This window comes from Pseudomonas sp. Marseille-QA0332, assembly GCF_054950175.1.
This window is the reverse complement of sequence record NZ_CM143106.1, coordinates 2,211,754-2,664,378: the sequence shown is the minus strand read 5'-3', so window position 1 is coordinate 2,664,378 and position 452,625 is coordinate 2,211,754. Positions and strand designations below refer to the sequence as shown.

The window sequence follows — 452,625 nt, the reverse complement described above, 5'->3', positions numbered from 1 at the left end:
GCGGGCTGATGTTGCCGCCGGTGGGGTTGTGCAAGGTGCTGTTGCAGAAGAACGCCTTGACCCGGTGCCGGGCCAGGTGCCGTTGCATCTCGGTGATGTCCGGGCCTTCGGCGGTCCTGCGGATGCCCAGCACGTGGCCACCGAGCAGCTGGATCAGCTTGATCAGGTTGCCGTTGCCCGGTTCGTCGACGAACACATGGTCGCCAGGCTGGACCAGCAGGCGCGCGACCAGGTCCAGGGCTTGGGTCGCGCCCAGGGTGGTGATGAACTGGCCGGGCGGCACGTCGATGCGGGTCTGGCGTCGCATGTGCAAGGCCAGTTGGTTGCGCAGTGGCAAATAACCGGAAATGTCGCCATAGTCGGCCAGCGAACTTTGCTCCAGGCGCGCGGTGCGGCGGATCGCCTTGGCCAGCAGGTCGGTATCGCGCCAGCCAGGCGGCAACCAGCCGCAGCCGAGCTTGACGTAGTGCGGGCCGCCTTGCAGGAGCTTGAACAGTGGCTCGTCCGGCAGCTGCTGGGCATCTGTGCGGCCACTTGACGGGCGCGGCAGGCCGCTGACGAAGTAGCCGCGGCCTGGGTAGGCCGTAAGGATGCCTTCGGCGACCAGCCGGTTCATGGCCGATACCACGCCGTGGTAGCTGACCCGTTCGGCAGCGACCAGCCGACGGATGGAGGGCAGGCGCTGCCCGACTGCCCATTCGCCACCGCGCAAACGCTGCCTGAGCGCGTCCTCGAATGCGTTCGAAGTCATGACCGAGCCAAACGAAAGTGTTAGAAAAAACAGCCTAACAGTTCTCGGGAAAGCGTGTCGACTGTGCGCCAGATGCTGCTCAGACGATGGCACCCTGCAGCGACTGACCTGACACCGAGAGCCGCCCATGAGCAGCACCCTTCCTGCGCGTACCTACCTCTACTTCGGCGCCCAGTCGATCAACCTGACCACCGCGGTGATGTCGGTGACCATGGCGGCCATCGTCGGCGCCGCGCTGGCGCCGACGAGCAGCCTGGCCACGGTACCCTATGGCGTGCAGTTCCTGCTGTTGATGCTGGCGACCTACCCGGTGTCCCGGCTGATGCAGCGCATCGGTCGCAAGCGTGCCTTCATGCTCGGTGCCGTGCCGCTGGCCATATCGGGGCTCAGCGGCTTCTGGGCGGTGGAGCACCAGCACTTCGGCGCGCTGATCCTCAGCCATGGCGCGTTGGGGGTGTACATCGCCTTCGCCAACTTCAATCGTTTCGCCGCCACCGACGACCTCGAGCCGGCGCTCAAGCCCAGGGCGCTGTCGCTGGTGGTCGCCGGTGGCGTGCTGGCCGCGGTGGCCGGCCCGGCCCTCACCGAACTGTGCCGGGACGTGGCGGGCCATTCGATGTTTTCGCTGTGCTATGCCGCCTTCATCGGCCTGGCGTCGCTGTCGCTGCTGATCGCCCTGTGCCTGCCGTCGAGCCCGCCAGCCGCCGCCGTCGCCACGCAGCGAGCGAGCCAGGCGACCCAGCGCCTGCTAGCCAGCATCCTACTGGCCATGGCCGTCGCCGCGGCCGGCTACGGGATCATGAACCTGCTGATGATCCAGGCATCGATGCACATGGGGCACCTGCACGAGGATTTCAGCGCCATCCGCCTGGCGATCCAGTGGCATGTCATCGCCATGTTCGCGCCTTCGTTCTTCACCGGTGCGATCATCGCGCGGCTGGGCATCAAGCGCACCCTGTGTGCGGGGCTGGCCTTGCTGGCGAGCTGCGCGGTGCTCAACATCGTCACGCAAGGCTATCTCATGCTGAGCGCTTCGCTGATCGTCCTTGGGCTGGGCTGGAACCTGACCTACGTCGGCGCCGGCGCCTTGCTGGCACAGGCGTCGCAAGGGCGCGCCGATGCGTTCCAGCTGCAGGGGCGCAATGACCTGGCGATCGCCATCTGCGCGATGCTCGGGGCGTTCGCTCCAGCGATGCTGCTCGAAGGGGTCGGCTGGGTGGGTAGCAATGTCTTGTGCGCTTTGCTGGCAGTCGCCCTGCTGGTAGCGGTGCCGGTAGGGCTGGCCGACAGCGAGAAGCGAAGTCGCGGTCCTGCTGCCTGAGCGATGTGGACGGCGAGATACCTGGCCGTCACTGCCTTGCCCCGCTCTCGGGATGTGCATGCCGAAGATCGAGACCGACATGGCACTCGAGAGGAGGCTTGCCAGGCTTGGATGTCAAGCGCCAAAGACCGCTGGCCAGCACCAGACTTGGTGCGAAAAGTGCCAGCGCGGCGACTTTACATGGCGCCATGAGGCGAGGCCCAGCGGTTTCGAAAGCCTCGTTCATGTCTTCTTGCCACCATCCGCCGGCCAGCGCTTGACGATTGCCCCCCGATCATTCCAATAATCCACCACGGCCCACCCTTCCTACCTTCCGGGCCGACGGCAAGACCGATGCAACCAGAGGGCGAATCCTGAAAAACCTTACCCGTGAAGAGCTCGAGCTCGAAGTCACGCGATTGCGCGCGGCGCTCGAAAATGCAGGAATCGACCCCCAGCTCCCGCCAGAAACACCGCAACGCTGCCCTGCCGGTAGTGCATCCTGTGTCAAGCAAGCCGCCCGGCAGCGGGCGGTATTCGACAGCGCCATCGATTTTGCCATCGTCCTGACGGACCCGGACGGCATCATCACCGACTGGAACAGGGGCGCCGAACAGGTGATGGGCTGGAGCGCCACGCAGATGCGCGGCCAGCATGCCGAGCGGATCTTCACGCCCAAGGACCGGGCCAACGATCAGGTCGAAAAGGAAATGCAGCTGGCACTGCAAGCCGGGCGAGCCTCGGATGACCGCTGGCATCTGCATCAGGATGGCCATCAGCTCTGGGCCTCGGGCGAGATGATGCCGTTGCATGACGGGGACGGAGCGCATCTGGGCTTCATGAAGATCCTGCGCGATCGCACCCGTGAACACCTGGCCGGGCGCGCCATGGAGCAGGCGCAGGAGCGTTATCGCCTGGCCGCGAAGGCTACCAACAATGCCATCTGGGACTGGGACCTGACCACCAACCAGGTGCTCTGGAACGATGCCCTGGAGGATGCCTACGGACACTCGCTGGCGCTGATCGAGAAGACCGGCGACTGGTGGATCGCGCAGATCCACCCGGACGATCGCGAGCGTGTCCATGATTCGATCCACGCCGTGATCGATGGCTGCGGCAGCGCCTGGAGCGAGGAATACCGGTTCATTCGCCGGGACGGTTCGTATGCCGAGGTGCTCGACCGCGGCCACGTGATCCGCGACGAAGACGGCCGGGCCGTGCGCATGATCGGCGCGATGCTCGACCTGACTGGGATGCGCAGCGCCCAGACCGCCTTGCGCAAGAGCGAAGAGCGGTTCAGGACGGTGGTCGAGACCATCGATGCCGCGTTCGCCATCGTCCAGGTCAAGTTCGACGCCGATGATCGGCCGATCGACTACAAGTTCATCGAAGTCAATCCTGCGTTCGAGCGTGAGTCGGGCGTCGATCTGCGCGGCAAGTGGGTCAGCGAGTTCGCTCCGGACCTCGAGCCCTTCTGGTTCGAGACCTACGGCCATGTCGCCAAGACCGGCGAGACCGCCAACTTCGAGAGCTACGCCAAGCCTTTCCAGCGCTGGTTCGATGTGCGCGCGGCCAGGGTGGGCGATCCAGCCGAGCGACAGATCGGCATCTTCTTCAACGATGTCACTGCTCGGCGCAACGCCCAGGATCGTCTGCGCAAGAGCGAGGCGCTGGCCCGCGAGAACGTCGAGCGCGTGCAGTTGGCCCTGGCCGCTGGCGCCATCATCGGTACCTGGCACTGGGACTTGCCCAGCGACTGCTTCACCGTCGATGAAGCCTTCGCCGAAGCGTTCGGGCTCGATCCGGCCCTGGGGCGCACCGGCCTGAGTCTGGAGCAGGTGATCGCCACGGTTCACCCGGACGACCGGCAAGGGCTGATCGCCGCGATCGAGGAAGTGGTCGCGCGTGGCGGGGCCTATGCCCACCAGTACCGGGTGCGCCGGGCAGACGCCAAGTACTACTGGATAGAAGCCAACGGTCGCGTGGAGCACGGCGAGGATGGCACGCCGCGCAGCTTCCCTGGCGTACTGATCAATGTGCAGGAGCGGCGCACTGTCGAGGCCGAGCGCGACAGGGCCATCCAGGCCTTGCGTGGGCTCAACGACACGCTCGAACAACGGGTCGCCGAGCGGACCGCCGAACTCATGCAGGCCGAGGAGAAGCTTCGCCAGTCGCAGAAGATGGAAGCCGTCGGTCAGCTGACCGGTGGCCTGGCGCATGACTTCAACAATCTGCTGGCGGGCATTTCCGGCTCTCTGGAACTGATGCAGGCGCGCCTGGCCCAGGGCCGTTACCAGGATATCGAACGCTACATGGGCGCCGCCCAGGGCGCGGTCAGGCGGGCGGCGGCGCTGACCCATCGACTGCTGGCGTTTTCCCGCCGCCAGACCCTCGATCCCCGTCCGACCGACGTCAACCTGCTGATAGCGGGCATGGCCGAGCTGATCCAGCGCACGGTGGGCCCGGCCATCCAGGTCGAGAGCATCGGCGCGCTGGACCTGTGGGCCGCACGCGTGGATGCCAGCCAGCTGGAAAATGCCTTGCTGAACCTGGCGCTCAACGCCCGGGACGCGATGCCCGGTGGCGGGCGCATCGTCATCGAGACCGCCAACCGCTGGATCGACGAGAAGACGGCGCGTGTCTATGAGCTGCCGCAGGGGCAGTACCTGGCGCTGTCGGTCACCGACAGCGGTACCGGGATGTCGCCGGACATCATCGCCAAGGCCTTCGATCCGTTCTTCACCACCAAGCCGCTCGGCCAGGGCACCGGCCTTGGGTTGTCGATGATCTACGGCTTCGCCAAGCAGTCCGGCGGCCAGGTCCGCATCCATTCCGAAGTCGGCATGGGCACCACGGTGAGCATCCTGTTGCCGCGCTATTTTGGTCAGGCGGTCGGCGAGGAGGATTGCGACGACCTGTCCCTGTCCGCGCTGGCCGAGGCGGGCGAGACCATCCTGGTCGTCGACGACGAGCCGACCGTGCGCATGCTGCTCAGCGATGCGCTTGGCGAGCTGGGGTATCGTGTGGTCGAGGCGGGCGACAGCGTGGCCGGGCTGCAACTGCTACGGTCGGAGCTGCACATCGACCTGCTGGTGACCGATGTTGGCCTGCCAGGCGGCATGAACGGCCGACAGCTGGCCGATGCCGGACGTGAGCTCAGGCCCGGCATGAGGACCTTGTTCATCACTGGCTATGCCGAGAACGCAGTCATCGGCGACACGTCGCTCGGGCCCGGCATGCAGGTGCTGACCAAGCCGTTCGCCGTCGATGCCCTGGCCGGCAAGGTCCGGGAGCTGATGCTCCAGCAAGGGTGAGCCGCAAGGCGCGAATTGCAAGGAAAAGCGAGGCGCTGGCGCCTTGACCGACGAGGCGGCCAGCGGACGGGCGCCTCCCTGCAGGACTTGTCACGTGTCGTTACAGGCTTTCTAATACGCGCTCTAACAATCGAGCCGATGGCATGTCCATATGGCGCAATCATGGATGGCAAGAGAAGCGGTAATGTCCGACGGTCTGAACACTGCCCGCAAGCCACACCTATTGCTGATCGATGACTCTCCCGATGACTTGCGCCCGCTACTGGCCCAGCTCAGCCTGCAGCCTTGGAAACTCTCGGTATGCCACGAGCCGCACCAGGGTTTCCAGCGGGCCCTGGCCTTGCGTCCGGACCTGATCGTGCTGGACGTGCACATGCCCAGAATGAGTGGCTTCTCGGTCAGTCGCCTGCTGCGCGAGTCCCAGGTGACGCGTGATGTACCGATCATTTTCCTGACCTCGGCCAGCCAGCTCGAATATCGACTGGAGGGGCTCAGCCTGGGTGGCGTCGACTACGTGCTCAAGCCCTACCTGCCGGCGGAAGTCATCGCCAGGATACGTATCCATCTGCAACTGACATGGCGCCAGCCGATGAACGATACGGCGCAACGCACGGATGTCGTCGACAGCGAGCAGGTCCTGGTGCAGGCTGCGATGCGCTTCATCGACGAGCACCTTGCCGAGCTGCCATCGCTCGACGCTATCGCCGAGGCGCTCGGGACCAACAGCAAACGTCTTTCCTTGCTGTTTCGCCAGCACCTGGATACGACCGTCTTCGCCTTCGCGCGTGGCGCTCGCCTGCGCCAGGGGCAGGCGCTGCTGGCCAACAGCGCCATGAGCGTGCAGGACATCGCGGCGCATGTGGGCTTTCGCAATGCATGCAACTTCACCACTGCGTTTCGCGAATACAGCGGCATGACGCCGCGCGAGTTCCGTAACCAGGCTGTCGCTCGAACTGCCAACGAATGAGTAGCGTTCGTTGGCAGCTGCTGGTGTTGTGGTTCCTCAGTGCCTTGGCAATGGCCGGGCCATGCGAGCTTGCGCAACAGCAACTGGCCGCCAGCGCGCGTGGGCTGGAGGATCCGCAAGGCCTACTGACGGTCGAGCAGGTCGCGGCCTTTGGGCAGGCTCGATTCGAGCCGCTGGAGCGGGCAGTCCCCCAGGTTCCGACGCGCTCGGCCATCTGGCTGCGCTTGCCGGTGGCCAACCCGTCGGCGACACCGGTGCAGTGCTGGTTGACGCTTGGCGAACCTCGCCTGGAGAACCTGCAGGTGTTCCTGCCTTCGGGGCCCGGCTGGCAGGTGCTGCTGGGCGGCAGCGACCATCCGTTCGAACGCTGGGCGCTCAAGGAACGCCAGCCGGCCTTTCCCGTCACGCTGGGCCCCGGTGAAAGCGCGACACTGCTGGCCAGGGTGACCAGTACCAACGCCTTGCTGCTCAGTCCGCGGCTGTGGTCCGAAGCCGCCTTGCACAAGGCGCGCCAGCGCAACTACTTCCACGACGGCATCGCCCTGGGCATCGTCTTGCTGGTGGTGCCTTTCAGTCTGCTGATCAGCTGGATCTTCCGCTCTCGCCTGTTGCTGCTGCATGCGGTGGCGGTGGGCAGTTATGCAGCGCTGACGTGCCTGATCAACGGCTATCTGGTGTACTGGCCACAGGCACTGCCCTGGTCGAAAGAGCTGACCAGCCTGGCCGCGGCATTGTCCTTCACGGCCTTTCTGGCCTACTTTCGCGAGCTTTTGCGAGTCAGGGAACTGGCCAGGCCGGTCGGGTCGATGTTCAGCCTGCTGTTGCTCGGTTACGTCGCAGCCTGGCTCTACGGCCTCTGGGTCGACGCGGTCAGCGGGCGAACGGTGGTCTACTGGTTGCTCAAGCTGGTGTATCCGCTGGTGATCGGCGCGTTCTGCTGGGGCTGCTGGAAGCGCCTGAACTACAGCTGGCTGGCGTGGCTGGTGGTAGGTTCGCTCGCCGCGCAGTGCCTGGCGCGTTATGTCCTGCATCTGGAGAGCCTGCCCTGGCAGCAGCGCAGCACCTACTACAGTCTGTCTTCCACCCTCGGGGGGGTCTTCTTGCTGACCTGCTCGCTGGTGATGGTGGTCAGGAGCAGCCGCCAGCGGGAGCGGGCCGCGCGACAGGCGCTGGCGCAGGCGCAGCTGGCCGAGCATGAGCGCCTGGAGCGGACGGTCGCCCTGCGCACCAAGGAACTGCACACGGCCCTGCTCGATCGCAGCAGCCTGCTGGCGCGGATCAGTCACGACCTGCGCTCGCCCCTGGTCGGCATCCTCGACCATGCCCGGGCACTGCAGGACAGCCCCGAGTTCGCGCACGCCCAGCGCATCGAACGACAAGCCCGCCAGCAGCTCGAGCTGATCGACGAACTTATCGAGTTCTCCCGCGACAGCTTCAGGCAGGTCCAGATCGAACCGGTGCCGGGCTACCTGCATGCCTTCATCAAGGAGCTGGCGAACGAAGGCGCCTACCTTGCGCAACGCCAGAACAACCGGTTCGATTGCCACGTTTCGCCAGACTTGCCGGTGGTGGTCGATGCGGATTTTCGTCGGCTGCGCCAGGTCGTGCTGAATCTTCTGGGCAATGCCGGAAAATTCACCCAGGACGGACTGATCAGCCTGACGGTCGAAGGCCTCGGGATGTGCGAAGGGCAGGCAAGGATCCGCTTCGAAGTGCGCGATACCGGCATCGGCATCGACGACGGCGAACTGGATCAGGTCATGCTGCCGTTCCGGCGCGGAAGCAACGCGCAGCCGGCCACTGGAAGCGGACTGGGGCTGTCCATCGTCACCCAGCTGCTGCAGGCCATGGGCAGCACGCTGTCGCTGCAGAGCCAGCAGGCCAGCGGCAGCTGCTTCAGCTTCGAACTGCTGTTGGCGACCAGCGACGAACATGCGCTCGACCTGGCGTTCGTCGAGGGGCATGCCGACATGCCCGGGCAGGGCGGTCACCTGCTGCTGGTGGATGACCAGCCGCAGGGGCGGGCCTCACTGAGCGACCTGCTGGCCGGCTATGGCTTCGAGGTCACGGCGGTGGCCGATGGCGTGCAGGCCGTCGAGGCATTGCGCGCAGGCGATGTGGACCTGGTGCTCTGCGACCAGATGATGCCGAACATGGACGGCTGGCAGTTGCTGGCCGAGGTCCGCCAGGCCTGGCCGCGCCTGCCGGTCGTGCTGTATTCGGCCGCGCCGCCGCGATTGCAAGGGGCCGGCGCCGAGCAGCAGTTCGATGCCGTGTTGCTCAAGCCGGCCGATAGTCGGGACATCCTCGCCACGCTCGATGAGCTGCTTCGTCAGCGTAGGATGAACGGCTGATGAACACGGGTCGCTCTTGGTCGTGGTTGCTGTTGTTCGCTGCGTTCGAGGCCCGCGCGGCGTCCGAGGGCGTTGCGCTCGATAGCCTGATGGTCGAGGCCGAGGGGCCAGCCGGGATTGCTCGGCCAGCGATGGGCAGCCAGACCACGCTGGACGCCAGGGCGCTGGAAGCCTCCGGGCTGAACAGCCCTCGGGAGCTGCCGCGCCGGGTACCGTCGCTGCTGCTTTCCGAGCCCAACCCGCGGTATGCCAGCTATGGGATTCGCGGCCTGGGGGCAAGCGGTTTCAACGATGGTCTGGAAGGCAGCGTCGGGGTGTACCTGGACGAGGTCTACCTCGGGCGTGCGGGGATGACCTTGGGCGATTTCACCGACCTTGAGCGAATCGAGGTGCAGCGCGGCCCGCAAGGTACCGCCGGGGGGCGTGGCAGCACGGCCGGGGCGATCCACCTGCACACTCGCGCGCCTTCCTGGCAGCCCCGGGCGCAGGCCGAACTTGGCATTGGCGAAGCTGGCCGGCGTGAAACGCGCGTCGGTGCCGCGGGCCCCTTGAGCCAGGTCTGGGCCGCCAGCATCAGTGCCTTCGACGTGCGGGCCGACGGTGACATCGACAATGTCCACGATGGCAACCGCTACAACGACCAGGACCGGCAAGGCGTGCGTGGGCAACTGCAGTTCATGCCAGACGAAGCGACTTCGCTGCGCATCATGCTCGATACCGTACAGACCGACCAGCGCGCTGCCGTCCTGACGCCTTCGAACTACAGCACCCAGACACGGCAACGGGCCGCCTTCATCGGCTACCCGCTGCGCGAAGCCGACCCGTCCAGGCGCCGAATCGACCAGGACCAGCCCGGCACGCAACGTTCCGAGCAGCATGGCCTGGCCGTGGTGGTGTCGCACAGGCTGAGCGATGAAGCCAGGCTGACGAGCATCACCGGCTACCGTGACTGGCGCTACGCTTCGCTGCAGGATGGCGACAACCTCGGGCTGGCCATAGCCACTGCCGATGTCGAACTGGAGCACCGCCAGTTCAGTCAGGAGCTGCGCCTGGAGGCGCAGTTGAGCGACACGCTGGCCTATCGCCTGGGCGCGTTCTACTGGACCAGCATTTCGATCGCGCCCTGGACGTCGGCTTCGGCCCGGACGCCGCGGCCTTTTTCATCGGCGACCGCCCCGAAGCGCGCCTGCTCGGGCTGACCCCCCGGCTGGTGCCGGCCTCGTTGCTCGACGGAGCCTGGCAGCGCGGTCAGGCCAGGCAGCAGGTCCAGACCCGGGCCGTGTTCGGCGAACTGGAGTGGCAGGTGAGCGAGCGGCTGAACCTGACCTACGGTGTGCGCTACAGCCGCGAGCGCAAGCGGGCCAGCATCGAGCGCCATGTCGAAGGGCTGGCACCGCTGGGCAGCGATAGGGTTTCTCTCCTGGGCGGGCAGCTGTTGCGCGATATCGCGCTGGGCGGCGCTTACCGGCGCCACGAGACGCGCAGCGACGATGCCCTGACCGGGCGCCTGCTGTTGGACTACGCGTTCGATGAGCGCAGCGACCTCTATCTTGGTTGGAGCAGCGGTTTCAAGGCCGGCGGGTTCAACCTGGACGTCATCGGTGACCGCGTGCCGCCTCGCTATGACAGCGAACATGCCGCCAGCTGGGAGGCGGGACTACGCACGCGGCTCTGGCAACGACGCCTGGAGCTGGGCGTTGCGCTCTACCAGACCGAGGTGCGCAACTACCAGGCCCTGACCACCAGCGCACCGGTCGATGTGTATTCGCCACCGCTGCGTGACAACCTGATCACGGTGGACAAGGTCCGCCTGCGTGGCATCGAGGTGGATGCGCAAGCGCGACCGACGGCCAACCTCGACCTGGGACTTGCCCTGGCCTGGAGCGATGCCCGTTATCGCGACTTCCAGGACGGGCCGTGCAGCCCACAACGCCTCGGCCGCCAGTGCGACCTGAGCGGCCAGCGGCTGTTCAATGCTCCGCAGTGGAGCGTGTCGGCGAACCTGGAACAGCGTGTGCCGCTCGGCCAGGGGTTGGAAGCATTCGCAGGCGTCGAGCATAGCTGGCGTAGCGCTTACCAGGGCAGCCTGGAAGGCGGCGAGGGCAGTCAGGTGCCCAGCTACGGCATCACCGACCTGCGCCTTGGCCTGCGTCAGGCACAGGCCAGGTGGGAGGTGGTGGGCTGGGTGCGCAATGCTTTCGATACCGACCATGTCACCGCCATTTCGGCGCAGCTCGGCGCGGGCGACTATGCGGTCTTGCCGGGCCAGCCGCGCACTGCCGGGGTGACGCTACGCTGGAAACACTGAGGCGCGCCGGCTGTTGCACGAATTTTACAGTGCATCCGGGCTGGCAAAGGTTTCAGGTGCTTGGGCAAAAGTGCGGCGGCACGAAAGCGGGAACACTCTCGGGGTTACTCATCCGGTCAGCCTGCGCAGGTAGCGGATGATCCTCTGGTTTTCATGGAGTGAGTTCCTCGATGCAAAGTTCCTTCCCGACGCCCGCGCGATTCGGCCAGCCGTTGCTGCGCTGGTCCCTGATCATGGCTTGCACGGCGTCCGTCCCGTTCGTTTCGGCCGCGCCCCTGCCTAACGCGGGGCAGTTGCTCAACGAGTACCAGCAGACCGTGCCTGCCGAGCCACAGTCCACCGAGCCGCCGCCAGCATTCGAGCTGCCCACCGAAAGCCGCCAGTTCTCCGAGTCGGCCCTGCGCGTGACGCTGTCGGCCGTGCGTTTCAGTGGCGATACACAGCTAGCCGAGAAGGAAAACCTGCAGTCGCTGATCAAGCCGGTGATCGGCAAGACCCTCGACCATGCCGGCCTGCAGCAAGTGGCCGACGCGCTCACTCGCTACCTGCGTGGTCGAGGCTATGTGCTGGCGCGTGCCTACCTGCCTCGCCAGGACCTGACCGAAGGCGTCCTGGAGATCGCCTTGATGCAGGGCCGGCTGGAGTCGGGCGAGCAACGTATCGAGGTGGGCGGCTCGTCGCGCAGCAATCCCGAGCGCCTGCGTGCCATCGCCGCATCGGCCTTGCCAGAGGGTGAGGTGCTGCGCGCCGAGGACCTCGAGCGGGCTCTGTTGCTGATCAATGATCAACCGGGCGTCAGCGCCCGTTCGGCACTGGAGCGTGGAGCTCAGCCGGGAACCAGCCGGCTGCTGGTCGACGCCAAGGCCGGGCCTCTGGTGAGCGGCGGCGTGTCGGCCGACAACTATGGCAACCGCAGCACCGGGGTGGCGCGGATCAACGCCCAGGTGAGCCTCAACGACCCGCTGGGCATTGGTGACCAGCTGACCCTGGGAGCCAGCAAGACCACCGGGAGCGACATCGTCGGCGCCAGCTACAGCCTGCCCCTGACGGCCTCGGGCTTGCGCCTGCAGGTTGGCGCGTCGTACCTGCGCTATGACGTCGACCAGGACCAGTTCCGCGAGCTGGACCTGCGCGGCAATGCGCGTACCGCCTCGATCGGCTTGAGCTACCCGTTGATCCGTTCGCGCCTGCAGAACCTCTACGTGACCGCCGGTTACGAGCACAAGGCCCTGGAAGACCGGGCCCTGGGTAGCAACCTGCGTGACCGCCAGCTGGACAACTTCACCTTTGCCCTGAGCGGCAACCGCTTCGATGACTTTGCCAGCGGCGGGGTGACCGATGCCGGCATTTCCCTGACCCTGGGCGAGCTCGACCTGAGCGGCAATCGTGCCGATGAATATGCCGATGCCCGCAGCGCAGGCAGCGATGGACGCTTCGAAAAGCTCAACCTGCGCATCTCGCGCTTGCAGAACCTCGGTGCCGGTACCGACTGGAGCCTGTTCGCCGGCCTGTCCGCGCAATGGTCCGACCAGAACCTCGATTCGGCGGAAAAATTCCTGCTTGGCGGGCCCGCTGGTGTGCGCGCCTACCCGATCGGCGAGGCGGCCGGCGACCATGGCTGGCTCGGCACCCTGGAAGTGCGGCGGATGATCGACACCGGCATTCCACAGCTGCGCCTGCAAGGGCTCGGCTTCTTCGACACCGGCAGGGTCTGGCTGCACCAGGACCCATGGCCGAGTTCGGAAAACAACGCGACCGGACGCAACCGTTATGACCTCAATGCGGTCGGTGCCGGCCTCAACCTGTGGTTCGACCGTTGGACGCTGCGTACCGCGGTCGCCCGTACGCTGGGGGACAACCCCGGCCGCAGCGTATCCGGCCTGGATGCCGACAGCCGCTCCAGCGACTGGCGCGCATGGATTCAAGCCTCCGTGGCGTTTTGAGAATCGCCCCGGCGGGCATTGATACCTTTGTGAGGAACACCTTATGAAAAGCGCATCGTTGAACCATGTCTATCGCCTGGTCTGGAGCGACACCGCCCAGGCCTTCGTGGCGGTTGCCGAAACCTCCACTGCCCGCGGCAAGCGCGGTGGCGTGATCGGCATGCTGGCTGCCCTGGGCCTGCTCGGCAGCGGGCTGGCCTGCGCGGCACCGTTGCCCACTGGCGGCAACATCGTCGCCGGGGCTGGCAGCATCAGCCAGAACGGCAGCCAGATGAACATTCACCAGACCTCCGACAAGATGGTCGCCCAGTGGAACAGCTTCGACATCGGTGCCGACGCTTCCGTACGCTTCGACCAGCCGAACAGCCAGAGCATCGCGCTCAACCGGGTCGTCGGCGGTGGCAACGCCAGCCAGATCCTCGGCAAGCTCGACGCCAATGGTCAGGTCTGGCTGCTCAACCCCAACGGCGTGGTGATCGGCAAAGGCGCACAGGTCAACGTCGGCGGCCTGCTGGCCTCTTCGCTGCAAATCACCGATGCTGACTTCATGGCCGGCCAGCACCGGCTCACTGGCGGTGCCGGCGCCGGCGCGGTGGTCAACCAGGGCGACATTCGCGCCGCGCAAGGCTCGATGGTCGCGCTCATCGGGCCGCAGGTCAGCAATACCGGCTCGATCAGCACACCTGGCGGCAGCACGGTCATGGCCGCCGCCGACAAGGTCAGCCTGGACTTCCAGGGCGACGGATTGGTCAGCGTCAACGTAGAACGCGGCGTACTCGATGCCCTGGTCGAGAATGGCGGACACATCAGCGCCGATGGCGGCACCGTTACCTTGAGCGCCCGCTCGGCGGACGCGGCCATCAGCAGCGTGGTCAACAACACCGGTGTGATCGAGGCGCACAGCCTGGTGGCGCGCAACGGCCGGATCGTCCTCGACGGTGACGACCAGGGCGGGCTGACCCAGGTAGCCGGCACCCTCGATGTCTCGTCAGGCCAAGGCAAGGGAGGCGAGATCGTCGTGACCGGCGAGCAAGTCTCGCTGCAGGCTGCCAAGCTGAACGCCGATGGCGCCAAGGGTGGCGGCAGCATCAAGGTCGGCGGTGGCTGGCAGGGCCAGGACAGCAGTGTGCGCAATGCCCGCCAGGTCGAAGTCGATGCGGCCTCGCACCTGCACGCCGATGCGACCGCCCAGGGCGACGGCGGTACCGTCGTCGCCTGGTCGGACCAGGACAATCGTTTCGCCGGCAAGATCTCGGTGCGCGGTGGCGAGCAGGGCGGCAACGGTGGCAAGGCGGAAGTCTCCGGTAAGCAGACCCTGCGCTACGATGGGACCACCGATGCGCGGGCGAGCAAGGGGCGCACCGGCGACCTGCTGCTCGACCCCACCAACATCACGGTGTCCGGCGGCAGTGGAAACAGTGGCGACTGGACCAGCGGTAGCGGCGACATCACCGTCTACGAAAAGACGCTCGAAGCCCAGACCGCCAACGTCTTGATGACCGCAACCGGTGCCATCACCTTCGCCGACCTCCAGCAGAACGGCGGCGATGGCACCATCAGCATGCAGAAAGACGTCAGTCTGCGGGTGGAGGCCGGCAATCGTTCCAGCAGCAACAGTGCCATCCGCTTTGACAATGCAGGCAACACCATCGAGGTTTCCGGGACCGGGAGCCTGTACTTCCAGTCCGGTGGCACCGGCAGTGGCAGCATCAGCAACGTCGCCAACCTGATCGCCCATGGCGCGGGCGAAAACCCCGACGTCGCCGCCTTGCCGACGCACAACGTCAATTCGGCAGGTTCGGGCACCCCTGGCGCCGGCAGCATCACGTTGCTGGGTGCCGATGGCCTGACCATCGCCGGGGCATTGACCACCCATGGCGGCTACGTGCGCCTGTCCAGCGATTCGGACAACGGTGGGCGTGGTGCGTTGACCATCGATACGCCGATCAACACCAACGGCGGCAACCTGTACCTGTCGTTCGGTACCACCAATTATGCAGAGAGCATCGCTACCCTCAACGGCGACGTGACCCTGGGCAGCGGGCGCCTGTACTTCGGCGATGCCATGGGCGCCAGCGCCTTGGGTGGCTCGACCGGCGAGAAGCGCCTGGGCGGCCTGCTCAGCCTCAGCGGCGACGTGAATTTCAACACGCCGTTGACCATGCTGGGTGGCGCCTCGATCCATACCGATGGCGATATCAACTTCACCAGCACCGTCAAGCTCGATACCGGCGACCGCGCTCTGACCCTGCGCGCCAGCAACATCGACTTCACCCAGGCCCGCCTGCAGAACGTCTCGACGGCGAGCATCAACCTGGAGCCTTGGCAGGCCTCGACCAACATCGCCCTGGACGGTACCGACGGGATCGCCACGGCCGATACGCTGGGCAAGCTGGACAACATCCGCAACTTGACCATCGGCCGCGCCGACGGGACCGGTATCACCACGGTCAACAGCAGTGGCTTCAGCTTCAATGCCAACAACAACCTGACCTTGCTCAACGGCGAGCTGCAGGTGAACGGGGCGCTGGAGAACCGCAATGCCACTGGACACGTGATCGGCAAGGCCGGCGTGGGCGATGTGCTCATCGGTACCGGCGGCAGCGTGCAGGCCCATGGCAGCGGCGACGCGGTGGTCCTGGCCGCGGCACGCAACTTCGTCAACAATGCCGGCGCCAATGCCTTGCTCAGCAGCAACAGCGCTGGTCGCTGGCTGACCTACTCGACTTCCCCACAGCAGGATACGCGCGGTGGGCTGGCCGTCGACTTCAAGCAGTACAACACCCAGTTCGGCGACACCATCGCCCAGTCCACCGGCAACGGGCACATCTACAAGGTCGCGCCGGTGGTCAAGGTCAGCCTGACCGGGGAAGTGCGCAAGACCTACGACGGCAACGCCCAAGCTTCGCTCGACGCTGGCAACTATACGAGCACGGGCGCCATCGACGGTGACCAGGTGGGCTTCGTCATCGGCGCGGGCGGGCAGGCCCAGTACGACGACAAGCAGGCCGGGGGCGGCAAGTCGGTGAGCGCCACCGGCATCGCGATCGGCGATGCCAGCAATGGGCAAGTGAAGGTCTACGGCTACCAGTTGGAGTCCGACAGTGCCTCGGCCGACATCGGCGTGATCGACAAGCGCAAGCTGGAGCTGGGCAACGGCGGCAACGGCGCGGCACAGGTGGCTGACAAGGTTTACGACGGCACGCGCGTCGCCGAAGTGACGGATGTGGTCTTCGACAACCTGGTTTCCGGCGACCAGTTGCACGCCACCGGCAGCGGTAGCTTCAGCGACAAGAATGCAGGCATCAGCAAGACGGTCGAGGTGACCGGGCTGCAGTTGCTGGGCGCGGACGCCGGCAACTATGAGCTCGACCTGTCCGGGCTCGCACTGACGGGCGTGGCAGACATCACGCCCAAGGGGCTGACGGTCGGTCAGGTCGGTGTGGCCGACAAGACCTACGACGGTGGCCGCAACGCTTCGGTAACCGGTATCGAGCTGCAAGGCGTGATTGCCGCGGACCAGGGCAAGGTCGTCGGCGAGGCGGGCACGGCGCTGTTCGCCGACAAGAATGCGGGCAGCGACAAGGCAGTCGTGCTCAGCGACATGGGCCTGGTCGGCGATGAGGCCGGCAACTATACCCTGCTCGACGCCACGGCCAGTGGCGTAGCCAGTATCGCGCGCAAGGTGTTGACCGGTATTGCCGAGGTGGCCGACAAGGTCTACGACGGCGGCACCAACGCCCAGCTGAGTGACCTGGACCTGGTTGGCGTGGTCGACGGCGACGAAGGCAAGGTGACGGGTAGCGGTACCGGCTCGTTCTTCGACAAGAACGCTGGCATCGGCAAGTCGGTCACCGGTTCGGGCATCGCCCTGACTGGCGAAGAAGCCAACAACTACCGCTTCGATACCACGGCCGAAATCGGCAAGGCGACGATCGAGCGCAAGGTGCTGACCGGTATCGCCGAGGTGGCCGACAAGGTCTACGACGGCGGCACCAACGCCCAGCTCAGCGACCTGGACCTGGTCGGCGTGGTCGACGGTGACGAAGGCAAGGTGACCGGGACCGGCACCACCGGCTCGTTCGTCGACAAGAACGCTGGCGTCGACAAGTCGGTCACCGGTTCGGGCATCGCCCTGACTGGCGAAGAAGCCAACAACTACCGCTTCGATACCACGGCCGAAATCGGCAAGGCGACGATCGAGCGCAAGGTGCTGACCGGTATCGCCGAGGTGGCCGACAAGGTCTACGACGGCGGCACCAACGCCCAGCTCAGCGACCTGGACCTGGTCGGCGTGGTCGACGGTGACGAAGGCAAGGTGACCGGGACCGGCACCACCGGCTCGTTCGTCGACAAGAACGCTGGCGTCGACAAGTCGGTCACCGGTTCGGGCATCGCCCTGACTGGCGAAGAAGCCAACAACTACCGCTTCGATACCACGGCCGAAATCGGCAAGGCGACGATCGAGCGCAAGGTGCTGAGCGGTATCGCCGAGGTGGCCGACAAGGTCTACGACGGCGGCACCAACGCCCAGCTCAGCGACCTGGACCTGGTCGGCGTGGTCGACGGTGACGAAGGCAAGGTGACTGGCACTGGTACCACCGGCTCGTTCGTCGACAAGAACGCCGGTGCTGACAAATCGGTTACCGGTTCCGGCATCGCCCTGACTGGCGAAGAAGCCAACAACTACCGCTTCGATACCACGGCCGAAATCGGCAAGGCGACGATCGAGCGCAAGGTGCTGACCGGTATCGCCGAGGTGGCCGACAAGGTCTACGACGGCGGCACCAACGCCCAGCTCAGCGACCTGGACCTGGTCGGCGTGGTCGACGGTGACGAAGGCAAGGTGACCGGGACCGGCACCACCGGCTCGTTCGTCGACAAGAACGCTGGCGTCGACAAGTCGGTCACCGGTTCGGGCATCGCCCTGACTGGCGAAGAAGCCAACAACTACCGCTTCGATACCACGGCCGAAATCGGCAAGGCGACGATCGAGCGCAAGGTGCTGAGCGGTATCGCCGAGGTGGCCGACAAGGTCTACGACGGCGGCACCAACGCCCAGCTCAGCGACCTGGACCTGGTCGGCGTGGTCGACGGTGACGAAGGCAAGGTGACTGGCACTGGTACCACCGGCTCGTTCGTCGACAAGAACGCCGGTGCTGACAAATCGGTTACCGGTTCCGGCATCGCCCTGACTGGCGAAGAAGCCAACAACTACCGCTTCGATACCACGGCCGAAATCGGCAAGGCGACGATCGAGCGCAAGGTGCTGACCGGTATCGCCGAGGTGGCCGACAAGGTCTACGACGGCGGCACCAACGCCCAGCTCAGCGACCTGGACCTGGTCGGCGTGGTCGACGGTGACGAAGGCAAGGTGACCGGGACCGGCACCACCGGCTCGTTCGTCGACAAGAACGCTGGCGTCGACAAGTCGGTCACCGGTTCGGGCATCGCCCTGACTGGCGAAGAAGCCAACAACTACCGCTTCGATACCACGGCCGAAATCGGCAAGGCGACGATCGAGCGCAAGGTGCTGACCGGTATCGCCGAGGTGGCCGACAAGGTCTACGACGGCGGCACCAACGCCCAGCTCAGCGACCTGGACCTGGTCGGCGTGGTCGACGGTGACGAAGGCAAGGTGACCGGGACCGGCACCACCGGCTCGTTCGTCGACAAGAACGCTGGTGTCGACAAGTCGGTCACCGGTTCGGGCATCGCCCTGACTGGCGAAGAAGCCAACAACTACCGCTTCGATACCACGGCCGAAATCGGCAAGGCGACGATCGAGCGCAAGGTGCTGACCGGTATCGCCGAGGTGGCCGACAAGGTCTACGACGGCGGCACCAACGCCCAGCTCAGCGACCTGGACCTGGTCGGCGTGGTCGACGGTGACGAAGGCAAGGTGACCGGGACCGGCACCACCGGCTCGTTCGTCGACAAGAACGCTGGTGTCGACAAGTCGGTCACCGGTTCGGGCATCGCCCTGACTGGCGAAGAAGCCAACAACTACCGCTTCGATACCACGGCCGAAATCGGCAAGGCGACGATCGAGCGCAAGGTGCTGACCGGTATCGCCGAGGTGGCCGACAAGGTCTACGACGGCGGCACCAACGCCCAGCTCAGCGACCTGGACCTGGTCGGCGTGGTCGACGGTGACGAAGGCAAGGTGACCGGGACCGGCACCACCGGCTCGTTCGTCGACAAGAACGCTGGTGTCGACAAGTCGGTCACCGGTTCGGGCATCGCCCTGACTGGCGAAGAAGCCAACAACTACCGCTTCGATACCACGGCCGAAATCGGCAAGGCGACGATCGAGCGCAAGGTGCTGACCGGCATCGCCGACGTGGCCGACAAGGTCTATGACGGCAACACCGGCGCCCAGTTGGGTAACGTTGGTCTGGTCGGCGTGATCGACGCCGACCAGGGCAAGGTGACCGGCGCCGGTAACACCGGCTCGTTCATCGACAAGAACGCCGGCGCCGACAAGACGGTCACCGGTTCCGGCATCGCCCTGACTGGCGAGGAGGCAGGCAACTATAGCTTCGACACCAGCGCCGAGATCGGCAAGGCGACGATCGAGCGCAAGGTGCTGACCGGTATCGCCGACGTGGCCGACAAGGTCTACGACGGCAACACCATCGCGCAGCTGGGCAACGTTGGCCTGGTCGGCGTGGTCGACGGTGACCAGGGCAAGGTGACTGGCAGCGGCACCACCGGCTCGTTCGCCGACAAGAACGCCGGCACCGGCAAGTCGGTCACCGGTTCCGGTATCGCCCTGAGCGGTGCAGAAGCGGGCAACTACCGCTTCGATACCACGGCCGAGATCGGCAAGGCGACGATCGAACGCAAGGTGCTGACCGGTATCGCCGACGTGGCCGACAAGGTCTATGACGGCAACACCGGCGCCCAGTTGGGCAACGTTGGTCTGGTCGGCGTGATCGACGCCGACCAGGGCAAGGTGACCGGCGCCGGTAACACCGGCTCGTTCGTCGACAAGAACGCCGGCGCCGACAAGACGGTCACCGGTTCCGGCATCGCCCTGACTGGCGAGGAGGCAGGCAACTATAGCTTCGACACCAGCGCCGAGATCGGCAAGGCGACGATCGAGCGCAAGGTGCTGACCGGTATCGCCGACGTGGCCGACAAGGTCTACGACGGCAACACCATCGCGCAGCTGGGCAACGTTGGCCTGGTCGGCGTGGTCGACGGTGACCAGGGCAAGGTGACTGGCAGCGGCACCACCGGCTCGTTCGCCGACAAGAACGCCGGCACCGACAAGTCGGTTACCGGTTCCGGCATCGCGCTGACCGGCGAAGAAGCGGGCAACTACCGCTTCGACACCACCGCGCAAATCGGGCGGGCGTCCATCGAGCAAAAAGCGCTCAGCGGGACTGTCGTGGTTGGCAGCAAGACCTACGACGGCAGCACCCTGGCGCCGATCGAGCAGATCATTCTCGATGGCGTGGTCGATGGCGACGTGGTGAGCGCATCGGGAACCGGCTTCTATGCAACGCCTGCGGCCGGACCAGGCAAGGCTGTCAGCGTTTCGGACCTGTTGCTGGCCGGTACGGATGCAGGCAACTACCGTATCGATCCGGTCATGCTGATCGGTGAAGGCGTCATCGAGCCTGTGCTGCATACCCCGGTAGGCTTGATCACCGAGGTGCAAGGTGCCAATGGCACGGCGTTGTTCGTCGATCGCAGCGATACGCTGGTGACGGAGCACCAAGGTGGCAATCTGTTCGTGAGCAACGGGCCGATCTACCGAGACGCTGCTCCGGATGCCGTGGACGGCCTCGCCGGCCAGGCGCTGGTGCTCGATACCCCGCTGCGCGGCCATGGTCGCTGGAGCCTGGCGCTGGCCGACCAGCCAGCCGAGCCTACCGTGCATGGCACGCTGGGCGTGTTCAACCGGGAACAGGGCGCGAGCGCGCAGCTGCAAGGTCGCTACCGCGCCGCGGACCTGGGCAACAGCATCACGCTCGAGTCGACGCACGAAGCGGTGCAGGCAGTGCCTGACCTGAGCGGAAACCATTCGGCATGGACCCGTGCCGAGATCCTCGATGGCAACGGCACGGCCGTCACCATCAAAGTGATGGTCTTCAGCAACGGGACCCTGCGAATCGATGCGCCCGTGCCTGCTTCGGCGGCCTCCGACGAAGAGCTGGCAAGCCAGGGCCTGGCAGTGGCCAAGCTACGCTTGAAGGTCGGTGTCGCAGGCATCCGTGCCGTGCTGATCGAAAGAAGCGCCCGGCAGAGCGCGACGCCCGCGGGCTCCGGCTATACCGTGGCGCAGCGCTAGCCCGGGCCAAGAGGGCGGGGCGCAGCCAGGTAGTCGCGCCCTCTGGCCCTGCCTGCCCAGTGGCATTGCGGCATGAGCTTCGTCCCGGTTTCGGCCTGCCCCGGCAAGGTCGATGCCGGAACAGGGTTCGCACCGCCCCAAGCCATCCGTGACCCTTGTCGGTCCGGATGGCTTTTTCTTGGCGGCCAGGTACACATCGAGCGTTTACCGTTGTACCGCCGCGACTTCCTGATGCCGTTGGAGCGCCGCGCAGGCTAGCGCTCGACGCGGAAGCGGCCGACCTGCTGGCGCAGCTGCCCGGCCAACCCTTCCAACTCCTGGGCCGTGGCGGCCAGTTCGTTGGCCACGCCGTGTTGCTGGCTATTGGCCTGAGCGATGCTCTGCAGGTTGCGGCTGAGCACGGTGGCCGTGCTGCTCTGTTCCTGGGTAGCGGTGCTGATCACGGCGAACTGTTCGCCCGCGACGCGACTCTGTTCGTCGATGCGGGCCAGGGCCTCGGCGACCTTGCCGTTGCGTTCCAGCCCTTGCTGCATCATCTGGTTGCCTTGTTGCAAGGTGCCGATGGCTTGTCCGGTTTGTTGCTGGATGCTGGCGATCATCCCGGAAATCTCTTCGGTGGCCTGCCGGGTGCGCGCCGCCAGGCTGCGTACCTCGTCGGCGACCACGGCGAAGCCACGGCCCTGCTCGCCCGCCCGGGCGGCCTCGATGGCGGCGTTCAAGGCCAGCAGGTTGGTCTGTTCGGCAATCGCGGTAATCACCCCGACGATACCGCCGATCTCTTGGGAGCGTGCGCCCAAGGTATCCATCACTGAAGTCGTCTCTGTCAGGGCTTGGGCAATCTGCCGCAGCGAAGCCGACGCCTCGTCCATGGCGCTGCGTCCGATGCGGGTCTGCTGGGCATTGTCCCTGGCCATGCGTTCGGTACCGAGCATGTTGTCGGCGATGTCCATCGAGGTGGCGCTGAACTCCTCGACCGCGCCAGCCATGCTGGTGATTTCCCCGGACTGCTGCTCCATGCCTGCGCAACCCTGCGAGGACAGCCCAGCCAGCGAATGGGCACGTGCGCCGACCTGCTCGGAAGCATCGCGGATCTGCCTGACCATGCTGGTCAGGGCATCGGCCATCTGGTTGAAGCTGCGCGCCAGCTGGCCGATTTCGTCATGGCTGGTGAGCGCCAGGCGCGCGCCCAGGTCGCCTGCGCCCAAGGCTTCGGCCTGGCGTACCAGGTCGCCCAGTGGGCGCAGCTTGCGGCGCAGTAGCCAGAGCGTGGCGGCCACCGCCAGCAGCATCGTCAGCAGGCTGCCGATGGCCAGGCGCAGGCCGACGCTCCAGGTCACTTCGCGCAGCTCCTTTTCAGGCATGCTCGCCACCACGCTCCACGGCCCTTCGGCAAAGGCCACGGCCACGCTGAACAACGCTTGATCGTCGCTCTGCCAGAAGCGACCAGCCTGGCCGACGAGACCGCTCAGCGCCGCGGCCGCCGCTGACAGGTCGGTCACCCCGGCTGGCGCGACCAGCCACTGGCCTTGCTCGTCGAGTATCGCCAGCGAGCCGGTCTGGCCGATGCGAAAGCGCTGCAGGTTGGCGATCTGGGCGTTCTGCGCATCGGTATAGTCGAACCCGACGAACAGCACGGCGAACACCTGGCCATTGCCATCGCGCACCGGGACGTAGCGAGTCATGTAGTTGCGCTCGAACAGCAGGGCCCGACCGACATAGGTCTGACCGGCGAGCAGTCGCGCATAGGCCGGATGCTGACGGTCGAGGCGGGTACCGATGGCGCGACTGCCGTCCTGCTTGGTCACCGACGTGCTGATACGGATGAAATCCTCGCCACTGCGCACGAACAGGGTCGCCACGCCGGCGGTCATCAGCTTGAAGTCGTCGACCTGCTGGAAGTCGTTGTTCAGCAGCCGCTCGCCCTGGTACAGGGCTGGCGTGGCCTCGCCGGCGACCTGTACCGTCTCGCCCGCATGCAACGACAGGCCGGAGGCGAAGCGCCGCTCGAACAGGCCGCTCAGGCGCTGGGTATTGTCCTTGAGCGAGCCATGGAAGGTATCGAGCTGATCAGCCAGCAACCGTGCCTCGCTGGCCAGGTGCTCCTGCCGGGTGGCCAGGTTGGCGTTGTCGAGCGAATGCAGGGCGAACAGGGTGCTGCCGGTGATCACCAGCGTCAGCACGATGGCCAGGGCGATACCGAGTTGAGAGGCGATGCGGGCTCGCGGGGTAGGCATGGCGAAGCTCCTTGCGAGAGGGCGGGATCGTCCGGGTCACGCGGATCGCCAGCTTCTCGTCCATGGCCCATCACGGTTGCGCCGGAGCGCTTTCCCAGAGGATCGGCGGCGCTGGGGAATACTTGAGTGCAAAGAGGGGTCTGCGGTCGAAGAGGGGGAGGAACAGGGTAGTCATGGCGGCTTAATGGGGTATTTTCGCCTTGATACCCCATTTAGAGGTTTGACTAGCCCATTTTTTGTACAGGGCAGACAGAAGTAACGTTCGCCGCGCCGACATCACGGCGCGGGGAAAGGAACAAGGCGTGACCCTCGGGAGCGCTCGGTAGACCGTATCCAAGCGCTCCTGAACGCTGAAGCGTTGTTCAGACGTTGAAACGGAAGTGCATCACATCGCCATCCTTGACGATGTAGTCCTTACCTTCCAGCCGCCACTTGCCGGCTTCCTTGGCGCCGCTTTCGCCCTTGTACTGGATGAAGTCGTCATAGGCGACCACTTCGGCGCGGATGAAGCCTTTCTCGAAGTCGGTGTGGATAACCCCGGCGGCCTGCGGGGCGGTGGCGCCGACGCGAACGGTCCAGGCGCGGACTTCCTGCACCCCGGCGGTGAAGTAAGTCTGCAGGTTCAGCAGGCTGTAGCCGGCACGGATGACGCGGTTCAGGCCAGGCTCTTCCAGGCCCAGGGCCTCGAGGAACATGTCCTTCTCTTCGCCTTCCTCGAGCTCGGCGATCTCGGCTTCGATCTTGTTGCATACCGGCACCACCACCGCGCCTTCTTCCTCGGCGATGGCCTTGACCACGTCCAGGTGCGGGTTGTTCTCGAAGCCGTCCTCGGCGACGTTGGCGATGTACATCACCGGCTTGCTGGTCAGCAGGTGGAAGCCACGGATCAGGGCCTTTTCGTCGGCACCCATGTCCTTCATCAGGCTGCGCGCGGGCTTGCCTTCGGTGAAGTGGGGGATCAGCTTCTCGAGGATGGCTTTCTGCGCCAGGGCGTCCTTGTCGCCACCCTTGGCGTTGCGGGCGACCTTCTGCAGCTGCTTTTCGCAGCTGTCGAGGTCGGCGAAGATCAGCTCCAGGTCGATGATCTCGATGTCGCGCTTGGGGTCGACGCTGTTGGACACGTGGATCACGTTCTCGTCTTCGAAGCAGCGCACCACGTGAGCGATGGCGTCGGTCTCGCGAATGTTGGCGAGGAACTTGTTGCCCAGGCCTTCACCCTTGGAGGCGCCCGCGACCAGGCCGGCGATGTCGACGAATTCCATGGTGGTCGGCAGGACGCGGTTGGGCTTGACGATGGCCGCCAGGGCGTCGAGACGCGCATCGGGCATCGGCACGATGCCGCTGTTCGGCTCGATGGTGCAGAAGGGGAAGTTCTCCGCCGCGATGCCGGATTTGGTCAAGGCGTTGAACAGGGTGGACTTGCCCACGTTGGGCAGGCCGACGATGCCGCAGTTGAAACCCATGGGTATTCCCCTCTTGGTGAGTTCAGGCCTTCTGGCCGTGCAGTTCGCGCATGGCCTTGGCGAAGTCGCCGGCCAGCACGTCCGGCAAGACGCCGAGGGCAAAATCGATGCTGGCGTCGAGCTTCTCCTGTTCGGCGCGTGGCGCGCGACCCAGGACGAAGTTGGAGACCAGCTTGGCGTCACCCGGGTGGCCGATGCCGAGCCGCAGGCGGTGGAAGTCGTTCTGGTTGCCGAGCTGCGCGATGATGTCGCGCAGACCGTTGTGCCCACCGTGCCCGCCGCCCTTCTTGAGCTTGGCGACGCCCGGGGGCAGGTCGAGTTCGTCATGCGCCACCAGGATGGCCGCCGGCGGGATCCGGAAGAAATTGGCCAGCGCCGCCACGGACTGGCCGCTGCGGTTCATGTAGGTGGTGGGGATCAACAGGCGAACATCGTGGCCCTGATGGCTGAATTTTGCCGTCAGGCCGAAATACTTGCGATCAGCGGCCAGGGAGACACGCTGGGCGCTGGCGATGCGTTCAACGAAAAGAGCCCCTGCGTTATGCCGGGTCTGTTCGTATTCGGGGCCCGGGTTACCCAGGCCGACGATCAACTGGATGGCGGTCACGTCAGGGGCTCTTCCTTGGAGTCGGTGGATTACAGTGCGCGCAGCACTGTAATCCAATCAACACCGGCGCGCGAGTGGTTACTCGGCAGCGCCTTCTTCAGCAGCTTCGGCGGAGATGCGCGGAGCGTGAACGTTGGCAACGGCCTTGTCATCACCGTGGGCCAGGGCGACGAACTCGACGCCTTTCGGAGCCTTGAGGTCCGACAGGTGGATGATGGTGCCGATTTCAGCGTTGGCCAGGTCGACTTCGATGAATTCAGGCAGGTCCTTGGCTTCGCAGGAAACTTCGATCTCGTTCTCGGTGTGCGAGACTTCGCCGCCTTTCTTGACCGGCGCTTCTTCGTTGATGAAGTGAACCGGGACCTTGGCGGTCAGCTTCTGGCCGGCGACGACGCGAACGAAGTCGGCGTGCATGATGAAGCCCTTGGACGGGTGACGCTGCAGAGCCTTGACGATGACGTTCTGCTTGGCGCCGTCGACGTTCAGTTCGATGACGTGGCTGAAGGCCGCCTCGTTGTCGAACAGCTTGGTGATTTCCTTGGCCAGGATGGTCAGGGATTCGGCGTCCTTGTTGCCACCGTAGACGACGGCCGGGATGTTGGCGGAGTGACGCAGGCGGCGGCTCGCACCTTTCCCCAGGTCAGTACGCGCTTGGGCGTTCAGGATGAAATCGGTCATTTTTGTTTCTCCAAGTAAGCCTTCCGGAGGGCGCTTGCGACCAGCGCCGGACCGGAAAGGGCAAAAAAGCCCCGCCCCAGCGACGATGCTGGGGCGGGGCGCTTTTCGTCAGTCGATGCCCGCTTAGCGGAACATCGCGCTGATCGATTCTTCGTTGCTGATGCGGCGTACCGCTTCAGCCACGACCGGTGCGATATCCAGCTGACGGATACGGTCACAGGCCTGCGCCGCGGCGGACAGCGGGATGGTGTTGGTCACCACCAGCTCGTCCAGCACGGACTTCTCGATGTTCTCGATCGCACGACCCGACAGGACAGGGTGGGTGCAGTAGGCATAGACCTTGGCTGCGCCGTGTTCCTTCAGGGCCTTGGCCGCATGGCACAGGGTGCCGGCGGTGTCGACCATGTCGTCTACCAGGATGCAGGTGCGTCCTTCGACGTCGCCGATGATGTGCATCACTTCGGAGTGATTGGCCTTTTCGCGGCGCTTGTCGATGATGCCCAGGTCGACACCCAGGGACTTGGCGACGGCACGTGCGCGCACGACGCCACCGATGTCCGGGGAGACGATCATCAGGTTTTCGAAGCGCTGGTCCTCGATGTCGTCGACCAGTACGGGCGAGCCGTAGATGTTGTCGACGGGGATATCGAAGAAGCCCTGGATCTGGTCTGCGTGCAGGTCGACGGTGAGAACACGGTCGATACCGACGACGGTGAGCATGTCAGCCACGACCTTGGCGCTGATCGCTACACGAGCCGAACGCGGACGGCGGTCCTGGCGGGCGTATCCGAAGTAGGGAACCACGGCGGTGATTCGGGAGGCTGAGGAGCGGCGGAAGGCGTCGGCCATCACCACCAGTTCCATCAGGTTATCATTGGTTGGCGCGCACGTAGGCTGGATGATGAAGACGTCCTTACCACGAACGTTCTCATTGATTTCAGCACTGATTTCGCCGTCGGAGAACTTGCCGACAGAAACATCACCCAGAGGGATGTGCAGCTGACGTACGACACGCCGAGCCAGATCGGGGTTGGCATTCCCCGTAAAGACCATCATCTTGGACACGCGCAGTACCTGAAGGCTGAGGGTATACCTGGATGAGTATAAGGAAAATGGCAGGGGCGGCTGGATTCGAACCAACGCATGGCAGGATCAAAACCTGCTGCCTTACCGCTTGGCGACGCCCCTGTATCTGTTGCTTTCGAGTACGATACTCGATTCCTAGAGCAGGCTCTGCAGCTTGCGATGCAACATCGAGATGTTGCTTCCCTTTGCCACAAACCCTGTTTGGGTCTCTGAAAGAAGGGCCAGAACTCTATCAGCTTCGGCTTTGCTTGGGAAGGCCCCAAACACGCAACTTCCAGTCCCGGTAAGTCGAGCTTCGGTGTATCGACCCAGTGCGTTCAGTGCAGCGCGAACTTCCGGATAACCTTGCTCTACCACCGGTTGGCAGTCATTTCGACTGTTTCCCTCGGGAACGGGGCGCATCTTAAGGGGGAGGGAATCACGTGTCAACTGCGGATGTGAAAAAATTTCCGCTGTGCTGACAGACACTTGCGGCACCAGCACGACGTACCAAGGCTCGTCCGGATCGACCGGTGTCAGCTGTTCGCCGACGCCCTGGGCGAACGCGGCATGACCACGCACGAAGACCGGCACGTCGGCGCCGAGGGCCAGGCCCAGCTCAGCCAGGCGATCGTGATCCCAGCCCAGTTGCCAGAGGCGATCGAGCGCCAGCAGGGTAGTGGCGGCGTCGGAACTGCCGCCGCCGATGCCACCACCCATTGGCAGAACCTTCTGCAGCCAGATGTCCGCGCCCAGCCGGCAGCCCGAAGCCTGTTGCAGGCTGCGCGCGGCGCGAACGATCAGGTTACTGTCGTGGGCAACCGTCGCGAGCGAGTCGTGCAGGCATATCTGGCCGTCCTGGCGCAGCTCGAAGGTGAGCTGGTCGGCATGCTCGAGAAACTGGAACACGGTCTCCAGCTCATGATAGCCATCGGCGCGGCGGCCGATGATGTGCAGCCACAGGTTGAGCTTGGCCGGCGCCGGCAGGGTAAGCCTGGCCATCGCTCAGCGCCCCAGCTGGCGGGGCTGCCAGCCTTTGACCACCACGGTCACGTCGAGGTCCTGGCCATGCAGCTTGATGCGTTCGGGCAGCCAGTAGCCGTTCTGCTCGGTGTAGCTCAGGTAGCGTACCTGCCAGCCGTCCTGGTCCAGGCTGGCCAAGCGGCTGTCGCCATCGAGGGTCAGCTGGCTCTTGCTGTCGGGTGCCGGCAAACCGCGAACCCACCATACCAGGTGCGATACCGGCAATCGCCAGCCGAGCTGTTGCTCCAGCAAGGTCTCCGGGGAGGGGGCCTCGTAGCGGCCCTGGTTGGCGACTTCCAGCACCACGCCACCGGGGCGGCCGGTCAGGCGAGCGGCGCCACGGCCCAGCGGCCCGGCCAGGCGAATGTCGTAGTAGTCCTGGCGCTGCAGCCAGAACAGCGTGCCGCTGCCGGAATCCTTCGGCGCGCGGATGCCGACCTTGCCGTCGATCTGCCAGCCGTCGAGGCTCGACAACTGCGCCTTGTGGGCCTTCCATTGTTGCGGATTGCCCTGGCCCTGGAGGGCTTCGCGGGAGCCGAAGCCGGCGCAGCCGGCCAGCACGGCGACGAGGGTGAAGACGATGCAGTGGCGCAGCAATGACATGTTCAAAGGTTCTCGGATCCGGTCAGGCGCAGAAGAGTCTTGCGCAGGATGGGGCTGTCGGGCTCGGCTTCGAGGCCCTTGGCCCAGAACTGGCGGGCCTCGCGACGCTTGCCGCCAACCCAGAGGACTTCGCCCAGGTGGGCGGCTACCTCATGGTCGGGGAAGCGCTCGTAGGCCTGGCGCAGCAGGCGCTCGGCCTCGTCCAGCTGGCCCAGGCGGTAGTTCACCCAGCCAAGGCTGTCGAGCACGGCCGGGTCGTCGGGGTTGATCTGGTGGGCCTTCTCGATCAGCGCCTTGGCTTCGGCGTGCCGACTGGTCCGGTCGGCGAGGGTATAGCCCAGGGCATTGAGCGCCATGGCATTGTCCGGCTCGCGGGCGATGATCGTGCGCAGATCGCGCTCCAGTTGCGCGAGGTCATCGCGCTTTTCGGCAAGCATGGCGCGGGTGTAAAGCAGGCTCAGGTCGTCGGGATGGTGCTCGATGGCTTGCGCCAGCACGGCTTCGGCCTGGGCATCCTTGCCATTGTTGCCCAGCGCCTCGGCCTCGATCAGGTAGAGCTGTACGGCCAGGTCGGGCTGCGCCTCGCGGGCCTCGGCGAGCAGATGCGAGGCCTGCTTGCCGCGGCCGTTGCCGATCAGGATATCGGCCTGGCGCAGCATGGCGGGCAGGTATTCGGCGCCGGGGCCGACCTGCGCGTACTCGCGCAAGGCGCCTTCGGGGTCGTCGCGCTCCTCGCGGACCCGCCCCAGGTTCAGATGCGCGGCATCGACGTTGCTGTCGCGCTCGATCAGCTCGCGCAAGTAGCCCTCGGCTTCGTCCCAGTCCTTGGTTTCCAGGCTGATCAAGGCCAGCGAATAGCGCAGCTCGTCGTCGTCCGGGTACTGCTGGACCAGGCTGGCGAACTCAGCCTTGGCCTCCAGCAGGCGGTCCTGTTCCACCAGGGTCCGGGCGTAGGTCAGGCGCAGGCGCTTGTCGTCCGGGTTCTCGCGGATGGCCTTCTGCAGCAGCGGCAGCGCTTCGCTGCCTCGCTCGAGCGTTTGCAGCAGGCGGGCGCGCAACAGCAGTGGGGCGATTTCACCCTCCTGCGCAGGTTGGGCCTCGAGCAGGTCGAGCGCTTCCTGGGCCTTGCCGTCCTCGTTGAGCAGCAGCGCCTTGCCGAACACCAGCTGGCTGTTGTCGGGATGCTTCGCCAGCAGTCGATCGAAGCTCTGCAGCAGGCCGTCGCGGGTGCCCTGGTCGGTTTCCGCCGCCGACAGGGCAAGGAAATCGAAGTGCGTGTCGCCCTGGCCCTGCAGGACCTTCTCCATGTAGGCCATGGCATCGTCATAGCGCCCGGCGCGAGCCAGCTGGATGGCCGCGGCGCGCTGCGCATCGAGGTTGCCGGCATCGTTGCGCGCCCAGATCAGGGCGCTGTCCAGCGCCGGCTGGTCGGCGCCGAGGTATTCGGCGATGCGGTAGGCTCGCTCGGAGACACCGGGGTCCTGGGTCTTCTCGGCCTGGTCGACATAGTTGCCCAGGGCGATGTCGAAACGGTTGCGCTGGCCGGCCAGTTCGGCCACCAGCAGGCTGTAGAGGGTGTCCTGGCTGAACGATCCGTAGACCACCGGCTTGGCAGGTTCGGCAGGCGCCGCCTCGAGGGTGGGCGTGGCGGCGGCCGGCGGTTTTTCCGGGGCCAGGCTCTGGCAGCCCTGGAGCAGGGCGAGTGCGAGCAGCAATGCGTGGGATCTGTTCATATGAGGAAGGCTTTGGGGCTCACCGGCTGTCCTGGCAATCATGACACAAGCGCTGGGGCAAACCCACCAGCGATGTCCGAGGTCTATTGAGACAATAGCGAACGGTGGTTGTTCTGGAACCTGCGAAGTAGGACAATTAACGGCTTCCTGTCATCACCAGCGATCTTGCATGGCTTTTCTCGCACTGGGTATCAATCACAAGACGGCTTCGGTAGACGTCCGCGAGCGCGTGGCCTTCACGCCCGAGCAGCTGGTCGATGCCCTGCAGCAGCTGTGCCGGCTCACCGGCAGCCGCGAGGCGGCCATCCTGTCGACGTGCAACCGCAGCGAGCTCTACCTGGAGCAGGAGCACCTGGGCACCGATGAGGTGCTGCGCTGGCTGGCCGACTACCACCAGCTGAGCCTCGCGGAGCTGCAGGCCAGCGCCTATGTCCACGAGGAACACGCTGCCGTGCGGCACATGATGCGCGTGGCGTGCGGCCTGGACTCGCTGGTGCTGGGCGAGCCGCAGATTCTTGGTCAGATGAAGTCGGCCTACGCCGTGGCGCGCGAGGCCGGTACCATCGGCCCGTTGCTGGGGCGACTGTTCCAGGCTACCTTCAATGCCGCCAAGCAGGTGCGTACCGACACGGCGATCGGCGAGAACCCGGTTTCCGTGGCATTCGCCGCGGTCAGCCTGGCGCGCCAGATCTTCAGCGACCTGGGCCGCAGCCAGGCGCTGCTGATCGGCGCCGGGGAAACCATCACCCTGGTGGCCCGTCACCTGCACGAGCAGGGCGTGCGACGCATCGTGGTGGCCAACCGGACCCTGGAGCGGGCCAGCATCCTGGCCGAACAGTTCGGCGCGCATGCCGTGCTGCTGGCCGACATCCCCCAGGAGCTGGCCAACAGCGACATCGTCATCAGCTCCACCGCCAGCCAGTTGCCGATCCTCGGCAAGGGCGCGGTCGAAAGCGCCTTGAAGCAGCGCCGGCACAAGCCGATCTTCATGGTCGACATCGCCGTGCCGCGAGATATCGAACCGCAGGTCGGCGAACTGGACGACGTCTACCTCTACACTGTAGACGACCTGCATGAGGTGGTCGCGGAGAACCTCAAGAGCCGCCAGGGCGCGGCGCAGGCCGCCGAGGAGCTGGTCAGCGCCGGCTCCGAGGAATTCATGACGCGCTTGCGCGAGCTGGCGGCGGTGGATGTGCTCAGGGCCTACCGCCAGCAAAGCGAGCGCCTGCGTGACGAAGAACTGCAAAAGGCCCAGCGCCTGCTGGCCAACGGTGGCAATCCGCAGGACGTGCTGGCCCAGCTCGCCCGCGGGCTGACGAACAAACTGCTGCACGCCCCCAGCGTGCAGTTGAAGAAGCTTTCGGCCGAAGGTCGCCTCGATGCGCTGGCCATGGCCCAGGAACTCTTTGCCCTCGACGAGGGCTCCACGGACAAGACCCCGCAATGAAAGCGTCGCTGCTGAACAAACTGGACACGCTCCAGGACCGCTTCGAAGAACTGACCGCCCTGCTGGGCGACGCCGAGGTCATCGCCGACCAGGCCCGATTCCGTGCCCATTCGCGCGAGTACGCCGAGGTCGAGCCGGTGATCGGCGCCTACCAGCAGTGGCGCAAGGTGCAGGATGATCTGGAAGGCGCCCAGGCGCTGCTCAAGGACAGCGACCCCGACCTGCGCGAGATGGCCGCCGAGGAAGTGCGCGAGGCCAAGGAGCAGCTGCTCGCGCTCGAAGGTCGGCTTCAGCGCATGCTGCTGCCCAAGGACCCCAACGACGGACGCAACGTGTTCCTCGAGATCCGTGCCGGGACAGGCGGTGATGAAGCCGCCATCTTTTCTGGCGACTTGTTCCGCATGTACTCGCGCTATGCGGAGAAGCGCGGCTGGCGCGTCGAGATTCTTTCGGAGAACGAAGGCGAGCACGGCGGCTACAAGGAGATCATCGCCCGGGTCGAGGGCGACAACGTGTATGCCAAGCTCAAGTTCGAGTCGGGTGCGCACCGTGTGCAGCGGGTTCCGGAAACCGAATCCCAGGGCCGCATCCATACCTCGGCATGTACCGTCGCGGTGCTGGCCGAGCCGGATGAGCAGGTGGCCGTCGAGATCAACCCGGCCGACCTGCGGGTCGACACCTACCGCGCCTCGGGCGCCGGCGGGCAGCACATCAACAAGACCGACTCGGCCATCCGCATCACCCACTTGCCCACCGGTATCGTGGTGGAATGCCAGGAAGAGCGCTCCCAGCACAAGAACCGGGCGCGTGCCATGTCCTGGCTGTCGGCCAAGCTCAACGACATCCAGACCAGCGCCGCGCAGAATGCCATGGCCAGCGAGCGCAAGCTGCTGGTCGGTTCCGGCGACCGCTCCGAGCGGATCCGTACCTACAACTATCCGCAGGGTCGGGTCACCGACCACCGTATCAACCTGACCCTGTACTCCCTGGATGATATCCTGGCCGGCGGCGTCGACGCCGTCATCGAGCCACTGCTGGCTGAATACCAGGCCGATCAACTGGCCGCACTGGGGGATTGAATGACCATCATCGCCAGCTTGTTGCGCGGCGCCCAACTGCCCGACTCGCCGACCGCACGGCTGGATGCCGAGCTGCTGCTCGCCCATGCCCTGGGCAAGTCGCGCAGCTACCTGCACACCTGGCCGGAGCGCATCGTCAGCAGCGAGGCGGCCGAAGCGTTCGCCGAGTACCTGGCGCGTCGCCGGGCCGGCGAACCGGTGGCCTATATCCTCGGCCACCAGGGGTTCTGGAAGCTTGACCTGGAAGTCGCCCGGGACACCCTGATCCCGCGGCCGGAAACCGAGCTGCTGGTGGAGATCGCGCTGCAGCGCGTGCCGGCCGTACCCGCCCGGGTGCTGGATCTTGGTACCGGTAGTGGAGCCATTGCCCTGGCCCTGGCCAGCGAGCGGCCTGCCTGGCAGGTATTGGCGGTGGATCGTGTCGAGCAGGCCGTCGCCCTGGCCGAGCGCAACCGTCAGCGCCTGCGCCTGGACAACGTCCAGGTCCGCGCCAGCCATTGGTTCGATGCACTGGCCGGGCAGCGTTTCGGACTGATCGTCAGCAATCCGCCCTACATCGCCGCTGCCGACCCCCATCTGTCTGCCGGGGACGTGCGCTTCGAACCTAGCAGCGCCCTGGTGGCGGGCCGCGACGGCCTCGATGACCTGCGCGCGATCATCGCCCAGGCCCCGCAACACCTCGAGCCAGGAGGCTGGCTGATGCTCGAGCATGGCTACGACCAGGGCCAGGCAGTGCGCGAGTTGTTGCTGCGCCAAGGCTTCTGTGAGGTCGACAGCGCTTTGGACCTGGCAGGGCACGCACGTATCAGTTTCGGGTGCCTGCCATGCTGAGCGACCAGGAGCTGTTGCGCTACAGCCGGCAGATCCTGCTGTCGCAGGTCGACATCGATGGCCAGTTGCGGCTCAAGCAGGCCAAGGCCCTGATCGTCGGGCTCGGCGGGCTGGGCTCGCCGGTGGCGTTGTACCTGGCAGCCGCCGGGGTAGGCGAGCTGCACCTGGCCGACTTCGACACCGTCGACCTGACCAACCTGCAGCGCCAGGTCATCCATGACAATGCCAGCGTCGGCATGAGCAAGGTGGATTCGGCGCTCCAGCGCCTGCGCGCGATCAACCCGGAGGTCAAGCTGGTCGCCCATCGCCATGCGCTGGACCAGGACTCCCTGGCGGCGACGGTGGCCGCGGTGGACCTGGTGCTGGACTGCTCCGACAACTTCGGCACGCGCGAGGCGGTCAACGCAGCCTGCATGGCGGGTGGGCGCCCGTTGGTCAGCGGCGCGGCGATCCGCCTGGAGGGCCAGCTCACGGTCTTCGATCCGCGGCGTGACTACAGCCCCTGCTATCACTGCCTGTACGGCCATGGCAGCGAAGCCGAGCTGACCTGCAGCGAAGCCGGCGTACTTGGCCCGCTGGTCGGTCTGGTCGGTAGCCTGCAAGCGCTGGAAGCATTGAAACTGCTGGCCGGGTTCGGCGAACCGCTGGTGGGCCGGCTGCTGTTGATCGATGCGCTGGGCACCCGCCTGCGCGAGCTGCGCGTCAAACGCGACCCTGCCTGCCCGGTCTGCGGTTCGCTCCATGAGTGAACGGGCCGCGCCGATCGGCGTGATGGACTCTGGCGTGGGCGGCTTGTCGGTGCTGGCCGAAATCCAGCGCCTGCTGCCCGCCGAAACCCTGTTCTACGTGGCCGACGCCGGCCACGTCCCCTATGGGGAAAAATCCCCCGACTATATTCGCCAGCGCTGTCGACGCATCGCCACGTTCTTTCGCGAACAAGGCGCCAAGGCCATGGTACTGGCCTGCAACACGGCTACGGTCGCGGCGGTGGCAGACCTGCGCGAGCGCTATCCCGACTGGCCACTGGTGGGCATGGAGCCGGCCGTCAAGCCTGCCGCGGCGGCTACCCGCACGGGCGTGGTGGGCGTGCTGGCAACCACCGGTACCCTGCAGAGCGCCAAGTTCGCCGCCTTGCTCGACCGCTTCGCCAGCGACGTGCGGGTGGTCACCCAACCCTGCCCAGGACTGGTCGAGCTGATCGAGGCGGGCGACCTGCACAGCCAGGCCCTGCATCGATTGCTGCTCGGTTACGTGGAGCCGCTGCTGGCGGCTGGCGCCGACACGTTGATCCTGGGCTGCACGCATTATCCCTTTTTGCGGACGCTGCTGGCGCGCATGGTGCCTCCACAGGTAGCCATCATCGATACTGGCGCGGCGGTGGCGCGCCAGCTGCAACGGCTGCTGGCCCAGCGTTCGCTGCTGGCCGAGGGGCCGGCACAAGCTTCGAGGTTCTGGTCCAGCGGTGATCTGGACAAGTTCAGGCACGTCCTGCCTTTGTTGTGGAATAAATCTGAAGATGTGCGAAGCTTCGAATTGTAAAAAAAGCGTGAAATTTTCATGTAGTAGCTGAACTATCGTGCCACTACAGATTTCTATTGATCGCTTGATCGAGGCAACACATCAATAACAGCATTGGATAGGACGTTTCTCATGAAGAAACTTTGCTTGGCGGCGCTTGCCGTTGCAGCTCTGGGGCAGTCGATCGCAGCGCAAGCCGCTGACGTGTCGTTTTCGGTAGGCCAGACTGGCGACTCCACCATGGTCTATCGCCTTGGCCTGCAGTCGAACTGGGACGCCAGCTGGTGGCAGACTAGCGTCGGTCGCCTGACCGGCTACTGGGATGGTGCCTATACCTACTGGGATGGCGACAAGACTGCCAGCAACCACAGCCTGTCCTTCGCTCCGGTGTTCGTCTACGAGTTCGGCAACGGTTCGGTCAAGCCTTACATCGAGGCTGGCATCGGTGTGGCCGCGTTCTCCAGCACCGAGCTGGAAACCAACCAGTTGGGCTCCTCCTTCCAGTTCGAGGACCGCATCGGCTTCGGTCTGCGCTTCGCCGGCGGCCACGAGCTGAGCGTGCGCGCGATCCATTATTCGAACGCCAGCATCAAGGAGCCCAATGATGGTGTCGAAAGCTACTCGCTGAACTATCGCATGCCGCTCTGACCTGGCAGGCGAGACCATTGCCGCCTGCGGTAGATACCTTCGACAGTCAGTGGCGATTCCAAGGTCCCGAGGCCGCATAGCGGCTCCGGGATCCGCCAACCTCCGCGGCTCTGCCTGCCACCACCATCTGTGCATGAGCACCGATCTTTCAAAACCTGCCAGATCCTGAGGCTGCTACGCGCCCATCGCGGCATTGCGGCCGCTTCCCTGTATGGACTCATGACAGCGGCCACAGGCTGTTCTGGTTCAGGGCGTCGAGGATCAGTTCGCAATGGCGGGTCGATGCTTGTGCCAGGATCTGGCTCGCAGCGCTCTCGGGTGTCCAGTATTCCGGCGCCGTCTGCACCGAGGAGGGCGGGGCGGTGGGTGATCGTGGCGCCACCAGCGACAGGTCGATACGGCGTGCCTGCAGGCAAGCGCGCTGTGCCCGGAGCCAGCGTAGCGGATTATCGCCAGCCGGGCAGGACAGCCCGCACTTGGTCGCCGGCAATGCCGAACAATGGCTGAAGATGCCGACCACCCAGGGGGTCTGGCTTGCGGCCAGCAGCGGCAGGGCGCTACCCAAGGCCGCTTCGGTCGCCTGCCGATTGCTGCGCAGGATGCGCTCGAACAGCCCGCTGGCCTGCAGGTCCCCCTCCAGGTAATCGCAGGTGCCTGCATTGATGATCAAGGTGTCGAGCGAACCCCAGCGATCTCCCAGCCGTCTGGCTGCCTCGCTGGTCTGTTCGCCGCTGGTCAAGCGGCCAGGCAACTCGAGCAGCCGCTGAGCATGTCGCTGGCGTTGATCATCGAGCGCATGCCCATCGCGCGTGCTGGCGGCCACGCGATGCCCTCGCTCGAGCAACTGCTCCACCAGCGCCAGCCCGAGCCCGCTGGTCGCGCCAGTTACCCAGAAGGTTGATGATCTGACCAAGCACCTGCCCCCTCATCATTTGCCAGCAAGCCCTTTGAACGCCTCGAGCGCGCGCCGGCGGCTGCTACCCAGGTCGACAATCGGAGTTGGGTAAAGATTAGTAGCAAATATTCCAGAGGAGCTCGGGGGAAGGTGAATATTTCGTGCGTCCAGTTTTTCCAGCTCGGGGAGCCAGCGGCGAATGAAGCGGCCTTCAGGGTCGAAGCGGCGTGACTGGGTAACCGGATTGAAGACTCGGAAATACGGCACCGAGTCGGTCCCAGTGGAGGCACTCCATTGCCAGCCGCCGTTGTTCGCGGCCAGGTCGCCGTCGATCAGGTGACGCATGAAGTGGCGTTCGCCTTCGCGCCAGTCGATCAGCAGGTTCTTGCACAGGAACATCGCGACGATCATGCGCAAGCGGTTGTGCATCCAGCCAGTGGCGAGCAACTGGCGCATGGCCGCGTCGATCAGCGGGAAGCCGGTACGGCCCTGTTGCCAGGCCTCGAACTCTTGCGGGGCGTTGCGCCAGGGCAAAGCCTCGGTGCGCAGGCGAAAGGCCCGGTGACGCGAGACATGCGGGAAGCCAACCAGGATGTGCTTGTAGAATTCGCGCCAGAGCAGTTCGTTGACCCAGGTCCGTATGCCTCTGCTGCCGCTGTCCAGTTCGCCCTGGTTGTTCGCCAGTGCCGCATGCAGGCATTGGCGTGGCGAGATCAGGCCCGCCGCCAGGTAGGCCGACAACTGGCTGGTACCGGACCTGGCCGGCAGGTCGCGCAAGCGCTCGTAGTCTTGCGCGGTTTCGTCGAGAAAGCGCCGCAGGCGCCGGTTGGCCTCGGCTTCCCCGGCCGGCCAGTGCTCGCGTAGAGCCTGACTGGGCGGGGTGAAGCCGGCGACCTGGGCAGGAATCGGTTCACTGGGGATCGGCAGTGGCGCCTGGCGACGTACAACGGGAGCCTGGTCGGGCAGACTGGCGTACAGGCGTTCCAGGCAGAGCTTGCGAAACTGCCCGAAGACCTGGAAGTAGTTGCCGCTGCGGGTCAGCAGTGTGCCAGGTTTGAACAGCAGCTGATCGAGGTGGCCGCAGGCCTGGATGCCCGCGGCGTTCAAGGCCGCCTGGGCGGCTTGGTCGCGCGCTGCTTCGTTGGCTCCGTACTCGTCGTTCCAGTGGACCATCTGGACCTCGTACTGACGGCAGAGCGCCACCAGTCGCGGCGCGATCTCTTGCCAGCTGTCGACTTGCCGCACCAGCAGGGGAATGTTGAGCGATGCCAGCCGGCTGCCGAGCACTTGCAGGTTGCGCAGCCAGAAGTCGACCTTGCAGGGCGCATCGTCATGCTGCAGCCATTGCCCAGGGCTGGCGATCCACAAGGCAATGGTCGGGCCGCGTTCGCAAGCTGCGCTCAAGGCCATGTTGTCTTCCACGCGCAGGTCGCTGCGCAGCCAGATCAACTGCATGAAGCGTCATCCTCGGCCAGCGGTGCTTGTGCCTGCTCCTGCCGTGGTTGCTGGAGCAGGCGCAGCATGGCCTGTGGACTGTCGAACAGCCGCACCTTGGCAAGGTCCAGCGCTTCCAGGCCCTGGCGGTGCAGGTCGAGCATCGCGCCGCCAAGCAGCACGGGTACCTCCAAGGCCTGCAGCGTCCGCTGCAGGCCCTGCGGGTCGAGCGAGCGGCCCAGGTGCAAGGCCAGCGCGCGTGGCTTGAGCTGAGCCACCGCCTGCTGGAGCTGCCGACCGGTGACCGGACGTTCGAGGATCTCCACGGCTTGCCCGCTGCTACTGAGCAGCCAGGCGCACAGCCAGAAATGGGCATCGAAGTCGGCATCGTTGTCATTGGCCAGCAAGACGGCTGGCCCTTCGAGCGACTGGTTGTCGTGGTAGACCCGGGCACCGAGCTTGCTGCGCAGCCATGAATGGAAGAACACCGCTTCCAGTTCGGCCTCGAAGGGCGATTGCCAGCGACCGGCCAGATGAGCGAGCACCGGCAGCAACAGGTGTTCGCACAAGGTACTGGCCGGATACAAGGCCATCGCCTGGTTGAGCTGCTGGTCCAGGGCGCGGTGGGCAAGCTGGCCTATGGCACCGATCAGCTGCTGGCAACGGGCCTGCCATTCGCCTTCGGGCAGCGCCAGGCTGGCACTTTGCTGCTCGAGCAGCGCGCGAACCTGACCTACCGATGCGCCGCGGTCGAGCCAGGCGAGAATCGCCCGTACCCGCTCCAGTTGCTCCGGGGGGTATAGCCGATGCCCCTTGGGGGTGCGCTGGGGCGTCAACAGGCCATAGCGCCGCTCCCAGGCGCGCAAGGTGACCGGATTCACCCCGGTCAGGCGCGCGATCTCGCGGATCGGCAGCAGGTCTTCAGATGGCATTGCGCAGGCCCAGCTTGGCAGGATGCGGGTTGAGGTAGGCCTGCTGCAGCAGGTAGGGATCGGGATGATTGTGCAAGTGATGCTTGAGCAAGGTCAGCGGCACCACGAGCGGCACGATGCCTTCCTGGTACTGGCTGATCAGCCCTTGCAGCTCGGCCCGGTCGTCGGCACCTAGGGCACCGCGCAGGTAGCCGGCCAAGTGCTGCAACACGTTGCCATGGGTACCACGGCTGGCGCAGCGACGCAGCGCGGCCATCAGCTGGCCGAAGTAGCGCGAGCCGACCTGCCCGGGATCATCGTCGCGGCTCATGCTGCCCAGCAGACGGCCCAGCGTTCGATAGGCCTGGGGGTTGTGGGCCATCAGCAGGTACTTGTAGCGCGAATGGAAGCTGATCAGCGCACTACGGCTCAACCCTTCGGCCAGTTGCTGTTGCCAGTCGGCATAGGCATAGACGCGGCTGATGAAGTTCTCCCGCAGCACGGGGTCGTGCAGACGGCCTTCTTCCTCGACCGGCAGATCGGGACGGCAGGCGCAGAACGCGTCGGCATAGGCGCCACGGCCACCCTTGAGCGCCGGATGGCCGTTGTGCTGGTACACCTTGACCCGTTCCAGGCCGCAGGAAGGCGACTTCTGCATGAACACGTAGCCGCAGATATCGGTCAGCTCCTCGGCCATGCGCTGCCCGTAGGCACGCAGCGGAGCGGTGAAGTCCTCGCCTGGATCGCGCGTGGCCACCACCTGCGGCGCGTCAGGGTCGCCGACCAGGCGGATCGGATCGCGCGGCACGCCCAGACCGATGGCCATTTCCGGGCACAAGGGCACCCAGTCGAAATGCTCCTCGAACAAGGCATGGCAGAGCGCGGATGATTTGTGACCACCGTTGTAACGAACCTCGCTGCCGACCAGGCAGGCGCTGATCCCGATGCGAGGCTTGCTGGAAGGCGAGGGCATGTCCATCACTGTCTCCGGATAAAACCTGTACAGATGACATTCTATGTACAAGGCAATTCCATCGAAAGTGGCAAGTGGTCATGCCATGTCGCCGGTTGGCCTGCTACTCCATGTGCTCGAGCAAGCGTCGCGCCGCCTCCTGGCCGCTCAGCCAGGCACCCTCGACGCGCCCCGACAGGCACCAGTCGCCGCAGGCGTACAACCCCTGGTCGCCGTCGGCCAGCGCTCCCCATTCGTGGTTGCCGGCCGGTCGTGCATACAGCCAGCGATGCGCCACGGCAAAGCTGGGCTCAGGCACCGCGCACCCGACCAGCTCGGCGAACTCGCCATACAGGTGCTCGATGACCGCTTCCCTGGTCAGGTCGATATGCTGTTTGCTCCAGCCGGATGCCGCATGCAGCACCCAGGTGTCGGGCTGCTGGTCCCGGCCCGGCTTGCTGCGGTTGCGTGCGACCCAGTCCAGTGCGCTGTCCTGGACGAAGCAGCCTTGCATGGGTGTGTCCAGCGCGGCCTGGAAAGCCAGTGCGATCGCCCAGACCGGCTCCATCTGCACCCCGGCGACAACGGCCGCCAGCTTCGGCGTGGCCGCCAGCAGCGGCGTGGCCTGCGGCGCGGGCACGGCGATCACCACCCGGGCGTAAGGCCCATGGCTGTTGCCGTCGGTGTCCTGCAAGTGCCAGTACTGCTTGCCGCGAAACACTTCGGCGATGCGGCACCCGAAGTTGACCGTGAAATCCTCGAGCAGGCCGCGGGTGATGGCGCTCATGCGTGGCACCCCGACCCAGCGCAGCTGCTCGTCGGGCGAGGGCGCGAGTTGGCCGTTGCGGTAGTTGTACAGCTGCGGCTTCCATTGCTCGGCCCAGCCAGCGCCGACCCAGCGCTGGACCTCCTCGACGAAGCGCCGGTCCCTTGCGGTGAAATATTGCGCGCCAAGGTCGAGCGCGCCGGCCTCGCTGCGCTTGCTGGCCATGCGACCACCGCTGCCATGCCCCTTGTCGAAAAGATGAACGGTGTGTCCGGCCTTTTGCAGGGACTGGGCGGCGGACAGGCCGGCGATGCCGGCACCGATGATGGCAATAGGTATTGTCATGGTGGCCTCTTCGAACCTTGCTGAGTGCAGCCTACGCTGCCGGGGAAACCTGTACAATCCCTTGGACTTGTATAAGGTTATTCCACTCATCACGACAGGTTGGCCTATGTTTATCCGAGAGCGTACGGCCGAAAAAGTGCCTTGAACTAGAAAATAGACCATGCAGGCATCCGCAGAGGACACCGCCATGCACATATTGCTGACAGGTGGTACAGGACTGATTGGCCGACACTTGTGCCGGTTCTGGCTTGGCCAGGGTCACCGCCTGACGGTCTGGAGCCGCGCCCCGCAGCAGGTCGCGGACAAGTGCGGGCCGGCTGTGCGAGCGATTGCCCGGCTCGACCAGCTTGGCCTCGATGAACCGCTGGACGCGGTGATCAACCTGGCTGGCGCGCCGATCGCCGATCGTCCCTGGACAGCAGCGCGGCGCCAGCTGCTATGGGCCAGCCGGATCGGCCTCACGGAACAGTTGCTGGGCTGGCTGGACAGTCGCGCCAAGTCTGGCGGCACGCTGCCCAAGGTGCTGGTTTCCGGCTCGGCGGTGGGCTGGTACGGCGACGGTGGCGAGCGCGAGCTGAGCGAGGACTCGCCCCCGGTCAGGGAAGACTTCGCCAGCCAGTTGTGCATCGCCTGGGAAGAAACGGCGCAGCGCGCCGAGGCCTTGGGCGTGCGGGTTGTGCTGGTGCGTACCGGGCTGGTGCTGGCGGCCGATGGCGGCTTTCTCGCGCGCCTGCGCCTGCCGTTCAAGCTCGGGCTGGGCGGACCGCTGGGCAATGGCCGGCAGTGGATGCCCTGGATTCATATCGACGACCAGGTGGCGCTCATAGATTTTCTTGTGCGGCATGAGCCCTGTCGCGGTCCTTATAATGCCTGCGCGCCACGGCCAGTGCGCAACCGTGAGTTCGCCACGGCGCTGGGCCGCATGCTGCACCGGCCAGCCTGCCTGCCGCTACCGGGCGTGCTGCTACGGCTCGGGCTTGGAGAAATGTCCGGCCTGCTGCTCGGCGGCCAGCGCGCCAGCCCCGCGGCACTGCAGGCCGCCGGTTTCACTTTCCGCTTCAACGATCTGCAATCGGCGCTGGACGACCTGTCCGAGCGCCCCTGACATAGGACGCTGCATGACCGATCACGCCCTGCTGCTGGTCAACCTGGGCTCGCCGGCCTCCACTTCGGTGGCCGACGTGCGCCGTTACCTGAACCAGTTCCTCATGGACCCCTATGTGGTCGACCTGCCTTGGCCGCTGCGGCGCCTGCTGGTATCGCTGATCCTGATCAAGCGGCCAGAACAGTCGGCGCATGCCTACGCCTCGATCTGGTGGGACGAAGGCTCGCCGCTGATAGTGCTGACCCGGCGCCTGCAGGCCGCCATGCGCGAGCACTGGCCGCACGGACCGGTGGAAATCGCCATGCGCTATGGCGAACCGGCTCTGCCCGAAGTGCTGGCGCGGCTGGCTGCCAGCGGCGTGCGCAAGGTGACGCTGGCGCCACTGTACCCGCAGTTCGCCGACAGTACCGTGACCACGGTGATCGAACTGGCACGCAAGACCATCGCCGAGCGCCAGCTGCCCCTGGACATGGCGATCCTGCGCCCGTTCTATGACGAGCCTGCCTACATCGATGCGCTGGTCGCCAGCGCCGCGCCTTATCTGCAACGACCCTACGACCACTTGCTGCTGAGTTTCCACGGTCTGCCGGAGCGGCACCTCAGGAAGCTGTACCCCAACGGCAAGCACGACCTGCGCGCCGCCGACTGCTGCGCCGGTGCCGATGCCCAGACCCGCGCCGTGTGCTATCGCGGCCAGTGCCTGGCCACCGCCAAGGCGTTCGCCCAGCGCATGGGCATTCCCGACGGCAAATGGTCGGTATCGTTCCAGTCACGGCTGGGACGCGACAAGTGGATAGAGCCGTACACCGAGAACCGACTGGACGAGCTGGGCAAGGCGGGCGTGAAGCGGCTGCTGGTGATGTGCCCGGCCTTCGTCGCCGATTGCATCGAGACGCTGGAGGAGATCGGCCAGCGCGGGCAGGAACAGTTCAGCGAGGCGGGTGGCGAGGAACTGGTTCTGGTGCCTTGCCTGAACGATCATCCCGAGTGGGTGAAGGTGCTGGCGCAGATGTGCGCCAAGGCTTGAAGCGCAGGCCGCTCGAGCCCTGCACAGGTCGATTCCGCCGCCACGCTGCGGTGGGGGCGGGCTCGACCCGCGGCGCGGCAGTTTCCTGCCTCAGGGCAGATGGTCATCCGGGGGCTTCTGCTTCCAGCCGTCGTTGCCCGGCAGCAGCAGGTTCAGCGCAATGGCCACCACCGCGCACAGCGCGATGCCCTTGAGGCCCCAGTCATCCGGGCCGTCGCCACTGCCGATCAATACGCCACCGATCCCGAATACCAGCGTCACCGAGACGATGACCAGGTTGCGCGCTTCGGACAGGTCGATCTGGTGGCGGATCATGGTATTGAGGCCGACTGCCGCGATCGAGCCGAACAGCAGGCAGAGGATACCGCCCATGACCGGCACCGGAATGCTCTGCAGCAAGGCGCCGAACTTGCCGATGAAGGCCAGGGTGATGGCGAAGCACGCCGCCCAGGTCATGATCTTCGGGTTGTAGTTCTTGGTCAGCATCACCGCGCCGGTCACTTCGGCATAGGTGGTGTTCGGCGGGCCGCCGAACAGTCCGGCGGCCGTGGTCGCCAGGCCATCGCCCAGCAGGGTGCGATGCAGGCCAGGGGTCTTGAGGTAGTCGCGGCCCGTCACGCTGCCCACCGCGATCACGCCACCGATGTGCTCGATCGCCGGGGCCAGGGCCACCGGCACGATGAACAGGATCGCCTGCCAGTTGAACGCCGGCGCGGTGAAGTTCGGCAGCTCCAGCCAGGGCGCGGCGGCGATCTTGCCGGTATCGACCACGCCGAAGACGAACGACAGGGCAAAGCCCACCAGCACGCCGGCGATGATCGGCACCAGACGGAAGATCCCCTTGCCGAATACCGCGACCACCAACGTGGTCAGCAACGCGGGCATGGAGATCAGCATGGCGGTCTGGTAGGGCAGCAGCACGCTGCCGTCACCAGCCTTGCCCATGGCCATGTTGGCGGCGATCGGCGCCATGGCCAGGCCGATCGAGATGATCACCGGGCCGATCACCACCGGTGGCAGCAGGCGATCGATGAAGCCGGTACCCTTGATCTTCACTGCCAGGCCCATGAAGGTGTAGACGAAGCCGGCCGCCATCACCCCGCCCATGGTCTCGGCCAGGCCGAACTGACCCTTGGCGAGGATGATCGGGGTGATGAAGGCGAAGCTCGAGGCCAGGAACACCGGGACCTGGCGCCCGGTCACCAGCTGGAATAGCAAGGTGCCGATGCCGGCGGTGAACAGCGCGACGTTGGGGTCCAGGCCGGTGATCAGCGGCATCAGCACCAGCGCGCCGAACGCCACGAAGAGCATCTGCGCGCCCGAAACGACCTGGCGCCAGAGCGGGTCGTCGAAGCCGTCCCGCATGATCAGGCGTCCTTCTGCTTGGTGCCGAAGATCTTGTCGCCCGCATCGCCCAGGCCAGGGATGATGTAGCCGTCCTCGTTGAGCCGCTGGTCGATCGAGGCCGTGTAGATACGCACGTCGGGGTGGGCCTTCTCGACCACATCGATGCCCTCGGGCGCGGCGACCAGGACCATGGCGCGGATATCGCGGCAACCGGCCTTCTTCAGAAGATCGATGGTGGCGACCATGGAACCGCCGGTGGCCAGCATCGGGTCGATGATCAGGGCCAGGCGCTGGTCGATCTCGGGGGCGAGCTTTTCCAGGTAGGTATGGGCCTCGAGGGTCTGCTCGTTGCGGGCGACGCCCACGGCGCTGACCTTGGCACCGGGGATCAGGCTGAGCACCCCATCGAGCATGCCGATGCCGGCCCGCAGGATCGGTACGACCGTGATCTTCTTGCCGGCGATCTTCTCGACCGGCACCTTGCCGCACCAGCCGTCGATTTCATAGGCTTCCAGGGGCAGGTCCTGGGTGGCCTCGTAGGTCAGGAGCGCGCCGACTTCCTGGGCGAGTTCGCGAAAGTTCTTGGTGCTGATGTCGGCACGGCGCATCAGGCCGAGCTTGTGGCGGATCAGCGGATGGCGGATCTCACGTGTAGGCATAAAAAGGCAAGCTCCGGGAGGCGGGCAAAAAAACCGCGCTAGATTAATCTATTCAGCCACGCATGTCGTGCAACATTCTGCACGTTAGTCCACAAAGGCTTGATCTGGAATCGACGGGTGCGTACCTTTGCCCGCTTTTCTCATCGCGGCCCTCCGGAGAACGTTATGTCCGTCGATCTCGAGCACATCCAACATGTCATGCGCGAAGCAGACTGCCTGTACCCTGAAGCCGAGGTCGAGGCCGCCATCGCGAAGGTCGGCGAGCAGATCTGCCAGACCATGGCCGACAGCAACCCGGTGGTCTTCTGCGTGATGAACGGCGGTCTGATCTTCGCCGGCAAGCTGCTGACCCATCTGCAGTTCCCGCTGGAAGTGTCCTACCTGCATGCGTCGCGCTATCGCAACCAGACCAGCGGCGGCGAGCTGTTCTGGAAGGCCAAGCCGGAAATCTCCTTCATCGACCGCGACGTGCTGATCGTCGACGACATCCTCGACGAAGGCCATACCCTCAGTGCCATCATCGACTTCTGCAAGCACGCCGGCGCCCGCACGGTGCGTACCGCGGTGCTGATCGACAAGGACCACGACCGCAAGGCCAGCCCGGACCTGAAGGCCGACTACGTGGGGCTGCCGTGCGTGGATCGCTACATCTTCGGTTATGGCATGGACTACAAGGGCTACTGGCGCAATGGCAACGGGATTTTCGCGGTCAAGGGGCTTTGACCTGCAGCGTCGATGCTCATCGAGCCTTGGTCACCCGACCCGGGGCTGACGACAGCGCTTGAGCAGCGTTCCCAGGTCCGATGAGCCGAGTGCATCGCGTTAGCCATTCCATGCGTTCGGGATATCCCGGTAGCACCGGCCAGGCAGGGGGCGGCAGGTTTTCGTCGATGGCCCGGCCGCTGGTGCTGCCCTGGGACCGCCCCGCTCCGGCTGCGGTAACAGCCTGTCTTGAGTGGGAAGCAAGCTCATGCCTGGTTGCTGGAGCCAGAAGGGCACGCCCCAGCGCGAACCGACCATTCGTGCATCACCTCGCCGTACTCGAACCAGCGTCGTGAATTGCTCGGAGCCGGGTCGGGGCAGTAGCTGACACCCTGTACTTGTGCCCGTGGCCGGCTTGGGAATGCACACGCCTGAGATGAGCCCACTGGGTGGCCTGCCGAAGCCTGCGTTGGTGCCGTCAACTCAGGCGGCGGCATGCTAGAGTGCCTTCCTCGCCAAGGAGCCCACATGCGCGTATCTCTTCTGTTGCTGCTGGCCGTGACCCTGCCACTGTCCGCAGCGCCCCTGCACAGCCAGTTCCTGCCCCCCGATGACCAGTCTCTGCGCCAGGAGGCCGTCGAGACGCAGCAGCTGCTGCAGGTCACCGACTATTCGGTGGTGGTCGGTGCCCAGCGCCCTTCCAACCAGCAGCCGATCCCGATCACTTCTTCGTTGTTGCTGCGTCTCAAGGGCAAACCGCTGAGCAAGGGCGCGAGCATTGCCCAGGTGCTGCTGACTTTCGACGGGGAGGGCGGCAAGAGCCTGAAGAAGCCGGTCTATGACAAGAAGACGCGAACGCTGAGCCTGAACTATCCGCTGAGCGATTACCAAGTGATCATGGACCTGCTGCGCCAGGAAACCCTCTATGTGCAGTTTCTCAGCTATCCCAATGGCCATGTCTGGGCCGACCTGCACACCGGCACCGTACGTACGCGTTGAGCCTGCCGGGCCGCGAGGGGTAAACTGCCGGGCTTCGAAACAGCCCGTGATAGTCAGTGGAGCCGGCAATGCGTAAAGACAAGAAACAGGTGATTGGTGACGAGATCAGCGACGAGTACGTGAAATCGTTCCTGGTCTTCGAGCCGGCCGATGGCGCGACGTCGCCTTCGCTGCACAAGCTGGTCAAGGCCTACCGCGGCCTGCGCCTCGATGACTTCGAGCGTTTCGTCGGCTTCTTCGTCGAAGCCGGGCTGGACCTCGATGGCAAGGACGAACACGGACGTACCTTCGTCCAGCTGGTCGCCGACCAGCGCAATGCCGCCGACTACATCGAGATCATCGACAAGGCTCGCGCCTGAGCGGGCATCCGGTCGAGTCGAAAGAAATGAAAAAACGCCCCGAGGGGCGTTTTTTCAATGGCGCGCCGATCAGGCGTAGTGCTCGGCCGGGCTGCTTTCCACCAGCTCCAGGGCTTCGTCGTTCTGCGCGCTGATCCGGCGATACAGCTCGGCATCGGTGGCCAGGGTCTTCTCGCGGGCCGGGAAGATTTCCTGCAGCTTGGCCGCCCAGGCACCCTTGGCCTGTTCCGGGAAGCAGCGCTCGATCAGTTCGAGCATGATCGATACCGTCACCGAAGCGCCTGGCGAGGCACCCAGCAGGGCCGCCAGACTGCCATCGGCAGCCGAGACCAGTTCGGTACCGAACTGCAGCACGCCGCCTTTCTTCGGATCCTTCTTGATGATCTGCACCCGCTGGCCAGCGACTTCCAGGCGCCAGTCTTCGGCCTTGGCCTCGGGGTAGAAGCGCCGCAGGGCTTCGAGGCGCTGCTCCATCGACTGCATCACTTCGCTGACCAGGTACTTGGTCAGGTCCATGTTGTCGCGGGCCACCGCCAGCATCGGGCCGATGTTGGCCATGCGCACCGACAGCGGCAGGTCGAGCAGCGAGCCGTGCTTGAGGAACTTGGTGGTGAAGCCGGCGTAGGGGCCGAACAGCAGCGATTTCTTGCCATCGACCACGCGGGTGTCCAGGTGTGGCACGGACATGGGCGGCGCACCGACCGCGGCCTGGCTGTAGACCTTGGCCTGGTGGCGATTGACGATCTCGGGGTTGTCGCAGCGCAGCCACTGGCCGCTTACCGGGAAGCCGCCGAAGCCCTTGCTTTCCGGAATGCCGGACATCTGCAGCAGCGGCAGGGCCGCGCCGCCGGCGCCGAGGAAGACGAAGCGAGCATCGATCTGGCGATGGCTGCCGCTGTTGACATCCTTGACGTCGACGGTCCAGCCGGCGCCGTTGCGGCGCAGGCCGACGACCTTCTTGGAGTACTTGACCTGGGCATCCGGACTGTCGCCGAGCAGCTTGAGCAGCTTGTTGGTCAGCGCGCCGAAGTTGACGTCGGTGCCCTTGGCCACGCGGGTGGCGGCCAGGCGCTGGTCGGCCGGGCGGCCCTGCATCATCAACGGCATCCACTGCCGCAGCTTGCCCTGGTCCTCGGTGTATTCCATCTCCGAGAAGGCATGGTGCTGCTTGAGCAGTTCGTAGCGCTTGTTGAGGAAGGCGACGCCCTTGTCACCCTCGACGTAGCTCAGGTGGGGGACCGGGTTGATGAAGGCGCGTGGCGAGCCGAAGCCACCTTTCTTGCTCAGGTAGGCCCAGAACTGGCGGGACACCTCGAACTGGGTGTTGATGTGCACGGCCTTCTTGATGTCGATGCTGCCATCGGCGGCCTGCGGGGTATAGTTCAGCTCGCAAAGGCCGGCGTGACCGGTGCCGGCGTTGTTCCAGGGGTTGGAACTCTCGGCGGCGCCGGAGTCCATCGCCTCGACGACCTCCAGCTTGATGCCCGGGTCGAGTTCCTTGAGCAGTACGGCCAGGGTGGCACTCATGATGCCCGCGCCTACCAGTACCACATCAACCGATTCGTTCTGCGCCATTAACGCGTCTCCACAATCTACAGCCTAATTGACAGCACGGGATCCCTGGTGTGCCCCCGGGATCGCCATGTCCGGATATTCGCAGTTGCTGCAACCTTCGCGGACACCACCAGTCAGTCTCGGCAAGCACCCATTGGACGCTGCCTGCCGCCCCTGCGGCAATTCGACTTATGGTCAGGATGTCCGTCATGCGTCATGCTTCGACGTCAGGCCCGCCTCGATGGCGTTGCCGGCAGCCGGCTATCAAGGGCTGTGTGGAACACATTCGCAGCTTTTGCACTTGCCAGACCTTTCATTTCGCTCGCCACACTCTCGTGAAGTTGTGAAAAAACCTTTTTCACGCTCTTTTGGAGACGTGATCCTCAAAAATGGACCGCGCGATGGCGACCCGCAGGCTCGAGCGGCTGCGGACGCCGGCATGGCTGGCGCGCTGGCCATTGCAAGACCTGTCGTGGAGGGCTCTCTGTGGGCAAGGTCGAAGGTGCCGCTGTCGCAGACGGCGTGTTGCGGAGCCCGATCAGGAGACGTCCTTATAATCGGGGGCAGATTATAACGATGTCTCAGGCAGAAAAGGTCGTTAATCGCTTTTTTATTGTCGCTTTCTTCAGGCTGGCAGGCTGCGTTGCTGCCAGCGGCCGTTTGCACTGTCGCACACCTTGGCGCTGACAGGCAGTGGGTGCCCCAGCCAGCCAAGGTAGGCCTCGCGGACCTGGACCCAGCTAGGACCGGCCGGGGGCTGGGTCGATTGCCGGAACGCCTGGCACAGGCCATTGGCATCCACCAGCGCATAGGTGAGCGGGCGTGGGCGGCGCAGCAGGTTCCAGAACGAAGTCATGGTACAGACCCTTTCCGTGAGGTTGGCGCCAGCATAGGCCGGGCCTCGTGAAACCATTGTGACAACCGGCGTGGGCCGATGGCTGGTCATCACGGGGCTGGGTATACTGTGGCCCTTTGCGGCTTTTTCCGGAGAAACGCGCATGTTGCAACGTCTGCTGTTAGGTGTGCTCACGGTGGCCAGCCTGAGCCTGGTCGGTTGTGCCCATAGTCCGCAACAACTGAGCCCGCAACCCACTCTCAATGCCCAGCTGGCAGCCGTCGGCCATGGCCAGCCGGTGGTGGTGCGGGTGGTGGACGGGCGTCCTAGCCAGTCGCTGGGGACTCGCGGGGGGCTCTACCCGGAAACCAGCACCATCAGTGTCAACGGCAATGATCTGGTGCCCCGGCTGCAGGCCCAGGCCGAGGCCGCGGTGCGCCTGCTCGGCTTCACCCCGACCGCCAATGCCTCCGGCGCGCCGCAGCTGACGGTGACCCTGGCCGAGCTCAAGTACCAGTCGCCCAAGGACAAGATGTACGTGACCGAAGCCACCATCGGCGCCACCTTCCGGGCCGACGTGAGCAACGCCGGCCGCCGCTACAATGGTCGCTACGGCGCTTCGCTGGACCAGCGCTTCGGCATGGCGCCGAACCAGGAAACCAACACCAAGCTGGTCAGCGATGTACTCAGCGATGCCTTGACCCGGCTGTTCAAGGACCCGAGCATCGGCCAGGTCCTGGCCCAGTGAGCGCCTGCACGCTGGCTTTGTACGAAAGTCGCCGAGCGGCGATCAAGAAAGGCAAAAACAGGCGAGCAACGGCCGGGGTCGCGCTCGACTTTACGGGTTGTAAATGAGCATTCCGAGCCTGTTTCCAACGTAGCCTGATCGTCGCGCAGGGACTTTTCGTACAAAGCCTAGACGAAGCCCGCCGCCTGCCCGCAGGAGCGGGCTTTTTCGCGGGCGTCACGCGGCTGCGAAGGACAGGTCGAGCAGGCTGATACCGGTCTGCGCATCGACTTCCGGCAGGTCCTGGTGGGCATGCCCGCCCAGCGCGCAATAGACCAGCCAGCGGCGGTCGTGGACATTGATGGCGAATCCATCGATCAGGGCTTGCTGTTCTTCGCTCTGGGCGATCAGGTAGAGGCGGTCCTGGTTTTCAGCATGCAGCATGACGAGCTCCGGTACGGGAAAGGCCAGCAGGGTGGCTTTTCTGCATGACGAGCGTATGACAGCGTGCTTGAACGCAGCCCGGAGCTCCAGGGCCGCGGTCCGGAGTCCATGCCGAACCGCGAGCGGCGCGCCCCGACCAGGCGAGCGCCTTGGCGAACACCTTACAGCCCTGCCTTGACCTGATACTGGTTGCGCACCGGAGTGGCGTATTGCTGGATCAGGTAGGGACGGTGTTCGGCCGGGCAAGCATCCAGCCGGCGTTGCCATTCGGCCTGGGCACGGGCCAGCTCATCGGCGGGGAACTGGCTTTGCGCGCTTGGCACGCCCAGTGCCGGGTCGGCCTGCGACCACATGGCATAGGCCAGGTAATGCACCGGGAACAACCGATAGCCGGCCAGCACCTGGCGATCGATCTCCTGGGCCAGCTGCTTGGTATCTTCGAAGTGCTCGGTGATCGGCGCGGCGAAATTGATGTGTACCCGACCCTTGTAGCCGGTGATGCCCTTGGCGATGCTGTTGTCATCCTCGCCTGGCGCTTTGGTATAGCTGCCGGTGGTGGCGCGGATGTACAGCTCGCGGGCCTTGGCCTGGTCGCACGGATCGTATTCGTAGCTGATCGACACCGGGGTCAGGTGCAGTCCCTGGATGACCGTGCCGAACGGCTCGTCCTTGCGGCTCATGTGGAACATCTTGAGGATCGCCGAATCGGTGCGGTCGTCGCCATCCTTGGCCCGGCCTTCGGCCTGGGCGATCCAGATCGACACGCAGTCGTTGCGGATCGAGTGGTTGATGTACGCCGACAGCAGCTGGTAGGCGGCCAGCTTTTCCCGGCGTCCGCTCAGCGATCGGTGGACGATGAAGCTCTTGTTCAGGCGCATCATGTCGCTGACGAAGGGCTTTTGCAGCAGGTTGTCGCCGATGGCGATGCGTGGTGTCGGCAGGCCTGCGTGGTACACGGCGTAGTTGACGAACGCCGGGTCCATGACGATGTCACGGTGGTTGGCCAGGAACAGGTAGGCGGTGCCGGACTTGAGCTGCTCGACGCCGGTGTAGGTAACCCCGTCGGTAGCCCGTTCGATGGTCTGGTCGACATAGTGCTCGACCTTGTCCTGCAAGGTGGCGACGCTGTCGACCTTGGCGAACTCCTTGCGCAGGCGCCTGGCGATCAACGGTTTGAGCAGCCAGCCGAGCGGGCCCGCCGCGCGCGGGAAGCGGAAGTGGGTGAGGATGTCGAGGAAGGCCGGGTCGCTGAACAGGCGTGCCAGCACGGCAGAAACCTCAGCGTCGTCGTACGGTCGGATGGCATCGAATTCGCCCATCATGCTCTCTTGTTGGAAACGGCTAGGGTAAATAATAGGTCGGTGTCTGAAGCGTCGCCGTGGACACGCGCACTGTCTGACAGACCGGCAATTATACGCACAACTCACCGGAGACACCCTGATGCTGGAAGACGTGACCTACGATTGCCCCTACTGCGGTGAGCAGGTCGAAACCACGCTCGATCTGTCCGCGGGCGACCAGACCTACGTGGAGGACTGCCAGGTCTGCTGCCAACCCATCGTCTTCGTCCTGCAGGTCCATGGTCAGGAGTGGATGCTCGATGTGAAGCGCGAGGACGAGACTTGATGCGAAGGATCTACGAGCCGGGCAGTCTGATGGAAGCGGAGCTGCTGGTGTCGATGCTGGCCAGCGAGGGCATCGTCGCGCACCTGGTCGGGCGTGACCTGGTGGGCGCGGTGGGCGAGCTGCCGATGCATGGCTTGCTCGCGCTTGCGACCCACGAGCAGCAGGCCGAGCGCGCGCGCCGGCTGATCGATGCGTACAATGCCGCCCAGCCACTTGCCGGCGACGAACCGGAGAGTTTTCCCGGAACCCTGATCTGCTAGGTTGACTGCCCGCCCATGTCTGGACGCTATGCCCTGTTTCGCTGGACGCCGGCCTTCGCCGCGCTGCCCGGCCTGCCCGCCGGCCAGCAGCCGCGCTGGAACATCTCGCCGGGTGCCCAGGTGCTCATCCAGCACGCCGCCGACGAGCGGATGCAGCTTGCCCAGGCGCGCTGGGGCCTGACCCCGGCCTGGCTGACTGACATGTCGCGCACTCCGGCGCACGCCCGGGCCGAGACCGTGCTGGAGCAGCCGATGTTCCGCGAAGCGTTCCGCCAGCGACGCTGCCTGATGCCGGCCAATGGTTTCTACGAGTGGCGCGGCACGGCCCGCAAGCGCCCCTACTGGCTGACCTCGGGGCAAAGCCCCATGTTGTTCTTCGCCGCCATCTGGGAAGTCTACCCGGTGCAAGACCAGGTCTGGCTCAGCTGCGCGATGGTGACCCAGGCGGCGATGAACCAGCGCCGTCCCCTGATTCTCGACGAGCCTGGCCAGGCCGCCTGGCTCGATCCCGCCACCCCGACCGTGCGCCTGCAAGAGCTGCTGGCCAGCCCGCCGGCCGCGCTGCGCGAGCGCCTGCTCGCCAACTTCATCAACGATCCGCGCCTCGATGCGCCTGAATGCCTGACACCCGGATAGCCACAAGCCCCAAGCTGGGGAAATCTGCCATTCGGCTCTGGCACCACCGCCGCTCTGGGCCTAGGATACGCGCCAGGTAAAGGAGGAGTTCCATGCGTAGATCTTTCGTTGTCAGCGTCCTGAGCGCCAGCATCCTGCTGACCGGTTGCCAGGCGGTGAACACTACCAGCGGCGGAGCCGTGGGTGTCGAGCGTAAGCAGTACATGTTCAGCATGCTGTCGACCGATGAAGTCAACCAGATGTATGCCCAGTCCTACCAGCAGACGCTCAGTGAAGCGTCGGGCAAGGGCGTGCTGGACAAGAACAGCGCCAACGCCAGGCGCGTGCAGGCCATCGCCAATCGGCTGATTGCCCAGGCGCCCCAGTTCCGTCCAGATGCCGCGCAATGGAAGTGGGAAGTCAACCTGATCGACAGTGAAGAACTCAACGCCAACTGCGGACCTGGCGGCAAGATCATCGTCTACAGTGGCCTGATCGACCAGCTCAAGCTGACCGACGATGAACTCGCCGCGGTGATGGGGCACGAGATCGCCCACGCCTTGCGCGAGCATGGCCGCGAAGCCATGTCCAAGGCTTATGGCGTGCAAATGGCCCGCCAGGGCGCCGGTGCCCTGTTTGGCCTGGGCGAAAGCAGCCTGGCCCTGGCCGACACCGTGGTGCAGTACTCGCTGACCCTGCCCAACAGCCGTTCCAACGAGAACGAAGCCGACCTGATCGGCCTGGAGCTGTCGGCCCGTGCCGGCTACGACCCGAACGCCGCGATCACCCTGTGGAACAAGATGACCGCTGCTGCCAACGGCTCGCCACCCGAGTTCATGAGCACCCACCCGGCCTCGAGCAGCCGCATCGCCTCGCTGCAGGCGGCGATCCCCAAGGTCATGCCGCTCTACCAGGCCGCCAGGAAGTAGCCGCAGCTTCGAGCGGCAAGCTGATCTGCGGTGTCGTTGCGGGCCTGCTTGCCGCGTGCAGCAACGTGATCAGCTTGCAGCTTGCGACTCAGAACCACCCGCTGCTTTTCATGGCCGTATAGACCGCGACAGCGGCCAGCACGAAGAACGCGGCCGAGGCCAGGCGGCGGATCAGGGTCAGGGGCAGCTTCTCGGCGGCGAAGTTGCCGGCCAGTACCACGGGTACGTTGGCGATCAGCATGCCCAGGGTCGTGCCGATGATGACCATGATCAAATGAGGATACTGGGCGGCCAGCATGACCGTCGCCACCTGAGTCTTGTCGCCGATCTCGGCCAGGAAGAACGCGATCAAGGTGGTGAGGAAGGGGCCGAAGCGGCGTGCCGTGGTGGTTTCGTCATCATCGATCTTGTCCGGCACCAGGGTCCACAGCGCAGTGGCGGCGAAGCTGGCGGCAAGGATCCAGTGCAGTACGCTTTCGCTGAAGAAGTCGCTGACCCATGCGCCCACGGCACCCGCGGCAGCATGGTTGGCCAGCGTGGCGGCGACGATGCCGGCGATGATTGGCCAGGGCTTGCGAAAACGGGCGGCAAGAATGAGCGCGAGCAGTTGCGTCTTGTCGCCGATCTCGGCGAGGGCAACGATCGCGGTGGGAATGAGTAGCGATTCCAGCATCAGGGTTCCTACGGGGGCGGGTCGACACGGCTATGACACGTACGACCTCCCCGCCCCGGGTAAAGGTGTGCGTGTCATAGGTCTTGTCAAACCTGGGCCCGTCTGTGCGGGCCGCGGGTCGTACGCGCCATGGCTTGCCAGCCAAGTGTGTTGACGCGTACCGGGCGAGCGTGGCGCTCGCGGGAGACTACTCCCCTAGGACGGAGCGGATTCTGCCTAGGCAAGGCGCTCTCGGCAAGCGTTGTTTTCAGCTCCGTGTTGCACGATATATCCGAAACCCGTTCGCCTCGGCACGTACCTGGCACTGCCCCAGAGCCTGCTCGATGAGCGGCTGGTAACGCAGAAAGCTGTTGGCTACAAGCCGAATTTCGCCGCCTTTTCGCAGATGTTCGCCAGATTTCTCCAGTAGCCGCTCGGCTGCCGCATAGTGCGTATGCACGCCGCTATGGAACGGCGGATTACTCAGGATCACGTCCAGGTCATGCGGTGCCGCATCGATGCCATCCCCACTGAGCACCTCGCCGTCGAGGCCGTTGGCCGCCAGGGTCAGGCGGCTGCTGGCCACCGCGAAGGCGTCCACGTCCAGCAGGGTCACCTGGCTTTGCGGGTAGCGTCGCTTGATCGTGGCGCCCAGCACGCCGGCACCGCAACCGAAGTCGAGCACCTTGCCGCTCGGCAGGCCGTCCAGGTGCTCGAGCAGCAGCGCGGTGCCCTTGTCCAGGCGGCCGTGGCTGAAGACCCCCGGCAGGCTGATGATTTGCAGCGGGCCGTCCTCCAGGGCCAGTTCGAAGCGTTCGGCCAGGCTTTCCAACGGCCTGGCTACTGGGACCTGGTCCACGACGACTTGCCAGAGCTGGCAATGCCTTGCACTGTCGAGCTTGCGCGGCCTGCCGAAGGCCTGCAGCTGCTTGGCCGCGCCCTCGATGCCGCCACGCTTCTCACCGACCAGGTACAACGGCCGCCCGCCCAGACGCGAGGCCAGGGCCTCGAGCAGGTAGGCGGCCAGGTCCCGCGACTTGGGCAAGAACAGCACCGCGGCGTCGAATGCCGTCAGGGGCGCCTCGACGCCGTGGTGGATGCGCCCGGCGAAGCGCTGATCGAGCGCGGCCAGGTCACCCGCGTGCCAGGTCCAGCCGTGGGCATCGCTCAACTGCCCGAGCAGGTCATCGGCTGGCAGGCCCGCCAGCAACATCTGGCCCTGGAAGAGTTCGTCCTGGCGAAGCAGCACTTCACTGCGCGGGTCCATGGGTTTGATCTCCGAAAAAATGGCGCAGTCTAGCAGAGCTGCACGGCGCCTAGCTCACCACCCGCTGCGGCTGGCCGGCATGGAACAGGCGGGCATTTTCAGCGAGCTGGCCGACGATGCGCTGGCGTGCTTCCACCGCGCCCCAGGCGCTGTGCGGGGTGATGACCAGGCGTGGGATGTCCGCCGCCAGCAGCGGGTTGCCAGCAGCCGGAGGCTCGACGCTCAACACGTCCGTGGCGGCACCGCCCAGGTGGCCGCTGCGCAGGGCGTCGGCCAGCGCCTGCTCATCGATCAGGCCGCCACGCGCGGTATTGACCACCAGGGCGCCGGGCTTGAGCAAGGCCAGCTCGCGCGCGCCGATCATGTGGCGGGTATGCTCGTTGAGCGGGCAATGCAGGGTGAGCGCATCGACCTGCCCGAGCAGCTCGTCCAGCGGCAGGCGGTCATCCCGTGCCGGCCGCCCTGGAATCTGCCCGCTCAGCACACGCATGCCGAACGCTTCGGCCAGCCGCGCCACGGCGCCGCCCAGCTCGCCATGGCCGAGCAGGCCAAGGGTCTTGCCCTCGAGCTCGACGATGGGGAAGTCCAGCAGGCAGAACTGGCTGGCGCTCGCCCAGCGCCCCTGCGCCACGGCCTGGTTGTAGTCGCACAGCCGGGTAGCCAGCGCCAGCAGCAGCGCCAAGGTGTGTTGGGCGACCGACGGCGTGCCGTAGCCCTGGCAGTTGCATACCGTGATGCCTTGGGCGCGGGCGGCCTGCAGGTCGACGTTGTTGGTGCCGGTGGCCGCGACCAGGATCAGTTCCAGCTGCGGGTTGGCAGCCAGCACCTTGGCATCGAGCATCACCTTGTTGCTGATTACCGCCGTGGCGCCTTCCAGCCGTTCGGCGACCTGCTCCGGCGAAGTGGCGGGGTAGAGCTGCAAGTGTTCGAACGACGCTTGCAACGGCGACAGGTCGAGATCGCCGAGATCGAGGGACTGGTGATCGAGAAACACGGCACGACGCGGGCTGGGCATGGAAGGCTCCGAAGGACAGGGCACGGTTCTTGGATTCGCGGGAATCGATTCCCGGGTTTCAGGGCAGTATGGGCGATAGGGCGGGGCTTGGGGTAGGGGCGCGGCCTGCTTGCGGCTGGTGATGGCTTGTAGGATAGGTGGTCGAGCTGGGGTTCAGGCGCCGTGGGCTGAGCTCGCGCAGTTGTCCAAAGAAAAAACGAGCCATGCTTGCCGCGCCAGTCCAGTCCGTGTTTCCTGTAGCGCCGATACGTGCAATCGCCGTGGCGCACTATTGCGCGGGCGATGGTCATATCGAGGATTTTCGGAGGCGGGACCCCGGCTCGCGGGAGCGGTCAATGGACATCGACCGTTTCAGGAGGGACTCACTGCCCTGGCAAAGAACACGTGGAGTAGCGTCGATGAAACCTGCATACCTGCCCTGGCGCCGAGCCAAGCTGCCCCTGGCCGTGGGCTTCGCTTCCACACTGACGGCCCCGGCGTTCGGCCTCAGCTTCAATATCGGGGAAGTCGAAGGTCAGTTCGACACCTCGCTGTCGATCAGCACCAGCTGGTCGACTGCCAAGCCCGACCGCGACCTGATCGGGGTCAACAATGGCGGCAAGGGGCTGGCGCAGATCTCCGACGATGGCCGTCTGAACTTCAAGCGCGGCGAGACCTTCTCGAAAGTCTTCAAGGGCACTCACGGTCTGGAGCTCAAGTACGGCGACAGCGGGATGTTCGTCCGCGGCAGGTACTGGTACGACTTCGAACTCAAGGACGAGGGCCGTCCGTTCAAGGACATCAGCGACTCCAACCGCGAGCGAAGGGCTCGTTCGTCCGGTGCCGAGCTGCTCGACGCCTTCGTCTACCACAACTATTCCATCGGCGGCCGGCCAGGTTCGGTACGCATGGGCAAGCAGGTAGTGAACTGGGGGGAGGGCACCTTCATCGGTGGCGGCGTCAATGCGATCAACCCTGTCGACGTGGCGGCGTTCCGGCGGCCCGGTGTCGAGGTCAGGGAGGGATTGGTGCCGCTGAACCTGTTCCATGTGTCCCAAGGGCTGACCGACAACCTGTCCGCTGAAGCCTTCTACCAGCTCGAATGGGACCAGACGGTCGCAGACAACTGTGGCACGTTCTTTTCGCAATCGGATGTCATGGCCGACGGCTGCGCTGGCAACCTGCGCCTGCTCGACAGCAGCCGCAGCGTGCCGGCCAGCGCGCAGGCGCTTCTCGTCAGTGCCGGGGTCGACCTCGATGCCGAGGGCGTGCGGGTCGCTCGCGGCGCGGACCGCGACGCACGTGACGGCGGCCAGTTCGGCGTGGCCTTGCACTACCTGTTCGAACCGCTCGATACCGAGTTCGGGGCCTATTTCATGAACTACCACAGCCGCGCGCCGATCTTGAGCAGCACCGGCGCCTCGCCAGCGGCGTTCGCCGCTGCCAGGGCCTTGCCGCCGGCGCTGCAAGCCCTGGCGCCGCTGGTGGTGGCGGGCAATTCGCAGTATTTCGTCGAGTACCCCGAAGACATTCGCCTGTACGGCCTGAGCTTCTCCACCACCTTGCCTGCCGGCACGGTCTGGAGCGGCGAGCTGAGCTACCGGCCCAACGCGCCCGTGCAGCTCAATACCACCGATGTCCTGCTCGCTGGGCTGCGTCCGCTCGGTGGCGCGCTGGACAACGCTTCGCTGCTCAGCGGTGCGCCAGGGCAGGACCTGCAAGGTTATCGACGCAAGGAAGTGACCCAGTTCCAGACGACCCTGACCCACGTTTTCGACCAGGTCATGGGTGCCAGTCGGCTGACGGTGGTGGGCGAGCTGGGCATTACCCATATCGGCGGCCTGGAAAGCAATCGCCAGGCCCGTTATGGCCGCGACCCGGTGTTCGGTCCTGGCCCACTGCCAGCCAGCGGCCCGCCGGATACCTGCTCGCAGCTCAACGCCAGCATCATCGCTGGCTCGGGTCTGGGCGAGACGGCCAACCTCAGCCGCAACTGCGAGAACGATGGGTATGCCACGACCACGTCCTGGGGCTATCGCGCGCGCGCCATCTGGGACTACAACGACGTGTTCGCCGGAGTCGACCTGCGCCCGAACCTGGCCTGGTCCCATGACGTGTCCGGCTATTCGCCCGGCCCGGGCGGCAACTTCGAGGAGGGCCGCAAGGCGATCAGCCTGGGCCTGGATGCCGAATACCAGGACACCTACACGGCCAGCCTGTCGTACACCAATTTCTTCGATGGCAAGTACAGCACCGTGGATGACCGCGACTTCGTGACGCTGAGCTTTGGCGTGAACTTCTAGGGGCGGCGGCCAAAGGCCCGGGCCAGCGGCTCAGCCAACGTTCGCCCATCGGGGCAGGCCCACGCCAGGCGAGCGCCGGCCAGTTCGGGCTTCACCTCGGCCGAAAATAAGGCTCATCCTTTTCGCCTGTTGGTCGATAAGCTCAATGGCGCGCGGCAAGCGTGCGCCACCTTTCTTCTACCTCCAGGACAGGTCGTGTAGATGCTGCAGTACGGGCAAAAAACCTTTCTGATCGTCGACGACTACACCGACTTCCGGACGTCGACGCGCTCCATGTTGCGCGAGCTGGGCGCCCGCGACGTGGACACCGCCGACAGTGGCGAACAGGCCCTGCGCATGTGTGCGCAGAAACGCTATGACTTCGTGCTTCAGGACTTCCACCTTGGCGACGGCAAGAAGAACGGCCAGCAGGTGCTCGAGGACCTGATCATCGACAAGCTGATCAGTCACGAATGCGTGTTCCTGATGGTCACCGCCGAAAGCAGCCAGTCGATCGTGCTCAGTGCCATCGAGCATGAGCCCGATGCCTACCTGACCAAGCCGTTCAATCGCGTCGGCCTAGCCCAGCGGCTGGAAAAACTGACCCAGCGCAAGATCCTGCTCAGGCCGATCCTCCAGGCGCTGGACCGCAGCCGGCCCGCCGAGGTGCTGGCCGCCTGTGCCGAGCTGTGCAAGAAGGATCCGCGCTTCGCGCCGTTGTGCCTGCGCTACCGGGCCGACGCCATGCGTGACCTCAATCGCTTCGACGAGCTGGAGAAGTTCCTCAAGGCGATCCTGGCCAGTCGCCCGCAACCCTGGGCATATGCAGCGCTGGGCAACCTGATGCACAAGCGTGGCCGGTTCGCTCAGGCCCAGGGCGTGTTCGAGCAGGCTCTCAAGGCCTTTCCGATCATGCCTAACCTGTATGACGGCATGGCCGAGGCGCTGGTGGCCCAGGGCGACACACAACGCGCCCAGAACATGCTCGAAGAAGCGGTGCGACTGTCGCCCCTGGCCGTGCGCCGGCAATCGACGCTAGGCCGGCTGGCCATGCAGAACGGCGACTTCGATGGCGCCGCCAGGGCATTCCGCCAGGCCGTCAACCAAGGCAAGAGCTCACGTTACAAGGACCCGGAATGCAACCTCGGCCTGGTCCAGGCACTGATGAGCCGCAACGAGGGGCATGGCCTGGATGCGCGCACCCGCGTCGAGATCAATACCGTGCTCAGCGAAGTGGCCAAGGACAATGCCGACGACGTCGGCTTGCAGGTGCGCGCGCGGTTGATGAAGGCAGCCAGCCTGCAGCAGGTCGGCGATCCGGATACCGCGGCCAAGCTCACCGAGCAGGCGGTGCAGCGGCTGGAGAAGATGGAGCAGTTCTTCTCGGTCGATGCCGCCCTGACCGTGGCCAGGCAATTGCAGCAGCTGGGCCAGGATGCAGCGGCGACCAGCATCCTCAAGAGCTGCGTCGAAAGCTATGGCGACGACCCCAAGGTCATGGACAGCGTATCCCAGCTCACCAGCGATCCACTGGTGCTCAATGCCGTGACCCAGGCGGTCGAGCTCAACCGACAAGGCGTGCGCAGCTACCAGGCCGGCCAGGTCGACGAGGCGCTGGGCATCTTCCGGCGCGCCCTGGGCATGCAGCCCAGGAACATCAGTATCGCCCTCAACACGACCCAGGCACTGCTGCGCATTGCCGGCGACAAGCTGTCGGAAGACATCCTGCAGGAGTGCCGTGGCAGCCTTCAGGGCGTGGCCGGCATCCCTACCAGCGATAGTCGCTACGATCGCTACCGTAAACTGCACCTGCGAGTCTTTGGCGCATGAATCAGGAAAACCAGGGGCTGGATTTCTCCACGGTGATCGCCTCCACCGTACATGACATGAAGAACTCCCTGGCCGCGCTCACCCAGGCCCATGGTCAATGGGTCGCGCGCATGCCCGAGGACCTGCGCACCGGCACCGAGCACGGCGTGATCGAGCACGAGTTCGCCCACCTCAACAGCATGCTCGTGCAGTTGCTGGGCCTGTACAAGCTGGGGATCAACCAGCTGCCTGTATGCCCTGACTATCACGAGCTGGACGACTTCATCGAAGCGCAGCTGGCCATCCACCAGGACGTGCTGGTGCAGCGCGACATCCTGGCCACCTGGCGTGTCGATGCCTTCAGTCCGCTGGGCTTCTTCGATCGGGAGCTGGTCGCCTCGGTGGTCGGCAACATGCTCGACAATGCCATTCGGCATGCCGGCCATGCCTTGCTGCTGACCATCGATGAAGAAGACGAGCAGCTGGTGATCGGCATCAATGACGACGGCCCAGGCTACCCGCAGGCGATGCTCGAGCGCCAGGCCGAGTTCGTCAAGGGCATCGACCTGAGCAGTGGCAGCACGGGGCTGGGCCTGTACTTCGCGGCGCGCATCGCGGCCCTGCACGAGCGCGACGGGATCAAGGGGCGGATCGAGATCGCCAACGGTGGCGCGCTGGGCGGGGGGTTGTTCCGGCTGTACCTGCCCTGATCGGTGGTCGGGCGGGGTTCACTTGTGTAGGCGGTGGCGTCGGGCTTTTCGGGCCGCAGCGGCCCCAACCTTCATCGACCACTTCGCTGCCTCGCCAGCCACGACCCCTCCAGGGCCTACCTGCCTGAGTTTCCAGGGAATTTTTCCAGGCTGCGGCAATCCAATCCTGGCACAGGTCCGCCAGTGATCGTACGCACTTTCGAATTTCAGTAGGAGCTTGTCCATGTTCAACATGCGTCGTCTGATTATCGTGGCTACCGCCGCCGCCGTGATGTCCGGTTGTGCCAGCCAGAACCCCTATGACAACCAGGGCCAGGCGCAGGGCTCCAGTGGCGTGAGCAAGACCGCCAAGTACGGGGGCCTTGGCGCGTTGGCCGGTGCCGTCGCCGGTGCCGCGATCGACCACAACCACCGGGGCAAGGGCGCGCTGATCGGTGCCGCCGCGGTCGGCGCCGCCGCCGCGGGCTATGGCTACTACGCCGACCGCCAGGAAGCCGCCCTGCGTGAAAGCATGGCCAACACCGGCGTCGAGGTGCAGCGCGAAGGCGACCAGATCAAGCTGATCATGCCAGGCAACATCACCTTCGCCACCGACTCGGCAAATATCGCCCCCAGTTTCTATTCGCCGCTGAACAACCTGGCCACTTCGTTCAAGCAGTTCAACCAGAACAACATCGAGATCGTCGGCTTCACCGATAGCACCGGCAGCCGCCAGCACAACATGGACCTCTCCCAGCGTCGTGCCCAGGCGGTCAGCAGCTATCTGACTTCCCAGGGTGTCGACCCGTCCCGTGTCTCGGTACGCGGCCTGGGGCCGGACCAGCCGATCGCCAGCAACGCCGATGCCAACGGCCGTGCCCAGAACCGTCGGGTAGAGGTCAACCTGCTGCCGATTCCAGGCCAGCAATACCAGCAGCAGTGACTGCCGACTGCGCAGGTCGCCAGCCTGTCTCGGGCTGAAGACCTGCGCTGAAGCCACCTTGTCTTCAGGCGCCGGTGCTGGCCTGGATCGCGGTCAGCGCGATGGTATGCACGATATCGTCAACCTGCGCTCCGCGCGGCAGGTCGTTGACCGGCTTGCGCAGCCCTTGCAGCATCGGCCCCAGGCTCACGCAGTCAGCGCTGCGCTGGACGGCCTTGTGGGTGGTGTTGCCAGTGTTCAGGTCGGGGAACACGAACACCGTGGCCCGCCCGGCGACCGGGCTGTCGGGCGCCAGTTGGCGCGCGATGTCCGGGTTGGCCGCCGCGTCGTACTGCAAGGGGCCGTCGATCAGCAGGGTATCCCGGGCCTGCTGGGCCAGGCGCGTGGCCTCGCGGACCTTTTCCACTTCCTCGCCGGTCGCGGCCGAGTCGCTCGAGTAACTGATCATCGCCACCCGTGGGCTGATACCGAACGCCTGCGCCGAATCGGCGCTCTGCCGGGCGATCTCCGCCAGCTCCGCGGCGTCGGGATGCGGATTCATCACGCAGTCGCCGTAGACCAGCACCTGCTCGGGGAACAGCATGAAGAACACCGACGATACCAGGCTGCTGCCTGGCGCCGTCTTGATCAGCTGCAGGGCAGGGCGGATGGTGTTGGCGGTGGAATGCACCAGCCCCGATACCAGGCCATCGACTTCGTCCAGCGCCAGCATCATGGTGCCGATCACCACCGGGTCCTCGAGCTGCTGCTCGGCCATCGGCGCGTTCAGGCTCTTGCTCTTGCGCAGCGCCACCATTGGCTCGACATACCGCTCGCGAATCTGGTCGGGGTCGAGGATTTCCAGCCCTTCGGGCAGGCTGATGCCTTGGGCACGGGCCACCGCCTCGACTTCTTCGGGCCGGGCCAGCAGCACGCAGCGGGCGATGCCGCGCTCCTGGCAAATGGCGGCGGCCTGGACCGTGAGCGGCTCGGCGCCTTCGGGCAGCACGATGCGCTTGTTGGCCTGCCGGGCGCGCTGGATCAGCTGATAGCGGAACACCGCCGGTGACAGGCGCATCTCCCGTGGCGTGCCGCAGCGCTGGTGCAGCCAGGCAGCGTCGAGGTGGCTGGCGACGAAGTCGGTGATGAACTCGGCGCGTTCGCGATCATCCACCGGGATCTCGCGGTTGAGCTGGTTGAGCTGGTTGGCGGTCTCGAAGGAGCCGGTACCGACCGACAGCAACGGCAGGCCGGCCTGCAGGGCGCCCTGGCACAGGCCCAGGATGCGTGGGTCGGGCTTGCTGTCGCTGGTCAGCAGCAGGCCGGCCAGCGGCACGCCGTTGATCGCGGCCAGGCTCACAGCCAGGATGATGTCGTCCCGATCTCCGGGCGTGACCACCAAGGTGCCCGGTTTGAGCAACGGGACGGTATTGGCCACGGTCCGTGCGCAGATGATGATGTTGTTCATGCGCCGCTGCTCGTAGTCGCCGGCGTTGAGCACCTGGGCACCGAGCAGCTCGGCGACGTCGCGGGTCCTCGGCGCGTTGAGCTCGGCCTGGTAGGGGATGCAGCCGAGCAGGCGGAAATCCTCGCCACGCAGCAGGGGCGAATGCTCGCGCAGGCGGGAAGCGAACTCAGGCATGCCGCCCTCGGCGCGCACCTTGTTGAGGATCACGCCCAGTACCTTCGGGTCTCGCGGCCCGCCGAACAGCTGGGCCTGCAGCTCGACTCGGCCCGACAGCTCGCTCAGCACCTCGTTTTCCGGGGCCGAGACCAGGATCACCTCGGCGTCCAGGCTCTTGGCCAGGTGCAGGTTGACCCGTGCGGCATAACTGGCATGGCGTGTCGGCACCATGCCCTCGACCACCACCACGTCGTTGTCGACGCAGGCTTGCTGGTAGAGGCGGATGATTTCCTCGAGCAGCTCGTCCAGCTGGCCGTCGCCGAGCATCCGTTCCACATGGGCCAGGCTCAGGGGGGGCGGCGGCTTGATGCCGTGGGTGCGGGCAATCAGTTCGCTGGAGCGCTCGGGCCCGGTATCGCCGGGGTGTGGCTGGGCGATCGGCTTGAAGAAGCCGACCTTCAGGCCTGCCCGTTCCAGGGTACGGACCAGGCCGAGGCTGATCGAGGTCAGGCCGACGCCAAAGTCGGTCGGCGCAATGAAGAATGTCTGCATGCAGGCTTCTCGCAAGTGGGCGGGGCAGGAAATCAGCTGCCTAGGGTATCCCCATCGGCCTGGCCAGCGCACCAGCCGCAGGCGAAAGGTTCACCGATGCGGCGGGCGCGCAGTTCAGGGTCGAGTACCCAGGGACGTGATTGCCAGGGTGGCTGGTGACGCAGGTGCTGGGTATGGCCGCAGGAAAGCTGCGCCACCCAATGGCCTTCGAGGTCCTGGTGGAAGCCGATCACCCGACTGGTGGGCCGTGCATCCGCCACGGCGCGTTCGCAATCAGGCGGTGCCTTGGTTACACTTGTCCGTTCTACATTCTTTTGCAAAGGTCTCGCCTCATGCTGATCGCCGCCAACAAGGCTGTCTCCATCGACTATACCCTGACCAACGACGACGGGGAGGTCATCGACAGCTCCGCCGGTGGTGCGCCGCTGGTCTACCTGCACGGTGCAGGCAACATCATCCCAGGCCTGGAGAAGGCCCTGGAAGGCAAGCAGGCCGGCGACGAACTCAAGGTGGCCATCGAGCCTGAAGAAGCCTACGGCGAATACCTGGCCGAGCTGGTCAGCACGCTCAATCGCAGCATGTTCGAAGGCGTCGACCAGCTCGAAGTCGGCATGCAGTTCCATGCCTCGGCGCCGGATGGCCAGATGCAGATCGTTACCATTCGCGACATCGATGGCGACGACGTGACCGTCGACGGCAACCACCCGCTGGCGGGCCAGCGCCTGAACTTCCAGGTCAAGGTGGTCAACGTGCGGGACGCCAGCGACGAAGAGATCGCCCATCGCCATATCCACGGCGAAGGTGGTCACCAGCACTGATTTCTGCGCTACGCTCAGAAACAGGCAGCAGGCGCTCGGGCAAGCCGGCCTCGCTCTTCATGCAAGGGTAGTCGGTTTGTCCGCGCGCCTTTTTAGTGGGCGCCGTTCGTTCACCACGATGACCAGATCCTGAGAGGGGAAGTTGATCATGAGTGCATTCCACGACCTGACATTACGTGCGCTGGATGGCAGTGAACTGCCTCTGGCTCCCTTCAAGGGCCAGGTGGTGCTGGTGGTAAACGTGGCTTCCAAGTGTGGGCTTACTCCGCAGTACCAGGCCTTGGAAAACCTCTATCAACGCTTCCGCGACAAGGGTCTGAACGTGCTTGGCCTGCCTTGCAACCAGTTCGCCGGCCAGGAGCCTGGCAGCGAGCAGCAGATCCAGTCGTTCTGCAGCCTGAACTACGGTGTCAGTTTCCCCATGGCCGCCAAGCTCGAGGTCAACGGGCCGCAGCGGCATGCCCTGTATCGCCTGCTGGCCGGCGAGGGCGCGGAGTTTCCCGGCGACATCACCTGGAACTTCGAGAAATTCCTGGTCGGCAAGGACGGTCGAGTGCTGGCGCGCTTCGCACCACGCACCGCGCCGGACGATCCGACGGTGGTCCAGGCGATCGAGAAGGCCCTGGCCTGACCGCGCCGGCGGCGTTGACGCGCCGGCGGGCAGCGTGTCGCTGGCGTGGGCGGGCTTCAGCCCGGTGGCGTGGAGGCGCCCGGCTTGATCGTCAGCGCCGCGACGGCGCCCGGCAGGTCCTGGCTTTCGGCCTGGCGACAGGCCTCGTGCAGGTACCCCTCGAATTGCTCGATGATCTGCGGCCAGCCCTGGCGGCAGGCATGCGAGCGGGCATTGAGACGCACCCGGCGCAGGTTCTCGTCTTCCTCCAGCAACCAGCAGGCGGCTTCGATGAACGCTCGCTGGTCGCCTGGCATGGCCAGGGCACCGCTATGGCCATGCCGGATGTGCTGGGCTGCCGCGGCCTCGTCATAGGCGACCACGCCAAGCCCTGACGCCAGTGCTTCGAGCACCACGTTGCCGAAGGTTTCGGTCAGGCTCGGGAACAGGAACAGGTCGCCGCTGGCATAGTGCTCCGCCAGTCGTTCGCCGCGCTGGACACCGCAGAAGATCGCCTCCGGCAATCGCTGCTCGAGGCTCGCCCGCTGCGGCCCATCGCCGACGATCACCAGGCGCAGGCGACGCTCCGGGTAGGCCTCCTGCAGAGCTTGCATGCAGGGGCCGAGCAGCCCGAGGTTCTTTTCTGGGGCCAGCCGCCCGACATGCAGCACGGCGATGTCGTCCGGGCCGAGCCCCCAGCTTTCGCGCAGGGCCTGGTGGCGTCGGCATGGCGTGAACAGGTCGGCATCCACGCCGCGTGCCATCAGCCCCAGCCGCTCGAAGCCACGACGCTCCAGTTCGATGCGCTGGGTCGTGCTAGGCACCAGGGTGATGGCGGTGCGCCGGTGGAACCAGCGCAGGTAGTGAGTCAGCGCCCGGGTCAGCAGGCCGAACCCGTATTGCCCGGAATACTGCGGGAAGTTGGTATGGAAACCGCTGACCACGGCAATCCCCAGGCGACGTGCCGCGCGCAGGGCGCTGAGCCCCAGCGGGCCTTCGGTAGCGATGTACAGCACATCCGGTCGCTGCCGGCGCCAGCGTCGCAACAGCTTGTGCATGGAGATCTCGCCCCATTGCAAGCCGGGATAGCCGGGCAACGGCCAACCCCGTGACAACAGCAGCTCGGGCCCCTGCGCGTCAGGCTCGTCCGAAGGCTGGCGTGGGCGGATCAGCTCGATCTGATGCCCGCGCTGGCGCAGCCCGTCACTGAGCCGGCCAAGCGTGTTGGCCACGCCATTGATCTCGGGTGGGAAGGTTTCGCTGACGAGAGTGATGCGCAGGACAGGTGTGCTCATGACGAAAGTCTCCGCTAGCGGTATTGCAGTCGCATGTCATGGGTATGACGTCTCGGTGACGTCCGGTTTCAGGCATGCCTGCCGCTGGAGATTCCGTGCGGGGCATTCAAGCACTGATCCGTGGACGCCCTTGAAGTTGCATCCCGATGACAGCTGTCCCGTTCGCTGTCATCGACCGTACATGAGCTGAGCGGATCGAAGTTTCGTTCTGTTCTCGCGCAAGCCGCAACGGCGTCCGGCAAGTGGTGGGTCTGGGCGGCCGGTCCAGACTGTTGGCTCGCGGGTGCGCTCAGCTACGCTCGCGCACCCAGAACAAGGTGGCTCCCGCCACGGCCGCCTGCATCATCACCAGGTTGACGAACGGGATCATCAGCGCCAGGTAGGTGACGCCACCGAAGCCCAGGCATTGCCAGCGCTTCTGCCGCAGCCAGGCGATCATGTCCTGCCAGCTCATCTGGTTGTTGTCGGCCGGATAGTCGATGTACTGGATGGCCATCATCCAAACCCCGAACAACAACCACAACGGCGCGGCCAGCACGTTGACCACGGGAATCAGCGAGAGCACGAAGAGCGCGATCGCCCTGGGCAGGAAATATCCGAGCTTGCGCGCCTCGCGGCCCAGGGTGCGGGGTACCATGGCTGCCAGTTCGGCCCAGCTGAAGACTGGGAAAGGGTCATGGCCACGCACCATCACCTCGACCTTCTCGGCCAGGAACCCATTGAATGGCGAGGCGATGACGTTGGCCGTCAGGGTGAAGGTGAAGAACATCATCAGCAAGGCCAGCGCCATGAACAGCGGCCAGAGGATGTAGTCAAGGAAGCCCAGCCAGTGGGGCACGGTCGGCATCAGCATGTCGACCCACACGCTGAACTGGTGCCAAGCCAGGTAGATCAGGCCACCGAACAACAGCAGGTTGATCGCCAGCGGCAGTAGCACGAACAGGCGCAGGCCCGGGCTGAGCATGAGCTTGAAGCCTTCGCTCAGGTATCGGGGGCCGGAAAGAACAGGTGCGCGCATCGACAAGCTCCAGGTTTGACAAGGCATTGACCTTACCCAGTTTGCCTACCAGGGGAAAGCCGCTAACGGCTGGAGCAAAAACCTGTAACAAACGCCGGCGCAGACTGGTCGGTCACGCATGCATTGCATAGAGCTGACCTATGAAGTGGATTGTGGAAGGATATTTCCTTAATCTCTGCCACCTCGCTACAGTGCGTTCGACTTTCCAACCCTATCGGATCCTGACGTTCAAAGGAGTGTCCATGACCATTCTGGTAAACAAGCAAGCCCCGGACTTCGACGCGGCCGCGGTGCTGGGCGACGGCAGCATCGTCGACAGCTTCACCCTGTCCTCGTTGCGCGGCAAGTATGTCGTGCTGTTCTTCTGGCCGCTGGACTTCACCTTCGTCTGCCCGTCGGAAATCATTGCCCACAACAATCGCATGGACAAGTTCCGCGAGTTGGGCGTCGAAGTGGTGGGCGTGTCCATCGATTCGCAGTTCACCCACCACGCCTGGCGCAGCACGCCAGTCGAGCAGGGCGGCATCGGCGCGGTGGAATTCACCATGGTCGCCGACGTCAAGCACGAGATCACCCGTGCCTATGGCATCGAACATGAAGCAGGCGTCGCGCTGCGCGCATCGTTCCTCATCGACCAGCAAGGCGTGGTGCAGCATCAGGTAGTCAACAACCTGCCACTGGGTCGCGAAGTCGACGAGATGATCCGTCTGGTCGAGGCATTGCAGTTCACCGAGCAGTACGGCGAAGTCTGCCCGGCTGGCTGGCGCAAGGGTCAGAAGGGCATGAAGGCCGACGCCCAGGGTGTTGCCGACTACTTGGCGGAAAACGCCGCCAGCCTGTAGGTCGCGCTTCGCGCGCCGTCGCACGACGAGGCGCGCGGGTCTTTTCACATTCTCACGATACCGGTCTCTCGGGCCGGATCGACAGGAGTCCATCATGTCTGAAGCACGTCACGCTCGCGTCATCATCCTCGGGTCCGGCCCTGCCGGCTATAGCGCGGCGGTCTACGCTGCCCGCGCCAATCTCAAGCCGCTGCTGATCACCGGCATGCAGGCTGGCGGCCAGCTGACCACCACCACCGAAGTCGACAACTGGCCTGGCGATCCCCACGGCCTGACCGGCCCGGCGCTGATGCAGCGCATGCAGGAGCATGCCGAGCGTTTCGAAACCGAAATCGTCTTCGACCATATCAATGCCGTGGACCTGGCCAACAAGCCGTTCACTCTTACCGGCGACAGCGGCACCTATACCTGCGACGCGCTGATCGTCGCCACTGGTGCCAGCGCCCGCTACCTGGGCCTGCCTTCGGAAGAAGCGTTCATGGGCAAGGGCGTGTCGGCCTGCGCGACCTGTGATGGTTTCTTCTACCGCAACAAGCCCGTGGCAGTGGTCGGTGGCGGCAACACCGCCGTGGAAGAGGCGCTGTACCTGGCCAACATCGCCAGCAAGGTAACCCTGGTCCACCGCCGCGATACCTTCCGCGCCGAGAAGATCCTGGTCGACAAGCTCAACGCCCGCGTGGCCGAAGGCAAGATCGAGCTCAAGCTCAACGCCACTCTGGACGAAGTGCTGGGCGACAACATGGGTGTGACCGGTGCTCGCCTGAAGAACAACGACGGCAGCAGCGAAGAGATCGAGGTCGACGGTGTGTTCATCGCGATCGGCCACACCCCGAACACTTCGCTGTTCGAAGGCCAGTTGACCCTCAAGGACGGTTACCTGGTGGTCAATGGCGGCCGAGAGGGCAACGCTACCGCCACCAACATCGAAGGCGTGTTCGCCGCCGGTGACGTGGCCGACCATGTGTATCGCCAGGCGATCACCTCGGCCGGTGCCGGCTGCATGGCGGCGCTGGACGTCGAGCGTTACCTGGATGGGCTGCAGAACGCTTCGTTCTGAGCAGGCGGGTCGAGGCCGGCTAGGTCTTTGGCAGTGTAGTGGATGTTCCACGCCGGCCCTGCATGTCCACGCGATAGCGTTGCCAATACAGTGAGCCGCGCCCCGGATGTCGAACACTCATCCGCCATCCGGGGCGCAGCTCATGGTCAGCATCGAAGCAGCCGCGAAAGCCACGCAGCGGCCTGGACATCCCCGAGGACAAACCCTCAAAGACTCAAACGCATCGACAGATCCACCGCCTTGACATCCTTGGTCATCGCGCCGATCGAGATGTAGTCCACGCCCGTCTCGGCAATGCTGCGCAAGGTCGCTTCGCTCACCCCCCCGCTGGCCTCCAGCTTCGCCCGGCCATTGGTGATCCGCACGGCCTCGCGCATTTCCTCCAGGCTCAGCTCGTCGAGCATGACGATGTCTGCCCCGGCTTCCAGGGCCTGGCGCAGTTCGTCGAGACTTTCCACCTCGATTTCGACCGGCTTGCCCGGTGCGATGCGGTGGGCGGCCGCCACGGCTTCAGCGATACCCCCACTGGCGGCGATATGGTTTTCCTTGATCAGGAAGGCGTCATGCAGACCGATGCGGTGGTTGTCGCACCCACCACAGGTCACGGCGTACTTCTGCGCCAGGCGCAGGCCAGGGAGCGTCTTGCGGGTATCGAGCAGGCGCACCGAGGTATCGGCCACCAGGTCGGCGAGAAAGCGCGCACGGGTGGCCACGCCCGAGAGCATCTGCAGGAAGTTCAAGGCAGTGCGCTCGCCGCTGAGCAACGAGCGCGCCGGGCCTTCGACATGGAACAGCGCCTGGTTGGCTTGCGCGCGCTGGCCATCGATGACCTGCCAATGCACCGCGACCCGCGGATCGAGCTGGCGAAACACTGCATCGACCCAGGCCGTGCCGCTGATCACGCAGTCTTCACGGGTGATGATGGTCGCCTTGGCCAGGCGTTCGAGGGGAATCAGCTGGGCGGTGATATCGCCACTGCCGAGGTCTTCCAGCAACGCGCGGCGCACGTTGGCTTCGATTTCGGCGGTAAGGTCGGCGAGGCGTAGGTTCGGCATGGTCTGCTCCACAGGCTGGGTGCGGGCGATTATAGGGCAGGGAATTTCCCTGTACAGTTGCCTGTTGCCTGGCCTTTCGTCAGGGCGATGGGAGCTTTCCGGCGTGCGCAAGGTCGTAGTCCAGCGATATTGCCAGCGACCGCTGGCAAGTCCATGCAGTCGGCGCCCAGGCGTGGTGTCGTGATCGTTCATCATGCCGCTTTTCAGCGGCCGCCCATCAAGGAGACCGGGATGCACAAAGAAGGCAACGTAGTGACCTTGGCGAGTGTCCTGGACCGAACTGCGCGTGCCTCCTTGCCTTGCCTGCCGGTGTTGCTGCTGCAGGTGCGCGACAAGGCAGCCCTGCAACTGCGCAGAGGGCTGCAGGCCTTGTTCGACAATGCCGACGACACGCTGTTCGAGCTGGCCGACAAGGCAGCGGATGGTCATGAGCAGCAGGTGCTGTTCGAGGCCATGCGCGACCTGCGCCTCAAGCGCAGGAGCATCGAGCGCGAGTTTCTCGACGCGTTCAATGCCGCGTTCCTGCGCATCGGCCAGCGCGACAGTGGCGAGCGTCCTGGTCAAGCGGCGGCCCATGGCTGGGCCAAGCCGCAGTACATCGAACGTGCCGTGACACTGGAAACCATCATCGAGCGCGTCCTCGCGCGCCAGGGCCAGTTGCTGCGCCACCTCACGCTGCGCTTTCGCCACCTGCTCGACGCGCCCGTCGATGAGCGACGCCATCCGCTCGGGCCGGCCTGTCTCTGCGAATGCTTCCTCAATACCGTGCGCAAGCTGAAGGTCGCGTTCAAGACCCGGCTGGTCCTGCTCAAGCTGTTCGAACGTCATGTGCTGCGCGACATCGACTTGCTGTATGTCGAAGGCAACCAGATGCTCGCCTTGGCGGGCATCCTGCCGGAACTCAAGGCCACTGCCCGGCGGCGAGCCGAGGACCGGCGGCTGGATGCCCGGCGCGAGCCGGCGAACCAGTCCGATGAAGAAGGGCAGGCCGACAGCAGCGGGCAGTTGTTCATGGACTCGGTACGCGCTCTGCTCATTCCGCTGCGCGATCGTTTTTCGCCACGCCTGAACGACACGCTGGGGCTGCCATGCCTCGGCAGGACTGACCTGGTGCGCTTGTTGACCCATCTGCAGCGGCGCGTGCCGCTGCCCGGCGAAGACGACGATTTCGACCTGGGCAACGAGTTGCAGCGTCTGCTGTTGCGTGTCGGTGCGCGCAGTGGCGTCTTGCAGAAGATCAGCGAGACCGACGAGGATGTGATCAACCTGGTGGACCTGTGTTTCGACCATGTCCTGAGCGATGCCAACCTGCCCAGCGCGCTCAGGGCGCTGCTCGGTCGGCTGCGCGTTCCCGTGCTCAAGGTGGCCCTGCTCGACGTGGAATTCTTCAGTCGCGCTGGCCACCCAGCGCGTCGCTTGCTCAACGAGCTGGCCATGGCCGGCATTGGCTGGGCCGACACCGGCGAAGGGCGGCATGATGGCCTGCAGATGCGCATGGAGCGTCTCATTCATCGCCTGCTCGATGATTTCGCCGAGGATGCCTCGCTGCTCGATGAGCTGCTGGATGAGTTCCTCGCGGCCAGCGGCGACGAGCGCCGGCGCAACGACAGGCTCGAGCAGCGTGTTCGCGATGCCGAGGAAGGGCGCGTGCGCTGGCTCGAGGCGCAGCAGGTGGTCCAGCGCGAGCTGAACCTGCGCTTGCAGGGACGCTACCTGCCGGCAGCGGTGATCGACATGCTGGTCCAGGGCTGGAGTCAGGTGTTGCTGATGGCCTGGCTCAAGCATGGCGAACCCTCGGTACCCTGGACGCGTGCCGTGACCACCATGGATGCGCTGCTGGCCAGCGTTGCGCCCAAGCCCCATGCCACGGCGCGCCAGGAGCTGCTCGAGCAGGTGCCGGGGCTGTTGAAGGGCTTGCGCGAAGGGCTCGCCGGTGTCTCGATCGACTCGGCGACCGTGCGTGGGTTCTTCCAGGCATTGCAGCAGCTCCACCTGCAGGCCTGTACGGAAGGGGACGTGGCACACGAGCAAGGCATGATGCAGGTGAGCGAGGAGATCGTGCTTGCGCTGCCGCAAGAGCACGTCTGCCAAGCGCTCCTGCCGCCGGCAGACAATGACTGGGCCATGGCTGCGCTCGAACGTTTGCGGGTCGGCAGCTGGATGGTCGCCGAAGAAGCCGGGCACTTGCAGCGATGCAAGCTGGTCGTGCGCATCGACAGTGCCGATCGCCTGGTGTTCACCAACCATCAGGGGCGCAAGGTACGCGAGTGGAGCCGTGCCGGGCTGGTCATGGCGTTGCGGCGTGGCGAGGCGTCGGTGCTGGACGAACGCCCATTGTTCGAACGAACGCTACAGGCGGTGCTGGCGCGCCTGCGCATGCAGCACGCCAGCTGATGCAAGCATCGTTGTCAGGCGGCATACTGACGCTGTCATCCCGATGCTCAGGAAAGACCATGCAACTGGACCGCGAAACGGGCTGGTTCGACGGCGTCACACGTTGTCCTTCGCCCAATTTCAACGCTCGGCCGGCAGGCGAGACGATCTCCCTGCTGGTGATCCACAACATCAGCCTGCCACCGGCCTGCTTCGGCACGGGCAAGGTGCAGGCTTTTTTCCAGAACCGTCTCGATCCTGACGAGCATCCCTACTTTCGTGACATCCAGGCGCTGACGGTTTCGGCGCACCTGTTCATCGAGCGTACCGGCAAGGTCACCCAGTTCGTTTCCTTGCTGGACCGGGCCTGGCATGCAGGCGTGTCCTGCTTCGATGGGCGCGAGGGATGCAACGATTTCTCGATCGGCATCGAGCTGGAAGGTACCGACGAACTGCCTTATACCGACGCGCAGTACGAGTCGCTGCAGCGGCTCACGGCGCAGATCCGGCAAGCCTGGCCGCAGATCGATGCCAGGCGCATCCGCGGACACAGCGATATCGCCCCGCAGCGCAAGACCGACCCGGGATCCGCCTTCGACTGGGCACGCTATCGTGCCGGGCTGCACGCCAGCGAGGCCCAGGCATGAACTTCCTGGTACTGGCACTGCTGCCGTGGATCGAGAAGTTTTCCGCCTTGCGCCAAAAAGTGCAGCGTGACGGGTTCTTGCTTGGCGAACTGGCGCGCCTGGAGCGCAGCGGCAAGGTCCAGCCATGGTGGAGCCTGGCGATCCTGGTGCTGGCGCCTGTGGTCCTCCTAGCGCTGGTACTGCACGTGTTGGCGCCGGTGGCTTACGGCCTGCTGGTCTTGCCGATCCACCTGCTGGTCCTGTTGTACAGCCTTGGACGCGGCAATCCCCGGCGTGCGCTCGGGCCGTTGCGCGACGCCTGGCGCCGTGGCGACGACCAGGCGGCCCTGCATGCGGCCGAGCGTGACCTGGGCCTGGGGGCGGATGACCCGCAGGCTCTGCAGAGGCAGGTGCAGGATCATCTGCTCTGGCAGATGTACCAAGGCTTCTTTGCGGTGATCTTCTGGTATGCGTTGGCCGGCCCGGCCGCTGCGCTGGCCTACCGCCTGCTTGCGCTGTGTGCCGCGCACAGCCGGCAGCAGGCGCTGGGCGCGCGCGCGGGATGCCTGCGCCATGTCATGGACTGGCTACCAGTGCGGATACTGGCCCTGAGCCTCGCCTTGGTCGGCAACTTCGTCGCTGTGACCCGCGCCATGCTCCACGAGGTGCTTGCCTGGCGTACCCCGGCCGAACGACTGATCGCCAGTGCCGGCCGTGCGGCAGAAGAAGGCTTGGGCGAGCCGCAAGGCCAGCGCTACCCCCAGCGCCTGGACAGCCTGTGGGAGCTGATCGTGCGTAGCGCGATACTCTGGTACGCCTGCCTGGCCTTGGGCGCGGTGCTCGGCTAGCACGGCCGCCGGCCGTTGCGCAGCGCTTACCAGCGGAACAGTTCGGTGGCGGTGCGGCTGCTGGCCTCGGCCAGTGCCTGGGCGCTGACGCCAAGCACTTCGGCCAGTGCCGTGGCGATGTCGGGCAAGTGCTCTGGGCTGTTGCGCTGGCCGGGGTACATCGCCGGAGCCATGTCCGGCGCATCGGTTTCCAGCACGAAGCAGTCCAGCGGCAGGCGCGGCAGGGTCCGCTGCAGACGCAGCGCCTGGGGCCAGGTAGCGGCTCCGCCGAGGCCGAGCTTGAAACCCAGCTTGAGGTATTCGCGCGCCTCTTCGTAACTGCCGGCGAAGGCGTGGATGATGCCGGCCCGGGGTGGGCGCAGGCGCTTGAGGGTGGCGATGACCTGGGCATGGCTGCGGCGCACGTGCAGCAACGCCGGCAGCTGGAAATCGATCGCCAGGCACAGCTGGGCTTCGAACAGTGCTTGCTGGCGCTGCTTGTCGGCACCTTCGATGTAGTAGTCCAGGCCGAACTCGCCGATCGCGCATAGGCGCTCATGGCCTCGCAGACGCTCGAGCCAGTCGCGCAGCTCGTCGAGGTGCTCGGGGCGGTGCTGGTCGAGGTACACCGGATGCAGGCCGAGCGCCGCGTAGACGCCGTCGTGGGCACAGGCCAGGTCCCAGACCCTTTGCCAGTTGTCCTGGGATACCCCTAGCACGACCAGACGCTCCACGCCACGAGCCACCGCGTTGGCCAGGAGCGTGGCGCGGTCCTCGTCGAAGTCGGGAAAGTCCAGGTGGGTATGGGTATCGATCAGGCGCATTGCTCAGCCTCCGACGATGCGTTGCTTGAAGTTTCGAGCGATTGCGTGCGTGCCGGGTTCATAGCGTTTCTGTTCGACGGCGGCCAGCGCCAGTTCCAGCGCGGTGGTCGCGATCAGGTCATGCTGCTGGGCCATGGCGTTGACCGGCAAAGGCAGGAAGTCGAGCAGCTGGTTGTCGCCGAAGGTGCCCAGGCGCAGGCTGCTGGAATCTTCCTGGTACGTGCGCAGCACGTCGAACACGCCTTGCAGCAGGACATAGGAGGTTGTCACCAAGGCGTCCGGCAGGCCGGCGAAGTCGTCCACCAGCTGCTGCATCAGGCGCTGCCCGCAAGCGCGGCTGAACGATTCGCCCTGGTAGTGCCTGGCCTGGCCGGCGAAGCCTTGCAGCGCCTGGTCGAAGCCCTTGGCGCGCGCCTGGCTGACGCTCAGCTCTGGCCTGGCGCCAAGCAGTGCGATACGCCGTGGCCCGGTTGCCAGCAGGCTCTGCGCCAATTGGCGGCTGGCCTGTTGGTCATCGCTGATGACCGAGCAGAAACGTCGGGCATCCAGGGGACGGTCGATGGCGACGATCGGCAGGCCGCTGTCCTGCAGGTCCTGATAGCTGAGATCGTCTGCTGGCAGGCAGCTGGCGACGAACAGGGCATCGCAACGCCGCGCGCGAAACAGCTGCTGCAGCTGCCTTTCGCTCTCGGGCTGGTCGTCGCTGCTGGCGATCAGCAGCTGGTAGCCGCGCGACCGCGCGGCTTGTTCCAGTTGCTTGGCGAGGCGGGCATAGCTGGGGTTTTCCAGGTCTGGCAGGATGAACCCGAGGGTGCGTGTATGCCGGCTGCGCAGGCCGGCAGCCTGCGGGTTCGGCGTGAACCCATGGGCCTGGACAACGGCGCGCACGCGTTCGACCGTGGCATTGCTGATGCGCTGCTGCTCGGCCTTGCCATTGATCACATAACTGGCGGTGGTCACGGACACACCTGCCAGACGAGCGATATCGCTGAGTTTCACCGGATATTCCTTGTCATTGCCGAAACTGGCCTGTCTGACGCGACAGTCTTGCTCATCGACCCACGCCTGCGCAGGCGACCATTGTCGCAATTGTCCGACACGCTGGGGCTTTTTCGCTGGCAGATTATCGAGTAACGTGGCCGGTTAATCAGATTAAACGATTCAGCAGGCGTTTCCTGCCCTTTTTATCGAATGCCTGCCAAGGATCCCGAACTGGTCCTTTGCGCAAAACTCACAACAATACCGGTGTACTGCACGTTGGTACTGTAAAGGAGAAGGTCATGCTCGAGCTCGCCAAAGAGCAGATAGCCATGGGCCAGGTGGCCACCGACAAGCCCGCAGCGCTGCGTCTGCTCGCCGACCTGCTGGTCGCCGACGGCCTGGTCGCACCTGGCTACCTGGAGGGCCTCCAGGCCCGCGAGGCACAAGGCTCCACCTTCCTTGGCCAAGGGATCGCCATTCCCCATGGCACCCCACAAACCCGTGATCTGGTGTTCGCCACCGGTGTGCGCCTGTTGCAGTTCCCCGATGGCGTGGACTGGGGCGACGGGCAGCGGGTATACCTGGCGATCGGCATCGCTGCCCGCTCCGACGAACACCTGCGCCTGTTGCAGCTGCTGACCCGCGCCCTTGGCGAGACGGACCTGGCCGAGGCATTGCGCCAGGCCGAGTCGGCCGAAGCGCTGCTCAAGCTGTTGCAGGGTGCGCCCCAGGAACTGGCGCTCGATGCGCAACTGATCGGCTTGCAGCAGAACGCCGAGGATTTCCATGAGCTGGCCTGGCGTGGCGCGCGTTTGCTGCAGCGCGCCGGCTGTGTCGAGGACAGCTTTCCCGGGCTGCTGCAACAGGCCGAGCCGCTGCCTTTGGGCGAAGGCTTGTGGTGGCTGCACAGCGAGCGCCAGGTACGTCAGCCGGGCCTGGCCTTCGTCACCGCCCAGCGTCCACTGTCCTTGCACGGGCAGCCACTCAACGGTCTGTTCTGCCTGGCCAGCCTGGGCGCTGCGCACCAGGCGCTGCTCGAGCGGCTCTGCCAGGTGCTGATCGAGGGCCGCGGCCAGATGCTCTACCAGGCCACCAGCAGCCGCGCGGTGCTCGAGGTGCTTGGCGAGGAGGTTCCCGCCGACTGGCCGAGCGCACGGATCGTCCTGGCCAACCCGCATGGCTTGCATGCCCGGCCGGCCAAGGTGCTGGCCCAGCTGGCCAAGAGCTTCAATGGGGATGTGCGGGTGCGCCTGGTCGAAAGCGGGCAGTCGGCGGTCTCGGCGAAAAGCTTGAGCAAGCTGTTGAGCCTCGGCGCTCAGCGTGGGCAGACCTTGGAACTGAGCGCCGAGCCGGCTATCGCCGACGATGCCTTGCCCGCTCTGCTGGCGGCCATCGAACAAGGCCTGGGCGAAGCGGTGGAGCCGCTCGCCGAACAAAAGCCAAGGGTCGATGCGGCCGCGTCGCAGGTGTCGCCCCCAACCAGCGTCGTCACTGCACCGGTCCTGGGCAGCCAGGTCCAGGGTGTGGCTGCCGCGCCTGGCATCGCCAGTGGTCCGGCGCACCTGCGGGTCGAGCGCGCCATCGATTATCCGGTGCGTGGCGAGTCGCCAGGCCAGGAGCGACTGAAGCTGCAGCAGGCCCTGGCCGCGGTCGCCGCGCAGCTGCAAGTGCTGGTCGAGCGTAGCGACAAGGCCATTGCCGAGATCTTCGTCACCCACCAGGAAATGCTCGCCGATCCTGGCCTGACCGATGAGGTCGGCCAGCGCCTGGAGCGCGGTGAAAGCGCCGCGGCCGCCTGGATGGCAGTGATCGAGGCGGCAGCCCAACAGCAGGAAGCACTGCATGATGCCTTGCTGGCCGAGCGCGCCGCCGACCTGCGCGACGTCGGTCGGCGGGTGCTCGAGCAGCTGTGTGGCGTTGCCGAGCAGGCCGAACCGCAGCAGCCGTATATCCTGGTCATGGCCGAAGTCGGCCCTTCCGATGTCGCCCGCCTGGATCCGGCCCGCGTGGCCGGTATCCTGACCGCCCACGGCGGGGCCACCGCGCACAGCGCCATCGTCGCCCGCGCGCTGGGCATCGCGGCGGTGGTGGGCGCCGGCGAGTCGGTGTTGCTGATCGAACCTGGCACGCCCCTGTTGCTCGATGGCCAGCGTGGCCGGGTCGTCGTCGCGCCGTCGAGCAGCGAGCTCGAGCGGGCGCTGGCCGAGCGTGAGCGGCGCGAACGCCGCCTGCAGGCAGCCTGGTCCAAACGCCTGGAGCCGGCCATCAGCCGTGACGGGCATGCCATCGAAGTCTTTGCCAACATCGGCGAAAGCAGCGGCCTGGACAAGGTCATCGAGCAAGGAGCCGAGGGCATCGGCCTGCTGCGCACCGAGCTGATCTTCATGGCGCATGCCCAGGCGCCGGACGTGGCCACCCAGGAGGCGGAATACCGTCGCGTGCTCGACGGCCTGGACGGACGTCCGCTGGTGGTGCGCACCCTGGATGTCGGCGGTGACAAGCCGTTGCCCTACTGGCCGATCGCCGCCGAGGAAAACCCGTTCCTGGGGGTGCGTGGCGTGCGCCTGACCTTGCAGCGTCCGCAGGTCATGGAGGACCAGCTGCGGGCCTTGCTGCAGGCGGCCGGTTCGCGCCCCTTGCGGATCATGTTCCCCATGGTCGGGCAGGTCCACGAGTGGCGCGAGGCACGCGCCCTGGTCGAGCGCCTGCGTCAGGACATACCCGTGGCCGACCTGCAGCTGGGCATCATGGTCGAAGTGCCTTCGGCCGCGTTGCTGGCTACGCAGCTGGCACGCGAGGTGGACTTCTTCAGCATTGGCACCAATGACCTGACCCAATACACCCTGGCCATCGACCGGGGCCATGCCAGTTTGTCCGCGCAGGCCGATGGCCTGCATCCGGCAGTGTTGCGGCTGATCGACATGACGGTGCAGGCGGCGCATGCCGAGGGCAAGTGGGTCGGTGTCTGCGGCGAGTTGGCCGCCGATCCGCAGGCGGTCGCGCTGTTGCTGGGCCTGGACGTCGATGAACTGAGCGTGGCTGCCAGGAGCATTCCCGAAGTCAAGGCGCTGGTGCGCGAAACCGATTATCAGGCGGCCCGCGCCCTTGCGCGCGAAGCCTTGCAGCAAGACAGCGCCCAAGCGGTCCGGGCACTGGTGGAGAAACAGTAATGGCCAGGATTCTAACGCTTACCCTCAATCCGGCGCTGGACCTGACCGTCGATCTCGACGTGCTGCGTCCAGGGCATGTCAACCGCAGCCAGGGGCAGCTCACCCATGCCGCCGGCAAGGGGCTGAACGTTGCCCAGGTGCTGGCCGACCTGGGCAACAGCGTAACCGTGGCGGGTTTTCTCGGGCGCGACAACCTGGCGCCTTTCGAGTCGCTGATCGACTGGCGCGGCTTTGCCGATGGCTTTGTCCGCGTACCTGGGGAAACCCGTAGCAACATCAAGCTGGTCGAGGCCACTGGCCGGGTCACCGATATCAATGGCCAGGGACCAGAGGTCGACCAGGCCGCGCAGATCGCACTGTCGCGTCGCCTGGAGCAGCTGGCTCCCGGGCATGACGCGGTGGTGGTGGCCGGCAGCTTGCCGCGAGGCATCGACCTGGAGTGGTTCCGCCAGTTGCTGCTGCAGCTGCGCGGGCAGGGCTTGAAAGTGATCCTGGACAGCAGTGGCCAGGCTCTGCGCGTGGGCCTGGACACCGCGCCCTGGCTGGTCAAGCCCAATGTCGAGGAACTGGCCGAGGTACATGGCGGGCCGCTGGATGGGCCCGTCGCTCAGCACAAGGCCGCCCGGCAGTTGCTCGAACGCGGTATCGAGCACGTGGTGCTGTCGCGAGGCGAGGAGGGGGTGAGCTGGTTCACCGCGGGGGCCGCCTGGCATGCTCGGCCACCCAAGGTCCATGTGGCCAGCACCGTGGGTGCTGGCGATTCGCTGGTGGCCGGCATGGTCCACGGCCTGCTCGCTGGCGAGGCTGCCGGGCAGACCTTGCGTCGCGCCACGGCGATTGCCGCCCAGGCGGTGACCCAGGTCGGCTTCGGCATCCGTGACCAGCAACAGCTGGAGCGTCTGCAAGCCGGCGTGCAATTGACAGAGCAACAAGAGGGTTGCCGATGAACATCGTCATTGTCACTGCCTGCCCCAACGGCCAGGTATCGAGTCTGCTCAGCGCCCGCCTGCTGGCGGCCAGCGCCCAGGCGCGTGGCTGGGCCACGAAGGTCGAGATCCAGGATGCGCAACAGGCTGGGCAGCGGCTGGAGGCTGCGGATATCGAAGCGGCCGATTGGGTGCTGGTGGTCCATACCGGGCCGGTCGACCTCAGTCGCTTCGCCGGCAAGCCGATCTACCAGAGCACGCCCGCGCAGGCGCTGGCCGACCGCGAACGTTTTCTCGACGAGGCGGTTGCCAATGCCAGCGTGCTGGCGGTGTCGGACGCGGCGCAGACCCAGCCGAAGGCACCCAGGATCGTCGCGATCACGGCCTGCCCGACCGGTGTCGCGCATACCTTCATGGCCGCCGAGGCGTTGCAACAGGCCGCGCTCCAGGCCGGCTACCAACTGACGGTGGAAACCCAAGGCTCGGTCGGAGCGCGCAATCCACTGTCGGCCGAGGCCATTGCCGAAGCCGACGTGGTGCTGCTGGCGGCCGATATCGAGGTGCCCACGGCGCGCTTCGCCGGCAAACGCATCTACCGCTGTGGCACCGGTGTCGCGCTCAAGCAGTCCCGCGCGACGCTGGACAAGGCCTTAACCGAGGGGCGACTGGAAAGCCCTGGTGAGGCGACCAGTGGCCCGGCCAAAAGCAGCGAGAAGAGTGGCGTCTACAAGCATCTTCTGACCGGCGTGTCCTTCATGTTGCCCATGGTGGTCGCCGGTGGGCTGCTGATCGCCCTGTCGTTCGTGTTCGGCATCGAGGCCTACAAGCAGGCCGGCACGCTCCCCGCCGCGCTCATGCAGATCGGTGGCGAGGCCGCATTCAAGCTGATGGTGCCGCTGCTGGCCGGGTACATCGCCTGGTCCATCGCCGACCGTCCGGGCCTGGCGCCCGGCATGATCGGCGGGCTGCTGGCCAGCAATCTCGAGGCGGGTTTCCTTGGCGGCATCGTGGCGGGGTTCCTGGCTGGCTACAGCGCCAAGGCGATCAGCCATTGGGCCCGGCTACCGAGCAGCCTGGAGGCGCTCAAGCCGATCCTGATCATTCCGCTGCTGGCCAGCCTGTTCACCGGGCTGGTGATGATCTATGTGGTCGGCCATCCCGTGGCGGCCATGCTCGAAGGGCTGACTCACTTCCTCGACAGCATGGGCACCACCAACGCGGTGCTGCTGGGCGTGGTGCTGGGCGCGATGATGTGCGTGGACCTGGGCGGGCCGATCAACAAGGCGGCCTATGCCTTCTCGGTCGGGCTGCTGGCCTCGGCCAGCTATGCGCCAATGGCCACCACCATGGCCGCTGGCATGGTGCCGCCGATCGGCCTGGGCATCGCCAGCTTCCTGGCCCGGCGCAAGTTCGCCCAGAGCGAGCGCGAGGCCGGCAAGGCGGCCCTGGTCCTGGGGCTATGTTTCATTTCCGAAGGCGCCATTCCCTTCGCGGCCAAGGATCCATTGCGGGTGATTCCGGCCAGCATCGCCGGCGGCGCCTTGACGGGGGCGTTGACCATGTACTTCGGCTGCAAGCTGATGGCACCGCATGGCGGGTTGTTCGTGCTGTTGATCCCTAACGCCATCAACCATGCGCTGCTCTACCTGCTGGCGATCCTGGCCGGTAGTCTGCTGACCGGGGTGATCTACGCGCTGATCAAGCGCAGCGAAAAGGTCGAGATGACCGTCGCCCCGGTCGCGCCCTGAATCGAGCGGCCTGGCCGAGCGCCAGGCCACTTCAGCCTGGCGTGGACCGTCCGCCTGGGTGCTTGCGCCGCAATGGCGTCAACAGCTCGCCCAGGCCGTTATGATCGATCTCGTGCATCAAGGCCAGCAGGCCGCCCAGCTCTCCGCCAGGGAAACCCTTGCGAGCGAACCAGGCCAGGTAGTCGCCAGGCAAGTCGGCGATGGCCCGTCCCTGATACTTGCCGAACGGCATGCTGCGGGTGACGAGCAGTTCCAGCGTTTGGGGATTCATGCGGCGACCTTCGCAGGCAAAGCGGTCACGATACTGCAAAGTGCATGATAGCCAAAGCGGCCATCATGCAGAAAGCCAAGCCAGGGGGACGCAGGCGGTTACACAACTTATTGATTTTTAAGGATTTTGGTTTTCAGTCAAAGCTGGCACGAAGCCTGCTCCGTTCATGGGGACTATCACCTGCCACGGAGTTCGTGCAATGAGCAATTCAAGCAAAGAAGTGATCGACGTACTGAACAACCTGATCGAGTACAGCAAGGACGGCGAAAAAGGTTTCAAGGAAGCGGCCGATGATGTCAAGAATCCGGAGCTGAAGGCGTTCTGCGTCCAGCGCGCAAGCGATTGCTCCAGTGCCGTGAGCGAACTGCAGGCCGAAGTGCGTCGCCTTGGTGGCGATCCGGAGACCTCGACCAGCATCACTGGTGACCTGCACCGTGGCTGGGTAAACCTCAAGTCGATGTTGACCGGCAAGGACGACAAGGCCGTGCTCGAAGAGCTCGAGCGTGGGGAAGACGCTGCGCTCAAGGCATACAAGGATGCACGCGAGAAGCTGGCCAAGCTTGGCCATGGCGATGTAGCGGTCGGTCATACCACCGTCACCTCTGGCGTCGGTACCACCTCGTTGGGCGACACCACGCTGAGCGGTACTACCGCTACCACTGCCGCGGCAAGCGGCCCCTACGCGCTGGTCGAACGCCAGTTGCAAGGTGTGCAGCGCAACCATGACCAGGTCAAGGCGCTGCGCGACCAGGCTCGCGCCCGCTCCTGAGTCACGGCCCCTCGACGCGATTGCGACCGCCCGCCTTGGCCCTGTACAAGGCTGCGTCCGCAGCGCCCAGTACCCACGTCAGGTCCTGCTGGCGTCCGGGTACATGAAGGCCGACGCCGATGCTCACGGTAACCGGCCGTGAGTCATCGCCGAACACGGGCAGGGCCTCGATACTGGCGCGAATGCGTTCAGCCAGCAGCAAGGCCCCGCCCAGTTCGGTTTCCGGCAGGACCACCTGAAACTCTTCTCCTCCATACCTGGCGGCCAGGTCGCCCGGCCGGCGTATGCAACCCTCGATCGTCCTGGCTACTTCGCGCAGCGCTTGATCCCCACCGGCATGGCCATGACGCTGGTTGAATGCCTTGAAATGATCGACATCCACCATCAATACCGCCAGCGGCTTGCGATTGCGCTGCGCGCGCGCCCATTCGCGCCTGAGTACCTGGTCCAGTTGACGGCGGTTCGCCAACCCGGTGAGGCTGTCGGTGATGGCGAGCCTGGCCAGGTCCTGTTCGGCACGATGACGTCTGCGCAGCTCCCGGCCCAGCAAGCGGGTCAGCCAGAGAATGCCCAGGCACAGCACGCCGGTCGCGATGCCGACGAGCAAGGCGGTACGCTGCCAGACCTGGAAAATATCCTCTGAAGACTGCGTCACCAGCACGATCAGAGGTAGATCGGCGACCCGGGCGAAGGTATGGATGCGCTCGGCCTGGCCATCGCCCGGGTGCGTGGTGAAGCTTGCGCTGGGCTCGTTCAGGATGCGCTTGAAGTCCGCTTGCTGGCTGAGGTCGGTACCTACCGCTGGATCGCCGGGCCGTGCCGGTTGGCGGGCGAGCAGCTGGCCGTCGGTGTTGAGCAGGTCGATGTTGCTGTGCTGGCCGATATCCAGGCGCTGGAACAGCTGGCTGAAATACGACAGCCGCATGGCGCCGGCAGCCAGGCCGGCAAATTCGCCGTCTGGCCCGGATATGCGCCGGCTGAAGCTGATGCACCAGTCCAGATCGCCCAGGCGTGCCTTGAACGGCGGGCCGACCAGCAAACCCAGGTCGCGGTTGTCCCGGTGGCGCTGAAAGACCGGAGTGTCGGCGAAGTTGGCTGTGCGTGGCACCACGCTGGTGGAGTCGCCGGCCACGTTGCCTTGGGCATCGATCCACAAGATGTCGCCATGGACCGGTTTGGCGAAGGCGCGGTCGAACAGGATCCGATGGCGTACCGCTTCGTGCAGGACGAGCACGCTTGGCTGACGTATGGCCCAGATCAGCTCGCGCAGCGATTGGTCGTACAGTTCGACATTGCGCACGATGTCGCTTTCGATGAGCTGGACGATGTTGCCGGCCGATCGCATGGACGACTGCACGACGCTGTCGCGCTCGCGCACCAGCAACAGACCGACGATGGCCAGGATGGCGAGCACGGCGAGGCCGCTGCCCAGGTTGAGGAACAGCACGGGATCGGACTTGTACACGGCGCAACGCGGGGTTCGGGTAGGCATGGTCGCTACTGCATAAGCCCGTCGTCCGTGAGGGCAAGGCTTCATACGCGGCGGCGGTATTCTAAGGAAGCGAAGCACGGCCGGACAACCGCGGAAACGGTTGTCCGACGGAATGGAAGACAGCTTCGGTCGCGGCCGCTCGAGTGTGCCGCGACGCCGGCCGCCGGTGTGTCTAGAAGATGTTCAACGGATAATCGACGATCACCCGATACTCGTCCACGTCATTGTCGACCCAGGAATAACCTTGGGAGCCACGGTGACTGGCGTAGCGCAGCTGCACGGCCAGGTCCTTGAAATCGCCCTCCTGAATCACATACTTCACGTCCAGGTCACGCTCCCAGTGACGAGCGTCCTTGCCGTCCGGGCTGTACCAGTGGCCATACCCGCTGCTGTCACGGTCGGCCTTGGTCAGATCCAATTTACCGCGCGAGTAGGAGAGGGTAGTGCTCAGGCCTGGCAAGCCGAGCCCGGAGAACTCGTAGTCGTACTGCAGCTTCCAGGAGCGCTCGTTGGGGCCGTTGAAGTCCGAGTACATCCGCGAGTTGTCCAGGAACACGCTGTCGCCCTGGTTGATGTAGTCGAACGGCGTATTGCCGTTGACCCGCTGGTAGGCGGCGGTGAGGCTATGATGGCCGGCATTGACGGTGAAATGCAGGCTGTAGGTATTGTTGTCGATATCGCCCAGCAGGGCCTGGCCGGTGTCCTGGGTGTGGTAGAAGTGCAGGCCTGGGTTGAGGCTGACCAGGTCGTTGACCACATGGGTGTAGTCGAAGTCGAAGTAGTACTGGTTCCAGATGTCCTTCAGTTCGGCGGCATACAGGTTGCTCGTGATGTTCGGCGTGCCGCTCCAGGAGGCGCCCAGCCAGCTCAGATGATGACTCTTGCTGCCCTCGGCCAGGGTGCCATAGAAGGTGTCGATGCGACGCTGGCCGCTCTGGTTGTAGGGCTTGGTGAAGCTCACCTGGCCGCCTTCGAGCTGCAGGCCAGCAATGCTCTGGTTGGTCAGGCTCACGCCACGGAAAGTCTGCGGCAGCATGCGGGTTTCGCCACCTGCGATCACCGGATTGGTCAGGAACAGGTCACCAGCCTTCAGCTCCGTGTCGAAGGCCTTGAACTTGACGGCTGCGCCCGCCGTGGAGAAGGTTCCCGGTGCCTTGCCAAGTTCGCCATCATCCTTGTAGTGCGGCGGCAGGATGCTGCTGCCGGCATGACCGCCACCGCCATCGAGCTTGATGCCGAGCATGGCATGGGCATCCAGACCGAAGCCGACCGTGCCGGGCGTGTAGCCGGACTCGAAGCGTGCGATGAAACCCTGGCCCCATTCGCGGTTGTCCCGATTACCGGGGTTGAGCTGGTTGCGATTGAAGTACGCATTGCGTGCGTTGACGTTCAGCGAGGCACCTTCGATGAACCCCTCAGACTGCTGGTCATCGGCCTGGGCTGTGCAAGGAATCGTTGCAGCCATTGCAACGAAAAGCGGGGTGAAGCGAAACGCGATGGACACCAGTACAAGCTCCTCTGGTCTGACGGTGAGGTAGTTCTTGTTCTCTGCCCGACAACTTTCCCGTCAGGGGCGAACTGATGTGGCGGGCACTACCTGCAAATAAAAGAAAGGCCGCTGGTTGCCCAGCGGCCTTTCTTAAACTAACACATCGTCACGCCTCATGTCCGACCTTGGCCTTGACATGGCGCCATTGGCGCGGCGTCTCTCAGCTGTCGACGCCCTGCTCGACGACGCCCTTGGAAGCGGTCTGTCGCGCGTCCTTGGCGGCATCGACCGGTTGTCCGGCGACGGCTTCGCGGACCTGTTCGCGAACGGCGGAGAGTTGTGCGTTACGCGCGACGAAGGCCGGCGACTCTTCCGCCATGGCCAGGGGCGACAACAACAGGGAAGACAGAACGAATACGCTGGCAACACCCATACTGTTGGACATTTGAAACTACCTTCTTGCACTGCAAGTATTGATTCGACAGCGCTAAGTTAAACCCGGCAGCGAGTTTGAAACAGGGTCGAGCTGAATAAGCACTATTACAAAAAAAGCAAAAATACCCGTCGTGAAAAGTAGGCCTGCCGGCCAAGCCGCGTGCTTGAGCCACTCCCTGGCTCGACCGCAGGCCAGGATGGCTACCGCAGCGTACTGTCCCATTCACTGACGTAGGCCCGCTTGTGCTGCTTGTCGAACAGGCACAGCTCGGTGCCGGTGCGCTTTTGCATGTGTTTCTGCGGATAGGTGCCCTCGAGCAGCAGGGCGCTATAGCCGACCTGATCTTCGAATTCGACGGGCTTGCCACGTACATGGGCATCCTTGAACTGGCTCGCCGCCAGGCAGGCCTTGAGCACCTGCTGGCGATGCTCGTTCCAGGCCTGTTCGCTGGAGGCGTGGGCGAGGGGGGACGACAATACGCAGACGAGCAGCAACAGAGAGGACGGTTTCATGCGAGGCACCTGTTGTACATTCATGAGCCCGGATTATGCCGGGACCATTTCCCGGGTTGGCTCGACAAGTTTGTCGCTGAATATATCACCGCTCGGCGAAGACCACCGCCCGCGCCGCCGTCACCAGGCAGTCGGTGAGCTCCGGTGAGGAAAACTTGGTCAGGATGGCGTTGGCCCCGGACAACCTGGCTTTCTCGCCGGCCATGCTGCTGTCCAGGGAGGTGTGCAGCAACACGTAGAGATGCTGAAAATCCGGGGTCTCCCGCAGGCTGCGGGTAAAGGCATAGCCGTCCATCTCCGACATCTCGATATCCGAGACCACGATGTTGATTTCCCGCTCGGTGCCTTGCAGCGCCAGCAGCACATCGATCGCCTCCTTGGCGCTGCGTGCCGTGTGGCATTCGATGCCCAGGCTGCGCAGGGTGTGGGTGGATTGCTGCAAGGCGACCTGACTGTCGTCCACCACCAGGATGTTGGCGGCTGCCAGCAGGGCGGCCTGCTCGCGGTCCAGCTCGCCGCTGGGCAGCGCCAGGTCCTGGGGCATGATGGCCTGGAGTACCTTTTCGATATCCAGAACCTGCACCAGCTGGTCGTCGACCCGTGTGACGCCGGTGATGAAGGCGCGATTGCCGGAGGCGTAGGGCGGTGGCTTGATATCGGTGCTGCGGCAGTGGACGATGCGGCTCACGGCCTGGACATGCAGTCCCTGGCGCGAACGGCTGATATCGGTGACGATCAGGCAGCCGCCCTGGGGGTCGGCCAGTGGCCGCTCGCCGATTGCCCGCGACAGGTCGATCACCGAAAGCGGCTGGCCACGCAGGGTCGCCACGCCACGTACGTGGGGGTGCGATTCAGGCAGGCGGGTCAATGCCGGGCAGGTGATGATCTCGCTGACCTTGAGCAGATTGATGGCCATCAGCTTGCCGCTGCGCAGGGTGAACAACAGCAGCGACAAGGCGTCCGCGCGAGCGTTTCGGGTCATGGCGTGTTCGGCTTCCGTCGATGAACAGGATGCCGGGTTATCGACCTGCCTCCCCCAGGCTTTAGCCCGGCCATCAGCGCAACCGCAGCCGCTTGGCCAGACGGCTGAGATTGGCGCGGTCCAGGTCCAGCTCGCGAGCCGCCGCGGCCCAATTGTAGTCGTGCCGTTGCAGGCAGCCCTCGATCAGCTGCCGCTGGTAGTCATCCAGCGCCTGGCGCAGGCCGCCTTCGCCCAGTGGCGCCGAAGCGGCCACCGGCTCGACGGCCTGGCTCGCCACGGCAGGCTGGACTGGACGCAGGTCCAGGTCGCAGGCTTGCAGGGTGAGAATGCGCGGACGCTGCGAATGGTGCCCGAGCGCCTTGAGCGCCGAGCGGCCGATCAGGTGTTCCAGTTCGCGAACGTTGCCTGGCCAGTCGTAGTCCAGCAGCGCGGCCTGCGCATCCGGGCTCAGGCGCAGGCTGTTGAGGCCCATGCGCGAGCGGTTTTGTTCGAGGAAGTAGCCAGCCAGCAGCAACACGTCGCGACCACGTTCGCGCAAGGCTGGCACCCGCAGCGGATAGACGCTCAGGCGATGGTAGAAGTCCGCCCGATAACGGCCGTTTCGCACTTCCTCGGCCAGGTCGCGATTGGTCGCCGCAATCAGTCGTACGTCCACCCGGTGCTCGCGGTCCGAGCCCAGGCGCTGCAGTTGGCCGCTCTGCAGCACGCGCAGCAGCTTGGCTTGCACCACCAGAGAAAGCTCGCCCACTTCGTCCAGGAACAAGGTGCCGCCATTGGCCAGCTCGAACTTCCCTCGTCGCTCGCCATGGGCGCCGGTGAAGGCGCCGCGGACGTGGCCGAACAATTCGCTTTCGACCAGCGTATCGGGCAGGGCCGCGCAGTTGAGACTGATCAACGGCTTGTCGGCCCGGTCACTGGCCTGGTGCAGCGCCTGAGCGACCAACTCCTTGCCGACCCCGGTCTCGCCGGTGATCAGCACGGTCAGCTCGCTTGGCCCCACCAGGCGGATCTCCTCGAGCAGATGCTTGTGCGCCGGGCTTTGCCCGATCATTTCCTGTTGCTGTTGCCCACTGGCCTGGCGATAGACCTCGGCGCGCTGGTGTTCGTCCTCCGCGCGCAAGGCCAGCTGCTCGATCCGCTCGGCCACCGTGACCGTGGCCGCGGCGAGACTGGCGAACGCCTGCAAGGCATCCAGTTCCACGGCCTGGAACTGACCGGCAGTGAGCGAATCCAGAGTCAGCAGGCCCCAGGGACGCTCGTCGACCAGCAAAGGGCAGCCCATGCAATCATGTACGTGGAGGTCTACCTCGGGAGCATCGACCAGACCGTCGTAGGGGTCCGGCAGCTCGCTGTCACTGTCGAAACGGGTCGGAGCATGACGGCTGAGCAGCATCTGGAAGCGAGGATGATCGCTGATGCGAAAGCGCCGCCCCAGGGTATCCGGCGACAGGCCGTCGACGGCCAACGGCACCAGCCACTGGCCATCGAGCCTGAGCAGGGCGGCGGCATCGCAAGGCAGCAGGGCGCGCATGGCCTGCAGCAGCCGGCGATAGCGTTCCTGGTCCGGCAGGTCGCGAGACAGGTCGCTGACCAGGGGAAGCAGGGCGGTAAGCAAGGGTTTCGATGTCATAAGGACTCCGTGTGGTCCTTATGACTATAGAGCAGTCCTGGTCATTCTGACTTGCTAAAGGTCAAGACCTCGGTTTCATTGGGCCGGAAAGTTGGCACGGTTGATGTATTGCACAGTTCAAACCTTCGACATCTCCACGTTCGGGAGTGACCGCAATGCTCAACGACCAACAACGCGCCATCATCAAGGCAACCGTCCCGCTGCTGGAAAGCGGTGGCGAAGCCCTGACCACGCATTTCTACAAGATGATGCTCGCCGAGTATCCTCAAGTGCGACCACTGTTCAACCAGGCCCACCAGCAGAGTGGCGCCCAGCCACGCGCGCTGGCCAATGCGGTGTTGATGTATGCCAGGCATATCGACAGGCTCGAGCAGCTCGGCGGCCTGGTCGGGCAGATCATCAACAAGCATGTGGCCCTGCAGATCCTTCCGGAGCATTACCCGATCGTCGGCAGTTGCCTGCTGCGCGCCATCAAGGAAGTGCTGGGCGAGGAAATCGCCACGCCGCCAGTCATCGAAGCCTGGGGCGCGGCCTACCAGCAGCTGGCCGACATCCTCATCGGCGCCGAGGAGACCCTCTACAAGCAGAAGGAAGAGGCGCCGGGCGGCTGGCGCGGGACCCGTGAGTTCCGCCTGGTACGTCGCGAGCAGGAAAGCAGCGAGATCGTGTCCTTCTACTTTGCGCCAGTCGATGGCAAGCCTGTGCTCAAGGCCGAACCAGGCCAGTACATCGGTGTGCAACTGTTCATCGAGGGTAGTGAACAGCGCCGCAACTACTCGCTCTCCGCGCTGGGCGATGGCCAGCAGTACCGCATCAGCGTCAAGCGCGAGCCTGGCGGCAAGGCATCGAATTTCCTGCATGACCAACTCAAGGTCGGCGATATCCTGCCTCTGTTCCCACCGGCCGGGGATTTCACCCTGACCGACAGCGACAAGCCTCTGGTGCTGATCAGTGGCGGCGTCGGCATCACGCCAACCCTGGCCATGCTCGACGCGGCCCTGCAGGGCGAGCGACCGGTCTATTTCATCCATTGCGCGCGAAATCGTGCGGTACATGCCTTCCGCGACCGGATCGACGAGCTGGCCGCGCGCCATCCGCAGCTCAAGCGCTTCTACTGCTACGCCGAGGACGACGGCAGTGGTCAGGGTGATGCCCTGGGGCTGATCGACCAGCAAAGGCTGGAACAATGGCTGCCGCATGACCGCGATGTGGACGCCTACTTCCTCGGGCCGAAGCCGTTCATGGCCGCGATCAAGCGTCATCTCAAGGGCCTGGGCGTACCAGAGCAACAAAGCCGCTACGAGTTCTTCGGCCCGGCCGCGGCGCTGGAATGATGTGAGCAAGTGCCCCGGAGCAGCGCTGTCTGCTCCAGGGCGGCGGCTGGCGCATGCGCTGGCAAGCCCGTTCCCCGTGTCAGGTCGTCGCTCGTCGTGGGTAATCGAGACGAAGCGAGCAGGGCGATTGCCGGGCGTGGGGAGCTGGCTTGCCAGCGCATGCGCCTTGGCTCGGGCATGCGCTGCCGGTCGCAGGTTCCGGCGTCCGAGCGTCTTCCAGAGGCAAGCCAGCGAAGGGGCTGGCTGGCAGATGACACGCTGTGTCGATGAAAAGAGGCGAGGGAAGGCTGAACAAGAACAGGTTTCATCTTTAATCCTGCGTCAATCCCTGTATCCTTCACTCCGGTGTCGAGGAGGCCTGCGCCTGCCCGTCTTCCGGAGCGCTGCTTTTTTCCGCGGCCGAGTTGAACCGCCAGACCGACATCGGGTCAGAGCCATCTCTGGATAGTCCGGCGCAACTGGCGCCGCTTCGTCGAATCATCCAATGGTCATGATCGACAGGCAGACTCATGCCCGGCCGGCTGGTGCCGGTCACACGCTGATCGCAGGCCAGCGCAGCTACTGTCCATCGAAGGAAACGGCAATGAACGAACCAACATCGCGCCTGAACCGTGAGCGGCGCTTCCTAGTGCTGCTGGGTGTGATCTGTCTGTCGCTGATCGGCGGGGCGCTGTACATGCAGGTGGTACTGGGCGAGGCGCCTTGCCCGCTATGCATCCTGCAGCGCTATGCATTGCTGCTGATCGCCGTGTTCGCCTTCGTCGCCGCCGCCATGCCCCGCGCAGGCGGCGTGACCCTGTTCGAAGGGCTGGTGGTGCTCAGCGCCATCGGCGGGGCCATTGCAGCTGGCCGCCATGTGTATATACTCGCCAACCCTGCGGTAAGCTGCGGCATCGACACCTTGCAGCCCATCGTCGATGACCTGCCGCTAGCCAAGGTCTGGCCGCTGATGTTCCAGGTGGACGGTTTCTGCACCACGCCGTATCCGCCGTTGCTCGGTCTTTCCCTCGCGCAGTGGGCGTTGCTGGCGTTCATCCTGACCGTGGTGCTGGTGCCGCTGGGCATCTATCGCAACCGGCGACGGTCCTAGTTCAAAGTTGCCGAATACGCAAGTCGATTGCCCTTGCGAACCTTGTTGAAATTATTCGCCCTGACCACCCCGAAATCGCTGAAAGCCTTGCCTGGCAAGGGTTGCAGGCTTCCCCGAGGGGGTGCGACAAACTGTCGCGAAGCTGATTTTTTGATCAGTATTGTTACGCATTCTGTAAAAGACTGTTGCTCAATAAGTCATAGTCAAGGGTTGGCGACCTATCTACAATCGCCCCCAATTTCCGTTCGGCACTGCTTGCAAGTCGCAGGATTGAAGGAAGCCACGGCTCCTTTTTGCTGACTTCGTCAAGTTTCGCCAAACGGCGATACCGGGCGGACCCCCCTCCGCGTTTTCTCGCACCAAACGGACTTGGTTGAAGTACAGGCCGTTAGCCTACGAAGTCATATAGCACCGTAATTTCGCTCGATGCCTGGTCCAGCAGTCGGACGCCTGGCATCAGCGGATTCGCCCCAAATGCTGACGCTTGGCAGGACGAAGTGTTGGCGACCAAAACACAATTGCATTGAAGCAAGCTGATCTAGAGGTCGTGAGATGAGTAAAAAGCGTTACCCCAGACTGTTTGGCATTTTGCCCTTTTTAGGCATGCTTTTACTCAGTGGGTGCAACTGGACCCTTCTCAATCCGAAGGGCCAGGTGGGCATTGAGCAAAAGAACCTCATCCTGATCGCCTTCGGCCTGATGCTGCTGGTCGTGGTTCCGGTCATCATCATGACCTTGGTCTTCGCCTGGAAGTACCGTGCTTCCAACAAGGCCGCCACGTACACCCCGGACTGGTCGCACTCGACCAAGATCGAGGCCGCGGTATGGATCATCCCGATCCTGATCATCATCGCGCTGGGTACCGTCACCTACAAGACCACCCACTCGCTCGATCCATATCGTCCGCTCGACTCCGACGTCAAGCCGGTACAGATCGACGTGGTGGCGCTGGATTGGAAGTGGCTGTTCATCTATCCGGAGCAGGGCATCGCCACGGTCAACAAGATCGTCTTCCCGGCCAACACGCCGGTGAACTTCCGCGTCACCTCGGATGCCGTGATGAACTCCTTCTTCATCCCGGGCCTGGGCGGCCAGATCTACGCGATGGCGGGCATGACCACCAAGCTGCACCTGATCGCCAACGAGAACGGCGAGTTCGACGGTATCTCGGCGAACTACAGCGGTGCCGGGTTCACCGGCATGAAGTTCAAGGCGACCGCCACCACCCAAGCCGATTTCGAAGCCTGGGTGAACGAAGTCAAGCAGTCGCCGAAGAAGCTGGAGGAGGCCGAGTACCAAGCCCTGGCCAAGCCTAGCGAAAACAACCCGGTCACGCTGTACAGCGAGGCGCCGGCGGACCTGTTCCAGACCATCGTCGACAAGTACGAGGGGATGAACCGTGGCAAGCCGGTCAGCCATGAAGAAGGCAGCAAGGATCTGGCCACAACCAAGGGTGTGGAGTCGAGTATGCAACCAGCTGCTGGGGCAGAGGAGTAAGAGATGTTCGGTAAATTAAGTCTGGAGGCGATACCTTTCCACGAGCCGATAGTCATGGTGACGCTCGCCGTGATCGCGCTCGGCGGTATCGCTGTCGTGGGTGGCATCACCTACTTCCGCAAGTGGAACTACTTGTGGAGCGAATGGCTGACTTCGGTCGACCACAAGAAAATCGGCGTGATGTACATCATCGTCGCCATGATCATGCTGCTGCGCGGCTTCGCCGACGCCATCATGATGCGTTCCCAGCAGACCCTCGCCACCGCCGGGTCCGAAGGTTATCTGCCGCCTGAACACTATGACCAGATCTTCACCGCCCACGGTGTGATCATGATCATCTTCATGGCGATGCCGTTCTTCACCGGCCTGATGAACCTGGCGCTGCCCCTGCAGATCGGTGCTCGCGACGTTGCCTTCCCGTTCCTGAACTCGCTGAGCTTCTGGCTGCTGGTGGCTGGCGTGATCCTGGTCAACGTCTCCCTGGGTGTTGGTGAGTTCGCCAAGACCGGCTGGGTCGCGTATCCGCCTCTTGCGGGGATCCAGTACAGCCCCGGGGTCGGCGTCGACTACTACATCTGGGCGCTACAGTTATCAGGGCTTGGCACGACGCTTACCGGCGTGAACTTCCTGGTCACCGTGCTCAAGATGCGCGCGCCTGGCATGAAGCTGATGGACATGCCGATCTTCACCTGGACCTGCACCTGGGCCAACGTGCTGATCGTCGCTTCGTTCCCGATCCTGACTGCCGCGCTGGCTCTGCTGACCGTTGACCGTTATCTGGACTTCCACATTTTCACCAACGAACTTGGTGGAAACCCGATGATGTACGTCAACCTGTTCTGGGCCTGGGGTCACCCTGAGGTCTACATCCTGATCCTGCCGGCCTTCGGCGTGTTCTCGGAAGTGACTTCGACCTTCTCCAGCAAGCGCCTGTTCGGCCACCACGCGATGATCTACGCATCGGGTGCGATCGCCGTGCTGGGCTTCGCGGTCTGGCTGCACCACTTCTTCACCATGGGTGCCGGCGCGAGCGTCAACACCTTCTTCGGTCTGGCGACGATGCTCATCTCGATCCCGACCGGCGTGAAGCTGTTCAACTGGCTGTTCACCATGTACCAGGGCCGTGTGCGCTTCACCGCGCCGATGCTGTGGACCCTGGGCTTCATGGTCACCTTTTCGATCGGTGGCATGACTGGCGTACTGCTGGCGGTTCCAGGCGCCGACTTCGTGCTGCACAACAGCCTGTTCGTGATCGCGCACTTCCATAACGTCATCATCGGTGGTGCCGTCTTCGGCTACGTCGCGGGCTTCGCCTTCTGGTTCCCGAAAGCGTTCGGCTTCACCCTCAACGAGAAGTGGGGCAAGACGGCCTTCTGGTTCTGGATCACCGGCTTCTACGTGACCTTCATGCCGCTGTACGCGCTGGGCTTCATGGGCATGACTCGTCGCCTGAACCACACCGACAACCCGCTGTGGGAACCCTATCTGTACGTCGCCATGGTCGGTGTCGTGCTGATCGCCTGCGGTATCGCCAGCCAGCTGATCCAGTTGTTCGTTTCGGTCCGCGACCGCAAGCAGAACCCGGACGTGACCGGCGACCCATGGGGCGGCCGTACCCTGGAGTGGTCGACTTCCTCGCCACCCCCGTTCTACAACTTCGCCACCATGCCGGAGAAAGTCGGCCTGGATGCCTGGCATGAAGCCAAGGAAGCGGGTGTCGCGTACAAGGTCCCGACCAAGTACCAGCCGATCCACATGCCGAACAACACGTCGACTGGTGTGTTCATGGGCCTGCTGCTGGCGGTCTTCGGCTTCGCGTTCATCTGGCACATCTGGTGGCTGGTCGGCGTGAGCCTGGTCGCGACCATTGCGGTCTTCGTTCGCCACGCCGCGCGTGACGACCAGGGCTACATGGTTCCGGCCGAGGAAGTGGCGCGCATCGAAGGTGAACGCCACAGGGCCCTGCAGCTCGCCGGCGTGCCTACCGGTGGCGCTCGTGTCGAAACGTTTGAACGGGTTTAATCAATGTCCAGTCATGTAATCAACGCTGGTGCTCATGGTCACGACCATGGGCACGACGATCACCACCACGACTCGGGCCAGATGACCGTCTTCGGTTTCTGGCTGTACCTGATGACCGACTGCATCCTGTTTGCGTCGCTCTTCGCCACCTACGCGGTGCTGTCCGGCAGTTTTGCCGGCGGCCCGTCGGGTCATGACATCTTCGAACTGCCCTTCGTGGCCGTCGAAACCGGTCTGCTGCTGCTGTCGAGCATCACCTTCGGCTTCGCCATGCTGCAGATGTTCAAGGGCAACAAGGCGGGCGTGCTGGGCTGGTTGGCCGTCACCTTCCTGTTCGGCGCAGGCTTCATCGGGATGGAAGTCTACGAGTTCCATCACCTGATCAACGAAGGCTTCGGCCCTAACCGCAGCGGCTTCCTGTCGGGCTTCTTCGCCCTGGTAGGTACCCACGGCCTGCACGTGACCTCCGGTCTGATCTGGATGGCGGTACTGATGTACCAGATCAACACCCAAGGCATCACCCCGACCGTCAAGACCCGCATGAGCTGCCTGAGCCTGTTCTGGCACTTCCTGGACGTGGTCTGGATCTGTGTCTTCACCGTCGTCTATCTGCTGGGGGTTCTGTAATGGCCAATGCACACGACACTCATCACGAAGGCAATCACGGTAGCGTGAAGTCGTACGTCATCGGCTTCGTCCTGTCGGTGATCCTGACTGCGATTCCCTTCGGTCTGGTGATGTACCCGAGCCTGCCGAAGAACCTGACCGTCCTGATCGTGGTGGCCCTGGCCGCCATCCAGGTGGTGGTGCACCTGTTCTACTTCCTGCACATGGACCGTTCGAAGACGCAGCGCAACAACCTGTCGACGTTCCTGTTCACCACCATGGTGATCGCACTGCTGGTTGGCCTGTCGCTGTGGATCATGTTCAGCATCCACTATGAAATGTTGGCCAAGTGAGGAAAGACCGCATGTCCCTGAAGCACTTTATCCAAATCACCAAACCGGGGATCATTTTCGGTAACGTGCTTTCCGTGGCGGGGGGCTTCTTCCTCGCCGCGCAGGGTCATGTGGACTTCGCGCTGTTCCTGGCCGTGGTCGTGGGTACCTCCCTGGTGGTCGGCTCCGGTTGTGCGTTCAACAACTGCATCGACCGTGACATCGACCAGAAGATGGAGCGCACCAAGAACCGCGCCATGGTCCAGGGGGCGATGTCGCTGCCCGTCGCGCTGGCTTATGCCACGCTGCTCGGGATAGCGGGTTTCACCCTGCTGTACGTCCAGGCCAACCCGCTGGCGGCGTATTGCGCCCTGGCCGGCTTCGTCATCTACGTCGGGTTCTACAGCCTCTGGCTCAAGCGCCGCTCGGTGCACGGCACCTTGGTAGGCAGCCTGTCGGGTGCCATGCCTCCGGTGATCGGCTACTGCGCCGTGAGCAACAGTTTCGACCTGGCTGCGGTGACCCTGCTGGTGATGTTCAGCCTGTGGCAGATGCCACACAGCTTCGCGATCGCGATCTTCCGCTTCAATGACTACCGCGCGGCGAAGATTCCAGTGCTGCCGGTGGCTCGTGGCATCCTTGCCGCGAAGAGGCAGATCGTCCTCTATGTGCTGGCCTTCCTGCTCGCCACCTTGATGCTCACCCTTGGCGGCTACGCCGGCCTGGGCTACCTGGCCGTCGCCGCGGCCATGGGCCTGTACTGGCTGTACATGGCCTGGGGTGGCTACAAGGCCGAGGACGACAGCAAATGGGCGCGCAAGGTCTTTGGCTTCTCCATTCTCACCGTCACTGCATTGAGCGTGATGATGTCGGTGGACAGCCAGACAGCGTCCGATGTGCTGATGACCTACGCGCGCTGATACAGGCACCTGCCGTATCCAGAACCCTGGCCAATGTGCCAGGGTTTTTTTATGGGTGCCTGATTGCCGGGGCGCTGAGCGGTGCGCAAGCATCTTTCGAGCGATCAGTTGTCATTCGATCGAATCGAGAGATAAACCCTAAAATGGATTGATAAACGGGAAATAAGCCTTTACATGATTGTTGGATCGAGATTATCTTTCGGCATGGTCGCCGCAGCGGCCAGCGTCGCTCGGACGGTTCCGGGCGCTTACGTCTCGAGGAAATCATGGCCGAACAAGGTTCGCCGCGCCGTTTTGCGCGCATCGATCGTCTCCCACCCTATGTCTTCAATATCACTGCCGAGCTCAAGATGGCGGCCCGCCGTCGTGGCGAGGACATCATCGACCTGAGCATGGGCAACCCGGACGGCGCGACCCCGCCGCACATCGTCGACAAGCTCGTGCAGGTCGCCCAGCGCGAAGACACCCACGGATATTCCACCTCGCGCGGTATCCCGCGTCTGCGGCGTGCCATTTCCCGCTGGTACCAGGAGCGCTACCAGGTCGAGATCGATCCAGAAAGCGAGGCCATCGTCACCATCGGCTCCAAGGAGGGCCTGGCCCATCTGATGCTCGCCACCCTTGACCAGGGCGATACGGTGCTGGTGCCCAATCCGAGCTACCCCATCCACATCTACGGTGCGGTGATCGCCGGCGCGCAAGTGCGCTCGGTGCCGCTAGTGCCTGGGGTGGACTTCTTCAACGAGCTGGAGCGAGCGATCCGCGAGTCGATCCCCAAGCCGAAGATGATGATTCTCGGTTTCCCATCCAACCCCACCGCGCAGTGCGTCGAGCTGGATTTCTTCGAGCGGGTGGTAGCCCTGGCCAAGCAGTACGACGTGCTGGTGGTGCATGACCTGGCCTATGCCGACATCGTCTATGACGGCTGGAAAGCGCCGTCGATCATGCAGGTGCCCGGCGCCAAGGACATCGCGGTGGAATTCTTCACGCTGTCCAAGAGCTATAACATGGCCGGCTGGCGCATCGGCTTCATGGTTGGCAACCCCGAACTGGTCAACGCCCTGGCACGGATCAAGAGCTATCACGACTACGGTACCTTCACGCCGTTGCAGGTAGCGGCCATCGCCGCGCTGGAAGGTGACCAGCAGTGCGTGCGCGATATCGCCGAGCAGTATCGCCAGCGTCGCAACCTGCTGGTCAAAGGGCTGCACGAGCTGGGCTGGATGGTCGAGAACCCCAAGGCCTCCATGTACGTGTGGGCGAAGATTCCGCCGCAGTACGCTCACCTGGGCTCGCTGGAGTTCGCCAAGAAGTTGCTGGCCGAGGCCAAGGTCTGCGTATCGCCTGGGATCGGCTTCGGTGAATATGGCGACGATCATGTGCGCTTCGCCCTGATCGAGAACCAGGACCGGATCCGTCAGGCCGTTCGCGGCATTCGCCAGATGTTCCGCACCGACGCTCGCTCAGTGGGGCGCAGCGAGTCCGAAGTCGCCGGTTGAGTCGTGTCGTCAAGGATGATCGTTCAAGCAGGCTGTTCGGCGCAGGCCATGCGTCGGGCAGCCTGCGGAGTGTTTGCGCCGAGCGGTGAGCTATTTTTTCCAGCCCCTCTTCTCAGGCGCTCGAGGTTGGATTAAAAAGAGCAGCGGGCCAGATGCTTTGCAGCTCGGATGAGAAGATCCGTCTGCCGTCCGACCTCATCGCGGCTCGAGTCGCGCTGGGGCAGGGCAAGCAGCGGTGTCCTTGCCTGATCGCCATGCAAGCAGACCCGAACAATCACAACCTTCCCTAGTCTGTCCATCATGTCCGAATACAACCCTTGCTTGAACTGCGGCGCCTGCTGCGGGTATTTCCGTGTGTCCTTCTTCTGGGGCGAGTGCGAGTCGGCCGGCGGGCTGGTGCCCGATGACCTGGTGGTGCAGATCAACCCGACCCGGGTGGCCATGATCGGTACCGACAGCAAGCCATGCCGTTGCATCAGCCTTGAGGGCGAGATTGGCAAGCAGGTCGCCTGCGCGATCTATGCGCAACGCTCGAGCCCATGCCGGGAGTTCGAGGCCTCCTGGGTTGACGGGATGCATAACCCCAGTTGCGATGCGGCGCGTGCCGCCCATGGCCTGCCGCCGCTGGAGGCCAACGAGCCACACTGGCCCGATGAAGGCGCCGAGGTAGCCTGACGGTCGCTGGCGCGTCGGCTGCCCTGGCGCCGATGCTGTCATCCGGGCGACAGGTGCGCTATGGTCGGCGTCCCGATGACCTCGATGGAGCGCCGCTTGCCTGCCCGTTACCTTGCCATCAGCCTGGCGCTCTACCTGCTCGGACTCTGCTTCGATGGCGCGCGGATGAGTGGGGGCGCGCATATGCCGGCGTTGCAGATGCTGATCTACGGGCCATGGGGCATGCCATTCGGGCTGTTCCAATGGTTGGCCAATCCGTTGCTGGCGGTGGCTATCCTGGTTCATCGACGCTGGCGCCGGCTGGCCTTGCTGGCGGGCCTGCTGGCCTTGTACCTGGCAGCGAGCAGTCTGGGCATCGAGCGCCTCCCCGATAACCAGAGCTATGCCTTTGCGACAGTCACCGGGCTCGGCGGCGGGTTCTGGCTGTGGCTGGCCGCCATCCTGGTTTTCTGCCTGGGCCAGGGATGGTGGTGCTGGAAAGCGCGCGCGGCCAGCGACATGCCAGGTTGGCACTGGCTGGACATGGCCTTGCTGCTGGTGCTGGCCTTCACCTGCCATGCCGCGACCCAGATGCCCTCGCTGCGCTTCGATCCGCAGCGGGTCCTGGCGCCAGCGGAGCCGTCCCAGGTGCTTTGACATTTCGCGGCGCAGCGGCAAAGGTAGCGATCTTGAATGTCATGCACGATGACCAATCACTTGGAGGATTCCATGGACCATCGCCTTACCTCGTGTCTGAGCCTGCTGCTGATCCTGGCTGCGCCGCCAGCCCTGGCCGACGACAGCTCGCCGAGCTACACCCAGTGCATGGACAAGGCTTCCAGCACCGTGGCCATGGGCAGTTGCATCCAGGCCGAGACCAGGCAGCAGGATGGCAGACTGAACCGGGTCTACAAACAGCTGATGGGCAAGCTCGACAAGTCGCAGCAGAAGACACTGCGCGACGTGCAGCGACAGTGGATCGCCTACCGTGACGGCAAGTGTGCATTCCATGCCCAGGCCAGCGGCGGAACGATGGCGCAACTCGACGCAGGCATGTGCGTGCTGGATATGACCCGTGCGCGCGCGGTGGAGCTGGAGCGGATCGCGAATCCCGAGCGGTGAAGATCGAGGGGCAGGGTGGTGCTAGGGGCCTGGGCCGCAATGCGGCCCAGGATCTGCCAGGCGACCACCGTTCTCACCTCGCTGGCACGGCCGCTCCTGCAAAGGCCAGGCTGCGCCATCGGTAGGATGAGGAGTACTGGAAACGGCGCCGACCGTTACCCCCTTGGGTCAACACCTCGCGCCCTGGCCTGGAGATACTCGCGCACCTGCTCGCCGTCGCCAGCGAACTCGATGCGCTCGGCCTTTGCTTCGCGCTGGTAGGCGTACATCGGGTCGTAGTATTCGTTGAGCAGGCCTTCGATCCAGCCCCGGTGCAACTCTACCGATCCACTGCGCAGCTGTTGCTCGAGTGCTTGGTGCAACAGCTCGGACAAGCGCTGGAAGCGCTCGCCACCCAGGCGCTTGTGGATACGCGCCATGCTCTGGCGCAGGCGCTCGGCGAACAGCTGGCGGCCTTCGTCCTCGCCATGCAGCTCGACGAACTCGGCGCACAGGTTGATCACATAGTCGCGCAAGATACGCTCGACCCGGTTGGCGAAGCTGTCCTCCAGCCATACCAGCGGATACCGTTGCATGCCCTGGTACAGTTCCAACGGCACCGAGCAGCTGCCGACGATACGGCCTTCGTCCTCAAGCACGAACTGCTCGATGCCGCGAGCGCGCTTGCTGAGGATGTCGATGGCAAGGTTGTTCTCGAAATCGATCTGCGCCGGCTGCGCGGTGGCGCGCTTGCCGAAGCTCGAGCCGCGGTGGTTGGCATGCCCCTCGAGGTCGAGCACGTTGTCGAGTTGCAGCAGCACATCGGTCTTGCCGGTGCCGGTCAGCCCGCCGATCAGCACGAACTCGCACTGCTCCACGGCCTGCAGGGTCGTGTCGAGCAGGAAATTGCGCAGCGCCTTGTAGCCACCCTTGATCCGCGGATAGTCGATGCCAGCTTGCTTGAGCCACTGCTGAACGATCTGCGAACGCAAGCCACCACGCAGGCAATACAGGTAACCGTCCGGGTGCGCCTTGGCGAATGCCGCCCAGGCTTGCATGCGTTCCTCCCGCTTGGCGCCGCTGACCAGCTGGTGACCCAGGTCGATGGCCGCTGCCTGGCCGTGCAGCTTGTAGCAGGTGCCGACCTTCTGCCGCTCCTGGTCGTTCATCAGCGGCAGGTTGACCGTGTTGGGAAAGGCGCCCTTGGCGAATTCGATCGGCGCGCGCATGTCCATCATCGGCGCGCCTTCGAGGAACAGCCGGCGGAAATCGGTGCAGTCGTCGCGCATCAAAGCACCTCGACCGCGTGGCTCTGTCGCTCGACCAGCTCGCCGATCGGCGCCAGGTCCAGCCCCAGTTGCGAAGCGACGGCGAGGAACTCGGCCTCGCCTTCGACGGTGACGGCCACCAGCAGGCCGCCACTGGTCTGTGGATCGCACAAAAGGTGCTTCTGGTCGTCGCTCAGCGGCCCGATCTTATGCCCGTAGCTGTCATGGTTGCGCAGCGTACCGCCAGGAATGCAGCCTTCGGCCAGGTAATGGTCGACGCCCGGCAGGCGCGGCACGGCGGCGACGCGCAGCTGGGCGGTCAGGCCGCTGCCTTCGGCCAGCTCGACGAGGTGACCGAGCAGGCCGAAGCCGGTCACATCGGTCATGGCCTTGACCCCAGGGAGCTTGCCGAAGCGGCTGCCAGGCGTGTTCAAGGTGCACATCCAGTCGCGCGCCAGGCCCTGGTCCTCGGCGCGCAGTTTGGACTTCTTTTCGGCCGTGGTCAGGATGCCGATGCCCAGTGGTTTGGTCAGGTACAGGCGGCAGCCCGCGGTGGCGGTATCGTTGCGCTTGAGATGGCGCTTGCTGACCACGCCAGTGACCGCCAGGCCGAAGATCGGCTCGGGCGCATCGATGGAATGGCCGCCGGCCAGCGGGATGCCGGCTTCGGCGCACACCGCCCGTCCGCCGCGAATCACTTCGCGAGCGACTTCCGGGGCCAGCAGGTTGACCGGCCAGCCAAGGATGGCGATGGCCATCAGCGGGTCGCCACCCATGGCATAGATGTCGCTGATCGCATTGGTCGCGGCGATCCGGCCGAAATCGTAGGGATCATCCACGATCGGCATGAAGAAGTCAGTGGTCGAGACCACCCCGCGCTCGTCGTCCAGCGCATACACCGCGGCATCGTCGCGCGAGGCGTTGCCGACCCAGAGCCTGGGATCCGGCGCCTGGATGCCGCTTTCGGCGAGGATCAGGTCCAGCACCTTGGGGGAAATCTTGCAGCCGCAGCCAGCACCGTGGCTGTACTGGGTCAGGCGAATGGGCTCGCTCATACGCACCTCTGATTTTCGTGATGCGCGATTGTAGCAAAGCTGGCCTTTGCGCCTGCGGCTCTTATAATTGTCCGCTCGACCGCATGTCGCGACGCCGTCTCGTCGCTGTCCCAGCGCAGCCGCACGCCGGCAGACAACCACATTGCCATCCTTCCCCGCTATTGAACCGGAGAACCTCATGCTCAAACGCCCGCTCGCGCTTGCCGCCGGCCTCGTGCTGTCCTGCTGCGCCGCCCTTGCCCAGGCCGCCGATACCCTGCGGGTCAGTGCCATTCCCGACGAGGCGCCGACCGAATTGCTGCGCAAGTTCAAGCCGCTTGGGGCCTACCTCGAGCAGCAGACCGGCATGAAGGTGCGGTTCGTGCCGGTGGCCGACTACCCGGCGGTGGTGGAGGCGCTGGCCAGCAATCGGCTCGACATGGCCTGGCTGGGCGGCTTCACCTTCGTCCAGGTGCACCTGAAGGACCCGACCGCGACCCCGCTGGTGCAGCGCGAGCAGGATGCGCAGTTCACCAGCAAGTTCATCACGGCCAACCCGCAAGTGCACAGCCTGGCCGATCTCAAGGGCAAGACCTTCGCCTTCGGCTCGATTTCCTCGACCTCGGGCAGCCTGATGCCACGCTATTTCATGCTCAAGAACGACGGCATCACCCCCGAGGGGTACTTCAGCCGAATCGCCTATTCAGGCGCGCATGACGCCACCGCGGCCTGGGTGCAGGCTGGCAAGGTCGACGCCGGGGTGCTCAACGCCAGCGTGTGGGACAAGCTGGTCGCCTCCGGCAAGGTCGATACCGACAAGGTCAAGGTGTTCGCAACCACGCCGACCTACTTCGACTACAACTGGACCGTGCGTGGCAACCTCGACCCGGTGCTGAAGAGCAAGCTCAAGGCGGCGTTCCTCGCGCTCGACCCGGCCAATCCCGAGCACAAGGCGATTCTCGACTTGCAGGCCGCCAGCCGCTTCATCGAGACCAGCCCGGAAAACTACCAGGGCACCGAGGAGGCTGCGCGCGCCGCCGGGCTGCTCAAGTGAGCATCCACCTGTCGGGCGTCGGTTTGCGGCATGGGCAGGTTCGGGCGCTGGAGGCCGTGGACCTGCGGATCGATACCGGCGAGCAGGTCGCCATCATCGGGCCCTCCGGCGCTGGCAAGTCCAGCTTGCTGCACCTGATGGCCACCGCCGCGCAGCCTGGGGCAGGGGAGATCGAACTGCTTGGCGTGCGCCCCTGGGCGGTCTCGGCGCGCGCCCGCCAGCGCCTGCGCACGCGCATCGCGCTGGTGCATCAGGCGCCACCGCTGCCACCGCGCCAGCGCGTGGTCACCGCCGTGCTGGCCGGGCGCCTGGGCCAATGGAGCACATTGCGTGGCCTGCTCAACCTGGTGCACCCGACCGATGTACCAGGGGCCCGGCAGGCGCTGGCCGAATTCGGCCTGGCCGACAAGCTGTTCGCCCAGTGTGGCCAGCTGTCAGGAGGCCAATTGCAGCGGGTCGGCATTGCCCGGGCGCTCTATCAGCGCCCACGATTGCTGCTGGCCGACGAGCCAGTCTCGGCCATGGACCCGGTGCTGGCCGAGCACAGCCTGGCGCTGCTCGTCCGACACGCCCGGGCTTCTGGCGCCACGCTGGTCGCCAGCCTGCATGCGGTGGAGCTGGCACTGGCGCATTTTTCACGGGTCATTGGCATCCGAGATGGCCAGATCGCCTTCGATCGCCCCTCGCAAGAGGTCGATCCCGGCGTGCTGCGAGATCTGTACGCCAACGAGCAGCTGGTTTCGCCGGTTTTGCCAAGCACGACCCTGAACCTGCAGATTCCTCGATGCTGAAGGTCGACCGCCGCGACCCCGCGGCCTTGCCCCGCTTGCTGCTGAGCGCATTGGCGATCGTGCTGCTGTGGCCCGGCCTGCGCTTGAGCGAACTCGATCCAGGCGTGTTGCTGCAAGCCGAGAACCGCCAGCAGATGGGCAGCTTCCTCGGCGCCTTCTGGCCACCGGCACACGATCGGGAGTTCCTGGCGCTGCTGCTCGAGGCCATCTTGCAGACGCTGGCCGTGGCCACCGCCGGGATGTTTCTGGCACTGTCGCTGGCGGTTCCGGCAAGTCTGCTGGCCAGCCGTGCCCTGTCGTTGACCGCGGCCTCGCGGGGCGGCCGGGTCGGTGGCTGGTCGCGCATGCTGCGCATGCCGGTACGCGGCGTGCTGGTGTTCCTGCGCAGCGTGCCGGAAATCGTCTGGGCACTGCTGTTCGTCCGCGCAGTGGGCCTGGGGCCGACCGCGGGGGTCCTGGCGATCGCCATTACCTACAGCGGGATGCTCGGCAAGGTCTATGCCGAGATCTTCGAATCGGTCGACCAGCGGCCGATGCATGCCTTGCTGCAGGGTGGCAGCGACAGGCTGGCCGGCTTCTGCTACGGCATCCTGCCCAATGCCGGGGCGGAATTGGTGTCCTATACGGTCTATCGCTGGGAATGCGCCGTTCGCGCCTCGGTGGTGATGGGGTTCGTCGGCGCGGGCGGGCTGGGACAGCAGATCGACCTGTCGATGCGCATGTTCGCTGGCGACCAGGTGGCCAGCATGTTGCTGGCTTTTCTGCTGCTGGTGATGGTTGCCGACCTGCTCAGCCGCTTCCTGCGTGGGAGACTGACATGAGCCGCTGGATCAACCTGTCGCTGCTGCTGTGCATGCTGGCTGCGGTCGTGGCTTCGTTCGGCTACCTGCAACTGGACCTGGGTGCCCTGGTGGCCGAGGGTGGTCTGGCGCAGATGGGCGAGTATGCCGGGCGTTTCCTGCAACCGGACCTGTCCGCCGGACATCTTCGCGCCGTCGCCTGGGGCGCGCTGGAGACGTTGGCCATGTCTGGCCTTGGCACCTTGCTGGCGATGCTCCTCGGCCTGCTGCTGGCGTTGCCGGCCGCCGGGCGCTTCGGCTGGCTGCTGCAAGGCGCCGTGCGCTTGCTGCTCAATGCCCTGCGGGCCATACCCGAGCTGGTATGGGCCGCGCTGACGGTACTGGCGGCAGGCCTCGGGCCCAATGCCGGGACCCTGGCGTTGGCCCTGCACACCACGGGCGTGCTGGGACGGCTGTTCGCCGAGGCGCTGGAAAACGCCCCCGCCGCGCCCGCCACGGCGATTCGCTTGCAAGGCGGCAGCCAGGTCGTGGCATTCTGCTTCGGTACCTTGCCCAACCTCTGGCCGCAGTTGCTGGCCTACAGCCTGTACCGCTGGGAGAACAACATCCGCATGGCCAGCGTCCTTGGCCTGGTCGGCGCCGGCGGCCTGGGGCAGATGCTCTACGCCACCTTGAGCCTGTTCCAGGAGGCACAAGCCAGCACGGTGATCATCGCCATGCTGGTACTGGTGCTGCTGGTCGATGCCGCCAGCGACCTGTTGCGCCAACGCTATGTACGCGCCTGAACGATCGGTACCTGGTGTGCCAGCTCGCCGCACTGTGCTTCGCGCTGCATCGATTCCAGGTTGCGTTCGATGGTCTCGCAGATGTTGTCCATCTGGATCTGGTGCTCGCTGAAACGGAACGGGCTCTGCAGGTCCGTGCCGATGCGCTCGATGGCCAGCAGCATGAAACCGACCACGGTCGAGGCCAGCGGGGTGAACCAGCCCAGCGACTCCACCAGGCCGATTGGCACGATCAGGCAGAACAGGCTGATGAACAGCCGCGGAAAGTAGACGTAGGGGTAGGGCAGCGGAGTGTTGGCGATGCGCTCCATGCCGCCTTGGGCGTTGGACAGGTCCACCAGGGTCGATTCCAGGCGCGCCAGACGAATGCTGTCGAGTCGCCCGGCCTGGTACTCCTTGGCCAGCAATGCCGCAGAGCCGCTGAGGATGTCGTTGGCGAAGTTGTTCGAACCGTTGCGCCGCTCGAATTCGTCCGGCGTGATGAATGCCATCAGTTCGCTCGGGCAGGTTTCGCCCTTGAGGTGGGCAGCCAGGCAGTTGACGTAGGCCACATGGCGCCGCAGCAATGTGGCTTTGATCGGGTTGCGACCTTCTGCCGGATCATCGATCAGGGTCAGCGCCTGGCGGGCGAAGCTGCGTGAGCTGTTGACCAGCGCGCCCCACAGCGTGCGCGCTTCCCACCAGCGATTGTAGGCGCTGCTGTTGCGAAAGCTGACCAGCACCACCAGGGAGGAGCCGAGCAGGGTCAGTGGAATCAGCGGTAGCGAGAACTTGCTATTGAAGAACAGCATGAAGTCGATCGTGACCAGGACATCCCAGATAAGCAGCCAGAACAGCGACCAGCCTATGTAGCCGAAGGTCTTCACCACCAGGCGGTACTTGCGAGCGAGCATTTCCTTCACGCGGAGAACCTCAAAATGGGGGTGGGTGCAGGTTTCCGACGTTGTCGGGCGAGCAAGGTTCGCCACTGTTCGTCGCCTTGTGTTGCCAGATGTCAGCAGCTGAGGGGCAAGGCAGACCTGAGTCGCGGGCACCATGGCGCAAAATGTTTGCGCGCTTGGTCCACGGCGTTTGAAGTGATCATTTTGATGGTGGCAATATAATGCCATCACCGAGCCGCGGTTCAGGCTTGCCGTCTGACCGGTGCAGTCGTGGACAACAATCAGATCGGTGTAAGTTCGATGAAAGAACCGCAAGGCAAAGGGCTGTCCTTTGCCAAACGCATGTACCTGCCGCGTGCCGTGGGCACAGGGCTCGGCTTCTTCTGCGTGATGATCGGCATCTGGCCGTTGCAGCCGGCCTGGTGGACCTGGGCACTGCTGCTGGCCCATGGATTCGTCTGGCCTCACCTGGCCTTCCAGTGGGCCCGGCTGTCGTCGCAGCCCTTTCGTACCGAGCAGCGCAGCCTGGTTTGCGACGGTTTCTTCGGCGGTTGCTGGGCCGGCGTGATGGGGCTCAACCCGCTACCGAGCGTGATCATCCTGTCGATGATCGCCATGGACAAGATCGCGGCCGGTGGTGTGCACATGCTGGTCAAGACCGTCCTGGCCCAGGCGCTCGGCATCGGCCTGGGCCTGTGGTTGTACGCGCCGCCCTTGTTGCCTGAGACGACCCAGGCGCAGATGCTCGCCTGCCTGCCGATCCTGCTGGTCTATCCCATGGCGATCGGGCTGATCTGCTACCAGGTCACGGCCCAGCTCACCGCGCACAAGCGCGCACTGGCACGGCTGAGCAAGACCGACAGTCTCACCGGGTTGATCAACCATGGGGCCTGGAAGGACTTGCTGCTGGTGGCGTTCCAGCGCTGCCATGCCAGCGGGCAGGTCAACAACCTGGCCCTGATCGACATCGACCACTTCAAGCAGATCAACGATAGCTACGGTCACTTGGTCGGCGACGGCATCCTGCGGCTGGTGGGCGACAACCTGTCGAGTCATCTGCGCAAGAGCGATCCGGTGGCCCGCTATGGCGGCGACGAATTTTGCGTGATGCTGCCTGACACCACGCCGGAGCAGGCCCTGGAGGTACTCGAGCGGCTACGCCAGGCGATCGATGCCTACCGTGTCCCGGACCTGCCACAGCTGACCCTCAGCCTGAGCATCGGCATCGCACCGTTCGACAGGTGCCTGGCGACCCCCGACAGCTGGCTGCACGCGGCGGACATGGCGCTCTACCAGGCCAAGAGCGCGGGGCGGAACCAGATCGTGCTGGCGCCTGGAGCGCAGCATGGGTGCGGGGCTGAAAGCTTGCAGGGCCTGCCTGCGAGCGGCGGCACGATGCCGCGAACCGCTGGTCAAACAGAGAACCGATCCGCGCGATGAGGAGTTCGCCCATGCCAACGCCCGCCGAACGTCCAACGCCCGCGCCGTTCCTGGAGCCGGGCGAGACGGTGGTGCTGTTCGATGGTGTCTGCAAGCTGTGCAATGGCGTGATCAGGTTCCTGGTCCGCCATGACCGGCATCGGCGGTTGCGCCTGGCTACCGTGCAGTCCCCCGAGGGCCAGCGGCTGCTGGCCTGGGCTGGCCTGCCCCAGGACCGTTTCGATACCATCGCCGTGATTCGCGGCAAGCGCTTCTGGATCCGCTCCGACGCGTTCTTCGAGATCGCCCCGAAACTTTCTGGCGGGTGGCGCTGGCTCAGCGTGCTGCGCATCTTTCCCAAGGCGCTGCGCGACTGGTGCTACGACCGTATTGCCCATAACCGCTACCGGATCTTCGGCAGATATGCGCAGTGTCCGCTGCCCAGCGCCGAGCAGCGAGCCCGGTTCCTGCAGGCAGGGCAGTGAATCGAACGGAGCGCGTGCCGGGACTGCGGGCAGCGTCGACGGATGGTTCGCCGGGCAGGCCGAGCCGCCGCTTGCATACGCGCTCCGGTCGACTAGCTTTTGTGCGGCAACCTCGCGCACAAGGACGGACTCATGGCCATCAGCAAATCCAGGAAACAGCCCGGCAAACCCTCGTCTTCCACCGACCCGTTTCGTCTCAAGCCCGCTCCCGCCGTTACTGACGAGCGCGCCTCCAGCGTCCACCGCTATGGTCCTGGGCAAACCATCATCTGTGACACCGAATCGCGTGGCAGCGTGCGCGATATCGCCGAGTTGCAACTCGATGCCACCCAGGGCTTCATTCCGCTCTGGAGCGAGGGCTCGATTCTGCGCTGGCGCTTTCGCGAACAGTCGTTGCTGCCGTTCGAGGCGCCCGACGAGGTCAAGGCCCGCATCGAGGCGCTTTTCTGCCAGGCGCTACGGGCCTGGGGCGATGCGGTGCCGGTGGCCTTCACACGCGACGACGACGCCTGGGACTTCCAGATCGTGGTCCAGGCGGTGGAGCGTTGCGACGAAACAGGCGGCTGCGTGCTGGCCAGTGCGTTCTTCCCCGATCCGGGGCGGCATGACCTGGTCATCTATCCCACCCTGTTCAGGCAGGACCCGGCCGAGCAGGTCGAAAGCCTGGCCCATGAACTTGGCCATGTATTCGGCCTGCGTCACTGGTTCGCGCCGCAGCGCGAGGCGAGCTTCCCCTCCAGGCCCTATGGTAGGCAGAGCCGGACCTCGATCATGAACTATGGCCCCGACAGCCAATTGACCGAGCAGGATCGCAACGATCTCAAGACGCTTTACAGCGAGGCCTGGAGCGGGCGGCTGACGCATGTCAACGGAACGCCGATCCGCTTGGTGGCGCCGTTCCATACCTTGCGCGAGCAGACGAAAAGGATGCTGCTGGTCTGAGCGGATGGCCGGGCGCTAGCGTGCATCGCCAGGAACGAAAGGTTCTCTGTCGACTCCTATGGGACATGGCGCAATCACCCCAGGCTACGTGAGAATCAGGAGCACGACATGAAGCTGCCGCTGGTCATAGGTCTTGCAACGCTTGGGCTCGGAGCCGTCGCTGGCGAGCATGCCGAGGCGCTGCCGAGCTGCAACCTGCCCCAGCAGCAGGAGGTGGTGGGGCAGCCGGGCGGCGAGATTTCCGACCCGCGACAGGCGCATGTCTTCATGCGCGCCAACATTCTTCAAGCCGACATCGGTAGCGCCCGCAAGGCCCGTCGTATCACCCAGGACCAGGCCGACCAGTTGTGGCAACGCGTGGAGCACGTGCGCGGGGAAACGCTTGTCTTCGTCAAGCGGCAGGGCTTTCTCAGCGCGGCGCAGCGGGCCAGCCATGATCGTGAATTCGATGCGATCGCCCGGCAGATCTGTCCAGGGATCGAAGGCTGACCTTGCTGGCGCGATCGTCAGCCACTGCTTCAGGGACTGGGATGGCCTGGCCAAGCCGTTTAGTATCGACGACCTGTCGCAGAGCAGGAACGCAGAGTCGAAGAGATCGATACATGAACGAGAAGAACGCCATGCCGGTTGCCACGGACCCGGTCGACAAGGTCCTGGCCGCTGCGCGCCGCTGCTGGAAGGTACGCCTGGCGCGACGCCTGCTCGGGCCATCGGCCGCGAAGCAGCAGTTCCAGAAGGTCCTGAAGAAAGCCATCAAGCAACTGTCCAAGGTCGATCGAGGGCGCGCCGAATTCCTCGCCCGCTATCCACGCTACCAGATAGGTCGCGGCTCCTACGGCATGCCGACCGTGCAGGACTATCAGGCCGGACAGACCTTGAAGATCGGCGCCTACACGTCATTGGCAGGCACCTCGCGCATTCTGCTCGGCGGCAATCACCGGATCGACTCGGTCACTTCGTATCCGTTCCATGCCTTCCTGCCCATGGACATTCCAGACCCGACACCCCCCAGCGGCGATGTGGTGATCGGCAATGACGTCTGGGTCTGCACGGCGGCGACGATCCTCTCTGGCGTGACCATTGGCGATGGCGCCGTGGTAGCCACTGGCGCGGTGGTCACCCGGGACGTGCCGCCTTATGCCATCGTCGGTGGGGTGCCCGCCAAAGTCATTGGCTACCGCTTTGCCCAGGACGTTCGGGAGCGGTTGCTCAAGCTGGCTTGGTGGAACTGGCCGCATGAGGAAATCATCGAGATCGCGCCACTGCTGTCAGTGCCCGACCTGCAGGCGTTTTTCGAGTATGCGCGCCGGCGGGAGCAGGGGAGGGTCGCGACCTTGGCCGGATGAGTGGGTAGTGGTGTGAAGCCTGCATGCTTCCAGCACGGTCGGTGGGTGCAGGACTGATCAAGGCTCGGACTGGCGCGGTCCGGATACGAAAAAACCGACCATGAGGTCGGTTTTTTCTGGATCCTGGTGCCCCGAGGGAGACTCGAACTCCCACTCCTTTCGAAAACGGATTTTGAATCCGCCGCGTCTACCAATTCCGCCATCAGGGCTTGTGGGGCGGCAGTATAGAGAGCCTCTGGAAGGCGGTCAATCGGCTTTCATGGTGAATTTTTCCGCGTTGGGCTAAGCTTTGCGGCCCTGTGGAACCGAACATCATCATGCGCGTCGCCGATTTTTCCTTCGAACTTCCTGATTCCCTGATCGCTCGCCATCCGCTGGCCGAGCGCCATGGCAGCCGTCTGCTGGTCCTCGACGGACCGAGCGGGGTGCTGGCGCACCGGCGGTTCACCGACCTGCTGGAATACCTGCGGCCCGGTGACCTGATGGTGTTCAACAACACCCGGGTGATCCCGGCGCGGCTGTTCGGCCAGAAGGCATCCGGCGGCAGGCTGGAGATCCTCGTCGAGCGGGTGCTCGACAGCTATCGGGTGCTGGCCCATGTGCGCGCTAGCAAAGCACCCAAGGCGGGCAGCATGCTGCTGATCGATGGCGGCGGCGAGGCCGAGATGGTCGCGCGCCACGAGGCCTTGTTCGAGCTGCGCTTCACCGAGCAGGTGCTGCCGCTGCTGGAGCGGGTCGGACACATGCCGCTGCCGCCCTATATCGATCGCCCGGACGAGGGCGCCGACCGCGAGCGCTACCAGACGGTATACGCCGAACGCGCCGGGGCGGTCGCCGCGCCGACCGCGGGGCTGCACTTCGACCAGGCCCTGCTCGAGCAGATCGCCGCCAAGGGTGTCGAGCAGGCCTTCGTGACCTTGCACGTGGGCGCCGGCACCTTCCAGCCGGTGCGGGTCGATCGCATCGAGGATCACCACATGCACAAGGAGTGGCTGGAAGTCAGCCAGCAAGTGGTCGATGCGGTGCAAGCCTGCCGGGCACGCGGTGGCCGGGTCATCGCGGTAGGCACCACCAGCGTGCGCTCGCTGGAAAGCGCGGCGCGCGATGGCCAGCTCAAGGCTTTCAGTGGCGACACCGACATCTTCCTGTATCCGGGCCGGCCGTTCCATGTGGTCGATGCCCTGGTCACCAACTTCCACCTGCCCGAGTCCACGTTGCTGATGCTGGTCTCGGCCTTCGCCGGTTATCCGCAGACCATGGCCGCCTACGCGGCGGCGGTGGAGCAGGAATACCGATTCTTCAGTTACGGTGATGCCATGTTCATCACCCGCAATCCGGCGCCACGCGGCCCAGAGGATCAAGCATGAGTCGCACCTGTCGTATGTCCTTCGAACTGCTGGCCACCGACGGCAAGGCCCGTCGTGGTCGCCTGACCTTCCCCCGTGGCACGGTGGAGACGCCGGCGTTCATGCCGGTGGGCACCTACGGCACGGTCAAGGGCATGCTGCCTCGGGACATCGAGGCCATTGGCGCCGAGATCATCCTCGGCAATACCTTCCACCTGTGGCTGCGTCCAGGTACCGAGGTGATCAGCAAGCACGGCGGACTGCACGGCTTCATGCAGTGGAAGGGGCCGATCCTCACTGACTCCGGCGGCTTCCAGGTGTTCAGCCTGGGCGCCATGCGCAAGATCAAGGAAGAGGGCGTGACCTTCGCCTCGCCAGTCGATGGTTCCAAGGTGTTCATGGGGCCGGAAGAGTCCATGCAGGTCCAGCGCGACCTGGACTCGGACATCGTGATGATCTTCGACGAATGCACGCCGTACCCGGCCGAGCACGACGTGGCGCGCGCCTCGATGGAGCTGTCGCTGCGCTGGGCTCAGCGCTCGAAGAACGCCCATGCCGACAACACCGCGGCGCTGTTCGGCATCGTCCAAGGCGGCATGCACGAAGACTTGCGCATGCGCTCGCTGGAAGGCCTGGACAAGATCGGCTTCGATGGCCTGGCCATCGGCGGGCTGTCGGTGGGCGAACCCAAGCATGAAATGATCAAGGTGCTCGACTACCTGCCGGGGCAGATGCCGGCTGACAAACCTCGTTACCTTATGGGGGTAGGCAAACCGGAAGATCTCGTCGAGGGTGTGCGCCGCGGCGTCGACATGTTCGACTGCGTGATGCCGACGCGCAACGCGCGCAACGGTCATCTGTTCATCGACACCGGGGTGATCAAGATCCGCAACGCGTTCCATCGCCACGATGATTCGCCGCTGGATCCGACCTGCGATTGCTATACCTGCCAGAACTTCTCCCGCGCCTATCTGCACCACCTGGACAAGTGCGGCGAAATGCTGAGCAGCATGTTGAATACCATCCACAACTTGCGCCATTACCAGCGCCTGATGGCTGGTTTGCGCGAGGCTATTCAACAGGGTAAATTGGCCGCCTTCGTCGACGCCTTCTATGCCAAGCGCGGGCTTGCCGTGCCGCCCTTGGCCTGACTGTCCTTCACTTATTCGCAAGCGATGAACTTGCAATAACTAGTTAGCAACCGGAGTGTCAAATGAGCTTTCTGATTCCCGCCGCCTACGCGGACGCTGCCCCTGCCGCCGCAGGCCCCGCCGGTACCGGCTTCGAGTGGATCTTCCTGGTCGGCTTCCTGGTCATCTTCTACCTGATGATCTGGCGCCCCCAGGCCAAGCGCGCCAAGGAGCAGAAGAACCTGCTCGGTGCCCTGCAGAAAGGCGACGAAGTGGTCACCACCGGTGGCATCGCCGGCAAGATCGTCAAGGTCGCCGATGACTTCGTGGTTCTGGAAGTCTCCGACAACGTCGAACTGAAGTTCCAGAAGGGCGCCGTGGCCGCGACCCTGCCGAAAGGTACGCTCAAGGCTATCTGAGTTACCGGTTTTCTTTTCCAGTCGGGGCGCGCAACGCGCCCCGCGTCTTGAACGGGCGGCGTGATGCTGAACAAATACCCTCTGTGGAAATACGCACTGATCTTGCTGGTGCTGGCGATCGGTTTCATTTATTCCGCTCCCAACCTCTACCCTGACGATCCGGCGGTACAGATCAGCGGTGCCAGCACCGCGCTGCAAGTCGGCCAGGCAGACCTGGACCGCGCCAGCAAGGCGCTGAACGATGCCGGCATCGCGGTCAAGGGCACCAACCTGGGCGAGCAGGGCAAGGGCGCGCTGTTGCGCCTGGTGAACCAGGAAGACCAGCTTCCGGCCAAGGACGTGGTGCGCAAGGCACTGGGCGATGACTATGTCGTGGCCCTGAACCTGGCACCGACCACCCCGCAATGGCTGCGCAACCTCGGCGCCAGCCCGATGAAGCTTGGCCTGGACCTGTCCGGTGGCGTGCACTTCCTGCTCGAAGTCGACATGGACAAGGCCATGGCTGCACGCATGAAGGTCTATGAAGGCGAAGTCAAGACCTTGCTGCGCAAGGAGCGTGTCCGCTACCGCAGCCTGCCGCAGCAGGACGGCGGCATCATGCTGGGCTTTGCCGACGACGCCACGCGCGAGCAGGCACGCGACCTGGTTCGCAAGAATTTCACCGATTTCGACCTGACCACCAGCGAGCGCAACGACCTCGCCGTGCTGCGCCTGGCGCTGACCCAGGCCAAGGTCGCCGAGATCCGCGAATACTCGATCAAGCAGAACCTGACCACCGTGCGCAACCGGGTCAACGAGCTGGGCGTTGCCGAGCCGCTGGTGCAGCGCCAGGGCGCCAATCGCATCGTGGTCGAGCTGCCAGGCGTGCAGGACACTGCCGAGGCCAAGCGCATCCTCGGCAAGACCGCCAACCTCGAGTTCCGCTTCGGTGCCGAGCCGGGCGCTTCCCGTGCCACCACCGAAGTCTTCGAGTTCCGCGAAGGTGGGCGCTCCGCCGCGGTCGAGCGTGGCCTGATCATCACCGGCGACCAGGTCACCGATGCCCAGGCCGGTTTCGACGAGCACGGCCGTCCGCAGGTCAACATCCGCCTCGATGGCCATGGCGGCGAGCTGATGAACCGTGCCACCCGCACCAACGTGGGTCGCAGCATGGCGGTGATCTTCATCGAGCAGAAGCCGATCACCCGCTACGAAAAGAAGATGGTCGACGGCGTCGAGAAGGACGTCGCGGTGCAGACTTTCCAGGAAGAGAAGAAGATCATCAGCCTGGCGACCATCCAGTCGCCGCTGGGCAGCCAGTTCCGTATCACCGGCCTGAACGGCCAGGGCGAGTCGTCCGAGCTTGCCCTGCTGCTGCGCGCCGGCGGCCTGGCCGCGCCCATGTACTTCGCCGAGGAACGCACCATCGGCCCGAGCCTGGGCGCCGACAACATCACCAAGGGTATCGATGCGTCCCTGTGGGGCATGCTGTTCGTATCGCTGTTCATCATCGCCATCTATCGCGGCTTCGGCGTGATCGCCACGATCGCCCTGGCTGGCAACATGGTCTTGCTGATGGCCCTGATGTCGCTGCTTGGCGCGACCCTGACCTTGCCTGGCATTGCCGGCATCGTCCTGACCATGGGCATGGCGGTCGACGCCAACGTGCTGATCTTCTCGCGGATCCGTGAAGAGATCAAAGCCGGCATGTCGGTGCAGCGCGCCATTCATGAAGGCTTCAACCGCGCCTACACCGCGATCATCGACGCCAACCTGACCAGCCTGCTGGTCGGCGGCATTCTCTTCGCGATGGGTACCGGGCCGGTCAAGGGCTTCGCGGTCACCATGTCCCTCGGGATTTTCACCTCGATGTTCACCGCCGTCATGGTGACCCGTGCAATGGTCAACCTGACCTGCGGCGGGCGTGACATCAAGAAGCTGTGGGTTTAAGGGGCTGCCATGAAAACCATCAACTTCATGGGCGTGCGCAATGTCGCGTTCGCCATTACCGTGCTTCTGACCGTGCTGGCGCTGTTCAGCTGGTGGCAGAAGGGCCTGAACTTCGGCCTGGACTTTACCGGCGGTACGCTGATCGAGCTGACCTACGAGCGTCCGGCGGACCTGCAGAAGGTGCGCGGCGAGTTGGTCGAGGCCGGCTTCCACGAAGCCGTGGTACAAAGCTTCGGCGCCACCACCGACCTGCTGGTGCGCATGCCGGGCGACGATCCGCAATTGGGCACCCGCGTGGCCGAAGCGCTGCAAAAGACCGGTGGGGACAACCCGGCAGTGGTCAAGCGTGTCGAGTTCGTCGGGCCGCAGGTGGGCGAGGAACTGCGTGACCAGGGTGGCCTGGGCATGCTGCTGGCCCTGGGCGGCATCCTCATCTACCTGGCATTCCGCTTCCAGTGGAAGTTCGCGGTCGGGGCGATCATTTCGCTGGTCCACGACGTGGTGGTGACCCTGGGCATCCTGTCGTTCTTCCAGATCACCTTCGACCTGACGGTGCTGGCGGCGGTGCTGGCCATCATCGGCTACTCGCTCAACGACACCATCGTGGTGTTCGACCGGGTCCGCGAGAACTTCCGGGTCATGCGCAAGGCTTCGCTGATCGAGAACATCAACGTCTCGACCACCCAAACCCTGCTGCGTACCATCGCCACCTCGGTTTCGACCCTGCTGGCGATCGCCGCCTTGCTGTTCTTCGGCGGCGACAACCTGTTCGGTTTCTCGCTGGCGCTGTTCATCGGCGTCATGGCCGGTACCTACTCGTCGATCTACATCGCCAACGTGGTACTGATCTGGCTGAACCTGAACAGCGAAGACCTGATTCCGCCAGTCAAGGCCGAGGGTGTGGACGACCGTCCTTGACGGGTTTTTCCCACGCCGAATGAGGCAGCGAGAGGCGCAAGTGTTGAACTTGCGCCTTTTTTTTTGCTCCAAGGCAGGGACAAGCGCGGGCGCGGACCCGCAGGTACGATCAGGAGGTTCAGGTGAACAAGTCAATGCTGGTGGGTGCGGTTCTAGGCGCGGTCGCGGTGACTGCCGGAGGCGCATTCGCGACCTACAGCTTGGTCAACAAGGGGCCTGAATACGCCCAGGTGATCGCTGTTCAACCGATCAAGGAAACCATCAAGACGCCGCGGCAGGTGTGCAAGGACGTGACCGTTACCCGTCAGCGTCCAGTGCAGGACCAGCACCAGATCGCCGGAACCGTGCTGGGCGCAGTGGCCGGCGGCTTGCTGGGCAACCAGGTCGGCGGTGGCACTGGCAAGAAGATCGCCACGGTCGCCGGAGCGGTAGGCGGCGGCTACGCCGGCAACAAGGTGCAGGAGCACATGCAGAACGGCGACACCTACACCACTACTCAGACCCGCTGCAATACGGTCAACGACGTCAGCGAGAAGGTCGTCGGTTACAACGTCAAGTATGCTATCGGCGAGAAGACCGGCCAGGTGAAGATGGACCGCGACCCAGGTTCGACCATCCCCCTGGACAAGGACGGCCGCCTGGTGCTGAGCGAGGCGCACACGGGGCAGTGAGCGCAGGCCCTTGCCGCGGACATGAAAAAGCACCCAGATGGGTGCTTTTTCATGTCCGCCATCCGCTTAGTCGATGTACTCGAACAGCTTGACGATCTTCTGCACCCCGGACACGCCCTGCACGACGGCGGTGGCCTGGTTGGCCTCCTGCTGGGTAACCAGGCCAAGCAGGTAGACGATACCGTTCTCGGTGACGACCTTGATGCGCGAGCCAGGTACGTCGGCATTGCCGAACATCTGGGTCTTGACCTTGGTGGTCAGCCAGGCATCGTTGTTGCGCGCAAGAATGGAAGAGGGCGGCAGGACCTGCAGTTCGTTGTGCACGCGCTTGACACGCTGCACCTGGCTGGCAGTCTGCTCGGCCAGGCTCTTGAGGTCCTCGCGCGGGGTCTGGCCAGCCAGCAGGACCACACCGTTGTAGCTGGTGACGACGATGTGCGAATGCTTGTCCAGGTCCGGACTGGCCTTGGCGATGTTCACCGCGACCTTGGTCTCGATCAGCGAGTCGTCGATCTTGCTGCCGATGGTCCGGGTGCCCCGGTCATCCTCGATCGGCTTCTCGCGGGCCACATCGATCACGGAACTGCAACCCGAAATGCTCAGGCACAGGGTCAGGGCCATAAGGCCGAGGTATCTTGGGATCATTCTTCACTCCCGAACAGTTGGCTGTCGATCAGATCGCACAAGCAGTGGATCGTCAGCAGGTGGACTTCCTGGATACGCGCGGTGACCGTCGACGGAACGCGGATCTCTACATCTTCAGGCAGCAGCAGCGATGCCATGCCGCCTCCGTCGCGCCCGGTCATTGCTACGACAATCATTTCTCGATCATGTGCGGCCTGGATCGCCTGGATCACGTTCGCCGAATTACCGCTGGTGGAGATCGCCAGCAAGATGTCGCCGGGCTGGCCCAGGGCGCGGATCTGCTTGGAGAACACCTCGTTGTAGCTGTAGTCGTTGGCGATCGAGGTGATGGTCGAACTGTCGGTGGTGAGCGCGATGGCCGGCAGGCTCGGGCGTTCACGCTCGAAGCGGTTGAGCAGCTCGGACGAGAAGTGCTGGGCGTCACCCGCCGAGCCACCATTGCCGCAGGCGAGCATTTTGCCTTCGTTGAGCAGCGCATTGACCATGACCTGGCTGGCCAGCTCGATGTGTGGTGCCAGGATGTCCATTGCCTGTTGCTTGGTATCGATGCTGGCCTGGAACAGCCGGCGAATTCGGGATTGCATGTCCATCTGGTGAGACCTTAAGTGGGGCGGTGGCCGGCGCGACGCGCACCAGGGGACCAGCCCGCGAAACACGGAGCAGGGTGATTGAACGGATTCAGCATTCGAAGGCGTTTTTCAGCCATTGAAGCGGTTGGCCCGCATGACGGCTGCCTTGCATGGCGATCACGTCGAAACGGCACGGATGGCAGGCCCAGCGAGACTCCTCGTGCAGGAAGTGAGCGGCGGCAAGTGCCAGTCGCTTCTGCTTGCGCCCATCGATACTGCCAAGGGCACCGCCAAAGTCCGCGTGCAAGCGATAGCGGACTTCGACGAATACTACTGTATCGCGGTCGAGCATGACCAGATCGAGCTCGCCGCCCTTGCATCGCCAGTTGCGCGCAAGCAGCGTCAGGCCATGCCCCTGGAGAAATCCAAGGGCATGTCGTTCGGCTGCCTGGCCATGCGATGTGGGCGACGGAGCGGGCATCAGCGCGGCGTATCGGGCAGGCGCTGGATGCGGCCACCGGTGAACTGCGCCCAAGGCAGCTGACGCTCGATGCGCTGGTTCTGGTTCAGGCTCAGGCTGCCGGACAGCCCGTCGATGCGATTGTCCGGCAGGGCCTTCAACTGGCCCAGGCGCGGCGCCAGGCCATAGGCGTCGACGCCCATGGCATAAAGGCGACCCAGGCTGCCCGCAGCTTGCGGCCACTGCTGCACCACCTGCTGGCGCAGTGGGTTGTCGCTGTCGAGCAGCCACGGCGTTTCGCAGAACATGATGCCAGTCATGTCCTTGTACTGGTTCACATCGCCACTGGCGCTGTAGAGGTTCGAGGTGGCGTACACCGGGACGTTGCCGGCGTACTGGAAGTTCAGGGTCGGCTTGATCTGCTGGGCCTGTTGCGGGGTCGCGGCCAAGAACAGGAAGTCGATGTCCTGGCGCCGCGCCGGCTGGGCCGCCACGTCACCGCCCACGACGCTCTGCAGGCTCTTGGCGCGACTTTCGCTCTGGCGCAGCTGGAGCAGGTCGGCGATCTGCTGGGCCAGGGCCACCGGCTGGGCGATGTGATCGGCAGCCAGCAGGGTGCCGCCACGGGCCTCCCAGTCCTGGCGGAAGGCATTGAGGACGCGATCGCCCCACTCGCCGCTCGGCACCAGGGCGACGGCGCGGACCAGGCCGTCGGCATGGGCGCGGCGAGAGACCTCGCGTGCCTCGTCTTCGGCGGCCAGGCCAAACTGGAACAGTTGTGGGGGCGGGGTCTGGCCGGCATCGGCGTAGTTGAGGGCCAGCGTGGTGATCGGCAGCTGCGGGTAGTCGGCCAGCTTCTTGACCAGGGGTTTTTCCAGCGGCCCGACCACCATCTGGATGCCGGCGGCCTGGGCCTGGCGGTAGAAATCATCCAGCGAGGTGATGCGCGAGCTGTCGAAGACCTGGATCTTCGGCGCTGGCTGGCCAGCCTGGGATGCCTGGAAATGAGCGGCCATGAAACCGTCGCGCAGGGCTCGCGCGACATTGGCCAGGGGACCCTCCTGGGGCAGCAGCAGGGCGATGCTGTCCAGCGGCTGGCTGGCCAGCTCGCGCAGCTTGGCCAATGCCTGTGGCAGTTGCATGGCCGCCGGATGCTGCGGGTGCTGGCTGCGCCAGGTGTCGATGGCTGCCTGTTGCTGCTCGAGGGTGCCGGCGCTCTTGACCGCCAGGGCCAGGCTGGCCCAGCCGGCGAACACGTCGGTGCCGCCGCTGGCGCCTTGCAGCTGCTCGACGGGCAGCCCGGCGAGCAGGGTCCAGATGGCGTCGGCATTGCCGGTTGCGGCCGCGCCGCCGAGCAACGGCGCGAGCATCACGCGCTGGCGTGCCGCCTCCAGTGCCTGACCGTCGGCTTCGAGGGCCGCGACATGCACGCTGTAGGTGCGCACCTGCAGATCCGCTGGCAGCTCGCCGAGGTGTTGCAGGCTCGGGTGCGCCAAGGCGCCGAGCGCGGCCCTGGGCTGGTTGCGGCTCATCGCCAGCTCCGCCGCCAGGGTGCTGGCCAGGACCTGCTGGGCCGGCTTGAGCGACTCCAGCGGGATCTGCTCGAGAATCCGCGCGGCGCGCGGCTTGTCGTCCTGTCGGTAGGCCAGGTCGGCGGCGCCCAGGCGCAGCAGTGCCGCTTCTTCCGCGGACTTGCTGGAAGCCGCCTGTTCGAGCAGTTGTTCGATGCTGGCATCCGGAGTGCGCGGCAGCTCGCCCAGGCTGGACGAGGGCGAGCTGGTGCACGCCGCCAGCAAGGCAGCGAAGCAGAGGGCTGCAAGCAGCCGCAGGCAAGCGATCATGTAATGGTCCTGTTACTCGATCAAGTTGGTCGGCAATTGTACCCAAGCGCCGGGTCGGGTGCGACGCCGCTGACGCCGAAGCTTCACTATAGGTCGCGCTCGCGCCTTCGCCCGCGAAGTTCTTTGCGCGCTGTTGCCGGCGCTCGGGCTACAATGGCGCCTTTGATCCGAAAGAGACAGGTGTACGCCGTGACTGATGTTCCAGGGGCTTCGAAATCCACCGGCGGGACGCTCTATGTCGTCGCCACGCCGATCGGCAACCTGGACGACATGAGCGCCAGGGCGCTGAAGGTGCTGGCTGGCGTGAAGCTGATCGCCGCGGAGGACACCCGCCATTCGCTGCGCCTGCTGCAGCATTTCGGCATCGCCACGCCCCTGGCGCCCTGTCACGAGCACAACGAGCGCGACGAGGGCAACCGCTTCATTGCCCGGCTGCTGGCCGGCGACGACGTGGCGCTGGTCTCGGACGCCGGTACCCCGCTCATTTCCGACCCAGGCTACCACCTGGTTCGCCAGGCCCGCGCTGCCGGCATCGCCGTGGTCCCGGTGCCAGGGGCCTGCGCGCTGGTGGCTGCGCTGTCGGCCGCAGGTCTGCCTTCGGATCGCTTCATCTTCGAAGGCTTCCTGCCAGCCAAGGCAGTCGGGCGGCGGACGCGCCTTGAACAGGTGAGGGAAGAGCCACGCACATTGATCTTCTATGAAGCGCCGCATCGGATCCTGGAGTGCCTCGAGGACATGGAGGCGGTATTCGGCGGCGAACGGCCGGCGCTGCTCGCCCGCGAGCTGACCAAGACATTCGAGACGCTCAAGGGCGCGCCGCTTGCCGAGCTGCGCGCCTTCGTCGCCGCCGACGCCAACCAGCAGCGCGGCGAATGCGTGGTGCTGGTGGGCGGTTGGAGCGCGCCGGAAAATGAACAGGCGGTGAGTGGCGAGGCGCTGCGTGTCCTGGACCTGTTGCTGGCGGAAATGCCACTCAAGCGCGCAGCGGCGCTGGCGGCCGAAATTACCGGCGTGCGCAAGAACCTGCTTTACCAGGTCGCGCTCGAGAAACACAAAGCCAATTAATAGCTCGTTGATATTATTGCGTTCTTCACTTGTTCTTGCGCACGTCTGCCGTTAACCTTGGCGGCGGAGAGTCGATTGGACAGTCGCTGCCGTTTTTTGTTCCGCAGAAAACGGGGGAGGAAAGTCCGGGCTCCATAGGGCAGAGCGCCAGGTAACGCCTGGGAGGCGCGAGCCTACGGAAAGTGCCACAGAAAACAACCGCCTAAGCACTTCGGTGCCGGTAAGGGTGAAAAGGTGCGGTAAGAGCGCACCGCGCGACTGGCAACAGTTCGTGGCTAGGTAAACCCCGCTCGGAGCAAGACCAAATAGGGTTCCATATGGCGTGGCCCGCGTCGGAACCGGGTAGGTTGCTAAAGGCGTCCAGTGATGGCCGTCGTAGAGGAATGACTGTCCTCGACAGAACCCGGCTTACAGATCGACTCTCCACCTTTCCCTTTCCTTTCCTCCGCTTACGGCATCAGACGTCTGCTCGTCGGTAATGCCGAAAAGATCTGACTCTTCACAAAGCACATTAAGTTAGCCATCTATCTTCCTGAGCAGCAGTTTCTTTCTCCCCTTCCGACACTTCCTTTTGTCGCCTACTTTCTCTCTTGTGGCGCTAAATCTTGGTCCTGTAAGGGTTTTCCTTATGAACGCGCCTTGACGGTGCAGCGAGCGGATTCCTATAGTGTGCGCAAGTGGCAGAAAGTGGGAAGAAGTGGGTTTTCTGGCACGTAGAAGCTTCCACCGTGGGGAATCGCAACCGTGTTTCGCGGAGCCAACGCCGTCAGCCTCGATGCAAAAGGCAGGCTCGCCATGCCGAGTCGGTATCGCGACGAACTCGCTTCGCGCTGCGGCGGACAGCTGATCGTGACCATCGATGCCACCGATCCCTGCCTGTGCGTGTACCCGCTCGACGAATGGGAACACATAGAAGCGAAACTGCGCGCCTTGCCGTCCCTGCGCGAAGAGAACCGTCGCCTTCAGCGGTTGCTGATCGGCAATGCGGTGGATCTCGAACTGGACGGCAGCGGGCGCTTCCTGGTGCCGCCACGCCTGCGCGAATACGCCGGGCTCGACAAGAAAGCGATGCTGGTGGGGCAACTGAACAAATTCCAGCTGTGGGACGAAGCGGCGTGGGAAGCGATTTCCGCGGCCGACCTTGCAGCTATTCGACAACCGGGCGCCGTGCCCGACGATTTGCGTGATCTGATCCTGTGACCATAGATAGCGGCTTCAACCATATCACCGTGCTGCTCGACGAGGCCGTCGAGGCCATGGCCCTCCAAGCCGATGGCTGCTATCTCGACGGCACTTTCGGCCGGGGTGGGCACAGCCGCCTGATCCTTTCCAGGCTGGGCCCGCAGGGCAAGCTTCTGGGCTTCGACAAGGATCCACAGGCGATTGCCACGGGGCAAGCGCTGGCGGCCGAAGACGGCCGCTTTGTCATTGTGCAGCGCAGCTTCGCCGAACTGGGCGAGGAAGTGGCCGCCCGCGGCCTGAGCGGCAAGGTTGGCGGCGTGCTGCTCGACCTGGGGGTCTCCTCGCCGCAGCTGGACGATCCAGCCAGAGGGTTCAGTTTCCTCAACGACGGTCCGCTGGACATGCGCATGGATCCGCAGCGTGGCTTGAGCGCCGCCGAGTTCATCGCCAGCGCGCCGGAAGAGGAAATCGCCCGTGTGTTCAAGGAATACGGCGAAGAGCGTTTCGCCAGGCGCATGGCGCGCGCGGTGGTCGAGCGCCGCGAGCGACAGCCGTTCACCCGTACTGCCGATCTGGCCGAGGTCCTGAAAGTCGCCAACCCCGCCTGGGAAAAGGGCAAGAACCCGGCGACCCGGGCCTTCCAGGGCCTGCGTATCCACGTCAACAACGAGCTCGGCGACCTGGAGGTGGGGTTGCAGGCGGCGCTCGATGCGCTGGCAGTGGGTGGCCGCCTGGTAGTCATCAGCTTCCACTCCCTGGAAGATCGCATCGTCAAGCTGTTCATGCGCAAGCTGGCCAAGGGCGAGGCGGACAACCTGCCGCGCAACCTGCCCGTGCAGCACAAGCCGTTCGAGCCAAAGATCCGTGTGCATGGCAAGGCGCAGTTCGCCTCCGAGGCCGAGCTCAAGGCCAACCCGCGGGCGCGCAGCGCCGTGATGCGCGTGGCGGAGAAGCTTCGGTGAGCCGCTTGTTGGCCAAGCCATTGCCCGGCGGGAGCTTCCTGATGCTCCTGCTGTTCGTGGCCGTCCTGGTTTCGGCCATCGCCGTTTCCTACAGCGCCCACTGGAATCGCCAGCTGCTCAACACGCTCTATGGCGAGCTGAACGAGCGTGACAAGGTTCAGGCCGAATGGGGCCGGTTGATTCTCGAGCAAAGTACCTGGACCGCCCATAGCCGGATCGAGAACCTGGCCAGCGAACAGCTGAAGATGCGTGTGCCGGCTGCCGACGAAGTACGGATGATCGCACCATGATGAAGCTCGACGGCGCGCTCTATCCCTGGCGGTTCCGGGTGGTGATCGGCCTGCTGGCGATCATGGTCGGAGCCATTGCCTGGCGGATCATCGACCTGCAGGTCATCGATCGGGACTTCCTCAAGGGCCAGGGCGATGCCCGCAGCTTGCGTCATATCCCCATTCCCGCCCATCGCGGGCTGATCACCGACCGCAACGGCGAGCCGCTGGCGGTCAGTACCCCGGTCACCACGCTGTGGGCCAACCCAAAGGAGATGCAAGGTTCCAGGAAGCGCTGGCCGCAGTTGGCCGCCGCGCTCGGGCAGAACCCGCAGCAGCTCGCCGACCGGCTTGCCCAGCAGGCCAACAAGGAATTCATCTACCTGGTCCGCGGCCTGACGCCCGAGCAGGGGCAGCAGGTGCTCGACCTGAAGGTGCCGGGCGTCTATGGCATGGAGGAGTTCCGCCGCTTCTATCCGGCAGGCGACGTGACCGCGCACATGGTCGGCTTCACCGATCTGGACGACCACGGTCGCGAAGGCGTCGAGCTGGCCTATGACGAGTGGCTCGCCGGCGTGCCGGGCAAGCGCCAGGTGATCAAGGACCGTCGCGGCCGCCTGATCAAGGACGTCCAGGTCACCAAGAATGCCAAGGCTGGCAAGACGCTGGCGCTGTCGATCGACCTGCGCCTGCAGTACCTGGCCACGCGGGAGCTGCGCAATGCCATTGCCGAGCAGGATGCCAAGGCTGGCAGCCTGGTGATCATGGACGTCAAGACCGGCGAAGTCCTGGCCATGGTCAACCAGCCGACCTACAACCCCAACAACCGGCGCAGCATGTTCCCGGCCGCGATGCGCAACCGGGCGATCATCGACGTCTTCGAGCCAGGCTCGACAGTCAAGCCGCTTTCCATGAGCGCCGCGCTGGAAAGCGGACGCTGGAAGCCCACCGACAAGGTGGAAGTGTATCCGGGCAGCCTGCAGATCGGCCGCTATACCATCAAGGACGTATCGCGCAGCGAGGGGCCGGTACTGGACCTCACCGGCATCCTGATCAACTCCAGTAACGTCGGCATGAGCAAGATCGCCTTCGACATCGGCGGCGAAGCCATCTATCGCGTCATGTCCCAACTGGGTCTTGGCCAGTACACCGGCCTGGGCTTCCCCGGCGAGCGGGTAGGCAACCTGCCCAACCACCGCGAATGGCGCAAGGCCGAGACCGCGACCTTATCCTATGGCTATGGCGTCTCGGTCACCGCCTTGCAGCTGGTGCATGCCTACGCGGCCCTGGCCAACGACGGCAAGATGGTGCCACTGAGCATTCTCAAGGTGGACAAGGAGCCGGACTCCACCCAGGCCATACCTCGGGAGACCGCCAAGACCATCCAGGGCATGCTGCAACAGGTGATCGAGGCACCGCGCGGCGTGTATCGCGCCCAGGTGCCGTTCTACCACGTGGCTGGCAAGAGCGGCACCGCCCGCAAGGCCACCGTCGGCTCCAAGGGCTACACGGAAAACGCCTATCGCTCGCTGTTCGCCGGGTTCGGGCCAATGAGCGATCCGCGCTACGCGATCGTCGTGGTGATCGACGAGCCGGGCAAGGGCGGCTATTTCGGCGGCCTGGTATCGGCCCCGGTGTTCAGCAAGGTCATGTCCGGCACCCTGCGCCTGATGAACGTACCACCGGACAACCTGCCTGCACCTGCCGAACCCCAGCAGGCCAGTGCGGAACCCGCCAAGGGAGGGCGTGGATAATGACAATGCCATTGAGCAAGCTGTTCGCCCATGCCAGCCGCGACCCGCTGATCCGTGAACTGACCCTCGACAGTCGCCTGGTGCGCCCCGGCGACCTGTTCCTGGCCGTGCCCGGCGCCAGGGTCGACGGTCGGCGGCACATCGCCGATGCCCTGGCCCGAGGCGCCGCCGCCGTGGCTTACGAAGAGCAGGATGCCTGCGTGCTGCCGATCACCGACGTGCCGCTGATTCCGGTTCGCGGCCTGGCTTCCCAGCTGTCGACCATCGCCGGGCACTTCTACGGCGAGCCGAGCCGGCAACTGACGATGATCGGCGTCACCGGTACCAACGGCAAGACCAGCGTCACCCAGCTGGTGGCCCAGGCCCTGGATATCCTCGGTTGTCATTGTGGCTTGATCGGCACCCTTGGTACCGGCTTCCATGGCGCGTTGCAGAGCGGCCGCCTGACCACGCCCGACCCGGTAGCGGTGCAAGCGACCCTCAATGACCTGAAGAAGGCCGCAGCCAAGGCCGTGGCCATGGAGGTCTCTTCCCATGCGCTGGAGCAGGGCCGGGTCGCCGCCGTGGATTTCGATATCGCGGTGATGACCAATCTTTCGCGTGATCACCTCGACTATCACGGCAGCATGCAGGCCTACGAGGCCGCCAAGGCCCGCCTGTTCGACTGGCCGAGCCTGCGTAGCCAGGTGATCAATCTCGACGATGAGTTCGGGCGCCGACTGGTCGAGCGGTTCGCTCACAAGCCCCACGCCGAGCATGTCGAGACGCGCCTGTTCAGCTACAGCCTGGAGAATCCCGATGCCTCGCTTTTCTGCCGCGAGGCCGTGTTCAGCGACGAGGGCGTGCGCGCCACCCTGGTCACCGCCCAAGGCGAGCGCACCCTGCGCAGCCAGCTGCTGGGCCGCTTCAACCTGAGCAACATGCTCGCCACGGTAGCCACCTTGCTGGCGATGGACTACGCCCTGGACGAGATCCTCCAGGTCACCGGGCGCCTGCACGGGCCGGTCGGACGCATGCAGCGACTCGGGGGCGGCGACAAGCCGTTGGTGGTGGTCGACTATGCCCATACTCCCGATGCCTTGGAAAAGGTCTTGCAGGCCCTGCGTCCACACGCCCGGGGCAAGCTGCTGTGCCTGTTCGGTTGCGGGGGCGATCGGGACCGCGGCAAGCGCCCGCTGATGGCCGAGATGGCCGAGCGCCTGGCCGATCGCGTGATGGTGACCGATGACAATCCTCGTACCGAGGAACCTTTGCGCATCTTTGACGACATACGTCCCGGTTTCGCCAAGGTGGCCCATGTCGAGTTCGTCGCCGGGCGTGGCGAGGCCATCGCTCGCCTGGTCGCCAGCGCCGCCGCCGACGATGTCATCGTCCTGGCGGGCAAGGGGCACGAGGATTACCAGGAGATCCATGGCCAGCGCCATGCGTTCTCCGATCTGCTGGAAGCCGAGAAGGCATTGTCGGCCTGGGAGGCTACACGATGATCGATACCCTGATGCTGAGCCAGCTCGTCGAGCCGCTCCAGGCTCGTCAGGTAGGCGCCGATGTCGGTTTTTCCGGCGTCGGCATCGACAGCCGCAATATTGGCCCGGGACAGCTGTTCGTCGCCCTGGCCGGTCCACGTTTCGATGGACATGACTACCTGGCCGAGGTCCAGGCCAAGGGCGCCGTCGCCGCGCTGGTCGAGCGCGAAGTGGCGGGGATCGACCTGCCGCAGCTGGTCGTGGCCGACAGCCGCCTGGCCCTTGGCCGGCTCGGTGCGCTCAACCGTGCGGCGTTCGAGGAACCGGTGGTGGCCATCACCGGCTCCAGCGGCAAGACCACGGTAAAGGAGCTGCTTGCCGGCATCCTGCGTACCGCAGGCCCGGTCCATGCCACCCGTGGCAACCTGAACAACGACCTCGGCGCACCCTTAACGTTGCTGGAAATCGGCCGCGAGCACCGTGCCGCGGTGATCGAGCTCGGCGCCTCGCGTATCGGCGAGATCCGCTACACGGTCGGCCTGACCCAGCCGCAGGTGGTCATCATCAACAATGCCGGGACCGCCCATGTCGGCGAGTTCGGGGGGCCGGAGAAGATCGTCGAGGCCAAGGGCGAAATCCTCGAAGGCCTCGGCGAAGGCGGCACGGCCATCCTCAACCTCGACGACAAGGCGTTCGAGACCTGGCGCGCGCGCGCCGGGACGCACCGGGTCATCAGTTTCGCGCTGGAGGATGCGCGCGCCGATTTCCATGCCAGCGAGATTGGCCGTGACGAACGGGGATGCCCTTCGTTCAAGCTGCAAGCACCTGGCGGCTGCGCCTTCGTGCAACTCAACCTGCTTGGCGTCCACAACGTCGGCAATGCCCTGGCCGCCGCCGCCGCCGCCCATGCCCTGGGGGTCAGCCTGGAGGCCATCGCCGCCGGGCTCGGCACCGTGCAGCCTGTCAAGGGTCGTAGCGTGGCGCAGGTCACGGCCAGGGGTGCGCGGTTGATCGATGACACCTACAACGCAAATCCCACCTCGATGTGCGCGGCCATTGATATACTCGCCGGCTTTTCCGGCCGCACCGTCCTGGTGCTCGGAAATATCGGCGAACTGGGCCAGTGGGCCGAACAGGGCCACCGTGAGGTCGGGGCATACGCCCGGGGCAAGGTCGATGCGCTGTACGCGACAGGAGCCGACATGGTTCATGCCGTCGAGGCGTTCGGAGCCAGTGGCCGCCATTTCGCCAATCAGGCTGAGCTGATCGAAGCCGTGCGTGCCGAGAACACCAGCGATACCACTATCTTGATCAAGGGCTCGCGCAGCGCTGCGATGGAAAACGTCGTGGCGGCATTATGCGGTGCCAGCGGGGAGAAACATTGATGCTGCTGCTGTTGGCTGAATTCCTGCAACAGTTCCACAAGGGCTTTGCGGTCTTCCAGTACCTTTCCCTGCGCGGGATCCTCGGGGTACTGACCGCACTGTCCCTGGCGCTGTGGCTGGGGCCATGGATGATTCGCACCTTGCAGATTCGCCAGATCGGTCAGGCCGTGCGCAACGACGGTCCGCAATCGCACCTGTCCAAGTCCGGCACCCCGACCATGGGCGGTGCCTTGATCCTGTCCGCCATCGGCATCAGTACCTTGCTCTGGGCAGACCTGAGCAACCGCTATGTCTGGGTGGTGCTGATCGTCACGCTGCTGTTCGGTGCCATCGGCTGGGTCGACGACTACCGCAAGGTGATCGAGAAGAACTCCCGCGGCCTGCCGAGCCGCTGGAAGTACTTCTGGCAATCGGTGTTCGGTCTGGGCGCCGCGCTGTTCCTGTTCTTCACCGCGCCAACCAGCGTCGAGACCACGCTGATCGTGCCGCTGCTCAAGGATGTCACGCTGCCCCTGGGCGCCGGCTTCATCGTCCTGACCTACTTCGTGATCGTCGGCTCGAGCAACGCGGTCAACCTGACCGATGGTCTCGATGGCCTGGCGATCATGCCGACGGTGATGGTTGGCGGCGCCCTGGGCATCTTCTGCTACCTGTCGGGCAACGTGAAGTTCGCCGAATACTTGCTGATCCCGTACGTGCCGGGCGCCGGCGAGCTGATCGTATTCTGCGGCGCGCTGATCGGCGCCGGCCTGGGCTTCCTGTGGTTCAACACCTATCCGGCCCAGGTCTTCATGGGCGATGTCGGCGCGCTGGCGCTGGGCGCCGCGCTGGGCACCATCGCGGTCATCGTCCGCCAGGAAATCGTGCTGTTCATCATGGGCGGCGTGTTCGTGATGGAAACCCTTTCGGTGGTGATCCAGGTCGCATCCTTCAAGTTGACCGGCAAGCGCGTGTTCCGCATGGCCCCGATCCACCACCATTTCGAACTGAAGGGGTGGCCCGAGCCACGGGTCATCGTGCGTTTCTGGATCATCACCGTGATTCTGGTGCTGATCGGCCTTGCCACCCTGAAACTGAGGTAGACGAGCGTGTCACTGATCGCTTCAGACCACTTCCGCATCGTTGTCGGCCTCGGCAAGAGCGGCATGTCCCTGGTTCGCTTCCTGGCGAGCCGGGGCATTGCCTTTGCGGTCGCCGATACCCGCGAGCAGCCCCCCGAGCTCGCGACCTTGCGCCGCGAGCATCCGAACGTGGAAGTGCGCTGTGGCGAACTGGACGTGGAGTTCCTGTGCCGCGCCGACGAACTCTACGTCAGCCCGGGCCTGGCGTTGGCCACGCCTGCACTGCAGCAGGCAGCCGCCCGAGGCGTGAAACTGTCCGGTGACATCGAGCTGTTCGCGCGACACGCCCGGGCGCCGATCGTGGCGATCAGCGGTTCCAACGCCAAGAGCACGGTGACCACGCTGGTCGGCGAAATGGCCGCCAGGGCTGGCAGGCGCGTGGCCGTGGGCGGCAACCTGGGCACGCCGGCGCTGGACCTGCTCGATGACCGGGTGGAGCTGTATGTGCTGGAATTGTCGAGCTTCCAGCTCGAGACCACCGACCAGCTCAATGCCGAAGTGGCGACCGTGCTGAACATCAGCGAAGACCACATGGACCGTTACAGCGGGTTGCCAGCCTATCATCTGGCCAAGCATCGGATCTTCCGGGGCGCCCGCCAGGTCGTGGTCAACCGCCAGGATGCCTTGAGCCGGCCGCTTCCGGTGGAAGGCCGTCCGTGCTGGACCTTCGGCCTGAACGTTCCGGACTTCAAGGCCTTTGGTCTGCGTGAGGTGGATGGCGAGAAATACCTGGCCTTCGAATTCCAGCCGCTGCTGCCGGTCCGCGAACTGAAGATCCGTGGCGCGCACAACCAGAGCAATGCGCTGGCCGCACTGGCCCTGGGGCATGCCGCCGGCCTGCCGTTCGAACCGATGCTCGAGGCGCTGCGCGCGTTCGGCGGCCTGGCCCATCGTTGCCAGTGGGTTCGCGAACGCAACGGGGTCAACTGGTACGACGATTCGAAGGCCACCAACGTCGGTGCCGCGCTGGCCGCCATCGAGGGGCTGGGGGCAGACATCGAGGGCAAGCTGGTATTGATCGCCGGCGGCGATGGCAAGGGCGCGGACTTTGCTGCCTTGCGCGACCCGGTGGCGCGTCATTGCCGCGCCGTGGTGCTGCTCGGGCGCGACGCCGAGCGCCTGGCCGATGCGCTCGGCGAGGGTACGCGACTGGTACGGGTCGGGACACTCGACGAGGCGGTGCGCCAGTGCGCCACGCTGGCCCAGGCCGGTGACGCCGTGCTGCTGTCCCCGGCGTGCGCGAGCCTGGACATGTTCCGCAATTTCGAGGAGCGCGGACGGTCGTTCGCCCAGGCAGCGAGGGCACTGGCATGATCTTCGGGCTGATCAAGCCGTATCCGTCGCCGCTGATCAGCGGCCGCGGCATCGACCTGGACTTCGCCTTCATGGCCGGCTGTCTGGCGCTGCTTGGCCTGGGCCTGGTGATGATCACCTCGGCTTCCTCGGAAGTGGCCGCGGTGCAGTCGGGCAACCCGCTGTATCACATGATCCGGCATCTGGTGTATGTCGCCCTGGGTCTGGGAGCCTGCTGCTTCACCCTATTGATCCCCATCGCCACCTGGCAGCGCATGGGCTTCACCATGCTGGTCGGTGCCTTCGGCCTGCTGGTCCTGGTGCTGGTGCCCGGCATCGGCCGGGAAGTCAACGGGTCGATGCGCTGGATCGGTTTCAGCTTCTTCAACGTCCAGCCCTCGGAGATCGCGAAGGTCTTCGTGGTCATCTATCTGGCCGGCTACCTGGTGCGTCGCCAGCAGGAAGTGCGGGAAAGCTGGATGGGCTTCTTCAAGCCCTTCATCGTCCTGCTGCCGATGGCCGGCCTGCTGCTGATGGAGCCAGACTTTGGCGCCACGGTGGTCATGATGGGCGCCGCGGCGGCCATGCTCTTCCTTGGCGGGGTGGGGCTGTTCCGCTTCAGCCTGATGGTGTTGCTGGCCGTGCTCGCGGTGTTCGTGCTGGTGCAGGCGCAGCCCTACCGGATGGCGCGCCTGATCACCTTTACCGACCCCTGGTCCGACCAGTTCGGCTCCGGCTACCAGCTGACCCAGGCGCTGATTGCCTTCGGGCGCGGCGAGTGGTTCGGCGTGGGCCTGGGCAACAGCGTGCAGAAACAGTTCTACCTGCCCGAGGCGCATACCGACTTCGTGTTCTCGGTCCTTGCCGAGGAACTCGGCGTGGTCGGTTCGCTGGTCACCGTGGCGCTGTTCGTGTTCGTCACCGTGCGTGCCTTGTACATCGGCCTCTGGGCGGAGAAGGCCAAGCAGTTCTTCGCCGCCTACATGGCCTTTGGCCTGGCCTTCCTGTGGATCGGCCAGTTCCTGATCAACATCGGCGTGAACGTCGGCCTGCTGCCCACCAAGGGCCTGACCTTGCCTTTCCTCAGCTATGGGGGCAGCTCGCTGGTGATCTGCTGTGCCTGTGTCGGCCTGCTGCTGCGTATCGAGTGGGAGAGCCGGACGCACCTGGGAAGCGAAGAGCACGAGTTCAAGGAAAGCGACTTCGCCGAGGAGCCTGCCCATGGCCGCTGAAGGCAAGAACGTGCTGATCATGGCCGGCGGGACGGGTGGACACGTGTTCCCGGCCCTCGCTTGCGCGCGCGAGTTCCAGGCGCGAGGCTACGACGTGCACTGGCTGGGCACCCCGCGTGGCATCGAGAACGAACTGGTGCCCCAGGCCGGGCTGCCATTGCATCTGATCCAGGTCAGCGGCCTGCGGGGCAAGGGCAAGTTGTCGCTGCTCAAGGCGCCCTTGACCCTGGTCAAGGCGGTCCTCCAGGCACGGCGCATCATCGCACGGCTCAAGCCCGTCTGCGTGCTGGGCTTCGGCGGTTACGTGACCGGTCCGGGCGGCGTGGCCGCGCGGTTGAGCGGCGTGCCGCTGGTGATTCATGAGCAGAATGCCCGCGCCGGTACCGCCAATCGATTGCTGGTACCACTGGCCGCGCGGGTCTGCGAAGCCTTCCCGGACACCTTCGACGCCAGTGACAAGCGGCGTACCACTGGCAATCCGGTACGTCCGGAACTGTTCCTGGAGGCTTCCGGCCAAGCCCCTGGCGAGCGTCGTGCGCGCTTGCTGGTGCTCGGCGGCAGCCTTGGCGCGGAGCCGCTGAACAAGCTGCTGCCGCAGGCCCTGGCCGAGGTGCCTGCGCAACTGCGGCCCGAGGTGTTCCATCAGGCTGGGCGCCAACATGCACAAGTCACCGCCGAACGCTACCGCGAGGCCGGGATCGCTGCCCAGGTGGAGCCGTTCATCAAGGACATGGCCGGCGCCTATGCCTGGGCCGACCTGGTGGTCTGTCGTGCCGGAGCGTTGACCGTCAGCGAGCTGGCGGCCGCCGGTCTGCCATCGCTGCTGGTGCCCTTGCCGCATGCGATCGACGATCACCAGACCCACAATGCCCATTACCTGGCACGCGAAGGCGCCGCCTTCCTGCTGCCACAAGCGACAACTGGCGCAGCGCAGCTCGCTGAACGCCTGAACGAGGTGCTGATGCAACCCCAGAAACTCAACACCATGGCCGGTACCGCGAGACGCCTGGCCAAACCTGCCGCAACCAGCACCGTGGTCGACATCTGCCTGGAGGTGGCCCATGGTTGAAAGCCAGAAAGCCATGCCCCAGCCTGAAATGCGCCGTATCCGCCGTATCCACTTCGTCGGCATCGGCGGCGTCGGAATGTGCGGCATCGCCGAAGTACTGCTCAACCTGGGCTATCAGGTCTCGGGTTCGGACCTCAAGGCCTCGCCTGTCACCGAGCGCCTGGAGTCGTTCGGTGCGCAGATCTTCGTCGGCCACCGCGCCGAGAACGCCGCCAGCGCCGATGTGCTGGTGGTGTCCAGCGCGGTCAACAAGGCCAACCCGGAAGTCGCTACCGCGCTGGAGCGTCGCATCCCCGTGGTGCCCCGGGCCGAGATGCTCGCCGAACTGATGCGCTATCGCCACGGCATCGCCGTGGCCGGCACCCATGGCAAGACCACCACCACCAGCCTGCTGGCCTCGGTGTTCGCCGCTGGCGGGCTGGACCCCACCTTCGTCATCGGCGGGCGTCTGAACGCCGCCGGCACCAATGCCCAGCTCGGCACCAGCCGCTACTTGATCGCCGAAGCCGACGAGAGCGACGCCAGCTTCCTGCACTTGCAGCCTCTGGTCGCGGTCGTCACCAACATCGACGCCGACCACATGGCGACCTACGAAGGCGACTTCAACCGCCTGAAGAAGACCTTCGTCGAGTTCCTGCACAACCTGCCGTTCTACGGGCTGGCGGTGATGTGTCTGGACGATCCGGTGGTGCGCGAGATCCTGCCGCAGGTCAAGCGTCCGGTGGTCACCTACGGCTTCCATGAAGAAGCCGACGTGCGCGCGATCAATGTGCGCCAGCAGGGCATGCAGACCTACTTCACCGTGTTGCGTCGCGATCGCGAGCCGCTGGATGTCTCGGTCAACATGCCGGGCAACCACAACGTGCTCAACGCTCTGGCCACCATCGCCATTGCCAGCGACGAAGGCATCAGCGACGCCGCCATCGTCCAGGGCCTGTCCGGTTTCCAGGGCGTGGGGCGGCGCTTCCAGGTTTATGGCGAACTGCCAGTCGACGGTGGCAGCGTGATGCTGGTGGACGACTACGGCCATCACCCGACCGAGGTGGCGGCGGTAATCAAGGCCGTGCGCGGCGGCTGGCCGGAGCGGCGCCTGGTGATGGTCTACCAGCCGCATCGCTACAGCCGTACACGGGACCTGTACGATGATTTCGTGCAGGTCCTGGCCGATGCCAACGTGTTGCTGCTGATGGAAGTCTATCCAGCCGGCGAGGAGCCCATTCCAGGCGCCGACAGTCGCCAGCTGTGCCACAGCATCCGCCAGCGCGGGCAGCTCGACCCGGTCTACATCGAGCGTGGCGCGGAACTTGCGCCAGTGGTCAAGCCGATGCTGCGCCCAGGCGACATCCTGCTGTGCCAAGGCGCCGGGGACATCGGCGGTCTGGCTCCGCAACTGCTGCGCAGCCCGCTGTTCGCGGGCGCCATCGCCCGCCAGGAGAAACGCCAATGACGACCGGCAACTACCACGGCCTGCGCTCGACCCTCGAGCCGAAAGCCTTCGGCCGCGTCGCCGTGCTGTACGGCGGCAAGAGCGCCGAGCGCGACGTGTCGCTCAAGTCGGGCGCCGCGGTGCTCGAAGCCCTGCGCGGCGCCGGTGTCGACGCGTTCGGCATCGACGTGGGCGACGATCTGCTCGGGCGCCTGCAACAGGGGCGTATCGATCGCGCCTTCATCGTTCTCCACGGGCGCGGTGGCGAGGACGGCAGCATGCAGGGCCTGCTCGAGTGCCTGGGCATCCCCTACACCGGCAGCGGCATCCTCGCTTCGGCCCTGGCCATGGACAAGTTGCGCACCAAGCAGGTCTGGCAGAGCCTGGGGATTCCAACTCCTCGGCACGCCGTGCTCGGCAGCGCGGACGATTGTTTTTCCGCCGGCCAGGAACTGGGCTTTCCTTTGATCGTCAAACCCGCCCATGAAGGTTCGAGTATCGGCATGGCCAAGGTGAACAGCGTGCAGGAGCTGGTCACGGCCTGGGAGGACGCGGCCAGGTACGATTCGCAAGTGCTGGTCGAACAGTGGATCCATGGTCCGGAGTTCACCATCGCCGTGCTGCGTGGCCAGGTGCTGCCGCCGATCGCCCTGGGTACGCCGCACGTGTTCTACGACTACGACGCCAAGTACCTGGCCAGCGACACCCAGTATCGCATCCCGTGCGGGCTGGACGAGGCCAAGGAGCAAGAGCTGGTCGAGCTGACCGCACGGGCCTGCGACGCCATCGGCATCGAAGGCTGGGGGCGTCTGGATGTGATGCAGGACGAGCAGGGCCGGTTCTGGCTGCTCGAAGTCAATACCGCACCGGGCATGACCGATCATAGCCTGGTACCCATGGCGGCACGCGCTGCCGGCCTGGACTTCCAGCAACTGGTGCTGGCGATCCTGGCGGCCAGCGTCGAGACGCGAGGTTAACAGCCATGCAAGGCGCGATGTTACGTCATCAGCAACCCGCCACCGGCCGTAGCAAGCCGGTGCCGCGTGGTGCCAGCCGCCTGGTGGCCGAAGAGCCGGTTTCGGCGCGCCTGCGCAAGGCCAATTTCAGCCTCTTCAAGCGCCTGCTCTGGCCGGTCCTGCTGGTGGCCGCCGGCTTTGGCGCCTACGAAGGTGCCGTTCGCCTGATGCCCTATGCCGATAGGCCGATCGCCAAGATCGCCGTGCAGGGCGATCTCACCTATATCAGCCAGCAGGCGGTCCAGGAGCGAATCGCGCCCTACGCGGCGGCCAGCTTCTTCACCGTCGACCTGACCGCCATGCGTGCCGAGCTCGAGCAGATGCCCTGGATCGCGCATGCCGAGGTGCGTCGGGTCTGGCCCGACGAAGTGACGATCCGCCTCGAGGAGCAGTTGCCCGTGGCGCGCTGGGGCGATGCAGCCTTGCTCAACAACCAGGGCCAGGCGTTCACCCCGCGCGACCTGGCCAACTACGAGCACCTGCCACAGCTGGCCGGCCCGCAGCGTGCTCCGCAGCAAGTCATGCAGCAATACCAGGTGTTGAGCCAGATGCTGCGTCCCCTGGGCTTTTCGATCGCTCGCCTGGAGCTGCGCGAGCGCGGCAGCTGGTTCCTGACCACCGGCTCCGGTAGCGCCGGGCCGGGCATCGAGCTGCTGCTGGGGCGCGATCACCTGGTGGAAAAGATGCGTCGTTTCATTGCCATTTACGACAAGACACTCAAAGAGCAGATCGCCAACATCGCCCGCATCGATCTGCGATACGCCAACGGCCTGGCCGTTGGCTGGCGGGAACCGATTGCACCAACGACGGCCCAACCCGCCGTTGCCAAGAATTAGAGAGAGGCAGGACATGGCAAGCGCGCATAGCGGAAAAATGATCGTCGGGCTGGACATCGGCACTTCCAAGGTCGTGGCCCTGGTGGGGGAAGTGGCCGAGGACGGCACCCTGGAAATCGTGGGTATCGGTACCCATCCATCCCGTGGCCTGAAGAAGGGCGTGGTGGTGAACATCGAATCGACCGTACAGTCGATCCAGCGCGCCGTGGAAGAGGCGCAGCTGATGGCTGGCTGCCGCATCCACTCGGCGTTCGTCGGCGTGGCCGGCAACCATATCCGTAGCCTCAATTCCCACGGCATCGTCGCCATCCGCGACCGCGAAGTCAGCGTCGCCGATCTGGAGCGGGTGTTGGACGCGGCGCAGGCGGTGGCCATTCCGGCCGACCAGCGAGTCCTGCACACCCTGCCGCAGGACTACGTGATCGACAACCAGGAAGGCGTACGCGAGCCGCTGGGCATGTCGGGCGTGCGTCTGGAGGCCAAGGTCCATGTCGTCACCTGCGCGGTGAACGCGGCGCAGAACATCGAGAAGTGCGTGCGTCGCTGTGGCCTGGAGATCGACGACATCATCCTCGAACAGCTGGCTTCGGCCTATTCGGTGCTGACCGACGATGAAAAGGAGCTGGGCGTGTGCCTGGTGGACATCGGTGGCGGAACCACCGACATCGCCATCTTCACCGAAGGCGCGATCCGGCATACCGCGGTGATCCCGATCGCCGGTGACCAGGTGACCAACGATATCGCCATGGCGCTGCGCACACCGACCCAGTACGCTGAGGAAATCAAGATCCGCTACGCCTGCGCGCTGGCCAAGCTGGCGAGCGCCGGCGAGACCATCAAGGTGCCCAGCGTCGGCGACCGCCCGCCACGCGAACTGTCGCGTCAGGCCCTGGCCGAAGTGGTGGAGCCCCGTTATGACGAGCTGTTCACCCTGATCCAGGCCGAGCTGCGCCGCAGCGGCTACGAGGACCTGGTGCCCGCGGGCATCGTCCTGACCGGCGGCACCGCGAAGATGGAGGGCGCCGTGGAGCTTGCCGAGGAAATCTTCCACATGCCGGTACGTCTTGGCGTGCCGCACAGCGTTCGGGGGCTCAGCGACGTGGTGCGCAACCCGATCTATTCCACTGGCGTGGGCCTGCTTACCTATGGCTTGCAGAAGCAGACAGAGGAGGTGCCTTTGACCGGTCACGGCAACAACAGCTATGGCGAGGAACCGAAGGCCCCGGTGCTTGAGCGATTCAAGCGTTGGGTCCAGGGCAATTTCTGAGTTTCAAAGCAGTAGTGGTAGGCGCAAAAAACTAGAGAATCGTAAGGAGAGGGAAAATGTTCGAGCTCGTAGACAACGTCCCGCAAAGTCCGGTCATCAAGGTGATCGGCGTCGGTGGCGGCGGTGGCAACGCCGTCAACCACATGGTCAAGAGCAACATCGAGGGCGTGGAATTCATCTGCGCCAACACCGATGCGCAGGCGCTGAAGAACATTGGCGCGCGCACCATCCTGCAGCTGGGCACTGGCGTCACCAAGGGCCTGGGTGCCGGCGCCAACCCGGAGGTCGGCCGTCAGGCCGCACTGGAGGATCGCGAGCGCATCGCCGAAGTGCTCCAGGGCACCAACATGGTCTTCATCACCACCGGCATGGGTGGCGGTACCGGTACCGGTGCGGCGCCGATCATCGCCGAAGTGGCCAAGGAAATGGGCATCCTGACCGTCGCGGTGGTCACCCGTCCGTTCCCCTTCGAAGGCCGCAAGCGCATGCAGATCGCCGACGAAGGGATCCGCTCGCTGGCTGAAAGCGTCGACTCGCTGATCACCATCCCCAACGAGAAGCTGCTGACCATCCTGGGCAAGGACGCCAGCCTGCTGTCCGCCTTCGCCAAGGCCGACGACGTGCTGGCCGGCGCCGTGCGCGGTATCTCCGACATCATCAAGCGTCCCGGCATGATCAACGTCGACTTCGCCGACGTGCGCACCGTGATGGGCGAGATGGGCATGGCGATGATGGGCACCGGCTGCGCCAGCGGTCCGAACCGTGCCCGTGAAGCCACCGAGGCCGCGATTCGCAACCCGCTGCTCGAGGACGTCAACCTGCAGGGTGCTCGCGGTATCCTGGTCAACATCACCGCAGGCCCCGACCTCTCGCTCGGCGAATACTCCGACGTGGGCAGCATCATCGAAGCCTTCGCCTCCGACCACGCGATGGTCAAGGTCGGCACGGTAATCGATCCGGACATGCGCGACGAGCTGCACGTGACCGTGGTCGCCACTGGCCTGGGCGCACGCATCGAGAAGCCGGTCAAGGTGATCGACAATACCTTGCAGAGCGCCTCGGCCTCCCAGCAGACGCCAGCCCCGGCACCGGTGCGCAACGAGCAGCCAGCGGTCAACTACCGCGACCTGGAGCGACCCACCGTCATGCGCAACCAGGCGCACGCCGGGACTTCCGCTGCGGCCAAGCTCAACCCGCAGGATGACCTGGACTACCTGGATATTCCGGCATTCCTGCGTCGCCAGGCTGATTGATGGAATTTATCAGGGCTATGAAGGTGATTGGTGTTCAGCAAAGGCAGGGTCTGTTATCATCCCTGGCCTTTGTTGATACCTGTTCGCAACTTGCGCTGAAGCGGCCAATGCCATGATTAGACAACGCACCCTGAAGAATACCATCCGTGCCACAGGTGTCGGCCTGCACTCGGGGGAAAAGGTCTACCTGACCCTCAAGCCCGCGCCTGTGGACACCGGCATCGTCTTTTGCCGCGCCGATCTCGATCCGGTCGTACAGATCCCTGCTCGTGCGCAGAACGTTGGCGAAACGACCATGTCGACCACGCTGGTCAATGGGGACGTCAAGGTCGATACGGTGGAGCACCTGCTGTCGGCCATGGCGGGTCTGGGCATCGATAACGCCTACGTCGAGCTCTCCGCCTCCGAAGTGCCGATCATGGACGGTAGCGCCGGGCCCTTCGTGTTCCTGATTCAGTCGGCTGGCCTGGAAGAACAGGACGCGCCGAAGAAATTCATCCGCATCCTGCGTGAAGTCACCGTGGAAGAAGGCGACAAGCGCGCCACCTTCATTCCGTTCGAGGGCTTCAAGGTAAGCTTCGAGATCGACTTCGACCATCCGGTATTGCGCAACCGGACCCAGAGCGCCAGTGTCGATTTCTCCAGTACCTCGTTCGTCAAGGAAGTCAGCCGCGCCCGTACCTTCGGTTTCATGCGCGACATCGAGTACCTGCGCAAGCACAACCTCGCGCTTGGCGGCAGCGTCGAGAACGCCATCGTCGTCGACGAGACCGGCGTGCTCAACGAGGACGGCCTGCGTTACGAGGACGAGTTCGTCAAGCACAAGATCCTCGATGCCATCGGCGACTTGTACCTGCTGGGCAACAGCCTGATCGGCGAATTCCACGGCTTCAAGTCGGGGCATGCGCTGAACAACAAGCTGCTGCGCAAGCTGATCGCAGAGACCGATGCCTGGGAAGTGGTGACGTTCGAAGACGCCAGCACCGCTCCCATCTCCTACATGCGTCCCGTAGCGGCCGTATAGGCTCCTGCATTCTCTAGTTCATGAGGCCACCTTCGGGTGGCCTTTTCATTTGCGCTGTCGCCGTCGCAGGTGCCAATGGCGATGAAATTCGAATCAGCCCCAACGGAGTGACCTCCATAACCGGTTCTGAAGCCACGCCCTGGCGACGATAGACGGCCCGCATCTGTTCAAAGGCCGTCCGCTCAAGCGCAAAGTAAGCAAACAGCACGTGTAAGGCGCTACTCCGATAGCCAGGCGTGAGCCTGGCACCGCTTGCACTACGGGTGCGTCCAGGATGACTGGTCGGTAGGAAGATCCCCGCGAAGATCGTTGATCACGATATTCCCATGCACCGGCAACTGATCGGTGAAAAGCACCAGATTCCGGCCTCCAGGGTTCGCAACGGACTCGAACAGAATCCCAGCACAGTCAGCCTCGATAGCCAGATCCCCGATGATCCAGCTCGGCGGTTCAACGCCGTCGTTGAAGCGAATCTTCTCCAGTCGCAGAAAAAGTCTTGCCAGACCGGGGCCCAGGTATCGTCATAGCCGCCGGTGAAGTCGATCACTCGGTCCAGACTGAGGGAATAGCTGACCAGCAGACCTGGTGGAAGGAATGCGCTTGCTTGCTGAAACTCAGCAATGGCCGTCGCCGACTCAAGCGAGAGGTATAGAGCCTCTAGCCCCTTTCGGTTGACTCGGCCGCCCTGAGTTGCAGCTCCAGCGCCAGATGTAGGCGCAACGGACCACTTGGGAGTGTGCATTCGGTAGCAGGGAAGGTCCTGCACACCGATGATTTTCATCCTTGGGCACCAGCTCCCCAGGACTGAAGGAAAGCGATCAGTTGCTCGGTTTTTCCTTCGCTAACCACTTCCTCTGCGGTCTTGTAGTTGAACGTGGAAAGAGGCTCATTCTTAAACCAGAAGATGGCATTCGTCACGTCCGTGCCCATGTCGGTCACTGCACGCAGAACCTTCACAGAGTCACGAATGTAGGCTTGGACCTTTTCCGATTCAGGCGCGTTGCGCACGGTATTGCGATGGACATGGGCCCGAAGCGCCAAGGTTTGCTGGTCCATCGAAAAAACCTTGAGGAAGCGCTCAGGGGAGAACATCACACGGTTCACCTCTTTGAGAGCGTCCATCAAGCCCGCGAAATTGGTGGGGCGAAGCTCCAATACGGCTTTGCTGGGCATGGATGGCCTCCATTCAGATTGCACTTGCCATGCACAATTCTCGCACAATCTGCGCATCTTTCAAGCTGCCGGGTCGATCAAGGCCCGGGCCCTGCATCCAAGCGTTCTCCCGGTTAAGCCAAAGCACCACAAACGGTACGCGCTGACAAAATCTACGCTTCAATCGGAATGCCCCAAGCAACACCCAGGCAGAACAGCGCAAGAACTCGCTGGCTTGCTCCATGCGGTGTTTGCGATATCTCTTTTCGTACGGAGCTGCCTCATAAAAGCTGTTATCGCTAGTATTCAGCTTTTCTCTGGGCCATGGGTATGGCTGGCCAATCGCTCCAGTGCCCCACGCAGTTTCGGGTCGGCGATTCCTTCGGCAGAATCACGGATACTCTGCGCGGCATCCGTCGACAAGGTCACGGCGTGGCCGGCGTGGCGTGCCGGTACCAGTGGTGGTTGCACCTTGAACAGGATCCGTTGCAGGTTGCCGAAGGCTTCCAGCGTCTGCAATTGACGCTGCAGGCGTTTCTGCTGGTAGCGCAGGCGCGTTGCCCAGTGACCGTCGGTGACCACCAGCAACAATACCCCGTCACGCCAGGACGCCACATGGCAATGCCCCCGGGCAGCCGGTTGCAACTGGCTTTCCAGCAGGCGTTGCAAATGCGCCAGGCGTTGGGCCTGGTTGAGCAGCAGCTTGAGCGCACGAGCGCCGCGCAACAGGTCGGCGGGCGGTCGGGCTGGCGAGGGCTTGTAGGCCATGCGCAAAGACCGGAAATTGCAGGGTGACCAGTCTACCAGATTCAACGTCCGTCCCGCCCCACACCCCATGCCACAAGCGGATCGAGCCGCGTGGACCCGCGACACCAAGGCTCAGGACCGACGCCGCTGGCCAGATCGCCACGATCGGTCGTAGCTTGCCGCTCGCGGCTCGCGCCGCCCAACCTTGAACTTGTCCGAAACGCCCCTATCTTAGAAAAGCCCCGTCAAAGCGCTGTGCCAGCACCGTGGAAATCCACCGCTTTCCTCACCAACGTTTCCGGGTAGAATGCTCGTTCGCATGCGGCCTCTGGCTGCACGGGCGACTCACGGGGCCGCCCTCCATCCCCACGTGTGGAAGATCCTGCCGATATGTTTGCGCCTTTGTTAAAGAAACTTTTTGGAAGCAAGAACGAGCGTGAAGTCAAACGCATGCTCAAGACGGTGAATATCGTCAATGCCTTCGAAGAGAAGATGGTGGCCCTGTCCGACGAGCAGCTGCGTGGCAAGACCGCAGAGTTCAAGGAGCGCCTGGCCAAAGGCGAGACCCTCGACCAACTGCTGCCCGAAGCCTTCGCCGTGGCCCGTGAGGCCGGCAAGCGCATCATGGGCATGCGCCACTTCGATGTGCAGCTGATCGGCGGCATGACCCTGCACGAGGGCATGATCGCGGAAATGCGTACCGGTGAGGGCAAGACCCTGGTCGCGACCCTGGCCGTGTACCTCAACGCCTTGTCCGGCAAGGGCGTCCACGTGGTTACCGTCAACGACTACCTGGCCCGCCGCGACGCCAACTGGATGCGTCCGCTCTACGAGTTCCTGGGCCTGAGCGTGGGCGTGGTCTCGGCCTTCCAGCCGCCGGAAGACAAGCGCGCTGCCTATGCCGCGGACATCACCTACGGTACCAACAACGAGTTCGGCTTCGACTACCTGCGCGACAACATGGCCTTCAGCCAGGAAGAGAAGTTCCAGCGTGAACTCAACTTCGCCGTGATCGACGAGGTCGACTCCATTCTGATCGACGAGGCGCGAACCCCGCTGATCATCTCCGGCCAGGCCGAGGATAGCTCCAAGCTGTATACCGAGATCAACCGCCTGATTCCGCGCCTGAAGCAGCACGTCGAGGAAGTCGAAGGCCAGGTCACCCAGGAAGGCCACTACACCATCGACGAAAAGAGCCGCCAGGTCGAGCTCAACGAGGCCGGCCACCAGTTCATCGAGGAAATGCTGACCCAGGCCGGGCTGCTCGCCGAGGGCGAGAGCCTCTACTCGGCGCACAACCTCGGGCTGCTGACCCACGTTTATGCTGGCCTGCGTGCCCACAAGCTGTTCCATCGCAACGTCGAATACATCGTCCAGGACGGCCAGGTACTGCTGATCGACGAGCACACCGGCCGCACCATGCCGGGCCGCCGTCTCTCCGAAGGTCTGCACCAGGCCATCGAGGCCAAGGAAAACCTCAACATCCAGGCCGAAAGCCAGACCCTGGCCTCGACCACCTTCCAGAACTATTTCCGCCTCTACACCAAGCTGTCCGGCATGACCGGTACCGCCGATACCGAGGCGTTCGAGTTCGCCCAGATCTACAACCTCAACGTGATGGTCATTCCGCCGAACAAGCCGCTGGCGCGCAAGGACTTCAACGACCTGGTCTACCTCACCGCCGACGAGAAGTACGCGGCGATCATCACCGACATCAAGGAAAGTCTGGCCCAGGGCCGGCCGGTACTGGTCGGTACCGCGACCATCGAGACCTCCGAGCACATGTCCAACCTGCTCGTGAAGGAAGGCATCGAGCACAAGGTGCTCAACGCCAAGTACCACGAGAAGGAAGCCGAGATCATCGCCCAGGCCGGTCGTCCGGGCGCCCTGACCATCGCTACCAACATGGCCGGTCGCGGTACCGACATCCTGCTGGGCGGCAACTGGGAAGCCGAAGTGGCAGCCCTGGACGACCCGAGCGCCGAGCAGATCGCCCAGATCAAGGCCGACTGGCAGAAGCGTCACCAGCAGGTCATCGAGGCCGGTGGCCTGCACGTGATCGCCTCCGAGCGTCATGAGTCGCGGCGCATCGACAACCAGCTGCGTGGTCGTGCCGGTCGCCAGGGCGATCCAGGCTCAAGCCGGTTCTACCTCTCGCTGGAAGACAGCCTGATGCGCATCTTCGCCTCCGATCGGGTGAAGAACTTCATGAAGGCGCTGGGGATGCAGTCGGGCGAGGCCATCGAGCACCGCATGGTCACCAACGCCATCGAGAAGGCCCAGCGCAAGGTCGAAGGGCGCAACTTCGACATCCGCAAGCAGTTGCTCGAGTACGACGATGTCGCCAACGAACAGCGCAAGGTGATCTACCACATGCGCAACAGCCTGCTGGCGGCGGACAACATCGGCGACACCATTGCCGAGTTCCGCAAGGAAGTGCTCGATGCCACCATCAGCCAGCACATTCCGCCACAATCGCTGCCCGAGCAGTGGGACGTGGCCGGCCTGGAAGCTGCGCTGGCCAGCGATTTCGCCATGAAGCTGCCGATCCAGCAGTGGCTCGACGAGGATGATCACCTCTACGAGGAAACCCTGCGCGAGAAGCTGCTCGCCGAGATCACCGCGGCCTACACCGAGAAAGAGGACCAGGCCGGCGAGCAAGCCCTGCGTACCTTCGAGAAGCAGATCCTGCTGCGCGTGCTGGACGACCTGTGGAAGGACCATCTGTCGACCATGGACCACCTGCGCCACGGCATCCACCTGCGTGGCTATGCGCAGAAGAACCCGAAGCAGGAGTACAAGCGCGAGTCGTTCACCCTGTTCCAGGAACTGCTCGACTCCATCAAGCGCGACGCGATCCGCGTGTTGTCACATGTCCAGGTGCGTCGCGAGGATCCGGCCGAGGAGGAAGCTCGCCTGCGTCGCGAAGCCGAGGAGCTGGCCAGCCGCATGCAGTTCCAGCATGCCGACGCGCCGGGCCTGGAGGCCGAGCAAGAGGCCGCCGAACCTGCGGCGCAAGTCGCCGGGGCAGCGGCGCCGGCACGCAACGAGCAGAAGCTGGGGCGCAACGAGCCTTGCTGGTGCGGTTCGGGCAAGAAGTTCAAGCACTGCCACGGTCAGATCGAGTGATCGGACCGCTCCTCGCCCTGCGCTGAACACTGAAATACCGCGCCGCGAAGGTCCTGGCCTTCGCGGCGTCGTTCCATCTCAAGCTTCGCCGTACCTTGTACGGTACATTCACCTAGGAGCGTTTTCATGGCTGTTGGTCTCGGTCCCCTGCCTACCTTGCATCCGGTTGCCGGTTTCGAACTGGGCATCGCTTCGGCGGGTATCAAGCGTCCCGGACGCAAGGACGTGGTCGTCATGCGCTGCGCCGAAGGCTCAAGCGTTGCCGGCGTGTTCACCCTCAATGCGTTCTGCGCAGCGCCGGTGATCCTGGCCAGGCAACGTGTGCATGGACCGGTTCGCTACCTGCTGACCAACACCGGCAACGCCAACGCCGGCACCGGGGCGGCGGGCCTCGCCGCCGCCGAGCGCACCTGCGCCAGGTTGGCCGAGCTGGCCGGCGTGGATGCCAATGCGGTGCTGCCGTTCTCGACCGGCGTGATCGGCGAGCCGTTGCCTGTCGAGAAGATCGAAGGCGCCCTGCAGGCAGCGCTGGACGACCTGTCGGAAGACAACTGGGCCGATGCCGCCAGCGGCATCATGACGACCGACACCTTGCCCAAGGGTGCCAGCCGTCAGTTCCAGCACGATGGCGTGACCATCACCGTCACCGGCATCAGCAAGGGCGCGGGCATGATTCGCCCGAACATGGCCACCATGCTTGGCTACATCGCCACCGACGCCAAGGTCGCCCCTGCGGTGCTCAAGGACCTGCTGCTCGACAGCGCCAACAAGTCTTTCAACCGCATCACCATCGATGGCGATACCTCGACCAACGACTGCTGCATGCTGATCGCCACGGGCAAGGCCGACGTGCCTGAAATCACCGAAGCCAGCGGCGCGCTGTTCGATGCACTGAAACAGGCCGTGTTCGACGTCTGCATGGAGGTTGCCCAGGCCATCGTGCGTGACGGCGAAGGCGCCACCAAGTTCGTCACCGTGCAGGTCAACGGCGGCGGCAACCATCAGGAGTGTCTGGATGTCGGCTATGCCGTGGCTCATTCACCGCTGATCAAGACGGCGCTGTTCGCTTCCGATCCCAACTGGGGGCGTATCCTCGCGGCGGTCGGACGGGCCGGTGTCGCCGAGCTCGACGTCAGCCTGATCGATGTCTACCTGGGCGACGTGTGCATTGCCAGCAAGGGCGGCCGCAGCCCAAGCTATACCGAGGCGCAGGGCGCAGCGGTGATGGCCCAGGAGGAAATCACCATCCGCATCGACCTCGGGCGCGGCCACTGCAGCGAAACCATCTGGACCACCGACCTGTCGCACGAATATGTGAAGATCAACGCCGAATACCGGACCTGATCCGCCAGTGGGCCCGTTCGTCGTCATGCATTCGCCGTCGCGACGCACGGGCGCCAAGGCCGCAAGGCCTCATGCCTCATCCTCGAATCGATGGAGCCGAACATGAGCTACCACCTTATCATCGGCGACAAGCGGTACTCTTCCTGGTCGCTACGTGGCGCCCTGGCCCTTGAATTGGCCGGCGTGCCGTACCTGGAGACGCTGATCAAGCTGCGCCAACCCGACACCCGCAGGCGACTGCTCGAACACTCGGCCACCGGCAAGGTTCCGCTTCTCAAGACCGAGCACGGCACCATCGCCGACTCCCTGGCGATCGCCGAGTACCTGGCAGAGCGTCATCCCCAGGCCCAGCTGTGGCCCGCCGACATTGCCGCGCGCGCCCAGGCACGTTCCGCCTGCGCGCAGATGCACAGCGGTTTCGCCGCGCTGCGCGAACACATGCCGTTCGACCTGGCGCATGACCAGGCGCTGGAACACATGCCACTGGATGTCCAGGTCGATATCGACCGTATCGTCGCGCTCTGGGCCGAATGTCGGCTGGTGGCCAAGGAGCCCGGGCCTTTCCTGTTCGGCAGGCCCAGCCTGGCCGATGCCTTCTTCGCCCCGGTGGCCGTGCGGCTGCGAACCTATCGGGTAGCGGTTCCCTCGCATGCCGCGGCGTACATCGAGACCCTCTATCAGTGGCCGGCCTTCCAGGCGTGGCGCCAGGCTGGCCTGGCGGAGCGTGCCGGGTGAAGCGGGTCCATGTGGCAGCAGCCGTCATCCGCAGGGGCGATGGGCGGATCCTGATTGCGCGACGCGCCGAAACCCAGCATCAGGGTGGGCTCTGGGAGTTTCCCGGTGGCAAGGTGGAAGCGGGCGAAACCGTGGCGTGCGCGCTCAGGCGTGAACTGCGTGAGGAACTGGGCATCGAGGTTACCCGGTCGCGGCCGCTGATCAAGGTCAGTCACGATTATCCCGACAAGCAGGTATTGCTGGATGTACTGGAGGTCGATGCCTTCGAAGGCGAGCCCCATGGGGCAGAAGGGCAGCCGCTTGCCTGGGTCTTGCCCAAGGAGCTTGCCGAGCATGCCTTTCCCGAAGCCAACAAGCCGATCGTCGCCGCTGCCCGGCTGCCGGACCAGTACCTGATCACGCCGGATGGCCTGGAAGTCGCGCAATTGCTGCAAGGAATCCGCAAGGCGGTGGCAGGCGGTTGCAAGCTCATCCAGCTGCGTGCGCCGGACATGTACGATCCGAAATACCGCGATATTGCCGTGGACGCGGTGGGCCTGTGTGCCGGCAAGGCGCAACTGATGCTCAAGGGACCGCTGGAATGGCTCGGCGATTTTCCTGCCGCCGGTTGGCACCTGACTGCCCGGCAGCTGCGCCAGTACGCCGCCAAGGGGCGGCCATTCCCGGCCGATCGCTGGCTGGCCGCTTCCTGTCACGATGCCGAGGAGCTGGCCCTGGCCCGGCAGATGGGCGTGGATTTCGTCACGCTCTCCCCGGTACAGGCTACCCAGACCCATCCCGAAGCCGCGCCGCTGGGGTGGGAGCAGGCGGCCCGGCTGATCGAAGGGTTCACCCATCCGGTCTTCCTGCTCGGTGGAGTAGGGCCCGCGCAGCGCGAGCGTGCCTGGCAGGCAGGTGCCCAGGGCGTGGCTGGGATTCGGGCCTTCTGGCCTGGCGCCGAGGGGTAGGGGACAGGCACCGATTGATCGGTCCCCGTGGAACGGCCTCAGGATCTGACAGGCTTTGAAAGACAGGTGCTCCGCCAACGGTGCCCGCCGGGCGCATTCTGGGCCCGCGTTGCGAGCCATCGCGGCCGGTTCGGCGCCCCGGCTGCGGCGGTTCCCGCACGGGGCCGTGCTTTCAGCGCCAGCGGCGGGTATTTGCCTCAGGCATTTCCCCCGTCCGGCCGGAGAGCGGCCTGCCACAGAACCTCGGCCACGCCCTGACGCCGCCCGATGATCCGAGCGGCCACGAACAGCAGGTCCGACAGCCGATTGATGTAGGCCAGGCCCACGCCGCTCAATGGTTCCACCGCGTTGAGCTGCTGGCAGCGCCGTTCGGCGCTGCGGGCCAGGCTGCGACATATGTGCGCCTGGGCGACCAGGGCCGAGCCACTGGGCAGGATGAAGTTCTCCAGCGGTCCCAGCTCTTCGTTCCACTGGTCGATGGTCGCTTCCAGACGTTCGATCTCCTGCTGGTCGAGCGCTTGGTAGCTGGGCATCGCCAGTTCGCCGCCGAGGTCGAACAGGCGGTGCTGGCAAGGTGCGATGACTTCGCTCAGCTCGTCCAGCCCCTGCTCGGCCAGGCCAGCCAGCAATAGTCCCAGCTGACTGTTCAGGCTATCCACCTCGCCGATGGCCTCGATGCGCGGGTGGTCCTTGGGGACTCGGCGGCCATCGCCCAGGCCGGTCTCGCCCTTGTCTCCCGTGCGGGTATAGATCTTCGACAGGCGAAAGCCCATGTCATCGCTCCTTGGCGGCCGGCTCCGGCGCCGTCTGGGCAAGGGGCAGGCGCAGGGTGAAGCAGGTGCCCTGGCCAGGAGTCGACTGGACCTCCATCTGCCCCTTGTGGTTGTTGGTGATGATGAAATACGACACCGACAGGCCCAGTCCGGTGCCCTGGCCGATTTCCTTGGTGGTGAAGAAGGGTTCGAACGTGCGCTTGCGGACTGCTTCGGACATGCCGATGCCATTGTCCTCCACCTGGATCTCCGCCCATGGGGAGTTCAGCCGGGTACGCAGGATGATCCGACCTGGCTCGCTGCCCTCGGGGCGTTGGTGGATCGCCTGGGCCGCGTTCTTCAACAGGTTGAGCAGCACTTGCTCCAGTTCGTTGGCGGTACAGGGCACCGGCCCGAGTCGTGGATCGAACTGGCGCACGATGGCCTGCCCACGAAAGTCGAAGCCGATGCTCAGATCGAAGTCGTTTCCGGCGATTTCCACCGCCTGGTCGATCAGTGCCGGCAGCTCGCAAGGCGTCAGTTGGCGATCGCTACGGCGACTGAAGCTGAGCATATGGGTGACGATCCTGGCCGCTCGGCTGCCCGCTTGCTGGATGCCGTCGAGCAGTTGCGGTACCTCCCGGCCCTGGAGGTAGCGGTTGACGTCATCGAGGTCGATACCCAGTTCGCGCGCCTGGTCCTGGTTGCGTGGCAGGTCGACGGACAGCCGTCGGCGAATGTTCTGGACGTTGTGCAGGATGGCCCCGAGCGGGTTGTTGATCTCGTGCGCCATGCCCGCGGCCAGGCCGCCCACGGAAAGCATCTTCTCGGACTGCACCATCATCTCTTCCAGCGACAGGCGCTGGGTGATGTCATCGATGCGGATCACCACGCCGCGTCCACCCCCGCCGGTAAGCGGATAGAAGGTCAGGGCGTAGTGACGCGGCTCGCCGGCCTTGTACCAGGTCACCCGTTCGATCTTGGCGACCTGGTGTTTTTCCACGCTGGTCTTGAGCTGCGGCAGGAACGGCCGCAGCGGCTCGAAGGCGATGAACACGGGCTGGTTCAGGGCCTCGTCCAGTGGCGTACCGGAAAGCGCCGTGGCTTCCTGGTTCCATTGCGTGACATAAAGTTGCTCGTCGAGCGCGATCAGCGCCGAAGGCATGGAGTCGATGATGCTGTTGAGGTAGTTCTGGAAGCCCGTGAGCTTCTTCTCCATCTTGCTGCGTACCTGGACTTCCAGCTCCAGCTTGCGGTTGGTGTGGCGGGTTTCCTCGGCCAAGCCCTGGGCCTGGTCATAGGCCGACTGGAATTCGTCGCGAGCACGCTTGAGCTGCTGCTCGCGGGCTTCCATGCGCGAGAGCATGGTATTGAAGGCCTCGGCAAGGCTGCCGATCTCGTCGTCGTTGCCACGCTGGGCGCGCAGCGCGTAGCTTTCCTCGCGAGTCACCTGGCGACTCAGCTCCTCCAGCTGGTTGATCGGCTGGGTGATCAGTCGCTTGATCTGCCGGGCGATCATCAGCCAGAGCAGGATGCTGAAGAGCAGGATCCCCAGGCTGGCGGTCAGCGTTCCGGTGTAGAAGGCCGTCGGCAGTTCGCTGCTGGCCACCAGCAGCAGGTGTGCGGGCGGGCCGCCGGAGCGAGGCAGGCGTATCAGCTGGGTGCTGCGGAATTCCGTCATGCGCCAGGTTTCGATGTCGCGGTAGCGCTTGGGCAAGGCCAACGGGTCGCCATGTTGCAACTGGGCGAGCAGGCGCCCGTCGCTGCCATACACGGCCGAGGCACGCAGCGGCGAATAGCTGCTCAGCTCGTCAAGCAAAGCCGTGGCTGCCTGAGGGGAGTCCCCGGCGTTGGCCGACAGGCGAGGGTTGGCGATCAACCTGCCAATGGTCTGCAAAGCCTGGGGCGCCATGCTCTCCTGGGTGATCCAGTAGGCGGCGCTGATGAAGCTCAGGTTGGCCACCAGCAGGATGGTGACCAGCAGCACCAGCAGGGCGGCCAGCAGCTTCTGGCCGACCGGGAGGTTTTCCAGGCGTTGGCGCAGGGTCATGGGCGAGGCGACATCCGCGTTCAGGTGGAAGGTCAAGGTCGTGCTGGCATCAGTCGCCGGGCAGTCCTCGTGCTTGCAGGGTATCGACCAGCTGGCGCTGCAGCCGTTCCAGGTGGGGCAGGACCAGCCCGTGACGCGCCGCGCTGCGACAGGCATGGCCGAGCAGGTAATGGATCTCCGTGCGCCGCCCTTGCTGGACATCCTGATGCATCGAGGAGTAATTGGCCGCGGTGGCCTGGATGACCCGCTGCACGTCCTCGTGCAGACCCTCGGCGGCCAGCGGCTGGCCGCAGCTGCGCAGCAACTCGGCCAGTTCCTCGCAGAGCGTGGCGACCGCGCAGGGATGCGCCTGCAGCTGGCCATTACGACAGTCGTGCAATACGGTCAGCGGATTGATCGCGCAATTGAGTGCCAGCTTGCGCCACAGTCGGGCCAGTATGTCCACCGTCCAATCGGCGGGAATGCCGGCTTCGCGCAGCTCGTCGAACCATGGCGGTACGGCCGGGTTGGCCGGGTCGCCCAGCCAGTTGAAGCCATGCCCGGCGAACTGCACGCGCCACGCGTCTTCGCGATAGGCACCTTCGGTACTCGATGCCAGGATGCAGCGGACATGCCGCACCTGCCCGGCGACCTCGTCCTGGCTGCCCAGGCCATTCTGCAGCAGTACCACCTGCGCCCCGTCGGCCAGCCTGTGGGCCAGGCGCTCGGCCGCCGGGGCCGCGTCGTAGGCCTTGCATGCCAGCAGCAGGCGATGGATCGGCCCCTCGGCGCTGGCGGTTTCGGCCGGGATCGCGTACTGGCTGGGTCGGCCCTGTTCCACCAAGGTCAGACCACCCGCGGCCTCATAGGCGTGCAGCCGCCGCTGGTCCCGCAGGATCAGGCGTACTGCCTTGCCGGCCCGAGCCAGGCGGCAGGCCCAGAGCGTGCCGAGGCTACCGGCGCCGAGAATATGCCAGGTGCTGCTCATCTGCGTTTCGCAACCGTTATAATGAGCGGTCATCTTAACCCTCAATCCCGACGCGCTCCATCGTCACGGTCGGACCTCATGGATCCGCCAACGGGCGCGCTGTCATTCTGGAGAACAACCATGCCTTCGTTCGACGTGGTATCGGAACTGGACAAGCACGAAGTGCAGAACGCCGTGGACAATGCCATCAAGGAACTCGATCGCCGCTATGACCTCAAGGGCAAGGGCAGTTTCGAGTTCAAGGAAAAGGAAAAGACCGTCCTGCTGACTGCCGAGGCCGAGTTCCAGCTCGAGGCGATGATCGAGATCCTCAAGCTGGCGCTGGTCAAGCGCAAGATCGACGTCAAGTGCCTGGAAGTCAAGGACGCCTACCAGTCCGGCAAGGAAATGAAGCAGGAAGCGCTGTTCCGCGAGGGCATCGACAAGGAACTGGCCAAGAAGATCGTGGCCAAGGTGAAGGATGCCAAGCTCAAGGTGCAGGCCGCCATCCAGGGCGAGCAGGTACGCATCACCGGCAAGAAACGTGACGACCTGCAAGAAGCCATCGCCATGCTGCGCGGTACCGATTTCGAGATGCCCCTGCAGTACAACAACTTCCGCGACTGACCTGGCCTGGCAGGAACCTTGAGCGGGGCGCCAGGGTCCACCGCTTCCCGAGGCCGCCTGAACATTGGCGGCCTGATTTACCTGTTCCTGCCAATTGGCTCCGGGAGATGTCCATGGATTTGAACGCTGAAGTCGATCATCTGGTCCGCACCTCGCAGAACTGGATCCCCCTGATAGTGCAGTACGGCAGCCGCCTGCTGCTGGCGTTGGTGACGCTTGCCATAGGCTGGTGGATCATCAACAGGCTGAGCGTGCGCCTGGGCCGGCTGGTCAGCTTGCGCCACCCCGATCCGGCCTTGCAGGGTTTCACCAGCACCCTGGCCAATATCATCCTGAAGATCCTGCTCATGGTCAGCGTGGCCTCGATGATCGGCATCGAGACGACCTCCTTCGTCGCCGCCATCGGTGCTGCCGGCCTGGCCATCGGCCTGGCCTTGCAGGGCAGCCTGGCGAACTTCGCCGGTGGCGTGCTGATCTTGCTGTTCAGGCCGTTTCGCCTGGGCGACTGGATCGAGGCGCAAGGTGTCAGCGGTACCGTCGACAGCATCCAGATCTTCCATACCGTGCTGCGCACCGGTGACAACAAGACCGTGATCGTGCCCAACGGCAGCCTGTCCAACGGCATCATCACCAACTACAACCGCCAGCCCACCCGTCAGGTGGTGTTCGATGTGGGCGTCGATTATGACGCCGACCTGCAAAAGGCCCGCCAGGTGCTGCTCGATCTGGCCAAGGATCCGCGTGTGCTGCCTGATCCTGCCCCGGCGGCGGTGGTATCGCAGCTTGGCGACAGTTCGATCACGGTGTCGCTGCGTGTCTGGGTCAAGACACCCGACTACTGGAGTCTGATGTTCATGCTCAACGAGCAGGCCCGCGACCGTCTGCGCGCCGAGGGTATCGACATCCCGTTCCCGCAGCGGGTGGTTCGTGTGGTGCAGGAACCGGCGGCTCAGTAGACCGGATCCGCAGGCTTCATCAGGGGCGCTCCTGGTGGGGCAGGCGGGGCTGCGGATGACCGCGGGACACGACGCGCAGCTCGATTCCGTCAAGCCGGTTGCTTTGTGCCTTGGTTGGGCGCACGCTTTGCCGCGCCGCGCCCTGTCTCGCCATGATCGTCGGGTCCAGGGCCGGCTTTTCCGGCATACCGCCTGACTCTGTCCGTTATCCGAAGTCCATCATGACCCCTCTTCTCCACATTACGCCCGCCAGGGCGCTTGCCTTTGGCTTGATCCTGGCCCTGTTCGAACTGTTGACCTACCTGGCCAGCGACGCCGTCATGCCAGCCATGCCGGTGGTCGTCACCGACCTGCAGGCCAGCCCCGAATACATTCCCCATGCGCTGAACCTGTACCTGCTCGGCGGCGTGGTCCTGCAATGGCTGATCGGCCCGCTGGCCGACCGCTATGGACGACGACCCTTGTTGCTGACGGGCTGCGCGTTCTTCGGCGCGGCGTGCCTGGCGACCTATTGGACGCATGACATCGGCCTGTTCAATGCCTTGCGTCTGCTCCAGGGCATCGGCCTGGGCTTCGTGGTCACGGTGAGTTATCCGGCCTTGAACGAGGCCTTCAGCGAAGCCGATGCCGTGCGGATGATGGCGCTGCTGGCCAATATCGCCTTGCTCTCGCCCCTGCTCGGGCCGCTGGTCGGTACCCTGATGTTGCAGTGGCTGGATTGGCGCTGGCTGTTCGTGGCATTCGCCGTGGGCGCTACCGGCGTCTGGCTGGCACTGTATCGGCTGATGCCGGAAACCCTCGGCGTGCAGCGCCGCGATGGCTCGCGCCTGCCGTTCACGCCGATCCAGCTGATACCGTTGCTGCAAGGCTATGGTCGTCTGCTGAGCAACGGACGTTTCGTCGCCGGCAGCGCGGCGCTTGGCTTGGTGAGCTTGCCGCTGATCGGCTGGATCGGGCTGTCACCGGTCCTGCTCATTCACGACGAGGGCTTGAGCACCATGGCGTATGCCTTGTGGCAGTTGCCGGTATTCGCCGGGCTGATTCTCGGCAACCTGATCATCAACCGCATCGCCGACCGCTATCCACTGCATCGGTTGGTGCGAGGCGCGCTATGGCCCTACCTGCTGGGGCTGGCCCTGATGGTCGTGGCGACCTGGTACTGGCAGGCAGTGCCGAGCCTGGTGGCTGGCCTGTCCCTGTATGCGCTGGGCCTGGGCGTGGCCAATGCCGTGCTGTACCGCATGACCTTGTTTTCCAGCCAGCAGAGCAAGGGGCTGGTCTCGGCGATGCTGGGCATGATCACCATCGCCTTGCTGGGGCTCGGTGGCGTGCTGCTGGCCATGTTGGGCGCAGGCGCGAGCCTGCTGCATTTCGCCGTGATCGCCGGGGTGGCGGGGGCGCTTGCCTTGTGGCCACTGTGGCGGGTGATCGCCGACGCAGCGCATGGTGGCTCGATGGCTACCGAAGGGTAGCCATCGAGCCGTTTCAAGGTCGATCGGCGGCGGGCTGCTCTGGCGCCTGCTTGCCACCACTGGCCTCCTGCCGCCAGTGCAGGGCGATCAGCACCAAGGTCGGCACGCCCAGCAAGGCGGTGATGAGGAAGAAGTTGTGATAGCCGACCTTCTCGACCATCACGCCCGAGTAGCCGCCGATCAGGCGCGGCAGCAGCAGCATGATCGAGCTGAGCAGGGCGTACTGGGTGGCCGAGAACTTCAGGTTGGTCAGGCTCGACAGGTAGGCGACGAAGGCCGAGGTGGCCAGGCCCGAGCTGAAGTTGTCCAGGGAGATGGTCAGTACCAGCATCTGCAGGTTCGGTCCCATGTCGGCCAGCATCAGGAACAGGATGTTGGTCGCCGCGGAAGCCGCGCCCCCGATGAACAGGATCGGCAGGATGCCGAAGCGCACGATCAGCAGGCCGCCGGCGCCAGCGCCGAGCAAGGTCATGATCAGGCCGAAGATCTTGCTCACGCTGGCGATCTGGTCCTTGGTGAAGCCCTGGTCGATGTAGAAGACATTGGCCATCACGCCCATGACCGTGTCCGACATGCGGTAGGTGGCAATCAGCCCGAGCAGCAGCAGGGCCTGCCAGCGGTAGCGCACGATGAAGTCGTTGACCGGGGTCAGCACCGGCGCCAGGCCGCGACGGCCCATCGACGACAGGCAAGCCCAGGTCAGGCTGGTGTAGAGAATCGCACGCAGGAACGCCCTGTCCTCGAGCAGCAGGTCCAGCGGCGTCGCACCGCCGAACACCATGCTGCCCCAATCGGTATTGAACAGTTGGGTGAACATCGCGGGTACCGAAACCAGCAGGATGATCAGCACGAATACCGAAGCCAGCTGGTGGCCCAGGCCATAACGCGCGGCCGAAAGCTGGGTGCGCAACGGCACCGGTGGTTCGCGCATCACCAGGGTGGTGAAGACCGCCGGCAGCATCATCAGGCCGAACAGCACGTAGGTGCCGGTCCAGGCCTGATGCAGGTAGCTGAAGCCGGTGGAGCCGAACCATTCGGCGAAGAACAGCGCGCCGGCCGTGGCCAGCAGGGCAGCGATCCGATAGCCGGCCATGTAGCTGGCAGCCAGCGCGGCCTGGCGCTGGTCATCGGCGATTTCCAGGCGGTAGGCGTCCACGGCGATGTCCTGGGTGGCCGAGGCGAAGGCCACCAGCACTGCCAGCGCGATCAGCCAGGACAGATGTTTCTGCGGATCGCACAGGCCCATGCCGATCAGGCCCGCCACGACCAGCACCTGCGACAGCAGCAGCCATGAACGACGCCTGCCCAGCCCGCCGAGCAGCGGCAGGCGCCATTGGTCGAGCAGCGGCGACCATACCCACTTGAAGGCATACGCCAGGCCGATCAGGCTGGCATAGCCGATGGTCTCGCGGGCCACGCCTGCCTCGCGCAGCCACACCGACAGGGTGGAGAACACCAGCATGTACGGCAATCCGGCAGCGAATCCAAGCAGCAGCAACACCAAGGTCGACGGGCTGGCATAGGCAGCGAGCGCAGCGCGCCAGGTTTTACGGGGCATGGGCCAACATCTGCCTCAAGGTTGCGAAAACAAAGCGCGCACTCTAACCGCTGTGCTCCATCGGACGCCAGCCATGGCGTGACATATCCACACGATTATCCTGCACGCCAACCCCTTCGGCGCGAAGCCGGGCACGCTGTTCCTCGCCGGACGGCGTACCTGGCGCCAGGCATAGCCGGCCGCCAGCACCCAGCACCCGATGCCAGGGCAGGCGGGTGTCCTCGGGAAGCTGGCCCAGGGTTCGTCCGACCCAGCGTGCCACCGGGCCCAGCCCCGCCAGTTCGGCAAGCTGGCCGTAGCTCACCACCTTGCCCGGCGGCACCTGTCCCAGCACCGAGAACAATGCCGTTCGTCGGGCCTCTCGCTGCTCGGCTGTGAGCGTGGCTGCGCCGGGCATCAGGCGTTTCCGTCGAAAAAGGGATTGGGCAGGTCAAGTGAAGGCAGGGTGAGAATGGAACTCGATGGCATCTGCTGGGTCTGTCCTTGCTCTGGTCATGGGTAGCTGGATAATGCCCGTCTTTTTCCTGGAACCGAACCTGTAGTCTTCCTATGCATTCTAGAGTGTTGTTGTGTGTTGCCGCTGTTGCCTTCGCTCCTTGCGCCCTTGCCGACACCGTCTGGATGAAGAACGGTGACAAGCTCAGTGGCAAGATCAAGGTTTTCGATGGCGGCAAGTTGTTGCTCGAAACGCCGTACGGCGGGGCCATCGCCCTTGACTGGAAGCAGGTCAAGACCTTGGAGAGCGACCAGCAGCTGCTGGTCAAGCAGGACGCCTATACCGGGGAGAAAGCCAAGTCGTTGAGCGCTGCCGAACCTGGCAAGGTCACCCTGGCCAACGGCGAGTCGCCCAAGACCGTGGAACTGGCCAGCATCCAGCAGATCATGAAGCCAAAGCCGGTGGTCGAGGACTTGATGTGGAAAGGCAACGTCGACGTGGCGCTGGACTACAAGCGTGCCGAGAACGACACGGACGACTATGACGTCAGTTTCAAGACCACCGCGCGTCACGGTCGCTGGCGCCACAACGCCGAGGGCGAGTACAACCGCGAGACCAAGGACGACGTCACCACCACCAACAACTGGAGCGCCGAATACGCGCTCGATCGTTTCATCACCGAGCAGTGGTTCTGGCAGGGGCGCCTGGAATACAAGCGCGACCACATCGAGGATCTGGCTCGCCAGCGTACCGTCGGTACCGGCCCGGGCTACCAGTTCTGGGACGACGAGCTGGGTGCGTTCTCCCTTGGCGGGCTGCTCAACCGCACCGACTACGAATACGCTGATGGCGGCAAGGACAACTTCTATTCCGCGGCGGTCAAGTGGGACTACAACCGCTACCTGATCGGCAAGACCGTCGAGCTGTTCACCAATGGCGAGCTCGGCAAGCCTCTGGGCAATGTCGCCGACTACTCGCTCGATGCCGAGCTCGGCTTGCGCTACAAGGTCACCGAGTGGGCCTCGCTGAACCTCAAGGCGGAGAAGGACATCATCGCCGGCACCAGCGACAGCGACCTGGACAAGACTCGCTACACGGCCGGTTTCGGGGTCACCTGGTAGGGCCCGCGGCCCTTCGTCCCGCAAGCGACGGGTTACAAGCAGAGCGCGATGACGGTTGGAGCGCACGAGCGCCGAAAAAGGTTGCAGATGCAGCATGCCGCGGCGATCATCGCCCAGCTTGCAGAGCCATGCCTCCAGGAGACCGTCATGAGCGTCAAAGCCCTTCGCCCCGCCCGCGAACTTCTGCTCAAGGAATATCGCGGGGTGCTGTCGACCCACTCCAGGTCGATGCCCGGTTATCCGTTCGGCTCCGTGGTGCCGTATTGCCTGGATGCCGAGGGGCATCCGCTGATTCTCATCAGCCGCATCGCCCAGCACACCCACAACCTGCTGGCCGATGCCAAGTGTTCCTTGCTGGTGGGCGAGCGTGACGCGGAGGATGTCCAGGCGGTAGGGCGCCTGACCGTGATGGCGCAGGCGCGCAGGCTGACGGACGAGACGGCCGTCGAGGCGGCTGCCGAACGCTATTACCGCTACTTTCCCGAGGCGGCCGGCTACCACGAGGCCCACGACTTCGACTTCTGGGTGCTCGACCCAGTGCGGCATCGCTACATTGGCGGTTTCGGCGCCATCCACTGGCTGGACCAGGCGACCCTGGCCAACCCGTTCGCCGGAAAGATCGAGGCTGGCATGATCGAGCACATGAACCGCGATCATGCCGATGCCATTGCGCACTACGTGGAACTGACCGGCCTGCCGCGCTCGGCCCCGGCACGGATGGTCGGGATCGACGAGGAAGGCATGCACCTGCGCATCGGCCAGGGCATTCACTGGCTGGCGTTCCCGGCGCCTTGCAACACGCCGACACAAGTGCGCGAAGCCTTGGTAGCGCTGGCTCGGGCCGAACGCTGGCCGCTCGCGATGCAGCCGGCAGGTTGAAATAGCGATTGATCGCATCCATCTGAGGTCTACTGGAAGGTTGTCTTCCGCAGAGGAACCCTCGATGCGTGCTTTTCTATTGCTGTTTCTGATTTTTCCGGTGCTGGAGCTTTTCGTCTTCGTCAAGGTCAGTGCCGCCATTGGTTTCTTCCCGGCGCTGCTGCTGGTCATTGCCGGTTCCGCCCTGGGCATCCTGGTGATGCGCCTGGCTGGCCTGGCGACGGCCTTGCGTACGCGTGAAAGCCTGCAGCGTGGCGAGCTCCCCGCCGAGGACATGTTCCAGGGCCTGATGATGGCCCTTGCTGGTGTGCTGTTGCTGATCCCGGGCTTCATCAGCGATGTGCTCGGCCTGCTGTGCCTGCTGCCGTTCACGCGCCGCCTGATCGCGCGCAAGCTGCGTCAGCGCGCCGAAGCCCAGGCGATGCGCCAGCGGGCGTTTCGCGACGATCCACTGGCCGGTCGGCCGCAGGAGGGTGGTCAGCGCCCCAATGTCATCGAAGGCGAATACCAGCGCCGCGATCCTCGCTAGGCATGCCTGGCAGATCCGCAAGCGGCCCCGCAAGGGGCCGTTTCCGTTCTGGGGGCAGAAGAAGCGAAAAAAATTTCTCGCCCAAGCCTTGTAATTGATTCCGACGACCTCATGTATGGGTCACCGCAAGGTTTCCGGTGGTTTCCACCGGACATTACACAGGTGGTTCGCCCTGGCGGGCCACTACCGGCAGCGCCGGAAAGCATCAACCCGCCGGTTTCGATACCGGCCGATGAAAACCACAATTGGGAGAGATCGACAATGAAGCTTCGTCCTCTGCATGACCGCGTCGTCATCCGTCGCAGCGAAGAAGAATCGAAAACCGCTGGCGGTATCGTCCTGCCGGGTTCGGCCGCTGAAAAACCAAACCGTGGCGAAGTGGTCGCGGTAGGTACCGGTCGCATCCTGGACAGCGGTGAAGTGCGTGCGCTGGCCGTGAAGGTGGGTGACAAGGTTGTTTTCGGCCCTTACTCGGGCAGCAACACCGTGAAAGTCGACGGTGAAGACCTGCTGGTGATGAGCGAGAACGAGATCCTCGCTGTCGTCGAAGCTTGATTCCCCGGTTTCCAGTTACTCGAAGAATTAAGGATTGAACGATCATGGCTGCTAAAGACGTAAAATTCGGCGATTCCGCCCGCAAGAAAATGCTCGTTGGTGTCAATGTCCTGGCTGACGCGGTCAAGGCGACCCTGGGCCCGAAAGGCCGCAACGTGGTCCTGGCCAAGAGCTTCGGCGCGCCGACCATCACCAAGGACGGCGTTTCCGTCGCCAAGGAAATCGAACTGAAGGACGCCTTCGAGAACATGGGCGCCCAGCTGGTCAAGGAAGTCGCTTCCAAGGCCAACGATGCTGCCGGTGACGGCACCACCACCGCTACCGTCCTGGCCCAGGCCATTGTCAACGAAGGCCTCAAGGCCGTCGCGGCCGGCATGAACCCGATGGACCTCAAGCGCGGCATCGACAAGGCCACCGCGGCCGTCGTCGCCGAGCTGAAGAACCTGTCCAAGCCATGCGCCGATTCCCGTGCCATCGCCCAGGTCGGCACCATCTCGGCCAACTCCGACAGCTCCATCGGTGACATCATCGCCGAAGCCATGGACAAGGTCGGCAAGGAAGGCGTCATCACCGTCGAGGAAGGCTCGGGCCTGGAAAACGAACTGTCTGTCGTGGAAGGCATGCAGTTCGACCGTGGCTACCTGTCGCCTTACTTCGTCAACAAGCCGGACACCATGGTGGCCGAGCTGGACAGCCCGCTGCTGCTGCTGGTCGACAAGAAGATCTCGAACATCCGCGAACTGCTGCCTGTCCTGGAAGCCGTCGCCAAGGCCGGCCGTCCGCTGCTGATCGTCGCCGAGGACGTCGAGGGCGAAGCCCTGGCTACCCTGGTCGTCAACAACATGCGTGGCATCGTCAAGGTCGCCGCGGTCAAGGCGCCTGGCTTCGGCGATCGCCGCAAGGCCATGCTGCAGGACATCGCCATCCTGACCGGCGGTACCGTGATTTCCGAGGAAATCGGCCTGAGCCTGGAATCGGCTACCCTGGAGCACCTGGGTAACGCCAAGCGCGTCGTCCTGTCCAAGGAAAACACCACCGTCATCGACGGCGCTGGCGCCGATGCCGACATCGATGCACGCATCAAGCAGATCCGTGCCCAGATCGAAGAGACTTCCTCCGACTACGACCGCGAGAAGCTGCAAGAGCGCCTGGCCAAGCTGGCCGGTGGCGTTGCCGTGATCAAGGTCGGTGCTGGCACCGAAGTCGAGATGAAAGAGAAGAAGGCTCGCGTCGAAGACGCCCTGCACGCTACTCGTGCGGCCGTCGAAGAAGGCGTGGTGCCTGGCGGTGGTGTCGCGCTGGTTCGCGCACTGGCTGCCATCGTCGACCTCAAGGGCGACAACGAAGACCAGAACGTCGGTATCTCGCTGCTGCGCCGCGCTGTCGAAGCGCCGCTGCGCCAGATCACTGCCAACGCCGGCGACGAGCCGAGCGTGGTGGCCGACAAGGTCAAGCAGGGTTCGGGCAACTACGGCTACAACGCTGCTACCGGTGAGTACGGCGACATGATCGAGATGGGTATCCTCGATCCAGCCAAGGTCACTCGTTCGGCCCTGCAGGCAGCCGCTTCGATCGGTGGTCTGATGATCACCACCGAAGCCATGGTCGCCGACCTGCCGGAAGACAAGCCAGCTGCTGGCGGCATGCCAGACATGGGTGGCATGGGTGGCATGGGCGGCATGATGTAAGCCAGCCTTCACCCCCCGCTGTAGCGAAGAAGCCCCGCCTCGTGCGGGGCTTCTTTTTGTCCGCCGCTTGAGCCCTTCCCGCGAAGCACTTAAGCTGCGCCTGCCGCGCAGACCAACATGCGCCGCACAGGAGACCCCCGATGCGCATCCTACTGGTTGAAGACAACCGCGATATTCTCGCCAACCTGGCCGACTACCTCGGCATGAAGGGCTACACCGTCGATTGCGCCCAGGATGGGCTGTCTGGCCTGCACCTGGCGGCCACCGAGCACTATGACCTGATCGTGCTCGACATCATGCTGCCCGGCATCGACGGCTACACCTTGTGCAAGCGCCTGCGCGAAGATGCCCGTCGCGATACGCCGGTGATCATGCTGACCGCTCGTGATCAGCTCGATGACCGCCTGCAGGGCTTTCGCTCCGGCGCCGACGATTACCTGCTCAAGCCCTTCGCCCTGTCGGAACTGGCCGCACGCATCGAGGCAGTGCTGCGTCGAGCCCAGGGCGGCGGGCGCCGGGTACTGCAGGTGGCCGACCTGAGCTATGACCTCGACACCCTGGAAGTCAGCCGCGAAGGCCGTCCGCTCAAGCTCAACCCTGTCGGCCTCAAGCTGCTGGCCGTGCTGATGCAGAAAAGCCCACACGTGTTGCGTCGCGAAGTGCTGGAGGAGGCCTTGTGGGGCGATGACTGCCCGGACAGCGACAGCCTGCGCAGCCATGTCCACCAGCTGCGCCAGGTGATCGACAAGCCTTTCGAGAAACCGTTGCTGCATACCGTCCATGGCGTCGGCTATCGCCTCGCCGAGGGTCGCGATGGAGTTTAAGCAGAGCCTTGCCCAGCGCATCATCATCGCCTTTGCCCTGATGAGCGCTCTGGTGGCAGGTGCCTTCGCCTTCGGCATCGTCGCTACCGTCCACCTGGTGGAAGAACGTCTGATCTCGGCGGTGCTTGGCGGCGACTTGCAGCGCCTGCTGCGCATGGACAGCATCAGCGACTGGAGCCACCGGCCGCGCCCGGACCAACTGTTCTACTTCAGTGGCGGGCGCGACGACTTTGCCCTGCCCAGAGACCTGGAACATCTGCGCCCCGGCTTCCACGAGGTGTTCCGCGATCAGCTGTCCTACCACGCGATGGTCGAGGTGGTCGACGGTCGACACTATGTCCTGTTGCAAGACCAGAGCGACTTCGAGGAGCGTGAGCGGGTACTGTTCGCCGTGGTCTTGGTGGGCTTCGTGCTCAGCCTGGCCCTGGCCGTGTTCCTCGGCTGGGTCCTGGCGCGGCGGGTGATGGCGCCGGTGATCCGCCTGGCCCGCCAGGTTCGTCACCGCGACCAGTTGCTCGGCCTGGCCCCGCCCCTGGCGCCCGACTACGCGGCCGATGAAGTCGGGCAACTGGCCGCGGCCTTCGATGACACGCTCGGTCGCCTGCGCGATGCTTTGACCCGGGAGCGTCTGTTCACCAGCGACGTGAGTCACGAGTTGCGCACGCCGCTGATGGTCTTGGCGACATCCTGCGAACTGCTGCTGGAAAACCCTGCCCTGGACAGCCGGGCGCGGACCCAGGTGGAGCGTATCGCCCGTGCCACCGAAGAGATGCGTGAACTGGTCAAGACTTTCCTGATGCTGGCCAGGGCCCAGCGCGACGAAGGCGCGGTGGCTTCGCGGGCAAGCCTTCGGGAAGTGGCGGATGACCTGATCGGAGTGTGGCGAGACACCATCGAGCAGAAAGGCCTCACGCTCTACTACGACGGTCGGGTCAGCGCCAGCCCGGTACTCTACAACGCGACCTTCCTGCAGTCGGTGATGGGCAACCTGTTGCGCAACGCCGCGCACTATACCGACCACGGCTACATACGCTTGAGCCTGGAACCTGATGGCTTCAGCGTCGAGGACAGCGGTGTCGGTATTCCGGAAGAACAGCGCGAAGCCATGTTCCGGCCGTTCGTGCGCGGCGACGAACGCCGGGGCGAAGGCTTGGGCCTGGGCTTGTCGCTGGTGCAGCGGATCTGTGACGACCAGGGTTGGCGCGTCACGCTCACGGCAACCTTGCCGCACGGTTGCCGTTTCCAGGTCTCGCTGGCGCCAGGGGCGGGCGGCTCATCCAAGGCGGACCCGCAGGTCGGTTCGCCTAGGGAATCCTAGAAAGAGGCTGTAGGATACTGTCGTGAAAATCGACGGTTTTTTCACATTGGCATGACCTGATCCCGACGTCTGTCTGCTTAAGGTGGCGCACCTGAATCCGGGAGGCGCCCATGCCAAAGCCTGTAAGACTCGAGTTTTCCGAAAAGTACGATCACGAACACGCGCAGCAATACTTGCGCAAGCATCGCCAGGGACTAGCGCGTCGTCTGTCGCATCAGCGCGATGAACAGCTGGCGCGTCGTGCCCTGGCCCTGGTTGGCGAGCCAGGGCTGGTCCTGGACCTGCCGTGTGGGGCCGGTCGTTTCTGGCCTCTGTTGGCGGAAAAGGCCAACCGGGTGATCATCGCTGCAGACAACTCCCAGGCCATGCTGGAAACTGCCTGTGGCTCTCAGCCGGCCGAGGTGGTATCAAGGGTGCGCCCCTTGCAGACATCCGCTTTCGCCATCGATCTTCCGGACAGTTCGGTCGACAGCATCTTTTGCATGCGCCTGTTCCACCACGTCGGCAAGGCTGAGCACCGTCGCGCCGTTCTCGAGGAGTTTCACAGGGTCAGCCGCGACAGCGTGATCCTGTCGCTATGGGTGGATGGCAATTTCAAGGCCTGGCGGCGCAGGAAACTGGAGCAGCGTCGTGCCCGGCGCAACGAACAGAACGACTACCAGAATCGCCATGTGCTGGCCGCTGATACGGTCGAGGCCGAATTCGAGGCTGCCGGGTTTTCCATCCAGGAACGACTGGACTTCCTGCCGTTCTATGCCATGTGGCGAGTTTACGTATTGCGAAAGAGGTAATGAGAAATGGCGGTGGCCCAGGATCGATACAAGCAGTTCGATTATTACTGGCAGCAGCAAGGCGAATGGGTGGAAGAGCCCAATCAGCGGCGCGGTGGTGAAAGTGGCGTGCAGCGGCTCAGCGATGCCAATGGCCAGACGCTTTATGCCAAGCGCCAGGTCGGTCACGTCTATCGGACCTTGTTGCACCCGTTCGGTCGGCCGACGGTCCTGCGCGAGCTGGACGCGTTGAAAAGCTTCGGGCAACTCGGCGTCAGGGTGCCCGATATCGTCTTCTGCGGCATCGAGCGAGGCCCGGACCGCCAGTGGAGGGCCTTGCTGGTCAGCAAGGCGCTCGACGGCTTCGTCGATATTGATTCCTGGTATGCCTCCGGCGCCCGCGAACGCTACGACCAGGCGCTGCACGACAGCGTGCTGGAGGACTTGGCCATGAACCTGGCGCGCATGCACCGTGGCCATTGGCAACACGGCTGCCTGTACGGCAAGCATGTCTTCGTGAAAGTGAGCGAGGATGGCGCTCAGGTCCGTGCGCAGGTCGCCTTGCTGGATCTGGAAAAATGTCGGTGGCGAATCAGCCGCCAGCGCGCGGCTGGTAACGATCTGCGCCAACTGCGTCGCCATTCGTCACTCAATGAAGCGGAATGGCAAAAGCTGCTCTACTTTTACCGGACAGCGTTTGGCAGCGCAGTCAAAGGGTTAGGGTAATGAAACTAGAAGTCGCACGAGCTTTGTTCCTCCTGGCTGCCCTAGTGGTCACCACGGCGGCGGCAGCGGCCTGGAACGAACCCCGTCCTCAGGTCTTCAGCAAGGGCCAGTGCACGGTGCCTCGCGAAGCGAAAACGCATGTTGCCGCCGAGCCCGACCAGGACCTTCTGCTGTTCCTGTTCGGCCTGCGCCAGGGGCTGCGTCCGCTTGGCTGAGCCACGCTTGCGGGCTGCCAGGTACAGCTCATCGCCAGCGTATCCAGCGGTTCATCCCTGAACCGCAGCGCAGCGGCCGCGCCAGCGCCGGCAACCAAGGCGACGACAGGCCACGCTGGGCCGCCGCCGTTCACCGCGAGATTGGCTACGCCACGCGCAGATGGTTGTCCCAGAACCCCGAAGGCATCTGCAGCGGTTGCCCGACCAGCTGCTCCTTGCGGCAATCATAGTAACGACAGCGCCCCTGCCCGGACGTGACCACGAAACCATCCTTGACCGCGCCGACTCCGGCGCAGTCCGGCATCGGCGCGTCGAGCCGGACCTGGGCGCTGTCCAGGTCCCAGATGAACAGCCGATTGGCGCGCGGCGCAGTCAGGGCCACCAGGCGCAGGTCGTCGTGGATCGCCACGCTGGCAGTGTACTGGGCCATCGACTGCAATTGCCGCTCGGGTACGGGAAACGCCTGGAATGATTGGCCCGGACGCTTGATCGCCAGCAACTCGGCGGTTTCCTCGGCATCGCCCATGAACTGCTGGCAGGCGACGATGGTACCGTCACGGCCAATCGCCAGGTGACGCACGCTGTTCATCTGCTGCGCGAGCGATTCCTTGCTCAGCAGGGTACCGTCACGCTGCATCAGGACCAGACTCGGTTCCATGGCGTGGAGGTTCATCTCGACACGGCTTTCGGCTTCGGTACGAATCCCACCGTTGGCCACCACCAGGGTCTCCCCATCGGGCAACCAGGCTACCTCGTGCGGGCCGATGCCGTGGGTAGGGATCTCGCCACTGTGCACCAGGCGCTCACCTTCGAAGCGATAGACGCCTAGCACGCCACGCCCTGGGTCGGTCGTGTCGTTCTCGGTGGCGTACAGCCATTCGCCGCTCGCGTGCACGACCGCATGGCCATAGAAATGACGATTCGGCCGCGAGCGAACGGTCTGCAGCAGGCGGCCGTCACGCAGGTCGATCAGATAGCTTTCGGTACCGGGACGACGTGCCACGAACAAGGCGATCGGCAGCTGTGGATGCTCAACGATGTCGTGGCAGCGCTGGGCCACTTCGGTGGCGAACACCTGGCTACCGTCCAGACGATAGCCGACCGCATGGTGCTTGCCGTCGCCATCGTCGCGCGCCGAGAGCAGCAGCGGTTCGTCACCCTTGTTGCGTGACAGGCTCCAGCCGCCCAGGGTCAGGGCGCTGAGCAGCACGCTACCGAACTTGATGGCCTGGCGTCGCAACATGATCAATCTCCGTCGTTGGCATTGAAGCCTAGCTGGATGTTCAACGCCTTGGCCAGTTCGCCTTCGTGCAGGCGATGGACGACGTTGAGGCTGTCGTAGATCTGGTTGAGGGCCTGCCGGCCGGCCTCGTCGGCAAGCAGTTCATCGAGGGTCTTGCGATTGTCGGCCAGCAGCTTGAGAGCGTCGGTGTAGGCAGCGTCGATGCGCTCGGCCAGGGCTTTCTGTTCCTTGCCTAGCAGGGCGCGCAGGCCCTGGTTGTCGACACCGACCCACACCGCCTGCGCGGCTTTGAGGCTGGCTTCGATGCTCTTCATCGACGCGTGGCTGCGCCAGGCTTCGGCCTGCAATGGCTGGGGAATGCCCTTGCTCTGGCGGCCCATTGGCGCGCCGAGCTTCTTCTTCAAGGTGTCCAGGGCGGTGACCTGGGCACGCAGTAGGTCGGCGATCGCCTCATGCGAATCGGCATAACGCTGGTTCGGGAACTTGGTCATCTGGGAAAGCATGCCGTCGGTGCTGTTCCAACCCTTGAGGATCTCTTCGGCCAGGGCTTTCTGGTGCTCGGCGATCGCCACCAGCAGCGGGCAGTAGCGGGCCTTCTGCTCGGCGGTGGCGATATCCGGCTTGCTGTCGAACAGGATGTACTCATAGGCCGACAGGCCGCGTACCACGACGCTGGACTTGCCCAGGGTCTGCGCATCGACCGGCTTGTCGCCATTGACCAGTTGTTCGACCTGACGACCGACCAGGTTCTTCTTGTCCGGCCAGAACTGTACCTGCCAGGCGCGGTTGCCTTCGGCCAGCGGGCCGACCAGCAATGGCTGCAGCTCGGCCCAGGCTTTCTGGGCGGAGAGGAAGTCGGCACGCGCCGCATCCAGCGAAGCCTTGCCTTGGCAGTAGGCCAGTGCGCTGGCAGCCAGCTGGCGATCGGCTTCGACCCAGCGGCTGTAGGTCGGCAGGATCACCTGCTTGGCGATGGCCGCGGACGTCACGGCTTGCGGGTCCTGCGGTGAGCAGGCGCCAAGGGCGAATGCGGCGAGGCTGGTGAACAATAGTTTGGGTCGGAACATGCCCGGCTCCTTGCGCTTAGAGTGAATTCAGGAACGCCAGCAGCGCGGCGCGCTGCTCGGCATCGAAGGTAAGGACATGACGACGGGCGGCTTGCGCTTCGCCGTCATGCCAGAGCACGGCCTCGAGCAGGTTGCGCGCGCGACCGTCATGGAGAAACTGGGTATGTCCGCTGACGGCCTGGGTAAGACCGATACCCCACAGCGGCGGGGTTCGCCAGTCCTGGCCGCCCGCGGCGAACTCGCTGCGGTCATCGGCAAGTCCCGGACCCATGTCGTGCAGCAGCAGGTCACTGTAGGGGCGGATCAGCTGATTGGCCAGCTCCGGCTCGCTGGCATGGGCAGAGGTGGTGAACTGCGGCACATGGCAGGCCTGGCAGCCGGCCTCGAAGAACAGGTTCTTGCCGGCCAGCACCTGAGGCGCGTCCACATCGCGCCGGGCCGGCACGCCGACGTTGCGCGCATAGAAAGTGACCAGGCGCAGGATGTTGTCGCTGACTTCCTTTTCGCCCCCTGGCCCGTCGCCGCTGGGCGCAGCCAGGCAGTCCCGCTGCGCTGGCGTGCAGTCGTCCTGCGGATGCAGGGCCGTGGTCAGGCCCATGTCGCCAGCGAAGGCGTGCACGTTCTGCTGGTTGACGTCGGGTTGGCCAGCCTTCCAGCCGAAACGGCCGAGCACGCTGCGCTGGCGGGCCTGGTCCCACACCGTGTTGGGGCGGCCACGGATGCCATCGCCGTCACGGTCCTCGGGGTCGGCATTGGCCAGGATGGCTTCTTCGGGAATGGCCTCGAGCAAGCCCAGCCCGATCATCGGCGGGGCGATTCGCGCGGAGAAACGCGTGTCTGGATGCATCGGCCCATAGCCGAGCTGGGTAATGTGCAGGTGCGGTTTGCGCAGCTCGACCTGGTAGCCGTCGTCGAAGGCGACGGTGTGATAGCTGTAGTCGACCCGGACCTTGCCTTCAGGCGCCACGCCAGGCACTGCCATGTCCTGCAACTGAGTGCCGTAGGTAGGTTCCGGGACGACGCCCAGCTGCTGGATCTGCTGCGCATAGGCCGGCTGGTCGGGAATCGACAGGCGTACCAGCATCGACACCGCATTGCTGGCGCCGGGCGGCGGTGGATGGCCGCGTCCATCGCGAACATGGCAGTTCTGGCAGGCATTGGTATTGAACAGCGGGCCCAGGCCGTCCCGCGCGGTGGTGGTGGAAGGCGCGATGACCCAAGGGCTGCGGAAGAAACTGTTGCCCACACTGAAGTCCAGCCGTCGTTCGGGAGCGAGGTTGGCCGAAGGCAGGGAAAACGCATTGCGGTCTTGTCGCTGCACGGTCGTCGCGCCACCGGACAAGGCTTCTCCCGGTTCGGCCTTGGTGAAACGCGGCGCGTCGTCACAGGCGGCCAGGATTCCAGCCAGTAGCAGGAGCGTGATGCGGGACAGCGACAGGGACATCGAGGATCCTGAGAGGATTGAGCAAAAAACCGGCGTGCAAGCTTAGCAGGCTCACAAGACATGAATAAGAGGGATTTGCGTTTGCTTCATGAAATTGCTGTCAGGATGGCGGTCGAGCTGCCGGATCGCCTTGCGCGACAGGTTGCAGCGGCGAGCATGACACGTACCCACATGCGCCATGCTCGCCTGTCTGGATGCCGACCGATCAGAATTCGTGATCGGCGGTATCCGGGCTCAGGTTGGAAATCCCCAGCTTGCCCGCGGCCTGCTCGATCGCACCGGTCTGCTTGACCAGCGCGGCGATGGCGTCGCGCACGATCTGGTTGCCGGCAGCGTTGTCCGGGGCGATCAGCTGGTCGTAGTGCTCGCCCTTGAGCGCATGGTCGACCATGACCTGGATCTTCGCCTCGGTGGCTTCGAGGTCCGCCTTGAGCGTGGCATCGGTGGCCGGATCGGCCTTGGCCACCAGCGAGGACAGGCTTGGGCCAGTGAGCTTGCTGCCATCGACGCGAGTGTATTCGCCCAGGTAGATGTTGCGGATGCCCTTGGCGTCGTAGAAGTGCGCGTAGTGGGTATTGTCGCTGAAGCAATCCTGCTCGTCTTCCGGCGAGTTGGCCTCCAGGGAAACCTTCATGCGCTCGCCGGCCAGCTCGCCGAGCGATAGGCTACCCATGCCGAACAGCATCTTGCGCAGGCCATCGTTGACCGGCTCGGCCTCGAGCTTGGCGCGATAGTTGTCGGCCACGCTCGGTGCCCAGTTGCCAACCATTTCCTCCAGGTCGCTGACCAGCAGGTCGGTGACGGCCTTCAGGTAGGCGCGACGGCGATCGTTGTGGCCACCGGTGGCGCCTTCGCCTTCCAGGTAGTCGGAAGCCGGACGGTTGCCAGCACCTGGACCGGTACCGTTGAGGTCCTGGCCCCACAGGAGGAACTCGATGGCATGGTAGCCGGTGGCGACGTTGGCTTCCGAGCCTGCCAGCTCGTTGAGGCTGGCCAGTTTTTCCGGCGTGATGTCCTTGACGTCGACTTTCTCTTCGCCGACCTGGATCTCGGTGTTGGCGATGATGTTGGCGCTGGCCGCCGGGTTGCCCAGGGCATGCTCGTAGCTGCTGTCGACGTAGTCGATCAGGCCCTCGTCCAGCGGCCAGGCATTCACCTGGCCTTCCCAGTCGTCGATGATCGTGTTGCCGAAGCGGAAGGCTTCGCTCTGCAGGTACGGAACGCGTGCCGCGGCCCAGGCGTCCTTGGCCGCCTGGAGCGTCTGGTCGTCAGGCTTGGCCAGGAAGGCGTCGACGGCGCTCTGCAGGGCCTTGGCGGTGCTCAGGGAGTCGCTGTAGATGGCATGGGCCATCTCGGCGTAGTGCTTGACGACCGCCTTGGCCGCCGCTTCATCGACCGCCACCGGGGCCGCGGCCGTGGTGCTGGCGGCAGCAGGGGCCTGGGCTTGCGGCGCGGCAGCCTTCTCGTCCTTGTCGCCGCAGCCGGCGAGAGAGATGGCGATGGCCAGCAGACTGGCGGAAGCCAGGGGCATTCGAATCATTGTAGGTCGTTCCTGCGTCGTGTGGTTGGACAGGTGTGCCAGAGGCACGCGAAACCGGCACATAATGCGAAAGATTTGCATTTTATGTAAAGGGGCGACGAGCAATTGGCGGATCCGCCAGGCGCTGCAACGCCGTGCCAGGCAGCGGCTAGAGCGCGGAAACCTGGTTGCGCTGCGCCTGCCTGAGGAACTGGGCCAGTTCGCGAGCCGGCAAGGGCTTGCTGTAGTGATAGCCCTGGCCTTCGTGACAACCCTGGGCAATGATGTAGGCCTCCTGTTCGGCCGTTTCGACCCCTTCGGCGATCACTTGCATGCCCAGGCTCTTGCCAAGCTGGATGATCGCCCGGACGATGGTGGCGTCGTCGTCATCGTCCAGCAGGTCCTGGACGAAGCTCTTGTCGATCTTGATCTTGTCCAGCGGCAGGGACTTGAGATAGCTGAGCGAGGAATAGCCGGTGCCGAAATCGTCGATGGCGATCAGCGCGCCGGAGCGACGCAAGCTGAGCAGGTGCTGGGCTGCCGTGCTGATGTCTTCCATCAGGCCGGTCTCGGTGACTTCCAGCTCCAGGCTCGCAGGCGGCAGGCGATGGATCTGCAGCAGGTTGTTGACCACCCGCGGCAGCTCGTTGTGATGCAACTGCACGGTGGACAGGTTGACCGCCATGCGCAGTTCGCCGAAGCCCTGGTCGTGCCACTCGCGAAGCTGCCGGCAGGCCCGGTCCAGGACCCACTCGCCGATGCCGATGATGCTGCCATTCTGTTCGGCCAGCGGGATGAACTGGTCCGGAGGGATCATGCCCAGCTCCGGATGTCGCCAGCGCAGCAGGGCCTCCACGCCAACCACGCGCTTGTCGCGATAGCTGATCTGCGGCTGGTAGACCAGATACAGCTGGTCGCGTGCCAAGGCTTCGCGGAGATCCTTCTCCAGCTCGCGCCGGCGACGCATTTCGCTGTCCACGCTGGCGACATAGAACTGGTAACGGTTGCGCGAGCGGGCCTTGGCCAGGGTCATGGTCTGCTCGGCTTTCTGCAGCAACTTTTCGGTGCTGTCGCCATCCTCGGGGAACAAGGTGATGCCGATGGTGGCGCGCAGGCGAATCTGCTGCTGCTCGAACGAAAAAGGGATTTCCAGTTCGTCGAGGATGGCCTGGGCAAGCTCGGCCGCTTCGTAAGGCTGTTCGATGTTCGCCTGGACCAGCGCGAACTGGTCGCCACCGAGGCGGGCCAAGGCGGCGAGCCGGCTGCTGTGGGCCCGCAGGCGATCGGCCAGGGCCAGCAGCAACTGGTCGCCGACCTGGTAGCTGAACTGTTCGTTGATGCCCTTGAAATCGTCCAGGCCGACGCACAGCACCGCCACGCGTCGCTGCAGGCGAGCAGCGTCGTCGAGTATCTTGTCCAGTTGCTGCTGCAATTGCTGGCGATTCGGCAGGCCGGTGAGGAAGTCGTACTGGGCCAGGCGCTGCAGGCTGTTTTCCGCCTCGTGACGCAGGTGGGTGTTGCGCTCGATCGAAGCCAGCAACTGGTTGGCCGTGTCGACCCAAAGGCCGAGCTCGTTTTTCTCGTGGCCCTTGAGCAGGGGGATCTGATACTGGCTGGGCCGGTCCGGATTGATCTGCATCAGGTGCTCGATGATCTTCGACAACGGCTTGGTCAGCAGCCAGTGATAGACCAGGTAGAGCACCAGCCCCATGGCCAGGGCGCGCAGCACGCCGGATACGAAGATGATCACGGCATTGAACAGGAAGCCCTGGCCGTAGCTTCCAGTGTCGAGCGTGATGCTCAGGTCGCCGTAGTATTCGCTGTAGGGACCGCGACCGACCAGTTGGGTGGTGAAGCTGCGTTCCTGGCCGAGTATCAGGTCGGTCAGCCAGCGCGTGGACATTTGCCGCAGCGGGCGCGACTTCTGCGCCAGCATGGTCTCGTTCGGATGCCCGATGGAAGCCATGCGCACCGACTCGTCCTGGAACAGCCCCTCCATCACCTGCATGCCCATTTCCCGATCCAAGCTATAGACCGCCTGGGTCGATGGATCGCGGAACATGTCGAGGATTCGCTGGGCATCGGTAGCAACAGCCTGACGGGTCTTGTAGGCGTCGTAGACGATCTGCGCGCAACTGAGCACGACGCCGACCGCAAGCGCGGCCATCAGCACGACCCTCAGCAACTTGACCGACAAGCTGTTCTTGAATTCCAGCTTCAATGGGGCTTCCTTAATCCATGCGGACGACATCATCTTGACATCGATCCGATCCGTACACTGTCTGCCGACCCGAGACACCACGAGCCGGCTGGGATGGAACCCATCATTCTGGTGCCCGACAGTGTATCGGTCACCCAGCCATGCGACTTGAGCGCGCCGTGGCCATCTTCCTGAGGATGATGTTAGCGTGTGATCCGTCACCGGCAAGCCATGCCTGGCGATTACCCAGGCGAAAAAAAACCCGGCGGATGCCGGGTTCTTGTCGACCGATCAGGCCTTGAACACATTGCCTTCGAACTGCTGGGCCACGAAGTCCCAGTTGACCAGCTGCCAGAACGCCTCGACGTACTTCGGCCGCACGTTGCGGTAGTCGATGTAGTAGGCGTGCTCCCAGACATCGCAGGTCAGCAGCGGGGTGTCGCCGCTGGTCAGCGGGTTGCCGGCGCCGATGGTGCTGGCCAGGGCCAGGGAACCGTCGGCTTTCTTGACCAGCCAGCCCCAGCCAGAGCCGAAGGTGCCGACGGAGGTCTTGGTGAACTCTTCCTTGAACTTGTCGAAGGAACCGAACGCCTGGTCGATGGCTGCCGCCAGGGCACCGGTCGGCTGGCCGCCGCCATTGGGCGACAGGCAATTCCAGTAGAAGGTGTGGTTCCAGACCTGGGCGGCGTTGTTGAACACGCCACCGGAGGAAGTCTTGACGATTTCTTCGAGCGTCTTGCCTTCGAACTCGGTGCCCGGAATCAGATTGTTCAGGTTCACGACATAGGTGTTGTGATGCTTGTCGTGGTGATACTCCAGGGTTTCCTTGGAGATGTGCGGCTGCAGGGCATCATGGGCGTAGGGCAGCGGCGGCAATTCAAAAGCCATGGTTCAACTCCTGTTCAGGTCTGTTTGCGTGTGCGCAAGGCCGATCACGGGCGGCCCTTGAAGCGTCGACGGGTTTTACCTCTGGCGACGCAAGCCCCGGATCATAGCACCTGTCGGCGGTGGGCGACGAGCGGTAGCCGCAGCCCGCAAGCTACATGCTGATCGTGTCGATCTTGCGAACGCCGCTCATCTGGAAGATGGAGTCGCAGGTGCAGGCGACTCGGTCTGCTTTGGCTTGAAGCTCAGAGCACCAGCTGGACCGCCACCGCGAACATCATGGCGGCCACCAGCAGGTCGAGCAGGCGCCAGGTGGCGGGGCGGGCCAGCCAAGGTGCCAGCCAGGCGGCGGCGAGCGCCAGGCTGAAGAACCAGACCAGCGAGGCGCTGGCCGCACCTGCGACATAGGCACCGGGCACGCTCTGCTGGGCGCCGAGCGAGCCGATCAGCAGCACGGTATCGAGATAGACATGGGGGTTGAGCAGGGTCACCGCCAGGGCGCTGAGCAGCACCGCCCGACGTGAGCGCAACCCCTGGTCCTGCTGCTGGTGCAGGCTCTGCCTCGAGCAGGCGCGGCGTAGCGCCTGGCTGCCGTACCAGATCAGGAAGGCCGCGCCGCCCCAGCGAGCGACCGCGAGCAGGGTAGGGTTGTGTGCCAGTACCGTGGCCAGGCCGAACACGCCGGCCGCCACCAGGATCGCATCGCACAGCACGCACAGCGCCGCGACTGGCAGGTGATGCTCGCGACGCAGGCTCTGGGCAAGGACGAAGGCGTTTTGCGTACCGATCGCCATGATCAGCCCGAAGGCCACCAGCAGACCGTTGAGATAGCTTTGCCACATGGCAGGGGACACTCCATTGACGCAAGTACCAGGCTTGCGCCGCTCAGCGAAGGGAAGAGGCTGGCCATTGTGCCCATCGGCGCTGTATAAGAAAAACCAATAAAGCTCATCAGGCATTAGGAAAATCGATGTTCGACTACAAGCTGCTGGCCGCTCTCGCGTCGGTGATCGAACAGGGCGGTTTCGAGCGCGCCGCGCAGATGCTCGGGCTTTCGCAATCAGCCGTTTCCCAGCGCATCAAGCTGCTCGAGGCGCGCGTTGGCCAGCCGGTGCTGGTGCGTGCCAACCCACCGAGTCCCACCGAGGTCGGGCGGCAGTTGCTCAACCATGTCCAGCAGGTGCGCTTGCTCGAGCGCGACCTGCAGCGCCAGGTGCCGGCGCTCGACGAATCCGGCATGCCCGAACGCTTGCGTATCGCTCTCAACGCCGACAGCCTGGCAACCTGGTGGGCTGGCGCGGTAGGGCCCTTTTGCGCCGCACAGCAAGTCTTGCTCGACCTGGTGGTCGAAGACCAGGATGTGGGGCTGCGGCGCATGCGTGCCGGGGAGGTGGCCGCCTGCCTGTGCGCCAGCGAGCGGCCCGTGGCTGGCGCGCGCAGCCTGCCGCTTGGCGCCATGCGCTATCGCGCGCTGGCAAGCCCGACGTTCATGACCCGCCACTTCGCCGCTGGCTTCGAGGCCAGGCGCCTGGCACGCACCCCAGCCATCGTGTTCGGCCCCGACGATTTTCTCCAGCATCGCTATCTGGCCTCGCTGGGCATCGAGGAAGGGTTCCTTCACCACCTGTGTCCATCCGCCGAAGGATTCCTGCGCATGACCGAGGCCGGGGTCGGCTGGGGACTGATGCCGGAACTGCAAGTCGTCGAACAGCTCGAGAGCGGTCGGCTGGTGGAAATCTGCGCCGGTACGCCCATCGACGTGCCGCTGTACTGGCATCATTGGCGCACGGGCGGGCTGCTGCTTGGTCAACTGACCGAACACCTGCGACAGACGGCAGCGCAATGGCTGGTGCCGTTGTAGGTGAACGCGACGTCTGTTGCATCTGGAATCTGGCAAGGCGGAGTCAAACATGCGAATTCTGGTCACCGGTGCGAGCAGCTTCATTGGCGCACGTTTCGCCCGTTTCGCCCTTGAGCAGGGCCTGGAGGTGCGGGTCAACGGCCGGCGCGCCGAGGGCGTCGAGCACCTGGTCAAGCGAGGCGCGCAGTTCGTCCCTGGCGACCTGACCGATGCCCGCCTGGCCCGCCGGCTGTGCCAGGGCATGGAGGCCGTGGTGCATTGCGCGGGCGTGTCGGGCCATTGGGGGCGTTATCAGGATTTCCACCAGGGCAACGTGGTGACGACCGAGAACATCGTCGAAGCCTGCCTCAAGGAGCAGGTGCGCCGGCTGGTGTACCGGTCTTCGGCAGCCGTGTACTTCGATGGCCGGGCCCGCCTCGGGGTGCGCGAGGACCAGTTGCCGCGCCGGCTGCATGGCCACCAGGCATTGACCCGCTTTCTCGCCGAACAGAAGGTCTTCGGTGCCCAGGAGTTCGGTCTCGAGGCGCTGGCGCTGCGCCCGCGCCTGGTCACCGGAGCCGGTGATGGCAGCCTCTTTCCGCGCCTGCTGCAATTGCAACGCAAGCGGCGTCTGGCAATCATCGGCAATGGTCTGAACAAGGTCGACTTCACCAGCATGCACAATCTCAACGAGGCCCTGCTGGCGGCCTTGTACGCCGGGGAACACGCGCTCGGGCAGGCCTATAACATCAGCAATGGCCAGCCGGTGCCGCTGTGGGACGTGATCAACTATGTCATGCGCCAGATGGAGCTGCCCCAGGTGACCCGGTATCGCAACCAGGGCCTGGCCTACGGCCTGGGGGCGATCAACGAGGCCGTCTGCCTGCTCTGGCCGGGACGGCCGCAGCCAAGCCAATCGCGCCTGGGCGTACAGGCCATGAGCAAGGACTTCACCCTCGATATCAGCCGTGCCCGGCAGTTGCTCGACTACCGGCCGAGGGTCAGCCTGTGGGCGGCGCTGGACGAGTTCTGCAACTGGTGGAAGAGGCAGCCGGTCGGCTCCTGAGCGGCTGCCGACGTTCGAGTTCGGTCAGGCCATGTCCGGGCGGTTTATAATCCCTCCTCTTTCGTTGCCAGCGTGACCCAGCCCCATGCGTAATGATGCTCATGATGATCTCGACAGCGTGCCGACTCTGCGGGCCGGCACCCGTGACGATGACGAACTGCTTGCGCCGCCCCGGGTGCGCCAGCGTCAGCAAGCGGCGCGGCCCGCCAGCACGGGGCCGCTCTGGGCGCTGCTGGCCGCTGCCTTCATCGCCCTGGCGGGCCTGGGCTGGTGGAGCTTCCAGCAGATTTCGCTGATGGAGCAACAGCTGGTGGCGACCCAGGACAGTTTCGCGCGTATCAGCGAAGAGGCGGCGGGACGCCTGCAGACGATCAGCGGCAAGGTCGCCGCCAGCGAATCGAGCGTCAATACCGACAACGAGGCACTGAAGCTGCAGATTCGCCAACTGCAAGCCAGCCTGGCCGAGCAAGGCAGGCAGCAGCAAGGTGTGGCCGGGCAGGCTGGCGATCTGGGCAAGCGGCTCGAGCAGGTCCTGGCCGATACCCGTGAGCAGCAGAAGGCCGTCGCCGAGCTGCAAGCGCGGCTGGAGACCCAGTTGCAGGCGGTGAGTGGCGAATTGGCCACGCTCAAGTCGGCCCAGATCGATGCCGGCAAGCTCGATGACAAGCTCAAGCGTCTCGACAGCGACGTGGCTGCCCTGAAGAAGCAGGGCGATTCGGTCGCGGCGATCAAGAGCCTGGAACAGGACATGCTGGTGCTCAGGAGTCAGCTCGACAATCGTCCGGCCAGCACACCCGCGACCGACGCGGCCTCGTTGCAGGAATTCGATGCCTTTCGTGGCCAGGTGACGCGCAACCTCAATACCTTGCAGAGCCAGGTGCGGAATCTGCAGCAACAGATCGATGCTCGACCGTGAACGGACAGGCACGCTCCAGCCAGCGCCGGGGCTAGACTCGACGAATGAACTATCTCGCACATCTTCATCTCGGCGGCGACCAGCCCGAGCAGTTGCTCGGCAGCTTGTACGGCGACTTCGTCAAGGGATCGCTTGAAGGGCGCTTTTCCTGCCAGCTGCAGGCATCGATCCGCCTGCACAGGCGCATCGACAGCTATACCGACGGTCATCCGCAGGTGCAGGCCGCGCTTGCGCGGTTTCCGCGCGAGCGGCGACGTTATGCCGGGATCGTTCTCGACGTGTTCTTCGACCATTGCCTGGCCCGCCATTGGCAGGACTATGCCGAACTGCCCCTGGCAGTGTTCACCCAGCGCTTCTATCGCATCCTGCTGGCCCAGCCGGAGCTGCCAGGACGACTGGCGCAGGTCGCGCCGCACATGGCGGCCGATGACTGGCTGGGCGCTTATGCGGACTTCGCGACGCTGGAGCAGGTATTCAAGGGCATCTCGCGGCGCTTGTCGCGACCGCAGGGGCTGGCAGGGGTAATGCCGGAGCTCGAAGCGCTCTATGAGCCGCTGCTGGCAGATTTTCGGGTGTTCTACCCACAGTTGCAGCGGTTTTGCGCTTGCGAGCAAGGTCTGGCGCCAGGCACCGCATCGAGCGTGTGACGCCGGCCGGGTTGCAGCTTGTCCGATCATGCGGCACAGGGCTGGCGGCGTGTCGCCTGCTCATCGCCCGACAACGCTTGCAGGATGGCCTGGCGTGCCTCGAAGGCCAGGGCGGCTCGCGTCTTCCCGGTGCTTGCCAGCGGCTCGAGCAGCCTGATCACAACCTCGCCTGGTGGCTGCGCGAACAAGCGCAACAGGTGCGAAACCAGGTCGTCCTCGCCGATGAATGGCGCGACCGGGTCGAGGCAGCCGTGACGCAGGTACTGGATCGCCACCGGCTGTACCGGGGTGCCTGCATCGATGGCGGCGCCCAGCAGACGGCCATGGAAGGCACGCACGCCGCTACCGTCGGTGGTGGTGCCCTCGGGAAAGATCAACAATGGGCGCGACTGGCCCAGCCGCTCGATGATCTGCCGGCGCACCCGCTGACTATCGCCACCCCGGCGGATGAACAAGGTGCCGGCGTTTTTCGCCAGCCAGCCGGCAAGCGGCCAATCGCGCACTTCGGCCTTGGACAAGAACGACAAGGGCGTCAACCTGCCCAGCAAGGGGATGTCGGTCCAGGATACGTGGTTGCTGACCCAGAGCATGGGCCGCGACGGCAGTTCACCGATCACCCGCACCTCGAAAGGCAAGGTCCTGGCCAGGCGCCGCAAGAACGCTTGCGTCCAGCGCTGGCGCCGTTCGAGCGGGATGCGCAGGCCCACTCGTGCGCCACTTGCGAAACAGCCCGCCAGGATCGCACCCAGTGCCAGCACTGCAAACAGGCGGCACAGGCGTGCCGCCGTCCGCGGCCCGGACATCAGACCGCCGCCTTGAAGTGGCGAGCGTAGCGCGGGCACAGTTCGTCCCGTTTGAGCAGAATGAACACGTCGGCGACCTGGAAGTTCTCGTCCCAGCACGGTTCGCCACAGATTTTCGCGCCCAGGCGCATGTAAGCCTTGAGCAGCGGCGGCATCTGCGCACTGACATTGCCGGCAAGCGCAAGGGCGGGCAACGGCTTGCGCGGCTCGGCATGCAGCAGCTCGGTGCACAGATGGCGCTCGCGCAGGCGCTGCATGATCGCATGGGCCTGCACACCGCCGTCCTGCATGGAAATGCTGGCGCAGCCCATCAGGTAGCTGTAGCGCCCTTCGTTGAGCACTTCGGCCAGTTCGCTCCAGAGCACGGCGATGGTACCGCCGTTGCGATAGGCTGGATCCACACAGGTGCGGCCTAGCTCGAGGATCGAACCTTGCAGGCGCAGCAAGCCGTGCAGGCGGAATTCTTCTTCGCTGTAGAAGCGGCCCAGGTTGCTGGCGGCGTCATGATCGAGCAGGCGGGTCGTGGCGACCAGTGCGCCAGTGAGCCTGTCGCGCACCCCAAGGTGGCGACAGTGAACGTCGTACTCATCTGTGTCCAGGCCCTGTTCGGCGCCCTTGAGCCTGGCCTTGAACTCGCGGCTGAACACCTTGAAGCGCAGCGCCTGGGCTTCGCGCAACGCGGCGGGGCCGATCAGCCGTTCGGCTTGCAAGCGACGTTCGGTGGGGTCGTCGCCTGAGCGAGCGATTCGGATCATTGCGAGTCTCCATGGCCAGCAGCGGGAAGTGGACGATCGGCTTGGTTGTGCACGCTCAGGCTAGGCAGGCGCGGTGTCACCGACATGAACCTTTGGTGATGCTTGCGTGACTGGCCTGGGGCCAGGCTTCGTGCGAGCGCCTCGAGAGGCGAGGGTGGGCGCTTGCTGGGGCGAAGGCAGCCGGGTAAGGTTGACGGCTTCTTTTCAAGAGATTGCACATGTTCAAGCTGCCTCGTCTCCTGCTCGCCTCGCTGCTTGCCTTGAGCCTGCCTGCCCATGCCAGTTGGCATCTGGATGGCGAGTCCTCGCGGCTGTCCTTCGTCACCAGCTATGACGGTGCTGCCGCCCAGGTCCACCGCTTCCTGGTGCTGCATGGCAAGGTCGACCGCAAGGGCGCGGCCGAGCTGAGGATCGAGATGGACTCGGTGTTCAGCGGCGTGCCCTTGCAGGATGAGCACCTGCGCGGCCGCTTGTTCGAGGTCGAGCGTTTCCCCGATGCCAAGGTCCAGGCCCAGCTCGACCTGCAACCGATCATCGGGCTGGCCAACGGCGCCCAGGTCGAGTTGCGCCTGCCCTTGAAAGTCCTGCTGCATGGACAGGTGCATGACTATGAGGCGAGCTTGCTGGCGACGCGCCTGGATGAACACCGTTTCCAGGTGGTCACCTTGCAGCCACTGATCCTGCGTGCCGAGGACTTCGACCTGGCGCCAGGCCTGGAGACCTTGCGCAAGCTGGCCGGTTTGGCGTTCATCAGCCCCTCGGTACCGGTCAACGCGGTGCTGATCTTCAACGCTCGCTGACATGCCGGGGCCGGTCTTCCCCTGGCGTGATGGCAACCAGTTCGAACTGCTGGTCGACGGCCCGGAATTCTTTCCATGCATGCTGCTGGCCATCGTCCGCGCCGAGTATCAGGTTGACCTGGAACTGTACCTGGTCGAGGCTGGCGCCTGCGCCGAGGCAGTGGTCGAGGCGCTCGAACTGGCGGCCAGTCGCGGCGTGCGGGTGCGCTGCCTGTTCGACGACTACGGCTCGCTGGCGTTCTCTTCCGGCCTGCGTCGGCGCTTGTCCGAGGCCGGCGTTCAGTTGCGCTTGTACAACCGTCTGAGCTGGCGTCGCGGCCTGCGCAACCTGTACCGCGATCATCGCAAGCTGCTGTTGGTGGACCAGCGCTGGGCCGTGGTCGGTGGCACTGGCGTGACCGACGAATTCTGGAAACCCGGCGAAGCTGCGAGCGAGTGGCATGAGGTCATGGTGCGCATGGAAGGGCCAATCGTCAGTGACTGGCAACAGCTGTTCGATCGCCAGTGGCATGCCAACCAGCGGCGTACGGCCTGGCGTCCTCCAGAGAGCTTCGGTGGCCTTGCGCGCCTGCCCCAGGTGCCTGCCCAAGGCCAGGGCATGGGCCGGGTAGCCTATGCCGATGCCCGCCAGCACCGGGACATCCTGCATTCGCTGGTGCGCGCACTCAACAGCGGCGAGCGTCGCATCTGGCTGGCCACACCGTACTTCCTGCCGACCTGGCGCGTGCGCCGCTCCCTGCGCCGGGCCGCGGCGCGGGGCATCGATGTGCGCCTGCTACTGACCGGGCCGCGCACCGACCACCCTTCGGTACGCTATGCCGGCCACCGTTATTACCCACGGTTGCTACGCGCCGGGGTAAGGATCTTCGAATACCAGCCGTGCTTCCTGCACCTGAAGATGGTGCTGGTGGACGACTGGGTCAGCGTCGGCTCGTGCAACTTCGATCACTGGAACCTGCGCTTCAACCTGGAGGCCAACATCGAGGCGCTCGACCCGCCGCTGACCGCGGCGGTCCAGGCCAGTTTCGAGCGCGACTTCGGCATGAGCCAGGAAGTCGACCTCGTCGGTTGGCAGGCGCGTCCGTTCTGGCGCCGCGTGCAGCAGCGGGCCTGGGGATGGCTGGACCGGCTGGTGGCCAATTTGCTCGATCGACGCGATTGATCACCAGCGCGCTGGAATGCTTCAGCCAACCTGCTCGATCCAGTCGTTGAGGTTGTAGTAGTTGGTCACCCGCGCGATCTTGCCGCAATGGATATGGAAGAACGCCCCTGCCGGCAAGGTGTAGGTTTGGCCGCTGGCCGGCGGCAGGCCAGCGTCGTCGGTCAGGTATTGGCCATTGACGGTGAATTCGGCGGCGGCGCGACTGCCGTCGGCATTGTGCATCACCACGATGTCCGTCAGCCTTTCGCGGTAGCAGCGATTCATCTTGGCCATGAAGGCGGCGAAAGCGGCCTTGCCCATCTGCCGCTCGCCCTGGTTGATGTCATGTACCACGTTCTCGCTCAACAGCGAGAGAAACGTCGGCATGTCCCCGGCGTTGAAAGCGGCGTAGTAAGCGTTGACCAGTTCGGTAGCGGTCATGGCGTGGTTCCTGTCGTAAATGGGAAAGAGTGATGTCCGGCCGCGATGATAGGGTCTGCCTTCATGCCGGGCTTAGCCAGGCGCGTCATCCACATCGACAAAACGACCGCCACGCATGGAAATCCGTCTTTTGCATGGTGCTGCCATCGCACCTCACCTCGAAGAGCTCGCCCGCCTGCGCCTGACCGTGTTCCGCGAGTTCCCTTATCTCTACGAAGGCACCGCGCAGTACGAGGCGAGCTACCTGAGCGCCTATGTCCAGTCCACCAGGAGCTTGGCGGTGCTGGCCCTGGACGAGGGGCAGGTGGTCGGCGCCGCGACTGGCTTGCCGCTGGTCGACGGGGCCGAAGCCTTCCGGCAACCTTTCACCGACCAGGGACGCGAACCGGGCTCGGTGTATTACTTTGGCGAATCGCTAGTGCTGCCTGCCTATCGCGGGCAAGGCCTGGGGGTGCGCTTTTTCATCGAGCGTGAAGCCTATGCGCACAAGCTGGGCGGGTTCGAATATTGCGCGTTCTGCGCGGTGGAACGTCCGGCGGCGCATCCTCGGCGGCCGCAGGACTACAAGCCGTTGCATGGCTTCTGGCGCAACCGCGGGTTCCTGCATGATCCGCTGCTACGTACCCGCTATGCCTGGCGCGACCTCGATGAAGCGCACGAGACGGACAAGATGATGTCCTTCTGGCTCAAGGCGCTGCCGTGCTGATCCGTGTCGCCGCCTGCCAGTACGCGATCGAGCTGCATGAAACCTGGCAAGCCTATGCGCTGCACCTCGAACATCTGTGCAGCGAGGCAGTCGACGCCGGGGCGCGCCTGCTGTTGTTGCCGGAATATGCCGGCTTGGTGCTCAGTGGCCAATTGCCAAGCGCCCAGCGCGGCGACCTGCACGACTCGATCGCCGGCATCCAGGCGCTGATCGCGCCTTGGTACAGGCTGTGCAGCGAACTGGCGGCACGTTTCGACATCTACCTGCAGCCCGGTACGCTGCCCGTGCGCGAACCGGACGGCAAGTACCGCAACCGCGCCTGGCTGTTCGGCCCAGACGGTGCGCTGGGCTATCAGGACAAGCTGATCATGACCCGTTTCGAGCGGGAACAATGGTGCATCGACCCGGGCCAGGGTCTACAGGTGTTCGAGACCGGGCTTGGGCGCCTTGGCATCCTGATCTGCTACGACAACGAGTTCCCGATGCTGGCCCGTCATCTGGCCGAGGCCGGGGTCGACCTGATCCTTGCACCCAGCTGTACCGACACCGAAGCGGGCTATCATCGGGTTCGCATCGGTGCGCAGGCGCGAGCCCTGGAAAACCAGCTCGCCGTGCTGCAGAGCCCTACGGTAGGGATGGCGCCATGGTCACCGGCATTGGATGAAAATATCGGTCGTGCCGGTCTGTTCGTGCCCCCGGACCATGGCCTGCCAGCCAGCGGCGTGATTGCCGAAAGCCGCGAGTCGTGTCCAGATAGGAGCCAGTGGCTGGTGTGCGACCTGGACCTGGAGAAGGTCCGCCGGGTCAGGCAGGAGGGGCAGGTCTTCACCCGGCGCGATTGGCCGGAGCAGTTCGAACGAGCCGGCGGGTGGCCGGCGTGAGGCAGCGTCGACTGGCTGGCGTCTGCCCTGGTGGTCGCGGGACGACTCGCAACGCCCCGCGCAAGGCTGGCACCTGCCTGCCGAGCCTGGCCGAGCGGACTTGCCGTCGAGCCAGGCCCTGCGGCACCAGGCCGCTTACTTCACTTCCACCGCCAGGCTTTCGGCGATCTTGCCCTGCCACAATGCGGGGCCGGTGATGTGCACCGACTCACCGTTGCTGTCGACCGCCACGGTCACCGGCATGTCCTTGACCTCGAACTCGTAGATCGCTTCCATGCCCAGTTCGGCGAAGGCCAGGACCTGCGACTTGCGAATCGCCTGGGCCACCAGGTAGGCGGCGCCGCCAACGGCCATCAGGTAGACGGCCTTGTTGTCCTTGATCGCCTCGATGGCGGTCGGGCCGCGCTCGGATTTGCCGATCATGCCCAGCAGACCGGTCTGCTCGAGGATCTGGCGGGTGAACTTGTCCATGCGCGTGGCAGTAGTCGGACCGGCTGGGCCGACCACCTCGTCGCCGACCGGGTCCACGGGGCCGACGTAGTAGATGAAGCGGCCCTTCAGGTCGACCGGCAGCTGCTCGCCACGGTTGAGCATCTCGACCATGCGCTTGTGCGCAGCGTCGCGACCGGTCAGCATCTTGCCGTTGAGCAGCAAGGTCTCGCCCGGTTTCCAGCTGGCCACTTCTTCAGGCGTGATGGTGTCGAGGTCGACACGGCGAGCGCTCGGGCCGGCTTCCCAGACGATTTCCGGGTAGGCGTCCAGCGAGGGGGCCTCGAGCTGCGCCGGGCCCGAGCCGTCCAGCACGAAGTGGGCGTGCCGGGTAGCGGCGCAGTTGGGGATCATGCAGACCGGCAGCGAGGCTGCGTGGGTCGGGTAGTCCATGATCTTCACGTCCAGCACCGTGGTCAGGCCACCCAGGCCCTGGGCGCCGATGCCCAGCCGGTTGACCTTCTCGAACAGCTCCAGGCGCAGCTCCTCGATACGGTTCTGCGGGCCGCGTGCCTTGAGCTCATGGATGTCGATGGACTCCATCAGCACTTCCTTGGCCATCACCGCGGCCTTTTCGGCGGTGCCGCCGATGCCGATCCCGAGCATGCCCGGCGGGCACCAGCCAGCGCCCATGGTCGGTACGGTCTTGAGCACCCAGTCGACGATCGAGTCGGACGGGTTGAGCATGGCCATCTTCGACTTGTTCTCGGAGCCGCCGCCCTTGGCCGCGACGTCCACTTCCAGCTTGTCACCCGGAACGACGGAGTAGTGGATGACGGCGGGGGTGTTGTCCTTGGTGTTCTTGCGGCTACCGGCCGGGTCGGCCAGGATCGAGGCACGCAGGACGTTTTCCGGCAGGTTGTAGGCGCGGCGCACGCCTTCGTTGATCATGTCGTCGACACTCATGGTCGCGCCTTCCCAGCGCACATCCATGCCCACGCGCACGAACACGGTGACGATGCCGGTGTCCTGGCAGATCGGACGATGCCCGGTGGCGCACATGCGTGAGTTGATGAGGATCTGGGCGATCGAGTCGCGCGCGGCGGGCGACTCTTCACGCAGGTAAGCCTCGTGCATCGCCTGGATGAAATCGACGGGGTGGTAGTACGAAATGAACTGCAGGGCGTCGGCAACGCTCTGAATCAGGTCGTCTTGCTTGATCACGGTCATGCAGCGCGCTCCTCTTGAACACGGGAACATTCATAAAGCCATCGACGTGGCCGACCAGCGTGTCGAACGGCCTCGCAAGGCGCACCGGCGGGTCAGGCCGGGCAAAAAAAGGCGCGGCAGTATAGCGCGCATCCTCGCCGGACACACCTGCAGGTGGTCTGGACCAAGGTCTGCCTTGCCCGGGCACCTTTCTTGCTCGGATCGCTGGCCTGCCACCCGGCAAGGCGTTAGGGTGTGCGAAAAGTCGTCGAGCGGCGATCAGGCAGGGCGAAAGCAGGCAAGCAAGCGCGTCGTGACGGGCGGATGAGCAGCCGAGCCTGTTTCAACGCAGCCTGACCGCCGCCCGGACACTTACATAGAGAATCTGAAGTGGCGCCATGACGCTCGAGAGAGACCGCAATGCCTGAACTGTGCGTAGGTGAGCGCTGCTGGACGCTGCCAGCCGGCAGCAACCTGCTCGACGCCCTTAATGCGACTGGCCATGCCGTGCCCTACAGTTGCCGTGCCGGCAGCTGTCACGCCTGCCTGGTCCGCTGCCTGCAAGGGCAGCCAGACGATGCCATGCCGCACGCGGTGGAGCCGGGCCAGCGCGCGCAGGGGTGGCGACTGGCCTGCCAGTGTTCGATCAGCGAAGACCTCCAGGTAGCGGTGTTCGATCCCTCTCGCGACGGGTTGCCGGCCCAGGTCACGGCGGTGGACTGGCTAGGTGGCGAAGTGTTGCGCCTGCGCATCCAGCCGCCGCGCCCGCTGCGCTATCGAGCGGGCCAGCATCTACTGCTCTGGCACGGCGAGGTGGCGCGCCCGTATTCGTTGGCCAGCCTGCCCGGCGAGGATACCTGGCTCGAATTTCATCTGGACTGTCGGCGACCGGGCGCCTTTTGCGATGCTGCGCGCAGGCTGCGGATGGGCGACCGGTTGTGCCTGGGGCAATTGTGCGGTGGCGCGTTGCACTACGATCCAGACTGGTATGAACGTCCGCTCTGGCTGCTGGCCACAGGCACCGGCCTGGCGCCCTTGTGGGGCATCTTGCGTGAGGCCATGCGCCAGGGGCATCGCGGGGAAATCCGGGTGTTGCACATGGCCCGCGATACGCAAGGGCATTACCTGGCCGAGCCGCTACGAAAGCTGGCGCAGACGTGGCCGGGGCTGAGCGTGGAACTGCTGGTGGCCGAACAGGTACAGCAAGCGCTGATGGGATTGCAGCTGAAGTCGCGGCACACCATCGCCTTGGTCTGCGGGGCGGCCACGAGTGTCGAGCAGATCGCCCGGCGATTGTTCATGGCGGGGTTGCCGAGAGGGCAGGTGTTTGCCGACATGTTCACGGGCGGCGTAGGATCGACCTCATGACCTCGCAGACCCACCGCGTAGCCTGGTCTCGCGGCCGCTGCGGGCCCGATCGCGGCACGCCGGCTCCCACGGTTTTGCGAGCTGCGCCCGCTGGGCTGGCATGGGAACCGGCCGCGACAGGGGCCGCGAAGCGACCCCGGACAGGCAACCGGCCTCAGACCAGCGGGTCGCCGACATGCAGGATCTTCATCCCGTTGGTGCCGCCAATGGTGTGGTAGCTGTCGCCCTTGGTCAGGATCACCCAGTCACCTTGCTGCACCAGGCCGCGCTTGAGCAGTTCGTCCACGGCTGCCTGGCTGACCTTTTCCGGTGGCAGCGAGGCGGGTTCGAAGGCAATCGGATAGACGTTGCGGAACAGCGAGGCACGCGCCTGGGTGGCGCGGTGCGGAGACATGGCGTAGACCGGCACGTGGGAGCGCAGGCGCGACATGATCAGCGGGGTATAGCCGCTTTCGGTCAGCGCGATGATCGCCTTGACGCCCGGGAAGTGGTTGGCCGTGTAGATGGCCGCCAGGGCGATGCTCTCGTCGCAGCGCTCGAAGGTGGTGTGCAGGCGATGGCTGGACTTCTGGCTGGTGGGGTGCTTCTCGGCGCCCAGGCAGATACGGGCCATGGCCTGGACTGCCTCGATCGGGTAGGCACCCGCGGCGCTTTCGGCCGACAGCATGACGGCGTCGGCGTTGTCCAGCACGGCGTTGGCCACGTCGGACACTTCCGCCCGGGTCGGCATCGGGTTCTGGATCATCGACTCCATCATCTGGGTCGCGACGATCACCGCCTTGTTGTTGCGACGCGCGTGCTGGATGATCTTCTTCTGGATGGCGATCAGCTCGGCATCGCCGATTTCCACGCCCAGGTCGCCCCGCGCCACCATTACCGCGTCGGAAGCGGCGATCAGGCCATCGAGGGTCTCGTCGTCGGCCACGGCCTCGGCACGTTCGATCTTGGCCACCAGCCAGGCGCTGCCACCTGCTTCGTCACGCAGCTTGCGCGCGTACTCCATGTCGCTGGCATCGCGCGGGAAGGATACCGCCAGGTAGTCCAGGTCCATCTCCGCGGCCAGCTTGATGTCGGCCTTGTCCTTCTCGGTCAGGGCCGGTGCGGTCAGGCCGCCACCTTTGCGGTTGATGCCCTTGTGGTCGGACAGCGGGCCGCCCACGATCACCACGCAATGCAGGGCATCGGCAGTGGCGGTCTCGACGCGCATGACCACACGACCGTCGTCGAGCAGCAGTTCGTCGCCGACGCCGCAGTCCTTGACCAGGTCCGGGTAGTCGATACCGACGATTTCCTGGTTGCCATCGGTCAGCGGATGGGCGGTGGAGAAGGTGAAGCGATCACCGATCTTCAGTTCGATACGCTTGTTGGCGAACTTGGCGATGCGGATCTTCGGGCCCTGCAGGTCGCCCAGCAACGCCACATGGCGACCCTGCCTGGCCGCAATCTCACGGATCAGGCGGGCGCGGGCCTTGTGCTCGTCGGGAGTGCCGTGGGAAAAGTTCAGGCGTGCCACGTCAAGGCCGGCGAGGATCAGCTGTTCGATCACTTCCGGCGAGTTGCTGGCCGGGCCCAGGGTGGCGACGATTTTGGTACGGCGGATAGTCATGCACAGACTCCTATAGTGAAGCGCAGCGAAAGGCTACTCCTCAATCGCGCTGTAGTCATTGTTCCGTTGCACTACCAGCGGCTGGCGAGGGCGGGCAACGGCAACCCGCAACCCGCAAGCTACAAGCTGATCGTGTCGATTGTGCTAGCGACGCCGGTCTGCAAGATGGTGTCGCATGCCAGGGCGACCCGGTCCGTCTTGACTTGCAGCTCGCAACTGCAGTTATCGGCAAGCTGGCCGATACAGTACCCAGCAAGAGGAGAAGCCCCATGCGAGCCCTTATCGTTGTAGCCTTGGTCGCCAGCGCGGCCGGATGTACCCGCTGGTCCATGGACAATCACCTTAACAATGCCTATCGCGCCTATGACCGTGGCGACTGCGAGCGCGTGATGCTCGAGCTGTCCCAGGTGGACCGCACCAGCCGTGCCCGACCGTTCGTTCATCCCGAAGTGAGCCTGCTGCGAGGCCAGTGCCTGGAAAGGCAAAAGCTCTATGTCGACGCCGCGCAGACCTATCGTTACCTGATCCAGCGCTACCCAGGCAACGAATATGCCTACCGGGCCCAGGCCCGCCTGCAAACGCTCGAACAACTGGGCCACTATCGTGGCACGGAATCTGCTATATCGCGGCCAACGGTGACCAAACCTTGGCGTTAATTCCAAGGTCTCGACAAACCTGTAAAAAGCATTGGACGAGCTGGACTAAACTGTTAAGCGGATGCAACGATCAAACGAATCCAGAACGCCTGACATCACGGCAAGGACAGTATTTCGACCATGTTTACCGAGCGCCAAATCGAGCGTCACCAGCTTCCGCTGTACCTTACGGTCTACAATCGCTATACCGACCAGCTGCTGGGCTACCTGGGCAATGTGTCAGAGGCCGGGCTGATGGTGATCAGCGAACTGCCGGTGCTGGTCGGGCCGGATTTCGAGCTGCAACTGAGGGTCCCGCTGTCGGGTGGCGGCTGGCAGTTCATCAACCTGACGGCCAGCTGCCTGTGGTGCCGCGAGGACCAGATGCCTGGTCATTACGACTCGGGCTTCATGCTGCTGCAGGCACCACAGGAATACAACGATTTCGTTCGCACCTTGCGCGACTACTTCAGTTTCAACTCCCTGAGCGCCTCTGCCTGACACTGGTCTCGCCGCACGAGTCGCCCTAGACTCTGGTCGATCTTGCTACAGGACGACCCCGTGAGACCCAGCATCTTCTGGCACGACTACGAAACGACGGGTATCAACCCCCGCTGCGACCGCCCGTTGCAGATGGCCGGCGTGCGAACCGACTTCGAACTCAACGAGATCGAGGCGCCCATCAATCTCTACTGCCGCCTGGCGGATGACATCCTGCCGCACCCGGCGGCCTGCCTGGTGACCGGCATCACCCCCGAGCACCTGGAAAGCCGCGGCCTCTGCGAGGCCGAGTTCATGACGCGAGTTCATGCAGAACTCGCTCGTCCCGGGACCTGCGCCGCTGGCTACAACACCTTGCGCTTCGATGACGAGGTGACTCGCTACAGTCTGTATCGCAACTTCTTCGACCCTTACGCGCGCGAGTGGCAAGGCGGCAATAGCCGCTGGGACTTGATCGATGTGGTGCGTACCGCCTATGCCTTGCGCCCGGAAGGTATCGTCTGGCCACGGCAGGACGGCCGTACCAGCCTGCGCCTGGAGCTGCTGTCCGAAGCCAATGGCCTCGAGCATGGCAATGCCCACGAAGCACTGTCGGATGTGCGTGCGACCATCGCCTTGGCACGGCTGATCCGTGAGCGCCAACCACGGCTCTATGAATGGTTGTTCAATCTGCGCGCCAAGAACAAGGTCATGGAACAGGTCCGTCTCCTGCAACCGCTGGTACATGTCAGCGGGCGCTTCTCGGCCGAGCGCAATTACCTTGGCGTCGTGCTGCCATTGGCTTGGCATCCGCGCAACCGAAACGCACTGATAGTCTGCGACTTGCATCTGGATAGCACGCCGTTGACCGAGGAAAGTGCAGAGTCATTGCGCCAGCGCCTGTATATGCGCCATGGGGACATGGCGGAAGGACAATTGCCCGTTCCGTTGAAGTTGGTCCATGTCAATCGGTGCCCGGTACTGGCGCCCCTGTCGGTCTTGCGCGCATCGGACCAGGAGCGACTGGGGCTCGACATGGCACTCTATCGGAGCCGCTGTGAACACTTGACCCAGCAGGTTGCTGTTTGGCAGGACAAGCTTGCCTGGATCTTCGCGACCGATGAGCACGCACCTCATGAAGACCCGGAACAACAGTTGTATCAGGGTTTTCTTGGTGATCGGGATCGCCGCCTGTGTGAACAAGTTCGCAAGCGGGATCCAGGGCAACTGTCACTGGAACAATGGATCTTCGATGATCCGCGAATGCCGGAGCTGTTGTTTCGCTATCGAGCACGAAACTTCAACGAGACCCTCGATGCGCAAGAGCGGCAACGCTGGCTAGTATTCTGCCAGCAACGCCTGAGCGATCCTCGCATGGGCGCGCCGAATACCTTGGCCGAATTCGAAATGGCCTGGCAAGGGGCTTGGGCCAGTGCGAGCGAAGCCCAGCGGAGGGTGCTGGATGCCTGGAGGAAACACGCCCTGCAATTGAAGGGGTTATTCCAGCTCTAGCAACGCAATGAAAAAACGCCAGCAGGCTGGCGTTTTTTTAATATCGATAGCCGCGGTGAACGACGATCAGTCCAGCAGGGTGGACCAGCTTTCGACTTCGTCGCTGCCCCACTTGGCTTTCCACTCTTTCAGGGTCTTGTGGTTGCCGCCTTTGGTTTCGACGACTTCGCCATTGTGCGGGTTCTTGTATTGCTTGACCTTGCGCGCACGCTTGGTAACGGTCGGTTTGGCATTGCCACGCGGCGCCTTGCTGAGCTTGGAGTCCGGATCGAGCAGGGCGATCACGTCACGCAGGGACTTGGAATACTCCCCCATCAGGGCGCGCAGTTTGCCCTCGAATTCCAGTTCCTTTTTCAGCTTGTCGTCTTGCGACAGGTTGGCCAGACGGGCCTGAAGTTCCTTGATGGCTTCTTCGGTAGCACGGTACTCGTTAATCAGCGACATGATGAATTCCTTGATGGATCTTCAGAGAGACAGTGGGCTCAATAATAAACATGCCATACTGGCAAGTAAACAATTAAAACAAGGTTGGTTGTCATTAAGCAGACTAGAAGATGTACTTGCAGGTTAAGAAAAATTCACAAAGTGTCTCGGAATTCGCCTTTTCCGACAGATGATTCCTCGCCAGCCCCTTGGCAGGAGCTTGGTCTGACAAAAGATGTCGGTCAAACGTTACTGCAGATTTCCTCGGCAGTCGCTAGAATAGGCCCCTTTGCGAAGTTTCCTGGAGTTCTTTCATGCGCACCTACCGACTGGTGATTGCGTGCCCCGATGGTGTAGGAATCGTGGCCAAAGTCAGCAATTTCCTGGCCTCCCATAACGGCTGGATTACCGAAGCCAGCCACCATTCCGATGAGCAGAGCGGCTGGTTCTTCATGCGCCATGAGATTCGCGCCGAGTCCCTGCCATTCGACATCGAAGGGTTCCGCGAAGCGTTCGCGCCGATCGCCGAAGCATTTTCCATGACCTGGCAGATCACCGACTCGGCGCAGAAGAAGCGCGTCGTGCTGATGGCCAGCCGCGAGTCCCACTGCCTGGCCGACCTGCTGCATCGCTGGCACACCGATGAACTGGACTGTGACATCCCCTGCGTGATTTCCAACCATGATGACTTGCGCAGCATGGTCGAATGGCATGGCATTCCGTTCTTCCACGTACCGGTCGATTCGCGCAACAAGCAGCCAGCCTTCGCCGAGGTGTCACGGCTGGTCAAGGCGCATGACGCCGATGTGATCGTGCTTGCGCGCTACATGCAGATCCTGCCGCCGGAGCTGTGCCAGGAGCATGCGGGCCAGGTGATCAACATCCATCACAGCTTCCTGCCGTCCTTCGTAGGAGCCAAGCCTTATCATCAGGCGGCGCTGCGCGGCGTGAAGCTGATCGGAGCCACCTGCCACTATGTGACCGAGGAGCTGGATGCCGGGCCGATCATCGAGCAGGATGTGGTTCGGGTCAGCCACGCCGATACCATCGACGACATGGTGCGTTTCGGTCGCGATGTGGAGAAGATGGTGCTGGCTCGTGGCCTGCGCTATCACCTCGAAGATCGCGTGCTGGTTCATGGCAACAAGACCGTGGTCTTCGACTGAGGCGGCAGGGCTATGGCCGATCCACGCGACAAGGCCGCCGGCAAGCTTGCGCCGGTGCTGGGCGAGGGCTGCCTTGCGCGCTATGACCTGGAGGCATTGAGCGAAGCAGAGGGCACCGAGTTTCCCGGAGCCGCCGAACTCTGGCAGCAGCTCAACCCGCCTGCCGACGGCAGCGTTCCAGCAGCGGCCGAGCCAGCAGGCAGACGAAGACCGGCCCGCCGGCAAACAGATAGAAATAGTAGGTGACCACGCGCCAGATCAGGATCGCTGCCGCTGCCGTCGAGCTGCCGACCAGGGGTGCCAGCAAGGTAGCCGAGGTCAGCTCGGCGGCCCCGGCGCCTCCCGGCAGCAGGCTGAACTGGCCGGCACTGAGCGACAGCATCTGGACCAGAAAGCTCGGTATCCACTGCAGGTCAGTACCCAGGCCGCGCAGCACCAGGTACAGCACGCTGTAGCGCAGGCCCCAGTGGGCGCACGTCAGGCTGAATACCAAGGCCAGGGTGCGCTTGGGCAGGCTCCAGGTTTCAGCCAGCGCGCGGAGAAAATGCAGCACCTTGCGCGCCCAGCGTCGGCGCCTCGGCCGGGACAGGCCCAGGCGTCGCAGCAGGCGACCGTTGAAACGCATGACCGGGCGGCGATAGCGTAGCAGCGCGACGATTGCCGCCAAGGCACCACACAGCAGCACGGCGCTGCTGATCAGCATGGCTTCCTGGCTTCGTCCGAGACTGTGGAACAGCGCATAGCCTGCGATGCCCAGCATGGCGCAGATGAAGAACGCCAAGTCGTTGAGCTGGTCCATGGCGAAGGCGGCGCCGCTGCGTGCCGCATCGATGCGCTCGCGCGCGAGCAAGGCGATCAGGGCCACAGGGCCACCCCCGCCGCCAGGCGTGGTGCAGATGGCGAACTCGGTCGCCATCACCACGCCGACACTCTTGAACAGCCCAAGCCGTGACCCTTGCTGGCCAAGCAGCAGGCGCAGGCGCAAGGCATTGAGCAGCCAGCACACCATGATCATGCCCAGCAGCCCGGTCATCAGGCCGGGCGGGAAGGCCCGCAGGCGGGCCAGCAGCTCGCTGCCGCCGAGCCAGGCAGGCACCAGCACGGCCAGTACCAGCGCAAGCACCAGCCAGGCGAGACGACTCATGCAGCGGACCTATGGTCCAGCCAGGTCGACTTGGTCATCGGGACGCGGCCTTGATCGAGCAACGCTCGCACGGTTTCCAGCCAGTAGTCGCGCGACATCCGGTGACGCATGTCGACCGGATGCAGGCCCAGGCGCAGGCTATCGGCATGGCGCAGGCGTTGGCGCTGCCATTCGCAGACCATTCTGGAAAGCCCGCGGCGCCAGGCACTGCGCGCGCTCCAGACCAGGCCTGGAGCGGTGATGGGGGTAAAGTCGGGCAGTGTGTAAAGGTGCTGCGGCGTACTGGTGTAGCGCAGCGGCAGGCTCCTGAGTGCCTGGCGGGTCCCCTCGCTCATCAGCCAGGCCGGGGCCACGAACCCGGCCAACGGCCAGCCCTGGCGCTCGAACAGCGCCATGCCGGCATGAAGGCGCTCCAGTGCGCGCTCGCGGTCCAGGCTGTGGAATTCTCCTTCGTGGGTATAGATCCTGCGCATGAAGAATTCGGCCGGGTTGCGTGGTGGCGGACCATCGTCGGCATGGTAGTAGCCATGCAGGGCCAGCTCGTCGCCCTTGGCCAGGCGCTGCTCGAGCAAGCGACAGAAGTCTGGCGAGCGCGACAGGGCGTTGCGATGATGGAAGTCAGGTACCACCAGCCAGGTCATCGGCACCTGCCCGAGACTGTCCATGGCCTCGACGAAGGGGCGATAGTCTGGCCAGGTTTCCGGAGCGATATCGTGCAGCACGACCATCAGGCTGCGTGTCTTGCCAGTTGCCTCAGGCATGCGCGAGCACCTCGGGCTGGTGGCCAAGCACTGCCTGATAGTGCTGGAGCAGGCCGTTGACCACGTTGTCCCAAGAGTACTGCTGCTCGACATGTCGGCGAGCCTGTACGCCGAGCTTGCGAGCACCGGCCTCGAACACTTCGCGGACCGACTCGGCCATTGCCTTGCCGTCGTTGGGGCGACACAAGCGTCCACACTGCTCGTTGACCAGCTCGCCGAACGCCCCGGCGCGCACCGCGACCACCGGGGTGCCGCTGGCCATGGCTTCGAGGATCACCAGGCCGAAGGTTTCCTGGTCGCCGGCATGCACCAGCAGGTCGGCGCTGGCGAAGATGCTGGCGACCTCCGCGGCAGGGCAGAAGCGGTTGATGACGGTAACGTTGTCCGGCACTGCGGTAGGCATGCTCGAGCCGACCAACAGCAAGTGGTAGGGTCGACCGAGCTGGCGCATGCACTCGAGCAGGACCGGCAGGTTCTTCTCGCGCGAACCACGGCCGGCGAACACCAGCAACCGGGCCGTGTCCGGGATGCCCAGGCGTGAGCGCAACTGGGTATCGCGCTGTTCAGGATTGAAGGTGACCAGGTCGACCCCCAGGCGTTGCACATGGACTTCCTTGACGCCCAGGCGCGTGAGCTTGTCGGCCATGACCTGGCTGGGGGCCAGGACCCGGTCGAAGTTGCCGTAGAGCTTGCTGACATAGGCCTCGACGTTGGGCGTGAACCAGTTGCCCATGCGGTTGCTCACCAGCAGTGGCAAATCCGAATGATAGAAACCGATGACCGGCACATCGAGCTTGCGCCTGGCTTCGAGCGCTGCCCAGGCCGTGAGGTACGGATCGCCCACCTCGATCAGATCCGGCTGCAGCCGGCGCAGCACATTGCACCAGGGCGCCAGGCGCACCGGGAAGCGATAGCCGTTGCTGAAAGGTAGTGCCGGCGCCGGCACCTTGTAGACGCCATTGGCGTCGCTGGCGCTGGGGCCGGGGACCAGGAGACTATGGTGAATGCCTGGCATCGCATCCAGGCGACGGTGCTTGGCATCTAGGTAGGTACGCACACCCCCGCTGGCCGGGGCGTAAAACATGGTAATGTCAGCGATGTGCACGATCAGCATCCCTCCGGGATCGTCTAGGTGGTCTGTCATCCGGTTGTAACGAACCGGAGATGACGCGCCTAAGGATTGACCTTTCGGAAGGGTAGTTCGTTCGATCCGACCACCGCCAGCGCCAAGCCTCAAGCTCAAGCCAAAGCGGACCGAGCCGCCTTTGTCAGCGACTCGTTCCCTGGATCAGCGCCGCCAGAAGGATCGACACGATCAGCTTGCAGCTTGCAGCTTCAGATCCGGAAGCTGCCCACCAGCTGCTGGAGCCTGGTCGCCTGCTGTTCCAGGTCGGCGCAGGCACGCAGAGTGGCCTGCAGGTTCTCCACGCCTTCCTGGTTGAGCATGTTGATTTCGTTGATGTCCATGTTGATGGAGTCGACCACGGCGGTCTGCTCTTCGGTAGCGGTGGCGACCGACTGGTTCATGCCGTCGATCTCGCCGATGCGCTGGGTCACGCTGTCCAGGCGCTCGCCGGCCTGGTTGGCGATCTCCTTGCTGTCCTGGCTGTGGCGCTGGCTCTGGCCCATGGTGTCGACCGACTCGCGGGCGCCCACTTGCAGCTCCTCGATCATCGCCTGGACCTGCTGTGCAGACTCCTGAGTCCGGTGGGCGAGGTTGCGCACCTCGTCGGCCACCACGGCGAAGCCGCGTCCGGCCTCGCCGGCACGGGCCGCCTCGATGGCGGCATTGAGCGCCAGCAGGTTGGTCTGCTGGGAGATGCTGGTGATCACCTCGAGAATCTGGCCGATATTGACGGTCTTGCTGTTGAGCGTCTCGATATGCGCACTGGAGGTGACGATCAGGTCGGAGAGACGATTCATCGCCTGGATATTGCGGCCGACCACTTGCTGGCCTTCCTCGGCCAGCAGGCGTGCCGAACTGGCATGCTGAGAAGCCTGGGCGGCATTGTTGGCGATTTCCTGGGCAGCCGCGCCGAGTTCATTGATCGCTGCCGCGACGCTGTTGGTGCGATTGGCCTGCTCGTCGGAGTTGGCCATGGAGGAATTCGAGGCGCTGATCACGCGCAGCGCGACTTCGTTGACCTGCTGGGTGGCCGAGGAGACCTCGCTGATCGAACCGTGGATACGTTCGACGAAGCGGTTGAATGCACTGCCAAGGATGCCGAACTCGTCCTGATGATGGATGGTCAGGCGCTTGGTCAGGTCGCCTTCGCCTTCGGCAATGTCTTCCATGGCGCGCGTCATGGTGTGCAGCGGTTGCATCAGGGCGCGGATCAGCAGACCGAGCAGGGCGATGATGATGACCACCGCCACCACCGTGGCGATCACGGCCGAGTTGCGGAAGGTGGTGAGCATGGAAAAGGCCTTGTCCTTGTTCACCGACAGGCCCAGGTACCAGTTGGCCGAGGGCAGGCCCTTGATCGGCGTGAAGGTGAGCAGGCGCGTTTCGCCATTGGCCTGGATTTCCGTCAACTCACGGCTGAGCCTGGGCGTCTGCTGCGGGAATACCTCGGACAACGACTTCATGACCAGCTTCTGGTCTGGATGCACCAGGATCTTGCCTTGGTCGTTGACCAGGAACGCATAGCCCATGCCGCCGAAGTCCAGGGAATTGACGATCTGTACCAATCCATCGAGCGCCAGGTCGCCGCCGACCACGCCAATCTCCTGGGAAACATTGGCAAGGATGCCGATGACCATCTTGTTGGTGGTCAGGTCGATATAGGGCTCGGTGAGAATGGTGCTGCTGGCATTCATGCCGTCCTTGTACCAGGGACGTGTCCTGGGGTCGTAGCCATCGGGCATCTTGGCGTCGGGGCGGACACTGAAGCGGCCGTCGGTGCGTCCCAGGTAGACGGTGAGGAAGCTCGAGATCAGGGCATTCTGGCCCATGAGCGTTTCGGCATCGGCGGATTCGTTGGCAATGTTCTGCGCCAGGTTTTCCACCAGCTTGATCCTGCCATCGAACAGGTTGCGGATATTGGTCGAGGTCGACTCGCCCATTTCAGCCAGGTAGCTCTCCAGGTCGTCGCGTATGGCGTTGCGCTGGAGATAGTCGTTGTAGAGGGTGAAGAGGGTGAAGGCGAGCATCACGATCAGTGAGGCTGCCAGCAGGATCTTGTGGCTGAATCGCAGGCTTTTGTTCATGGCGTAATCGGGTCCGGTCCTGGCATTGCGTTGACATCAACAGCAGGTATCGGCCGATATGTGACAAAACTTGAGGGACTTTGGGCGGCAAGCTGCAAGCGGCACGCTAAAAGCTGGAGCAGGCGCACCGCTGTAACTGTGCGTACACCTGCTTCATCGCAATGCTGGCTGCTTTGTTCGCAGCTCGCGGCCGGCCTGCGGCTTGCCGCTGCCGCCCGGTCAGCCCAAGGCCTTGGAGGCCAGCCAGAACAGCGCGGCCGCCAGGCCCATGGAGGCTGGGAGCGTCAGCACCCAGGCCAGCAGGATGGTCTTGATGGTGCCGCCTTGCAGACCGCTCTTGTTGGCGACCATGGTGCCGGCAACGCCGGAGGACAGCACGTGGGTGGTGGAGACCGGCAGGCTGAAGACGTTGGCCATGCCGATGGCGCAGGCTGCGGTGATCTGCGCCGACATGCCCTGGGCGTAGGTCATGCCCTGCTTGCCGATCTTCTCGCCGACGGTCAGGACCACGCGTCTCCAGCCGACCATGGTGCCCATGCCCAGGGCCAGTGCAACGGCCACGATCACCCAGAACGGCGCGTACTCGGTGGTGGCGGTCAGGTCCTTGCGCAGTTTTTCCAGGTCGGACTTCTCGCGGGCATCCAGCCCTGGCAGCTTGCCGACCTTCTTCGCCGTGTCGTCCAGGCAGAGCAGGTACCGGCGCACTTCGATGCGCTTTTCCGCCGCCAGGGCGTGATAGTCCGTCACGCCCTTGAGCGCGCTCTGCAGCGCGTGGATGGTCGGCTCGGTCTGCTGCGGATTGCAGCTGAACTGTTCGGGCAGGTCGCTCGTCTTGCCCTTGCCCAGGGCCAGGAACTCGCCCAGGGTGGCTTCGTTGCGCTGGTAGAACTGGCTCAGGTGCAGGGTCGCATCGCGGGTGCGTTCGATCTGGTAGGTGGTGCTACCCAGGTCGAGGACGAAGTGCGCCGGGACGATACCGATCAGCACCAGCATGATCAGGCCGATGCCTTTCTGGCCGTCGTTGGAGCCGTGCACGAAGCTCACGCCCATGGCCGAGATCACCAGTACCAGGCGGTTCCAGAACGGCGGGTGCTTCTTGTCGTCGAGCTTGCGACGCTGCTCGGGAGTCTTGTGCATCTTCGATAGCGGACGCCACCACTTCAGGCCGATCAGGACCAGCGCGGCGATCGCGAAGCCTGCCAGGGGCGAGAATACCAGCGACATGGCGATATCGATCGCCTTCTGCCAGTTGACACCGTCCCCCAATGGGATGTCGGTGATCAGGGCATTGGCCAGGCCCACGCCGAGGATCGAACCGATCAGGGTATGCGAGCTCGATGCCGGAATGCCGAAGTACCAGGTGCCCAGATTCCAGGCGATGGCGGCAGCCAGCAGCGAGAACACCATGGCCAGCCCATGCCCGGTATTGACGTTGATCAGCAGCTCCACCGGCAGCAGGTGGACGATGGCATACGCCACGCCGACCCCGCCGAGCAGTACGCCCAGGAAATTGAACACGCCGGACAGGAACACGGCCAGGTGCGGCGGCATGGCTTTGGTGTAGATGACAGTGGCTACCGCGTTGGCGGTGTCATGAAAGCCGTTGATGAACTCGAAGGCGAGCACGAAGGTCACGGCGAGCACGAGGCTTACCACTACCCAGGCATCCAGTCCGCTGAATAAATCGATCATGAAGTTTGTCTGGCGGTCATAGGGGGGCGCGATTATGCCAGAAAACCAGTGGAATCGATGCCCCCGCCTACGACCGACGGACGCACCGACCCGCGTGCCGTATCTGCGCGACCCGATATTCCGATGCGAAACCGGTCGAGAGAAGGTGCGTAAAAACCGGGACTTGCAGGCAAAACCCAGGGAAAATCGATTTGCACGAAATTTCAAACGGTCGTATGAAATTTGTGTGATCCCATTTCACCCGCCAGCCTGGTGTAAAGATGGCTGTGGCGATGATGCGCTTCAGTCCTTTTCGGTGCGCAGTTCCTTTTCCATCTTCTCGAGTTCCTGGGCGAATGCCTGGTCGAGGATGGTCGAACGCTTGCGCCAAGGTTTGCGTTCGGGTTCGGGTTGAGCGGCATAAGTGGTGATCTCGCCGCCGTAGACTTCCTTGTAACGGTCGGCCTGACGCTCTAGTTCTGCGCGCAGTTCTTCTTTCGTCACAGTAGTACCTGCAAAGTGGAAAGTGTTGCCTGGTTTCGCCATGCACATGCAGGCGGCTACGTCGCCAGGACGATTCGTCTGTCGTAGCAAGACATTTCCAGATGCCTGTTCGCTCAGGGCGCCCCGGGCTTCACCTGGGCTTTGGCACGCCTGGGGGCGCAACGAGCCGCAATGGAGGCTCCGAGATCAAGTCCGGAAGAACGAAGTGTTCGCTTCGATGAGGCGATTATAGCAACTATCGATTCTCTGGGGATCTTGCAGCCCCTGTCAAACTGGAGAAATGCGAAATCATTCGGGTCCTGCTTGAACAAGTAGCTCGTCAGTTACTTATGGGATACAGCGTATGTAGGAAAGTTCGGAAATTTGAAAGATGAAAAAACGGCCTCGCTGGGAGGCGAGACCGTGCCTCGGGACTTCTTACGGTGGGTACCTGACCAGTCTCTCCAAAGAAGCCACAGGTGGCAGGAGAAAGGTATAAGCAAAATTGCGCGTGGTCAATTGCGATTATCGGTCGTTCGTTCGATAATCGCACAAACTGTGCTTTTCCAGAGGTGAAGTCATGCAAGACCCGACAAACGTGCAGCCGCCTGCCGTGGATACACAGGCGCAGGGCAGCGGCTCGACCGGCCTGGCGCCACCGATCATCGCGTCACCGGCAAGGCGGATCCAGGCGTTCACTGGCGATCCGGACTTCATGACGTCACTGGCGCGAGGGCTGGCGGTCATTCAGGCGTTCCAGGAGCGCAAGCGCCACCTGACCATCGCCCAGATCAGCCATCGGACCGAAATCCCTCGCGCGGCCGTCAGGCGTTGCCTGCACACGCTGATCAAGCTTGGCTACGCCACGACCGACGGACGTACCTATTCGCTGTCGCCCAAGGTGCTCACCCTCGGGCATGCCTACCTGTCCTCGACGCCGCTAGCGGTCTCGGCCCAGCCCTACCTGGATCGTATCAGCGAGCAGCTGCATGAGGCCGCCAACATGGCGACCCTCGAAGGGGACGACATTCTCTACATCGCGCGTTCGGCCACAGAGGAGCGATTGATCTCGGTGGACCTTTCCGTCGGTGGACGCTTGCCGGCCTATTGCACTTCGATGGGACGTATTCTCCTGGCCGCGCTCGATGACGCCAGCCTGCACGAGTATCTCGAGCGCGCCGACCTCAAGCCGCGTACCAGCCGCACCTTGCACGAGCCCCAGGCCCTGCTGGCCTGCATCGGCCAGGTCAGGGAGCAAGGCTGGTGCGTGGTCGACCAGGAACTGGAGCAAGGCCTGCGCTCCATTGCCGTGCCTGTCTACGATGCTTCGGGCCAGGTTCTGGCCGCGCTGAATGTCAGTACCCACGTAGGGCGCGTGAGTCGAGGCGAGCTCGAGCAACGTTTCCTGCCCGTGCTGCTGGCCGCCAGTCGCGAACTGTGCGCGCAGCTGTTCGCTTGAGAGCGCCGGGCTGACCGGGTAGGCGGCGTGGCGGCAGGGAACGCAAATGTTACCTAGTGTGTCTAGACCTGCAGTGACTCTTCAGGAGCAAGACACACATGACTTCGATTCATTACACCGGCGAAGAGCGCAGCAAGCGCGTCTTCGCCATCGTGGGCGCCTCGTCCGGTAACCTCGTGGAGTGGTTCGACTTCTATGTCTATGCCTTCTGCGCCATCTATTTCGCTCCGGCGTTCTTCCCGTCCGACGATCCTACGGTACAACTGCTCAATACCGCCGGGGTCTTCGCCGCGGGCTTTCTGATGCGCCCGATCGGCGGCTGGCTCTTCGGTCGCCTGGCTGATCGCCGGGGACGCAAGAGTTCGCTGATGATTTCAGTGATGATGATGTGCTTCGGCTCGCTGGTCATCGCCTGCCTGCCCACCTATGCCAGCATCGGAGCCTGGGCGCCAGCCTTGCTGCTGGTGGCGCGCCTGGTACAAGGGATCTCGGTCGGCGGCGAGTATGGCACCACCGCGACCTACATGAGCGAGGTTGCCCTGCGTGGACAGCGGGGATTCTTCGCTTCGTTCCAGTATGTCACCCTGATCGGCGGCCAGTTGCTGGCGGTCCTGTTGGTGGTGATCCTGCAGCAGCTGCTCAGCGAGCAAGAGCTGCGTGCCTGGGGTTGGCGCATTCCTTTCGTGGTAGGGGCAGTGGCGGCGTTGATCTCGTTGATGCTGCGTCGTTCGCTGGAGGAAACCAGCAGCGCCGAAACCCGCCAGGACAAGGAAGCGGGCAGCATCGGCGGACTTTTACGCCATCATGGCGCAGCCTTCGTCACCGTGCTTGGCTACACGGCGGGCGGCTCGTTGATCTTCTACACCTTCACTACCTACATGCAGAAGTACCTGGTCAACACCGCCGGCATGCCGGCCAAGCAGGCCAGCTACGTGATGACCGGCGCGCTGTTCCTGTTCATGTGCCTGCAGCCGTTGTTCGGCATGTTGTCCGATCGTATCGGTCGAAGGGCTTCGATGCTGCTGTTCGGCGCCTTGGGAACCCTGTTCACCGTTCCCTTGCTGATGGCCTTGAAGTCCGTCGAGAGCCCGTTGATGGCATTCGTGCTGGTGACCGTGGCCCTGTGCATCATCAGCTTCTATACCTCGATCGCCGGCCTGGTCAAGGCCGAGATGTTCCCGCCGCAGGTACGCGCGCTCGGCGTCGGCCTGGCCTATGCCGTGGCCAATGCCGTGTTCGGCGGGTCGGCGGAGTACGTGGCTCTGGGCTTGAAGTCGCTGAACATGGAGAACACGTTCTACTGGTACGTGACCGTCATGATGGCCGTGGCCTTCCTGTTCAGCCTGCGCCTGCCCAGGCAGGCTGCCTATCTGCACCACGATCATTGAGCGAGACCGAGTCTCGATTCGGCTGGGCATGGTGCCGCTTGTTGTGGGGCGATGGCCATGCTGGGCCATCGTGGCCACTGGCCGCGTGATACGCACCTGTGTGAGAATGATAGGAATTACCATTCCTGTATCCGGCTGACTCTCGCGAATGACATCCCCCTCTAGTGCCTGGGCTGGCTCCACGCCCGCCTTCCAGGCGGTCGTCCATGAACTGCTGGCCAGTTATAGCGACTTGCGTGGCTATCTATGCGGTCGCTTGCGCAACCACGATGACGCCGCCGATATCGCCCAGTCGAGTTTCGCCCAGGCCTATGCGCATGCGATGACCGCTCCGGTGCTCAATGCCCGGGCCTTGCTGTTCCAGGCGGCGCGCAATTTGTGCATCGATCGCCATCGTCGGCGCAGCACCGAGCTGGCGGCACTCGAAGACTGGCTGGCCAGGGCCGAGGTGCTGAGCCCGAGCGTCGAGCAGATCTTGCTCGCCCGCGAACAGTTGCAGCAGTTGATCCTTCGTATTGAGCGTATGCCACGTCTGCGTCGCGAGGTGTTCGTCAGGGTCAGGCTGCATGGCCAAAGTCATCGTGAGGTCTGCGAGGCGCTGGGGCTGTCGGCCAAGGCCGTGGAACTGCATATCGGCAGGGCTGTCTTCGATCTTTCCGAATTGCGTCTGGCCGCCAGTCATGCCTGAGCCCGTCGCGCCACGCAAAGTGCAGCAAGCATTGACCTATCTGTCGGCGTTGCATGGCGACGACCAGCAGCGCGCCCGCGAGGTGGAGATCCAGGCACAGCACTGGCGTCGCCGGGATGAGGAACATGAGCGGGCCTGGCAGGAAGCGCTGTTGCGTTGGCAGATGGTCCATCGCCTGGCTCCGCAGTTGCGAGCCACGCTACAGCCGCAACCCTGCGACCCTGCTCGTCGGCGTCTGCTGCGCCAGGGCAGCGCGCTGGCCATATTGCTGGCCTCTGGCGGTTGGCTGGGCTGGATGTATCGGCGGACCCAGCCATACCAGCAGGATGTGCGCACCGCGCATGCCGAAGCCGCGCGCGACTTGTCGTTGCCTGATGGCAGCCGCCTGCTGGTCGCCGCCGAAAGCAATCTGCGGGTACGCTTCGATCAGGATCAGCGCCAGGTATTGCTGCTGCATGGCAATGTCTATTTCGATGTTGCCCATGAGCGCTGGCGGCCCTTCCTGATTACCACCCGCCTGGGCAGCGTCGAAGTTCTCGGTACGGCCTTCACCGTGCATGACCGAGGTGCGCGGGTACAGGTCGCTGTGGCGCGCGGCCGGGTGCGAATACGTGACCTGCACGGGGGCGAGCAGGTGCTGCAAGCGGGGCAACGCATCTGCCTGGATGACCAGGGACGCTTGCGCAAGGTACAGGTCGGCGCGCAGTTGGGGCCGGATTTCCGGCACTGGCAGCGCGGCTGGTGGTCATTCACCGATGCGCCGTTGAGCGAAGTGGTCGATGAACTCAATGCCTATCTGGAGGTGCCGCTGAGCTTGGACCCCGCGGCCGCAGAACTGCGCCTGACCGGGAGCTTCCCCAGCGATCGGCCGCATGTACTGCTACGGTCGCTGCCAAGCATATTGCCGCTGCGCCTGGTCGAGCAGGGTGGTACAAGACGCATGCTGATACGTGGAAACAACACTGAGGGGTAGATCGATCCTGGGGCGTCATCAGCAGTGAACTTCACTTCTGCAAGGACAGATCATGCCGCTTTTCCCTGCCCAGGCCGCTCCAACCCGCTTTCCCGGAACCCTGCGTCGCTCGGTGCTGGCCTGCGCACTAGGCAGCAGTGCGCTGCTCGCCCATGGCGCGGTCATGGCTGACAGCCGGACGTTGATCCTTAATCTGCCGAGCCAGTCTCTGGAGGCTGCAGTGCATGCTCTGTCGCATGAGTCAGGCATGGCCATCGCGGCTGACAGCAGACTGACCGCCGGACGCAGCGTGCCGGCCCTGCAGGGCAGCTACACGATACTGCAGGCGCTGCAGCGACTGCTGGCTGGCAGCGAGCTGGTGGCTATGGAGGAAGGGGACGTGATCATCCTGCGCCATACCGCGCAGGATGGCATCCTTTCGTTGGGCGCCACCACGGTCAGCGCAAGCGGTTTCGCCAGCGACCTGCCTGACACCTACAGCGGTGGTCAGGTCGCGCGGGGCGCCAAGCTGGGCTTGCTGGGCAACCACGACATCATGGATACGCCGTTCAACATCACCAGCTACACCGCCCAGCACATGGAGAACCAGCAGAGCGGCACTGTCGGTGCCGTGTTACGCAATGACCCATCGATTCGCTTCAGTACCGGCGAAGGTCATGCCTACGAGAACTTCATGGTGCGCGGCTATGCCCTGGACTCCACCGAGCTGGCCCTCAACGGCATGTACGGGCTGGCGCCCGATGGGCATGTCCCGACCGAGTTCCTCGAGCGGGTGGAGGTGCTCAAGGGGCCTGGTGCGCTACTCACCGGCATGGCGCCCAGTGGTGGGGTTGGCGGAGTGATCAACCTGGTGCCCAAGCGCGCCAGCGAACAACCATTGACGCGTCTGACGACTCATTATGTTTCCGACGGCTACTGGGCCGAGCATGTCGACCTGAGCCGTCGCTTTGGTCCGCAGCAGCGCTTGGGCATCCGCTTCAATGCCGTCCATGGCACAGGCGACACTGGCGTGGATGATCAGAGCAAGGATCGCACTTTGGCCTCGCTGGGCATGGATTATCGTGGCGATGGCTGGAAGCTCGAGCTGGACGCCTACGAAACCCACGAAAAACTCGAGAACGGCAGCCCGATGATGGTTGGATTCTCCACGCTCGGGCATGTGACCAAAGCGCCCAAGCCGGACACCAACATTCTCGACGGCATCCATGCCAAGCAAGTCAGCAAGGCCGTGCTGCTGCGTGGCGAATACGGATTCGACGCTGCGTGGAGCGCCTACGCCAGTGTCGGACACTCCCGAACCCGCTACGATGGTTTCCTCAACGGCACCCGCGCGGTGGTGCTGAACGACAGTGGCGATGCGCGGGGGCAGACCTATAACCAGGCCGGGTACACTCACAGCCTGTCGGCCGAGGCTGGCTTGCGCGGCAACTTCATGACCGGCGACATCAGCCACCAGCTGGTCCTGAGCACTTCCCTGCTGCACCAGGATATCGGTCGTGCGCCTACGGTCACCGGGCCCAGCTATATCACCAACATCTATCGGCCGCGCCCGGCGCTCATCGCTGATGATCATCCTTCCAGCGAGCAGACCGGTGACAATACCCTGTCGAGTTTCGCGGTCGCCGATACGCTCGGTTTCATCGATGACCGAGTCTTGCTGACGTTGGGAGTACGCTCGCAGCGGGTAAGGCAGAAAATGAGCAGTCCCTCCTATGACGAACGTGCATTGACGCCCGCCGTGGGGATCGTGCTCAAGCCATGGGACCTGTCGATCTCGCTGTACGCCAACTATATGGAAGGCCTCACCCAAGGCGGCACCGCTCCGGTGGGCACGGTCAACTACGGCGAACAGTTCGCGCCATACAAGGCCAAGCAGGCCGAGGTGGGGGTCAAGTGGGACATGGGCACCTTCACCCACACCTTGGCAGCCTTCCAGATAGACAAGCCCAGCTTGATCACTGACATCGTCAGCAACCGTACCTCCGACGATGGTGAGCAGCGCAACCGAGGTGTCGAGTGGAACATGTTCGGCTCCATCACGCCCTCCGTGCGGGTGCTCGGTGGCGTGACCTATACCCATGCCGAGCTGACCAGGACCCAGAACGGTACCTACGACGGCAATCGTGCCCGCGGCGTGCCGGACTGGTCGGCCAATCTCGCCGCCGAATGGGACCTGCCCTGGGTCGAGGGCCTGACCTTGACCACGCTGGCGATACACAGCAGCTCCCAGTACCTGGAGGAAGCCAACCAGCTGAAGATCCCGCAGTGGACACGCTATGACCTCGGCGCGCGCTACTCGACAAGGATGCTGAGCAAGGATGTGACGCTGCGCGCCAGCTTGGAGAACGTCGAGAACCGTGCCTATTGGGCCGGCGTGTTCAACCCGGGCTTCGCCACGGTCAGCGAGCCGCGCACGCTGAAACTGTCGGCCAGCATCGACTTCTGAGGTAGAACATGCATCGACTTACTCGCTTGGGCTGTAGTTTGTTGCTGGCTGCCGCCTGTTCCGGTGCCGCGATGGTTGCGAATGCCGCATTGCTGCAGGTGGGCCAGACGGTCGAGGGCCGTGTCGACGAGCGGCAGTCGGCAGCCTGGCGGCTCGCCCTCCGGGACAGGGATTTCGTCCAGGGTCGGGTCGACGGCGACGTCAGTCTGCGCCTGCTCGATGGCGAAGGGAAACCCTTGCGACTGCTGGTCGACGGACTCGACCAGAACCGTGACTTCATGTTCGTCGCCCCCGCGCAGGGACAGTTCCGGCTGCGCGCCGAGGCCATCCCGACCAGGCCGGGCGAGCGCTTCACGCTGGAACTGGAGCGGATCCAGCCAGCCAGCGCGCGACCCCAGCAATCGGCTGCACCCCTGGCCAGCCCGACACTGCGAGAGCTGGCTGGACATCTTGCCCAGGGCGGCACCACGCAAGCGTTCTGGAGCCTGCGCGAACAGCAGGGCACACCTTTGGTCGAACCAGTCCCAGGCAGACCTGACCTGCGTCTGGTGACCTTCCTCTGGCGGGGCGCAAAGCATGACGTGAAAATCTTCGGTTCGCCGTCCGGCAAGCATGACCCTTTGCTGCGTCTGGGCGTCAGCGATGTCTGGTACCGCAGCTATGAGGTGCCTGCCAGCGCCCGGCTCAGCTATCAGCTGGCGGCTGACGTACCACCTTCGCCCGACCGGCGCAGCTTGCTGGCCACTGCCCGCAGCGACCCGTTGAATCCGGCCATCTTTGCCGCCGACAGTGGCGATGATCCCTGGCTGTCCCGCTCGCGGCTGGAACTGCCCGATGCCGCGCCCCAGCCGTGGATCGTCAGGCGTGCGGACATCCCTCACGGCCAGCTCGAACGCCGACGTCTGGCCAGCCACTTACTAGGCAACGAACGGGATGTCTATGTGTATCGTCCGGCTGGCTGGCGTCAGGGTGATTCCGATCAGGCCTTGCTGGTACTTTTCGATGCCCATGCCTATACCCGGCAGGTGCCGACGCCGACGATACTCGACAACCTGATTGCCGAGGGCCGCATTCCCCCCACCGCAGCGCTGATCATCGCCAATCCGAGCAGCCAGAGCCGCCAGCGAGAGCTGCCAGCCAATCCGCAGTTCGCCCGTTTCGTCGCCGAGGAGCTGATGCCGTGGGCCCGCGCGCAAGGCATCGGCGCAGTGGCTTCGCGGACCGTGGTTGGTGGCTCCAGCTATGGGGGCCTGGCATCGGCCTACCTGGGCTTGAAACATCCGGAACTGTTTGGCAACGTGCTGAGCATGTCCGGTTCCTACTGGTGGTCAAGGCCAGGCGAGGAGCCCGGCTGGCTGATCCGTGAGTACGCTGGTGCGCCGCGTCAGCCGCTGCGCTTCTACCTGCAGTCCGGCCTGTTCGAAGGACCGATGATTCTCGACACCAATCGGCACCTGCGCGATGTGCTGCGAGCCAAGGAGTATCGGCTGGAGCAGGTCGAATACCCGGCCGGGCACGACTATCTGCAATGGCGGGGTAGCCTGGGCTGCGGCCTGGTCAGTCTGCTGGGCGAGGGAATCGCCAGCGTTGCGAAGGCCTGCGTGCCTGGCGCAGGCGAAGGGACCTGAGGGCGCTGCGGCCTCGGCTTCTGGCCAGACCAGAAGCTGCCCGTTCAGGCGTCTGGCCGCCAGTGGCAGGTTCAAGGTCCTGGGCTGCTCTGCCGCCCATCGCGGCTGGTCCGGCGTCCCCGCCAAGGCCGCTGTGCAGCTCAGCCATTACGGATCCCCGACCAATGCCGAAACCGCGTCAACGCATCGCTCTCAACGCGCTCGCCACAGTGCCAGGCAGTTGTCCAGCATGCGATTGGAAAAGCCCCATTCGTTGTCGTACCAGGCCAGGACCTTGAGCATCCGGCCGCTGGCGCGGGTATGGTTGGCGTCGAAGATCGCCGAACGAGGATCGTGGTTGAAGTCCCGCGAGACCAGGGGCAGCGTGTTGTAGCCAAGCACTGGCGAAGCGTCGCTGGCTTGGCGGAATGCTTCGTTCACCTGCTCGACGCTGGCCTGGCGAGCCAGGGTCACGGTCAGGTCCACCAGCGACACGTTGATCACCGGCACTCGTACCGCCATCCCGGTCAACTTGCCGGCCAGTTCCGGCAACACCAGCCCGACCGCCTCGGCCGCGCCGGTCTTGCTGGGAATCATCGACTGGGTGGCCGAGCGCGCCCGGTACGGGTCGCTGTGGCTGACATCGATGAGTACCTGGTCATTGGTGTAGGCATGGATGGTGGTCATCAGGCCCTGCTCGATGCCGAACGTGCGGTGCAGTACCTGGGCGACCGGCGCCAGGCAGTTGGTGGTGCACGAGGCATTGGAGATGACCTGGTGCGAGGCGCGCAGCACGTCGTGGTTGACCCCGTACACCACGGTCGCGTCGGCGCCCTTGGCCGGGGCCGAGACGATCACCTTGGCGGCGCCCGCGGCAAGATGCGCCGCGGCCTTGGCCCGGTCGGTGAAGAACCCCGTGCATTCGAGCACCACGTCGACGCCGGCAGCCCGCCAGGGCAGGTCGGCCGGTTCGCGGATCGCGCTCACCGCGATACGGTCGCCTTGCACGGTCAGGCTGTCGTGGTCGGCCTCGACCTGTGCATCGAATGGCCCATGTACGCTATCGTGCCTGAGCAGGTGCGCATTGATCTGGTTGTCCCCCAGGTCGTTGATGGCGACTACCTGCAGGTCCTGGCGGTAGCCTTGGGTATACAGCGCCCGCAGGACGTTGCGTCCAATGCGGCCGAATCCGTTGATGGCGATGCGAAGCGTCATGTCGATACCTCTGGCGGACTGATGGAAGCTATGGCAACAATTGCAGCTTACTGAAACGATTTTGTTGTTGGAATGACAAGATTATTTGCAGAATCATAGAAAGCAAGCCCAAATTTGGGTTGAATTTTCTTTAAACATACAAAAGTTGCTCGGGCAAGTCTCATTTCATGATGTAGCCGGGACCTTGCGGCACGCGCCGAGGTGCATCCAGTCGACATGAGCACACGCCCAGACAACCCTGACAGCCAGCCTGGAGTCCCGTACATGCATCCGCGCATCCTTGAGGTTACCGAACGGTTGGTCGCCCGCAGCCGTCCCACCCGCGAACGCTACCTGGAGCTGATCCATGGCGCGGCCGCCAGCGGTCCGATGCGTGCCGGCCTGCAGTGCGCCAATTTCGCCCACGGCGTGGCCGCCTGCGGAGTCGAGGACAAGCAGCGGCTGCGCCTGATGGACGCCGCCAACGTCGCCATCATCTCGGCCTACAACGACATGCTGTCGGCGCACCAGCCGTACAAGCACTTTCCCGAGCGGATCAAGCAGGCCCTGCGCGAGGTCGGCTCGGTCGGTCAGTTCGCTGGCGGGGTGCCGGCCATGTGCGACGGCGTGACCCAGGGCGAGCCAGGCATGGAGCTGGCGATCGCCAGCCGCGAGGTGATCGCGATGTCCACCGCCATCGCGTTGTCGCACGACATGTTCGATGCCGCGCTGATGCTCGGCATCTGCGACAAGATCGTTCCGGGCCTGATGATGGGCGCCCTGCGTTTCGGTCACCTGCCGACCGTCTTCGTGCCTGGCGGGCCGATGCCGTCGGGTATCTCCAACAAGGAAAAGGCCGATGTGCGCCAGCGCTATGCCGAGGGCAAGGCCAGCCGCGAGGCGCTGCTGGAGTCGGAGATGAAGTCCTATCACGGCCCGGGCACCTGCACCTTCTACGGTACGGCCAACACCAACCAGCTGGTGATGGAGGTGATGGGCCTGCACTTGCCAGGCGCCTCCTTCGTCAACCCCTACACGCCGTTGCGCGATGCCTTGACCCGCGAGGCGGCCTGCCAGGTCACGCGCCTGACCCAGGCTGGCAGCCAGTACACGCCGCTGGGGCGAATCGTCGATGAAAAGGCCCTGGTCAATGCCGTGGTGGCCCTGCATGCCACGGGCGGTTCGACCAACCACACCCTGCACCTGCCGGCCATCGCCCAGGCGGCGGGTATTCAGCTGACCTGGCAGGACATGGCCGATCTGTCCGACGTGGTACCGACGCTGGCGCACGTCTATCCCAACGGCAAGGCCGACATCAATCACTTCCAGGCCGCCGGCGGCATGGCTTTCCTGATCGGCGAGCTGCTCGATGCCGGACTGCTGCACGAGGACGTCGAGACCGTGGTTGGCCGCGGCCTGCGCCGCTATACCTTGGAACCCTTCCTCGACGACGGCCGGCTGGTCTGGCGCGAGGGGCCGCGACAGAGCCTGGACGAGAGCATCCTGCGCCCGGCGGCACGGCCGTTCTCCAGCGAAGGCGGCTTGCGGGTCATGCAAGGCAACCTGGGGCGAGGCGTGATGAAGGTCTCCGCCGTGGCCCCCGAGCACCAGGTAGTAGAGGCGCCAGCGCTGGTTTTCCACGACCAGCAGTCCCTGGCCGAAGCCTTCAAGGCGGGCAAGCTGGAGCGCGATTTCGTCGCCGTCGTGCGTTTCCAGGGGCCGCGCTGCAACGGCATGCCGGAACTGCACAAGCTGACGCCATTCCTTGGGGTCCTGCAGGATCGTGGCTTCAAGGTGGCGCTGGTGACCGACGGACGCATGTCCGGTGCTTCGGGCAAGGTCCCTGCGGCCATTCATGTCTGCCCCGAAGCGCATGATGGCGGCCTGCTGGCGAAAGTGCGCGATGGTGATAGGGTGCGGGTAGACGGCGTCGAAGGCACGCTGCAGGTGCTGGTGCCAGCCGAGGAATTGGCCGCCCGGGATCTGCCGAGCGCTCCAGTGGGCAGCGACCTGGGCTGCGGGCGCGAGCTCTTCGGCTTCATGCGCGTGGCGTTCAGCTCGGCCGAGCAGGGTGCCAGCGCCTTTACCTCGGCCCTGGAGAGGATCGCATGAGCGCCTTGCTGGTAGGAGACATCGGCGGAACCAACGCGCGTTTCGCGCTCTGGCGAGACCGGCAGTTGCACCACGTGCAGGTCTTCGCGACGGCCGATTACCCGAACGTCGAACTGGCCATCGGCGCCTACCTGGAAAACCAGGGCATTGCCCGGGGAGGGCTGGCGGCGGTCTGCCTGGCCGTCGCCGGGCCGGTCGACGGCAACGAATTCCACTTCACCAACAATCACTGGCGCATCGATCGTCGCGCTTTCTGCCGGACCCTGCAGGTCGAGCGGCTCTTGCTGATCAACGATTTTTCCGCCATGGCGCTGGGGATGACCTGTCTGCAGGAGGGCGAGTACCTCGAGGTCTGTCCGGGGAACGCCGACCTGTCGCGCCCGGCGCTGGTCATCGGGCCGGGTACCGGGCTTGGCGTGGCCGGCCTGTTGCACCTCGATGGCAGGCGCTGGCTGGCCTTGCCGGGCGAGGGCGGGCATGTGGACCTGCCGGTGGGCAATGCGCGAGAGGCGGCGATTCACCAGCAGATCCATGTCCAGCTCGGTCATGTCAGCGCCGAGAACGTGCTCAGCGGCGGTGGCCTGGTGCGCTTGTACCAGGCCATGTGTGCCCTCGATGGCGACGTCCCCAGGCATGCCTCGCCAGCCGCCATCACCGACGCCGCGCTAGGTGGCGAGCCACGGGCGCTGGCAGTGGTCGAGCAGTTCTGCCGCTTCTTCGGCCGGGTGGTGGGCAACAGCGTGCTTACCCTCGGTGCCCGTGGCGGTGTATATATCGTCGGTGGCGTGATCCCGCGCTTCGCCGAGCTGTTCATGCGTAGCGGCTTTGTCGCCAGTCTGTCGGACAAAGGCGTCATGAGTGATTACCTGGCTGGCATTCCGGTGTGGTTGGTGACCGCAGAGTTTTCCGGATTGCTGGGCGCGGGAGTCGCCCTGCAACAGGCGATCGAGCACTGAGTTGGGTCAAGCGGGCAGCAGACCCGCGCATTTCAAGGGATGGAACATTTGAGTACTGCCGGACGATCGATCCTGATGGTCGACGACGATCAGGACATCCGCGAACTTCTGCAGGCCTACCTGAGTCGTGCCGGATTCCAGGTACAGGCGGTGGCCGATGGCCAAGGCTTTCGCCAGGCGCTGGACACCCGCAGTCACGACCTGGTGATCCTCGACGTCATGCTGCCGGATGACGACGGCTTCAACCTGTGTCGCTGGATCCGCCAGCATCCACGCCAGGCTCGGGTGCCGATCATCATGCTGACGGCCAGTTCCGATGAGGTCGATCGGGTGATCGGTCTGGAGCTGGGGGCGGACGATTATCTCGGCAAGCCATTCAGTCCTCGCGAACTGCAGGCGCGCATCAAGGCCCTGCTGCGGCGCGCCACCTTCGGCGAACCGGCCGCCAGCCCGGTGCTGGCCTTTGCCGACTGGCGCCTGGATACGGTCAGCCATCGCCTGTCTCATCGCGATGGCGAGGAAGTCTTCCTGACCGGCGCGGATTTCGCCCTGCTCAGGCTGTTCCTCGAGCATCCCCAGCAGATCCTCGACCGTTATACGATCGGCAACGCCACCCGTGGTCGTGAGCCAATGCCGCTGGATCGGATCGTCGACATGGCGGTCAGCCGCCTGCGCCAAAGGCTGCGTGACACGGATCGGCCGGCACGCCTGATCCGCACCGTGCGAGGCAGCGGCTACCTGCTGGCGGCCGATGTCAGCCCGGTGCGCTGAGCGCCGCTGGCGCCTGCTGCCGCGCTCGCTGCTCGGGCGCATGCTGGCGCTCACGTTGCTGGCGACCGTGCTTGCGCAGGGGCTATCGAGCCTGATCTGGGTGCCGCAACTGCGAGCCAGCCAGTTGCAGGGCCTGCAGGCGACTGCTCGCAGCCTGGCCTATTCGGTGAGCGCCAGCGTCAGCTATTTCCGTTCATTGCCAGTGGCCTACCGTCCCATGGTGCTGGAGCAGTTGCGCAACATGGGGGGCACGCGCTTCTTCGTCTCGCTCAACGCGCAGCCCCTGGGCATGCCGAGCCTGCCGGCCAGCTCGCACAGGCAAATCGTGCTCGATGCGTTCATCGATGTGCTGCATCGACGCCTGGGCGCCGATCTCGAGATCGACGTGGCGTTCGTCAGCCCGAGCGACTTGCGCCTGTTCAACGGCGGCCTGAGGCTCGACGAGCTGCCGCGCTCCTGGGCCCACTACGCCCTGACGCTCGATCCGCTCGATCCGCCGGTACTGGTCACGCAGATCCGTCTGGCCGAAGGCGAATGGCTGTACATCGCCTCGCTGTTGCCCGAGCCCTATACCATGCTGCAAGCGTCTGGCCTGCCACGCCAGCAGCTAGGCTTCATGGCTGTCACCAGTGCCTTGCTACTGCTGTTCATCGGTTTGCTGGTGCGTTGGCAGAGCCGTCCGCTCAAGCGCCTGGCAAGGGCTGCCCGAGAAATGTCGCTGGGCGCCGAGGTGGCCCCGTTGCCTGCGCGGGGCGGCAGCGAAGTGGTCGAGGTGACTCGCGCGTTCAATCACATGCACGAGCGCATCAGCCGCTACCTGACCGAGCGGGGGCAGCTGTTCAGCGCCATTTCCCACGATCTGCGAACCCCGATCACGCGCTTGCGCCTGCGTGTCGAACTGATAGAGGACGAGTCCTTGCAGGCGCGGTTCGGCCGCGACCTCGACGAGTTGGAGCTGCTGGTCAAGGGTGCACTGCAGTGCGTGAAGGACACCGACATCCACGAGAACATCGAGCCGGTGGATCTCGACCAGGTGCTGGAGATACTCGTCGAGCCGTATCTGGGCGATGGACGCATCACGCTCGAAGGGCGGGCCATCGCACCTTATCCGGGCAAGCCGCTGGCCTTGCGGCGCTGCATCGGCAACCTGATCGACAATGCCATCAAGTACGGCGAGCGTGCGCACGTACGAGTGCTCGACAGTGCCAGCGGCTTCGTCCTGCAAGTGGACGACCAGGGGCCGGGTGTACCGGCCAGGCGCATGCAGCACGTGTTCCAGCCACATGTCCGGCTGGCCGGGCGCCAGCAGGGCTATGGCCTGGGCCTGGGCATCGCGCGCAGCATTGCCCATGGCCATGGCGGCGAAGTCAGCCTGCTCAACCTGCCGCGCGGCGGACTGCGGGTCACGCTCAGCCTGCCGCGCGAGCCAGGTGCCTGAACGTGAATGTCACCATCCGGTGACAATTCTCCATCCTTTCGTGACCTGGCGCCCATTGCGCTCTCGGTAGACTGCCAGCAGCTTTTGACCGGCCGCGTCACCCGTACCTGGCTGGATTGGCATAACAACAAGAAAGGGGTTTTCGATGAATACGTTCAGTCGACTCGCCGCGGCCGTGTCTGTCGCCGCCTTCCTGCCGGTTGCCGCCCTGGCGGATGACAAAGGCAGCGTGGAGGTGCTGCATTGGTGGACCTCCGGTGGCGAGGCCGCCGCCTTGAAGACACTCAGGGAGCAGGTCGAGAAGGATGGCTTCACCTGGCGCGACAACGCGGTCGCCGGTGGCGGTGGCGCAGCGGCCATGACCGTGCTCAAGAGCCGCGCGGTAGCTGGCAATCCGCCCGCGGCCGCGCAGATCAAGGGGCCCGATATCCAGGAGTGGGGCGCACTTGGCCTGCTCACCCAGCTGGACGAGGTGGCGGCGGCGAACCACTGGGATACGCTGCTGCCGGCCAAGGTCGCCGAGATCATGAAGTACGACGGGCACTACGTCGCAGTACCGGTGAACATCCACCGGGCCAACTGGCTATGGATCAACCCCGAGGTCTTCGAAAAGGCCGGCGCCAGCATTCCCACTACCCTGGACGAACTGTTCGCCGCCGCCGACAAGCTCAGGGCGGCGGGCTTCCTGCCGCTGGCCCATGGCGGGCAGCCATGGCAGGACAGCACGGTATTCGAAGACGTGGTGCTGAGCGTCATGGGCCCGAAGGGCTATCACCAGGCCTTCGTCGTGCTGGATGAGCAGGCCCTCACTGGCGCCGGCATGGTCGAAGCCTTCAGGACCTTGCAGCGCCTGGGCACCTACATGGATGCCAACCGCGCCGGCCGCGACTGGAACGTCGCGGCCGCCGAGGTCATCAACGGCAAGGCCGGCATGCAGATCATGGGTGACTGGGCCAAGAGCGAATGGACCGCCGCCGGCAAGGTCGCGGGCAAGGACTACCAGTGCGTTCCGTTCCCTGGCACCCAGGGCAGCTTCACTTACAACATCGACTCCCTGGCCATGTTCAGGCTCAAGGCGCCCAAGGACATCGCGGCACAGAACGACCTGGCCAAGGTCGCCCTGGAACCGGCGTTCCAGACGGCCTTCAACCAGGCCAAGGGTTCGCTTCCGGTGCGCCAGGACATGGCCATGGACGCGTTCGATGCCTGCACCCGGAAGTCCGCCGACGATTTTCGTCAGGCCGAGCAGGGTGAAGGCCTGCAGCCAAGCATGGCGCACAACATGGCCTCGTCCCTGGCGGTGCAGGGGGCGATCTTCGATGTGGTCAGCAACTTCCTCAACGACCCGAAGGCCGATCCGGTCAAGGCGGCGCGGCAGCTCGGCGCCGCGGTCAAGGCAGCCCGGTAGGGCGTGCATGCGTCCCAGCCCTTGTCTGCCATTCCTGATCCGCGGAGCACCTTCGACATGACCACCGTCACCGCCCGGCTGCGGGCCTCCCCCCTGGATACGCTACAGCGCTGGCTGCCCAAGCTGGTGCTGGCGCCCAGCATGCTCGTCGTGCTGGTGGCGTTCTATGGCTACATCCTCTGGACGCTCGTGTTGTCCTTCACCCGGTCGAGCTTCATGCCCGACTACCGATGGGCCGGGCTGGACCAGTACCTGAAGTTGCTGGGCAACGACCGCTGGTGGGTGGCGAGCCAGAATCTGCTGCTCTTCGGCGGCCTGTTCATCGGCATCAGCCTGGTCATCGGCGTGTCGCTGGCAGTCTTGCTGGACCAGCGCATTCGCCGTGAAGGCTTCATCCGCACCATCTACCTGTACCCCATGGCCTTGTCGATGATCGTCACCGGCACGGCCTGGAAATGGCTGCTCAATCCGGGGCTGGGCCTGGACAAGCTGCTGCGCGACTGGGGCTGGGAGGGCTTTCGCTTCGACTGGCTGGTCGATCCGCAGCGGGTGGTGTACTGCCTGGTGATCGCCGCCGTCTGGCAGTCGTCCGGATTCGTCATGGCGCTGTTCCTCGCCGGCTTGCGTGGCGTCGATCCGTCGATCATGCGCGCGGCGCAGGTCGATGGCGCCAGCCTGCCACGCATCTATCTGCGGATCATCCTGCCCAGCCTGCGCCCGGTGTTCTTCAGCGCGCTGATGATCCTCGCGCACATCGCCATCAAGAGCTTCGACCTGGTGGCTGCGATGACCGCCGGTGGGCCTGGCTATGCCTCGGACCTTCCGGCCATGTTCATGTACTCGTTCACCTTCAGTCGCGGCCAGATGGGCATGGGGTCGGCCAGCGCCATCCTGATGCTCGGCGCCATCCTGGCGATCCTGGTGCCGTACCTGTATTCCGAATTGCGAGGCAAGCGCCATGACTAGCCGACGCGGATGCTCGCCGGCACGCCTGGCGATCCATGCCACCTTGCTGGCAGCCTGCGCCCTGTACCTCATACCGCTGGTGGTCATGCTGCTGACCAGCTTCAAGTCCGCGCAAGACATCCGCGCCGGCAACCTGCTCAGCTGGCCGGACGTGGTCACCGGCATCGGCTGGCTGAAGGCCTGGGACACGGTGGGCGGACACTTCTGGAACTCGGTGAAGATCACCGTGCCCGCTGTGCTGTTGTCGACGCTCATTGGCGCGCTCAACGGCTATGTCCTGTCGATGTGGCGCTTCAGAGGCTCGCAGCTGTTCTTCGGCCTCTTGCTGCTGGGGTGCTTCCTGCCGTTCCAGAGCGTCCTGCTGCCAGCCTCCTTCACCCTAGGCAAGCTCGGCCTGGCCAGCAGCACCACCGGACTGGTGCTGGTCCATGTGGTCTATGGCCTGGCCTTCACCACGCTGTTCTTCCGCAACTACTTCTGCAGCGTGCCCCATGCCCTGGTGCAGGCGGCCCGACTGGATGGGGCAGGGTTCTTCACCATCTTCGCGCGGATCCTGCTGCCGATGTCGGTGCCGATCATCATGGTCTGCCTGATCTGGCAGTTCACCCAGATCTGGAACGACTTCCTGTTCGGCGTGGTGTTCTCCAGCGGCGATGCCCAGCCGATCACCGTGGCGCTGAACAACCTGGTCAACACCAGCACCGGCGTCAAGCAATACAACGTGGACATGGCAGCGGCACTGATCGCCGGGTTACCGACCCTGCTGGTCTATGTCGTGGCCGGCAAATACTTCGTGCGCGGCCTGACCGCCGGCGCGGTCAAGGGATAACACATGGCACGGCTCGAACTACGCAACGTCAACAAACGCTACGGCAGCGGCCTGCCGGACACGCTCAAAGCCATCGACCTGGCCATCCAGTCCGGCGAGTTCCTGATCCTGGTCGGCCCGTCCGGTTGCGGCAAGTCGACCCTGATGAACTGCATCGCCGGACTGGATGACATCAGTGGCGGCGAAATCCTGGTCGACGGCGCCGACATCAGCGGCATGAGCCCCAAGGATCGCGACATCGCCATGGTCTTCCAGTCCTATGCGCTGTATCCGACCATGAGCGTGCGCGACAACATCGCCTTCGGGCTGAAGATCCGCAAGCTGTCCAAGGCTGCGATCGACCAGGAGGTCCAGCGAGTGGCCCGGCTGCTGCAGATCGAACACCTGCTGGCACGCAAGCCGGGCCAGCTGTCCGGCGGGCAGCAGCAGCGGGTCGCCATGGGGCGGGCACTGGCGCGGCGTCCGAAGATCTACCTGTTCGACGAGCCGTTGTCGAACCTCGACGCCAAGCTGCGCGTGGAGATGCGCACCGAGATCAAGCTGATGCACCAGCGCCTGAAGACCACCACGGTCTACGTCACCCATGACCAGATCGAGGCGATGACCCTCGGGGACAAGGTCGCGGTGATGAAGGACGGGGTCATCCAGCAGTTCGGCACGCCACGGCAGATCTATTCGGATCCGGCCAACCTGTTCGTCGCGAGCTTCATCGGCTCGCCGCCGATGAATTTCATTCCGGTCGAACTGTTGCAACGCGAGGGCTACCTGGTGGCGCTGCTCGACAGCGGGCAGTCGCGCTACGAGCTGCCCCTTGGGTCATGCGCGGGCGCCCTGGCGCGTCGCCAGGTCATCCTTGGCGTGCGGCCGGAGCAAATAGGCACTGGCGCGGAACAGGGCAGCTCGTTGGCGCACATCCGCGCCACGGTCGAGATCACCGAGCCTACCGGGCCGGACCTGCTGGCGTTCGTGACGCTCAACCAGACCAAGGTCTGCTGCCGTCTGGCCCCGGATATCGCCTGTCAGGCCGGGGATGCACTCGATCTGCAGCTCGATCCAGGCAAGGTCCTGTTGTTCGATGCCGACAGCGGCGAGCGCCTGCGGCTGCCAGCCGATCAGCCTGGCAAGCAGGGCGAAACGAGCCGCCAGGCTGAGCGCTGAAATGCCGTGGAGCAAATAACAAGAAGAGGAAAGTAACGATGCACTATTGCAAACGCATGGGGATCCTGGGATGTGCGGGTCTGCTGGCCCTGGCGGCCGGCGGCACGCAGGCGCACGAAGCGTTTTCCGCGCAGTCCAGGTGGATGAGCGGGGACTGGGGAGGGGCACGCACCGAGTTGCTGGACAAGGGCTACGACTTCGGCCTGGACTATGTGGGCGAGGTGGCGAGCAATCTGCGTGGTGGCTACAACCATGACCGCACGGCGCGCTACAGCGACCAGTTCGCCTTGGGCATGCACCTGGACCTGCAGAAGATCCTGGGCTGGCAGGCCGCTGAATTCAAGCTGTCGGTGACCGAGCGCAGCGGACGCAACCTGTCCAATGACCGTATCGCTGATCCGCGGGCAGGGCATCTGAGCTCCGTGCAGGAAGTCTGGGGTCGAGGGCAGACCTGGCGGCTGACGCAGATGTGGTTCAGGCAGCGATACTTCGATGGCGCCCTGGACGTGAAGCTCGGTCGGTTCGGCCCGGGCGAGGAGTTCAATGCTTTCCCCTGCGATTTCCAGAACCTGGCGTTCTGCGGCTCGCAGGTGGGCAACTGGGTCGGTGGCATCTGGTACAACTGGCCGGTCAGTCAGTGGGCGCTGAGGCTCAAGTACGACCTGACCCCGCAACTCTTCGCCCAGGTAGGCGCGTTCGAGCAGAACCCTTCGAACCTCGAGACCGGCAATGGCTTCAAGCTCAGCGGCAGTGGCACCAGGGGTACCATCGTGCCGGTGGAACTGGTCTGGTCGCCCAGGCTTGCCGGCCTGCCGGGCGAGTACCGGTTGGGCTATTACCACAGCAGCGCCTCGGCCGATGACCTGTACCAGGACATCGATGGGCAGCCCCAGGCGTTGACCGGCAAGCCGTTCAAGTCCCGCTCCGGCAAGCATGGCTGGTGGGTCGTCGCGCAGCAGCAGGTCACCGCGCATGCTTCGGACGCCAGCCGCGGCCTGAGCCTGTTCGCCAACTTCACGCGGCACGACAAGACCACCAATGTGGTCGACAGCTATCAGCAGGTCGGCCTGGTATACAAGGGCGCCTTCGATGCCCGACCCAAGGACGCGATCGGGTTTGGCATCGCCCGCATCCATGTCAATGACGACGTACGCAAGCGGGCTGGACTGCTCAATGCGCGCGACGGCCTCGAGGACTACCACGATCCTCGGTTCCGGCCGCTACAGCGCAGCGAGTACAACGCCGAGCTGTACTACGGCTTCCATGTGACCGACTGGCTGACGGTGCGGCCGAACCTGCAATACATCAAGAGTCCAGGCGCTGTCGATGAGGTGGATAACGCACTGGTCGCGGGCCTGAAGGTTTCGTCCTCGTTCTAGCCAGGGCACTACAGAAGGCCTGGACGGCGCGGGCCTTCAGTTCGCATCGTCGTCTTCGACCGGATAGCGGCTGGCATTGAGGCTTTCCTTGATCTTGCGCAGATGCGGCTGGAAGTCCACGCCGCGACGCAAGGTCATGCCGGTGGCCAGCACATCGAGCACGGTGAGCTGGATGATTCGCGAGGTCATTGGCATGTAGATGTCGGTGTCTTCCGGCAGCGGGATGTGCAGGCTCAGGCTGCAGGCCCGGGCCAGGGGCGAGCCGGCGGCGGTCAGGCCGAGCACCGAGGCGCCGTTTTCCCGTGCCAGGCGGGCCACCTCCACCAGTTCGCGGGTGCGGCCGGTATAGGAAATGATCACGAACAGATCGCCGGTATGCGCGACCGAGGCCAGCATGCGCTGCATCAGCACGTCGGCATGGGCCGACACCGCCAGGTTGAAGCGGAAGAACTTGTGCTGGGCATCGAGCGCCACGGGGGCCGAGGCACCGAGGCCGAAAAAGTGGATCTGGCGCGCCTGGATCATCATGTCCACGGCGCGACTGACCTGCTGGGCGTCGAGCTGCTGGCAGGCGCTGTCGAGCGAGGCGATGGCGCTGCCGAAGATCTTGCGGGTGTAGTCGGCCGGATCATCGTCGGCGGCTACCGCACGGCTGACGTAGGCGGCGCCGCTGGCCAGGCTCTGCGCCAGTTGCAGCTTGAGTTCGGGATAGCCGCTGACTCCAAAGGAGCGGCAGAAGCGGTTGACGGTCGGTTCGCTGACCTTTGCCGCCTGCGCCAGGGCTGCGATGCTGAAACGGGTGGCTTGCTGTGGATTGAGCAGGATGACTTCGGCGACCTTGCGTTCTGCCTTGTTCAGCTCGTCGAGACGTCCCTGGATCTGTTCCAGGAGATTTCGCACGCGGTCCATGGTGTTTCCTTGGGTCGATGGACGGCCGGCTCGTGAAGCGGCCGGCTATTTGCACGGTCTATCGTACTTGCAGGCATCGCTGGCGCACCACTCGTATGTAAGGCGTACAGGTTCATGTTGTAGTTTTACTACATTATTCTTGAAAAGCCCGGTCTTAACCGGTATTCCTAGGTAAAAATCATGAAAGAACCCACATCATGGCTGCGATCAGTGTAGAACCTTGCACCTTTGCCCTCTTCGGTGCCCTGGGTGACCTGGCCTTGCGCAAGCTGTTCCCGGCACTTTACCAGCTCGATCGGGCCGACCTGCTGCACGCCGACACCCGCCTGATCGCCCTGGCGCGCGAATCCGGCACGGCGGCTGAGCACCTGGCCAGCATCGAAGCCCATCTGCGCCGCCAGGTACCACCCGGCGATCTCGACGCGCCTGCGCTGCAGCGCTTCATCGCGCGTCTGGATTACCTGCACCTGGACTTCACGGAGCCTGATGGCTACCAGGCGCTGGCCGCGCAAGTGGCCGATGGGCCGCCGCTGATCGCCTATTTCGCCACGGCCGCGGCCGTCTATGGCGTCATCTGCCAGCACCTGGAGGATGTCGGGCTGGCCCGCGGCTGTCGGGTAGTGCTGGAGAAACCCATCGGTCACGACCTGGAGTCCTCGCGGCGGGTCAACGATGCCGTGGCTCGTTATTTTCCCGAGGACCGGGTCTATCGCATCGACCACTACCTCGGCAAGGAAACCGTGCAGAACCTCATTGCCTTGCGTTTCGCCAACAGCCTGTTCGAGACGCAGTGGAACCAGAACTTCATTTCCCACGTGGAAATCACCGTGGCCGAGAAGGTTGGCATCGAGGGACGCTGGGGCTACTTCGACAAGGCTGGCCAACTGCGCGACATGGTGCAAAATCATCTGTTGCAACTGCTTTGCCTGATTGCCATGGATCCGCCTGGCGACCTTTCGGCCGACAGCATCCGTGACGAGAAGGTCAAGGTGCTCAAGGCACTGGCGCCGATCACTGGCGAGAACCTCGGCGCCCGGGTGGTTCGCGGGCAGTACATCGCCGGCCACCAGGATGGGCGGCCGGTACCCGGTTATCTGGGTGAGGAGAATGCCAACAGCCAGAGCGACACGGAAACCTTCGTCGCCCTGCGCGCCGATATCCGCAACTGGCGCTGGGCTGGCGTACCTTTCTACCTGCGTACCGGCAAGCGGATGCCACACAAGCTGTCGCAGATCGTCATTCACTTCAAGGAGCCGCCACACTATATCTTCGCGCCGGAGCAGCGCATGCAGATCGGCAACAAGCTGATCATCCGCCTGCAACCGGACGAAGGCATCTCCTTGCGGGTGATGACCAAGGAGCAAGGGCTGGACAAGGGCATGCACTTGCGCAGTGGTCCGCTGCAACTGAATTTTTCCGATGCCTGGCGCAGTGCACGGATTCCGGATGCCTACGAGCGCCTGCTGCTGGAAGTGATGCGCGGCAACCAGAACCTGTTCGTGCGCAAGGATGAAATCGAGCATGCCTGGAAATGGTGCGATCAGCTGATCGCCGGCTGGAAGCAGGCCGGTGATGCCCCCAGGCCATATGCGGCAGGCTCATGGGGGCCGATGAGCTCGATCGCCTTGATCACACGTGACGGGAGGTCGTGGTATGGCGATATCTGAACTGCAATTGCCGGACGCCGTGCAGGGGTACGAGCTGGATGATGCCGAGGCGCTCGCGGCGACCTTGGCCAACGATGTGGCCGGGCACCTGCGCCAGGCCATCGAGCAGGCTGGGCGAGCTAGCCTGGTGCTGTCCGGAGGGCGCAGCCCGGTGCCGTTCCTCGAGCGCCTGGGGCAGGCATCGCTGGACTGGTCGAAGGTGGTGGTCAGCCTCGCCGACGAGCGCTGGGTACCGGTCGAGCATGCCGACAGCAACGCCGGACTGTTGCGCCGTCATCTGTTCCAGGGTGAGGCGGCCAAGGCCCGATTCATTGGCTTGTACCGGCCGGCCGCGAGCCTGGAGCAGGCGGCCGACGCGGCCGACGAAGCCTTGGCCGAGCTACCGCCGATCGATGTATTGATCCTCGGCATGGGCGACGATGGTCACACCGCGTCTCTGTTTCCGGCCAGCCCGAACCTGCGCGCTGGCCTGCAGCGAACCGGTGACCGGCGTTGTCTGCCGATGATCGCGCCGAGCGTGCCGCACCAGCGCTTGAGCATGACCTTCGCGCTGCTGGCCAGTGCCCGGTTCATTGCGCTGTCCGTGCAAGGTCGCGGCAAACTCGCTACCCTGCGTGCCGCGCTGGCAGGCGATGACCCGGCACAGATGCCGATCCGCGCGTTTCTCCATGCCCCTCTGCACATCTACTGGTGCCCATGAGCCAAAGGATTTTCCGTCATGCCCACGCTTGAACGCCCTCAGCCGCTGCTCACCATGGCCGAGAAAACCGCAAGGATCGACGGCATTTGCGCTCGGGCGCGTATTTTGCCGGTCATCACCATCGCTCGCGAACAGGACATTCTGCCGCTGGCCGATGCCTTGGCTGCCGGTGGTATTCGTACGCTGGAAGTGACCCTGCGTTCGGAGCATGGGCTCAAGGCCATCGAAGTCCTGCGCGAGCAGCGTCCCGAACTTTGCATCGGCGCCGGCACGGTGCTCGATTGTCGGATGTTCGCCGCGGTGCAAGCGGCTGGCGCGCAGTTCGTCGTTACGCCCGGGATCACTGCGGAGATCCTCCGGGCGGGAGTCGAGGGCGACGTGCCGCTATTGCCTGGTGTCAGCACGCCTTCGGAAATCATGATGGGGTATGCGCTGGGATATCGACGTTTCAAGCTGTTCCCGGCGGAGATTTCGGGTGGCGTGGCCGCAATCAAGGCGTTTGCCGGGCCATTTGGCGACATCCGTTTCTGCCCCACAGGTGGCGTCAATGCGAGCAACGTGCGCAACTACATGGCCTTGCCGAACGTGATGTGCGTAGGCGGGACCTGGATGCTCGACAGCAGCTGGATCAGGAACGGGGATTGGGCACGGATCGAGGCTTGCAGCGCGGAGGCACTGGCGTTGTTCGATTGAGGTGATCAAGGAGGTCCCGCAGGTGTAGGAGCGCCCCGGCGGCGGCCGCTCCTGTGCGGGTCGTGCCAGCGAGGTGAGAGCGATGATCGTCTGGCGAATCCTGGGCCCGCAAAGCAGGCCCAATCCCGGAGCCTGCCCGCCACGCGCCAGTTCGATCGGTTTTGGCGCTGCTGCTGCGCGGCTTGCTTAGGCCGCCTTCGCCGCCTGCTGGCTCAGCGAACGGTTCAGTGCACTGAACAGGGCCTTGAAGCTCGCGGTGGTGAAGTTCTCGTCGATGCCCACGCCGTGTACCGGGCGCTCGCCGGCCACGCGCAGCTCGATGTAAGCAGCAGCCTTGGCATTGGTGCCGGCACCGATGGCGTGCTCGTTGTAGTCCATGATTTCCACCGCGACCGGCAGACCGGCGACCAGTGCTTCGAGCGCGCCGTTGCCCTTGCCGCGCCAGTGCAGCGTGGTCTCGCCCTCACCGGCGACTTCCACCTCGACGGCGCTGTGGCCGTTCTCTTCGCGCAGGCGATGGCTGACCAGCGCATAGGGCGAGTTGGCCTGCAGGTATTCCTTGTGCAACAGGGCATGGATCTGCTGGGCGGTCATCTCCAGGCCGAGGCGATCGGTTTCGCCCTGGACTACCTGGCTGAACTCGATCTGCATGCGACGTGGCAGGCTGATGCCGTACTCCTGCTCGAGCAGGTAGGTGATGCCACCCTTGCCGGACTGGCTGTTCACGCGAATGACCGCTTCGTAGCTGCGCCCGATGTCGGCAGGGTCGATCGGCAGGTAGGGCACTTCCCACAGCTCGCCTTCCTGCTGCTTGGTGAAGCCCTTGCGGATGGCATCCTGGTGGGAGCCGGAGAACGCCGTGTGGACCAGGTCGCCGACATACGGATGGCGCGGATGGACCGGTAACTGGTTGCACTCCTCGACGACCTTGCGCACGCCGTCGATGTCGGAGAAGTCCAGCTTCGGGTCGATCCCCTGGGTATAGAGGTTCAAGGCCAGGGTCACCAGGTCGACATTGCCGGTGCGCTCGCCGTTGCCGAACAGGCAGCCCTCGGCACGATCGGCGCCGGCCATCAGGCCCAGCTCGGTGGCCGCGATGCCAGTGCCACGGTCGTTGTGGGTATGCAGGCTGATGATCACGCTGTCGCGACGGTTGACGTTGCGGCAGAACCATTCGATCTGGTCGGCGTAGACGTTCGGGGTCGCCACTTCGACGGTAGCCGGCAGGTTGAGGATGATCTTGTGCTCGGGGGTCGGGTTCCACACCTCGATCACCGCATCGCAAACTTCCTTGGCGAACTCCAGCTCGGTGGCGCTGAAGGTTTCCGGGGAATACTGGAACGTCCAGCGGGTTTCCGGCTGCTGCGCGGCATACTTGACGAACAGCTTGGCGGCGTTGACTGCAATCTCCTTGACCCCTTCCTTGTCCTGGTTGAAGACGATGCGCCGGAAGGACGGGCAGGTAGCGTTGTACAGGTGGACGATCGCCTGCTTGGCCCCGCGCAGCGACTCGAAGGTACGCGCGATCAGGTCTTCGCGGGCCTGGGTCAGTACCTGAATGGTGGTGTCATCCGGGATGTGGCCATCCTCGATCAGGGTACGCACGAAATCGAAGTCGGTCTGCGAGGCCGAGGGGAAGGCGGCCTCGATCTCCTTCACGCCCACTTGCACCAAGGTCTTCCAGAAGCGCAGCTTCTTTGCTGAGTCCATCGGCTCGATCAGCGACTGGTTACCGTCACGCAGGTCCGAACTGCACCAGATCGGTGCCTGGGTGATGGCCCTGGAAGGCCAGGTGCGATCGGGCAGGTCGATGGTCGGGAAGGCGCGGTACTTCTTCGAAGGGTCTTTGAGCATGGTCATGGAGGCAATCCTTGTATGTGCGGCCCTGGTCGGGCCTGCCAACGATAACGAGATGAAAAGGCGAGGCGACGCGATTCACCCTGGTAGTCGTGCACTGACCAGGCAGAGGCTGCGATGTTGGCGAAGCAAAATGAGGGTCGTGGAGGTTTTCATGCGCTCAACCCTACCCAGTCAGACTGGGGTAAGGCAAGCGCTTGGAAAACTTTGAGAGAAGTGCTCAAAAAAAGCGCTTTTACGCGATTTCCTAGCGCTTTGATTGGGCGGATTTATATTTGCTTGCGCATTGAATTCTTCCTGCGCAACTTGCAGGTCGATGGCGCGAGCCGTCGAGCCCTCAGGGTTGGAATGCGCCGATGAAGATCGCCGGGTCGACCCGCGCATCGTTCAGGCTGACATTCCAATGCATGTGTGGGCCGGTCGCCCGCCCGGTCGAGCCGACCCGCCCGACCACTTCGCCACGACGCAAGACCTGGCCTGGCTGCACGTCGATCCTCGACATGTGGCAGAACATGCTGATGAAACCCTGCCCATGGTCGACGAACACGGTTTTGCCATTGAAGAAGTAGTCGCCGACCAGGATCACATGGCCGTTGGCCGGCGTCTTGATCGGTGTGCCGGCTGGCACCGCGAAGTCCAGGCCGGCATGTGGATTGCGCTCCTCGCCGTTGAAGAAACGGCGCACGCCGAACCTGCTCGACAATCGCCCATCGACCGGCTTGTCGAGGATCAGGTTGCTCGGCAGCGCAGGGCTGAAGCTGCGGTAGGCCCTGGTCTGCTCGGCCAGCTCCCGTTCGATGCGCCTGAGATCGTCAGGGTTGGGATTGACCTGCCGCTTGTTCTTCAGGGTGATGCGCTGCTCGGGGTACTGCTTGCTACCGACCGTGAAGGGCAAGCTGCGGCTGCCCTGCGTCACTACCGCGGTGCCAGGCTTCTGGGTCAGCGCAAGGCCGACGATGGCCAGCCAGTGGTCCTGTTCCCTGACCACCAGCACCGGCTTGCCGTCGAAGCGCGCGCGAGGTGCGCTGTTGGCGGGACCGAGGTCGACCACCGCGACGCCGCCGGGCACCGGCTTGTTCAGCATGCGAGTGATGTAGCTGGCCTGGGCAACGCTGGCCAGCAGCGACAGGGACAGCGCGAGCAGCAGGGTGGGAAGGCGAGGCATATTCAATCCAGTAGCGAGAGGGTGACCGGCGTCAGGTGGTTGTCCTCGACCCGTACCTGGAGCTCGCCTTCATCCAGGCGGGCAGTCAGGCGCTGGCCAGTGTGCGTTTGCGCAGCACTGCGCACGGCATGGCCATGCTGGTCGAGCAGAATGCTGTAGCCACGTGCCAGGGTCGCCAGCGGGCTGACGACCTGCAAGGTCTGCAGCTGCGCCTGGAAGCGCTGGCGCCGTTCCTTGAGCATATCGCGCATGGCGCGCGGCAGGCGCTCGGCCAGGCTGTCCAGGCGCTGGCCGAGCAATGTGAGCGTGCGCCCCGGGTGCTGCGCCGCCAGGCGCATGTCCAGGCGCCCCAGTTGTTCATGACGCTGGTTCAGGCGCAGCGTGAATGCCCGGCGCAGGCGCATGTCCAGGTCATCCAGGCGCTGAGCCTGCTGGCGCAGTCGCTCGCCGGGATGGCGCAGGCGCCGGGCCAGGCCATCCAGGCGCAGGCGATCATGCACCAGGCGGTTGCGCATGCGTAGCAGCAGGCGGCGCTGCAGGCTGTCCAGGCTCTGGCGCAGGCCACTGCTGTCCGGTGCCAGCAGTTCGGCGGCGGCCGATGGGGTAGGGGCGCGGACATCGGCGACGAAGTCGCTGATCGAGACATCGGTCTCATGCCCGACGGCGCTGATGATCGGCGTTTTGCAGGCCGCCACCGCGCGGGCTACGGCTTCCTCGTTGAAGCACCAGAGGTCTTCCAGCGAGCCGCCCCCTCGGGCCAGGATCAGCGCGTCGAAGCCCAGGCCGTCGGCCGTTTGCAGTGCGCGCACGATCTGCCCGATGGCCTCGCGGCCTTGCACGGCGGTCGGGATCAGGGTCAGCTCGACCTGCGGCGCGCGCCGCCGGAACACGCTGATGATGTCGCGGATCACCGCTCCGGTGGGCGAACTGACGATGCCGATGCGCCGTGGATGGGCGGGCAGGGATTGCTTGCGCTCGGCACTGAACAGGCCTTCGGCGCCAAGCTTTTCCTTCAGCGCCTCGAAAGCCAGGCGCAAGGCACCATCGCCAGCCGGCTCGAGCGTATCGAGGATCAGCTGGTAGTCGCCGCGCCCCTCGAATAGCGAAACCTTGCCGCGAGCCCGCACCGCCAGGCCGTCACGCAGCGCCTGGCGGACCCGCGTGGCGTTCTGCCTGAATAGCGCGCAGCGCACCTGGGCGCCGCTGTCCTTGAGGGTGAAATAGATGTGGCCGGAGGCAGGCCGGGCAAGGTTGGAGATCTCGCCCTCCACCCAGACGCTGCGGAACACGTCCTCGAGCAGCACGCGCGCGCGGCCGTTGAGCTGGCTGACGGTGAGGACCTCGCGGTCCAGGCCGAGTCGTTCGAAAGGGTCTCTGATCATGCCGGGCATCATAGCGCCTCGGACGATGGGCCGGAACAGGCAAGACTCAAGCAGGTGCGCCGAGGGGCAAGCTATCGGTCAGCCCCTCATGGCCTCGACGAACTGCCGCAGCAGTGGTCCGGGATCGCTTGCGCAGGCCAGCGCCACGGTACTGCTGCAGCCGGCGTCCGCCAGCGTCACGAAGCGTACCGACTCCGGGGCTATCGCGCGCATGCAGGTCGGCAGCAGGCCAATGCCGAAGCCGGCCTGAATGAGCTGCAGTTGCGTGGTCTTGCGCGATATTGCCTGGGCGGCACGTGGAAAGAAGCCGGCCTTCATGCACAGCGAAGCCGCCAGGTAGCTCAATCCGCCGCGCTGGGGATGGGGCACGGAAACGAAGCGCTCGTCGCGCAGCTGCGCCAACGGCACCAGGCTCGCGTCGGCCAGCGGGTGAGATGCTGCGACAGCCAGCGCCAGGGGTTCGTCGAACAGTGGATGAATCTCGATGCCTGGGTGCTGGCGCAGGATGGGCAGACGCAACAGGCCAACCTCCAGGCGACCGCCGGCAATATCCTGCAGCTGCGCTTCCGAGGATTGCTGGGCGATTTCCAGGGACACTCCAGGGTTGGCCTGCAGATAACGGCCCAGCCGTTGCATCAGCACTCCTTGCAGCGGCACCGTGCTCGAGTGATTCAGGCGCAGGCTGCCACGCAGCCCTTGACCGATCTCGCGAGTCAGGCGCTCGGTCTTTTCCAGGTCGACCAGCAGCTGCCGGGCCCGCACCAGCAATGCCTGCCCGGCGGCGGTCAGTCGCGGCTGCCGGGCGGTGCGCTCGAACAAGCGTGTGTCCAGGTGCTGCTCGAGCTCCTTGACCTGGCGGCTGAGCGCCGACTGGGCGATGAACAGTCGCTCGGCGGCGGCACTGAAGCTGCCGGTCTCGGCGATTTCCACGAAATAGCGCAACTGGCGAATCGACGTCATGTCTGCCATGCCTTTTCCAGATGAGTGACAGCGAAAACGGATATTAGTCGGCAGGGGCTGGTGCTGGCTAACCTGAAGCGAACCCTCCAGGAAGCCTGCATATGCTCGATCTGTTGAACTTGGCCGGTGCGCACTGGCTGCCCATGCTGCTTGGCATTGGCGCGGCCTATGTGGTTTTCGGTCTCGCCGGGTTCGGTACCGCGCTGGTCGCCGGGCCGGTGCTGATCCATTTCATGCCGCTGTCGCGGGTCATCCCGCTGCTGGTGCTGCTGGACTTCGTCGCCGCCTTCGGCAACTGGCTGCCTGCGCGCACGGCCGTGGTGCGCGGCGAGCTGCTGCGGTTGCTGCCCTGCATGGCCGTGGGCTGTACGCTGGGGGTGCTGTTTCTGTTGCAGCTCAAGTCCGACCTGCTGTTGTTGCTGATGGGGCTGTTCGTCACCGGCTACGCCCTGTACAGCCTGCTGGTAAAAGTCCGGCCGGCGCGCCTGTCCGCTGCCTGGGCACTGCCAATGGGCACCATTGGCGGCCTGTTCGGCGCGCTGTTCGGCAGTGGTGGCTTTCTCTATGCGCTCTATCTCAACGCCCGGCTCGATGGCAAGGAGCAGGCGCGCGCGACCCAGGGCGTGCTGATCAGTTGCAGCACGCTGGTGCGCCTGGGGCTTTTTTTGCTGGCCGGTGTCTATGGCGATGCCGATCTGCTGCTTCTGGCCGTATGCCTGTCGCCGGTGATGCTGGCCGGACTCTGGCTCGGTCGCCGGCTGGCGACGCGGCTGTCCCGCGAAGCCTTCGTGCGCCTGGTCACCTGGCTGGTGCTCGCCAGTGGCCTGGCCCTCATCGGCCGCTACCTCGCCGGCTGAGCAGGCGGTAGAATCCCTCGAACATCGCAGCTCGCAGGCATTCCAGGCCCATGAATCAGCAACGCATCATCGTTCCCAGACAATCGACCATCGTCGCGCACGAGGCCCGAGCCCGTGCGATCCTGCGCTGGCTGGTACGCGAGCAGATCGTCGAGCAGGCATTGAGTACCTGCGCCAGCACCGGCAGTCGCATGGGGCATGCGCTGGCCGAAGGCGCCAGGAAGATCGCCCTGCATCCGCACAAGTTGCCCTTCGACCAGCAGACCAACGGCCTGGAAGTGGTGCTCAAGCGCTGCATCTATACACCGACCGAGGATTTTCTCGAGCAAGCCGGTTGCCCGCAATGCCGCCGCGAGGTTGGCGAGCCGCTGTTCGAAAGCCTCGAAGAGTGGATGCCCGGCATCACCGACAACTTCACCTGCCCGCTATGCGGCTTCGAGGACGACATCAACGGCTTCCTGTTCCTGCAGCCCTGCGCCTTCTCCAACCTGGGCTTCATCTTCAACAACTGGGGCGACGCGGGTTTCACCCCGGCCTTCCTCGACAGCTTCGCCGACTGGCTCGACCAGCCGGTGGCCGTGGTCGGAGTCGAGGGGTAGCGGCAAGCAAAAGTCGATCGCGGCGCCGGTACGCTCTTGCCCTTGCTTGCAGCTTTTTGCATTGAGCGAGACGGGCTGCATGAGTATAATGGCGCGCTTCCATTTTTCCCGCCCGGGAGCATCCGCGATGCTGCGTATCAGCCAAGAAGCCCTGACCTTCGACGACATCCTCCTTGTACCTGGCTATTCCGAGGTACTGCCCAATGAAGTCAGTCTCAAGACCCGTTTGACCCGCGGCATCGAGCTGAACATCCCGCTGGTTTCCGCCGCCATGGATACCGTGACCGAAGCCCGCCTGGCCATCGCCATGGCCCAGGAAGGCGGCATCGGCATCATCCACAAGAACATGACCATCGACCAGCAGGCCGGTGAAGTGCGCAAGGTCAAGAAGTTCGAAGCCGGCGTGGTCAAGGATCCGATCACCATCGAGGCCGATGCCACCGTGCGCGACCTGTTCGAGCTGACCCGGCTGAACAACATCTCCGGTGTTCCGGTGCTGGAGAACGGCGACCTGGTCGGTATCGTCACCTCCCGCGACGTGCGTTTCGAAAGCCGCCTGGAAGCTACCGTGCGTGAAGTCATGACGCCCAGGGAGCGCCTGGTCACCGTGCGCGAGGGCGCCGACAAGAACGAAGTCCGCGACTTGCTGCACAAGCACCGTCTGGAAAAGGTGCTGATCGTCGACGACAACTTCAACCTCAAGGGCATGATGACCGTCAAGGACATCGAGAAGGCCAAGGCCTACCCGCTGGCCAGCAAGGATGACCAGGGTCGCCTGCGCGTCGGCGCGGCGGTCGGCACCGGCAAGGATACCGGCGAGCGCGTCGCCGCCCTGGTTGCCGCTGGCGTCGACGTGGTGGTGGTCGATACCGCTCACGGCCATTCCAAGGGTGTGATCGATCGCGTTCGCTGGGTCAAGGAAAACTACCCGCACGTCCAGGTGATCGGCGGCAACATCGCCACCGGCGCCGCCGCCAAGGCCCTGGCCGAGGCCGGTGCCGACGCGGTCAAGGTCGGTATCGGCCCGGGCTCGATCTGCACCACCCGTATCGTCGCGGGTGTCGGGGTGCCGCAGATCAGCGCCATCGCCAGCGTCGCCGAGGCGCTCGAAGGCACTGGCGTGCCGCTGATCGCCGATGGCGGCATTCGTTTCTCGGGTGACCTGTCCAAGGCCATCGTCGCGGGTGCATCCTGCGTGATGATGGGCTCGATGTTCGCCGGTACCGAAGAAGCTCCGGGCGAGGTCGAGCTGTTCCAGGGTCGCTCCTACAAGGCTTATCGCGGCATGGGTTCGCTGGGCGCCATGGCGCAGGCCCAGGGGTCTTCCGACCGCTACTTCCAGGATTCCTCGGCCGGTGCCGAGAAGCTGGTTCCGGAAGGCATCGAAGGCCGCGTACCGTACAAGGGCGCCCTGGCGGCGATCATCCACCAGCTGATGGGTGGCCTGCGTTCTTCCATGGGCTATACCGGCAGCGCGACCATCGAAGAGATGCGCACCCGTCCGGAGTTCGTGCGCATCACCGGCGCCGGCATGGCCGAGTCGCACGTGCATGACGTACAGATTACCAAGGAAGCGCCTAACTACCGCGTAGGTTGAGGTATCGAGCCCCGAGCCTCAGGTTGCAAGCCCCAGGCCGACCCGTGAACAGGGTCGATGCCGCCATTGCACAGCTTGTAGCTTGCGGCTCGCGGTTCGCAGTTTCGAACCCAGGCGGTAGCCGCACTGCAGCGGCTACCGTGTATTTCCCCGATCAACTTGCAGCTTGCGGCTCGACGCTTGCGACTGCACCAGAGATTGAGTCATGGCTCTCGACATTCACGCTCACCGAATCCTGATCCTCGATTTCGGTTCCCAGTACACCCAGCTGATCGCCCGCCGCGTGCGCGAGATCGGTGTCTACTGCGAACTGCATCCGTTCGACATGGACGATGAAGCGATCCGCGCCTTCAATCCGCGCGGCATCATCCTTGCCGGCGGTCCCGAGTCGGTTCACGAAGCCGACAGCCCGCGCGCGCCGCAGGCGGTGTTCGACCTGAACGTGCCGGTACTGGGGATCTGCTACGGCATGCAGACCATGGCCGAACAGATGGGCGGCAAGGTCGAGGGTTCCGAGCTGCGCGAGTTCGGCTACGCCCGTGTCGATGTGGTCGGCAAGAGCCGCCTGCTCGACGGCATCGAGGACCATGTCGACGCCGATGGCGTGCTGGGCCTGGACGTGTGGATGAGCCACGGTGACAAGGTCACCCGCCTGCCGGAAGACTTCCACGTGCTGGCCAGCACCCCGAGCTGCCCGATCGCCGGCATGTTCGACGACAACCGCCGCTACTATGGCGTGCAGTTCCATCCTGAGGTGACCCACACCAAGCAGGGCGGCCGCATGCTGTCGCGCTTCATCCTCGACATCTGCGGCTGCGAAGCCTTGTGGACCGCCTCGAACATCGTCGAGGACGCCATCGCTCAGGTCCGTGCACAGGTCGGTTCGGCCAATGTGCTGCTCGGGCTGTCCGGCGGCGTCGACTCCTCGGTGGTCGCCGCGCTGCTGCACCGCGCCATCGGCGACCAGCTGACCTGCGTGTTCGTCGACAACGGCCTGCTGCGCCTGCACGAGGGTGACCAGGTCATGGCCATGTTCGCCGAAAACATGGGCGTCAAGGTCATCCGCGCCGACGCCGAGGCCCAGTTCCTGGCCAACCTGGCCGGCGAGAGCGACCCGGAGAAGAAGCGCAAGATCATCGGTCGCACCTTCATCGACGTGTTCGATGCCGAGGCCAGCAAGCTGGACAACATCCGGTTCCTCGCCCAAGGCACCATCTACCCCGACGTGATCGAGTCGGCCGGCGCCAAGAGCGGCAAGGCCCACGTGATCAAGTCGCACCACAACGTCGGTGGCCTGCCGGAGGAAATGAACCTCAAGCTGGTCGAGCCGCTGCGCGAACTGTTCAAGGACGAAGTGCGCAAGATCGGCCTGGAGCTGGGCCTGCCGTACGACATGGTCTACCGCCACCCCTTCCCGGGGCCGGGCCTGGGCGTGCGGATCCTTGGCGAAGTGAAGAAGGAATACGCCGACCTGCTGCGTCGTGCCGACCACATCTTCATCGAGGAACTGCGCAAGGCCGACTGGTACCACAAGACCAGCCAGGCGTTCGTGGTGTTCCAGCCGGTGAAGTCGGTCGGCGTGGTCGGCGACGGCCGTCGCTACGCCTGGGTCGTTGCCCTGCGCGCCGTCGAGACCGTGGACTTCATGACCGCTCGCTGGGCGCACCTGCCGTACGAGCTGCTGGAAACGGTCAGCGGACGCATCATCAACGAGATCGAAGGGATTTCGCGGGTGACCTACGACGTGTCGAGCAAGCCGCCGGCGACGATCGAGTGGGAATGATCCCCACTCTGTTAGCGTAATCAAGAAGCCCGCATCATTGCGGGCTTCTTGCATTTTTGCGTCTGGCATTTTCTGGCAGCGCCAAGCAGCTCTTTTACGTGGTGCGATGGGCTGCTCAATCTCTGGTTAACCGATGACACAAGAGCACTTCGCTAGGGGCGTCAGCAATCCGCGCATTATGAGGTCGACCAAGAACTAACCCATGGCTTGATGAGTGAGGTTGACATGCCAAAAAACGAACCGCTGAGCGGTGGTGTCCTGATCTTGCTAGGATGACTGCATTATTGTATTTTGACGTCATTGAATGCGTTTTGGGGGATGTGACTATGGCAATCCTAACGGTAAGAAATGTGCCTGATGAGGTGCATCGCGCCATTCGCGTTCGGGCCGCTCAGCATGGCCGTAGTGCAGAAGCAGAGGTTCGGGAAATCTTGGCTAATGCGGTGAAGCCCGATCAGCGTTTGCGTCTCGGTGATGCCCTGGCAGAGCTGGGTAAGAAAGTAGGCCTGACCAATGAAGATTTTGCAGTGCTTGGCCAGGTGCGCGACACGACCCCAGCTGAACCGATGAGGTTTGAATGATCGTCCTGGACACCAATGTCGTATCCGAGGCGATGAAGCCAGCACCAGACCCAAAGGTTCGGAATTGGCTAAACGAACAAGCAGCAGACACGCTTTACCTTTCCAGCGTGAGCATTGCTGAATTGACGTTCGGAATTGCTGCACTGCCAGCCGGTAAGCGTAAAAACATGCTGGACAAGGCCTTTGAAGGTCTTCTGGGCTTGTTCGAAGGGCGAGTGCTGAACTTCGATACAGGTGCTGCACGTTGCTATGCAGGATTGGCTGTAACTGCCAGAAGCCGTGGAAGAGGGTTCCCAACGCCTGATGGTTATATTGCAGCGATTGCAGCATCACGTGGGTTTATCGTGGCGTCACGTGATATCGCTCCCTATGAGGCAGCGGGTGTTACAGTCATAAATCCTTGGGAAGAAAGCTGAGAAAACTTGAATGGCGGCGTCAAGATCGATGCAAAGAAACTGAGTTTCGAGATCATTATTCTGCCATGGTTCTTTTCATGGTATGAAATTTACACTTTCCTGTAGGTTCCTGTTTTTAAATGGTTTCTGGTTTTCGTTGATAACAGGGTGAGAATGATCCCGCGTCCGGCATTGCCCGGCACCGCCTAGCAAATCCGAAGCCCGCTTGACCGCGGGCTTCTTGCATCCCTGCCATGCTCAGGTCCCGCAGCCAGCGCTTCCTTATCGCGCAAGCTTTGGGACTGGAAGGCATCTGCATTCAGCCACTCGACACCTCCTGACAGTTCTGCCAGTTGCGCGGCGCAGGCACAAGCCAGAAGACTGCCAGCCTGTCCCGGCCGTCTTCCTTCGGCGTACCGGGCAGAAGAGTCGAGACACCAGCGAAGCCGAGGAGGCTGCATGGGCAGGCGAATGCATTTCCATCTTCATACCCAGCCAAGGCATGAGATCGAACAGACGCGAAGCTGGACGTTCATGCATGGCCATGACCAGCCACTTGTCGAGTTTAGGCGTATGGGCGCAGCTTCCGATAGCTATGTACTGCAGACCGATGCTTGTGGTTCGGTGCTGCGTACGTGCAGTCGAACGGGTGGGATCGACCTGGTCTATACCCCATACGGCCATGTCCCCTGCACTGGCCAACAAGCCTCTCGACTGGGCTTCAATGGCGCGCGCTACGACTTGTTGGCACAGGCGTACGCGCTGGGCCAGGGGTATCGCTTCTACAGTCCCGCATTGATGCGTTTCCTGGCCCCCGACAGCCTCAGTCCCTTTGGGCAGGGTGGTTTGAACGTCTATGGTTTTTGTGCCAATGATCCCGTCAATCGCTCGGATCCGTCAGGCCATGCACCGACCCCGGCCCAGTTGCAGGCGCGAATGAGGGCCATGGGGTTGAAAACAGTGCCATCCTCTTCGTCGCCGACGCGTCCACGGCCTGTTTCGCCAAAACGTCAGGGACATCTGCAAGCCCTCCGGGTTGTACGCGAGACCGATTTCGCCAAGCCCCGAAAGTCGGTCTCGATCAACGAAATCACGCAAGTTTTCAGCTTCGATAAACATGAGGCGCCACGTGAGATTGCCAAGAACCTGATATCGGCGCGTGCGCGCTACAACGAGCGCAAGTCGTTATCGAAGCATGCAGGCGAATTGTTCGAGCTTTACCTGAGCCGGCAACGCCAATACATCGAGACTATGCGTTATTCCCGAAGCAGCTTGAGTGTCGGATTCCAAAGGGATCCATACTTTGCCAGGCAGCTGGCTGCCCTCAATCAGGAAATGATTCAGACACGCCAGTACCTGATCGATGTGCAACAAGCCATTGCGCGCTTGCGGGCCTGATTGCGCCCGTGCTCGATAGCAGGTTGGCTGCCAGTTGCTTTGTACTCCAGAAGCTAGGCGTATCTCTCAGGCGAACCCGCCGCCAGCGTCATCGTCGTTTCATCGGGCGTTCTCGAGGGCTCGACAGCCGAATGTCGTGAAGACAGCAGGCGCCTGTCTGGCATTTCTGCCAGTTGCGTCTCGACAGGGAACCCCGAGACACTCGGGCGTGTTTTCAAGATCACCATCGCTTCGCATGCAACCGTGCGTAGCAGAAGCGTCCAGCAGCGTTCAAGAGGGTAGGGTATGGCCAGGCGCATGTCCTTCTACCTGCATAAGCAGTTGAAGAATGAGATCGAGAACGTCCAGGGCCGGACATTCTTGCACGGGGGCGATCAGGCGCTTGCCGAGCTGCGCTATGGCGGCGCAGGAGCGCAGACTTGTACATTGGCGGTCGATGCCTTGAATTCAGTGCTGCGTACCAGCAGGCGGTCCGATGCAATCGACCGGGTCTATGCTGCATATGGTAATGCGGTCCTCGATGAGGGTTCTGGCCTGGGTTTCAATGGCGAACGCTACCAGCGGCTGACGAAAACGTATGCCTTGGGCCAGGGGTATCGCTTCTACAGCCCGAACCTGATGCGTTTTCTGGCACCAGACAGCTTGAGCCCGTTCGGCCAGGGCGGTCTGAACAGCTATGTCTATTGCTCTGGCGACCCAGTGAACCGAATGGACCCTGACGGGCATGCGGATTTCAGCCAGATGCGCCGGGTCGCGAGAGGATTGCGCAGTCAGGCGCAGGCTCTTGAGGCGCGGCAGGCAGGGCGAATGACCGCTCAGCAGCGGGTCGAGGCGTTACGTCAGCGCTTGCGCCAGCGTCAGGCCGCCGTGCCTGATGCGCAACTGACCAGAAACCCTCTTGCCCGGCCAGGCGGCCAGCACGTCTATGGACAACGAGGCGTGGGCAACACGGTCGCCTCGCCTGATCCAGGCAGGCGACGTCATGCCGGGGCGGTCCATCTGCAGGCGCCGCCTGGGCCAGCTGCAATCGGCGCCGAGGAGGCGGCGCGGCTGTATGAAGAGCTGTTGACCGCCCATCGACATGAGCAGCGTTTCAACCAAAGCCAGCCCTATCTGGCACGGGGAAACGAAGTTACCGAGGAGTACCGTGCGGTCATCGATCGTATCCGCGGGCACGCCGACGACATCCGACGTCAGCTTGGCGTGGATCGGCTCAGTTGGTTTCACTTCTGAACCTCGACCTGGCGCAGGCAGTGAGACGCCTGGTTCGTATCGAGACATCCCGCATGTTTCTGGAAAAGCACAATCGCGGCGCAGCGCCTTGTCGGTGACGCGAACAATCTTGCAGGTTGGCCCTTCGGCGCACCTGGGTTCGGCCGCAGCGGTACTTTCGAGGTGCCGTCCATGTTACCTTCGGTCTTCGAACGTACCTTAACGACGGTCGCCGAGGTTTACCTGGCGCCGCTTCCAATTGCCGAAATGCCGACACGCCCTTTATCGCAACGCAGGCTTGGCCTGTTCAGCCTGCGCCAACTGTTGCAGTACTACGGCCTGGCCATGCTTTGCATCGCCTCGTTCGCCGTGGCGCCGTTGCTGTGCGCGCTCGGCGCGGGCTGGGTGGCAGGCCTGGCCGGCTGCCCGCTGGACGAGGGCAGCGTGCATGCTTGTCCGATCATGGGCTGGGATGCCGGTCCCCTGCTGTACCGCCTCGGCGTCATGGGCTGGTTCATGCTGCTCACGCTGCCCTCGGGAGCGGTGCTCATGCTGGCGGCCACCGTGATGCTGCTGGTACAGCTGGTGTCTCGCTTGCGCCACCGGCGCGTGGGTGACGATGCCAGGAGCCCCGGCCCCCGGTGAGTACCACGGATTCGTTGCGCTATCGCCCGCGTGATGTGATCAACGCACCGCAACTGCGCGACGCGCTGGTGCAGCGCAGCCGTCGACGCGGCGACCCCGCGGCAGTCAGCCAATGGCTCGGCAATCATTTCTGGCGCGCGATGATCGGCAGCTTTCCCAATGCGCTGCCGGTAACCGGCGCCGACGGCTGGCGCAGCTGCTTCCCCGGCAGCCCGATGCCTGACTGGTTCGCCCGTGTCGATAGCGAGCAGTGGTACATCGATCCGCAACATCCGCGGCTGCTGGAAATCGAGCAGCGGATCGTCGAGTTCCTGCGGTTCAAGGTGCAGCAGGGGGAGGCACGCAAGCTGCCACGGATCAGCTGCGAGCAGGCACTGCGTGCCTGGCAGCAGGCCCATGCGCGTTTGCAGCAGGCCCGGCTGCAAGGGCAATGTCAGAGCCAGCCAGGCAATTTGCGCGAGGTGTTGCGCACAGCCAACGGGCGGATCGTGGAGATCCACGGCCAGGGCGATGCCTTACGCATGGAGCTGGCTTATGAGTCGTCTTGCATGCAGCACTGCCTGGGCCAGTTCGCCGATCGTGCCCGCCTGCGCGGCGGCTATGGCGAGCAATACGCCCAGCGGATCGCCCAGCGCGAAAGTCGCGTGTTCTCGTTGCGCGATCCGGCCAATCGGCCGCATGTGACGATCAGTCTGGAGCGAGTCAAGGGGAGCTTGTGCCTGGGCCAGGTCAAGGGCAAGCAGAACCGTCCGCCAGTGCCTCGTTATCGCGCCGATGTGCTGGCAGCGCTCGATCATCTGAAGCTTTCCAGTCACGACAACGCCGACTGCCTGCGTGCTGGCCTGATCGACCTTGGCGAGCCCGGTCAGCCTCGCAACGTGCACTACAGCGATGCCGTCGACACACCCCAGGCCAGGATGCTGCTGGTGCAGGCGCCCTGGCTGGCCTTCGAGCAGCCTCGGCCGAGCCGGGCCGGCCTGTGGCTGGCGCTGGCAGGCGACGAGAGCGCCATCATCGAGGCCCGCGACCCGCCCATGGCATTGCTGGCGGCGGTGTTGCTGCCGGCCGGGCACTGGCGGCGCGAGGACTATGAAGGACCGGATAGCCCAGCGTGGCTCGCCAGGCTCCAGGCCCTGGCAGGCCCTGCGCCACGGGTCGTCGATTGGCGTTACAGGTCCCTGGGCCATCCGCTGCTGCGTTGGCTGAACCGCCTGACGCGTCCAAGCCGGCTGCGTGAGGCCATGCGCTGGGCCTTGGCCACGACCGACCTGAAAAGCCGCGCCCTGGGGATTTTTCGCCAGGCCAACGACGTGCCTGGTGGCGCGTTGGGCCAGGCGCGCGCATGCGCATTGCTGCAAACCACGGAGAAGGAGCAGGGGAGCAGCCTGCAAGCCGTGGTGCGCTCGCAGTTCCGGGCTTCGCGCCTGAAGGACCGGGCGTTATGCGCCTGGCTGCGAGCCGAGCGCTTCGATCCGCTGGACATCATCGCCTACGAAGCGATCGAAGGCATGCATCTGCTGCGCCTTGGCCTGGCCGCCGGCCGCCTGGCACCTTCGCCAGGCCTGCCGTTGCTGCTCTTGCAGGCCCAACGCTTGCGTGATTGCTTCGACAGCTGGGAAAGCATGGCGCGAGCCTATAGCCGAGGCCGCCATGCGATCTTCAGCCGGCAATCGCCAGGTATCGAACGCAACTACCGCATCGATCGCGAGATCGACGCCTACCTTCAGGATCGCCAATGCAACTGGCAGCGCCTGGCCTGGGACCGGCCTGCGCTGCTCGAGTGCGAGCAGCTGGCGCGGATCCTGATGCAGCATTGTCGTCCATCCCATTTCAGCCACGAGGAACCGCATGATAGCCAGTCACTCCGTTGAGCAGTCTCGCTCTGAACTGTTGCCACAGGTCGTGCGTGACCTGGTCGAGGGGCGCTTCGACGCGGTCGATGGATGTCTGCAAGGCCTGTTGCTGGCAGGTGATGGCGCAGGCGAGCAGGCACTGGGCGATCAGTGCGCCTCGTTGCAGGCCTTTGCCCGGCAGCACGAGGACTATCGGGGCCTGCTGCCCGCCTGGAAGCAGCAGTTTCCGATGAGTGCCTGGCCCGACGTGCTGGCCTGCCTGCTGTGGGAGAACGCCGCCAACCGGGCGCGAGGGGAAAAGCTCGCCGAGGAAGTGGCCCAGGCACAGTGGCAGCGAGCCCATCTGGCGCGGGATGCCCTGTTCATCCAGGCCATGGATCTGGCCCAGCGGCACGGCATGCCGTGGGTCGTCGCCGTGACCCTGATGCGCAACGTGCTGATCTTCGATGAACCGGATTGGCTGGAGCCTTGGTTGAAGGGCGCGGCAACCCCGGCCGAGCTGGCGCCACTGTCCCGTGTTCGGCAGGCCGTGGCCGAATCCTGGCCGAATGCGCAAGCGTTGCCGGAGCTGCCGGCGTCGCCTGCGCGCGACCTGGCCGGCGCGATGACCGCACACCCACGCGGCGAAGATGAACCCGAAGCCTTCTTCTGGCTGCGCCAGGCGCTGCAGGCCTCGCCAGTCGGGCACCAGGCCCTGCAAACCTATGCCTTCCTGCGCACGCCACGCTGGGGTGGCAGCCATGAGGAGATCATCTGGCTGGCCGACTCGCCGCTGGCCGGCCGTCTGGACGAACAGCAGCGCAACGCGGTGCGGCTGATCGCCTGGCTCGACGACATCGACTCTGACAACGTCGATGTCGAGGATGAAGAGGAGCTCCAGGCTGCCTTCCTGCGTGGCCAGCAGATCCTCGCGCGGCCGCTGCCGGCACTGGCGCGGGCCAGGGTCAATCTGGCGCTGGGCGAACTGGCTTGCATGGCCGATCGCGACCAGCAGGCCATGGCCTACCATGCGCAGGCCGTGGCCGAGGCACCTAGCCTGAAGGTCCCGGAAGACGTGCTCTACCGCATGCTCTGTGTCGGTGTGCTGACCGGCATGGGCGAGTGGCTTGGCCAGGTGACGAGCCAGTCGCGCATGCAGTCGGCCTTCGCCGCCGTGCTGTACGGAGTATTGTGCGACACCGGCTGGTGTGGGGTGCAACGCGATGCCGAGGTGGCGGCGCAGTGGTATCGGCATGCGCTGAGCCACGGTCCGCTACCGGTCCCGGAAGGCGAGTGCCCGTTCAACGACGTGTACTACGCCTTCGACGAGAGCCTGCATGCCACGGCGCTGCGACACATGGTCGAATGCGCAGCCGCGTTTGGCGTGCCGGAAATGCAGTTCGCCCTGGCCTATCTGCATGAGGGACACGATCCAGCCACGGCCTTGCACTGGTATCGACAAGCTGGCGCACACGGTTTCGGGCGCGCCTTGTACAACCTGAGCCTGGTCTGTGATCGAGGGGTCGAGCAGGGCGGCCTGCCGGGCTTCGATGTGGCTGCGCTACGCCAGCTGGGCAACGATTGCGAGGTACGTTGCCTGGAGCTGCTGGCCGACCAGCAGCAGTGCACGCCGCGCGAGCTGGAGCGCATTGCGAACTGTTTCATCGGCATGAACGACTATCTCGCTGATCACAAGGCCGACTCCGAGCAGGCCCGGCGCAACCTGGCCGTGCTGCGGCACTATGCCAAGCAGGGCTGGCCCGAAGCGATGCGCATACTGTCACGCCATTACCGGGCCGAGGATTGCCCGCAAGGCCACGATTACCCGCGCGCGGTCTATTGGTGCGAGCAAGCGTGCCAGTTGCAGCCGGACGATGAGCAGAACATCCAGCTGCGCCAATCCTTGAGCCAGGGACTGCTGGGCGCAATGCGCTACCGCCGCGCCCTGGCCAAGCTCGAAATGCCCTGAAAACGACCGGGTCGAACGGTGCTGTCGATCGATGGACCAGGCACCACGACTCGTTCCGGCCGCTCAGTCGCGAGGCTGGGCGACTGGCACCCGCAACAGCAGGTCGTTCTTGACGAATGCCTGCCTGCCATCGGTCTCGCCCCAGCGGCCAGGGTCGATCCCGATCCAGCCTCGCTCGCCCATGTCGATGTCTTCGAGGCGCATGCCGATGCCCCCTTCGAGTTCCGCCACCCCTGGCACGCCCTGGAAGTCGTTGGCATGCGTATTGCCAACGAAGGCGACCCACTTGCTCGCGCCACGGCGCGCCTGGTCGGCCTCGATGATCTGGTGCGCATAGTAGTTCATCATCCGCTGCCGGGTGGTCATCGAGGGCGTTTCGTACCAGGCCTGGCGATAGGAGGCCATGCAATCGATGCCTTGCAGTCGAATTCCATATCGATGGGCTTGGTACAGCATCTTCTTGATGGTATAGGGGGTCGAGCGGCCCAGGGTCGATTGGAAGTCGTAATCCTCGACATAGACCTTGAGTTCGTCGGTCAAGGTGCCGGTGCGGTTGAACAGGTCCAGGTCGGCCTGCTGGAAGTCGGTCATGAAGTGTTCCAGATAAAGGACCCTGACGCCCTGGTTCTTCAGGTGACGCATGTTGTCGACCAGGAACTTCTTGGCGCTGCGCTGGAAATGGTTTTCACCCAGCACCAGCCCGTCGGTGCTGGCATACAAGGCACGAATGATCTGCTTGTGGCTCGCCTCGCTGGCGATGTCCGGGACGGCGGGGCGGGCGGGCAAGCGCACGCTGGAGAAGAAGCGCTGCGCATCGGCATCCAGCCTATCGCGCAGTTGCCGGTAGCGTTCGTACGGCATGCCGCTGTCCGGATCGCTCAAGGCCCGATCCTGGTCGCCGTTGGCGGCGCGCCGCAAGGCCTGGCGCTCATCTGGCGGAACCTCGTAGGGGGTGGCGTCCAGTGCGGCGAGCGCGGGTCGCGGGCGCAGGCGGCCCCATGCCTTGAGCAGGAATCGTGGCGTGCCACCCTTGAGACCCAGGCGCTCGATCGGCTGCCAGTGGCCTTCGGCGTCCTGGATGATGGGGATGCTGCCGGAGAAAGCATAAGGGTTGCGCGGGTCGATGATGACCCATGTGTCCAGTTCGCCGACATGCCGGACCTGGTAGACCTGGTTGCCGACCATCGCATAGTGCTTGCCGTCTTGCAGCACGATACCTTTGAAGTCGCCACTGGCCGCCGCATCGGACAGGATGTCGTTGCTGGCCAGGTCCTGCAACTGCAGGTCGAGCGCGCTTGGCCTGAAGGTTTCCGGTACCCAGGCATGGATTTCCTCCACGCTGGCAGCTTCCAGTTCCTCGGCAGCGTCGAATGACCATGTGCTGTCGACAGGTGATGGCTCATTGTCCAGAGGCGCCTCGCCAAGCTCCATTTCGCCGGCGGCATTCACTCGCGCGCTGGCGAGCAGGGCCACGTCGAACAAGGTATCGACCGCAGCCAGCATGGCCTGGATGAAACCCCTCTGGCGCTCGGCGGTGGTGTGTCCATTGACTGCCTGGTCGATAGCCAGCCCCGTCTGCGCAAGGCCCGCGCCCACACCGGCCAGGGCCACTGGCCAGTCCAGCGCGGCCAGCGGGCCGATCGTCCTGTCGAAGGCGCCCAGATAACCAAGCCACATCTGCTTGCGCAGGTCGGCGTTGGAGCGCAGCGCGAAATGCGCATCGGCGTTCATTCGCTGTCGAGCCGCATCGCGCAGGTGGCTGAAGGCATCTTCCTGGAGCGTGACATTCAGCCGGTTCAGGCCGTCGGGGTGGGCCGCGTCCCATTGGCTGCGCAGCACCTCGAGCAGATGCTCGAGCCCGATGCCAGCGGCATGCTCGGCATGGCTGGACAGCGGGAAATGGCTCATGAATCGAGCGCGATCGTGTGCGTCGCGGGTACTGGCCAAGACCCAGGCATGCAGGTCACGCGGGGTGACGAACAGCCGCAGCGCCTCGTGCTCGCCAGGCAGGTAGAGCAGTTGCTGGCCATCATCGAGTTCGATACGCAGGATATCGCTGGCGACATGCCCGCCGATATCGAAGGGGTGCAAACGGATGTTCGTGGCCGGCCTGACTTCTTCTCGCAGTTGCTCGAGCGAGGCGGGCCAGCTATTGCGTCCGGTCAGGGCCAGGGCGGCTTGCACGCAGCGCCTGGAAAGCGGGTTGTCGCCCAGCGCCCTGAGCTCCAGTACCTTGGCCAGAAACGCGGCCTTGGCCAATATCCGATAGGCATCGGCATAGCGTGTCCAGAACGTGTCCAGCCGACGCTGGTACTGGCTGGCGAAATCGTACGCCCAGAGTTCCTCCAGCACCGCGCCAGGCGCGAGCGCCACTTCATTGCGCTCATCGAAGACATCCTTGTCGGGCCCTTCGCGATAGAAGCCACCGTACAGGCCAAGCAGGTCGGCATTGTCCTGGTCATTGGCATCGAACCGGTGGATGACCAGTTGCGGCAAGGTCATCGACTGATAGGGCCGCTCCAGATGCTGCCAGCCGCTGAAGGTCCGCGGGCTGCTCGATGCGCCATGGAAACGGTGAAAATACACCTGGTCCGGCTCCAGTGAGGCCAGCTGATGGCGCTCGAGTAGGGTCTTGGCGAACTGGCGCGCCTGCTCGCGCAGATCGGGACAACTGGCGCTGACTTCGCTGGCCAGGGCTTGCAGTGCCTGCAGATCGTTTCGCTGCTGTTCGTTGAGAGTCATCGCACCTTCTCCTCGTGGTCGAGGCGCCAGCCTAGGGCGCACGCACCCCGTGGCTGCGGTAGTTAAAGCTGTCGGCATGTCAACTCGCGCAGCGGGCTGGAGGTTCATGAGCAAGACTTCACTTAATATTTCTCAATCGCAGGTGTATGGTATTCGCCCTTCGTTGCCAGGGCTGCTGGCAGACTGTTTCCCGCATCATGAGGTACCCGCACCGATGTCCCTTACCCGTCGACAAATGCTCAAGGGCCTGACCGGCCTGGCCGTGGTCGGACTTGGCGCCGGCGGCGCGGCGCGCTACTGGCTGGGCAAGGTGGAAGACGCCAACGCAGGTCACGACTACGAGCTGATCGCGGCGCCCCTGGATGTCGAGCTGGTGCCTGGCCACACCACCCAGGCCTGGGCATTCGGTCCGTCCGCGCCGGGCACCGAGCTGCGGGTTCGGCAGGGTACCTGGCTGCGGGTGCGCTTCATCAATCACCTGCCGGTGGAAACCACCATCCACTGGCATGGCATCCGTCTGCCGCTGGAGATGGATGGCGTTCCCTATGTGTCGCAATTGCCGGTCAAGCCCGGCGAGTTCTTCGACTACCAGTTCAGGGTGCCCGATGCGGGCAGCTACTGGTACCACCCCCATGTGGCCAGCTCCGAGGAGCTCGGTCGCGGCCTGGTCGGCCCACTGATCGTCGACGAGCGCGAGCCTACCGGCTTTCGCCACGAGCGGGTGCTCAATCTCAAGACCTGGCACGTGGACGACCAGGGCCGCTTCACCCCGTTCAGCATTGCGCGCGAGGCCGCGCGCAATGGCACCGCCGGCCGACTGATCACCATCAACGGCCACGCCGATTCGGTCACCGAGCTGCCGGCCGGGCAAGTGGTGCGGGTACGTTTGCTCAACCTGGACAATACCTGGACCTATCGGATCAACCTCAAGGGCAACTGCGAGGCGATGATCTATGCCCTCGATGGCAACCCGATAACGCCCAGGCCGCTCGGCAAGGATTACTGGCTCGGCCCGGGCATGCGCATCTGCCTTGCCATCCGGATTCCCCAGCCAGGCGAGGAAGTTTCCCTGCGCGATGGCTTCGTGCGCCTCGGCACCCTGCGCTCGGTGGCCAGCAGCGAGGCGCCAGGCGACTGGCCCGAGGCCCTGCCGCCCAACCCGATCGCCGAACCTGATTTGAAAAACGCCGAAAAGCTCAACTTCAACTTCGAATGGGCCGGCAAGGTCTCGGTGGGTGTGGAAGACGGCCGGCCGCCAAGCCTCTGGCAGATCAACGGCCAGGCCTGGGACATCACCGACGTCACCTGCGCCGACCGCCCGATCGCCACGCTGAAGAAAGGCAACAGCTATATCTTCGAACTGAAGAACATGACCCAGTACCAGCACCCGATCCATCTGCACGGCATGAGCTTCAAGGTGATCGCCTCCAGTCGCCACAAGATCGTCGAGCCGTGGTTCACCGACACCTACCTGCTCGGGCGCAACGAGCGCGCCCAAGTGGCGCTGGTTGCGGATAACCCCGGCACCTGGATGTTCCACTGCCACGTCATCGACCACATGGAAACCGGCCTGATGGCCGCGATCGCGGTGGTCTGATGCGCGCGCAAGTCATCGATCGCAGTGGCGACCAGCAGTTCATGCGCCTGGCCCTGGCCCTGGCCGCCGAGGGCGCTGCCATGGGCGAGGTGCCGGTTGGCGCGGTGCTGGTGCAGCATGGGCAGGTGATCGGGCAGGGCTTCAACCGGCCGATCAGCGACAGCGATCCGAGCGCCCATGCCGAAATGGTCGCCATTCGTGCGGCCGCTCGAGCGGCCAGCAACTACCGCCTGCCTGGCAGCACGCTCTATGTCACCCTCGAGCCTTGCAGCATGTGCGCCGGGCTGATCGTCCATTCGCGGATCGCGCGGGTGGTGTATGGCGCGCTCGAACCCAAGGCGGGCGTGGTACAGAGCCAGGGGCAGTTCTTTACCCAAGGGTTCCTCAACCATCGGGTGCTCTACGAGGGTGGGGTGCTGGCCCAGGAGTGCGGGCAGATCCTCAGCGAATTCTTCAAGGCCAGGCGCGCACGGGGCTGAGGAGGCCTTGGGTCGGCGAGTGCCCCTGGTCCCAGCGCTGGCGACCAGCGCGCTGCCAGACGTCGCTCACATCGGTGACGTCTGCTCCGCCGGTTTCTCCTTGTTGACGCCCGGCACATGCAGGTTGCCCTCGGCCATCTGGCCTTCCAGCTGCGGCTGGGTCACCCAGGTCAGGATGTCGTAGTAGCGACGAATGTTGGCGACGAAATGCACCGGTTCCCCGCCACGCGCATAACCGTAGCGAGTCTTGCGGTACCACTGTTTCTGCGAGAGGCGTGGCAGCATCTTCTTCACGTCAAGCCACTTGTCGGGATCGAGGCCTTCGCGCTTGGCCAGCAGGCGGGCATCCTCCAGATGGCCGCTGCCGACGTTGTAGGCGGCCAGGGCGAACCAGGTACGGTCCGGTTCCTTGATGCTGTCGTCGAGCTGCTGCTTGACCAGCATGAAGTACTTGGCGCCACCCTCGATGCTCTGGCGTGGGTCCAGGCGGTTGGATACGCCCATGGCCTGGGCGGTACGCTGGGTCAGCATCATCAGGCCACGAACCCCGGTCTTGGACGTGACTTGCGGCTGCCACATGGATTCCTGGTAGCCGATCGCCGCCAGCAGGCGCCAGTCCACGCCTTCCTTCTTGGCCGAGACCTTGAAGTGCTTTTCGTACTTGGGCAGGCGCTGCTGCAGGTGCTGGGCGAAGGTGTAGGCGCCGACGTAGCCGAGTACGTCGACATGCCCGTAGTAGCGATCCTTGAGTCGCTGCAGGGTCCCATTGCGCTCGGCTTCGTCGAGGAACTCGTTGATCTCGTCGAGCAGGCTGTTGTCCTCGCCCGGTGCCACGGCCCAACGCTGCTTGCGCGCGTCGCCCAGGTCGAAGGCCACGCGCACGTTGGGGAAGTACACCTGGTTCATGGCCAGCTCGTTGGAATCCACCAGGGTCAGGTCGATCTGCCCTTCGTCGACCATGCGCAGCAGGTCGACCACCTCCACGGCGTCGGATTCTTCGTATTCCAGTTTCGGATACTGCTTCTTCAAGGCCGCCAGCTGTTCGGCGTGGCTGCTGCCCTTGAGCACCAGGATCTTCTTGCCCACCAGGCCCCTCGGGTCGGTCGGTCGCGAGCGGCCGTTGCGGTAGATGACCTGGGGCGTGACCTCCAGGTACGGATGGGAAAAGCGCGCCTGGGTCGCTCGCTGCTCGCTGCCGACCAGCCCCGCGGCTGCCAGCACCGGACCCGCCGGCTTGCCCAGCTGCTCGAAGATCTCGTCGAGGTTGTCGGCGGTCTCGATCTGCAATTCCACGCCCAGGTCATCGGCGAAACGCTTGACCAGCTCGTACTCGAAACCGGTCTCTCCGTTGCGATCCTGGAAGTAGGTGGCCGGGCTGTTGCGAGTGACCACGCGCAGCACACCGTCCTCCTTGATGCGCTCGAGCGTGCTGGGTTTTTCAACACAGGCACCGAGCATCAGGAAGAGTCCGGTTGCGAAGAGCCATCTGGCGCAGCGCTGGCGCAAAGCAGTGTGGGCGAACATAGCGTGCAGTATACGCAAAGGACCGTTCGTGCCATATCTCGACAACCGAAAGCTTGTCTGCTAGCTGCTCTGCAAGCCTCGCGCCTCAAGCGGCAAGCTGATCGCCTTGAGCTGTAACGGGCGCGCACGACCACAAAGGCGGCGCGCATCGGCGTGGGCCTGGGGCTTGAGGGCCCGTCTGGCAGCAGCAGGTGCCGCACGCGCACGTTTTGCGATAGAATGCGCGGCCTCCAAGCACACCCTTTCCTGAGGCTGTCCCGACGATGTTGATCCTGCGCGGCGCTCCTGCCCTTTCTGCCTTTCGCCACGGTAAGCTACTCGAGCAATTGAGTCAGAAAGTCCCCGCTGTTACTGGTTTGTATGCCGAATTCGCCCACTTCGCCGAGGTCGACGGCGAGCTGACCGCCGACCAGCAGCAGGTGCTGGGGCGTCTGCTCGAGTACGGCCCTAGCGTACCGGTGCAGGAGCCTGCCGGGCGGCTGTTCCTGGTCGTGCCGCGCCTCGGCACCATCTCGCCCTGGGCGAGCAAGGCCACCGACATCGCCCACAACTGTGGTCTGGGCAACATCCAGCGCCTGGAGCGCGGGATCGCCTATCACGTCACCGGCGAGCTGTCCGAGGCCGAGGCGGCGCAGGTCGCCGCCGAGCTGCACGACCGCATGACCCAGCGGGTGCTGGGCCAGCTGGAACAGGCCGCCGACCTGTTCAGCCATGCCCAGCCGCGGCCGATGACCTGCGTGGACATCCTCGGCGGTGGCCGCGCGGCGCTGGCCCAGGCCAACGTCGACCTTGGCCTGGCCCTGGCCGAAGACGAGATCGATTACCTGGTCAAGGCCTTCCAGGGCTTGCAGCGCAACCCGAACGACATCGAGCTGATGATGTTCGCCCAGGCCAACTCCGAGCATTGCCGGCACAAGATCTTCAACGCCAGTTGGGACATCGACGGCCAGGCACAGGAAAAGAGCCTGTTCGGGATGATCAAGAACACCTACCAGATGCACAGCGAAGGCGTGCTGTCGGCCTACAAGGACAACGCCTCGGTGATCGTCGGCAACGTCGCCGGTCGCTTCTTCCCGAACCCTGAAACCCGCCAGTATGGCGCGGTGCAGGAGCCGGTGCACATCCTGATGAAGGTCGAGACGCACAACCACCCGACCGCCATCGCCCCGTTCTCCGGTGCCTCCACCGGCTCCGGCGGCGAGATCCGCGACGAGGGCGCCACCGGGCGCGGTGCCAAGCCCAAGGCCGGCCTGACCGGCTTCACCGTGTCCAACCTGCGCATCCCTGGCTTCGAGCAGCCGTGGGAGCAGGCCTACGGCAAGCCGGAGCGCATCGTCGACGCCCTCGACATCATGGTCGAAGGCCCGTTGGGCGGCGCCGCCTTCAACAACGAGTTCGGCCGTCCCGCGCTGACTGGCTACTTCCGTACCTTCGAGCAGGCCATCGAGACGCCGCGTGGCGAGGAAGTGCGCGGCTACCACAAGCCGATCATGCTGGCCGGTGGCATGGGTAACATCCGCCAGGAGCATGTGCAGAAGGGCGAGATCACCGTCGGCGCCAAGCTGATCGTGCTCGGTGGCCCGGCCATGCTGATCGGCCTGGGCGGCGGCGCTGCCTCGTCGGTGGCCACCGGCGCCAGCTCGGCGGACCTGGACTTCGCCTCGGTGCAGCGCGAGAACCCGGAAATGGAACGCCGTTGCCAGGAGGTCATCGACCGTTGCTGGCAGCTGGGCGAGCAGAACCCGATCGCCTTCATTCATGACGTTGGTGCTGGCGGCATCTCCAATGCCTTCCCCGAACTGGTCAACGACGGCGGCCGCGGCGGTCGCTTCGAGCTGCGCAACGTGCCCAACGACGAGCCGGGCATGGCCCCGCACGAGATCTGGAGCAACGAGTCGCAGGAACGCTACGTGCTGGCGGTCAGTGCCGTCGACTTCGAGCGCTTCAAGGCCATCTGCGAGCGTGAGCGCTGCCCGTTCGCGGTAGTCGGCGAGGCCACCGAGGAACCGCACCTGACCGTCACCGACAGCCATTTCGACAACACCCCGGTGGACATGCCGCTCGACGTGCTGCTGGGCAAGCCGCCACGCATGCACCGCTCGGTCACCCGCGAAGCCGAGCTGGGCGATGACTTCGACCCGAGCGGGCTGGACCTGGACAACGCCGTGCAGCGCGTGCTGAGCCACCCGGCGGTGGCCAGCAAGAGCTTCCTGATCACCATTGGCGACCGCACCATCACCGGCCTGGTGGCCCGCGACCAGATGGTCGGCCCGTGGCAGGTCCCGGTGGCCGACTGCGCCGTCACCGCCACCAGTTTCGACGTCTACACCGGTGAAGCCATGGCCATGGGCGAGCGTACCCCGCTGGCGCTGCTGGACGCCCCGGCATCCGGCCGCATGGCCATCGGCGAAACCCTGACCAACCTGGCTGCCGCGCGCATCGACAAGCTGTCCGACATCAAGTTGTCGGCCAACTGGATGTCCGCCGCCGGCCACCCGGGTGAAGACGCCCGTCTGTACGACACTGTCAAGGCGGTCGGCATGGAGCTGTGCCCGGAGCTGGGCCTGACCATCCCGGTCGGCAAGGACTCCATGTCGATGAAGACCCAGTGGAGCGAACAGGGCGTGCAGAAGAGCGTCACCGCGCCGATGTCGCTGATCGTCAGCGGCTTCGCCCCGGTCGTCGACATTCGCCAGACCCTGACTGCGCAACTGCGCATGGACAAGGGTGAGACCGACCTGATCCTGATCGACCTGGGCCGCGGCAAGAACCGCATGGGTGCCTCGATCCTTGCCCAGACCTATGGCAAGCTCGGCGCGCAGGCCCCGGACGTCGACGATGCCGAGGACCTCAAGGCGTTCTTCGCGGTGATCCAGGGCCTCAATGCCGATGGCCACCTGCTGGCCTACCATGACCGTTCCGACGGTGGCCTGCTGACCACCGTGCTGGAAATGGCCTTCGCCGGCCATTGCGGCCTCGACCTGCACCTCGACCCGTTGACCGACAGTCAGGGCGAAGTGCCGGCCATCCTGTTCAACGAGGAACTGGGCGCGGTCATCCAGGTTCGCCAGGACGCGACCCCGAGCGTGCTGGCGCAGTTCAGCGCCGCTGGCCTGGGCGAGCAGTGCGTCGCGGTGATCGGCAAGCCGGTCAACAACGGCGAGATTGCCATCAGCCTCAATGGCCAGGTGCTGTTCGACGACCAGCGCCGTCTGCTGCAGCGCCAGTGGGCCGAGACCAGCTATCAGATCCAGCGCTTGCGCGACAACGCCGACTGCGCCGAGCAGGAGTTCGATGCGCTGCTGGAGGAAGACAATCCGGGCCTGAGCGTCAAGCTGGGCTTCGATGTCAACGAGGACATCGCCGCGCCGTACATCAGGAAGGGTATCCGTCCGAAGGTGGCGATCCTGCGCGAGCAGGGCGTCAACGGCCAGGTCGAGATGGCTGCCGCCTTCGATCGCGCCGGCTTCGCCGCCATCGACGTGCACATGAGCGACATCCTGGCCGGGCGGGTCGATTTCGCCGAGTTCAAGGGGCTGGTCGCCTGTGGCGGCTTCTCCTATGGCGACGTGCTCGGTGCCGGCGAGGGCTGGGCCAAGTCGGCGCTGTTCAACGCCCGGGCCCGGGACGCGTTCCAGGCCTTCTTCGAGCGCACCGACAGTTTCGCCCTGGGTGTTTGCAACGGTTGCCAGATGATGTCCAACCTGCACGAGCTCATTCCGGGCAGCGAATACTGGCCGCACTTCGTGCGCAACCGCTCGGAGCAGTTCGAGGCACGCGTGGCCATGGTCGAAGTGCAGAAGTCCAACTCGATCTTCCTCGAAGGCATGGCCGGCTCGCGCATGCCGATCGCCATCGCCCACGGTGAAGGTCATGCCGAGTTCGCCAGCGAGCAGGCTCTGCTCGAGGCCGACCTGTCCGGCTGCGTGGCCCTGCGCTACGTCGACAACCACGGCAAGGTCACCGAGGCCTATCCGGCCAACCCGAACGGCTCGCCACGCGGGATCACCGGCCTGACCAGCCGCGACGGCCGGGTGACCATCATGATGCCGCATCCGGAGCGGATGTTCCGTGCCGTGCAGAACTCCTGGCGGCCTGACGAGTGGCAGGAGGATGGCGCATTGATGCGCATGTTCCGCAATGCCCGGGTCTGGGTGAACTGATGCACAAGCTCGCCTTCTTCGTCCCCTCGAGCCATGTGGAAGTGGTCAAGGCCGCCGTGTTTGCCGCAGGCGGCGGACGTATCGGTGACTACGACCACTGTGCCTGGCAGACGCTCGGCCAGGGCCAGTTTCGTCCGTTGGATGGCAGCCAGCCGTTCATCGGGCAGACCGGGCAGGTAGAGTTCGTCGAGGAGTGGAAGGTGGAGCTGGTGGTGGCTGACGACCTGCTCGCCCAGGTCGTCGATGCACTCAAGCAGAGCCATCCCTATGAGACGCCTGCTTACGAGCTATGGCGATTGGCCGATTTCTGACCTTTCGCGCCGTGGCGATGCCTTCATCGGGCTTCGCCACAGACCTTTGTTGCTGATCAGATCGGTATCGGCCCGATATCGGCTCCGTAGGTGACTTCCAGGAAACTCACGCCTGTCAATTGCTCGATCTGTTCGATGTGCCGTTCCGTTGCCTCCAGCGCCTGCGCAAGCTCCTGGCGTACCTTGTCCAGCTCGGCGCTTTGCAAGGCCCTGAGCGCCTCGATCGACTTGCCTTGCTCGACCTGTTCCGGGTGTTCCCGTGCCCAGCGCGTGACGGGCGCCAGCCACCAATCCGAATCGTTGGGATGGACGATGAAGCGCTTGGCCAGTTCAGCGGGGTCGTCGGCCCCTTCGCCGCCTTTGCTCCAGTGATCGAACATCGCCTGGCCCACTTGACCTACGGCTAGCCTGGCAAGCTCCACGGCCAGCGTGTGGAACGGATGGGTATCGTGATCCTTGGACAATTGCGAGTGCGTGACATGGGCCTCGGGATCATGGTTGGGGTCCTCGTCCAGATGGACCTGCAGTGTGGCGATATGGTCGCCAGCCCATTTGAGCAAAGGTTTCCTGATCAGGCCACCGGCGTATTGGAGGATGTTGACTGGCACTTCGACGGTATTGCGCACCGAAGCATAGAGCTGGTAGATCCAGTTTTCTGCCAACTGGTCGCGGGCCTTGAGATACACCTCGTATGAGCCGCGCAGCCATGGCAACTGTTGGTCCTCCAGCAGGATCAGCATGATTTCGTCGAAAGCGTCCCGCTCGCCCGGCTTGAGCGCCTTGGTACTCTGGATCGCTCCAGGGTAGAGATGCTTGGCCAGGGGATCGAGCACGCTGCTGACGACATCCAGCGTGCCGAACATGCCGGTCACCAGTGGCCATTCATGTTTCGACCGAGCTCTCGATTCGATCTTCGTGGTCCATGTCAGTATCTCGTCGTGACCGATCCGCTTGAGACACAGCTCGACGAAGTTCGAATGCGCGAAATAGTCCTCCAGCACATGCAGCGCTTCGCCGAAGTAGCGCATGCCCGCCGGGGTCGGTCCGTCCTTGCGCGCCGCGAGGAGCTTCTTCTGCATGTAGGCCATGGACCTGCGCAGGTAGCGCTTCATCGAACGTTTGGGCAGCAGGCTGTTGCGCGGGTCCCCGGGAAGCATCAATGGCGCGAAGGCGGGGTCTATCTTTCTGGGATCGATGGCATTGCTGTCGAGGGTGACCGGATTGTCCATGTGTTCGTGGGCGCAGTAGACCCCCAGCATCTGCGGAGTCACCCTGTAGGCCTCACGTGCCTGCGGGGTGCGCTGCAGGTCATGGAAGGCCTTTAGCGCCAACAGGTCGACGACAGCGGTGAGCCTGGCGCGCGGCAGGCGTGGCAAGCCACCCTCGAGCAGGCGCTGGAGGTTTTCTGCGTCGAGCACGGTATCTTGAGCGGGGCGAACGATCTTCGGGTCGATCAGCTGCGAATAGTCGCGCAGCCAGTTGCCAAAATAGATCGCCCGGCATTGGGCTTGGTCGAACCCGACCTCCTTCAACGTGTCCGTGATCGAAGCATGGCCGAACGAAGCGCGCGCATGTTCATCACCGTGGCCGGCGGCGAAGCGTTTCTTTCGCTGGTGTTGTTCTTCGTCCGCGCCACTGTCCTGCTGCGCCGCCACGCTCGGTTCAGGCGCGGCGAGGCACACCTGCACGGGGTCATCGTTCGCCGAACGGGCATAGGTCGCAAAGACGGTACCGACCCCGACCGGGTCGTTGTAGAACAGCAGCGTCCTGGCGAAGCGGACTTGCGCATCCTGCGCAAGGTGTGTCGCCAGCGTAGGCGCATCCTCGGCCGAGCGGTCGGCAGTGGGGCGCCGCAGCAGATTGTCCAGGTACGAAGCGAATGCCTCGATCAAGGCCATCAGCAGGTTGAAACTGGCTTCAGGTTGCTCGAGGGCCTTGTCGATGGCCTGGCGACTGACGACGATGACGTCTTCGGTGGGCTCATAGGTCGCGACAGGAGGGCTTTCGGCACTGACCCGATAGCGAGGCGCTACCAGGGTATCCTGCGCCAATGCCGTTCTGAGCTCGAGGAAGTCGGACTGGGCATGACCGGTACCGATCGAAGATTGCAGCAGCACGGCAAAATGTTGCTCGCTGACGCGCGCAGCCATTTTTTTCAGCAGTTGCACAGCGAAGGTGCTGTGCAGTGACGGCGTGGTTTGCGGGGTGGAGGCTTGCTGGTCGTTCATAAGGCAGTCTCTGCGTTCAGGGAACGACCAGCATGGACAGTGATGCGCGCCGGTTTAATCGCGGAGCGTTACCTTCGTGGGAAGCGGGTCCTGCCGGGCTGTCGCGCCGGGGCGAGCCCACAGGCAGGCCAGCAGACCGAGTTCGAAGAGCAGCCACATCGGCACGGCCAGCATGGTTTGCGAGAAGACATCCGGCGGCGTCAGAATCATCCCTACCACGAAGCATCCGACGACCACGTACGGTCGGCTGCGGCGCAGCGTCGCCACGTCGGCGAGCCCGGCCCAGACCACGATGAAGGTCGCCACCGGGATCTCGAATGCCAGGCCGAAAGCCAGAAACAGCGCGAGGATGAAATCCAGGTACGAACCCATGTCGGTCATCATCGCCACGCCGTCGGGAGTGACGCTGGCAAAGAAGCCGAACATCATCGGAAACACCAGGAAGAACGCGAAAGCCATGCCGCCATAGAACAGCATGATGCTCGAAGCCAACAGCGACAGGGCGATGCGCCGTTCGCGACGGTACAGGCCCGGGGCCATGAAGCCCCAGGCCTGGTGCAGCAACAAGGGCATGGCGAGGAACAACGCGCACATCGCCGTCAGCTTGAATGGCGTGAGAAACGGCGAAGTCACGCTGGTGGCGATCATGCTGGTGCCTTCCGGCAGGAACCGGCGCAACGGCTCGGAGACCAGGGTATAAAGGGGCTGGGCGAAGGGGAACAGGCCGGCGAACAGCACGCTGACCGCCAGTAGGCAGCGCACCAGGCGCTTGCGCAGCTCGCGCAGATGTTCGGTCAGCGGCATCCGCGCCGCCGAGTCCAGGGCAATGCTCATCGCAAGTGCTCCCGGGCTTGGCCGACACCGATCGGCTCATTGGCCGGCCGCGCGACCGGGTCGATCCCCTGGCGCAGCTCCTGCTCGAGCCGTGGCAGCGCAGCGGCATCCAGTGCTGGCAGGTCGATCTCCCGTTCCACCTGGGCACGCAGTGCGTTCATCGTCCGGCGTGCCTGGCCCTGCGTGCGGCCCAGCGCGCGCAAGGCGACCGGCAAGCGTTCGGGGCCCAGCACCAGCAGGGCGACAATGCCCACCAGGATCATTTCGGTGAAGCCTATCTCGAACATCAGGCCTGCCGATCCATCTGGGTGGGTTGGGCGGCCTGGCTGGTCAGTGGCGGCTGTTGGGCCTGGACCGTGCCGGAAGGAGCATCGGCGTCGCCGCCCATGGACTTGCGAAAGCCCTGGATCGCTTCGCCGACGTCGCTGCCCAGCCCCTTGAGACGCTTGGTGCCGAACAGCAGGAACACGATCATCAATACGATGAGCAACTGCCAGATACCGATACCACCCATGGAAATACTCCGAAGTCATTGAAAGAACGGCAATCCTGCCTGCCGCAGATGACGGGCGCGTGACCGTCACCGCATTGCAATCTTGCTGCAACAGGTGCGGTGTTGACTGATCGCTCGAGAGATGAAGGAGGGCAGGAGATGGCAGGCAGGCAACAGCGGGGCGCTGCCTTGCTCATGGTCATGGTGGTGCTGGGCCTGCTGGCAGCCGGGCTCGCCTGGCTGGTGGAGGATGGTCGCCGCCAGGTCGACGATGTTCGCCTGCAGCAGCAGCGGGTCCAGGTGCGCGCCATGGAGCAGGCCGGCCTGGCCTATGCCGAACAGGCCTTGCGCGATCCGGCCTGGCGTGCCAGCCCGCTGTTCTGGCAAGCCCTGCGTGGCCAGCCGCTACGCTATGACTTCGGCGACGGCACGGCGCAGCTTCGGGTGCGCGACCAGCACACCTGCTTCAATGTCAACGCGCTGCTGGGCGAGGATGGCGAGCGGGCCGAGCGCCAGCTGCGCCTGCTGCTGGGCGACGACATGGCCGCCTCGCGCCTGGTCAATGCGCTGGCCGACTGGCTGGACAGTGACGGCCAGGCGCGCCTGGACAGCGCCGACAGCGACCAGTACCTGCGCCAGGTGCCGGCGCGGCTCGCGGCCAACCAGCCGATGATAGATACCAGCGAACTCAACCTCCTGTTGCAGCCCGATCCGGCCCGGCAGGCGCGCCACCCCCTGCTCTGCGCCTTGCCCCAGACGACCCGCTGGCAACTCAACGCCAACGCCCTGGGTCTGGAGCACCTGCCGCTGCTCGAGGCACTGTACGAAGGACGGTATCCACGTTCGTTGCTCAGCCGCATCATCACTGGACGTCCGGCGTCTGGATACACCGACGCCGCGGCGCTGCGCCAGGCGCTAGGTGCGGTGGATGACGAAACCTTCGCGCGTCTTGGCCAGAGCCTGCTGCTCAATGGTGGGCACTATCGGCTGGAGCTGTCGTTCGAACAGGACGGCCGGACGATGCGCAGCGTTTTTCAGGTGCAAGCCCTGGGCGTGGTGCAATGGCACGCTAGAGTGCCGGCGCAACAGGTGCGGGTCAGCAGCCGCGAACCGATGCCGTTCTAGTGGGGTGTTTCAGAAGTACCGCTGAATATCCTTTTAGGAGAGACCAGCAGTGATAGGGCTGCCTGGGCCATGCATCCAGCGTCATCGGTGGGCGTTCGGGTCGGCTGGCCTTTGTTTCCAGCACCGTCGGTGATGTTGCAGGCCCAGTGGCCGTGCTCACAGCACCGACGGTGGGGCAGGGCAGAGCGATCAGGCGATGCCGATCTCGCCACCATCGTCACGCTGGATCACCACCGTCGAGGCCCGTGGCCGAACCTTGCTGCCGGCAGGCGTGGCATCGGTGGCCTTGTCGGTGTATGGCCAGTTCTCCGGGTGCTGGATGTTGACGAACAGGGTCTTGTTGTCCGGCGTGAAGGCGATGCCGGTCACCTCGCAACCATTGGGCCCGACGAAGAAGCGTCGCAGGTCGACCTGGTTCTGCGCGTTGATCGGGACCTGATTGCCGGCGGCATCCACCAGTTCGCTGGGGATGACCGCCAGCAGCTGGTCGTTGGTATAGCTGGTCACGCTCGATTCGCCGTTGTCTGTCTCGAACCAGAGCACCCCGCGGCTATCGAAGCTCATGCCGTCCGGGCTGGCGAACTGGTTCAGTTCGGTCAGGCCGGAGCGGTTGATGTCCGCGGTGCCCGAGGCGTTGGCGCCGAACACGAAGATGTCCCAGGTGAAGCTCAGCTGATCGTCGCTGTCGTGCCAGCGGATGATGTGGCCGTGGCGGTTCGGACCGCGCGGGTTGGCGGCATCGACCTTGTCCGGGGTGCGCGCGCTGTTGTTGGTCAGCGTCAGGTAGACATCGCCATTGAGCGGGTTCACCGCCGTCCATTCGGGGCGGTCCATGGGCGTCGCGCCGACGGCATCGCCAGCGCCACGGGTATGCAGGATGATGCCTGGCAGGTCGCCGTACAGGGCACCCAGGGTGCTGCCGTCACGGGTCACGGTGCCGACGTCCAGCAACAGCCAGACCCCTGTGCCATCGGCATTGAAGCGCGCCACATAGAGCTTACCCTGGTCCAGGTACTTGGCGCCGGTGGCCAGGCGGTCGGACGGGGTGGCGTCGGCCGGGTCCCAGACTGCGTCGGAGACGAACTTGTACAGGTACTCGTTGTTGGAGTCGTCGCCCATGTACCAGACCAGCGGCTTGCCGGCTACCGGCAGGCCCGGGCAGCAACCCTCGTGACGGAAGCGGCCCATGGCGGTGCGCTTGGTCGCCAGGGTGCTGGCGTCGTAGGGATCGATCTCGACGATGTAGCCGTAGGTGCTGGCCTCGTTGCGGTAGTCCTCGGTGGCGCTGGCGCCGCGCGGTGTCACGTCGAAGCGGGCGAATTCGTCATCCACTTCGCTGGCATCGCCTGCGGCGGTTTCCCACTGGTACTGGCCCTTGGAGGTGCCGACACCGATGCGGCTCTGGTCGGCCGGTCGGGTGCCGGTATTGAAGAAGATGCCTGGCCAGTTCTCTTCGCAGGTCAGGTACGTCCCCCACGGCGTATAGCCGTTGCCGCAGTTGTTGTTGGTGCCGCGTGCCCGGGTGCCGTCCGGCGAGAAACGTGTCTTGACGTGCTCGGAGCCACGCAGTGGGCCGGCGATATCCATCAGCGTGGCGGTGGTGAAGCGTCGGTTGAGCGGATCGTTGTCGATCACTTGCCAGCGGCCGTTGACCTTGCTCAGGCGGACCACGCCGGCACCATGGGCATTGATTTCCTTGCGCACTTGCTCGACCGGGCGATTGCCGTTGGCGTCGGTGGTCGGACCGTCCGGGTGCAGGGCGTCGGCATCGATGTATTCGAAGTTGATCGCCAGCAGGCCGTCTTCCGCGCTGCCGTTGATGGGGAAGAAATGCATGCCGTCATGGTGCATGCCCATGGCATTGGCCTGGTCGGTGGAGGTGTTGCTGCCATCGGCCTTCCATGGGCTGCCATTGCTGTTGATCGGCGTTCCCCACGGCGCCAGGACATAGGCGCTGTAGCCGGCGGCGACGACGCAGGCATCGGTGCGCGAGCCGGGAATCGAATCGAAGCCCAGGCGCAGCGCCGGCTCTTGCGGTTCGGTCACCGGAGGCTCGGTGACCGGATCATCGTGATCGGAACCGCCACCGCCATCGAAACAGGCGGTCAGGCCGGTACCGGCGATCATGGCGATGGCCGCGCCCAGGCTGCCGCGCATCACCGAGCGGCGGCTGAGGTAGGCGTCCATCACGCTGGCCATCGCCAGGTTGCCGCTCAGGTTGCGATCCAGGTTATCGCCGGTTTCTCGACTCATCAGGGTGTCCTTGTTGGTTGGCTGAGTTGGAAGAAACCGCGACTTTAGAGCGCAAGTATGATGATTGATTGGCAGAAATGTTAAAGCGTCTTTAAAACAAGCGGTTCTTACAGCTTTTATGTAAAGACCCATTTGGAATGGTTGTCGGATATCCGCCATTAAACTGTAATACCCGCGCCGCAATATCCGGGCCCACAGTGATTCGGATAGGGATGGCGGGGCAATGGCAAGCAACATGCGCAGGCGGGATGTAATCGGTTGGCTGGGTATCGGTGCGATGGCGCCGCTGCTCGGCGCCTGTTCCGCGCTGCCCAGGCCAGGCGCTGGCGATGGCGCACCGCTGGACCTGCTGTATATCGCCGATACCCTCGATGCGCGCTTGCCTGGCCAGGCGGTGGTGCCCGCCACCCGGCTCGGGCCGGTCAGTCGTCTGGGTCGGGCGCCCTGGATGACCGGCAGCGCCGCCAGTGCCGGGCATCCAGCCCTGGCTCCCTTGCTCGATGTCGCCCAGTCAGGCTCGGCCAGACTGGGCGGCTATGCGGTTCTGGCGGCGCTGACCGAACAGTTGCGTGGCGAGGCAGGAGCCGGCAACTGCCTGACCCTGGAAAACGGCCAGGGCTGGAACGGCAGCGGCCTGGCCTACCTGACCCAGGGCGACAGCGGTGTGCAGGGCAGCCAGCTGCTAGGCAGCGAAGTGCGCGTCAGCAGCGACGAGCGCGTGCTTTGGCCACAGCGTTGCGCGGGCCTGTATCGCCAGGCCACGGCCGTGACCCTCGGGGCCGGCCTCGCTGCGCAGCAGGCCAGGGCGCTAGGCATCGAAGGCCTGCGGATCTTCGAGCGCGCCGGGATCCGCATTGCCGTGGTCGGTGTGACAGACCCCTACGCCCAGGACCAGAGCGCCTCGCTCAAGCAGTGGTATCAAGCGTTGCTGCCAGTGTTCCAGCAGGCGCGCCGCGAGGCCGACCTGGTGGTGGCGCTGGCCGATGTCGGCTCCGGGCCGGGCCTGTGGCTGGCCGAGCGGGTTCCTGAAGTCGATGTGCTGCTGTGCGCGCGTGGGCAGGATTTCTGGCCAGCGCCGGTCATGGCCAGCCAGGCCAGCGGTCGCCAGGTGCCGGTGCTGTTCGCCGGTTGCCGGGGTTGTGGCGTGTTCCGCCTGCGCTGCCAACAGGTAGCTGGCGCGTGGCGGTTCCAGGCGCGCTTTCATCCGGCCTTCGAGCAGCAGCTGACCCCGGCGATGCAGGCCCGTGCCAGCCAGCTGCGTGGTGTGCTGCAGCAGCAGCGCGCCGGTCATGCCGGTTGGCTCGACCAACCATTGGCGTATGCGCCGCAGGCATTGTGGCGGCGCGATACGCGCGGAGGCAGTTGGGACAACCTGCTGCACCAGGCGCTGGCCGACGGCAGCAGCATGCCGGTGTTGCTGCCGGGCCTGCGCTACGACTATCCGTTGCGCGCGGGCGAACCCATTACCCGCGAACACCTGATCTGCCTGACAGGTAGCCATGCGGCGCCGGTGGTCGATGCACCGGCCCGCCAGGTCGAGCAAGTCCTGGAAAACGCCGCCGAGCAGCTGTTCGGCGATCCCCTGTTGCTGGACAACAGCCAGGACTTGCCGCGCTGGCAGGGGCAGGACTGGCAGGTGAGCTACAGTCCGGGCGGCAAGCGCATCGCCGGCCTGCAGCCGGCCCAAGGGCTGTGCCGTACCTTCGGCCTGCAGTTCGATCCCGGCGCGGGAGAGCCCTTGTGGCAACGTGTCGAAGGCTGGCTGGTACGCCAGCCCCGGCAATGGCAACTGGCGCCGCTGCAGACGCCGCAGGTGCGTTATGTGCAGGGCCATCCCGGCTGGCACCCACGGCAGGTGGCCGCTTGAGCCTCGGTGCGCGCCTGTTGCCAGGGTTGTGGCTGGGTCTGGCGGCCTGGCTCGCCGCGCAGTGCGTGTTGCAGCTGGCTCGCCAACCCTTGCCGGCGCACGCCGAGCCGGCCAGCCAGACGCCGCCCCCCGGGTTGATGAGTGGTCATTGGCAGCCAGCCGTGGACCACGACGCCATCGTCCTGACCCGCCTGCCTTTGACCTACCTCGGTGGGTTCAAGGCCGAGCCGCTGGGCGCCTCGGTGGTGGTGCTGCGCCATGGCCAGCAGGTTCGCACGCTCGGCCGGGGCCAACGCCTGGCGCCGGGCATCGTGTTGCAGGACATCGACAGCGATGGCCTGGTTTTCGACAACCAGGGGCGGCGCGAACGCCTGCCCTGGCCGGCACGGCCCCCCGTGAGCGGCTTCAAGCGGCAAGGATGAATGATGAGCGCGAAATACTGCCTGGCTGGTCTGCTGAGCCTGGGCCTGCTGTTCTCGGCGGCGCAGGCCGAGGAGCCTGAAATCTTCGACGAGACCGGCACACCGGTATACGAGGTGAACTTCGTCGACACCGAGCTGGGCGAGTTCATCGACAGCGTCTCGCGCATCACCGGCACCACTTTCATCGTCGACCCGCGCGTCAAGGGCAAGGTCACCGTGCGCACGGTGGATCGCCATGATGCCGATGCCATCTACGACATCTTCCTGGCCCAGTTGCGCGCCCAGGGCTATGCCGCCGTCGACCTGCCCAACGGCAACGTCAAGATCGTGCCCGACCAGGCGGCCCGGCTCGAGCCTGTGCCAGTGGAAACCGCCGGCCAGCGCGGCGAGGGCAGCGATGGCATGGCCACGCGGGTATTCAGCGTGCGCAATGCCGCCAGCGAACAGCTTCTGGGCATCCTCAAGCCCCTGGTCGACCCGCGGGTCGGCGTGATCACGCCGTATCCTGCGGCGAACCTGCTGGTGATCACCGACTGGCGCAGCAACCTGGAGCGTATCGACAGCCTGCTGCGCCAGCTCGATCAGGTCAGCGACGAGCCCATGCAGGTGATGCCGCTGCGCCATGCCAGCGCCACCGACACGGCGCCGCTGGTGACCCGCCTGCTGGCCCGGGAGCAAGGCGGCGATACCGCGCAAGTGGTCGCCGATCCGCGTAGCAACGCCTTGCTGGTACGCGGCAGCGCCGACAGTCGCGAACGGGTCCGCGCGCTGCTGGCCCAGCTCGACCGTCCTGGCGATGCCAGCCATGCCAGCAATACCCAGGTGATCTACCTGCGCCATGCCAATGCCGCCGAGGTGGTCAAGGTGCTGCGTGGCCTCGGCCAGGAGGGTACGGCGCCCGTGACGCAGGGCGAAGGCGAGGAAAAGCCGGCGGCACCCCTGCCGGCCAGCGACGCGGGCATCCGCCTGGAATACGAGGAAGGCACCAATGCCGTGGTGATGGTCGGCCCGGACAGCGAACTGGCGGCCTATCGCAACATCGTCGAGCAGCTCGACATCCGCCGCGCGCAGGTGATGGTCGAAGCGATCATCGCCGAAGTCTCCGATACCCGTGCCGAGGAGCTTGGCGTCCAGTGGCTGTTCGCCGACGAGCGCTTCGGTGCCGGTGTGGTCAATTTCGGCAGCAACGGCGTCAACATCGCCAGCATCGCCGGGGCGGCCGCCAGCGGCGATAACAGCGAACTGGGCCAGCTGCTGGCCAGCACCGCTGGCGCCACGGCAGGCATCGGGCACTTCGGCTCAGGCTTCAACTTCGCCATGCTGATCAACGCGCTCAAGGGCAAGACCGGCTTCAACCTGCTGTCCACGCCGACCCTGCTGACCCTGGACAATGCCGAGGCGTCGATCCTGGTCGGCCAGGAAGTGCCGTTCGTCACCGGCTCCGTGACCCAGAACAACGCCAACCCGTACCAGACCATCGAGCGCAAGGAGGTCGGGGTCAAGTTGCGGATCAAGCCCCAGGTCAACATCGACAACAGCGTGCGTCTGGACATCATCCAGGAAGTCTCGTCGATCGCCGACACCGCTTCGGCCAGCGACGTGATCACCAACAAGCGCGAAATCAAGACCAAGGTCATGGTCGAAGACAATGGCCTGGTGATCCTTGGCGGCCTGATCAGCGATGAGCTCAGCACCAGCAGCCAGCGGGTGCCGCTGCTCGGCGACATTCCCGGCCTCGGACGGCTGTTCCGCTCCGACGGCAGCCGTGGCACCAAGCAGAACCTGATGGTCTTCATCCGTCCGAAGATCCTGCGCGACGGCCCGAGCCTGGCCGGGCTCAGCCAGGAAAAGTACCGCCACTTGCAACGCACCACTGCCTTGCAATTGCCCGGCGGCGACGAGGCCACGCCATTGCTGAAAGTCTTTCCGGCAAGCCGGGCACGGCTGGAAGGAGGTGACTGGTGATCCTGCCCTATCGCCTGGCGCGCCAGTCAGGCCTGGCCATGGCAGCCGACGGCGAAGGCTGGCAGTTGTGGCTGCGCGGCGATGCCGACAGCGACCAGTTGCAGGAACTGTTGCGCGTCCATGGCCAGCCGCGAGCCATCGCCCAGCTCGACGACCAGGCCTTCGACCAGTTGCTGGGCCAGCTCTACCAGGCTGGCGAAGCCTCCACCGCGGCGCTGATCGAAGGGATCGGCGAGCAGGTCGACCTGGACAGCCTGATGAGCGAGATGCCGCGCATCGAGGACCTGCTCGAGAGCGATGACGAAGCCCCGGTCATCCGCCTGATCAACGGCCTGTTCGGCCAGGCACTGCGCCTGCGTGCCTCGGACATCCACATCGAGACCTTCGAGCAAAGCCTGGTGGTGCGCCTGCGTGTCGACGGGCACTTGCGCGAAGTGCTGCGTCCGCCACGAGCGCTGTCAGCCATGCTGGTGTCGCGCATCAAGGTCATGGCTCGCCTGGACATCGCCGAGAAGCGCCAGCCGCAGGATGGCCGCATCACTCTGCGCGCCGCCGGACGCGAGGTCGATGTACGGGTCTCGACCCTGCCTGGCATCCATGGCGAGCGGGTGGTCATGCGTGTGCTGGACAAGCAGGCCAGCCTGCTGGCGCTGGACAACCTGGGCATGCCACCGGCCGTCCTGCAAGGGCTGCGCGACTGCCTGGCGCGGCCCAACGGCATCGTCCTGAGCACCGGCCCGACCGGCTCGGGCAAGACCACCACGCTCTATGCCAGCCTCAACAGCCTCAACGATGGCAGCCGCAACATCCTGACGGTCGAGGACCCGGTGGAGTATGCCATCGCCGGCATCGGCCAGACCGCGATCAACCCGCGCGCCGGCCTGACCTTCGCCAGCGGCCTGCGCGCGATCCTGCGCCAGGACCCGGACGTGATCATGCTCGGCGAGATCCGCGACCAGGAAACCGCGCAGATCGCCGTGCAGGCCAGTCTCACCGGGCACCTGGTGCTGTCGACCCTGCATACCAACAGCGCCGTGGGCGCCGTGACCCGACTGCGCGACATGGGCGTGGAACCGTTCCTGATCGCCTCCTGCCTGCGCGGCGTGCTGGCCCAGCGCCTGGTCCGCCGTCTGTGCCAGTGCGCCGAAGCCCGTCCGCTGCTCGCCGCCGAACGCCGCCTGTGGCCGGCGCTAGCCGCGCTCGGTCATAGCCATCACCCGGTCGGCTGCGAACACTGCCAAGGCAGCGGCTATGTCGGCCGGCTCGGCCTGTACGAATTCGTCGAACTGGATGCCGGGCTGGTCGGCCTGCTCTACGAAGGAGGCAGCGAGCAAGCGATGCAGGCCTACCTGGCGGAGCGTCGGCAGAGCCTGCTGGGCATGGCCGGCGATTGCCTGGCCAATGGCCAGACCAGCCTCGCCGAAGTGCTGCGCGTGGTGCAGAGCTGAACATGCCGACCTACCGCTACCAGGCCCTCGATCTTGCCGGCAAGCTGCACAAGGCCAGCCTGCAGGCCGACAGCGAGCGACACGCCCGCCAGCTGTTGCGTGACCAGGGCCTGTTCGCCAGACAACTGCAGCGCCAGCAGGACGATGGCGTGCAGCCGCGGCGCCAGCGCCTGAGCCGCGCGCAGTTGTGCGAGTTCACCCGCCAGCTGGCCACCCTGGTCGGTGCGGGAATCCCCTTGGTCGATGCGTTGGCGACTCTCGAGCGACAACTGCGCCAGCCGGCCTTGCAGGCCGTGCTGGTCCGGCTGCGTGGTTCGCTCGCCGAGGGCCTTGGCCTGGCCCGCAGCCTGGCGCGCCAGGGCGCGCCATTCACCGGACTGTACTGCGCTCTGGTCGAAGCCGGTGAACGCTCAGGGCGCCTGGCACCGGTGCTGGCGCGCCTGGCCGACCACCTGGAACAAGTCCAGCGCCAGCAGCACAAGGCACGCACGGCCTTGATCTACCCCGCGGTGCTGATGGGCGTGTCGCTGGCGGTGGTGGTGGGCCTGATGACCTTCGTGGTGCCGAAGCTGACCGAGCAGTTCGCCCATGCCGGGCAAAGCCTGCCGTTGATCACCTCTGTGCTGATCGGCTTGAGCCAGGCCCTGGTCATGGCCGGCCCCTGGCTGGCGCTGGCCATCCTCGTGCTGGGCGGGCTGGCCGCCTGGCTGCTGCGCGAGCCGCACTGGCGCCTGCGCCGCGACCAGCTGCTGCTGCGCCTGCCTCGCATTGGCCTGCTGCTGCAGGTGCTGGAGAGCGCGCGCCTGTCACGCAGCCTGGCCATTCTGGTCGGCAGCGGTGTGGCCTTGCTCGAAGCCTTGCAGGTGGCCACCGCCACGGTCGGCAACCGGCGCATCCGCCTGGCCCTGGAGCAGGTGGGTCAACAGGTGCAGGGCGGTATCAGCCTGCACCGGGCCCTGGACGCCAGCGGGCAGTTTCCGCCCCTGCTGGTGAACATGGTCGGCAGCGGCGAGGCCAGTGGCACCTTGCCGGAGATGCTCGAGCGTGTCGCCGAAGACCAGGAGCGCGGCTTTGCACGCCAGGTGGACACTGCCATGGCGCTTTTCGAACCCTTGATGATCCTGGTGATGGGTGGCGTGGTGCTGTTCATCGTGCTGGCGGTGCTGTTGCCGATCATGCAACTGAACCAGGGTCTGCAATTGTGACCAGGAGACCTCTCATGCGACGCTCGCTTGCGCGCCAGCGCGGCTTTACCCTCATGGAAATCATGGTGGTGATCTTCATCATCGGCTTGCTCATCGCCGTGGTCGCCCCCAGCGTGCTCGGCAACCAGGACAAGGCCATGCGCCAGAAGGTCATGGCCGACCTGGCCACGCTGGAGCAGGCGCTGGACATGTATCGCCTGGACAACCTGCGCTTCCCGAGCAGCGAGCAGGGGCTGGCCGCCCTGGTGAAGAAACCCGAGCAGGCACCGCTGCCACGCGCCTGGCGCAGCGACGGCTACATTCGCCGGCTGCCGGAAGATCCATGGGGGACGCCCTACCAGTACCGCATGCCCGGCGAGCACGGCCGGGTGGACGTCTACTCGCTGGGCGCCGATGCCGCGCCTGGTGGCGAGGGCCAGGACGCCGACCTTGGCAACTGGGAGCTGTGAAGCTTGGCTGGCCAGCGCGGCTTCACCTTGCTCGAGCTGCTGGTGGTCCTGACCATCGCCGGGCTGATGACCGGGCTTGGCGTGGCCTGGCTCGACAGCGGCGCGAGCCGTGCCGAACAGGCGCTGGTTCGCCTGGCGAGCCTGACCCGCGAGCAGGCCGCGCTGGCCCGGCATGCCGGGCAGTTGCGCGGCCTGCGCTGGAACGGCCAGCGGCCGGAGTTCGTCCGTCATGACGGACGGGATTGGGTGGTCCAGGCGGTGGGCCTCGGTGACTGGCCCGCAACGCTGCGGCCGGACTGGCCGGGTAGCGCGGCGGTACAACTGGTGTTCACCCCCGACGGCTGGGCGTCTTGCGGCCAGGTGCTATGGCGCTGGCCGCAAGGACGGCAACGCTGGCAGTGGAATCGTGGCGGCCAGTTGCGCCTGGAGCCCATGCCATGACGGGCAAGCGCCGCCAGGCGGGTTTCACCCTGCTGGAAGTGAGTGTCGCGTTGGGCATCGCCGCGCTGCTCGCGGTGATCACCAGCCAGGTCCTGCGCCAGCGCCTGGCCGTGCAGGAATCGGTTCAACAGCATCGTCTGGGCGTGCTGTGCGCGCGCGAACTGCAGGCGCGCTTCGTCGTCGAGCGCTATTGGCCGGCCAATGGCCAGGGCAGCGGCCTCCTGCAGCAGGGCAGCCAGGACTGTCATTGGCGGTTGCAACTGCGCAGGACCGGGGTGCACGACCTGCTGCGTGGCGAGCTGCTGCTGCATGCCGATCGCGACCAGCGCCGGCCACTGGGCCAGTACAACGTCTTCCTGGTGCGACCATGAGACGTTCCCAGGCCGGACTGACCTTGATCGAACTGCTGGTTGCCCTGGCGTTGACCGTGGTGCTCGGCCTGCTGCTCGCGGCGCTGGTGCATGGCTGGCTGGTCGTGCGCGAGCGGCTGGACGCCTCGACCCAAGGCAGCTCGGTGAGCGATTTCTGCCTGGCGCTGGAGCGCCGCTTCGACAGCCCGGTGCTGCGCCGCCTGTATGAACAGCGCCTGCCGCTGCCGGTCCGCTGGCTCGACTGGCAGGCCGATCGGCACGAGCTTTCCTGGGTCTCGGCGTCTGCCTGGCCACAGGCCGAAGGCGGCTCGCGCCTGCAACGCCAGCGCTTGCGTTTCGATGCACGCGGGCAGCGGCTGCTGCTGGAAAGCTCGGCGGACCTGTATGCCGCCGGCTTGCCACGCTGGCGCCTGCGCGAGCAGCTCGAGCGGGTCAGCGCGGTGGATTTCCTTTATTACCAGGGCAGCCGCTGGCTAGGCTGGCCCGCCGATCAACTGGCGCACCCCGATCGCGGCGTGCGCCTGCAACTGGTACGTGATGGAGCACCTTATGTCTGTACCTTCGTGCTGCCTTGGGGGCGTTCATGAAGCGTGACTGGCGCAAACCGCGCCCCAGTGCCTGGCTGCTGCTGCGTCCGGGCCTGCATGACGATGCCTGGGACTGGCTGCGGGTCGAGGCTGGGGAGGTGCTCGCCAGCGGCCAGGGACAACCACCGGCCGCTGGCTCAGCCTGCGTGGTACTGGTGATCCCGGCGCTGGCCTGCAGTCGCTTCCGGCAGCAGGCTCCGGCGAAGCTCAAGGCGCAGGCGTGGCCCACGCTGCTGGAGGAACAGCTGTTGCAGGCCGACGACCAGGTGCACTGCGCCTGCCTGGCACGCCGGGGCAGCGAGTTGCAGCTACTGGTGGTCGAACGAGCGTTGTTGCAACGCTGGCAGGCACGCTGCGCGGACTGGGGACTGACGCCGGCAGGTTGCTGGGCGGAATTCCAGCTGCTGCCCGAACCGCTGCCTGGGCACGCCTGGCACTGGCACCGGGGGGACGGGGCGGACCTGCTGCGCGGGCAGGATCTCCAAGGCCAGGAGCACTGGCTGGCATGGCCGACTGGGCTGGCCAGCGTTCCGCCAGCGCCTTGGCCGACGCTCCAGGCCCGGTCGATCGATGGCCTGTGGCCGCGACCGCTGGCCAGGCTGGAGCAATTGCCACTGCTGTTCCAGCCACGCCGGGCTCGTGCGCGCCGAGGCGTGCGCCTTGCCCCTGGGCAATGGCCGATGGTCGCGGCCTGCCTGGCCCTGGTGCTGCTGTGGGGCGCCATCTGGGGCGTTCAGCAATGGCGCCAGGTGCAGCTCTACCAGGCCCAGGTGGCGGCAGTCACCGGCAAGCAGGACAGCGCGCGCCAGGCGACCCTGACGCTTCGACGTCTGCAGGCCGAACTGGATGAACGCCAGGTCCGGCTGCGCCGGCTCGAAGGCTTGCAGGACGAGTTGCGGCAATGGCTGGACCAGCATGCCGACTGGCACCTTCGCGCGGCACGCTTCGATGGCCGAAGCTGGCACCTGAGCCTGGAAGGACAAGGCCAGGCGCCCGACTGGCAGGCCATGGCCAGCCGTGTCGGGGCGCTGCATCAGGTCCGTGCGCAGGCCACGACGGGCCCCTGGCAGGTCAGTTTCGACCTGGAGGGTGCATGATGATGCGCCAGTACTGGATACGCTATCGCATGCCGCTCGCTGCGCTGCTGATCGCCGTGCTGCTCGCCTACTTGGCCGTGCGCGAGGGGCTGAGCTGCTGGCGAGCACGCGAACAGTGGCAGGCCTTGGCCGCGACCGCCGCGCAGCTGCAACGAGGCCCGGCGCTGACATTGGAACGGCTGCATGGATCGGCCCAGGCGCGTCAGGTGACGATCAGCGAGGTCGAGCCGCAGGGCCAGGCCTGGAGCGTGCGTGGCCAGGTCGCCACGGCCCAACAGCTGGAGCAGTGGCTGCAAGCCTTGCAAGGCGAGGGCGCCAGGCCCGTGCAGTGGGGGTTGGAGCAACACGCAGGCACGCTGCGTTTCGAACTGCTGGTGCAACCATGAGCTGGCGACAAGGTAGCTGGCTGCTGCTGGTCTTCTGCCTGACGGTGCTGGTCGAGTTGCCAGCGGCCTGGGTGGTGCGCGCCCTTGGGTTGCCCGCCGAGCAGGTCAGCGGCAGCTTGTGGCACGGCGAGGCACGACGACTGGGCATGGCTGGGCCATTGCACTGGGACTGGCGGCCCTGGCGCGCCGAGGCAATCGCCCGCTTCGGCTTTCAGGGCCAGGGCTGGCAAGCGCAGGCCACAGGTTGGCCGTGGGCCTGGCAGGTCGAGCTGCAGGCGCTCCAGCCACAGCGCACGGTCGAGGCGAACTACCGCATCGTCGGACAGTGGCAAGGCAGTATCCGCCTGCGCGGCGCCAATCGACGCTGCCAGGCCGCGCAGGGGCGGCTCGAAGTCACCGACCTGGCCCTGAGCGCGCCATGGTCGCTGGCGCTGGGGCAGGGGCATGTGCAGATGGACTGCCGCCAGGGCTGGCGGCTGCTGGGCCACCTGAACCTGGCCGGCCAGCACCAGGCCAGCCTCGACGCCGACCTGCCTGGACGTCGGGCTCAGCTAAGGGTAGAGGTGCAGAAGGATGCGGCCATCGCACCTGTATTGCGCGGGGCACGGTGGCTGGACGAAGGCCGGGCCAGCCTGGATCGTCGCCTGAGCTGGTAACTGCAAGCCTCAAGCCACAAGCAGATACGCGCCGCTCTGGTGAGCGTGCGCGCCTGTTACAGCTCAAGGAGAACAGCTCGAGGCTTGCAGCTTGCGACTCGCCGCTCGCTTACCCCTCCTTGCCCTGGACATGCGCCGGCCATTGCTCGTTCCGGCTATGCCCGCTGGTGCGCAGCAGGCCCATGTCAAGGGCATTCTCGCCATCGGCCGCGCCCTTGTTCCTGACGACGTCGGCGATGGCGGTGCCGAGGTCGACCGGTGCATTGGAGCCGTCTATCCCGACATCGCGGCGATAGTCGCGGCCGGAAAGGCTCTGCTTGGCAAGCGATGCGCTCTGCAGCTCGACACTGCCGTTGGCCGATTGCAGCCGGGCGCCGACCAGACGGGTAGCGCCGCCCACCTGCAGCTCGATGCCATCGCGCCCGTTGAGCGTGCTCTGGGTAGCCACGGTATCGCGTTGCACATGCGAGACATCGACCTTCACGGTTGGCGAGAAGCCTGGCTCGACCTTGCTCAGGGCGGGGCCGACCTTTTCCGTGACCTTGCCTGCGGCGGGCCCAGCCAGGGCGGCGACCGCATTGGTGTAGCCCTGGGGGTTCTTTTCCTGGCTCAGGCGAGCGTCGGCCTTGACCGTCAGGCTGTCGACGCTGTCCTTGCGACTGGCCAGCAGCAGGTCCGCGCCGACCTGGCCGGTCACGCGCCCGGCCTGCACCTGCAGGTCTTCCAGGCGGGTATCGCCCAGGCTGGACAGCGTGACGCGATCAGCGCGCAGCTCAGCGCTGGCATGGGTCAGGTTGTCACGCCTGTCCAGCTCCACCTGGACCCGGCCATGCAGGCCGCGGCTGTCCTTCTCGGGCGTCGCGGTCTTGTTCATGGCCAGGCCAGCACCGGCGGTGAGCGCCAGGTTGTCCCGATGTTCCTGGCTCGTGGAGCCTTCGACGAGCAGGCCGCCCTTGGGCGCTTGCAGGTCGATCCGCGTCGCCGCCACGCGTACACCCTGCAGGTGCAGCGCCTGATCTTCACGGGCCTGGCTGGTCATGGTGCTGCTGCCCTTGGCGGTGAAGCTGGCATCCTGCGCCGTGCGGCTCTGCTCGTCGGTGCGCGCGGCGGTGAAATGTCCGCCGAGGCTGCCGCCGTTGGCCTGGCCTTGCTTGAGCGAAACTTCCAGGCCGCCGCCGAGCACCGAACCCTTGGCTTGGTGGGTGTCGTTGGCGGCAAGCACCTCGAGCAGGCCGCCGCTGTCCAGGCTGATCGCCTCGACCGGGCGTTCGCGGCTGCCGATACGCGAGCCCTCGAGCAGCATGTCGCCAGCGCTGCTGAGCTCGACCTTGCCCTTGGCATCGAGCTGGGCTACCCGGGCCTGGGTATCGAGGCGTTGCGCGTGGCTGCGGTCCAGGTAGGCGCGCCCCTCGCCGCCGACATGGGTCGGACGGTTGCCGCCCTTGATCCAGCCATTGCCGTCGAGCTGGTCGAGCTGTTCGGCAGTCCGGTCGCTGGCCTGGAGCAGTTGCAGCTTGCCTTGGCTGGCGATCCGTACAGCGCCGTCGCCACCGTCGATGAGGCTGCCCTCGTACTTGCCGTCGCTGCCGAGCTGGACCTGGATGCCGGCCTGGCCGTACAGGCTGCCCGGCCGCGCCGTGCTGGTCTCGGCGTGCTTGTCCAGCGAGCCGCCTTTGCCGGCCAGACGGGCGTTGAGGTCCTGGCCGGTACTGGTGTCGCCGCGCAGGTCGGCATCGATGGCCAGGCGTTCGACACTGTTGCTGGTGGTATCCCTGGCGGCCAGCAGGGTGTGCTGCTGCGCCTCGATCTGCAGGGCGCCTGCCCGCGCCTGGTAGGCCGTGCCTTCGTCGTTCAGGGTGCCAGCGTCGAGCTTGACGCTGGTGCCGGCGAGCTCGCTGACCTGGGCCGTGCCGCGCTGCTCGATCGCCTGGCGCCGGAGGTGCGCGACGGTCGCGTCGGCCCCGATGCTCGGCGGCGCCATGGCATCCTCGGCTCCGGCCTGCTGGAAGCGCGCGGCCTCCTGGCCATTGACCAGGCGTTCCACCGGGCGCGTCACGTCCCGGTATTCGACGCTGGCCCCCAAGCTGGCGCGCCAGTCATTGCGGTTCTCCTGGCGTCGGTAGGTGTCCTCGGCGGCTCGGTTGTCGACGGTTTCGGCGTTGACTTGCAACTGTCCGTCGGCATCGATGCGTGCTGCCTCGTTGGTCACGTGGCGGGCCTGGATGCCGATGTCGCCGCTTGCGCTCAGCTCCGTGCGCCTGGCCTGGGTTTCGCTTACCTGTTCGTCGTGTCGCTGGCGATGGCCTTCGAAGGCGCTGCCGAGCCGGTCCATGCCGCCGGTCACGGCGAGGCCGCCGCCGGTCTCGGTCTGTTCGCTGCGCGAGGTGCGCTGGTCGTGGCGGGCGTCCAGGCTGAGGGTCTGGGCCTTGAGATCGAGCCGACCGGCGCTGGCTGTCAGCCTGGAAGCGGCGATCTGCAGATGGCCATCGCTGTCGACGGCGATCTGGCCGGCCTCGAGTTCGCTGGCCACCTGGCTGACGTCGGTTTTCCGGGTGCGCTGGTCGTGCACGGTGTAACCGACGCTGGCCGCATATTGTTTCGAGCCCGGCTTGCCGTCCTCGGCCAGCCGGGTTTCACCGGCGTCGGCAGCGAACGTGCGCCTCTGCTCGGCCGATTCGCTGGCGGTCGTGCCCTGGTCACTGGCGATCTCCAGATTGCCCCTGGCCTGCAACTGCAACTGCTGCTGCGCGGAAACCCTGCTGCCACGCACGCTCATTTCCGCTTCGCTGGCCAGGCGCAGATTGGTGCTCGAGGAGACGTCGCTGATCAGGATCCGCTGTCGATTGTCGTCGCTCTGGCGGCGCTTGCCGAGCAGGCCGAACAGCTGGCTATCGTCTTCGCGTCGCTGCTGGTGCTGGCTGTCCTGGGTCGACTCGATCGACAGGCCGCCCTGACGGCTGTAGACCATGCCATCGCCCTTGCTGTGAACCCTGCTGCCCTTGATCAGGACCTGGTCGGCGCTGACCTCCAGCCTGCCGGCTGCCTCGATCGTGCTTCCGGTCGAACGTTCGGCATCGCTGCTGCCCTTGCCGCGCTCAGCGAAGAAGGTGCCAGACAACAGGTCGCCACGGTACTGGCCTTCGGAAGTCCGTTCATGGGCCTTCTTGCTCTGCACGGTGATGGCCTTGCCATTGACGAGCATGTCGCCGCTACTGCCGATGGTGCTGCCGCTGATCTCCACGTCGTGACCGGCATCGAGCGTTAGCCGACCGCCGGTGAGCTGGCTGGCGTGGCTGCTTTGCTGGTAGCGCTCGGTATCGCGGTCGCCACGCCACAAGTGCTTGCGGTGGCGGATGCTTTCCTCGGTGCGGATGCTGTCGAGTGCCGAGTCGATCGTCAGCTTGCCAGCGCTGCTGACTTGCAGCAGGCCGCCGGCCTCGATCCTGGCGCCGTTGAGCTGGGTATCGCTGCCGGAGCTCAGGCTCACCTCGCCGCTGGCCAGCAGCACGGTGCCGCTGTGCTTGCGCTCGGTGCGGGTGCGTTCACGGTCATAGGTTTCGTAGGTGATGAACAGCGCCTTGTTCTTCCAGTTCTCCTGCTCCCGGTCGATCCGCTCGCGCATCCTGGTATCGAGCGTCAGCTTGCCGGCAGCACTGATGCGGATGTCTTCGGCCCGGCCTTCCACGTCGCGAATGTACAGGGCCCTGGCGGCCTCGAGCGACAATTGTCCGCGTTCGCTGGACAGCCTGCCCGGCGCGGACTGGCTGCCTTCGACATGCAGGCCGCCGGCAGAACGCACGCTGATTCCTTCCTGGGCCTGGATGTCGGTCCTGAGCATGCGCACCCCGGCCCCTTCGGTAGTGCTGACCACCCGCACGCGCCCGGCGCGCATGGCGCCGAACAAGGTGGCGTCGAGTTCGGTCGAGGGTGCCGTCTGGTGGCGCAGGACACTGCCGTCGTCGACATCGACGCGGTTGCGTCCGGCGATGATGTCGAGTTCGGTGGCGGCATCGGTCGGTCCAAGCGTCTCGATACGCGGCGCGATCAACGCCAGGGCGCCTTCACGATTGGCTGCGCCTTGGCCCAGCACGGTCAGGCTGCCATCGCCCTGCAGCGTGTCGAGGTACCTCAGGCGGCCATCCTCGACGATCGGCTTGCCGACCAGGAAGCCTGCGCGGGTGGTGTTGATGAAGCTGCCACCATTGACCGTGATGCCATTGGGGTTGGCCAGCACATAGTCGGCGGGACGGCCGAAGATTTCCTGGGGGCCCTCGATCAGCGAGGCGCTGCGACTGATCACCTCGTTGAGGATGGTCGAGGCAGCCTGGCCCTGGAACTGTGGATTGGCAGCCAGTGCGCCGGCCAGCTGCGACTGGCCGGCCTGCAGGGCGTTGTTCAGCACCAGGCCGGGCTGGCCGACGTTGTAGTCGAGGAACCGGTTGTGCGACAGGCCATTGGCATCGGGCGCCACGATAGCGATGACCGGTACGCCATGGGCGTCGTGGATCAGCGGCGTGCCACCAGGGGCGTCGGCGGCCTGCAGCGCAGTCTGGGCGAGTGCCGGCGTCGAGCCGAACACGGCCATGAACATCGCCCAGCGCAGGGTGTCCGGGCGTGCGGAACAGGTCTTGGCAGGTTTTTTCACGTCTTGTTCTCTCTGTTGTCGTGGATGATCACATTTCCAAGGTCCACTCCATGACCCAGAATCCCGGTTCCAATGCCTTGCCGTCGCCAGGGCGAGCGCGCAAGGCGCGCTGGTGATCGACGCGCAGGCGCGCGCCCGGCAGGGTCAGCTGCAAGCCGAGGGTGCTGCCGACCAGGCGCTGGGACGGGCGACCGTGGTCGAAACGGCTCCAGCCCAGGTCCAGCCCGGCGTGGACGCGCAGCTCGATGCCAGGCTGGCCTGGCAACGGCAGGGGATGGCTGAGCGTGTTGCGCCAGGTGGCGCCGCTGGCACCGGCGACGTAGCGCTGGCGAAAACCGCGCACGGCCATGTCGTCGCTCAAGGCGACTGCTCCACCGCAGGCAGGCTGTCGGGGCTGTACTGCAGGTCCAGCTCGCTTTGCCAGCGCCAGCGCAGTGCGGCAGAGCCTTCATCCAAGCGCGCCAGGCTGGCGCGGTACTTGCGAAAGTTCGGTTGCGCAGCGTTGCGCTTGAGCGGAGCCTCGTCGGCCCCCAGGTGGTCAAGCCCCTGCGAGACGCCCAGCCGAGCGCTCCACACGCCACCTTGCAGCCAGAAGAATTCCAGGCCCGCCTCGACGACGGTCAGGCGCGTGCTCTGCACGGCCGTCCGTCGCCCACGGACGCGGTTGGCCAGGCGCTTGTGGTCCAGGCGCGCCGATGCCGCGAGCAGCCCTTTGTCGTTGCGCCAGAGCATGCGGCTGACGCCCAGACTCTCGAAGCGGCTGTCGCCGCTGGGGCGCGCGGGCAGGTCCGGCGAGGCGCGATAGTCGATCCGGTTGAGCGCCAGTGCCAGGCTCCAGGGCCCGTAAGGCACGTTGTAGTAGAGCCCGGCACCCTGACTGTGCCCCTTGGCATCGGGAAGCAGGGTGTTGAACGACAGGCCGAGGTAGTCGTTCAGTGCCAGGGGCGAATCCAGCGCCAGGCCAAGCGTCGCGCGATGTCGGCCGGTCGTCTCGCTTGCCCGGTTGTCCAGGCGTACCGTGGCGTGCCAGCGCTTGCCGAGCTTGTCGGGTTGGATGACCAGGCGCGTGGCACCCAGCCGCTCGCCAGGCAGCAGGTCGGCCGACACGCTGAAGGCCTTGAGGCGGTTGATCTGGTCGAGCCCTTGCTCCAGCGCAGGCAGGTGCAGCGGCTCGCCCAGCAGGTCGGGAAAGGCCCCGCGCAAGGAAAGGGGCAGGGTCGGCTCGGCCAGCTCGATCGATTCGACGAAGCCCTCGACGATCATCACCTCCAGCGTTGGCTCGCTTCCCGGCAGTCTGGCCAGGTACGGACGCGTGGCGGGATAGCCGGCCCGGATATAGCGCGCGGTGATCGCCTTGAGCAGGTCATTGATGTCGGCAACGCTCATGCACGGGCGCAGCAGCGGCCCGACGACGTCCTTCAGGGCCTGGTCCGACAGCACTTGGTTGCCGACCAGGCGCGCGCCTGCAATGGGCCAGCAACGGTCATGGGCAGGTGGGGCAGGCGTTGCCCGCTTGGCATCGGTTGGCCGCGTGCGCGACTGCCACTGGCGCAGCCTTTGCTCCTGCTCGAGCGCGCGGATCTGCGCCTGCCGTTCACGCAGCTGTCGGGTCGCCGGATCGATGGCCTCGGCGATCGAGGGCATGGCTGCGCAAGCCACCAGCAGAAGCAGGCGCAGCATGAGCCCAGGAAAGGGGTGTGTGGACATGGCGATCCCCGCAAACATGACGTATGGGTCGTTTGCGTGGACTCTAGGCGTGACCGTCTGGTCGAGGATGCCGTCCCTTGCCTAGAGGCGTGTCGGCAAGCAGTGGCGTTCTGGTAGGTATCTTCTGGAGAAACTTCCTACAGAGTAGGACCTCAAGGACGAATCTCGATCAGCGTGCCGTCCTTGACCAGGCTCCAGACTTCCTGCATGTCGACATTGCGCATGGCGATGCAGCCCTCGGTCCAGTCCAGGGTGTGGAAGTACCACTCGGGGTACTGCTCGTCGATCGGCGTGCCATGGATCATGATCATGCTGCCGGGCGCCACGCCCTCGCGGCGCGCGCGCGCGGCATCGCTGATGTTGGGATAGGAGATGTGCATCGCCAGGTTGTAGCGGTCGCTGGCCTTGCGCCAGTCGAGCCAGTAGAAACCTTCGGGCGTGCGCTTGTCGCCTTCGCGCTCCTTGGCGCCCCTGGGCTGCTTGCCGAGGGATATGCGATAGGTCTTGAGCGGCTCGCCACGGCTGATCAACTGCAAGCGACGTTCGGACTTGATCACCAGCACCTTGTCGACCAACGGTTGCGCGGACGGCTGGCTGCGCGGTGGCGCATCCGGCGCGGCCAATGGCTTGCGGATGATGGTTTCGGTGAAGGCGGCCTGGGACGCAGTCGCGACGCAGAGACAGAAAACAGCCAGCAACCAGCGCATGCAACGGTATCCTGAAAACTTAAGGGGTGGATGACGAGACGTTCATCGGCGGCAGGTATTCGGTGCCGATGGGGTAGTTTCGACCGACGCGGTCACGATAGTAGCATTCTAATGTGCGAGCGACGGTGCGAAAAGCCAGCTCCGCCCAAGGCACTTCCTGTTCCTCGAACAGGCGTACCTCCAGGCTTTCGACGCCGATGGCGAAGTCCAGGTCGGTCAATTCCGCGCGAAAGAACACGTGGACCTGGTTGATGTGCGGCAGGTCGAACAACTGGTACAGGGCCATCTCGCCGACCCTGGCGCAGGCTTCTTCGACCGTTTCGCGCCGGGCGGCCTGCTCCAGCGTCTCGCCGTTCTCCATGAACCCGGCGGGCAGGGTCCAGTAGCCGCGGCGCGGCTCTATGGCGCGGCGGCACAGCAGCACCTGGCTGCCCCAGGTCGGCAACACCCCGGCGACGATGTTCGGGTTCTGGTAGTGGATGGTGTGGCAGTGGTCGCAGACGTACCGTGGGCGGCTGTCGCCGTCGGGGATCCGCTGTATGACCGGGTGACCGCACGCGCTGCAGAATTTCATGCTTTGCTTCCTGGTTGGTACGCCCATCTTGGCGCGCCGAGCAGCCACCCTGCAAGCCTCCGGCCGGCCGGGGCTTGGGTGCGTCGCGGCTTTGGTGCATCATGCAAGGCAGGCCTTGATTCGAGAATGCGTATGCTGGACGAGCTTCTTCGCCGAATGAGCGATCATACCCCCGCCACGTTGACGATCGATCGGCGTCTTCCGGAGGCGGCGGTACTCTTGCCCATCACCCGTAGCGAAGAGCCGGAGCTGGTGCTGACCCTGCGCGCCAAGGGCCTTTCCACCCACGGTGGCGAAGTGGCCTTTCCCGGTGGTCGGCGCGATCCGGAGGACCCGGACCTGGTGTTCACCGCGCTGCGCGAGGCACAGGAAGAAATCGGCCTGCCGCCTGGCCTGGTGGAAGTGATCGGGCCGCTGAGCCCGCTGGTCTCGCTGCATGGACTGAAGGTGACGCCATTCGTCGGAGTGATTCCCGACTATGTCGAATACCAGGCCAACGATGCCGAGATCGCCGCGGTGTTCAGCGTGCCGCTGACGTTCTTCCGCGAGCCGGCCGAAGAGCATACCCACCGTGTCGATGCCCAGGGGCGCGACTGGTACATACCCAGCTATCGTTTCGGCGAATACCGTATCTGGGGCCTGTCGGCGATGATGATCGTCGAGCTGCTCAATCTGTGGTTCGATGCCGGCATCAGCCTGCACCGTCGACCTGAGCGCCTGGCCAGCAACTGAGCGGCCTGGCCGCCGTCCATGACGCGACGTGACAGCGAGGAGCAATGCATGAAATACCGTCTGGCAGACCAGCGAGTCGAAGCCCACCCCAGCAGTTGGGTCGCGCCCGGAGCCGTGCTGATCGGCAAGGTCCGCCTGCAGGCGCGGGCCAGCGTCTGGTTCGGCGCGGTGCTGCGTGGTGACAACGAACTGATCGACATTGGCGAAGACAGCAATGTCCAGGATGGCGCGGTGATGCATACCGACATGGGCTCGCCACTGACCTTGGGCAGGGGCGTGACCGTCGGGCACAAGGCCATGCTGCATGGCTGCAGCGTGAACGACTACAGCCTGGTCGGGATCAACGCAGTGGTGCTCAACGGCGCGAAGATCGGCAGCCACTGCATCATTGGCGCCAATGCGCTGATCACCGAGGGCCAGGAAATCCCCGATGGATCGCTGGTGGTAGGCTCGCCGGGCAAGGTGGTGCGGATGCTGACCGATGCGCAAAAGCGCATGCTCGAGGCCAGTGCCGCGCATTACGTCGACAATGCCGAGCGCTATGCGCGCGATCTGGCCGTGCAGGAGGGCTGACATGGAGGCGACCGAAACGCCGGTGCGCTCGCCGTGCGTGAACATCTGCGCCCTGGACGAACAGGACATCTGCGTTGGCTGTCAGCGCAGCGTGGAGGAGATCACCCGCTGGGCGCGCATGGACAACCAGGAGCGCCGCGCAGTGCTTGGACTGTGCCATGAACGGGCGAGGGCCGCGGGCCTGCTGATCGGCCGCTGAAGCCTTGGCTGCGGGCCGGGACTGGCGTACCCTGTGCGGCTTGCCCTACGGTCCGTCTGCATGTTCTATCTCATCGCCTATATCAGCAGCGTGGTGCTGATCAACTACGCCTTTTCCAGCGCTCCTCACCTGGACGTGATCTGGTCCGCCTGGGGCGGCCTGGTGTTCATCCTGCGCGACATGGTCCAGACCCGCTACGGCCATGGGGCCTTGCTGGCCATGCTGGTGGCACTGGTATTGTCCTACGTCACCTCGGAGCCTGCGATCGCCCTGGCCAGCGCCACCGCGTTCTTCGTTTCGGAACTGATCGACTGGCTGGTCTTCAGCGTTACCCGCCGCCCGCTGCGTGACCGCCTGTGGCTGAGCTCGGCCCTGAGCATACCGGTCGATACGCTGATCTTCTTCGGCATGATCGGTGCGCTGACTCCGGTCGTTGCCGGCACCGCGCTCCTGTCGAAGTTCGCCGGCGTGACCGCGGTCTGGCTGGCGATGGCCTGGCGGGCGCGCAGGAGCGCGCTGGCAGGCTAGGCTGGTACGAAAAGTCGCCGAGTGGCGATCAGCCAAGGCGAAAACAGGCGAGCAAGCGGAATGTACTGGTTGTAAATGAGCATTCCGAGCCTGTTTTCAACGTAGCCTGATCATCGCGCAGGCTCTTTTCGTACAAAGCCTGGGAAAGCGCCCTCGAACATGCCGGTTGGCCAGGCCTGCTCCCTGCTCCCGAAAGGCCGTCTGCCGTGTAGAATAGCGCTCCCTTCCCAGCGGCTGGCCCGTGGCAGGCCCGCCCGTATGCCTTCGAGGACCTGAGATGACCCGTATCGGAACCCCCTTGTCGCCTACCGCGACCCGTGTACTGCTCTGCGGCTGTGGCGAGCTGGGCAAGGAAGTGGTGATCGAGCTGCAGCGCCTGGGGGTCGAGGTGATCGCCGTGGACCGCTACGCCAATGCGCCGGCCATGCAGGTCGCCCATCGCAGCCATGTGATCGACATGCTCGACGGTGCCGCATTGCGTGCGGTGATCGAGGCCGAGAAGCCGCACTACATCGTGCCGGAAATCGAAGCCATCGCCACCGCCACCCTGGTGGAGCTCGAAAGCGAAGGCTTCAACGTGGTGCCCACCGCGCGAGCCACGCAGCTGACCATGAACCGCGAGGGCATTCGCCGCCTGGCCGCCGAAGCGCTGGATTTGCCGACTTCGCCCTACCATTTCGCCGATACCTTCGAAGACTACGCACGCGCCGTGGCCGACCTGGGCTACCCGTGCGTGGTCAAGCCGGTGATGAGTTCGTCGGGCAAGGGTCAGAGCCTGCTGCGCAGCGCCGATGACCTGCGCAAGGCCTGGGATCACGCCCAGGAGGGCGGGCGTGCTGGCAGAGGCCGAGTCATCGTCGAGGGGTTCATCGACTTCGACTACGAAATCACCTTGCTGACCGTTCGTCATGTGGGCGGCACGACCTTCCTGGCCCCGGTCGGGCACCGCCAGGAAGGCGGCGACTACCAGGAGTCGTGGCAGCCCCAGGTCATGAGTCCGAAAGCGCTGGCCGAATCGGAGCGAGTGGCCAAGGCGGTGACCGATGCGCTGGGCGGACGCGGCCTGTTCGGTGTCGAGCTGTTCGTCAAGGGCGACCAGGTATGGTTCAGCGAAGTTTCGCCACGTCCGCACGACACCGGGCTGGTCACCCTGATTTCCCAAGACCTTTCGCAGTTCGCCCTGCATGCCCGTGCCATCCTCGGGCTGCCGATCCCCGTGGTGCGCCAGTTCGGGCCCTCGGCTTCGGCGGTGATCCTGGTCGAGGGCCATTCGCAGCAGACCGCCTTCGCCAACCTCGGCGTGGCCCTGGCCGAACCGGACACTGCCCTGCGGCTGTTCGGCAAGCCGGAAGTCAACGGCCAGCGCCGCATGGGAGTATGCCTGGCGCGCGACGAGTCGATCGAAGCCGCTCGCGCCAAGGCGACCCGCGCTTCCCAGGCGGTCAGCGTGGAGCTTTGAGGGCAGCGCGGTGAGCGGCAGGCGGCGCGGCTTGTAGACACGGTCCCGATGCCCTGCGCGCTGCTCTGGCTTGCCGCTTGCCGTTCGCGTCCTAGAGTGCGCTGTCGCGGGTTTCCTTCAGGCACAGCACGGCGATCAGGCTGATGACCGCGGCCGCCGACACGTAGCCGCCCACCCAGCTCAGGCCGCCCATGCTGACCAGCTTCTGGGCGAAGAAGGGTGCCGCCGAGGCGCCAACGATGCCGCCGAGGTTGTAGGCCGCCGATGCGCCGGTGTAGCGCACGTGGGTCGGGAACAGCTCTGGCAGCAGTGCCCCCATGGGAGCGAAGGTCACGCCCATCAGGAACAGTTCGATCGCCAGGAACAGCGCCACCCCGGTGGTCGAACCCGAGGTCAGCAGCGGCTCCATGGCGAAGCCCGACGCCACGGCCAGCAAGCCGCCGATGATCAGTACCGGCTTGCGTCCGTAGCGATCGCTCAGCCAGGCCGAGAGTGGCGTGGCCAGGGCCATGAAGACCACGGCGAAGCACAGCATGGCGAGGAAGCTTTCACGGCTGTAGCCAAGGGTCGATACCCCGTAGCTCAGCGAAAACACCGTGGAGATGTAGAACAGCGCGTAGCACACGACCATCGCCGCCGCGCCCAGCAGCGTTGGCAGCCAATAGCGCGCGAAGAGGTCGACCACCGGCATCTTCACCCGCTCGTGGCGGGCGACGGCCTTGGCGAAGACCGGGCTTTCCTCGAGCTTGAGCCGCACATACAGGCCGACCATGACCAGCGCCGCGCTGAGCAGGAACGGAATGCGCCAGCCCCATTCGCGGAACTGTTCGTCGCTGAGCAGCAAGGCCAGGCCGAGGAACAGGCCGTTGGCGGCGAGAAAGCCGATCGAGGGGCCCAGCTGAGGGAACATGCCGAACCAGGCACGCTTGCCCTGGGGCGCGTTCTCGGTGGCCAGCAAAGCCGCGCCGCCCCATTCCCCACCCAGGCCAAGCCCTTGGCCGAAGCGCAGCAGGCACAGGATGATCGGCGCCCATATGCCGATGCTGTCGTAGCCTGGCAGCACGCCGATCAAGGTCGTCGAGACGCCCATCAGCAACAGCGAGGCGACCAGGGTCGACTTGCGCCCGATGCGGTCGCCAAAATGCCCGAACAGGGCCGAACCCAGTGGTCGGGCCAGGAAGGCGATGCCGAAGGTCATGAATGCCGCGAGCATCTGCGCGGTGCCCGAACCTGACGGGAAGAATACCGGGCCGATGACCAGGGCCGCGGCCGTGGCATAGACATAGAAATCGTAGAACTCGATGGCGGTGCCGATGAAGCTGGCCGTGGCCACCCGGGCCGGCGAGTTGGCAGGCGTGGCCGAGGCCGGTTCGGCGTAGGTGCTGCTGGTTGTCATGTGCAAGTCCCTGACAGTCGTGTGCCCGGTGGCATGTTCGCGCGTGGGCTGCCAGGCGAGCGGGCAGCGACCGGCGCACGCCGGGGCGTATTGTTGTAGGTCGCCAGATCGAGGAGCCCATGGAGGGTGAGGGCAGGGCAGCTGCTGTTCGGGGTGGCGAGACAGCGTTGCAGGTGCGTCGATCGTGCGGACTGGCCGTGGAGCGCCGTATGCGGGTAGCAGGCGATTCGGCAGGGCTGGGTAAGCGTGACCCGAGTATAGCTATCGGGTCACGGTCCAGACCAGTACCTTGCTGGCACGATTGTCTTCGGTTTCGAGAATTTCCATCCGGTAGCGGCCGACCTTCAGGCACACGGCGCTGGCCGGGATGCTCTCGAGCGCTTCGGTGACCAGGCCGTTGAGCGTCTTCGGGCCGCCGTCGCATGGCAGGTGCCAGCCCAGGCAGCGGTTGAGCTCGCGCAGCGATGCCGCCCCTTCGATGACGTAACGCCCGTCCGGCTGGGGATGGACATGAGGGTTGGCCGGGCCTTGCTCGTCCTCGAACTGACCGACGATTTCCTCGAGGATGTCCTCCAGCGTGACGATGCCAAGCACCTCGCCATACTCGTCCACCACCACCCCGAGGCGCCGTTGGCGCTTGTGGAAGTTGAGCAGTTGCTGCCGCAAGGGCGTGCTCTCGGGGACGAAGTACGGCTCGTGGCAGGCGGTCTGGAGCGCTTCCAGGGTCAGGCGGCCGGGGGCCAGGAGATGCTTCACCAGTTTGGTGTTGAGGACGGCTTCGACCTGGTTGATATCGTTGTGATAGACCGGCAGCCGGGTATGGGTGCTGCCGGCCAACTGCTCGGTGATGCGTTCGATCGGCTCGTCCAGGTTGATTCCGTCGACTTCGCTGCGCGGTATCAGGATGTCGTTGACGGTGATCCGGTCCAGGGACTCGAGCCCATGCCGCAAGTCGGCAGGCGCCGGTTCACTGGCGTGCGCCGAGTCGAAGCCGTCAGGTTCCAGCGCCGGCATGGCGGCCTGCGTGGAACGGCCATGAAATGGACGCAGGAGCAAGCTGGCGCAACCGTCGAGCAGCCAGGCCAGCGGCTGCAGCAGCACCAGCGGCGGCCGGAGCAAGCCCAGCCCGAGACCGAGCAGGGCTTGCGAGTGGCGCCGGGCGAGCCGCCTGGGCAGGTATTCGGTCAGCACCTGCAGGCTCGCCATCGCGCCCAGCCCGGCCAGCCAGAAGCCCGGTTCGCCAGCATGACGCTGCCCCAGCAGGCAGGCCAGGCCCAGTACCAGCAGCCTGCCCAGCCCGGCCCCGAGCACCACGGCGCGGTCCGGCAACCTGGGTTCGTCGCCCTGCGCCTGGCGGGGCCGCGGCTCGCCGTTGCGGCGCGCCGCGTCGACCGCGGCGAACAGCATGGACCACAGCAGTGCCAGGATCAGCATGCCGGGCAGCGGGTCGAGCAAGGGAGTGTCCATGGCGTGAGGTCAGATGTGCAGGATGAATTCGCGTACCAGCTTGCTGCCGAAATAGGCCAGCATCAGCAGGCAGAAGCCGGCCAGGGTCCAGCGTATCGCCTTGTGTCCGCGCCAGCCCAGCCGGGTGCGCCCCCACAGCAGCACGCCGAACACCACCCAGGCGACACAGGCCAGCAGGGTCTTGTGGACCAGGTGCTGGGCGAACAGGTTCTCGAGGAACAGCCAGCCCGAGACCAGCGACAGCGAAAGCAGGCCCCAGCCCGCCCAGAGAAAGCCGAACAGCAGGCTCTCCATGGTCTGCAAGGGCGGGAAGTTGCGAATCAGCCCCGACGGATGCTTGTGCTTGAGCTGGCGGTCCTGGAGCAGCAACAGCAGGGCCTGGAACATGGCCATGGTGAACAGGCCGTAGGCCAGGATCGACAGCAGGATATGCGCCAGGATGCCCGGCGCCTCGTCGATCAGCGGTACCGTGCCAGGCGGCGCGAACTGCGCCAGCAGGGCGGTCACCGCGCCCAGCGGGAAGAGCAGCAGGAGCAGGTTCTCCAGCGGAATGCGCAGGCAGGCCAGCAGGGTCAGGCCGATCACGGCCATGGCGATCAGGCTGGCGGAACTGAAGAAGTCCAGGCTCAGGCCCAGCGGGGTCATGAGCTGGAACAGCAGTGCGGTGCCCTGGGCCAGGACGGCGACGCCGCCGAGCAGCCCCAGCAGTCGTGTGTCGGCGCGGGTGCGCCGGGCCAGGCGCGAGCCTTGGTGGAAAGTCGCCACGGCATACAGGCCAGCGGCGAGCAGGTTGGGGAGCAGGCTGGGTGAGGAGAACATAAGTCCTGGTAGGCAAGCCTCAAAGAAATGGAGTTTGGCATAGAACGGTCACGCCAAGGAAGCCTGGCGACCTTGCCGGGGCATTGGCGGGCGGGCGACTGGCCGGGCCCGGGCGGGGCTGTCGGGTTGCCGGGCGCTCCGTCCGGGCGAGGTGTGCGCGCAGGCCAGTCTTGGTTATAATCGCCGGCTTGCTGCGCCTTTCGCGAGTCGTTTCCCGTGGGCGCCTGACAAACCTCGGCTTCGCCAAGCCTGAAAGGATCACCATGTTCGAAAACCTGACCGACCGCCTGTCACAGACGCTGCGCCATGTCACCGGCAAGGCCAAGCTGACCGAAGACAACATCAAGGACACCTTGCGTGAAGTGCGCATGGCGTTGCTCGAAGCCGATGTCGCCTTGCCGGTGGTCAAGGATTTCGTCAACAGCGTCAAGGAGCGCGCGGTCGGCACCGAGGTGTCGCGCAGTCTGACGCCGGGCCAGGCGTTCGTGAAGATCGTCCAGGCCGAGCTGGAAGGCCTGATGGGCGCGGCCAACGAAGAGCTCGCGCTCAATGCCGCGCCGCCGGCGGTGGTGCTGATGGCCGGTTTGCAGGGCGCGGGCAAGACCACCACCGCCGGCAAGCTGGCGCGCCTGCTCAAGGAGCGCAAGAAGAAGTCGGTGATGGTGGTCTCCGCCGACGTCTACCGTCCGGCGGCGATCAAGCAGCTCGAGACCCTGGCCAACGACATCGGCGTGACCTTCTTCCCGTCCGACATCACCCAGAAGCCGGTGGCCATCGCCGAGGCGGCCATCCGCGAGGCCAGGCTCAAGTACATCGACGTGGTCATCGTCGATACCGCCGGTCGCCTGCATGTCGATGCCGACATGATGGACGAGATCAAGGCCCTGCACGCGGCGGTCAAGCCGGTCGAAACCTTGTTCGTGGTCGATGCCATGACCGGCCAGGACGCCGCCAACACGGCCAAGGCCTTCGGTGACGCGCTGCCGCTGACCGGCGTGATCCTGACCAAGGTCGACGGCGATGCGCGCGGCGGCGCGGCCTTGTCGGTGCGTGCCATCACCGGCAAGCCGATCAAGTTCCTCGGCATGGGCGAGAAGAGCGAGGCGCTCGAGCCGTTCCATCCGGACCGCATCGCCTCGCGGATCCTCGGCATGGGCGACGTGCTCAGCCTGATCGAGCAGGCCGAGCAGACCCTCGACAAGGCCAAGGCCGACAAGCTGGCCAAGAAGCTCAAGAAAGGCAAGGGCTTCGACCTGGAGGACTTCCGTGACCAGCTTCAGCAGATGAAGAACATGGGCGGGCTTGGCGGCCTGATGGACAAGCTGCCGAGCATCGGTGGGGTGAATCTGTCGCAGATGGGCAATGCCCAGGGCGCGGCCGAGAAGCAATTCAAGCAGATGGAGGCGATCATCAACTCCATGACCCCGGCCGAGCGTCGCGATCCCGACGTCATCAGTGGTTCGCGCAAGCGGCGCATCGCGCTCGGCTCCGGCACTCAGGTGCAGGATGTCGGACGGCTGATCAAACAGCACAAGCAGATGCAGAAGATGATGAAGAAGTTCTCCAGCAAGGGCGGCATGGCCAAGATGATGCGTGGCCTCGGCGGGATGCTGCCGGGCGGCGGCATGCCCAAGCTGTGACCTGATTCGGGCCGGCTGCCGATCACGGTGGCTGGCCGGAACCCCGCCCTGGCGGGGGACACTGCCGCCCCGAAGGGTGGCGCAACTGGCGGGTCTGGAGCGCGGTGCATGGCCTTCGACGAAAAGGCATTTGCAAATGTCCGTGTATTCCCCGAGAATATGCGGCCTTTTGGGCACCCGTGCCCACTGTGCATTCAGATTTGCAGCACCGACTACAGGAACGATGTTCACATGGTAACCATCCGTCTTGCCCGTGGCGGCTCCAAGAAGCGCCCATTCTACCACCTGACCGTGACCAACAGCCGTAACGCCCGTGATGGCCGTTTCGTCGAGCGTATCGGTTTCTTCAACCCGATCGCAGCTGGCAGCGAAGTTCGCCTGTCGGTCGACCAGGAACGCGCCAACTACTGGCTGAGCCAGGGTGCGCAGCCGTCTGAGCGTGTTGCTCAGCTGCTGAAGGACGCTGCCAAGGCTGCCGCCTGAGCGATATGAGCGCGACGCCAGAAAAGCCTGACGAGCTGATCGTCGTCGGCAAGATTTTTTCGGTTCACGGCGTTCGCGGCGAGGTGAAGGTGTATTCCTTTACCGATCCGATTGAAAACCTGTTGGATTATCCTCGCTGGACGCTTCGGCACGAAGGCGTGGTAAAGCAGGTCGAGCTGGTCAACGGTCGTCCCTCGCAAAAGGGATTGGTCGTCAAGCTCAAGGGCCTCGACGATCGTGACGAAGCGCGTCTTCTGAGCGGTTACGACATCTGCGTCAAGCGAAGCCTTTTGCCCAACCTGACCGACGGCGAGTACTACTGGTACCAGCTGGTAGGTCTGCAAGTCGTCAACCAGGACGAACAGCTGTTCGGCAAGGTTGATCACCTGTTGGAGACCGGCGCGAACGATGTATTGGTGGTGCGGCCCTGCGCGGGCAGCCTGGACGATCGCGAGCGCTTGCTGCCCTATACGGAGCAGTGCGTGCTGGACATCGACCTGGCGACCGGCGTCATGCGGGTCGACTGGGACGCGGACTTCTGACCGATGGGCAACCTTCGAGTCGATGTGGTCACGCTGTTCCCCGAGATGTTCTCGGCCATCACGGAGTACGGCATTACCAGCCGCGCGGTGAAACAGGGGTTGCTGCAAGTGACCTGCTGGAATCCGCGGGACTACACCACGGATCGCCACCACACGGTGGATGATCGGCCTTTTGGCGGTGGTCCGGGCATGGTGATGAAGATCAAGCCTCTGGAAGATGCTCTGGCCAGCGCCAGGCAGGCGACCGGAGCGACGGCGAAGGTGATCTACCTTTCGCCACAAGGCCGCAAGCTGACCCAGCGGGCGGTCAAGGACCTGGCGCAACAGGAATCTCTGATCCTGATCGCCGGTCGTTACGAAGGCATCGACGAGCGTTTCATAGACGCGCATGTCGATGAAGAGTGGTCGATTGGCGACTATGTCCTGTCCGGTGGCGAGCTGCCGGCCATGGTGCTGATCGATGCGGTTACACGGCTGCTGCCCGGAGCTTTAGGGCATGTGGATTCGGCGGAAGAAGACTCCTTCACCGACGGTCTGCTCGATTGCCCGCACTACACCCGACCGGAGGTGTATGCGGATCAGCGTGTTCCCGACGTGTTGCTCAGTGGCAACCATGCACACATCCGGCGTTGGCGAATGAAGCAGTCCCTTGGCAGGACCTTCGAACGACGCGCCGATCTTCTGGAAAGTCGCTCGCTTTCTGGAGAAGAGAACAAGCTGCTCGAGGAATATCTCCGAGAGCGGGACGATAGTTAACGTATCGATGGTGGATCGAATCATCCGCCTTAGGAGCACAGCATGACCAACAAGATCATCCAGCAGCTCGAAGCCGAGCAGATGAGCAAGGAAATCCCGACCTTCGCCCCCGGCGACACCGTTGTCGTCCAGGTGAAAGTGAAGGAAGGCGAGCGTTCCCGTCTGCAGGCGTTCGAAGGTGTCGTCATCGCCAAGCGCAACCGTGGTCTGAACAGCGCCTTCACCGTGCGCAAGATCTCCAGCGGCGTTGGCGTGGAGCGTACCTTCCAGACCTACAGCCCACAGATCGACAGCCTGGCCGTGAAACGTCGTGGTGACGTGCGTAAAGCCAAGCTGTACTATCTGCGCGACCTGTCCGGCAAAGCCGCTCGCATCAAGGAAAAACTGTCCTGAGTGCAGTTTGACTGGCGGCCCTGGTCGCCATGCGAGAAAAAAGCAGCCTTCGGGCTGCTTTTTTGCTTTGTGCCATTTCGTTTTCGTGAAGCGATGCCATGACTACCCGAGACCAAGAGATCCAGCGCCGCACCGAGCTGTCGGTCACCCGCGTGACCAAAGCCGTGTTCCCGTCCACGACCAATCATCACAATACGTTGTTCGGTGGTACCGCCCTGGCCTGGATGGACGAAGTCTCGTTCATCGCCGCCACGCGCTTCTGCCGCCTGCCGCTAGTGACCGTATCGACCGATCGCATCGACTTCAAGCACCCGATCCCGGCTGGCTCGATCGTGGAATTGGTAGGCACGGTGGTCAAGGTCGGCACTACCAGCCTGCAAGTCGAAGTCGAGGTGTTCGTCGAGAACATGTACGTGGATGGGCGCGAGCGTGCGATCCATGGTGTCTTCAGCTTCGTCGCCATCGACGAGGACAAGCGCCCCGTGCCAGTGCTGCCGAACGCCTGATCCTGAGCGGCCGCAAGCCATGAACCACAAGTTACCAGCGGTGCTGCTGCAGGTTGGCCATGGCACATGGCAAACCTCGCCGCGCAACGCTTGTGCTTGCTCGCATCCTCCGATCCATAGCAGAGGCGCCACAGCGCATGCCAGCACTCGACCACCCCCTGATCGATCAGTTTCTCGATGCCCTGTGGCTGGAGAAAGGGCTTTCCGAGAACACTCGCCAGTCATACAGAAGCGACCTGGCCCTGTTCAATGGCTGGCTGCACGAGCGTGGCGTGGACCTGGCGCAGGTGGGGCGGGAAATGATCCTCGATCACCTGGCCTGGCGGCTCGAGCAAGGGTACAAGCCGCGTTCGACGGCGCGCTTCATTTCCGGGCTGCGTGGCTTCTTCCGCTACCTGTTGCGTGAGCAGCGGGTAGCGGTGGACCCGACCTTGCTGGTGGAAATGCCGCAGCTGGGACGGCCGTTGCCCAAGTCGCTGTCCGAGGCCGATGTGGAGGCGCTGTTGCAGGCGCCGGATCTGGGCGAGGCGATCGGTCAGCGTGACCGGGCGATGCTCGAGGTGCTGTACGCCTGCGGCTTGCGGGTGACCGAGCTGGTCAGCCTGACGCTCGACCAGGTGAACCTGCGCCAGGGCGTCCTGCGGGTCATGGGCAAGGGCAGCAAGGAGCGCCTGGTGCCGATGGGCGAGGAAGCCGTAGTCTGGGTCGAGCGCTACCTGCGCGACGGACGTGCCGAGCTGCTCGATGGGCGCCCGAGCGACGTACTGTTCCCTAGCCAGCGGGGCGAGCAGATGACGCGCCAGACCTTCTGGCATCGCATCAAGCACCAGGCCAGGGTCGCTGGCATAGACAAGGCGCTGTCGCCACACACCTTGCGCCATGCCTTCGCCACGCACCTGCTCAACCATGGCGCCGACTTGCGCGTGGTGCAGATGCTGCTGGGTCATAGCGACCTGTCGACGACCCAGATCTACACCCATGTGGCCAAGGCACGGCTGCAGCAGTTGCATGCACAGCACCATCCTCGAGGATGAGCGCTGTTCATGTTGACGCGAGCGGACGGTGGGAGTCGGTCAGCTTCGTCGCGTTGTGGTAGGCTTGGGCGATTTGCAGGCAGAGCCGTCTGCTCGCCACGCCGTGCGCAAGCAGGCCCTGCCGTCCTCGTCCGCCTCCAGGAGTTTCCATGCGCGTGACCCCGTTCTTCGCCGCCGCCGCCCTGGCGCTGGCCAGTACCTTCGCCGCTGCGGCCGCTACCGACTCGGCCGCCGAGCAGGCGATCCGCAAGACCTTGCAGAGCCTCGAACTGGACGTGCCAGTCGAAGCGGTGAGCAGTAGCCCGCTCGACGGCCTCTATGAAGTCAGGCTGCAAGGTGGCCGCGTGCTGTATGCCAGCGCCGATGGCCAGTTCGTCATGCAGGGCTATCTGTTCCAGGTCCGCGATGGCAAGCCCGTCAACCTGACCGAGAAGACCGAGCGGCAAGGCGTTGCCAAGCTCATCAATGGCATTCCAGCCGGCGAAATGGTGGTTTATCCTGCCCAGGGCGAAACCCGTTCGCACATCACCGTGTTCACCGACACCACCTGCCCCTACTGCCACAAGCTGCATGCCGAGGTGCCCGAGCTCAACCGGCGCGGTATCGAGGTGCGCTACGTGGCCTTCCCGCGCCAAGGCATCGGCTCGGCCGGCGACGAGCAGTTGCAGGCGGTATGGTGCTCCAGCGATCGGCGCGCGGCCCTCGACAAGATGATCGCAGGCAAGGAAGTAAAGGCCGCCAAGTGCGCCAACCCGGTCGGCAAGCAGTTCGAGCTGGGGCAGTCGATCGGTGTCAACGGCACGCCCGCCATCGTCCTGCAGAGCGGCCAGGTGATTCCCGGTTACCAGCCGGCGCCGCAGGTGGCCAAGCTGGCGCTGGCCGAAGGCAAGTAAATCAATCTGTACGCCGTCGCCATGGGGAGACGGCTGTTTTCACGGTCGACGCGTGGTCGGCCGTTCTATGGGAGTTCACAGTGAAACCGGTCAAAGTAGGCATCTGTGGGTTGGGGACCGTCGGTGGCGGTACCTTCAATGTACTTCAGCGCAACGCCGAGGAAATCGCCCGTCGTGCCGGGCGTGGCATCGAAGTGGCGCAGATCGCCATGCGTTCGCAGAACCCGAACTGCCAGACTGCCGGTACCCCCATTACCGCCGATGTGTTCGAGGTCGCGAGCAATCCCGAGATCGATATCGTCATCGAGCTGATCGGTGGCTACAGCATTGCTCGTGACCTGGTGCTCAAGGCCATCGAGAACGGCAAGCACGTGGTGACCGCCAACAAGGCGCTGATCGCCGTGCACGGTAACGAAATCTTCGCCAAGGCGCGCGAGAAAGGCGTGATCGTGGCCTTCGAGGCTGCAGTGGCCGGTGGCATCCCGGTCATCAAGGCCATCCGTGAGGGCCTCTCGGCCAACCGCATCAACTGGCTGGCCGGCATCATCAACGGCACCGGCAACTTCATCCTGACCGAGATGCGCGAAAAGGGTCGCGCCTTCCCCGACGTGCTCGCCGAAGCCCAGGCCCTGGGCTATGCCGAAGCCGACCCGACCTTCGACGTCGAAGGCATCGATGCGGCGCACAAGCTGACCATCCTGGCGTCCATCGCCTTCGGTATCCCGCTGCAGTTCGACAAGGCCTACACCGAAGGCATCACTCAGCTGACCACCGCCGACGTGGACTATGCCGAAGCCCTGGGCTACCGGATCAAGCACCTGGGCGTGGCGCGCAGCACCGCCAGTGGCATCGAACTGCGCGTGCATCCGACCCTGATCCCGGCCGACCGCCTGATCGCCAACGTCAATGGCGTGATGAACGCCGTCATGGTCAATGGCGACGCCGCCGGCTCCAGCCTGTATTACGGCGCCGGCGCCGGCATGGAGCCAACGGCTTCGTCGGTGGTGGCGGACCTGGTCGATGTGGTACGCGCCATGACGTCGGACCCGGAAAACCGTGTTCCGCACCTGGCCTTCCAGCCTGATGCCCTGTCGGCTCATCCGATTCTGCCGATCGAGGCGTGCGAAAGCGCCTACTACCTGCGCATCCAGGCCAAGGACCATCCAGGCGTGCTGGCCCAGGTCGCCAGCATTCTGTCCGAGCGTGGCATCAACATCGAATCGATCATGCAGAAGGAGGCCGAAGAGCAGGATGGTCTGGTCCCGATGATCCTGGTCACCCACCGCGTGGTGGAAAAGCGCATCGACGACGCCATCGTCGCGCTGGAGAGCCTGCAGGACGTGGCCGGCAAGGTGGTGCGCATTCGCGTCGAACAGCTGGCCTGAGCGCACGCGCTACGAGTCGCAAGCTGCGAGCTGCAAGCCGAGCGGTGTTGACTGGAGGCTTGTCGCTTGCATTCGCACCGGGTAGCTTGCAGCAGGACTGCTTGCTCAGCGCACACCGTACGGCTTTGGCTTGTGACTTGCGGCTTGCAGCTTGCGACTCGCGGCCCAACCGAAACAATTCAGCGCCAGACAGGCCACGGCCGTCTGGCACTCAAACCAAAGGTTTGCACACATGCGTTATATCAGTACCCGCGGCCAGGCTCCGGCCCTGAATTTCGAAGATGTCCTGCTGGCGGGGCTCGCCAGCGATGGTGGCCTCTACGTGCCGGAGAACCTGCCGCGTTTCACCCAGGAGGAAATCGCTTCCTGGGCCGGCCTGCCATACCACGAGCTGGCCTTCCGGGTGATGCGTCCATTCGTCGAAGGCAGCATCGCCGATGCGGATTTCCGCCGGATCCTGGAAGAAACATACGGTGAGTTCGCCCATGCCGCGGTGGCGCCGCTGCGTCAGCTGGGCGGCAATGAATGGGTGATGGAGCTGTTCCACGGCCCGACCCTGGCATTCAAGGACTTCGCCTTGCAGCTGCTCGGCCGTCTGCTCGACCACGTGCTGGTCAAGCGCGGCGAGCGGGTGGTGATCATTGGCGCTACCAGCGGGGACACCGGCTCGGCGGCCATCGAAGGTTGCCGCCGCTGCGACAATGTCGACATCTTCATCCTGCACCCGCACCAGCGCGTCTCGGAAGTGCAGCGGCGCCAGATGACCACCATCTTGGGCGAGAACATCCACAACATCGCCATCGAAGGCAACTTCGACGATTGCCAGGAAATGGTCAAGGCCAGCTTCGCCGACCAGTCATTCCTCAAGGGCACCCGCCTGGTCGCCGTCAACTCCATCAACTGGGCGCGGATCATGGCCCAGATCGTCTACTACTTCCACGCTGCGCTGCAGCTGGGCGGGCCGGCGCGCTCGGTGGCGTTCTCGGTGCCGACCGGCAACTTCGGCGACATCTTCGCCGGCTACCTGGCGCGCAACATGGGATTGCCGATCAGCCAGCTGGTGGTGGCCACCAACCGCAACGATATCCTGCACCGCTTCATGAGCGGCAACCAGTACGTCAAGGAAACCTTGCACGCCACGCTGTCGCCGTCGATGGACATCATGGTCTCTTCGAATTTCGAGCGCCTGCTGTTCGACCTGCACGGTCGCAGCGGTTCGGCGATCGCCGAGCTGATGGACCGTTTCCGCCAGGGTGGCGGCTTCAGCGTCGAACAGGACCGCTGGAGCGAAGCACGCAAGCTGTTCGATTCCCTGGCGGTAAGCGACGAGCAGACGTGCCAGACCATCGCCGAGGTGTTCGCCAGCACCGGCGAAGTGCTCGATCCGCATACCGCGATCGGCGTCAAGGCCGCCCGCGAATGCCGCCGCAGCCTGGACATCCCGATGGTCGTGCTGGGTACCGCGCACCCGGTGAAGTTCCCCGAGGCGGTGGAGCAGGCGGGTGTCGGCAAGGCGCTGGAGCTGCCTGCCCACCTGAGCGACCTGTTCAGCCGGGAAGAGCGTAGCACCGTCCTGCCCAACGATCTGGCGGCAGTCCAGGGCTTCGTCAGCCAGCACGGCAACCGCGGCAAACCGCTCTGAGCGTGGGCCGGCAGGCGGCGCCGCTCGGCGTCGCTTGTCGGCAGCCTCGTTGAACGGACGTTTCTTCGAAACCTTCAGCCTTTTCCTATATAAACCCTGTCGATGCCTTTCCTAGAGTGGCCGCTTCGCAGCGAGACCACTTGCCTCGGGAGACGCGCATGCATCGGTTGAACGTCCTGATTCACCAGGAGCGTCCTTTCCATCAGATAACCCTGCACCAGGCCTTCAACGCGCAAGGCGTGTTCGACGTACAAGTGACGCCCGACCCGCTTGCGATTCGTGCCAGGCTCGCTCATGGCCGGCGCACCGACCTGCTGGTGCTCGATCATGGCATGCCGCTCACGCAAGGCAGCAGGTTGCTCGAGCAAGCCGCGCGCGGCGGCAACGCCCGTGCCCTGATGCTGGTCGGAAAGCCCGGGCATGCGCTCGGCAACCTGGGAGTCATGGCGCGCGAGCACGGCCTCTGGGTGCTCGGGGAGTTGCCATGGCCATTGTCGACGCCGGCGCTCGAACGCCTGCTGCAACGCTTGCGTCTCGATCGGCGCTGGCAGCCAGGCGATTGTCGCCAGACGGTCATGTTTCCCACCCATGCTCGCTGAAACAGGCGTTGCGCCAAGAACTTTCCGCTTCGCTTGATAGTCAATTCAGATACTCAACCAGACCAAGCGAGTGAGCCGGATGGAAAGAATCTGCAGATTGCTCAATGATGCCTTGACCCCCTATCACGCCAAGCTGGGCGAGGCCGATGCCGCCGCCAATCGCGAACTGTCGGTGTTCGACAGCCGGGGCAGCCTGGTGCTGCGACAGGCGGTGACCGCTTCCCAGTTGCACGACCAGCGCCTGCTCGTCGATCTCGTCGATGGCTTGCATCGCGACCTGCAGATCGCCGAAGGGCGCCTGCAGCCTTGTGTCATCGCCGCGCTCCAGCATCGCCAGCAGTCCCTGGGAACCTTTGCCTGAGCCTGTCGTCAGACACTGCAATGGCAGTCGTGCGGTGCTTTGCTCCGGTACTGGCTGGCTGCCTCGGGAAGCCTTGCGAGGCTTTCGATTGACCCCGGACGTCTTCCCCAGCGTCCGGGGTTTCTTTTTTCCAGTACTGATCGCCCTCAGGCAAGGCAGGCCACACGAAGCCCGGCCCCGCTCGCTTGGCACGGCAAGGCGGCAGGGTAAAAGCATCGGTTTTGCTCCATGTTCTGGACGGCCGCTGCGGTCGCGGCGCACCGGGCTGCAGGATCAGGTAGACTGTGCGCCTTTCCCTGCAGAAGCCCCTCGTCCATGGCCCAGCCGTCCACCACGTACAAGTTCGAACTGAATCTGACCGACCTCGATCGCGGCGTCTATGAAAACGTCAGGCAGACCATCGCCCGTCATCCGTCCGAAACCGAGGAACGCATGGCCGTGCGCCTGCTGGCCTACGCGCTGTGGTACGACGAGGGCCTGTCGTTCGGCCGTGGCTTGTCGGATGTCGACGAAGCCGCGCTCTGGGAAAAGAGCCTGGACGACCGGATCCTGCACTGGATCGAAGTCGGCCAGCCCGATGCCGAGCGCCTGACCTGGTGCTCGCGCCGTACCGAGCGTACCAGCCTGCTCGCCTACGGTAGCCTGCGGGTCTGGCAAGGCAAGGTGGTCGATGCGGTCAAGGGGCTGAAGAACCTGAGCATTGCCGCCGTGCCGCAGGAGGCACTGGAAGTCCTCGCCCATGACATGCCACGCACCATCAAGTGGGACGTGATGATCAGCGAGGGTACGCTGTTCGTCACCGACGACCGCGGCCAGCACGAAGTGCAGCTGCAGTGGCTGCTCGGCGAGCGTGGCTGACCTGATCGGACTGACTGAAGACCCATGCGCATCGAACCTCGTCCCCTGCCTGAAAACCTGCCTTTCCTCGGCCAGTTGCCACCGCTGCTGACCCGCCTGTATGCCGCGCGCGGGGTGCGCAGCGAGGCCGAGCTGGACAAGAGCCTGGCACGCTTGCTGCCTTATCAGCAGCTCAAGGGCATCGAGGCGGCGGTCGAGCTGCTGGTCGAAGCCATCGACCAGCGCCAGCGGATCCTCATCGTCGGCGACTTCGATGCCGATGGCGCCACCGCCAGTACCGTCGGGGTGCTGGGCTTGCGATTGCTCGGCGCGGCACATGTGGACTACCTGGTGCCCAACCGCTTCGAATACGGCTATGGCCTGACGCCGGAGATCGTCGAGGTGGCCTTGCAGCGCCAGCCCCAGTTGCTGGTGACCGTGGATAACGGCATTTCCAGCGTCGAGGGCGTGGCTGCGGCGAAACAGGCCGGGCTCAAGGTACTGGTCACCGATCACCACCTGCCGGGCTCGCAGTTGCCCGGGGCCGATGCGATCGTCAATCCCAACCAGCCCGGCTGCGAGTTCCCGAGCAAGGCCCTGGCAGGGGTCGGCGTGATCTTCTACGTGCTCATGGCCTTGCGCGCGCGGTTGCGTGCCCTGGGGCGCTATGCGAACCAGGCGCAACCGAACATCGGCGAGCTGCTCGACCTGGTGGCCTTGGGTAGCGTCGCCGACGTGGTGCCGCTGGACGCCAACAACCGCATCTTGGTCCACCAGGGCATCGAGCGGATTCGCGCCGGTCGCGCCCGCCCTGGACTCAAGGCCATCCTGGAGGTGGCACGGCGCGACCATCAGCGCATCACCTCGACCGACCTGGGCTTCATCCTGGGGCCGCGGCTCAACGCCGCCGGGCGGCTGGACGACATGAGCCTGGGCATCGAGTGCCTGCTCTGCGACGACCTTGGCCTGGCGCGGGACATGGCCGTGCAGCTGGATGAACTCAACCAGGACCGCAAATCCATCGAGCAGGGCATGCAGCGCGAAGCCCTGGCCCAGCTCAAAGAGCTTGCCGTCGAGTCGATGCCGTATGGCCTGTGTCTGTTCGACCCCGACTGGCACCAGGGAGTGATCGGTATTCTCGCTTCGCGCCTGAAGGAGCGTTACCACCGGCCGACCATCGCCTTCGCCGATGCCGGAGAGGGGATGCTCAAGGGCTCGGCACGCTCGGTGCCAGGCTTCCATGTGCGTGATGCCCTGGATGCGGTCGCGGCCCGCCATCCGCGGTTGATCAGCAAGTTCGGTGGGCATGCCATGGCTGCCGGCCTGTCATTGCCCGCCGAGCACTATCCGGCGTTCGCCCAGGCGTTCGACGAGGAAGTGCGTCGCCAGCTGCGCGAGGAAGACCTGACTGGCAGGATGTTGTCCGACGGCATCCTGGCTGCCGAGGAATTCCACCTGGACCTGGCTCGCGCCTTGCGCCAGGCCGGGCCCTGGGGGCAGCATTTCCCCGAGCCATTGTTCCACGGCGTGTTCCAGCTGGTCGAGCAGCGGATCGTCGGCGAGCGTCACCTGAAGGTCGTGCTCAAGAGCGAATGCGGCGCCGTGCGCCTGGACGGCATCGCCTTCGGTATCGATCGCGAAGCCTGGCCGAATCCGACGGTGCGCTGGGTGGAGCTGGCCTACAAGCTCGATGTCAACGAGTTTCGTGGACAGGAAAGCGTACAACTGCTGATCGCTCATATCGAAGCGCGCTGAACCGGCCCAGGGCAATCTGGTCTAGGCTCAAGGAAGCCGGTCCCTGGCCGCAAGCATGCGTGCGGCCAGGCTGGATACTTTTGAGTCCTTGGGAGGTAATTTCATGAGCCTGCTGCTCGAGCCGTACACCCTGCGCCAGCTGACCCTGCCCAATCGCATCGCCGTTTCGCCCATGTGCCAATATTCGAGCGTCGATGGCCTGGCCAATGACTGGCACCTGGTCCACCTTGGCAGTCGTGCGGTCGGCGGCGCCGGGCTGGTGCTGACCGAGGCCGTGGCGGTCACGCCGGAAGGCCGCATCACGCCGGAGGACCTGGGGTTGTGGAACGATGCGCAGGTCGCGCCGTTGCAGCGGATCACCCGCTTCATCACCGCCCAGGGCAGCGTCCCGGGGATCCAGCTGGCCCATGCCGGGCGCAAGGCCAGTACCTATCGCCCCTGGCTGGGCAAGCACGGCAGCGTACCGCCCGAAGAGGGCGGCTGGCAGCCTGTCGGGCCGTCGGGAATTGCCTTCGATCCCGAGCACACGGTGCCGCTGGAGCTTGATGGGGTGCAGATCGAACAGATCGTGCAGGCCTTCGTCGATGCCGCGCGCAGGTCGCTGCAGGCCGGGTTCAAGGTCGTCGAGATCCATGCCGCGCATGGCTACCTGCTTCACCAGTTCCTCTCGCCCTTGAGCAACCAGCGCCGCGACGAGCATGGCGGCAGCTTCGAGAAGCGCATTGGCCTGACCCTGGAGATCACTCGCAGGGTGCGAGAGATCTGGCCAGAGGAATTGCCGGTGTTCGTGCGCGTCTCGGCGACCGACTGGGTCGAGGATGGCTGGAATCCGGACGAAACCGTCGAGCTGGCCAGGCGCTTGAAAGACCTGGGCGTGGACCTGATCGATGTGTCTTCCGGTGGTACCTCGGCCAATGCCGAGATTCCGACCGGGCCTGGCTACCAGACACGCTTCGCCGAAAGGGTGCGCAAGGAGTCCGGCCTGGCCACCGGCACCGTCGGCATGATCACCGAGCCGGCCCAGGCCGAGCATATCCTGCGCACCGGGCAGGCCGACATGATCTTCCTGGCCCGCGAGCTGCTGCGCGACCCGTACTGGCCGCTGCATGCCGACGACGATCTTGGCGGCCACCAGGCGACCTGGCCGGCCCAGTACCAGCGGGCGACCAGCCGACAAAGTCCGATCCACGAGTCCGACCTGCGCGATTGAGGCGTTACCGGGGCCGCCGCACCCGCCGCGAAGCGCCAAGGCGGCCCTGACACTGCAACATCCAGATGCAAATCCATTAAGCCTGGGTTAAGCCGACGGACCTACTCTGGTATTTCCCACTCACTGGAGATGTCCGATGAACACTCGCGCTTTGCTCGAACAGTTGCTCAAGTCCGGCCAGTCGCTGCTCCAGGATCGGCAAGGCTCCAAGGGCGCGGGGCTCGGCGACCTGCTCGGCGCCGTCAAGGGCAAAGGCGGCGGGCTTGGCGGTCTGCTCTCCGGTGCTGGCGGCGGAGCCATGGCTGCCAGTGCCATGGGCATGCTCATGGGCAGCAAGAAGGCACGCAAATACGGCGGCAAGGCTCTGGCTTACGGCGGCCTGGCCGCACTTGGGGTGCTGGCCTACAAGGCGCTGGGCAACTGGCAGGCTCGCCAGGGCGATGTGCAGCGCAGCGAGCCGCAGACCCTCGACCGCCTGCCGCCGGCCGAGGTCGAGGAGCACAGCCAGGCCATCCTCAGGGCTCTGGTGGCGGCCGCCAAGTCCGACGGCCATGTCGATGAGCGCGAGCGTACCTTGATCGAGGGTGAATTCACCCGCCTGGGCAGCGACAGCGAACTGCAGCAGTGGCTGCACCACGAGCTGAACAAGCCGCTGGACCCTGTCGAAGTCGCCCGCGCCGCGCGCACTCCGGAAATGGCCGCCGAAATGTACCTGGCCAGCCTGATGATGGTCGATCAGGAAAACTTCATGGAGCGTGCCTACCTCGACGAACTGGCCCGCCAGCTGAAGCTCGAGCCAGGGCTGCGCCAGGAGCTGGAAGCCCAGGCCAGCCAGGCACTGGAGCAATAGCCCCAAGCTCCAAGCTACAAGCTGATCGGTGAACCTGAAGCACCGCCGCCCAGCTTGCCGCTCATCCCCTCGCGCGAGGCGCCTGGGCTATACTCTGGCGCTTTTCCCGCTCGTTGAGTATTCCTGAGGGCTGATCGTGAAGAACTGGACCTTGCGCCAACGGATTCTGGCAAGCTTTGCCGTGATCATCGCCATCATGCTGTTGATGATCGTGGCTGCCTATTCGCGACTCGCCGCGATCGAGAATAGCCAGAAGGCGGTCGGTGCCGACAGCATTCCCGGTGTCTACTACAGCTCGATGATCCGCAGCGCCTGGGTCGACAGCTACGTCGCCAGCCAGCAGCTGGTAGGCCTGAGCGGGCGGCGCGACCTGGCGCCGGCCGACCTGGAGCTCTACAAGAGCTTCGAGGAGCGCCTCAAGCAGCACATGGCCAGTTACCAAGGCACGATCCATAGCCGCGAGGACCAGGCCAGCTTCGATGTCTTCATCCGCCTGCAGCAGGACTACCTCAAGGCCATCGGCCAAGTGCTCGATGCCTACCGACAGAAGCGCTACACCGAAGCCGAGCGACTGATCGCCGATGTGCTGACACCGATCTGGGCCGAGGGACGCAAGCACCTGAACACGGTCATCGAGCGCAACCGGGAGACCGCCGACCAGGCCACCGAAGCCATCGTCACCGCGGCTAACACGGCCAAGGGCAGCATGCTCGTGTCGCTGGTCCTGGCCATCATTGCCGCGGGTGTGTGCGGCCTGCTGCTGATGCGCGCCATCACCGGGCCCATGCGCAGTATCGTCCAGGCGCTCGACCGCCTGCGCTCGGGTGACCTGAGCGTGCGTCTGAACCTGGCTCGCAAGGATGAATTCGACGCCATCGAGACCGGTTTCAACGACATGGCCGAGGCGCTCGCCGGCCTGGTCTCGCAGGCCCAGCGTTCGTCGGTGCAGGTCACCACCTCGGTGACCGAAATCGCCGCCACGTCCCGGCAGCAGCAGGCTACCGCCACCGAGACCGCGGCGACCACCACCGAAATCGGCGCGACCTCGCGGGAGATCGCGGCGACCTCCCGCGACCTCGTGCGTACCATGACCGAAGTCACCTCCGCCGCCGATCAGGCTTCGGTGCTGGCCGGATCCGGGCAGCAGGGGCTGGCGCGAATGGAGGACACCATGCACCAGGTCATGGGCGCGGCCGACCTGGTCAACGCCAAGCTGGCGATCCTCAACGAGAAGGCCAGCAACATCAACCAGATGGTGGTCACCATCGTCAAGGTCGCCGACCAGACCAACCTGCTTTCGCTCAACGCCGCCATCGAGGCCGAGAAGGCCGGGGAGTACGGGCGCGGCTTCGCCGTGGTGGCCACGGAAGTCCGGCGTCTGGCCGACCAGACCGCGGTAGCCACCTACGATATCGAACAGATGGTGCGCGAGATCCAGTCGGCGGTGTCAGCTGGCGTCATGGGCATGGACAAGTTTTCCGAGGAAGTGCGCCGGGGCATGTTCGAGGTGCAGCAGGTGGGCGAGCAATTGACCCAGATCATTCAGCAGGTGCAGGCACTGGCTCCTCGCGTACTGATGGTCAACGAGGGCATGCAGGCCCAGGCCACCGGCGCAGAGCAGATCAACCAGGCGCTGGCGCAGCTTGGCGATGCCAGCAGCCAGACGGTCGAATCCTTGCGCCAGGCCAGCTTCGCCATCGATGAACTCAGCCAGGTGGCGGCCGGTCTGCGCGGTGGCGTGTCGCGCTTCAAAGTCTGACGCATGATCGTCCCTCAGTCCCCACGCCCGCCACGGACGCATGCCAAAGGCAAGCTGTATTTGCAGTTCCAGCTGGCTGGTCAGCGCTTCGCCCTGGATGCGCACGAAGTGCTCGAAATCTTGCCACGCTGCCCGCTCAAGCCCATCGCCGAGACCCCGCGCTGGGTCGCCGGGATCATGGCCCATCGGGGCGTGCTGGTGCCGGTGCTCGACCTCTCGCTGCGCATGTGTGGCCAGGCGGCCGTGATGCGTACCAGCACACGGTTGGTACTGGTTGGCTATCGGCCCGGCGGCCAGGCCCCGGCCAGGCCCCTGGGGCTGCTGCTCGAGCATGCCACCGAGACCCTGCGTTGCCAGCCGGACGAGTTCCTTGCCTACGGGCTGGACAACGGCCAGGCACCTTATCTGGGGCCGGTGCGCCAGGATGCACAGGGCCTGGTCCAGCGTATCGGCGTCGACGACCTGCTGCCTGACGACGTGCGCCGGCTGTTGTTCCCAGGCGAGCCGGCCCAGGTGGGTGCATGAGCGAACAAAGGTTCTTTCACTTCCTGCATGAGCGCATCGGCCTTGACGTGGCATCGGTCGGCGTATCCATGGTCGAGCGGGCGCTGCGCCAGCGCTGCGCTGCCCTCGGTGCCAGCAACCTGGACGACTACTGGCTGCGTCTGCAGCACCTCGAGGGCGAGCAGCAAGCCCTGATCGAGGCAGTGATCGTCCCGGAAACCTGGTTCTTCCGCTATCCGGAGTCCTTCGCCGCCTTGGTCGGGCTGGCTCGCGCGCGCCTGCCGGCGCTTGCCGGCAACAGACCGCTGCGCATCCTCAGCCTGCCGTGCTCGACCGGGGAGGAGCCCGGCTCGATTGCCATGGCCTTGCTCGATGCCGGCCTGGCTGCGGCGGATTTTCGGGTCGAGGCCATCGATATCAGTCCTGCTTCCATTGCCCGCGCCGAGCGCGGGGTCTACGGGCGCAATGCATTCCGTGGCAGTGCGCTGTCGTTTCGCGACCGGCATTTCCACGCCACTGTCGAAGGCCACTGTCTCGACCAGCGGGTGCGGCGACAGATCGATTTCGAGGTCGGCAACGTGCTGGACCCTGCCTTGCGCGCGCGCGCCGCGCGGTACGACTTCGTGTTCTGCCGCAACCTGTTGATCTATTTCGACGTGCCTACGCAGCAGCGTGCCTTCGAGGTGCTCAAGCTGGTGACCCACCCCCAAGGCGTGCTGTTCATCGGTCCAGCCGAAGGCGGCCTGTTGACACGCATGGGCATGCGACCGCTGGGCATCGCCCAGGCCTTCGCCTACGGCCGCCAGCCCGAGCAGGCTGGCGCCATCCCTGGCAGGACCTCGCGCGCGGTTTCCCGGCCAGCGTTCGCCATGCCGAACCCTCGGTCCTGCGCCATGCCTGGGCGACCGATGCGTCCAGCCCCAGCGCCAGCGCCCGTACCCCTGCGGCGCGACAGCGAGGCGGAGCTGCTCGCGCAGATCAGCGCACAGGCCAACGCAGGCGACAGTGTCCAGGCCAGGCGCAGCTGCGAGCGCTATTTGCGGCAATTCATGCCGCGTGCCCAGGTGTTCTACTGGCTCGGCTTGCTCAGCGATACGGCCGGCGACAGCCGCCAGGCCCAGAGCCATTACCGCAAGGCACTCTATCTGGAGCCGCAGCATACCGACGCACTGCTGCAGCTGGCCGCGCTATTGGCCGCAGAGGGTGACGAAGCCGCGGCGCAGCGACTGCTGGCGCGCGCGGCGCGCACCAACAAGGAGCCCGGGCAATGAGCGAGGAACGGTTGCAGGTACTGGTCGAGAACGGTGACAGGATCGATGACTGCTGGAACCGCATCGGGATCCACGGCAGCAAGACATGCCCCTTGCTCGAGCGGCATGTCCATTGCCGCAACTGCGAGGTCTACGCGGCGGCGGCCACGCGCTTGCTGGATCGCTATGCGCTGTTTCAGGCGCCGCAGGATACCGCGCCCGTTCCGCGCGATGACACCGTCGGGCGCGCCATGCTGCTCTTGCGCCTTGGCGAGGAGTGGCTGGCCTTGGCTACCGCCTGCCTGGCGCAGATCCTGCCACTGCAGCCGGTGCATTCGCTGCCGCACCAGCGGTCGCAGGCCCTGCGAGGGGTGGTCAATGTGCGCGGTGCGCTGGTGCCATGCCTTTGCCTGGCGCACTTGCTGCAAGTGGAGGTGCAGGCAGGTCCTGCAACAGGTTCCAGAGCCATGCCACGCATGATGATCCTTTCGGCGCCAGGAGGAATGGTCGCCATGCCCGTGGACGAGATCGACGGTATCCATCGCCTGGCCGCGACCCCCGTGCCCGACACGCGCCAGGTCGCGCCGTTCACTGCGGCATTACTGCAATGGCGAGGACGCAGCGTGCGCTTACTGGACGAGCAGCAGTTGTTGGCCGCCGTGCACCGGAGCCTGTCATGACGCCCGAGCAGATGCGTGATGCCTCGCTGCTGGAGCTGTTCGGCCTGGAGGCCGAAGCCCAGGCCCAGGTGCTCAACGCCGGGCTGCTGGCGCTCGAGCGCGACCCTACCCAGGCCGACCAGCTCGAAGCCTGCATGCGCGCTGCCCATTCGCTCAAGGGAGCGGCGCGTATCGTCGGGATCGACGCCGGGGTGGGGGTCGCCCATGTCATGGAAGACTGTCTGGTCGCCGCGCAGGAAAAACGCCTGCGTCTGCGGGCCGAGCATATCGACCTGCTGTTGCTGGGCACCGATCTGCTGACCCGCATCGCTGCAGCGGACAACGGCAGCGCGCAGGCGCAAGTGCCCGAGTTCGTGGCGCGCATGACCAGCTTGCTGGGGGTGCCCGGATCGGCAGTTGCCAGCGACCTGGCAGACAGCGGCACACCTGGCCTGCCGGAGCCGCAGGGGCGGTCTGTCCCGGTCGACCTCGAGCCAGCGTCACCGCCAGGGTTGGAGCAGGCCATCAGCAAGACGCGCGCCATCGAAAGCAGCGAGCGGGTTCTGCGAGTGACGGCGGAGCGGCTCAATGGTCTGCTGGACCTTTCCAGCAAGTCGCTGGTCGAGACGCAGCGGTTCAAGCCGTTGCTGGCGGCCCTGCAGCGGCTCAAGCGCATGCAGGGCCAGAGCCTGCGCGCGCTCGACGGCCTGCGCGAGGAGCTGGAAAGCGGCCGGCAGGAGGCCGAGGTGCTCGAGCGCCTGGCCCAGACCCAGCGACTGCTGAACGAGGCCCAGCAGCTCCTGCAACAGCAGATGGCCGAGATCGACGACCATGCCTGGAAGGCCGGCCAGCGTGCCCAGCTGCTCTACGATACGGCCCTGGCCTGCCGCATGCGCCCGTTCGCCGATGTGCTGGCGGGCCAGGGGCGAATGGTCAGGGATCTTGGCCGTTCCCTTGGCAAGCAGGCCCGGCTGGTGGTCGAAGGGGAAAAGACCCAGGTCGATCGTGACGTGCTGGAGAAGCTCGAGACGCCGCTGATCCATTTGCTGCGCAATGCGGTCGATCATGGCCTGGAAACGTCCGAGCGGCGCCTGCGCGCTGGCAAGTCCGAGGAAGGCGTGATTCGCCTGCGCGCCTTGCACCAGGCTGGGCTGCTGGTGGTGCAGGTGCGCGACGATGGGGCTGGCATCGACCTGGAGCGCGTGCGTCGCAGTATCGTTTCCAGGGCCTTGTCGACGGCCGAGGCAGTGGCCGGCATGAGCGAGCAGGAACTGTTGAGTTTCCTGTTCCTGCCTGGCTTCAGCCTGCGCGATGAAGTCACCGAGGTGTCAGGTCGGGGAGTCGGGCTGGACGCCGTGCAGCACCTGGTACGCGAGCTGCGAGGCAGCCTGGAGTTGACCCAGGTGGCAGGCCAGGGCTGCTGCTTCCAGATCACCGTGCCATTGACCCTGTCGGTAGTGCGCAGCCTGGTGGTCGAGGTCGCAGGCGAAGCCTATGCGTTTCCCCTGGCGCTCATCGAGCACGCCCTGGACCTGCCGGCCGAGGCCGTCGTCCAGGTCGAAGGGCGTCAGCAGTTCTGGTACGAGGGGCAACCGGTCGGCCTGGTGGCGGCCAGCCAGCTGCTTGGCCGGCCGAGCGAGCAGGGTCATGCCGAACATGTGCCGGTGGTGGTGATCCGCGAACACGAGCGGCTGTACGGCGTGGCAGTGGAGCGGCTGGTCGGGGAGCGGGTACTGGTGGTGATGCCGCTCGACCCGCGCCTGGGAAAAGTCCAGGATATTTCTGCTGGCGCCGTGCTCGACGACGGTACGGTGGTGCTGATCATCGATGTCGAGGACCTGTTGCGCTCGGTCGACAAGCTGCTGGGCACGGGACGCCTGGAGCGGATCGAGCCGCGCGGCGGAGCCGGTCGTGACCTGCCGCGCAAGCGTATCCTGGTGGTCGACGACTCGCTGACCGTGCGCGAGCTGCAACGCAAGCTGCTCGCACACCGCGGCTACGAGGTCGCCGTGGCGGTGGACGGCATGGACGGCTGGAACGCCTTGCGTGGCGAAACCTTCGACCTGCTGATCACCGATATCGACATGCCACGCATGGATGGCATCGAACTGGTGAGCCTGGTGCGCCGCGACCAACGCCTGCATTCGCTGCCCGTGATGGTGGTGTCCTACAAGGATCGTGAGCAAGACCGCCAACGTGGCCTGGATGCAGGCGCCGACTATTATTTGGCCAAGGCCAGTTTCCACGACGATGCGTTGCTGGATGCGGTGGTCGAATTGATCGGAGAAGCGCAAGGATGAAGATCGCTATCGTCAATGACATGCCCATGGCCGTGGAAGCCTTGCGGCGCGCCCTGGCCTTCGAGCCGGAACATCAGGTGGCATGGGTTGCCAGCGATGGTGCCGAAGCGGTGCGCCGCTGCGCCGAACAGACCCCGGATCTGATCCTGATGGACCTGATCATGCCGGTGATGGATGGTATCGAGGCGACGCGGCAGATCATGGCCAGCACGCCTTGCGCCATCGTCATCGTCACGGTCGACCGCAGGCAGAACGTGCACCGGGTCTTCGAGGCGATGGGGCATGGCGCCCTGGACGTGGTCGACACGCCCGCGCTGGGCGGTGGCGATCCGCGCGAAGCGGCCGCGCCGCTGCTGCGCAAGATCCTCAACATCGGCTGGCTGATCGGCCAGCAGCGCAGCGGCGCGCAACGCAGCCTGGCTGCCATCCCCCGGGACATGTCGCAGCGGCGCGCCCTGGTAGCCATCGGCGCCTCGGCAGGTGGGCCGGCTGCCCTGGAGATACTGCTCAAGGAGCTGCCCAGGGACTTCCCGGCCGCCATCGTGCTGGTACAGCATGTCGACCAGGTCTTCGCCGCTGGCATGGCCGACTGGCTGGCCAGCGTTTCCGGGCTGCCGGTGCGCCTGGCGCGCGAGGGCGAGCCACCACAGCCTGGCCAGGTCCTGCTGGCCGGCACCAACCACCATATCCGCCTGCTGGACAACGGCCAGCTGGCTTATACCGCGGACCCGGTAAACGAAATCTACCGGCCATCGATCGATGTGTTCTTCGAGAGCGTGGCGCGTCACTGGAACGGTGCCGCGGCAGGGGTGCTGCTCACCGGGATGGGACGCGACGGCGCCCAGGGCCTGAAGCTGATGCGCCAGCGAGGCTTCCCGACCATCGCCCAGGACCAGCACAGCAGTGCGGTCTATGGCATGCCCAAGGCTGCCGCGGCCATCGACGCCGCGGTGGAGATCCGCCCCCTGGAACGCATCGCCCAACGTTTGCTGGAACTCTTTGCCAAATGAAATACTGTAACGAACGACGCCTTGCCCATGCTGACGACCTGGTGAACATGCATGAATGACCTTCCAAGCGGCGGCTTCGCAGCCGCCAGGGAAAACCTGGCGATGGTCCTGCTGGTCGACGACTAGGCCATGATCGGCGAGGCGGTGAGAAGAGGCCTGGCTCAGGAGCGGAACCTCGACTTCCACTTCTGCGCCGACCCGCACCAGGCGCTGGAGCAGGCGATCCGTATCAAGCCCACGGTGATTCTCCAGGATCTGATCATGCCCGGGCTCGATGGCCTGAGCCTGGTACGCGCGTATCGCGACCACCCAGCCACCCAGGACATCCCGATCATCGTGCTGTCGACCAAGGAAGAGCCGCTGGTCAAGAGCGCGGCCTTCGCCGCCGGTGCCAACGACTACCTGGTGAAGTTGCCCGATACCATCGAGTTGGTGGCGCGTATCCGCTATCACTCCAGGTCCTACCTGACCTTGCTACAGCGTGACGAGGCCTACCGTGCCCTGCGGGTGAGCCAGCAGCAGTTGCTCGACACCAACCTGGTGCTGCAGCGGCTGATGAATTCCGATGGCCTGACTGGGCTGTCGAACCGGCGCCACTTCGACGAATACCTCGAGCTCGAGTGGCGGCGCGCCATGCGCGAGCAGAACCAGCTGTCGCTGTTGATGATCGACGTCGACTACTTCAAGGTCTTCAACGACACCTTTGGCCACCTGGCCGGCGATGAAGCCCTGCGCAAGGTCGCCGAGGCCATTCGCGGCTCGTGCGCCCGTCCCAGCGACCTGCCGGCGCGCTATGGTGGCGAGGAGTTCGCCCTGGTCCTGCCCAATACCTCGCCCGGCGGCGCCCGCCTGGTGGCCGAGAAGCTGCGCCAGACCGTGCTGGCGCTGAACATCCCGCACACCTCGCCGCAGGCCGACGCCCGGTTGACCGTGAGCATCGGTCTGGCCACCCAGACCCCGGCCATTGGCAGCCACTGCCGACAATTGATCTCGGCGGCCGACAAGGGGCTCTACCTGGCCAAGCATGGCGGTCGCAACCAGGTGTGCGTGGCCTGACGGCAGCCGCCAGGTATCAGCCGCAAGCCACAAGCAGAAGCGGATCGGCATCGCTCGCGTCTGGCTCTTGCTCGTAGCTTGCGGCTTGCGGCTTGCGGCTGCAGCTTGTCGCTGCGCCCCCGCGCCGCTTGCCGCCCGCCGTCGACCTTGAGGTATACTCTTCGGCTTTTCACAGAATACCGACGAGAGCCGCCCGCCATGGAAATCAACCCGATCCTGAACACCATCAAGGACCTGTCCGAACGTTCCGATTCGATTCGGGGGTATCTTTGACTACGATCTCAAGCATGACCGCCTGATCGAAGTCAATCGCGAGCTGGAAGACCCGAGCGTCTGGAACAAGCCCGAATACGCCCAGGAGCTGGGTCGCGAGCGCGCCACCCTGGCGCAGATCGTGGAAACCCTGGACAAGCTGGCCGCTGGCCTTGCCGATTGTCGCGACCTGCTGGACATGGCCGTCGAGGAAGATGACGAAGCTACCGTCGCCGATGTCGAGGCCGAGCTGCGCAGCCTGGAGCAATCCCTGGCCCAGCTCGAGTTCCGCCGCATGTTCGGTGGCGAGATGGACATGAACAACGCCTACCTGGACATCCAGGCCGGTTCCGGTGGCACCGAGGCGCAGGACTGGGCCAACATCCTCCTGCGCATGTACCTGCGCTGGGCCGACAAGCGTGGCTTCGACACCACCATCATGGAGCTGTCCGAAGGCGAGGTGGCCGGCATCAAGGGCGCGACCGTACACGTCAAGGGCGAATACGCATTCGGCTGGCTACGTACCGAGATCGGTGTGCATCGCCTGGTGCGCAAGAGCCCGTTCGACTCCGGCAACCGTCGCCACACCTCGTTCTCGGCGGTCTTCGTGTCGCCCGAGATCGATGACAAGGTCGAGATCGAGATCAATCCGGCCGACCTGCGGATCGACACCTACCGCTCGTCCGGCGCCGGTGGCCAGCACGTCAACACCACCGACTCGGCGGTACGGATCACCCATGTGCCGACCAATACCGTGGTCAGCTGCCAGAACGAGCGTTCCCAGCATGCCAACAAGGACACCGCCATGAAGATGCTGCGGGCCAAGTTGTACGAGCAGGAAATGCAGAAGCGTACCGCCGCTTCCCAGGCCCTGGAGGACAGCAAGTCCGACATCGGCTGGGGGCATCAGATCCGTTCCTACGTGCTCGATGCGTCGCGGATCAAGGACCTGCGTACAGGCGTCGAGCGCAGCGACTGCGACAAGGTACTCGACGGCGACCTCGACGAATACCTGGAAGCCAGCCTCAAGCAGGGCCTGTGATCGTGCGTCCCGGCCGTGCAAGGGCAGGGCGGGGCGGCCACGATACCGGTAAACAAGCCGAACCCGCGCGCGCCTGCGCACGGGCTTCCTCCTTCGTGCAGGAGGACAACGAACCCAGATGGAAAGATTGACGACATGAGCGACCTCAACAGCGAACCGCAGGACCTGCAACAGGAAGAAAACGCCCTCATCGCCTTGCGCAAGGAAAAGCTCGCCGCCGAGCGCGCCAAGGGCCAGGCCTTCCCCAACGACTTCCGTCGCGACAGCTACTGCAACGACCTGCAGAAGCAGTACGCCGACAAGACCAAGGAAGAGCTGGAAGCTGCTGCGATCCCGGTCAAGGTCGCCGGTCGGATCATGCTCAACCGCGGTTCGTTCATGGTCATCCAGGACATGACCGGACGGATCCAGGTCTACGTCAACCGCAAGACCCTGCCGGAAGAAACCCTGGCCGCGGTCAAGACCTGGGACCTGGGCGACATCATCAGTGCAGAGGGTACGCTGGCCCGTTCGGGCAAGGGCGACCTGTACGTCGAGATGACTCGCGTGCGCCTGCTGACCAAGTCGCTGCGCCCGCTGCCGGACAAGCACCACGGCCTGACCGATACCGAGCAGCGCTACCGCCAGCGCTATGTCGACCTGATCGTCAACGAGGAAACCCGCGAGACTTTCCGTGTCCGCTCGCAGGTGATCGCGCACATCCGCGGTTTCCTGGCCAAGCGCGACTTCCTCGAGGTCGAGACGCCGATGCTGCAGACCATTCCCGGCGGCGCGGCGGCCAAGCCGTTCGAGACCCACCACAATGCCCTGGACATGCCGATGTTCCTGCGCATCGCGCCGGAGCTGTACCTCAAGCGCCTGGTCGTGGGTGGCTTCGAGAAGGTCTTCGAGATCAACCGCAACTTCCGCAACGAAGGCGTCTCGACCCGGCACAACCCCGAGTTCACCATGCTCGAGTTCTACCAGGCCTATGCCGACTACAAGGACAACATGGACCTCACCGAGGAACTGTTCCGCGAGCTGGCGCAACTGGTGCTGGGCAGTACCGATGTGCCGTACGGCGACAAGGTGTTCCATTTCGGCGAGCCGTTCGCTCGTCTGTCGGTGTTCGATTCGATCCTCAAGTACAACCCCCAGATCAGCGCCGCCGACCTGCAGGACCTGGACAAGGCCCGCGAGATCGCCAAGGGCGCTGGGGCCAAGGTGCTTGGCCACGAAGGGTTGGGCAAGCTGCAGGTGATGATCTTCGAGGAGCTGGTCGAGCACAAGCTGGAGCAGCCGCACTTCATCACCGAGTACCCCTTCGAGGTATCGCCGCTGGCCCGTCGCAACGACCAGAACCCCAATGTCACCGATCGCTTCGAGCTGTTCATCGGTGGTCGCGAAATCGCCAACGCCTATTCCGAGCTCAACGATGCCGAGGACCAGGCCGAACGCTTCCTGGCCCAGGTGGCCGAGAAGGACGCGGGCGACGATGAGGCCATGCACTACGATGCCGATTTCGTCCGGGCCCTGGAGTACGGCATGCCGCCGACCGCTGGTGAAGGCATCGGCATCGATCGCCTGGTGATGCTGCTGACCAATTCGCCTTCGATCCGCGACGTGATCCTGTTCCCGCACATGCGTCCGCAGGCCTGAGCCGTTTGAAAAAGCCGCCCGCGAGGCGGCTTTTTTCCATGTCGGTTCGACTGCCCAGCCAGGCGTGTCCGCACACCCTGGCTGGTGATCGACTTCGCTTCGCCATGACACGCCATGAGCCAAGAGGTTTGCGCAAGTGACATCCGCCATCGTCCAGCAGGGCGCCGCCGGCATCGCCACGGCCGTCGCCGAAAGCGTCCAGTACCAGGGGCGCAAGACCAGTCGCCGGGGCAGCGAGCAACGACGCCAGCAGATCCTCGATGCCGCCATGCGCATCGTCGTGCGCGATGGCGTGCGGGGCGTGCGCCATCGCGCCGTGGCGGCCGAAGCCGGGGTTCCGCTGTCGGCTACCACCTACTACTTCAAGGACATCGAGGACCTGCTCACCGATGCTTTCGCCCAGTATGTGGAACGCAGTGCCGCCTACATGGCCAAGCTCTGGAGCAACACCGAGATCGTGCTGCGCCAGTTGTTGTCCCAGGGCGATGGCAGCCCGCGCTGGCGCGCGACACTGGCCGATGAGGTGGCGCGCATGACCGCCGACTATGTCACCCGACAGTTGCAGACCCGTCGCGACTTTCTGCTGGCCGAACAGGCTTTCCGCCAGGAGGCCCTGCTCTGCCCACGGCTGGCCGAACTGGTGCAGGCGCATGAGCAGATTCTCCTGCATGGGGCCCGGCAAATGCTTCAGGTGGTTGGTTCGCGGCAACCGGAACAGGATGCGCTGGTGTTGACGGCCATCATCGAGCAGATGGAATATCAGGGCCTGCTCGCCAGTGCCGATGCACAGGACGATGGGCAGACACTCGCTATCCTTTCCCGATACCTGCACCTGGTGCTGGCCTCGGCGTGAGGCGCGGCCGACCCGCTCGAGGAGAATCGGATGAATGCCTGGCGTGTGCTGTTGAGCTTGTCCTTCCTGTTGCTAGGCGGCTGCCTGGTCAGCTTCGAGACGCCCTTGCCGGCCACCCGGCAGGCGCCGCAAGCCTTGCTCGGCCAGTGGCGCAGCAAGGACGCCTGGGGCGATTCGCTGACGCTGGTCATCAGCCCAGGCGCGCAAGGGGGCTACGAGGCAGTTGCTCGCAGCCCCGGCCAGCAGCCCCGGAGCCATGCCTTCACCGTGCTGCGCCATGGCAGTCGCTGGTACGCCTCCGGTAGAGCACCGCAGCACCTGGGTGGAAACTTCCTGATCGCAGGCTTCGAAATACTCGAAGACGGTGATCTGGTGGTCTATGACCTGGATGCCGAGCAGGTTCGCCAGGCCTTGCAAGCCGGGGAGCTGAGCGGGCGCAGCCGCGTCCAGCCCGGCGAGCAGGGCCAGGGCGTGCTGGTCGACAGCCCGCCGGAACGCGTCCTGGCCTACCTGGACGATCCGGCAAATTCCGACCTGTTCATCGAGGTGGCGCGCTTCCAGCGCGTGCATCGCTAAGCGACCCGACTGAAGGAGTGTGGGGTGGACGAGTATCAGCAGACCATACGAGCGTTGTCCGACCGGATCGTCGCGGCGCAGACCCCGATCCGGGTGCTCGATGCGGTGAAGTGGGACGACAGCATTCGCCAGGGTTTCCTTGACGGCAAGGGCCGCCAGGCGCCTGCCGTGGATCGGGACTACTATCGGTCCCGGCCGCTGTCGTTCGACGCCGGTGCGGTGAAGTCCGAGTTCCAGGGCATCGAGCGCGACATCACCCGGCAGCTGGGGCAGTTCAGCCCGGTCGGCCAGATCATGCGCCGGATGTGCAAGGAATACCGCATGGTGGTGCGCATGCTCGAGGCACGTGGTACCGACGATTTCGGGCTCATTTCGCAGGAGCTGTATGGCGCCGCCTCCGATGCCTTCCATGCCGGCGACCCGACATTGGCTGACCTGGGGCTGATGCTGTCGGATTACCTGGACAATATCGACGGCCGTGGCGACCTCAAGGACGAGCCGAAGAACCTGAGCGCCAAGGAGGCGGTGCAGATCTTGCAGGGCCGCCTGAACAAGGTGTTCGGCGAGGCCGAGGAAACCATTCGCGTGTTCGAGTCCGATGGCATCGTCGCCGACGCTGCCGCAGGTGCCGACTATATCAAGGTCCGCGCCGACGCCATGTTCAACAGTCGTGATGTCCGCGCGCTGGAGGTGCACGAAGGGCTGGTGCACGTGGGCACCACGCTCAACGGTCTGAGCCAGCCGATCTGCACCTTCCTGTCCAAGGGCCCGCCTTCCTCGACAGTCACCCAGGAGGGCCTGGCGATCCTGATGGAAGTGATCGCCTTCGCCTCCTACCCCAGCCGCCTGCGCAAGCTGACCAATCGTACCCGGGCCATCCACATGGTCGAGGAAGGCGCGGACTTCATGCAGGTCTATGACTTCTTCCGCGAGCAGGGCTTCGAACTCTCCGAAAGCTACACCCATGCCAGCCGGGTATTCCGCGGTTCGGTGCCGGACGGCTTGCCGTTCACCAAGGACCTGTCCTATCTCAAGGGCTTCATCATGGTCTACAACTACATCCAGCTGGCGGTCAAGAAAGGCAAGCTCGAACAGATCCCGCTGCTGTTCTGTGGCAAGACCACCCTGGAAGACATGCGAACCCTGCGTCAACTGGTCGATGAAGGGCTGGTCGAGCCGCCCCGCTACCTGCCGGAGCAGTTCCGCGACCTGAGCGCGCTTTCGGCCTGGATGTGCTTCTCCAACTTCCTCAATCACCTGAGCCTGGATCGCATTGAAGCGGACTATTCGAACATTCTCTGAAAGGCTGCGTGGCCTGCTGGCCGGACTGGCCCTGACGGTGCTGGCCGGCTGCAGCAGCGTACTGTTCTATCCCGAGCCTGGTCAGCCGTTCACGCCCGAACGCGCCAGGCTGGCATTCCACGAACTGGCCTTGACCGCTTCGGACGGTACCCGCCTGCACGCCTGGTGGCTGCCCGCCAAGCCCGGTGTCGAGGTCAAAGGTACGGTCCTGCACCTGCACGGCAACGGTGGCAACATGGCCTGGCACCTCGGCGCCAGCTACTGGCTGCCCGAGCAGGGCTACCAGGTGCTGATGCTCGATTACCGCGGCTATGGACTTTCCGAAGGCAAGCCAGGGCTGCCACAGGTGTATCTGGATATCGAGGCGGCCATGGATTGGCTGGACGAGGCGCCGCAGGTCCAAGGCAGGCCGCGGGTGCTGCTGGGCCAGAGCCTTGGCGGAGCGCTGGCGATCCATTACCTGGCCGCTCATCCCGAACAACGCAAGCGCTTCGATGCGCTGGTCTTCGACGGGGTCCCGGCCAGCTATCGTCAGGTCGGGCGCTTCGCCCTGGGCACCGCCTGGCTGACCTGGCCATTGCAGGTTCCACTGTCGCTGCTGGTGCCAGACGGCGACAGCGCGATCCGCTCGATCGAACGCCTGGACACCCCGCCCAAGCTGTTCTTCCACAGCATCGACGATGCGCTGGTACCACTGGACAACGGGCTCCAACTGTACCGCCACGCACCGCCGCCACGGGTTCTGCAACTGACCCGCGGCAATCATGTGCAGACCTTTGCCGATCCGACCTGGCGCCAGGTCATGTTGCGCTTCCTCGATGATCCTGGACATTTCAATGGTCTGCGTCGCCTGGCCGAAATGCCGAACTACCCTGCCCAGGACGATCGACCATGACCTGCGAGCGTAACGCCATCCCCCTGGTCCTGACCGGGATCGGCAGCATCGTCGCCACGGTGGCGGCGCTCTGGTACTACGGCTACGTGCATTTCGCCAAGCCGCAAGACGCCCTGTTGCTGGCTGACTTCACTCTGCTCAAGAGCGTCCCTGGGGTGGACTACAAGCTGTCCCTGGAGCCGGCGCCACAGCAGGCGCGCTGCATCGATGGCGTGCTGGTGCTGTTCGACCTGCGCCAGAAGGGCTTGAGCGGAGTGCTGGTGGACGAACGCAAGCGAGCCATCCGCTGCCTGGGAGAGGCAGTGCCGCGTTCGACGCAGTGAAGCATCGCTGAGGCGAACCAGCCAAGGCGCTGTGTCAAAGCGATCCGGCACGCATGGCTGACGCGAACCCCAGAACGGAAAACCCCGCCACGAAGGCGGGGTTGCGATCAGCACGGCAGACTTAGTGGGTCTGGCTGGCCGAACGTGGCTGCACCGGCTGGTTGTCGTTGGAGATGGTCACCTCCACGCGACGGTTCTGCGCGCGCCCGGTATTGGTGGCGTTGTCGGCTACGGGGTATTCCTTGCCATAGCCTTGTGCTACGACGCGGGCCGGGTCCACACCGGCCCGCACCAGTGCCATGCGCACGCTGTTGGCGCGACGCTCGGACAGGCTCTGGTTGTAGGAGGCCGAGCCGACGCTGTCGGTGTAGCCTTCGACGATCACCTTGCGCTCAGGGTTTTCCTGGAGGAACTGGGCCAGCTTGGTGATGTTCGGGAAGGCGCTGCTCTTGAGTTCGGACTTGTTGAAGTCGAACAGCACGTCGCCGAAGGTGACCAGGGTGCCGCGCTCGGTCTGCTTGGCGTTCATGCTTTCCTGAAGCTTCTTGATCTGCGCATCGCGGGCATCCAGGCGGGCCTGGGCGCGCTGGGCGGCGGCGTTCTTCAGTTCGCCTTCGGCGGTGCGCAGGGCGATGGTCTGCTTGGCCACTTCGACGCGCTGGTTGGTCAGATAGGCAAGCTGGTCGACCTTCTTCTCATCCTCGCGGTCCATGTAGGCCTTGTCAGCCTTGTTCAGCCAGTCCTGTGCATCCTTGGTTTCGAGGGCTGCCACCTTGCTGGCCTGAGGATCGCTCTGCAGCGCCGAGAAATTGGTACGGGCCGACTCCAGGTTCGGATTCGGCTGGTGGGAACAGGCAGCCAGACCGACGCTCAGGGCCAGCAGGGCGGGGATCATGACATGTTTACGCATAGTGATTCATCCTTTATCGATAACGATTGCACGGGTCGGCGGCGGGCTTACTGAGCGCTGCGCAGGCCTTCCTCACGCAGCTCATTCACACCCTGGCGAGCGTCCTGCACGGCCTTCTGCGCCTTGGCGGCCTGGGCCTTGCGCTCGGCGACACGGGCGTCCCACTCGGCCTGCTCGGCCAGGCGCTTGGCCTCATCGTACTTCTTGTCATGCATGGCGATTTCGGCCTGCTTGAACTTGTCCTGTGCCGCTTTCATTTCAACGGCTGCGAACTCGGTGCCGCCTGCGCTCACTGCCGAGTTGACCGCCGACTCGGTGACGGCGTACTGCTCGGTGGGCGGGTTGCCGGCGCAGCCGGCCAGCAGCAGGCTGCTGCCAAGGGCCAACGCGGCCAGCTTGACCCCGCGCAGGTGAGTGGTCGAAGTTTTCGCGGTGCGGGTCTTCATGGTGGTCAACTCCATTGGAACACTCCTGATGAACGACGATGTCCGTAGTAGTCCATCGGTGTCTCCCTGCCATTACAGGCTCGGCTCGAATGCCGCGGACCGCCCGTGGTTGCAGGGTTTTACCGTGATGGCTATTGGCTGTGACCGGGTCGTTTTTTGAATAGTTCAGATAAATTTGCACGCTAAAATTATTTTTTTCTGACTAATCGGTCAGTGAGTTGGACCAGGAACTTTCAGGCCCTCGGAGGGTATTTCCCGAAATTTCCACAGGCACTTCGAAGTGTCTGGTTCAGTGATGATCGTCCTCGCCGGTACTGCTCAGCTCGTGCAGATGACGACGTGAAAGGGCAAGGAACCGCGGGGTCGGGCCGACATCTTCGTACAAGGGATCACCTTGCTCGTCGGTGGCGATCACCTTGTCGCCCTTGACGTACGGGAAGCTGGCTTCGAGCTCTTCCAGGGCAGCGCCGACCAGTTCGCCCAGCAACTCCTCGGCGCGGCGCCTGGGATACATCTCGGCCAAGGCTGCCAGGCGCGCCTGGGACTCGAGGTCCAGGTGCAGGACATGTCCGGTCGGGCTCAGCTTGCCCTTGGCATCCTCTTCCCAATGTCTTGCGAGTTCGCGGATCTTCATGATGGCCTCTGGCAGATGGGTTGATCGATACGCTTGAGACGATCCGTGCGCGCCTTTAGTTGCCTTGCCCTGGCCCTGCGCCTTGAAAGGCGCGTCTGCACGGGCCAATCTGAAGCCTGAGCGGGTTCCTGGAGTGGAGAAGCCTGATGACCGATATCGATCTGCGTTTGCGAGAGGATGTGCATCTGTTGGGCGAGCTGCTCGGCGAAACCATTCGCCAGCAGCATGGCGAGGCATTGCTGCAGAAGATCGAAGCCATCCGTCACAGCGCCAAGGCTGATCGCAGCGGGGCGGTGGAGCAGCTGCGCGACACCTTGAACGATTTGCCCGAGCAGGACCTGCTGCCGGTGGCACGGGCCTTCAACCAGTTCCTCAACCTGGCCAACATCGCTGAGCAGTACCAGCTGGTCCGGCGGCGTGATCCCGACCAGCCGGCGCCATTCGAGGCGCGTGTGCTCGGCGAGCTGCTGTCACGCCTGCAGCACGCCGGGCACGCCCCGGACAGTCTGGCCACGCAGCTGGCGCAACTGCAGATCGAACTGGTGCTGACCGCGCATCCTACCGAAGTGACCCGACGCACACTGATCCAGAAATACGATGCGATCGCCGCGCAGTTGGCAGCGCAGGATCATCGCGACCTGACCCCGGCCGAGCGCGAGCAGGTGCGCGCGCGGCTGCACCGGCTGATCGCCGAAGCCTGGCATACCGAAGAAATCCGCCGCCAGCGGCCCACGCCGGTGGATGAAGCCAAGTGGGGCTTCGCCGTGATCGAGCACTCGTTGTGGCAAGCCGTGCCCAACCATTTGCGCAAGGTCGATCGCGACCTGTTCGAGCGTACCGGCCGCCATCTGCCGCTGGACGCGGCACCGGTGCGCTTCGCTTCCTGGATGGGCGGGGACCGCGACGGCAATCCCAACGTGACGGCGGCAGTGACCCGCGAGGTGCTGCTGCTGGCGCGTTGGATGGCAGCCGACCTGTTCTTGCGCGACATCGATCAGCTGGCCGCTGAACTGTCGATGCAGCAGGCCAGCCCAGCCCTGCGCGAGCAGGTGGGGGACCGGCCGGAGCCCTACCGCAACCTGCTCAAGCAGCTGCGCGAGCGTTTGCAGGCGACCCGCAGCTGGGCCCAGGCTTCGCTGGCCGGCGCGCAGCCGCAGGCTGTCGGCGTGCTGGTCGACAACCAGGAACTGATCGCGCCGCTGCGCTTGTGCCATGAGTCGCTGCATGCCTGTGGCATGGGCGTGATCGCCGATGGGCCCTTGCTCGATTGCCTGCGTCGGGCCACGACGTTCGGGCTGTTCCTGGTGCGCCTGGATGTGCGCCAGGACGCTGCGCGACATGCTGCCGCGCTGGCCGAGATCACTCGCTATCTGGGGCTTGGCAGCTATGACGAGTGGGACGAGGAGCGGCGCATCAGCTTTCTCCAGGCTGAACTCGAGGGACGCCGTCCACTGCTGCCGCCGCATTTCCAACCCGAGGCCGACACCGCCGAGGTGCTGGCTACCTGCCGGGAAATCGCCGCCGCGCCGGCCGCCTCACTGGGCTCCTACGTGATTTCCATGGCCGGCGCGGCCTCCGATGTGCTGGCCGTGCAACTGTTGCTCAAGGAAGCAGGACTGCGCCGGCCGATGCGCGTCGTGCCGTTGTTCGAGACGCTGAACGACCTGGACAACGCCGGGCCGGTCGTACAGCGTCTGCTCGACTTGCCCGGATACCGGGAAACGCTGGCCGGGCCGCAGGAAGTCATGATCGGCTATTCCGACTCGGCCAAGGATGCCGGCACCACCGCGGCAGCCTGGGCCCAGTACCGCGCCCAGGAACAACTGGTGCGTATCTGCCGCGAACACCAGGTCCCGCTGTTGCTGTTCCACGGCCGTGGTGGCACGGTCGGTCGGGGCGGTGGACCTGCCCATGCCGCGATCCTCTCGCAACCACCCGGATCGGTGGCCGGGCGCCTGCGTACCACCGAGCAGGGCGAGATGATCCGTTTCAAGTTCGGCCTGCCACAAATCGCCGAGCAGAACCTCGACCTCTACCTGGCCGCCGTGCTGGAAGCCACGCTGCAGCCGCCTCCACCACCGGAACCAGCCTGGCGCGAGCTGATGGACCAGCTCGCCGAAGATGGCCTGCGCGCCTACCGCAAGGTGGTACGCGAGCATCCCGACTTCGTCGAGTATTTCCGCCAGTCGACCCCCGAACAGGAGCTGGGCAGCCTGCCGCTGGGCAGTCGCCCGGCCAAGCGCCGCGCCGGCGGCATCGAAAGTCTGCGGGCGATACCCTGGATCTTCGGCTGGACCCAGACGCGGCTGATGCTCCCGGCCTGGCTGGGCTGGGAGAGCGCCCTGGGCAATGCCCTGGCACGCGGCCAAGGCGAGCTGCTGGCGCGAATGCGGGAACGATGGCCGTTCTTCCGCACCCGTATCGACATGCTGGAGATGGTCCTGGCCAAATCCGATGCCGAAATCGCCCAGGCCTACGACGAACGTCTGGTGCAGCCTGAGCTACGCGCGTTGGGCGCACAGCTACGCGACCTATTGTCGCAGTCCTGCCAGGTGGTGCTGCGCCTGACCGGGCAACCGGTGCTGCTGGCGCACAGCCCCGAGACCTTGGAGTTCATCCGTCTGCGCAACACCTACCTTGACCCGCTGCATCGTCTGCAAGCTGAACTGCTGGCGCGCTCGCGGGCTGGCGAGGCCGCTCTGGACAGCCCGCTGCAGCAGGCTTTGCTGGTGACCATCGCCGGGATCGCGGCCGGGTTGCGCAATACCGGCTGAGGCCTGCGCGATGACCGGGGAGGTAACGCAAGCGTCAGCTGGCAGACCGGTCCGGCAGCGGGTCGCACCGCTCGAGCCGCGCCTGCGCGACCTCCCCAGGTCGCGCAATCCTGCAACTTTGGGACGCTTGTCTGGCTGACGGGCGCTGTGTATCTTGAGCAGCCTTTTGGCCGATTCATGGCCATGACCCGTATATCCGGAGTTGGCCCAGAGCGCCGAATCCATCGATTTGCACAGAAAAAAATGAGGAGCACGAGATGCGCGTAATTCTGCTGGGAGCTCCCGGGGCCGGTAAAGGTACTCAGGCAAAGTTCATCACCGAAAAATTCGGTATTCCACAGATTTCCACCGGCGACATGCTGCGTGCCGCGGTCAAGGCCGGTACCCCGCTGGGCCTGGAGCTCAAGAAAGTCATGGATGCCGGCCAGCTGGTTTCCGACGACCTGATCATCAGCCTGGTCAAGGAGCGCATCGCCCAGCCTGATTGCGCCAATGGCTGCCTGTTCGACGGCTTCCCCCGCACCATCCCGCAGGCCGAGGCCATGGTCGCCGCCGGTGTCGACATCGACGCGGTGATCGAGATCGCCGTCGAGGACGAAGAGATCGTCGGCCGCATGGCGGGCCGCCGCGTGCACCTGGCTTCGGGCCGCACCTACCACGTCCAGTACAACCCGCCCATGACCGAGGGCAGGGATGACGTTACCGGCGAGGAGCTGATCCAGCGTGACGACGATCGCGAAGAAACCGTTCGCGAGCGCCTGGCGGTCTACCACAAGCAGACCAAGCCGCTGGTGGACTTCTACAAGGCCTTGTCGGCCAGGCAGGGCGGCAAGCCGCGTTGCGAACGCATCGAAGGCGTTGGCTCGGTCGAATCGATCACCGCCAAGGTGCTGCAAGCCCTGGGCTGACCTGAGGTTGCGTCACGACGGCCCGCTTGCGGGCCGTCGTCGTTTATACTGCCGCTCTTTTCCCCTTTGTCTGGATACTTGTTCGATGACCACCCTGCTGGCCCTGGATACCGCAACCGAAGCCTGCTCCGTCGCCCTGCTGCATGACGGCGAGATGACCAGCCACTATGAGGTGATCCCGCGTCTGCATGCTCAGAAACTGCTGCCGATGATCAGCCGGTTGCTAGGCGATGCCGGTGTCGCCATGGGCCAGCTCGATGCCATTGCCTTCGGTCGAGGCCCCGGCGCCTTCACCGGCGTGCGTATCGCCATCGGTGTCGTGCAAGGCTTGGCGTTCGGCCTGGACCGCCCCGTGCTGCCGATATCCAACCTGGCCGCGCTGGCCCAGGGGGCATTGCGCGAGTACGGCATGCAGCAGGTCGCCGCGGCCATCGACGCGCGCATGGACGAGGTCTACTGGGGCTGCTATCAGGCGCGCGAAGGTGAAATGTGCCTGCTTGGCCAGGAAAGCGTGCTGCCTCCGGAGCATGCGCTGCTGCCGCAGGGCTGCGCTGGCCAGTGGTTCGGCGCAGGCACGGGCTGGAGCCATGCCGAGCGTATCGGCGCGCCGGTGAGCGCCTGCGATCCGGCCCGCCTGCCCGCGGCGCTGGATATCCTGAGTCTGGCCAGCTTCGCCTGGGCCCGTGGCGAAGCGGTCGCCGCCGACCAGGCGCAGCCGGTATACCTGCGTGACAACGTGGCCACGCCCAAGCTGCGCTGAAACTTGGCGACAAGGCGATAAAACCTTTTAGGCCCATTGTGGTCCAGTGTTTATCAGGACATTGGTGAAGCCTGCCTGATACTGCTAGATTGCATTCAATGGTCCTGGTGCTCACCTCATGCGTATCGATGGTTTCTCGTCACATTCCTACCCGATCAAGCGCACGCCGCGAAAGCCTGTCGTGCTCGACGAGAGCGTGGAGGATGTCGAGCTGACGCAGGAGCAGATATTCCAGTCGGCGCGTGGCGCCCGGCGCAATGGTGGCCTGCCCGCCCAGGCGTACGACCTGCCGCATCCGCGCCCTCGCGATCGCAAGACCGCCACGGCGCTGGCCAGCTACCTGGCCACTGCTGGTTTCAGCGATTGGGAGACCGAGGTGCTGGGACTGGACCTGTACATCTGAGCCATGACAGCCAGGCTTCCTTATTTTCTCGGCTGTCCTTCCTGGAGCGAGCCGGCCTGGCGCGACTACTTGTATCCGGCCGATGCCCGCAGCAATGATTTTCTTGCCCTGTACTGCCAGGTGTTCAACGCGGTCGAAGGCAACACGACCTTCTATGCCAGGCCGGCACCGGCCACCGTGGCGCGCTGGGCTCAGGTGATGCCTGCCGGGTTTCGTTTCACCGCCAAGTTTCCGCGTGACATCAGTCACGATGGCGACTTGCGCGCGCAGGTCGAACCGGCCCATGAGTTTCTCCGCCTGCTGTCTGCGCTGGGTCAGAGAGTGTCGCCGCCCTGGCTGCAATTGCCGGCAACATTCGGTCCCTCCCGGCTTGGCGAGCTCGCCGAGTTCCTCGACGCGCTGGGCGTGCCGATCGCCGTCGAAGTGCGCAACGGCGCTTTCTTCGCCCGAGGCGAGGAGGAGCGGCGCCTGAACCGGTTGCTGCACGCCCGTGGCGTAGAGCGAATCTGCCTGGATCCGCGAGCGCTGTTCAGTTGCGTATCCAGTGATCCCGCGGTGATCCACGCGCAGTCCAGAAAGCCCCACGTCCCACCCCGTCCAGCGGCCTTCACCGAGCATCCTCAGGTCAGGTTCATCGGGCATCCGGAACTGGAAGCGAACGATCGGTTTCTCAAGCCATGGGTCGCCAAGGTCGCCCATTGGATCGAGGAAGGCCGGGCGCCCTATGTCTTCCTGCACACGGCGGACAACCGCCTGGCTGCTGCCCTGGCGCAGCGCTTCCATCGTCAGCTGGGCCAGCGTTTGCCGGGTCTGCCGGCGCTGGATGAATTGCCGCGTCCGCCCGAGGTCGAACAGTTGGGCCTACTCTGAGCGCCCGCTACCTGCCGGAGATGTGACCATGGATGTGCAAACCCTGCGAGCCGAGGCCTTCAAGGCCCTGCATGAGCGTGACGAGGCGTTCGTCATCGCCAACCCTTGGGATGCCGGTTCGGCCAGGCTGTTGGCCAGCCTTGGCTTCGAGGCCCTGGCCAGCACCAGCGCGGGTCTTGCCTTTGCCCTGGGCCGGCCGGACGCCGAGGGGGCCTTGGGTCTGGACGAGACCCTCGCCAATGCCCGCTCGATCGTCGATGCCACGCCATTGCCAGTGGCCGCCGACCTGGAGAATGGCTACGGCGATAGTCCCGAAGACTGTGCGCAGAGCATCCTTCGTGCCGCCGAGGCAGGCTTGGTCGGTGCTTCGATCGAGGATGCCAGTGGCCGCCCCGAGGCACCGATCCATGACCTGGGGCTGGCCGTGGAGCGTATCCGGGCAGCGGCCCAGGCAGCTCGCAGCCTGCACTTTCCGTTCATGCTGTGTGCTCGCGCGGAAAACCTGCTGCATGGACGCCTGGACCTGGACGACACCATCCTGCGTCTGCAAGCCTATGCCGAAGCCGGCGCCGACGTCGTCTACGCACCGGGGCTACGCGAGGCGGAGGAGATCCGGGCCGTGGTCCAGGCGCTGGCGCCCAAGCCAGTCAATGTATTGATGGGCCTGGCAGGCGTGCCGCTGAGTGTCAACCAGTTGCAGGACCTGGGCGTGCGCCGTATCAGCGTCGGTTCGTCGCTGGCTCGCGCGGCCCTGGCTGGCCTGCAGCGCGCTGCGCTGGAGATCCGCGAGCAGGGCACCTTCGGCTATGCCGAACAGGCCCTGCCGTTCGCCCGGCTCAACGACCTGTTCCGGCGCTGATTCGGCGTGCGGTTGCTGCCCGTGCTGCTGCTTGGCCTGCTGGCGGCCGCTGGGGTCGCCTGGCAAATGGGCTGGCGCCCGCCAAGTGCCTGGAACCCATGGGCGGTGCTGGATGTACGCCAGCCACCGAACCTGTTGACGCGCTACAAGCTGGCCCGTCTGCGCGAGGATCCGGCGTTATGTCGCCAGGCGCTGGAAACCTCGTCGCTGCGTTATCGAGCGCAGGCCGACAGCCCGGACAGCGCGCGCTGCCCCTTGCGGAACGTGTGGCGCATCGAGGCAGGCCAGGCGCGCCTGAGCAGCAGCTTCCTGGCCACCTGCCCGCTGGCCGTGGCCTATGCGCTGTTCGAGGAGCACGGCCTGCAACCCGTGGCGCGCCGGGTGTTCGGGCAGCCGGTGGCTCAGGTCGATCACCTGGGCAGCTTCGCCTGTCGTAATGTCTATCATCGCAAGCAGGGTCGATTGAGCGAGCACGCCACGGCCAATGCTCTGGATATCAGCGGTTTTCGTCTCAAGGATGGCCAGCGCATCGTGCTGGCGCGGGACTGGCAGGGCAGCGCAGCGAAGGCCGAGTTCCTCCGGCAAGTCCAGCAGGCCGCCTGCGAAAGCTTCGGCACGGTGCTGGGACCTGACTATAACGCGGCTCACCACAACCACTTCCATGTCGACATGGGACGCTGGAAAATCTGCCGCTGAGCTCAGGCGCAGGCCCGCAGGTTGTTCAACACCACCGGCCGGGCCCAGTGCAGGTCGAAGCGCATGTCCGCCTGCTGGTGGGCCAGGGTCGCTTCATCGAACGGTTCCGGGGCCTTGTCCAGCAGTTCCAGCTCGAACTCGGCGATAGGTAGCGGCAGCGGGCGTGGCTCGGGGGCAGGGCCCGGCTGCGGCAGGGCTTGCCCCTGGCCCATGACCACCGGGCGCCGCCAGCTGATGTCCAGGTCGAGCTGACGCTGCTGTGCTATCAGCTCGGCTGCGTCGAAAGGCTCGGGCAAAGGTTCGAGCAGCTCAGCCTCGAACTCGGCCTTGGGCAGGAACAGCGGTTCGGCTGGGCGCACTTCACGATCGAGGACCTGGCACATGCGTTGGGTCTTGATCAGCGTCAGGGCCTGCGTGCCGCCCAAGGGTTCACCCGTGTCCTGGTCATGCAGGGCTGGCGAAGGCGGATCCTGTTCCTGGGCCATGCCTGGTCGTTCGGCCAGCGCCCGAGCGAAGAAGTCCGGCCACAGCTGGCTGACCCCTCCCAGTACCTGGGTATTGTGACGACCGTGGTTGCCGACAGGCGACAGGTAGGTCAGGCCGATGGAAATGTTGTCCGACATGGCAGTGGCGCGTGAGCGGCCCGGCAGAATAGGCGATACTGGCTGTATCGGCCACGGCCGAGGTTTCATTAATCTTTCGGATGCAGGCAAGATGGGCGAGCAAGCACGCAGCACGGGGATCAGGGTCGAGGCCCTGTCGGCGCACTTCCAGGATCAGGCCCGGGATTGGGCAGAGCGACTGGGCCTGCCGCTGCAGGATGACCAGGCCGAGTTAGCCCTGCAGGTTGGCGCCGATGGCTTGCAGATCCAGCAGCTCGGCGTAGGGGCGCCAGGGCCGGTGCGTGTGGATTTCGTCGAGGGTCAGGCGGCTCATCGGCGCCTCTATGGTGGCGGCAGCGGCCAGATGATCGCCAAGGCGGTTGGCCTCGCCCAAGGTATTCGCCCGATCGTGCTGGATGCCACTGCAGGCCTGGGCAAGGACGCCTTCGTGCTGGCCAGCCTGGGTTGCAGCATGACCCTGATCGAACGCCAGCCGCTGGTCGCGGCCTTGCTCGAGGATGGACTGGCCCGTGCCCGGGCCGATGAAGGCGTGGGCCCGATCGTCGAGCGCATGCGCCTGTTGACCGGCAACGCCATCGAGCGCATGGGCACCTGGGAAGGCGAGCCTCCCCAGGTGATCTATCTCGATCCGATGTTTCCACATCGCGACAAGAGCGCCCTGGTGAAGAAGGAGATGCGCGTGTTCCGCCCGCTGGTGGGCGACGATCTCGACGCGCCGGCCTTGCTGCGTGCCGCCCTGGCCCTGGCCAGCCACCGAGTGGTGGTCAAGCGACCACGCAAGGCACCGATCATCGAAGGGGCCAAGCCCAGTCACAGCCTTGAAGGCAAGTCGAGCCGCTACGACATCTATGCCCGGCGCAAGCTCTAGCGGCCGACGATTCGCAGCCGAGGTGTGGCAGCGCCGGCATCTGCGGATGTGCTGGGTCCTGAATGCGCCAGGCAGCAGTCAAGGGCATCTGCCTGTGCCTGGCCTGGCCGTTTCAGAGTATTCCAAAGACTTTCTTGGCCAGGCTGGTCGCCGCCTGGGCGGGGTTCTGCCGGATGCTCTGCTCCTGCTTGGCGATCATTTCGAACAACCCATCGAGTGCCTGTTCGGTGACATAGCTTTCGACATTGGCAGTCTTCGCATCGATCACGCCCAGCGCCGCGGCCTGGCCTGCGAAACTGTTGTATTTCTGCGCCACCCCGACCTTGTCGGTGGCGGCCTTGACGATCGGCAGAAACTTGGCGCGGATCTGCTCACGACTGCTCTTGTCCAGATACTGGGTAGCCGAGTCCTCGCCGCCAGCGAGAATGCCCTTGGCATCGGCCACGGTCATCTTCTTCACCGCGTCGACCAGGATCGCCTGGGCTTGCGGCACGGCGGCCTCGGCGGCCTGGTTCATGCTGTTTTCCAGGGCTTCGACCTGGGCGCCCTTGCCGAACATCTTCATGGCTTTGGCGGCCTTGCCGAGGTTGCCCGGCAGTTCGATGCGCACTTGCGGGTTGTCGCTGAAGCCACCTGGAGTGCCGAGCTGCTCGACCGCTATCTGGGCGCCTTGGATCAATGCGTCCTTGAGTCCACCAGCCGCTTCGGTCTGGGAAAGGTTGCCCAACGACAGCGCCATGACGCTGGTGGAGAGGGCCAAGCTGATGCATAGGGCGGTAAGGCGCATGGAGCGGCGAATCATGAGGACTTCCTTGCGGGAACGAATGAACGATCGCCAGCGTACCGGATCGGCCCGGATTCGCACAGGCAGATCGGCGCTTGGTTTCAGGTCGCCGACCGCTGGATGACGATCCTGCCCTGGTGCGTCCGGTCGACCTCTGGCCCCGTACCTGATGACCAGGGCGAGATCCAGACGTCGACCTCGACGGTTCATGGCGTCAGGTTGCCGCCTTGGATGCCTTCGATCGATGCCTGGCCGGGCGTCAGGTTGCCGCCGTGGATGCCTTCGATCGATGCCTGGCCGGGCGTCAGGTTGTCGCCGTGGATGCCTTCGATCGATGCCTGGCCGGACGTCAGGTTGCCGCCGTGGATGCCTTCGATCGATGCCTGGCCGGACGTCAGGTTGCCGCCGTGGACGCCTTCGATCGATGCCTGGCCGGACGTCAGGTTGCCGCCGTGGATGCCTTCGATCGATGCCTGGTTAGGCGTCAGGTTGCCGCCGTGGACGCCTTCGATCGATGCCTGGCCGGACGTCAGGTTATCCCCGTGGATGCCTTCGATCGATGCCTGGTTGGGCGTCAGGTTGCCATCATGGATGCCGGTAACCGGGGTGGCAGGAACGTCATTTTTCATGGATGGATCTCCGTTACGGTGAGTTCAGGAAAGCAGCGAGGCCAGCCTGAACGCACCGCTGCCGGCATGGCAGCTGGAAAAGCTATGCCAGGGGCAACGTCTCGGACGTATCGCCACGCATGGTTGCCACCTGCCGGATCGACAGGCGCAGTTCCGCCGAGAGCACACGCTTGGCCACGCCTTCGGCCAGGTCGCCGAGCTCGGCATGATGGCCCAGCTTGCCAGCCTCGTCCGGCCTGACCACGCCCTGGCGCAACAGGGTCTGGATGAAGTGCCGGAACAGTGCCTTGTCGAAGAACTCCGGTGCGTTGAGCCCATGCAGGATCGACAGGCGCTGGGCCATCATCACGCACAGGTTCTCCAGTCCCTCGGCCGTCAGGCTGTGCTGGCCGCTGTCGAGCAGCAACGAAGTCGCCATGTAGAAGCGTTGCAGGGTCTGGGTGATCGCCCTGGCCAGCAGCGTCAGCAGGACGAACTGTCGGGAGCTTGGAGCCGGCCGCAGGTAGATACCGTCTTCCTGACGCAACAGGCCTTGCCGGGTCAGGGCGTCGAGCCATTGGTCGATGACTTCGTCCAGCTGCTGCGGCTCCCAGCGCAGGAACAGCTCGGCCTGCAGATAGGGATAGAGCGCGCGCACGTACTGGCCGATCTGCTGGCGATTCATGCGCGAGCTGCTCATGAAGAAGCTCGCCAGCAGGGCCGGCAGGGCGAAGATATGCAGGACATTGTTACGGTAGTAGGTCATGAGCACGGCGTTGGCTTCATCCAGGTAGAGGATGCGACCAAGGGCATCGCTCTGCTCGGCAAGCAGGTCCATGCCCTTGACGTGGTCGATCAGCGCCAGCGCATCGCCATCCGGCAGGGTGGCATGCGCTGAATAGGGCACCTGGCGCAACAGCGCCAGATACAGGTCGATCACCCGTACCAAGGCGCGTTCGTCCAGTGCCAGGCGGCTGGTGGACAGCAGTGCCAGGGCGACCAGGTTGACCGGGTTGATCGCTGCCGCTTCGTTCACGTGGCGAGCCACCGTCTCGCCCAGCTGCGTGGTGGCGTCGTTGAGCCAGGCAGGGCGGTACTCGGGGCCCAGGTCCTGGGTACGCCAGTCCGGCTGCTGCCGGTCAAGGAAATGGGCCAGGCGGATCGGCTCGCCGAAATTGACATACACCTCGCCAAAGCGCTGCTTGAGTGCTCCGATGACTTTGAAGATGTCGAATATCGACTCCTTCTTCTTGCTTGCCCCGCGCAGCTCGCCCAGGTAGGTACGGCCTTCGAGCACCCGCTCGTAGCCGATGTACACCGGCACGAAGACGATCGGTGTACGCGAGGAGCGCAGGAAGCTGCGCAAGGTGATGGCCAGCATGCCGGGACGTGGCTGGAGCATCCGCCCGGTACGCGAGCGACCCCCTTCGACGAAATACTCGACCGGGAAGCCCTTGCTGAACAAGGTATGCAGGTACGCGTTGAACACCGCGGCGTACAGTGGGTTGCCCTTGAAGGTGCGGCGCATGAAGAACGCCCCGCCGCGACGCAGCAGGTTGCCGACCACGGGCATGTTCAGGTTGATCCCGGCGGCAATGTGCGGCGGAGTCAGGCCATTGCGGAACAGTAGGTACGACAGCAGCAGGTAGTCGATATGGCTGCGGTGGCAAGGCACATAGATCACTTCGTGGCCTGGGGCGATGTCCCTGACCTGCTCGATGTGGTTGACCTTGATGCCATCGTAGATCTTGTTCCAGAACCAGCTGAGTACCACTTCCAGGAAGCGGATCGCGGTGTAGGTGTAGTCCGAGGCGATCTCGTTGGCGTAGCGCAGCGCCTGGGCTTCGGCCTTGGCCAGGGAACTCTTGTCGCGCTCGGCCTGCTCGGCGATGGCCTGGCGTACCAGCGGATCATGCACCAGGCCCTTGACCAGGTGCCGGCGATGGGAAATGTCCGGGCCGATCACGGCCGTCCTGAGGTTGCGCAGGCGCACACGCAGCAAGCGCTGCGCCATGCGCACGGTGCGCGCCTGGTCCTTGCCGTGCTCCAGCAGTTGGCGAACCGGCATCGGTTCGGAAAATTGCACGCGGGTCTTGCGCCCCAGCACCAGGATCGTCAGCAATCGGCGCAGGCGACCCGTCACCGCCCAGCTGTCGGCGAACAACAGCTTCCAGGGGCTCGACTCGCTATCGGGTGACTGGCCCCAGAACACGCTGACCGGAACGATCTGCACGTCCTCTTCGGCATGCTGGCGTACGGCCTCGATCAGCCGTTGCAGCGTCGGTGGCGCCCCGCGTTTGTCCTGCCGCCCAAGCCAGTCGGGTTCGGGGGTCAGGTAGAAGAAAGCCGCGGGCTCATGGTGTCCGGCCAGCACCACAGGCAGCACGGGTCGCGGCAGCCCCCTCCTGGTGCACTCGTGGTCGAGCACTGCCAGGTCGCTGAGCGAGGGCGAGGGTAGCGCGTAGATCACCGGGCGGCTGCGGTCGAGCTTGGGAACGATCGATGACGGGTTGATGGTTTCGGAGCGCACCCACAAGTACAGCAGGCGGCGCAGCGCGCTGAACAAAAGGCGGCGCATGGGGGAACGGGTCATCGGATGCGGGCTCGTGCTGTGAGGATTCGAGAAGATTGCCGAGCGCAAGTCTGCCGTATACGGTCGAGTACGGCAAAAGTCTGCAGGTCATGAAAATTTATTGTGCCGTGTCATATACTCGGTCCGCAGCTTGCAGGATATTTCCTCAAGCCGCATGGGCGCCGGCCATCCCCGCGCCTGCAAGGCGATCTTGAAAACAACAATCTGGAGTAGTGCAGATGTCGTCTCGTGAGACTGGGAATGTAAAGTGGTTCAACGATGCCAAGGGCTACGGCTTCATCCAGCGTGAAGGCGGCGCGGATGTCTTCGTCCACTATCGGGCAATCCGCGGCGAAGGGCATCGTACCCTGGTCGAAGGGCAGCGGGTCGAATACGCGCTGGTCCAGGGCCAGAAAGGCCTGCAAGCCGAGGACGTCCTCGGCCTCTGAAGCCGCCGCAACCACAAGCGGCAAGCTCCAAGCCAACCGAGGTGTATCACCAAATCCGATCAGCTTGTAGCTTGCCGCTGGGTGAGGACGTCAGCCGCCGGTGCGCCAGGTGATTTCCTGCTCGCCGTCGGCGCTGACACGTATCCAGCGGTCGGCGTCCTCCTCGCCTTCTTCCTCCACCCACCCACCAGGGGCGCAGCGCACTTCCACCTGCAGCGCGGCATGCGCGGCACGGGCGCAGGCGATATCGTCGGCCCATGGCGTCTGGTCGCTTTCCAGGAACAGGCTGTTCCATTTCCCCACGGCATTGGGTACCCAGGTGACCGGAATGTTACCGGCAAGGCATTTCCAGGTCTTGCCTTTCTGCTTCCATTCGCCGCAGGTGCCCACTGCCTGGGTGAGCCAGGTGGTCACCTGTTGCTGGGTCACATCGCTGTCCTTGAGGTAGATCTCGATATCAGGCTGGCGCATTTCAGGCTCCGGTGTGCTCAATCTTGACGCACGAAATAGTCATAACGCATGGAAACGGTCACTTCGAACGGCTCTGGCTGGTCGATCACCCGCGCGCGCCGTTCAGCGCTGGCACGCCAGCCATGGGGCGTCATGGCCAGCAAGTCGGCGCGCGCCTTGGCATCTGCCAGTGCCAGACGCAATTGCAGGGTCTCGCCGTGGGCGTGGGACATGCCAGGCGGCACCAGGGCCAGGTGCTTGTCATCGGCATACGGACGTACTTCATCGTAGAGTACCTGGCGCAGCTCCATCAGGTGGCCGCTGGTCGGGCCGACCCGCATCAGGCCACCCCCAGGGGCGAGCAGGCGCAGGGCCTCCTGCCAGTCGAGCGGACTGAACACGCTGGCGATGAACTGGCAGCTGGCATCGGCCAGGGGTACGCGTGCCATGCTGGCCACCATCCAGGTCAGCGTCGGGTCGCGCCGACAGGCACGCTTGACCGCCTCGCGGGAAATGTCCAGGGCATAGCCGTTGGTGCGCGGCAGGGCCTGGGCGATGCGGGCCGTGTAATAGCCTTCGCCGCAGCCGATATCCAACCAGCTGTGTGGCTGGCGCTCGGCAGCCAGTTCGGCCAGGCGGTCGGCGACCGGGGCATAGTGACCGGCCTCGAGGAAGTCCCGCCGTGCCTCGACCATGGCCTGGTTGTCGCCTGGCGCGCGGCTGTTCTTGTGCTGCACCGGCAGCAGGTTCAGGTAGCCCTGACGAGCGCGGTCGAAGCGGTGGCCGGCCGGGCAGGCCACGCCATTGTCGAGCCGCGTCAGCGGTGCATGGCAGAGTGGACAGGCGAGCATCAGGCGAGCAACCGTACCAGGGTCTGGTAGTAGATCTCGGTCAGCAGGTCCAGGTCGCTGGCCAGGATACGTTCGTCGACCTGGTGAATGGTCGCGTTGACCGGACCGAGTTCGACCACCTGGGTACCCAGGGTGGCGATGAAGCGCCCGTCGGAAGTGCCGCCACTGGTGGAGGGCTGGGTGTCGCGGCCGGTGACCTGCCTGATGCTGGCCGATACCGCATCGAGCAACTCGCCCGGCTCGGTCAGGAACGGCAGGCCGGACAATGCCCAGTCGATCGACCAGTCCAGCTGGTGCCTGTCGAGGATTGCCGCGACGCGCTGCTGCAGGTCTTCGACGGTGGATTCGGTGGAAAAACGGAAGTTGAACAGCGCGGTCAGCTCGCCGGGGACCACGTTGGTGGCACCGGTACCTGCATTGAGGTTGGAGATCTGGAAACTGGTGGGCGGGAAGAACGCATTGCCCTGGTCCCACTCTTGCGCGGCCAGCTCGGCCAAGGCGGGCGCGGCCAGGTGGATGGGGTTGCGTGCCAGGTGCGGGTAGGCCACGTGGCCTTGCTTGCCACGCACCGTGAGGGTCGCGCCGAGCGATCCGCGCCGTCCGTTCTTGACCACGTCACCGAGCAGGCTGGTGCTCGAGGGTTCGCCGACGATGCACCAGTCCAGCCGTTCCTGGCGGGCGCGCAGGCGCTCGACCACTGCCTTGGTGCCATGCTGGGCGGGGCCCTCCTCGTCGCTGGTGATCAGGAAGGCGATCTTGCCTCGGTGGTCCGGGTAATCGCTGACGAAGCGCTCGCTGGCCACCACCATGGACGCCAGGCTGCCTTTCATGTCGGCGGCGCCGCGGCCGCAGAGCATGCCCTGCTCGTCGACCAGGGCCTGGAAGGGCTCATGTGCCCAGGCCTGGAGCGGGCCGGTGGGTACCACGTCGGTATGACCGGCGAAGCACAGCACCGGACCCTGCTGGCTACCATGGGTCGCCCAGAAATTGTCCACGTCCTCGATGCGCATCGGCTCGAGCGCGAAGCCGGCATCACCCAGGCGCTGCATCATTTGTTTCTGGCAGTCGGCATCGACCGGCGTGACGGAAGGACGGCGGATCAGATCGCAGGCCAGTTGAAGGGTGGGCGAAAGGTCGGCTGGTGCCGTCATGTGCAACTCCGAAGGACAAGGCAGGGCGGGAAAACGGGGGCGTTATCTTATATCAAACCAGCGCCGGGGGCACGCGGGGCGTCCAGCCATGCAGGGCAGATCGTGATCTGGCGCCCCAGGCAGGCCACGGAGTTTGCTCGCGCCACCAGACGCAGGCGGTGGTCAGGCGTCCGCCGCCTGCGTCGCTGGCGCGCCACGCGTGGGCCTGGACGACAGGAACGCCATGACCAGGGCTGCCAGGTAGGGCAGCGATTGCACCAGCAGCATGGCCACCCAGAAGCGCATGTCGGAGCTGGGCAGCCCTTGTACCAGGCAGATGCCGGCCGCTGCGCTCCATAGCAGCAGCATGATGAACAGCTCCTCGCGCGCTTCGGCGATGGCCACCAGCACGCCGTGGCTGTCGGCGTGCTTGGGCGTGCGGATGAACGGCATGCTGCTGGTGAAGAAGCCGTACAGCACGGCCTTGGCGATGGTGTGTGACAAGGCGAGCCCGGCCAGGGCGGCGGCCAGGGCATCCTTCAGATCGACCCCCACGGCACGGCGATAGAGGAAGACGATCTTGCCTACCTTGAAGAAGAACAGCGCCAGCGGCGGAATCGCGAAGATCAGCAAGGGCGGGTCGACCCGATGCGGGACGATGATCATGGCGGCCGACCACAGCAGGGCGCCGAAGGTGAAGAAGATGTTCATGCCATCGGCTATCCACGGCAGCCAGCCGGCCAGGAAGTGGTAGCGCTGGCCGCGGGTCAGTTCGCTACCCTTGCCGCGCAGCAGCGCCGAGGCATGCCGCTTGATGATCTGTATGGCACCGTAGGCCCAGCGGAAACGCTGTTTCTTGAAGTCGATGAAGGTGTCGGGCATCAACCCTTTGCCATAGCTGTCGTGGGCATAGGCTGCCGAGTAGCCGCGCTCGAACACCCGCAAGCCGAGCTCGGCGTCCTCGCAGATGCACCACTGGGCCCAGCCGAGCTCTTCGAGCACCGAGCGACGGGTCATGGTCATGGTGCCGTGCTGGATGATCGCGTCACGCTCGTTGCGAGTCACCATGCCGATATGGAAAAAGCCCTTGTATTCGCTGTAGCACAGCTTCTTGAAGGCGCTTTCGTGTTGGTCGCGGTAATCCTGGGGAGACTGCACCACGGCGATCTTCGGGTCGGCGAAATGCGGCACCATGTGCTTGAGCCAGTTGCGATCGACGCAGTAGTCCGAATCGATCACCGCGATCACCTCGGCATCCTTGGCGGTATGGGCGATCAGGTAGTTGAGCGCGCCGCCCTTGAAACCGGCCAAGGGCGCCACGTGGAAGAACCTGAAGCGTTCGCCGAGCGCTTCGCAGTGGGCCTTGACCGGTTCCCAGACCGCCGGATCCCTGGTGTTGTTGTCGATCACCAGCACTTCGTAGTCCGGATAGTCCAGCGCTGCCAGCGCGTCGAGGGTCTGTTTGACCATCTCTGGCGGCTCGTTGTAGCAAGGAATGTGGATCGAAACCTTGGGCCGGTACGCCGTGTCGGCCCGTACCGGAAGGAATTCGCGCCGGCGCTTGCCGGTCCAGACCGCCTCGGCCAGCTCATGGGCTTCGGTCAAGAGCACGATGAACACGCCGATCGCTCCCAGCGCCAGCAGCACGCCCACGGTCAGGCTGAACCAGGTGCTGTACTGCTGGCTGTAGTCGTAGCCGATCCACACCAGCACCGAGCCGCACAAGAAGGCGATGAAGGTCAGGAAGGTGCGACCGCGCTGGCGCAGGGTCGAGCCGTCGATCAGCAGCAGGGTCAGAGCCAGTAGCGCCAGCACCACCGAGGCGACCGCCAGGGCACGCCATTGCGGGATGGCCACCACCGGGCCTTCGAAGTTGAACTTCTGCTGGCGCGCGGCATTGAACACGCCCCAGTAGGCGCCCACCGAGCCTTCGTCGCTGGCCTTCCAGGGCTGGTCGTAGGCTTCGATGACGAAATAGCTGTAGCCGCGGCGATTGAGCGTGTTGACCAAGGTCCTGAGGTAAATGGCCTGGTCGGCCTGGGTGGCGTCGGCACCGCCGCGCATGCGGCCGTTGCTCGGCCAGCCGACCTCCGACAGCAGCAGAGGTTTGCGCGCAAACTGCCGCCTGAGTTCGCGGGCGCGTTCGAGCACGAACGCTACCGAATCCTGCATGGGTACGAATTCCCAGTAGGGCAGGATGTGCGCGGCGATCAGATCGACATGGCCGGCCAGCTCCGGATGATCTTTCCATATATGCCACTGTTCGCTGGTGGTGACCGGTACCTTGACCGCCGCCCGGACCCGGTCCAGGTATTCGATCAGGGCGCCTGGCGTGACCTCCTGGCGAAACAGCGCCTCGTTGCCGACCACCACCCGGATCACGCTGCGCGTGGTATTGGCCAGCTCGATGGCCTGGGCGATTTCGCGTTCGTTGCGCGGCTGGTCGGCGCTGATCCAGATGCCCAGGGTGACCCGCAGCCCCAGCTCCTCGGCCAGGCGCGGGATCTGCGCCTGGCTGCCCTCGACGGTGTAGATGCGGATGCTGTCGGTCAGCTTGCTCAGCTGCTCCAGGTCCTGGCGCAATTCCTCCTCGCTCGGGTACTGGCCCTTCTGCGGACTTTCGCCGAGGCGAAAGGGCGAATAGGAAAAGCCCGAGATCTGTTCCGGCCAGGCAGGCGCGGCCACCGGGCGGTTGACGAGGGCCCAGAGCCCGGTGAACAGCGCGGCGATGGCCAGCACGACCACCAGGTTGAGACCGATCTTTCGTGATGACATGACTGATTCTGCTTGGAAAATGACAAACGGATGGATTCGGTCCGGCTCCTGCCGCCAGGCGACAGCGTGCTGGATAACCCGAGCGAAATGAAGCGCCGATCCAGCACTCAGTAAAGCAGAGACGACCAGCGCGTCGCGCTGGACAGGCGGGGCGTGCCGAGCAGGTGTTGGCAAGCAAGCGCCGGCTGGCGTCCCGGCATCGGGCCGACTGGCCTATAATGCGTGCCGGCTTTTTTCAGGTTTGCAGCATGAGTACAGAAGATCCACGCTTTGCCGGTGTCGCCCGGCTGTATGGCAACGATGGTCTCCAACGTCTGGGCCGGGCCCATGTCGCCGTGGTTGGGATTGGCGGTGTCGGCTCCTGGGTGGCCGAGGCGCTGGCGCGCAGTGGCGTCGGGGAAATCACCCTGTTCGACCTGGATGACGTCTGCGTCAGCAACACCAATCGCCAGGCCCATGCGCTGGAAGGCCAGGTCGGTCGCGCCAAGGTCGAGGTCATGGGCGAGCGCCTGCGCGCCATCAACCCGGCCTGCGTCGTGCATGCCGTGGCCGACTTCGTCACGCGCGACACCATGGCCGAATACATCACCGAGGACTTCGACTGCGTGGTCGACTGCATCGACAGCGTGATGGCCAAGGCTGCGCTGATCGCCTGGTGCCGGCGGCGCAAGATCGCCATCGTCACCACCGGTGGCGCCGGCGGGCAGATCGACCCGACCCAGGTGCAGGTGGGCGATCTGAACAAGACCTTCAACGATCCATTGGCTTCGCGCGTGCGTTCGACCTTGCGCCGCGACTACGACTTCTCCCGCAACGTCCGCCGCAACTACGGCGTTGCCTGCGTGTTTTCCAGCGAGCAGCTGCGTTATCCCAAGGGCGACGGCAGCGTCTGCCTGCAGAAGAGCTTCGTTGGCGAGGGTGTGCGCCTCGATTGCGCCGGCGGCTTCGGCGCGGTGATGATGGTCACCGCCACGTTCGGCATGGTCGCCGCCAGCAAGGCAGTGGACAAGCTGGTAGCGGGCGCGCGCAGACCTTCCGAGCGCAACCGGGCTCAGGCAGCCGACGCGAGCTGAGCCATGCGTTGCAGCACGGCATGCAGGCCGTTGCTGCGCGACGGTGAGAGTTGCCGCTCCAGGCCCAGCTCGGTGAACCAGGCGCGCAGGTCCAGCGCTGCCAGCGCGTCGCTGTCCAGGCCCTGCACGCGCGCCAGGAGCAAGGCCAGCAGGCCGCGTAGCAGGCGCGCATCGCTGCTGGCCTTGAAGCGCCACTGCTCGCCTTCGCGCACGGCGACCAGCCAGACCTGGCTTTCACAGCCCTGCACACGATTGCCTTCATTCTTTTCGGTAGCATCCAACGGTGCCAGACGATCACCCCATTGCATCAACAGGCGCGCACGCTGCTCCCAGCCGCGTGCTTGCCCGAAGGCCTGCAAGGCTTCGCTGGCCTGGCTCGGCAGACTCATCGCAGCAGCTCCAAGGCCTGGTCCAGGGCCGTGAAGAAACGCTCGAGATCGTCGCTGTCGTTGTACAGGCCCAGCGACACGCGGATCGCGCCATCGAGCCCCAGGCGCCCGAGCAAAGGCGTGGCGCAATGGTTGCCAGCGCGCACGGCAATGCCTTGCTCGGTGAGCAGGTGGGCGATATCGGCGTTGTGCAACCCCTCGACGACGAAGCTGGCCAAGGCTGCCTGGGGCCTGCCAAGCAGGCGCACGCCATCGCGCTCGGCCAGGCCGCGCAGCAGGTACCGGTGGAGGGCAGCCTCGTGCTTGGCCAACGCCTGGACATCGAGGCTGGCCAGGTAATCCAGGGTGGCGCCCAGGGCGATCACGCTGGCGATCGCCGGCGTGCCAGCCTCGAAACCGAGCGGGGCGGGGCGGAAGCTGGCGTCATGGTAGCGGGCAAACTGCACCATCTCGCCGCCGAACTGCCAGGGACGCAGCAGCGCCAGCGCCTCGCTTCGACCGTAAAGCACGCCGACGCCATCCGGACCGTACAGCTTGTGGCTGGAAAAGACATAGAAATCGCAGGCCAGTTGCTGGACATCGTGGCGGCCATGCACCACGCCCTGAGCGCCGTCGACCACGCTCAGCGCGCCTTGGGCACGGGCATGGGCCAGCAGCGTCGGCAGCGGTTGCCAGGTACCCAGCACGTTCGACAACTGGCTGAGTGCCAGCAGCCGCGTACGTGGGCCGATCAGTTGCAGAGCCTGTTCCAGGTCGATGCAGCCATACTCGTCCAGCGGCAGGATCACCAGGCGCAAGCCGCGTCGCTTGGCCAGCTGCTGCCAGGGCAGCAGGTTGGCATGATGTTCCAGGGCGCTGACCACGAGCTCGTCGCCGGGCTCGAAACGGTATTCCAGGCCATAGGCGAGCAGGTTCAGCGCCGAAGTCGCGCCGTGGGTGAATATGACCTGCCGCGAATCGCCGACGTTGAGCCAGGCGGCGACCTTGTCCCGGCTGGCTTCGAACGCCTGGGTGGCCATGGCCGCCGGCAGGTGCTGGGCACGATGTACGTTGGCCGCGCCGCTGGCGTAGTAATGGTTCAGGGCATCCAGCATGGGCTGGGGCTTCTGCGTGGTGGCCGCGCTGTCCAGGTAGGTCTGGTGCTGCCGTTGCAGGGCGACGATGGCGGGAAAATCGGCACGCCAGGGGGAGGGCTGGAGCATGATCTGGAACCTGGAAAGGAAACGGGCCTGGTATTGAACCAGGCCCGATCTTACCACTTCAGGTTGCCGCTGGCCTTAGTTGTGGGCGTGCAGCGCCTCGTTCAGCTCGATGGCCGACTTGTGGGTCTTGCACTCGACCGCGCCGCTGATCGAGTTGCGCCGGAACAGCAGGTCGGCCTGCCCGGCCAGCTCGCGCGCCTTGATCACCTTGACCAGCTGGTTCTGCTCGTCGAGCAGCTGGACCTTGGTGCCAGCGGTGATGTACAGGCCCGCCTCGACGGTGTTGCGATCGCCCAGCGGGATGCCAATGCCGGCGTTGGCGCCGATCAGGCAGCCTTCGCCCACGCTGATCACGATGTTGCCGCCGCCGGACAGGGTGCCCATGGTCGAGCAGCCGCCGCCCAGGTCCGAGCCCTTGCCGACGAACACGCCGGCCGACACGCGGCCTTCGATCATGCCGGGGCCTTCGGTGCCGGCGTTAAAGTTGACGAAGCCTTCGTGCATGATGGTGGTGCCTTCGCCGATGTAGGCACCCAGGCGCACCCGGGCACTGTCGGCGATGCGCACGCCGGCCGGGACCACGTAGTCGGTCATCTTTGGGAACTTGTCGACCGAGAAGACTTCCAGCAGTTCGCCCTTGAGGCGCGCTTCGAGCTGCTGTTCGGCCAGCTCGGCCAGGTCGATGGCGCCCTGGCTGGTCCAGGCGACGTTCGGCAGCAGCGGGAAGATGCCTGCCAGGCTCAGGCCGTGCGGCTTGACCAGGCGGTGCGACAGCAGGTGCAGCTTGAGATAGGCCTCGGGAGTCGAGGTGAGGGCGCCATCCTCGGCCAGGAGGGTGGCGACCAGTGGCTTGTTGCTTTCGGCCAGGCGGGTCAGCAAGGCGGCCTGGCCGGCGTCCACCGGCCTGACTGCATCGGCCAGCTGGGAGGCCTGGGCGTTACTGAAGGCAATGGCCTGGTTGCCGCCTTCGTAGCCAAGAATCGGCGCGACCACGGCGAGCAGTTCGGCGCTCGGCGCCAACAGGGGCTGCGCATAGAAGACTTCCAGCCAGGCGCCCTGGCGGTTCTGGGTGCCGACGCCGAATGCCAGGCTGAACGGGGTAGTGGACATGCAGTTACCTCTTGCGAATAAGGGTGAGCGGATTCTCAGGTCAGCGCCGCGGCGTACGACTCGGGCTTGAAGCCGATCAGGGTGCGATCGCCGAGCTCGAGTACCGGGCGCTTGATCATCGATGGCTGGGCCAGCATCAGTTCGATGGCCCTGGCCTGGTCGAGACCGGCCTTGGCGGCCTCGTCGAGCTTGCGGAAGGTGGTGCCGGCGCGGTTGAGCACGGCTTCCCAGCCGTGCTCGTCGCACCAGCGCGCCAGACGCGTGCGATCGATGCCCTGGGTCTTGTAGTCATGGAACGCGTATGCGATGGCATGTTGTTCGAGCCATGCGCGGGCTTTTTTCATGGTGTCACAGGCCTTGATGCCGTAAAGAGTGTAAGTCATTGATTTATAAAGGGTGGCTGGGTCTCCCCGAAAACCTCCCCGACATTCCCCTGAATTTGATCGCCGAATTATGCGACATCGATCCAGTCGGCGCCATGACTGTCGCGGCACGGCTCGTTCCGCTTCGTCGACCGGTACCCGGCCGTGGCTGGACATCACGGCCTGCTGCTTCGTGCCCAAGCTCGCTGGCGACCGCTGTTCATGGAGAAGCCTTGAGTGAAAGTCCGACGCGTATCGTTCGTCGGGAGGCCAGTCGAGCCGCCGTGGCTTCGGCCGGGTCTGTACAGGTATACGGTCCAAGCGCGCCTGCCAGCACATGGCCGTGCAGTTGATCGTGGCGGTGATGCCTATTGGGTATCGGCACGGAGAAGGAGGCTGGCGCAATGGCGGGGAGGCGTCGCCGGGATGTTCTGGATCACCGCCCCAGGCCGGGCAGGCCAAGGACGGTGAAGCTTTCCAGAACCCGATATCCAGAGGATCGTAGGCTGCTCCGCATAGAGGCAGCATGACCGTTTCCAGCGGGCTTGTGCTCGTCGATGCTCGCGCGTCATGCCTCTTCGAAATGCATCTCTGGCGGCTGCCGACGCAAACCGCCCGTGATGATGACCAGGTAGATCACCCCAATGGCCAGCCAGGAGAGTCCCAGGTAGATAGCCATGCGGTCCAGGCTCGCCATCAGCCATAGATCGGCCATCAGCCCGATCAGAGGGAACGTCAGGTACAACGTCAGCGCTTTAATGCCCCGTTCCCCTTCGGCTATCCAGTAATGGAAGATCACAGACAGGTTCACCAAGCTGAACGCCAGGAAAGCGCCGAAATTGATGAAGGATGTCGAGGTGGTGACGTCCATTCGCAAAGCCAGCAGTGCCACGACGCCGCACAGGAGGATGCTGATGACGGGAGTGCCGAACCGCTCACTCAGGCGACCGAACAGGCGTTTCGGAAGGACACCATCGCGGCCCATTGCGAAGAGAAGCCTCGACGCGCTTGCCTGCGCTGATAGGCCGGAAGTGAACTGGCCCACGATCAGACCGATGAGGAAGAAGCTGACGAAGATATCCCCACCGATGTTCCTGGCGATTTCGTAGGCTGCCGAATCTGCGTTCGCAAAATCGGTGGAAGGATGGGCGAGCTGGACGAAGTAGCTCGCGACGATGAAGATGACGCCACCTAGCAGGGTGATCAGCAGAATTGCCCGCGGAATGGTTTTACGCGGCTCATGCGTTTCCTCGGTCAACGTGCTCACCGCGTCGAATCCCAGGAAGGAATAGCAGGCAATGGCCGCGCCGCTCATGACCAGAGGCAATTGGAAGCTGTCCTGGTAAAAGGGCGCGAGCGACCAGAACGGCTGGTTCAGATCGCCCGTGGCGTAGTGGGCGGCGAGTCCGATGAACGCGGCCAATACCAGGAACTGCAGCAGCATCAGGACGCCGTTCACCGTCTTGGCCAATTGCAGCCCGACAATGTTGATCGCCGTGGTGACGCCAATGAAGGCCAGCACCCAGACCGGATGCGCCACGCTTGGGAGCGCTGAGTGAAGATAGGCGGCGCCGATCAACCAGATCGCCATGGGCAGGAACAGATAATCGAGCAGTACCGCCCAGCCGGCGAGAAAGCCCAGCTTGGGGCTGATGGATTTTCGAACGTACGTATAGGCGGATCCGGCTACTGGAAACGCCTTTGCCATTTTTCCATAGCTCAAGGCTGTGAAGAGCATTGCAATGGATGCGGCAAGGTAGGCCGAAGGTACCGACCCGCCAGTGGTGTCGGCCAGGATACCGAAGGTGCCCAGGACGATGATGGGCGTCATGTAGGCGATGCCGAACAGCGTAACCGCACCCAGCGAAAGGGTTCGCTTCAATTGGGCCATGTTCTTTACTCCGGTTGTGTTTTTTATGGAGTGGTTATGCCAAGGCCTAGCCATGGCCTTGGCGTGCGCAGAGCAGAGGACGGTTAAGTGGTTCGGCTTGCTTCGATGAGCAGCTCGCGCAAGCCATTGGCGTGCTCGATGAGCTGGCCGGGTAGCGCGAAGCGGCGCTCGGCAAGATAGCTGTACTCTTTGCGCGCTTGCGGCACGTGTGACATATCGATCACCAGCCCCATCTGGCAGGGTTCGCGTCCCGCCTCGCAAAGCATTTGCCCATAGGGGTCGACGACCGCGCTTCCACCAGCGAATAGCAGGCCGCCATCGCCTGGGCCGACTCGGTTGACCATCACCGCGTACGCTTGGTTTTCCATTGCCCGTGCGCTGATTGCCGTGCGGTGTGTCGGCCCATAGGGATCCATGTTGCCGTTGGTGACAAGAATCAGGTCGGCACCAAGCTGGCCCAGCGCCCGGGCGGTTTCCGGGAACTCGATGTCGAAGCAGATCAGCAGGCCCACTCGAACGCCCTTGAAGAGCGCTGTGGCGTACCTGTCACCTGGAGTGAAGATCCCCTTGTCAGAAGACCATAGATGGGTCTTGCGGTACTTCAAGGCGATGCCATCAGGCGTGACGAGGGCGGTCGTGTTGTAGAAGCGTCCCTCTTCGCCGGCCTCTGCAAGGCCAACGACGACTCCTACGTGCCTGTCTTTCGCGGCTTGAGCCACCGCGGTGAGGGTCGGGCCATCAAGGGGCTCGGCGATGTGCGCGATGTTTTGCTCCGTGGGGAAACCCATCAGGTGCGTTTCTGGAAACACCACGAGGTCGGCGTCGGGCGCGCAGCCGTGAATCGCTTCGAGGGTGCGCTCCAGGTTGTAGGCCGTGTCGCCATCGCGACCGGCCAATTGGATGAGTTCTACTTTCATTCGTGCTCCTGACTACGCGGCGGTGGCGCAACGCTCTGACAGCGAAGAGATCTGGCAACAGCCCACATGACCGTTTGAGGTAAAGTGATCACAGTGCGCAGCGGCCTGGCCATGACCATTCGAGTATGCCGCCGCTGCGCTAGCCGGGTAATTACGCCCTTGTGGTAACCCATATGGGGTAGACATGAACCTTACGCTACAGGACATCGCCTGGCATCGCTCGGTCGGGCAACTGGTCGAAGCACTGGATCATCCCGATTTCTGGCGTTGCCTCGTGCGATTGCTGAAGCAGTACATCGAGTTCGACAGTTGGGTTGCACTTCTTTTCAGTGACGGCCGTCCCTTGGTGTACGCGGAGTCTCCCGGCGCGGACGGGGGAGAGGACCCACTGTTTCAGGACTACCTCAAAGGTCTGTACCTCTTGGATCCTTTCTACATTGCCAGCCGAGAAGCGCGGGTCAGCGGCTTGGTGCACCTCACCGATGTAGCGCCGGAATGCTTCGAGCGAACGGATTACTATCAGCGCTACTTTCGACTCAACGTTGTCGCTGACGAAGTGCAGTACAACGTTCAGCTCGATTCGGAGCGCGCGTTGTGTCTTTCTCTAGGTAACCAGTCGCGGTTCAGCGGCGCTCAGATTGCCCTGTTGAACCTGCTGCAGCCGTGGGTGCTGGCCACGATGCGCCAACGTTTTCGATTTGAAAAGGATGTGCATATCGTAGCCCCCGCTTCTCCATGGCAGCCATTGGAGAAGGGTGTAGGCAAGCTCGAAATGCCGCTTACCGTCAGAGAACTCGAAGTCGGTCGCATGATGCTCAGCGGCTGCTCGAGCAAGGAGATAGGCCGCAAGCTTTCCATCTCATCGGAAACGGTGAGGGTTCATCGCAAGCACATCTATAGCAAGCTTGGCATCAAATCGCAGTCCGAGCTGTTTGCCCTGTTTCTCAAGGCCCAGACCGAAGCCCCACAATGAGCGAGCGTGCCAGAGCATGCTTGCTCGATCGGGTATCGGATCTGGGTAAGCCAGGGGGTGTGCCGCCATGCTGCTCTGCGACTTGCTCGCATGGGCTGATGCTCGAGCCCGCCCCGGCAAAACCAGGATCGTTCCGGTGCGCCGCCATTGCGCTGTAGAGCGTGTGCTGCGACTTTCGTGCAGCGGTGCACTCGGACCTTTCACCGGTAACATGGTGTCTTGTTAGTGGGCATCCCCCGCCGTCGCCTATTCGATTCACACAGGAACACGCCGCATGCAGTCTGCCTACACTGTCTTCATCCTTCTGACCTTGGTGAGCCTGTCGAAGCTGGTGGGGCGTGTGGTGCCGCTGCCGCTGCCGTTGGTGCAGATCGCCGCCGGGGCCTTGTTGGCCTGGCCGACGCTCGGCCTGCACGTGGCGCTGGATCCGGAACTGTTCCTGTTCCTATTCCTGCCGCCGCTGCTGTTCGTCGACGGTTGGCGCATGCCCAAGCGCGAGCTGTGGCGCCTGCGCGGTCCCGTAGTGGCGCTGGCGGTGGGGCTGGTGCTGTTCACCGTGCTAGGGGCTGGCTACTTCATCCACTGGTTGTTGCCAAGCATTCCATTGCCGGTGGCCTTTGCCCTGGCCGCCGTGCTGTCGCCCACCGATGCCGTGGCGGTCTCGGCCATCACCCAGGACCGGCTGCCCAAGCCGCTGATGCACATGCTGCAGGGCGAGGCGCTGATGAACGATGCCTCCGGCCTGGTGACCTTCAAGTTCGCTCTCGCCGCTGCCATCACCGGCGTCTTCTCCCTGGCCGAGGCCAGCGTGACCTTCCTGCTGGTGGCGCTGGGCGGCTTGGCCACTGGGGTGGCCCTGAGCTGGCTGGTGGGACGCTTGCGGGCCTGGATGATCGCTCGAGGTTGGGATGACCCGGCCACGCATGTAGTCTTCATGCTGCTGTTGCCGTTCGCCGCCTATGTGCTGGCCGAACGCTTGGGCGCCTCCGGCATCCTGTCTGCGGTGGCCGCTGGCATGATGCAGAGCTGGCTCGACCTGTTGCCACGTCAGACCAGCACGCGCCTGCTCAATCGCAGCGTCTGGTCGCTGTTGGAGTTTGCCTTCAACGGCCTGATCTTCCTGTTGTTGGGCCTGCAGCTGCCGGACATCGCCAAGGCAGTCGTCAGCCACGAGGCCTCCCTCTGGCCAACGCTGTTCTGGCGCTGCCTGGATGTACTGGCGATCTTCGTGGTGCTGGTGTTGCTGCGCTATGTCTGGGTGCAGAGCATCTGGCGCGCCATCGGCGTGATTCGGCGCTGGCGTGGCAAACCGGCGCTGGTGCTGGTGCCGACCGCGCGCTCCTGCTGGCTGCTGACCGTGGGTGGGGTGCGTGGCGCCGTCACTCTGGCCGGCGTGATGTCGGTACCCTTGCTGATCAGCGCCGGCCAGGACTTCCCCGAGCGCGACCTGCTGATCTTCATCGCGGCGGGGGTGATCCTGCTTTCGCTGGTCAGCGCCTGCGTCGCCTTGCCTTTGTTGCTGCGCGGCGTGACCAGAAGCCCCGACGAACGTCTCGAGCAGGAAGTGCAGGAAGCCTGGCGCCGCACGGCCGAGGCGGCCATCCGCGCGCTGGAAGCCGAGCAGCTGGGTGACGCCGGTGCATCACAGGATGCATCCGTGGCGAGCATGGCGGTGGAACTCAAGGGACGGCTGATGGCCGAGTACCGCGACCAGCTCGACAGCTACAACCACACTGCCGAGGCGCGGGCGGTGGCCGAGCAGATGGATCTGCTGGAGCGTCGCCTGCGCCTGCAGGCGCTGCGCGCCCAGCGTCTGGAGCTCTACGAGCTGCATCGCCAGCACCTGGTCGGCGACGAGGTCGTGCGCCAGGTGCTGGGCGAGCTGGACCTGAGCGAGGCGCATCTCGGCCAGACCAGACATGGCGGAGCTCAGCCAGGGTAAACCGTGACATGAATGCCTTGTCCGGAACGCGACCTCATGGGCCTGGAATGGATCGCGGGCCTTGGGGCATTGCCGCGTAGCGGCCAGGCCCGCTGTCAGCGCGCCAGATGGTCGCGAATGCGCGTGGCCGCCTCGACGCACTCTTGCAAGGAGGCCACCAGCGCCATGCGCACCCGGCCGGCGCCAGGATTGACGCCATCGACCTCGCGCGACAGGTAGGAACCCGGCACCACGGTGACGTGCTCGGCCTCGAACAGGTCGCGGGCGAAGGCGGCATCGTCGCCCGGCACCTTGGCCCACAGGTAGAAGCTACCGTCGGGACGCTGGACGTCGAGCACTGGCTGGAGGATATCCAGCACCGCGTCGAACTTGGCCCGGTACTGGTCACGGTTGTCGCGCACATGCGCTTCGTCCTGCCAGGCGGCGATGCTGGCCAGCTGGGTCTGCACCGGCATGGCGCAGCCGTGGTAGGTGCGGTAGAGCAGGAAGGGCCTGATGATGTCGGCGTCGCCGGCGACGAAGCCGGAGCGCAGCCCAGGCAGGTTGGAGCGCTTGGACAGGCTGTGGAACACCACGCAGCGTCTGAAGTCGCTGCGGCCCAGTTCGGCGCAGGCGCTCAGCAGGCCGGGTGGCGGATTCTCTTCGTCGAAGTACAGTTCGCTGTAGCACTCGTCGGCGGCGATCACGAAGTCATGCTCGTCGGCCAGCGCGATCAGCTTCTTGAGCGTCTCGATCGGCACCAGCGCGCCGGTCGGGTTGCCGGGCGAGCAGAGGAAGAGGATCTGGCAGCGCTGCCAGACGTCCGCCGGGACGGCATCGAAGTCCGGATTGAAGCCGTTGCTTTCCAGGCACGGCAGGTAGTGCGGGGTGGCCCCGGCCAACAGCGCGGCACCTTCGTAGATCTGGTAGAAGGGGTTGGGGCTGACCACCAGGCCCTCAGCGGTACGGTCGACCACCGCCTGGGTGAAGGCGAACAGCGCCTCGCGCGTGCCGTTGACCGGCAGCACATGGCGCTCGGCATCCAGCCAGCCGGCCGGCACGCCGAAGCGGCGCTCGCACCACTGGACGATCGCCTGGCGCAGCGCGGGCAGGCCGGCCGTGCTTGGGTAGACCGCCAGCTTCGCCAGGTTGTCGGCCAGCGCCTGGGCGACGAACGCTGGCGATTCATGCTTCGGCTCGCCGATCGACAGGGCGATGGCGCGTTTGTCCGCCGCCGGCTGTACGTCCCCGAGCAGGGCGCGGAGTTTCTCGAACGGATAGGGCTGAAGCTGGGTCAGGGCATGGTTCATCGGCGCAAGGTCTCGTCAAACGTTAGAAGGTCACGCGGGTAGGGCTGTTGTCGCTTTGCTGGCCGGCCTGCAGCTGCTGCACGATGGCTTCCTGCAGGCGGCTGCACAGCTGTGGGTCGGACAGCGGCTGGTTGTCGGCGTCGGTGATGAAGAACACGTCTTCCACGCGCTCGCCGAGGGTGGCGATCTTGGCGTTCTGCAACGACAGGTCGAACTCCAGGAAGATCCGCCCGATGCGCGCCAGCAGCCCGGGGCGATCCGGCGCGATCAGTTCGAGGACGGTCACCGGCCGCTGGGCATCGTTGTGGATGATCACCTGTGGGGCGAAGGTGAAATGCTTGAGCTGGCGTGGCACTCGGCGCTGGATGATGGTCGGATAGTCCTCGGGGTTGCGCAGCGCCTCGGCCAGCCCTTCGCGGATCTGCCGGACCCGCTGCGGGTTGTCGCCGATCGAACCGCCGTCGTTGTCCAGGACGATGTAGGTGTCGAGGGTGAACTGGCTGCTGGAGGTGATGATCCGCGCATCGTGGATGTTCAGGTTGAGCTGGGACATCGCGGCTACGGTCACGGCGAAGAAATCGTGCTGGTCGGGCGCGTAGATGAAGATCTGCGTCCCGCCCTCGAACTCGCGCTGAGTGGTTTCCTTGATCAGCACCAAGGGTGCGCCATCGGCTGGCTGCTGCAGGATGGCATCGGTGTGCCAGGCCACGTCGGCCGAGGTGTGACGCAGGAAATAATCGTCGCCCAGCTGGGACCAGAGCTGCTCCACATCGTCCGGGTCGGTGCCCTCGCGGACCAGGATGTCCAGCGCGGCGCTCTGGGTCTGGCGGATCAGTTCCTCGCGATCGAGCGGGTTCTCCAGGCCCCGGCGCAGGGCGCGCTTGGTCTCGCTGTAGAGCTGGCGCAGCAGGCTGGCGCGCCAGGAATTCCACAGGCTCGGGTTGGTGGCGTTGATGTCGGCCACCGTCAGCACGTACAGGTAGTCCAGGCGAGTCTCGTCGCCGACCAGCAGGGCGAAGTCGTTGATCACCTGCGGGTCGGAGAGGTCCTTGCGCTGGGCGGTGGTGGACATCACCAGGTGGTTGCGCACCAGCCAGACGATCAGCCGGCTGTCCCAGGCCGGCAGCTGGTGACGCTTGCAGAAGGCCTCGGCATCCACCGCGCCGAGCTCGGAATGGTCGCCCTGGCGGCCTTTGCCGATGTCGTGATACAGGCCGGCGAGGTAGATCAGCTCGGGCTTGGGCAGGCATCCCATGAGCTTGCTGGCCAGCGGAAACTTCTCCGACACCGGGGTGTACTGCAGCTTGCGCAGGTGCTTGATGAGGTTGAGGGTGTGCGCGTCGACCGTATAGATGTGGAACAGGTCATGCTGCATCTGCCCGACGATCAGGCCGAACTCGGGCAGGTAGCGGCCAAGGATGCCGTAGCGGTTCATCCGGCGCAGGTTGCGATGGATGCCGGTCTCGCACTTGAACAGCTCGATGAACAGGCTGGTGTTGCGGATATCGTGGCGGAACCTGTCGTCGATCAGGTGAAGATGCTCGTGCAACAGGCGCACCGTATCGGCCCGCACACCCCTGATCTCCGAATGCTGGGCCATCAGCACGAAGATCTCCAGCATGGCGAACGGCGTGCGCCGGAAGACCTGCGGGCCGACCGCCTCGATATAGCCATCGTGCAGCCGGAAGCGGGCATTGAGCGGCTGGGTGCTGCCGCTGTCGTCGGCCAGGATGACTTCTTCGAAATGCTGGATGATCAGGTCGCACAGCTGGCTGATGCTCATCACCACGCGGTAGTACTGCTGCATGAACCGTTCGATGGCCCGCTTGGGATTGTCGTCGCTGTAGCCGAGCAGGCCGGCGATGCTGCGCTGATGGTCGAACAGCAGGCGATCCTCGGCGCGCCCGGCAAGCATGTGCAGGGCGTAGCGAACCTTCCACAGGAAGGCCTGGGAGCAGGCCAGCAGCTCGCTCTCGCTTTCCAACAGGAAACCTTCCCCGGCCAGGGCGCGCAGGTTCAGCGTGCCATAGTGCCGGCGCGCCATCCATAGCACGGTCTGGATGTCCCGCAGCCCGCCAGGAGAACCCTTGACGTTGGGCTCGAGGTTGTACTCGGTGTCGTTGTACTTGTGGTGGCGTGCCTTGAGCTCGGCGCGCTTGGCCAGGAAGAACGCCTTGCTCGGCCACATGTGGGCGGTGCTGGTGACTTCCAGCATGCGCTGGCGCAATGCCTCGGGGCCGGCGATGGTGCGGCTTTCCATCAGGTTGGTGATGACCGTGATGTCGGCGCGCGCCTGTTCGGCGCATTCCTCGACGCTGCGCACGCTCTGGCCGACTTCCAGGCCGATGTCCCAGAGCAGGGTGAGCAGTTGCTCGATCGCCTCGCGATGGCGTTCGTGCTCGGCGTCGCCCAGCAGGATCAGCAGGTCGATGTCCGAATGCGGATGAAGCTCGCCGCGCCCGTAGCCGCCGACCGCGACCAGGGCGATGCCGCTGGCGTCGCCCCAGTCGAAACGGCTCCAGGCCTGCTGCAGCAGGTTGTCGACGAACCAGGCCCGGTCCTCGACCAGGCGGCGCACCTCGCGGCCTTCGCGAAAGCGCCGGTCGAGCACTTCCGTGGCCTGGCGGATGGCCTTCTTGAAGGCGGCGATGGGGCTGGCCTTGAGGGCCAGCTCGGCCTGGAACTGGCCACGGTCGAACAGTTCGGGATCCACTTGCGGCATCGGGTCGCGTTCCTGTCTTGAGGGCGAACCTCGGCCGGTCAGGCAGAGGTGTGCGCGATGGTGTCATCCTTGCGCAGGGTCAGGATCTCGTAGCCGCCGGCCGTCACCAGGATCGTGTGTTCCCATTGCGCCGAGAGCTTGCGGTCCTTGGTGATGGCGGTCCAGCCGTCGCCCAGCACCTTGGTGTCGGCCTTGCCCTGGTTGATCATCGGCTCGATGGTGAAGGTCATGCCTTCCCTGAGTTCCATGCCGGTGCCGGCCTTGCCGTAGTGCAGCACCTGGGGCTCCTCGTGGAATACCTTGCCGATCCCGTGGCCGCAGAACTCGCGCACTACCGAGAAGCCGTTCTTCTCCGCATGCTTCTGGATCACCTCGCCGATATCGCCGAGCCTGCAGCCCGGGCGGACCAGCTCGATGGCCTTGTACAGGCATTCCTGGGTGACCTTCGACAGGCGCTCGGCCCAGGGCGCCACGCTGCCGACGTGGAACATGCGGCTGGTGTCGCCGTGGTAGCCGTCCTTGATCACGGTGATGTCGATGTTCAGCGTGTCGCCGTCCTTGAGCGGCTTGTCGGCAGGGATGCCGTGGCACACGACGTGGTTGATCGAGGTGCAGATCGACTTGGGAAAGCCCTTGTAGTTGAGCGGCGCGGGAATGGCCTTCTGGATATCGACGATGTAGTCGCGGCACAGCCGGTCGAGCGTTTCGGTGGTCACGCCGGGCTTGACGTGTTCCTCGATCATCTCGAGCACTTCTGCGGCCAGGCGGCCGGCGATGCGCATCTTCTCGATGTCTTCTGCGGTCTTGATGGTTACGGTCATTGCAGGCTCTCTACGGCGGCGCCCAGGGCGCGAACGAACGGAAAGGGCCGATTCTACCAGACCCACGCTTCATTCTGGACGCTTTGCCGGGAAGCTGCAAAGCGGCCGGACGGGCGCGCGCATGCGCGGGTTCCGTTCGGCGGCGGCTTGTGGTATAACATGCGCCGCTTTCGGGGACGACCTCGAAAGCCCAAACCCACACACGTGTCGGCACGATGGCCTGGGTGCCGTGAATCGTCAGGTTCGCGGTTGGTCATTGGGATACGTGGAGGCCCAACCCGACTTATCAAGGAACAATCATGTCCCAAGTCAACATGCGCGATATGCTGAAGGCCGGTGTGCACTTCGGCCACCAGACCCGTTACTGGAACCCGAAGATGGGCAAGTACATCTTCGGCGCGCGTAACAAGATCCACATCATCAACCTGGAAAAAACCCTGCCGCTGTTCAACGACGCGCTGTCGTTCGTCGAGCGCCTGGCCCAGGGCAAGAACAAGATCCTGTTCGTCGGCACCAAGCGTTCCGCCGGCAAGATCGTCGCCGAGCAGGCAGCCCGTTGCGGTTCGCCATACGTCGACCACCGCTGGTTGGGCGGCATGCTGACCAACTACAAGACCATCCGCGCCTCGATCAAGCGTCTGCGCGACCTGGAAACCCAGGCCGAAGACGGCACCTTCGCCAAGCTGACCAAGAAAGAAGCCCTGATGCGCTCGCGCGATCTGGAGAAGCTCGATCGCAGCCTGGGCGGCATCAAGGACATGGGCGGCCTGCCTGATGCCCTGTTCGTGATCGACGTCGAGCACGAGCGCATCGCCATCACCGAAGCCAACAAGCTGGGCATCCCGGTCATCGGCGTTGTCGATACCAACAGCAGCCCGGAAGGCGTCGACTACGTCATCCCAGGCAACGACGACGCCATCCGCGCCATCGAGCTGTACATGAATTCGATGGCCGACGCGGTCATCCGCGGCCGCAACAACGTTGCCGGCGGCACCGAAGTCTACGCTGAAGAAGCGGCTGCACCTGCTGCCGAGTAATTGACGCCTGGCGTCTACTTGGCACGCGAAAAGGGGGCTCGGCCCCCTTTTTGCCACCTTGAAATCCTGCTGTCCAAAAGCCTTGGCATGCTTGCCCGGCTGGCATCGGGCAGCGGATTGCAGATTGAGCGCCCGTGACGAGCGGGTGGAATGGTTGAAAACCTATCCCAGAGGATTTTGAAATGGCAGAAATTACTGCAGCGCTGGTCAAGGAACTGCGTGAGCGTACCGGCCAGGGCATGATGGAATGCAAGAAGGCGCTGGTCGCTGCCGGTGGCGACATCGAGAAGGCCATCGACGACATGCGTGCTTCCGGCGCCATCAAGGCTGCCAAGAAGGCTGGCAACATCGCTGCCGAAGGTTCCATCGCCGTGCGCGCCGAAGGCGGTCGTGGCCTGATCATCGAAGTCAACTCGCAGACCGACTTCCTGGCCCTGCAGGACGACTTCAAGGCGTTCGTCAAGGACAGCCTGAACGAAGCGTTCGAGCAGAAGCTGACCGACGCGGCCCCGCTGATCGCCTCGCGCGAAGCGGCTCGCGAAGCCCTGGTCGCCAAGTGCGGCGAGAACGTCAACATCCGTCGCCTGACCGCCGTCGAAGGCGATGTCCTCGGTTCGTACCTGCACGGCCACCGCATCGGTGTCCTGGTCGTGCTCAAGGGCGGTGACGAGGAGCTGGCCAAGAAGATCGCCATGCACGTGGCCGCTTCCAAGCCGGAAGTCGTGCGTCCGGAAGACGTGTCCGACGAGCTGGTCGCCAAGGAAAAGGAGATCTTCCTGCAGCTCAACGCCGACAAGATCGCCGGCAAGCCGGAAAACATCGTCGAGAACATGATCAAGGGTCGTATCGCCAAGTTCCTGGCCGAAGCCAGCCTGGTCGAGCAAGCCTTCGTCATGGATCCGGAAGTCAAGGTCGGCGAGCTGGCCAAGAAAGCCGGTGCCGAGATCGTTTCCTTCGTCCGCTACGAAGTCGGTGAAGGCATCGAGAAGAAAGAAGACAACTTCGCTGCCGAAGTTGCTGCTCAAGTGGCTGCTGCCCAGAAGCAATAAGACGGACCCCGTCTGTCGAACCGAAGAGGCTGCCCGCTTACGCGCGCAGCCTCTTTGTCAAAGCGGGGAACGGTTTATCCGGCCGGCTTCCCGCTGGCGCGCAAACAGCGCCGCGCTACAGTTAGCAGGCTGTATCCAGCCCGCTCGGAATTTTCTTTACAACGCCGCAGGAGAGACTCGCAATGGCTCAGCAGGTGAGTGGTCGCCAACCTCGCTATAAACGCATTTTGCTCAAACTTAGCGGCGAGGCCCTGATGGGTTCGGAAGAGTTTGGCATCGATCCGAAAGTCCTGGATCGCATGGCCCTGGAAGTCGGCCAGCTGGTCGGTATCGGTGTCCAGGTCGGCCTGGTGATCGGTGGCGGCAACCTGTTCCGCGGCGCCGCGCTCAGCGCTGCCGGCATGGACCGGGTCACCGGTGACCACATGGGCATGCTGGCCACGGTGATGAACGCCCTGGCCATGCGCGATGCGCTCGAGCGCTCGAATATCTCGGCCATCGTGATGTCCGCCATTTCCATGGTCGGGGTCACCGATCATTACGATCGCCGCAAAGCTATTCGCCACCTCTCGTCCGGGGATGTGGTAATTTTCTCCGCCGGTACCGGCAACCCGTTCTTCACCACCGATTCCGCCGCTTGCCTGCGCGCCATCGAGATCGATGCCGACGTGGTGCTCAAGGCAACCAAGGTCGATGGCGTGTACACTGCCGATCCGTTCAAGGACCCGCATGCCGAGAAGTTCGATCATCTGACCTACGACGAGGTCCTGGATCGCAAGCTCGGGGTGATGGACCTGACCGCAATCTGCCTGTGTCGCGACCACAAGATGCCGTTGCGGGTATTCAACATGAACAAGCCTGGCGCCCTGCTGAACATCGTGGTGGGCGGCGCCGAAGGAACCCTGATCGAGGAAGGCCAAGCATGATCAACGACATCAAGAAACAAGCTCAGGAGCGCATGGGCAAGTCCATCGAGGCCCTTGGCCGCAACCTGGCGGCCATCCGCACCGGTCGTGCCCACCCGAGCATCCTGGACAGCGTCAAGGTGCCGGCCTGGGGTAGCGAAATGCCGCTGAACCAGGTGGCCGCGGTCACCGTCGAGGATGCCCGCGCCCTGAAGATCGTCGCCCATGACAAGAACCTCAGCGCCGCCATCGAGAAGGCCATCCTGACCTCCGACCTGGGCCTGAATCCATCCAGTGCCGGCACCACCATCCGCGTGCCGATGCCGGCCCTGACCGAGGAAACCCGCAAGGGCTACACCAAGCAGGCCAGCGGCGTCGCCGAGGATGCCAAGGTCGCCGTGCGCAATGTTCGCCGCGACGCGCTGGCCGACCTGAAGAAGCTGACCAAGGACAAGGAAATCAGCGAAGACGAAGAGCGTCGCGCAGCGGACGAGATCCAGAAGCTGACCGACAAGTTCGTCGCCGAGATCGATGCCGCGTTCAAGGCCAAGGAAAAGGACCTGATGGCCGTCTGAGGCCGGGGTTTCCAATGGAAAAGACCAAGCAGGCGGCGCCGGGCTCGGTGCCGCGTCATGTCGCTATCATCATGGACGGCAACAACCGCTGGGCGAAACGACGCCTGCTGCCCGGCGTCGCCGGGCACAAGGCCGGCGTCGACGCGGTTCGCGCGGTGATCGAGGTCTGCGCTCAGGCCAAGGTCGAAGTGCTCACGCTGTTCGCCTTCTCCAGCGAGAACTGGCAGCGTCCCGCCGACGAGGTGGGTGCGCTCATGGAGCTGTTCTTCTCGGCATTGCGTCGGGAGGCTCGACGACTGCGCGAGAACAATATCTCGCTGCGGATCATCGGCGATCGCTCGCGTTTCCACCCGGAGCTGCAGGCCGCCATGCGCGAAGCCGAGGCGCTGACCGCTGGCAGCGGTCGCTTCATCCTGCAGATCGCCGCCAACTATGGCGGCCAGTGGGACATTGCCCAGGCTGCACAGCAGCTGGCGCGCGAAGTGCAGGCGGGGCACCTGCGCCCGGACGATATCACCCCCGGTCTGTTGCAGAACTGCCTGGCCACCGGCGACCTGCCGCTGCCGGACCTGTGCATCCGCACCGGTGGCGAGCACCGCATCAGCAATTTCCTGCTCTGGCAGCTGGCCTATGCCGAGCTGTACTTCTCCGACCTGTACTGGCCGGACTTCAAACACGAGGCCATGCGCAACGCGCTGGCCGATTTCGCTTCGCGCCAGCGCCGCTTCGGAAGGACCAGCGAGCAGGTCGAGGCTGGAGCCCGTGCCTAATGCTTAGACAACGTATCATCACCGCGCTGATCCTGTTGCCGGTGGCGCTGGGCGGGTTCTTCCTGCTCGGCGGTGGCGCCTTCGCCCTGTTCATCGGCCTGGTGGTCAGTCTTGGTGCTTGGGAGTGGGCGCGCCTGGCCGGTCTCGAGGCGCAGCCCTTGCGCGCCGCCTACGCCGCGGTCGTGGCGGGCGCATTGCTGCTGCTCTACCTGATGCCGGACCTGGCGCCATGGGTGCTGGGTGCCTCGGTGATCTGGTGGGCCCTGGCCACCTGGCTGGTACTGACCTATCCACGCAGCAGCGAGTTGTGGGCAAGCGTGGCCTGTCGCCTGCTGATCGGCCTGCTGATCCTGCTGCCGGCCTGGCAAGGGCTGGTCCTGCTCAAGCACTGGACGATGGGCAACTGGCTGATTCTTTCCGTGATGGTCCTGGTCTGGGCGGCGGACATCGGTGCCTATTTCGCCGGACGGACATTCGGCAGGCGCAAGCTGGCGCCCCAGGTGAGTCCTGGCAAGAGCTGGGAGGGGGTATATGGTGGCCTGGCCGTGAGCCTTGCCATCACCCTTGGCGTGGCGCTCTATCGCGACTGGGGGATCGGCGAGCTGCTGGCCGGCCTGGTCGGCGCAGCCCTGGTGGTGCTGTCGTCGGTGATCGGCGACCTGACCGAAAGCATGTTCAAGCGCCGCTGCGGGATCAAGGACAGTAGCAACCTGCTGCCGGGCCATGGGGGCGTGCTCGATCGTATCGACAGCCTGACCGCAGCGATTCCGATATTCGCCGTGCTGCTATGGGCGGCCGAATGGGGTGTCATGTGAGCCACGTGCAACGCATCACCGTGCTCGGTGCCACGGGTTCGATCGGCCTGAGCACCCTCGACGTCATCGGCCGTCATCCCGAGCGCTACCAGGTGCATGCCCTGAGCGGCTTTTCCCGGCTCGACGAACTGCTCGCCCTGTGCCTGCGCCATCGTCCAGCCTGTGCGGTGGTCCCGGATGACGCGGCGGCCACGCGCCTGCGCGCGGGGCTGGCCGCGGCCGGTTGCGCGTCCGAAGTGCTGGTGGGCGAGGCGGGGCTGTGCGAGGTGGCGGCGGCCGTGGAAGTGGATGCGGTGATGGCGGCCATCGTCGGTGCCGCTGGCCTGCGGCCGACGCTTGCGGCGGTCGAGGCCGGCAAGAAGGTGCTGCTGGCCAACAAGGAGGCGCTGGTGATGTCCGGCGCCTTGTTCATGGATGCGGTGCGGCGCAGTGGCGCCGTGTTGCTGCCCATCGACAGCGAGCACAACGCCATCTTCCAGTGTCTGCCAGGGGACTATGCCCGTGGCTTGGACGAGGTAGGGGTGCGACGGATCCTGCTGACCGCGTCCGGCGGGCCATTCCGCCAGACGCCGCCCGACGCGCTGGTCGATGTCACGCCGGAGCAAGCCTGTGCGCACCCCAACTGGTCCATGGGCCGGAAGATCTCGGTCGACTCGGCGAGCATGATGAACAAGGGGCTCGAGCTGATCGAGGCCTGCTGGCTGTTCGACGCGCCACCGTCCAGGGTCGAGGTGGTGGTCCATCCACAAAGCGTCATCCACTCGCTGGTAGACTACATCGACGGTTCGGTGCTGGCGCAGCTGGGCAACCCCGACATGCGCACGCCGATCGCCAATGCCCTGGCCTGGCCGCAGCGGATCGACTCCGGTGTCGCGCCGCTCGACCTGTTCGCCATCGCCCGCCTGGACTTCCAGGCGCCCGACGAGCAGCGCTTTCCATGCCTGCGCCTGGCGCGCCAGGCCGCCGAGGCCGGGGGCAGCGCGGCGGCAGTGCTCAATGCGGCGAACGAGGTGGCGGTGGAGGCATTTCTCCAGCGGCGTATCCGTTTCCCGGAGATCGCGGGTATCATCGAGCACGTGCTCGAGCGCGACCCCGTGGTGCCGATGGCCTCGTTGGATGCGGTGTTCGCCGCCGACCTGCGCGCCCGGGAGCTGGCTCGGCAATGGCTGGATCGTCATCATCGCTAGGCTTTGTGGCCAGGGCCGCCAGCTGGCGATCGAGGCGAGCACGGGCGAGGATGCACTGCTTGCCTGCTGCCATTGAGCATCGCGAGCCGGGTTCGACGCGGCATGGCCGTCGTCCAGGCCCTTTTCGTACCGAGCCTGGGCTGTCGCGGCCGCAGCAGGCAATGCTGGACGTCATTCGGAGATAGACATGACTGCGCTCTACATGATCATCGGCACCTTGCTGGCACTTGGCGTGCTGGTCACCTTCCACGAGTTCGGCCACTTCTGGGTGGCGCGGCGCTGTGGCGTCAAGGTGCTGCGCTTCTCGGTCGGCTTCGGCACGCCCTTGCTGCGCTGGCACGACCGGCATGGCACCGAGTTCGTCATCGCGGCGATTCCGCTGGGCGGCTACGTCAAGATGCTCGACGAGCGCGAGGGCACGGTCCCGGCGGCGCTGGCCGACCAGTCGTTCAACCGCAAGTCGGTGGGGCAGCGCATCGCCATCGTCGCCGCCGGCCCGGTAGCCAACTTCCTGCTGGCCATCCTGTTCTTCTGGCTGCTGGCGATGCTCGGTACTCAGCAGATCCGTCCGGTGATCGGCGCAGTGGAGCCCGGTAGCCTCGCGGCCCAGGCCGGGCTCGCCGCCGGCCAGGAAATTGTTTCCATCGATGGCAAGCCAACCAGTGGCTGGTCGGCGGTCAACCTGCAACTGGTGCGCCGCCTCGGCGAGAGCGGAACGCTGCGCCTGGGCGTGCTCGACGACGGGGCCGACAGCGTGCGCCAGCACGAAGTGCGGCTCGACGACTGGCTGCGCAACGTCGACGAGCCGGACCCGATCCAGTCGCTCGGCCTGCAGCCGTGGCGCCCGGCGATCGCGCCGGTGCTGGCCGAACTCGACCCCAAAGGGCCTGCCGCGGCGGCCGGGCTCAAGACCGGCGATCGCCTGCTGGCGCTCGACGGCGCGGCGCTAAGCGACTGGCAGCAGGTGGTCGACGAAGTGCGCGCGCGCGCCGACCGCAAGGTGCAGTTGCGCATCGAGCGCGATGGCGCGTCCATGGAAATCCCGGTCACCCTTGGCCATCGCGGCGAGGGCAAGGCCGCCGGTGGCTATCTGGGCGCCGGGGTGAAGAGCGGCGAATGGCCGGCCAGCATGCTGCGCGAAGTCAGCTATGGGCCGCTGGAGGCGGTCGGCGAAGGCTTGTCGCGGACCTGGAACATGAGCGTGCTGACGCTCGAATCGCTGAAGAAAATGCTGTTCGGCGAGCTCTCGGTAAAAAACTTGAGCGGACCGATAACCATTGCTAAAGTGGCGGGCGCTTCGGCCCAGTCCGGCGTGGGTGATTTCCTGAATTTCCTCGCCTACCTGAGCATAAGCCTGGGGGTTCTTAACCTGCTGCCCATCCCCGTACTGGATGGAGGGCACCTGTTGTTCTACCTGATCGAGTGGGCGCGCGGTCGTCCCCTGTCGGATCGGGTACAAGGTTGGGGGGTCCAGATCGGAATCAGTTTGGTCGTCGGGGTGATGCTGCTTGCCCTGATCAACGATCTGGGTCGACTTTAACGCTTTGCGCATTTCGAACCTGCCGCCGCCATGCGGCAGGTTGTTCATTGCCAGTTGGAATAAAAGGACTTCATGAAACGTCTGCTGCTAACTGCGGTCCTCTCCGCACTGATGATCGCTGAAGTTCACGCCGAGTCCTTCACCATCTCCGATATCCGAGTCAATGGTCTCCAGCGGGTTTCCGCCGGTAGCGTGTTCGGCGCCCTGCCATTGAACGTGGGCGATCAGGCCGATGACCGGCGCCTGGTGGAGTCCACCCGTTCGCTGTTCAGGACCGGCTTCTTCCAGGACATCCAGCTGAGCCGCGACGGCAATGTCCTGATCATCAACGTGGTCGAACGGCCTTCGGTCGCCAGCATCGAGATCGAAGGCAACAAGGCCATCGGTACCGAAGACCTGATGAAGGGCCTCAAGCAGTCGGGCCTGGCCGAAGGCGAGATCTTCCAGCGTGCCACCCTCGAGGGTGTGCGCAACGAACTGCAGCGCCAGTACGTGGCCCAGGGCCGCTATTCGGCCGAGGTCGACGCCGAGGTAGTGCCGCAGCCGCGAAACCGCGTGGGCCTGAAGATCAAGATCAACGAAGGTACGGTCGCCGCCATCCAGCACATCAACGTGGTCGGCAACACCGTGTTCGACGATGACGAGCTCAGTCGCCTGTTCGAGCTCAAGACCACCAACTGGCTGTCGTTCCTCAAGAACGACGACAAGTATGCTCGCGAGAAGCTGTCCGGCGACCTCGAGCGCCTGCGCTCCTATTACCTGGACCGCGGCTACATCAACATGGACATCGCTTCGACCCAGGTGTCGATCACTCCGGACAAGAAGCATGTCTACATCACCGTGAACATCAACGAGGGCGAGAAGTACAGCATTCGCGACGTCAAGCTGTCCGGCGACCTCAAGGTCCCGGAAGAGCAGATCCGCTCGCTGCTGCTGGTGCAGCCTGGCCAGGTGTTCTCGCGCAAGGTGATGACCTCGACTTCCGAGCTGATCACCCGCCGCCTGGGCAACGAGGGCTACACCTTCGCCAACGTCAATGGCGTGCCCACGCCGAACGACCAGGACCACACGGTCGACGTCACCTTCGTGGTCGACCCCGGCAAGCGTGCCTACGTCAATCGCATCAACTTCCGCGGCAACACCAAGACCGAGGACGAGGTACTGCGCCGCGAGATGCGCCAGATGGAAGGCGGCTGGGCCTCGACCTACCTGATCGACCAGTCCAAGACCCGCCTCGAGCGCCTGGGCTTCTTCAAGGAAGCCAACGTCGAGACGCCGCCGGTGCCCGGCACCGATGACCAGGTCGACGTCAACTACAGCGTCGAGGAACAGGCTTCCGGCTCGATCACCGCCAGCGTCGGCTTCGCCCAGAGCGCCGGCCTGATCCTCGGCGGCTCGATCAGCCAGAGCAACTTCCTCGGCACCGGCAACAAGGTCTCCATCGGCCTCAACCGCAGCGAATACCAGACCCGCTACAACTTCGGCTTCGTCGACCCCTACTGGACCGCCGATGGCGTCAGTCTGGGCTACAACGCCTTCTATCGCAGCACCGACTACGACGACCTCGACGTCGACGTGGCCAGCTATGCGGTGGACAGTCTCGGTGCCGGGGTCAGCGTCGGCTACCCGATCAGCGAGACCTCGCGCCTGAGCTTCGGCCTGACCGTGCAGCAGGACGAGATCAAGACCGGACGCTATACCGTCGATGAGATCTTCGATTTCATCAAGGATGAAGGCGATAGCTTCCTGAACTTCAAAGCTTCGGCCGGCTGGTCCGAGTCGACCCTGAACAAGGGCGTGCTGGCGACCCGTGGCCATTCCCAGAGCCTCACGGCGGAAGTCACCACGCCGGGCAGCGACCTGTCGTTCTTCAAGATCGACTACCGTGGCCAGCTGTTCAAGCCGATCACCAACGACTACACCCTGCGCCTGCATACCGAACTGGGCTACGGTGACGGCTTCGGCTCTACCTCGGGCCTGCCGTTCTACGAGAACTACTATGCTGGTGGTTTCAACTCCGTGCGTGGCTTCAAGGACAGCAGCCTCGGACCGCGTAGCACCCCCAGCAAAGGCCTTAATCCCGGCACTATCGAGGACCCGGACCAGGACCCATTGCCGTTCGGCGGCAACGTCCTCGTCCAGGGCGGCGTGGAGCTGCTGTTCCCGATGCCGTTCGTCAAGGACCAGCGCTCGCTGCGGACCTCGGTATTCTGGGACGTCGGTAACGTGTTCGACACCAATTGCGGTTCCAAGCCGGACTGCGAGAAGGTCGGCTTCTCGGGGATGGCCAGCTCCGTTGGCCTGGGCGTGACCTGGATCACCGCGCTCGGCCCGTTGAGCTTCAGTCTGGCGATGCCGGTCAAGAAGCCGGACGACGCCGATACCCAGGTGTTCCAATTCTCCCTGGGCCAGACCTTCTGATGGTCTGTCCCGAGCTCAACGACAACGGTTTTTCCAGGAGTGCATCGTGCGTAAGTTGATCAAACTGGCCGCAGTGGCTGCGGCGCTGGTCGCCACCCCGGCTTTCGCCGAAATGAAGATTGCCGTGCTGAACTACCAGATGGCCTTGCTCGAATCCGACGCGGCGAAGAAGTACGCCGTCGATGCCGAGAAGAAGTTCGGCCCGCAGCTGACCAAGCTCAAGAGCCTGGAAAGCAGCGCCAAGGGCATCCAGGACCGTATCATCAAGGGCGGCGACAAGATGGCCCAGCAGGAGCGCGAGCGCCTGGAGCTCGAGTTCAAGCAGAAGGCCCGCGACTTCCAGTTCCAGTCCAAGGAGCTCAACGAAGCCAAGGCCGTGGCCGACCGTGACATGCTCAAGCAGCTCAAGCCCAAGCTCGATGGCGCTGTCGAGGAAGTGATCAAGAAAGGCGGTTACGACCTGGTGCTCGAGCGCGGCGCGGTCATCGATGTCAAGCCTCAGTACGACATCACCCGTCAAGTCATCGAGCGCATGAACCAAGCCCGTTGAACATGACCGTGACCATGACGCTCGGCCAGCTGGCCGAGGCCCTCGGGGCCACCCTGCGCGGCCCCGAGGCAGTGCAGATCACCGGCCTTGCCACCTTGCAGGAGGCAGGCCCGGGACAACTGAGCTTTCTCGCCAATCCGCAGTACCGCAAGTACCTCGACGGCTCGCAGGCCGCTGCCGTGCTGCTCAAGGCGGCCGATGCCGAGGGCTTCGCCGGCAACGCCCTGATCGTCGCGGACCCGTACCTGGCGTATGCGCGCATTTCCCATCTGTTCGATCCCAAGCCCAAGGCTGTGGCGGGGATTCATCCCAGCGCCGTGGTGGCCGAGGATGCCCAGGTGGACGCCAGCGCCAGCATCGGGCCCTTCGTGGTCATCGAAAGCGGCGCGCGCATCGGCGCGGCGGTCACCATTGGAGCCCACAGCGTCATCGGCGCGCGCTGCGTGATCGGCGAGGGCGGCTGGCTGGCGCCGCGGGTGACGCTGTACCACGACGTCAGGATCGGCCAGCGCGTGGTCATCCAGTCGGGCGCGGTGATCGGCGGCGAGGGCTTCGGCTTCGCCAACGAGAAGGGCACCTGGCGCAAGATCGCGCAGATCGGCGGCGTCACCCTTGGTGACGATGTCGAAGTCGGTGTCAATACCGCCATCGACCGCGGCGCGCTGTCCGACACGATCATCGGTGATGGGGTCAAGCTCGACAACCAGATCCAGATCGCCCACAACGTGCAGGTTGGCGACCATACCGCCATGGCCGCCTGCGTGGGCATTTCCGGCAGCACGCGGATCGGCAGGCATTGCACCATCGCAGGTGGGGTGGGCATGGTCGGCCATATCGACGTCTGCGACAACGTGTTCGTCTCCGGCATGACCATGGTGACGCGCTCGATCACCGAGCCAGGCGCCTATTCGTCCGGCACGGCCATGCAGCCGCTGGCCGACTGGCGCAAGAGCGCGGCACGCATTCGCCAGCTCGACGAGATGTCCAAGCGTCTGGCCCAGCTGGAAAAACGTGTCGCCGCCGTGACCTCGGACAGCCAGCCGCCATCAGAAGGCTGATAGCATTTTCCGAGCAAGCGTGAACCGTCGCTAGCTGGCTCCTCTCTGGCATCGCAAGAGGAGCGTGTGGTCAGCACCTGCGCTCCCTATTATTACTACAGGCTTCCCCCCGAAATGATGGACATCAACGAGATTCGCGAATACCTGCCTCACCGTTACCCGTTCCTGCTGGTGGACCGCGTGACGGACCTGGATTTCGAGGCTCAGAGCATTCGTGCCTACAAGAATGTCAGCATCAACGAGCCATTCTTCAATGGCCACTTCCCGCAGCATCCAATCATGCCGGGCGTGCTGATCATCGAGGCAATGGCCCAGGCGGCCGGCATTCTCGGGTTCAAGATGCTCGACGCCAAGCCGGCCGACGGCACCCTCTACTATTTCGTGGGCTCGGACAACCTGCGGTTCCGCCAGCCGGTACTGCCGGGCGACCAACTGATCCTCGAAGCGCGCTTTCTCAGCCGCAAGCGGCAGATCTGGAAGTTCGAGTGCCAGGCCACGGTGGACGGCAAGCAGGTCTGTTCTGCCCAGATCATCTGTGCGGAACGTGAACTATGAGTTCGATTGATCCTCGGGCGATCGTCGATCCCTCGGCCAGGTTGGCCGAGGGCGTCGAAGTGGGCCCGTGGTCGATCGTCGGTGCTGGCGTCGAGATCGGAGAAGGTACCGTCATCGGCCCGCACGTCGTGCTCAAGGGCCCGACCCGGATCGGCCGGCACAACCGTATCTTCCAGTTTTCCTCGATCGGGGAAGACACCCCTGACCTGAAGTACAACGGCGAACCGACCCGCCTGGTGATCGGCGACCACAACGTGATCCGCGAAGGGGTCACGATCCACCGTGGCACCGTTCAGGATCGTTCCGAGACCACCATAGGCGATCACAACCTGATCATGGCCTATGCGCATGTCGGCCACGACAGCGTGATCGGCAATCATTGCATCCTGGTCAACAACACGGCTCTGGCCGGCCATGTGCATGTGGGCGACTGGGCGATTCTGTCCGGCTATACCCTGGTCCACCAGTACTGCCACATCGGCGCGCACAGCTTTTCGGGCATGGGTACGGCGATCGGCAAGGATGTCCCGGCCTTCGTCACCGTGTTCGGCAGCCCGGCCGAGGCGCGCAGCATGAACTTCGAGGGCATGCGTCGACGCGGCTTCGGCGACGACGTCATCCACGCCCTGCGGCGTGCCTACAAGATCGTCTATCGCCAAGGGCTGGCGGTCGAGGATGCGCTCAAGGGGCTGGACGACCTGGCCAGCCAGTTCGCCGAAGTCGAACTGTTCCGCCAGTCGATCCTGAGCTCCGCTCGCGGCATCACTCGCTGACATGGGCCAGCTCTGCGTGGCGCTGGTCGCCGGTGAAGCCAGCGGCGACATCCTCGGCGCCGGCCTGATGCGGGCCCTCAAGGCGCGCCATCCGGACATTCGCTTCATCGGTGTCGGCGGGCCGTTGATGGAGGCCCAGGGCCTGGTGTCCTACTTCCCCATGGAGCGCCTGGCGGTCATGGGACTGGTCGAGGTGCTGGGGCGTCTGCGCGAGCTGCTCAAGCGTCGCAAGGCTTTGATCCAGACCTTCATTGCCGAGAAGCCCGATGTGTTCATCGGCATCGATGCGCCGGACTTCACGCTCGATATCGAACTGCGCTTGCGCAAGGTCGGTATCAAGACCGTGCACTACGTCAGCCCATCGGTATGGGCCTGGCGGCAGAAACGTGTGCTGAAGATTCGCGAAGGTTGTGACCTGATGCTGACCCTGCTGCCATTCGAGGCGCGCTTCTATGAAGAGCAGGGCGTACCGGTACGCTTCGTCGGCCATCCGCTGGCCGACACCATCGAACTGCAGGCCGATCGCCAGGCCGCGCGTGCCGAGCTGGGCCTGGCTCCAGGCCCGCTGGTCGCGCTCATGCCTGGCAGCCGGGGTGGCGAGGTCGCGCGTCTGGGCGCCTTGTTCCTGGATGCCGCCGAACGTCTGCTCGAACTGGTGCCAGGGGTGGGTTTCGTGATGCCATGCGCCAATGCGGCACGCCGCGCCCAGCTCGAACAGATGCTCGAAGGGCGCAGTTTGCCGCTGACCTTGCTCGATGGCCGTTCGCACCAGGCCCTGGCGGCCTGCGACGCGGTACTGATCGCCTCGGGCACCGCGACGCTGGAGGCCCTGCTGTACAAGCGTCCCATGGTGGTCGCCTACCGTCTGGCGCCGTTGACCTACTGGATACTCAAGCGCATGGTGAAAAGCCCCTACGTCTCGCTGCCGAACCTGCTCGCGCAGCGTCAGCTGGTTCCCGAGCTGCTGCAGGAGGCCGCAACCAGCGAAGCCCTGGCACAGACCCTGGCGCCGCTGGTAGACGACGGCCGGCAGCAAACCGAGCATTTCGATCAGATCCATCGGGTCCTGCGTCGCGATGCCTCGAACCAGGCGGCCGACGCCGTGCTGGCCTTGCTGGGGGATCGCTAGATGCAGATGGGACTGGATTTCACCCTGGTCGAAGACCTGGTCGCCGGCGTCGACGAGGTCGGGCGCGGACCCTTGTGTGGCGCGGTGGTCACCGCTGCGGTGATTCTCGACCCGTCCCGCCCGATCCTCGGGCTCAATGATTCGAAGAAGCTCAGCGAGGCCAAGCGCGAGCGGCTGTTCGACGAGATCTGCGAAAAAGCCCTGAGCTTCTGCATCGCCCGCGCCGAGGTCGAGGAAATCGACCGGCTGAACATTCTCCAGGCGACCATGCTGGCGATGCAACGGGCGGTCGAGGGGCTGCATGTCACGCCCAGGCTCGCGCTGATCGATGGCAACCGCTGTCCGCAGCTGGGCGTGCCCTGCGCCCCGGTGATCCAGGGCGATGCGCAGGTGCCAGCCATCGCCGCGGCTTCGATCCTGGCCAAGGTCAGCCGTGACCGGGAGATGAGCGCCTTCGAGCTGATCTATCCTGGCTACGGCATCGGCGGCCACAAGGGCTATCCGACCGCGGCGCACCTGGAGGCCCTGGCACGCCTCGGGCCGACGCCCATCCATCGGCGTTCGTTCGCCCCGGTCCGCGCGGCCTGGGAGGCTCGCGACACGCTGGCCGGGTCGCTGCTTTGCGAGTGACCCTGGCATAGCGCTACCGGCCGGCGCCGGTGTCTTGCGAGTCAGGCCAGGGATCGGGCATTACGGTACAATCGCGCCCCTCGTTGCGCACTGCTTATAGGAACATCCATGTCGGTCTCCTTCGTTCACCTTCGCGTGCATTCCGAATTCTCCCTGGTCGACGGCCTGGTGCGAATCAAGCCGTTGGTCAAGACGCTGGCGGGGATGAACATGCCGGCGGTGGCGATCACCGACCAGAGCAACATGTGCTCGCTGGTCAAGTTCTACAAGGCCGCGATGGGCGCCGGGATCAAGCCGATCTGCGGCGCCGACTTGTGGCTGGCCGGCGCCGACGCAGATGCGCCCCTGTCGCGCATCTGCCTGCTGGCCATGGACGGGCAGGGCTATCGTAACCTCACCGAGCTGATTTCGCGAGGCTGGGTCGAAGGCCAGCGCGGTGGCCTGGTGGTCGTCCAGCGTGACTGGATCGCCTCGGCCAGCGAAGGCTTGATCGCCCTGTCCGCGGCGCGCGAAGGCGATATCGGCATGGCGCTGCTCAATGGCAACGAGGCCGACGCCGAAGCCTTGCTGCGCGACTGGATGGGCATGTTCCCGGAGCGCTTCTACGTCGAGGTGCAACGCACGGGACGACCGGGCGACGAGGACTACCTGCATGCGGCGGTCGCCCTGGCCGATCGCCTCGGGGCTCCGCTGGTGGCGACCAACGATGTGCGCTTCATCAGTCAGTCCGACTTCGATGCGCACGAGACGCGGGTATGCATCGGCGAGGGCTGGACCCTCGAGGACCCGCGCCGTCCACGGCTCTACAGCGATCAGCAGTACCTCAAGAGCCCCGAGGAGATGGTCGAGCTGTTCAGCGACCTGCCCGAGGCGCTGGCCAACACCGTCGAGATTGCCAAGCGCTGCAATATCCAGGTGCAGCTGGGCAAGCACTTTCTGCCGGATTTTCCCACGCCGAACGGCATGGGCATCGACGACTACCTGCGCCATGTGTCCCATGAGGGCCTGGAGGAGCGTCTGGCGGTCATCCTGCCCAAGGACAGCACCCCCGACTACGAGGCCAGGCGTCAGGTCTACCTGGACCGCCTGAAGTTCGAACTGGACATCATCATCCAGATGGGCTTCCCCGGCTACTTCCTGATCGTCATGGACTTCATCAAGTGGGCCAAGAACAACGGCGTGCCGGTCGGTCCTGGCCGTGGCTCCGGCGCCGGCTCGCTGGTGGCCTACGTGCTGAAGATCACCGACCTCGATCCGCTGGCCTATGACCTGCTGTTCGAACGCTTCCTGAACCCCGAGCGGGTCTCGATGCCCGACTTCGACGTCGACTTCTGCATGGACGGTCGCGACCGGGTGATCGAGTACGTCGCCGACGCCTATGGCCGCAACGCGGTGAGCCAGATCATCACCTTTGGCACCATGGCCGCCAAGGCGGTGGTGCGCGACGTGGCACGGGTCCAGGGCAAGTCCTATGGCCTGGCCGATCGTCTGTCGAAAATGATCCCCTTCGAAGTGGGCATGACCCTGGAGAAGGCCTACGAGCAGGAAGAGGTGCTGCGCGATTTCCTCAAGGGCGACGAGGATGCCCGGGAAATCTGGGATATGGCGCTCAAGCTCGAAGGCGTCACCCGGGGCACCGGCAAGCACGCCGGTGGTGTGGTCATCGCTCCGACCAAGCTCACCGACTTTTCGCCGATCGCCTGCGACGAGGAGGGCGGCGGCCTGGTGACCCAGTTCGACAAGGACGATGTCGAGGCGGCGGGCCTGGTCAAGTTCGACTTCCTCGGCCTGCGCACGTTGACCATCATCAAGTGGGCGATGGAGACCATCAACCGCGAGCAGGCCAAGAACGACCTGCCCGAGGTCAACATCGACTTCATCCCGCTGGACGACAAGAAGACCTACGAACTGCTGCAGCGCGCCGAGACCACGGCCGTGTTCCAGCTCGAATCGCGCGGCATGAAGGAGCTGATCAAGAAGCTCAAGCCCGACTGCCTGGAAGACCTTATCGCACTGGTCGCGCTGTTCCGCCCCGGCCCGCTGCAGTCGGGCATGGTGGACGACTTCATCAACCGCAAGCATGGCCGCGCGGAGCTGGCGTATCCGCACCCGGATTATCAGTACGACGGCCTGCGTCCGGTGCTGGCACCGACCTATGGCATCATCCTCTACCAGGAACAGGTGATGCAGATCGCCCAGGTCATGGCTGGCTACACGCTCGGTGGCGCCGACATGCTGCGCCGGGCGATGGGCAAGAAGAAGCCCGAGGAAATGGCCAAGCAGCGTGGCGGCTTCATCGAAGGTTGCGCGCAGAACGGCATCGATGCGGACCTGGCCGGCAACATCTTCGACCTGGTGGAAAAGTTCGCCGGCTACGGCTTCAACAAATCCCACTCGGCCGCCTACGGCCTGGTGTCGTACCAGACCGCCTGGCTCAAGACCCATCATCCGGCGCCGTTCATGGCCGCGGTATTGTCCGCCGACATGCACAACACCGACAAGGTGGTCGTGCTGATCGAGGAAGTGCGCAGCATGAAGCTGCGTCTCGATGCGCCGGACGTCAACACCTCCGAATTCAAGTTCACGGTCAACGACGGCGGGCGCATCGTCTACGGCCTGGGCGCCATCAAGGGCGTCGGCGAAGGGCCCGTGGAAGCGATCGTCGAGGCGCGCGCCCAGGGCGGGCCGTTCAAGGACCTGTTCGACTTCTGCGAGCGCGTCGACCTCAAGCGCATCAACAAGCGCACCCTCGATGCGTTGATCCGCAGTGGTGCGCTTGATCGCCTCGGACCGTACTTCCATGACGAGCTCAAGGCCTACCAGGCGAACATCGACCGCAACCGGGCGATCCTACTGTCGGCTCTCGAGGAGGCCATCAAGTCCGCCGAGCAGACCGCGCGCACCGCCGACAGCGGGCATGCCGACCTGTTCGGCGGCCTGTTCGTCGAGCCCGACGCCGACGTCTATGCCAATCATCGCAAGGCCCGCGAGCTGACCCTCAAGGAGCGTCTGCGCGGCGAGAAGGATACCCTTGGCCTGTACCTCACCGGACACCCGATCGACGAGTACGAAAGCGAGATCCGCCGTTTCGCCCGTCAGCGCATCGTCGACCTGAAGCCTTCGCGCGAAACCCAGACCATTGCCGGGATGATCATCGCGCTGCGCGTGATGAAGAACAAGAAAGGCGACAAGATGGGCTTCGTCACCCTGGACGATCGCTCCGGACGCATCGAGGCCTCGCTGTTCGCCGATGCGTTCATGTCTGCCCAGGCGCTGCTGCAGACCGACGCCATGGTGGTGGTGGAAGGGGAGGTCAGCAACGATGATTTTTCCGGCGGGCTGCGCTTGCGGGTCAAGCAGGTGATGACCATGGAGGATGCACGCACCCGGCTGGCCGAGAGCCTGCGCCTGAAGGTCGCCCACGACGCGCTCAAGGGTGACCGGCTGCACTGGCTGGGCGAGCTGATCACCCGTCACCGCGGCGCCTGCCCGATCACCCTGGAATACATCGGTAGCGACGCCAAGGCCATGCTGCGCTTCGGCGACGACTGGAGCATCGACCCGGCGGATGGCCTGATACAGGCGCTGCGTGACCAGTTCGGACGTGAGAACGTCTTCCTGCAATACCGTTGAGCCAAGCAAATTTAATCTCGACCTGAATGCGCCCGATCCCTTAAGGTAGGGCGCCAAACGGATCAACCGGCCGGCCGCCTGGCCGTAGACCCAAGACGGAAGCCTATGAACCCGAATTTCCTGGATTTCGAACAGCCGATTGCCGACCTGCAAGCCAAGATCGAAGAGCTGCGCCTGGTCGGCAACGACAATTCGCTGAACATCAGCGATGAAATTGCCCGTCTGCAAGACAAGAGCAACACCCTGACCGAAAGCATCTTCGGCAACCTGACCAGCTGGCAGATCGCGCGCCTGGCGCGTCATCCACGTCGTCCCTACACCCTCGACTACATCCAGCACGTCTTCGACGAGTTCGAAGAGCTGCATGGCGACCGGCATTTCTCCGACGATGCCGCGATCGTGGGCGGCACCGCCCGCCTGGACGGCAGACCGGTGATGGTCATCGGCCACCAGAAGGGCCGCGAAGTGCGCGAAAAGGTTCGTCGCAACTTCGGCATGCCGCGTCCGGAAGGCTACCGCAAGGCCTGTCGCCTGATGGAAATGGCCGAGCGCTTCAAGATGCCGATCCTGACCTTCATCGACACCCCCGGCGCCTACCCGGGCATAGACGCCGAAGAGCGCAACCAGAGCGAGGCGATCGCCTGGAACCTGCGGGTCATGGCACGCCTGAAGACCCCGATCATCGCTACCGTGATCGGCGAAGGCGGTTCTGGCGGCGCCTTGGCCATCGGCGTTTGCGACCAGCTGAACATGCTGCAGTATTCCACCTACTCGGTGATCTCGCCGGAAGGCTGCGCCTCGATCCTGTGGAAGACCGCCGAGAAGGCGGCCGATGCCGCCGAAGCCATGGGCATCACGGCCGAGCGCCTGAAGAGCCTGAACATCGTCGACAAGGTCATCAGCGAGCCTCTGGGCGGCGCGCACCGTGACCCGGCCGCCATGTCGGCCAGCATTCGCGCCGACCTGAACGAGCAGCTGGACATGCTCGCGGCGCTGGACCATGACACGCTGCTGCAGCGTCGCTACGACCGCCTGATGAGCTACGGCCTCTGACGTCGACGGCTCGATCGCCCAGCACTGGTCGCGGATCGACCGCTACCGGTGCCGTGGGCGGGCTTGTATATAGGTAGGAACGGCCGCAGCCGGAGCGCCGGACCGGCACCTATCCACGGCGACCCTGCTTCCATGGGGGGCTTGATGCTCGACCTCACCGATGCGCTTTCCCCGTGGCTCGACGCGCCCGCCTGGCATGTCGCCTTTTCCGGCGGCCTCGATTCGACCGTCCTGCTCCATCTGCTAGCCCTTCATGCCCGTATCCACCAGACTCCCGCGCTACGCGCCGTGCACGTGCACCATGGCTTGCAGCCGGCGGCCGATGCCTGGCCCGAACACTGCCAGCGGATATGCGCGCAGATGGGTGTCGAGCTACGGGTGATGCGTGTCCAGGTCGCGTGCCAGGCCAGTCTCGAACAGGCTGCGCGCCAAGCTCGCTACCAGGCGTTCAGTGACATCCTTGGTCCCGGCGAAGTGCTGTTCAGCGCGCAGCACCGTGACGACCAGGCCGAAACCTTGCTGTTGCGCCTGTTGCGCGGCGCCGGCTTGCGAGGCATGGCCGCGATGCCCCAGGCCCGTTCCTTGGGGCAGGGCTGGCTGGTCCGACCGCTGCTGGGCCTATCGCGGGCGCAATTGTTGCGGCATGCGCAAGATGCCGGGCTGTCCTGGGTCGAGGATCCTTCCAACCAGGACACCACCTTCGCGCGCAATTTCCTGCGCCGCGAGGTGATCCCGCTGCTGGGCCAGCGCTGGAGCCAGGTGAACCAGAACCTGGCGCGCAGCGCCCAGCATCTGGACGAGGCACTCGGCTTGCTGGACGAGCTCGCCGAGAATGACCTCGCGCCCGCGCGGCCGGGCTCGCCGTTTGCGTGGCTGCAACTGGACTCGCTCGACCTCGATGCCCTGGCTGGCCTGACCGAGGCGCGCCAGCGCAACGCCTTGCGCTGCTGGCTGGCCGGACGTACCCGCCTGCCAGACAGCCGGCACTGGGCCGGCTGGAAGGCCCTGCGCGATGCCGCCGAAGACACCGCCCCGGTGTGGCGCCTGGCCGATGGACAACTGCAGCGCAGCAACCGGCGGATCTGGTGGTTGGCCGGAGACTGGCTGCGTCCCGCCGCAGGCTCGACAGCCTGGGACGATCCTGATGCTCCGTTGCAGTTGGCGGGCAACGGGTCGGTGCGCTTGCGTGGCCGTGTGCCGCAGGGGCCGTTGCGCATCGCCTACCGCCAGGGTGGCGAGCAGCTGCTGGTCGCCGGGCGCGGGCATCGGGACCTCAAGCGCCTGCTCAACGAGTCGCGCGTGCCGCACTTCGTCCGTGCGCGCCTGCCACTGCTGTTCGAAGGCCAGCGGCTGCTGGCGGTGGCCAACCTGCCGACGCTGAGCCAGGGTGACTGGCAGCTGCTATGGCAGCCGCCCACCAGCGCGCAAGGTTTGAGCTGAAAGGTACATTCCGGTAGACTACCCTCCCTTCTTGATACAGCTTCTGTGGCTCCTTTGGAAACACGGAAGCTGCCGATTACCAAGCAGTTCTTTGCTGGGCGATTCCAGAAATGACGAGCGAGCTCCATGCCGGGTCCTCCATGCCCGGTCTGTACAGACGCGGCAGTATTTCGAGATGCACTGTGATCGACGCAGGTGATCGGGGGCTTCGGCCTTCCTTCGCTTTCTCCGGCGGTTCTGGCCGCCTTAACGCAGACTTCTAGGGTTTTTCATGACGCGCTACATATTCGTCACGGGCGGTGTTGTTTCTTCATTGGGGAAAGGCATTGCCTCGGCTTCCCTGGCGGCCATCCTGGAAGCGCGGGGGCTCAAGGTCACCATGCTCAAGCTGGACCCGTACATCAACGTCGATCCGGGCACGATGAGCCCGTTCCAGCATGGCGAGGTCTTCGTCACCCATGACGGCGCCGAGACCGACCTCGACCTGGGTCACTACGAGCGGTTCATCCGCACCACCATGACCCAGAACAACAACTTCACCACCGGTCGCATCTACGAGCACGTACTGCGCAAGGAGCGTCGTGGCGACTACCTGGGCGCCACCATCCAGGTCATTCCGCACATCACCGACGAAATCAAGCGGCGCATCATCAAGGGTGCTGGCGACGCCGACGTGGCCCTGGTGGAGATCGGCGGTACCGTGGGCGACATCGAGTCGCAGCCGTTCCTCGAGGCGATCCGCCAGCTGCGTGTCGAAGTGGGTTCCAAGCGCGCCATGCTGATGCACCTGACCCTGGTGCCGTACATCGCCACCGCCGGCGAGACCAAGACCAAGCCGACCCAGCACTCGGTCAAGGAGCTGCGCTCGATCGGCCTGCAGCCTGACGTGCTGATCTGCCGCTCCGACCATCCGGTCGATGCGTCGTCGCGGCGCAAGATCGCGCTGTTCACCAACGTCGAAGAGCGTGCGGTGATCTCCCTGGAAGACGTCGACACCATCTACAAGATCCCGGGCGTGCTGCATGCACAGGGCCTGGACGACTTCGTCGTCGAGCGCTTCGGCCTGCAGTGCAATGGCGCGGACCTGTCCGAGTGGGAAAAGGTGGTCGACGCCAAGCTCAACCCCGAGCAGGAAGTCACCATCGCCATGGTCGGCAAGTACATGGAGCTGCTCGATGCCTACAAGTCGCTGATCGAGGCGATGAGCCACGCCGGCATCCAGAACCGCACCAAGGTCAACCTGCGCTACATCGATTCCGAGGATATCGAGAACCAGGGCACCGGCCTGCTCGAAGGCGCCGATGCCATCCTGGTTCCTGGCGGTTTCGGCCTGCGCGGCGTGGAAGGCAAGATCACCGCGGTGCAGTACGCTCGCGAGAACAAGGTGCCCTATCTGGGCATCTGCCTCGGCATGCAGGTGGCGGTCATCGAGTTCGCCCGCAACGTGATGGGCTGGAAAGATGCCAACTCCACCGAATTCGACCGTGACAGCGGCCACCCCGTGGTCGGCCTGATCACCGAGTGGGCCGATGCCACCGGCGCGGTCGAGACCCGTACCGAAGCGTCCGACCTGGGCGGCACCATGCGCCTCGGTGCGCAGGAGTGCCAGATCGTCGCCGGTTCCAAGGTCCACGGTTGCTACGGCAAGGACGTGATCGTCGAGCGCCATCGCCACCGCTATGAAGTCAACAACAACCTGTTGCCCCAGCTGGTCGATGCCGGGCTGGTCGTTTCCGGCCGCTCTGGTGACGGTGCGCTGGTGGAAGTGGTCGAGTCCAAGGATCACCCATGGTTCGTCGCCTGCCAGTTCCACCCCGAGTTCACCTCGACCCCGCGTGACGGCCATCCGCTGTTCAGCGGCTTCGTCAAGGCAGCGCTGGCGCAGAAGAACAAGGCCTGAGCCAGGTTCACGAAGCGTGATCCGGGGAAATTTCCGTCGTTGCAGGCCGCTCGACGATGAATTTCTCCGGTAAAGTACCGCCACCCAGCCCCTGACCGGACGGTCGGGGGCTGTTGCCGTCTCCAGGGCTGCCCAGATGCGTATTGCCTGGCCGATGGCCGGATTCTTCCCTCAGCTGCGTTGTTATTAGTCAATTTTGGAGTGCTTACAACAATGGCAAAGATCGTCGACATCAAAGGTCGTGAAGTTCTCGATTCGCGTGGCAACCCCACGGTGGAAGCCGATGTCCTGCTCGACAACGGCATCATCGGCAGCGCTTGTGCGCCGTCCGGTGCTTCCACCGGTTCGCGCGAGGCGCTCGAGCTGCGTGATGGCGACAAGAGCCGCTACCTGGGCAAGGGCGTGCTCAAGGCCGTGGCCAACATCAACGGCCCGATCCGCGACCTGCTGCTGGGCAAGGATCCGTCCGACCAGAAGGCTCTGGACCGCGCCATGATCGAGCTCGACGGTACCGAGAACAAGGCCAAGCTGGGCGCCAATGCCATCCTCGCCGTGTCCCTGGCCGCGGCCAAGGCGGCCGCCCAGGACCAGGACCTGCCGCTGTACGCGCATATCGCCAACCTCAATGGCACTCCAGGGCAGTACTCCATGCCGGTGCCGATGATGAACATCATCAATGGCGGCGAGCACGCCGACAACAACGTCGACATCCAGGAGTTCATGGTCCAGCCGGTCGGCGCCAAGACCTTCTCCGACGCCCTGCGCATGGGCACCGAGATCTTCCATCACCTCAAGGCCGTGCTCAAGGCGCGTGGCCTGAGCACCGCGGTCGGTGACGAAGGCGGCTTCGCGCCGAACCTGGCTTCGAACGAAGATGCCCTGGGCGCCATCGCCGAAGCGGTCGAGAAAGCCGGCTACAAGCTGGGCACCGATGTGACCCTGGCCCTGGACTGCGCTGCCTCGGAGTTTTACGAAGATGGCCAGTACAACCTGTCCGGCGAAGGCAAGTCGTTCGACGCCGAAGGTTTCGCCGAGTACCTCAAGGGGCTGACCGAGCGCTTCCCGATCATCTCGATCGAGGACGGCCTGGACGAATCCGACTGGGCTGGCTGGAAGATCCTGACCGACAAGATCGGTGCCAAGGTGCAACTGGTCGGCGACGACCTGTTCGTCACCAATACTCGCATCCTCGAGCAAGGCATCGAGAAGGGCATCGGCAATTCGATCCTGATCAAGTTCAACCAGATCGGTTCGCTGACCGAAACCCTCGAGGCCATCCAGATGGCCAAGCAGGCCGGTTATACCGCCGTGATCTCGCACCGCTCCGGCGAGACCGAGGACTCGACCATTGCCGACCTGGCCGTCGGTACCGCTGCCGGTCAGATCAAGACCGGTTCGCTGTGCCGCTCCGACCGCGTGTCCAAGTACAACCAGCTGCTGCGCATCGAGGAGCAGCTGGGTGCCAAGGCTGTGTATCGTGGTCGTGCCGAGTTTCGCGGCTGAGCCAGAGATGGTAAAAAGACAGCAGCCAAGGTTGTCTGAAGTGTCGCGCTGACCGCTCGAACGCTTCAGGTGGTTTTCTGTCGAAGAAGCCTGGCCTTGGCCAGGCTTCTTGCTATCGGAAGCTCCGAAGCGGTGCTCTTTTATCCTGGATACCTCGATGCGCAGTCCCTATTGGTTGTTCCTCGTTCTGCTCCTGTTGCTAGGTGGCTTGCAGTACCGCCTGTGGGTAGGTAGCGGCAGCCTGGCCCAGGTCGCCGAACTCAAGCAGCAGATCGCTGAGCAGCATGCCGAGAACGAGCGCTTGCTGGAACGCAACCGAGTGCTCGATGCCGAAGTGCTCGAATTGAAGAAGGGCATGGAGACCGTCGAAGAACGTGCCCGCCATGAGCTTGGGATGGTAAAGAAGGGCGAAACCCTCTACCAATTGCCGAAATGAACGATTCCCTGCCGGCCTTCTGGGCCGTGATCCCCGCCGCCGGGGTGGGCGCCCGCATGGCCGCCGACCGACCCAAGCAATACCTGGAACTGGCGGGCCAGACCTTGCTCGAGCACAGCCTCGATTGCTTCCTGGATCATCCCGCACTGCTCGGCGTGGTGGTCAGCGTGGCTGCGGACGATCCCTACTGGCCGCGCCTGCGCTGTGCCAACGATCGGCGGATCCGCCGCGCCGAGGGCGGGCGCGAGCGTGCCGATTCGGTACTCAACGCCTTGCTGGTATTGCATGGCCAAGGCGCCGCCGATGACGACTGGGTGCTGGTGCACGATGCGGCACGGCCCAACCTGGCGCGTGGCGACCTCGATCGCCTGCTGGCGGAACTGGCCGACGATCCGGTCGGCGGGCTGCTGGCGGTGCCCGCGCGCGATACGCTCAAGCGCGCCGATGGCAAGGGCAGGGTAAGCGCCACCGTGGACCGCAGCACCATCTGGCAGGCATTCACGCCACAGATGTTCCGTCTGGGTGCCTTGCACAGGGCGCTGGCCGAATGCCTGGTGGCGGATGTCGTCGTCACCGATGAAGCGTCGGCGATGGAGTGGGCCGGGCAGGCCCCGCGTCTGGTCGAAGGACGTAGCGACAACCTCAAGGTGACCCGTCCGGAGGATCTCGAGTGGCTGCGCCAACGCTGGGTCGGCAGGCGCTGAGTCAATCCGTCGGCAGCGGCATGCTGCCGTGGGCGAGGGTGGCGATCTCGCTATCGCCGATCAGTCATGCGTTCGGTACGCCGGCAATTGCGCCAGGCCTTCCTTGAGATAGTCCACCAGGCGCCGGACCTTGGGCGAAAGGTGCCGCTGCTGCGGGTAGAGCGCCCACACGGCAGTGTTGGGTGGCTGATGGGCTTCGAGCAGGGGCACCAGCGCGCCGCTTTGCAGATGCTCGAGCACATAATAGTCAGGCAACTGACACAGCCCCATGCCCAGCAGGGCGGCATCCAGTACCGCCTGGCCGCTGTTGCAGCGCCAGTTGCCCTGGACCCGCTGGCTCAGTTCCCGTCCATCCTGCTGCAAGATCCAAATGTCCGAGCTGCCGACCAGGCAGTTGTGCCGCGCCAGCTCGGACATGCTGTGAGGACGACCATAACGCGCCAGGTAGTCCGGCGAGGCGCACAGGTACATGCGCCGAGGGGCCAGGCGGGTCGCCACCAGCCGGGAGTCCTGCAGGCGGCCAAGACGAATCGCCAGGTCCATGCCTTCGTGCAGCAGATCCAGCGGTCGGTTGGTCAGCTCCACTTCCACGCGCAGTTGCGGGTAGGCCGCCATGAAGCGCGTCACCAGCGGCACGATGAACCGCTCGCCATAAGCCACCGCGCAAGTGGTACGCAGCAAGCCCTTGGGCTCGCTGGCCAGGTCGCCGATTGCCCGCATGGCTTCCTCGCGCCCGTCCTGCAGCCGCTGGCAGTGCTGGAGAAAGGTCTGTCCGGCTTCGCTCAAGGTCACGCGCCGTGTGCTGCGATACAACAGGCGGGTGTGCAGGCGATCCTCCAGGCGCGCGATCTGGCGACTGATGTGGGAAGAGGACACCCCCAATCGCTCGGCCGCCGCGGTGAACTGGCCTGACTCGGCGACGGCGACGAACTCGTCGATACCTTCCCAACGACTGTGCATGGATTATCCCTGTGCGGCAATAATGTTTTGTCCGTGGCTCGATTATTCATCAAAATCCGATCAATTACACTGGAGCGAGCCAAAGGGCTGGCAGCTCTCGAGCCAATAGCGCTCGTCGGCTCCTGCCATCGCGTCGAACCGTACTTCCTCTTGGAGCAATGTTGATGATCAAGTCCCGTGCCGCCGTAGCCTTCGAGGCAAAGAAACCCCTGGAAATCGTCGAGGTCGACGTTGCCATGCCCAAGGCCGGCGAGGTATTGCTGCGCGTGGTTGCCTCCGGCGTCTGTCATACCGACGCCTATACCCTCTCCGGGGCGGATCCCGAGGGTATCTTCCCGGCCATCCTTGGCCATGAAGGCGGGGCCATCGTCGAGGCGGTGGGCGAAGGCGTCACTTCGGTGGCGGTCGGGGACCATGTCATTCCGCTGTATACGCCTGAATGTGGCAAGTGCAAGTTCTGCCTTTCCGGCAAGACCAACCTGTGCCAGGCCATCCGTGCCACCCAGGGCAAGGGTCTGATGCCCGATGGGACCACGCGCTTCTCTTACAAGGGTCAGCCGATCTTCCACTACATGGGCACCTCGACGTTCTCGGAGTACACCGTACTGCCGGAAATCTCCGTGGCCAAGATCCAGAAGGAGGCACCGCTGGAGAAGGTCTGCCTGCTCGGTTGCGGTGTCACCACCGGCATTGGAGCGGTGCTGAACACGGCCAAGGTCAAGCCGGGCGACACCGTCGCCGTCTTCGGGCTCGGCGGCATTGGCCTGTCGGCCATCATCGGCGCGGTCAAGGCGCAGGCTTCGCGAATCATCGCCATTGATATCAATCCGGCCAAGTTCGAGATCGCCAAGCAGCTGGGCGCGACCGACTTCGTCAATCCGAAGGATCACGATCGTCCGATCCAGGAGGTCATCGTCGACCTCACCGATGGTGGCGTGGATTTCTCCTTCGAATGCATCGGCAACGTCCAGTTGATGCGCGCTGCCCTCGAATGCTGCCACAAGGGCTGGGGCGAGTCGGTCATCATCGGTGTCGCCGGTGCCGGCCAGGAAATCGCCACGCGCCCGTTCCAGCTGGTCACCGGGCGTGTCTGGCGCGGTTCGGCGTTCGGTGGGGTGCGCGGTCGCAGCGAGCTGCCCAGTTACGTGGAAATGTCGGAAAAAGGCGAAATTCCATTGGACACCTTCATCACCCACACCATGGGTCTGGAAGACATCAACAAGGCCTTCGACCTGATGCACGAAGGCAAGAGCATCCGTAGCGTGATCCACTTCTGAGGTCGGCCATGAGTCTGGAAAACCTTTCCTGCCAGAAAAGCTTCGGCGGCTGGCACAAGCGTTATCGACACACCTCTCAGGTGCTCGGTTGCGACATGGTGTTCGCGGTGTTCCTGCCGCCACAGGCCGAGCAGGGTGAAAAACTGCCGGTGCTCTACTGGCTCAGCGGCCTGACCTGCACCGACGAGAATTTCATGCAGAAGGCCGGGGCCCAGCGCCTGGCCGCCGAGCTCGGGCTGATCATCGTGGCGCCGGACACCAGCCCGCGTGGTGAGCAGGTGCCGGGTGACCCGGACGGCGCCTGGGATTTCGGCAAGGGCGCCGGCTTCTATCTCAACGCGACCCAGCAACCCTGGGCCCGGCACTATCGCATGCATGACTATGTGGTCAACGAGTTGCCGGCTCTGATCGAGGCGCACTTCCCGGCCTCCGAGCAGCGCAGCATCAGTGGCCATTCCATGGGCGGCCACGGGGCGCTGGTGTGCGCCTTGCGCAATCCGGGCCGCTACCGTTCGGTCTCGGCGTTCTCGCCGATCGGCAACCCGATCGACTGTCCCTGGGGGGAGAAGGCTTTCTCCCGCTACCTGGGCGATGATCGTGCCCGCTGGCGCGAGTGGGATGCCAGCGTGCTGCTGGCCGAGACGGAGGCTGGGCAATGTCCACCCTTGCTGGTGGATCAGGGCGACCGCGATGACTTCCTCGAGACCCAGCTCAAGCCCCAGGCGCTCGAGCAGGCCGCCCGCAAGGGTGGGCATTCGCTGACCCTGCGCCTGCAGCCAGGCTACGATCACAGCTACTATTTCATCGCCAGCTTCATCGAGGAGCACCTGCGCCATCACGCCCTGGCCTTGGGCCGGGTGGTGAGCTGAAGGGGCGGGCCAAGATGATGATGCCGTGCAGGCCAAGGCGCCCATGAAGGCCGGCGGCTGCGTCGGCCATGGCAACTGCACGCACATTGCGCCCAAGGCCGGACAAAGCAGGTAGAATCACGCCCTGACTCAATCAGGGCGTTTTTCTATGCGTATTGGCCACGGCTACGATGTGCACCGTTTCACCGATGGTGATTTCATAACCCTGGGTGGGCTGCAGATTGCCCACAAGTACGGCCTGCTGGCCCATTCCGATGGCGATGTCCTGCTCCACGCGGTGAGCGATGCCTTGCTCGGCGCGGCGGCACTGGGTGACATCGGCAAGCACTTCCCTGATACCGATCCACGTTTCAAGGGCGCCGACAGCCGTGTGCTGCTGCGTCATGTGGTCGGCATCATCCAGGCCAAGGGCTGGAAGGTCGGCAACGTCGACGCCACCATCATCGCCCAGGCGCCGAAGATGGCGCCGCATATCCAGGCCATGCGCGAGCGCATCGCCGAGGACCTGCAGGTGCAGCTCGACCAGGTCAACGTCAAGGCCACCACGACCGAGAAGCTGGGTTTCACCGGGCGCGAGGAGGGTATCGCCGTGCATGCGGTTGCCCTGCTGCTGCCGGCATGAACGAACACTACCTGCTGGGGCCACGCGCCGCCGGTCCGGCCTTGGGCAGCGCGGTGCTCAAGGCGGTGGCCGAGGATTTCCAGGTCGACGAAGTGCTCGACATTCCCCTGTCCGGCCAGGGCGAGCACCTCTGGCTGTGGGTCGAGAAGCGCGAGCTCAATACCGAGGAAGCCGCCCGCCGCCTGGCGCGGGCCGCTGGCGTGCCGTTGCGCACGGTCAGCTACGCCGGTCTGAAGGACCGTCAGGCGCTCACTCGCCAGTGGTTCAGCTTGCACTTGCCGGGCAAGTCCGACCCTGATCTTGCCCGTGCCCTGGACGACGACCTGCGCGTTCTGCGTCAGACCCGTCATTCGCGCAAGCTGCAACGCGGTGCCCATGCGGCCAATGGCTTCACCCTGCGTCTGACCGCCCTGACCGCTGACCATCAGGCGCTCGACGCGCGCCTGGAGCGGATTCGCCAGCACGGCGTCCCCAACTACTTCGGCGCGCAACGTTTCGGGCATGCCGGCGGCAACTTGCAGGACGCCCTGGCCTGGGCCGAACGTGGCGCCTTGCCAGAGCAACGCAATGTCCGTTCGCGGCTGCTGTCGGCAGCCCGCAGCTTCCTGTTCAACCAGGTGCTGGCAGCGCGTGTGGCCGCGGGCAGCTGGGACCGCGCACAGGTCGGCGATCTGCTGGCGTTCACCGACAGTCGCAGCTTCTTCCTGGCAGGCGAGGAGGAATGCTCCGATCCACGTCTGGAGCAGCTCGACCTGCATCCGACCGGGCCGTTGTGGGGTGAAGGCAGTTCCACCGCGCAGGCGCAGCCCGCCGAGCTCGAGGCCCAGCTCGCCGAACGGCACGCGGCGTTGTGCCAGTGGCTGGCCGCGGCTGGCCTGAAGCACGAACGGCGTATCCTGCGGCTCCCTATTGGCGACCTGACGTGGCATTATCCCGAGCCTGATATCCTGCAACTGGTATTCGTCCTGCCGGCCGGATGCTTCGCCACCGCGTTGGTGCGCGAACTCGTCGATCTGGTGCCGGCAGGGCAGACGGACAGCCCATGCGTATTCTGATTTCCAATGATGATGGCGTCACCGCACCCGGCCTGGCCGCGCTGCATGCAGCCCTGGCCGATCATGCCGAGTGCGTGGTCATCGCCCCGGACCAGGACAAGAGCGGCGCCAGCAGCTCGCTGACCCTGGATCGCCCGCTGCACCCGCAGGTCCTGGCCAATGGCTTCATCAGCCTCAACGGCACGCCCACCGACTGTGTGCACCTGGGGCTCAACGGCCTGCTCGAGCAGACGCCCGACATGGTCGTCTCGGGCATCAATCTGGGCGCCAACCTGGGGGACGACGTGCTCTATTCCGGCACTGTGGCCGCAGCCCTGGAAGGGCGGTTCCTGGGCGGAACCTCGCTGGCCTTCTCGCTGCTTTCGCGTCAGCCGGACAACCTGCCGGCCGCGGCGCATGTCGCCCGCCGCCTGGTCGAGGCCCAGTCGCGCCTGGACCTGCCGCCGCGCACGGTGCTCAACGTGAACATCCCCAACTTGCCGCTCGAGCGCATCCGCGGTATCCAGCTGACCCGTCTGGGACACCGGGCACGCGCAGCGGCACCGACCAAGGTGGTCAATCCGCGCGGCAAGGAAGGCTACTGGATCGCCGTGGCTGGCGATGCCGAGGATGGCGGGCCGGGAACCGACTTTCATGCGGTGATGCAAGGTTATGTCTCGGTGACCCCCCTGCAGCTGGACAGGACCTTCAACGAAGCCTTCGAGCGCCTCGATGGCTGGCTGGAGGGCCTGCTGTAATGCGCCAGAAGAGCGACCTGCAGCGTCACGGGATCGGCATGACTTCCCAGCGCACGCGCGAACGCCTCGTCCAGCGCCTGAGCGAGGAGGGCGTCGGCGATTCCAGGGTGCTCGATGCCATTCGACAGACACCCAGACACCTGTTCGTGGACGAAGCGCTGGCTCATCGTGCCTACGAAGACACGGCCCTGCCGATCGGCCACAACCAGACCATTTCGCAACCCTACATGGTCGCGCACATGAGCGAGCTGTTGCTCGAGGCGGGTCCTCTGGACAAGGTTCTCGAGATCGGTACCGGCTCGGGCTACCAGACCGCGATACTCGCCCAGCTGGTGGAGCGGGTATTTTCGGTCGAGCGTATCCAGGTGCTGCAAGACCGTGCCAAGGAGCGCCTGCAGCAGCTCAACCTGCGCAACGTGGTATTCCGCTGGGGAGACGGCTGCGAAGGCTGGCCGGCCCTGGCGCCATACAATGGCATCATCGTCACCGCCGTGGCCTCGCAGGTGCCCCAGGCCCTGCTCGATCAACTCGCGCCGGGGGGGCGCCTGGTGATTCCTGTCGGAGCGGCTGGGGAATCGCAGCAACTGATGCTGATCATTCGCGAGGAGCACGGCTTTTCGCGCAGGGTCCTGGGCGCGGTTCGCTTCGTGCCGTTGCTCAACGGGCCGCTGGCCTGAGTCGAAGCGGAATTTTGCGTCGGCGACGAATTCTCGCGTCATTGCCCTGTCTACCAGCGGAGCGCCTGGCAACGGCAGGCAGGGCAGCCGCAGGGAACGGCAGTCAGCCGGCTCGTTATGTTCGAAACAATATCGCATTCATATCGTTACGTGAGAGGGAGCGCCGGGTGGGGCACACAGTCTTTGGGCAGCGCAGGGGTCTGACGAGTTTCAAGCTACTGGTAATGACGCTGGCCGCCGGCGTCCTGCTGACAGGCTGTTCCAGCTCCGGTTCGGGCGGCGCCAGCGTGGTCGATCGCAACGCTGCCGCGCCGAAGCGTCCTCCGGTGACCAGTGGCCAGTACACCGTCAAGCCGGGCGATACCTTGTATTCCATCGCTTTCCGCTACGGTTGGGACTACAAGGAGCTGGCAGCCCGCAATGGCATCGTCGCGCCCTATACCATTCGTCCTGGCCAGGCCATCCGCTTCAGCAGCGGCTCGGGCAGCCGCACCACGGTCGTCTCGAGTCCTTCGTCGACCAGTCGCACTACCGTGACACGTCTGCCGGCCAGCTCCAAGCCAGCGTCCTCGACCACCGTGACGACCACCACGACCCCGGTCGCCAGGACCCCCACGGTTGCCGCCAAGGTACCCGCGGCCGAGGTCGCCGCCGGCGGCTGGACGTGGCCGGCCAACGGCGTGGTGATCGGAAAGTTCGCTTCAAACGGTAGTTTGAATAAAGGCATTGATATCGCCGGGGATTTGGGACAGCCTGTTTTCGCTGCTGGAAATGGATCAGTGGTCTACGCCGGTAGTGGTTTGAGGGGCTACGGCGAGTTGATCATCATCAAGCACAATGATACCTATGTCAGCGCCTACGGGCATAACCGCAGGCTGTTGGTTCGGGAGGGGCAGCAAGTCAAGGCAGGGCAGACGATCGCCGAAATGGGTTCCACGGGCGCCGAGCGGGTAAAGTTGCACTTCGAAATCCGCCGCCAGGGCAAGCCTGTCGATCCGCTTCAGTTCCTGCCGCGCCGTTGATGGTTGTTCCGGTCCGTACCTGATGTAGAAAGGACAGGCTTTGGCGCTGCCAGGGAACCAGGTGCCGCTAGAGTCTGAGTTCGAACTCAGCAAAGGACTATAACAATGGCTCTCAGTAAAGAAGCGCCGGAGTTTGACATCGATGACGACCTGCTGATCATGGAAGCGGGCGTTGTCTTGGAAACGGATGTGGTGTCAGACGAACCTGCTGTATCCTCGGTTCGGACCAGAGCCAGACAAGGCTCTTCGCTCAAACAGCACAAGTACATCGATTATGGTCGAGCCCTCGATGCTACCCAGCTGTACTTGAACGAAATCGGCTTTTCCCCGCTTCTTTCTCCAGAAGAGGAAGTGCATTTCGCGCGGCTTTCGCAAAAGGGCGATCCGGCTGGTCGCAAGCGGATGATCGAAAGCAACCTGCGCCTGGTGGTGAAGATCGCACGCCGCTACGTCAATCGGGGGCTGTCGCTGCTCGACCTGATCGAGGAGGGCAACCTGGGATTGATCCGGGCGGTGGAAAAGTTCGATCCGGAGCGGGGGTTCCGCTTTTCCACCTATGCGACCTGGTGGATTCGCCAGACCATCGAACGGGCGATCATGAACCAGACGCGCACCATTCGTCTGCCGATCCACGTGGTCAAGGAGCTCAACGTCTACCTGCGCGCAGCGCGGGAGCTGACCCAAAAGCTCGACCACGAGCCCTCGCCGGAAGAAATCGCCGCCCTGCTGGAGAAACCCGTCGCCGAAGTCAAGCGAATGCTCGGGCTCAACGAGCGCGTCTCTTCCGTCGATGTGTCGTTGGGGCCGGATTCCGACAAGACACTGCTGGACACCCTGACGGACGACCGGCCTACCGACCCTTGCGAGTTGCTGCAGGACGATGACCTGTCCCAGAGTATCGACCAGTGGCTTGGCGAACTTACCGACAAGCAGCGCGAGGTGGTGATTCGCCGTTTCGGCCTGCGCGGGCACGAGAGCAGCACGCTCGAAGATGTCGGCCTGGAAATTGGCCTGACCCGTGAACGCGTGCGTCAGATCCAGGTGGAAGGGCTCAAGCGCCTGCGAGAAATCCTGGAAAAGAACGGCCTTTCCAGCGATTCGCTGTTCCAGTAAGCCGGATATGCGCTGTCTGCCCATGGCAGGCATGCGATGGCCGATATCACTTCCCGGATGCCCGGAGTCTATAGGGCTCCTGTCATAGCACAAGACCGCCCAGCCAGGCGCAGTGTCTGAAGACGCATGCGCCTGACTGGGCGGTCTTGTGTCTTCATGCCATTTCTCGAGTGTTCAGCCTCCGGCGCGCCAGCGTGCCTACGATGGCATCCGGAACACAGCTTCCATAGTTATAGCCACGCATCGCTTGTTTCACCAGCGATACTTTAAGCGTAAGAGATTGCTTACAACGTCTGTAGGTAATCGTCTTCAGTAAGAGTAAACAATTGTCTTTTCCAGTGTCCGAGTAGATAAAAAGCCTTTTATTTCAGGCAGTTGTCTCATGTGTTCAGTTATGTCAGCTGAATTGATTAGAGAGGTTTGACGGTTGCTCGCGGCGTCGGATTGGCTAGTATTCGAAGTGTGTCGACGGACCGACACAGGCTTTCACGGATGAAGGCCATGGACATCGCAAGAAGCGATTCATCAGGATGATGGTCAGGAACACAGGGACCATGGAGAAAAGCGGGGCGGGTAAAACCGCCCCTTTTCTTTGTGCAAAGAAAAAGGCCCGCGAAGGGGCCTTTTCGGTTCTGGATCGTCTCAGCGTTCCAGGTACTGGATCTTGCCTTCCTTGCCGTCGAATTCTTCGGCTTCGGGCAGCGCGTCCTTTTTCTCGGTGATATTCGGCCAGATCTCCGCCAGCTCGGCGTTCAACTCAATGAACTGCTCCATGCCTGCAGGCACTTCGTCTTCCGAGAAAATGGCTTGGGCAGGGCATTCCGGCTCGCACAGAGCGCAGTCGATGCATTCGTCCGGATGAATGACCAGGAAGTTCGGACCTTCGTAGAAGCAGTCCACCGGACAGACTTCCACGCAGTCGGTGTACTTGCACTTGATGCAGTTGTCGGTGACGACGAAGGACATTTCTATTTTTCTCCTCAGGCGACGGCAGCGTGCCCTTCAATGCAGGGCAGCGCGGTTCACAGGTACGGCTACAGGTCAGGCTGGGCTCTGCAGCGCCGGCAAACCGCGCGGGATTCTACCAGCTTGTACGGGCACGCGTTATAACAGGTTCTTCAGTTGATATAGCATTTCGATAGCTTGGCGCGGCGTCATGTTGTCCAGGTCGAGCTCGCCAAGCTTGTCGATGACTGGATGGGGCAGGTTGGCGAACAGGTCGTTCTGGTGCGGCAGTGCGGGCTGCTGCCTGTCGCTGGCCGGCTTTTCGTGCGGCAGGCTGGACGTTTCCAGGCGCCCGAGATGTTCCCGGGCCCGCTGGATCACCGGGGCGGGTACTCCGGCCAGCTGGGCGACCGCCAGGCCGTAGCTCTGGCTGGCCGGCCCCGGCAGCACATGATGAAGAAACACGATGCGTTCGTTGTGCTCGGTGGCGTTGAGATGGACGTTGGCGACCAGCGGTTCGCTTTCCGGCAGCACCGTAAGCTCGAAGTAGTGCGTGGCGAACAAGGTATAGGCACGCAGCTGGGCAAGGCGTTCAGCTGCCGCCCAGGCCAGCGACAGGCCATCGAAGGTGCTGGTGCCCCGACCGACTTCGTCCATCAGCACCAGGCTGCGGTCGGTGGCGTTGTGCAGGATGTTGGCGGTCTCGCTCATCTCGACCATGAAGGTCGACCGTCCGCCTGCCAGATCGTCGCTCGAGCCGATGCGGGTGAAAATGCGATCGACCAGCGACAGCTCGCAGCTGACTGCCGGGACGAAGCTGCCGATATGCGCCATCAGTACGATCAGGGCGGTCTGGCGCATGTAAGTGGACTTACCACCCATGTTGGGACCGGTGATGATGAGCATCCGGGTGCTGTCGTCGAGCGCCAGGTCGTTGGCGACGAACGGCGTGGTCAGCACCTGCTCGACGACCGGATGACGGCCTTGCTCGATGCGCAGACACGGCTCGTCGACGAAGGTTGGGCAGTTCAGGTCCAGGTTCAGCGCCCGCTCGGCGAGATTGCTCAGCACGTCCAGTTCGGCCAGGGCCGCGGCGGTGTCCTGCAGCGGCGCCAGATGACCGATCAAGGTTTCCAGCAACGCGTCGTAGAGCATTTTCTCGCGTGCCAGGGCGCGGCTCTTGGCTGACAGGGCCTTGTCCTCGAAGGCCTTTAGCTCCGGGGTGATGAAGCGCTCTGCGCCTTTGAGCGTCTGGCGACGGATATAGTCGCCAGGTGCCTGCTCGGCCTGGCGGGTCGGCAGTTCGATGTAGTAGCCGTGAACCCGGTTGTAGCCGACCTTCAGGTTGCTCAGCCCGGTACGGGCCTTTTCCCGCGCCTCGAGGTCGATGAGAAACTGCCCGGCGTTCTCGCTCATGGCCAGCAGCTCGTCGAGCTCGCTGTCGTAGCCGACCTTGAGCACGCCGCCATCGCGGATCACCGCGGGCGGGTTGTCGATGATCGCCCGCTCCAGCAGGCCAGCCAGCTCCGGATAGGTCCCGGCGATGGTGGCCAGCCGCGCCAGGTGCGGCGCTTCCAGCTCGGCCATGGCATTGTGCAGTTCAGGCAGCGCGCCCAGCGCATCGCGCAGGCGTGCCAGGTCGCGCGGCCGTGCATTGCGCAGGCCGATGCGAGCAAGAATGCGTTCGATGTCGCCGATTTCCTTGAGCTGCGGCTGCAGCTTTTCGAAGCGATAGCCGTCCAGCAGGCAACGGATCGAGCCCTGGCGAGCCTTGAGCACCTTGAGGTCGCGCAGCGGACGGTTCAGCCAGCGGGTCAGCAGACGGCTGCCCATGGCGGTCTGGCAGCGGTCCATGACCGATTGCAAGGTGTTGTCGCGTCCGCCGGCCAGGTTGACATCCAGCTCCAGGTTGCGCCGGCTCGCGCCGTCGAGGATCACCGTGTCGTCCAGCCGCTCGTGGCGCAAGCTGCGCAGGTGTGGCAGGGCAGTGCGCTGGGTTTCCTTTGCGTAGGCCAGCAGGCAGCCGGCAGCGCCGATCGCCAGGGTCAGCTTGTCGCAGCCGAAGCCTTTGAGGTCTTGGGTGGCAAACTGCTGGCAAAGGCTCTTGCGCGCGGTGTCCCGGTCGAAATCCCAGGGCGCCCGGCGACGGCTGCCGCGACGCTTTTCCGCTGGAAGGCCTTGTGGCCAGTCATCCGGGATCAGCAGTTCCACCGGATCGATGCGCTCCAGTTCGGCCAGCAGGTTTTCCCAGCCCTTGATTTCCTGCACCGTGAAGTGGCCGCTGGTGATATCCAGCACCGCCAGGCCGAACAGGCGCTCGTCACCCAGCAGCGCGGCGATCAGGTTGTCCCGGCGCTCGTCCAGCAGGGCTTCGTCGCTGACGGTCCCAGGCGTGATGATACGCACCACCTGGCGCTCCACCGGCCCCTTGCTGGTGGCCGGGTCGCCGATCTGCTCGCAGATGACCACCGACTCGCCGAGCTTGACCAGCTTGGCCAGGTAGCCTTCCACGGAATGGAAGGGAATCCCGCACATCGGGATCGCCTGCCCGGCAGACTGGCCACGCGCGGTCAGGGTGATGTCGAGCAGCTTCGCGGCCTTCTTCGCGTCTTCATAGAAGATCTCGTAGAAGTCGCCCATGCGGTAGAACATCAGCTGGTCTGGATGCTGGTGCTTGAGCTTCCAGTACTGCTGCATCATCGGGGTGTGTGCGGAAAAATCGGAAATTGCTTTATTCATCAGTGCTTTAGGGCGCTTTGGCGGGTTCGCTGGGGCAGCACTGGGGCCATCCGGTCCGCCATGAGCGCCGCTACTTGGATTCCAGCTTTGGATGCCATCAGCGTATCACGCGAGGCGGGCATTCGCCGAGCGCTCATTGCTCGGCTCGGACAAATGCCGCGGTGTCCCGGCGTCTGCGAGCTTGCCCGTTGCCACCGTGATGATAGGGTAGGGTGACTTTCCAAGGAGACCGACATGGACACTATCTCCACGCTTTCCCTCAAGCTCGGTGAACATCTGCGTCGTCTCGGTGCCCAAGTCAGTACAGCCGAATCCTGCACCGGCGGTGGGATCGCCGAGGCGATCACTCGCGCGCCAGGCAGCTCGGCCTGGTTCGAAGCGGGCTACGTCACCTATTCCAACCGGCAGAAGACCCATCAGCTGGGGGTGCCGCAGCCGCTGTTCGCCACGGTCGGCGCGGTCAGCCGGGAAGTGGTCGAGGCGATGGCACGCGGCGCGCAGGCAGCCAGTGGCGCACGCTTCGCCGTTGCGGTCAGTGGCGTTGCCGGCCCCGATGGCGGCTCGCCGGCCAAGCCGGTGGGCACGGTGTGGCTGGCCTGGGCCGACGGCGACCGGGTCGAGAGCGAGCGGCGGCTGTTTGACGGGGACCGCGACGCGGTACGGCGCCAGACGGTCATCGCCGCGCTCGAGCGGCTGTTACAGCTTGGTGCAGAGTAAATTGGGAACAGGGGTTTGCGCGAGCGCACCACTGTGGAATAATACTGTCTACTTATACAGTTATCTGGGCCATCAGGGCCTGTCGATCACGTGAGGATTTCAATGGACGACAACAAGAAGCGCGCCTTGGCTGCGGCCCTGGGTCAGATCGAACGTCAATTCGGCAAGGGCGCGGTCATGCGCATGGGCGACCATGAGCGCCAGGCCATTCCCGCCATTTCCACCGGCTCCCTGGGACTGGACATCGCCCTGGGCATCGGCGGCCTGCCGAAGGGGCGTATCGTCGAGATCTACGGTCCGGAGTCCTCGGGCAAGACCACACTGACCCTGTCGGTCATCGCCGAAGCTCAGAAGAACGGTGCCACCTGCGCCTTCGTCGATGCCGAGCACGCGCTGGATCCGGAGTACGCCGGCAAGCTGGGCGTCAACGTCGACGATCTGCTGGTGTCCCAGCCGGACACCGGTGAGCAGGCGCTGGAAATCACCGACATGCTGGTGCGTTCCAATGCCGTGGACGTCATCATCGTCGACTCCGTCGCGGCGCTGGTGCCCAAGGCCGAAATCGAAGGCGAGATGGGCGACATGCACGTCGGCCTGCAGGCCCGCCTGATGTCCCAGGCCCTGCGCAAGATCACCGGCAACATCAAGAACGCCAACTGCCTGGTCATCTTCATCAACCAGATCCGCATGAAGATCGGCGTGATGTTCGGTAGCCCGGAAACCACCACCGGTGGCAACGCCCTGAAGTTCTATGCTTCGGTCCGCCTGGATATCCGTCGTACCGGCGCGGTGAAGGAAGGCGACGAGGTCGTCGGTAGTGAAACGCGGGTCAAGATCGTCAAGAACAAGGTCTCGCCTCCGTTCCGTCAGGCCGAGTTCCAGATCCTGTACGGCAAGGGCATCTACCGCAATGGCGAGATCATCGATCTGGGCGTCGCCAACGGGCTGCTGGAAAAATCTGGCGCCTGGTACAGCTATCAGGGCAGCAAGATCGGTCAGGGCAAGGCCAACGCCGCCAAGTACCTGCAGGAGAACCCAGCCATCGGCGCGGAGCTCGAGAAGCAGATTCGCGACAAGCTGCTCAACGCAGGTGCTGTGGCAGCGGCTGGCAAGGCCGCTGCCGCCGAGGCCGATGCCGGCGACGTGGCCGATGCCGACGCGGGCTACTGATTGCCTCCATGTCCGTCGTGCTCGATACCCCCGTCGCGGTTCGGCGGACAGCCATGGACCTGCTCGCGCGACGCGAGCATGGTCGTGTGGAACTGACGCGCAAGCTGCGCCAACGCGGTGCCCCGCAGGAGTTGATCGAGCGTGAGCTCGATCGACTGACCGAAGAGGGGCTACTCAGCGAGGCCCGTTATCTCGAGAGCTTCATTGCCTATCGGTCCAGCGCTGGCTACGGTCCTGCGCGCATCCGCGAAGACCTTGGCCAGCGCGGCCTGGATCGTGGCGACATCGAGCAGGCCCTGCGCGATAGCGACATCGACTGGGCCGGTCGTCTGCGCGATGTCTGGCAACGCAAGTTCGCCGGCCAGCGGCCGGTCGATCCTCGCAGTCGAGCACGACAGATCCGCTTTCTCGCTTACCGGGGTTTCCCCATGGACCTCGTAAACCGCTTGCTCAGTGGTCGAGACCTGGACGACTGATCGACAGCCCGTCCGCTCTTTTCAGTTCTTCCACCAAGCCAGGCTGCGGTCTTACCGCTTGCCTTTCCCCAGGCCACAGGTCGCCGCATTGAACACCTGCTGGCCCACCGGGCGATTGGTCTTGTACTCGGTGAAGTCATAGCGCAGAACGGCGCCGCGCATCATCAGCTGGCGAAAGCCACTGTTGCCACAGACACTGCTGCCCAGCTGGTCGCGGACCTTTTCCGGGTTGGCCTGCATCTGTTCTGCGTGACTGGCGCGAACGCTCAGGTGATTGATCAGCTGGTTGCCCTCGACGGTGTAGCCTTGGTCCAGAATGTCCTCGTTGATCGCACGCGGCGTACCGACGCTGCTCTCCCTGGCGACCTTCTGCAACATCTGGGAAAGCTCGTATTCCTGCTTGGAAGCGGCCTGGGCCACCAGCGGCAAGGCGAGCAGCATGCCCAGGGTAGGGACGATAAGACGCAGCATGAATCTCTCCTGTTCGATGATTGGCGCTTGGACAGACGCCAGTCGGTAGTGTTCCATGAAAGCCCAGCCGCTGCCATGCCATCCCTCGCCTCGCTCTCTGCACGCAGGCCCACGGTGCATACCCGTGCTCTGCTAGAATGGCGACTTTTCTGTCTGGGATCACTATCGTGTCTTTCCTTACCCACCGACGGGCAGTGCAGCCATGAGCCATGCCGTGGCACGCCTGCGCGCCGAACGCCTGGCGCGAAGCAGCAAGCCCTTTATAGCCCGCGGTTCCCGCGCCGAACGCTGCGAAGCCTGCCGGGTTATCGTCAGCCACTGCCTGTGCGCCTGGACACCCAAGGTCGCCGCCCAATCCGGCATGTGTCTGATCATGCACGATACCGAGCCGCTTAAACCGAGCAATACCGGCTGGCTGATCGCGGATGTCGTGCAAGACACCTCGGCCTTCGGCTGGCAGCGCACCGAGGTCGATTCGAGGCTGCTGGCATTGCTCGAGCAAGCGCATTGGCAACCTTTCATCGTTTTCCCTGGCGAGTTCGTTGCCTCGGCGCGGGTAGTCGATACGGTCGTGCGCGAGCCTGGCAAGCGGCCGCTTTTCATCCTGCTCGACGCGACCTGGACCGAGGCGCGCAAGATGTTCCGCAAGAGCCCCTACCTGGATCGTTTTCCCGTATTGAGCCTGACCGCGGAGCAGGTCTCACGCTATCGCCTGCGGCGCTCCAGGCGCGACGATCATTTCTGTACCGCCGAAGTCGCGGCGATGTGCCTGGACCTGGCCGGCGATCAGCAAGCCTCCCAGGCGCTGGATGCCTACCTGGATGTGTTCAGCACCCACTACCTGGCCGCCAAGCGGCACCTGGCGCTCGACGAACATGACGATGTGCACCGGCGTCTGGAAGCCTTTCTTTAGTCCAAGAGGTAGCCCAGCTGGATTGGGTCCATAATAGCGAGGCTGGCGCCAGGGAGAGCGGGCATGGCTGGGCTTGGCGCTTGACCACCTGGAGCGTGCTCGGCATCCTTGGCGCCGCTTGGATGCGACGAAGAGGCAGCGCCATCCTCGTCGTGTCTTTTGCCTGCCTGGCACTCCCCATCCTTTCCGCCAGGCCCATGACAGGATCCCTAGATCGATGGCCACGTACGAAATCCTGATAGCCGATGACCACCCCTTGTTCCGAAGTGCCTTGCGTCAGGCCGTTACCTTGGGGCTTGGGCCGAACGTGCGTCTGGTGGAGGCGGCAAGCATTGCGGAACTTGAGACGCGTCTGGCAGAGAAAGCCGATTGGGATCTGGTGCTGCTGGATCTGAACATGCCCGGTGCCTACGGTTTCTCGGGATTGGTCTTGTTGCGTGGGCAGTATCCGCAGATTCCGGTCGTCATGGTTTCGGCCCAGGAAGAGGCGGCGGTGGTGGTGAAGTCCCGCGAGTTCGGCGCCAGTGGCTTCATTCCCAAGTCCAGCACCCTGGAAGTCATCCAGGCAGCGGTGCAGAAAGTGCTGGACGGTGACGCCTGGTGGCCGCCGCAGGCGTTCGAGAAGGTTGATGTATCGGCCGAGGCCAAGGCTGCCAGCGAAGGCCTGGCCAGCCTGACGCCGCAACAGTTCCGGGTCCTGACCATGGTCTGCGAAGGGTTGCTGAACAAGCAGATCGCCTATGAGCTGAGTGTCTCGGAAGCGACCATCAAGGCTCATGTGACTGCCATCTTCCGCAAGCTCGGCGTGCGCACCAGGACCCAGGCGGCGTTGCTTCTGCAACAATTGGAATCGGTTGCTGGCAACTGATCGTCCTCGCTTCACTCTTTTTTTATCCAGGTTGCATTAGCCTGCACTCCTCATCTCGCCGAAGTTCATTGTCATGTCACCATTCAAAGGCCAGACCGGCCTCAAGCGTCTTTTCAGTGCCGCCGGCTATTCGCTGGACGGCCTGCGCGCCGCCTTCCTGGGCGAAGCTGCCTTCCGTCAGCTGGTAGTGCTGAATATCCTGCTCATTCCGACGGCCTTCTGGCTACCGGTCTCGCGGGTCGAGCGTGCGATCCTGGTGGCCGTATGCCTGCTTGGGCTGATCGTCGAGCTGATCAACTCGGCGATCGAGGCGGCCATCGATCGAATCTCGCTGGAGCGCCATCCGCTTTCGAAGAATGCCAAGGACATGGGCAGTGCCGCCCAGCTGGTGGCGCTGTGCATGATCGGTCTGGTCTGGGGCATCATCCTGCTGTAGGGCTCAGGCAATCGACGGCAACACGATCTCGTCGCTTCGCCTGACCCCTGCCGTGAAGGTGCGGCACAGGTCGAGAAACTCACGCATGGCCGACGTCTGGTATTTCTGCTTGTGCCAGATGAAATAGAACTGTCGGGCCAGATCCAGTTCGGGAGTTTCCACGGCGACCAGGCTTCCACGGCGGAACGCGTCACGCAGGGCGAGCCGGGATATGCAGCCGATGCCCAGGCCCGACTCCACGGCGCGCTTTATCGCTTCGGTATGCTCCAGCTCCAGGCGAATATTCAGGCTGGTCCGGTGATGGCGCATGGCCTGGTCGAAAGTCAGGCGCGTTCCCGACCCTTGCTCGCGCAGAATCCAGGCCTCCCTCGACAGCGCCTGGATGTCGGCCTGGCCGATCCTGGCCAATGGATGCTGGGGCGCGCAGAAGACCACCAGTTCGTCTTCGACCCACGGCTGCACTTCCAGGTCTGGATGACTGCAATCGCCCTCGATCAGGCCCAGGTCAATCTCGTAATGGGCCACCTGTTGCACGATATGCGCCGTGTTTTGCACGTGCAGCTTCACCTGGCTTTCCGGGTGCCCCTGCATGAAGCTGCCGATCAGCAGCGTGGCTAGGTAGTTGCCGATGGTCAGCGTGGCCCCGACGGACAGCGCACCGAATCCGGAGCGACCTCCGAGCAGGTCTTCGATTTCCTTGGCCTGGTCCAGCAGCGCGACGGCCTTGGGCAGCAGTTGGTGACCCAGGGCGTTGAGGCTCAGGCGCTTGCCGGCTCGGTCGAACAACTGGCAACTCGACTGCCGCTCCAGTTCGGTGATCGAGGTGCTGGCGGCAGATTGCGACAAGGCCAGCAGGCTGGCCGCGCGTGACACGCTCTGGTACTGGGCTACGGCGACGAATACCTGGAGCTGGCGAAGAGTGAATCGCATATCTATATAACCAATAACCCATATCTTGATAATTGATTTAACAGATATTGTCACTGCCTCTAAACTACCGCGCAATAGCGCCGTCACTCGGCGTTGCGTCTTTTTTCAGGAGCCCCTCGATGAGCAACATGAACCACGAACGTGTCCTCAGTGTGCATCACTGGAACGACACCCTGTTCAGCTTCAAGTGTACCCGTGATCCGGGCCTGCGCTTCGAGAACGGTCAGTTCGTGATGATCGGCCTGCAACAGGAGAATGGCCGTCCGCTCATGCGTGCCTACTCGATCGCCTCGCCGAACTGGGAAGAGCACCTGGAGTTCTTCAGCATCAAGGTACCCGATGGCCCGTTGACCTCGCAGCTGCAGCACCTGAAGGAAGGCGACGAGATCATCATCAGCAAGAAGCCTACCGGCACGCTGGTCCTCGACGACTTGAATCCGGGCAAGCACCTCTATCTGCTGAGCACCGGGACCGGGCTTGCGCCCTTCATGAGCGTGATCCAGGATCCGGAAACCTACGAGCGCTTCGAGAAGGTGATCCTGGTCCACGGTGTACGCTACGTCAACGAAGTGGCCTACCGCGAGTTCATCACCGAACACCTACCGCAGAACGAGTTCTTCGGTGAGGCGGTGCGCGAAAAGCTGATCTACTACCCGACCGTGACCCGCGAGCCGTTCGAGAACCAGGGCCGACTGACCGACCTGATGCGCAGCGGCAAGCTGTTCAGCGACATCGGCCTGCCACCGATCAACCCGCAGGACGACCGCGCCATGATCTGCGGCAGCCCGAGCATGCTCGACGAGACCAGCGAAGTGCTCGACAGCTTCGGCCTGAAGATCTCCCCGCGCATGCGCGAGCCGGGCGACTACCTCATCGAGCGTGCCTTCGTCGAGAAGTGATCGGCTCGGAAACATGAACAACGCAGGCCTGGCCTGCGTTTTTTCATGCCCCTGGCAGGGCGTTTCGTGCAAGCGACCTACGCTTGCCGGAACGGCCACAGTGCCTTCGATTCAAGGATCCGGCACGATCTCCAGCACCCTGATCCGATCCGGCTGCGGGTAATGCCAGCGCACCTGCACGTCCCAGAACTTAACGCCATAGATTCGTTCTGCTGGCGGCACCTGGTAGGCCGGGCGCGGGTCCTGTGCCAGGCATTGCTCGACCAGTTCCACCAGCGGTTCGGCCAGGCGCGAGGCATGCTCGCGCGCCTGGCACAGGGCGGCTTCGCTCCACTGCACGGTGATCGCTGCTGGCGCTTGGCTAGCCATCTGGTTGACTGCCCCGGCCACGCTGTCGGCGTAGGGCACGTAGGGCTTGATATCGAGTACCGGCGTTCCATCGAGCAGGTCGATTCCCGAAAGCAGCAGGCGTCCAGGTTCGACGGCTTCCAGGCGCACCACCGACTGGCCGATGCCATTGGGACGATGGGTCGCTCGCGTGGCGAACACGCCCATGCTCCTGTTTCCGCCCAGGCGGGGCGGGCGAACTTTCAGTCGGGGCTGGTCTTCGAGCGCCTGGTGAAACAGGAACAGCAACCAGACATGGCTGACCTGCTCCAGGCCGGCCACGGCTTCGCCCTGGTCGAAAGGCGGCAGCAGCTCGAGCACGCCGCGCGCCGCCGGGGCCAGGTGCGGCTGCCGAGGAATGGCAAATTTCTCCTTGAAGCAGGAGCGGACGATGCCGACTGGCGAGACGCTGTGCTGCATGTGCCGCTCAACCACGCACGCGCAAGGTCAGGCCCTTGAGAAAGTTGCGCAGCAACTGGTCTCCACAGGGACGGTAGTTCTCGTGGCCGACCTTGCGAAACAGCGCGCTCAGTTCCGGCTTGGAGACCGGGAAATTGACCGACTTGAGCACGGCATGCAGGTCCTGCTCCTTGAGTTCGAAGGCCACCCGCAGCTTCTTGAGCACGGTATTGTTTGTCACTGGCACCTCGATAGGCTGCGGTGCCCGGCTCTCGTCGCGACCGCGGCGATGGATGACCAGGCCATCGAGAAAGTGCGCCATGACTGGCTCGGGGCAGCGCACGAAGCCTTCTTCGTCTTCCTTCTTCAGGTAGCCGGCCAGCTCCTGGGCACTGAGTTGCAGGCCGGAAAGCCCGATGATCCTCGCCATCTGCGTGTCGTTGATCTTGAGCATGTAGCGCACGCTGCGCAATACGTCGTTGTGGTTCATAGCTAATCCTGTTCACAGCCCTGCCTTGGCGGCAGGGCCTTCGATCGATTCTAGAAACGTTCGCTGCCGGCCAGGTAGCGCCATTGTCCGCCAGCGAGCTTGCCCATCGCCACGCCACCGAGACGGATACGGCGCATGCCGAGCACCTCGAGCCCGACGACGGCGCACAACTGTTCGATCAGGCCGGGCTGCGGAGCCTTGATGGCCATGCGCAGGTGGCTCTCGTTCTGCCAGCTGGCCTTGGCCTTGGGTAGCTCGCGGCCGTCGCGCGTCAGGCCACGGGCCAGGCGCTGCAGCGACTGTGGCGAAGCGCTGCCACGCACTTCGATGATGTATTCCTGTTCCAGCCGGCGCAGGTCAGCCTCGATCTTGCGCTTGACGCGCCAGTCCTGGGTGAAGACCTGCAAGCCGCTGGCACCCGGAGCCAATGGCGCAACGCACTCCTGTCGGGCGAAGTGCCCATGCAGGGGGCGCACGGCATGGCGGTGGGCATCACTGAGCGTGGCCATGGCGATGCTCGCACGAGCCTCTTCGAGCCACATGCCGGCCGGCTGGTTCAGCAGCAGAGTGACTGGCGCCAGGGGCTCGGCCTTGGCGCCGGGAAGCAATTCGACCTGCTCTGCGGCGACCTTGAACTGCGGTTGCTCCACCACGATCCCGTCCACCGTCACCCAGCCGCCTTCGATGAACAGTTCGGCCTCGCGGCGGGAGCAGCCAAGCTGCGCGATGAGGCGTTTGGAAAGACGGACGGGTTCGTTCATGATGGTGTTTCGCAAGGCAGGGGGAAGAGCCGCCATTGTACCTGGCCGCACCGCCTCGATGGCCGTTATCTGTGCCCTGCTAGCGGAGCGTGGCCAGGCGCATGTGCAGCAGCGGGTAAGGCTGGCCAAGGCCATCGCTCGGCGAACGACCGGTGACTTCGAAGCCGTGCCGCAGATAGAAGCCTAGCGCCTTGGGGTTCTGCTCGTTGACGTCGAGCGTGCGCGCGCCCGACTGCACGGCGTGACCCAGCAGACGGCTGCCGACGCCCTGGCCATGATACTGCGGCGCGACGAACAGCATGTCCAGGCGGTCCTCGGCGGTTCCGGCGAAACCCATGATGCGTCCATCCGCTGCCTTGCAGCATGAGAGCGCCACCGCATCCAGGTACCTGGGCAGCACCTGGTCACGCAGCAGCTCGATATAGGCCGGTGCGAGAAAGTCGTGTGTGGCACGAACCGAGGCCTCCCAGACCTGCAGCAATTCGGGATGGTCCCCAACGGTGGGCGTGTACAGCGCCAGCATGCTCGACGATCCTTGTGATCCTGGTGGGTAGTCGTTAACCATAGGCGCAATGCAGCCGCAGGGAAAGCCTGGCGTCAGAGTGCGTCAGGCGCGAGCCTGACAGGTCGTGACGCCACTTGCCAGCCTGAGGGCGCTCAGACGGGTTCGGCCCACATGTCGTATTCATCGGCGTCGACGATGCGGCAACGGACCTTGTCGCCTGGCTTGAAGCCATGGTCGCCATCGATGAACACGCTACCGTCGATTTCGGGTGCATCGAAGAAACTGCGGCCGACCGAGCCCTGCTCCTCGACTTCGTCGATCAGCACTTCGATTTCCTTGCCGATACGCAGTTGCAGGCGTGCGGCGCTGATGGCCTGCTGGTGCGCCATGAACCGATCCCAGCGCTCCTGCTTGACGGCATCGGGCACTTCCTCCAGGCCCAGCTCGTTGGCCGGTGCGCCTTCGACGGGGGAGTACTGGAAGCAGCCGACCCGGTCGAGCTGGGCTTCGCTGAGCCAGTCGAGCAGGTACTGGAAGTCTTCCTCGGTTTCGCCCGGGAAGCCGACGATGAAGGTCGAACGAATCACCAGCTCGGGGCACTGCTCACGCCAGGCCTTGATGCGCGCCAGGGTGCGGTCTTCGAAGGCCGGGCGCTTCATGGTCTTGAGGACTTTCGGGCTGGCGTGCTGGAACGGAATGTCCAGGTACGGCAGGAGCTTGCCCGCGGCCATCAGCGGGATCACGTCATCGACGTTCGGATAAGGGTAGACATAGTGCAGGCGCACCCAGGCCCCCAGGCTGCTCAGGGCCTCGCACAGCTCCAGCATGCGGGTCTTGACCGGGCGACCATTCCAGAAATCGGTTCTGTACTTCACATCGACACCGTAGGCGCTGGTGTCCTGGGAGATCACCAGGATTTCCTTCACGCCGGCCTTGACCAGCCGCTCGGCTTCGCTCAGCACTTCGCCGACCGGGCGGCTGACCAGCTTGCCTCGCATCGATGGGATGATGCAGAAGCTGCAGCTATGGTTGCAGCCTTCGGAGATCTTCAGGTAGGCGTAGTGGCGAGGCGTCAGCTTGACCCCTTGTGGCGGTACCAGGTCGATCAGCGGATTGTGGTCCTGGCGTGGCGGGACCACTTCATGGACGGCATTGACCACCTGCTCGTACTGCTGAGGGCCGCTCACCGACAGCACGCTTGGGTGCACGTCGCGGATGTTGCCTTCTTCCACGCCCATGCAACCGGTGACGATGACCTTGCCGTTCTCCTTGATCGCTTCGCCGATCACTTCCAGCGATTCGGCCTTGGCGCTGTCGATGAAGCCGCAGGTGTTGACCACCACCACATCGGCGTCCTCGTAGGTGGGCACGACTTCGTAGCCTTCCATGCGCAGCTGGGTCAGGATTCGCTCGGAATCGACCAGCGCCTTCGGGCAACCCAGCGAAACAAATCCAACCTTCGGCGTGGAAGGTGCGGGCGTGGTGGACATGACTAACCTCGGCATTGAAAGCGACGATCCAGGCGAGCGCGAAGGCCGGCCTGGCGGACGCTGTTGGCGTCTCTGATCAAAAAGTGCGCAATTCTAGCGATCACTTGGACGCTTGACCAGCAGAAAAGCGACGAACGCTGCGCTATGCTTCGCGGCGTTGCGCCTGGCGCCGATCCTTGCTGTCGGTGCGTTGACACTGCGACCGTGCAACGAGTCCAGATGCGAGGCGCGTGTCACGAACAAGGGGCCTGGCAAGGACGGTCTTCGGGAGTGGTCGATGGTTCAGGCGAGCAGTCACGCCGAAAGCGGACAAGGGACAGCGCGGCCGTTGGGCCTGCTGGTGGCGGCGGTGGGGGTCGTCTACGGGGACATCGGCACCAGCCCGTTGTATACCCTCAAGGAGGTATTCACAGGCGGGTATGGCGTGCCGGTCGACCATGATGGTGTGCTAGGCATCCTGGCGCTGATTTTCTGGTCGCTGATCTGGGTGGTCTCGTTCAAGTACGTGGTGTTCATCCTGCGTGCCGACAACCAGGGCGAGGGCGGCACCATGGCCCTGACTGCTCTTGCGCGGCGGGCCGCGGCGCCTTATCCAAGGTTGCGCCTGCTGATGATCGGCTGTGGCCTGGTCGGGGCTTCGCTGTTCTACGGTGACAGCATGATCACGCCGGCCGTCTCGGTGCTGTCGGCCGTCGAAGGCATGGGCCTGGCCTTCGACGGCATCGACCACTGGGTCGTCCCCGTCTCGCTGGTGGTGCTGGTCGCCTTGTTCGTGGTGCAGAAGCACGGCACGGAAAAGATCGGCAAGCTGTTCGGGCCGGTCATGGTCACCTGGTTCCTGGTACTCGCCGCACTGGGCGTGCATGGCATCGTGCAAAGCCCCGAAGTGCTCAAGGCCTTCAATCCCGCCTGGGCGGTGCGCTTCTTCATCGTCCATCCAGGCATGGGCGTGGCGATCCTTGGCGCGGTCGTGCTGGCCTTGACCGGTGCCGAGGCGCTGTATGCGGACATGGGGCATTTTGGCCGCAAGCCGATCGCCCGTGCCTGGTTCGCGCTGGTGCTGCCGGCACTGGTGCTCAACTATTTCGGCCAGGGCGCCATGCTCTTGCAGAACCCCGAGGCCGCGCGCAATCCGTTCTACCTGCTGGCACCAGGCTGGGCCTTGCTGCCGCTGATCGGCCTGGCCACCCTGGCGACGGTGATCGCCTCCCAGGCGGTGATTTCCGGAGCCTTCTCCCTGACTCGGCAGGCCATCCAGCTAGGCTATGTGCCGCGCATGCAGATCCAGCACACCTCAAGCGACGAACAGGGACAGATCTACATCGGAGCAGTGAACTGGACACTGATGGTCGGCGTGGTGTTGCTGGTGCTCGGCTTCGAGTCGTCGGGCGCGCTGGCCGCGGCCTATGGCGTGGCAGTGACCGGGACCATGCTGATGACCACGCTGCTGGTGGCGGTGGTGATGCTGCTGTTGTGGAAATGGCCCGTCATGCTGGCAGTGCCCGTAGTGGCGAGTTTCCTGCTGGTCGATGGCCTGTTCTTCGCCGCCAACCTGCCCAAGGTGGTGCAGGGCGGGGCGTTCCCGGTGCTGGCTGGCATCGTGCTGTTCGTGCTGATGAGTACCTGGAAGCGCGGCAGGCAGATCCTGGTCGAGCGTATCACTGAAGGCTCCCTGCCCCTGCCGATGTTCATCGCCAGCTTGCGCATGCAGCCGGCGCACCGGGTCGAAGGCACCGCGGTGTTCCTCACCGCGCGTACCGACGCCGTGCCCCATGCGCTGTTGCACAACCTGCTGCACAACCAGGTTCTGCATCGCCAGGTGGTACTGTTGACGGTAATCAGCGAAGACCGCCCGCGCGTGCCCGAGGCCGAGCGGCTGGAAGTGCAGGCCCATGGGGATGGTTTCTTCCGCGTGCTGCTGCACTATGGCTTCATGGACGAGCCCGACGTGCCGGCGGCACTTGCCCTGTGCCAGCGCAGCGACCTGAACTTCAGCCCGATGCGCACCACCTATTTCCTTAGCCGTGAGACGGTGATCGCCTCACGGCTGGAAGGGATGGCGCGCTGGCGGAGCAATCTGTTCGCCTTTCTGCTGAAGAATGCCAACGGCAACCTGCGCTTCTTCAAGCTGCCACTCAACCGGGTGATCGAGCTGGGGACGCAGGTCGAGATATGAAGCGCCCGCCGAATGGTCCTGTGCCCGCTTGGCGGGCCATTATGGCTGCTCCGGCGCCCCGGCTCCAAGGCATCTAGAGCAGGACCGATTCCTCCAAGCCGCTCACTTCTGACGCGCCAATCCTGGCGTGCCTTGGCGCTTGTCGATCTCGCCGATCAGGCGCTTGGCCAGTGCCGGGTAGTCTTCGTCGAAGTGATGGCCTCCCGGCAGCTTGATCCGCTCGCCCACCGCGGTGCTGTCGGTACAACCGCTTTCGCCGGCTTCTTCGGCTCCATAGAGGCATACCACTTTTTCCGCTGGCAGCTTGGCCATCTCCGGGCCGGTGGGCGCTTCCTGGCCATCCTTGCCCAGCCAACCCTCGACTTCGATCTCGAAGCTGCCGCTGCGGGCGAATGCCAGCAGGATGATGGCGTCGACCCGCTGCCGCTCCTCGCTCGGCAAGCGATTGTAGATTGCGGGCAGAACATCGGCACCGAACGAGTAGCCGGTGAGGATGAAACGCTTGGTGCCCCATTTCTGACGATAGTGGTGCATCAGCTCGACCAGGTCGGACGCGCTCTGCTCGGGCGTCTTGTGTTGCCAGTAGTAACGCAAGGTGTCGATGCCCACCACCGGGTAGCCGAGCTTGGCCATGTCTGTCGCCACGGCGCGGTCCAGGTCACGCCAGCCGCCATCCCCGGACAGGAACAGGGTCACGGTGTCGCTGGCCTGGCCTGCTGGCACTTCGACGACGGGAATGCTCAAGGCATTGCCGTCAGGACCGAGCAGCGCCTGGCTCAACTGGTTCTTCAGCACCTGGGGCAGGTGGATGTCATAGTCGCTGATGCTGGTCTGGGCATTGGCCTGGTCGCGCACGAAGGCAGCGCTGGTGTCGTCCGGGTTGTCGTTCCAGGCCACGTTCCAGTGGCCGTGCGCGGCGGACCTTGGCAGTGGCGAGGCGCAGGCAGGCTGCTCGAGCTTGAAGTCGACCGAAACGGCCAGGGCCTGGTCGTTGTCCTGCGTGGCCAGCCAGCGCCAGGCCTGGGCAGCGCCCGGCCCGATGCCAGCGACGATGGAAGGGGCCGCCGAGAGCTGGCCCAGGGCTTGGCTCATGAGCTGCTGCTGCTCATGGCAATCCTCGCCTGGCAGGATGACCTGGACCAACTGCGCATTTGCGGCCTGGCCCAGGTCGAGCAGTTGGCGATCGCTCAGGGCCTGGTCTGCCGGCACGCCGATCGCCACGTGGTGCCTGGCCGGTCCTGTCGGGTCGACACGCACCAGGCCAATGCCGTTATCCAGGTTCAGGTGTTCGAGCTGCGCCTGCGGCGCGGGACGAGTCCATAGCCACAGGCCTGCGGCAGCGGCAGCCAGGGCCAGCAGCACGGCGACCAGGAGATAGAGCCAGTAGCGTCGAGTCATCAGCGTTTCACCAATCCAGTCAGGCCGCCTGCGATCAAGGCGGCGGTATCGGCCAGCGCCACCAGGGGGTCGAGCCCGGCCGGCACGGCCATGTAGCGAGGCTCCCAGTCGGGCTGGAACTTATCCTTGAAGCGCCGCAGCCCCTGGAAGTTGTAGAGTTGTTCGCCGCGCTGGAACACCATCGAGCCCAGGCGCTGGGTCAATGGGGCGCCGCGCCGTGGCTGCAGGCCCGACAGGGGCACCATGCCGAGGCTGAAGCGCATGTAGCCACGCTGTTTGTAATGCAGGATCAGGCCGAGCATCATGAACTCCATGGTCAGCTTCGGCGCCTCGGGGTGAGCGCGCATCAGGTCCAGGCTGGCCAGCTCCGTGCCATGAGTTTCCAGCAGGTTGGCAAAGGCTACCGCCTTACCTTGGAAGCGGATCACCACGATACGGAAATGCTGCAGGTATTCAGGCCTGAAGCGTCCCAATGAAAAACCTTTTTCGCGGACGTGCTTGTTGCCGAGCCAGGCGTCGGAAATCACCTTCAGTTCATCCAGGGGGGCCTGTCCCGGCTCGTGGATCTCCAGGCTCAGTCCGTCACGGCCGCCACGGTTCCAGGTGTAGCGCAAGTCCTTCATCTCCTTGCCCTTGGCCTCCAGATCGAAGCGCCGTAGGTCGACCCGGGCCTCTTCGCCGAGCTTGATCGCGGTCAGCCCGATGTCCATGTAGAACGGCAGGTTTTCCGCTCGGACCTGATAGAACACGGGCCTGGCATGATGCAGATCGCACAAGTCGCGGAACTGCCAGATCATTTCGGCGCGTTCCTGGGGTGGCCCGATGGGGTCGTACAGAGCCACCAGGCTGCGTCCGCGCCGGGCATACATGAGAAAGGCGTTGTCGGTGGGATGGAACAGCAAGGCCTTGTCACCGGTCAGGGCCAGCCCGCCATCAGGCTGCTCGGATGCGAGCAGGATACGATTGGCGCGCTGCAGTTCTTCTGCCGTGGGCAGGTGGATCACCGGACGAGCGGTACGCAACAGCCAGGTCAGCGTGACGATGACCAGCAGTATCGCACTGCCCAGGGCGCCGCGCAGCGCTCTTGGCGCATCGGCATCCAGGGTGAACTGCCACCACAGCTCGTGATCGTAGGGCACGTCCTGGAAAGCGAACAGCAGTAGCCATACCGAAGCGCCGATCACGCATGCGCTGGCTACCAGGTAGACGGGCGAGAAGGGCAGTTCGAGCAGGCGGCTGGGGCGATAGAAAGAGCGCCTGAACAATGCCAGCAGCGAGGCGGTGAAGGTCAGGATGCAGGCTTCCTCCCAATCGAAGCCCTTGAGCAGCGACAGCAGGGCGCCGACCAGCAGCAGGACGGTGGTCAGCAACCAGGCGGCGGACAGCCGGCGACGCAGGCCCTGGGCCAGTAACAGGCACAGCACACCGATGAGGCTGGCGCCAAAATGCGAAGCGTCGATCAACCGGTGCGGGATCAAGAAGCCCATGTGCTCCAGGCGCGTATCGATCTCGGGCGTGGCGCCGGAAAACAGCAGCACCACGCCCGAGAGGAAGACCAGGATCGCCAGTACCGGCGCGGCCAGTCCCGAGGCTGCCCGGATAGCTTGGCGGGCGAACAGCAGGCGGCGAGCTTCCGTTGCCAGCAACAGCGCGCAGGCCAGCAGCAACGGCAAGACCACATAGATCAGGCGATACAGCAACAAGGCCGCGGCCAGCGGGGCGGCTCCCAGCTGGTCGGCGAACGCTGCCAGCAGTACGGCCTCGAACACCCCGACGCCGCCGGGCACATGGCTGAGCACTCCAGCCGCCAGGGCCAGCAGATAAACCAGCACGAAGGCACCGAAGGGCGGCGCCTGTGGCAAAAGCAAATACAGCACGGTGGCTGCGGCCAGCACATCGAGGGCGGTGATCAGTAGTTGCAGGCCGGCCAACCGTGCGCCCGGCAAGCGCAAGGTGCGACGACCCAGCTGCACCAGCAGGCAGTCGGCCAGTGGCTGCTCGGGCAGGCGCCGTCGATGGAGCCCGGCAGCCAGCACCACGGCCAGCGCCAGCAGGGTCGCGCTGATCGCTGCCAGCAATGACGGCGGCAGGCGTAACGCCATCGAAGCCGCGGACAAGTCGCTCAAGGTCGCCAGGGCAGCCAGCGGCGGCAGGGCGCAGCCCAGCGACAGGCTGGCGAACAAGGTCATGCGCGCCACTTCTGTCGCGCCAAGCCCTTCGCGCGCGTAGAGGCGATAACGCACCGAGCCACCCGAGAGCATCGACAGGCCGATGGCGTTGCCAATGGCGAAGGCACAGAACCCACCGGTCAGCAAAGTGCGCGCGGGCAATTTTACCGAGGCGTAGCGGCTGGCCGACCATTCGTAGCCGAGCAGCACGGCGAAGCCGATCGCAGTCGCCAGCAGAGCAGTCAGCAGTGCGGAGGCGGGCACTTGCAGTACGGCTTCGTGCAAGGCGTTCAGGTCCAGCTCGCTGAGCAGGTGATGACAGGCGAGCAAGCCCATGACGAACAGCAGCAGCGTCACCCCCAGGCCCAGCGGCTGACGGTAGCGACTCAGGCGCTCGAGCCAGGGCAGACGTTGTGCCGCCACGGGCAAGGCATGTGTGACAGGAGAAGAAGCGTCAGGAGCGTGAGAGGTCATAGGACTCTCCATGCACGCAGCGCAGGACTGGAGCAGATGGCAGCCAAGTGAAAATCCCTTTGAAAACGTATCCTGATATTACTCCGCCCCGGAGCCATTTAATTCGTTCAGGATAGTTAAAGAAAGTTCATGCGAGGCAGGACGAGCCGCTGCTGGCAGGCGCCAGCGCCGTATCGATGAATGATAGAAGAAATCGGTACGCTGAAAACAACAAACCCCGTACTACCGGAGTAGACGGGGTTCGTTCTGACGATATGGTTGCGGGAGCCGGATTTGAACCGACGACCTTCGGGTTATGAGCCCGACGAGCTACCAGGCTGCTCCATCCCGCGTCAGTGGGGCGTATTCTACATTCATACACTTGGTTGTCAAGGCCCTAGACTTTGATTTTCAAGGTTTTTCTTCTGCAAAGAAAAAAGGCCACTGCGTTTGCAGTGGCCTTTTTAAAGTTGGTTGCGGGAGCCGGATTTGAACCGACGACCTTCGGGTTATGAGCCCGACGAGCTACCAGGCTGCTCCATCCCGCGCCTGTGGTTGGTGATTCTACGGATTTCTTTCCCCATGTCAACCACTATTTGCAAAAAGCCTTTTTCCGTCAATCGTTTAGCGGGCGGTATTGGCGTGCGGATGCAATCGCAACGGGCATGGGTCGTGGAGCGGTGGTTCATGCCAGGGCTGATTTGTTTCATGACGATCGGCTATCATCTGTATGAATCTACAGTGTGAGCAATCATTCGATGCCCTTGCGCAAGATCATCCATGTCGATTGCGACTGCTTTTACGCAGCTATCGAGATGCGTGACGATCCTCGCCTCGCCGGACGGCCCATGGCCGTGGGCGGGTCGGCGGAGCGGCGCGGGGTGATCGCCACTTGCAATTATGAGGCACGCGCCTATGGCGTCCGCTCGGCCATGTCGTCCCGGCATGCGCTCAAGCTCTGTCCAGACCTGCTGATCGTCAAGCCGCGTTTCGACGCCTATCGCGAGGCCTCGAAGGAAATTCGCGCGATCTTTCGCGATTACACCGAGCTGATCGAGCCGCTCTCGCTGGACGAGGCCTATCTGGACGTTTCCGACAGCCACTGGTTTTCCGGCAGTGCCACGCGCATCGCCGAGGACATTCGTCGGCGGGTTGCGCAAAAGCTGCATATCACCGTCTCGGCTGGCGTGGCGCCCAACAAGTTTCTGGCTAAGATCGCCAGCGACTGGCGCAAGCCCAACGGTCTGTTCGTCATCACCCCAAACGAGGTAGAGGCATTCGTGGCGGCTCTGCCAGTGGATCGCCTGCATGGGGTCGGCAAGGTGACCGCCGAGAAGCTGTCGCGTCTGGGCATCACCACGTGCCTGGAGCTTCGCGACTGGTCCAAGCTGGCGCTGGTTCGCGAGTTTGGCAGCTTCGGCGAGCGGCTTTGGGGGCTGGCGCGTGGCCTGGATGAGCGTGTGGTGCAGAACGACAGTCGACGTCAATCAGTCAGCGTCGAGAACACCTACGACACCGATCTTCCGGACCTGGCCAGTTGCCTGGAGAAGTTGCCCGAGCTGCTGGTGACCCTCGACGGGCGCATTGCCCGCATGGACGGCAGCTACCGGCCTGGCAAGCCCTTTGTCAAGGTCAAGTTCCACGACTTCAGCCAGACCACCATCGAACAGGCGGGCGCCGGACGTGATCTGGAAAGCTATCGACAGCTGCTTGGCCAGGCATTCGCCCGTGGCGGCAAGCCGGTGCGGCTGCTAGGCGTGGGGGTGCGCTTGCAGGACCTGCGCGGAGCCATCGAACAGCTCGAGCTGTTCGATGACTGAAGCCTAGTACCGTTACAGAAAGAGGCTCATTGTCGGCCAGGGTCGGCAGCCAGGCGTCCGGTCGTGCGGCGCAGGCTTTCGATGAACTCGCGTTGCAGCTGCGGATCGTTGCGGGTCAGTTCGATCAGGCTCTGCTCCAGGTCGCTGGCTTCCTCTTCCAGACCCAGCTCGGCCAGGCGCTTGACGCGATAGACCCACTGCGAAACCTCATCGTCCTCCAGGTCATCGTAGATCAGGTGCTGGGCTTCCTGCAGCTTGCCCCGCAACTCGCTACTGACCAGCAGGCTGGCATCGCCTCGCACACCATTGTCTTCGTCTGATACCAGCAGATGAAGGGTGCCGACATGGCTGAGGTTCTGCTCCGAGAACGGACTGTCGAGCAGGTTGAGGCGCAGGATGCCGCTGCGGTCGGTGGTCAGCTCATGGGTAAGCCTGCCGGCCTTGACCTCTACCAGGCGATCGCTCCAGGGCAGGCTGGTACTTTCCTCGCGCTGGTCCTTGCGGACCTCGCTGGTGCCGGCAAGGTTCTGCTGGGCGCGGCCATTGGACTGGACGTTCATGAAGGGGTTGATGCCGGCCACGCCGTAGTCCAGCCAGTCGCGCGTGACACTGTCGGGCAGGTTACCCAGCGTGAAGACATTGACCACGTTGGCGCCCACGCCCGCCACTATCGCCACCGCCCCCAACGGCACCTCGTAGAATTCGCGCCAGGGTTGATAAGGCGTGTAACGGTCATAGTGACGAGTCACCTCGAACTCGGTCACCTCGAAGCGTCGCTGTTCGCTGATCCGGACGCGACGTTGCGGCAGCGTCATGACCTTCGGCTCGCCGACGTCGATCTGCAAGGTGTGTTCGAGCAACTTGCGCTCGATCCGTTCCTCGTGCTCGCTGCGCTGGGACATCTGGTTGGCGCAGCCGCCAAGGAGCAGGGCACCGCAGAAGACGGTACCCCCCAGGGAGAAGGTGCTTCGCTTGGACATGTTCACTCGCGCATGAATTGACGGTCAGCGACGGATGCGGGCTTGCAGGAACGTCAGCGCTTCGGCCAGCGGCAGGGCCTGGGCCTGCTGCTCGGTACGGTGCTTGTATTCCAGGTTGCCTTCGGCCAGGCCGCGATCGCTGACGACGATGCGGTGAGGAATGCCGATCAGTTCCATGTCGGCGAACTTGATGCCCGGGCTGGTCTTCTTGTCGCGATCGTCCAGCAGCACCTCGAAGCCAGCGGCGGTCAGCTCGGCATAGAGCTTGTCGGTGGCCTCGCGTACCGCTTCGGTTTCATAGCGCAGCGGGACCAGGGCGATCTGGAACGGAGCGAGGGCGTCGTTCCAGATGATGCCCTTGTCGTCATGATTCTGCTCGATGGCGGCCGCGACGACGCGGGAGACACCGATGCCATAGCAGCCCATCGCCAGGGTCACCGGCTTGCCGCTCTCGCCCAGCACCTGGCACTTGAGCGCCTCGCTGTACTTGGTGCCGAGCTGGAAGATGTGGCCAACCTCGATGCCACGTTTGATCACCAGGGTGCCCTGGCCATCCGGGCTCGGGTCGCCTTCGACCACGTTGCGCAGGTCGGCGACCTGCGGCACGGGCAGGTCGCGCTCCCAGTTCACGCCAAAGTAGTGCTTGTCGTCGATGTTGGCGCCGACGGCGAAGTCGCTCATCAAGGCGACAGAGCGATCGATGATGCATTCGAGCGGCAGGTTCAGTGGGCCGAGCGAGCCGGCACCGGCGCCGATGGCCGCGCGCAGGTCGGCATCGGTGGCCATCACCAGCGGGTCGGCGACCTGGGCCAGCTTGGTGGCCTTGATTTCGTTGAGTTCGTGATCGCCACGTACCACCAGCGCGACCAGCTTGCCTTCCTCCGCGCCACGCACGATGAGGGTCTTGACGGTCTTCTCGATCGGCAGGCCGTGGCTTTCCACCAGTTGCGCGATGGTCTTGGCATCGGGCGTGTCGACCAGGCGCAGTTCCTCGGTAGGGGCGGGACGAACGGTCTCGCGCGGCACCGCTTCGGCCTTCTCGATATTGGCCGCGTAGTCGGAGCTGTCGCTGAAGATCACATCGTCCTCGCCGGACTCGGCCAGCACGTGGAATTCATGGGAATAGCTGCCGCCGATGGAGCCGGTATCGGCCTGCACGGGACGGAAATCCAGGCCCAGGCGGGTGAAGATGTTGGTGTACGCCTGGTGCATGCGGTCGTAGGTCTCCTGCAGGGAGGCCTGGTCGGCATGGAAGGAATAGGCATCCTTCATGATGAACTCGCGGCCGCGCATCAGGCCGAAGCGTGGACGGATCTCGTCGCGGAACTTGGTCTGGATCTGATACATGTTCAGCGGGAGCTGCTTGTAGCTCGACAGCTCGTTGCGCGCCAGGTCGGTGATGACCTCCTCGTGGGTGGGACCTACGCAGAAGTCGCGCTCGTGGCGGTCCTTCAGGCGCAGCAGCTCGGGGCCGTACTGCTCCCAGCGCCCGGACTCCTGCCACAGCTCGGCCGGTTGGATGCTCGGCATCAGCACTTCCAGAGCGCCGGCGGCGTTCATTTCCTCGCGCACCACCGCTTCCACCTTGCGCATGACGCGCAGGCCCATTGGCAGCCAGGTGTACAGTCCGGAAGCCAGTTTGCGGATCATGCCGGCGCGCAGCATGAGCTGGTGGCTGATGACCACCGCGTCGGCGGGGGTTTCTTTCTGGGTGGCGAGCAGATATTGACTGGTGCGCATGGTGAGCCGTGTCGTTTGCCTGGACGAGAAGAATGACCCCGCATTGTACGGGGGCGGGACGAAGGCGTACAGGATGCCGCAGGGCGTCTCGCTTGTCAGCCAAGAAAAAGCCCGGCATCGCTGCCGGGCCTGCTGGTGCGTGGGCGCCGCGCAGCCTTACAGGATGCTCAGCGGGTATTCGACGATCAGGCGCAGCTCGTCGAGCGAAGGCGAGCCGTAGTACACGCCGTCGGAAGAACGGTAGGTGGCCTGGCGTACACGGAAGCTGAGGTCCTTGGCCGGGCCTTCCTGGAGCACGTACTTGATGTCGATGTCGCGTTCCCATTCCTTGCCGCTGTCGGTGGTGGCGGTGTTGGCGCCGGTACCACGCACATAACGGGTCATGAAGCTCAGGCCGGGAATGCCGTACTCGGCGAAGTTCAGGTCATAGCGAGCCTGCCAGGAGCGCTCGTCCTCGGCGTTGAAGTCCGAGCGAGCCACCGAGTTGCCCAGGAACACGGTGCCACCACCGTCCACACCGTAGCCATAGTCGCCGTCGCCGGTAACGCGCTGGTAGACCAGGGTGAAGGTATGCGCGCCGATGTTGTAGGCGCCGGACAGGCTGAAGGCACGGTTGTCGAGCTTGGTTTCACCATCGCTGGACGAGCGTTGCAGGCCGGCGCCGTCGCTCTTGGTGTCGTAGATGTTGAAATCGAAGGTCAGGCTCTGTGCGTCGGACAGCGGCAGGGCGAAGTTGACGTTGGCGTAGTACTTGCGCCAGTAGTCCTCGACCTTGGAATAGTACAGGCTGGCGCTGAGGCTGTCGGTGAAGGCATAGCTGCCGCCGACGATGTTGGCTTCCTTCAGGCCGAGGCTATCGTGGTAGGTCTGGTTCTGCGCGTTCATCGCGGTGAAGCGGCCGGCGTGCAGCGTCAGGCCATCGATCTCGTTGCTGGTGATCAGGGCGCCCTCGGCGACTTCCGGCAGCAGGCGGCTGTCGTCGGTAGCGAACACGGGCAGGGCGGTGATCTGGTGGCCGTACTTGAGCACGGTGTCGGAAATGCGCAGCTTGACCGCGCCGCCACCTTCGGAATACTCATCCTGCGAGCGACCGTCGGAGCCTGTGGGGAACAGGCCGGTACCGGCGCGCCCGCGCCCGCTGTCGAGCTTGATGCCCAGCATGCCGATGGCGTCCACGCCGAAGCCGACGGTGCCCTGGGTGAAGCCGGACTCGTAGGTGCCGAGGAAGCCCAGGCCGGTTTCTTCGGCCCGACTCTGCGAGCCGGCTGGCGAATTGCGGAAGTCGCGGCTGAAATACAGCATGCGGGTCTTGACGGTGAGCTTGCTGTCTTCGACGAAGCCCTTGGATTCATCCTGGGAAGAGGCAACTGCCAGCTGAGAGGTCCCCGCCGAAACGGCCAGGGCGATCATGCTCCACTTCATCACGCGCATCGTGACTTGCTCCTTTGGGTTTTGGAAGAGTCTGCCGCGGCCACTGTTCTAGTTATCGCCGCGGCTCTTTCTTGTTATTTCTGGGAAAAGGTATATCACGCAGAAATGTTTCTGGCGATATGGAAAATCGAACTTTTAGGGTCTGCTGTTGTCAGGCTTTTCCGAGTTTCTCCTGATACGATTTTTTCTGGTGAAGCGCGCATGGATTCATTCCGGTCGTCACTTTTCCGTCAGTTGAAAAATGACCCAACAGATCCTTCTTTTCGTTCGTTCCAGGCCGGTAACGCTGAAAACCCAGGTCAGGGCTGCAAATGCAACAAGCGTGCTCAAACGCACCGGCACCCGATGAATTTTTCACATTTTTTTCACGGGCGCGCACTGGGGGCAATGAAACCGGCACTGGTGTCTGTCTGCTGGGATACCGGTCATATGACGCAGGGTGGCGAGGCGCGCCAGCATTGTGCGCTTCGCGTCGTGGTAAAAGTGGGAAGACGGCACCATGGCGTGTGCATTCCTGGTGCGAAAAGTAGCGCTGTGTTACCTGATACGAACGAAGATGCACCGGAAAAGGGCATTCGCGTCCAGGTTCGGCCAAAGCACGGTATTCTTGCGTGCGTCGCTTGCCGATGACGTTTCCATCTTTCCCAAGGAGAAATCCCGTGTTCACCCTCGATCCGCGACTTGAGCAGGACTGCTTGACGCTTGGCGATCTGCCGCTGTGCCGCCTGCTGCTGAGCAAGGACGCCAACTACCCCTGGTTCATTCTCGTCCCGCGTCGTGAAGGTATCAGCGAGCTGTTCCACCTGGACGAGGCCGATCAGCGACAGTTCTGGAGCGAAACCAGTTGCCTGGCGCAATGGCTTTGCCAGGCGTTCGGCGCCGACAAGATGAACGTGGCTACCTTGGGCAACGTGGTGAGCCAGATGCACATGCACGTGGTGGTTCGCCGCAAGGACGATGCGGCCTGGCCGGCTCCGATCTGGGGCAGGGTGCCGGCGATCGCCTACACCGACGAGCAACTCGAAGCCGTTCGCCAGCGCTTTCATGACGAGCTGCCTGCCCAGTTGCGGTTCCAGGAGGCCTGACATGTCACTCGAATCGCGACTGGTCGAGCTGGAAAGCCGGCAGGCCTTCCAGGACGATACCATCCAGGCACTCAATGACGTGCTCGTCGAACAGAACCGTATCATCGAGCGGCTGCAGCTGCAGGTGGCCGAGCTGATCAAGCGTCATGAAGAGCTGGCCGGGCAGTACGGCCTGGGTGGGGAGGAGGCGCCTCCGCCACATTATTGATGCGCCGGCTGCGCTGCCGGGCGTACGGCTGACGGTGTCGCAAGGCCTGGGTCACGTGAAGCGACCCAGGATCGAAGAAGGCTCGCCAGGCGCTGGCGAGCCGCAAGGGATGAATCAATGTCGCGGCATGGCGACCACGTCTTCGGCCTGCAGACCCTTGTCACGGTGCATCACCGAGAATTCGACCCGCTGCCCTTCCACCAGTACCCGGTGGCCATCTCCACGTATGGCGCGGAAATGCACGAAGATATCGTCGCCCGAATCCCTGGAGATGAAGCCGAAGCCCTTGGAGGTGTTGAACCACTTCACCGTGCCGGTATCCCGAGGGCTGGCGTCGCGGCCCGATGACTGCTGGCTTCGGACTCTGCGGGTGCTGCGTGCCAGGCTGGCGAGCACGTGCAGGAGCACCGCCAGCAGGGCGCAGAACAGGGCGGGAGTGCTTCCTAGGTCGGGCCGGGCTAGCAGTACGATGGTTTGCAGGATGACCGCCAGTACCAGCAGCACGCTGCTGGCACGCTGCACATGCTGGCGCATGCCGCGCAGTTGGGGGATGGCCGGGGCCAAGGTCAGGTTGAGCAGGCCGAGCAAGGCGAGATAGACGGCTTGCGGCTGTTGCAGGAAGGGTATCGGGTCGGTTCGCAGGCTGGGAATGAGCGAAAGCAGCAAGGCCGCAACGCCCGTCAGCAGATGGACGATCTTGAACATGTTGGTTGGCTCGCATTGATAAGGTCGATCACGGGAAGAGCTGGTGTCGCGGTGCGCAGGAAAGATGGAGCGCGATAACGCGACGGGCCAGCCTATGCACCCGGCATTCGCAGTCCGCACGGGTGGCACCGTGCCTATTTAACCGCAAAGGCGGGGCAGTTCTCAATCGACGATGGGCGCTCCGGAACCATGCGCGGGCCATGAACTCTTGTTACAGTAGGTTGCAAGTAGCGAGCGCCGGTGGCGGGCCGCAAGCATGAGCAGGCGGCGCTGCGAGCGAGAAGCAATGCTCAGCGAGCAGCATGGCGGCATTTCATCAGCGTCACTCGCTTGCAGCTCGAAGCTCGCCGCACACTGCTTGACCAACCAAGCCTTACGAAAAAAGGGGAAATTCATGGCAATTGATATCGGTATCAGCGAGGAAGATCGCAAGTCCATCGTCGACGGGCTGTCCCGACTCTTGTCGGATACCTATGTGCTGTACCTGAAAACCCACAACTTTCATTGGAACGTCACTGGCCCTTCGTTCCGCACCCTGCACCTGATGTTCGAGGAGCAGTACAACGAACTGGCTCTGGCCGTCGATTCCATCGCCGAGCGTATTCGCGCGCTTGGCTTCCCGGCGCCTGGCTCCTATGCCTTCTATGCACGTCATTCCTCCATCAAAGAAGAGGAGGGCGTCCCAGCGGCCGATGAGATGATCCGGCAGCTGGTGGAAGGCCAGGAAGCCGTGGTGCGTACCGCGCGCAGCATCTTCCCGGTGGTCGACAAGGTCAGCGACGAGCCGACCGCCGACCTGCTCACCCAGCGCATGCAGGTGCATGAGAAAACCGCATGGATGCTGCGGGTCCTGCTCGACGGCAAGTGATCCTGGGGCGAGCCGAAACACGATGCCCGGCTCTCTGAGCCGGGCATTTTCGTTCAGTCGGGAAAGGCTTGCCGCTGCTCTTCGCTGCCTGCGCGTCGCTTGATTGCTCCTGTGTGCGATGTCGCACGGATTCTGCGAACAGAGGGAGCGATGCCATGGGAGCCACTTCGTCCAAGACCAGACCTGCAATTCGCCCTGGGCGCTGGCCCGGCAGGCACTGCATCGACCCTTTCGAGGCGGATTTCGACATGGGCCAGGCGCGTCCGGTGTCCCGCTCCGTGCGGCTCAACGGCTTCGCCACCTGCCTGCGCCTGGAGCGAGTCTACTGGCGAATCCTCGAGCGCATCGGCGAAGCCAACGGCTGCTCGGTCAGCGCCGTGCTGTCCTATCTCGATCGCGAGGTGCACCTGCGGCATGGCGGCGTGAAGAACTTCAGCGGCCTGGTGCGAGTGGTCTGCGTGGCCTGGCTGCTCGATCCACCGGCGGCGCTTCGAACGGCGGGCGGGCTGCACAGGCACACCTAACCATATATAATCCCGTCTTTTGCTCCCTGCAGCAGCCTGCGTAGTGGTTGACGAGAGACTTCCATGCCCCTTTACGACTATCAGTGTGCGTCCTGTGACCATCAGTTCGAAGTATTGCAGAAGATCGGTGCCGCGCCTCTTGCGGACTGTCCGGCCTGTCGGGCCCCGACGCTGAAGAAGCTGCTCTCGGTCCCAGGCTTCCGGCTGGGCGGTACCGGCTGGTACGAAACCGATTTCAAGACGGGGGCGAAGAAGAATCTCGCAGGCGGCGACAAGCCGGACTGAGTTGAACCGAGTCGATCGGGCCCTGCAGCATTGCCCCCAGGGGTAGCAGAGCCTTCACCGAATACACGAATCACGAGAAGCGAAACCACCATCATGATGCGCAGCCATTATTGCGGCCAATTGAACGAGAGCCTGGACGGCCAGGAAATCACCCTTTGCGGCTGGGTCCATCGTCGTCGCGACCACGGCGGGGTGATCTTCCTCGACATCCGTGACCGCGAAGGCATGGCCCAGGTCGTCTTCGACCCGGATCGCGCCGAGACCTTCGCCGTCGCCGACCGCGTTCGCAGCGAGTACGTGGTGCAGATCACCGGCAAGGTGCGCCCGCGTCCGGCAGGTGCCGTCAACCCGAACATGGCTTCCGGCGCCATCGAGGTGCTCGGCTACGAGCTGAAGGTCCTCAACGAGTCGGAAACCCCACCGTTCCCGCTCAACGAGTACTCCGACGTTGGTGAAGAGACCCGCCTGCGCTATCGCTTCATCGACCTGCGTCGCCCGGAAATGGCCGAGAAGCTGCGCCTGCGCTCGCGCATCACCAGCAGCATCCGCCGATTCCTCGACGACAACGGGTTCCTCGATGTCGAGACGCCGATCCTGACCCGTGCCACACCCGAGGGGGCGCGTGACTACCTGGTGCCAAGCCGTACCCATGCCGGCAGCTTCTTCGCCCTGCCGCAATCGCCGCAGCTATTCAAGCAGCTGCTGATGGTGGCCGGCTTCGATCGCTACTACCAGATCGCCAAGTGCTTCCGCGACGAGGACCTGCGTGCCGACCGGCAGCCGGAATTCACCCAGATCGACATCGAGACCAGCTTCCTCGACGAAAGCGAGATCATGGGCCTGACCGAAGGGATGATCCGCAAGCTGTTCAAGGAAGTGCTGGACGTCGAGTTCGGCGACTTCCCGCACATGCCCTACGAAGAGGCCATGCGCCGCTACGGTTCGGACAAGCCCGACCTGCGGATCCCGCTGGAGCTGATCGACGTGGCCGACCAGCTCAGGGAGGTCGACTTCAAGGTCTTCGCAGGTCCGGCCAACGATCCGAAGTGCCGTGTCACGGCGCTGCGCCTGCCGGGCGGTGCGAGCATGCCGCGCAGCCGCATCGACGAGTACACCAAGTTCGTCGGCATCTACGGTGCCAAGGGGCTGGCCTACATCAAGGTCAACGAGCGCGCCAAGGGCGTCGAGGGCTTGCAGTCGCCGATCGTCAAGAACATTCCCGAGGCCAACCTGAACGTGATCCTCGATCGCGTCGGCGCGGTCGATGGCGACATCGTGTTCTTCGGCGCCGACAAGGCCAAGATCGTCAGCGAGGCCCTGGGCGCGCTGCGTATCCGCCTGGGCCACGACTTCGAGCTGCTGACCACCCGGTGGGCACCGCTGTGGGTCGTCGACTTCCCGATGTTCGAGGAAAACGACGATGGCAGCCTGAGCGCCCTGCACCATCCGTTCACCGCGCCCAAGTGCAGCCCCGAGGAACTCGAGGCCAACCCGGCCACGGCACTTTCGCGCGCCTACGACATGGTGCTCAACGGTACCGAGCTCGGTGGCGGTTCCATCCGTATCCACCGCAAGGAAATGCAGCAGGCCGTGTTCCGCCAGCTGGGCATCGAGGCCGAAGAGCAGCAGGAGAAGTTCGGCTTCCTGCTCGACGCCCTGAAGTTCGGTGCGCCGCCCCACGGTGGCCTGGCCTTCGGCCTCGATCGTCTGGTGATGCTGATGACCGGTGCCCAGTCGATTCGCGAGGTGATCGCCTTCCCGAAAACCCAGAGCGCTGCCGATGTCATGACCCAGGCCCCCGGCCAGGTCGATGCCAAGGCGCTGCGTGAACTGCACATTCGCCTGCGCGAGCAGGCCAAGGTCGAATAAGCGACGTTTCAGGCGCATCCTTCGCGGATGCGCCTTGCGCCGAAGCGCAGGTTTTTCTGGTTCCGCCCTTGGGGGCGGGGCCGTTCGTGTGTCAAAGGATTCGGAGTCGTTATGGCTGGTCATTCCAAGTGGGCGAACATCAAGCACCGCAAAGAGCGCCAGGATGCCAAGAGAGGCAAGATCTTCACCAAGTGGATCCGCGAACTGACCGTCGCGGCCAAGCAGGGGGGGCCTGACCCGGCGTCCAATCCACGTCTGCGCCTGGCCCTGGACAAGGCGCTGGGCGCCAACATGAGCCGCGACATCATCGATCGCGCGGTCGCGCGTGGCGCCGGGACCAACGAAAGCGACAACGTCGAGGAGCTGACCTACGAAGGCTACGGTCCGGGCGGAGTGGCGATCATGGTCGAAGCCATGACCGACAACCGCAATCGTACCGCGGCCGCCGTGCGCCATGCCTTCACCAAGTGCGGCGGCAACCTGGGCACAGATGGTTCGGTGGCGTATCTGTTCGAGCGCAAGGGGCAGATCAGCTTCGCGCCTGGCCTGGACGAGGACGCGCTGATGGAAGCGGCCATGGAAGCGGACGCCGACGACGTGATCGCCCACGATGACGGCTCCTTCGATGTCATGACCTCGTTCAACGCCTTCTATGCCGTGCGCAACGCGCTGGAAGAGGCCGGTTTCAAGGCTGCCGATGCCGAGATCGTCATGCAGCCGACCACCAGCGCCGAGCTTGACCGGGAAGGTGCCGAGAAAGCGCTCAGGCTGATCGACATGCTGGAAGACCTGGACGACGTACAGAACGTCTATTCCAACGCGCAGATTTCCGACGAGATCATGGACGCGCTCAACTGAGTTAGACTCCAGAGGCCGGGGCCTTGGCGCGCATGATGCGTTGCCGTGGGCTCCGGCCTTTGTTATTCCGGCAGCGCAGCGATGCGCGCCTTGCATGCAGGCCTTATGACTCTGATTCTTGGTATCGACCCCGGGTCGCGGATCACCGGCTACGGCGTGGTCCGGCAGACCGCGCGTGGCTGTGAATATGTCGCGTCCGGCTGTATCCGCACTGGCAATGGGGAATTGCAGGAGCGCCTGCAGATCGTCTTCCGCGGCGTACGTGACATCATCCGCCAGCATGGTCCCGTGACCATGGGCATCGAGCGGGTATTCATGGCACGCAACGCCGATTCCGCGCTCAAGCTTGGCCAGGCGCGCGGAGCAGCCATCGTCGCGGCGGTGGAGGAGGGCCTCGAGGTGGCCGAGTACAGTGCCACCCAGGTCAAGCAGGCCGTGGCAGGCACCGGTGGGGCGAACAAGGAGCAGGTCCAGATGATGGTCATGCACTTGCTCAAGCTGATCCAGAAGCCGCAGATCGATGCTTCCGATGCCCTGGCCATCGCGCTCTGCCATGCCCATACCCGCTCCAGCCTGGTGCCCCATGGGCTGGCCATGGCGCGGCGGCGTGGCGGGCGCTTGCGTCTGTAGCGGCTTCATGCACTGATACACAATTTGTCCGGGCGCTACCCTTGCTCGGAGTTTTTGCTGATAGGGTGGACCGGTCGCTGGCCGGACCCTTCGAAAAGGATCGGAACGTGATTGGACGTTTGCGCGGCACCCTGGCGGAAAAGCAGCCGCCGCACCTGATTATCGATGTCAACGGCCTGGGCTATGAACTGGAGGTGCCAATGACCACGTTGTACCGCCTGCCCAAGCTTGGCGAGCCGGTGACCCTGCATACCCACCTGGTGGTGCGCGAGGACGCCCATCTGCTCTATGGTTTCTTCGAGAAGCGCGAGCGCGAGCTGTTTCGCGAGCTGATCCGCCTCAATGGCGTCGGGCCGAAGCTGGCGCTCGCCTTGATGTCGGGGCTCGAGGCCGACGAACTGGTACGCTGCGTGCAGTCCCAGGATGCCGCCGTGCTGGTCAGGGTGCCGGGAGTCGGCAAGAAGACCGCCGAGCGTCTGCTGGTCGAGCTCAAGGACCGCTTCAAGGCCTGGGAAACCTCGCCGGCGATGTTCACCCTGGTGTCCGATGGCCCGCTGCCGGCCAGCGTGGCCCCCAGCGCCGAGGCCGACGCCATCAGCGCACTGGTCTCGCTCGGCTACAAGCCGCAGGAAGCGAGCAAGGCCATCGCCGGTATCGAAGGCAAGGCCGGCATGAGTAGCGAAGAACTGATCCGCCGCAGCCTCAAGGGGATGATCGTCAAGTGATCGAAGCCGACCGACTGATCGCCGCCAGCGGGCGCGATCGCGAAGAAGTGCAGGACCGGGCCATCCGCCCGCTGCGCCTGGAGGAGTACATCGGCCAGCCGGTGGTGCGCGAGCAGATGTCGCTGTTCATCCAGGCGGCCCGGGGGCGTGGCGAATCGCTGGATCACACCCTGATCTTCGGGCCGCCGGGGTTGGGCAAGACCACCCTGGCCAACATCATCGCCCAGGAAATGGGCGTTTCGGTCAAGAGTACCTCCGGGCCGATCCTGGAGCGTCCGGGCGACCTGGCCGCCATGCTCACCAACCTCGAGCCGCACGATGTACTGTTCATCGACGAAATCCATCGCTTGTCGCCGGTGGTCGAGGAGGTGCTCTATCCGGCGATGGAGGACTTCCAGCTGGACATCATGATCGGCGAGGGGCCGGCGGCACGCTCGATCAAGCTCGACCTGCCGCCGTTCACCTTGGTCGGGGCGACCACCCGTGCCGGCATGCTGACCAATCCGCTACGCGACCGTTTCGGCATCGTCCAGCGGCTGGAGTTCTACAACAACCACGACCTGGCTACCATCGTCGCGCGTTCGGCAGGCATCCTCGGGCTGGCCATCGAGGAGCAGGGGGCGTTCGAGATCGCCCGCCGCGCCCGAGGTACTCCGCGCATCGCCAACCGTCTGTTGCGCCGGGTGCGCGACTACGCCGAAGTGCGCGGCAAGGGGCAGATCACCAAGGCCGTGGCGGACATGGCGTTGAACCTGCTCGACGTGGACGAGCGCGGGTTCGACCACTCCGACCGGCGCCTGCTGCTGACGATGATCGAGAAGTTCGATGGCGGCCCGGTGGGTGTGGACAATCTGGCGGCCGCCATCAGCGAAGAGCGTCATACCATCGAGGATGTCCTCGAGCCCTACCTGATCCAGCAGGGATACATCATGCGCACGCCGCGTGGCCGGGTAGTCACGCGTCACGCCTACCTGCACTTCGGCCTGAACATTCCGGGTCGCCTCGAGGACGCCCGGGAATTTTCCGCGCAGGATGATGACTGACAGATCGAATCGGGGTTTTCATGGTCCTATCGCTGGCGTCCGAGGTGGACGCTGGCACTGGAACATCATCTAAAAAAACAGTTGCCGGGGCGGATTGGCAAGCCGGGGAGTAAGCACTAGAGTATGCGCGCGCAAAATGGGCTGGAACCGTTCACGTACAGGTGTCGCGTCTATTACGAAGACACCGATGCGGGCGGGGTTGTCTACTACGTCAACTACCTCAAATTCATGGAGCGCGCGCGCACCGAACGGCTTCGCCAGCTGGGATTTTCCCAGTCGCAACTGGCAAGCTGCAACCTGTTGTTCGTCGTTCACTCCAGCGAAGCGCGCTATCACGCGCCGGCCCGTCTGGACGACGAACTGCGGGTGACCGCCCAGGTAGTCGAACTCAATCGCGCCAGCCTGCGCTTCGTGCAGCAGGTCTGGCGGGAAAAGGACGAAACCCTGCTCTGCGAGGGGCAGTTCCTGATAGCCGCCGTGCGCGCCGACACTTTCAAACCCCGGGCCATTACGCCTGAGCTGCGCGACGCTTTCAGGGCGCACGGCGCGGGTACTCAATCGAACGCAGGAGATTAAGCGTGGAAGCTAACGTCGTCGACCATACCTCCATGTGGAGCCTGGTCAGCAATGCCAGCATTGTCGTACAGCTGGTGATGCTGACCCTGGTGGCCGCATCGGTGACCTCGTGGGTCATGATTTTCCAGCGCAGCACCATGCTGCGCGCCGGTCGTCGTGCGCTGGATGCCTTCGAGGAGCGCTTCTGGTCGGGCATCGACCTGTCCAAGCTGTACCGCCAGGCCGGCAGCAATCCCGACCCCGACTCGGGCGTGGAGCAGGTGTTCCGTGCCGGATTCAAGGAGTTCTCGCGCCTGCGCCAGCAGCCGGGCGTCGACCCGGATGCGGTCATGGAGGGGGTCGGCCGGGCCATGCGGGTGGCCATTTCCCGCGAGGAAGAAAAGCTCGAGCAGAGCCTGCCGTTCCTCGCTACCGTCGGTTCCACCAGTCCGTACATCGGCCTGTTCGGGACCGTGTGGGGGATCATGAACTCCTTCCGTGGCCTGGCCAGTGCCCAGCAGGCCACGCTGGCCACCGTGGCTCCCGGTATCGCCGAGGCGCTGATCGCCACCGCCATCGGCCTGTTCGCGGCCATTCCCGCGGTCATCGCCTACAACCGCTTCGCTGCCCGCAGCGAAGTGCTGATCGGTCGTTACTACACGTTCGCCGACGAGTTCCAGGCAATCCTGCACCGTAAAGTGCATACCAGCGAAGAGTGATCAGGTAGAAGCCCATGGCCCGAGTTCGCCACAAACGCAAGCCGGTCGCCGAGATGAACGTGGTGCCCTACATCGACGTGATGCTGGTGCTGCTGGTCATCTTCATGGTGACGGCCCCCATGCTCAACCAGGGCGTGAAGGTCGACCTGCCGAAGGTCTCCAGCGAAGCCTTGCCGCAGGACAACAACGTGCAGATCCTGACCATCTCGATCAAGGCCGACAAGACCTACTACTGGAACCTCGGCAGCGAGGTCGATACCGACAAGCAGATGGACAAGGCCATGACCTTGCCCGAGATGACTGACGCGGTGACCAAGATCATCGCCGCCGGGCGCGACCAGGGCAAGCAGACCCAGGTCTTCATCCGCGGCGACAAGGCGGTCGACTATGGCGCGGTGATGGGCGCGATGGGCGGTTTGCAGCAGGCCGGTGTCGGTAACGTTGGCCTGATTACCGAGGCGCCCTGATGCAGCAGCGAGAGCCATCCGCCTCGGAAAGCTACTTCTGGCCCACGATCTGGGCCGTCGGCCTGCATGTGCTGGTGTTCGGCATGCTGTTCGTCAGTTTCGCCATGACTCCGGAGCTGCCGCCTTCCAAGCCGATCGTCCAGGCGACCTTGTACCAGCTCAAGTCCAAGAGCCAGGCGACCACCCAGACCAACCAGAAGATTGCCGGGGAAGCGAAGAAGACTGCCGCGCGGCAGACCGAAGTCGAGCAGCTCGAGCAGAAGAAGCAAGAGCAGCAGGCGATCAAGGCCGCGGAACAAAAGAAAGCCGAAGCTGCTCAAAAGGCCGAAGCGGCGCGCGAAGCTGCCGAGGCGAAGAAGGCCGAGCAGGCCAAGGCCGCCGAGCAGGCAGCCAAGGCCACCGAGGCGAAGAAGGCCGCCGAAGCGAAGAAGGCCGAGGAGGCCAAGAAGGCTGCCGAGAAGCAGCAGGCCGACATCGCCAGGAAAAAAGCCGAGGAAGAGGCCAGGAAGAAGGCTGAGGAAGAGGCTAGGAAGCAGGCCGCCGAAGAGGCCAAGAAGCAGGCAGCCGAGGACGCCAAGAAGAAAGCCGCCGAAGAGGCGAAGAAAAAGGCAGCCGAGGACGCCAAGAAGAAGGCGGCGGCCGAGCAAGCAAAGAAAAAGGCGGCTGAAGAGGCCAAGAAGAAGGCCGCTGCAGAAGCCCAGAAGAAAAAGGCACAGGAAGCGGCACGCAAGGCGGCTGAAGACAAGAAGGCCCAGGCATTGGCCGAGCTTCTGTCCGATACTACCGAGCGGCAGCAGGCCCTTGCCGACGAGCGGGGCGACCAGGTGGCCGGCGATTTCGACGACCTGATCCGCATGCGTGCGTCCGAAGGTTGGGCTCGCCCACCGTCTGCGCGCAAAGGCATGGCTGTAGTGTTGCAGATCAACATGCTGCCCGATGGCACCATCACCAACGTGAGCGTGTCACGCTCCAGCGGCGATGGTCCGTTCGACAGCTCCGCGGTAGCAGCAGTGAAGAACATTGGCCGCTTGACCGAGATGCAGGGCTTGAAGCCGAACGAGTTCAACCCCTATCGCTCATTCAAGATGACATTTACACCCGAGGATCTAGCGTTGTGATTAAAGTGCTCAGAGGACTGCTGGTCATGCTCTGCTGCGTTGCAGGCATGGTCGTGGCAGAGGAAAAGAACATCCTGGTCACCAGCGGCAGCGACAGGGCCACACCGATCGCGGTGGTGCCGTTCGGCCTGCAAGGCGGCAGCGTGCTGCCCGAGGACATGGCCGATATCATCGGCAACGACCTGCGCAACTCGGGCTACTATGCACCGATCCCGCGGCAGAACATGATCAGCCAGCCAAGCCAGGCCAGCGAAGTCATCTTCCGTGACTGGAAGGCCCTCGGCGCCCAGTACGTGATGGTCGGCAGCATCGTGCCTTCGGGCGGTCGCCTGCAGGTGCAGTATGCCCTGTTCAACGTCGCCACCGAGCAGCAGGTGCTCACTGGCAGCGTCTCCGGCAGTGTCGACCAGTTGCGCGACATGGCGCACTACATCGCCGACCAGTCGTTCGAGAAGCTCACCGGGATCAAGGGCGCGTTCTCCACGCGCATGCTCTACGTGACCGCGGAGCGCTTCTCGGCCAACAACACTCGCTATACCTTGCAGCGCTCCGACTACGATGGCGCCCGCGCCGTGACGCTGCTGCAGTCGCGCGAGCCGATCCTGTCGCCACGTTTCGCGCCGGATGGCAAGCGCATCGCCTACGTGTCCTTCGAACAGCGTCGCCCACGTATCTTCGTCCAGCACATCGATACCGGTCGCCGCGAGCAGATCACCAACTTCGAGGGGCTCAACGGCGCTCCTGCCTGGTCGCCGGACGGCTCGCGGCTGGCCTTCGTGCTGTCCAAGGACGGCAACCCGGACATCTACATGATGAACATGGGGTCGCGCCAGATCAGCCGCGTCACCGCGGGACCCGGGATCAACACCGAGCCATTCTGGGGCAAGGACGGCAATACCCTCTACTTCACTTCCGACCGTGGTGGCAAGCCGCAGATCTACAAGACCAGTGTCAGTGGGGGCGGTGCCGAGCGGGTAACTTTCGTGGGCAACTACAATGCCAACCCGAAACTTTCGGCGGACGAAAAGACCTTGGTGATGATTCATCGCCAGCAAGGCTTCACCAACTTCAAGGTGGCGGCGCAGGACCTGCAGCGCGGAAGTGTAAAGATTCTCTCCGACACCAGTCTTGATGAGTCGCCTACTGTTGCGCCAAACGGCACCATGCTAATCTACGCCACCCGCCAGCAGGGCCGGGGAGTCTTGATGCTCGTCTCTCTCAACGGACGCGTGAGGCTCCCGCTTCCTACCGCGCAAGGCGAAGTCAGAGAACCGTCCTGGTCCCCTTACCTGAACTGATTGCGGCGTAATAACTTTGCTTAACACACTGGGGTTTCATTAGGAGTTTCACGATGGAAATGCTGAAGTTTGGTAAATTCGCTGCGCTGGCTCTGGCCATGGCCGTGGCTGTAGGTTGCTCCTCCAAGGGCGGTGACAATGCTGGCGAAGGCGCTGGTGCTGGCGCGGTCGACCCTAACGCTGGCTACGGTGCCAACACCGGCGCCGTCGACGGCAGCCTGAGCGAAGAAGCCGCCCTGCGCGCGATCACCACCTTCTACTTCGAGTACGACAGCTCGGACCTCAAGCCTGAAGCCATGCGCGCCCTGGACGTTCACGCCAAGGACCTGAAGGCCAACGGCAACCGTGTCGTCCTGGAAGGCAACACCGACGAGCGCGGTACTCGCGAGTACAACATGGCCCTGGGCGAGCGTCGTGCCAAGGCCGTTCAGCGCTACCTGGTCCTGCAGGGCGTTTCTCCTGCTCAGCTGGAACTGGTTTCCTACGGTGAAGAGCGTCCGGTTGCCACTGGCAACGACGAGCAGTCCTGGGCTCAGAACCGTCGCGTCGAACTGCGCAAGTAATTCGTCATGCGAATCGGCCGTCGTGTTGTAACCGTCCTCGCCCTCAGCCTGCCGCTTGCGGCTTGGGCTGCGGTTCCTGTAGTAGATGACAACGCTGGATATGGCGGCGCGAGCAGCTATCCTCCGGCGGGTTATGGCACGAGCGGCGCCTACGCCGGAGGAGGGGTTTCGACCCCTGCTTCGGCGCAGGGTCAGCTGTTCATGCAGTTGCAACAGATGCAAGACCAGATTTCACGGCAACAGGGCATCATCGAAGAGCTGCAGAACGATGTGGCGCGCATGAAACAGGAAAACCTGGAACGTTACCAGGACCTGGATCGTCGCATCAGCAGTGCTCCGGCCCCCACCGCCACCCCCGAGAATTCTTCCGCTGCCGGTGCGCCCAATGCCGGCGCGGCCGCCGCCAGTGCTGCGGCGCAGCAACCTGCAGGCAATGCCGAACCTGGCGATCCAGCCAAGGAGAAGCTGTACTACGACGCTGCCTTCGACCTGATCAAGGCCAAGGATTTCGACAAGGCCAGCCAGGCATTCGCCGCGTTCCTGCGCAAGTACCCCAATAGCCAGTATGCTGGCAATGCCCAGTACTGGCTGGGCGAGGTGAACCTGGCCAAGGGCGACTTGCAGGCCGCCGGGCAGGCGTTCGCCAAGGTCGGCCAGTCGTACCCCAAGCACAGCAAGGTACCTGACTCGCTGTACAAGCTGGCCGATGTCGAACGTCGCCTTGGCAACACCGACAAGGTCAAGGGCATCCTGCAGCAGGTGGTCACCCAGTACCCGGGTACCTCTGCCGCCCAGCTGGCGCAGCGGGAACTGCAGAAGCTCTGAAGCCCATCGTTTGCAGAAACCCGCGCCTGGCGCGGGTTTTTTCGTTAGAATCGCAACCCTTTTCAACACACGCTGCCGCGGATAACGCCATGTCGAGTCCACGGCAGTGCCTGACGGAGGCGGACAGCCTGTTCAGCTGTCTCGCCCGTGGCGACCATGCAAGATACATTACGCATCACCGAAGTCTTCCACTCCTTGCAGGGTGAGACGCGTACGGCGGGCCTACCGACCGTGTTCGTGCGTCTGACCGGCTGCCCCTTGCGCTGCCAGTATTGCGACAGCGCCTACGCCTTCAGCGGCGGTACCGTGCGTACGCTTGACTCGATCCTCGAGCAGGTGGCCGGTTTCCGGCCGCGTTATGTCTGTGTCACTGGCGGCGAACCCTTGGCGCAACCCAACGCCCTGCCGTTGATGCAGCGGCTGTGCGATGCCGGCTACCAAGTCTCGCTGGAAACCAGCGGCGCCCTGGATATCGCCGGTGTCGACCGCCGCGTCAGTCGTGTCGTCGATCTGAAGACGCCTGGCTCGCAAGAGGCGCATCGCAATCGCTACGAGAACATCGAGCACCTCACGCCCAATGACCAGGTCAAGTTCGTCATCTGTTCGCGCGAGGACTACGACTGGGCGGTGTCCCGGCTGATCCAGCATGACCTGGCAAGGCGTGCCGGCGAGGTGCTGTTCTCGCCGAGTCATGGGCAGGTGAGCGCGACCGCTCTGGCGGACTGGATCGTATCTGACAACTTGCCGGTACGTTTCCAGTTGCAGTTGCACAAGCTGCTCTGGAATGACGAACCTGGTCGCTGATCTTCGAGGAAACTGAGAAATGACTGAGAAACGTGCGGTGATCCTGCTCTCTGGTGGCCTGGACTCGGCAACCGTGGTGGCCATGGCCAAGGCCGAGGGCTACCAGTGCTATACCATGAGTTTCGACTATGGCCAGCGTCATCGGGCCGAGCTGGACGCGGCGGCGCGTGTCGCTCGTGACCTCGGGGCGGTAGAGCACAAGGTGATCGGGCTGGACCTGAACGGCATTGGTGGGTCGGCCCTCACCGACAGCAGCATGGATGTACCTGAAATACCGGGTGAAGGCATTCCGGTAACCTACGTGCCGGCGCGCAATACCGTGTTCTTGTCCCTGGCGCTCGGCTGGGCCGAGGTGCTCGAGGCGCGTGACATCTTCATCGGGGTGAACGCCGTGGATTATTCGGGCTATCCCGATTGCCGTCCGGAATTCGTCGAGGCCTTCGAACGCCTGGCCAACCTGGCCACCAAGGCTGGCGTGCAAGGGCAGGGCTTCCGTATCCAAGCGCCGCTGCAGAACATGAGCAAGGCGCAGATCGTCCAGGCTGGCATGGCCCGTGGTGTCGACTACAGCCTGACGGTGTCCTGCTACCAGGCCGACCAGCAGGGGCGAGCGTGCGGCAAGTGCGACAGCTGCCGCCTGCGGGCCGACGGCTTCAGGGCTGCCGGGGTCGCCGATCCGACTCGTTATTTTTGAGGTTTTTTTTCTGCGAGGTGTTGATTTCCTTTTAGAAATCAGTATTATACGCGCCATCCAACGGGTCGTTAGCTCAGTTGGTAGAGCAGTTGGCTTTTAACCAATTGGTCGTAGGTTCGAATCCTACACGACCCACCATATGCAGAACGAAAACCCGCCCTCCTTATCGGAAGGCGGGTTTTCTCGTTTTGGTCGCCTGGGCTGGGCATGTGGCGATGTCTGGGCGCCCCGGCGTCGCAAGCCTTCCCCAGCCAGGCCGGGTGCCAGGTGCCGCTACGTTCAGCCGCTGGCCTCGCTTTCGAAGACCTGGCGCAATTGCTGGCGATAGCTTTCGAAAGCGGCAAGGGCTCCGTGGATCACTTGGTCTTCGGCATCGCTGGTCAGTTCGAGCGCATCCAGGCAGGTCACGAATTCGCGCCAGTGCAGCGCGCGGCCATCCGGATGCGCGGCGAGGTGACGGGCGCCGCTGTCAGCATCCAGGCCCAGGCGTTGGGCTTGCTTGAACAGAAACGCCGCGCCCAGGCTGGAACCCTCGCTGCAGTAAAGCCAGCCCAAGGCACAGGCTTCGCTGGTGACCACTTGCTCCGGCAGACCCGGCAGCGGCAGGTCGAGGTCGCGCAGGTCTGCCTGCACCGCAGCGAAACGAGACAGCCGTGCAAGCCCCGGCAGGCGTCGGTTCAGCTGTTCGTCCCGGTAGAGTCCGACAAGACTGCCATGAAAGCGATATTGCAGGCGCAGGAAGCGTGCATAACGTTCGCGAGTCTCGAAAGGCCGGGCAGCCATCAGCAGCTGGTCGACGCTATCGTGCGCTCGACGGCTGGCGGCTTTGAGCCGTCTGCAGCGGCTTGGCTCGAAAGGAAGCAGGGCGGGTTCGCTCATCAAGTGATTCTGTATGGATGAAAACGGCCATGATGCGTGACCGTCTCGATAGAAACAATTGCTCGTCTCGTACGACGCGTTCATTGCATGCCTCAGGAAAATCCTGCTGCGGCGAACAGTACTGGCGCTCGAACGATGGTAACCTTGGCGACCTCGCACGCCGCCCAGGGCCAGCGTGCCTTTCGCCCAACAAGGACAGCAATCGGTTCAGTTCATGAAGAAAACAGTAGGCATCCTTTCCGGCCTGGCAGTCGCCATCGCCGCCGTAACCACCGTCGGGGCCTGGTACACCGGCAAGCGGTTGCCAGCCGAGCTCGAGCGCGCCGTTTCCGAAGGCAACCAGCAGTTGCACAAGGCCCTGGCCGGTACCGGCGGCACTGCCAGTCTGGAGCTGGTTTCACTGGACCGACATCTGTTCACCAGCACCGCCCGATACCGTCTCAAGACCAAGGATGTGTGGCTGGGCGAAGGCGAGCCGCTGAATCTGGATGTAGGCATCGTCGACCAGATCGAGCATGGACCATTTCCCTGGTCTCGCGTCAAGTCGCTCAGGCTGATGCCGGTGATGGCGACCAGCAACAGCCAGCTTGAAGAAGACGAGGGCACTGCCAGCTGGTTCGCCGCCGCTGGCGGGCAGTCCCCTGTGCAGGCCCAGGTCAGCCTGGGCTATGCTGGCTCGATCGATAGCGACCTCCGTTTGCTGCCCTTGAAGCTCGCCGAGGCCGATGGCAACAGCCTGGACTTCTCCGGCATGAGCCTGGCGCTGGAGGGCGACCGCGAGGGCCGCGGGGTGAAGATCAAGGGAAGCGCCGACGAGTTGCGCATGACCCTGGTCGACGAAGATCGACTGCCGGTGAAGATGCAGTTCAAGGGCCTGCGCATCGGCGGCGATCTGGAGCGCAAGAACCAGGCGGACTTCTTCTTCGGCCACATGGACCTGGCGCTCGACGAGACCCAGGTCGTCCTCGGTCTTCGGCAGCAGGCGCTGGTGATCAAGGGCCTTGAACAGAACAACGTCTACACCGCCGAAGGCGAAGAACACCTTGGCGGCCGGGTGGAATACAAGGCAGCCGACATCAGTTTCGATGGCCGCGCGGTAGGCAGCGCGGCGATGGTCATGAGCTTCAAGTCCCTGGACGTGCCAGCGCTGCAATCGCTTGGCCAGTGGTATCAATCGCGGCTACCGCAGATTCAGCAGGCCGCTGCCGAAGGTCGACAGGCCGACCTGGTGCTGAGCGAGCAGGAGAAGGCCCAGGTGCACGCCGACCTGCACAAGGTGCTGGCCGCCAAGCCGCAGATTGCCCTGGAGGAGTTCTCCTTCAAGACCGCGCGTGGCCAGAGTCGGCTGACACTCAAGGCCGAACTGACCGATCCGGCCTCGTTCGAGGTGCCCTCCGACCAGCTGGGGCGCCAGATCATCGCTCGGCTGCAAGGTCATCTGAGCCTGTCCAAGCCGATGATCGGCGACCTGGCCACCTTGCAGGCGTTGCTCGAAGGGCAGTCCGATCCCCAGGCCATCGCGATGCAGTCGAGCCAGGCCGGTGAAATGGTCGGCATGATGGCCGTGCAGAGCGGCCTGGCGACCGCGCAGGGCGACGACGTGGTGGCGAACGTCGACTATGCCGATGGGGTGGTCGATTTCAACGGGCAGAAGATGTCCGTCGAGGAGTTCGTCATGTTCCTGAACATGCGCCTCGGGGCCCTGGCGCCACGCGGCTGATCGGCTGTTCCCGAGCTCGCCCGCGAAGGCCCGTCGAGCGCGGGCTCGGGTTGTAAAAAAGGCTTTTGCATCAGCGCGTTTGGCTGTAGCCTTCGGCGTCCATAACAACCCGCGCCCGCAGAAGGGCCGTGATGGCCGTCCTGGCCGAGCGGCGCCGCCAGCCGATCTGCCAGGGTCCGGTGGTACACTCGATTGACGCGCATGCGCGCTCGCAGGTCCCGTGATCATGACCCAGATTTCCGAACGCCTGCTGGTTCAAGCCCATCTTGATGCCAAGCAGCCCCTTCCGCTCACCCCCGAGCAGGAAGCCGACTACCGCTCGGCCATTGCCGCCGAGCTCAAGGCTCGCGACGCCGTGCTGGTGGCGCATTTCTATTGCGATCCGGTGATTCAGGCACTGGCCGAGGAAACAGGCGGCTGCGTATCCGATTCCCTGGAGATGGCCCGCTTCGGCAACAAGCATCCGGCCAGTACCGTATTGGTGGCCGGCGTGCGTTTCATGGGCGAGACCGCCAAGATCCTCAACCCGGAAAAACGTGTATTGATGCCGACCCTGGAGGCTACCTGCTCGCTCGATCTGGGCTGCCCGGTAGAAGCGTTCTCGGCCTTCTGCGACCAGCATCCGGAGCGGACCGTGGTGGTCTATGCCAACACCTCCGCCGCGGTGAAGGCGCGTGCCGACTGGGTGGTGACGTCCAGCTGCGCGCTGGAGATCGTCGAGAGCCTGATGGACAACGGCGAGACCATCCTCTGGGGACCTGACCAGCATCTGGGCCGTTACATCCAGAAGCGCACCGGCGCCGACATGCTGATGTGGGACGGTGCCTGCATCGTGCATGAAGAGTTCAAGTCTCGCCAGCTGGCCGACATGAAGGCCTTGTATCCGGACGCGGCCATCCTGGTGCATCCGGAATCGCCGGAATCGGTGATCGAGCTGGCCGATGCGGTAGGTTCGACCAGCCAGCTGATCGCCGCGGCGCAGACCCTTGCGAACAAGACCTTCATCGTTGCCACCGATCGCGGCATCTTCTACAAGATGCAGCAGCTGTGCCCCGACAAGGTCTTCATCGAAGCGCCTACGGCGGGCAACGGCGCCGCATGCCGCAGTTGCGCGCACTGCCCGTGGATGGCCATGAATACCCTGGAGCGCACGCTCGATTGCCTGCGCACGGGCAGCAACGAGATCTTCGTCGACCCTGCGCTGATTCCCAGGGCGATCAAGCCGCTCAAGCGCATGCTGGACTTCACCCAGGCGGCGCGGATGAAACTGTCGGGCAATGCCTGATTGGTCGTGCGAGCAGGCCTGCAGAGGGGGCAAAAAGCCCCCACAAGCGTCTTCAGCGCATCATTTCCTTGACCATGCGCTCTTGTTCCAGCATCTCGCGCTGGCGCGCATCGATTCTTGACGCCAGCTGGAAATTGCCGCCAGCGCGGCGCTTGGCGAAGTCGAGCTGCTGGATCGCCTGGTCGAAGTCTCCGACCAGCGCGAAGTACTCGGCACGGGCCTGGTGCAGGCCTATGGTGTTGCCTGCCAGGCCACGCACTTCGGCCATGTCGTACCAGACGTCGGGATCATCCGGACGGCTCTTGAGCAGATCGTCCAGTACCTTCTCCGCTTCGGCCGGGCGGTTCTGCTTGACCAGCAGGTCGGCCCGCAGCTGTTTCAGCGGGTAATTGCCTGGATAAAGACCACGCAGGCGCTCGATCCGCTGCTGGGCATCGGCCAGGCGATTGTTGGCGATTTCCAGTTCGATCTGTGCCAGGTTGTAGGTTATGTCGTCGGGCGCCTTGGCCAGCAAAGCCTTGAGGTTCTGGCGCGCTTCGTTGAGCTGGCCGCCCTTGACCTGTGCGATGGCCAGGCCATAGCGCGCCGCATCGATCTGTGGGTTCTCGTCCAGCTGGGCGCGAAAGCGCTTGGCCGCCAGGCCCGGCGTGCCCTCGTAGTTCAAGGCCACGCGGGCGCGGATCAGTTGGTAACGCAGGCTGTCCTCGACCCCGCCCTTGGGCGCCTGCTCGGCCCGGTTGCGCGTATCGGCGATGCGCGACTCGGTGACCGGGTGGGTCAGCAGGAACTCGGGCGGCTTGGCATCGTAGCGGTACTGTCGCATCAGCCGCTCGAACATGGTCGGCATGTTGCGCGGGTCGTAGCCAGCCTTTTCCAGGTTCTGGATGCCGATGCGGTCGGCTTCCTGTTCGTTCTGGCGCGAGAAGCGGCGTTGTTCCTGCAGCGCGGCCGCCTGGGTGCCGGCGATCACGCCCATGCCCGCATCGCCTCCGCCAGAGGCGGCCAGCACGATTCCGGCGAGCAGCGCGGCCATCATCGGCAACTGCATGCGCTGCTGGGCTTCGACCCCGCGGGCGAAGTGGCGCTGGGACAGGTGCGCCAGCTCGTGGGCGAGCACCGAGGCATATTCGCCCTCGGTCTGGGCATTGAGGAACAGCCCACCATTGACCCCGACGATACCGCCGGGCGCGGCGAAGGCATTGAGCTCGCGGCTGTCGATGAGGATGAACTCCAGGCGCCGGTCCTGCAGCTGGCTGGTCTCGGCCAGACGGTAGACGGTGGTTTCCACGTAGTCCTTGAGCTGCGGATCGCTCAGCTGCCGGACATTGCCACGCAGGAGGCTGAGCCAGGCGCGGCCGAGCTGGTGTTCCTGCTGTGGAGAGACGATCGCGGAACTGGCATCGCCCAGCGCCGGCAGGTCATCGGCGTGACCCGGTACGGCCATGAGCAGAGCCAGCGTCAGCAGGGCAGGGCGCAGTGGATTCATGCAAACGCTCGCGTCGGTCAAAAGATCCCTACTGTAGCCCGCTCGCACCTGGACGACCAGTGGCGGTATCCTAGCGGACCTTGGCTGGCGCCCGGCCCAGGCTTGGTCGCCGAGCCGCTTCGCGCGGCCGCGACGCTTGCCCGGCGCCAATGCTGTTGCCGTCCTCCAGGAGAGTTACATGAACGACACCGTGACCTGCGACGCCGAACTCGATGCGCGTGGGCTCAACTGCCCGCTGCCACTGCTCAAGACCAAGATGGCGCTCAGTCGCCTGGCCAGCGGCGCGGTATTGAAGGTCATGGCCACCGATGCCGGCTCGCAGCGCGACCTGCGCACTTTCGCCCAGCTGGCCGGTCATACGCTGCTGCGTGAAACCGTCGAGCAGGGCGTGTTCACCTACTGGCTGCGCAAGGCCTGACTTCAAGGATCACCAATGTTCAAAGTGCTTCGCGACTGGATGCAGCGCTACTTCTCCGACGAGCAGGCGGTAGTGCTGGCGGTCTTGCTGTTGCTGGGGTTCACGGTGGTGCTGACCGTGGGCGGCATGCTTGCCCCGGTGCTGGCCGGGCTGGTGCTGGCTTTCCTGATGCAGGGGCTGGTGAATGCGCTGGAGCGGCTGAAAGTGCCGAGCCGGTGGGCCGTGGGGGTGGTGTTCGCATTGTTCATGGGCGCCCTGGCGGTGTTCCTGCTGGTGCTGGTACCGCTGCTCTGGCATCAGTTGATCACCTTGTTCAACGAGTTGCCCGGGATGCTCGGCGAGTGGCAGTCGCTGTTGCTGTTGCTGCCCGAGCGTTACCCGCACCTGGTTTCCGACGAACAGGTGCTGCGGGCGATCGAATCGGTGCGTGGCGAGATCGGCAAGTTCGGCCAATGGGCGCTGACCTTCTCGCTGTCCAGCTTGCCGTTGCTGGTCAGCGCGATGATCTATCTGGTACTGGTACCGATCCTGGTGTTCTTCTTCCTCAAGGATCGGGAGCTGATCGCCCGCTGGGTCAGCGGCTACCTGCCACGCGAGCGCACCCTGCTCACGCGGGTGGGTGACGAGATGAACCGGCAGATCGCCAACTACATCCGCGGCAAGGGCATCGAGATCCTCATCTGCGGCATCGCCACCTACATCGCCTTCATCAGCCTGGGGCTGAACTATGCGGCATTGCTGGCATTGCTGGTGGGCCTGTCGGTGGTGGTGCCGTATGTCGGCGCGGTGGTGGTCACCGTGCCGGTCACCTTGATCGCCCTGTTCCAGTGGGGCTGGGGCGACCAGTTCATCTACCTGATGGCGGTCTACGCGATCATCCAGGCACTGGATGGCAACGTGCTGGTGCCGCTGCTGTTTTCCGAGGCGGTGAGCCTGCATCCGGTGGCGATCATCTGTGCCGTGCTGCTGTTCGGCGGACTCTGGGGGTTCTGGGGAATCTTCTTCGCGATTCCCCTGGCGACGCTGTTCAAGGCAGTGCTCGATGCCTGGCCAAGGCGTGAGCCGGAGGTAGCACCGTTGTTGTAGGAACAACGGTCTGTTCAGCTTCGTCGTCCGGCAGCTCCTGCGCGAGGCTGTGCTCCTGGCGAAACCAGGCTGTGGGAGGGGCCGCGGTGCCGCGATGGAGCGCGCAGCGGCCTCATGATCCGGCAGGCAGAGCAAGGCCAGGTTTCAGACGACAAGACAACCTTTCCCCGGCCACGTCACCCCCGGTTCAGCGCCTCGGCCGCTGCCAGCACCGCAGCCACATGTCCCGCGACCTTCACGCCACGCCACTGCTGACGCAGCACGCCGTCGCGGTCGATCAGGAAGGTGCTGCGATCGACGCCCAGGTACTCCTTGCCATACAGCTTCTTGAGCTTGATCACATCGAACAGCTGGCACAGCGCCTCGTCCTTGTCGCTGATCAGCTCGAAGGTGAAGCCTTGCTTGGCCTTGAAGTTCTCATGCGACTTGAGCCCGTCGCGGGATACGCCGAACACCTCGGTATTGGCTGCCTTGAACGCCGCGAGCTGGTCGCGGAAGTCCTGGCCCTGGGTGGTGCAGCCTGGCGTGCTGTCCTTGGGGTAGAAGTACAGCACCACCTGGCGACCCTTCAGGGCGGCCAGGCTCACGGTCTGGCCGCTGGTGGCCTGGGCGGTGAAGTCCGGGATGGGTTGGTCGAGCAGTACGGCCATGGGGATTCCTTACATCGGGTTCTGTGGGCGCCAGGGTTCGATCAGCGCGTCGAGGTTCAGCGCATCGGCGAAGTCGAGGAACTGGTCGCGCAGCCAGCTGATCTGGGTGCCGGCCGGCAGGATCACGGTGAAGGTGGCGTTGAGCATGCTGCTGCCGGTCTGTGGCGCCAGGTAGGTGTCGCAGGTCATGGCTTCCAGCTCGATGCGGTGGTCGAGGAAGAACTGGCACAGCTCGCTGACGATATCCGGACGATAGGCGGCGCTGACGTAGGCGACGTACGGCAGCGCTTGCGGACGCACTTCCAGGTCGGCGCTACGCACCACGTCGAGGGTGAAGGCGTGCTTCTTGGCCAGGCCTGGCAGGCCGGCCTCCAGGCGTGCCAGCGCATCCCAGCTGCCGCCGACCTGCAGCACCAGCGCGCTGGTCTCGCCGTGACGGCTCAGGCGCGAGGTGACCACCGCGCAGCGGTTGTCGAAGGCGGCGCGGCTCAGGACGTTGGCCAGCTCCATGGGATCGGCGCCCAGGGCGCTGATGACGAGAAATTGTTCACGAACGGGGGCGGTGGACATGCAGCATTCCTAAAGCGATGAGCGGTCGGTAGGGGTGGGCGCAAGTCGCTGCGTGGCGGGCCCTGGCTCGCAGACGAGGCCATGGACGCTGGCAGCGAGCGTTGTCGAAGGCCCGGCGGGCCGGATTGTACCGATCAAAGGAGGAAGGGTAGCGAAAACCAGCGCCGAGGGGAATGCTCAGGGCGCCAGCTTCGCTTGTGCAAGGTCGAACGCGCCAGTACCATTACCGCTCTCTTTTTCCGGCAGGAGCAGCTTCATGATTGCGGGCAGTATGGTGGCATTGGTCACACCCATGGATGCACAAGGGCGTCTTGACTGGGACAGCCTGAGCAAACTTGTTGACTTCCACCTGGAAAACGGCACCCATGCGATCGTCGCTGTCGGCACCACCGGTGAATCCGCCACCCTGACCGTCGATGAACACATCCAGGTCATCGAGGCCGTGGTCAAGCAAGTCGGCGGCCGCGTCCCGGTCATCGCCGGGACCGGCGCCAACTCCACCGCCGAAGCCGTGCACCTGACCCAGAACGCCAAGGACGCCGGTGCCGATGCCTGCCTGCTCGTCGTCCCGTACTACAACAAGCCGACCCAGGAAGGCCTGTACCAGCATTTCAAGCACATCGCCGAAGCTGTCGACATCCCGCAGATTCTCTACAACGTCCCCGGCCGCACCTCCTGCGACATGCAGGCCGAGACCGTGATCCGGCTGTCCAGCGTGCCCAACATCATCGGCATCAAGGAAGCCACCGGCGACCTGGCCCGGGCCAAGGCGATTCTCGATGGGGTACACAGCGACTTCCTGGTGATGTCCGGCGACGATCCGACTGCCGTCGAGCTGATGCTGCTCGGCGGCAAGGGCAATATCTCGGTCACGGCCAACGTCGCGCCGCGCGAAATGGCCGACATGTGCGAGGCCGCCCTGGCGGGCAATGCCGAAAAGGCCCGCGCGATCAACGAGAAACTCATGCCGCTGCACAGGGACCTGTTCTGCGAGGCCAATCCGATCCCGGTGAAGTGGGCGCTGGCCGAAATGGGCCTGATGCAGCGCGGCATTCGTCTGCCGCTGACCTGGCTGAGCGAAGGCTGTCACGAAAAAGTCCGTACTGCCTTGCGCCAGTCCGGCGTACTGGTTTAACGAGGAAGTACACCGCAATGAAGCGACTGGCTGGTCTTTCCGCCCTTGCCCTGATCATCTCCAGCACCAGCGGCTGCGGCTGGCTGTGGGGAGAAGAAGGTTATTTCCGCGATCGTGGTAGCGACTACCTGCAGGCGCGCCAGATCGCGCCCATGCAGCTCCCGCAGGACGCCACCAACGTCAAGCGCCTGGATCCGCTGCTGCCGATCCCGCGCAACATCGCCGACTATTCCGCTGGCAACGAATTCGAAGTGCCGCGCCCGCAGCCGCTTTCGGCCACTGGCGAGGTGAGCGACTTCTCCCTGCAGCGCAGCGGCGCCAGCCGATGGGTGCTGGCCCAGCGTTCGCCGGCCGAGGTCTGGCCGGTTACTCGCCAGTTCTTCGAGGACAACGGTTTCCGCATCGCCGAAGAGCGTCCGCAAACCGGCGAATTCACCACCACCTGGCAGCGCTTCGACGAACTTTCCGCCTCGCTCGGCCAGCGCCTGGCAAGCAGTGCCAGCAGCGCCGACAGCGAAGTGCGCGTGCGCGTGCGGATGGAGCCGGGCGTGCAACGCAATACCAGCGAAGTCTATGTCGTCACGCTCGAGCGTCCGGCCGGCAGCAGCGATGAACCGGGCTTCCCGTCCAGCTCGAACAACAGCGGCGTCGATGCCCTGCTGGTCGACGAACTGCTGGCCAGCATGACCCGTACTGCCGAGAAGGGCGGTTCCGTGTCGCTGCTGGCCGAGCGCGACTTCGATGCGCCGAGCCGTGTCAGCCTCAGCGAGGACGGCAGCGGCAATCCGGTGCTGTACCTCGGTGCCGACCTGGACCGTGCCTGGTCGAGCGTGGGCCGAGCCCTGGAGCAGGGCGAGTGGCGCGTCGAGGACATCAACCGCAGCCTGGGTCTGTACTACATCAACCTGTCCGAGAAGCCTGAAGACAAGCAGCAGCAACCTGGCTTCTTCAGCCGTCTGTTCGGCAGCCAGCCGACCGAGGAGGAGCGCGAGGCACGCGCCGAGCGTTACCAGATCCGCCTGAGCCAGGTGGGCGACAGCGTCCAGGTGACCGTCGAGAAGAACATCAACACCGTGGCGCCTGCCGATGTGGCCCGGCGCGTGTTGAGCGCCATCCAGGACCGACTGGGTTAAGTGCGCTTCGCGGTACTTGGAAGCGGCAGCCAGGGAAACGGCACGCTGATCGCCAGTGGTGAAACCTTCATCCTGGTCGATTGCGGTTTTTCCCTGCGCGAGACCGAGCGGCGCCTGGCGCTGCTCGGCGTATCGGCGGCGCAGTTGAGCGCGATCCTGGTCACCCATGAGCATGCCGATCACGTGCATGGGGTCGGGCTGCTGTCACGGCGCTACAATGTGCCGGTCTACCTGAGCCAGGGTACCTTGCGCGGGCTGCGCAAGCCGGTCGAGACAAGCGGCCTGCTCGCCTGCGGTCAGCGGCTGGAGATCGGCGAGCTGGAAATCAGCGCCGCGCAGGTCGAACACGATGCGCTCGAACCGCTGCAGTACGTGGTCAGTGATGGCCGCCGGCGCTTCGGCATGCTTACCGACCTGGGCAGCTACGACAGGCGCCTGCTGGAGCGTTACCAGGGCCTGGATGCCTTGCTGGTCGAGGCCAACCATTGTCGTGACATGCTCGCCCGCGGGCATTATCCGTACTTCCTGAAGCAGCGGGTCGGCGGAAACCAGGGTCACCTGAACAACCACCAGGCCGCGAGCCTGGTGGCAGAGCTGGGCTGGCAGCACCTGCAACACCTGGTGCTGGCCCATCTGAGCAGCAAGAACAACCTGCCACGACTGGCCCGCCAATGCTTCGTCGACACCTTGGGGTGCGACCCGGACTGGCTCCAGGTGGCGAATCAGGAACAAGGGCTCGACTGGCGCCAGATCGCCTAGCCCATCTACTCAAGCAAGCGGAGCCCATCATGGAAAAACGCGAAGAACTCTACCGCGGCAAGGCCAAGTCGGTTTACCAGACCGACGATGCCGACCGCTTGATCCTGCTGTTCCGTAACGACACCTCGGCCTTCGATGGCAAGCGCATCGAGCAGCTCGACCGCAAGGGCATGGTGAACAACAAGTTCAACGCCTTCATCATGCAGAAGCTCGAGGAGGCCGGCGTACCGACCCAGTTCGACAAGCTGCTGGGCGACAACGAGTGCCTGGTCAAGAAGCTCGACATGATCCCGGTCGAATGCGTGGTGCGCAACTACGCCGCCGGCAGCCTGGTCAAGCGCCTGGGCGTCGAGGAAGGCATCAAGCTCGAGCCATCGACCTTCGAGCTGTTCCTCAAGAACGACGAGAAGGGCGACCCCTTCATCAACGAATCCCACGTCGTGGCCTTCGGCTGGGGCACCGCTGACCAACTGGCGACCATGAAGTCCCTGTCGCTCAAGGTCAACGAGGTCCTGACCAAGCTGTTCGACGATGCCGGCCTGCTGCTGGTCGACTTCAAGCTCGAGTTCGGCGTGTTCCATGGCCAGATCGTCTTGGGTGACGAGTTCAGCCCGGACGGCTGCCGCCTGTGGGACAAGGAAACCCGCAAGAAGATGGACAAGGACCGCTTCCGCCAGGGCCTGGGCGACGTCATCGAAGCCTACGAGGAAGTCGCCAAGCGCCTGGGCGTGCCGCTGTAACCCGACGGTTCACGCAAGCGTCTGATACCACGCGAATTTTTTTGTCATAGGGCTTTGCCTTTCAGAAAACTGCTGGTATCATGCGCGCCACTGGAGAGATGCCGGAGTGGCCGAACGGGACGGATTCGAAATCCGTTGTACCCTCGCGGGTACCTAGGGTTCAAATCCCTATCTCTCCGCCATACGCGAAGTAGCCGAAGCCCCGAAAACTTTGATGTTTTCGGGGCTTCGTCGTTTCGGCAGGGGCGGTCTGGACAGTTTAAGGGCAAGCCTTGTCCGTCAATATCGCTCCTTCCGTCCGGCTCAACACTCAACTGCGGAACACAGCCGTACGGTTTCCAGCCGGGCCTCTTTCGATTGCTGATCCGGCCAATGGGCGGGTGCCGCTGCCGAGCACTTTCCAGAAAACCGTTCCTTGCTCCCGCCCGCGTCCCTACACCATCAACCGCCGATTGAACTTCGTTTCCATCACGATATGCGAAGCGGTATGCGCCACCCCTTTGATCATGTTGATCCGGGTCAGCTCGGCGTTGAGTTCGCCAAGGTTGCGAGTCGCCAGGTGGATGATGAAGTCCGAATCCCCGGATACGGCATACACCGCCTGTACCGCTTCCATCTTGCGCAGGACGGTCATCACGTCGGTGTAGCTCTTGTTGGTACAGGAGGTCATGGTGAAGCAGTTGATGGTCTGCTGCAGCTTGTCCTGGTCGATGCGCACGCTGTAGCCGGTGATGACTCCGGCTTTCTCCAGGCGCTGGATCCGCTCTTGTACGGCCGAGCGCGACACGCCCAGCTTGCGCGCCAGCGAAGCGGTCGCCTCGCGGGCGTTGGCTTGCAGCAGCGCCAGCAGTTGTCTGTCTTTTTCGGTGAGGCTGAACAGTGAGCCTGGAGTCTGCGAGTCCATGGGCAGGCGGTGACCTTGGGCGAGTTTTCAGTTTCTGATGGCCCGACGCTGTGAGCGTGCTTCCTGGAACTTGTCCATCAGTTTCAGCCCAGCATAGACGGTTTGCGCGGCAGCAGGGCCGAAGGGGCCGCCGTTCCACTCCAGGCCATAGGCATCGAACAGACGGTAGCGGTCGGTTTCACCGCAAATGGCTTCGGCGATCACTCGACCACCGACGGGAGCGGTATTCATGCCATGGCCACCGAACGATGCGCAGGCCCAGCGGCCTCCTCCCAGGGGTGCGATATGTGGCATCTTGTGCCGCGCATAGCCCATCAGGCCAGACCAGGCCTTGTCGATCTTCAGCTGGCCCAGCTGTGGATAGACGTCGCGGATGTCGTCGCTCAGCAGCTGAGCCAGGCGCTTCTCGTCCTGCAGGTTACGGGTAGTGATGTGACCGCCCCAGAGCAGGCGATCGCCATCGACGATGCGGTAATAGTCCGAGGCGCGGCGATTGTCGCCTACTGCGTCGGTGGTGCGCACGATCTGCCGCAGGCGCTCGCCCAGGTGCTCGGTCAGCACCACGTAGGTGGCGATTGGCAGGAATGCCCGGCGCAGTGGGCCGAACTCGGCGCCACCATAGCCGCCACAGCAATACACGACATTGGCGCAGTCGACGCTGCCCTGGGAAGTGGTCACGCGATGACGCCCGGCTGTGCTCTCGACCTGCAGCATTGCCGACTGCTCATGGATGCGACCGCCGCTGAGCTCGACCAGATCGGCCAGGCCGAGGCAATAGTTGAGCGGGTGGAAGTGGAACCCATGGGTATCGCGAAGTCCCTGGAAGTACCGCTCGGTATCCAGGCGTTCGCGAATCGCCTGGGTGTCGAGATACTCCAGCTCGAAACCGAATCCGCTGGCCAGGCGATCACGCAGGCGCTTGAGGTTGTCGCCGTCATCGTAGCGCACGACGCTGAGCTTGCCGGTGGTGGGCGCGCAACCGGGCAGGCGGTACTCGGCGATCATCTGGCGGACAATATCGACGCCCTCGAGCGACAGCCGGAACAGCGCCTCGGCCGTCTGCCTGCCGCAGCGCCGCTCGATGGCCGACAGGCCCTCCGACCAGCCTTGCAGGACGAATCCGCCGTTGCGCCCGGAAGCGCCCCAGGCCACGCGGGCTCCCTCCAGCAGGACCACCGAGCGACCCCGGCGCAGCAGTTCCCAGGCCGTGCTCAAGCCGGCCAGGCCGCCACCGACGACACACACGTCAGCCTGGACCTTGCCACTGAGCGCCGGGCGTTGCGAGGCAGGGCGCATGCTGGCGGTGTAGTAGTTGTTGCCATACGTCGACATCGTGCAGTCATCCTTTTTTCGGGCACGAGCGGGCCGTGCGCCCTTGGTGACGAAGGGCGACGGTCAGCCGGTAGGGGTCATTGCACCTTGGTAAGGTCGGTGTCGTACCATTTCTTGGAAAGCCGGCTCAGCGTGCCGTCAGCCTTCATGCTTTCGATGATCTTGGTCAGTTCGGCGCTGAACGCTTCGTCACCCTTGTCCACGGCGATGGCCAATGGCTCGTAGTAGGCGGGCTTGCCCTCGGCCGGCACGATGGGGTAGCCGTGCTTGATCGCCCCGAGCACGGTCGGCAACGCCGACAGCGTGGCGTCCAGGCGCGTGCCGTTGCCCATGCGCAGGTCGTCCAGCGGCCCCATGCTGTCGCCGTAGGTCTGGACGTCGCCGGGTTCGACCACATAGCTGATCGCTGGCACATCGACGGCGTCGATCTTCAGTCGACGATTGATGTAGTCCTCGGAGGTGGTGCCGGCCTCCACGCCGATGGTCTTGCCGTTGAGGCCGGCCAGTGGGGTGCCGGCGGCATCCTTGTGTACCGCGAAGACGTATGGGGTGTAGTAGTAGATGGCGGGGAAGTCCAGCACACGAGCGCGTTCGGTGGTCGGTGTCATGGAGCCGACCGACAGGTCCCAACGGTTGGCCCAGCGTCCAGCGGTGATGATCCCGTATTCGGGCGTGACGAAGGTGACCTTGCTGCCCAGACGGCGGCCGATCTCGTTGGCCACGTCGATGTCGAAGCCTTTGAGCGTGTTGTCTTCACCCAGGAACGACTGGGGTGGCCAGTTCGCCGCCGTGGCCACCTTCATGACCTTGGTCTGCTGGATGCGATCGAGGGTCGCGCCGGCCCAGGCGGCGCAAGTGAAGGTGGCCAGGGCGCTGGCGAAGGTGACGGTGGCGAACATGCGAGCAACTGGGATCATCGGTAAGTCTCCGGTTACGCGGTGGTGGATGGCAATCGTGTGGCGTGGCGGCCAGTCAGTGGCTCAGGATCTGCGAAAGGAATTCCCTGGCGCGCTCGTGCTGGGGGTTGTCAAAGAAGTCGTGGGGCCTGGCCTGTTCGATGATGCTGCCCTGGTCCATGAAGATGATGCGATCGGCGACCTTGCGGGCGAAGCCCATCTCATGGGTCACGCAGAGCATGGTGATGCCGTCCTGCGCCAGCTCCCCCATCACATCGAGCACTTCCTTGACCATTTCCGGGTCGAGTGCCGAGGTGGGCTCGTCGAACAGCATGATGCGGGGCCGCATGCACAGGGCGCGGGCGATGGCCACGCGTTGTTGCTGGCCGCCGGAAAGCTGCCCGGGAAACTTGTCGGCCTGGCTCCTGATCCGCACCCGGTCGAGGAATTCGTAGGCCAGTTCGCGTGCCTCGGTTTCGCCGAGCCGGCTGACCAGGCGTGGTCCGAGCATCAGGTTCTGCAACACGGTCAGGTGCGGGAACAGGTTGAACTGCTGGAACACCATGCCGACCTGGCGCCGAATGCCCGCCACGCTCGCTGCGCTGCGCGTGAGCGCGGTGCCGGCGATCAGCACCTCGCCTTGCTGGAAGTCTTCCAGCAAGTTGAGACAGCGGATGAGGGTGGACTTGCCAGAACCCGAGGGGCCGCAGATGACCACGATCTCGCCGCTGGCGATCTCCAGGTCGATACCCTTGAGCACATGGAAGTCCCCATACCATTTCTGCAGGTCGCGAATCGCTACCGCGGGCTGCCGGGCAGCCGAGCACGTCAGGTTCATCGTGGAGCTCCTTGATCAGCGGTGGGCGCGGTCGAAGCGTTTTTCGAGCCGGGACTGGACGGCCTCGAGGATGATCGACAGCAGCCAGTACAGCACGGCGGCGGTGATGAGCATTTCCAGGTGGCGGAATTCGGCGCGCCCTTGGGTGCGAGCCAGGAACATCAGCTCCCAGACACCGATTACCGACACCAGCGAGCTGTCCTTGAGCATGGAGATGAACTGGTTGCCGGTGGGTGGGATGATCAGGCGCATGGACTGGGGCAGGATCACCCGGGTCATGGTCTGCAGCGGTGTCAGGCCGATGGCACGGGAAGCTTCCCACTGGCCTCGCGGGATACTGCTGATGCCTGCGCGGAAGATTTCCGTCATGTAGGCGCCATAGCATAGCGACAGGGCCAGGATGCCGGCCGGTACCGCCCCGACGACATAACCCAGTTGCGGAATGCCCAGGTAGATGAGGTAGATCTGGATCAGCAGTGGTACCCCGCGGAAGAACGAGGTGTAGAAGCTGGCGATGGCGATGGCGAAGCCATTGGACGACAGCCGCGCGGTAGCCCCCAGCAATGCCAGAACAAAGGCGATGGCGATCGACAACGCAGAGATATAGACCGTGGTGAACACCCCTTGGGTGATCATGAAGCCGACCTTGCTGGCGATGAAGCCGTAGGACAGGTCGAAGGTATCGAAGAACAGCAGGAACAGAAGCAACAGCTCGCACCAGACCGTGATGATCTGGGCTCGCAAGGGGAAGCGGCCGAGAATGAACAGGTTCAGCAGCAGCGTGGCGGTCAGCGTGCCGGCCACTGCGATATCGCGCAGCCAGGGTGCTTGCAGGTCGAGCAGGATCGGCCCCATCAGACGGGCCAGGCCGCTTTCACCCAGGCCGCAAAACAGCGCGATGGCGAAGATCGCCACGGCGACCGCAGCCATGAATGTGACGCTGTCCGTCGCACGGGGTTTGACGATGTGGTCCTTGTACATGTTTTCGACCCTCTGAGGGGCTTGGCCCCCTTTTGTTGTTATTGGGTCATTATGGGCGCGCAGAATGCCGGCATGCACCCGGCGATATGTACAAATTACGGATTTCTGTCGCCAGATCGGAGGGCATGACCTTCACATCTGTCGATTGGCTGCCCTTCGCGGCCTGCATGCAGGCCCGGCCGCGATGGGCCGCGCAGCGGCTCGTGGAATGTCGCAAGCAACACGAACTTCCCCTGCAAGTCTGTTCAAGACACTTTTGCTTGCCAGATCCTGAAGCCCCTGCGGGCCCTATCGCGGCCAGTCCGGCGCCCTGACGGCGGCCGCTTGATGCAGCTGCAGGTTTGCAGGGTCACCTCGCTCGAGCGGCACCCATCCGTCAATCACCCTTGCGCCACACCAGCTCACGCGTGTCATACCCTTGCTGCCGAGCGATACCAAGCAGCCGCTCGCGTACTTCGGTGCTCACCGTAGGGGTGCGCGAAAGCAGCCAGAGGTAATCCCGGTCCGGATGCCCGACCAGGGCGACGCGGTAGTCGTCGTCATGGTACAGCACCCAGTATTCACCCTTGGCCAGGTCGGGCAGCAGGCGGCTGAACCAGTTGTCGAAGCGGACCCAGAGCTTGTCGGTACGGCCAGGCTGCTGGGCTTCGGCGACTCCGTGGACCTCGCTCCACTGGCCGTCATCTTTGCGGCAGCGGTTGGTCACGTCGATGCGTCCGTCTTCGCGCAGCGCATAGTGCGCCTCGGACTGCACGCAGTTGCGCTGGAAGAACATTGGCAGGCGTGCCAGTTCGTACCAGGTGCCCTGGTAGCGTTGCAGGTCCACCTGCACCGTGGCAGGACGCTTGGCGTGGTCGCCGGAACCGGCGCAGCCGGCCAGGGCCAGCGCCGCGAGGGAAAGCAGCAGGATCTTGCGTATCGCCATGGCTCTTCTCCAGCAGAAAGGACAGCTCTTCGCGGAACCTTGCGCGATCTTGCCTGCGCCTAGGTGATGTCCCTGTTCGATGCCGTACAGCGAGGAAAGTGTCATCCAGACCCTGCGACGTTGCGCCGCCTAGAGCGCCTTGCGCAGGAACCGGGCAGTGCGGCTCTGCTTGCAGGCAGCCACTTCCCGAGGTGTGCCGCACGCCACGACCTTGCCGCCTTCGCCCCCGGCGCCAGGACCGATGTCGATCACCCAGTCGCTCTGCGCCACCACGCGCATGTCGTGTTCGACCACGATGACGCTATGCCCGGCACCGACCAGTCGGTCGAGCTGGACCAGCAGGCGGTCCACATCTTGCGGATGCAGCCCGGTGGTGGGCTCGTCCAGCACATAGAGGGTGGCGCCGCGCGTGGTGCGTTGCAGCTCGGTCGCCAGCTTGATGCGCTGGGCCTCGCCACCGGACAGTTCGGTGGCGGGCTGCCCCAGGCGCAGGTAGCCCAGCCCTATGTCCTGCAGCAACTGCAGCGAGCGCCGCGCCGCGGGATGCTCGGCGAACACCAGCAGGGCATCGCTGACGGTGAGTTTCAGCACATCGGCAATGCTCAGGCCGTTCCAGCTCACCGCCAGGGTCTGCGGGGCGTACCGGGCGCCATGACAGGTGGGGCAGGGGGCGTATACGCTCGGCATGAACAGCAACTCCACGCTCACCCAACCCTCGCCCTCGCAGGTGGCGCAGCGACCCTTGGCCACGTTGAAGGAAAACTGTCCGGCATCGAAACCTCGCGCACGCGCCTCGTCGGTGGCGGCAAAGAGCTTGCGCACGTGATCGAAGAGCCCTGTATAGGTTGCAAGGTTGGAACGTGGCGTACGCCCAATGGGCTTTTGGTCTACCTGCACCAGTCGCTTGATGGCCTCGAGTCCCGCGCTGACCTGGCCCGTGCTGGTCTGTACCGGTTCGTCCTCGAGGCTGGCTTGCTCGGGCTCTCCGGCATCGGCGACCTGTCCGAGGTGGGCGCCGACCAGCTCCAGCAGCGCCTGGCTGACCAGGCTCGACTTGCCTGACCCGGAAACGCCGGTGACCGAAGTGAAACAGCCGAGCGGGAACTCGACCGTCAGATCCTCGAGGTTGTTGCGTGTCACGCCCTCCAGGCGCAGCCAGCCGCTGGGCTGGCGCGGGATCCGCTCGGGCGCTGCCTGGCTATCGAACAGATACGCTCGGGTGCGCGATCGGGGTACCTGCCTCAGCCCCTCTGGCGGACCGCTGTACAGCACCCGGCCGCCCAGCTCCCCCGCATCGGGGCCGACATCCACCAGCCAGTCGGCACGGCGCAGGGTATCCAGGTCATGTTCCACCACAAAGACCGAGTTGCCGGCTGCCTTGAGCCGTTGCAGTGCGTCGAACAGCGCTTCGCTGTCCGCCGGGTGCAGGCCGGCGGACGGTTCGTCGAGCACATAGACCACGCCGAACAGTTGCGAATTGAGCTGCGTGGCCAGCCGCAGCCGCTGCAGCTCGCCAGAGGACAGCGTCGGCGTGCTGCGCTCGAGCGCCAGGTAGCCCAGGCCCAGGTCGACCAGCGTGGCGATGCGCTCGAGCAGCTCGGCGCTAATGCGCTGCGCGGCGAGGCGCTTTTCCAGCGAAAGGTTGGGGGTATGACGCACGTCAGGCCCTGTGCCGTGGGGGTTTTCGCCCCTGGCCGCGCGCTGCTCGCGCGCTTTGCGGGTCTGCTGGTGGCTGAGCACGTCGCCGGGTTCCCCGGCTTGCGTCAGGTAGTCGCTGGCGGTTACGCCTCGTAGCAGCGTGGCCAGTTCGCTCAGCGGCAAGCGGGAAAACTCGGCGATGTCCAGGCCGGCGAAGGTCACGCCCAAGGCTTCCCGCTTGAGTCGCTTGCCGGCGCACAACGGGCAGGGGTTGGCACGCATGTACTGAGCCACGCGCTTGCGCATCAGTGCGCTTTGCGAGTGCATGAAGGTATGCAGCACATAGCGCCGCGCGCCCATGAAGGTGCCTTGGTAGCTAGGTTCGAGCTTGCGCTCGAGCGCGCTGCGGGTCTGCTCCGGGGTCATGCCGGCGTATACCGGCACGGTCGGGGTCTGTTCGGTGAACAGGATCCACTCGCGGACCTTTTTCGGCAGGTCTCGCCAGGGGATGTCCACGTCATGGCCCAAGGTCACCAGGATGTCCCGCAGGTTCTGTCCCTGCCAGGCCATCGGCCAGGCAGCCACGGCGCGTTCGCGTATGGTCAGCGCGGGGTCTGGCACCATCGACTCCTCGGTCACCTCGTAGACCCGGCCCAGGCCCTGGCATTGCGGGCAGGCGCCATGGGGCGTGTTGGGCGAGAAGTCCTCGGCATACAGCATCGGCTGCTCGGCCGGGTAGCTGCCGGCGCGGGAATAGAGCATGCGGATCAGGCTGGACAAGGTGGTGACGCTGCCTACCGAAGAGCGTGCGCTGGGGCTGCCGCGTTGCTGCTGCAAGGCCACCGCAGGCGGTAGGCCGTCGATGGCGTCCACGTCCGGCACGCCGACCTGGTCGATCAGGCGGCGGGCATAGGGCGCCACCGATTCGAAGTAGCGCCGCTGGGCTTCTGCATACAAGGTGGAGAATGCCAGCGAGGACTTGCCCGAACCCGAGACGCCGCTGAAGACCACCAGCGCGTCGCGCGGAATGTCGACGTCGACGTTGTCGAGGTTGTGTTCCCGGGCTCCACGTACCCGGATGAAACCGGTGTCAGGAGAAGCATCGCGACGTGACGGCATGGAGATTCCTTACCAGGGGCTGATGAGCGAACAGGACCGGTGCGCCGCGGCAGCAACGGCTATTGGAACTGACTGAGCGCCGTGGGCAGGGTTCCAGCCAGGCCTGGCACGGGGCCGAAGGAACCTGCCTCGAAGCTGGCCAATTGCCTACGATCGTTTCGGCTCAATGAGTTGGCGCACAAGACTTTGGCAGCCTGACCTTTATGACGTTTCGTCAGGCTGCCCGAAAAAAACCCGCATCAACACTTCTCCAGCGCGTCAGAAAAGAACACAGACTTTCCTGTGTAGGAACTGACATGAGGTGAAAGATCATGGCTAACAGTCGAGGCAATCAAGGCGGTAGTTCCAGCAACAATCCGGGCAACTTCGCCAACGACCGGGAAAAGGCTTCCGAAGCCGGTCGCAAGGGTGGGCAGTCCTCGGGCGGCAATTTCGCCAACGATCGCGAACGGGCATCCGAAGCCGGCAAGAAAGGTGGCCAGCAGAGCCACGGCGGTGGCCGCAAGAGCGGCGACGACAACCGCTGATCTCCAATGATGCAAGCCGGGGCGGAGCTTCCGCCCTGGTGGCCTGAAGAGGAATTTGCCAATGTTCATGCACAACAAGCGACTTCAGTACACGGTTCGAGTGGCAGGTCCCAATCCTGGCCTGGCCAATCTCATGCTCGAACAGTTCGGCGGGCCGCAAGGCGAACTGGCTGCGGCCATGCGCTATTTCACCCAGGCAGTGACCGAAGACGATCCAGGACGCAAGGACATGCTCTTCGACATCGCCACCGAAGAGCTCAGTCACCTCGAGGTGATCGGCTCGATCATCGTGATGCTCAACAAGGGTGCCAAGGGGCAACTGGCCGAAGGCGTGCAGGCGGAAGGCGAGCTGTACCGTTCGCTGACCGGTGCCGGCAACGACTCGCACATCACCAGCCTGCTGTATGGTGCCGGTGCGCCACTGATCAACTCCGGTGGCGTGCCTTGGACGGCTGCCTACATCGATACCATCGGCGAACCCACCGCGGACTTGCGCTCCAACATCGCCGCCGAGGCGCGGGCCAAGATCGTCTATGAGCGCCTGATCAACCTGACCGACGATCCAGGCATCAAAGACGCCCTGACGTTCCTGATGACCCGGGAAATCGCCCACCAGCAATCCTTCGAGAAAGCCTTGCACTCGATTCAGCCCAACTTCCCGCAAGGCAAGCTGCCGGGCATGC

Annotated in this window: 412 protein-coding genes, 6 tRNA genes, 1 other RNA gene, 7 pseudogenes and 1 riboswitch (2 of these 427 cut by a window edge); of the genes and pseudogenes, 280 read left to right on the top strand and 146 right to left on the bottom strand. The window is 64.5% G+C overall.

Features of this window, described 5'->3' with window-relative positions:
* Window positions 1-751, bottom strand: partial view of an aminotransferase-like domain-containing protein gene (locus ACY8GK_RS12365; RefSeq protein ID WP_462401355.1) — the 5' portion only. 626 nt of this gene lie to the left of the window's left edge; the window shows 751 of its 1,377 coding nt (coding positions 1-751); it begins with the start codon at window positions 749-751; its stop codon lies off the left edge, out of view.
* Between the two features lie 127 nt (window positions 752-878).
* Between ACY8GK_RS12365 and ACY8GK_RS12360 the strand changes: the two genes are divergently transcribed.
* The 8 genes from ACY8GK_RS12360 to ACY8GK_RS12325 all read left to right on the top strand — a co-directional run bounded on the left by ACY8GK_RS12360 (window position 879) and on the right by ACY8GK_RS12325 (window position 21,239).
* Window positions 879-2,072 carry an MFS transporter gene (locus tag ACY8GK_RS12360; RefSeq protein WP_462401354.1) on the top strand — a complete coding sequence of 398 codons (1,194 nt, stop codon included), beginning with the start codon at window positions 879-881 and terminating at the stop codon, window positions 2,070-2,072.
* A 398-nt stretch (window positions 2,073-2,470) separates the two neighbouring features.
* Complete coding sequence (locus ACY8GK_RS12355; RefSeq protein WP_462401353.1) at window positions 2,471-5,365, top strand: PAS domain-containing hybrid sensor histidine kinase/response regulator; 2,895 nt, start codon at window positions 2,471-2,473, stop codon at window positions 5,363-5,365.
* Window positions 5,366-5,549: 184 nt separating this feature from the next.
* Complete coding sequence (locus ACY8GK_RS12350) at window positions 5,550-6,332, top strand: response regulator transcription factor (RefSeq protein ID WP_196176980.1); 783 nt, start codon at window positions 5,550-5,552, stop codon at window positions 6,330-6,332.
* Entirely contained in the window at window positions 6,329-8,686 is a 2,358-nt protein-coding gene (locus tag ACY8GK_RS12345) for a hybrid sensor histidine kinase/response regulator (protein WP_462401352.1), read from the top strand. Before ACY8GK_RS12350 ends, ACY8GK_RS12345 begins: the two co-directional genes overlap by 4 nt.
* Window positions 8,686-9,885: a TonB-dependent receptor plug domain-containing protein gene (locus ACY8GK_RS12340; protein ID WP_462401351.1), complete on the top strand. Its 1,200-nt coding sequence runs from the start codon at window positions 8,686-8,688 to the stop codon at window positions 9,883-9,885. Before ACY8GK_RS12345 ends, ACY8GK_RS12340 begins: the two co-directional genes overlap by 1 nt.
* A gap of 23 nt (window positions 9,886-9,908) precedes the next feature.
* Complete coding sequence (locus tag ACY8GK_RS12335; protein ID WP_462401350.1) at window positions 9,909-10,994, top strand: TonB-dependent receptor; 1,086 nt, start codon at window positions 9,909-9,911, stop codon at window positions 10,992-10,994.
* A gap of 170 nt (window positions 10,995-11,164) precedes the next feature.
* Window positions 11,165-12,937, top strand: coding sequence for a ShlB/FhaC/HecB family hemolysin secretion/activation protein (locus ACY8GK_RS12330; RefSeq protein WP_462401349.1), 1,773 nt, complete (start codon window positions 11,165-11,167; stop codon window positions 12,935-12,937).
* Window positions 12,938-12,980: 43 nt separating this feature from the next.
* A complete protein-coding gene (locus tag ACY8GK_RS12325; RefSeq protein ID WP_462401348.1) occupies window positions 12,981-21,239 on the top strand; it encodes a YDG domain-containing protein in 8,259 nt (2,752 codons plus the stop codon).
* Between the two features lie 254 nt (window positions 21,240-21,493).
* Here ACY8GK_RS12325 and ACY8GK_RS12320 read toward each other — a convergent pair whose 3' ends face one another.
* The 10 genes and pseudogenes from ACY8GK_RS12320 to ACY8GK_RS12275 all read right to left on the bottom strand — a co-directional run bounded on the left by ACY8GK_RS12320 (window position 21,494) and on the right by ACY8GK_RS12275 (window position 30,645).
* The gene (locus ACY8GK_RS12320) at window positions 21,494-22,225 is read right to left on the bottom strand and encodes a methyl-accepting chemotaxis protein (protein WP_462403018.1); all 732 of its coding nucleotides are present in this window, start codon (window positions 22,223-22,225) and stop codon (window positions 21,494-21,496) included.
* 132 nt (window positions 22,226-22,357) lie between these two features.
* A pseudogene (locus tag ACY8GK_RS12315) lies at window positions 22,358-23,473 on the bottom strand (Cache 3/Cache 2 fusion domain-containing protein); the annotation flags it as partial.
* A 362-nt stretch (window positions 23,474-23,835) separates the two neighbouring features.
* Window positions 23,836-24,936: a redox-regulated ATPase YchF gene (gene ychF / locus ACY8GK_RS12310; protein ID WP_196176984.1), complete on the bottom strand. Its 1,101-nt coding sequence runs from the start codon at window positions 24,934-24,936 to the stop codon at window positions 23,836-23,838.
* Window positions 24,937-24,958: 22 nt separating this feature from the next.
* On the bottom strand, window positions 24,959-25,543 hold the full coding sequence (gene pth, locus ACY8GK_RS12305; RefSeq protein WP_196176985.1) for an aminoacyl-tRNA hydrolase: 585 nt from the start codon (window positions 25,541-25,543) through the stop codon (window positions 24,959-24,961).
* A 78-nt stretch (window positions 25,544-25,621) separates the two neighbouring features.
* Complete coding sequence (locus tag ACY8GK_RS12300; protein ID WP_196176986.1) at window positions 25,622-26,221, bottom strand: 50S ribosomal protein L25/general stress protein Ctc; 600 nt, start codon at window positions 26,219-26,221, stop codon at window positions 25,622-25,624.
* 123 nt (window positions 26,222-26,344) lie between these two features.
* Window positions 26,345-27,286 carry a ribose-phosphate pyrophosphokinase gene (locus ACY8GK_RS12295; protein WP_196176987.1) on the bottom strand — a complete coding sequence of 314 codons (942 nt, stop codon included), beginning with the start codon at window positions 27,284-27,286 and terminating at the stop codon, window positions 26,345-26,347.
* Window positions 27,287-27,334: 48 nt separating this feature from the next.
* A tRNA-Gln gene (locus tag ACY8GK_RS12290) sits at window positions 27,335-27,409 on the bottom strand.
* A gap of 33 nt (window positions 27,410-27,442) precedes the next feature.
* Window positions 27,443-28,288, bottom strand: coding sequence for a 4-(cytidine 5'-diphospho)-2-C-methyl-D-erythritol kinase (gene ispE, locus ACY8GK_RS12285; protein ID WP_196176988.1), 846 nt, complete (start codon window positions 28,286-28,288; stop codon window positions 27,443-27,445).
* A 3-nt stretch (window positions 28,289-28,291) separates the two neighbouring features.
* A complete protein-coding gene (gene lolB, locus ACY8GK_RS12280; protein ID WP_196176989.1) occupies window positions 28,292-28,912 on the bottom strand; it encodes a lipoprotein insertase outer membrane protein LolB in 621 nt (206 codons plus the stop codon).
* Window positions 28,913-28,914: 2 nt separating this feature from the next.
* Complete coding sequence (locus ACY8GK_RS12275) at window positions 28,915-30,645, bottom strand: tetratricopeptide repeat protein (protein WP_196176990.1); 1,731 nt, start codon at window positions 30,643-30,645, stop codon at window positions 28,915-28,917.
* A gap of 169 nt (window positions 30,646-30,814) precedes the next feature.
* Between ACY8GK_RS12275 and hemA the strand changes: the two genes are divergently transcribed.
* The 6 genes from hemA (at window position 30,815) to ACY8GK_RS12245 (ending at window position 36,168) form a co-directional block, all read left to right on the top strand.
* Window positions 30,815-32,092, top strand: coding sequence for a glutamyl-tRNA reductase (gene hemA, locus ACY8GK_RS12270; protein ID WP_462401347.1), 1,278 nt, complete (start codon window positions 30,815-30,817; stop codon window positions 32,090-32,092).
* Window positions 32,089-33,171, top strand: a complete 1,083-nt coding sequence (prfA, locus tag ACY8GK_RS12265; RefSeq protein WP_196176992.1) for a peptide chain release factor 1 — start codon at window positions 32,089-32,091, stop codon at window positions 33,169-33,171. The genes hemA and prfA overlap by 4 nt, the downstream gene beginning before the upstream one ends.
* Entirely contained in the window at window positions 33,172-34,002 is an 831-nt protein-coding gene (prmC, locus tag ACY8GK_RS12260; protein ID WP_462401346.1) for a peptide chain release factor N(5)-glutamine methyltransferase, read from the top strand.
* On the top strand, window positions 33,996-34,751 hold the full coding sequence (locus ACY8GK_RS12255) for a molybdopterin-synthase adenylyltransferase MoeB (RefSeq protein ID WP_196176994.1): 756 nt from the start codon (window positions 33,996-33,998) through the stop codon (window positions 34,749-34,751). The genes prmC and ACY8GK_RS12255 overlap by 7 nt, the downstream gene beginning before the upstream one ends.
* A complete protein-coding gene (gene murI, locus ACY8GK_RS12250) occupies window positions 34,744-35,541 on the top strand; it encodes a glutamate racemase (protein WP_196176995.1) in 798 nt (265 codons plus the stop codon). The genes ACY8GK_RS12255 and murI overlap by 8 nt, the downstream gene beginning before the upstream one ends.
* A 111-nt stretch (window positions 35,542-35,652) precedes the next feature.
* Window positions 35,653-36,168, top strand: a complete 516-nt coding sequence (locus ACY8GK_RS12245; RefSeq protein ID WP_196176996.1) for an acyloxyacyl hydrolase — start codon at window positions 35,653-35,655, stop codon at window positions 36,166-36,168.
* 217 nt (window positions 36,169-36,385) lie between these two features.
* Here the strand turns inward: ACY8GK_RS12245 and ACY8GK_RS12240 are convergent, their stop codons facing one another.
* The 5 genes from ACY8GK_RS12240 to ACY8GK_RS12220 all read right to left on the bottom strand — a co-directional run bounded on the left by ACY8GK_RS12240 (window position 36,386) and on the right by ACY8GK_RS12220 (window position 41,471).
* Entirely contained in the window at window positions 36,386-37,081 is a 696-nt protein-coding gene (locus tag ACY8GK_RS12240) for an SDR family NAD(P)-dependent oxidoreductase (RefSeq protein ID WP_462401345.1), read from the bottom strand.
* A gap of 15 nt (window positions 37,082-37,096) precedes the next feature.
* Complete coding sequence (gene phrB / locus ACY8GK_RS12235; RefSeq protein ID WP_462401344.1) at window positions 37,097-38,518, bottom strand: deoxyribodipyrimidine photo-lyase; 1,422 nt, start codon at window positions 38,516-38,518, stop codon at window positions 37,097-37,099.
* Window positions 38,509-39,429: a MerR family transcriptional regulator gene (locus ACY8GK_RS12230; RefSeq protein ID WP_196177001.1), complete on the bottom strand. Its 921-nt coding sequence runs from the start codon at window positions 39,427-39,429 to the stop codon at window positions 38,509-38,511. Before ACY8GK_RS12230 ends, phrB begins: the two co-directional genes overlap by 10 nt.
* On the bottom strand, window positions 39,419-40,387 hold the full coding sequence (locus ACY8GK_RS12225) for a DUF523 and DUF1722 domain-containing protein (protein ID WP_196177003.1): 969 nt from the start codon (window positions 40,385-40,387) through the stop codon (window positions 39,419-39,421). The genes ACY8GK_RS12230 and ACY8GK_RS12225 overlap by 11 nt, the downstream gene beginning before the upstream one ends.
* Window positions 40,388-40,484: 97 nt before the next feature.
* Window positions 40,485-41,471: an NAD(P)/FAD-dependent oxidoreductase gene (locus ACY8GK_RS12220; RefSeq protein WP_196177005.1), complete on the bottom strand. Its 987-nt coding sequence runs from the start codon at window positions 41,469-41,471 to the stop codon at window positions 40,485-40,487.
* Between the two features lie 187 nt (window positions 41,472-41,658).
* Here ACY8GK_RS12220 and ACY8GK_RS12215 point away from each other — a divergent pair, with 187 nt between their 5' ends.
* Entirely contained in the window at window positions 41,659-42,576 is a 918-nt protein-coding gene (locus ACY8GK_RS12215; RefSeq protein ID WP_196177007.1) for a TIGR01777 family oxidoreductase, read from the top strand.
* Window positions 42,577-42,589: 13 nt separating this feature from the next.
* Window positions 42,590-43,603 (top strand): ferrochelatase, encoded by a 1,014-nt coding sequence (hemH, locus tag ACY8GK_RS12210; RefSeq protein WP_196177008.1) that lies wholly within the window; start codon window positions 42,590-42,592, stop codon window positions 43,601-43,603.
* A 90-nt stretch (window positions 43,604-43,693) separates the two neighbouring features.
* Here hemH and ACY8GK_RS12205 read toward each other — a convergent pair whose 3' ends face one another.
* Together ACY8GK_RS12205 and upp are read right to left on the bottom strand one after the other, a co-directional pair.
* On the bottom strand, window positions 43,694-44,968 hold the full coding sequence (locus tag ACY8GK_RS12205) for a uracil-xanthine permease family protein (RefSeq protein WP_196177010.1): 1,275 nt from the start codon (window positions 44,966-44,968) through the stop codon (window positions 43,694-43,696).
* Between the two features lie 2 nt (window positions 44,969-44,970).
* Window positions 44,971-45,609, bottom strand: a complete 639-nt coding sequence (upp, locus tag ACY8GK_RS12200; protein ID WP_196177012.1) for a uracil phosphoribosyltransferase — start codon at window positions 45,607-45,609, stop codon at window positions 44,971-44,973.
* Between the two features lie 165 nt (window positions 45,610-45,774).
* Between upp and ACY8GK_RS12195 the strand changes: the two genes are divergently transcribed.
* From ACY8GK_RS12195 to ACY8GK_RS12185, 3 genes are all read left to right on the top strand, one after another.
* Complete coding sequence (locus tag ACY8GK_RS12195) at window positions 45,775-46,332, top strand: hypoxanthine-guanine phosphoribosyltransferase (protein WP_462401343.1); 558 nt, start codon at window positions 45,775-45,777, stop codon at window positions 46,330-46,332.
* Between the two features lie 507 nt (window positions 46,333-46,839).
* Complete coding sequence (locus ACY8GK_RS12190; protein WP_462401342.1) at window positions 46,840-47,310, top strand: hypothetical protein; 471 nt, start codon at window positions 46,840-46,842, stop codon at window positions 47,308-47,310.
* Between the two features lie 68 nt (window positions 47,311-47,378).
* A complete protein-coding gene (locus ACY8GK_RS12185) occupies window positions 47,379-47,669 on the top strand; it encodes a PA4642 family protein (protein WP_196177018.1) in 291 nt (96 codons plus the stop codon).
* Between the two features lie 69 nt (window positions 47,670-47,738).
* Here ACY8GK_RS12185 and mqo read toward each other — a convergent pair whose 3' ends face one another.
* Together mqo and ACY8GK_RS12175 are read right to left on the bottom strand one after the other, a co-directional pair.
* On the bottom strand, window positions 47,739-49,244 hold the full coding sequence (gene mqo, locus ACY8GK_RS12180) for a malate dehydrogenase (quinone) (protein WP_196177020.1): 1,506 nt from the start codon (window positions 49,242-49,244) through the stop codon (window positions 47,739-47,741).
* A gap of 604 nt (window positions 49,245-49,848) precedes the next feature.
* Entirely contained in the window at window positions 49,849-50,079 is a 231-nt protein-coding gene (locus ACY8GK_RS12175) for a hypothetical protein (protein ID WP_196177023.1), read from the bottom strand.
* Window positions 50,080-50,221: 142 nt separating this feature from the next.
* Here ACY8GK_RS12175 and ACY8GK_RS12170 point away from each other — a divergent pair, with 142 nt between their 5' ends.
* Entirely contained in the window at window positions 50,222-50,806 is a 585-nt protein-coding gene (locus ACY8GK_RS12170; protein ID WP_196177026.1) for a YajG family lipoprotein, read from the top strand.
* Between the two features lie 216 nt (window positions 50,807-51,022).
* Here the strand turns inward: ACY8GK_RS12170 and ACY8GK_RS12165 are convergent, their stop codons facing one another.
* Together ACY8GK_RS12165 and ACY8GK_RS12160 are read right to left on the bottom strand one after the other, a co-directional pair.
* Entirely contained in the window at window positions 51,023-51,229 is a 207-nt protein-coding gene (locus ACY8GK_RS12165) for a hypothetical protein (RefSeq protein WP_196177027.1), read from the bottom strand.
* 161 nt (window positions 51,230-51,390) lie between these two features.
* On the bottom strand, window positions 51,391-52,551 hold the full coding sequence (locus tag ACY8GK_RS12160) for a 1-acyl-sn-glycerol-3-phosphate acyltransferase (RefSeq protein ID WP_196177029.1): 1,161 nt from the start codon (window positions 52,549-52,551) through the stop codon (window positions 51,391-51,393).
* 118 nt (window positions 52,552-52,669) lie between these two features.
* Here ACY8GK_RS12160 and ACY8GK_RS12155 point away from each other — a divergent pair, with 118 nt between their 5' ends.
* From ACY8GK_RS12155 to ACY8GK_RS12140, 4 genes are all read left to right on the top strand, one after another.
* Window positions 52,670-52,855 (top strand): CPXCG motif-containing cysteine-rich protein, encoded by a 186-nt coding sequence (locus tag ACY8GK_RS12155; protein WP_196177031.1) that lies wholly within the window; start codon window positions 52,670-52,672, stop codon window positions 52,853-52,855.
* Window positions 52,855-53,115, top strand: a complete 261-nt coding sequence (locus ACY8GK_RS12150; RefSeq protein ID WP_196177033.1) for a putative signal transducing protein — start codon at window positions 52,855-52,857, stop codon at window positions 53,113-53,115. The genes ACY8GK_RS12155 and ACY8GK_RS12150 overlap by 1 nt, the downstream gene beginning before the upstream one ends.
* Window positions 53,116-53,130: 15 nt before the next feature.
* Entirely contained in the window at window positions 53,131-53,751 is a 621-nt protein-coding gene (locus tag ACY8GK_RS12145; RefSeq protein ID WP_196177035.1) for an SOS response-associated peptidase, read from the top strand.
* A 92-nt stretch (window positions 53,752-53,843) separates the two neighbouring features.
* Window positions 53,844-54,659: a M48 family metallopeptidase gene (locus tag ACY8GK_RS12140; protein ID WP_196177037.1), complete on the top strand. Its 816-nt coding sequence runs from the start codon at window positions 53,844-53,846 to the stop codon at window positions 54,657-54,659.
* A gap of 88 nt (window positions 54,660-54,747) precedes the next feature.
* On the opposite strand, the gene ACY8GK_RS12135 is transcribed toward ACY8GK_RS12140, so the two are convergent.
* From ACY8GK_RS12135 to ACY8GK_RS12125, 3 genes are all read right to left on the bottom strand, one after another.
* Window positions 54,748-55,329: a TMEM165/GDT1 family protein gene (locus ACY8GK_RS12135; RefSeq protein WP_196177325.1), complete on the bottom strand. Its 582-nt coding sequence runs from the start codon at window positions 55,327-55,329 to the stop codon at window positions 54,748-54,750.
* A 23-nt stretch (window positions 55,330-55,352) separates the two neighbouring features.
* A riboswitch (yybP-ykoY riboswitch) is annotated at window positions 55,353-55,540 on the bottom strand.
* 39 nt (window positions 55,541-55,579) lie between these two features.
* Window positions 55,580-56,578: a class I SAM-dependent methyltransferase gene (locus ACY8GK_RS12130; protein WP_196177039.1), complete on the bottom strand. Its 999-nt coding sequence runs from the start codon at window positions 56,576-56,578 to the stop codon at window positions 55,580-55,582.
* A gap of 49 nt (window positions 56,579-56,627) precedes the next feature.
* Window positions 56,628-57,593, bottom strand: coding sequence for a 2-hydroxyacid dehydrogenase (locus tag ACY8GK_RS12125; protein WP_462401341.1), 966 nt, complete (start codon window positions 57,591-57,593; stop codon window positions 56,628-56,630).
* Window positions 57,594-57,991: 398 nt separating this feature from the next.
* Between ACY8GK_RS12125 and ACY8GK_RS12120 the strand changes: the two genes are divergently transcribed.
* The 4 genes from ACY8GK_RS12120 to ACY8GK_RS12105 all read left to right on the top strand — a co-directional run bounded on the left by ACY8GK_RS12120 (window position 57,992) and on the right by ACY8GK_RS12105 (window position 63,295).
* Window positions 57,992-59,875, top strand: coding sequence for a DUF1302 domain-containing protein (locus ACY8GK_RS12120; protein ID WP_462401340.1), 1,884 nt, complete (start codon window positions 57,992-57,994; stop codon window positions 59,873-59,875).
* Between the two features lie 201 nt (window positions 59,876-60,076).
* On the top strand, window positions 60,077-61,684 hold the full coding sequence (locus tag ACY8GK_RS12115; protein ID WP_196177045.1) for a tetratricopeptide repeat protein: 1,608 nt from the start codon (window positions 60,077-60,079) through the stop codon (window positions 61,682-61,684).
* Entirely contained in the window at window positions 61,681-62,373 is a 693-nt protein-coding gene (locus ACY8GK_RS12110; protein ID WP_196177047.1) for a sensor histidine kinase, read from the top strand. The genes ACY8GK_RS12115 and ACY8GK_RS12110 overlap by 4 nt, the downstream gene beginning before the upstream one ends.
* Before the next feature lie 223 nt (window positions 62,374-62,596).
* Complete coding sequence (locus tag ACY8GK_RS12105) at window positions 62,597-63,295, top strand: OmpA family protein (protein ID WP_196177049.1); 699 nt, start codon at window positions 62,597-62,599, stop codon at window positions 63,293-63,295.
* Window positions 63,296-63,359: 64 nt separating this feature from the next.
* Here ACY8GK_RS12105 and pta read toward each other — a convergent pair whose 3' ends face one another.
* Both pta and ACY8GK_RS12095 read right to left on the bottom strand, forming a co-directional pair.
* Complete coding sequence (gene pta / locus ACY8GK_RS12100; protein WP_196177051.1) at window positions 63,360-65,450, bottom strand: phosphate acetyltransferase; 2,091 nt, start codon at window positions 65,448-65,450, stop codon at window positions 63,360-63,362.
* A 32-nt stretch (window positions 65,451-65,482) separates the two neighbouring features.
* A pseudogene (locus ACY8GK_RS12095) lies at window positions 65,483-65,814 on the bottom strand (DUF3565 domain-containing protein).
* Between ACY8GK_RS12095 and ACY8GK_RS12090 the strand changes: the two are divergent.
* Window positions 65,783-66,268 carry an FKBP-type peptidyl-prolyl cis-trans isomerase gene (locus ACY8GK_RS12090; protein ID WP_196177055.1) on the top strand — a complete coding sequence of 162 codons (486 nt, stop codon included), beginning with the start codon at window positions 65,783-65,785 and terminating at the stop codon, window positions 66,266-66,268. The pseudogene ACY8GK_RS12095 and the gene ACY8GK_RS12090 sit on opposite strands and share 32 nt — an antisense overlap.
* A 148-nt stretch (window positions 66,269-66,416) precedes the next feature.
* Window positions 66,417-66,899 (top strand): glutathione peroxidase, encoded by a 483-nt coding sequence (locus ACY8GK_RS12085; protein ID WP_196177057.1) that lies wholly within the window; start codon window positions 66,417-66,419, stop codon window positions 66,897-66,899.
* A 56-nt stretch (window positions 66,900-66,955) separates the two neighbouring features.
* Here ACY8GK_RS12085 and ACY8GK_RS12080 read toward each other — a convergent pair whose 3' ends face one another.
* Both ACY8GK_RS12080 and cysZ read right to left on the bottom strand, forming a co-directional pair.
* Window positions 66,956-68,173, bottom strand: a complete 1,218-nt coding sequence (locus tag ACY8GK_RS12080; RefSeq protein ID WP_462401339.1) for a glycosyltransferase family 4 protein — start codon at window positions 68,171-68,173, stop codon at window positions 66,956-66,958.
* 289 nt (window positions 68,174-68,462) lie between these two features.
* The gene (gene cysZ, locus ACY8GK_RS12075) at window positions 68,463-69,191 is read right to left on the bottom strand and encodes a sulfate transporter CysZ (protein ID WP_462401338.1); all 729 of its coding nucleotides are present in this window, start codon (window positions 69,189-69,191) and stop codon (window positions 68,463-68,465) included.
* 242 nt (window positions 69,192-69,433) lie between these two features.
* On the opposite strand from cysZ, the gene ACY8GK_RS12070 reads away from it, so the two are divergent.
* On the top strand, window positions 69,434-70,033 hold the full coding sequence (locus ACY8GK_RS12070; protein ID WP_196177062.1) for a peroxiredoxin: 600 nt from the start codon (window positions 69,434-69,436) through the stop codon (window positions 70,031-70,033).
* A gap of 94 nt (window positions 70,034-70,127) precedes the next feature.
* On the top strand, window positions 70,128-71,090 hold the full coding sequence (gene trxB, locus ACY8GK_RS12065) for a thioredoxin-disulfide reductase (protein ID WP_462401337.1): 963 nt from the start codon (window positions 70,128-70,130) through the stop codon (window positions 71,088-71,090).
* A gap of 206 nt (window positions 71,091-71,296) precedes the next feature.
* On the opposite strand, the gene nadC is transcribed toward trxB, so the two are convergent.
* Window positions 71,297-72,145: a carboxylating nicotinate-nucleotide diphosphorylase gene (gene nadC, locus ACY8GK_RS12060; protein ID WP_462401336.1), complete on the bottom strand. Its 849-nt coding sequence runs from the start codon at window positions 72,143-72,145 to the stop codon at window positions 71,297-71,299.
* A 231-nt stretch (window positions 72,146-72,376) separates the two neighbouring features.
* Between nadC and ACY8GK_RS12055 the strand changes: the two genes are divergently transcribed.
* The 3 genes from ACY8GK_RS12055 to ampE are packed head-to-tail and all read left to right on the top strand — an operon-like array spanning window position 72,377 to window position 75,992.
* Window positions 72,377-74,539: a DUF1631 domain-containing protein gene (locus ACY8GK_RS12055; protein ID WP_196177068.1), complete on the top strand. Its 2,163-nt coding sequence runs from the start codon at window positions 72,377-72,379 to the stop codon at window positions 74,537-74,539.
* A 59-nt stretch (window positions 74,540-74,598) separates the two neighbouring features.
* A complete protein-coding gene (ampD, locus tag ACY8GK_RS12050; RefSeq protein ID WP_462401335.1) occupies window positions 74,599-75,165 on the top strand; it encodes a 1,6-anhydro-N-acetylmuramyl-L-alanine amidase AmpD in 567 nt (188 codons plus the stop codon).
* Window positions 75,162-75,992: a regulatory signaling modulator protein AmpE gene (gene ampE / locus ACY8GK_RS12045; protein WP_196177072.1), complete on the top strand. Its 831-nt coding sequence runs from the start codon at window positions 75,162-75,164 to the stop codon at window positions 75,990-75,992. The genes ampD and ampE overlap by 4 nt, the downstream gene beginning before the upstream one ends.
* A gap of 26 nt (window positions 75,993-76,018) precedes the next feature.
* Here the strand turns inward: ampE and ACY8GK_RS12040 are convergent, their stop codons facing one another.
* On the bottom strand, window positions 76,019-76,795 hold the full coding sequence (locus tag ACY8GK_RS12040) for a TatD family hydrolase (RefSeq protein WP_196177074.1): 777 nt from the start codon (window positions 76,793-76,795) through the stop codon (window positions 76,019-76,021).
* Window positions 76,796-76,798: 3 nt separating this feature from the next.
* Window positions 76,799-77,794, bottom strand: coding sequence for a catabolite repressor/activator (gene cra, locus ACY8GK_RS12035; protein ID WP_196177076.1), 996 nt, complete (start codon window positions 77,792-77,794; stop codon window positions 76,799-76,801).
* 281 nt (window positions 77,795-78,075) lie between these two features.
* On the opposite strand from cra, the gene ptsP reads away from it, so the two are divergent.
* From ptsP to ACY8GK_RS12020, 3 genes are read left to right on the top strand one after another with little or no spacing between them, the layout of a single operon-like run.
* A complete protein-coding gene (gene ptsP, locus ACY8GK_RS12030; protein WP_196177078.1) occupies window positions 78,076-80,946 on the top strand; it encodes a phosphoenolpyruvate--protein phosphotransferase in 2,871 nt (956 codons plus the stop codon).
* Window positions 80,946-81,893 carry a 1-phosphofructokinase gene (gene pfkB, locus ACY8GK_RS12025; protein WP_196177080.1) on the top strand — a complete coding sequence of 316 codons (948 nt, stop codon included), beginning with the start codon at window positions 80,946-80,948 and terminating at the stop codon, window positions 81,891-81,893. The genes ptsP and pfkB overlap by 1 nt, the downstream gene beginning before the upstream one ends.
* Complete coding sequence (locus tag ACY8GK_RS12020) at window positions 81,890-83,620, top strand: PTS fructose-like transporter subunit IIB (protein ID WP_196177082.1); 1,731 nt, start codon at window positions 81,890-81,892, stop codon at window positions 83,618-83,620. Before pfkB ends, ACY8GK_RS12020 begins: the two co-directional genes overlap by 4 nt.
* 31 nt (window positions 83,621-83,651) lie before the next feature.
* Here ACY8GK_RS12020 and ACY8GK_RS12015 read toward each other — a convergent pair whose 3' ends face one another.
* The gene (locus ACY8GK_RS12015) at window positions 83,652-83,891 is read right to left on the bottom strand and encodes a DUF3820 family protein (protein WP_196177084.1); all 240 of its coding nucleotides are present in this window, start codon (window positions 83,889-83,891) and stop codon (window positions 83,652-83,654) included.
* Window positions 83,892-84,090: 199 nt separating this feature from the next.
* On the opposite strand from ACY8GK_RS12015, the gene ACY8GK_RS12010 reads away from it, so the two are divergent.
* Window positions 84,091-84,660 carry a ferritin-like domain-containing protein gene (locus ACY8GK_RS12010; protein ID WP_196177086.1) on the top strand — a complete coding sequence of 190 codons (570 nt, stop codon included), beginning with the start codon at window positions 84,091-84,093 and terminating at the stop codon, window positions 84,658-84,660.
* Between the two features lies 1 nt (window position 84,661).
* Here the strand turns inward: ACY8GK_RS12010 and ACY8GK_RS12005 are convergent, their stop codons facing one another.
* The 6 genes from ACY8GK_RS12005 to norR all read right to left on the bottom strand — a co-directional run bounded on the left by ACY8GK_RS12005 (window position 84,662) and on the right by norR (window position 91,201).
* Window positions 84,662-86,152 (bottom strand): GGDEF domain-containing protein, encoded by a 1,491-nt coding sequence (locus ACY8GK_RS12005; protein ID WP_462401334.1) that lies wholly within the window; start codon window positions 86,150-86,152, stop codon window positions 84,662-84,664.
* 172 nt (window positions 86,153-86,324) lie between these two features.
* Complete coding sequence (locus ACY8GK_RS12000) at window positions 86,325-87,656, bottom strand: OprD family porin (RefSeq protein WP_462401333.1); 1,332 nt, start codon at window positions 87,654-87,656, stop codon at window positions 86,325-86,327.
* 205 nt (window positions 87,657-87,861) lie between these two features.
* Entirely contained in the window at window positions 87,862-88,086 is a 225-nt protein-coding gene (locus ACY8GK_RS11995) for a hypothetical protein (protein ID WP_196177091.1), read from the bottom strand.
* A 191-nt stretch (window positions 88,087-88,277) separates the two neighbouring features.
* Window positions 88,278-88,589, bottom strand: coding sequence for a hypothetical protein (locus ACY8GK_RS11990; RefSeq protein WP_196177094.1), 312 nt, complete (start codon window positions 88,587-88,589; stop codon window positions 88,278-88,280).
* 85 nt (window positions 88,590-88,674) lie between these two features.
* The gene (locus ACY8GK_RS11985) at window positions 88,675-89,571 is read right to left on the bottom strand and encodes a chemotaxis protein (protein WP_196177096.1); all 897 of its coding nucleotides are present in this window, start codon (window positions 89,569-89,571) and stop codon (window positions 88,675-88,677) included.
* Between the two features lie 73 nt (window positions 89,572-89,644).
* Window positions 89,645-91,201 (bottom strand): nitric oxide reductase transcriptional regulator NorR, encoded by a 1,557-nt coding sequence (gene norR, locus ACY8GK_RS11980; RefSeq protein ID WP_462401332.1) that lies wholly within the window; start codon window positions 91,199-91,201, stop codon window positions 89,645-89,647.
* A 155-nt stretch (window positions 91,202-91,356) separates the two neighbouring features.
* On the opposite strand from norR, the gene hmpA reads away from it, so the two are divergent.
* The 11 genes from hmpA (at window position 91,357) to ACY8GK_RS11925 (ending at window position 102,277) form a co-directional block, all read left to right on the top strand.
* Window positions 91,357-92,535: an NO-inducible flavohemoprotein gene (gene hmpA, locus ACY8GK_RS11975; protein WP_462401331.1), complete on the top strand. Its 1,179-nt coding sequence runs from the start codon at window positions 91,357-91,359 to the stop codon at window positions 92,533-92,535.
* Window positions 92,536-93,118: 583 nt separating this feature from the next.
* The gene (locus ACY8GK_RS11970) at window positions 93,119-93,625 is read left to right on the top strand and encodes a disulfide bond formation protein B (protein WP_196177102.1); all 507 of its coding nucleotides are present in this window, start codon (window positions 93,119-93,121) and stop codon (window positions 93,623-93,625) included.
* A gap of 552 nt (window positions 93,626-94,177) precedes the next feature.
* A complete protein-coding gene (gene cyoA, locus ACY8GK_RS11965) occupies window positions 94,178-95,122 on the top strand; it encodes a ubiquinol oxidase subunit II (protein WP_196177103.1) in 945 nt (314 codons plus the stop codon).
* 3 nt (window positions 95,123-95,125) lie between these two features.
* Window positions 95,126-97,144 (top strand): cytochrome o ubiquinol oxidase subunit I, encoded by a 2,019-nt coding sequence (gene cyoB / locus ACY8GK_RS11960; RefSeq protein ID WP_462401330.1) that lies wholly within the window; start codon window positions 95,126-95,128, stop codon window positions 97,142-97,144.
* Window positions 97,145-97,147: 3 nt separating this feature from the next.
* Window positions 97,148-97,771, top strand: a complete 624-nt coding sequence (cyoC, locus tag ACY8GK_RS11955; RefSeq protein ID WP_196177107.1) for a cytochrome o ubiquinol oxidase subunit III — start codon at window positions 97,148-97,150, stop codon at window positions 97,769-97,771.
* Window positions 97,771-98,103: a cytochrome o ubiquinol oxidase subunit IV gene (gene cyoD, locus ACY8GK_RS11950; protein ID WP_196177109.1), complete on the top strand. Its 333-nt coding sequence runs from the start codon at window positions 97,771-97,773 to the stop codon at window positions 98,101-98,103. Before cyoC ends, cyoD begins: the two co-directional genes overlap by 1 nt.
* Window positions 98,104-98,114: 11 nt before the next feature.
* On the top strand, window positions 98,115-99,002 hold the full coding sequence (gene cyoE, locus ACY8GK_RS11945; RefSeq protein WP_196177111.1) for a heme o synthase: 888 nt from the start codon (window positions 98,115-98,117) through the stop codon (window positions 99,000-99,002).
* Window positions 99,003-99,268: 266 nt separating this feature from the next.
* Window positions 99,269-100,501: an alanine transaminase gene (gene alaC / locus ACY8GK_RS11940; RefSeq protein ID WP_196177113.1), complete on the top strand. Its 1,233-nt coding sequence runs from the start codon at window positions 99,269-99,271 to the stop codon at window positions 100,499-100,501.
* A gap of 300 nt (window positions 100,502-100,801) precedes the next feature.
* The gene (locus tag ACY8GK_RS11935) at window positions 100,802-101,176 is read left to right on the top strand and encodes a YkgJ family cysteine cluster protein (protein ID WP_196177115.1); all 375 of its coding nucleotides are present in this window, start codon (window positions 100,802-100,804) and stop codon (window positions 101,174-101,176) included.
* Window positions 101,177-101,272: 96 nt separating this feature from the next.
* Window positions 101,273-101,812 carry a hypothetical protein gene (locus ACY8GK_RS11930; RefSeq protein WP_196177117.1) on the top strand — a complete coding sequence of 180 codons (540 nt, stop codon included), beginning with the start codon at window positions 101,273-101,275 and terminating at the stop codon, window positions 101,810-101,812.
* 72 nt (window positions 101,813-101,884) lie between these two features.
* Window positions 101,885-102,277 (top strand): lysozyme inhibitor LprI family protein, encoded by a 393-nt coding sequence (locus ACY8GK_RS11925; RefSeq protein ID WP_462401329.1) that lies wholly within the window; start codon window positions 101,885-101,887, stop codon window positions 102,275-102,277.
* A gap of 155 nt (window positions 102,278-102,432) precedes the next feature.
* Here ACY8GK_RS11925 and mnmH read toward each other — a convergent pair whose 3' ends face one another.
* Both mnmH and selD read right to left on the bottom strand, forming a co-directional pair.
* The gene (mnmH, locus tag ACY8GK_RS11920) at window positions 102,433-103,545 is read right to left on the bottom strand and encodes a tRNA 2-selenouridine(34) synthase MnmH (protein ID WP_196177121.1); all 1,113 of its coding nucleotides are present in this window, start codon (window positions 103,543-103,545) and stop codon (window positions 102,433-102,435) included.
* Window positions 103,545-104,579, bottom strand: a complete 1,035-nt coding sequence (selD, locus tag ACY8GK_RS11915; protein WP_196177123.1) for a selenide, water dikinase SelD — start codon at window positions 104,577-104,579, stop codon at window positions 103,545-103,547. Before selD ends, mnmH begins: the two co-directional genes overlap by 1 nt.
* A gap of 178 nt (window positions 104,580-104,757) precedes the next feature.
* Here selD and ACY8GK_RS11910 point away from each other — a divergent pair, with 178 nt between their 5' ends.
* The 4 genes from ACY8GK_RS11910 to phnE are packed head-to-tail and all read left to right on the top strand — an operon-like array spanning window position 104,758 to window position 107,988.
* A complete protein-coding gene (locus tag ACY8GK_RS11910) occupies window positions 104,758-105,612 on the top strand; it encodes a putative selenate ABC transporter substrate-binding protein (RefSeq protein WP_196177125.1) in 855 nt (284 codons plus the stop codon).
* Entirely contained in the window at window positions 105,609-106,403 is a 795-nt protein-coding gene (locus ACY8GK_RS11905; RefSeq protein ID WP_196177127.1) for an ATP-binding cassette domain-containing protein, read from the top strand. Before ACY8GK_RS11910 ends, ACY8GK_RS11905 begins: the two co-directional genes overlap by 4 nt.
* Window positions 106,397-107,224 carry a PhnE/PtxC family ABC transporter permease gene (locus ACY8GK_RS11900; RefSeq protein WP_196177129.1) on the top strand — a complete coding sequence of 276 codons (828 nt, stop codon included), beginning with the start codon at window positions 106,397-106,399 and terminating at the stop codon, window positions 107,222-107,224. Before ACY8GK_RS11905 ends, ACY8GK_RS11900 begins: the two co-directional genes overlap by 7 nt.
* Window positions 107,221-107,988: a phosphonate ABC transporter, permease protein PhnE gene (gene phnE / locus ACY8GK_RS11895; RefSeq protein ID WP_196177131.1), complete on the top strand. Its 768-nt coding sequence runs from the start codon at window positions 107,221-107,223 to the stop codon at window positions 107,986-107,988. The genes ACY8GK_RS11900 and phnE overlap by 4 nt, the downstream gene beginning before the upstream one ends.
* Here the strand turns inward: phnE and ACY8GK_RS11890 are convergent.
* Window positions 107,973-108,890, bottom strand: a complete 918-nt coding sequence (locus ACY8GK_RS11890) for a bestrophin family protein (RefSeq protein WP_462401328.1) — start codon at window positions 108,888-108,890, stop codon at window positions 107,973-107,975. The genes phnE and ACY8GK_RS11890 overlap by 16 nt on opposite strands.
* Window positions 108,891-109,169: 279 nt before the next feature.
* On the opposite strand from ACY8GK_RS11890, the gene ACY8GK_RS11885 reads away from it, so the two are divergent.
* The 5 genes from ACY8GK_RS11885 (at window position 109,170) to ACY8GK_RS11865 (ending at window position 113,061) form a co-directional block, all read left to right on the top strand.
* Complete coding sequence (locus ACY8GK_RS11885; RefSeq protein ID WP_196177135.1) at window positions 109,170-110,309, top strand: diguanylate cyclase; 1,140 nt, start codon at window positions 109,170-109,172, stop codon at window positions 110,307-110,309.
* Window positions 110,310-110,320: 11 nt separating this feature from the next.
* Window positions 110,321-110,773: a thiol-disulfide oxidoreductase DCC family protein gene (locus ACY8GK_RS11880; RefSeq protein WP_462401327.1), complete on the top strand. Its 453-nt coding sequence runs from the start codon at window positions 110,321-110,323 to the stop codon at window positions 110,771-110,773.
* Between the two features lie 132 nt (window positions 110,774-110,905).
* Window positions 110,906-111,715, top strand: a complete 810-nt coding sequence (locus tag ACY8GK_RS11875) for a M12 family metallo-peptidase (protein ID WP_462401326.1) — start codon at window positions 110,906-110,908, stop codon at window positions 111,713-111,715.
* Between the two features lie 108 nt (window positions 111,716-111,823).
* Window positions 111,824-112,204 (top strand): hypothetical protein, encoded by a 381-nt coding sequence (locus ACY8GK_RS11870; RefSeq protein WP_462401325.1) that lies wholly within the window; start codon window positions 111,824-111,826, stop codon window positions 112,202-112,204.
* A gap of 113 nt (window positions 112,205-112,317) precedes the next feature.
* Window positions 112,318-113,061 carry a CatB-related O-acetyltransferase gene (locus tag ACY8GK_RS11865; protein ID WP_329604758.1) on the top strand — a complete coding sequence of 248 codons (744 nt, stop codon included), beginning with the start codon at window positions 112,318-112,320 and terminating at the stop codon, window positions 113,059-113,061.
* 124 nt (window positions 113,062-113,185) lie between these two features.
* Here the strand turns inward: ACY8GK_RS11865 and ACY8GK_RS11860 are convergent.
* Window positions 113,186-113,270: transfer RNA gene (locus tag ACY8GK_RS11860), tRNA-Leu, on the bottom strand.
* A 108-nt stretch (window positions 113,271-113,378) separates the two neighbouring features.
* Between ACY8GK_RS11860 and queA the strand changes: the two genes are divergently transcribed.
* The 6 genes from queA (at window position 113,379) to ACY8GK_RS11830 (ending at window position 119,474) form a co-directional block, all read left to right on the top strand.
* Window positions 113,379-114,428: a tRNA preQ1(34) S-adenosylmethionine ribosyltransferase-isomerase QueA gene (gene queA, locus ACY8GK_RS11855; protein WP_196177144.1), complete on the top strand. Its 1,050-nt coding sequence runs from the start codon at window positions 113,379-113,381 to the stop codon at window positions 114,426-114,428.
* A 14-nt stretch (window positions 114,429-114,442) separates the two neighbouring features.
* A complete protein-coding gene (tgt, locus tag ACY8GK_RS11850; RefSeq protein ID WP_196177329.1) occupies window positions 114,443-115,558 on the top strand; it encodes a tRNA guanosine(34) transglycosylase Tgt in 1,116 nt (371 codons plus the stop codon).
* A 62-nt stretch (window positions 115,559-115,620) separates the two neighbouring features.
* Complete coding sequence (gene yajC / locus ACY8GK_RS11845; protein WP_196177146.1) at window positions 115,621-115,956, top strand: preprotein translocase subunit YajC; 336 nt, start codon at window positions 115,621-115,623, stop codon at window positions 115,954-115,956.
* Window positions 115,957-116,019: 63 nt separating this feature from the next.
* Window positions 116,020-117,885: a protein translocase subunit SecD gene (gene secD / locus ACY8GK_RS11840; protein ID WP_196177148.1), complete on the top strand. Its 1,866-nt coding sequence runs from the start codon at window positions 116,020-116,022 to the stop codon at window positions 117,883-117,885.
* 9 nt (window positions 117,886-117,894) lie between these two features.
* Window positions 117,895-118,803 carry a protein translocase subunit SecF gene (gene secF / locus ACY8GK_RS11835; RefSeq protein ID WP_196177150.1) on the top strand — a complete coding sequence of 303 codons (909 nt, stop codon included), beginning with the start codon at window positions 117,895-117,897 and terminating at the stop codon, window positions 118,801-118,803.
* Between the two features lie 122 nt (window positions 118,804-118,925).
* Entirely contained in the window at window positions 118,926-119,474 is a 549-nt protein-coding gene (locus tag ACY8GK_RS11830; RefSeq protein ID WP_462401324.1) for a glycine zipper 2TM domain-containing protein, read from the top strand.
* A gap of 66 nt (window positions 119,475-119,540) precedes the next feature.
* Here the strand turns inward: ACY8GK_RS11830 and ACY8GK_RS11825 are convergent, their stop codons facing one another.
* From ACY8GK_RS11825 to ACY8GK_RS11810, 4 genes are all read right to left on the bottom strand, one after another.
* Window positions 119,541-120,119, bottom strand: a complete 579-nt coding sequence (locus tag ACY8GK_RS11825) for a BON domain-containing protein (protein WP_196177154.1) — start codon at window positions 120,117-120,119, stop codon at window positions 119,541-119,543.
* Entirely contained in the window at window positions 120,116-120,709 is a 594-nt protein-coding gene (locus ACY8GK_RS11820; protein ID WP_196177156.1) for a phosphoheptose isomerase, read from the bottom strand. Before ACY8GK_RS11820 ends, ACY8GK_RS11825 begins: the two co-directional genes overlap by 4 nt.
* An 88-nt stretch (window positions 120,710-120,797) precedes the next feature.
* On the bottom strand, window positions 120,798-121,169 hold the full coding sequence (locus tag ACY8GK_RS11815) for a YraN family protein (protein ID WP_196177158.1): 372 nt from the start codon (window positions 121,167-121,169) through the stop codon (window positions 120,798-120,800).
* Window positions 121,169-122,989, bottom strand: coding sequence for a penicillin-binding protein activator (locus ACY8GK_RS11810; RefSeq protein WP_196177160.1), 1,821 nt, complete (start codon window positions 122,987-122,989; stop codon window positions 121,169-121,171). The genes ACY8GK_RS11815 and ACY8GK_RS11810 overlap by 1 nt, the downstream gene beginning before the upstream one ends.
* 189 nt (window positions 122,990-123,178) lie before the next feature.
* Here ACY8GK_RS11810 and rsmI point away from each other — a divergent pair, with 189 nt between their 5' ends.
* The 18 genes from rsmI to lpxC all read left to right on the top strand — a co-directional run bounded on the left by rsmI (window position 123,179) and on the right by lpxC (window position 142,606).
* Window positions 123,179-124,054, top strand: coding sequence for a 16S rRNA (cytidine(1402)-2'-O)-methyltransferase (gene rsmI / locus ACY8GK_RS11805; protein ID WP_196177162.1), 876 nt, complete (start codon window positions 123,179-123,181; stop codon window positions 124,052-124,054).
* 67 nt (window positions 124,055-124,121) lie between these two features.
* Window positions 124,122-124,481, top strand: an RNA gene (gene rnpB, locus ACY8GK_RS11800) — RNase P RNA component class A.
* A gap of 317 nt (window positions 124,482-124,798) precedes the next feature.
* Complete coding sequence (gene mraZ / locus ACY8GK_RS11795) at window positions 124,799-125,254, top strand: division/cell wall cluster transcriptional repressor MraZ (protein WP_196177165.1); 456 nt, start codon at window positions 124,799-124,801, stop codon at window positions 125,252-125,254.
* Window positions 125,251-126,198 (top strand): 16S rRNA (cytosine(1402)-N(4))-methyltransferase RsmH, encoded by a 948-nt coding sequence (gene rsmH, locus ACY8GK_RS11790; protein ID WP_462401323.1) that lies wholly within the window; start codon window positions 125,251-125,253, stop codon window positions 126,196-126,198. The genes mraZ and rsmH overlap by 4 nt, the downstream gene beginning before the upstream one ends.
* The gene (gene ftsL / locus ACY8GK_RS11785) at window positions 126,195-126,488 is read left to right on the top strand and encodes a cell division protein FtsL (protein WP_196177167.1); all 294 of its coding nucleotides are present in this window, start codon (window positions 126,195-126,197) and stop codon (window positions 126,486-126,488) included. The genes rsmH and ftsL overlap by 4 nt, the downstream gene beginning before the upstream one ends.
* Complete coding sequence (locus tag ACY8GK_RS11780) at window positions 126,488-128,221, top strand: peptidoglycan D,D-transpeptidase FtsI family protein (RefSeq protein ID WP_462403017.1); 1,734 nt, start codon at window positions 126,488-126,490, stop codon at window positions 128,219-128,221. Before ftsL ends, ACY8GK_RS11780 begins: the two co-directional genes overlap by 1 nt.
* Complete coding sequence (locus tag ACY8GK_RS11775; protein ID WP_462401322.1) at window positions 128,221-129,705, top strand: UDP-N-acetylmuramoyl-L-alanyl-D-glutamate--2,6-diaminopimelate ligase; 1,485 nt, start codon at window positions 128,221-128,223, stop codon at window positions 129,703-129,705. Before ACY8GK_RS11780 ends, ACY8GK_RS11775 begins: the two co-directional genes overlap by 1 nt.
* A complete protein-coding gene (locus ACY8GK_RS11770; RefSeq protein ID WP_196177171.1) occupies window positions 129,702-131,069 on the top strand; it encodes a UDP-N-acetylmuramoyl-tripeptide--D-alanyl-D-alanine ligase in 1,368 nt (455 codons plus the stop codon). The genes ACY8GK_RS11775 and ACY8GK_RS11770 overlap by 4 nt, the downstream gene beginning before the upstream one ends.
* Window positions 131,069-132,151, top strand: a complete 1,083-nt coding sequence (gene mraY, locus ACY8GK_RS11765; RefSeq protein ID WP_196177173.1) for a phospho-N-acetylmuramoyl-pentapeptide-transferase — start codon at window positions 131,069-131,071, stop codon at window positions 132,149-132,151. The genes ACY8GK_RS11770 and mraY overlap by 1 nt, the downstream gene beginning before the upstream one ends.
* A 6-nt stretch (window positions 132,152-132,157) precedes the next feature.
* Entirely contained in the window at window positions 132,158-133,504 is a 1,347-nt protein-coding gene (gene murD, locus ACY8GK_RS11760; RefSeq protein ID WP_196177174.1) for a UDP-N-acetylmuramoyl-L-alanine--D-glutamate ligase, read from the top strand.
* Window positions 133,501-134,715 (top strand): putative lipid II flippase FtsW, encoded by a 1,215-nt coding sequence (ftsW, locus tag ACY8GK_RS11755; protein WP_230375715.1) that lies wholly within the window; start codon window positions 133,501-133,503, stop codon window positions 134,713-134,715. The genes murD and ftsW overlap by 4 nt, the downstream gene beginning before the upstream one ends.
* On the top strand, window positions 134,705-135,784 hold the full coding sequence (gene murG / locus ACY8GK_RS11750; protein WP_196177176.1) for an undecaprenyldiphospho-muramoylpentapeptide beta-N-acetylglucosaminyltransferase: 1,080 nt from the start codon (window positions 134,705-134,707) through the stop codon (window positions 135,782-135,784). The genes ftsW and murG overlap by 11 nt, the downstream gene beginning before the upstream one ends.
* Window positions 135,777-137,231 carry a UDP-N-acetylmuramate--L-alanine ligase gene (gene murC / locus ACY8GK_RS11745; protein WP_196177178.1) on the top strand — a complete coding sequence of 485 codons (1,455 nt, stop codon included), beginning with the start codon at window positions 135,777-135,779 and terminating at the stop codon, window positions 137,229-137,231. Before murG ends, murC begins: the two co-directional genes overlap by 8 nt.
* Entirely contained in the window at window positions 137,228-138,187 is a 960-nt protein-coding gene (locus ACY8GK_RS11740; RefSeq protein ID WP_462401321.1) for a D-alanine--D-alanine ligase, read from the top strand. Before murC ends, ACY8GK_RS11740 begins: the two co-directional genes overlap by 4 nt.
* A 5-nt stretch (window positions 138,188-138,192) precedes the next feature.
* Entirely contained in the window at window positions 138,193-139,062 is an 870-nt protein-coding gene (locus ACY8GK_RS11735) for a cell division protein FtsQ/DivIB (protein WP_196177183.1), read from the top strand.
* 13 nt (window positions 139,063-139,075) lie between these two features.
* Complete coding sequence (ftsA, locus tag ACY8GK_RS11730) at window positions 139,076-140,329, top strand: cell division protein FtsA (protein ID WP_196177184.1); 1,254 nt, start codon at window positions 139,076-139,078, stop codon at window positions 140,327-140,329.
* A 56-nt stretch (window positions 140,330-140,385) separates the two neighbouring features.
* Window positions 140,386-141,582, top strand: a complete 1,197-nt coding sequence (gene ftsZ, locus ACY8GK_RS11725; protein ID WP_196177186.1) for a cell division protein FtsZ — start codon at window positions 140,386-140,388, stop codon at window positions 141,580-141,582.
* A gap of 112 nt (window positions 141,583-141,694) precedes the next feature.
* Complete coding sequence (lpxC, locus tag ACY8GK_RS11720) at window positions 141,695-142,606, top strand: UDP-3-O-acyl-N-acetylglucosamine deacetylase (RefSeq protein WP_196177188.1); 912 nt, start codon at window positions 141,695-141,697, stop codon at window positions 142,604-142,606.
* A 257-nt stretch (window positions 142,607-142,863) separates the two neighbouring features.
* Here the strand turns inward: lpxC and ACY8GK_RS11715 are convergent, their stop codons facing one another.
* Entirely contained in the window at window positions 142,864-143,001 is a 138-nt protein-coding gene (locus ACY8GK_RS11715; RefSeq protein WP_268947978.1) for a hypothetical protein, read from the bottom strand.
* Between ACY8GK_RS11715 and ACY8GK_RS11710 the strand changes: the two genes are divergently transcribed.
* Window positions 142,933-143,133 (top strand): hypothetical protein, encoded by a 201-nt coding sequence (locus ACY8GK_RS11710; protein WP_462403049.1) that lies wholly within the window; start codon window positions 142,933-142,935, stop codon window positions 143,131-143,133. The two genes, ACY8GK_RS11715 and ACY8GK_RS11710, sit on opposite strands and share 69 nt — an antisense overlap.
* Window positions 143,134-143,162: 29 nt before the next feature.
* Here the strand turns inward: ACY8GK_RS11710 and ACY8GK_RS11705 are convergent.
* The 3 genes and pseudogenes from ACY8GK_RS11705 to ACY8GK_RS11695 form a co-directional block, all read right to left on the bottom strand.
* A pseudogene (locus tag ACY8GK_RS11705) lies at window positions 143,163-143,348 on the bottom strand (RES domain-containing protein); the annotation flags it as partial.
* A gap of 35 nt (window positions 143,349-143,383) precedes the next feature.
* Window positions 143,384-143,779, bottom strand: a complete 396-nt coding sequence (locus ACY8GK_RS11700) for a DUF2384 domain-containing protein (RefSeq protein WP_196177190.1) — start codon at window positions 143,777-143,779, stop codon at window positions 143,384-143,386.
* A 285-nt stretch (window positions 143,780-144,064) separates the two neighbouring features.
* Complete coding sequence (locus ACY8GK_RS11695) at window positions 144,065-144,526, bottom strand: DUF721 domain-containing protein (RefSeq protein ID WP_196177192.1); 462 nt, start codon at window positions 144,524-144,526, stop codon at window positions 144,065-144,067.
* 369 nt (window positions 144,527-144,895) lie between these two features.
* Between ACY8GK_RS11695 and secA the strand changes: the two genes are divergently transcribed.
* From secA to ACY8GK_RS11675, 4 genes are all read left to right on the top strand, one after another.
* Window positions 144,896-147,634: a preprotein translocase subunit SecA gene (gene secA / locus ACY8GK_RS11690; protein WP_462401320.1), complete on the top strand. Its 2,739-nt coding sequence runs from the start codon at window positions 144,896-144,898 to the stop codon at window positions 147,632-147,634.
* Between the two features lie 126 nt (window positions 147,635-147,760).
* Window positions 147,761-148,978, top strand: a complete 1,218-nt coding sequence (gene argJ / locus ACY8GK_RS11685; protein WP_196177196.1) for a bifunctional glutamate N-acetyltransferase/amino-acid acetyltransferase ArgJ — start codon at window positions 147,761-147,763, stop codon at window positions 148,976-148,978.
* Window positions 148,979-149,080: 102 nt separating this feature from the next.
* Window positions 149,081-149,713, top strand: a complete 633-nt coding sequence (locus tag ACY8GK_RS11680; protein WP_196177198.1) for a glutathione S-transferase family protein — start codon at window positions 149,081-149,083, stop codon at window positions 149,711-149,713.
* Window positions 149,710-150,660: a Nudix family hydrolase gene (locus ACY8GK_RS11675; RefSeq protein WP_196177200.1), complete on the top strand. Its 951-nt coding sequence runs from the start codon at window positions 149,710-149,712 to the stop codon at window positions 150,658-150,660. The genes ACY8GK_RS11680 and ACY8GK_RS11675 overlap by 4 nt, the downstream gene beginning before the upstream one ends.
* A gap of 197 nt (window positions 150,661-150,857) precedes the next feature.
* Here ACY8GK_RS11675 and ACY8GK_RS11670 read toward each other — a convergent pair whose 3' ends face one another.
* From ACY8GK_RS11670 to ACY8GK_RS11660, 3 genes are read right to left on the bottom strand one after another with little or no spacing between them, the layout of a single operon-like run.
* Window positions 150,858-151,433: a cob(I)yrinic acid a,c-diamide adenosyltransferase gene (locus ACY8GK_RS11670; RefSeq protein ID WP_196177202.1), complete on the bottom strand. Its 576-nt coding sequence runs from the start codon at window positions 151,431-151,433 to the stop codon at window positions 150,858-150,860.
* Window position 151,434: 1 nt separating this feature from the next.
* On the bottom strand, window positions 151,435-153,462 hold the full coding sequence (locus ACY8GK_RS11665) for a sensor histidine kinase (RefSeq protein WP_462401319.1): 2,028 nt from the start codon (window positions 153,460-153,462) through the stop codon (window positions 151,435-151,437).
* 49 nt (window positions 153,463-153,511) lie between these two features.
* Window positions 153,512-154,429 (bottom strand): putative 2-dehydropantoate 2-reductase, encoded by a 918-nt coding sequence (locus tag ACY8GK_RS11660; protein WP_196177206.1) that lies wholly within the window; start codon window positions 154,427-154,429, stop codon window positions 153,512-153,514.
* 120 nt (window positions 154,430-154,549) lie between these two features.
* Between ACY8GK_RS11660 and ACY8GK_RS11655 the strand changes: the two genes are divergently transcribed.
* The 3 genes from ACY8GK_RS11655 to ACY8GK_RS11645 all read left to right on the top strand — a co-directional run bounded on the left by ACY8GK_RS11655 (window position 154,550) and on the right by ACY8GK_RS11645 (window position 157,463).
* Entirely contained in the window at window positions 154,550-155,035 is a 486-nt protein-coding gene (locus ACY8GK_RS11655; RefSeq protein ID WP_196177208.1) for a YajQ family cyclic di-GMP-binding protein, read from the top strand.
* Between the two features lie 113 nt (window positions 155,036-155,148).
* Window positions 155,149-155,991: a mechanosensitive ion channel family protein gene (locus ACY8GK_RS11650; RefSeq protein WP_196177210.1), complete on the top strand. Its 843-nt coding sequence runs from the start codon at window positions 155,149-155,151 to the stop codon at window positions 155,989-155,991.
* 221 nt (window positions 155,992-156,212) lie between these two features.
* The gene (locus ACY8GK_RS11645; RefSeq protein WP_196177212.1) at window positions 156,213-157,463 is read left to right on the top strand and encodes an MFS transporter; all 1,251 of its coding nucleotides are present in this window, start codon (window positions 156,213-156,215) and stop codon (window positions 157,461-157,463) included.
* Window positions 157,464-157,476: 13 nt separating this feature from the next.
* Here ACY8GK_RS11645 and ACY8GK_RS11640 read toward each other — a convergent pair whose 3' ends face one another.
* Together ACY8GK_RS11640 and ACY8GK_RS11635 are read right to left on the bottom strand one after the other, a co-directional pair.
* Window positions 157,477-159,021: an AmpG family muropeptide MFS transporter gene (locus ACY8GK_RS11640; protein ID WP_196177214.1), complete on the bottom strand. Its 1,545-nt coding sequence runs from the start codon at window positions 159,019-159,021 to the stop codon at window positions 157,477-157,479.
* Window positions 159,022-159,064: 43 nt separating this feature from the next.
* Window positions 159,065-159,418, bottom strand: coding sequence for an MGMT family protein (locus ACY8GK_RS11635; protein ID WP_196177216.1), 354 nt, complete (start codon window positions 159,416-159,418; stop codon window positions 159,065-159,067).
* Between the two features lie 152 nt (window positions 159,419-159,570).
* Between ACY8GK_RS11635 and ACY8GK_RS11630 the strand changes: the two genes are divergently transcribed.
* From ACY8GK_RS11630 to ACY8GK_RS11585, 10 genes are all read left to right on the top strand, one after another.
* A complete protein-coding gene (locus ACY8GK_RS11630; RefSeq protein WP_462401318.1) occupies window positions 159,571-160,578 on the top strand; it encodes a DUF481 domain-containing protein in 1,008 nt (335 codons plus the stop codon).
* Between the two features lie 147 nt (window positions 160,579-160,725).
* Complete coding sequence (locus tag ACY8GK_RS11625; protein ID WP_196177220.1) at window positions 160,726-161,457, top strand: HugZ family pyridoxamine 5'-phosphate oxidase; 732 nt, start codon at window positions 160,726-160,728, stop codon at window positions 161,455-161,457.
* 64 nt (window positions 161,458-161,521) lie between these two features.
* Window positions 161,522-161,986 (top strand): FxsA family protein, encoded by a 465-nt coding sequence (locus ACY8GK_RS11620; RefSeq protein WP_196177222.1) that lies wholly within the window; start codon window positions 161,522-161,524, stop codon window positions 161,984-161,986.
* Window positions 161,987-162,247: 261 nt separating this feature from the next.
* Window positions 162,248-162,541 carry a co-chaperone GroES gene (locus ACY8GK_RS11615; RefSeq protein ID WP_196177224.1) on the top strand — a complete coding sequence of 98 codons (294 nt, stop codon included), beginning with the start codon at window positions 162,248-162,250 and terminating at the stop codon, window positions 162,539-162,541.
* A 44-nt stretch (window positions 162,542-162,585) separates the two neighbouring features.
* Window positions 162,586-164,229 (top strand): chaperonin GroEL, encoded by a 1,644-nt coding sequence (gene groL, locus ACY8GK_RS11610; protein WP_196177226.1) that lies wholly within the window; start codon window positions 162,586-162,588, stop codon window positions 164,227-164,229.
* Between the two features lie 140 nt (window positions 164,230-164,369).
* Window positions 164,370-165,053 carry a two-component system response regulator ColR gene (colR, locus tag ACY8GK_RS11605; protein ID WP_196177228.1) on the top strand — a complete coding sequence of 228 codons (684 nt, stop codon included), beginning with the start codon at window positions 164,370-164,372 and terminating at the stop codon, window positions 165,051-165,053.
* The gene (locus ACY8GK_RS11600; protein ID WP_196177230.1) at window positions 165,043-166,371 is read left to right on the top strand and encodes a sensor histidine kinase; all 1,329 of its coding nucleotides are present in this window, start codon (window positions 165,043-165,045) and stop codon (window positions 166,369-166,371) included. Before colR ends, ACY8GK_RS11600 begins: the two co-directional genes overlap by 11 nt.
* Before the next feature lie 110 nt (window positions 166,372-166,481).
* Window positions 166,482-167,162, top strand: a complete 681-nt coding sequence (locus tag ACY8GK_RS11595; protein ID WP_196177232.1) for a class I SAM-dependent methyltransferase — start codon at window positions 166,482-166,484, stop codon at window positions 167,160-167,162.
* Window positions 167,163-167,168: 6 nt separating this feature from the next.
* The gene (locus tag ACY8GK_RS11590) at window positions 167,169-167,867 is read left to right on the top strand and encodes a lipopolysaccharide kinase InaA family protein (protein WP_196177234.1); all 699 of its coding nucleotides are present in this window, start codon (window positions 167,169-167,171) and stop codon (window positions 167,865-167,867) included.
* Window positions 167,867-168,082: a hypothetical protein gene (locus ACY8GK_RS11585; RefSeq protein ID WP_196177236.1), complete on the top strand. Its 216-nt coding sequence runs from the start codon at window positions 167,867-167,869 to the stop codon at window positions 168,080-168,082. Before ACY8GK_RS11590 ends, ACY8GK_RS11585 begins: the two co-directional genes overlap by 1 nt.
* Before the next feature lie 145 nt (window positions 168,083-168,227).
* Here ACY8GK_RS11585 and ACY8GK_RS11580 read toward each other — a convergent pair whose 3' ends face one another.
* The 7 genes from ACY8GK_RS11580 to ACY8GK_RS11550 all read right to left on the bottom strand — a co-directional run bounded on the left by ACY8GK_RS11580 (window position 168,228) and on the right by ACY8GK_RS11550 (window position 177,282).
* Window positions 168,228-169,325 (bottom strand): DUF1513 domain-containing protein, encoded by a 1,098-nt coding sequence (locus tag ACY8GK_RS11580; RefSeq protein WP_196177238.1) that lies wholly within the window; start codon window positions 169,323-169,325, stop codon window positions 168,228-168,230.
* A 2-nt stretch (window positions 169,326-169,327) separates the two neighbouring features.
* On the bottom strand, window positions 169,328-170,392 hold the full coding sequence (locus ACY8GK_RS11575) for an imelysin family protein (protein ID WP_196177239.1): 1,065 nt from the start codon (window positions 170,390-170,392) through the stop codon (window positions 169,328-169,330).
* A gap of 16 nt (window positions 170,393-170,408) precedes the next feature.
* Entirely contained in the window at window positions 170,409-171,836 is a 1,428-nt protein-coding gene (locus ACY8GK_RS11570; RefSeq protein WP_196177241.1) for a di-heme oxidoreductase family protein, read from the bottom strand.
* 205 nt (window positions 171,837-172,041) lie between these two features.
* A complete protein-coding gene (locus ACY8GK_RS11565; protein ID WP_196177243.1) occupies window positions 172,042-173,376 on the bottom strand; it encodes an imelysin family protein in 1,335 nt (444 codons plus the stop codon).
* Window positions 173,377-173,524: 148 nt separating this feature from the next.
* A complete protein-coding gene (locus tag ACY8GK_RS11560) occupies window positions 173,525-175,606 on the bottom strand; it encodes a putative bifunctional diguanylate cyclase/phosphodiesterase (RefSeq protein WP_462403016.1) in 2,082 nt (693 codons plus the stop codon).
* 240 nt (window positions 175,607-175,846) lie between these two features.
* Window positions 175,847-176,443, bottom strand: a complete 597-nt coding sequence (locus ACY8GK_RS11555; RefSeq protein WP_196177247.1) for a superoxide dismutase — start codon at window positions 176,441-176,443, stop codon at window positions 175,847-175,849.
* A gap of 242 nt (window positions 176,444-176,685) precedes the next feature.
* The gene (locus ACY8GK_RS11550; RefSeq protein ID WP_196177249.1) at window positions 176,686-177,282 is read right to left on the bottom strand and encodes a LysE/ArgO family amino acid transporter; all 597 of its coding nucleotides are present in this window, start codon (window positions 177,280-177,282) and stop codon (window positions 176,686-176,688) included.
* Between the two features lie 128 nt (window positions 177,283-177,410).
* On the opposite strand from ACY8GK_RS11550, the gene ACY8GK_RS11545 reads away from it, so the two are divergent.
* From ACY8GK_RS11545 to ACY8GK_RS11530, 4 genes are all read left to right on the top strand, one after another.
* Window positions 177,411-178,301, top strand: a complete 891-nt coding sequence (locus tag ACY8GK_RS11545; protein WP_462401317.1) for a LysR family transcriptional regulator ArgP — start codon at window positions 177,411-177,413, stop codon at window positions 178,299-178,301.
* A 49-nt stretch (window positions 178,302-178,350) separates the two neighbouring features.
* The gene (locus tag ACY8GK_RS11540; protein ID WP_196177253.1) at window positions 178,351-179,346 is read left to right on the top strand and encodes an NAD-dependent epimerase/dehydratase family protein; all 996 of its coding nucleotides are present in this window, start codon (window positions 178,351-178,353) and stop codon (window positions 179,344-179,346) included.
* 85 nt (window positions 179,347-179,431) lie between these two features.
* The gene (locus ACY8GK_RS11535) at window positions 179,432-180,262 is read left to right on the top strand and encodes an ATPase (RefSeq protein WP_196177254.1); all 831 of its coding nucleotides are present in this window, start codon (window positions 179,432-179,434) and stop codon (window positions 180,260-180,262) included.
* A gap of 44 nt (window positions 180,263-180,306) precedes the next feature.
* On the top strand, window positions 180,307-180,909 hold the full coding sequence (locus ACY8GK_RS11530; RefSeq protein ID WP_196177256.1) for an acyl carrier protein phosphodiesterase: 603 nt from the start codon (window positions 180,307-180,309) through the stop codon (window positions 180,907-180,909).
* A gap of 26 nt (window positions 180,910-180,935) precedes the next feature.
* Here the strand turns inward: ACY8GK_RS11530 and ACY8GK_RS11525 are convergent, their stop codons facing one another.
* Both ACY8GK_RS11525 and ACY8GK_RS11520 read right to left on the bottom strand, forming a co-directional pair.
* Window positions 180,936-181,712 (bottom strand): lysophospholipid acyltransferase family protein, encoded by a 777-nt coding sequence (locus ACY8GK_RS11525; RefSeq protein WP_196177259.1) that lies wholly within the window; start codon window positions 181,710-181,712, stop codon window positions 180,936-180,938.
* Window positions 181,712-182,467 (bottom strand): GNAT family N-acetyltransferase, encoded by a 756-nt coding sequence (locus tag ACY8GK_RS11520; RefSeq protein ID WP_462401316.1) that lies wholly within the window; start codon window positions 182,465-182,467, stop codon window positions 181,712-181,714. The genes ACY8GK_RS11525 and ACY8GK_RS11520 overlap by 1 nt, the downstream gene beginning before the upstream one ends.
* A gap of 218 nt (window positions 182,468-182,685) precedes the next feature.
* Here ACY8GK_RS11520 and ACY8GK_RS11515 point away from each other — a divergent pair, with 218 nt between their 5' ends.
* Together ACY8GK_RS11515 and ACY8GK_RS11510 are read left to right on the top strand one after the other, a co-directional pair.
* Complete coding sequence (locus ACY8GK_RS11515; RefSeq protein ID WP_462401315.1) at window positions 182,686-183,267, top strand: YceI family protein; 582 nt, start codon at window positions 182,686-182,688, stop codon at window positions 183,265-183,267.
* 1 nt (window position 183,268) lies between these two features.
* Window positions 183,269-184,429, top strand: a complete 1,161-nt coding sequence (locus ACY8GK_RS11510) for a phospholipase D-like domain-containing protein (protein ID WP_462401314.1) — start codon at window positions 183,269-183,271, stop codon at window positions 184,427-184,429.
* A gap of 21 nt (window positions 184,430-184,450) precedes the next feature.
* Here the strand turns inward: ACY8GK_RS11510 and ACY8GK_RS11505 are convergent, their stop codons facing one another.
* On the bottom strand, window positions 184,451-184,849 hold the full coding sequence (locus ACY8GK_RS11505) for a ketosteroid isomerase-related protein (RefSeq protein WP_196177267.1): 399 nt from the start codon (window positions 184,847-184,849) through the stop codon (window positions 184,451-184,453).
* A gap of 115 nt (window positions 184,850-184,964) precedes the next feature.
* Here ACY8GK_RS11505 and ACY8GK_RS11500 point away from each other — a divergent pair, with 115 nt between their 5' ends.
* Entirely contained in the window at window positions 184,965-185,555 is a 591-nt protein-coding gene (locus tag ACY8GK_RS11500; RefSeq protein WP_196177269.1) for a GNAT family N-acetyltransferase, read from the top strand.
* Window positions 185,552-186,436, top strand: a complete 885-nt coding sequence (locus tag ACY8GK_RS11495; RefSeq protein ID WP_196177337.1) for a carbon-nitrogen hydrolase family protein — start codon at window positions 185,552-185,554, stop codon at window positions 186,434-186,436. Before ACY8GK_RS11500 ends, ACY8GK_RS11495 begins: the two co-directional genes overlap by 4 nt.
* A gap of 135 nt (window positions 186,437-186,571) precedes the next feature.
* On the opposite strand, the gene ACY8GK_RS11490 is transcribed toward ACY8GK_RS11495, so the two are convergent.
* On the bottom strand, window positions 186,572-188,095 hold the full coding sequence (locus ACY8GK_RS11490; protein WP_196177271.1) for a fumarate hydratase: 1,524 nt from the start codon (window positions 188,093-188,095) through the stop codon (window positions 186,572-186,574).
* Window positions 188,096-188,494: 399 nt separating this feature from the next.
* Here ACY8GK_RS11490 and ACY8GK_RS11485 point away from each other — a divergent pair, with 399 nt between their 5' ends.
* Window positions 188,495-189,442: an iron-sulfur-binding ferredoxin reductase gene (locus ACY8GK_RS11485; RefSeq protein ID WP_196177273.1), complete on the top strand. Its 948-nt coding sequence runs from the start codon at window positions 188,495-188,497 to the stop codon at window positions 189,440-189,442.
* Between the two features lie 154 nt (window positions 189,443-189,596).
* Here ACY8GK_RS11485 and pyk read toward each other — a convergent pair whose 3' ends face one another.
* A complete protein-coding gene (gene pyk / locus ACY8GK_RS11480; protein ID WP_196177275.1) occupies window positions 189,597-191,048 on the bottom strand; it encodes a pyruvate kinase in 1,452 nt (483 codons plus the stop codon).
* A 269-nt stretch (window positions 191,049-191,317) separates the two neighbouring features.
* Here pyk and ACY8GK_RS11475 point away from each other — a divergent pair, with 269 nt between their 5' ends.
* The 3 genes from ACY8GK_RS11475 (at window position 191,318) to sbcB (ending at window position 193,675) form a co-directional block, all read left to right on the top strand.
* Window positions 191,318-191,704: a tetratricopeptide repeat protein gene (locus ACY8GK_RS11475; RefSeq protein WP_462401313.1), complete on the top strand. Its 387-nt coding sequence runs from the start codon at window positions 191,318-191,320 to the stop codon at window positions 191,702-191,704.
* A gap of 120 nt (window positions 191,705-191,824) precedes the next feature.
* Window positions 191,825-192,184, top strand: a complete 360-nt coding sequence (locus tag ACY8GK_RS11470; RefSeq protein WP_196177279.1) for a PilZ domain-containing protein — start codon at window positions 191,825-191,827, stop codon at window positions 192,182-192,184.
* A gap of 60 nt (window positions 192,185-192,244) precedes the next feature.
* The gene (gene sbcB, locus ACY8GK_RS11465; protein WP_462401312.1) at window positions 192,245-193,675 is read left to right on the top strand and encodes an exodeoxyribonuclease I; all 1,431 of its coding nucleotides are present in this window, start codon (window positions 192,245-192,247) and stop codon (window positions 193,673-193,675) included.
* 66 nt (window positions 193,676-193,741) lie between these two features.
* On the opposite strand, the gene mvaT is transcribed toward sbcB, so the two are convergent.
* Entirely contained in the window at window positions 193,742-194,119 is a 378-nt protein-coding gene (mvaT, locus tag ACY8GK_RS11460) for a histone-like nucleoid-structuring protein MvaT (RefSeq protein WP_196177283.1), read from the bottom strand.
* 293 nt (window positions 194,120-194,412) lie between these two features.
* Here mvaT and purU point away from each other — a divergent pair, with 293 nt between their 5' ends.
* Entirely contained in the window at window positions 194,413-195,264 is an 852-nt protein-coding gene (gene purU / locus ACY8GK_RS11455) for a formyltetrahydrofolate deformylase (RefSeq protein ID WP_462401311.1), read from the top strand.
* Between the two features lie 151 nt (window positions 195,265-195,415).
* On the opposite strand, the gene ACY8GK_RS11450 is transcribed toward purU, so the two are convergent.
* The 7 genes and pseudogenes from ACY8GK_RS11450 to ACY8GK_RS11420 all read right to left on the bottom strand — a co-directional run bounded on the left by ACY8GK_RS11450 (window position 195,416) and on the right by ACY8GK_RS11420 (window position 202,554).
* On the bottom strand, window positions 195,416-196,408 hold the full coding sequence (locus ACY8GK_RS11450; RefSeq protein WP_462401310.1) for a lysylphosphatidylglycerol synthase transmembrane domain-containing protein: 993 nt from the start codon (window positions 196,406-196,408) through the stop codon (window positions 195,416-195,418).
* A complete protein-coding gene (locus tag ACY8GK_RS11445) occupies window positions 196,405-197,169 on the bottom strand; it encodes a DUF2334 domain-containing protein (protein WP_196177289.1) in 765 nt (254 codons plus the stop codon). The genes ACY8GK_RS11450 and ACY8GK_RS11445 overlap by 4 nt, the downstream gene beginning before the upstream one ends.
* Window positions 197,162-198,283, bottom strand: a complete 1,122-nt coding sequence (locus ACY8GK_RS11440; protein ID WP_196177291.1) for a glycosyltransferase family 4 protein — start codon at window positions 198,281-198,283, stop codon at window positions 197,162-197,164. Before ACY8GK_RS11440 ends, ACY8GK_RS11445 begins: the two co-directional genes overlap by 8 nt.
* A 221-nt stretch (window positions 198,284-198,504) precedes the next feature.
* Window positions 198,505-199,101, bottom strand: a pseudogene (locus ACY8GK_RS11435) (methyl-accepting chemotaxis protein); the annotation flags it as partial.
* Between the two features lie 261 nt (window positions 199,102-199,362).
* A pseudogene (locus ACY8GK_RS11430) lies at window positions 199,363-200,235 on the bottom strand (HAMP domain-containing protein); the annotation flags it as partial.
* Window positions 200,236-200,598: 363 nt separating this feature from the next.
* Window positions 200,599-202,071, bottom strand: a complete 1,473-nt coding sequence (locus ACY8GK_RS11425) for an inorganic phosphate transporter (RefSeq protein ID WP_196177294.1) — start codon at window positions 202,069-202,071, stop codon at window positions 200,599-200,601.
* A 282-nt stretch (window positions 202,072-202,353) separates the two neighbouring features.
* A complete protein-coding gene (locus tag ACY8GK_RS11420; protein ID WP_462401309.1) occupies window positions 202,354-202,554 on the bottom strand; it encodes a hypothetical protein in 201 nt (66 codons plus the stop codon).
* A 559-nt stretch (window positions 202,555-203,113) separates the two neighbouring features.
* Here ACY8GK_RS11420 and pcaR point away from each other — a divergent pair.
* The 6 genes from pcaR to ACY8GK_RS11390 all read left to right on the top strand — a co-directional run bounded on the left by pcaR (window position 203,114) and on the right by ACY8GK_RS11390 (window position 211,115).
* Window positions 203,114-203,992, top strand: coding sequence for a pca regulon transcriptional regulator PcaR (gene pcaR, locus ACY8GK_RS11415; protein ID WP_230375731.1), 879 nt, complete (start codon window positions 203,114-203,116; stop codon window positions 203,990-203,992).
* A 98-nt stretch (window positions 203,993-204,090) separates the two neighbouring features.
* Window positions 204,091-205,380, top strand: coding sequence for an MFS family transporter (locus ACY8GK_RS11410; protein ID WP_196177298.1), 1,290 nt, complete (start codon window positions 204,091-204,093; stop codon window positions 205,378-205,380).
* Between the two features lie 148 nt (window positions 205,381-205,528).
* Window positions 205,529-206,068 carry an RNA polymerase sigma factor gene (locus tag ACY8GK_RS11405; RefSeq protein ID WP_196177300.1) on the top strand — a complete coding sequence of 180 codons (540 nt, stop codon included), beginning with the start codon at window positions 205,529-205,531 and terminating at the stop codon, window positions 206,066-206,068.
* Window positions 206,061-207,041: a FecR family protein gene (locus ACY8GK_RS11400; protein ID WP_462401308.1), complete on the top strand. Its 981-nt coding sequence runs from the start codon at window positions 206,061-206,063 to the stop codon at window positions 207,039-207,041. Before ACY8GK_RS11405 ends, ACY8GK_RS11400 begins: the two co-directional genes overlap by 8 nt.
* Window positions 207,042-207,093: 52 nt before the next feature.
* Window positions 207,094-209,487, top strand: coding sequence for a TonB-dependent siderophore receptor (locus tag ACY8GK_RS11395; RefSeq protein ID WP_462401307.1), 2,394 nt, complete (start codon window positions 207,094-207,096; stop codon window positions 209,485-209,487).
* Between the two features lie 71 nt (window positions 209,488-209,558).
* Window positions 209,559-211,115, top strand: a complete 1,557-nt coding sequence (locus ACY8GK_RS11390) for an alpha/beta hydrolase-fold protein (RefSeq protein WP_462401306.1) — start codon at window positions 209,559-209,561, stop codon at window positions 211,113-211,115.
* A gap of 192 nt (window positions 211,116-211,307) precedes the next feature.
* Here the strand turns inward: ACY8GK_RS11390 and gap are convergent, their stop codons facing one another.
* The gene (gap, locus tag ACY8GK_RS11385) at window positions 211,308-212,309 is read right to left on the bottom strand and encodes a type I glyceraldehyde-3-phosphate dehydrogenase (RefSeq protein ID WP_196177309.1); all 1,002 of its coding nucleotides are present in this window, start codon (window positions 212,307-212,309) and stop codon (window positions 211,308-211,310) included.
* A 264-nt stretch (window positions 212,310-212,573) separates the two neighbouring features.
* Here gap and edd point away from each other — a divergent pair, with 264 nt between their 5' ends.
* From edd to ACY8GK_RS11340, 9 genes are all read left to right on the top strand, one after another.
* The gene (gene edd, locus ACY8GK_RS11380) at window positions 212,574-214,400 is read left to right on the top strand and encodes a phosphogluconate dehydratase (protein ID WP_462403015.1); all 1,827 of its coding nucleotides are present in this window, start codon (window positions 212,574-212,576) and stop codon (window positions 214,398-214,400) included.
* Window positions 214,397-215,356 carry a glucokinase gene (locus ACY8GK_RS11375; protein WP_196177311.1) on the top strand — a complete coding sequence of 320 codons (960 nt, stop codon included), beginning with the start codon at window positions 214,397-214,399 and terminating at the stop codon, window positions 215,354-215,356. Before edd ends, ACY8GK_RS11375 begins: the two co-directional genes overlap by 4 nt.
* 48 nt (window positions 215,357-215,404) lie before the next feature.
* Window positions 215,405-216,127, top strand: a complete 723-nt coding sequence (locus tag ACY8GK_RS11370) for a response regulator (RefSeq protein ID WP_196177313.1) — start codon at window positions 215,405-215,407, stop codon at window positions 216,125-216,127.
* A complete protein-coding gene (locus ACY8GK_RS11365) occupies window positions 216,108-217,565 on the top strand; it encodes an ATP-binding protein (RefSeq protein WP_462401305.1) in 1,458 nt (485 codons plus the stop codon). Before ACY8GK_RS11370 ends, ACY8GK_RS11365 begins: the two co-directional genes overlap by 20 nt.
* Window positions 217,566-217,710: 145 nt before the next feature.
* Window positions 217,711-218,973, top strand: coding sequence for an ABC transporter substrate-binding protein (locus ACY8GK_RS11360; RefSeq protein WP_462401304.1), 1,263 nt, complete (start codon window positions 217,711-217,713; stop codon window positions 218,971-218,973).
* Window positions 218,974-219,030: 57 nt separating this feature from the next.
* Complete coding sequence (locus ACY8GK_RS11355) at window positions 219,031-219,939, top strand: carbohydrate ABC transporter permease (protein WP_196177852.1); 909 nt, start codon at window positions 219,031-219,033, stop codon at window positions 219,937-219,939.
* Complete coding sequence (locus ACY8GK_RS11350) at window positions 219,932-220,768, top strand: carbohydrate ABC transporter permease (protein ID WP_196177850.1); 837 nt, start codon at window positions 219,932-219,934, stop codon at window positions 220,766-220,768. The genes ACY8GK_RS11355 and ACY8GK_RS11350 overlap by 8 nt, the downstream gene beginning before the upstream one ends.
* 3 nt (window positions 220,769-220,771) lie before the next feature.
* Window positions 220,772-221,926, top strand: coding sequence for an ABC transporter ATP-binding protein (locus ACY8GK_RS11345; RefSeq protein ID WP_462401303.1), 1,155 nt, complete (start codon window positions 220,772-220,774; stop codon window positions 221,924-221,926).
* A 38-nt stretch (window positions 221,927-221,964) separates the two neighbouring features.
* Window positions 221,965-223,305, top strand: coding sequence for a carbohydrate porin (locus tag ACY8GK_RS11340; protein ID WP_196177845.1), 1,341 nt, complete (start codon window positions 221,965-221,967; stop codon window positions 223,303-223,305).
* Between the two features lie 36 nt (window positions 223,306-223,341).
* On the opposite strand, the gene hexR is transcribed toward ACY8GK_RS11340, so the two are convergent.
* Window positions 223,342-224,205, bottom strand: a complete 864-nt coding sequence (gene hexR, locus ACY8GK_RS11335; protein WP_196177898.1) for a DNA-binding transcriptional regulator HexR — start codon at window positions 224,203-224,205, stop codon at window positions 223,342-223,344.
* 206 nt (window positions 224,206-224,411) lie between these two features.
* On the opposite strand from hexR, the gene zwf reads away from it, so the two are divergent.
* From zwf to ACY8GK_RS11320, 3 genes are read left to right on the top strand one after another with little or no spacing between them, the layout of a single operon-like run.
* Window positions 224,412-225,881 (top strand): glucose-6-phosphate dehydrogenase, encoded by a 1,470-nt coding sequence (gene zwf / locus ACY8GK_RS11330; protein ID WP_196177843.1) that lies wholly within the window; start codon window positions 224,412-224,414, stop codon window positions 225,879-225,881.
* On the top strand, window positions 225,868-226,581 hold the full coding sequence (pgl, locus tag ACY8GK_RS11325; RefSeq protein ID WP_196177841.1) for a 6-phosphogluconolactonase: 714 nt from the start codon (window positions 225,868-225,870) through the stop codon (window positions 226,579-226,581). Before zwf ends, pgl begins: the two co-directional genes overlap by 14 nt.
* An 18-nt stretch (window positions 226,582-226,599) precedes the next feature.
* Window positions 226,600-227,274: a bifunctional 4-hydroxy-2-oxoglutarate aldolase/2-dehydro-3-deoxy-phosphogluconate aldolase gene (locus ACY8GK_RS11320; RefSeq protein WP_196177839.1), complete on the top strand. Its 675-nt coding sequence runs from the start codon at window positions 226,600-226,602 to the stop codon at window positions 227,272-227,274.
* Window positions 227,275-227,460: 186 nt separating this feature from the next.
* Here the strand turns inward: ACY8GK_RS11320 and leuA are convergent, their stop codons facing one another.
* The 4 genes from leuA to ACY8GK_RS11300 form a co-directional block, all read right to left on the bottom strand.
* Window positions 227,461-229,134, bottom strand: a complete 1,674-nt coding sequence (leuA, locus tag ACY8GK_RS11315) for a 2-isopropylmalate synthase (RefSeq protein WP_196177837.1) — start codon at window positions 229,132-229,134, stop codon at window positions 227,461-227,463.
* 334 nt (window positions 229,135-229,468) lie between these two features.
* Entirely contained in the window at window positions 229,469-230,296 is an 828-nt protein-coding gene (locus ACY8GK_RS11310) for a peptidoglycan DD-metalloendopeptidase family protein (RefSeq protein ID WP_462401302.1), read from the bottom strand.
* Between the two features lie 2 nt (window positions 230,297-230,298).
* Complete coding sequence (xseA, locus tag ACY8GK_RS11305) at window positions 230,299-231,678, bottom strand: exodeoxyribonuclease VII large subunit (protein ID WP_462401301.1); 1,380 nt, start codon at window positions 231,676-231,678, stop codon at window positions 230,299-230,301.
* Between the two features lie 78 nt (window positions 231,679-231,756).
* Window positions 231,757-232,638 (bottom strand): LysR family transcriptional regulator, encoded by an 882-nt coding sequence (locus ACY8GK_RS11300; protein WP_196177896.1) that lies wholly within the window; start codon window positions 232,636-232,638, stop codon window positions 231,757-231,759.
* Window positions 232,639-232,739: 101 nt separating this feature from the next.
* Here ACY8GK_RS11300 and ACY8GK_RS11295 point away from each other — a divergent pair, with 101 nt between their 5' ends.
* From ACY8GK_RS11295 to ACY8GK_RS11245, 11 genes are all read left to right on the top strand, one after another.
* Entirely contained in the window at window positions 232,740-233,495 is a 756-nt protein-coding gene (locus ACY8GK_RS11295; protein ID WP_196177831.1) for a sulfite exporter TauE/SafE family protein, read from the top strand.
* Between the two features lie 50 nt (window positions 233,496-233,545).
* Window positions 233,546-234,094, top strand: coding sequence for a sugar ABC transporter ATPase (locus ACY8GK_RS11290; RefSeq protein ID WP_196177829.1), 549 nt, complete (start codon window positions 233,546-233,548; stop codon window positions 234,092-234,094).
* Window positions 234,095-234,221: 127 nt separating this feature from the next.
* Window positions 234,222-235,691, top strand: a complete 1,470-nt coding sequence (gene guaB / locus ACY8GK_RS11285) for an IMP dehydrogenase (protein ID WP_462401300.1) — start codon at window positions 234,222-234,224, stop codon at window positions 235,689-235,691.
* Window positions 235,692-235,896: 205 nt separating this feature from the next.
* Window positions 235,897-237,474, top strand: a complete 1,578-nt coding sequence (gene guaA, locus ACY8GK_RS11280; protein WP_462401299.1) for a glutamine-hydrolyzing GMP synthase — start codon at window positions 235,897-235,899, stop codon at window positions 237,472-237,474.
* Between the two features lie 272 nt (window positions 237,475-237,746).
* Window positions 237,747-238,055: a FitA-like ribbon-helix-helix domain-containing protein gene (locus tag ACY8GK_RS11275; RefSeq protein ID WP_462401298.1), complete on the top strand. Its 309-nt coding sequence runs from the start codon at window positions 237,747-237,749 to the stop codon at window positions 238,053-238,055.
* On the top strand, window positions 238,052-238,471 hold the full coding sequence (locus ACY8GK_RS11270) for a PIN domain-containing protein (protein ID WP_462401297.1): 420 nt from the start codon (window positions 238,052-238,054) through the stop codon (window positions 238,469-238,471). Before ACY8GK_RS11275 ends, ACY8GK_RS11270 begins: the two co-directional genes overlap by 4 nt.
* A 438-nt stretch (window positions 238,472-238,909) precedes the next feature.
* A complete protein-coding gene (locus ACY8GK_RS11265) occupies window positions 238,910-239,848 on the top strand; it encodes an RHS repeat-associated core domain-containing protein (RefSeq protein ID WP_462401296.1) in 939 nt (312 codons plus the stop codon).
* A gap of 297 nt (window positions 239,849-240,145) precedes the next feature.
* Entirely contained in the window at window positions 240,146-241,081 is a 936-nt protein-coding gene (locus ACY8GK_RS11260) for an RHS repeat-associated core domain-containing protein (protein WP_462401295.1), read from the top strand.
* A gap of 171 nt (window positions 241,082-241,252) precedes the next feature.
* A complete protein-coding gene (locus tag ACY8GK_RS11255) occupies window positions 241,253-241,705 on the top strand; it encodes a hypothetical protein (protein ID WP_196177819.1) in 453 nt (150 codons plus the stop codon).
* Window positions 241,702-243,576, top strand: a complete 1,875-nt coding sequence (locus ACY8GK_RS11250; protein ID WP_462401294.1) for a DUF1266 domain-containing protein — start codon at window positions 241,702-241,704, stop codon at window positions 243,574-243,576. The genes ACY8GK_RS11255 and ACY8GK_RS11250 overlap by 4 nt, the downstream gene beginning before the upstream one ends.
* Window positions 243,554-245,506, top strand: coding sequence for a DUF4034 domain-containing protein (locus ACY8GK_RS11245; RefSeq protein WP_462401293.1), 1,953 nt, complete (start codon window positions 243,554-243,556; stop codon window positions 245,504-245,506). Before ACY8GK_RS11250 ends, ACY8GK_RS11245 begins: the two co-directional genes overlap by 23 nt.
* 63 nt (window positions 245,507-245,569) lie before the next feature.
* On the opposite strand, the gene ACY8GK_RS11240 is transcribed toward ACY8GK_RS11245, so the two are convergent.
* Window positions 245,570-248,248: a dermonecrotic toxin domain-containing protein gene (locus ACY8GK_RS11240; protein ID WP_462401292.1), complete on the bottom strand. Its 2,679-nt coding sequence runs from the start codon at window positions 248,246-248,248 to the stop codon at window positions 245,570-245,572.
* Between the two features lie 214 nt (window positions 248,249-248,462).
* Here ACY8GK_RS11240 and ACY8GK_RS11235 point away from each other — a divergent pair, with 214 nt between their 5' ends.
* Complete coding sequence (locus tag ACY8GK_RS11235) at window positions 248,463-249,845, top strand: multicopper oxidase family protein (RefSeq protein ID WP_196177811.1); 1,383 nt, start codon at window positions 248,463-248,465, stop codon at window positions 249,843-249,845.
* Window positions 249,845-250,324: a tRNA adenosine(34) deaminase TadA gene (gene tadA / locus ACY8GK_RS11230; RefSeq protein ID WP_462401291.1), complete on the top strand. Its 480-nt coding sequence runs from the start codon at window positions 249,845-249,847 to the stop codon at window positions 250,322-250,324. Before ACY8GK_RS11235 ends, tadA begins: the two co-directional genes overlap by 1 nt.
* 66 nt (window positions 250,325-250,390) lie before the next feature.
* On the opposite strand, the gene mltF is transcribed toward tadA, so the two are convergent.
* Window positions 250,391-251,848, bottom strand: a complete 1,458-nt coding sequence (mltF, locus tag ACY8GK_RS11225) for a membrane-bound lytic murein transglycosylase MltF (protein ID WP_462403014.1) — start codon at window positions 251,846-251,848, stop codon at window positions 250,391-250,393.
* A 263-nt stretch (window positions 251,849-252,111) separates the two neighbouring features.
* On the opposite strand from mltF, the gene purL reads away from it, so the two are divergent.
* Window positions 252,112-256,011, top strand: coding sequence for a phosphoribosylformylglycinamidine synthase (gene purL / locus ACY8GK_RS11220; RefSeq protein ID WP_196177808.1), 3,900 nt, complete (start codon window positions 252,112-252,114; stop codon window positions 256,009-256,011).
* Window positions 256,011-256,322, top strand: a complete 312-nt coding sequence (locus tag ACY8GK_RS11215; RefSeq protein WP_462401290.1) for an NGG1p interacting factor NIF3 — start codon at window positions 256,011-256,013, stop codon at window positions 256,320-256,322. The genes purL and ACY8GK_RS11215 overlap by 1 nt, the downstream gene beginning before the upstream one ends.
* Before the next feature lie 56 nt (window positions 256,323-256,378).
* Here ACY8GK_RS11215 and ACY8GK_RS11210 read toward each other — a convergent pair whose 3' ends face one another.
* From ACY8GK_RS11210 to tatA, 4 genes are read right to left on the bottom strand one after another with little or no spacing between them, the layout of a single operon-like run.
* Entirely contained in the window at window positions 256,379-258,550 is a 2,172-nt protein-coding gene (locus ACY8GK_RS11210; protein ID WP_462401289.1) for an HET-C-related protein, read from the bottom strand.
* Between the two features lie 54 nt (window positions 258,551-258,604).
* Entirely contained in the window at window positions 258,605-259,384 is a 780-nt protein-coding gene (tatC, locus tag ACY8GK_RS11205) for a twin-arginine translocase subunit TatC (protein WP_462401288.1), read from the bottom strand.
* The gene (tatB, locus tag ACY8GK_RS11200) at window positions 259,381-259,671 is read right to left on the bottom strand and encodes a Sec-independent protein translocase protein TatB (RefSeq protein ID WP_462401287.1); all 291 of its coding nucleotides are present in this window, start codon (window positions 259,669-259,671) and stop codon (window positions 259,381-259,383) included. The genes tatC and tatB overlap by 4 nt, the downstream gene beginning before the upstream one ends.
* The gene (tatA, locus tag ACY8GK_RS11195) at window positions 259,671-259,898 is read right to left on the bottom strand and encodes a twin-arginine translocase TatA/TatE family subunit (protein WP_462401286.1); all 228 of its coding nucleotides are present in this window, start codon (window positions 259,896-259,898) and stop codon (window positions 259,671-259,673) included. Before tatA ends, tatB begins: the two co-directional genes overlap by 1 nt.
* Before the next feature lie 138 nt (window positions 259,899-260,036).
* On the opposite strand from tatA, the gene gspK reads away from it, so the two are divergent.
* Entirely contained in the window at window positions 260,037-261,002 is a 966-nt protein-coding gene (gene gspK / locus ACY8GK_RS11190; protein ID WP_196177797.1) for a type II secretion system minor pseudopilin GspK, read from the top strand.
* 189 nt (window positions 261,003-261,191) lie between these two features.
* On the opposite strand, the gene ACY8GK_RS11185 is transcribed toward gspK, so the two are convergent.
* Window positions 261,192-263,255, bottom strand: a complete 2,064-nt coding sequence (locus ACY8GK_RS11185) for a PhoX family protein (protein ID WP_462401285.1) — start codon at window positions 263,253-263,255, stop codon at window positions 261,192-261,194.
* A 223-nt stretch (window positions 263,256-263,478) separates the two neighbouring features.
* Here ACY8GK_RS11185 and ACY8GK_RS11180 point away from each other — a divergent pair, with 223 nt between their 5' ends.
* The 12 genes from ACY8GK_RS11180 to ACY8GK_RS11125 are packed head-to-tail and all read left to right on the top strand — an operon-like array spanning window position 263,479 to window position 274,149.
* Entirely contained in the window at window positions 263,479-265,122 is a 1,644-nt protein-coding gene (locus tag ACY8GK_RS11180; protein ID WP_462401284.1) for a bifunctional UDP-sugar hydrolase/5'-nucleotidase, read from the top strand.
* Window positions 265,119-265,544: a pilus assembly protein PilZ gene (locus tag ACY8GK_RS11175; protein ID WP_196177791.1), complete on the top strand. Its 426-nt coding sequence runs from the start codon at window positions 265,119-265,121 to the stop codon at window positions 265,542-265,544. The genes ACY8GK_RS11180 and ACY8GK_RS11175 overlap by 4 nt, the downstream gene beginning before the upstream one ends.
* Before the next feature lie 3 nt (window positions 265,545-265,547).
* Entirely contained in the window at window positions 265,548-267,509 is a 1,962-nt protein-coding gene (gene gspD, locus ACY8GK_RS11170; protein WP_462401283.1) for a type II secretion system secretin GspD, read from the top strand.
* Window positions 267,509-268,957: a GspE/PulE family protein gene (locus ACY8GK_RS11165; protein ID WP_196177889.1), complete on the top strand. Its 1,449-nt coding sequence runs from the start codon at window positions 267,509-267,511 to the stop codon at window positions 268,955-268,957. Before gspD ends, ACY8GK_RS11165 begins: the two co-directional genes overlap by 1 nt.
* Before the next feature lie 2 nt (window positions 268,958-268,959).
* The gene (gene gspF / locus ACY8GK_RS11160) at window positions 268,960-270,162 is read left to right on the top strand and encodes a type II secretion system inner membrane protein GspF (RefSeq protein WP_462401282.1); all 1,203 of its coding nucleotides are present in this window, start codon (window positions 268,960-268,962) and stop codon (window positions 270,160-270,162) included.
* A 14-nt stretch (window positions 270,163-270,176) separates the two neighbouring features.
* A complete protein-coding gene (gene gspG / locus ACY8GK_RS11155; protein ID WP_196177785.1) occupies window positions 270,177-270,611 on the top strand; it encodes a type II secretion system major pseudopilin GspG in 435 nt (144 codons plus the stop codon).
* Window positions 270,612-270,614: 3 nt separating this feature from the next.
* Window positions 270,615-271,052: a type II secretion system minor pseudopilin GspH gene (gene gspH, locus ACY8GK_RS11150; protein WP_196177783.1), complete on the top strand. Its 438-nt coding sequence runs from the start codon at window positions 270,615-270,617 to the stop codon at window positions 271,050-271,052.
* A complete protein-coding gene (locus ACY8GK_RS11145; RefSeq protein ID WP_462401281.1) occupies window positions 271,049-271,423 on the top strand; it encodes a type II secretion system protein in 375 nt (124 codons plus the stop codon). Before gspH ends, ACY8GK_RS11145 begins: the two co-directional genes overlap by 4 nt.
* The gene (locus tag ACY8GK_RS11140; protein ID WP_196177779.1) at window positions 271,420-272,010 is read left to right on the top strand and encodes a prepilin-type N-terminal cleavage/methylation domain-containing protein; all 591 of its coding nucleotides are present in this window, start codon (window positions 271,420-271,422) and stop codon (window positions 272,008-272,010) included. Before ACY8GK_RS11145 ends, ACY8GK_RS11140 begins: the two co-directional genes overlap by 4 nt.
* The gene (gene gspL, locus ACY8GK_RS11135) at window positions 272,007-273,107 is read left to right on the top strand and encodes a type II secretion system protein GspL (protein ID WP_462401280.1); all 1,101 of its coding nucleotides are present in this window, start codon (window positions 272,007-272,009) and stop codon (window positions 273,105-273,107) included. The genes ACY8GK_RS11140 and gspL overlap by 4 nt, the downstream gene beginning before the upstream one ends.
* The gene (gene gspM, locus ACY8GK_RS11130) at window positions 273,107-273,493 is read left to right on the top strand and encodes a type II secretion system protein GspM (RefSeq protein ID WP_462403013.1); all 387 of its coding nucleotides are present in this window, start codon (window positions 273,107-273,109) and stop codon (window positions 273,491-273,493) included. Before gspL ends, gspM begins: the two co-directional genes overlap by 1 nt.
* Entirely contained in the window at window positions 273,490-274,149 is a 660-nt protein-coding gene (locus ACY8GK_RS11125) for a hypothetical protein (protein WP_462401279.1), read from the top strand. Before gspM ends, ACY8GK_RS11125 begins: the two co-directional genes overlap by 4 nt.
* 109 nt (window positions 274,150-274,258) lie before the next feature.
* On the opposite strand, the gene ACY8GK_RS11120 is transcribed toward ACY8GK_RS11125, so the two are convergent.
* The 5 genes from ACY8GK_RS11120 to ACY8GK_RS11100 form a co-directional block, all read right to left on the bottom strand.
* A complete protein-coding gene (locus ACY8GK_RS11120) occupies window positions 274,259-278,740 on the bottom strand; it encodes a hemagglutinin repeat-containing protein (protein ID WP_462403012.1) in 4,482 nt (1,493 codons plus the stop codon).
* Window positions 278,741-278,822: 82 nt separating this feature from the next.
* Window positions 278,823-279,155: a ShlB/FhaC/HecB family hemolysin secretion/activation protein gene (locus ACY8GK_RS11115; RefSeq protein WP_462401278.1), complete on the bottom strand. Its 333-nt coding sequence runs from the start codon at window positions 279,153-279,155 to the stop codon at window positions 278,823-278,825.
* On the bottom strand, window positions 279,152-280,501 hold the full coding sequence (locus tag ACY8GK_RS11110; RefSeq protein WP_462401277.1) for a ShlB/FhaC/HecB family hemolysin secretion/activation protein: 1,350 nt from the start codon (window positions 280,499-280,501) through the stop codon (window positions 279,152-279,154). Before ACY8GK_RS11110 ends, ACY8GK_RS11115 begins: the two co-directional genes overlap by 4 nt.
* Before the next feature lie 152 nt (window positions 280,502-280,653).
* Window positions 280,654-281,208, bottom strand: a complete 555-nt coding sequence (locus tag ACY8GK_RS11105) for a L,D-transpeptidase family protein (protein WP_196177773.1) — start codon at window positions 281,206-281,208, stop codon at window positions 280,654-280,656.
* 19 nt (window positions 281,209-281,227) lie between these two features.
* Window positions 281,228-281,782 (bottom strand): NUDIX hydrolase, encoded by a 555-nt coding sequence (locus ACY8GK_RS11100; RefSeq protein ID WP_196177771.1) that lies wholly within the window; start codon window positions 281,780-281,782, stop codon window positions 281,228-281,230.
* A 132-nt stretch (window positions 281,783-281,914) separates the two neighbouring features.
* On the opposite strand from ACY8GK_RS11100, the gene ACY8GK_RS11095 reads away from it, so the two are divergent.
* The 5 genes from ACY8GK_RS11095 (at window position 281,915) to purT (ending at window position 285,273) form a co-directional block, all read left to right on the top strand.
* Window positions 281,915-282,514, top strand: coding sequence for a CoA pyrophosphatase (locus tag ACY8GK_RS11095; protein WP_196177769.1), 600 nt, complete (start codon window positions 281,915-281,917; stop codon window positions 282,512-282,514).
* Window positions 282,515-282,562: 48 nt separating this feature from the next.
* Window positions 282,563-283,087: a gamma carbonic anhydrase family protein gene (locus tag ACY8GK_RS11090; protein ID WP_196177767.1), complete on the top strand. Its 525-nt coding sequence runs from the start codon at window positions 282,563-282,565 to the stop codon at window positions 283,085-283,087.
* Window position 283,088: 1 nt separating this feature from the next.
* Entirely contained in the window at window positions 283,089-283,286 is a 198-nt protein-coding gene (locus ACY8GK_RS11085) for a DUF1289 domain-containing protein (protein WP_196177765.1), read from the top strand.
* A gap of 60 nt (window positions 283,287-283,346) precedes the next feature.
* On the top strand, window positions 283,347-283,814 hold the full coding sequence (locus ACY8GK_RS11080) for a VUT family protein (RefSeq protein ID WP_196177763.1): 468 nt from the start codon (window positions 283,347-283,349) through the stop codon (window positions 283,812-283,814).
* A 277-nt stretch (window positions 283,815-284,091) separates the two neighbouring features.
* A complete protein-coding gene (purT, locus tag ACY8GK_RS11075) occupies window positions 284,092-285,273 on the top strand; it encodes a formate-dependent phosphoribosylglycinamide formyltransferase (protein ID WP_462401276.1) in 1,182 nt (393 codons plus the stop codon).
* Window positions 285,274-285,364: 91 nt separating this feature from the next.
* Here the strand turns inward: purT and ACY8GK_RS11070 are convergent, their stop codons facing one another.
* The 3 genes from ACY8GK_RS11070 to ACY8GK_RS11060 all read right to left on the bottom strand — a co-directional run bounded on the left by ACY8GK_RS11070 (window position 285,365) and on the right by ACY8GK_RS11060 (window position 288,955).
* Entirely contained in the window at window positions 285,365-286,669 is a 1,305-nt protein-coding gene (locus ACY8GK_RS11070; RefSeq protein WP_196177758.1) for an MFS transporter, read from the bottom strand.
* A gap of 261 nt (window positions 286,670-286,930) precedes the next feature.
* A complete protein-coding gene (locus ACY8GK_RS11065; protein WP_196177756.1) occupies window positions 286,931-288,136 on the bottom strand; it encodes a transporter associated domain-containing protein in 1,206 nt (401 codons plus the stop codon).
* Window positions 288,137-288,145: 9 nt separating this feature from the next.
* A complete protein-coding gene (locus ACY8GK_RS11060) occupies window positions 288,146-288,955 on the bottom strand; it encodes a cytochrome C assembly family protein (RefSeq protein WP_196177754.1) in 810 nt (269 codons plus the stop codon).
* Between the two features lie 263 nt (window positions 288,956-289,218).
* On the opposite strand from ACY8GK_RS11060, the gene ffh reads away from it, so the two are divergent.
* From ffh to ACY8GK_RS10910, 30 genes and pseudogenes are all read left to right on the top strand, one after another.
* Window positions 289,219-290,595 carry a signal recognition particle protein gene (ffh, locus tag ACY8GK_RS11055; RefSeq protein WP_196177752.1) on the top strand — a complete coding sequence of 459 codons (1,377 nt, stop codon included), beginning with the start codon at window positions 289,219-289,221 and terminating at the stop codon, window positions 290,593-290,595.
* A gap of 231 nt (window positions 290,596-290,826) precedes the next feature.
* A complete protein-coding gene (gene rpsP, locus ACY8GK_RS11050) occupies window positions 290,827-291,078 on the top strand; it encodes a 30S ribosomal protein S16 (protein ID WP_462401275.1) in 252 nt (83 codons plus the stop codon).
* 5 nt (window positions 291,079-291,083) lie between these two features.
* Window positions 291,084-291,620 (top strand): ribosome maturation factor RimM, encoded by a 537-nt coding sequence (gene rimM, locus ACY8GK_RS11045; protein ID WP_196177747.1) that lies wholly within the window; start codon window positions 291,084-291,086, stop codon window positions 291,618-291,620.
* Between the two features lie 3 nt (window positions 291,621-291,623).
* Complete coding sequence (gene trmD, locus ACY8GK_RS11040; RefSeq protein ID WP_196177745.1) at window positions 291,624-292,376, top strand: tRNA (guanosine(37)-N1)-methyltransferase TrmD; 753 nt, start codon at window positions 291,624-291,626, stop codon at window positions 292,374-292,376.
* 42 nt (window positions 292,377-292,418) lie between these two features.
* On the top strand, window positions 292,419-292,769 hold the full coding sequence (gene rplS, locus ACY8GK_RS11035; RefSeq protein WP_003252148.1) for a 50S ribosomal protein L19: 351 nt from the start codon (window positions 292,419-292,421) through the stop codon (window positions 292,767-292,769).
* A 98-nt stretch (window positions 292,770-292,867) separates the two neighbouring features.
* Window positions 292,868-293,275, top strand: coding sequence for an acyl-CoA thioesterase (locus ACY8GK_RS11030; RefSeq protein WP_196177743.1), 408 nt, complete (start codon window positions 292,868-292,870; stop codon window positions 293,273-293,275).
* A 137-nt stretch (window positions 293,276-293,412) separates the two neighbouring features.
* The gene (gene xerD / locus ACY8GK_RS11025) at window positions 293,413-294,309 is read left to right on the top strand and encodes a site-specific tyrosine recombinase XerD (RefSeq protein WP_196177741.1); all 897 of its coding nucleotides are present in this window, start codon (window positions 293,413-293,415) and stop codon (window positions 294,307-294,309) included.
* 149 nt (window positions 294,310-294,458) lie between these two features.
* A complete protein-coding gene (locus ACY8GK_RS11020; protein WP_196177739.1) occupies window positions 294,459-295,202 on the top strand; it encodes a DsbC family protein in 744 nt (247 codons plus the stop codon).
* A gap of 80 nt (window positions 295,203-295,282) precedes the next feature.
* Window positions 295,283-296,587, top strand: coding sequence for a homoserine dehydrogenase (locus tag ACY8GK_RS11015; RefSeq protein WP_462401274.1), 1,305 nt, complete (start codon window positions 295,283-295,285; stop codon window positions 296,585-296,587).
* A gap of 232 nt (window positions 296,588-296,819) precedes the next feature.
* On the top strand, window positions 296,820-298,229 hold the full coding sequence (thrC, locus tag ACY8GK_RS11010; RefSeq protein WP_196177735.1) for a threonine synthase: 1,410 nt from the start codon (window positions 296,820-296,822) through the stop codon (window positions 298,227-298,229).
* Between the two features lie 158 nt (window positions 298,230-298,387).
* Complete coding sequence (locus ACY8GK_RS11005; RefSeq protein WP_462401273.1) at window positions 298,388-298,828, top strand: response regulator; 441 nt, start codon at window positions 298,388-298,390, stop codon at window positions 298,826-298,828.
* A 79-nt stretch (window positions 298,829-298,907) separates the two neighbouring features.
* A complete protein-coding gene (locus ACY8GK_RS11000; RefSeq protein WP_196177731.1) occupies window positions 298,908-299,189 on the top strand; it encodes a DUF3509 domain-containing protein in 282 nt (93 codons plus the stop codon).
* Between the two features lie 315 nt (window positions 299,190-299,504).
* Window positions 299,505-300,047: a YaeQ family protein gene (locus ACY8GK_RS10995; RefSeq protein ID WP_196177729.1), complete on the top strand. Its 543-nt coding sequence runs from the start codon at window positions 299,505-299,507 to the stop codon at window positions 300,045-300,047.
* 24 nt (window positions 300,048-300,071) lie between these two features.
* The gene (recJ, locus tag ACY8GK_RS10990; RefSeq protein WP_196177727.1) at window positions 300,072-301,781 is read left to right on the top strand and encodes a single-stranded-DNA-specific exonuclease RecJ; all 1,710 of its coding nucleotides are present in this window, start codon (window positions 300,072-300,074) and stop codon (window positions 301,779-301,781) included.
* Window positions 301,782-301,884: 103 nt separating this feature from the next.
* Complete coding sequence (locus ACY8GK_RS10985; RefSeq protein ID WP_196177725.1) at window positions 301,885-302,991, top strand: NADH:flavin oxidoreductase/NADH oxidase; 1,107 nt, start codon at window positions 301,885-301,887, stop codon at window positions 302,989-302,991.
* A 136-nt stretch (window positions 302,992-303,127) separates the two neighbouring features.
* Window positions 303,128-303,841, top strand: a complete 714-nt coding sequence (locus tag ACY8GK_RS10980; RefSeq protein ID WP_462401272.1) for a tellurite resistance TerB family protein — start codon at window positions 303,128-303,130, stop codon at window positions 303,839-303,841.
* A gap of 136 nt (window positions 303,842-303,977) precedes the next feature.
* Window positions 303,978-305,600 carry a methyl-accepting chemotaxis protein gene (locus ACY8GK_RS10975; protein WP_462401271.1) on the top strand — a complete coding sequence of 541 codons (1,623 nt, stop codon included), beginning with the start codon at window positions 303,978-303,980 and terminating at the stop codon, window positions 305,598-305,600.
* A gap of 3 nt (window positions 305,601-305,603) precedes the next feature.
* Window positions 305,604-306,125, top strand: coding sequence for a chemotaxis protein CheW (locus ACY8GK_RS10970; protein ID WP_196177719.1), 522 nt, complete (start codon window positions 305,604-305,606; stop codon window positions 306,123-306,125).
* Entirely contained in the window at window positions 306,122-307,375 is a 1,254-nt protein-coding gene (locus ACY8GK_RS10965) for a CheR family methyltransferase (protein WP_462401270.1), read from the top strand. The genes ACY8GK_RS10970 and ACY8GK_RS10965 overlap by 4 nt, the downstream gene beginning before the upstream one ends.
* Window positions 307,372-308,034 (top strand): chemotaxis protein CheW, encoded by a 663-nt coding sequence (locus ACY8GK_RS10960; protein ID WP_196177715.1) that lies wholly within the window; start codon window positions 307,372-307,374, stop codon window positions 308,032-308,034. Before ACY8GK_RS10965 ends, ACY8GK_RS10960 begins: the two co-directional genes overlap by 4 nt.
* Window positions 308,031-310,313, top strand: a complete 2,283-nt coding sequence (locus tag ACY8GK_RS10955) for a response regulator (protein ID WP_462401269.1) — start codon at window positions 308,031-308,033, stop codon at window positions 310,311-310,313. Before ACY8GK_RS10960 ends, ACY8GK_RS10955 begins: the two co-directional genes overlap by 4 nt.
* Window positions 310,310-311,323, top strand: coding sequence for a chemotaxis response regulator protein-glutamate methylesterase (cheB, locus tag ACY8GK_RS10950; RefSeq protein WP_196177711.1), 1,014 nt, complete (start codon window positions 310,310-310,312; stop codon window positions 311,321-311,323). Before ACY8GK_RS10955 ends, cheB begins: the two co-directional genes overlap by 4 nt.
* A 51-nt stretch (window positions 311,324-311,374) precedes the next feature.
* A pseudogene (locus tag ACY8GK_RS10945) lies at window positions 311,375-312,379 on the top strand (diguanylate cyclase).
* 198 nt (window positions 312,380-312,577) lie between these two features.
* Window positions 312,578-313,673 (top strand): peptide chain release factor 2 gene (gene prfB, locus ACY8GK_RS10940; protein ID WP_462401268.1). Its coding sequence is split into 2 segments (ribosomal slippage): window positions 312,578-312,649 and window positions 312,651-313,673, totalling 1,095 coding nucleotides; the frame shifts between segments, so codons are not numbered across the junction.
* Window positions 313,674-313,808: 135 nt separating this feature from the next.
* Complete coding sequence (lysS, locus tag ACY8GK_RS10935) at window positions 313,809-315,311, top strand: lysine--tRNA ligase (protein ID WP_196177706.1); 1,503 nt, start codon at window positions 313,809-313,811, stop codon at window positions 315,309-315,311.
* A 148-nt stretch (window positions 315,312-315,459) separates the two neighbouring features.
* Window positions 315,460-316,164 carry a TetR/AcrR family transcriptional regulator gene (locus ACY8GK_RS10930; RefSeq protein WP_196177881.1) on the top strand — a complete coding sequence of 235 codons (705 nt, stop codon included), beginning with the start codon at window positions 315,460-315,462 and terminating at the stop codon, window positions 316,162-316,164.
* Between the two features lie 30 nt (window positions 316,165-316,194).
* Entirely contained in the window at window positions 316,195-316,740 is a 546-nt protein-coding gene (locus ACY8GK_RS10925) for a hypothetical protein (protein ID WP_196177704.1), read from the top strand.
* Between the two features lie 24 nt (window positions 316,741-316,764).
* The gene (locus tag ACY8GK_RS10920; protein WP_196177701.1) at window positions 316,765-318,042 is read left to right on the top strand and encodes a flavohemoglobin expression-modulating QEGLA motif protein; all 1,278 of its coding nucleotides are present in this window, start codon (window positions 316,765-316,767) and stop codon (window positions 318,040-318,042) included.
* Window positions 318,014-318,937 carry an alpha/beta hydrolase gene (locus ACY8GK_RS10915; RefSeq protein WP_196177699.1) on the top strand — a complete coding sequence of 308 codons (924 nt, stop codon included), beginning with the start codon at window positions 318,014-318,016 and terminating at the stop codon, window positions 318,935-318,937. Before ACY8GK_RS10920 ends, ACY8GK_RS10915 begins: the two co-directional genes overlap by 29 nt.
* Window positions 318,934-319,260 (top strand): hypothetical protein, encoded by a 327-nt coding sequence (locus ACY8GK_RS10910; RefSeq protein WP_196177697.1) that lies wholly within the window; start codon window positions 318,934-318,936, stop codon window positions 319,258-319,260. Before ACY8GK_RS10915 ends, ACY8GK_RS10910 begins: the two co-directional genes overlap by 4 nt.
* 121 nt (window positions 319,261-319,381) lie before the next feature.
* On the opposite strand, the gene ACY8GK_RS10905 is transcribed toward ACY8GK_RS10910, so the two are convergent.
* The 3 genes from ACY8GK_RS10905 to ACY8GK_RS10895 form a co-directional block, all read right to left on the bottom strand.
* Window positions 319,382-320,170 carry an OmpA family protein gene (locus ACY8GK_RS10905; protein ID WP_196177695.1) on the bottom strand — a complete coding sequence of 263 codons (789 nt, stop codon included), beginning with the start codon at window positions 320,168-320,170 and terminating at the stop codon, window positions 319,382-319,384.
* A gap of 47 nt (window positions 320,171-320,217) precedes the next feature.
* Entirely contained in the window at window positions 320,218-320,631 is a 414-nt protein-coding gene (locus tag ACY8GK_RS10900; RefSeq protein WP_196177693.1) for a DUF4398 domain-containing protein, read from the bottom strand.
* A gap of 274 nt (window positions 320,632-320,905) precedes the next feature.
* Complete coding sequence (locus ACY8GK_RS10895; RefSeq protein ID WP_196177691.1) at window positions 320,906-321,250, bottom strand: pilin assembly protein; 345 nt, start codon at window positions 321,248-321,250, stop codon at window positions 320,906-320,908.
* Between the two features lie 146 nt (window positions 321,251-321,396).
* Here ACY8GK_RS10895 and ppc point away from each other — a divergent pair, with 146 nt between their 5' ends.
* The 7 genes from ppc (at window position 321,397) to ACY8GK_RS10860 (ending at window position 328,520) form a co-directional block, all read left to right on the top strand.
* On the top strand, window positions 321,397-324,024 hold the full coding sequence (ppc, locus tag ACY8GK_RS10890; RefSeq protein ID WP_196177689.1) for a phosphoenolpyruvate carboxylase: 2,628 nt from the start codon (window positions 321,397-321,399) through the stop codon (window positions 324,022-324,024).
* Window positions 324,025-324,281: 257 nt separating this feature from the next.
* Entirely contained in the window at window positions 324,282-324,932 is a 651-nt protein-coding gene (adk, locus tag ACY8GK_RS10885) for an adenylate kinase (RefSeq protein ID WP_196177687.1), read from the top strand.
* Between the two features lie 85 nt (window positions 324,933-325,017).
* On the top strand, window positions 325,018-325,692 hold the full coding sequence (gene tsaB / locus ACY8GK_RS10880; protein WP_196177685.1) for a tRNA (adenosine(37)-N6)-threonylcarbamoyltransferase complex dimerization subunit type 1 TsaB: 675 nt from the start codon (window positions 325,018-325,020) through the stop codon (window positions 325,690-325,692).
* 118 nt (window positions 325,693-325,810) lie between these two features.
* Window positions 325,811-326,095, top strand: a complete 285-nt coding sequence (locus tag ACY8GK_RS10875) for a hypothetical protein (RefSeq protein WP_196177683.1) — start codon at window positions 325,811-325,813, stop codon at window positions 326,093-326,095.
* A gap of 3 nt (window positions 326,096-326,098) precedes the next feature.
* Entirely contained in the window at window positions 326,099-326,965 is an 867-nt protein-coding gene (locus ACY8GK_RS10870; protein WP_196177681.1) for a DUF72 domain-containing protein, read from the top strand.
* A gap of 28 nt (window positions 326,966-326,993) precedes the next feature.
* Entirely contained in the window at window positions 326,994-327,824 is an 831-nt protein-coding gene (locus tag ACY8GK_RS10865) for an isocitrate lyase/PEP mutase family protein (RefSeq protein WP_196177679.1), read from the top strand.
* Between the two features lie 66 nt (window positions 327,825-327,890).
* Window positions 327,891-328,520 carry an extensin-like domain-containing protein gene (locus ACY8GK_RS10860; RefSeq protein WP_462403011.1) on the top strand — a complete coding sequence of 210 codons (630 nt, stop codon included), beginning with the start codon at window positions 327,891-327,893 and terminating at the stop codon, window positions 328,518-328,520.
* A 2-nt stretch (window positions 328,521-328,522) separates the two neighbouring features.
* Here the strand turns inward: ACY8GK_RS10860 and ACY8GK_RS10855 are convergent, their stop codons facing one another.
* The gene (locus tag ACY8GK_RS10855) at window positions 328,523-329,143 is read right to left on the bottom strand and encodes an energy transducer TonB (RefSeq protein ID WP_196177677.1); all 621 of its coding nucleotides are present in this window, start codon (window positions 329,141-329,143) and stop codon (window positions 328,523-328,525) included.
* Between the two features lie 91 nt (window positions 329,144-329,234).
* On the opposite strand from ACY8GK_RS10855, the gene ACY8GK_RS10850 reads away from it, so the two are divergent.
* On the top strand, window positions 329,235-330,011 hold the full coding sequence (locus ACY8GK_RS10850) for a class I SAM-dependent methyltransferase (RefSeq protein ID WP_462401267.1): 777 nt from the start codon (window positions 329,235-329,237) through the stop codon (window positions 330,009-330,011).
* A 112-nt stretch (window positions 330,012-330,123) separates the two neighbouring features.
* Here ACY8GK_RS10850 and ACY8GK_RS10845 read toward each other — a convergent pair whose 3' ends face one another.
* The 3 genes from ACY8GK_RS10845 to plsB form a co-directional block, all read right to left on the bottom strand.
* Entirely contained in the window at window positions 330,124-330,813 is a 690-nt protein-coding gene (locus ACY8GK_RS10845) for a DUF4197 domain-containing protein (protein WP_196177673.1), read from the bottom strand.
* A gap of 188 nt (window positions 330,814-331,001) precedes the next feature.
* A complete protein-coding gene (locus ACY8GK_RS10840) occupies window positions 331,002-331,424 on the bottom strand; it encodes a hypothetical protein (protein ID WP_462401266.1) in 423 nt (140 codons plus the stop codon).
* An 82-nt stretch (window positions 331,425-331,506) separates the two neighbouring features.
* Complete coding sequence (gene plsB / locus ACY8GK_RS10835) at window positions 331,507-333,996, bottom strand: glycerol-3-phosphate 1-O-acyltransferase PlsB (protein ID WP_462401265.1); 2,490 nt, start codon at window positions 333,994-333,996, stop codon at window positions 331,507-331,509.
* A 218-nt stretch (window positions 333,997-334,214) separates the two neighbouring features.
* Between plsB and ACY8GK_RS10830 the strand changes: the two genes are divergently transcribed.
* The gene (locus ACY8GK_RS10830) at window positions 334,215-334,424 is read left to right on the top strand and encodes a cold-shock protein (protein ID WP_196177667.1); all 210 of its coding nucleotides are present in this window, start codon (window positions 334,215-334,217) and stop codon (window positions 334,422-334,424) included.
* Window positions 334,425-334,514: 90 nt separating this feature from the next.
* Here the strand turns inward: ACY8GK_RS10830 and ACY8GK_RS10825 are convergent, their stop codons facing one another.
* From ACY8GK_RS10825 to ACY8GK_RS10810, 4 genes are all read right to left on the bottom strand, one after another.
* Window positions 334,515-334,895, bottom strand: a complete 381-nt coding sequence (locus ACY8GK_RS10825; RefSeq protein WP_196177665.1) for a hypothetical protein — start codon at window positions 334,893-334,895, stop codon at window positions 334,515-334,517.
* Between the two features lie 17 nt (window positions 334,896-334,912).
* Entirely contained in the window at window positions 334,913-335,725 is an 813-nt protein-coding gene (locus ACY8GK_RS10820) for a putative RNA methyltransferase (RefSeq protein WP_196177663.1), read from the bottom strand.
* Window positions 335,725-336,876 (bottom strand): succinyl-diaminopimelate desuccinylase, encoded by a 1,152-nt coding sequence (dapE, locus tag ACY8GK_RS10815; protein ID WP_462401264.1) that lies wholly within the window; start codon window positions 336,874-336,876, stop codon window positions 335,725-335,727. Before dapE ends, ACY8GK_RS10820 begins: the two co-directional genes overlap by 1 nt.
* A gap of 162 nt (window positions 336,877-337,038) precedes the next feature.
* Entirely contained in the window at window positions 337,039-339,630 is a 2,592-nt protein-coding gene (locus ACY8GK_RS10810) for a glycosyltransferase (protein WP_462401263.1), read from the bottom strand.
* Window positions 339,631-339,878: 248 nt separating this feature from the next.
* Here ACY8GK_RS10810 and tcdA point away from each other — a divergent pair, with 248 nt between their 5' ends.
* A complete protein-coding gene (tcdA, locus tag ACY8GK_RS10805) occupies window positions 339,879-340,703 on the top strand; it encodes a tRNA cyclic N6-threonylcarbamoyladenosine(37) synthase TcdA (protein WP_196177656.1) in 825 nt (274 codons plus the stop codon).
* On the opposite strand, the gene ACY8GK_RS10800 is transcribed toward tcdA, so the two are convergent.
* The 4 genes from ACY8GK_RS10800 to ACY8GK_RS10785 form a co-directional block, all read right to left on the bottom strand.
* The gene (locus ACY8GK_RS10800; protein ID WP_196177654.1) at window positions 340,682-341,092 is read right to left on the bottom strand and encodes a SufE family protein; all 411 of its coding nucleotides are present in this window, start codon (window positions 341,090-341,092) and stop codon (window positions 340,682-340,684) included. The genes tcdA and ACY8GK_RS10800 overlap by 22 nt on opposite strands.
* On the bottom strand, window positions 341,089-342,294 hold the full coding sequence (locus ACY8GK_RS10795; RefSeq protein ID WP_196177653.1) for an aminotransferase class V-fold PLP-dependent enzyme: 1,206 nt from the start codon (window positions 342,292-342,294) through the stop codon (window positions 341,089-341,091). The genes ACY8GK_RS10800 and ACY8GK_RS10795 overlap by 4 nt, the downstream gene beginning before the upstream one ends.
* Before the next feature lie 75 nt (window positions 342,295-342,369).
* On the bottom strand, window positions 342,370-343,404 hold the full coding sequence (gene dapD / locus ACY8GK_RS10790; RefSeq protein WP_462401262.1) for a 2,3,4,5-tetrahydropyridine-2,6-dicarboxylate N-succinyltransferase: 1,035 nt from the start codon (window positions 343,402-343,404) through the stop codon (window positions 342,370-342,372).
* Between the two features lie 35 nt (window positions 343,405-343,439).
* On the bottom strand, window positions 343,440-343,787 hold the full coding sequence (locus tag ACY8GK_RS10785; RefSeq protein WP_462401261.1) for an ArsC family reductase: 348 nt from the start codon (window positions 343,785-343,787) through the stop codon (window positions 343,440-343,442).
* Window positions 343,788-344,020: 233 nt separating this feature from the next.
* Here ACY8GK_RS10785 and ACY8GK_RS10780 point away from each other — a divergent pair.
* Window positions 344,021-344,296 (top strand): annotated as a pseudogene (locus tag ACY8GK_RS10780) (IS4 family transposase); the annotation flags it as partial.
* Between the two features lie 38 nt (window positions 344,297-344,334).
* Here ACY8GK_RS10780 and ACY8GK_RS10775 read toward each other — a convergent pair.
* Window positions 344,335-345,657, bottom strand: a complete 1,323-nt coding sequence (locus ACY8GK_RS10775) for an APC family permease (protein ID WP_462401260.1) — start codon at window positions 345,655-345,657, stop codon at window positions 344,335-344,337.
* 83 nt (window positions 345,658-345,740) lie between these two features.
* The gene (locus ACY8GK_RS10770; RefSeq protein WP_462401259.1) at window positions 345,741-346,574 is read right to left on the bottom strand and encodes a carbon-nitrogen hydrolase family protein; all 834 of its coding nucleotides are present in this window, start codon (window positions 346,572-346,574) and stop codon (window positions 345,741-345,743) included.
* A 184-nt stretch (window positions 346,575-346,758) separates the two neighbouring features.
* On the opposite strand from ACY8GK_RS10770, the gene ACY8GK_RS10765 reads away from it, so the two are divergent.
* Window positions 346,759-347,547, top strand: a complete 789-nt coding sequence (locus tag ACY8GK_RS10765; protein WP_462401258.1) for a response regulator transcription factor — start codon at window positions 346,759-346,761, stop codon at window positions 347,545-347,547.
* 274 nt (window positions 347,548-347,821) lie between these two features.
* The gene (locus ACY8GK_RS10760) at window positions 347,822-349,489 is read left to right on the top strand and encodes a Na+/H+ antiporter (protein ID WP_196177641.1); all 1,668 of its coding nucleotides are present in this window, start codon (window positions 347,822-347,824) and stop codon (window positions 349,487-349,489) included.
* A 95-nt stretch (window positions 349,490-349,584) separates the two neighbouring features.
* Here ACY8GK_RS10760 and dapC read toward each other — a convergent pair whose 3' ends face one another.
* Genes dapC through map form a run of 3 tightly spaced genes read right to left on the bottom strand, consistent with a single transcriptional unit; the run spans window position 349,585 to window position 354,321 of the window.
* Complete coding sequence (gene dapC, locus ACY8GK_RS10755) at window positions 349,585-350,778, bottom strand: succinyldiaminopimelate transaminase (RefSeq protein ID WP_462401257.1); 1,194 nt, start codon at window positions 350,776-350,778, stop codon at window positions 349,585-349,587.
* Between the two features lie 22 nt (window positions 350,779-350,800).
* A complete protein-coding gene (locus ACY8GK_RS10750; RefSeq protein WP_462401256.1) occupies window positions 350,801-353,500 on the bottom strand; it encodes a [protein-PII] uridylyltransferase in 2,700 nt (899 codons plus the stop codon).
* 38 nt (window positions 353,501-353,538) lie between these two features.
* Window positions 353,539-354,321 carry a type I methionyl aminopeptidase gene (map, locus tag ACY8GK_RS10745; RefSeq protein WP_462401255.1) on the bottom strand — a complete coding sequence of 261 codons (783 nt, stop codon included), beginning with the start codon at window positions 354,319-354,321 and terminating at the stop codon, window positions 353,539-353,541.
* Window positions 354,322-354,620: 299 nt separating this feature from the next.
* On the opposite strand from map, the gene rpsB reads away from it, so the two are divergent.
* From rpsB to ispD, 22 genes are all read left to right on the top strand, one after another.
* A complete protein-coding gene (gene rpsB, locus ACY8GK_RS10740) occupies window positions 354,621-355,358 on the top strand; it encodes a 30S ribosomal protein S2 (protein ID WP_196177633.1) in 738 nt (245 codons plus the stop codon).
* A 182-nt stretch (window positions 355,359-355,540) separates the two neighbouring features.
* Window positions 355,541-356,407 (top strand): translation elongation factor Ts, encoded by an 867-nt coding sequence (gene tsf / locus ACY8GK_RS10735; protein WP_196177631.1) that lies wholly within the window; start codon window positions 355,541-355,543, stop codon window positions 356,405-356,407.
* A gap of 182 nt (window positions 356,408-356,589) precedes the next feature.
* Window positions 356,590-357,333: a UMP kinase gene (pyrH, locus tag ACY8GK_RS10730; protein WP_462401254.1), complete on the top strand. Its 744-nt coding sequence runs from the start codon at window positions 356,590-356,592 to the stop codon at window positions 357,331-357,333.
* A complete protein-coding gene (gene frr / locus ACY8GK_RS10725; RefSeq protein ID WP_462401253.1) occupies window positions 357,330-357,887 on the top strand; it encodes a ribosome recycling factor in 558 nt (185 codons plus the stop codon). Before pyrH ends, frr begins: the two co-directional genes overlap by 4 nt.
* A gap of 14 nt (window positions 357,888-357,901) precedes the next feature.
* Entirely contained in the window at window positions 357,902-358,657 is a 756-nt protein-coding gene (gene uppS / locus ACY8GK_RS10720; protein WP_196177625.1) for a polyprenyl diphosphate synthase, read from the top strand.
* A complete protein-coding gene (locus tag ACY8GK_RS10715) occupies window positions 358,657-359,472 on the top strand; it encodes a phosphatidate cytidylyltransferase (protein WP_196177623.1) in 816 nt (271 codons plus the stop codon). Before uppS ends, ACY8GK_RS10715 begins: the two co-directional genes overlap by 1 nt.
* Window positions 359,469-360,659 (top strand): 1-deoxy-D-xylulose-5-phosphate reductoisomerase, encoded by a 1,191-nt coding sequence (gene ispC, locus ACY8GK_RS10710; RefSeq protein ID WP_462401252.1) that lies wholly within the window; start codon window positions 359,469-359,471, stop codon window positions 360,657-360,659. Before ACY8GK_RS10715 ends, ispC begins: the two co-directional genes overlap by 4 nt.
* Window positions 360,660-360,846: 187 nt before the next feature.
* Complete coding sequence (rseP, locus tag ACY8GK_RS10705; protein WP_462401251.1) at window positions 360,847-362,199, top strand: RIP metalloprotease RseP; 1,353 nt, start codon at window positions 360,847-360,849, stop codon at window positions 362,197-362,199.
* Window positions 362,200-362,271: 72 nt separating this feature from the next.
* Window positions 362,272-364,620 (top strand): outer membrane protein assembly factor BamA, encoded by a 2,349-nt coding sequence (bamA, locus tag ACY8GK_RS10700; protein ID WP_196177616.1) that lies wholly within the window; start codon window positions 362,272-362,274, stop codon window positions 364,618-364,620.
* A 112-nt stretch (window positions 364,621-364,732) separates the two neighbouring features.
* Window positions 364,733-365,170: an OmpH family outer membrane protein gene (locus tag ACY8GK_RS10695; protein WP_230375815.1), complete on the top strand. Its 438-nt coding sequence runs from the start codon at window positions 364,733-364,735 to the stop codon at window positions 365,168-365,170.
* 2 nt (window positions 365,171-365,172) lie between these two features.
* The gene (gene lpxD, locus ACY8GK_RS10690) at window positions 365,173-366,228 is read left to right on the top strand and encodes a UDP-3-O-(3-hydroxymyristoyl)glucosamine N-acyltransferase (protein WP_462401250.1); all 1,056 of its coding nucleotides are present in this window, start codon (window positions 365,173-365,175) and stop codon (window positions 366,226-366,228) included.
* A 114-nt stretch (window positions 366,229-366,342) separates the two neighbouring features.
* Window positions 366,343-366,783 carry a 3-hydroxyacyl-ACP dehydratase FabZ gene (fabZ, locus tag ACY8GK_RS10685; RefSeq protein ID WP_196177611.1) on the top strand — a complete coding sequence of 147 codons (441 nt, stop codon included), beginning with the start codon at window positions 366,343-366,345 and terminating at the stop codon, window positions 366,781-366,783.
* The gene (lpxA, locus tag ACY8GK_RS10680; protein ID WP_196177609.1) at window positions 366,780-367,556 is read left to right on the top strand and encodes an acyl-ACP--UDP-N-acetylglucosamine O-acyltransferase; all 777 of its coding nucleotides are present in this window, start codon (window positions 366,780-366,782) and stop codon (window positions 367,554-367,556) included. Before fabZ ends, lpxA begins: the two co-directional genes overlap by 4 nt.
* 1 nt (window position 367,557) lies before the next feature.
* Window positions 367,558-368,685, top strand: a complete 1,128-nt coding sequence (lpxB, locus tag ACY8GK_RS10675; protein WP_462401249.1) for a lipid-A-disaccharide synthase — start codon at window positions 367,558-367,560, stop codon at window positions 368,683-368,685.
* Window positions 368,686-369,315, top strand: coding sequence for a ribonuclease HII (gene rnhB, locus ACY8GK_RS10670; RefSeq protein ID WP_196177605.1), 630 nt, complete (start codon window positions 368,686-368,688; stop codon window positions 369,313-369,315).
* 108 nt (window positions 369,316-369,423) lie between these two features.
* A complete protein-coding gene (gene dnaE / locus ACY8GK_RS10665) occupies window positions 369,424-372,948 on the top strand; it encodes a DNA polymerase III subunit alpha (protein WP_462401248.1) in 3,525 nt (1,174 codons plus the stop codon).
* A gap of 105 nt (window positions 372,949-373,053) precedes the next feature.
* The gene (gene accA / locus ACY8GK_RS10660; protein WP_462401247.1) at window positions 373,054-374,001 is read left to right on the top strand and encodes an acetyl-CoA carboxylase carboxyl transferase subunit alpha; all 948 of its coding nucleotides are present in this window, start codon (window positions 373,054-373,056) and stop codon (window positions 373,999-374,001) included.
* Window positions 374,002-374,145: 144 nt separating this feature from the next.
* Window positions 374,146-375,441, top strand: a complete 1,296-nt coding sequence (tilS, locus tag ACY8GK_RS10655) for a tRNA lysidine(34) synthetase TilS (protein ID WP_462401246.1) — start codon at window positions 374,146-374,148, stop codon at window positions 375,439-375,441.
* A gap of 271 nt (window positions 375,442-375,712) precedes the next feature.
* Window positions 375,713-377,341 carry a CTP synthase gene (locus ACY8GK_RS10650; RefSeq protein WP_196177597.1) on the top strand — a complete coding sequence of 543 codons (1,629 nt, stop codon included), beginning with the start codon at window positions 375,713-375,715 and terminating at the stop codon, window positions 377,339-377,341.
* A 213-nt stretch (window positions 377,342-377,554) separates the two neighbouring features.
* Window positions 377,555-378,844 (top strand): phosphopyruvate hydratase, encoded by a 1,290-nt coding sequence (eno, locus tag ACY8GK_RS10645; RefSeq protein WP_196177595.1) that lies wholly within the window; start codon window positions 377,555-377,557, stop codon window positions 378,842-378,844.
* Window positions 378,845-379,001: 157 nt separating this feature from the next.
* Window positions 379,002-379,280 (top strand): cell division protein FtsB, encoded by a 279-nt coding sequence (ftsB, locus tag ACY8GK_RS10640; protein WP_462402961.1) that lies wholly within the window; start codon window positions 379,002-379,004, stop codon window positions 379,278-379,280.
* Window positions 379,277-379,984, top strand: coding sequence for a 2-C-methyl-D-erythritol 4-phosphate cytidylyltransferase (ispD, locus tag ACY8GK_RS10635; RefSeq protein WP_196177591.1), 708 nt, complete (start codon window positions 379,277-379,279; stop codon window positions 379,982-379,984). Before ftsB ends, ispD begins: the two co-directional genes overlap by 4 nt.
* A gap of 60 nt (window positions 379,985-380,044) precedes the next feature.
* Here the strand turns inward: ispD and ACY8GK_RS10630 are convergent, their stop codons facing one another.
* The gene (locus tag ACY8GK_RS10630; RefSeq protein ID WP_196177589.1) at window positions 380,045-380,944 is read right to left on the bottom strand and encodes a LysR substrate-binding domain-containing protein; all 900 of its coding nucleotides are present in this window, start codon (window positions 380,942-380,944) and stop codon (window positions 380,045-380,047) included.
* Window positions 380,945-381,108: 164 nt separating this feature from the next.
* On the opposite strand from ACY8GK_RS10630, the gene ACY8GK_RS10625 reads away from it, so the two are divergent.
* The 8 genes from ACY8GK_RS10625 to rpoS all read left to right on the top strand — a co-directional run bounded on the left by ACY8GK_RS10625 (window position 381,109) and on the right by rpoS (window position 388,316).
* Window positions 381,109-382,221: an S-(hydroxymethyl)glutathione dehydrogenase/class III alcohol dehydrogenase gene (locus tag ACY8GK_RS10625; protein ID WP_196177586.1), complete on the top strand. Its 1,113-nt coding sequence runs from the start codon at window positions 381,109-381,111 to the stop codon at window positions 382,219-382,221.
* An 8-nt stretch (window positions 382,222-382,229) separates the two neighbouring features.
* Window positions 382,230-383,090, top strand: a complete 861-nt coding sequence (fghA, locus tag ACY8GK_RS10620; protein ID WP_196177584.1) for an S-formylglutathione hydrolase — start codon at window positions 382,230-382,232, stop codon at window positions 383,088-383,090.
* 148 nt (window positions 383,091-383,238) lie between these two features.
* Window positions 383,239-383,712 (top strand): 2-C-methyl-D-erythritol 2,4-cyclodiphosphate synthase, encoded by a 474-nt coding sequence (gene ispF, locus ACY8GK_RS10615; protein WP_196177582.1) that lies wholly within the window; start codon window positions 383,239-383,241, stop codon window positions 383,710-383,712.
* Window positions 383,709-384,767: a tRNA pseudouridine(13) synthase TruD gene (truD, locus tag ACY8GK_RS10610; protein ID WP_462402960.1), complete on the top strand. Its 1,059-nt coding sequence runs from the start codon at window positions 383,709-383,711 to the stop codon at window positions 384,765-384,767. The genes ispF and truD overlap by 4 nt, the downstream gene beginning before the upstream one ends.
* Complete coding sequence (gene surE / locus ACY8GK_RS10605) at window positions 384,755-385,504, top strand: 5'/3'-nucleotidase SurE (RefSeq protein ID WP_196177578.1); 750 nt, start codon at window positions 384,755-384,757, stop codon at window positions 385,502-385,504. The genes truD and surE overlap by 13 nt, the downstream gene beginning before the upstream one ends.
* A 38-nt stretch (window positions 385,505-385,542) precedes the next feature.
* On the top strand, window positions 385,543-386,181 hold the full coding sequence (locus tag ACY8GK_RS10600; protein WP_196177876.1) for a protein-L-isoaspartate(D-aspartate) O-methyltransferase: 639 nt from the start codon (window positions 385,543-385,545) through the stop codon (window positions 386,179-386,181).
* A 167-nt stretch (window positions 386,182-386,348) separates the two neighbouring features.
* Window positions 386,349-387,203, top strand: coding sequence for a peptidoglycan DD-metalloendopeptidase family protein (locus tag ACY8GK_RS10595; protein ID WP_462403010.1), 855 nt, complete (start codon window positions 386,349-386,351; stop codon window positions 387,201-387,203).
* A 105-nt stretch (window positions 387,204-387,308) separates the two neighbouring features.
* Entirely contained in the window at window positions 387,309-388,316 is a 1,008-nt protein-coding gene (rpoS, locus tag ACY8GK_RS10590) for an RNA polymerase sigma factor RpoS (RefSeq protein ID WP_196177576.1), read from the top strand.
* Window positions 388,317-388,958: 642 nt separating this feature from the next.
* On the opposite strand, the gene fdxA is transcribed toward rpoS, so the two are convergent.
* Both fdxA and mutS read right to left on the bottom strand, forming a co-directional pair.
* On the bottom strand, window positions 388,959-389,282 hold the full coding sequence (gene fdxA, locus ACY8GK_RS10585; protein ID WP_196177574.1) for a ferredoxin FdxA: 324 nt from the start codon (window positions 389,280-389,282) through the stop codon (window positions 388,959-388,961).
* A 138-nt stretch (window positions 389,283-389,420) separates the two neighbouring features.
* The gene (mutS, locus tag ACY8GK_RS10580) at window positions 389,421-391,988 is read right to left on the bottom strand and encodes a DNA mismatch repair protein MutS (protein ID WP_196177872.1); all 2,568 of its coding nucleotides are present in this window, start codon (window positions 391,986-391,988) and stop codon (window positions 389,421-389,423) included.
* 246 nt (window positions 391,989-392,234) lie between these two features.
* On the opposite strand from mutS, the gene ACY8GK_RS10575 reads away from it, so the two are divergent.
* The 3 genes from ACY8GK_RS10575 (at window position 392,235) to recX (ending at window position 394,363) form a co-directional block, all read left to right on the top strand.
* Window positions 392,235-392,717, top strand: a complete 483-nt coding sequence (locus tag ACY8GK_RS10575; RefSeq protein WP_196177572.1) for a CinA family protein — start codon at window positions 392,235-392,237, stop codon at window positions 392,715-392,717.
* A 102-nt stretch (window positions 392,718-392,819) separates the two neighbouring features.
* Complete coding sequence (gene recA / locus ACY8GK_RS10570; RefSeq protein WP_196177570.1) at window positions 392,820-393,887, top strand: recombinase RecA; 1,068 nt, start codon at window positions 392,820-392,822, stop codon at window positions 393,885-393,887.
* Window positions 393,888-393,895: 8 nt separating this feature from the next.
* Window positions 393,896-394,363: a recombination regulator RecX gene (gene recX / locus ACY8GK_RS10565; protein ID WP_462402959.1), complete on the top strand. Its 468-nt coding sequence runs from the start codon at window positions 393,896-393,898 to the stop codon at window positions 394,361-394,363.
* Between the two features lie 51 nt (window positions 394,364-394,414).
* On the opposite strand, the gene ACY8GK_RS10560 is transcribed toward recX, so the two are convergent.
* Window positions 394,415-394,834 (bottom strand): quorum-sensing-regulated virulence factor family protein, encoded by a 420-nt coding sequence (locus ACY8GK_RS10560; protein WP_196177566.1) that lies wholly within the window; start codon window positions 394,832-394,834, stop codon window positions 394,415-394,417.
* A gap of 202 nt (window positions 394,835-395,036) precedes the next feature.
* On the opposite strand from ACY8GK_RS10560, the gene ACY8GK_RS10555 reads away from it, so the two are divergent.
* The 3 genes from ACY8GK_RS10555 (at window position 395,037) to ACY8GK_RS10545 (ending at window position 397,051) form a co-directional block, all read left to right on the top strand.
* Window positions 395,037-395,747, top strand: a complete 711-nt coding sequence (locus ACY8GK_RS10555; protein ID WP_196177565.1) for a tRNA-uridine aminocarboxypropyltransferase — start codon at window positions 395,037-395,039, stop codon at window positions 395,745-395,747.
* Between the two features lie 217 nt (window positions 395,748-395,964).
* Window positions 395,965-396,615, top strand: coding sequence for a response regulator transcription factor ErdR (gene erdR, locus ACY8GK_RS10550; protein WP_196177563.1), 651 nt, complete (start codon window positions 395,965-395,967; stop codon window positions 396,613-396,615).
* A 73-nt stretch (window positions 396,616-396,688) separates the two neighbouring features.
* Window positions 396,689-397,051 carry a diacylglycerol kinase gene (locus tag ACY8GK_RS10545; protein ID WP_196177561.1) on the top strand — a complete coding sequence of 121 codons (363 nt, stop codon included), beginning with the start codon at window positions 396,689-396,691 and terminating at the stop codon, window positions 397,049-397,051.
* A gap of 3 nt (window positions 397,052-397,054) precedes the next feature.
* On the opposite strand, the gene ACY8GK_RS10540 is transcribed toward ACY8GK_RS10545, so the two are convergent.
* A complete protein-coding gene (locus ACY8GK_RS10540) occupies window positions 397,055-397,981 on the bottom strand; it encodes a LysR family transcriptional regulator (protein ID WP_462402958.1) in 927 nt (308 codons plus the stop codon).
* 119 nt (window positions 397,982-398,100) lie between these two features.
* Between ACY8GK_RS10540 and fpr the strand changes: the two genes are divergently transcribed.
* Window positions 398,101-398,880 carry a ferredoxin--NADP reductase gene (fpr, locus tag ACY8GK_RS10535; protein ID WP_196177557.1) on the top strand — a complete coding sequence of 260 codons (780 nt, stop codon included), beginning with the start codon at window positions 398,101-398,103 and terminating at the stop codon, window positions 398,878-398,880.
* Between the two features lie 111 nt (window positions 398,881-398,991).
* On the opposite strand, the gene tsaA is transcribed toward fpr, so the two are convergent.
* From tsaA to rimO, 5 genes are all read right to left on the bottom strand, one after another.
* A complete protein-coding gene (gene tsaA / locus ACY8GK_RS10530) occupies window positions 398,992-399,687 on the bottom strand; it encodes a tRNA (N6-threonylcarbamoyladenosine(37)-N6)-methyltransferase TrmO (protein WP_196177555.1) in 696 nt (231 codons plus the stop codon).
* A gap of 7 nt (window positions 399,688-399,694) precedes the next feature.
* Window positions 399,695-400,156, bottom strand: a complete 462-nt coding sequence (locus ACY8GK_RS10525; protein ID WP_196177553.1) for a YehS family protein — start codon at window positions 400,154-400,156, stop codon at window positions 399,695-399,697.
* Window positions 400,157-400,206: 50 nt separating this feature from the next.
* Window positions 400,207-400,917, bottom strand: coding sequence for an rRNA pseudouridine synthase (locus ACY8GK_RS10520; protein WP_196177551.1), 711 nt, complete (start codon window positions 400,915-400,917; stop codon window positions 400,207-400,209).
* A gap of 79 nt (window positions 400,918-400,996) precedes the next feature.
* Complete coding sequence (locus tag ACY8GK_RS10515) at window positions 400,997-401,440, bottom strand: GNAT family N-acetyltransferase (RefSeq protein ID WP_230375781.1); 444 nt, start codon at window positions 401,438-401,440, stop codon at window positions 400,997-400,999.
* Window positions 401,441-401,574: 134 nt separating this feature from the next.
* The gene (gene rimO / locus ACY8GK_RS10510) at window positions 401,575-402,912 is read right to left on the bottom strand and encodes a 30S ribosomal protein S12 methylthiotransferase RimO (RefSeq protein WP_196177547.1); all 1,338 of its coding nucleotides are present in this window, start codon (window positions 402,910-402,912) and stop codon (window positions 401,575-401,577) included.
* A 277-nt stretch (window positions 402,913-403,189) separates the two neighbouring features.
* Between rimO and ACY8GK_RS10505 the strand changes: the two genes are divergently transcribed.
* Complete coding sequence (locus ACY8GK_RS10505; protein WP_196177545.1) at window positions 403,190-405,088, top strand: potassium transporter Kup; 1,899 nt, start codon at window positions 403,190-403,192, stop codon at window positions 405,086-405,088.
* Window positions 405,089-405,190: 102 nt separating this feature from the next.
* Here the strand turns inward: ACY8GK_RS10505 and ACY8GK_RS10500 are convergent, their stop codons facing one another.
* From ACY8GK_RS10500 to ACY8GK_RS10485, 4 genes are all read right to left on the bottom strand, one after another.
* The gene (locus tag ACY8GK_RS10500; protein ID WP_196177543.1) at window positions 405,191-406,486 is read right to left on the bottom strand and encodes a virulence factor family protein; all 1,296 of its coding nucleotides are present in this window, start codon (window positions 406,484-406,486) and stop codon (window positions 405,191-405,193) included.
* A complete protein-coding gene (gene mprF / locus ACY8GK_RS10495; protein WP_196177542.1) occupies window positions 406,486-409,128 on the bottom strand; it encodes a bifunctional lysylphosphatidylglycerol flippase/synthetase MprF in 2,643 nt (880 codons plus the stop codon). Before mprF ends, ACY8GK_RS10500 begins: the two co-directional genes overlap by 1 nt.
* Before the next feature lie 255 nt (window positions 409,129-409,383).
* Window positions 409,384-409,460: transfer RNA gene (locus tag ACY8GK_RS10490), tRNA-Met, on the bottom strand.
* Window positions 409,461-409,578: 118 nt separating this feature from the next.
* Window positions 409,579-409,655: transfer RNA gene (locus tag ACY8GK_RS10485), tRNA-Met, on the bottom strand.
* A gap of 34 nt (window positions 409,656-409,689) precedes the next feature.
* Between ACY8GK_RS10485 and ACY8GK_RS10480 the strand changes: the two genes are divergently transcribed.
* Window positions 409,690-409,854, top strand: a complete 165-nt coding sequence (locus tag ACY8GK_RS10480) for a hypothetical protein (protein ID WP_196177540.1) — start codon at window positions 409,690-409,692, stop codon at window positions 409,852-409,854.
* Window positions 409,855-409,871: 17 nt separating this feature from the next.
* A complete protein-coding gene (gene dinB / locus ACY8GK_RS10475) occupies window positions 409,872-410,927 on the top strand; it encodes a DNA polymerase IV (RefSeq protein WP_196177871.1) in 1,056 nt (351 codons plus the stop codon).
* 26 nt (window positions 410,928-410,953) lie between these two features.
* Here the strand turns inward: dinB and ACY8GK_RS10470 are convergent, their stop codons facing one another.
* The 3 genes from ACY8GK_RS10470 to ACY8GK_RS10460 all read right to left on the bottom strand — a co-directional run bounded on the left by ACY8GK_RS10470 (window position 410,954) and on the right by ACY8GK_RS10460 (window position 415,078).
* A complete protein-coding gene (locus ACY8GK_RS10470; RefSeq protein ID WP_196177538.1) occupies window positions 410,954-411,907 on the bottom strand; it encodes a hypothetical protein in 954 nt (317 codons plus the stop codon).
* Window positions 411,908-411,931: 24 nt separating this feature from the next.
* Complete coding sequence (locus tag ACY8GK_RS10465) at window positions 411,932-413,647, bottom strand: proline--tRNA ligase (RefSeq protein ID WP_462402957.1); 1,716 nt, start codon at window positions 413,645-413,647, stop codon at window positions 411,932-411,934.
* 156 nt (window positions 413,648-413,803) lie between these two features.
* Entirely contained in the window at window positions 413,804-415,078 is a 1,275-nt protein-coding gene (locus tag ACY8GK_RS10460; RefSeq protein WP_196177534.1) for an OprD family porin, read from the bottom strand.
* A 6-nt stretch (window positions 415,079-415,084) separates the two neighbouring features.
* Here ACY8GK_RS10460 and ACY8GK_RS10455 point away from each other — a divergent pair, with 6 nt between their 5' ends.
* From ACY8GK_RS10455 to ACY8GK_RS10445, 3 genes are read left to right on the top strand one after another with little or no spacing between them, the layout of a single operon-like run.
* The gene (locus ACY8GK_RS10455; RefSeq protein WP_462402956.1) at window positions 415,085-415,708 is read left to right on the top strand and encodes a hypothetical protein; all 624 of its coding nucleotides are present in this window, start codon (window positions 415,085-415,087) and stop codon (window positions 415,706-415,708) included.
* Window positions 415,709-415,737: 29 nt separating this feature from the next.
* Window positions 415,738-416,163, top strand: a complete 426-nt coding sequence (locus ACY8GK_RS10450; protein ID WP_196177531.1) for an HIT domain-containing protein — start codon at window positions 415,738-415,740, stop codon at window positions 416,161-416,163.
* A gap of 1 nt (window position 416,164) precedes the next feature.
* Entirely contained in the window at window positions 416,165-416,371 is a 207-nt protein-coding gene (locus tag ACY8GK_RS10445) for a SlyX family protein (RefSeq protein WP_196177529.1), read from the top strand.
* Between the two features lie 114 nt (window positions 416,372-416,485).
* Here the strand turns inward: ACY8GK_RS10445 and ACY8GK_RS10440 are convergent, their stop codons facing one another.
* Window positions 416,486-417,076, bottom strand: coding sequence for a cold shock domain-containing protein membrane protein (locus ACY8GK_RS10440; protein ID WP_196177527.1), 591 nt, complete (start codon window positions 417,074-417,076; stop codon window positions 416,486-416,488).
* A gap of 394 nt (window positions 417,077-417,470) precedes the next feature.
* Between ACY8GK_RS10440 and ACY8GK_RS10435 the strand changes: the two genes are divergently transcribed.
* The 18 genes from ACY8GK_RS10435 to ACY8GK_RS10350 all read left to right on the top strand — a co-directional run bounded on the left by ACY8GK_RS10435 (window position 417,471) and on the right by ACY8GK_RS10350 (window position 431,059).
* On the top strand, window positions 417,471-417,944 hold the full coding sequence (locus ACY8GK_RS10435) for a Dps family protein (RefSeq protein ID WP_196177525.1): 474 nt from the start codon (window positions 417,471-417,473) through the stop codon (window positions 417,942-417,944).
* 155 nt (window positions 417,945-418,099) lie between these two features.
* Window positions 418,100-418,468 carry a ribbon-helix-helix domain-containing protein gene (locus tag ACY8GK_RS10430; RefSeq protein WP_196177523.1) on the top strand — a complete coding sequence of 123 codons (369 nt, stop codon included), beginning with the start codon at window positions 418,100-418,102 and terminating at the stop codon, window positions 418,466-418,468.
* Between the two features lie 63 nt (window positions 418,469-418,531).
* Window positions 418,532-418,753: an FmdB family zinc ribbon protein gene (locus ACY8GK_RS10425; protein WP_196177521.1), complete on the top strand. Its 222-nt coding sequence runs from the start codon at window positions 418,532-418,534 to the stop codon at window positions 418,751-418,753.
* Window positions 418,754-418,846: 93 nt separating this feature from the next.
* Window positions 418,847-420,622, top strand: a complete 1,776-nt coding sequence (gene aspS / locus ACY8GK_RS10420; protein ID WP_196177519.1) for an aspartate--tRNA ligase — start codon at window positions 418,847-418,849, stop codon at window positions 420,620-420,622.
* A gap of 111 nt (window positions 420,623-420,733) precedes the next feature.
* Complete coding sequence (locus ACY8GK_RS10415) at window positions 420,734-421,480, top strand: YebC/PmpR family DNA-binding transcriptional regulator (RefSeq protein WP_196177518.1); 747 nt, start codon at window positions 420,734-420,736, stop codon at window positions 421,478-421,480.
* A gap of 105 nt (window positions 421,481-421,585) precedes the next feature.
* A complete protein-coding gene (ruvC, locus tag ACY8GK_RS10410; RefSeq protein ID WP_196177516.1) occupies window positions 421,586-422,110 on the top strand; it encodes a crossover junction endodeoxyribonuclease RuvC in 525 nt (174 codons plus the stop codon).
* Window positions 422,111-422,217: 107 nt separating this feature from the next.
* The gene (gene ruvA / locus ACY8GK_RS10405; protein WP_462402955.1) at window positions 422,218-422,835 is read left to right on the top strand and encodes a Holliday junction branch migration protein RuvA; all 618 of its coding nucleotides are present in this window, start codon (window positions 422,218-422,220) and stop codon (window positions 422,833-422,835) included.
* Window positions 422,832-423,878 carry a Holliday junction branch migration DNA helicase RuvB gene (gene ruvB / locus ACY8GK_RS10400; RefSeq protein WP_196177512.1) on the top strand — a complete coding sequence of 349 codons (1,047 nt, stop codon included), beginning with the start codon at window positions 422,832-422,834 and terminating at the stop codon, window positions 423,876-423,878. The genes ruvA and ruvB overlap by 4 nt, the downstream gene beginning before the upstream one ends.
* Before the next feature lie 123 nt (window positions 423,879-424,001).
* Window positions 424,002-424,454, top strand: a complete 453-nt coding sequence (gene ybgC, locus ACY8GK_RS10395; protein WP_196177510.1) for a tol-pal system-associated acyl-CoA thioesterase — start codon at window positions 424,002-424,004, stop codon at window positions 424,452-424,454.
* A 2-nt stretch (window positions 424,455-424,456) separates the two neighbouring features.
* Complete coding sequence (gene tolQ, locus ACY8GK_RS10390) at window positions 424,457-425,152, top strand: protein TolQ (protein ID WP_196177508.1); 696 nt, start codon at window positions 424,457-424,459, stop codon at window positions 425,150-425,152.
* A 14-nt stretch (window positions 425,153-425,166) separates the two neighbouring features.
* Window positions 425,167-425,619 carry a protein TolR gene (gene tolR, locus ACY8GK_RS10385; RefSeq protein ID WP_196177506.1) on the top strand — a complete coding sequence of 151 codons (453 nt, stop codon included), beginning with the start codon at window positions 425,167-425,169 and terminating at the stop codon, window positions 425,617-425,619.
* A complete protein-coding gene (gene tolA, locus ACY8GK_RS10380) occupies window positions 425,619-426,737 on the top strand; it encodes a cell envelope integrity protein TolA (RefSeq protein WP_196177504.1) in 1,119 nt (372 codons plus the stop codon). The genes tolR and tolA overlap by 1 nt, the downstream gene beginning before the upstream one ends.
* A gap of 26 nt (window positions 426,738-426,763) precedes the next feature.
* The gene (tolB, locus tag ACY8GK_RS10375) at window positions 426,764-428,035 is read left to right on the top strand and encodes a Tol-Pal system beta propeller repeat protein TolB (RefSeq protein WP_462402954.1); all 1,272 of its coding nucleotides are present in this window, start codon (window positions 426,764-426,766) and stop codon (window positions 428,033-428,035) included.
* 53 nt (window positions 428,036-428,088) lie between these two features.
* On the top strand, window positions 428,089-428,598 hold the full coding sequence (gene pal / locus ACY8GK_RS10370) for a peptidoglycan-associated lipoprotein Pal (RefSeq protein ID WP_462402953.1): 510 nt from the start codon (window positions 428,089-428,091) through the stop codon (window positions 428,596-428,598).
* Window positions 428,599-428,604: 6 nt separating this feature from the next.
* Complete coding sequence (gene ybgF, locus ACY8GK_RS10365; protein WP_196177498.1) at window positions 428,605-429,423, top strand: tol-pal system protein YbgF; 819 nt, start codon at window positions 428,605-428,607, stop codon at window positions 429,421-429,423.
* 156 nt (window positions 429,424-429,579) lie between these two features.
* Window positions 429,580-430,227, top strand: a complete 648-nt coding sequence (gene queE, locus ACY8GK_RS10360) for a 7-carboxy-7-deazaguanine synthase QueE (RefSeq protein WP_196177496.1) — start codon at window positions 429,580-429,582, stop codon at window positions 430,225-430,227.
* A gap of 19 nt (window positions 430,228-430,246) precedes the next feature.
* Entirely contained in the window at window positions 430,247-430,921 is a 675-nt protein-coding gene (gene queC / locus ACY8GK_RS10355; protein WP_196177494.1) for a 7-cyano-7-deazaguanine synthase QueC, read from the top strand.
* A gap of 62 nt (window positions 430,922-430,983) precedes the next feature.
* A tRNA-Lys gene (locus ACY8GK_RS10350) sits at window positions 430,984-431,059 on the top strand.
* Window positions 431,060-431,200: 141 nt separating this feature from the next.
* Here the strand turns inward: ACY8GK_RS10350 and ACY8GK_RS10345 are convergent.
* Window positions 431,201-431,800, bottom strand: coding sequence for a biliverdin-producing heme oxygenase (locus tag ACY8GK_RS10345; protein ID WP_196177492.1), 600 nt, complete (start codon window positions 431,798-431,800; stop codon window positions 431,201-431,203).
* A gap of 214 nt (window positions 431,801-432,014) precedes the next feature.
* Here ACY8GK_RS10345 and ACY8GK_RS10340 point away from each other — a divergent pair, with 214 nt between their 5' ends.
* Both ACY8GK_RS10340 and nadA read left to right on the top strand, forming a co-directional pair.
* Window positions 432,015-433,520, top strand: a complete 1,506-nt coding sequence (locus tag ACY8GK_RS10340; RefSeq protein ID WP_196177490.1) for a YdgA family protein — start codon at window positions 432,015-432,017, stop codon at window positions 433,518-433,520.
* Between the two features lie 226 nt (window positions 433,521-433,746).
* Window positions 433,747-434,805 carry a quinolinate synthase NadA gene (gene nadA / locus ACY8GK_RS10335; protein WP_196177488.1) on the top strand — a complete coding sequence of 353 codons (1,059 nt, stop codon included), beginning with the start codon at window positions 433,747-433,749 and terminating at the stop codon, window positions 434,803-434,805.
* Window positions 434,806-434,857: 52 nt separating this feature from the next.
* Here the strand turns inward: nadA and ACY8GK_RS10330 are convergent, their stop codons facing one another.
* A complete protein-coding gene (locus tag ACY8GK_RS10330; RefSeq protein WP_462402952.1) occupies window positions 434,858-436,291 on the bottom strand; it encodes a M48 family metallopeptidase in 1,434 nt (477 codons plus the stop codon).
* Between the two features lie 178 nt (window positions 436,292-436,469).
* On the opposite strand from ACY8GK_RS10330, the gene ACY8GK_RS10325 reads away from it, so the two are divergent.
* A complete protein-coding gene (locus ACY8GK_RS10325) occupies window positions 436,470-436,709 on the top strand; it encodes a sulfurtransferase TusA family protein (protein WP_462402951.1) in 240 nt (79 codons plus the stop codon).
* Window positions 436,710-436,724: 15 nt separating this feature from the next.
* The gene (locus ACY8GK_RS10320) at window positions 436,725-437,795 is read left to right on the top strand and encodes an AI-2E family transporter (RefSeq protein ID WP_462402950.1); all 1,071 of its coding nucleotides are present in this window, start codon (window positions 436,725-436,727) and stop codon (window positions 437,793-437,795) included.
* Window positions 437,796-437,971: 176 nt separating this feature from the next.
* Here ACY8GK_RS10320 and ACY8GK_RS10315 read toward each other — a convergent pair whose 3' ends face one another.
* Window positions 437,972-438,445 (bottom strand): peroxiredoxin, encoded by a 474-nt coding sequence (locus tag ACY8GK_RS10315; RefSeq protein ID WP_196177480.1) that lies wholly within the window; start codon window positions 438,443-438,445, stop codon window positions 437,972-437,974.
* Between the two features lie 9 nt (window positions 438,446-438,454).
* Window positions 438,455-439,015: a glycine cleavage system transcriptional repressor gene (locus ACY8GK_RS10310; RefSeq protein ID WP_196177478.1), complete on the bottom strand. Its 561-nt coding sequence runs from the start codon at window positions 439,013-439,015 to the stop codon at window positions 438,455-438,457.
* A gap of 256 nt (window positions 439,016-439,271) precedes the next feature.
* Here ACY8GK_RS10310 and dapA point away from each other — a divergent pair, with 256 nt between their 5' ends.
* The 5 genes from dapA to ACY8GK_RS10285 all read left to right on the top strand — a co-directional run bounded on the left by dapA (window position 439,272) and on the right by ACY8GK_RS10285 (window position 442,964).
* Entirely contained in the window at window positions 439,272-440,150 is an 879-nt protein-coding gene (gene dapA / locus ACY8GK_RS10305; protein ID WP_196177476.1) for a 4-hydroxy-tetrahydrodipicolinate synthase, read from the top strand.
* 17 nt (window positions 440,151-440,167) lie between these two features.
* Entirely contained in the window at window positions 440,168-441,283 is a 1,116-nt protein-coding gene (gene bamC / locus ACY8GK_RS10300) for an outer membrane protein assembly factor BamC (protein ID WP_196177474.1), read from the top strand.
* Window positions 441,284-442,042: an MBL fold metallo-hydrolase gene (locus tag ACY8GK_RS10295; protein ID WP_196177472.1), complete on the top strand. Its 759-nt coding sequence runs from the start codon at window positions 441,284-441,286 to the stop codon at window positions 442,040-442,042. It begins immediately after the preceding gene.
* Between the two features lie 29 nt (window positions 442,043-442,071).
* Complete coding sequence (purC, locus tag ACY8GK_RS10290; RefSeq protein WP_196177470.1) at window positions 442,072-442,782, top strand: phosphoribosylaminoimidazolesuccinocarboxamide synthase; 711 nt, start codon at window positions 442,072-442,074, stop codon at window positions 442,780-442,782.
* A gap of 92 nt (window positions 442,783-442,874) precedes the next feature.
* Window positions 442,875-442,964, top strand: a tRNA-Ser gene (locus tag ACY8GK_RS10285).
* Window positions 442,965-443,215: 251 nt separating this feature from the next.
* On the opposite strand, the gene ACY8GK_RS10280 is transcribed toward ACY8GK_RS10285, so the two are convergent.
* From ACY8GK_RS10280 to ACY8GK_RS10250, 7 genes are all read right to left on the bottom strand, one after another.
* Window positions 443,216-443,686 (bottom strand): Lrp/AsnC family transcriptional regulator, encoded by a 471-nt coding sequence (locus tag ACY8GK_RS10280; RefSeq protein WP_196177468.1) that lies wholly within the window; start codon window positions 443,684-443,686, stop codon window positions 443,216-443,218.
* Window positions 443,687-443,713: 27 nt separating this feature from the next.
* Window positions 443,714-445,018, bottom strand: coding sequence for an NAD(P)/FAD-dependent oxidoreductase (locus ACY8GK_RS10275; RefSeq protein WP_462402949.1), 1,305 nt, complete (start codon window positions 445,016-445,018; stop codon window positions 443,714-443,716).
* Between the two features lie 77 nt (window positions 445,019-445,095).
* Complete coding sequence (locus ACY8GK_RS10270; RefSeq protein ID WP_196177464.1) at window positions 445,096-445,935, bottom strand: transporter substrate-binding domain-containing protein; 840 nt, start codon at window positions 445,933-445,935, stop codon at window positions 445,096-445,098.
* A 55-nt stretch (window positions 445,936-445,990) separates the two neighbouring features.
* A complete protein-coding gene (locus ACY8GK_RS10265) occupies window positions 445,991-446,752 on the bottom strand; it encodes an amino acid ABC transporter ATP-binding protein (protein ID WP_196177462.1) in 762 nt (253 codons plus the stop codon).
* A 15-nt stretch (window positions 446,753-446,767) separates the two neighbouring features.
* Window positions 446,768-447,733, bottom strand: coding sequence for an amino acid ABC transporter permease (locus ACY8GK_RS10260; RefSeq protein WP_196177460.1), 966 nt, complete (start codon window positions 447,731-447,733; stop codon window positions 446,768-446,770).
* 376 nt (window positions 447,734-448,109) lie between these two features.
* Window positions 448,110-448,658 carry a lipocalin family protein gene (locus ACY8GK_RS10255; protein ID WP_462402948.1) on the bottom strand — a complete coding sequence of 183 codons (549 nt, stop codon included), beginning with the start codon at window positions 448,656-448,658 and terminating at the stop codon, window positions 448,110-448,112.
* 129 nt (window positions 448,659-448,787) lie between these two features.
* A complete protein-coding gene (locus tag ACY8GK_RS10250) occupies window positions 448,788-451,415 on the bottom strand; it encodes an excinuclease ABC subunit UvrA (RefSeq protein WP_196177456.1) in 2,628 nt (875 codons plus the stop codon).
* A gap of 311 nt (window positions 451,416-451,726) precedes the next feature.
* Here ACY8GK_RS10250 and ACY8GK_RS10245 point away from each other — a divergent pair, with 311 nt between their 5' ends.
* Window positions 451,727-451,942, top strand: a complete 216-nt coding sequence (locus ACY8GK_RS10245) for a con-10 family general stress protein (RefSeq protein WP_462402947.1) — start codon at window positions 451,727-451,729, stop codon at window positions 451,940-451,942.
* A 61-nt stretch (window positions 451,943-452,003) separates the two neighbouring features.
* Window positions 452,004-452,625, top strand: partial view of a manganese catalase family protein gene (locus tag ACY8GK_RS10240; protein ID WP_196177452.1) — the 5' portion only. It continues 296 nt past the right edge of the window; 622 of the gene's 918 nt are visible here — the first part of the coding sequence; it begins with the start codon at window positions 452,004-452,006; its stop codon lies beyond the right edge, outside the window.

Excerpts from the sequence above, each read along its gene's own strand:
- ACY8GK_RS12360 (WP_462401354.1), top strand. The coding sequence starts at position 879 with ATGAGCAGCACCCTTCCTGCGCGTACCTACCTCTACTTCGGCGCCCAG.
- ACY8GK_RS12350 (WP_196176980.1), top strand. The coding sequence starts at position 5,550 with ATGTCCGACGGTCTGAACACTGCCCGCAAGCCACACCTATTGCTGATC.
- ACY8GK_RS12345 (WP_462401352.1), top strand. The coding sequence starts at position 6,329 with ATGAGTAGCGTTCGTTGGCAGCTGCTGGTGTTGTGGTTCCTCAGTGCC.
- ACY8GK_RS12340 (WP_462401351.1), top strand. The coding sequence starts at position 8,686 with ATGAACACGGGTCGCTCTTGGTCGTGGTTGCTGTTGTTCGCTGCGTTC.
- ACY8GK_RS12330 (WP_462401349.1), top strand. The coding sequence starts at position 11,165 with ATGCAAAGTTCCTTCCCGACGCCCGCGCGATTCGGCCAGCCGTTGCTG.
- ACY8GK_RS12325 (WP_462401348.1), top strand. The coding sequence starts at position 12,981 with ATGAAAAGCGCATCGTTGAACCATGTCTATCGCCTGGTCTGGAGCGAC.
- ACY8GK_RS12320 (WP_462403018.1), bottom strand. The coding sequence starts at position 22,225 with ATGGCTGGCGCGGTCGAGGAGTTCAGCGCCACCTCGATGGACATCGCC.
- ychF (WP_196176984.1), bottom strand. The coding sequence starts at position 24,936 with ATGGGTTTCAACTGCGGCATCGTCGGCCTGCCCAACGTGGGCAAGTCC.
- ACY8GK_RS12300 (WP_196176986.1), bottom strand. The coding sequence starts at position 26,221 with ATGACCGATTTCATCCTGAACGCCCAAGCGCGTACTGACCTGGGGAAA.
- ispE (WP_196176988.1), bottom strand. The coding sequence starts at position 28,288 with ATGGCCAGGCTTACCCTGCCGGCGCCGGCCAAGCTCAACCTGTGGCTG.
- lolB (WP_196176989.1), bottom strand. The coding sequence starts at position 28,912 with ATGTCATTGCTGCGCCACTGCATCGTCTTCACCCTCGTCGCCGTGCTG.
- ACY8GK_RS12275 (WP_196176990.1), bottom strand. The coding sequence starts at position 30,645 with ATGAACAGATCCCACGCATTGCTGCTCGCACTCGCCCTGCTCCAGGGC.
- hemA (WP_462401347.1), top strand. The coding sequence starts at position 30,815 with ATGGCTTTTCTCGCACTGGGTATCAATCACAAGACGGCTTCGGTAGAC.
- prfA (WP_196176992.1), top strand. The coding sequence starts at position 32,089 with ATGAAAGCGTCGCTGCTGAACAAACTGGACACGCTCCAGGACCGCTTC.
- prmC (WP_462401346.1), top strand. The coding sequence starts at position 33,172 with ATGACCATCATCGCCAGCTTGTTGCGCGGCGCCCAACTGCCCGACTCG.
- ACY8GK_RS12255 (WP_196176994.1), top strand. The coding sequence starts at position 33,996 with ATGCTGAGCGACCAGGAGCTGTTGCGCTACAGCCGGCAGATCCTGCTG.
- murI (WP_196176995.1), top strand. The coding sequence starts at position 34,744 with ATGAGTGAACGGGCCGCGCCGATCGGCGTGATGGACTCTGGCGTGGGC.
- ACY8GK_RS12245 (WP_196176996.1), top strand. The coding sequence starts at position 35,653 with ATGAAGAAACTTTGCTTGGCGGCGCTTGCCGTTGCAGCTCTGGGGCAG.
- phrB (WP_462401344.1), bottom strand. The coding sequence starts at position 38,518 with ATGCAGTTGATCTGGCTGCGCAGCGACCTGCGCGTGGAAGACAACATG.
- ACY8GK_RS12230 (WP_196177001.1), bottom strand. The coding sequence starts at position 39,429 with ATGCCATCTGAAGACCTGCTGCCGATCCGCGAGATCGCGCGCCTGACC.
- ACY8GK_RS12225 (WP_196177003.1), bottom strand. The coding sequence starts at position 40,387 with ATGGACATGCCCTCGCCTTCCAGCAAGCCTCGCATCGGGATCAGCGCC.
- ACY8GK_RS12220 (WP_196177005.1), bottom strand. The coding sequence starts at position 41,471 with ATGACAATACCTATTGCCATCATCGGTGCCGGCATCGCCGGCCTGTCC.
- ACY8GK_RS12215 (WP_196177007.1), top strand. The coding sequence starts at position 41,659 with ATGCACATATTGCTGACAGGTGGTACAGGACTGATTGGCCGACACTTG.
- hemH (WP_196177008.1), top strand. The coding sequence starts at position 42,590 with ATGACCGATCACGCCCTGCTGCTGGTCAACCTGGGCTCGCCGGCCTCC.
- ACY8GK_RS12205 (WP_196177010.1), bottom strand. The coding sequence starts at position 44,968 with ATGCGGGACGGCTTCGACGACCCGCTCTGGCGCCAGGTCGTTTCGGGC.
- upp (WP_196177012.1), bottom strand. The coding sequence starts at position 45,609 with ATGCCTACACGTGAGATCCGCCATCCGCTGATCCGCCACAAGCTCGGC.
- ACY8GK_RS12195 (WP_462401343.1), top strand. The coding sequence starts at position 45,775 with ATGTCCGTCGATCTCGAGCACATCCAACATGTCATGCGCGAAGCAGAC.
- ACY8GK_RS12190 (WP_462401342.1), top strand. The coding sequence starts at position 46,840 with ATGCGCGTATCTCTTCTGTTGCTGCTGGCCGTGACCCTGCCACTGTCC.
- ACY8GK_RS12185 (WP_196177018.1), top strand. The coding sequence starts at position 47,379 with ATGCGTAAAGACAAGAAACAGGTGATTGGTGACGAGATCAGCGACGAG.
- mqo (WP_196177020.1), bottom strand. The coding sequence starts at position 49,244 with ATGGCGCAGAACGAATCGGTTGATGTGGTACTGGTAGGCGCGGGCATC.
- ACY8GK_RS12175 (WP_196177023.1), bottom strand. The coding sequence starts at position 50,079 with ATGACTTCGTTCTGGAACCTGCTGCGCCGCCCACGCCCGCTCACCTAT.
- ACY8GK_RS12170 (WP_196177026.1), top strand. The coding sequence starts at position 50,222 with ATGTTGCAACGTCTGCTGTTAGGTGTGCTCACGGTGGCCAGCCTGAGC.
- ACY8GK_RS12165 (WP_196177027.1), bottom strand. The coding sequence starts at position 51,229 with ATGCTGCATGCTGAAAACCAGGACCGCCTCTACCTGATCGCCCAGAGC.
- ACY8GK_RS12160 (WP_196177029.1), bottom strand. The coding sequence starts at position 52,551 with ATGATGGGCGAATTCGATGCCATCCGACCGTACGACGACGCTGAGGTT.
- ACY8GK_RS12155 (WP_196177031.1), top strand. The coding sequence starts at position 52,670 with ATGCTGGAAGACGTGACCTACGATTGCCCCTACTGCGGTGAGCAGGTC.
- ACY8GK_RS12150 (WP_196177033.1), top strand. The coding sequence starts at position 52,855 with ATGCGAAGGATCTACGAGCCGGGCAGTCTGATGGAAGCGGAGCTGCTG.
- ACY8GK_RS12145 (WP_196177035.1), top strand. The coding sequence starts at position 53,131 with ATGTCTGGACGCTATGCCCTGTTTCGCTGGACGCCGGCCTTCGCCGCG.
- ACY8GK_RS12140 (WP_196177037.1), top strand. The coding sequence starts at position 53,844 with ATGCGTAGATCTTTCGTTGTCAGCGTCCTGAGCGCCAGCATCCTGCTG.
- ACY8GK_RS12130 (WP_196177039.1), bottom strand. The coding sequence starts at position 56,578 with ATGGACCCGCGCAGTGAAGTGCTGCTTCGCCAGGACGAACTCTTCCAG.
- ACY8GK_RS12125 (WP_462401341.1), bottom strand. The coding sequence starts at position 57,593 with ATGCCCAGCCCGCGTCGTGCCGTGTTTCTCGATCACCAGTCCCTCGAT.
- ACY8GK_RS12120 (WP_462401340.1), top strand. The coding sequence starts at position 57,992 with ATGAAACCTGCATACCTGCCCTGGCGCCGAGCCAAGCTGCCCCTGGCC.
- ACY8GK_RS12115 (WP_196177045.1), top strand. The coding sequence starts at position 60,077 with ATGCTGCAGTACGGGCAAAAAACCTTTCTGATCGTCGACGACTACACC.
- ACY8GK_RS12110 (WP_196177047.1), top strand. The coding sequence starts at position 61,681 with ATGAATCAGGAAAACCAGGGGCTGGATTTCTCCACGGTGATCGCCTCC.
- ACY8GK_RS12105 (WP_196177049.1), top strand. The coding sequence starts at position 62,597 with ATGTTCAACATGCGTCGTCTGATTATCGTGGCTACCGCCGCCGCCGTG.
- pta (WP_196177051.1), bottom strand. The coding sequence starts at position 65,450 with ATGCAGACATTCTTCATTGCGCCGACCGACTTTGGCGTCGGCCTGACC.
- ACY8GK_RS12090 (WP_196177055.1), top strand. The coding sequence starts at position 65,783 with ATGCTGATCGCCGCCAACAAGGCTGTCTCCATCGACTATACCCTGACC.
- ACY8GK_RS12085 (WP_196177057.1), top strand. The coding sequence starts at position 66,417 with ATGAGTGCATTCCACGACCTGACATTACGTGCGCTGGATGGCAGTGAA.
- ACY8GK_RS12080 (WP_462401339.1), bottom strand. The coding sequence starts at position 68,173 with ATGAGCACACCTGTCCTGCGCATCACTCTCGTCAGCGAAACCTTCCCA.
- cysZ (WP_462401338.1), bottom strand. The coding sequence starts at position 69,191 with ATGCGCGCACCTGTTCTTTCCGGCCCCCGATACCTGAGCGAAGGCTTC.
- ACY8GK_RS12070 (WP_196177062.1), top strand. The coding sequence starts at position 69,434 with ATGACCATTCTGGTAAACAAGCAAGCCCCGGACTTCGACGCGGCCGCG.
- trxB (WP_462401337.1), top strand. The coding sequence starts at position 70,128 with ATGTCTGAAGCACGTCACGCTCGCGTCATCATCCTCGGGTCCGGCCCT.
- nadC (WP_462401336.1), bottom strand. The coding sequence starts at position 72,145 with ATGCCGAACCTACGCCTCGCCGACCTTACCGCCGAAATCGAAGCCAAC.
- ACY8GK_RS12055 (WP_196177068.1), top strand. The coding sequence starts at position 72,377 with ATGCACAAAGAAGGCAACGTAGTGACCTTGGCGAGTGTCCTGGACCGA.
- ampD (WP_462401335.1), top strand. The coding sequence starts at position 74,599 with ATGCAACTGGACCGCGAAACGGGCTGGTTCGACGGCGTCACACGTTGT.
- ampE (WP_196177072.1), top strand. The coding sequence starts at position 75,162 with ATGAACTTCCTGGTACTGGCACTGCTGCCGTGGATCGAGAAGTTTTCC.
- ACY8GK_RS12040 (WP_196177074.1), bottom strand. The coding sequence starts at position 76,795 with ATGCGCCTGATCGATACCCATACCCACCTGGACTTTCCCGACTTCGAC.
- ptsP (WP_196177078.1), top strand. The coding sequence starts at position 78,076 with ATGCTCGAGCTCGCCAAAGAGCAGATAGCCATGGGCCAGGTGGCCACC.
- pfkB (WP_196177080.1), top strand. The coding sequence starts at position 80,946 with ATGGCCAGGATTCTAACGCTTACCCTCAATCCGGCGCTGGACCTGACC.
- ACY8GK_RS12020 (WP_196177082.1), top strand. The coding sequence starts at position 81,890 with ATGAACATCGTCATTGTCACTGCCTGCCCCAACGGCCAGGTATCGAGT.
- ACY8GK_RS12015 (WP_196177084.1), bottom strand. The coding sequence starts at position 83,891 with ATGAATCCCCAAACGCTGGAACTGCTCGTCACCCGCAGCATGCCGTTC.
- ACY8GK_RS12010 (WP_196177086.1), top strand. The coding sequence starts at position 84,091 with ATGAGCAATTCAAGCAAAGAAGTGATCGACGTACTGAACAACCTGATC.
- ACY8GK_RS12005 (WP_462401334.1), bottom strand. The coding sequence starts at position 86,152 with ATGCCTACCCGAACCCCGCGTTGCGCCGTGTACAAGTCCGATCCCGTG.
- ACY8GK_RS11995 (WP_196177091.1), bottom strand. The coding sequence starts at position 88,086 with ATGTCCAACAGTATGGGTGTTGCCAGCGTATTCGTTCTGTCTTCCCTG.
- ACY8GK_RS11990 (WP_196177094.1), bottom strand. The coding sequence starts at position 88,589 with ATGAAACCGTCCTCTCTGTTGCTGCTCGTCTGCGTATTGTCGTCCCCC.
- ACY8GK_RS11985 (WP_196177096.1), bottom strand. The coding sequence starts at position 89,571 with ATGACCCGAAACGCTCGCGCGGACGCCTTGTCGCTGCTGTTGTTCACC.
- norR (WP_462401332.1), bottom strand. The coding sequence starts at position 91,201 with ATGACATCGAAACCCTTGCTTACCGCCCTGCTTCCCCTGGTCAGCGAC.
- hmpA (WP_462401331.1), top strand. The coding sequence starts at position 91,357 with ATGCTCAACGACCAACAACGCGCCATCATCAAGGCAACCGTCCCGCTG.
- ACY8GK_RS11970 (WP_196177102.1), top strand. The coding sequence starts at position 93,119 with ATGAACGAACCAACATCGCGCCTGAACCGTGAGCGGCGCTTCCTAGTG.
- cyoA (WP_196177103.1), top strand. The coding sequence starts at position 94,178 with ATGAGTAAAAAGCGTTACCCCAGACTGTTTGGCATTTTGCCCTTTTTA.
- cyoB (WP_462401330.1), top strand. The coding sequence starts at position 95,126 with ATGTTCGGTAAATTAAGTCTGGAGGCGATACCTTTCCACGAGCCGATA.
- cyoC (WP_196177107.1), top strand. The coding sequence starts at position 97,148 with ATGTCCAGTCATGTAATCAACGCTGGTGCTCATGGTCACGACCATGGG.
- cyoD (WP_196177109.1), top strand. The coding sequence starts at position 97,771 with ATGGCCAATGCACACGACACTCATCACGAAGGCAATCACGGTAGCGTG.
- cyoE (WP_196177111.1), top strand. The coding sequence starts at position 98,115 with ATGTCCCTGAAGCACTTTATCCAAATCACCAAACCGGGGATCATTTTC.
- alaC (WP_196177113.1), top strand. The coding sequence starts at position 99,269 with ATGGCCGAACAAGGTTCGCCGCGCCGTTTTGCGCGCATCGATCGTCTC.
- ACY8GK_RS11935 (WP_196177115.1), top strand. The coding sequence starts at position 100,802 with ATGTCCGAATACAACCCTTGCTTGAACTGCGGCGCCTGCTGCGGGTAT.
- ACY8GK_RS11925 (WP_462401329.1), top strand. The coding sequence starts at position 101,885 with ATGGACCATCGCCTTACCTCGTGTCTGAGCCTGCTGCTGATCCTGGCT.
- mnmH (WP_196177121.1), bottom strand. The coding sequence starts at position 103,545 with ATGCGCGACGACTGCACCGATTTCCGCCGGCTGTTCCTCGAAGGCGCG.
- selD (WP_196177123.1), bottom strand. The coding sequence starts at position 104,579 with ATGAGCGAGCCCATTCGCCTGACCCAGTACAGCCACGGTGCTGGCTGC.
- ACY8GK_RS11910 (WP_196177125.1), top strand. The coding sequence starts at position 104,758 with ATGCTCAAACGCCCGCTCGCGCTTGCCGCCGGCCTCGTGCTGTCCTGC.
- ACY8GK_RS11900 (WP_196177129.1), top strand. The coding sequence starts at position 106,397 with ATGCTGAAGGTCGACCGCCGCGACCCCGCGGCCTTGCCCCGCTTGCTG.
- phnE (WP_196177131.1), top strand. The coding sequence starts at position 107,221 with ATGAGCCGCTGGATCAACCTGTCGCTGCTGCTGTGCATGCTGGCTGCG.
- ACY8GK_RS11885 (WP_196177135.1), top strand. The coding sequence starts at position 109,170 with ATGAAAGAACCGCAAGGCAAAGGGCTGTCCTTTGCCAAACGCATGTAC.
- ACY8GK_RS11880 (WP_462401327.1), top strand. The coding sequence starts at position 110,321 with ATGCCAACGCCCGCCGAACGTCCAACGCCCGCGCCGTTCCTGGAGCCG.
- ACY8GK_RS11875 (WP_462401326.1), top strand. The coding sequence starts at position 110,906 with ATGGCCATCAGCAAATCCAGGAAACAGCCCGGCAAACCCTCGTCTTCC.
- ACY8GK_RS11870 (WP_462401325.1), top strand. The coding sequence starts at position 111,824 with ATGAAGCTGCCGCTGGTCATAGGTCTTGCAACGCTTGGGCTCGGAGCC.
- ACY8GK_RS11865 (WP_329604758.1), top strand. The coding sequence starts at position 112,318 with ATGAACGAGAAGAACGCCATGCCGGTTGCCACGGACCCGGTCGACAAG.
- queA (WP_196177144.1), top strand. The coding sequence starts at position 113,379 with ATGCGCGTCGCCGATTTTTCCTTCGAACTTCCTGATTCCCTGATCGCT.
- tgt (WP_196177329.1), top strand. The coding sequence starts at position 114,443 with ATGTCCTTCGAACTGCTGGCCACCGACGGCAAGGCCCGTCGTGGTCGC.
- yajC (WP_196177146.1), top strand. The coding sequence starts at position 115,621 with ATGAGCTTTCTGATTCCCGCCGCCTACGCGGACGCTGCCCCTGCCGCC.
- secD (WP_196177148.1), top strand. The coding sequence starts at position 116,020 with ATGCTGAACAAATACCCTCTGTGGAAATACGCACTGATCTTGCTGGTG.
- secF (WP_196177150.1), top strand. The coding sequence starts at position 117,895 with ATGAAAACCATCAACTTCATGGGCGTGCGCAATGTCGCGTTCGCCATT.
- ACY8GK_RS11825 (WP_196177154.1), bottom strand. The coding sequence starts at position 120,119 with ATGATCCCAAGATACCTCGGCCTTATGGCCCTGACCCTGTGCCTGAGC.
- ACY8GK_RS11820 (WP_196177156.1), bottom strand. The coding sequence starts at position 120,709 with ATGGACATGCAATCCCGAATTCGCCGGCTGTTCCAGGCCAGCATCGAT.
- ACY8GK_RS11815 (WP_196177158.1), bottom strand. The coding sequence starts at position 121,169 with ATGCCCGCTCCGTCGCCCACATCGCATGGCCAGGCAGCCGAACGACAT.
- ACY8GK_RS11810 (WP_196177160.1), bottom strand. The coding sequence starts at position 122,989 with ATGATCGCTTGCCTGCGGCTGCTTGCAGCCCTCTGCTTCGCTGCCTTG.
- ACY8GK_RS11780 (WP_462403017.1), top strand. The coding sequence starts at position 126,488 with ATGAAGCTCGACGGCGCGCTCTATCCCTGGCGGTTCCGGGTGGTGATC.
- ACY8GK_RS11775 (WP_462401322.1), top strand. The coding sequence starts at position 128,221 with ATGACAATGCCATTGAGCAAGCTGTTCGCCCATGCCAGCCGCGACCCG.
- ACY8GK_RS11770 (WP_196177171.1), top strand. The coding sequence starts at position 129,702 with ATGATCGATACCCTGATGCTGAGCCAGCTCGTCGAGCCGCTCCAGGCT.
- mraY (WP_196177173.1), top strand. The coding sequence starts at position 131,069 with ATGCTGCTGCTGTTGGCTGAATTCCTGCAACAGTTCCACAAGGGCTTT.
- ftsW (WP_230375715.1), top strand. The coding sequence starts at position 133,501 with ATGATCTTCGGGCTGATCAAGCCGTATCCGTCGCCGCTGATCAGCGGC.
- murG (WP_196177176.1), top strand. The coding sequence starts at position 134,705 with ATGGCCGCTGAAGGCAAGAACGTGCTGATCATGGCCGGCGGGACGGGT.
- murC (WP_196177178.1), top strand. The coding sequence starts at position 135,777 with ATGGTTGAAAGCCAGAAAGCCATGCCCCAGCCTGAAATGCGCCGTATC.
- ACY8GK_RS11740 (WP_462401321.1), top strand. The coding sequence starts at position 137,228 with ATGACGACCGGCAACTACCACGGCCTGCGCTCGACCCTCGAGCCGAAA.
- ACY8GK_RS11735 (WP_196177183.1), top strand. The coding sequence starts at position 138,193 with ATGCAAGGCGCGATGTTACGTCATCAGCAACCCGCCACCGGCCGTAGC.
- ftsA (WP_196177184.1), top strand. The coding sequence starts at position 139,076 with ATGGCAAGCGCGCATAGCGGAAAAATGATCGTCGGGCTGGACATCGGC.
- ftsZ (WP_196177186.1), top strand. The coding sequence starts at position 140,386 with ATGTTCGAGCTCGTAGACAACGTCCCGCAAAGTCCGGTCATCAAGGTG.
- lpxC (WP_196177188.1), top strand. The coding sequence starts at position 141,695 with ATGATTAGACAACGCACCCTGAAGAATACCATCCGTGCCACAGGTGTC.
- ACY8GK_RS11710 (WP_462403049.1), top strand. The coding sequence starts at position 142,933 with ATGCACCGGCAACTGATCGGTGAAAAGCACCAGATTCCGGCCTCCAGG.
- ACY8GK_RS11700 (WP_196177190.1), bottom strand. The coding sequence starts at position 143,779 with ATGCCCAGCAAAGCCGTATTGGAGCTTCGCCCCACCAATTTCGCGGGC.
- ACY8GK_RS11695 (WP_196177192.1), bottom strand. The coding sequence starts at position 144,526 with ATGGCCTACAAGCCCTCGCCAGCCCGACCGCCCGCCGACCTGTTGCGC.
- secA (WP_462401320.1), top strand. The coding sequence starts at position 144,896 with ATGTTTGCGCCTTTGTTAAAGAAACTTTTTGGAAGCAAGAACGAGCGT.
- argJ (WP_196177196.1), top strand. The coding sequence starts at position 147,761 with ATGGCTGTTGGTCTCGGTCCCCTGCCTACCTTGCATCCGGTTGCCGGT.
- ACY8GK_RS11680 (WP_196177198.1), top strand. The coding sequence starts at position 149,081 with ATGAGCTACCACCTTATCATCGGCGACAAGCGGTACTCTTCCTGGTCG.
- ACY8GK_RS11670 (WP_196177202.1), bottom strand. The coding sequence starts at position 151,433 with ATGGGCTTTCGCCTGTCGAAGATCTATACCCGCACGGGAGACAAGGGC.
- ACY8GK_RS11665 (WP_462401319.1), bottom strand. The coding sequence starts at position 153,462 with ATGACCCTGCGCCAACGCCTGGAAAACCTCCCGGTCGGCCAGAAGCTG.
- ACY8GK_RS11660 (WP_196177206.1), bottom strand. The coding sequence starts at position 154,429 with ATGAGCAGCACCTGGCATATTCTCGGCGCCGGTAGCCTCGGCACGCTC.
- ACY8GK_RS11655 (WP_196177208.1), top strand. The coding sequence starts at position 154,550 with ATGCCTTCGTTCGACGTGGTATCGGAACTGGACAAGCACGAAGTGCAG.
- ACY8GK_RS11650 (WP_196177210.1), top strand. The coding sequence starts at position 155,149 with ATGGATTTGAACGCTGAAGTCGATCATCTGGTCCGCACCTCGCAGAAC.
- ACY8GK_RS11645 (WP_196177212.1), top strand. The coding sequence starts at position 156,213 with ATGACCCCTCTTCTCCACATTACGCCCGCCAGGGCGCTTGCCTTTGGC.
- ACY8GK_RS11640 (WP_196177214.1), bottom strand. The coding sequence starts at position 159,021 with ATGCCCCGTAAAACCTGGCGCGCTGCGCTCGCTGCCTATGCCAGCCCG.
- ACY8GK_RS11635 (WP_196177216.1), bottom strand. The coding sequence starts at position 159,418 with ATGCCCGGCGCAGCCACGCTCACAGCCGAGCAGCGAGAGGCCCGACGA.
- ACY8GK_RS11630 (WP_462401318.1), top strand. The coding sequence starts at position 159,571 with ATGCATTCTAGAGTGTTGTTGTGTGTTGCCGCTGTTGCCTTCGCTCCT.
- ACY8GK_RS11625 (WP_196177220.1), top strand. The coding sequence starts at position 160,726 with ATGAGCGTCAAAGCCCTTCGCCCCGCCCGCGAACTTCTGCTCAAGGAA.
- ACY8GK_RS11620 (WP_196177222.1), top strand. The coding sequence starts at position 161,522 with ATGCGTGCTTTTCTATTGCTGTTTCTGATTTTTCCGGTGCTGGAGCTT.
- ACY8GK_RS11615 (WP_196177224.1), top strand. The coding sequence starts at position 162,248 with ATGAAGCTTCGTCCTCTGCATGACCGCGTCGTCATCCGTCGCAGCGAA.
- groL (WP_196177226.1), top strand. The coding sequence starts at position 162,586 with ATGGCTGCTAAAGACGTAAAATTCGGCGATTCCGCCCGCAAGAAAATG.
- colR (WP_196177228.1), top strand. The coding sequence starts at position 164,370 with ATGCGCATCCTACTGGTTGAAGACAACCGCGATATTCTCGCCAACCTG.
- ACY8GK_RS11600 (WP_196177230.1), top strand. The coding sequence starts at position 165,043 with ATGGAGTTTAAGCAGAGCCTTGCCCAGCGCATCATCATCGCCTTTGCC.
- ACY8GK_RS11595 (WP_196177232.1), top strand. The coding sequence starts at position 166,482 with ATGCCAAAGCCTGTAAGACTCGAGTTTTCCGAAAAGTACGATCACGAA.
- ACY8GK_RS11590 (WP_196177234.1), top strand. The coding sequence starts at position 167,169 with ATGGCGGTGGCCCAGGATCGATACAAGCAGTTCGATTATTACTGGCAG.
- ACY8GK_RS11585 (WP_196177236.1), top strand. The coding sequence starts at position 167,867 with ATGAAACTAGAAGTCGCACGAGCTTTGTTCCTCCTGGCTGCCCTAGTG.
- ACY8GK_RS11580 (WP_196177238.1), bottom strand. The coding sequence starts at position 169,325 with ATGTTGCGACGCCAGGCCATCAAGTTCGGTAGCGTGCTGCTCAGCGCC.
- ACY8GK_RS11575 (WP_196177239.1), bottom strand. The coding sequence starts at position 170,392 with ATGTTCCGACCCAAACTATTGTTCACCAGCCTCGCCGCATTCGCCCTT.
- ACY8GK_RS11570 (WP_196177241.1), bottom strand. The coding sequence starts at position 171,836 with ATGTCCCTGTCGCTGTCCCGCATCACGCTCCTGCTACTGGCTGGAATC.
- ACY8GK_RS11565 (WP_196177243.1), bottom strand. The coding sequence starts at position 173,376 with ATGATTCGAATGCCCCTGGCTTCCGCCAGTCTGCTGGCCATCGCCATC.
- ACY8GK_RS11560 (WP_462403016.1), bottom strand. The coding sequence starts at position 175,606 with ATGTCGTCCGCATGGATTAAGGAAGCCCCATTGAAGCTGGAATTCAAG.
- ACY8GK_RS11555 (WP_196177247.1), bottom strand. The coding sequence starts at position 176,443 with ATGGCTTTTGAATTGCCGCCGCTGCCCTACGCCCATGATGCCCTGCAG.
- ACY8GK_RS11550 (WP_196177249.1), bottom strand. The coding sequence starts at position 177,282 with ATGTGGCAAAGCTATCTCAACGGTCTGCTGGTGGCCTTCGGGCTGATC.
- ACY8GK_RS11545 (WP_462401317.1), top strand. The coding sequence starts at position 177,411 with ATGTTCGACTACAAGCTGCTGGCCGCTCTCGCGTCGGTGATCGAACAG.
- ACY8GK_RS11540 (WP_196177253.1), top strand. The coding sequence starts at position 178,351 with ATGCGAATTCTGGTCACCGGTGCGAGCAGCTTCATTGGCGCACGTTTC.
- ACY8GK_RS11535 (WP_196177254.1), top strand. The coding sequence starts at position 179,432 with ATGCGTAATGATGCTCATGATGATCTCGACAGCGTGCCGACTCTGCGG.
- ACY8GK_RS11530 (WP_196177256.1), top strand. The coding sequence starts at position 180,307 with ATGAACTATCTCGCACATCTTCATCTCGGCGGCGACCAGCCCGAGCAG.
- ACY8GK_RS11525 (WP_196177259.1), bottom strand. The coding sequence starts at position 181,712 with ATGTCCGGGCCGCGGACGGCGGCACGCCTGTGCCGCCTGTTTGCAGTG.
- ACY8GK_RS11520 (WP_462401316.1), bottom strand. The coding sequence starts at position 182,467 with ATGATCCGAATCGCTCGCTCAGGCGACGACCCCACCGAACGTCGCTTG.
- ACY8GK_RS11515 (WP_462401315.1), top strand. The coding sequence starts at position 182,686 with ATGTTCAAGCTGCCTCGTCTCCTGCTCGCCTCGCTGCTTGCCTTGAGC.
- ACY8GK_RS11510 (WP_462401314.1), top strand. The coding sequence starts at position 183,269 with ATGCCGGGGCCGGTCTTCCCCTGGCGTGATGGCAACCAGTTCGAACTG.
- ACY8GK_RS11505 (WP_196177267.1), bottom strand. The coding sequence starts at position 184,849 with ATGACCGCTACCGAACTGGTCAACGCTTACTACGCCGCTTTCAACGCC.
- ACY8GK_RS11500 (WP_196177269.1), top strand. The coding sequence starts at position 184,965 with ATGGAAATCCGTCTTTTGCATGGTGCTGCCATCGCACCTCACCTCGAA.
- ACY8GK_RS11490 (WP_196177271.1), bottom strand. The coding sequence starts at position 188,095 with ATGACCGTGATCAAGCAAGACGACCTGATTCAGAGCGTTGCCGACGCC.
- ACY8GK_RS11485 (WP_196177273.1), top strand. The coding sequence starts at position 188,495 with ATGCCTGAACTGTGCGTAGGTGAGCGCTGCTGGACGCTGCCAGCCGGC.
- pyk (WP_196177275.1), bottom strand. The coding sequence starts at position 191,048 with ATGACTATCCGCCGTACCAAAATCGTCGCCACCCTGGGCCCGGCCAGC.
- ACY8GK_RS11475 (WP_462401313.1), top strand. The coding sequence starts at position 191,318 with ATGCGAGCCCTTATCGTTGTAGCCTTGGTCGCCAGCGCGGCCGGATGT.
- ACY8GK_RS11470 (WP_196177279.1), top strand. The coding sequence starts at position 191,825 with ATGTTTACCGAGCGCCAAATCGAGCGTCACCAGCTTCCGCTGTACCTT.
- mvaT (WP_196177283.1), bottom strand. The coding sequence starts at position 194,119 with ATGTCGCTGATTAACGAGTACCGTGCTACCGAAGAAGCCATCAAGGAA.
- purU (WP_462401311.1), top strand. The coding sequence starts at position 194,413 with ATGCGCACCTACCGACTGGTGATTGCGTGCCCCGATGGTGTAGGAATC.
- ACY8GK_RS11450 (WP_462401310.1), bottom strand. The coding sequence starts at position 196,408 with ATGAGTCGTCTCGCCTGGCTGGTGCTTGCGCTGGTACTGGCCGTGCTG.
- ACY8GK_RS11445 (WP_196177289.1), bottom strand. The coding sequence starts at position 197,169 with ATGCCTGAGGCAACTGGCAAGACACGCAGCCTGATGGTCGTGCTGCAC.
- ACY8GK_RS11440 (WP_196177291.1), bottom strand. The coding sequence starts at position 198,283 with ATGCTGATCGTGCACATCGCTGACATTACCATGTTTTACGCCCCGGCC.
- ACY8GK_RS11425 (WP_196177294.1), bottom strand. The coding sequence starts at position 202,071 with ATGATCGATTTATTCAGCGGACTGGATGCCTGGGTAGTGGTAAGCCTC.
- pcaR (WP_230375731.1), top strand. The coding sequence starts at position 203,114 with ATGCAAGACCCGACAAACGTGCAGCCGCCTGCCGTGGATACACAGGCG.
- ACY8GK_RS11410 (WP_196177298.1), top strand. The coding sequence starts at position 204,091 with ATGACTTCGATTCATTACACCGGCGAAGAGCGCAGCAAGCGCGTCTTC.
- ACY8GK_RS11405 (WP_196177300.1), top strand. The coding sequence starts at position 205,529 with ATGACATCCCCCTCTAGTGCCTGGGCTGGCTCCACGCCCGCCTTCCAG.
- ACY8GK_RS11400 (WP_462401308.1), top strand. The coding sequence starts at position 206,061 with ATGCCTGAGCCCGTCGCGCCACGCAAAGTGCAGCAAGCATTGACCTAT.
- ACY8GK_RS11395 (WP_462401307.1), top strand. The coding sequence starts at position 207,094 with ATGCCGCTTTTCCCTGCCCAGGCCGCTCCAACCCGCTTTCCCGGAACC.
- ACY8GK_RS11390 (WP_462401306.1), top strand. The coding sequence starts at position 209,559 with ATGGTTGCGAATGCCGCATTGCTGCAGGTGGGCCAGACGGTCGAGGGC.
- gap (WP_196177309.1), bottom strand. The coding sequence starts at position 212,309 with ATGACGCTTCGCATCGCCATCAACGGATTCGGCCGCATTGGACGCAAC.
- edd (WP_462403015.1), top strand. The coding sequence starts at position 212,574 with ATGCATCCGCGCATCCTTGAGGTTACCGAACGGTTGGTCGCCCGCAGC.
- ACY8GK_RS11375 (WP_196177311.1), top strand. The coding sequence starts at position 214,397 with ATGAGCGCCTTGCTGGTAGGAGACATCGGCGGAACCAACGCGCGTTTC.
- ACY8GK_RS11365 (WP_462401305.1), top strand. The coding sequence starts at position 216,108 with ATGTCAGCCCGGTGCGCTGAGCGCCGCTGGCGCCTGCTGCCGCGCTCG.
- ACY8GK_RS11360 (WP_462401304.1), top strand. The coding sequence starts at position 217,711 with ATGAATACGTTCAGTCGACTCGCCGCGGCCGTGTCTGTCGCCGCCTTC.
- ACY8GK_RS11355 (WP_196177852.1), top strand. The coding sequence starts at position 219,031 with ATGACCACCGTCACCGCCCGGCTGCGGGCCTCCCCCCTGGATACGCTA.
- ACY8GK_RS11350 (WP_196177850.1), top strand. The coding sequence starts at position 219,932 with ATGACTAGCCGACGCGGATGCTCGCCGGCACGCCTGGCGATCCATGCC.
- ACY8GK_RS11345 (WP_462401303.1), top strand. The coding sequence starts at position 220,772 with ATGGCACGGCTCGAACTACGCAACGTCAACAAACGCTACGGCAGCGGC.
- ACY8GK_RS11340 (WP_196177845.1), top strand. The coding sequence starts at position 221,965 with ATGCACTATTGCAAACGCATGGGGATCCTGGGATGTGCGGGTCTGCTG.
- zwf (WP_196177843.1), top strand. The coding sequence starts at position 224,412 with ATGGCTGCGATCAGTGTAGAACCTTGCACCTTTGCCCTCTTCGGTGCC.
- pgl (WP_196177841.1), top strand. The coding sequence starts at position 225,868 with ATGGCGATATCTGAACTGCAATTGCCGGACGCCGTGCAGGGGTACGAG.
- ACY8GK_RS11320 (WP_196177839.1), top strand. The coding sequence starts at position 226,600 with ATGCCCACGCTTGAACGCCCTCAGCCGCTGCTCACCATGGCCGAGAAA.
- leuA (WP_196177837.1), bottom strand. The coding sequence starts at position 229,134 with ATGACCATGCTCAAAGACCCTTCGAAGAAGTACCGCGCCTTCCCGACC.
- ACY8GK_RS11310 (WP_462401302.1), bottom strand. The coding sequence starts at position 230,296 with ATGCCTCGCCTTCCCACCCTGCTGCTCGCGCTGTCCCTGTCGCTGCTG.
- xseA (WP_462401301.1), bottom strand. The coding sequence starts at position 231,678 with ATGATCAGAGACCCTTTCGAACGACTCGGCCTGGACCGCGAGGTCCTC.
- ACY8GK_RS11300 (WP_196177896.1), bottom strand. The coding sequence starts at position 232,638 with ATGACGTCGATTCGCCAGTTGCGCTATTTCGTGGAAATCGCCGAGACC.
- ACY8GK_RS11295 (WP_196177831.1), top strand. The coding sequence starts at position 232,740 with ATGCTCGATCTGTTGAACTTGGCCGGTGCGCACTGGCTGCCCATGCTG.
- ACY8GK_RS11290 (WP_196177829.1), top strand. The coding sequence starts at position 233,546 with ATGAATCAGCAACGCATCATCGTTCCCAGACAATCGACCATCGTCGCG.
- guaB (WP_462401300.1), top strand. The coding sequence starts at position 234,222 with ATGCTGCGTATCAGCCAAGAAGCCCTGACCTTCGACGACATCCTCCTT.
- guaA (WP_462401299.1), top strand. The coding sequence starts at position 235,897 with ATGGCTCTCGACATTCACGCTCACCGAATCCTGATCCTCGATTTCGGT.
- ACY8GK_RS11275 (WP_462401298.1), top strand. The coding sequence starts at position 237,747 with ATGACTGCATTATTGTATTTTGACGTCATTGAATGCGTTTTGGGGGAT.
- ACY8GK_RS11270 (WP_462401297.1), top strand. The coding sequence starts at position 238,052 with ATGATCGTCCTGGACACCAATGTCGTATCCGAGGCGATGAAGCCAGCA.
- ACY8GK_RS11265 (WP_462401296.1), top strand. The coding sequence starts at position 238,910 with ATGGGCAGGCGAATGCATTTCCATCTTCATACCCAGCCAAGGCATGAG.
- ACY8GK_RS11260 (WP_462401295.1), top strand. The coding sequence starts at position 240,146 with ATGTCCTTCTACCTGCATAAGCAGTTGAAGAATGAGATCGAGAACGTC.
- ACY8GK_RS11255 (WP_196177819.1), top strand. The coding sequence starts at position 241,253 with ATGTTACCTTCGGTCTTCGAACGTACCTTAACGACGGTCGCCGAGGTT.
- ACY8GK_RS11245 (WP_462401293.1), top strand. The coding sequence starts at position 243,554 with ATGATAGCCAGTCACTCCGTTGAGCAGTCTCGCTCTGAACTGTTGCCA.
- ACY8GK_RS11240 (WP_462401292.1), bottom strand. The coding sequence starts at position 248,248 with ATGACTCTCAACGAACAGCAGCGAAACGATCTGCAGGCACTGCAAGCC.
- ACY8GK_RS11235 (WP_196177811.1), top strand. The coding sequence starts at position 248,463 with ATGTCCCTTACCCGTCGACAAATGCTCAAGGGCCTGACCGGCCTGGCC.
- tadA (WP_462401291.1), top strand. The coding sequence starts at position 249,845 with ATGCGCGCGCAAGTCATCGATCGCAGTGGCGACCAGCAGTTCATGCGC.
- mltF (WP_462403014.1), bottom strand. The coding sequence starts at position 251,848 with ATGTTCGCCCACACTGCTTTGCGCCAGCGCTGCGCCAGATGGCTCTTC.
- purL (WP_196177808.1), top strand. The coding sequence starts at position 252,112 with ATGTTGATCCTGCGCGGCGCTCCTGCCCTTTCTGCCTTTCGCCACGGT.
- ACY8GK_RS11215 (WP_462401290.1), top strand. The coding sequence starts at position 256,011 with ATGCACAAGCTCGCCTTCTTCGTCCCCTCGAGCCATGTGGAAGTGGTC.
- ACY8GK_RS11210 (WP_462401289.1), bottom strand. The coding sequence starts at position 258,550 with ATGAACGACCAGCAAGCCTCCACCCCGCAAACCACGCCGTCACTGCAC.
- tatC (WP_462401288.1), bottom strand. The coding sequence starts at position 259,384 with ATGAGCATTGCCCTGGACTCGGCGGCGCGGATGCCGCTGACCGAACAT.
- tatB (WP_462401287.1), bottom strand. The coding sequence starts at position 259,671 with ATGTTCGAGATAGGCTTCACCGAAATGATCCTGGTGGGCATTGTCGCC.
- tatA (WP_462401286.1), bottom strand. The coding sequence starts at position 259,898 with ATGGGTGGTATCGGTATCTGGCAGTTGCTCATCGTATTGATGATCGTG.
- gspK (WP_196177797.1), top strand. The coding sequence starts at position 260,037 with ATGGCAGGCAGGCAACAGCGGGGCGCTGCCTTGCTCATGGTCATGGTG.
- ACY8GK_RS11185 (WP_462401285.1), bottom strand. The coding sequence starts at position 263,255 with ATGAGTCGAGAAACCGGCGATAACCTGGATCGCAACCTGAGCGGCAAC.
- ACY8GK_RS11180 (WP_462401284.1), top strand. The coding sequence starts at position 263,479 with ATGGCAAGCAACATGCGCAGGCGGGATGTAATCGGTTGGCTGGGTATC.
- gspD (WP_462401283.1), top strand. The coding sequence starts at position 265,548 with ATGAGCGCGAAATACTGCCTGGCTGGTCTGCTGAGCCTGGGCCTGCTG.
- gspF (WP_462401282.1), top strand. The coding sequence starts at position 268,960 with ATGCCGACCTACCGCTACCAGGCCCTCGATCTTGCCGGCAAGCTGCAC.
- gspG (WP_196177785.1), top strand. The coding sequence starts at position 270,177 with ATGCGACGCTCGCTTGCGCGCCAGCGCGGCTTTACCCTCATGGAAATC.
- ACY8GK_RS11145 (WP_462401281.1), top strand. The coding sequence starts at position 271,049 with ATGACGGGCAAGCGCCGCCAGGCGGGTTTCACCCTGCTGGAAGTGAGT.
- ACY8GK_RS11140 (WP_196177779.1), top strand. The coding sequence starts at position 271,420 with ATGAGACGTTCCCAGGCCGGACTGACCTTGATCGAACTGCTGGTTGCC.
- gspL (WP_462401280.1), top strand. The coding sequence starts at position 272,007 with ATGAAGCGTGACTGGCGCAAACCGCGCCCCAGTGCCTGGCTGCTGCTG.
- gspM (WP_462403013.1), top strand. The coding sequence starts at position 273,107 with ATGATGCGCCAGTACTGGATACGCTATCGCATGCCGCTCGCTGCGCTG.
- ACY8GK_RS11125 (WP_462401279.1), top strand. The coding sequence starts at position 273,490 with ATGAGCTGGCGACAAGGTAGCTGGCTGCTGCTGGTCTTCTGCCTGACG.
- ACY8GK_RS11120 (WP_462403012.1), bottom strand. The coding sequence starts at position 278,740 with ATGTTCATGGCCGTGTTCGGCTCGACGCCGGCACTCGCCCAGACTGCG.
- ACY8GK_RS11110 (WP_462401277.1), bottom strand. The coding sequence starts at position 280,501 with ATGTCCACACACCCCTTTCCTGGGCTCATGCTGCGCCTGCTTCTGCTG.
- ACY8GK_RS11105 (WP_196177773.1), bottom strand. The coding sequence starts at position 281,208 with ATGCGCTGGTTGCTGGCTGTTTTCTGTCTCTGCGTCGCGACTGCGTCC.
- ACY8GK_RS11100 (WP_196177771.1), bottom strand. The coding sequence starts at position 281,782 with ATGAAATTCTGCAGCGCGTGCGGTCACCCGGTCATACAGCGGATCCCC.
- ACY8GK_RS11095 (WP_196177769.1), top strand. The coding sequence starts at position 281,915 with ATGCTGGACGAGCTTCTTCGCCGAATGAGCGATCATACCCCCGCCACG.
- ACY8GK_RS11090 (WP_196177767.1), top strand. The coding sequence starts at position 282,563 with ATGAAATACCGTCTGGCAGACCAGCGAGTCGAAGCCCACCCCAGCAGT.
- ACY8GK_RS11085 (WP_196177765.1), top strand. The coding sequence starts at position 283,089 with ATGGAGGCGACCGAAACGCCGGTGCGCTCGCCGTGCGTGAACATCTGC.
- ACY8GK_RS11080 (WP_196177763.1), top strand. The coding sequence starts at position 283,347 with ATGTTCTATCTCATCGCCTATATCAGCAGCGTGGTGCTGATCAACTAC.
- purT (WP_462401276.1), top strand. The coding sequence starts at position 284,092 with ATGACCCGTATCGGAACCCCCTTGTCGCCTACCGCGACCCGTGTACTG.
- ACY8GK_RS11070 (WP_196177758.1), bottom strand. The coding sequence starts at position 286,669 with ATGACAACCAGCAGCACCTACGCCGAACCGGCCTCGGCCACGCCTGCC.
- ACY8GK_RS11065 (WP_196177756.1), bottom strand. The coding sequence starts at position 288,136 with ATGGACACTCCCTTGCTCGACCCGCTGCCCGGCATGCTGATCCTGGCA.
- ACY8GK_RS11060 (WP_196177754.1), bottom strand. The coding sequence starts at position 288,955 with ATGTTCTCCTCACCCAGCCTGCTCCCCAACCTGCTCGCCGCTGGCCTG.
- ffh (WP_196177752.1), top strand. The coding sequence starts at position 289,219 with ATGTTCGAAAACCTGACCGACCGCCTGTCACAGACGCTGCGCCATGTC.
- rpsP (WP_462401275.1), top strand. The coding sequence starts at position 290,827 with ATGGTAACCATCCGTCTTGCCCGTGGCGGCTCCAAGAAGCGCCCATTC.
- rimM (WP_196177747.1), top strand. The coding sequence starts at position 291,084 with ATGAGCGCGACGCCAGAAAAGCCTGACGAGCTGATCGTCGTCGGCAAG.
- trmD (WP_196177745.1), top strand. The coding sequence starts at position 291,624 with ATGGGCAACCTTCGAGTCGATGTGGTCACGCTGTTCCCCGAGATGTTC.
- rplS (WP_003252148.1), top strand. The coding sequence starts at position 292,419 with ATGACCAACAAGATCATCCAGCAGCTCGAAGCCGAGCAGATGAGCAAG.
- ACY8GK_RS11030 (WP_196177743.1), top strand. The coding sequence starts at position 292,868 with ATGACTACCCGAGACCAAGAGATCCAGCGCCGCACCGAGCTGTCGGTC.
- xerD (WP_196177741.1), top strand. The coding sequence starts at position 293,413 with ATGCCAGCACTCGACCACCCCCTGATCGATCAGTTTCTCGATGCCCTG.
- ACY8GK_RS11020 (WP_196177739.1), top strand. The coding sequence starts at position 294,459 with ATGCGCGTGACCCCGTTCTTCGCCGCCGCCGCCCTGGCGCTGGCCAGT.
- thrC (WP_196177735.1), top strand. The coding sequence starts at position 296,820 with ATGCGTTATATCAGTACCCGCGGCCAGGCTCCGGCCCTGAATTTCGAA.
- ACY8GK_RS11005 (WP_462401273.1), top strand. The coding sequence starts at position 298,388 with ATGCATCGGTTGAACGTCCTGATTCACCAGGAGCGTCCTTTCCATCAG.
- ACY8GK_RS11000 (WP_196177731.1), top strand. The coding sequence starts at position 298,908 with ATGGAAAGAATCTGCAGATTGCTCAATGATGCCTTGACCCCCTATCAC.
- ACY8GK_RS10995 (WP_196177729.1), top strand. The coding sequence starts at position 299,505 with ATGGCCCAGCCGTCCACCACGTACAAGTTCGAACTGAATCTGACCGAC.
- recJ (WP_196177727.1), top strand. The coding sequence starts at position 300,072 with ATGCGCATCGAACCTCGTCCCCTGCCTGAAAACCTGCCTTTCCTCGGC.
- ACY8GK_RS10985 (WP_196177725.1), top strand. The coding sequence starts at position 301,885 with ATGAGCCTGCTGCTCGAGCCGTACACCCTGCGCCAGCTGACCCTGCCC.
- ACY8GK_RS10980 (WP_462401272.1), top strand. The coding sequence starts at position 303,128 with ATGAACACTCGCGCTTTGCTCGAACAGTTGCTCAAGTCCGGCCAGTCG.
- ACY8GK_RS10970 (WP_196177719.1), top strand. The coding sequence starts at position 305,604 with ATGATCGTCCCTCAGTCCCCACGCCCGCCACGGACGCATGCCAAAGGC.
- ACY8GK_RS10965 (WP_462401270.1), top strand. The coding sequence starts at position 306,122 with ATGAGCGAACAAAGGTTCTTTCACTTCCTGCATGAGCGCATCGGCCTT.
- ACY8GK_RS10960 (WP_196177715.1), top strand. The coding sequence starts at position 307,372 with ATGAGCGAGGAACGGTTGCAGGTACTGGTCGAGAACGGTGACAGGATC.
- ACY8GK_RS10955 (WP_462401269.1), top strand. The coding sequence starts at position 308,031 with ATGACGCCCGAGCAGATGCGTGATGCCTCGCTGCTGGAGCTGTTCGGC.
- cheB (WP_196177711.1), top strand. The coding sequence starts at position 310,310 with ATGAAGATCGCTATCGTCAATGACATGCCCATGGCCGTGGAAGCCTTG.
- lysS (WP_196177706.1), top strand. The coding sequence starts at position 313,809 with ATGAGCGACCTCAACAGCGAACCGCAGGACCTGCAACAGGAAGAAAAC.
- ACY8GK_RS10925 (WP_196177704.1), top strand. The coding sequence starts at position 316,195 with ATGAATGCCTGGCGTGTGCTGTTGAGCTTGTCCTTCCTGTTGCTAGGC.
- ACY8GK_RS10910 (WP_196177697.1), top strand. The coding sequence starts at position 318,934 with ATGACCTGCGAGCGTAACGCCATCCCCCTGGTCCTGACCGGGATCGGC.
- ACY8GK_RS10905 (WP_196177695.1), bottom strand. The coding sequence starts at position 320,170 with ATGCGTAAACATGTCATGATCCCCGCCCTGCTGGCCCTGAGCGTCGGT.
- ACY8GK_RS10900 (WP_196177693.1), bottom strand. The coding sequence starts at position 320,631 with ATGGAGTTGACCACCATGAAGACCCGCACCGCGAAAACTTCGACCACT.
- ACY8GK_RS10895 (WP_196177691.1), bottom strand. The coding sequence starts at position 321,250 with ATGAAGATCCGCGAACTCGCAAGACATTGGGAAGAGGATGCCAAGGGC.
- ppc (WP_196177689.1), top strand. The coding sequence starts at position 321,397 with ATGACCGATATCGATCTGCGTTTGCGAGAGGATGTGCATCTGTTGGGC.
- adk (WP_196177687.1), top strand. The coding sequence starts at position 324,282 with ATGCGCGTAATTCTGCTGGGAGCTCCCGGGGCCGGTAAAGGTACTCAG.
- tsaB (WP_196177685.1), top strand. The coding sequence starts at position 325,018 with ATGACCACCCTGCTGGCCCTGGATACCGCAACCGAAGCCTGCTCCGTC.
- ACY8GK_RS10875 (WP_196177683.1), top strand. The coding sequence starts at position 325,811 with ATGCGTATCGATGGTTTCTCGTCACATTCCTACCCGATCAAGCGCACG.
- ACY8GK_RS10870 (WP_196177681.1), top strand. The coding sequence starts at position 326,099 with ATGACAGCCAGGCTTCCTTATTTTCTCGGCTGTCCTTCCTGGAGCGAG.
- ACY8GK_RS10865 (WP_196177679.1), top strand. The coding sequence starts at position 326,994 with ATGGATGTGCAAACCCTGCGAGCCGAGGCCTTCAAGGCCCTGCATGAG.
- ACY8GK_RS10860 (WP_462403011.1), top strand. The coding sequence starts at position 327,891 with ATGGGCTGGCGCCCGCCAAGTGCCTGGAACCCATGGGCGGTGCTGGAT.
- ACY8GK_RS10855 (WP_196177677.1), bottom strand. The coding sequence starts at position 329,143 with ATGTCGGACAACATTTCCATCGGCCTGACCTACCTGTCGCCTGTCGGC.
- ACY8GK_RS10850 (WP_462401267.1), top strand. The coding sequence starts at position 329,235 with ATGGGCGAGCAAGCACGCAGCACGGGGATCAGGGTCGAGGCCCTGTCG.
- ACY8GK_RS10845 (WP_196177673.1), bottom strand. The coding sequence starts at position 330,813 with ATGATTCGCCGCTCCATGCGCCTTACCGCCCTATGCATCAGCTTGGCC.
- ACY8GK_RS10840 (WP_462401266.1), bottom strand. The coding sequence starts at position 331,424 with ATGAAAAATGACGTTCCTGCCACCCCGGTTACCGGCATCCATGATGGC.
- plsB (WP_462401265.1), bottom strand. The coding sequence starts at position 333,996 with ATGACCCGTTCCCCCATGCGCCGCCTTTTGTTCAGCGCGCTGCGCCGC.
- ACY8GK_RS10830 (WP_196177667.1), top strand. The coding sequence starts at position 334,215 with ATGTCGTCTCGTGAGACTGGGAATGTAAAGTGGTTCAACGATGCCAAG.
- ACY8GK_RS10825 (WP_196177665.1), bottom strand. The coding sequence starts at position 334,895 with ATGCGCCAGCCTGATATCGAGATCTACCTCAAGGACAGCGATGTGACC.
- ACY8GK_RS10820 (WP_196177663.1), bottom strand. The coding sequence starts at position 335,725 with ATGCTCGCCTGTCCACTCTGCCATGCACCGCTGACGCGGCTCGACAAT.
- dapE (WP_462401264.1), bottom strand. The coding sequence starts at position 336,876 with ATGACGGCACCAGCCGACCTTTCGCCCACCCTTCAACTGGCCTGCGAT.
- ACY8GK_RS10810 (WP_462401263.1), bottom strand. The coding sequence starts at position 339,630 with ATGTCATCACGAAAGATCGGTCTCAACCTGGTGGTCGTGCTGGCCATC.
- tcdA (WP_196177656.1), top strand. The coding sequence starts at position 339,879 with ATGAGTACAGAAGATCCACGCTTTGCCGGTGTCGCCCGGCTGTATGGC.
- ACY8GK_RS10800 (WP_196177654.1), bottom strand. The coding sequence starts at position 341,092 with ATGAGTCTGCCGAGCCAGGCCAGCGAAGCCTTGCAGGCCTTCGGGCAA.
- ACY8GK_RS10795 (WP_196177653.1), bottom strand. The coding sequence starts at position 342,294 with ATGCTCCAGCCCTCCCCCTGGCGTGCCGATTTTCCCGCCATCGTCGCC.
- dapD (WP_462401262.1), bottom strand. The coding sequence starts at position 343,404 with ATGTCCACTACCCCGTTCAGCCTGGCATTCGGCGTCGGCACCCAGAAC.
- ACY8GK_RS10785 (WP_462401261.1), bottom strand. The coding sequence starts at position 343,787 with ATGACTTACACTCTTTACGGCATCAAGGCCTGTGACACCATGAAAAAA.
- ACY8GK_RS10775 (WP_462401260.1), bottom strand. The coding sequence starts at position 345,657 with ATGGCCCAATTGAAGCGAACCCTTTCGCTGGGTGCGGTTACGCTGTTC.
- ACY8GK_RS10770 (WP_462401259.1), bottom strand. The coding sequence starts at position 346,574 with ATGAAAGTAGAACTCATCCAATTGGCCGGTCGCGATGGCGACACGGCC.
- ACY8GK_RS10765 (WP_462401258.1), top strand. The coding sequence starts at position 346,759 with ATGAACCTTACGCTACAGGACATCGCCTGGCATCGCTCGGTCGGGCAA.
- ACY8GK_RS10760 (WP_196177641.1), top strand. The coding sequence starts at position 347,822 with ATGCAGTCTGCCTACACTGTCTTCATCCTTCTGACCTTGGTGAGCCTG.
- dapC (WP_462401257.1), bottom strand. The coding sequence starts at position 350,778 with ATGAACCATGCCCTGACCCAGCTTCAGCCCTATCCGTTCGAGAAACTC.
- ACY8GK_RS10750 (WP_462401256.1), bottom strand. The coding sequence starts at position 353,500 with ATGCCGCAAGTGGATCCCGAACTGTTCGACCGTGGCCAGTTCCAGGCC.
- map (WP_462401255.1), bottom strand. The coding sequence starts at position 354,321 with ATGACCGTAACCATCAAGACCGCAGAAGACATCGAGAAGATGCGCATC.
- rpsB (WP_196177633.1), top strand. The coding sequence starts at position 354,621 with ATGTCCCAAGTCAACATGCGCGATATGCTGAAGGCCGGTGTGCACTTC.
- tsf (WP_196177631.1), top strand. The coding sequence starts at position 355,541 with ATGGCAGAAATTACTGCAGCGCTGGTCAAGGAACTGCGTGAGCGTACC.
- pyrH (WP_462401254.1), top strand. The coding sequence starts at position 356,590 with ATGGCTCAGCAGGTGAGTGGTCGCCAACCTCGCTATAAACGCATTTTG.
- frr (WP_462401253.1), top strand. The coding sequence starts at position 357,330 with ATGATCAACGACATCAAGAAACAAGCTCAGGAGCGCATGGGCAAGTCC.
- uppS (WP_196177625.1), top strand. The coding sequence starts at position 357,902 with ATGGAAAAGACCAAGCAGGCGGCGCCGGGCTCGGTGCCGCGTCATGTC.
- ACY8GK_RS10715 (WP_196177623.1), top strand. The coding sequence starts at position 358,657 with ATGCTTAGACAACGTATCATCACCGCGCTGATCCTGTTGCCGGTGGCG.
- rseP (WP_462401251.1), top strand. The coding sequence starts at position 360,847 with ATGACTGCGCTCTACATGATCATCGGCACCTTGCTGGCACTTGGCGTG.
- bamA (WP_196177616.1), top strand. The coding sequence starts at position 362,272 with ATGAAACGTCTGCTGCTAACTGCGGTCCTCTCCGCACTGATGATCGCT.
- ACY8GK_RS10695 (WP_230375815.1), top strand. The coding sequence starts at position 364,733 with ATGAAGATTGCCGTGCTGAACTACCAGATGGCCTTGCTCGAATCCGAC.
- lpxD (WP_462401250.1), top strand. The coding sequence starts at position 365,173 with ATGACCGTGACCATGACGCTCGGCCAGCTGGCCGAGGCCCTCGGGGCC.
- fabZ (WP_196177611.1), top strand. The coding sequence starts at position 366,343 with ATGATGGACATCAACGAGATTCGCGAATACCTGCCTCACCGTTACCCG.
- lpxA (WP_196177609.1), top strand. The coding sequence starts at position 366,780 with ATGAGTTCGATTGATCCTCGGGCGATCGTCGATCCCTCGGCCAGGTTG.
- lpxB (WP_462401249.1), top strand. The coding sequence starts at position 367,558 with ATGGGCCAGCTCTGCGTGGCGCTGGTCGCCGGTGAAGCCAGCGGCGAC.
- rnhB (WP_196177605.1), top strand. The coding sequence starts at position 368,686 with ATGCAGATGGGACTGGATTTCACCCTGGTCGAAGACCTGGTCGCCGGC.
- dnaE (WP_462401248.1), top strand. The coding sequence starts at position 369,424 with ATGTCGGTCTCCTTCGTTCACCTTCGCGTGCATTCCGAATTCTCCCTG.
- accA (WP_462401247.1), top strand. The coding sequence starts at position 373,054 with ATGAACCCGAATTTCCTGGATTTCGAACAGCCGATTGCCGACCTGCAA.
- tilS (WP_462401246.1), top strand. The coding sequence starts at position 374,146 with ATGCTCGACCTCACCGATGCGCTTTCCCCGTGGCTCGACGCGCCCGCC.
- ACY8GK_RS10650 (WP_196177597.1), top strand. The coding sequence starts at position 375,713 with ATGACGCGCTACATATTCGTCACGGGCGGTGTTGTTTCTTCATTGGGG.
- eno (WP_196177595.1), top strand. The coding sequence starts at position 377,555 with ATGGCAAAGATCGTCGACATCAAAGGTCGTGAAGTTCTCGATTCGCGT.
- ftsB (WP_462402961.1), top strand. The coding sequence starts at position 379,002 with ATGCGCAGTCCCTATTGGTTGTTCCTCGTTCTGCTCCTGTTGCTAGGT.
- ispD (WP_196177591.1), top strand. The coding sequence starts at position 379,277 with ATGAACGATTCCCTGCCGGCCTTCTGGGCCGTGATCCCCGCCGCCGGG.
- ACY8GK_RS10630 (WP_196177589.1), bottom strand. The coding sequence starts at position 380,944 with ATGCACAGTCGTTGGGAAGGTATCGACGAGTTCGTCGCCGTCGCCGAG.
- ACY8GK_RS10625 (WP_196177586.1), top strand. The coding sequence starts at position 381,109 with ATGATCAAGTCCCGTGCCGCCGTAGCCTTCGAGGCAAAGAAACCCCTG.
- fghA (WP_196177584.1), top strand. The coding sequence starts at position 382,230 with ATGAGTCTGGAAAACCTTTCCTGCCAGAAAAGCTTCGGCGGCTGGCAC.
- ispF (WP_196177582.1), top strand. The coding sequence starts at position 383,239 with ATGCGTATTGGCCACGGCTACGATGTGCACCGTTTCACCGATGGTGAT.
- truD (WP_462402960.1), top strand. The coding sequence starts at position 383,709 with ATGAACGAACACTACCTGCTGGGGCCACGCGCCGCCGGTCCGGCCTTG.
- surE (WP_196177578.1), top strand. The coding sequence starts at position 384,755 with ATGCGTATTCTGATTTCCAATGATGATGGCGTCACCGCACCCGGCCTG.
- ACY8GK_RS10600 (WP_196177876.1), top strand. The coding sequence starts at position 385,543 with ATGACTTCCCAGCGCACGCGCGAACGCCTCGTCCAGCGCCTGAGCGAG.
- rpoS (WP_196177576.1), top strand. The coding sequence starts at position 387,309 with ATGGCTCTCAGTAAAGAAGCGCCGGAGTTTGACATCGATGACGACCTG.
- fdxA (WP_196177574.1), bottom strand. The coding sequence starts at position 389,282 with ATGTCCTTCGTCGTCACCGACAACTGCATCAAGTGCAAGTACACCGAC.
- ACY8GK_RS10575 (WP_196177572.1), top strand. The coding sequence starts at position 392,235 with ATGGACACTATCTCCACGCTTTCCCTCAAGCTCGGTGAACATCTGCGT.
- recA (WP_196177570.1), top strand. The coding sequence starts at position 392,820 with ATGGACGACAACAAGAAGCGCGCCTTGGCTGCGGCCCTGGGTCAGATC.
- recX (WP_462402959.1), top strand. The coding sequence starts at position 393,896 with ATGTCCGTCGTGCTCGATACCCCCGTCGCGGTTCGGCGGACAGCCATG.
- ACY8GK_RS10560 (WP_196177566.1), bottom strand. The coding sequence starts at position 394,834 with ATGCTGCGTCTTATCGTCCCTACCCTGGGCATGCTGCTCGCCTTGCCG.
- ACY8GK_RS10555 (WP_196177565.1), top strand. The coding sequence starts at position 395,037 with ATGAGCCATGCCGTGGCACGCCTGCGCGCCGAACGCCTGGCGCGAAGC.
- erdR (WP_196177563.1), top strand. The coding sequence starts at position 395,965 with ATGGCCACGTACGAAATCCTGATAGCCGATGACCACCCCTTGTTCCGA.
- ACY8GK_RS10545 (WP_196177561.1), top strand. The coding sequence starts at position 396,689 with ATGTCACCATTCAAAGGCCAGACCGGCCTCAAGCGTCTTTTCAGTGCC.
- ACY8GK_RS10540 (WP_462402958.1), bottom strand. The coding sequence starts at position 397,981 with ATGCGATTCACTCTTCGCCAGCTCCAGGTATTCGTCGCCGTAGCCCAG.
- fpr (WP_196177557.1), top strand. The coding sequence starts at position 398,101 with ATGAGCAACATGAACCACGAACGTGTCCTCAGTGTGCATCACTGGAAC.
- tsaA (WP_196177555.1), bottom strand. The coding sequence starts at position 399,687 with ATGCAGCACAGCGTCTCGCCAGTCGGCATCGTCCGCTCCTGCTTCAAG.
- ACY8GK_RS10525 (WP_196177553.1), bottom strand. The coding sequence starts at position 400,156 with ATGAACCACAACGACGTATTGCGCAGCGTGCGCTACATGCTCAAGATC.
- ACY8GK_RS10520 (WP_196177551.1), bottom strand. The coding sequence starts at position 400,917 with ATGAACGAACCCGTCCGTCTTTCCAAACGCCTCATCGCGCAGCTTGGC.
- ACY8GK_RS10515 (WP_230375781.1), bottom strand. The coding sequence starts at position 401,440 with ATGCTGGCGCTGTACACGCCCACCGTTGGGGACCATCCCGAATTGCTG.
- rimO (WP_196177547.1), bottom strand. The coding sequence starts at position 402,912 with ATGTCCACCACGCCCGCACCTTCCACGCCGAAGGTTGGATTTGTTTCG.
- ACY8GK_RS10505 (WP_196177545.1), top strand. The coding sequence starts at position 403,190 with ATGGTTCAGGCGAGCAGTCACGCCGAAAGCGGACAAGGGACAGCGCGG.
- ACY8GK_RS10500 (WP_196177543.1), bottom strand. The coding sequence starts at position 406,486 with ATGACTCGACGCTACTGGCTCTATCTCCTGGTCGCCGTGCTGCTGGCC.
- mprF (WP_196177542.1), bottom strand. The coding sequence starts at position 409,128 with ATGACCTCTCACGCTCCTGACGCTTCTTCTCCTGTCACACATGCCTTG.
- ACY8GK_RS10480 (WP_196177540.1), top strand. The coding sequence starts at position 409,690 with ATGTCAACCACTATTTGCAAAAAGCCTTTTTCCGTCAATCGTTTAGCG.
- ACY8GK_RS10470 (WP_196177538.1), bottom strand. The coding sequence starts at position 411,907 with ATGTCCAAGCGAAGCACCTTCTCCCTGGGGGGTACCGTCTTCTGCGGT.
- ACY8GK_RS10465 (WP_462402957.1), bottom strand. The coding sequence starts at position 413,647 with ATGCGCACCAGTCAATATCTGCTCGCCACCCAGAAAGAAACCCCCGCC.
- ACY8GK_RS10460 (WP_196177534.1), bottom strand. The coding sequence starts at position 415,078 with ATGCGCGTGATGAAGTGGAGCATGATCGCCCTGGCCGTTTCGGCGGGG.
- ACY8GK_RS10445 (WP_196177529.1), top strand. The coding sequence starts at position 416,165 with ATGTCACTCGAATCGCGACTGGTCGAGCTGGAAAGCCGGCAGGCCTTC.
- ACY8GK_RS10440 (WP_196177527.1), bottom strand. The coding sequence starts at position 417,076 with ATGTTCAAGATCGTCCATCTGCTGACGGGCGTTGCGGCCTTGCTGCTT.
- ACY8GK_RS10435 (WP_196177525.1), top strand. The coding sequence starts at position 417,471 with ATGGCAATTGATATCGGTATCAGCGAGGAAGATCGCAAGTCCATCGTC.
- ACY8GK_RS10430 (WP_196177523.1), top strand. The coding sequence starts at position 418,100 with ATGGGAGCCACTTCGTCCAAGACCAGACCTGCAATTCGCCCTGGGCGC.
- ACY8GK_RS10425 (WP_196177521.1), top strand. The coding sequence starts at position 418,532 with ATGCCCCTTTACGACTATCAGTGTGCGTCCTGTGACCATCAGTTCGAA.
- aspS (WP_196177519.1), top strand. The coding sequence starts at position 418,847 with ATGATGCGCAGCCATTATTGCGGCCAATTGAACGAGAGCCTGGACGGC.
- ACY8GK_RS10415 (WP_196177518.1), top strand. The coding sequence starts at position 420,734 with ATGGCTGGTCATTCCAAGTGGGCGAACATCAAGCACCGCAAAGAGCGC.
- ruvC (WP_196177516.1), top strand. The coding sequence starts at position 421,586 with ATGACTCTGATTCTTGGTATCGACCCCGGGTCGCGGATCACCGGCTAC.
- ybgC (WP_196177510.1), top strand. The coding sequence starts at position 424,002 with ATGCGCGCGCAAAATGGGCTGGAACCGTTCACGTACAGGTGTCGCGTC.
- tolR (WP_196177506.1), top strand. The coding sequence starts at position 425,167 with ATGGCCCGAGTTCGCCACAAACGCAAGCCGGTCGCCGAGATGAACGTG.
- tolA (WP_196177504.1), top strand. The coding sequence starts at position 425,619 with ATGCAGCAGCGAGAGCCATCCGCCTCGGAAAGCTACTTCTGGCCCACG.
- tolB (WP_462402954.1), top strand. The coding sequence starts at position 426,764 with ATGCTCTGCTGCGTTGCAGGCATGGTCGTGGCAGAGGAAAAGAACATC.
- pal (WP_462402953.1), top strand. The coding sequence starts at position 428,089 with ATGGAAATGCTGAAGTTTGGTAAATTCGCTGCGCTGGCTCTGGCCATG.
- ybgF (WP_196177498.1), top strand. The coding sequence starts at position 428,605 with ATGCGAATCGGCCGTCGTGTTGTAACCGTCCTCGCCCTCAGCCTGCCG.
- queE (WP_196177496.1), top strand. The coding sequence starts at position 429,580 with ATGCAAGATACATTACGCATCACCGAAGTCTTCCACTCCTTGCAGGGT.
- queC (WP_196177494.1), top strand. The coding sequence starts at position 430,247 with ATGACTGAGAAACGTGCGGTGATCCTGCTCTCTGGTGGCCTGGACTCG.
- ACY8GK_RS10345 (WP_196177492.1), bottom strand. The coding sequence starts at position 431,800 with ATGAGCGAACCCGCCCTGCTTCCTTTCGAGCCAAGCCGCTGCAGACGG.
- ACY8GK_RS10340 (WP_196177490.1), top strand. The coding sequence starts at position 432,015 with ATGAAGAAAACAGTAGGCATCCTTTCCGGCCTGGCAGTCGCCATCGCC.
- nadA (WP_196177488.1), top strand. The coding sequence starts at position 433,747 with ATGACCCAGATTTCCGAACGCCTGCTGGTTCAAGCCCATCTTGATGCC.
- ACY8GK_RS10330 (WP_462402952.1), bottom strand. The coding sequence starts at position 436,291 with ATGAATCCACTGCGCCCTGCCCTGCTGACGCTGGCTCTGCTCATGGCC.
- ACY8GK_RS10325 (WP_462402951.1), top strand. The coding sequence starts at position 436,470 with ATGAACGACACCGTGACCTGCGACGCCGAACTCGATGCGCGTGGGCTC.
- ACY8GK_RS10320 (WP_462402950.1), top strand. The coding sequence starts at position 436,725 with ATGTTCAAAGTGCTTCGCGACTGGATGCAGCGCTACTTCTCCGACGAG.
- ACY8GK_RS10315 (WP_196177480.1), bottom strand. The coding sequence starts at position 438,445 with ATGGCCGTACTGCTCGACCAACCCATCCCGGACTTCACCGCCCAGGCC.
- ACY8GK_RS10310 (WP_196177478.1), bottom strand. The coding sequence starts at position 439,015 with ATGTCCACCGCCCCCGTTCGTGAACAATTTCTCGTCATCAGCGCCCTG.
- dapA (WP_196177476.1), top strand. The coding sequence starts at position 439,272 with ATGATTGCGGGCAGTATGGTGGCATTGGTCACACCCATGGATGCACAA.
- bamC (WP_196177474.1), top strand. The coding sequence starts at position 440,168 with ATGAAGCGACTGGCTGGTCTTTCCGCCCTTGCCCTGATCATCTCCAGC.
- purC (WP_196177470.1), top strand. The coding sequence starts at position 442,072 with ATGGAAAAACGCGAAGAACTCTACCGCGGCAAGGCCAAGTCGGTTTAC.
- ACY8GK_RS10280 (WP_196177468.1), bottom strand. The coding sequence starts at position 443,686 with ATGGACTCGCAGACTCCAGGCTCACTGTTCAGCCTCACCGAAAAAGAC.
- ACY8GK_RS10275 (WP_462402949.1), bottom strand. The coding sequence starts at position 445,018 with ATGTCGACGTATGGCAACAACTACTACACCGCCAGCATGCGCCCTGCC.
- ACY8GK_RS10270 (WP_196177464.1), bottom strand. The coding sequence starts at position 445,935 with ATGATCCCAGTTGCTCGCATGTTCGCCACCGTCACCTTCGCCAGCGCC.
- ACY8GK_RS10265 (WP_196177462.1), bottom strand. The coding sequence starts at position 446,752 with ATGAACCTGACGTGCTCGGCTGCCCGGCAGCCCGCGGTAGCGATTCGC.
- ACY8GK_RS10260 (WP_196177460.1), bottom strand. The coding sequence starts at position 447,733 with ATGTACAAGGACCACATCGTCAAACCCCGTGCGACGGACAGCGTCACA.
- ACY8GK_RS10255 (WP_462402948.1), bottom strand. The coding sequence starts at position 448,658 with ATGGCGATACGCAAGATCCTGCTGCTTTCCCTCGCGGCGCTGGCCCTG.
- ACY8GK_RS10250 (WP_196177456.1), bottom strand. The coding sequence starts at position 451,415 with ATGCCGTCACGTCGCGATGCTTCTCCTGACACCGGTTTCATCCGGGTA.
- ACY8GK_RS10245 (WP_462402947.1), top strand. The coding sequence starts at position 451,727 with ATGGCTAACAGTCGAGGCAATCAAGGCGGTAGTTCCAGCAACAATCCG.